The sequence below is a fragment of the Clostridium yunnanense genome (assembly GCF_016595795.1).
GTDB lineage: Bacteria > Bacillota > Clostridia > Clostridiales > Clostridiaceae > Clostridium_AR > Clostridium_AR yunnanense.
On record NZ_JAENHN010000010.1, the window covers coordinates 173,015 to 561,382 of the forward strand.

Below are 388,368 nucleotides of genomic sequence, written 5' to 3' on the forward strand. Positions count from 1 at the left end.
TTTATGCAAATTATATTGCTTGGGCTAAAGAATATGATAATAAAATGTATGATTTAGTTACATCAAATGAAGCTATGGCAAAGGAAATATTTAATATAGACAAAGAAGGTCCAAAGCCAAGAAAAGACTATGCTAAATGGGATGAAGTACAAGATAAGATATTCTACTTTTTCGATGAATTATTTGATAAAGAAACAGTAGAGCAAATAGAACTTCCAAAGGGCCTTGCAATTGAAGCTGCAAAGGAAATAATAAACACTTACAAAGATGAGTTTAATTTCAATGCTGGTAGTCAAGAAGCTTGGTTTGAAGACTTAAAGGAAATAGGAATAAGACTTGGATACTGTGCTAATAGAAAAGAATTTAAAGCAAACCCAGATCAATTCAAAGGTATGATTTCTGACGTTGCAGGTGCTGTTAGAAGTGCATTAGCGCACAGAAATAATACACCAGATCTTTACACTATAATGCAAATCATGGGTGAAGAAAAGGTAAGAAGCAGATTTGAAAAGTTTTTAAGTATATAAGATATAAAAACAGCTAAGGCTTAGTAGCCTTAGCTGTTTTTTATTTTTTAGGAATTTATAACTCAATTATATTTGTGGATAAATATGAATAGCAACTTAAAGCATAATGTGATCTAAAGAATAAAAAATAAGAATTTGTCGCCTGCCAGAATTTCTTCACTACGTTCAGAAAAGGCATATGTGCAAAAAAGCCCACTTCAGTGAGCTTTTTCATTTGAAGCATTAAACTAATTTAAATGATGATTTTAGAGAAACGATTCTGTTAAATACTAGTTTATCAGTTGTAGTATACTTTGTATCAACATTAAAGAAGCCGTTTCTAACCATTTGGAATTTATCTTGAGGCTTAGCTGCTTTAAAGGCAGTTGGTTCAATAAAGCCTTGTAATACTTCCATAGAGTTTGGATTTATTTGTTCTAGGAAGTGCTTTCCTTCATTTTCTTCTTCATCATCTAATATTAATGGTTCATATAATCTGAATTCAGCAGGAATACAAGTTTTGGCATCTACCCAATGGATAGTTCCTTTTACTTTTCTTCCAGTAAAGCCAGAACCACTCTTAGTTTCTACATCATAAGTACAATGAATCTCGATTACTTCACCATTTTCATCTTTGATTATTTCATTACATTTAACGAAGTATGCACCTTTTAGTCTAACTTCATTTCCTGGGAATAATCTAAAGTATTTCTTTGGTGGATTCTCCATAAAATCTTCTTTTTCAATATATAATTCTCTAGAAAATGGAACAAGTCTAGTACCTTGAGATTCATCCTTAGCATTGTTTTCTATTTCAAGCATTTCTGTTTGATCTTCAGGGTAGTTAGTAATTACAAGCTTAAGAGGATTTAACACAGCCATTGCAAGTGGAGCTTTAAGCTGTAAATCTTCTCTTATAAAGTAATCTAACATTTGAGATTCAACTAAAGAATTAGCTTTAGATACTCCAATAGCACTGCAGAAGTTTCTTAGTGCTTCAGGAGTACATCCTTTTCTTCTTAAACCTGATATAGTTGGCATTCTAGGGTCATCCCAGCCGTCAACTACTTTTTCATCAACTAATTGCTTAAGTTTTCTCTTACTCATAACTGTGTTAGTCATGTTTAGTCTTGCAAACTCTATTTGTCTTGGAGCACAGTCCATCTCACATTCACTTACAACCCAATCATAAAGTGGTCTATGATCTTCAAACTCTAGAGTACAGATAGAGTGAGTTACATGTTCAATAGCATCTTCTAATGGATGAGCGAAGTCATACATAGGATAGATGCACCACTTATCACCAGTATTATGATGAGTAGAATGAGATATTCTATATATGATAGGATCTCTCATATTTATATTTGGAGAAGACATGTCTATCTTAGCTCTAAGAACCTTTTCACCGTCAGCAAATTCACCGTTTTTCATTCTATCAAATAAATCTAAGTTTTCTTCAACAGATCTATTTCTGTAAGGACTTTCTTTACCTGGTTCAGTTAAAGTTCCTCTATACTCTCTAGCTTGTTCAGGAGTTAAATCACAAACATAAGCTTTGCCTTTTTTTATTAGAAGAACAGCTCTATTATACATTTCATCGAAGTAATTAGATGCAAAGTAAAGCTCATCCCAGTTTCCTCCAAGCCATTTTACATCCTCTTTTATTGATTCAACATATTCAGTATCTTCTTTAACTGGATTTGTATCATCAAATCTTAAGTGAGTTTTTCCTTTGAATTCACTTGCAAGTCCAAAGTTTAAAAGTATTGACTTAGCATGTCCTATATGTAGATAACCGTTTGGTTCTGGTGGAAAACGAGTTATTATCTCGTCGTGTTTACCACTATCTAGATCTTCTATTATTATGTTTCTTATAAAATTAGAAGAATTAACTTCATTTGACATAGTTTCACATCTCCTATAAGCGTATTTAAATTGAGAAAAGGGCTGTATGTCTATAGTGAATCCTTTTCTTCATTATTAACTAATTTTTATAATAATTATAATTTTAATCTAATATAAAGGAAAAATAAAGATAAATTATTTAGTGAAGGAAAAGGAGGAAAATTAAAATATGTATTCGATTATTAAGTAGTAGTTATATTGATAGATTATTAAAAAAATACTGAAAAAGTAGGATATTTTTATGATACTATTGCTTTTGCTACATATTTATGAGATGAACAGACGATAAAAAAGATGAAAAGGTAAACAGTAACTCTTGACAGGTAGTACCATTTTGAGTCATATTATGATAGTTAAGTGTAAAGTTGGAATGATACTATACATATTTTCATAAGTTAATTCGGGGGGATAACGGATGTTTAAAAAGTTTGCAGATATTTTGATAGGTGAACCTTTGGCTAATGAACAAGGTGCTAGCGAAAAGTATAACATTCCTTTTGGACTAGCAATTATGGCTAGTGATGCAATATCATCTGTTGCATATGCTGCTCAGGAAATTCTTTTTGTTTTGATAGTTTTAGGTGCAACAGCTTATCAATGGCTGACATGGACTTCTTTTATGATTATAGGATTGCTGTTGATACTAACAATCTCATATATTCAGATCATTAGAGCATATCCACAAGGTGGAGGAGCTTATAAGGTAGCTAATGAGAATATAGGAGTTAAAGCGGGACTATCTGCAGGTGCTGGCCTTATAATTAGCTACATACTTACCGTTGCAGTAAGTGCTAGTGCAGGTGCTGATGCTATTATTTCTGCATTCAGCGGTTTAGCAGAGTATAAGGTTATTTTCGTTATAACTATAATAATAATTTTGACTATATTAAATTTAAGAGGAATAAGTGAATCATCAAAGATTTTCGCTATACCAACTTATATTTTTATATTTAGTATGATGTTTATGATTCTTTATGGATTGTTTAAGTATTTTGTACTAAAGATACATCCAGAACCTATGTATGCTGTTCCAACGAAGGCAACAGAAAGTTTATCTATATTCCTTATTTTACGAGCTTTTTCTTCTGGTTGCTCTGCATTAACTGGAGTAGAGGCAGTGAGCAATTCCGTTCCTAATTTTCAGGAACCTAGCCAAAAGAGTGCAAAGACAGTTATGCTTTTATTAGCAGCACTGATATTTTTCATATTTGGCGGTACTTCAGTACTTGCTATATTTTACAATGCTGTACCAATTACAAATGGACCTACAGTTGTTTCACAAATTGCATATGCTATATTTAATAATGGAATAATGTATTATGTAATTCAGTTTAGTACTGCTGTAATCTTACTTATGGCATGTAATACTGCTTATACAGGATTTCCAATGCTGATGTACATAGTTGGAAAAGATGGTTTTGCTCCTAGACAGTTTACTATTAGAGGAAAGCGACTTAGTTTCTCCTATGGAATTATCGCTTTATCAGTTGTTGCTTGCATTTTAGTTATTATATTCAAGGCGGATACACATAGATTGATTCCGTTATACGCTATTGGAGTTTTTATATCCTTTACTTTAGGTCAATTTGGTATGGTAAATCATTGGAGAAAAGAAAGAGAAGAAGGTTGGTTAAAGAGTGCTGTTATTAACGGAATTGGTGCTTTAGTTACTTTACTGACAACAATAATAATTTTGGTTGAAAAATTTAGTGAAGGTGCTTTTATAGTTGCAATCTTGATTCCAATTATAATACTAATTCAGTTAAGAATTAAAGCACACTATGATAGAATAGCTTGCCGTTTAAGCATCAGTCAGCTAAATCTAAAAAAAGTAAACCTTAAAATAAAATACAAACATACTGTAATAGTTCCTATTGCAAGCTTAAATAAAGCAACAATTGGTGCATTACAGTACGCTCAGAGCATAAGTGATAGTGTTATTGCTATTAATATATCAACTGACAAGGAAGCTCAGGAAAAGTTGAAAAATAGGTGGAGCGAATTAGATACAGATATACAACTGGTTACAAAGTACTCTCCATTTAGAGCTGTGGTTACTCCTTTGTTGAAGAATATAGAAAGAATCGCCGATGGAGCAGCGCAAGGAGAGAAGATAACAGTAATTGTACCTCAATTTGTTACCCATGAACGTTTTGGAGAGATTCTGCATAACCACACAAGTTTCTTTATTAGAGAAACTCTGCTTAGAAATGATGATATCATTGTATCTACTTATCCTTATCATTTAGAGGATGAAGAAGAGGCTGTTTGTGAATTGGACAAGTAAATTATAATGATTAATTTTATGAACGTGCTATATTAGTTTAGCTAACTAATATAGCACGTTTTTCTGAAGTAAAGGAGAATATAAAATTAAAATTAATTTAATTATTTAAAACACTAATATATAATTATTGGTATTATTAAGTTTTGTACAAAAGAAGATTAATTTATTACGTTTAGTTTATGAAGTTAATTGAAAGGAGTATAAGTTATGAGCACTGCATTTTTAAGAGATGGAAAAGAAATTAGTATTAGAGAGGCTATAAAAGAGGATGCAAAAACTATTATAGATTTTTATAATATTGTAGGAGGAGAAACAGCTTTTCTTTCTTTTGGAAAAAATGAATTTATAAGAGAATTGAAAGACTACGAGAATTATCTTGAAGGTGTTCATAAAGAAGAGAACTCTATCATATTTTTAGCTACCATTGAGGATAAAATTGTAGGCATAGCATCAATTAACTCTAACCAAAAAGCAAGAACTAAGCACGTAGGAATTTTAGGAATAGTTGTAGCCAAAGAGTTTTGCGGCTTAGGATTAGGTAATAAAATGATAGAGTATCTTATACAGTGGGCAAAAGCAAATAAAATAACTAAAAAAATATCCCTTGTAACTAGAGAAGATAATATAAAGGCAATAAAGTTATATAAAAAATTTGGATTTGAAGTAGAAGGTGTACTAAAAGCTGATAACTATATAAATGGAGTTTATTACAATACACTTATGATGAGCTTGATGATGTAAAAGAAATTATAGTATATAACTTAATACAATTAGCATTGCACCAATGTATCATGCAATGCTAATTATGGTTTGCAAAGCTCAGTAATTAATGCTGCAGAACAGATGTATTAATGAAATTATTTAAACACAAGGATTTTACTAAGTTATGATCTGTTTCTGATAGAGTGTATACCTACAATAAATATATCAACCATTATAGATAAACTATCATCTATATTAAACGGCATTGCAAAGCTACCAGTTTGTTCCAATGAAGCAAAACCATGAAGCATACTTCTTAGCCCTCTCACAATATGAATTTGATCTTCCTTTTCTAAATCATATGAATTTAGAACTAATAAGAGTAGATGTACAATCTTGTCTGCTGTAATTTTAAACTTATCATTTTCAGTATTAGGAGCAAATATTATTGCATTATATAGTCCAGGATTTTGTCTTACAAAAGAAACATACGCTGCTGATAAACTACGGATAGCATCGTCTTTTGATTTACCAATAGTAGCTCTAACTAGTAATTCATATAACTTTTCCATACCGTATATGGCTAAATTAACTTTAAGTTCGCTCATTCCACTAATATGATTATATAAAGAAGGTGACTTCACATTTAATCTTTTTGATAACTCAATCATTGTTACTTCATCAATTCCTTCAGTGTTGGCTATATCAGCAGCTGTTTTTAGAATAGTAATTAAATCAAGATTTACTCTAGGTGACATTTTTTATACTCCTTAAACATTATTTGTATAAAGCTATTTTAGCATCCGATATGGCCTTTTTCATAGCATTTACAGGGTTTTTAAGCATCGCTCCATGACCGGCAGCTAATAAATTGGGTTCATACTGTAGTAGCTTCTCTGCGCTTTGTATAGCAAGCTCTTTATTCCATGTGGCTAGACTAGGAAAGGGAAAGGTAGGTACTAGCTTACCAGCTACTGCTATACCACCTCTAAGCTGAAAGGCATCACCTACAATAAGTGAATTACTCCTCCTATCTAAGAAGGCCATCATCCCGGGAGTATGACCAGGAACATAAATTGAGGTTAACGATTCTATAGTATCTCCATCTTCAAGTAATACATCTGCGCTCATAATTCTTTTTTTAGGAACCCCACCTTTAATTGGGCTTTGAGGTTCATTAGGATTAAGAGTTAAATCTCCTAATAAAATTTTATTTTCTCTCTTTGATATATATATCTTAGTATTGGGTAAGGTTTGCTTAAGCTTTTCTAATGAACCTATATGATCACTATGAGCGTGAGTTAAAACTATTCGATCAAGAGGTTTACCTATTTTATCTGCAGTTTTTAATATTCCCTTTAAGCTAATTGGAATTCCAGCATCTATCAATGTAAGGCTAGATTTTTCCTCTATAAGATATACATTTACAGGAAAAATATGAGGAAAAAAAGTCAACTGATAAATCATACCTATCTGAGTTAGTTTCATATAAATCACCTCTAAACTAATTATATTAATATAATAACTAATTACATTAGTTATGTGAAAGATTTTTATATAATTTATAAAAAATAATTATAGTTAAATTTAAGCATAAACATAGGATATTGTAACTGGCTCACTTTATTAACAGAGAGAGGAAGCAATCATGAAGTTGTTAGCATAATCTATTACTATAAATTAAAATTATAATGATTAAATTGGTAAAAAATAAAGATGTTGTAAATTGTAATTTTTGCAATATTGATATATAATAAAGCAACAATATTATTAAATTTTAATTAATTTAATAAGCTAGGAGTAAGTAAAATGGAGGCATAAGTATGAGTAAACTTGATTTTTCAGATTTAGAACGTGAAATTAAAGATACGGTTAAAAATGCATTGGATTCCATAGATATAGATATAAATAATCTTAAACAAGATTTTAATAATAAAGCAGAAGATACTATAAATGAAGTAAAAGAAACTATGAAGAACAAAACTAAAAAGGTTAATGAGAAGATTAAGGATAAGATGCAAAATCAATACAGGAACGTCAACGATTTAGTAATAAAAGATCAAAAAGAAATACAAAAGTATGTTGATAAAAAACCAGTGGGACGTGTATCTGGAGTAGTTTACATGTCTTTAGGGATTACTGGTAGTGTGGTGTTTGGTATTCAAACGGTGGTATACGCAGCATTTATTTCGGTTTTAGGAAAGTTCTTAATAGCAAATCTTGTTGGACTTGGAGTGTTAGCATCATTTTTTATAATAAGTATGGGAATGACCTTCAAAGGTATAAGCTTGAGGAAAAGAGTGAGACGTTTTAGAAAATATATAAGTTGTCTTGGTAATAGTGGCTATTGTAATATTGAAAAATTGGCTAAAGCTATTGGAGAGAAAGAAAAGTTCGTTGTAAAAGATTTGAGAAAAATGATTGAACTTGGTATGTTTACTCAAGGGCATCTTGATGATAATAACACATTGCTCATGATAAGTAATGAGGTTTATGATAATTATCTAGATGCACAGGCGGCTTATAAGAAGCGTAAGGAAGATGAACTTAGAAATGAGAAAAAAGAACAAGAAGAAGAAAAAATAAATGACATTGAAGACGAACAGCTAAAGAGTACACTTGAAATTGGCAATAATTATATTGAACAGATAAAGAAGTTAAATGATTCTATACATGTAGAGATAATTTCTGCTAAACTGGATAGGCTTCAGAATATTGTGAGGCAAATACTTAACTTTGTAGAGAATAATCCTAAGAAGTTGTCAGCAGTTAGTAAGTTTATAAGACACTATCTGCCAATGACGTATAAATTGATCAGTACTTATAAAGAGTTAAATGATCAAGCTGTTCAGGGAGAAAATATAAAAAAGTCTAAAGTGGAGATTGAAAATACAATTGATACTGTTAATCATGCTTTTGAGAAGCTTCTGGATGATTTGTTTGCAGACGTTGCTTTAGATATTTCTACTGACATCTCTGTACTACAAACACTTTTTACACAAGAGGGATTAACGAAAAATGATTTCAAGAAATAGTATAGTGAATTATTAGGAGGAACTAAGAGTGAATGATGAACTTAAAGAAAATATCAATATTACACCAAGTTTAACTTTTGACCCTTTTGAAGAAAATGTAACTACACCTAAGGTTCAAGAACAAAAAAAGCAGACGGATTTGCTAGATGAAAGTTATCTTACAGACGAAGAGAAGAAAATGGTCAATGACTTTGTAGAGAAGATTGATATAACAAATTCTAACTCTATACTTCAATATGGAGTAGGAGCTCAAAAGAAAATTGCAGATTTTTCTGAAACAGCCTTAAATAATATCAAGATGAAAGAACTAGGCGAGATAGGGGGAATGCTCACTAGCGTAGTAGGTGAACTAAAGAGTTTTGAAGATGAAGAGGATAAAAAGGGTTTTTTAGGCTTCTTTAAGAAAACTTCAGAGAAGATAACCAGGGTGAGAGCAAAGTATGAGAAAGTAGAAGCAAACATAAATAAGATTTGTAATCAACTTGAAAGTCATCAGATTCAACTATTAAAGGATATTGCTATGCTTGATAAAATGTATGAGATAAATAAGGTGTACTTTAAAGAGCTGTCAATGTATATATTTGCAGGGAAAAAGAAGCTTGAGAAACTGGAAAAGGAAGAACTTCCTTTGCTGGTAGATAGAGCAACAAAGTCAGGACTTCCAGAGGATGCTCAAGCAACTAATGATTTTGTATCTCTTTGTAATCGCTTTGAAAAGAAGATTCATGATCTGGAATTAACTAGAATGATATCACTTCAGATGGCTCCACAGATTCGTCTAGTTCAAAATAATGATTCTTTAATGTCAGAAAAGATACAGTCTACAATAGTGAACACAATACCACTTTGGAAAAGTCAAATCGTTTTAGCTTTAGGGGTTGCACATTCTACTAATGCTGCTAGAGTACAAAATGAAGTTACTAATATGACTAATGAACTACTTAGGAAAAACGCAGAGACTCTTAAGATGTCAACTATAGAGACAGCTAAAGAATCAGAAAGAGGTATTGTAGATATAGAGACACTTCGTGCTACAAACGAATCTCTGATTTCAACTCTAGATGAAGTGCTTCGAATACAAACAGAAGGTCGTCAAAAGCGTAAGGAAGCAGAAGTGGAATTGCAAAGTATTGAAGAACAGCTAAAGAATAAACTTTTAAATCTTAGAAATTAATATATTACTAAGCAGAATTAAATAATCAAATTTGATTTTTATATCTTAAACTGGTATCATTTCGATGATGTCAGTTTTTTTATGCTTTGGAAAGTGTAGAATTTTTGAAATATACTATAAGTATAATATGGAAGGATGTAAAAATGAATAATTTAAAAGCAGATTGCCATATTCATAGTTCAGTTTCTCCAGACTCAAACACTCCTCTGAGAGAAATATGCGAAAGTGCCTGTGAAAATGGTATACAAACTATAATAGTAACTAATCATTTGGAGTATTATATAGATGAAGATGGTAAGAATGGAAGCATGGATATATCTTATGTTGAAAACAGTTTAGAAGAGATAGAGAAGTGCAGAGTAGAATTTCAAGAACGTCTAGAAATATTATTTGGAATGGAAATGGGACAAATGCATTATTGGACTAAAGACGTTAAAAAGAATATTAAGGGTTACAAATTTGATTATTTACTCGGATCAATCCATAAGTTAGGTAATTTAGATTTGAAAAATGGAGACTATTCAGAAGAAAACAGAGAAAAGCAAAATGAAAAATACTTAAATTCATTATACGAAATGGTTGTAAGCTGCGATTTTGATTGTGTTGGTCACTTTGATTTAGTAAAAAGATATGGTGCAAATCACAATGTAGAGATAAAGCTTATGAAACAGCATGAAGAAAAAGTTAGGGATATTCTTAAAGAAGTGATTAAAAGGGGGAAGGGAATAGAGATTAATACTTCTGGTATGAGACAGTTATGTAAAGAATCAATGCCTTCTTTTGATATTTTAAAGCTTTATAAGGAACTTGGTGGAACTATAATTACATTAGGTTCAGATGCGCATAGAAGTGAAGATGTAGGTGCCGGATTTGATGAAATTATTATAGGGTTAAAAGAGATTGGTATAAATCAATTAGCAGTATATAGAGAAAGAAGACCATATTTTTACGATATATAACTATAAACTTATAAAATTTGGAGGATAGTTTATGAAAGAAAAAATACTAATAGAAGTTTGCTGTGGTTCAGTTGATGATGCTATAGAAGCAGAAAGAGGTGGAGCTGATAGAATAGAGCTTAATTCTAATGTAATGTATGGAGGACTTACTCCTTCTGCTGGAGCTATACTTGAAGCTAAAGAAAGACTTAGCATACCTGTGGTAGTTATGATAAGGCCTAGAGAAGGTGGATTTTGCTATACTGACGAAGAGTTTAGAGTTATGGAAAAGGATGTTAAGGTAGCTTTACAGTGCGGAGCTGATGGCATAGTTTTCGGTATATTGAAGGAAGATGGAAGAATAGATGTTGAAAGATGCAAACGAATTATTGAATTAGCAGGAGATAAAGAGGTTATTTTTCATAGAGCCATCGATGTTGTACCTGATGTCTTTGAGGCACTAGATATACTTATGGATTTAGGGGTTAAAAGAGTACTTACAAAGGCACAAGAGAACACTATTGAAGATGGATATGAGCTACTTATGAAGATGATTGAGCACTGTGGTGACAGGTTGGAAATCCTCCCTGGTGGCATAAAGCTTCATAATGTAGAAGAGTATGCACCAAAGCTTGGCTGTGATCAGATACATATTGCTTCATTTATCGAACAAATCGATCCATCGGTAAAACAAAAGTCACACGTATTTTTCGGAAATGCTTCTAAGAATGCAGAAGATAAATATAGTCTAATTAGCTACGATTTTATTAAGAAGATAAGAGAAGTTGTTGATAGAATTTAATATATAATTTTTTTTTTAAAAGGTCGCTTCAGCGGCCTTTTTTGCTGTAAAAAGCTTGAAATTCTGTTGCTGGATACAAATGGTGATTTGAAGTGATTGGTGTAATCTAAGGCTCAAGTAACAGAACTTGTGAATTGTGAGGATCCTTTATGATTTAATATCTATATAAACAATGAACTTATTGATATGGAACAATGTACAGTTAATAGTTTTAGAAGAGCTTTAAATATGAAGAATAAATTTTTCTATATATCAAAATCATATTGATATAAATTCTAATTATAATTGCTTAATTAGCATTGTCAATAAAACATATAAGGTCGTTAAGAATTCCGCAGTAAGTATTAAAAATTAGAATATGGATTGGTTTTTGCTTTTGTATTTTTAATAAAGAGCTGGAATGCTAAAACCATTGTTGTTATAAGAGTAATATATTTATTACTTTATGTTTCTTGGAATATATGGTAAATATATAATAGGACAAGTTTGAAGTTAATATATTAATCTATGAATTTATTCAAAAGAGATTTAAAAGGGTTTGAGAAATATTAGGGAGAATTTAAAATGAAAACTTCAACAAAAAATAAGCAATCTCAAGAAACGATAAGCAATATGGTCAAGAGGGCATTCAAAGGAGTGGAGGCTTTAGAAGTTATAGAGCTAAAAGAAGGATTCTTCAACGTGGCTTATATGGTTATTTTATCTGATGGAAGACAAGTTGTACTAAAAATTGCACCACCAAAAGATGCATTGATAATGACTCATGAAAAAAACATAATGCAAACAGAAGTAGAGGTTATGAGACTCATTAAAAACAAAACTGATATACCAATAGCTGAAGTACTTTATTATGATAATAGCCATGAACTTTGTGAAACAGACTATTTTTTTATGTCTAGACTTGATGGAGAAAGTCTAAATTCAGTTCAAGAAAAGCTTAGTGAAGAAAAAATAAGAAATGTAAGATATAAAACAGCTGTACTGAATTTAAAAATCAATAGTATAACTGGCAATAAGTTTGGATATTATGGTCAGTTGGACAAGCAAGGGGTTAAATGGACTCACGTGTTTTATGATATGATTAAGGATACTATTAATGATGCAAAAGCATTGAATATTGATATTGGAGTAGAGAGTGAAGTAATAGAACAGCTATTTCTAAGAGATATAAAAGCTTTTGAAGAAGTAAAAGTACCCAAACTAGTACATTGGGATTTATGGGCCGGTAATATCTTTATTGATGATGGGCAAATAACTGGATTGATTGACTTTGAAAGATGTCTTTGGGGCGATGAATTAATGGAAGTTGGTTTTAGAACTCATAATCAAAATAGAGAATTTTTTAGCGGCTATGGTATTGAAACACTAACAAATAATCAAAAACTTAGAATTAGGTGGTATGACTTATATTTATTCTTGATACAAGTGTTAGAATGTGATTATAGAAACTATGAGGATTATGGATGTTATGATTGGGCTAAGGAGAATATTTGCAAAATAGTTCAATTACTCAAGGAAAATAATAATATGAACTAAAAACTACAATTATAAATTAAGCTTTCTTATAGGAACCATATAAACACACAGTACAAAAGTTAAAAATCATTGATATTAACATAATATAGTTAGAAATTAATGGATCCTTGAAAAATAACCTTTTCAAGAATCCATTAATTATTTTCCAAATAACATCTTCAGAGATACTATAAGCATAAAAAGTGCAAAGCCTTTTCTTAACATATCAGGGGAGATAGCTTGAGCTATTTTACCACCAAATATACCACCAATAAGTACAGTAATGCATATGATTATTCCTGCTTTAATATCAACATTCCCTTTCTTATAATATTCTAAAAAAGCTAATAGACCTACTGGAGGAAGTAGTACAGCTAGTGAAGTTCCTTGTGCTTTTAATTGAGTAAAATTACATATGTAAATAAGAGCAGGGACTATTATTACACCTCCACCAATTCCAAAGAGTCCACTTAATATGCCGGCTAAAAGGCCAATTAAAACAAATAATATTAGATTAAACATCACTATTACCTCGTTTATAAAAATTAATAGTTTTATTATTCCACAAAAAAGTTTTAATATTAAAGAAGACAATTATTAATAATTAATTAGGAGTGATGCTAGATGATAGTTAAAAATGTTACTTTTTATATTAAGTCACAATATGTAAAAGAATTTATTGAAGCTACGTTAAAAAACCAAAAATGTTCATTAAAAGAAGAAGGTATTAAATCATTTAATTTCTTACAAGATTGCGACGATGCTAGTAAGTTTTTACTTCATGAAGTATATGAATCTGAGAATGATATGCAAAAACATTTAGAAACAGAGCATTTTAAAGAATGGATAAATACTGTAGAAGAATATTTTTTAAGTCCAAGAGAGAAATGTGTATATCTCCCTGTGAGTAAATAAACCTAATTTATGTTTGAGTATTGAAGGTGAAACGGGGTATTACTTTTCCTATAATTTAACGAGTTTTGCAGAGAATCTATGTAATTTAACTTTAATAGCCTCACCGAAGAGTTTAACTCTGAGTGAAGCTATTTTTTTACTATATACTTAACCTTAGCAGTATAATTTTTATTCTTTGGTCTGTTTACTACATAAGGAGTAGTTCAGCTCCCTTAAGCGAGTTTTTAGTTATAAAGAATTTTTTAAAGGAGTGGAGTATAGCTGCTCCTTACTTACTGAAAATGTTTTTGCAAACTCAATCCAGCTATTATCTGCTTCTGAGATAAATTCAGACTTAGGAAAATTAGGTGATATAAAGAAATTTTCTTTAGCCTCGTGTTTATTGCTTAAAATATCTTTACTTATTCCAATGAAAGCATTATATACCTCTCTTTTTATATCGCTGTTTAGAGGAATTATATCTTTAGTGGATTTCATAAATTCACCAGCGCCTATGCCTACTCCAAATCGCCATATAAGACCTGTCTTAAGACAGAAGTTTTCAATCAAGGCAATTGCATTTTTAGTTTGAATTCCTTCGAAGAAACCACAGTTAACGATAGCGTATATTTTTGTTTCTTTAGTACTATTTTTAGCAAATGGGTGTAGGGCTTCTAAAAACTCGATTACTGAGGAAGGCAATGTATCAACATATAAAGGAAAAGCAATCACAATAGCATCTGAGGTTGCAACCTCCTCATAAACCAATTGGCCATTTAAGGAGAAGTGCTTTATTTCGTTTATAGTATCTGAAGTGATTTTACATAATTCATCTATAAAGGTCATAGATGCACTATTTTTTCCTCTTGGGCTTCCATTTATGAAACATATTTTTGCCATTATATTTCTCCTCCCATTTTCTTAATATGATTTAATACCATAAGAACTGATTCCTCAATCTGTTTCTGTTGTGTGCATATTTGAGTTTCAGCTGTTTCAGCTTGAAAGTTTATAGCATTCGCTTGATTTAAGCTATTAAAATCCTGTTCTTCTTTTCTTGTAATGTCATCACCATAACCTATAAAAAATAGATCTGGATATCTTTCATAGCGTGATGCATGATGCATTTCTCCGTTTACTTCTTTAAAGAAAGGAAGTATTTTGCAAATGCTTCTATCAAATACCTTTTTTATCTTTGAACTATAACCGCCATATTTTACTTCATTAAGTATAATATAAAGATCACTATTTACATCAGCTTTAGTTATATCTCTGGTTATATCATCAAATATACATAAACCAGGTGTCTTTACCCAACAATTGAAGCAACCTATACATTTGATCATTTCAACCTCACTGACATTATAATGTTTATAATCATAGTTGTTTTCTTTTAAAGCTTTTAATAAAGTTTCTTCTAAGTTTTTTCCTAATGTGGTTTGATTCGAACTATCACTTACCATTAAAATTTTCATAAACATCCTCCTAATACATGTAAGTTTACACTGTAAACTTCATGCGATAATTATACAACTTTAAAGTTTACAGTGTCAACATGGGTGGTTAAAGTTTTTGAAAAATTTATAACTGAGTTTTTAAGCTTATCTATTATACTGGCAGTAAAAGCTAGTGCTGTATATATAAAACAAAACTACTAATAATAATTTGTTCAGAACATAAATTCACATTTCGAAGTAAATAGTATGGTATCTCACCTTAAGTGCAAAAGCATAATCAGATATTTTGGTAATACTGATTATATTTTTTTACAAAAGAAAATAACGTTAACATTAATGATTTTCATAAAAAAATAATGAGTTATATATGAATCATATTGATAAAATATTAACTTTTAAAACTTATAGATAATGATTATCATTTTTGATATAATAACTGTACTTAAACGGTATAGTTTGTAACTATGTTCATAAAAGGAGAGCGAAGATGAGCAATAAATTTAAAAACTTTAAATATTCTTCTAATATTAAGAGATCGATTTTAATTTCCTGTTCTATATTAGCCGCTACTTCAACTTTATATATGACTGAAGTAAAGGCGGAACAAATAATTCCTAAAAAAAGTGTAGCAATAGCTCAAGATATCTCATGGATGAAGCCTAATACTAGCGTTGTAGGCTCATCTATAACCATAGATTTAGCTCAGCATTTTAATATGCTTAACAGTGGTAACTTGGTGATATCTGCTATATCTAGTGACAATAAAATTATTAATCCAACTGTTTCAAGTAATATTTTGACACTTGATATAAAAGCTATAGGTGTTGCCATAATTACTGTCACAGCATCGGATAGTAAAACTACCTTAGTGGATAAATTTGAAGTTAAGGCAAATAAATTAGGTGACATAAACAGTGATGGACTAATAAACACCGCAGATGCTTTACTTATATATAAAGTTACTAGCGGTAAGGTTACCCCTACAGATGAAGATATAAAACGTATGGATCTTAATGAGGATGGTAAAGTTACAAATGCAGATGCAGACATAATAATGAATACCTATGTTGGTAAGCCCAATGCTGGAATATTTGCTAATTCAACAATAGAAGTAAGAAATATTAATGATGCGCCTGTAGCGTCACAAGTTTATCTAGAAGGTAATGCGATTTCTGGACAAACCTTGACTGGAAAGTATAGCTTTATCGATGTGGATAATGATACTGAAGGTTCAACAGTATTTAAGTGGTATAGAGGAGCTAAAGCAGATGGATCGGATAAAGTATTGATAAACGGAGCTAATTCAAATCAATATACTTTAACTGATGAAGATGGTGATAAGTACATATTCTTTGAGGTGGATCCAGTAGCTGCAAGTGGCAATATGAATGGAAAGGCAGTTGTAAGCTTACCAAGTGGAAAAGTAATAGTGCCTGATGTTACTGCACCTTCTTTAAACATAAGTAAGTTCAATTTTGTAGATAATGAAAGCCCTAAGGAAGATACTTTATCAGGATTAGCTGGTGCTGTTTCTGAAGGTAATGCGATCATAAAAGCATATCTATGTATTGATGCAAATAGCGATAACAAGGTAGATGAAACAGAACTTCCAACTCCAATAGTTCTAGGCAATAGTTCTCAAGACGGGTCTGTGGCTGCCAAGAACATCGGTGATTTAGCACCAGGTAAGTATAAATATGTTATAACAGCTACAGATGCTTTTGGAAATGAGTCTTCTAAGAATCAAGCAGCAGTTATTAATGTGGCTGTAAGAGAGTTGAAACTAAATGTTGCAAATAGAAATCCATTAGAGGAAAACAATATAAATGATGCCATCGTAACTCTAAAATTGACTGGAGATTCCTTTAGAAATACTATAACAACTTCTGACTTATTGTTAAATAATCTACCAACAGGGGCTAGTGTTAAGAATGTTTCCTTCGTAGATAAAAGTACTGTAAATATAACTTTAGCTTTTGATGGAACAGATTTCGATAGCGGAATTACTAACTTTAATATTGAAGTGAAGGCTAGTGGATTAGATAGCAGTAAAAATATTTCTACTAAGAACTTAACTATAAATAATTCAAATGATGCACCGATTGCTTCTAATGTTTCTATAGTTGGAGATGCAAAGGTTGGAAAATTGATAACAGGAAGCTATAGCTTTAAGGATGATGAAAATGATGTTGAAGGAGTTTCGATATACAAATGGTACAGAGCATCACAAGCAGACGGTTCTGACAAGGTTGCTATAGATGGTGCTACATCTAAACAATATCAGATCAAACCAGAGGATGATTCTAAGTATCTATTCTTTGAAGTGGCTCCAGTGGCTGTTAGTGGAGAAACTACAGGAAAAGTTGTATTAAGTGCTGCAAGTGATAAGGTAGTAACACCTGATACTACAGCTCCTATATTAGATGTAAATAAATTTAACTTTATAGATAACCAAAGTCCATCAGAAGATATGATAGTTGGTTTACTTGGCTCAGTAGGAGAAGGCGGAGCAACTATTAAAGCTTATCCATGGGTCGATACCAATAATGATGGAAAGGTTTCAGCAGATGAGCTACAAAGTGCTATAGTTCTAGGGGTTAGTGGAATGGATGGTTCTGTACTAGCTAAAAGTATAGGAGATTTAGCACCAGATAAATATAGTTATGTTATAACTGCAACTGATATAGCTGGAAATGAATCTGCTAAAAATGAAAACTCAGTATTAAAATTCGCTATAAGAGATTTGAATGTTAAGCTTTCAAATGTTAGTGAGTTAACTGAAGATAATATAAATGGAGCAGTTTTAACCTTAGAATTAAAAGGCGATTCCTTTAAGAATACAATAACTAAGACAGATTTAAACTTAAATAATGCTCCAGCAGGAGTTGGTATAAAATCAGTTTCCTTAAATGGTGAGAACAATTTAAGTGTAGTTTTAGAGTACAACGGAACAGATTTTGATACTGATATAAATAACTTTGTTTTAGAAGTAAATTCTACTGCTTTAGAAAGTGGGCAAACTATATCAGCTCAAGCCATAACTATAAAGCGTTCAAACGATGCTCCAACAGCAGGTGAAGTTAAGATAACTGGAACTGCTAAGCTTGGAGAAACACTATCAGGTGAATATATCTATAGTGATGATGAAAATGATGTAGAAGGAACTTCAACTTATAAATGGTATAGAGCAACAAAGGCAGATGGTTCTGATAAAGTACTTATAAGTGGTGCAGAAGCAAAACAATATACTTTAGTAGCTGAAGATGGAGAAAAGTATATATTCTTTGAAGTTACACCTATAGCAACTAGTGGAAAGGTTTCTGGAAACGTAGAGGTTAGTGCTGCAAGTTCAAAGGTAATAGTACCTGATCTTATAGCACCGACATTAGATATAAGTAAATTTAGCTTTGTAAATAACGATGCACTAACAGAAGATACAATTGGAGCATTAGCAGGGGCTGTTTCAGAAGAAGGAGCAACTATAAAGGCTTATTTATGGAATGATACAAATGGAGATAGCAAGGTCGACATTGATGAACTTCAAAGCCCAATCATCTTAGGAGTAAGTGGACAAGATGGTTCAGTGTTAGCTAAAAACATAGGAGATTTAGCAGACGGAAAGTATAAATATGTTATAACAGCTACAGATGCTGCTGGAAACGAATCAGCTAAAAATGAAGCTGCTGTAATGGATATTTCTACAAAAGCTTTTATAGCTAATTTCTTCGATGTCAGCGAATTAAGAGAAGACAATATAAATGGAGCAACCTTAGAAATGAAGCTTCAAGGAGATGCTTACAAGGATACTATTTCTCCTATGGACTTTACTCTAAACAATGCCCCAGCAGGTGTTGAAGTTGCTATGGTTTTACCTATGGATGAACATTCTGTTTTCCTAGTTTTAGGAGCTGATGGAAATGATTTTGATGTAGATTACAATAACTTTAGTATCACATTAAATAGTAGTGGAACTGTAAGTGGTGAGGAAGCTACTACAAAAACAATGAATATAAAATCGGTAGTTGAAGGCTTAGCACTTGAGGTAGCAGGGATTAACTTTGGGCCTGGAGATTTAGTAGATACTACTAAGACAGCACTTCCGATTGGCGGTTTTAAGTATGTTATTGGTGGGGCTGGTCAGTATACAAGACCAAATAAAAATGATTCTGCAGCAGCTTACACTAATATACTTCAAAGTACTACTAACATACCAGTAACTAGCGGACAACACCTTTATGTGGTTGGAATTGATGGCAATAATAGAGTAATTTCATGGTCAGATATAACAGTGACTGAAGCTATCATCAAACAAAGAGCTCAAACTGCAGGGGTATTTATCTCTGAGTATTTACAAGGTCCAAACAATAGGTTGGCTATTCAGTTATACAATAATACAGGAACACAACTTGGTTCACCTAGTGGATATTCCTTAGAAGTGCATCAGTGGAATCCTGTAACAAAGGCTAAACGAGTATTAAATATGCCTATCGATGGTGCTCAGCCAAACATGGTATTTATAATATTGGAGTCAAACTTTTATGACTTCTTCGATATAACTTCGGCTTGGTATTATAATGATGAAATGTATTTTGGGGGATTAGTAAACAATGCATTGGTACTAAAGAAAAATGGACAGATAGTCGATGTACTTGGTGATCCTAACTTTGTTGGAAGTAAGCCTATAGTTGCAGATGGAAATGTAGTGGTTAGAAAGAAGGGTATAATTGGAGGATATAACGTTTATTACTCAAAGGAATGGGATATTTATAACCAAAGCACACAAAATATATATCAATACATGGGTGTACATTCTATTCAGTAGATTGATACTTATAAGAGAACTTAGGAGGATATAAAAATATGAACTATAGATTTAAGCATTTAAAAAAGGCTATAGGAATTTCATTAGTGCTAGTGCTTGCAATTGGTATAGTACCTTTTTTAGGAAGTAAGGCTTACGGTTTGCAAGGATTAATAAGTAATATAACTAATATGCAAAATAAGTTTATGGTAACCATAGGCAATGTGCAAGGGGCAGTGGGGGACACTGTTGAAGTGCCTGTTAGTATAAGCAATCCAGGAGGCGGAATAGCCTCTTATGGAATGCAGATTAATTTTGATCCAGCAGTACTTGAAATTACCGATATAACAAGTAAGCAAGGAGATGTTTCAAGCTTTTGGTCAAATTTTGATAACACTGTAGGTTATTTAAGATCCGCTTGGGTAGATACAACTGGCGGAGATAAGGTTATAAACACTGCAACAGAATTATTTTCTATAAAACTTAAGATTAAGAGCAACAATTTAGGAGATAAGGCTCTAACAATAGATACTTCATCACCTAACAACTTAATATTTACAAATTCAGATGGAGGTTCCTTAGGAACTAATTTCACTGAAGGTAAAGTAACAGTAGTAAAGGGTGATGCGCAGTTAGTATCAGAAGCAAAAAGTGCTTTAGAACTTGGATATGCTTATGGTGATAGTGCTGTTAGTGTAAAGAAGGATTTAACACTTAAAACTTCAAATGACAATGGGGTATTAGTTTCATGGGTTTCCAGCAAGCCTGAGATTATAAATGCTCAAGGAAAAGTTCTAAGACCTAGCTATGCTGCTGGTGATGCTTCAGTTACACTTACAGCTACAATTGTTAAAAACAATACTACAGAAACAAAAGAATTTAATGTAAAAGTAGTGAAAAATGATCCATCAACTAATGCTGTATTAAAAGCTTTAAACATAAGCAATGGCGCTTTAAGTCCAGTATTTAATTCAAATACATTAAAGTACACTGTAGATGTAGCTAAGGATGTAGCAAGTATTACTGTGACTCCTACACTTGCAGATAGTTTATCAACTTTAACAGTTAATGGTAAGACATCTCAAGAGCCTATTGCATTAAATATTGGTACAAATAATATTAAGGTTGTAGTAACTGCTCAAGATGGGGTTACCAAGAAGCAATACGAGCTTGTGATTAACAGATCAGATATTAAAACTGAAGAAATAAAGGCAGATGTAGAGACTGGAAGTATAGCAAATGGATCGGCTGTTTCGCAAACTATAATCAATAGATCCACTACTTCTGATGGAGTTGTAAAGGATAAGGTTACTTTAACTCAAGATAGTGCAAAAGAAGCAGTAAAGAAGGCTGTTGACAATGGTTTTGATAATGTACGTATATCAATTCCAGATGCTAAAGACACAGTTTCTGAAGTTTATGTTGGTACTCCAAAAGAAGCTATATCAGAGATTGCAAAGGGCAAGCTTAACTTTGAAGTATATACAGAAAATGCAAGAATATTAGTTCCAAACAGTTCTTTAACTAACTTTACAGACGACCTATACTTTAGAGTTGTTCCTATAAAGCAGGCTGAGGAAATAAAGTCAGTACAAGATAGAGTACAAGCTGCATCAGAGATCAAAGCTTTTGCAAAAAGTTCTTCAGTAGAAGTTATAGGAAGACCAATGACTATAGAAACTAATATGGAAAACCGTACAGTAACACTTGTTCTTCCATTACCAGATTCTATATCAAAGGATGAAAAGAATCTTGCTGTTTATGTAGAACATCATGATGGAACAAAGGAGTTAGTAAAGGGAACAATAGTTACCTACAAAGGCAACAAACTAGGACTTCAATTTACTGTCAATAAATTTAGTACATTTACTCTAGTACGTGGTGAAGGATTAGCACAGGTTACAAACGATAATCTACCTAAGACTGGTGGAGTAGCTACAAGAGACTATATGGTAGTAGGCTTATTCATTATATTAGCAGGAGGAGTTATGATAGTTGCTAATAGAAGAAAAGGGATAAAAAGATAAGCTTAAAATTAATCGGTTAATCATCCAACACTGTAATAAGCTTACGTAAAGAAATAAAAATATAAGAATTTTAAAAATAAGGCCTCTATAAATTTTGAAGTATTAAGATTTATAGAGGCCTTTTATTTTTATTTGATTAGATACTGATTTAGTAAATATGAGTAATCCATTAATTATCTAAGAAGACTACATAAAAACACTTAAATTTAATAATATTTTGATAACTTTCTTTGTAACCATTTAATTTTAAAAATACTTTTAGGCACAGAAAATTATTATCTTAATAAACACATATATTGTTTTCTCAATATAGGGGAATAAGATTAGTAAAATAATAATATATTTCATGTTTTTCTTTGACTTGTAATATCTAGAAATGTAAAATTGAACTAATGAGTATAAAGTCACAGAATTGTATGATATTTAACTATATAGAAACATCTTCAGAAAGGTTGTGAAAGTGTGTCCCATATTTCAAATAAAAACGCTTACAAGATGTTGGAGGAGAGAATCAATAGATTTCCACAAGGAGCACCTCCATCTAAAACTTTATATAAGATACTAAGTATGCTTTTTACAGAGAAAGAGGCAGAGCTTGTAGCTATGTTACCTATAAAGCCCTTTACTTTAAAGACTGCAAGTAATATCTGGAAGTTAAGTGAAGTTGAGACTCAAAAAATTCTTGAAAAACTAGCATCTAGAGCAATAATAATGGATATTGATTTTGATGGTAAAAAGGAATATTGTCTTCCACCACCTATGATAGGCTTTTTTGAGTTTTCCCTTATGAGAACAAGAGATGATATAGACCAGAAAACTTTATCTGAGCTTTATTATCAATATCTTAATGTAGAAGAAGATTTTATTAAGGACTTATTCTTAGGCACAGAAACAAGATTTGGAAAGGTTTTTGTTCAAGAAGGAGTTCTTTCAAGACAGAATGAACTTGAGATAATGGATTATGACAGAGCTAGTAATGTAATTAAAGAAGCTAAACATATTGCAGTAAGTATGTGTTTTTGTAGACATAAGATGCAGCATTTAGGAGAAAATTGTGATGCACCTATGGAGACCTGTATAACCCTTGGTAATACAGCCCACACCTTGAGTAAGAATGGATATGCTAGAACCATAGATGCCTCAGAAGGTTTGGATATATTGAACATGGCCTATGAACATAACCTGGTGCAGTGTGGTGAAAATGTTAGAAATGGTTCGGTGTTTATGTGTAACTGCTGTGGCTGTTGCTGTGAAGGAATGCTTGCAGTTAAGAAGTTTGGTTACATGGCACCTATTCAAACCACAGCATTTCTACCTCAGGTAACTGATGAAAGTTGTGTAGGTTGTGGTAAGTGTTCAAAGGTATGTCCTATAGAAGCTATAAAAGTTGATCCTATAACTAAAAAAGCAAGAGTTGATGAAGGAATGTGCCTTGGCTGCGGAGTATGTGTTAGAAACTGTCCTAAAAAGAGTATATACCTTAAACATAGAGGAAAAGAGATAATAACTCCAGCCAATACTACCCATAGAATCGTTCTTCAGGCTATTGAAAAGGGGCAACTAACGGAACTTCTTTTTGATAATAAAGCATTATTTAGTCATAGAGCTATGGCAGCAGTTTTTTCATCTATTCTAAAACTTCCGCCACTTAAAAGAGCTATGGCGAGCAAACAGATGAAATCAGTTTATTTAGATAAACTTCTAAGGGATAAAAAATAGATATAGGTTTTGAAGGATAGTATGCATAGTCTAATTTGCAAATATGAAATTTATGTGAGTATTAAAGATGGAGGGGTAAGTGATGGCAAAGGTCTATTTTAAAGCAGTAGATTCTTATTCTAAGACAGAAGAGATAAGTAGTGCTGCTAGAGAACTTTTAACTACAATTATAAAGAATGAGAACATTACTTTAGAAAAATTTATTCCGCTAAAGGTGCACTTTGGAGAAAAGGGAAATAATACTTTTATCCAATCTAAAAATTATTCTGGAGTGATAGATTACTTAAAAGAAAAACATATTGAGAGTGCTTTCATTGAAACAAACGTATTATATAGAGGGGAAAGAACTACTAGAGAAAAACACATAAACTTAGCCAAAGAGCATGGGTTTATAGAGCTTCCAGTAATAATTGCCGATGGAGAACATGGTGAAGATTATGAAGAAGTTGAAATAAATAAAAAGAATTTTAGTAAGTGCAAGGTTGGTAAAGAAATTGCAGATAAAAAACAACTGATCATAATGAGTCATTTTAAAGGGCACGCACTTGCTGGTTTTGGAGGAGCTATAAAACAACTAGGAATGGGATGCGCTGCAAGAGGGGGAAAACTTGCTCAACACGCAAATTCTATACCTAAGATTAGTTCTTTAAAGTGCAAATCCTGCAAAGCTTGTGCAAAAAGGTGTCCAGAAAGTGCCATAACTGTGGATAAAAAAGCAAAAATAGATAAGGATAAGTGTGTTGGTTGTGCTTCTTGTATGGCAATATGTCCATATGGTGCTATATCAAATAGCTGGGTTGCATCCATATCTAAATCTTTTAATGAAAGACTTTCAGAATACGCTTATGCTGCAGCTAAAGATAAAACTAATATTTATATAACCTTTGCTTTTAATATAACTAAGAACTGTGATTGTGAAGGGCATAGTATGAAACCAATCGTAAAGGATGTGGGAGTTTTTGCTTCAACTGACCCAGTAGCTATAGATAAAGCCTGTCTTGACGTTATCGATAGAAACAATGGAAAAACCGTATTTAGAAGAGGAAGATATACGCTCGATTATGCTGAAAAGATAGGACTTGGAAGTCAAGTCTATGAGCTTATGGAAGTAAAGTAACTACAAAATAAGTGGAATTTTAATATAATATTTGCTTATAAGATTGAAAATTAATATAAAAGGACTGAGAGCTTATGAAAAAATAAAAAAGCTTTCAGTCCTTTTAATATTATTTTGAAGGTGCAAGTTTATAAATAAAATTTTTACTTTTTTTACTTTGATGCTGGAAAACTGGTATTAGCCTAGAAGAAATAAAAGCAATTATAGGAACGGTTAGAATAACTGCTAAGCTTCCTGTTAGCCCTTGAATTATTTCCACATTGACCATGTCCATATTTATTAGCTGATTGTAGCTTACATTATAGAAGTAAATTATGATAATCATGTTTAGGGAAGCACCGGCAAAGGCTAATATAAGTGTATTTGCCATAGTACCCATCATATCACGACCTACATTCATTCCTGAAGTAAACAACTCTTTTTTATTAATCTTATTATTTGATGAATACACTTCTTGTACAGAAGAAGCTATAGAAATACTTAAGTCCATAACTGCACCTAAGGAGGATATTAAGATTGAAGCTAGTAAAAGTCCTTCAACCTTAAGATTAAATTTTGCAGAAATCATATTTAGGGTTTCTACATCTTGTGTACTATAACCAGTTAGATGAGCTAGTTTTCCGACAATTAAGGCAATTATAGCGGCAATAGATACCCCAAGGATTGTACCGAATATGGCTGATAAGGTCTTAGCACTATAGCCATTAAGCAGAAGTAAAGTTACACAGGTTACTAGGACTATAATTAATACTGATGAAAGCACTGGAGAGTAACCTCTATAAAGCATAGGAATGAATAAGAATATTATAGAAATGAAAGTGAAAGCTAGTCCGATAACTGACTTTACACCTTTTCTTCCTCCAATAACACATAATAAAGCGAAAAATATTATAACAAATAAATATTGCAACGGAGCTCTATAGTAGTTATAAACAATAACTTGATACTCTGAACCAGCAGTATCAATTTCAGTAATTACTTTCATACCTTTTTTAACATATACACTATGAGTGTCACTAAGGTAGTTGGTTATTTCTTTAACTTCTCCTTTATGTTCTCCAGACAGTATCTTTACACTTATCTCTTGGCTTCCGAGAAATATATTAGAACTATCTTCCAAGGGATTTATTGATTCACTTTTTATCTTTACAACCTGAGCTTTCTCATATTTTACATAAGATTTATCATTTTGTTTGTTATAACCTAATGGATGATTATTATTGAACATATAAAGAAACGAAGCAAATAATATGAAGAATATAGACCAGATTATAACCTTGCTGGCTTTTAAGTCTTTAAACACTGTATTACCTCCTCTAATTTAAATTATTCACTTATAAATATCTAAGAAGAATTTGAAAGCTGATTCTGAACTTACAGCTTTCAAAGTAAAGTGTTAAAATTAATTGCTTATTCATCAAATGCCGTAATGAACGTACTCTCCTGCATAACCAATTAATTTTAGCAATAATCCTAAATTTAAATATAAAGTATATAAAACTCTGAAAAAAGCACTATTGTAAAGATAAGGTTAAAGTGATGTTAAGAATTTCAATAGGGATACAAAATAACAAGAAATTTACAAAAGTTAATTGGTAGTTAACTATAGCTAAATAGAAAGTTAACATAGGAGGACTATACTTCCATATGGTGGTAAAAGATATTTTAAGGAGGTATTTATTTAGTGCGTAGAAAATTAGTATCCTCAATTTTAGCGGCAGTTATGGTGGTTACAACTGTTATTAGTAATGTAAGTACAGTGCTTGCTGCAGAAAATGCTACAAATAACACAACAAGTACTGAAAGTGGTGCTACTGACAATATTAGAGAGATAGCACTTTCTCCAGGACGTGACTCATCAGAATTAAATTTTACATGGTATTCAGTGAAAAACTCAGGTGATGCCGAGATCCAAATTGCAAAGAAAGCTGATTATGATGGACAAGTATTTCCGGCTGATAAGGCAAAAACCTTCAAAGGAACTAAGAATAATGGAAATGATGGTCTTACTTCTAATAAGGTAGTGGCAACTGGAATAGTAAAGTCTACAGAATATGTTTATCGTGTAGGGGATGGTACAAATTGGAGTCAAGCTTACCAATATACAGCACAAAATTCAAGTTCATATAATTTCATATTAGCCGGTGATCCACAAATAGGGGCAAGTGGTAATATTGATAGCGATAAAGCTGGATGGGTATCTACAGTAAACAAGGCTACAGCAGCTTTCCCTAATTCAAGCTTTTTATTATCTGTAGGAGATCAGGTTAATAATGGTGGCGAAGTAAAAGGAACAAGTAATGAAGCAGAATACTTAGCTTATTTTGCACCAGATCAGTTTAAGGGGCTACCAATAGCTGCTATAGCTGGAAATCACGAAACCTATGGAGCAGGACATAACACACATTTTAATGTACCAAATGAATCAACTTATGGAACAGTTTCAAGTGCCCCAACCTCAGGTGGAGATTATTATTTTACTTATGGGAACACTTTATTTATGATGATTAATAGTAATGACGTGAACTCTGCAGATCATGAAGCTTTCATGAGAGATGCAATAGCTAAGAATCCAAACGCAACTTGGAAGGTAGCTTCTTTACATCACTCAATATACAGCTCAGCAGACCATGTAACTGATGATGATATAATTTCTAGAAGAAATACTTTGCCGCAGATTTTCACGAGTTTAGGAATTGATGTGGTTTTAGATGGTCATGATCACTGTTATACAAGAACTTATCAGATGGTAGGTAACCAACCTGCAAACCAAGTAAATGATAAGAAGGTTTCAATAACAAACCCATCTGGTACAACTTATCAGGATGAAACAGTTATTAAACCAACAGGCGTTGCTTATATCACAACAAACTCAGCATCTGGAAGTAAGTACTATGAGATGAAGCAAGCCAATACTCAAAGCTATTATGAAGCAGTAAAGCAACAACTTCACGTACCTACCTTTTCTAATGTTGAAATAAGTGATAACAGTATCACGATCACAACTTATAGAACTGATAATATGGAAAAGACTGATAGATATACAATAGCAAAGAGTGAGATTAAAGATGAGCCAACATCAAATATAACAGATATAACTTTTGCACCAGGTTCAGATCCTAGTGAGCTTAACTTTACTTGGTATTCAGATGTAAACTCAAGAGATACTGAAGTACAGGTTGCTAAGAAGTCTGACTATAGAAGTGGAGTTTTCCCCGTAGCTAAAGCTAAGACCTTTATTGGTAAGAAGGCACAAGGAAATAACAATGCTATTTCTAATAAAGCTGCTGTAAAAGGATTATCTCTTGGGACTGAGTATGTTTATAGAGTAGGAAATGGGGTAACTTGGAGTGATACCTACAACTTTACAACTCAAAATCCAACAGATTATAATTTCTTACTTGCTGGAGATCCACAAATAGGAGCAAGTGGGGATATAAACAAGGACAAGAACGGATGGATTGATACTTTAAACAAAGCAACCTCAGCCTTTAAAAATTCAAGTTTTTTACTTTCTTTAGGGGATCAAGTGAATAACGGCAAGGAGGTTACTGGTGGAAATAATGAGCCTGAGTACTCAGCATATTTTGCTCCAGAACAATTTAGAAACTTACCGATAGTAGCGTTTGCAGGTAATCATGAGACCTCTGGAAAAGGACATAATACTCATTTTAATGTTCCAAATGAATCTTCAACTTATGGAATAGTTACTACAAAGCCTGACACAGGTGCAGACTACTATTTCACCTATGGAAATACATTATTCATGGTACTAAATAGTAATGATACTAATACTGCTGATCATAAGGCTTTCATGCAGGAGGCTATAGCTAAGAACCCAAGTGCTACTTGGAAGGTAGTAGCTCTACACCATTCTATATATAGCTCTGCAAATCATGAGACTGATGCAGATATAATAGCAAGAAGAAATACTATGCCTCAGGTTTATACTGAACTCGGAATAGACGTGGTTTTAGATGGTCATGATCACTGTTATACAAGAACTTATCAGATGGTAAACAATGAAGCTAAAGCACAGGATAAGGATGAGAAGAAGACAGTAAACAATCCTTCAGGTGCGGCATATCAAGATGAAAAGGTAACTGATCCTACAGGAGTTCTTTATATAACTGCTAACTCAGCTTCTGGAAGTAAGTACTACGAATTTAAAGAACCAAATAACAGCAATTATTATGAAGCGGTTAAACAACAATTCCATGTTCCAACTTTCGCAAATGTAGCTGTAAATACAAACAGTATTACAATAACTACTTATAGAACCGATAATATGGAGATAACTGATAAATACACAATAGAAAAGACAAGCACAAAGGTTTCACAAGTTGTTAATGGCGATGCAAGCGAGGTTGTGGATGCATTAAATAAGACTAGTGAAGGTTCTAATATTACAGTAGATGTAAGTGGAAGCAAAACAGTTGATAAGACTATATTTGACTCTATAAAGGGAAAAGATAAAACTGTTAATTTTGTACAAGATGGTCTTCAATGGTCATTTAATGGTAAGGATATTACAAGTGTCACAAAGAATATAGATATGAATGTTAATATAGCAAGCGTAAATAATTCATCCTCATCAAATAAAGCTGCAATTGCTGCTAAGGTTGGCAACGCAGGTGCTACAGTTGTATCCTTTGCAAACAATGGACAACTCCCTGGAAAAGCAACTGTAAAAGTTAAATTAGATACACAGTGGCTTTTAGATCCAACTAATGGGAAGAAAAAGCTATACGTATATTATTATAATGAAACAGCTAAGAAGTTAGAAAACATAGCAAGTGGATTAAGTGCAAGTAACGGATATGTACAGTTTGATATAACTCATAACAGTGACTATATAATCTCTGATAAGGATATATCAGAACCAGTAGCAATGAGCATAAGTGATGCAAGAGCAAAGGCTTCTGGAAGTGCTGTTTTAACAGGCATAGTTACTAATGTTGTAGGCAGCAACGTATTTATCCAGGACGATAATGCTGCTTTATGCCTAAACAATACACCAAAGGCTGATCTAAAGAGAGGCGATAAGATAACTGTGATAGGGGATCTATCAAACTATCATGGGCTTATTGAAATAACTCCTAAGGATTTACCAAGTGTTTCAGTAGTAAGCAGGAACAATACTGTTACGCCTAAAGTACTTACAATAAGTCAGGCAAACGATTCTGTTCAGTCACAGCTAGTAAGATTAAAAGGTGTTACTTTGAAAGATATAAATACTTCAGCATCATCAACTATAGAAGACAGTACTGGAAGTATTGTAATATATAAGATGCCAGAATTAAAGGACTTCAAGGTTGGTGATAAGATAGATGTGCTAGCATCTGTAATAAAATACGAAACTACTTTAGAGCTTTCAGTTTCAAGTGCTAGCGATATTACAAAGCAAGGTCAGACTGAAGCAAATGACGTAGTAGCAAAGATCGATGCATTACCTGACACATTAACTTTAGCAGATGCACAAAAGGTTAGTGATGCAAGAAGTGCATACAATGCACTAAATGATGATACAAAGAACCTAGTAACAAACTTAGCTAAGCTAACTTCAGCAGAAAATACAATAGCAAAGCTTCAAACAGATAAGACAGCTTCAGATGCAGTAATAGGAAAGATTAATTCTATACCAACAAGCCTAACTCTTGCAGATGTACAAAAGGTTAGTGATGCAAGAAGTGGATATAATGAATTAAGTGATGATCAAAAGAAGCTAGTTACTAACTGGGCTAAGCTAACTTCAGCAGAAGAGACAATAGCAAAACTTCAAACAGATAAGACAGCTTCAGATGCAGTAGTAGGAAAAATTAATGCTATACCAACAAACTTAACTGTTGCTGATGCACAAAAGGTTACCGATGCAAGAAAAGCATATGATGTTCTAAGTGATGACCAAAAGAAGTTAGTAACTAACTTGTCAGCTTTAACCTCTGCGGAAGACAAGCTTAAAGCTTTGCAAAACACAGCACCAAACTCAGGAAATAACAACAATAATACAAATACTAACACTAATACTGGTTCTTCTAACACAAACAATTCATCAACTAGTACAAGTGGTTCAAGTAATCAAACTATAAGCACAATACCAAAAACAGGAGCAATAATAGGTACTGGAGTATTACTTGTAATAGGAGTAGTGCTAATAGGAGTTGGTATATTCTTTATAAGAAAAAATAAAAATGAACAAGTGGTAGAATAATAAAGGTAGTAGAATCATAAAAAAGAGTTGTCTTTAATAGTTTTCACTGTTAAAGGCAACTCTTTATATATATTTACATATTGTACATTTTGCTGAAATTAAAGTTTTTAACCAACTTCAACACAGGGATTTAATAGAATCCTAATTTATATTAGTTCTTACATTCTTTTAATAACTTGGTTATGTTATTTATTCTTCTTCTGCCAAATAAGTATGTTTTCTTATCATTCCATAGAATGCCACTTTGCCCCCAACTTATAGATTTTACTGTATTATTAGTCTCATCCGTAAACACTAATCCATCTACCGCATCTTTAGGTCTAGATATACTTTTAATTAATACTAACGAATTGAAATAATCAACAACTTTTTTTATATCACTTTTATCTGTAATTACTTTATGGTCCAATTCAGAATCACCAGTAAGGAAAACCTCGATTTTAGTAACCTTATCCGAATCTATATTAAATCTAAATGTGATTAAATAGCCTATTAAAGTTATACAAATAAGAACAATTAAACTTATAAAAAGTTTTTTTCTCATAAAAACCTCCTTTATTAATTTGGTTATTTGGATTGATATCCTCCTTGAATAGATCCATCTTTAAAATCATTTGTTGTCCTTTCAAAGTTGATTTTATATTACTGATTTTACCTTTTTTTGATCTTTTAGTAAACTGATTTTCAACAGCAATAATTTTGTCTAAAAACACTATAATAAATATTTTATTTTACTTTTATAAGATAATATAGAATTATTAATGGACAAGCATATCATAAATAAGTGAGGTTTTTTTATATTAACAAAATAGATTTATTCAAAGAAGAAAAACTCCTAGAGATTTAGGAGTCTAATTTACTGTTCACTAAAAGATTATATTTAGACTAGATAGCTCTTAAACTAGTTGAACCAGTAGTAAGATCACTTAAGAAACTATAGATTATAAAAATAGTGCGATTAGGAATTCTAAAATACTAGTTGCTTTTTCTAACTATATTTTTAAAACCAATGAAAGTTGCATAGAAGTATCCGCCATATATAACAATAAGTACTAGGATTATCATCAGAGAAGCATTCCCCATGAAGCCTTTGTTATAAGTATTAAATACTTTATTAGTTACGCTTATGCCAACTATTGAATGTATAATTGCCAGTGTTAAAGGTACCATAAAATAGATTAGGTTCTGCACTAGTATTGATTTATTTATCATTTTCTCAGTGACACCTATTTTCTTAAGAGCGTTATATCTACCAATACTGTCACTTGCCTCGGACAACTGCTGTAATGCCAGTACTGCAGCACTGGATATTAAAAATACTATGCCTAAATATATACCCAGAAATACAACCATTGCTGATGAGCCATAAACCAAGGAATGTAGCTGCTCTAGGGTGTTCCCGAATACTAGGATAGAAGAACCGTTGAAGGTCCTGTTTTCCGAAAGGTTAGTGAATAGGTTTGAAAACTTCTCTTCTGATTTTGTATAATTATTGCTATTGAACATTACATTAAATCTTGAGGATTCTACCTTTAAATCTCCCTTAAAGTTATCAGGAATTATGAAGTACAGGAATTGTAAATCAGTTCTTGTGCTAGCTATGTTCTCTTTAATTGGGGCTTTATTTTTTATGATATAAGTTTTATCCTGAATACATACAGAGTTTTCATTTTTAATAAACTTATTGAAAGCACCACTGAAATCCTCGTAGTTGGATACAACTAAAATTTCATTATCCTTTAAGTCCATAGGGGACTTATCTAGAAGCTTAATTATTGAATTGTATTCAGATATTTTTATTGCTGCTATGGCATGATCTGAATAGGAAGTCTTGAGCTCTTTTTCTTCTTTTTTAGTTAAATATTTGCTTAGTAATTCGCTTAGATAAACATTAAGCTTGTATTGAGTAAAAAAAGAATGCTTCTCATTAGCATCAAACTTAAAGTTCTTTTTATCTAAAAGGTCCTTAATATCAGTAATTTTTTGGCCATTATTATCAACATAAAGCTGTGCAGAACCATGAAAAGAAGTATTTCCTTTTAACATTTTATCAAAACTACCCTTATAGCCAAACATGGTAAATAAAAGTGTGATAGTTAAAAAAAGCATGAGACATATGGTAGTCATGGATAAAAAGTTAGTAGTTATTTTATTATTAATCTGTCTCAATACAAATATATTTAAGTTTTTAAGATATATCTTCTTATTCTTTTGTATAATTTGAATTAAGAAGTTTGAGAGACTAAAAAAGAATAATAGAGTTCCTACAATCCCCAAAATAATTGAAATAATAAAGAGAAAATCATCAGGTGATAAGCCTACCTTTAATACAAGAGTGTAAGCTACAATAAGTGATGCTATGGAAAGAAGAAATATAATCATTGAAATTATAGGGCTATTAATCTTTATTTCTTCATTTTTCTTTGCTGCATTTAGCATATCTATGAGCTTATATTTAGAAATAGTAACTTGATTAAATATCATTACTAGAAGAAATATTATTCCGAAGTATAATGCAGATTTAACTATTGCACTTATTGATATAATAAACCTATAGTTATTCATATTTACTACTAAAAGCTTAGCTATAATAATCGATAGGCCTTGGGAAACAATAATGCCAAGGAGAGTTCCAACAACTAGAGATAACAAGCCAATAAGAAAAGTCTCCAAAATTAAAATGCTAGAAATTTTTCGCTTTGACATACCTAAAGTCATGTATATACCTAGTTCTTTTTTACGTTTTTTTATAAGAAAGTTATTAGCGTAAACTATAAGTCCGCCTAGAATAAAGGATACAAATACGGAGGTTCCAGCTATAAGCTTATTTAAGGTTACCATATACTCTGCAGTGCTCTTACTTATTTCAAGCAATGACTTTTGAGCTTCAATAGAATTAAAGCTATAAAATATACATACTGCAAAGGTTAGAGTAAGAAAATATATAGAGTAATCCTTGAAGCTTCTCTTTACATTGTTTATTGCTATTTTAGAAAACATCACTAGCATCTCCTCCAAGTAAGGTTACAACTTCAATTATTTTATTAAAGAATTCCTTTCTTGTATCATTTCCACGAACCAGTTCATTAAAAATCTTGCCATCCTTAATAAATAAGATCCTATGAGCATAGCTAGCTGTAAATGCATCGTGAGTAACCATTAGTATAGTAGCTTGAAATTCTTTGTTTAGCTTTTCAAAGGAGTCCAAAAGAAGTCTTGAGGATTTAGAGTCTAAAGCTCCAGTGGGCTCATCAGCTAGGATGAGTGAAGGCTCTGTAACCAGTGCTCTAGCAGAAGCCACCCTTTGTTTTTGCCCTCCGGACATTTGAAAAGGGTATTTAGCCAGCACATCTAATATCTCCAACTTTTCTGCCACTTTTTTAATAAGTGCATCTATTTCAGAGGTTTTTCTCTTTTGTATTGTTAGAGCTAAAGCTATATTTTCATAGGCCGTAAGAGTATCTAGAAGATTGAAATCCTGAAAGATGAATCCTAACTCATCACGCCTGAAGTTTTCTAAGGCTTTAGATTTAAGTGTGGTAATATCCTTATTATTTATAATAATGTTACCTGTTGTAACATTATCAATAGTTGAAATACAATTTAATAGGGTGGTCTTTCCGCTGCCTGAGGGTCCCATTATACCCACGAAATCTCCTTTATTCACATCAAAGCTTATATTGTCTATGGCTTTTGTTATGTTGCCTTTATTACCATAGTATTTTTCGAACTTTTCTACCTTTAATATATTTTTCATTACTTTCCTCCATAATTTTTCTTCCCTGAAGGGGGTTATTAACCTGAGCAACTTACCGGAACTTTAATTTTTTACCTCAAATTCAACTATTTTTTCAATGATATGATTACCAGCATTATAGATTGTAGCACCATACTGACCTTCTTCAAGACCTTCTGGAACTGAAAGCTTAGCGGTAAAATATCCAGCCTTGCTTATTTCTATATTTTCTTCTACTTTAAATCTATTTTGTGTTGATACTTTACCTTTGTACCAAACCACTGTTGCATTCTTAATAGCTAGTTTTTTACCCTTTGCAGAAAGATAAACTGTATCTTTGGATGTAAAAGTGTTAGTGGATTCAGTGGGTCTTCCTTTGTCATCTACACTTTTAGTTAGTGTAATGTCTACAATTTTAGGACCGTTGAAGTATTTATAAGCAGCACCTCCTCCGATTAGTATTAAAATCACTATTATTACTGGTATTAATAATTTTTTCATAACCAATTCCTCCAAACCTTAATTAATATTTTCTCTATGTGTATTATTCTACTAGCACTTCCCTTGGATACATATTAGTTTATATTTCATTAAGGTTACATTTTTGAAAGGTTTGAAATTATTGTACTTTAACAAATAAAAAATAATGGATTATCAGCTATCATAATCCACAATAGCCATTAATCCATTATTAACATACATTTAATTAATTAAATTAACCCTGCCTAAGGGGAAGATAATACTAACCTTTGTACCTTCACCAATTTTTGAGGTTAAGCTAAGGCCTAAGCCTAGTTGTTCACAAAGTTTTTTGCACAAATAAAGCCCTATGCCAGTAGACTTACTAAGCTTTCTTCCATTATCTCCGGTAAAGCCCTTTTCAAAAACTCTATTAATATCTTTATCTATGATACCTATGCCGTTATCTTCCACAGTAAGGACTATATTGTCTTCATTTAGAACAGTATAAACTTTTACCTTGGGTTTGTTTTCACTACTATATTTAATAGAATTTCCTATGATTTGATTTAAGATGAATTCAAGCCACTTGGCATCACAGTATATAGTACCTTCTACTCCTTCTATGTCCACTGAAATTCTTTTGTTTATAAAGTCTCTGGAATTCTTCTTTATAGTACTTCTTACTATAGTACCTAAAGATAGTGGCTTTATTATATAATCTTTGCCTACATTATTACTTCTTGAATAATAAAGTACTTGTTCAATGTAATCCTCAATTTTCATTAATTCGTAATCAATACTCTTAGTTACTGAATTTTGATTATTTTCTAGTATTAATCTTGTGGAGGAAATAGGAGTCTTTATTTCATGAACCCAGGTTTCTATATATTCTCTATATTCACTTTGCATATCTCTATATCTTTTTACATTTTCATGCATACTTTTGTTGGTATCCTTTAATATATTATATAAAACCTTACCTTCAATAAAATTTGGCTCTTCAATGATTTCAGAAAGGAGATACTTTCTATCCAAGTTATCCATAGTACTAGTTACTTCCTCATAAAACCTTTTTGATTTGATAAATTCTACAATAATAAAAGAAAAAATGGGCAGAAACCATATGGAGAGTGTTAGGACAATTACACTGGTACTAATGTTAATGAGCAACATTATGGAGCAGATGATAATGGATAATATAAAGTTAATTAAAAGAAATAAAAGTCTGTCTTTTAAATAATCGATTAAACTCATGGCAGTATGTATCCAAGTCCACGTCTAGTTTCTATGGTCTCGCTCATTCCTACTTCCTCTAATTTCTTTCTTAGTCTTGTGACATTAACAGATAAATTATTATCATCTACAAAGATATCTGAGTTCCACATAAAATCCATCAGCTCATCTCTAGATACTATTTTACCCTTGTTCTTAATCATGCAGGAAAGTATCTTAAGCTCGTTTCTTGTTAGTTCCACTGTATTGCCTTTGTAAGTAATTGAACTATTTGATAAATTAAGCTTTAAATCGTAGTAATACATGGTGTCCTGAGGAGAGGAGCCACTTGATCTTCTTAAGATAGAGGAAATCCGTGCTAAAAGAATTTGAGTATTATAAGGTTTTGTGATAAAGTCATCAGCACCTAAATTCATACTCATAAGTTCATCCATCTCGCTGTCTCTGCTTGTAACCACTATAATTGGCATATTTGACTTTTTTCTTATTTCTCTGCATATGTGATAGCCATCAAATATAGGCAGATTTATATCTAAAAGTAATAAATCTGGATCTTCTTTTAGTATGTAATCCACAATGTTTTCAAAATTTGAAGGAGCAAGAACTTCGTATCCATACCTTGTTAAAAAGACTTTTAGTTCCTCCCTTATGGTTTCAGTATCTTCAACAATAATTATATTTGACATAGATTCACTTCCTTTGTAAAAACCTATCAGATTAATGATATTATAATTTATTATAAGTATTACTGCAAAAAATAAATCTAAATTTTCGAAAAGGAGGCATGAATGAAAATTTAATAATTGAAGGTTTACAGAATTAAGTTAAGGAACTAAATTATCTTGGAAATGCTCCATTATTTATATCAATGCATGTACCGTTTATATACTCTGGGCTATCTGTTGCCAGCCAATATATTGTTTTTGCTACTTCTTCTGGTTTAGCGAATCGATCTAAATAAACGCTGCTTTTTATATCTTTTTTTCTTTGTTCAGGTATTTGTGTCATCATATCTGTTTCTACAGGCCCTGGGGCTACAGCATTTATTATAATTCCTTTACTTCCTAATAGCTTGGCAAAACTTTTAGTGGCATTAATTAATCCAGCTTTTGATACTCCATACCATATGTCCGGATGTCCAATTTGCCCTGCAATTGACGAGGTGTTTATAATCCTCCCATTACCAGAAGCAATCATTGATTTTGAAACATGTTTTATAAATTCGATAGGTGCATAAAGATTTATGTTCATAATTTTTTTGATTTCTTCTTCTGAATAAATATCATAAGGAATAGAACTCATTATTCCAGCATTATTAACCAATATATCTATATGACCAAGCTCACTAACTAACTTATCTATACCATTTACATAAGATAAATCATACTCTATCTTTACAACATTCTCATTATCATTAAATTCAAAGTTAGCATAATCCCTTGCAACAGTTATAATTTTATAATTATCTTTAAGAAATAGTCTAGTACACTCTAATCCAATTCCTTTATTACCGCCAGTTATTAATACAGTTTTCCTCATTGCATTCACTTCTTTCTTATTAATTCTTTTAATTACATATTATTATATAATAAACTTTCATAAACATTGTTGAATAAAAAATACAATTATTATTGATTCTAATAGTAAGATTTAATTTAAGTAAAAGTTTTGAAGCATTATATAATCTATGATCTTAAGTGTGTAAAAATATTACCAGGCTAAATAATTATAAAAAATGAATATAAACAAATAAAAGTTCAATAATACTAAACATAGAGCATATAATGAATATTGCCAGAGTTAAAATGACATGTTGAAATTAGGTGTTGACAGTACATTGTATAATTGATAATATATGTATAATTTAATAAATAAAGGCCTTGAAGAGGAAGAGTAGTTATATAACTGAAATAAAGAGAGGGAATGTTGGTGGAAATTTCCCATGATGTGTATGATAAAGGTAGCCTCTGAGCTGTAAACCGAAATCTATGAGAGAGTAGGCTTTAACGGAGATCCCGCTGTTAAAAGGGAAGTAGTATCGGCAATATAAAGAGCCCGCACTATAATGAGAGTGTACATCAGTACAAACTTAGGTGGTACCACGGAGATTATCCTTCGTCCTATATTTTTAGGACGAAGGTTTTTTTATTTTAATTAAAACAAGGTATTTCCATTTTGTTCACAATAACGGCTAGTCGTTTTGATTTTATAAACTTTATAAATTATTTATCAATGTATGATGCAGAAAATAGTGCACGATTTTCTCTCATCGTAAACTAACTTTTATATAGGAGGAATCAATATGTTAAGTAAAAAATATAACCCATTAGAGATTGAAAATAAATGGCAGCAGTATTGGCAAGATAATGAGATATATAAATATGATTTTAATAGTGATAAAGAAACTTTTTCAATAGATACACCACCGCCTACTATAAGCGGAAGCCTTCATATAGGTCATATATTTTCTTATACTCAGGCTGAAATTATAGCAAGATTTCAAAGAATGCAGGGGAAAAATGTATTTTACCCTTTTGGCTTCGATGACAATGGGCTGCCTACAGAAAGACTTGTAGAGAAAGAAGAAGGTATAAGAGCTTCGTCCATGCCGAGAAGTGAGTTTATTGAAAGGTGTTTAAAAACCACTAAAAAATATGAGGAGGAATTTAAAGATCTTTGGACATCAATGGGTTTTAGCGTAGATTGGAGTCTTCAATATGAGACTATCAATAAAAGAATACAAAAAATATCACAGAAGGCCTTCATAGATATGGCTAAAGCAGGAAAGGCATATATAAAGCAATCACCGGTTTTGTGGTGTACTACTTGTCAAACCTCCATAGCCCAAGCAGAACTTGAAACAACAGAGAAGGAAAGCACCTTTAATTATATTCCATTTCTCGTTAATGGGGAGGAGCTCATAGTTGCAACCACTAGGCCAGAACTTTTATATGGATGCATATGCTTATTTATAAATCCAGAAGATGAAAGATATAAAAGATATATAGGTAAAACCGCTATAGTACCACTTTATAACTTTGAGATACCAATTTATTCAGATGAAAAGGTAAGCTTAGAAAAGGGAACAGGTTTAGTTATGTGTGCAACCTTTGGAGATACTACTGACTTAGAATGGTATGAAAAGCATAAATTGAGTTATAAAAGGGTAATTGAGGCTAATGGTAAAATATCTAGTGAAGTTCCTTATATAGGAGGCTTAAAGGTAGCTAACGCTAGAGAAAAGATAATAGAGCTTCTTAGAGAAAATAACCTTTTAATAAAAAGCGAAGCTATTACCCATAAGGTTTCAGTTCATGAGAGATGTGGAAAGCCAATAGAGATAATACCTTCAAAACAGTGGTATATTGATATATTGAGTGAAAAAGAAAAATATCTAAAAGCTGCGGACAGCATAAATTGGTACCCTGCTTCAATGAAGACTAAGTATATAAACTGGGTTGAAAACTTGAAATGGGACTGGTGTATTTCGAGGCAGCGGTATTATGGAGTTCCATTTCCGCTATGGTATTGCAATAAATGCGGAAAGGCTATTTTCTCAAAGGAAGAGAAGCTCCCAATGAATCCTATGGAATCAAAACCGTCTTCTGCTTGTTCCTGTGGATGTAATGAATTCACCGCTGAAACAGCTGTATTGGATACCTGGGCTACATCTTCATTAACTCCAATGATAAATTCAGATTGGAAGGGTGATAGAAATTTAACCAAGAAGCTTATGCCAATGGGAATGAGAACTCAGGCACATGAAATTATTAGAACCTGGGCCTTTTATACCATAGTTAGAAGTCTGTTTCATACAGGAGAGCTTCCTTGGAAGGATATAATGATATGTGGGTTTGTTTTAGCTAAAAAAGGAGAGAAGATAAGTAAATCAAAGAACAATGGGACTTTATCACCAAAGGACCTTATTGATAGACATTCAGCTGATGAACTTAGGTATTGGTCTGCTGGTGCAAGGCTTGGGACAGATACTATGTTCTCTGAAGAGGAACTTAAGCAGTCTAAAAGATTTGTAACAAAGCTGTGGAATGCAGCAAGTTTTTGTATCATGCAGCTTCAAGATTTCGATGGAGAAAGACCAGAGAAGCTGCTACCGATTGATAGTTGGATTATAGAAAAAGCTAAAAAGACAGAAGAAGACATGAAAGATTACCTAAATCAATATGAGATAGGTCTAGCTAAAAAGGAGATAGATGAATTTTTCTGGAGTGATTTTTGTGATAATTATCTAGAGATAATAAAGGACAGATTATATAAGCCTGAAGTACACGGAAGTAATGAGAGGAAATCAGCTCAATATGCATTATATAAAAGTCTTTTAGAAATATTGAAGCTTTATTCCATATATGTTCCACACATTACTGAAGAGATTTATCAAGAATATTTTAGAGCCTTTGAAAAAAGTATATCTATTCACAGTTTAGAATGGGGACTCGATGTAGATATAGAAAAAGAGAATTTGCTCGAGTTTGGAGAGCTTATTGAGGGTATTGTTTCAGAAGTAAGAAGATATAAATCTGAGAGAAATCTTTCTTTGAAGGAAAGCTTGAGTACTTTAAGAATTAGTATCTCAAAAGAATTTGATAGTCAGTTTGAGAAAACCTTGAAGGATTTAAAAGCATGTACTTGGGCAGAGAATATTGAATTGCATTTTGATGAAAAGTTTAGTGTAGAGATAATAAAATAGGAGTTTATTAAAAAAAGTCATTGAAGTGCTTAAGTCTAGCTAAGTTAAAAATTTAATAATTTTCTATACAGTAAAAAAAGCGTAAGCTAGATGGTATATGGCTTACGCTCCTTGGTCTATTATATCTATTTGGATTATACTTAGGGGTTACAAAATTATGGAGGCACCACTTCGTAATGAAATTTATTATTTTTAAATTCTCTCACCTGAAGCCGTGAGAGTTTAAAAAATAGATTTAGGCTTGAAGTGGCACATCTCTATATATGACAGAATTATTGTATTAAATCAAGGGTTTACCAGCCAACTCTAACTACAAGTCCTTTAGGATCATTTACATCTAGATATGCTGCTAGGCTATCATCGAAGCAGAAACCGTAAGCAAGTCCATTGATGCTGTGATCATGCCAGAACTTAGAATAGTAATTTGAAGGTGCAGCCTTGTATAAATAGCTTGGATTGTTCCAGTTAGCAGGATCATCAACTATATGTCTATTAAGAGCAGCGCATAATTGATATTCAACTGTTTTCTCATCGTCAGTTCCTGTTACTAGGTTCCCAGCTCCAGCAAGTATATCGTAAGTTGATGGCTTACCATGGATGTATATATTAGAAGGACCACCATTTTTACTGAATACAAAGTCATTACCTATTACACGTCCAGTAAAGGTACCGCTCCAACAAGTGAAAGTAAGGTTTTTAGTAGCATAAGTACTCCAAACCTGATTTACATAACTATCATAATAGTTTGCATAAGCTCCACCTGATTTGAAGTTATTGCCTCTGTAAGGAGGTAATATTCTATAAGGAGCTTGAAGAGTTGCTGATTCTTTAAAAGCAGCTGGTACTTCGTTTGAATATTTTGTGAATAAACCTGAACGAGTCTCAGTTTCTAACTCTCCAACAGTTCTATCAAAGCTTCCTGATTTGTTGATAAGTCTATGTTGTATTGGGAAGCCAAATCCATCAACTCTAGTAGTGTTTCCGTGATATCCATTACCGTCTAGAGTGAATTCAACAAAATCAAAGTAAATATTTCTGTTTGGATCAGATGAATTGTTTACATCTGGCCAAGTATATCCATTGTCAAAAGTTCTAATATAACAAGGGCTTCCAACACTTAGATACATTCTAGCTGCATAAAGTTTTGGTAGGTTAACCCATTGCTTTTGGCTTACAGTATAGAATACATTTGCATAGTTGACATTGTTTTTTGTAAGGTGTCCAGATGCATCATTTAATGTACTTGTAAGTGGAATTACATTTCCATTTAAGTCAACATAGCATACTTTGCCTGTAAGAGGATCAGTTCCGAAAATAGCCCAGTATATATTGCTATCTGAATAGGCACCATTTGTACCATTAAGTATTCTGAAGGTCATAGCGCCATTTCCTGTTGGAGCAGGTACTGAAGAGGCAGCAACAGAATAGATTGAGTTAGATACTGTACCTGGAGCTGTTATCTTAACAGAAGTCATCTTATCGTTACAATCTGCACCAACGTAAGAGGTATCAGTTGTAAAAGTCCATTTTGTACCTGTAAAATTATCATCTTGATAGATTTCAACAGTCCAACCAGAAGGGACCTTTAAAGAAGAAGCCCAATCGTTAGGAATTCCAGCAGCATTAAGCTGAGTCATTGTGTATGAACCTGCACCAAGAGTTACAGCTGTTCCACCGTAATTAGCATCTTGGTAAAAGGTTACGCCTGTTGCTGCTTTTACACTAGAGATAGGCAACAAGGTTCCCATAAAGACAGCCACAAGGATAAAGTATAGGAATTTTTTCATTTTTGACATAATAATAGCCCTCCAAATTATTAATAAATTTTGATAGAAGTAGCTTTGTCGTTAACTGTAGCGCCTACATAGGAGCTATTTGCTGTAAAGGCCCATTTTGTGCCTGTAAAATTATCATTTTCATAAAGTTCAACAGTCCAACCAGATGGTACTTTTAAAGAAGAAACCCAATCATTTGGAATTCCAGCAGCACTAAGTTGAGCCATGGTGTAATTTCCTTTTGGCAATGCGATTGAAGTTCCGCCATAGTTAGCATCTTGATAGAAAGTAGCATTGTTAACAGTTACTGTTTGATAGATTTTACCCATGCTTGTAAGATTATCATTGCTATCATATAAAGATGAGTATTTTGTTACTGGATCAGTAGGACATTTATCCATGAACCAAGCGTATCTTTCAACGAAAGGAAGACTCTCTAGCATTGCTACTACGCTCTGCATATAAGAATCTGCAGCTTGCTGAGAAACTGGAGCACTAGTCTTTATACCCCATGCATTTATATCTACTGTACCTAGTTCTGTAATCCAAATTGGCTTCTTATATTTGTTATATACATTAGTTATCTTAGTCTTTATATCATTTATTGAATTAGGGTTTGTGAAGTCAGGATAGAAGTGAAGTGCTATAAAGTCAACTCTGTAACCTTTGCTGTTAGCTTGAGTCATAAAGTTGTCAAGCCAGCCATTATCAGGAGTAGTTGGAGCAGGGCTTCCAAGACGTAAACCTGTATTCATAAGTTGAGGCCAGTAACCTATTGCCTCATCAACAGACATAGCTGCTTGACCTGCTAAGTCAGGCTCATTGAAGGCTAAAAGATTTTTAAACTTTCCTGAAGCTTTACCCTGAGTTAGGGCTGTAATATTTGAGGAAGTTACATAATCTCTTCCCCAAACCATAGGTACATACTCCATGTTTGTAGAGGTTGTAGCACTGTAGTTAGTTGACCAGTTGTAGAACCAGCCTACATTAAGATTGCTAAGTTTAGTAAGATTGTTATTACAGTAGTAGTTAGAAGCAACTCCTTTTTTTGATACACTTCCAACTGCTAATGCCTTTTCAGGTTTGAAAACACCGAAAAGACCTACTTGGCCTATAAGGACTAAGGACGCAAGTGAAAGAAGCAATGATTTCTTTTTAAATACTTTAGTGATCATTTTTATAATCCTCCTATTATATATTTTAAAATCTATTTAAAGTTTTAATAGATTACAGTGGTAGAAGTTAAAGAGTTTATAAAGAAAATTATTAGAGAGTTTAGATAGTTTAGGGAGTTTCAGATATATATAATCTATGAAAAAGAAATTATATTGAAATATTTAAAGATATATATAGATATTCTAGTTCTATAAATTTAAACAATACTAGAATTAATTTTAACTATTAACGGTATACTACTTGATTCATAGATTTTATATGGGAATGGTACATGCGTATATGAGTTTAAATGTGAGGAAATTAGACTTAATAATCATTTATTAGAGTTTCCAAGTAAATGAGATTAAGTGTAAGAAACAAATATAAGATTATAAAGTTATTTATGAAATGCACATAAGTGAATAATGTATCGTTTTATAGAAAATATTATAACATAAAATTTAGAAAGTTCCATAGAATTTGGGTAAAATTTATAAAAAAGTTATTATGAAATAGACCATAAAATAAGTGTATTTATTAAAAAAACGAGCATCATAAATACTATGAATATTATTTAAGGAGTTGAAAAAATGAGTAAAGTATTATATATAAAAGCAAACTGCAAACCAGAAGGAGTATCAAGAACTTTTAAAATCTCAGATAGTTTTATTGAAGAGTATAAAAAACTTAATCCCAATGATGAGATAATAACCTTGGACTTATATAAAGAAGACATTAATTTCTTATCAGGAGAGGATCTTGGATCAGTATTCGGACCTAAAACTGAAGAGAGTAGGAAACATCCTGTATTGAAATATGCATATCAATTTGCTGAAGCAGATAAGTATGTAGTTGCAGCACCTATGTGGAACTTAGGCAGTCCTTCAATTCTAAAAGCATACATAGATTATGTAAGTGTTACAGGAATAACTTTTAAGTATACAGAGCAAGGACCTGTTGGCCTTCTTCAAGGTAAAAAAGCAATTCATGTTGTGGCCAGAGGAGGAGCTTATTCTGAAGGTCCAGCTGCAGATTTTGAAATGGGAGATAGATATCTAAGAACAATCTTTGGTTTCTTTGGAATAACAGATTTTACTACCATAGCTGCAGAAATGTTAGATGTGGTTGGTCAAGATGTAGATGCTATTTTAGATGGAGCAATAAACAAGGCAAAGGATTTAGTAAAAGACTTTTAATGAAAGTTGAGCTATCTTATCTGTTTAAGCTAAAATAAGGATTTTATTAAGCTATTATAAGTATATAAAAAAGAAGCTGTATAACTAAAGAATTGGTGAACAGCTTCTTTTAGATTATTAGTTAATTTTTTATATCACTCTTATTAAAACTTATTACAGTTGCACCCATATCATCTGGAGTATCTGCACTTTCTAGAATGGAGTATCTAACTCCATCACCAGGATAGGTCTTGGCTATTTTAGGGGAATAAGTAGGTTGACCTTGCTCAAAATTGTTTTTATCAGCATATGTATCATAATTTATATTCTTGATGATTTGTCCATCAGTTTCGTACTCTGCAAACTTATTTACTAAGATGCTACCGTCCTTCCCTAATGTTCCTTTTATTATACGTACATAGCCTTCTTTATGATTGTTAAACGAATCAAGAAATTTGTCCAACATTGATATATTATATACTTCAAGTTTATCACTATTATCTTTTGAAACCATTATTACACTACCATTTTTTAGAGATTGCTCAAAATTTCTAGCCTCCTCAATATTAGGTTTCTTTAAATCAGTTGGTTCTTTAAATGATTTTTCTAAATCTTTACTGCTATTTTCACTAGATTTGTTTAAATCATTATTTTCTTGAGTTGAAGAAGTCTTAGTAGATGTTACTGTTTTATTATTTATACTTTTGTTGTTTTCCATAGTGTTAGAGCATCCGCTAAACGATGTAATTGTCACTACAACTATGACTAAAATTATATATCTTTTCATGACTGTGCCTCCTTAATTAAAGATAAAATATTATAGTGTATAAATTGGTTTTTTGCATAGATAGACAATGAGATAAACTATAAAATGCTTATATGTTAAATTTTACATTTTATAACACTGGTTTACAACTTTTTTAGGGTGAAAATATAAGTTTTAAGTCATTTATTTAGTAGGAGATAAATAAATATAGATAACTGTGTTGATACAGTTATGGTTTTTAATATTTGAACAGTATGTTTAAGTTTTTATATAATTATAATGAGAAATAATAGGTTTAATATTTTAAATAACTATATAAATTATGCTAGTTTTAAAACTATTGCTAAAATTAATTGCAACACAATACTTTAATAGCGCAAAAAATTGAAGAAGATATAGGGAGGATATACATATGAGTTTTCCTAAGAATTTTTTATGGGGTGGCGCTGTAGCTGCTCACCAATTAGAAGGTGGATGGAATAAAGGCGGAAAGGGGCCAAGTGTTGCTGATGTTATGACTGCAGGGGCACATGGAGTTCCAAGAGTTATTACTGATGGAGTAATTCCAGGAAATAATTATCCAAATCATGAGGCTATAGATTTTTACACTCATTATAAAGAAGATATTGCTTTGTTTGGAGAGATGGGTTTCAAATGTTTTAGAACCTCAATTGCATGGTCTAGAATATTTCCTAATGGAGATGAATTAGAACCAAATGAAGAAGGCTTAAAATTCTATGATGACATGTTTGATGAATTGATAAAAAATAATATAGAGCCAGTAATAACTTTATCACATTTTGAAATGCCTTATGGCTTAGCTAAGAAGTACGGTGGCTGGAGAAGCAGAGAAGTTATTGACTGCTTTGTAAGATATGCAAAGACAGTGTTTACAAGATATCAACATAAAGTAAAGTATTGGATGACCTTTAATGAGATTAATAATCAAAAAAATGTTGATGTTGATATATTCGCTTGGACTTGTTCAGGAGTTAGGTTCAATGAAGGTGAAAATAGAGAAGAAGTAATGTACCAAGCAGTTCACCACGAATTAGTTGCAAGTGCATTAGCTATAAAAGCAGGTCATGAAATAAATCCTGAATTAAAGATAGGTTGTATGATTGCCTTTGTTCCGATTTATCCATTCTCCTGTCATCCTGATGATATGATATTATCAGTAGAAGCAATGCATGATAGATATCTATTTGCTGATGTTCACTGTAGAGGACATTATCCAAAATATGCGTTGAAAGAATGGCAAAGAAAAGGCTACGATATAAAGATGGAACCTGAGGATGCTAAGATATTAGAAGAAGGAACAGCAGATTACATTGGATTCAGTTATTACATGTCTAATGCTGTTAAAACTGGAGCTAACGAAGCTGCAGATGGATTATCTGGTGGTCAAAAATCAACAGTCAAAAACCCTTATGTAAAGGCTTCAGATTGGGGCTGGCAGATCGATCCAGTAGGTTTGAGGTATTCCTTAAATATGCTGTACGAGAGATATGAGTTACCATTATTCATAGTTGAAAACGGCTTTGGAGCTATAGATGTTAAGGAAGAAGACGGTACAGTAAATGATGACTATAGAATAGCATATTTAAGAGCACATATAGAAGAAATGGAAAAAGCTATAAATCTTGATGGAGTAGAATTAATGGGATATACTCCATGGGGATGTATTGACTTAGTTTCCTTCACTACAGGAGAAATGAAAAAACGTTATGGCTTCATATATGTAGATAAAGATAATGAAGGCAATGGAACTCTTGAAAGATCAAAGAAGAGATCTTTTGATTGGTATAAGAAAGTTATTGCAACTAATGGCGAGGATTTAAGCGATAATTAATATAAGAAAAGCATGGCGGCGATACAAAAAGCTGTCATGCTTTTTTATTCTTTAGAAAATTATATTTAGATAAAGTTTGATAAGTATTCGTAGACGGCTAAATATATATCAAAGAAAGAATAAAAAATAAAATTTATGTCGCCTGCAAAATTTCCTTCATAAGTATTCACAAAGGCAGATATGAGAAAAATATAATTACCAGTTGACATGAAAATACTTCTGCAGTAGAATTAAAATATACTTCGGACGAAGAATTAATTTTAGGAGATTTTAAATGAGTAATCAGTTATTTAATTTTGAAGAAATGATATTTTATTATATTGACGAATTAAAGTTTTTACTTTTTCCTGATAAATGGGGAGAAGAATTTTTAGATTACTCTAAGAATGAAATATTAGCTCTTCTATTTTTATATAAAAGCAAGGCTGGAAACATGACTGAGATTTCTGAGTATATTAACGCACCATTAAATACAACTACTGGGGTAATTAATAGACTTGAAAAGAAGGAAATGGTAGAAAGAAGAAGAGATGAGAAAGACAGAAGGATCGTCAATATATTACTGACGGATAAAGCACAAAAATTTATCGAAGAGCAAAAAAAGGTTATACAATATTACTTTGAAAAGATATATAATGCATTAAGCGTTGAAGAAAAAAGTGCTGCATTAGGTATATTCAATAAGGTTATAGCTGTTATGAAGCAAGAGAAATATTCTCAAAGCGATAAAGAGAAGCAGAGTAAAAAGGTTAAAAGAATAATTATAGAATAGCTTAGGCAACTAAGTTATTTTTTAAAATAAATACTTCGATTAAAGAACTATTCTTTTAAAGAATTATAGGAGGTATAAATATGGGAAGGATAATAATTTTTACAGGAAAAGGCGGTGTTGGCAAGACAACTACTGCCGCAGCACATGGAGTTAAAGCAGCAAGGCAAGGGATGAAGACACTGGTAGTAAGTACGGATATGGCACACAACTTGAGTGATTTATTCATGAAGGAAATAAAAGAAGAGCCAGTAGAAGTAGATAAAAACTTATATGCACTGGAGATAGACCCAAACTATGAGATGAGCAAATACTACGGAAGTATTTCAGAAGCTTTTAAGAATATGATTTCCTTTAAGAACGAAGAAAATGAAGAAGCTATGGAGGACATAGTAGTATTTCCAGGAATTGAAGAACTATTTTCGTTATTAAAGATTAAAGAACTATATGAGGAAAATATATATGATTTAATCATAGTGGATTGTGCGCCTACTGGAGAAACTCTTTCTTTACTCAAGTTTCCTGAGCTTTTTTCATGGTATATGGAAAAGTTATTCCCTATTGGAAAAGTGGCTATGAAGGTATTAAGACCAGTATCAAAAATTGCTTTTAAGTTAGATATGCCTGATGAAGCGGCGATGAACGATATAGAAAAGCTATATGTAAAGCTTGGTAAATTACAGGAGCTTTTGAAAGATAGAGAAGTTTGTAGTATTAGATTAGTTACAATCCCAGAAAAGATGGTGGTTGAAGAAAGTAAGAGAAGTTATATGTATTTAAATCTATATAATTTCAATGTTGATGGAGTCTATATCAATAGGCTTATACCAGGAGATATCGATAATAGCTTCTTCAACCAATGGATAGAACTACAAAAAAATTACCTAGAAGAACTACAATCGGTTTTTGTTAATATTCCGATTTATAAGATAAAGTGGTACGAAACAGATGTGAATGGAATAGATGCGCTAGATAGAGTTGTAAAAGATTCTTTGGAGGATGATCATATATTTGATGTTCTTAAGATAACAAATAATGAGGTTTTTCAAATCACCGAAAATGGATATAGACTTGATGTTTACTTGCCTTTTAGTAATAAGGGAGATTTTGATCTTTTTGAGTCAGGTACAGATATAATTGTGAAGCTTGGGAACTTTAAAAGAAATATTCCGATTCCTAATGTTATAAGAAAATATTCAATAGCCTCTGCAAAATTAAATAATGATATTTTAAGTATTTACTTTGAATAAATGGAGGGTAATTTTATGAATAAGGAATTTATAAAAAAGATGGTTAAAGCTGAGAGATATAGATATGAGGCAATAAAAGAGATATTGCCAGAAACAATTAGAAAAAAGGTTGAACAGTTAGAGCAGGATGCAATAAGTGTGCTAAAAGATACTGCGATGGAAATTATGAAGGAAGATGCTAATAAAGAGACAAAGAAGAATTCAACAAAGAAAGTGAACATTGAATTTTCTTAAAAGGATTGGAGGAGTATTGAATATGAGAATAATACTGTATACCGGAAAAGGCGGAGTAGGAAAAACTAGTATTGCTGCAGCCACTGCTTGCAAGATATCAAGTGAAGGAAAAAAGGTTTTAATAGTAAGTACAGATCAAGCCCATAGCCTTAGTGATTCCTTTGATATAAAACTATCCAATAATCCATTAGAGATAAATGAAAACCTATATGCCCTTGAAATAGATTCCATTATAGAAAACGAAAATTCTTGGGCAAATATAAATAATTATATTCAGAAGCTTTTAATAGCAAAGTCAGAAAAAAGTATTGAGGCAGAGGAATTATTGGTCTTTCCAGGCTTCGAAGAGCTATTATCCTTGATAAAAATAAAGGATATATATGATCAAGGAAAATATGATGTTTTAATAGTTGATTGTGCACCTACAGGTGAAACTATGTCGCTATTGAAATTTCCAGACTTACTTAAATGGTGGATGGAAAAACTTTTCCCTATAAAAAGAAAAGGTGCAAAGTTTGCAAAGCCGTTAGTTGAAGCTACGATAAAAATACCTATGCCTACAGATGACGTTTTTGATGAAATAGAAAAGTTATACTCTAAGGTTGATGAGCTTCATACTCTTATGATAAACAAAGATATAGTTAGTATAAGAATAGTTACTACACCTGAAAAAATAGTAATTAAAGAGGCGAAGAGAAGTTTTTCATATCTTCATTTATTTGATTATAATGTGGATGGAGTTATTGTTAACAGAATATTTCCTGAGGATTCACTCAAAGGTTATTTCTCAAAGTGGGGAAGTATTCAAAAGGAAAGCCTAGAGGATATATATGAAAGTTTTAAGGACATTCCAATCTTTAAATTAGAACTGATGAGTTCTGAGCTAAGAAAATATGATGTTTTAAAAGAAGTTGGCAGCAAGATATTTAGTAGAGTAGATGCTGATAAGATTCTTTTCAAAGATAAGATCTTTGATATTGAGAAACAAGATAATGGATATAGTTTTAATATAAATATGCCTTTTATAGATAAGAAAGATTTAAAGCTTTCTCAAAAGGGAGATGAGATAACAATAACTATAAAGAATGAAAGAAGAAGCTTTGTCTTGCCAACAAAACTTCAAGCTAAAGAAATAGTTGGAGCAAAGTATGATGATGGTAAATTGCAGATATTCTTTGCTTAGATGTATGATAATTTGACAGAAAAATAATGTTACCAAATACAACTCATATAGAGGCAGAAGATATAAAGTTACTATAAATTCATATTTTCTACCTCTATACTATAAGATTATCAAACTAACCAAGTCTGAAGTTATAAAAGTACTTAACTTACCTTTTAAAGGTAAAAAATCTTATAATAATGAGTTGCAAGTAAATGCTCTAGCAAAATCAGCTAATAATACTGCTAATAACTAAGAAAAAGTTAAGTAAAAGAATACAAGGAATACTTTTTAGGAGATATGCCAACCGTTTTCGTAAAGGCCTTCAAGAAATTACTATAATCGTTGAATCCACATTTCTCGCATACATCATTTACATTAGAGCCTGATGCAAGAAGCGATTTAGCAATACTGATTCTTCTTGCAGTAATATACTTATTAATTGTAGTTCCAGTAGTAGATTTAAATATTCTACATAAATAAGAACTACTTATATAGAAATGCTTTGATAAGCTTTCAATAGTGATTGGATTACAGATATTAAGATTTACATAAGTAAGTATATCTTCAACCAATTCATTATATTTGTAAGAGGTATCTTTTAAATCATCCATAGCACTATCTTGGTATAATGAATTAATCATTACTAACAACTCCATGAATGAGCTTTTCTCAATAATATCACTTCCATATGCTTCAACAGAATTGATCTTATTAACATAATACATAAATCTTTGCTGCTGATCTTTTGTCAATGACAACTTATGATTAAAGTTTTCTGGGCGGAAGGAAAAACAATAATCTAAATCAGTTATTGCAGTAGAAAGACTTCGTACAAATTCAGGATGTACAGGTATAACTATTCGTTCTAGCTTCATCTGATCGGTTTGAGATAAATAATGGCTTTCGTATTGGTTAATTACAAATAAATCTCCTGGATTTATGTCATAGAACTTATTATTTATCAAAAATTGCTTACTGCCACAGATTGAATAATATATCTCATAACAATCATGAACATGAATATCCATACTTTTCTCGTCTTTATACAGATGGGCAATTGCGAAACTTTTTGTGTTCATACATTGTAATATTGACTCTTTACACGAATTCAGCTCTTTCAAGATAGATTCACCTCTTTGTAATCTAGTAAATATTAAAACCTATATTCCAAAATATCTGATGAAAATCCATTCAAATTTCAATAATATATGTAGGATATAATCTTTAAATTATAATAGTTCTTTCATATATAGCATCTCTTGCATAAACACTTAATTTAAACGATAGTCTTAGATATTCAAAATCATATAATTGATATAAGTATAAATTCGTTGTTCAATAATTGCAATATTTAATATAAAAAATAACAAGAAATTGAAAATGTTAATTGTTATACTAGAAGTATAAAGTAGAACAGAAGGTATTATGGAATAAGAGATGTTCTTGGTATCAAGGGCTATAGATTTCGTAAATAGGCATATTCCTTATACTTACGTATGTATCTTAGCTTACGTAGAAAAATAGACTCAAGAAGATATCAAAAAATAAGATTAGTATATAGATTAAAATGTGAATTGGAGGAACTTATAACATGAAGATAGCATTAATTAACGAAAATAGTCAGGCGTCAAAAAATGAGATAGTTTATACTGCCCTAAAGAAAGTTGTAGAACCTATGGGACATCAAGTTTTCAATTATGGTATGTATGGGGCAGAGGATAAGAACTCTCTTACTTATGTGCAAAATGGTATATTAACAGCCATATTACTAAATTCTGGTGCAGTAGATTATGTAATAACTGGTTGTGGTACCGGTGCAGGTGCTATGCTTGCATGTAACTCATTTCCAGGAGTTATATGTGGGTATGTAGTAGATCCTTCAGATGCATATATGTTTGCTCAAATAAATGACGGAAATGCTATATCAATGCCATTTGCAAAAGGTTTTGGATGGGGAGCAGAATTGAATCTTCAATATGTTTTTGAAAGACTTTTTGAAGGAGAGAGTGGACAAGGATACCCAAGAGATCGTGTTATACCTGAACAAAGAAATAAGAAGATATTAGATGAAGTTAAGAAGGTAACTTACAGAGACTTAGTAACGATTCTCAAAGAGCTAGATCAAGAGTTATTAAAGGGAGCTATAAGTGGAGAAAGATTCAAGGAATACTTCTTTGAAAACTGTAAGGATGAAAAGATTGCTGAATGTATTAAAGAAATATTAGATTAATATGGATGTACCACTTCATGATGAAATTTATATTTTTAAATTCTCACAACAGGATATGCATGAGATTTAAGAGTATATTTCAGAAAGGAGCGGTATATTTTTATAGTTAAATACTATTTTTGAATTCTATCATAAATAGTATTTAACTTTTTAGCAGTTGCAAATTTAGAAAAGTTCTTTAATTTAATAGCAAATAGGTATACAATAATATAAGAGTTATTGTTCACGTGAACAATGGCTTTAATTCTAGGGTGTGTAAAGTTTATTAGTGAGTTTTATGCTTGGTTTTACACCTAAGAGGATATAATTGGACGGTGGATGATAGTGACAACTGATATGACAAAAGGAAATATTTCTAAACATTTAATTACCTTTTCGATACCATTAATTCTAGGTAACTTATTTCAGCTTACTTACAATGCTGCAGACTCTATCTTTGTAGGCCGTTATGTAGGTACTAAGGCCTTAGCAGCAGTAGGAACTGCAAATCCTATTATGAATATTGTTATGTTCTTAATAATTGGTATCTGCATGGGTGCGTCAGTTTTGATGAGCGAATATTTTGGATCTGGTAATATAAAAAAACTTAAAAGAGAAGTTTCGACCACTATGATAGGTGGTTTTATATTTACATCCTGTGTAATTGCTTTTTGTGTAGTTTTTACAAAGCCGATTCTAAGATTAACAAGAACTCCTGAAGAGCTTATTCCAGATGCTTCGCTTTATTTAAGGATAATTTTCTTCGGACTTATATTCACATTTCTATATAATGTATTTGCTGCAACACTAAGAAGTATTGGAGATTCGAAAACCCCGCTAAAGTTTTTGATGATATCATCAGTTTTAAATGTACTCATGGACATACTTTTCCTAAAATACTTCAAGATGGGGGTAGAAGGAGCCGCTATTGCAACAGTTACTGCGGAGATGCTTTCAAGCATTTTTTGTATTACATATATATATTTGAAGGTGCCTTTGTTACGTTTTTCTAGAAAAGAAATGGTTTTAGATAAAACATTGCTTAGAATTACTATAAATTACAGTTGGGTAACTGCAATGCAGCAAACCTGTCTTTATGTAGGAAAAGTGTTAGTTCAGGGGGCTGTAAATCCACTTGGTGTGCAAGCTATAGCAGCATTCAATGCAGTTAATAGAGTAGATGATTTTGCTTTTATGCCACAACAGAGCATCGCTCAAGCAATGACTACGTTTTTAGCTCAAAATAGAGGTGCAAAGAAAGAAGAACGAATTAAACCAGGATTGTGGACAGGCTTGAAGTTGGAATCTATCTATTGGACTATAATTTTAGTAGTTGTCTTTTTCGGTTCAAGAAATATAATGAGGCTATTTATAAGTGGCAGTGATAGCATTGTTATTAATATGGGAATAATCTATCTTCAGATGATGGCATTCTTTTATCTACTTCCTAGCTGGACTAATGGTATACAGGGATATTTTAGAGGAATGGGTGATTTAAAGATAACATTAATGTCAACCTTCGTACAAATGATTGGACGAGTGATTTTCTCTTATATATTAGCTCCAAGATTTGGAGTTGCAGGTATAGCAGTGAGTTGTGGTCTAGGATGGATTGTAATGCTAAGCTATGAAGTGCCATTCTTTGTAAAGAGTATAAAGAAAAGCTAATCTAAACCGTATTATTTGTAAAAAGAAAAAGTCTAAATGATATTGATTTAAATTTTACCAATATCATTTAGACTTCTTTCAAATCGGTACTATTTGGTTAACCTTAAACAATCTTTACAACGGTACCTATAGGGACTAAATTTGATAACTCTAGTACATCTTTGTTATACATACGAATACAACCATTTGATACATTTTTTCCGATGGAAGCAGGATTATTAGTTCCATGAATTCCGTAATCGCCATTAGGAGCATCTAGTCCTAGCCACCTTACACCAAATGGGCCACCTGGATTGATTGCTTTATTTACTATCTTAAAAGTTCCTTTTGGAGTAGGGGTAGAGGCTTTACCAACAGCAACGGTATAAGACTTAAAAAATTTATCGGACTTAAACAAGGTTAAGGTATGAGCTCCTGTGTTAATTGTGATACTATAAATTGCTCTGTAATACTGAAAATAGTCATCTGAAAATGGATAGTCAAACATATATTACTCCATAAAAAAATTATATAGAATATAGTATTTTGATTTATAAGAATAAGTGAGTATTAATTATAAGTAAAACTTTTAATAATTCAGAGTGTTTTTTTAAAAGTATATATTCATTGTATTTATATGGCAAATAGCCCTTGGAAACACCAGTATAATTATGCTTAAGTTTTATGAGATTTTTTCGTTAATTAATATATAATAGAAATACTAGGAGTGAGTATAAAGCCTTAAGTAGATGTGAAAGTTCTTTTAATATAAAAATATATATATTATTAATTCTTATGAATATTAATTCATAAATAAGATGTATGATTTGAGATATTAATCATTAAAAAACTATTCTAATATTATGGCTTTAAATAAACCCCTATAATTCTATAAAAAATTGTAAAGGCAAATTTGTCGAAAGGCAAAGACGCAAAGCTATGGGTCTAAACGGTTATATACCGCAGGGTTGCCAGGTTGCCAGGATTCCTTTTAGGACCCTCCCGGCTTTCAATAGGAGGAGTTTATATGTCAAATTCAAAGTTTTTCTTAGCACTATTTATGGCAGTATCGTTAGTTATCCCAACTCAAGCATTAGCAGTAAATAAAAATAGTGTTAAGACACAAGTTGTTACACAAACTGCAAGTACGCAAAATTCAACATGGCTGTGGGATACACAGCAGATAGTAAGCAATTCAGATGCTATACTTAATTTTGTAGCAGCTAACAATGTTAAGAACATATATCTTCAAGTGAATTATAGCTTAAACCTTGATTCTTATAAGAACTTCATTAGAAAGGCCTCTGCAAAAAGTATAAGTGTACAAGCATTAGATGGAGCTCCAGATTGGGCATCAGATAACGGTGCATATAAGCAGCAACAGCTTTTTGATTGGTTAAACAAGTATCAAAGCTCTGCATTAATAAATGAAAAATTTAATGGTGTACACTTAGATGTTGAGCCTTATTTAAATACACAGTATAACCAAAATATGAGTGGAGTTTTAGCTAACTATCAAAGTTTATTATTAGATGCAGTTAGCAAGACTAACGCGCTAGGTATAAAGCTAGCGGTGGATGTACCATTCTGGTTTGATGGTGTAACTTACAATACTAAATATGGGACTGGCAACTTAGCAGAGTGGATAATAAAGAATGTAAAAAATGTAGTTATAATGGCTTACAGAGATACTGCAGCAGGAACAAATGGGATAATTAGCGTAGTTTCTAAGGAACTAAGCTTAGGTAAGTTATATGGTACTAAAGTTACAGTTGGAGTTGAAACTCAGAAGTCTAGTGAAGGCGATTTTATAAGCTTTTACGAAGAAGGACGAGCTTACATGAATCAAGAGTTGAATAAAGTTTATACAAGCTATAGTGGAAACTCAAGCTTTGATGGATTTGCAATTCATCATGCTATGAGTTGGATGGTTTTAAGAAAGTAACTCTATGTATTAACAGACATTCTTGAAAGAGGATGTCTGTTTCCTTTTAAAAGAATTTTATTAAATAGCCTTAAATAAGACTTGTTAGGAAGGTAAATTCTTGCTCCAATGAAGTTACGAATTTCATGGAAAATAGGCTTTTGATTAAATTATACAAATAGAAAGAAAACAAATAAGCTATGATATAATTATAAAGGATACAAACCTCAGATATCTCACTGTATTTAGGTTTGTGGAAAATTAGATATAGATAGAAAAAAGACCAGTGCATAGCATTTAACATGCACTAAACATGGACATGGAGGAACTAAAATGAACAAGGCTTTTGTATACTCAGATCAATGTGAATTTCAATCTGCAGGAGAAGGTGTGCACAGAAAAATACTAGCATACGGTGAACAGCTAATGGCTGTAGAAGTGCATTTTGAAGAAGGGGCAGTGGGTACTCTACATAGTCATCCACATACTCAGCTTTCATATGTGTTAGAGGGAGAGTTTGAGTTTGAGATTGATGGAGTTAGGAATGTTGTTAAGAAGGGGGATACATTGTACAAACTTCCTAATGTAATACATGGATGTAAATGTATTAAAAAAGGAGTATTGTTAGATATATTTACTCCATATAGAGAAGATTTTATAAATAAATAATAATAGGATATGATTATAGCTTAAAGCTTGTAAAGGGCGTCTTATATTTCATTTTTAAGAAATACTAAGACAGCCCTTCTTTATTTCTATTTATCTTATTTCTGTAAGTTTAAAGTAATCGGCAGTTAGGGTATATGGATCAGTAGTAGCAGTATTGCTTACATTCTTCCCGACTGCAACAAGTTTAAAAACTTTATTTCCAGCAGTATTAAAAGTAACATTTCCAAGATTTATTTCTGTAAATAAATTACCATTATAGTATTCGTCAAATTGATCGCCTTGTTTAACTCCATCAATATAAAGTTGTCCAATTCCTTTTGAAGAGTGTTTTTTTACTTGTATTTTGACATTATAAGTTCCAGCTTCTGCTACATTTACGATGAATTGAGCATAGTCGTTAACTGCATCAAACTTACAATATCCAAGAAGTCCATTACTTGCGCCACTATCAGCACCTGCAGCAAATGTGTCATCTGTTGAAGTCGATACTTGAAGAGATTCGCACTCATAAATTATTGAATCTGATATTTGAGTTTGAGATTGTGGATAGCGTACATCTATCCAGTTAAAGTTAGCAACCGTATTTGTGTCAGCAGTTCTTATCATGATTAGATATAAGTTATGAATTCCTGTAACTCCTGATACTGGAATATATTGGGTTGTATATGTATTCCAGCTTCCAGTGCTAATTGTTGAAGCAGTGCCTATTAAAGGACCAGTTTTGCTATCAAGTCTTACTTCTATTTTAGAATTAGAACTTTGTGTAGCATATCTTAGAGCAATGCTAGAAACTCCACTTCCGAAATTAACGTTGTTATATTCAAGCCAAGAGCCATTTTTACCGCTAACAAAGGTTCCACCGTCTGTATCTACACAAGCTCCAAGAGAGATACCATCCTTTGAATTATAATATTCAGCTTGTATTTTTGAAGTTGCTTGACTAGGAAGCACTGATATTCCAGTTGCATAGGCTATATTAGTTAGATTCATAGCTTCTAGATTAACAGCTGGTGAAGGATTCCCAAGCATATAGATACTATCAAAGGTAATACCATTAAAGCTTGAAGAAGAACTTAATCCTTTGATCATACCAGGCTTTGTACCTTTATTGCGAACATTAATATTTTTTACCTTAACATTTGTGATAGGTCCTCCGCCTTCTCCAGAGCCATTATTGATATTGAGATCGCACCAAGAAGCCACGTCACCATTAGTATTGCTAACATTTTCTATATCAATATTTTCAAAGGTTGCTGTATCGATTTTTGCTGTCCCATATTTATGATCTATTCCAATACCGGCAGAGCTGTCATAAACTACGCTGTTTTGGAAGGTTATATTAGTTTGATTTTGCCTAACTCCTTGACCTATTTTATAACCGTAACAGTATGTCCAAGCTAGGCAGTTATTGAAGGTTATATTATCATTTGGTTCGGGATTTCCATGCCAGTTGACACTTATATTTGTGAATAAATCTGGTATAGTCCAAGTTTTAGTTGAAAAGCTGTCGTCTAGAGAAATGGCAATGGCATTATCAACTTTTACATTTTGAGATTCGCATATATCAATGCCATCATCTTCACCAGTATTTAAGTGGTTAAAAATCTTAAAGTTTTTAAAGGTAAGATCGTTTGACCTTGCAGTTATTATTCCCCAAGACCCTGCATCTCTGAAGGTAATACCATCAACAGTAAAATTGCTGCAGTTTACAGGAACTAATAGATTAGTGCCTAAGTTTTTGGTGTTAGCCAAATAGTATCCGTTAGCATCTACCGTACCACGACCATATAGTTTTATGTTATCGGCATTTTCAGCGGTGTATATAAACCAAGTTACATCTCTACTTTGAGAAGTTTTATACCAGTGAGAGATATAGTCAGCTGGATCATCGGTAGCACGAAGAACAGCCCCACCCTCTAGATAAACTGCTACATTACTCTTTAATTCAAGATTTCCTATCTTATAAATTCCAGCAGGTATATATACTATACCTTTAGCACCGTTGCCCATTTTTGTTCCATAGGCACTTGCATCGTTAATAGCGTTCTGTATTGCTTGTGATGTTTTAGCACTGCCTGTGCTATCAGCATTATAAGGACTAGTCTTTACATTAAAGATACCAGTTCCTGAAGACGCAGGCTTGTCAGTCTCGATGGGATCTACAGTAATTATCAATTTCTTTAAGCTGTTTATTGTAACAATCAGATATTGAGGACTGCTTACATTAAAGGAAAGCTTACCACCACTTGTGGTTCCTGTTAATCCAAGTTTCTTCGGACTTATATTATAGGTAGATATTGTAGAAGCACCTATAGCTGTAACATCAATTGTAGAAAACGTTTGAGCCATTGAAAATTCTGCGTAGTCGTATTCGTCAGTGTATTTTACTACCGGTATATCAATTCCACCAGCTTTCAAGGAATAAGAAGATGAGGCTGAGTATATTGATGGTAGTGAATAAGATACAACAGTAGCCGCAGAGGCTTTTATAGGATTTAATAAGCCACTAATTAATATAAAAATTAATGCTAATGTAAGACTAAGAAGTTTCTTTAATTTAAACATTTGTAATCCCCCTTATAATTTAATAAGAATAAAAATGTATAACTCCTTTCTACTAAATTTAGATGGGAATATTATTGCATTTAATCGATGTATATGTTTACATTGGCTTTAATTATAAATTCTTCTTAGCGTTTATTACATGGAAAAAACTATAATGGATAGTAAAATTCTATAACTTTTACGCCATTAAGTGTCTGTTTTTACAATTGTATACAAAATAGTTGTTATATCAATCAAAAAGAACACCTAAATAAGTGATTGCTTTTAGTTAATACATGATTTTCCCAGTGCGTAAAAGAAAGTTATGCACTGGTATTTTGAATTCTATATTCTTTAGGAGTCATTCCAGTGTTTTTCTTAAAAAGTCTATTGAAATATGTGACATTCTTATAACCAACATCTATGGATATATCTACAATATTAGCTTCGGTCATACTTAAAAGTTGTTTAGCTTTGTCTATTCTAACTGAATTCAAATAATCAGAGAAGTTAGTGCCTGTCTCTTTTTTAAACAGTCTACATAAATACTGAGGGTTTAAAAAATAAAGTTTCGCAAGTTGAGATAGTTGCAAATCTCTATCGTAATAAGATTGTATATAATTCTGTATAAGCTCTATTACCCAGTTATTAGTGGATCTATAAGATGGGAGAGCAGAGGCGGATTTTCTACTAAGCTTCATACCTTGATTAATATGCTGAAGAATTGAACTACCTATTATTTCAACTATTTCTTCATATTCAGAAAGCTCAGAGATATCAATTTTCTCAGTTGTATCTAAGGACTCTATTAAATACTGTCTTTTTACACCAGTAAGATTACTTATCCTATCTATATTGCTATAGATATTAGAGGTTTGTTCCTTTAGAGTTATATTACCAAGATATACTACACATACAGGCTTATCGTTGAAATATATTGGTTTAACTATTTCAGTTATTCCAAGATAGCATTGACCTATGAAAAGGTTCTTTTTTGTTAGAGCCTTTTTTAGTGATAACTCCTTACATTTTAGGCAGAATTTAAACCCTCTAGTGGTAAGCTTAGCATATTCGCAAAATTTGCAGCTATGTATGGTATTCTTTTGTGGTATTTGTAGTGATGAATTTTGATGTATGATTCCAGACAAATCATGAATGCAGATATGGAACTTTCTATCCTTTAGCATCCACTTTAAGGTTGAATTTAATAAATTAAAATCTTTATCAGCAGCCATACTTATCCCCCCTTGAATTATTATAATTATATCACTTTTGATAATCTTTACTAGTGAAAATGTCATTTTTGTTCAATAAACTTATCAATTTTGTGTATGATGAGTTCTTCGTTTTTTTATATGATTTACTTATAGGAAACAATCTTAGGTTTCTGGTTAAGAGATTTAAATGTGTAGATTTATTGAGAAATGCGTGATCTATGGAGGAGTTTCAAATTGTATCTAGCAGAGAAAGTTAAGTTCTATCAATATTAATATAATCAGAAAACGAGTTTTGTGGAGTAGAAATTGTATATTTACATATTAAAGAAAGGATTGAAGAAAAATGAGTATTTATAGTGAAAAATATGATGTAATAGTTGCAGGAGGTGGTCCATCGGGAGTAGGAGCTGCGGTGGCTGCTGCTAGAAATGGAGCAAAAGTTCTGCTTATTGAGAAATATGGTTTTTTGGGAGGAATGGCTACTGCAGCAGCAGTGCCAGCATTTTGTCCATATACTGATGGAGAAAAGGTAATAATAAAGGGAATAGGCTTAGAAGTATTAGAAGCAATGAAGAAGGAAAGCAATTATGATTCGCCTATAAAGGATAAGAAGGAATTAATTAAAAGAATGTATGATTGGATTCCTATTGATACAGAAGCTTTGAAAAGAGTTTTAGATAATATAGTTTTAGATAGTGGAACCAATATACTTTTTCATACAGTTGCAACTGATGTGGTTTCTGAAGATGGAAATATAAAAGCAATTGTGGTTGAGAATAAAGAAGGAAAAAATGAAATTAGATGTAAATATATTATAGATTGTACAGGTGATGCTGATATAGTGGTTAAGGCTGGTGGTGAGCATGAGTATGGTGATGAAGAAGGTTTAGTACAGGCGGTAACTCTATGTTATAGAATCTCAAATATTAATATGGAAAGACTTATTGAATATTTTAAAACTAGTGGTGATACAGGAAATCTAACAAAAGCAGTTGAGAGAGCAAGGTTAAATAATGAGTTTAACTTTAAAGAGAAGCATGTAGCTGGCTTCTCAATTCAGAATGATGGGGTGGCAGGGTTAAACTTTGGCCATGTGTATGAGGTAAATCCACTTAAAGCGGAGGATATGACTAGAGCCGAGGTTGAATCAAGAAGAAATATACCAGCAATGATAGATTTTCTTAGAAAGTATGTTCCAGGTCTAGAAAATGCAGTATTAGTGTCTTCAGGTCCTATGGTTGGAGTGAGGGAGACAAGAAGAATTATTGGAGATTATAGGCTTACAGCAAGAGACTACTTTGATAGAGTTGAATATGAGGATTCTATTGCAAGATATGCTTACCCTATAGATGTACATCCATCTAAAACTAGAGATGTGATTTATAAAGATGAAAATGATCAGTACGTAACAAGCAGATACAAACCAGGAGAGAGCTATACTATACCTTATAGGACGCTTTTGCCTAAGGGGTTAAAGAATATTATTGTAGCAGGAAGACCTATTTCAGCAGATAGAGCTATGCATGGATCCTTCAGAGTTATGCCGGCTTGCTTTGCAACTGGAGAAGCAGCAGGAACAGCAGTTGCCATATGTAGCAAGGAGGGTATTGAACTAAGGGATATAGAAATAAAGAAATTACAGGAGCAATTGAAAAAACAGGGAGCATATTTAGGATAGTTTATCTAAAGATGAACCACTTTGATCCGAAATCTATTTTTAAAACTCTCACGGGTTTTGGTGAGAGAATTTAAAAATAATAAATTTTATTACGAAGTGGTTCATCTATATATAAAGATGAACCACTTTGATCCGAAATCTATTTTTAAAACGCTAGCTGGTTCTGATAAGTTTTGATACGAAGTGGGATATCAGAGTGTACTTAGGAAATATCACCTAAGTGCACTTTGTTTTTGCGTTATTTAAATGAATAGATAACCATTTTTATGATTTGTACATTTCTATACGAAAAATTAAAGAGTATAGAATTTTACTACCAATCATAGATAATTCCATTTAGTTTCTGGGTAAAGTAAGTATAATTATATTTGTAAACGGATTCAAGTTATTTAAATGAGGGGGAAAATCATGAGAAAGAAATTACTAAGAGCAATTATGTTAATGGCCGCTGTAACAGTATCTACTGGCTTATTTATTGGATGTTCTAAGGATGAAAAAAATGAGAGTAAAGGTGATGCAAAGCCAACAACTGTTGATACACTAACAGTTTGGAGTAATAATGCGGCAACAAAAAATGAGGATGAGAAAGTAGTTGAAGACTTCAATAATGGAATAGGAAAAGAAAAAGGAATAAAGATAGAGTATAAGATTTATGGATCAGATTATTCAAATGTTTTATCAGTTGCATTAGCTGGTGGACAAGGACCAAATTTATTTAAAGTACCTCAAACTAACCTTGCACAGTATGCAACAGTTGGTTACATACTGCCTCTAGAAGATCTTCCAGGGGGAAAAGACTATCTTAAGACTTATGGAGATTCACTACAAGCTGGATATAACAAAATAAAGGGAAAAACTTATACAGTTCCTCAATCAATAAGTACACTTGGAGTTGCTTATAATAAGGATTTGTTAAAGAAGAATGGATACGATGCACCTCCAAAGACTTGGGCTGAGTTAGAGGAAATGGCTAAAACAATAACTAAAAATGGAAAGGGTAAGGAATTTGGATTTGTAGAAGGTCTAAAGAGTACTGGATATGCAAGTGTTAATGGATTATGGCAATACGCAGCATCCTTAGGTCATAATGAATATGATCAAAAAGCAGGTAGTTTTGACTTTTCTTCAATGAAACCATTTGTTGAAAGATTAGCTAGCATGAAGAAACAAGGCGTATGGTTCCCTGGATCTGAAGGCTTAAATAATGATGCTGCAAGAGCACAGTTTGCTGAAGGTAATATAGGATTTAAACTTTCTGCAAGTTGGGATGCTGGTGTATGGCAAGATCAATTCCCAGCAAAGATGAATTGGGGGATTTGCAGACCAGTTGAAGATACAAGCAAAAGCTACAAAGATTACACTTATCAAACATTCTCTTTTGCTATAGGAGCAAAATCTAAAGGAAATGAAGCCAAAGCTTTAGAAGTACTAAAAGCATTTACTTCAGATGATGCTGCAACAAAGCTATATGAAGCTGGTAAAGCAATCCCTTATAAAGCAGATTTAATTAAGAATTCTAAAAATAAACCTAAGACAAAAAATTTCGATGCTTTTGCTGATTTATCTAATGCGTACCAATATCCTCTATCACCAAAGGGTGACATAAAGCTAGAAGGTGACACTATAGAAAATGTTCTTATGAAGATTATAGTAAACGGTGAAGATGCAGGAAAGGCTTTAGCAGATGTTGATAAGAGATACAACGATGCATTGAAAAAAGCTGAAGATAAAGGACTTGATATAAATCAATATATAGATAAGACAGATGTAAGCAGTAAGAAATAAGGAACTATTAGTAACGTTGGTTAACTTTACATCCGCCTGAAGATTTCTCGTATAGTAGTTTCTTTGGACGATTGTGAATTTAATAAAATACACATTACTTTGGGTCAAAGTCGCTATTTAGAGGCTAAAGACTGAATCAGTGTATCTAAAGGATCCCTCTACCTAAACTCAATTTATACTTGTTCGATAATCTCGGTTTGTAGAGGTTATCGAGCATTTATAAATTAATAGTTAAGCTAGAAACTCCATAATAAAGAAGGAGGAAATGAAATAATGAAAATGGCTACATATGCTGAAAAAGGTGGTAAATCAAAAAAAAGCTTATTCAACTTTAAAAGCAGCAGAAGTTCAGATACCTTAGCTGCATATATCATGCTAGCTCCAATGCTTATAGGTTTTTTCTTGTTTACTATATACCCAATAATATATGTTATAAGATACGCATGTTTTGATTATGATGGTTTTACTAAGGCAACTTACACTGGCCTAGAAAACTTTGTTAGATTATTTACAAGAGATAAAGCTTATTGGATCTCTGTATTAAATACTTTTGTGGTTTCACTGGGGAAAATGGCTATAGAAATCCCACTAGCGTTGATTTTAGCAGTTTTATTGAATTCTAAGACAAGAATAAACAACTTCTTTAGAACAGCACTTTTCTTACCTACAATGATCAGTACGGCTATCATAGGAATAATATTCTCAAACATTTTTAGTTCTTACAATGGGATAGTAAATCAAGTTTTAATAAATTTAGGCTTTATAAATCAAGGTGTGAATTGGTTTGGAAGCAAGTGGCTAGCTATATTTATAGTGGTTATATCTGCTGTATGGAGTCATATAGGTATGAATATGATTTTGTTTTTAATGGGACTTCAAAGTGTTCCTAAAGATATATATGAATGTGCAGATATAGATGGAGCTAATTCAGTACAAAAGTTTTTTAAGATAACAGTACCAATGCTTGGACCTGTTATGCAGACAGTATTAATGCTTGCGATAGTTGAAGGCATGAAGCTTTCTGATCTAGTACTTGTGTTGACAAATGGACAACCAGGTGGATCTACAGAAGTTGTAATGACTTATATATATAAATTCTTCTTTAGCACTGATGCAATGTCAGCAGGATTACCTCAGTATGGTTATGCTTCTGCAATGGCAGTGGTTACGGCTCTAATAATAGGTCTTATAACAATAATCTACCTGAAATTTTCAAAAAAGATGAATAATATTTATTAGGAGGAGAAGTAAAGTATGGAGAAACTAAAAAAAGTATTACCTAAATCAATAAGATATATATTCCTTTCAGTAGCGCTTGTGATAACTCTATTTCCATTAATATATTTAATATTAGCTTCTTTTAAAAGTAATTCAGAAATATTGACTTCTTCTTCTATATTTCCTAAGAAATTTATTTTTGATAACTTTAGTCAAGCATGGAAATTAGCAAACTTTAAACTTTATACGTGGAATAGTATTTATATGACTTTCTTTATCATAATAGGTTCTATAATTACTTCAACAACCTTAGCGTATGTATTAAATAGAGGAAGGTTTAGAGGAAAGAAATTTATCTATGGGATGTTTCTTTCAACAATGTTCATATCACTTGGAACTTCAAGTCTTTTCCCTCAATTACAAATTGCGAAAGCTTTTGGAATCAGCAATTCACTTTGGGGAGTAATAATCATTAGAGTATTAGGTATAAACGTTACTCAAGTTTTTGTAGCCATGAGTTTTATGAAATCTATTCCTTATGAAATAGATGAAGCTGCAAAGATTGATGGATGTGGATTCTTTAGAATCTACTGGAATATAATCTTCCCACTACTTAAACCACTTATAGCAACAATTGGACTTTTATCCTTTAGAGCAGCATGGAATGACTATATGCTACCAATGGTATTTACCCTATCAAATCCTCAAAAATCACCTTTAGTAGTAGGGATAGTCAGCCTAAAAAATACTGGAGAAGCAGCATCTTCTTGGAATATGATGCTTGCAGGTACAACTATTGCTATTGTTCCTATGATAATAGTTTATATATTCCTCAACCGTTACTTTATAGAAGGCTTAACTAGTGGTGCAGTTAAGGGTTAGAGAATTGTAAGTTGATATAAATCAAATGAAAGACTATAAAGATGTACCACTTCAATGTGAAAGTTATTTTTAAAACTACTCTTCGTTCTGAGAGGACAATTTGAAAATATAAATTTGAAAATGAAGTGGTACATCAATAAAATGGAGGCTAATAATAATGAGTCATGAAGTAGATAAAATATTATACTCTGCCAGTGTTATTAAACGTCACGAAAAGAATCCAATACTAACAGCAGAAGATGTACCTTTTGATGCTACTCTAATATTTAATGCTGGAGTAACGAAGTATCAAGGTAAGTATGTAATGGTATTTAGAAATGATTATAATTATACAAAGCAAGGACCATTTGGGTTTGAAGGTACAAATTTAGGCTTAGCCTTTAGTGATGATGGTATCAATTGGGAGGTTCAAAAGAAGCCATGCTTTTCTTTAGAAGATGAAGAAATAATAAGAGCTTATGATCCTAGGCTTACAGTAATTGATGGAAAGTGCTATATGTGTTTTGCTGTTGATACTAAGCATGGTCTAAGAGGCGGAATAGCTGTTACAGAAGACTTTGAGAAGTTTGACGTACTGCATATGACTGCGCCAGATAATAGAAATATGGCTCTTTTCCCTGAGAAGATTAATGGTAAGTACATGCGATTTGAAAGACCCTTCCCTGTATACAGCCGTGGAGGCAAAGATCGATTCGATATGTGGATATCAGAATCACCAGATCTTAAATACTGGGGAAATTCAAAGCTATTATTAGCAGTGGAAAACGTTCCTTTTGCTAATGATAAGATTGGGCCTGCGGCCCCTCCAATAAAGACAGAGAAAGGCTGGCTTACAAGTTTCCATGCGGTTGATATAGACAGTAGCAGAGGGAAGAATGGCTGGGAAGATACTTGGAAGAAGCGTTATACTTCAGGAATAATGCTTTTAGATCTGGAAGATCCGTCAAAGATTATTGGAATGAGCAAAAAGCCTTTAATAGCACCAGAGGTTCAATATGAGAAAGATGGTTTCAGAAATGATGTTATATTCCCAGGAGGGATGATACTTGAAGATAGTGGTGAAGTGAAGATATATTATGGTGCAGCTGATACTGTAGAATGTCTAGCTACAGCAGATGTGAATGATTTAATCAAACTATGTACAGAAGCAAAATAAAGTAATGAAGATGAATCAATTTTGTTTACCAAATATTTAAACCTCTTTTGAACAACCTTTAAATAGTATAATTATATATTTTAGATTGGTTCATCTTTATATAAATATCGGTTATTTTTAAAAGTATTGTTTTTATTAGAATGGTGTATTTTTATATCATTCTATTTTTTACTGTAAAGTAAAGTGTGATTTTTATGCCGGTTAAGCCTAGAAGTTTCAATGCTTTTAAGAGTTTTTTATAGTAATATAAGAATTTATGAATATAAGAACTTTAAAATTTAAAATCATAAAATTATATAAATATATAGTGATAGAAAGGATTTAAAGGTTATGACAAAAATTAAAGAAATTCATATGGATAATTATACATATTTGGATAATGTATTTTCCTTTGAAGGGGCAGTCTCTGTAGAGGAAAACAATGAATATTGTGCACCATGGAGGATTGATTTTAAGGAAAAGGAACTATTTCCTGTTCTTAAAGACAAAGTAGGTAAGTTTTGTTCGGGAGTAAGGCTGTGCTTTACAACAAATGCTCAATATATAGCATTACAGATGGCGGAAATTGATGAAGATACTTTAATTCTTGATGTATTTGTAGAGGGTGCTTTTAATCAGCAGATAAAGATATCTGATACATCACCTATTGCTCTCGAAGGTTTAAGGGAAGGAACAAAACAAATAGAAATATGGCTCACACAAAATCAAACCTTTAAACTTAAAAAGCTTTTTATTAACAAAGGAGCTAAGATATCAAAAACTTTAGATTACAGGAAAAGGTGGATTCATTATGGAAGTTCAATTAGCCAATCAAATGCAGCAACTTCACCTTCAAAGACTTGGGCTGCTATGACAGCACAAAAATTGAATCTAAACTTAACAAACCTAGGATTTTCAGGAGAGTGCGTATTCGATCCAATGGTAGGAATGAAGATGAGAGACCTTGAAGCCGATTATATAACCTTAAAGCTTGGAATAAATACTTATCCAGGGCTCCAAACTGAAAGAATGTTTGCTCCAAATGTTATTGGAATTATAAAAAGCATTAGAGAGAGACATCCTTATACACCGCTTGCTATAATATCTCCTATATATTGTGAAGCTAGGGAGATAGAGAAAGGCGCATGTGGACTAAGTTTAACTGAAATGAGAGTAAGCCTAGAACAGATAGTTAACATTTTTAAAAGTTACGGAGATAGAAATATATTCTATATTAGTGGATTGGAGATACTAAATGAAGAGAGTAAGCAACATTTACCTGATGGATTGCACCCTGATGCTGATGCACAGTATATAATGTCAGATAACTTCACAAACAAAGTTTTTTCCAGGATGGCAGGTACTTTGTAGAAATAAGATGGTTTTTGTTATAAGATTAAACTAGAGAAAGATTATTTTTTAAACTCTCACGGGTTTTGGTGAGGGAAGTTAAAAATAATAAGTTCCAATATGAGGTAGATAGATATACCAGTTTAGTAGGATAGAATTGACATTAACTTATTTTGAGGAGCTGATTAAATTGAATTTTAATTTATTAGATAAAAATAAAATTAGGACAGCATACTTTGCACTTAGCATTAAGAAAAGGTTGATAATATATTTTATCCTATCTATTTTCATTCCAACTTCTATTATTTCTTTAACGGTTTATAACAAATCAAAGAATATAATTAGTAAAAAGATAGATTTATCTATAGAAAAAAATTTAGATACAATTTCAGAGACAATGTTGCAAAAAATAGAAATAGTTGATGATATATCAACTTTGATAACTTATAACTCAAGAATATTGGACATGTTATCTTCTCCAAAAGATAAAAGTACAGTGGCTATAATAAATGAGATCAATGAATTAAATAAAATATTAGATGATTATTATCTTTTTGGATCTTCTTATGTAAGAGGAAACGAATTGTTTCCTAGAATTTATATGGTAGACAGGCAGGAGTATAATCAATATAACATATCAGATAAAGTCTATGACATAAGTAATATAAGTGATATAGATTGGTATAGATGTCTCCCTAATGAAGCTTTTACAATAGCAGGAATAGACAAAATTGATAGTGTAAATGGAAACATAAATACTATAAAATTTGCTAGAAGATTGTATAGAACAGATAATGTAGTAAATCCATATGCAGCTCTACTAACAATAGATATGAGAGCTGATTATTTTGATGATATATTAGAAAAATCTAAGATGACAGCAGGAAGTAGTGTTTTTATAATTGATGATAAAAAACAACCTATTTCTAAAGAAAACGTTTTAGTAAATGATGTTATAAAAAATAATGATATAAACTTAAGTGGAGAAGGGGATTCTTACCACTCTTATGTTGAAAATATTAATGGGACTAAGATGTTAGTGTCAGTTAAACATATAGACAAGCTTAAATGGAACATTGTATCTATTTCACCAGTTAGTGAGTTGAACTCAGAATTAACTTCCTTTAAAGAGGTTATGGGATTAGTTATACTTATATGTACAATAATTGCAGTAATAGCTGCATTAGTTTTGTCAGAAGATTTTTCAAAACCTATAGCATACATGGTGAAATCAATGTCAAATGTGAAAAAAGGAGATTTCAATGTTGATTTATCCTATAAGAGAAAAGATGAATTTGCTTTTCTTATAAGTCAATATAAGGATATGATGAGGCAGATTGAAGAGCTTATAGATAAGCTTTATGTAAGCGAACTTCGAAAGAATAAAGCCGAATTGAAGATGAAAGATGCTGAACTTAAAGCCTTACTTGCTCAAATTAATCCACACTTTTTATATAATACTTTAGATTCAATAAATTGGCTAGCCATAAAGCATAATGTTTCCGACATAAGCAGCATGGTAAAAAATTTATCGAATTTTTTCAGATATAGTCTTAATAATGGGAAAAATATAATAAGTTTTTCTGATGAAAAAATACAGGTTGAGAGTTACCTGCAGATACAGTGTGCTAAGTTTAAAAAAAGATTAGAATACTATATAGAGTTTCAGCCTGAAATCAATGACTGTTATACAGTGAAATTGATATTACAACCTCTTGTGGAGAATGCAATAATGCATGGAATAGAAGAAAGTGGAAGAGCAGGTTTTATAAGTATAGTTGGAACAGTTATAGATGGTGAAATTGAAATAAAAGTAAGCGACAATGGTTTAGGTGCAGATGTAGATAAATTAAATAAATTCTTAGAAGATAGCAGTATCAAATCTAAGTCCTTAGGAATAAGAAATGTGAACGATAGAATTAAGCATTTTTTTGGTGATGATTATGGAATTAAATATTATAAGAATAAAAACTATGGAATTACTGCTGTTTTAAGATTAAAGATAGTTAAGGATGTGGGCGATTCTAATGCTTAAGATGGTAATTGCGGATGATGAAACACTAGTACGAGAGGGTATAATAAATATTATTGATTGGAAGGAGTATAATATAGAAATTGTAGGAGAAGCCTCAGAAGGTAAGGAAGCTTATGATTTATGTACTAAATTGAAGCCTGATATATTGTTTACAGATATAAGAATGCCATTTATGGATGGGTTAGAGGTAACAAGAAAGTTAAAGAATGAAAATGAGAATATGAAAGTAATTATTTTTAGCGGAGTTCAAGATTTTGCTTATGCTAAGAGTGCAGTGGATATAAGTGCAGAGGGGTATATTTTAAAGCCACTTGAAATAGCTGAACTAAAGGATGTAGTAAATAAGGTTGTAGGGAGAATAGAATTAGAAAAAACAAATAAAAAGAAAATGCAAGAGCTTAGAGAGCAGCTTAAGGAAAATATAGTTGCAGCCAATGAGAAATTTTTGAGAAATCTTTTATTAGGAACTTTTACTAGTAGTGAAGAGATTGAAGAAAAATTAGATTATTTTAATAATCCATTTAGAAGTGATGGCGATATTATAGTATCAGCACTTACAATTGATGACTATACTCAAATAAAGCAAGTCTATGCCGAAAAGGATAGACAGTTATTAGAGTTTGCTGTAACAAATGTTATAGATGAGATTATTAACTCTAAAACTAGCGGTGTCAGTATATGTATGAATGAAAATCAATTTATTTCTATATTTAATTGGCCAGAGGAGAAACTTTGCGAAACAAGTGACATCTTTGATGAAATAACCATAAAGCTAAGAGCACTTTTAAATGTATCAGTTTCAGTTGGAATTAGCAGGAGTGTAAACAATATTCAAGACATACCTTTAGGGTTTAAAGATTGTATAAGTGCTTTACAATATAAATTCTATACAGGTAAAAACTCTATTCTAAATATAACTGATATAGATGATAGTTATATCGAAATAGAGTATATTGATTTTTATGAAATTGAGACAAAACTTATTAACGCAGTTAAAGTCGGCGATATATTAGAAACACAAGGCATAAGTAAAGATATATTTAAGAAATTAAAGTCAAATAATACCTACAAAATGGACTATATACAATGTATATGTTCCGAAATAATATTGATTTCATCTAGAACCATTTATGAATTAGGTGAAAACTTAAATAATATAATACAAGATAAAACGAAAATATTAGATGATATACAAAATATTGAAAATATATTTGTTCTGGAAGAATATATGACTGATATATTAAGAAAATTAGCTGAATATTTTTCTAAAAAACATACAAGAAAGAATGATAAGATCGTATTAGATATTAAAAGGCTTATATGTAGTCAATATATGAATGACATAAGTGTCAATAAGATATCACAGATGATATATCTATCTCCAAACTATATAAGTTTAATATTTAAAAGAGAAACAGGGGTTACTATAACTGATTATCTCACTAGTATAAGGATGGATAGAGCTAAGGAACTTTTAAAAGACACAGAATTACTAATACAACAAGTGTCAGAAATGGTTGGATATGAAGATGCATCCTATTTTAGCAAGGTATTTAAAAGAACTACTGGAATCCACCCTTTAAAATATAGGTCGTTTGTATGTAATTAGAGGCATAATATTCAAACTTAGATTTTATAAATAAATTTTAAAAGTATAAATAAGAGGTTGCTCTAGATGTATTATATATCAAGAGCAATCTTTATATTTTTTTTGTATAACAAAGCAATTTCAAGAGTTTAATAATAATAGCATAAATAACAAAAATCGACAAAAGGTACTAAAGTATGTTGAAAGTATGGTAAATGATATGTTAAAATTATAGAGATAAAGTATTTTAAAAGTAAAAGGTGAAAAATTTAACTTTTAAAGCAAAAATTAATGACAAGCTTTGATATAATTTTTTATCAAATAGCAAAAGAAATTTTGAAATTACACGAATAATTTAATAGTAGCAATACCTATAAAAGCACCGCTAAAAAAGTGATGCTTTTTATATAGCGATAATATCTATTAAAGTAAGTATAAAGTAGGCTGTCTAAAAATATATAGGTTAAGGTCTATTATATGGGAATCGATATAGTTAACTGGGTGGTAATGAAACAAAAATTATTGTTTCTATATATTACATTAATCCATTTATTGATTGGTAGTTCTAAATTAATACTTACTATGATATGATAAATTTATGAAAATTGCGAAAAAAATAATAATATGTCGAATTGGTAATTTTACGAGGAGGATGAAATCTTGGATATTTTTCTAGTCATAGGAGTTATAACAGGTCTTCTATCAATTGTAGTAGGAATGATTGTAAAGGGGGCAAACATAGCTGTATTATTAAATCCAGCGGCAGCAATAATTATTCTAGTAGGAACATCAGCAGCGGTAATGAACTCTTTTCCTAAAAAGGAATTTCTTAACATTCCTAGACTTTTTGGAAAACTTTTCAAAGGAGATGAAAAGGAAGACCCTGCAGAGATAATAAAACAGATAGTAGAGATGGCTCAAACAACTCGTAAAAATGGGTTATTAGCACTTGAAAGTACTGTGCAAGCTATGGAAAATAAATTTATGAAAAAAGGGTTGGAAATGGTTGTCGATGGTGTGGAGCCAGCTGATATAGTTGAAGCCTTAGAGATTGAAATTGATGGAACGGAAGAAAGACACAGAGCAGGAGCTTCAGTATTTACTACAGCTGGTGGTTCGGCACCTACACTAGGAGTTCTTGGAGCCGTTGTTGGTCTTATAGGAGCACTTGGTAACTTAAATGATACTGAAAAGCTAGGACATATGATAGCAGGGGCCTTTGTTGCTACACTTTATGGTATATTCTTCGGATATGTTGTTTTCCATCCATTTGCATCAAGACTTAAAAGAAAGTCTCATGAAGAAATAAGTACAATGAAGATTATACTTGAAGGTATACTAGCTATTCAGGCTGGAAAGAATCCTAAGAGTATTGAAGCTAGATTAATAGGTATGCTAGAACCTAAGGAAAGAGAAAAAGTTATTAGTGCAAATGCTGAAAAGTAAAGGAGATAAGTGATGAAAAAGAAAAAAGAACATCATGAAGAGCATGTAGATGAAACTTGGCTTATACCTTATGCGGACATGCTTACACTCCTATTGGCACTTTTTATAGTTATGTTTGCTATGAGTAAAGTAGATTCGCAAAAGCTTCAAAGGCTTAGTGCTGAGTTTAATGTTATATTTTCAGGTGGATCTTCTGTTATGTCCGAAGGTGGAACTGATACCACTGCGGTTGTCCAATCGCAAGCAGCCAATGCAGGGACTTCAACAGAGAAATCTAATACACAAAAAGAAGAAGATACTATGAATCAACTTAAACAAAGTTTAGAATCAGAAATCGAAAGTAAAGGATATGCTGAAAAGGTTAAGGTTGAGCTTAATAAAGAGGGGTTAGAAGTATCTATACAGGATGCAGTGCTCTTCAATTCAGGAGATGCACAAGTATTGCAAAATGTAAATCCACTACTTATCGAAATATCCAAAATGGTACGTGGACTAGATAATGAAATTAAGATTGTAGGACATACAGATAATGTGCCTATAACTACAAGTAAATTTAGATCAAACTGGGACTTAAGTGCAATGCGTGCAATAAATGTTATGAATTTTATGGTTAACTCAGGTGGAGTAGGTACTAATAAAATTTCTATACAAGCATATGGTGAATATAGACCTAAATATAGTAACGATACCGCTGAAGGAAGATCTAAAAACAGAAGAGTTGAAATTTTTATAATTCGTAAATATGCACAGCCTACAGATACAAGTGGTACAACAACAGAAAAAAAATAATTTACAAATCGCTGAAGTGACTTACTTCAGCGATTTTTTTGTGCATCTATCTTTCCGAATGTATACTAGGAACATTTGATAGGCAAATAGGTTGTTTTTATTTCTAATTAAGTCTATTGAAAAAATTACATGAATAAAATTTATAGGTAATCAATTTATTGAGAGGCTCAGATGTCCAAGAAAAGATGTCAAAGAGAATTAATAGAGTCTACATTGAAAAATATAGAAAACAATCAAATTAAGAAAACTAATCTTATCTGGCTGGAGGCATGTGGTTGTTCTGGAAATATCATTTCACTTTTAGATGCAAGCACACCAGACGTTTCGTATTTTATAACACAAATGGTTAACATTACGTACAATAACAGTATTATGGGAGCAGAAGGTGAAAAAGCCTTTGAAAAATTTCTAGAAACCTTGGAAACCGATTTTATACTAGTTGTTGAGGGAGCTATATCTACTAAGGATAACGGCAGCTATAATATTGTAGCTGAGTATAATGGAAAGCTTATATCAGGTTCAGAAGCAGTAATTCTTGCAGCAGGCAAAGCGAAATATATTTTAGCTGTTGGAACCTGCTCATCTTATGGAGGAATATCAGCTGCAAGTCCTAATCCTTCCTCAAGTGTAAGTTTACCTGAATTTTTAAATGAGCAGTTATATAAAGTTATAAGAATTCCAGGATGCCCTGCAAATCCAAGATGGGTGATAAGTACTGTTGCACATTTAATTTCATATGGTATACCAGAACTAGACTCTGAAAATAGACCATTATTTCTATATGAAGACACTATTCATACCTATTGTTCACGAAGATCCTTTTTTGATAAAAAGATATTTGCAACTAAACTTGGGGATAAGGAATGCATGTACCAATTGGGCTGTAGAGGTCCTATGACGAGGGCTGATTGTGCTTTGAGAAAATGGAACGATCGAATTAATTGGCCGGTAGAGGATAATACACCTTGTATTGGATGTGTAAACAAAGGTTTTCCAGATAAGATGGAGCCTTTTATAAGTTATCAAGAGGTGGTTAAGAAATGAGTGAGAAGATAGTCATAAATCCAATTACTAGGATAAGTGGGTTCATGCAGGTTGAAGTTGTTATAGAGAAAAATACGATAATAGATGCAAAAACTAATGGCTTTTTATTTAGAGGCTTTGAAGAAATGCTAAAGGGAAGATCTCCTCTGGATGCAGTTTATTTTACTGAAAGAATATGTGGGATTTGCTCAACAGCTCATGGATATGTATCTTCCGTAGCCCTTGAAAATGCATTAGGGGTTAAACCAGATGAAAATGGAAGTTTACTTAGAGATGTAATGCATGGATGTGAGTTTTTGCAGAATCATATAAGACATTTTTATCAATTTACCATACCTGACTATGTGAAAGTAGATATCAATCCTGCTAATGACAATATGAAGCAGTATAAATTACCAAAAGATATAAACTCGAAATTAAACGCACATTATATACAAGCTTTTAAATATAGTAGAGAAGCGCACAAAATGCTAGCACTTTTAGGAGGGAAGGCACCACATAACCATGGGATTTTTGTTGGTGGGGTCACATCAAATATAGATGCAACAAAGATTATTGAGCTTAAATCTATTTTGTTTGGTATAAGGGAATTTATTAATGATTCAATGATTGATGATGCTAACACTATTGCTAAATACTATCCAGAGGATTTTAAGAACGGAAAAGGATATGGAAACTTTTTAAGCTATGGTGCTTTTGATAAAGAGCTTAACAACTTAGCTCCATATGTGAAAAGTGGCGTGTATATAGATAATAAAAGGAATGAGTTTAACCCCGCAAACATAAGTGAAGATATTGTAAGTTCATATTATACCGATGCTAGTGGTGTGGCAAATGAGGATAAAGAGCTTCAACCAGATACTACTAAAAAGGAGGCTTATACGTGGGTAAAAGCTGCTAGATACAATGGTATTCCAATGGAGGTTGGGCCATTAGCAAGATTATGGATAAATGGGGAGTATTCAAGAGGAATTTCAACTTTGGATAGAATAATTGCTAGAGTTTTAGAGGCAAAACGAATTTGTGACATAATAGAAAGTCTTCTAGAACTGATTAAACCAGGAATATCAAATCAGCACAAATTAGAGATTCCACAAATAGCTGATGGAGTTGGACTCAGAGATACAACAAGAGGTGCACTAGGACATTGGTTAAAGATAGAAGATCAAAAGATCAAAAAATATAATATAATAACACCTTCAGGATGGAATATATCCCCTACTGATTCAAGAGGAAATAAAGGGGTAATTGAAAAGGCTTTGATAGGTGCTTATGTAGAAAATTCTAAAGCTCCTTCAGAAATAGGAAGGATAGTTAGGTCCTTTGATCCATGTGTTTCTTGCGCAACACATGTTATAAGCGACAGCTGTAGTGATTTTACTATGAGGTTAGTATGATCAAGATTATAGGTATAGGAAACATATTGATGTGTGATGATGGTATATCAATGAAGATAATTGACAGTATTGAAGATAAATTAATGAAGCTAGGTTTAGAATTAGAATGTATAAGAGCGGAAACAGATTTTGACTATGCTTTAGATTGCATTGATAACGGAGATACTGTGGTAATAATTGATAGTACTAACTTTGGGATAGAGGATGGCGAGCTTACTATACTTCCCTTAGATAAGGTGAAGACATACGATAATAATCAATTTTTTATGCACAATATGAGCCTTATTTCCTCCATCAATAAGGCTGAATTAGATATAGATGGACTTATTATTGGAATTGAAGTAGATAAGATATGTTTCGACTTGGAGCTATCGGAAAAGCTTAAAAGTAAATTTGAAGAGATAGCTAAGAGAGTGTACGAGATTATCTGTACAGTATAGGATTAAAATTGGTGAGAGAAGTGCATGAGGCATCCATTGCTTATGAGATATTTTTAATAATAGAGGAAAGTGTAAGAAAGTATAATTTAGAGAAAGTGAATCTAATTGTTCTTAGTATTGGGGGATATAACGGTATATTTGAAGAGTCATTAAAATTTGCATTTACTGCTATTAGTAAAGGTACAAAGTGTGAAGAGGCAGAGCTTATTATAACAAAAACAGAAGGCTTTGAGATGGTGGTTGAAAGGATAGAAGGTGAATAGAGGAACTTTGTGATTGTATAATAGAAAAAGTTTAAAACAGAAGCTTATACTGAAAATATATTTTAAGGTGATATCATGGTGAGAAAGCTTATCTTAGTAAAAGGATTAGTACAAGGGGTTGGATTTAGGCCGTTTGTATATAAAATAGCAGTAGAAAATAATCTAAAGGGATTTGTAAGAAACGGTAGTATTGGAGTAATTATTGATGTTGAAGGGGCTAATAATTCTATAGAAAACTTTATAGAAGTGCTAAGATTTAATTGTCCAAAACTTTCAAAGATAGAGGATATAAGCATACAAGATGGTGAAGTTAAGGGATATCAGGATTTTCAAATAAAGGGGAGCATTAGTGAAAATGATGGATTTACCTTTATTTCACCTGATTTAGCAATTTGTGAAGATTGCTATGAAAATATAAAGGATGAACGAAATGCTAGATATAGATATCCGTTTACAAACTGCACAAATTGCGGACCAAGATATTCAATTATAAGCAACATGCCATATTCCAGAGAAGCTACTACTATGAACAGCTTTAAACTTTGTAAATCTTGTGAAGAGGAGTATGCGGATCAGTTTAATAGAAGATTTAATTCAGAGACAAACTGTTGTTGTGAATGTGGTCCAAAGGTGGCCTTAATTGATAATTTAGGCAATAGAATAAATGTGGATAATCCTATAACAGAAGCAATTAACTTACTTAAAGATGGGAAAATACTATCAATAAAGGGTATAGGTGGTTTTAACTTAGCATGTGATGCTAGATGTGAAGCTGCAATTAAGTTACTTAGGGAAAGAAAGGTTAGAAATACTAAGCCTTTTGCCTTGATGCTGAAAGACTTAGAAACAGTAAAAAAATATTGTTATATTTCTGATAGTGAAGAAAAGATATTATTAGGAAATAAGAGACCGATCTTAATACTTAAGAAAAGAGGAGATATACTTCCAGATATTATAGCTCCAGCAATTAAGGAGTTGGGTATAATGCTTCCCTATACTCCTTTACATCATCTATTATTTCACGATGGCATAGAGGCGTTGATAATGACCAGTGCCAATCTTAATAGTGAGCCAATCATATATAAAAATGAAGATGCTATAAGTAAACTACATAATATAGTTGATTACCATCTTATTAATAATAGAGATATTTTTTTATCTGTGGATGATTCTGTAGTTAAGCTTATTAATGGCAAGGCACAATTTATTAGAAGAGGCAGAGGTTATAGTCCCACATATTTTAAACATGATGGACTTAAAGATAGCATGAGCTTAGGAGCCTATTTAAAAAACACTTTCTGTGTATCTAAGAATGGAAATATAATTTTAAGTCAATATATAGGGGACTTAAAAAATGAAGAAACAATGGATAGACAGTATAAAGCAATAAAGCATCTAAAAGATATTTATAACATAGATCCTCAAATAATAGCATATGACTTTCATCCTATTACACTTGAATTGCAATCTTTAGAGAGGTTTGAAGGGAAAATTATTGGAACTTATCATCATCATGCTCATATTGCAAGTGTTTTATTTGAAAATCATATAAATGAACCAGTGATAGGCGTGGCTTATGATGGAAGTGGCTTCGGAGATGATAACACTGTATGGGGTGGCGAGTTCTTAATAGCTAGCCAAAAGAACTTCAAAAGAGTAGGACACCTTAGAACAAAAAAGATGCCTGGAGGGGATATGGCTGTAAGAGATCCAATGAGAATGGGGATTTCCTACCTTTATGATACTTTTAAAAATAATAAAACAGAAGTATTTTCAAAAATAACTGATATTAATAATTATAATAAAATACAAACCTATAACTTTCATGACATAGATATATATACTGACATGATATCAAAGAATATAAATTCTCCGTTAACTTCAAGCATGGGCAGGTTTTTTGATGCAGTTGCGTACATGTTAGGCTTTAATAGAAAAGTAACCTTTGAAGGTGAGGCGGCAATTTATTTAGAAAATATAGCATATGGATACAGCAGGGCATATTACGAATTTGAAATAGAGCAAAAGGAAAACCAATATGTTATAAATACAAATTATATAATATATTCTGTTTTGAAAGATATTAAGAAAAAAATAAAAAAAGAAGTAATTGCTATGAAGTTCCACAATACTATAATTAAATTTACCGAAGCCATGTGCATAAAGCTCTATAATGACTATGATATAAACAAGGTCGCGCTCAGTGGAGGCGTGTTTCAAAATAGTATACTTTATGAAAGAATATACAACAATTTAGCATCAAAGGGGTTTAGGGTTTATACAAACAACAAACTACCTTGCAATGATGGAGGAATTTCTTTAGGACAAATCATTATTGCAAATGAGAAGGAGGCTTATTAGAGTATGTGTATTGCATTTCCTTTTGAGGTTATAAAGATAGATAATGATGAAGCACTAGTTCAGTATAAAGGAGTAGAGATGATGGTAAGTGTATCTCTTTTAGAGGATGTTGTTCTAGGTGACTATGTTTTAGTACATGCTGGTTGTGCTATAGAGAAATTAGACAAGGAAGAAGGAAAAAAGACCGAAGAACTATTTAACAGTATACTTAATCTTAATCTTTAGAATGAGAAATGAGGTAAGCAAAATGCAAAGGAAAATAAGGATAATGGAGATTTGCGGAACTCATACAGCATCTATACTAAGAAGTGGAATTAAGAATATATTACCTGATAATATTGAACTAGTAAGTGGCCCAGGGTGTCCAGTATGTGTAACACCTCAGGGATATATAGATAGTGCGATTGAATTAAGTGAAAGAAAAGAAATAATTATAGCTACCTTTGGCGATATGATTAATATTCCTGGTACAAGTAGAACTCTTAAATATCAGAAAGCCCTCGGATGTGATATAAGGGTTTTATATTCTCCATTGGAGGCAGTTAACATAGCAAAACAAAATCCAACGAAAGAAGTGGTGTTTTTAGGAATAGGGTTTGAGACTACGGTTCCTGTCATTGCACTTGCTATACTTAAAGCTTATGTTGAACAGGTAAAGAATTTTAGTGTTTTTGCTTCATTAAAGACCATGCCTGAAGTAATAAAGATTCTCTTAAAGGATAAGCGTACAAATATAGATGGAATTATTTATCCAGGACATGTAAGTACTATTATTGGAGAGAAGGAGTTTGAATATATAAGTGATGAGCTGCAAATACCAGGAATAATAGCAGGTTTTGAAGATAAGGACATTATGCTAGCAGTTCTATTGTTAATTGATATGATTTCAAAAAATGATTGTATATTAAAGAATATTTATAAAAGTGCTGTAAGATATGAAGGAAATGTTAAAGCTAAGGAATTAATTAATAATATATTTGAGGTTTCTGATGGCTACTGGCGTGGTTTTGGCATAATTAAAAATAGTGGATTAAAAGTAAGGTATGATTATAGAGATTTTGATGCAATTACTAAATTTGGTTTGCAAATAATAGAGCAGAAATCTTCAAAAGGGTGTATATGCGAAGACATTCTACGTGGAGTAAAGGTTCCAAAGGATTGCAAGCTTTTCGGAAAAGAATGTACACCAGATAAACCTGTAGGAGTTTGTATGGTATCTAGGGAAGGAAGCTGTGGAGTACATTTTAAATATATGATGTAACAATGATTTTGTTAAGTTATATAGATATGAAATGGAGTGAGTTTGTTTAAAATATATATTATGTAAGAAGGCGATTAAGTGGATATAATTACTTTAGATTTTGGAAGTGGGGGCACAAAAACGCATGAGCTTATAAATAATTTATTCTATAAGTATTTTGCGAACGATATACTTGATCAGCAAGGTGATTCAAGCATAATTAATAAACTAAATGGGAGGATTGCTATAACAACAGATTCTTATGTAGTTGATCCTATTTTCTTTCCAGGAGGAGATATAGGAAAATTATCTATATGCGGAACAATAAATGATTTAGCAGTTTCCGGTGCAATTCCCTTGTATATTACCGTTGGATTTATAATCGAAGAAGGAATGTCTATAAAGGATTTGGAGAGGATTGTTATTTCGATGGCTGTATATGCAAAAAGATGTGATGTTAAAATTGTAGCTGGAGATACAAAAGTTGTTGAAAGAGGTAAAGGGGATAGAATTTATATAAACACTACAGGTATAGGTATACTAGAAGATTCAATAAATATAAACTCAAGTAGGATTCAGGTTGGAGATAAGATTATAGTAAGTGGGACTTTAGGAGAGCATGGATTGGCTATACTTTGTCAGAGGCAGGAACTAAGTTTTAAAGCTAAGATAAAGAGTGACTGCAATCCTTTAGACAAAATGATACGAGCTATATTAAATTGTAGCAATAATATTAAATTCATAAGAGATATAACTAGAGGTGGTTTATCAACCATATTGAATGAAATAGAATATGGAAGAGGTATTGGTATGGTCTTATATGAAAAACTCTTGCCGATAAGAGAAGAAGTTTCATTTATCTGTGAGGTATTGGGACTTGATCCTTTATATATAGCAAATGAAGGGAAGGTTGTAGTTATTGCTTCAAATGAAGATAGTGATAAAATCCTCCAGTGCATGAGAGAGAATGAGTTTGGAAAAGATGCACAGATAATCGGGGAAGTGGTAGAAGATGAAAGAGAGCGGGTTATATTAAAAACTGAATTAGGTGGGACGAGATTATTAACAATGACCGAGAATGACCTTATACCAAGAATATGTTAAAAAATTCAATAGATTTTCACATGAAATAGGGTTAAACTTAATTTTATTAAAAGTGGCTGTGAACTAAGTAGTTAGTGGCACAGCCCTTTTTTATTACTTTACACTATAACTAATTTTCTGATTTCCAAAGTTTTGTGCATTTGGGATGGCATTAGGGTTGTTTTCATAATCAAAGAATATATCAACCCAATATTGAGATTTTTGGAAGGCTAAATCTCCTTTATCTTGTACAACAAAGGAACTTTTATTTCCATAGCCAGGAAGGTATAGTGGACTATTTGTAGTTATTATTGAACCAAATGGAAATATTGGTGCAGAATAAGCATTTGATCTATCTGATGGATGCACAGCGCAGGTAGTATATGGAGTTGGAGAAACCCCAGAAGCTGTAAGTCCTCCCAATGGAGATGTGTAAGCAGTAAAATCTTGATTAGTGTAGGTTTGTCCGGTTCCAGTACTGCTTCCAACCTCAATTATCTTCCACTTCTGAGCAGCGGTGCCATTGTCGGAGAAAATATCTACATTAGTATAATCAGCAGTACCTGCTGCATAAACATCAAGAGCTTTTTTACTATTACTATTTATAAGTTTATAGGTGCCATCGCTGTTAGCAACTATGTTCCATTTTTGAGCAGCAGTACCGTTATCATCAAATATATCAACATTAGTATAGTCAGCAGTTCCAGCAGCATAAACGTCAAGAGCCTTGTTACTGCCAGAGTTTATAAGTTTATAGGTACCATCAGAGTTAGAATAGATTGTCCACTTTTGAGCAGCAGTACCGTTATCTGAATAGATATCAACATTAGTATAGTTAGCAGAGTCACCATTATAAACGTCAAGTGCTTTACCACTATTTGCATTAATTAATTTATAGGTTTTGCCAGAAACTATAGAGGCTGCTGATGCATCAATTGGTTTTAAAATACCAACTGACAGCAATGCTACGGCAGCTAAGGCTAGAAGCTTTTTGGAAAATACATGTTTACTCATTTTTAAAACACATCCTTTAATTTTTATAGACTTGAAAAATATACGTAAAAAGAGATAAAGATAGATTTTAGTTGATTTTTTTCAATAATTAAGGGGGTTTTATAATCACTCCTTCCTGAAAAAATAGGAAAATAAATACAAAAGAAAAATGGATTAAAGAAAGGTAACTTTATGATAAAGACAAGGTGTCTTTGAGAGAAATATATTTACTATATAAATTATATCAAGTTGCATTTAGCGGGTCAATATAATATTTGTTAAGTTTTTACTTGTCATTAGCTCTATTTAGATGTTTTAGCTTGGAATATTTGATAAAATATTCTTGAGATTTATTATGATGGCAATTAATTTGAAGATATGATTGAAAGAATTGTCTAAATTATAGAATATAATTAATGTAAGATTATCAAAAGTTTGATTTCTAATGGAAAGCTGAAGAGTTTAATTGGTATTTGATAACTTTTGATAAAGGGAGAAATTACAATGAACGTATTAGTAGAATTATTTATGAGGTTTTGGTACTTATGGATTTTAATTGTTTTGGCTTTTATACTAGATCTTTTTATGCCAAGAATAAAAGGATTTCTTGGTGAAAGGTCAGTAGAATTTTATTTAGCTCAGTTGGACGTGAGTAAATATGAGGTGATTAATAATATAACTGTAAAATTAGGAGATAACAGTACACAAATAGATAGTGTTGTTGTGTCAAATTTTGGTATTTTTGTGCTACAATCTGAAAATTATAAAGGTAAGATTACTGGAGAAGAGCTAGATGAAAATTGGTGTCAAAAACTTCATGTAAAGAAAGAAAAGTTACATAATCCCATAAGAGAAAATTACAAACATATACAAGTCTTGAAAGAGGTTTTAAAAGAATTCGATAAATTAAAATACATTTCTATTGTAACTTTCACAACTAATGCTGATTTACAAGTTACATCCAATAGTGACGTTGTGTATACAATTCATCTATTGGAAACAATTAAACGATATACTGAGGAAGTAATAAGTGATGTTGATAAAAAGAAAATTCATTCTAAGCTTATGTCACTAGATATGAATAGTAATGATAATTATAGGTAGAAAATAAAACTCTAAAACCTTACAGAAGTTCTTTACGCATGATAAAAACCAATGTTACAAAAATCACTAATAGAGACGTATTAGTGATTTTTTTATTATTTAGGAATCAGTCATGAAAACAAAGTTCTCACAAAATATAATTTAAAATAGCCAATCTTTTTTATAGGAAACTAAAATTCACCTATACCTGTAAATAAGGTATAGGTGATAGGCTGGCTTGATGATTATACTGCAAAATTAATAGGGGAACCTGCAAGTACTCTTGATTTAATAAGAGGAAAATCATTTGAATTAAAAATAGGAAATAAAAAATAGTTTATTTTTAACTTAAAGATAACATCATTGGATTGTATAGTTCTTGCATAGTCTACTTTACTGTAAGAATATGAAATTACACCAGGAATATCACTTAATGCATATTCGATATCAGTAGGTAATGAAGTGCTATTTACATATCTTAGATTTACACTACTTTTTCTGTATTTTACTGCAGAGAGTAGTCTACTTTTTAATTCAAGTGAATTATGTGCGGTGTAGGCATCAGATAAATAAATTAATCCTAAATCAGAGAAAAGTTGAGCATAAAAAGCAGAGTCTTTATCATCGGAAGTAAGTTTTAGTCTTACTGATTTGGAAAAGTCAGTTTTAGAAGTAGGATATGTTTTTACCCAAGAGTGACTAACATTTATTTGTGAATCAGTAAGATTGTAATAATCATAGTTAATTGAACTCAGTACATCTGTTATTGGATCATCCAATGTAATATCAAGATGATACCATAATCCATCAAGGTTAACTAAATTCCACGTATGGGCCTCACCTCTAGAAGTACCTTCTATTATTTTGGTTGGAATACCAGCCTTATTTAACATTTTGTATGCAAGTAAAGAATAGCCTTGGCATACAGTTTTATATGGGTAAATTAGAGCATCGTAATCAGAATGATTGGTTAGTGAAGTATCATACTGGACGTTTTTTACTATCCAATCATGAATTTTTTTTTCCTTCTCATAACTGTTCATATCCGGGGTTATAATTCTTGTAAGTATTTTATTGACTTCCTTTTCTACATAAATATCTTCAGTTAATGTGTTCCAATAGCTAAAATTGAATTTTATTGTAATAATACTTCCTTTGGCAAAAGCCGTATATTTATAGCTCTTACAAGTATATTTAAGGTAATCGTCTTTATCATAAATATTATTTATTATCTTTGAAACATCAACTTTTATAGTCGAGGGATCTCCTATATAGCTTAAATTGTATGATGTAAGCCTAGAATGCATTGCAATATCAAGCTGGGTTTGTATTTCTTGTAGATTAAATGGCAAGTATGTTTTTGCAGTGGCTGTTGAAGTGTAAAAACATAAATAAAAACATAAGAATAAAATAAGCTTAATAGCATTACATTTAAAATACCTTTTCAAGAAAAAAACCTCCTTTCTTTAGTTAATAAAATTTTTTGGATTATTTTATTGAAGATACCCGTACTTTACCGGAAGTTATCATAAAAATTTTGGAAAAGTGGTATCTATATATATTAATCTTCGTATTAATATATATCGTGTTCATTCAGTTCTAATTCACTTGTAAATTTTATGGCTTAATACATAAGTTTTATTGATTGTATTAAATGAGAGGTATATAATAAATTAGTGCAAATTTACAATAAAATGGAATGTTAACTTTTTTTATCCATATAGTGATTTATGTTTAGAAAAGTGGAAAGTATTATAAGTGGTATATTTGTTTACATAGTAAGAGTTTTTTGTAGAAAAAATTGTATCAATAATTTTACATTTATACTAAACAATATAGTCTTAAAAATTAATCATTGAACATAGAATGAAATATGACTTTAGAGAGGGGGCATGAAGCAAATATTTCATTACTAAAATTTTGCTGCGATTATAAAAGGAGATGGTATTACGGAAAAAGATAATAGTAAACGCAATAAAATTTTGATAGGTAGCATAATTTCTCTTACTGTTATACTTGTAATATATTTAGGTATGACCATATATTTTAGGAATCATTTCTACTTTGGCTCAGAAATTGATAGTATTAGTGTTTCAGGGAAGACTGTAGAAGAAGTAGAGAAGCAAATGCCGTCTAAAGTTAAAGCTTATACATTGCAGTTAGAGGCGGATAATAATAAAAAGGAACAGATTACAGCAGATGAAATTGGATTAAAGTATAATTCAAATGGACAAGTAAAAAGCTTAAAAGACAAAGAAAACCCATTTGGGTGGGTAGTGGCAGTTTTTAACTCAAAAGAGTATAAAGTTTCAGAAGCAGTTTCTTTTGATAAGGAACTATTAAAAAAGAAACTAGATAGCTTATCTTTTTTTGAAAGCAGCAATATAGTTGAACCTAAAAATGCAAGTTTTAAGTATGAAAATGGAACTTATAATATTGTAAACGAGGTTAATGGTACTAAAATTAATAAGGATAAACTATATAATATTGTCTCAGATGCGATTCTTAAGGGAGACGCAAAGATAGATTTAAAGAGTACAGATTGCTATGTTAAACCTCAGTATACTGCAAGTTCGCAAAAGGTTATTGATGCTAAAAATATTCTTAATAAATATGTGGCCTCAAAAATTACGTATACTTTTGGAAAGAGCACAGAAGTTTTAGATGGATCCACAATTAGTAGTTGGATTAAGGTTGATGATAATTTAAGTGTTTCTTTAGATGAAGGTAAGGTAAAGGAGTATGTTGCGAAGCTTTCTAATACTTATGATACAGTTGGTAAAACAAGAGATTTCGTCACTACACTTGGAAGCAAAATAAAGGTTAATGGCGGAGATTATGGGTGGTCGATTAATGGTGCAAAGGAAACCCAAGCTATAATTTCGGACATTAAAGAAGGAAAATCTGAAAATAAAGAGCCTGCTTATACAATTAAAGGTATCTCAAGGGATGGTAATGATATAGGTAGCACTTATGTTGAAGTTGACATGTCAAAGCAACACTTATGGTTCTATAAGGATAGTAAGTTAGTTGTTGAAGGAGATGTAGTCACAGGTAATATAAGCCAAAATCATTCCACTAGAGTAGGAGTTTACTATATAAAATATAAAGAAAGAAATACTAGCCTAAAAGGACAAGATTATGATGTTCCAGTTAGCTATTGGATGCCTTTCGATCAAGGTATAGGAATACATGATGCAAGTTGGAGAAGTGCATTTGGAGGAAACATATTTAGAACAAATGGGTCTCATGGATGTGTGAACTCACCATTCTATCTTGCTAAAGCTGTATATGAAAATATTCAAGTAGGTACACCTGTTATTTGTTATTATTAATAATTATTTTAAATAAGATTACTAAATCTTGATTTGTTCACTCTATATTATGTCATTAATTTATGAATGTTTGAAAACCTTATAATAACAAGGTTTTCAAACAAATATAAATTAATACTCTTTAGATAAGCTTTGTAGGGAGACAAACTTAATGTTCCCTGTAATTTTAACAAGGGTTTAAATAAGCTGTATCATAGCAATATGTTATGATACAGCTTATTTAATTTATAAACATTATAAAGTTTTTAAGATAATGTTGCCTACAGTTGGAGTTGGAACCCTATAAAGGTGTACCACTTCAATTCGAAATCTATTTTTAAAACTCTCATGGGTTCTGGTGAGAGAATTTAATAATAATAAGTTTTACTATGAAGTGATTAGGCTGGTAATTATTTTATTTATGCTAATTTCAAAATCCATAGATGAAGAGTTCGTATCTAATATAGAGTATCTGCAGTTATTTGATTTACTTTGTATATAGCTGAAAATTATCTGAGCTTCATCTATAGCATCCTTATCAAAATAGGTTTGATTATTTAAGCTAGTATTACTAAAGTACTCAAATGTAGTTTTGGTTAGGTGATCAACTAGTTGATTTTTTTGGAGAAGACTAAACTTTTCATTAAAAGTTATTTTATTATCTTTAATTAAGAAGAATTTAATAGAATACTTGTCTAGATTTTCTATGAGAATTACATTTTTGTTTAAGGCCATATAGTTAATCATATTTGTTCTGTTTACGGTATGATTTATAGCTTCCATATAATCTCTATATTTTGCAGCAGTTTCAAAGTCTAATTTATTAACTGCATCAAGCATCTTATATTCTATTTCTTTAATTACACCTGTATCAGTACCTTTAAGTAAAGATATAATTTTATCTATAACTGATAAGTATCTATCTTTAGAGAAATCTTCCCTACAGATACCCATACATAATCCTAAAGAGTAATTTATACAGGTAGAAGAACTTTTAAATTTATTGCTACACAAAATTTTATAATGTTCCTTTAATCCCAGAAGAGCTCTTTCAATTTTATTAGAACTTGTATAGGGTCCAAAATACATATTTCCATCATCAATAGAGTAATTATCAGATAGAGCTATTTCCGGATACTTACTATTTAAAGTTATCTTTATGTAGGCGTAAGAGGTTGGGCTCTTCATTAATCTATTATAAATAGGTTTTATTTCTTTTATCAGTTTACATTCAAGCATAAATGCTTCAAATTCAGTGTCTGTAATAATGTACTCGAAATCCTTTAAGTTTTTCACTAGCTTAACAACTTTAGGAGAATGGGATTTCGAATTTGTAAAATAAGATGAAACTCTGCTTTTTAAGTTCTTTGATTTTCCAACATAAATTATTGTATCTAGAGAATCTTTCATAAGATATACTCCAGGACATGAGGGGAGATTTTTGACTTTTTCTTTTAAATCCACGGTATCACCTTTCAAAAATAAAATTATTTATATACAGATTATTAAGAGATGGTATAGTAAATCCAAAAATATAACACTCTTTCTAAATAATATGTACCTTAAAATGTTGATGGTACATGGTAAGATTTCAATAGAGGATAACTGCCATATCTAATGGTAGTGTTATAAATTTAGTTTATATATCTGACGAGCAATTAACAATGTTTATTTATGGAAATAAATATTGAATTAGCTATAAATCTAGGAAGTCTGAATATTAGTAGGAGGTTAAGAATGGATAAAAATATTAGTAATGCTGCAGAAATACTGCAAAATGAAGTGAATAATTCAAATAAATTAAAAGATAAATATAACTTTGGTGAAAATGTTTATATATTTGATGAGTCCATGCCAAAAGCTTATATACAAGATATATGCGATAAGATATTTAAAACTCAGGAAGCTAATCATTTTGGTGAGGAAAGATATGCGATATTTTTTAAGCCAGGTTCATATGAAATAAGCATGAAGGTTGGATTTTATACGCAGGTAGCAGGACTTGGAGAGAAACCTTATGATGTAAACGTAACAGGTGCAGTAGAGGTAAATGCTGCTTGGCGTGATGGTAACGCACTTTGTAATTTTTGGAGGACATGTGAAAATATTAGTATAACCCCAACAGATGGAGTTGCTAAGTGGGCAGTATCTCAGGCATCACCACTAAGAAGAGTATATATAAAAGGAGATTTAACCCTATATGATGGAGGATGGTCAAGTGGAGGCTTTTTAGCTGATTCATTGATAGAGGGAGAGATTATTTCAGGTACACAGCAGCAGTGGTTTTCAAGAAATAATGAGTTTAAAAGCTGGGATGGAAGTTCATATAATATGTTTTTTGTAGGGGACGTTAATCCTCCTGAAGGACAGTGGCCAGAGCATCCATTTACTAAAATTGAGTCTACCCCTATTATGAGAGAAAAGCCATTTTTAATGATAGACGATGATGGTGATTATAAGGTGTTTGTTCCTGAATTCAAAAGCGAAACTAAAGGGATTACATGGAAGGACGGAAAGGTTCTAGGTAAGAAAGTATCGCTTGAGAACTTTTATATTGCTCATCCCAATAAAAGTAGTGCAAGGGATATAAATTATGCGCTTGAGCAAGGGAAAAATATACTATTCACTCCAGGAATATATCATATAGATGAAACCATAGAGATAAAGAAGAAAGACACCATAATATTAGGTATTGGAATTGCAACTTTGCTTGCTGATAAAGGCTCGGTTACAATGTCTATTGATGATGTTGAAGGAGTAATTGTTTCTGGACTACTTTTCGATGCTGGAGTAGTAGAATCACCACTATTACTAGAGGTTGGAAAAGAAGGTGCGGCTAATAACAATTCATCAAATCCAATTGTGCTAAGTGATTTGTTCTTTAGAGTTGGGGGCGCAGATATAGGCAGGGCAGAGGTGTGTTTAAAGATAAATAGTGATTATGTAATTGGTGATCATTTTTGGGTATGGCGTGCAGATCATGGAAAAGGGGTAAGTTGGGATACCAATATCACTTCAAATGGGGTAATAGTAAACGGTAATGATGTAACCCTATATGCACTTATGGTTGAGCATTTTCATAAATATCAAACTATATGGAATGGTGAGAGAGGAAAAACCTATTTTTATCAAAGTGAAATCCCGTATGATGCACCAAATCAAGATAGGTGGATGAATGGTAAAATTAAAGGTTACGCATCCTATAAGGTTAGTGATAAGGTGAATTCACATGAAGCCTATGGTATAGGAGTATATAGTTATATAATTAATCAGGGTATTAAGCTTGATAGAGCCATTGAGGTGCCAGATAAGAAAGGCGTAAAAATTAAAAATGCTGTTACGATTTATCTAAGTGGTCATGGAGGGATTTCTAATATAATTAATGAAGACCACAAAGCTGTGAATCGTATTAATCGTATGAGCAGATGTATGGAATACTCACAAAAATAATATTTATAGGTAAAAGCAGATGTTGTAAAACTATTGAGGAAATAGTTTTACAACATCTTTTTTTACTATAGGGGAAAATATAAATTTTATAATTTTTAATAAGGGCTATTGATTTGTAGTTATATCTGTTATATATTATATATAACAGATATAACTTGTATAATAAAAGATGAAAGGAAGTGCAGAATGCTGATAAAGATAGATTTCCAAAGCGAAGTACCTATATACCTGCAATTAAAGAATCAAATTGTCCATGGTATAGCAAGTGGAGAGCTTCAGCCAGAAGAAAGTTTGCCATCCGTTCGTCAAATGGCAGAGGACATCGGTATAAATCTCCATACGGTTAATAAAGGATATAACTTATTAAAAGATGAAGGTTTTGTAACAATAGATAGACGAAAGGGAGCAGTGGTAAACGCAATTCCAATAAAGCAAAATGAAAAAGCTACAAGTTCTCTTAAGGAAGAATTAAGAAATATTATTGCACAAGCTCACTGCTTTGGAGTTTCAAAGGAAGAATTTATAAATGAATGTAAAAAATTATATTATGAATATGAGAAGTAAACCTTAAGGAGGTTTGTTTATGAATGACTTATTTATTATGAATTTAATGTCCGTTCTAGTTATAGCGTTATTGTATTTTAGCTTTTTGCTAACTCCAAAGATGACCAGAAAGGATATAATATTTGGTATTTTAATACCGCTAGATAGAGCGAAAGATAAAGAGATTGAAGCGGCTACTAAAAGCTATTATGCAAATATCACAATCTTTACTGTAGTTATGGCTGTTCTATATTTTATAGCTCAGAATATTATTTTTAGTAGTCCAGCAGTTTTAATAGTAGGGGTTTTTCTTATAATTTTTGGATATTTTTTCATATTCTTAAGAGCTAACAATAGAGTTAAAGTCTATAAAGCTGAAAATAATTTGCTAGCAAATAAAAAACAGGTTGTTTATGTAAATACAGAAATGTCTCAAAAGTTGAGAAGTACTGCGGTACTATCAGTATATTGGTTTATGATACCTGCACTGATAGCTATTTCTAATCTAATACTTCCATTGATGAAGTACGAGCAGCTCCCTTCTAAAATAGGGATCCATTGGAATATATATGGAGTAGCAGATAACTTCATAGAAAAATCTATGGGGGCAGTAGTGACCAATGGTATGGTACCACTAGTCTTAGTAGGTATATTGGCTTTTGCTAACTACTCAATTGCAATTAGTAAAAACAAGATTGATTCAGCACAGCCTATGTCTTCATCACAAAAATTATATAAATTTAAGAGATTTAATTCAATAATGTTGTTTTCGATAACTATACTACTTTCTAGTTTAATAACATTATTTAATTTGAATTCATTAAATATAATCTCGGTTGATTTAGGAAAGATCACTCCACTGCTTATAGTAGCCTTTGTGTTTGTAATTTTTGTACCAATAGTTTTGACCTTTAAACTTGGTCAAGGAGGAAGTAAATTAAAAACTCCAACAAATGAAGAGGTAGATAATACGGTTAGTAATGTAGATGATGATATATTTTGGAAACTTGGATCAATATACTATAATCCAAATGATCCTTCACTTTTCGTAGAAAAACGTTTCGGTGTTGGGTGGACATTAAATTTTGGTAATAAAATTGCCATTGTAATATCAGTAGGATTATTGATTTTGATAATAGCAATGACTATATTTCCTATAATATTTTCTTAATCAATTTTAAAGTAAGGGGTAAATATAATGGTAAGTAATAGTGTGATTATATCTTTAGTTGTAGTTATGGTTTTATGTTTTGCAGTTCCTATAGGAACACTTATTTTCTTTAAGATAAAAGAGCGTTTCTCTATAAAAACAACTTTCGTAGGAATATTAGGGTTTGTGTTATTTAGTTTAGTACTAGAACAGTTCATGCATAAGGCGGTAATATCTTCAAAGATATTGACAGTTGGTACATTAGGTTTTGGTATATATGGAGCTCTGGCTGCTGGAGTTTTTGAAGAAGTTGGACGTTTTGTAATGTTTAAGACTTTGCTCAAGAAAAATAGAGAGTGGAAAGATGGCATAGGCTATGCAATAGGACATGGAGGAATAGAAGCAATATTAATAGGTGGATTGAGCATGTTAAATTCATTAATTATAGCACTGGCTGTAAATTCAAGTACGCTAGGAGTATTACTAAAAGGTCAGAGTGCATCAGTTGTAGATACGGTAAAGAGTTCTGTAGTAAATGCAACTGCTTCTGGTGTAGCACTTGGCGGTGCTGAGAGGGTTTTTGCATTTATAATTCAAATAGCTCTTACTTTCATAGTTTTATATGGAATAAGACAAAGAAAGAATATATACTTGCTAATAGCTATTTTGCTACATGCTTTAGTTGATCTTGCACCAGCTCTATATCAGTCTAAGATTATAACTAGTGTGGCTGTTATAGAAGTATTACTATGTATATTTGCGGTAATTGGATTAGTATTTATAGTTAAAAGTAAGAAAATGTTTGAAAGTGCTAAACTCAATGACTAATGATAGAAATTAGAATATTAGAAAGACTATAAAGATGCTTAATATAATGGACGAGTTCATGTATGTAATTAAGATATATATATTTAACGCACTAAAATAAACTAAATAAAATACTAATATAAAATTATAGACCATGCAAGCGAAGGTGCAACCTCCTTTGTGCATGGTCTATAATTTTATTAAGCTTAGCAAACTTTGTTTCTACCTGTGCGTTTTGCAAGATATAAAGCATCATCAGCTGCATCTAAGATATTATTAATATTAACTACTGAATCAGGATAAGAAGCTACTCCTATAGAAACTGTTACATGAATTTGCTTGTTATCTTCAATGGTAAACAACGCTTCTTCTACATTTTTTCTGATCCGTTCTGCAATTTGGGTTGCATGTTTACAATTACAATCCAATAAGATTGCGGTGAATTCCTCTCCACCATTTCTAGAAACTATATCGAAACTTCTGCATGAACTTATCAGTATATCGCTAAACTGTTTCAAAACCAAATCACCAGATGAATGACCGTAGGTATCATTTACCTTTTTAAAAAAATCTATATCTAGCATAAGTATTGATAAGTTTTCATTTTTTTCAATAGTGTTATGGATTAGGGTATTTAGCATATTATCAAAGGACCTTACATTATTAAGCCCAGTAAGAAAATCCTTAGTAGATTCATATTTTAGCTTTCGATTAAGAGCATTGAGTTTACTTATGTAGTTCAATATGTAATATACTAAACTGCATACAATTATATTGGCGATTATATAGTTTTTCAGTACTTCTAAAAGTAAAGGAAAGTCTGAAATAAGTATTGAAAAAACTATGAAGCCGTAAAGTAAATTGAATAAAAACATTTGAATAAACTTTACCTTAAAGCTTATTTTAAATTTATATATTATGCTATAAATTAATAATAGAACAATCAAACCTAGGGAGCCTATAATAGAAGCTTCGTTTACTCCATAATAACCAATTCTAAATACAACAATCAATGTAGTAGTTATAAGGTTAGATATAAATCCTCCATAAATTGAGGATATTATCATGGCTATTATTCTCAAATCTAAATGGATTTTATCGGATATAGTAATACTATAAAAGACTAATACACATCCTGCTAAACCTGTTATTAATCCTAATAGTAGTTTATCCTTTACAGAAAGATCACATGATAAATTTATATTTTTATTTTGAAATAATTGATTTCCTAGAAAAATAAAACTTATAAGAATAGTAGCATTTACAAACAGTAAACTAATCATATAGCTCACCTCCAAACAAAATTGTTATATGAAAATTATAGCATAGCTTGGACTATTATTGGATATGTAAAAAATAATTATCAATAAATAAAAATTATCCATAAATGGAATATGATTCATAAAGTAAAAAGTTTAGTAGTATAAATCTTTTATTAGTATAAGTTATAGACGAATAAAAATTTTATTAAAACTGTGCCAATACAGTCTTAATAAAAACTAATATTAAAAGCACACTTATATTGACAGTAAGAGTTATAATAATAAAGTGATATTTGTAGCATAGCATTAGCTATTTAATACTAATTTAGAAAGGCGTAAATAGGAAATTGGCGATTGGGTAATAAATATTTATAAGTAGATTCTTATAAATAAGTATAAATATTTATTGTCTATATTTCGTACAGCAGTCTTATACGTAGGTGACAAAATGAAGTTTATCCGTAAAGATATCATTACTATGACACTGCCAATTCTTGCAGAACAATTATTTGTAATGTCTATGGGAATGGTAAACACAATGATGGCAGGTCATATAGGAAAAGAAGCCGTTTCAGCAATTGGTATGGTTGACTCAGTAAATAATATCTTCATAGCTTTCTTTTCGGCACTAGCAATTGGGGGAATGGTTGTAGTAGCTCAATTTATAGGACAGGGAAATACAAAGAAAGCAAATGCATCTATGAAACAAGCACTATACTCTGGAGTATTTATAACGTTAATAATTACACTTCTAATGTTTATATTTAAAGAACCACTAATAAAACTTCTTTTTGGATCTGTAGACTATGAAGTTATGCATTCAACCGATAAGTATTTATCTATAACACTTTTAACTTATCCCTTTATAACTATAGATTTAATTTGTAATGGTATCCTTAGAGGAGCAGGAGACACTAAAACGCCTATGAAGATAACTATCTTTATGAATATCATGAATGTGGTTTTTACTTTTACATTTATAAATGTAGTGAGATTAGGGGTTACAGGGGCTGCAATAGGTATAGCTTTAGCTAGAGTAATAGGTGGAGTACTTGTACTAAGTGTTTTACTAAGAGGATCAAAGATAATTAAGCTTACAGAAATAAAGAAATTTAAACCTGATAAAAGCTTGCTCACACCAATATTTTCTGTAGGATTACCAGCTAGTGTTGAATCTTTGGTATTTAACGGAGGCAAGTTAATAACACAAATATACATTGTTAATATGGGAACTGCAGTTATAGCTGCAAATTCTATAACCAGCTCCATTGGTGGGATGATAAATATACCTGGAAATGCTTTATGCGTTACTGCTACAGCTTTAGTTGGTCAATATATGGGAAGAGGGGATAGTAAGGAGGCTGAAAAAACTCTAGCTTATATAACTAAACTTGCAACAGTTTCATTAACTATTATGGCACTGGCAGTTTTGCCTTTTTCAAGAATACTTCCTTCACTTTATACTAGTGATCAAGAAATAGTTAATCTCAGTGCTCAGGTGTGCAGGCTGTATTCTATATTTACTCCGGTTTGGGCAATTGCGTTTGTATTACCATCTGGACTTAAAGGTGCAGGTGATGGTAAATATACAATGATTACTTCATTTATAGGAATGTGGGCTTTTAGGGTTACTATGGGATATTTGATAGGGGTTACTTTACATTTTGGACTTGCAGGTGTATGGATGGGAATGTTCATAGACTGGGTAGTTAGGGGAATATTATATTTCATTAGATTTGTAAGAGGAAAGTGGAAGAGTCGTGTAGTAATTCAAAGAAAAGCTGAAGTAACTTCAGCATAATATATTTAAATATGATTAAGAATTTTACAGGTGACACATGCTTATTTTTTAAAGGCTATACTAACTAAGTAAGATAGTTAGATTTCTAAATTATGTTTAGACATAAAAAATGCACCTCCAAATATTAGTTTTGTCTAATATTTGGGGTGCATTTTTTATTTTCATTATATATTTAAATATCGGGAAATCAAAACTTCAGTGAAAATTGCTAACTTTCATTAAATTTTCGAACATTATCAAACTTATATTTTAATATTATGAATGCTAAAATAAAGGTTACTGCATTTGCGGCTATTATAGCAATATCTTTTATGTATATACCATAGATTAACCAAAAGAATACACCAATTGTAAAAAGAAGATACATAACGAAAGATATGCCTGCAGTATCTTTTGTTTTTATTGTCTTTACTGCTTGTGGAACAAAGGAAACGGTTGTTAAAATGGCTGCTATTATACTTATAAATTTAAAAAACATCATGCCCTCCTTCGATATATAAACTTTATTTATTGTGGTGGTTTACAAGCTAAGTTTATTATATAAGCAAGGACAATTCAACTGTTAAAGTTTGTTGTTGTATTGGTACAGTTAGTGTTTGTATTACATAAATTAATGATTAGAGTGAACCGTATATGACATTTCTAAGTCATGGTTGATGGTATGCTTGGAAGTTATGAAATATTTGTTCTATATAAAAATAAAGTTAGACTATTAGTAAGATCTAACTTTATTTTGGTCTGATGAAATTCTATTAAGTGGTAAAGGTTTGTTTTGATAGTTAATGTTTATAGCTAATTGTAGTAAACATTCCTCCAGTTGATTTTGTCATATTATTAGACATGTGATGAGCAATGTGGCAGTGGAATGGCCAGATGCCAGGATTATCAGACTTAAATAGTATATCCCATGTCTCACCAGGTGCAATATTAATCGTATTTTTTAAGAGATAATTATTATAGTTCATGCTGTTACCATCAGATGCAATAACTAAAAATTGATGGCCATGAAGATGTATTGGATGAGCATTCATGGAAATATTACCAAGTCTTATTCTAACTATACTGTTTAAACTAGTAGTCATTGATGTTGTGAAAGGAAAGGAATGTCCATTCATAGTAAAAAAGTTGAATTCATGAGCCATGGGGTCAATATCATATAGTCCAGGTCTAATTTCACCCATTTCAAGGCCCTTTAAGTGAAATTCTTGAAGCATAACAAAATAGTCATAGTCTATATTTGATTTTTGCTTAGGGTCTAAGATTATGAAACCTCCACATAGTCCCATCATTTCTTGTTTACTGTTGTTTACATGAGTATGATACATGTGTGTTCCTGGAGGATTAACTATCTTAAATCTATAATCAAAATAGCTACCAGGCTGTATTTTAGGAGTAGGCTCTATATCAGGGACTCCATCCATATTGTTAGGGACATCTAGACCATGCCAATGTATGCTGGTCGGTTCTGGAAGGTTATTATAAACTCTGATGTTAACTGTGTCACCTGGATAAACTACAATAGTAGGTCCAGGAGTACTGCCATTATATCCCCATGCATTAATAAAGAGATTAGTAATCAACTCTTGTTTAACTGGCTCAGCAATTAACTCAAAATATTTTATCCCATTTTTGACCATACAAGGCAAAGTATTTATATCTGGAGTTATAACCAAGGTAAGACATCCTTTAATATTAGTTATTCATTGTATTATATAAGAAAAGATTCACGGGTGTTACTTGAAATTTGTCTACATTACTATAAGTTTACAATGAAAACATCAAATGATATACTTACATTATTAAATAATAAATTTGATAGTACTTTATATATTTGTACGGTTTTATGAAGGTAAATACTTCAAGTGCTAGGAGGAAATAATGGGTAAAGATACATATCATCATAAAGATTTAAAAGAAGCACTTATACAAAATGGATTATTACTTCTTAATGAAGTTGGAATAAAAGAATTTTCCTTAAGAAAAGTTGCTGCAATGTGTGGAGTAAGCCACGCAGCTCCGTATAAACATTTCAAGGATAAAGATGAGTTAATAGAAGCTATAAACAATCAGGTATGGAATAGCTTTACTTTGAAGCTTAAGGATGCTATAAGTTCCAGTGAGGCTGAACCTAAGCGGCAGGTTATGGAGATTGGAAAGGCCTATGTGCAGTTTATGGTAGAAAATCCTGAATATCTAAAATTCATGTTTCTCTCTAATAATGATAAAGCTATTAAGATTGAGAACAATGAGTTTATAGGTCATGAAGGAACTGCTTTTGAAGTTTTCAAAAATGGTGCAGAAAAATATCTTGTAGAGAATGGGTTTGATAAAGAGCAGCAAATAGGAGCGATATTGGCCATGTGGAGTATGGTTCATGGTATAGCTTTATTAATTTGTAACAACAGTATACAGTACGAAGGTGATTACTTGGATTTAGTTGAGAAGATGATAGGCACAAGTTTGATTAAAAAGAGTAAATCATAGAATTTTATTATAAATAAAAATGCCAGTACTTAAAGCTTTGCTTTAGTACTGGTATTTCTTACTGTTTAGAAAATTATAAAATTTTGTGAGAGCTAACCTAGCAATATCAAGAGTTTAGAACAGCTATTTAGGGTAAACAGTAAAAAAATTTATGTCGCCTGCCAAATTTTCCTCATATTCATTCGGAAAGGCAGATGCGCAAAAAAAGCCGCTGAAGAAGTGTCGCTTCAGCAGCTTTTTTGTTTTAATCCTCTATGAACTTTGCCAATTCTTTGTTGAATTTATCTTTCTCATCTATCATTAAGCCATGACCGCTATTTTCAAAAGGTACTAGTTTAGAATGTTTGATGCCTTGATTTAATGCTACTGCAAGTGGGAAGAGGCAAACTTTATCATGTATTCCGTGGAGAATTAGAGTTGGTACTTCAATTTTCTTTATATCAGAAAACAACTCTTCGTCTCTAAAGGAAGTAGCAACTGCTGCTGTAGCTATCCCAGAAGCTTCAAGTCCAAGGTTGAAGAACCATTGTGAGAATGGTTTGGTTATGTTTTGGAAAAAGAACATTTCACCAAAGGTCTCCAGCATCTTAGGTCTATCTACATATGTTTGATCAATAAGAGTTGTTACATCTTCCTTGCTAATACCAGCAGGGAAGTCAGGCCTTCTGGTTAAGCTAGGGGCTGCTGCTCCAAATAGGGCAAGCTTACATACACCATAGCCTTTATGACGCGACATGTATTTAACAGCTATGGCACCTCCTACAGAATGTCCACCTAAAGTAAAGTTCTTTAATTTTAGAGCATTAACAACACATCTAACATCATCCGCTAATCGATCGTAGTCATAACCATCAGCAGGCTTATCTGATTTTCCGAATCCTCTTATATCAATGCCAATGCATCTATATCCAAGCTTAGGTAATTCATCAAATTGATACTCAAACAAATTATGATTTGCTGGCCATCCATGAATAAATAATACGGTTTTATCTCCTTTTGGATTAAGATCTTCTACATATATTTTTACATCATCATCTGTCCTAACGTAATATCCCAATTCAATCTCTCCATAATAGAATTATTTCATTAATAGACTATTCTAGTGAAAGGGTATTTGTACCATATAATAGAAAATATATTTAAGGCTATCTATTTTTAAATAAGAAATTTATTTTAAAGAATTTTTATTTTTGGGAACCTAAATTCTAAAGTAGATGTCTTATAGATGTGTATTAAATTAAAAAGCGCTTTTTAGATGTAGCACTTTGAACCGAAATCTTTATTTGGAGTCCAAGGATTGAAGTGGTTTATCTATATGATACAAATGCTCATTCAAAAAATAAAGAGGAGAATTGTTATGTATTTTGATGAGGTAAGTGAAGGAATGTTTGAATTAGATGACAGTCCAACAGAGTTTGAAAACAATATAATATTAGCTAAAGAAGGAGATAAAGATGCGTTTATAGGCGTTATCGAAGAATATAAGATAGATCTATATAGAATGGGAAGAACGATTTTAGACAGTGATGATGATATTGGAGACGCTATCCAAGAAACTGTGCTTAAAGCTTATAAAAGTTTAAAGAGCCTTAAAAATCTTCATAGTTTTAAGCCTTGGCTTATCAAGATAATGGTTAATGAATGTAATAACATATTGAGAAGTAAAAAGAAAATAGTTTTCCTAGATAAGATATTTCATAAGGAAGAAAGTTATGTAGATGATTATAATTTTGATAAACAACCTGTGCTAAAGGCGGTAAAGAAGCTAGAACCTAAATTTAGAGAACCAATTCTTCTATATTATTATGAAGATTTAAGTGTTAAGGAAATATCCAAGTGTCTGGATATTTCTGAAGGTACAGTTAAGTCTAGACTATCAAGGGCCAGAAATAAGCTGTTTCAGTTATTAAAGGAGGTACAGGACTAATGGAAGAAAAGTTATTTAACAGAATTATGGAAAAAGAGATGAGTAAAGAAGAAGAATTAAAAATTCCAGACTCAATTAATATAAAGTTAGGTCAAGCATATGAGATTATTAAGTCTGATAAAGTAGATAATGTAAAGAAAGGAAAAGTTAATAAAAGAAGAAATGCAATCATTGCAGCATCCTTAGCTTTTTTAGTTTTGACTACAGTTGTGGTTACCCCTGCATTGGCCGATAATATACCTCCTTTAAAGGAGCTTTCTAAATATCTTAAGAATATTTATTCCTTTAATGATAACTATGTTAGTAATGCTGACCAAATCAATATGAGTAAAAAATATGATGGTATAGAGATAACAATGCAGGGTGTGATATATGATGAATCTAGTTTGAAATTCATTTATACAGTGACAAGTGAAAAGAACCTTCAGTGGGGAGTACAACTAAGAAAAAATAGTTTGAAAGTAAATGGGAAAGATATATTGGAAAAAATTTATTCGGATAGAATTAGGACAGAAGATACTAAGATATCTAAAGATGGTGAAAAGTTGGAAAAGTATGCTGTGATAACCACATTTGATATTTCTGACCTGAAGCTTGATGATAAAGTTAGGATAGAGTGGGATATAAATGAAGTTCATACTCAAAATTATAAATTTGCAGAGGGAAACTGGGATTTTAAGCTTGAAACCTCTAAAGAACTGTCAAATAAGAATTCAAAAATATTGAATGTAAATTATGACAGAGAAATAGATGGGCATATATTCGGAATTGATAAGATAATAATTACACCAACAGAGACAAAGATAATATCAAAATATGATTCTAAATTTAATGAGGAGTATGCATCAATATCAGAAGCCTTCTTAAAAGATATTAATAATGAGGAGTTAAGAAAAAAGTTTAATAAATTAGATTTGATAGCATCTCAAGTTAATCTGTATAATATGGATATAAATGATGAGAAGGGGAATTTAATACAGCCACATGATTCGAAAATTACTGATGGAATAATGACCACCACATATACTCCTTTTAAAGAAATACCAAAAAAAATATATATAACGCCATTTAAACACAATATAAATATGCCTAAATTTAATGCTATAAGCGATGATCAATATATAGATATAAAGAATATAAAGACACCATTTGCTTATAGTCAAGGGGAGAATATGATAGTTACAATTAACTCAATGGATAGAAAGGACAGTAAGTTAATAGTAAATGCATCTTTTAGTGGAGATTTTATTGCGTCAAGGGTGTCAAATCCTTTTGAGGTTTTACCTAAAGGAATTAAATATCCTACAAATATAGATGAAATGAATAAGCTGTCTTGCATTACAGATTTAATAAAAACACAGGAAACATGGCAGTATTCGGACAAAGCCAACAATGAAAATAATACTTTTAATTATGAATTTAACCTTGCAGATAATAAAGAGTATAACTTAGTTATATCAAAGTATGAATTTATGAAAAATAAGCAAATAGTAGTAGATGTAAAATAGTAATTAAAGATATAGAAGCTGCGGAATATAAAGTTCTGCAGCTTTTCTATTTTGTGTACCAATTAATGTTGAGTATAAAGGGATATTCCTTAAATATAAGATACTTATTTTTAAAAGATAATTTTCAATTTAGATGAATACTTCGACAAAAATATGTACTGAAGAGTCAGTTTTGTTTTTGAACTATATAAATTTAAAGTGATTATATTAATGAAATTGAAAAAATCGAAAAATTAACCCTATTTTATAATTTTGGATACTTGTATAAATAAGGGAAAAACATTAAAATTTAAACAAATGAAACTATAAAAATAAATAAGCGTTACCGAAGATGTTATGTTGTATGCAGAAAAGTGCTTAAATTGTTATAAAGGAGGGGTCTATGTTAGATAAGTCACAACAATTTTGATTTGAATGATAACTTTTAACAACATCAAGTAAAGACGACATTTGTAAACAATTTTTGGATAACCCTAAATAATTATATGAATAATAGGAGGTAAATTAAAATGTTAAGAAAAAGTAAGGGATTATCAGTTGCAATTGCTACCTTGATGCTTTTGGGGACTATGGTTACTTCTACAGTAAAGACAAAAGCAGCTACTATCGGAAGTACAGGGTTCTTAAAGACTAGCGGAACAGTAATAAAAGATAATAAGGGGACAGGCTCAGTAGTAAATCTTCGTGGTACTAATCTAGGTGGATGGCTATTACAAGAAGGTTGGATGTCTCCAATTGGAGTTAAAGATGAATGGACATTACGTGAAACTTTGACAAACAGATTTGGTGAAGCTACTAAAGAAAGCCTAATTAATACTTATCAAAATGCGTGGCTAAATATAGGTGACTTAGATAACATAAAGAATATGGGGATGAATTTTGTCCGTGTTCCTATATACTACCTTGATTTGATGGACAAGTATGGTAATTGGAAGTCAGATCCATGGAGTAAGCTAGATTGGCTTGTAAATGAATGTTCTACTAGAGGAATATATGTGTTGCTTGATCTTCATGGAACTTTCGGTGGGCAAAATACTTTTGATAACTGCGGAGAAGCAAATTCAGATCCACAACTTTGGAAAAACACTCAATACCAAGATAGAACCGTAACCTTATGGCAAGGTATAGCTAACCGTTACAAGGGCAACCCAACAGTAGCTGGTTATGACCTATTAAATGAACCAGATAGAGTTGGAAGAGATCAGTTAAATGGATTCTATAATAGACTTTATCAAGCAATCCGTGCAATAGATCCAGACCACATGATATACATGGAAGGTGCATGGGATTGGAACCAACTATATGCTCCATCAGTTTATGGTTGGACAAATGTAGTTTATCAAATGCATTATTATGCTATGGCTGATAATCAACCAACAGATTGGAATGCTCAAAATGGCTTAATAGATTCAGCAATTAAAGGCATGAAAGAGCATCAAGCTTCTTGGAATGTACCAGTATATGCTGGGGAATTCTGTGTATTCGATTTTGATGATTTATGGGAAAAATTCTTCTCACAATTGAACTCAATTAATGCTTCATGGACAAACTGGACATACAAGATTACTAATGGCAGCAACCATTGGGGCTTCTACAAGTATAATACTAATCCAGTACCAGATATAAATAATGATAGTGCTGCAACTATAGCTTCTAAGTGGCAAAAATTTAACACTGCAAACTTCTTACCTAATACATCTTTCCAAAACTTAGTTAAGAAATATACAAGTGCTCCACCAGTAATTAGCCAGTACTCATATTTAACCTCAAGAGCTAATGGGAAAATAATAAGTGCTGATAACTATGGAAATAACCCATTAGTGGCTAATAGAGATACAGCAGAAGATTGGGAACAATTCAAGGTTATAGACAACGGAGATGGAACTATATCTTTCCAAGCTAAGGCTAATGGAAAATATGTTTCAGCAGATCTTAACAATGGAAACAAGCTTATAGCTAAAGCTGATACAATCCAGCAGTGGGAGAAATTTAAGAAAGTACCACAAGCAGATGGAACTATTGCGCTTCAAGCAATGGCAAACAATCTTTATGTAACTACAGATTTAAATAACGGTGGTGTATTATATGCTACTAAACCAGCAGTTGGCGGTGCATGGGAGGCATTTAATCTTACACAAAAATAAATACGATATTTGATACAAGCCAGATTCAATAGATAAATACGGAAACCAAAATTTAAAAATGGTATTTTGATTTACAAGATAGTATACAATGAATATCTAAACCAACCCTTTAGAAATTCAACTTCAAGTAAGCTATCTAGTATTCAAAATACCATTTTTATTTATAGTTTATTTAAAGACCGTGGTTAACCTAATTTAGCCAGCCATATTATTTACTGCATCAGCGGGGTCATATACTGAAATATGATCAAGTGAAGGGTTTTTATTGGTATCAGTTGGCTTAGGGAAGATAAGCATAAGCTGATAAGTTTTATTCACATTATAGATCATTATAGTTTCTGTATTTGTTTTATTGATAGTTGATGGTTTACCTAAAGTTTTTTCTACATCATTATATTTTATTTCTTTTAGATAACTTTTGAAGGATCTTACATCAAAAACTTGGTCGCCTTTATTCAAACCAAAATGAAAGCCTTTGTTATTATATAATGCATATCTAGCAGAGGTGTGTCCTGATCCAACATTATCAACTCTATCAGGATTTCCCCATTTAGTTGCTACATCTCCGAAAAGAGTGTCCTTACTTGCAAACTCACAATCAGGAACTTTACCTTGTTTAGCAAGAGCGTAAATGTTCTTTAAAAGTTCTGTGCTTTTATTTGTGGTAGTAGCCTGACCTTGTGAAGATGGCGAGTTATTTGAGCTTTGATTATTATTGTTAACTGTATTAGAAGAACCATTGTTATTGCTGTTAGAAGTATTATCATTAGAGTTAGGAACACTTACTTCTGAGTTATTAGAGCTACTGTTATTTTTTGATGTATTATCTGTTACAGTACTATTATTAGTAGCTTCATTATTTTTAGGATTTGTTAGACTTCCGCAACCAACTAACAGAGTTAAGGATAATGCTATTATTGACCATGCTATACTTTGTTTTTTAAATTTTGTAATCATAATTATTCTCCTTTTAATTTCTCCTTTGCTTACTATTGAAGTAACACCAGGTGTCCATTTGTAGCCAGTATATGAAGCTGCAATTTTAAGTAAAGTTTCTCCATATTCCTTATATGAGGTTTTAGAGAGTTTTCTTAATACGAAACTATCACAGCTTAATTCGCAGTCTTTCCTTGCTTTTGTAAAAGCTAGCCATATTATTGGATTAAACCAATAGATTACTTGCAGTGATGTCATAATCCAATTTAATATTAAATCATTCTTTTTTAGATGAGAGAGTTCGTGTAGTAGTATATATTCTAGATCTTTGGAGCCTAACTCTTTTGATAAAAAGCTAGGTATTAGTATTTGAGGTTTGATTATACCTAATATACAAGGACTAGTTATATCATTACTATATATTATTTTTACCTTACGATTTACTCTAAGCTTTTTCTTGCATTCCTTCAATATAGGATGTAGGCCTGTAGCACTATTGTTATTTCTAGAGTTTATTTTTAAGTTAAATAATATATAAGATAGTAATATATAAGAAGTTAATAAAGTCACTCCAATGAGCCAGAATATTGGAAGGTTGTATTTATAGCTAATACTCTCAAAGAGGCTATATGAATTAGGAGTATAAGCTATATCAGGCAGTGTGCTCTTCTGTGAATCTATATTATTGGATGAAGCCTCTGGCGTATTGATACTTGCTTTCCCAGGGGATATTGGTACCTTACTGATATTATTTTCTTCTATTATGGTAGAAATATTCTTACTAAGGTTATCTGTTATTGCGGCACTTGTATAATTAAATAAGCTTATATTACTGTTAATAGAGTAGGGAAGCATAAGTCTAATGATAACTATAAGCCAAATATAATAATGCCAAGATCCGCTAAATTTATTTTTGAATATTAATTTCATTAGTGATATTAAAATAACTGCAGCACTGGCCATTAAAGATAGATATACGATAGATGTGAATATTTTATTTAATAAATACATAAATCCACCTACTTATTAGTTTTTTCATCTAGAAGCTTTCTTAGTTCATGAATTTCATCTACGCTTAATTCTTCTTCTCTAATAAAATTTGATAGAAGGAGCTTGAGAGATCCACCATAAATTTTCTGTACAAAAGTTTTAGTTTCCTGACTTTTTAAATCTTTTTCAGATATTAAAGGACTATATTTATAGGTTGTAGATGTTTTATCCACATCCACAGCACCTTTTTTTACCAGTCTTGTTATTAGTGTGTGGATAGTTTTTGGACTCCATTCGCTATTATCTTTTAAAGCATCAACTATTTCTGATGAAGTACATAGCTTTTTTGACCATATTACCTCCATAACTTCCCACTCAGAATCAGATATTTTGGGTAATTTACTCATTTTTCATCCTCCTACAATTGTAATCCTAATTTCATCCTACAACTGTAGGAGAGATTTGTCAATAGTATTAAAGTCAGAGGTAAGTGAAGCAATATTCATATAAATTGTTGTTTACTTTGTTTTTTGGAAAAATTGAAATGTAGGGATTTATAAAAAATATTTAGTTTAATTAAGAGATACATATTTAGGAGTGAGTCTCTAGTGCAACTATTAATTTATACATGGGAAATCTCTATAGGATTCCTAACTCAACTATGTAAGCTATACGTGACCGATAATCCCCAGAAGCCGGAATTATCGAACAAGTATAACTTAAGTTTCGATGTAGGAATCCTTTATATATTCTTAAGGTAAATATAAGAATCTGATTATATAAAATTCCAGGAATGGGTGGTATTATTTATATAAACATAATATGTAAGTAAAAGGGCTATAAAATATTTTAATTCAAAAGGGGAGAATTATAATGAAAAACAAATCCATATTAATAATCATTTCTGTATTAACACTTTGTATATTTATTATTACTGGATGCTCTAACAGTTCAAAGAAAACAGAAGAGGCTAAGGCTTCGGAAAGTACAGCTCAAGCTACAGCAGAGAAGTTTTTGTATGAGTTTTATGAAGTGAAATCAAGTAAGGAAGCATCAGAGGAGATGCAAACTCTTGATAATATTAGTAAGGCTCATGATAAGTTCAAAACTGTAACTACACCTAAGGCTTTAGAGTCATTGATTGCAGATAGATTTTATACTAGAAGTCTTAAGTTTTGCGCTACAAATAAATGCACTGTAAAAGCTACTAAGGTAGAGTTTGAGAAAACCTTTGAGGACAAGAAGGAAGGTAAGTTTGGATTTGACTATACTGCATCGGTAGAAGTAGCTTATGATAAAGATCAGAAGGTTGAAAAAGATACAGAAAAAGGTTATATAGGACTTGTTTATGAGGATAATCAGTGGAAAGTATACTCTTATACAATAAATAATTACGCGAAGATGCTTTATAAATAGAGTAAAAGTATTTAAATAAAAGATACATGAAAATGTACAATATAAAAATAATAAACAAGCCATCCACTATTAATTTTAGCGGATGGCTTGTTATTTCTGAGCATCATTATATTATTGTGGATACACTAAGTTCTTTTCAGTTATAACTTCTAGAACTTCTTTTAAGAATTTATTTGCTAGATATTTAGCCATTGGAAGATTCATATCCAAATAGTTTCCGCAGTCTCTAGCTGATGCACCAGGAATTTCACCTTCAAAATCAGCAACAAATTGATACATTTCTTTTAGTAAACCGACAATATCTTTTGACTCATAATCACCTTCAAGTATTATATAGAAGCCAGTTCTGCAGCCCATTGGTCCAAAGTAAACAGTCTTTGATGCATAAGTCTTGTGGTTTCTTAAGAAAGTAGCACCTAAGTGTTCAAATGCATGCATTTCTGCAGTGTTCATAACAGGTTCAAGGTTTGGTCTAGTCATTCTTATATCAAAGGTTGTAAGAATTACATCTTTAAAATTATCTTTTCTTGATACATATACACCTGGAAGTAAGTCCAAGTGATTTACTGTAAAGCTTGCGATCTTCTCCATTTTAATCACTCCTATTAATTTAAAAAGTATAATAATTATAATACTTTTCTTTGATTTTATCATCAAAATCTTTGTATAGCATCAATATATTTTCTTGAGTTTTGACAAAGCTTATAGAAATTTAGGCTAAGTATCATAACGAAAAACATAGAGTTTCAATATAAAACATAAGCTTTTTTAAAGGAACTACGCACATATATTCATAGCTTTTATAGATGTATCAATTCGTAAAAAAGCTTATTATTTTTAAATTCTCTCACCAGAAGCCGTGAGAGTTTTAAAAATAGATTTCGGTTCGAAGTGGTACATCTTTAGACATAAATATGATGTATATAATAACATATTCAAAAGTATATCAAAGTATTCCAATAAGTTTAATAAATTTTATCATTTTGAGTTTATATAGTCAAGGATAGGGAGTAATGAAGATATATTAGAGAGCTTTCATTTAATACAATTTTATATTGTCTGGCCATGCTTTTTCTCTCGCTATTCTCCAAGTCTTATCGATGTATTGATGAGTGTAGGCTTGTTCAACTAAATGATACTTATAGGTGCCTTTTTTGGTTAGTTCATAACCTTCTTCTGTTTTGCGTATAAGTCCTAGGAGTATTCCAAGTCTCAATTCAAATTTGAATATTTGTTCTAAGTTGTTATTAAAGAGCTGCTTAAAGTTATCATTGTTTATTTTTAAAGTGTAGGAATTCCAAAATAACCAATAAAGTGCACGAGTTCTTTTTGTAAAATTTAAGGTGAGGGCAGTTGGAATATTATCGTTGTTTACACAGGTTATATATTCTTCTACTGAAAAGGTATTAACTTTAAATATATGGCTTAAAAGTGTAGTAGCACTTGGACCAAAACCTATAAAATTATCTCTTGTAACAGAAGAATATTTGGGTATATCTTTTTTGCCAAAAGTCCACACAGCAGTTCTGGTGCATTGAAGCTTCTCACTTACCGTTTCAAGATATTCAAGAAGTTTCTTTTTATCCCTTTTTCCTAAAGGTTTACTTTTGTTATTTGCATAGGAAAAATCAATAAAAGGATAGGTTGAAACTTGAGTCGCTCCTGACTTAAATGCAATAGTAAAATCATTTTCTAAATCTTCCTTGGTTTGTCCGTCTATGCCAAAGATTAGATCAACATCTATGGTGGTGAAGCCCGCATCCGCTATGATTTTTACTTTATCAGCACCAGAAATATATTCTCTGCCTAAAACCTTTAGGCATTTCTCTTGAAAAGATTGAATACCTATACTAACCATGTCAAAGCCAATGTTTTTTAATTTTAGAAGAGTCTCTTCATTAACATCTCTTGGGTGGAGTTCTATGCCTATATTGGAGGTTATATTAAAATTATTTCTAAGTGAATTCATTATATCGGCAAGTTCTTCGACCATAAGCGCTGGTGAACCACCACCAAAATATACACTGGTTATTTTATTTGCTTTATTTTTTATTCTCCCAGCCATGTTGATTTCTTTTATTAAAGCATCTTTATATAAAGCTGCCAGAGACTTATCATACTTTACCTTGTTGTAAGGGCAGAAGGGACATAAAGTATTGCAAAACGGGATGTGCACATATATACCTAATTCTGGTACATCCATATTAAGCTCATAGTTGGTTTTATTTGTAAAAATGAATGGCTTAAAAGATCTTGTAAAAAGCAACCTTAAGAAGTCTGTAATCATTAACTAACCCTCCTAGACGTATTTTAAGTAAGTTCTTATCATATCAAGAATTACTCTAACATTCCCTTTGCAAAGAAGAGAAAATTCAACTGCAAAAAGATATCCGCATTTATCACAAAGTCCATCAATTTCGACGCATCTGCCACAGACAAATCTCTGTTTGTTTTCAGAAACTAAACATTGATAACAAGGCCTTTCCCATTTGTTTTTAAGGTAATAATCTAAGGCTGAGTAGAGATTGAATACTGGGTAACCCCCACTTATCATGGATTTAATTGAATTAACAGCTTGTACTTTTTGATCGTTTGTAAGAGAGAGGTGTTCTGTACCTTGGTAAGGGGTATGGAAGTTAAAGGATATCGAGCTTAGGTTTGGAGTTTCTTTGACTAATTTGCATAAGGGTTCAATGTCTTTATAATTTATATTATTTACAGCCATATACACGCAGATATTAGAAGAATTTGCTTTAGAGATATTGTTTAGAATAGTATCAAAAGTATTGCCTCTTATCAAATTATGATTTTTCTTAGTTCCATCAAGGCTTAGAAATATTACGTCAGCTTCAGGAAGGTCCAAATCAATAGTACCATTAGTGACAATATTTACGACTAAAAAGCCAATTTCCTTTGCTTTTCTTATAAGATCGCGTATTGTCCTGCCTTCATAGTTCCAGGTTAAGGTTTCACCACCGCAGAAAAATAGTATTCTAATCCCCTCGTTATATAGATTGTTCATTTCCTCCAATATATCGTTGTAAGGATACATGATTTTATTTATATTATTAACAGCACAATGCTTACAACTTAGATTACAAAAATCCGTAAGAATTATGGTACCTAAGATTGGTTTCTTCATTTTGAAAAGTATAGTTTTCATTCCGAAGACACCTAGACTCATAAAAGATTTCATTTTCAAATATTTCACCTTCTTTTCATAAAATTATTGAATAAATTGATATTTTTATAAGTATCTATTTAATTAGAATCTTGTAAGAATAATTATACATATATGGATAATTAGCTCTTATGGTGTAATTTTACACTAAAAAATATAATTATTCAATCCCATTGTATTTTTTTATAAAGTGGTAAATCCATATAGATCAATATAAAGACAGAACATATGCAATATATCTGCGCTGTCTTTTGTTTTTTACTATAAAAGTATATTTAAGTTAAGAAGTAAAAAGAAATAATACCGATAAATAATAACATTAAATGTTGTTTTACAAATATTGATATGTATATCATTTAATGATATAGCTGATATTTAGAAGGATGATACTTATGGCACGAAAAGAATCTGTTGAAATAGGAGAGTTAATTGATACAGCTTTGTACATCTTATCAAGCGTGATAGAAGAAAAGCATGGTTACTTGATATGGTTAAGTGCAAATTATGGCAGTAAAAAAAGGAAAGTCTAGAGATATTGAGCCATGTCAAATAAATTTGATTTATTAAAGTACTATTCGTAACTGAATGGTGCTTTTTTAATGTATAAGAAAGTATAAAAATTTTAGGTATCTAAACCTGGATATTTCAATGGCTTTAGAAGTTTTTTATTTATATAAGAGAGATGTTTCGTTATAATATAGATATAATTAATATTAAGAATAGTTCGATAATTTAAATAGAGAAAATCTTAATAAATTAGTTGATTAAGTAAAGCTGTGTAGCTTCAAATTAAAAATGTTTACCTATATATCAGTGAGTTTATAAAGTATAGAGGGAGGAAAATTAATGGAGAATTTAGGTTTTTATAATGGTGAGTATGATTTGATTGAAAATATGAAGATACCAATGAATGATCGCGTATGCTATTTTGGCGATGGAGTATATGATGCTACATATAGCAGAAATCATAAGATATTTGCATTAGATGAACATATTGATAGATTTTATAACAGTGCAGAGCTATTGTCTATTAAAATGCCGTACACAAAGAATGAATTTAAAGATTTGCTACAAGAGATGGTTAAGAAAGTAGATTCAGGAGAACAGTTTGTATATTGGCAGGTTACAAGAGGAACTGGAATGCGTAATCATGCTTTTCTCGGGGATGAAGTGAAGGCAAATGTTTGGATACTGCTAACTCCACGTGCTATTAAGGATATGTCAAAGAAAGTAAAACTAATTACTTTAGAAGATACTAGATTTTTACACTGTAATATTAAGACTTTAAATCTATTACCAAATGTCATAGCAGCACAAAAAACTGAGGAGGCAGGCTGTGATGAAGCTATATTCCATAGAGGGGATAGAGTTACAGAATGTTCTCATAGCAATGTTTCGATAATAAAAAATGGTGTTTTTAGAACGGCACCAACAGATAACTTGATTTTGCCAGGAATAGCAAGGGCGCATATAATAAAGATGTGTGAAAGGTTCAATATACCTGTAGACGAAACTCCATTTACTTTGAAAGAGTTAATGGAAGCAGATGAAGTTATAGTCACAAGCTCAGGGCAGTTTTGCATGAGTGCTTGTGAGGTAGATGGGGTTCCGGTAGGAGGAAAGGCAGCAGAGATAGTTAAAAATCTGCAGGCAGCATTACTTGAAGAATTTTTAGAGCAAACAAAATAAGTTCTAGAATATGCTTAATTAAGCAATAGGAATTAACAATATTTTAAATGGGTTTAAATATATAAGATATAATATAGAACTAATGGAGAGCTATCTTGAATAAAGATATGGCTCTCTTTCTTTATCAATTAAATGAGTAATATTACAAGATATTGGTATATGAAATGTATGGAGACGCATATATTCAGAATAGATTCCTTTATTAGCCTTTGAATAAATAGAAGGCAAGTGTATAGAAAAGCACTTTTGAGATGATCAGCAATATGAAAATATACATACAAAATAGGAATTTAAATAATAAGAAACGAATAAACTTTTGAATAGAAAGGGGGGAATAAAATGGCAAAGAACAAGAGAGGTAAAGGTATCAAAAAAATTCTTAATTGGAGAGGAACTTGCCCTGTTTGCAAAAGAGGTGGTGTTAAGCTTCTTTGGGATAAAGTTACTGATAACGGAACTATAAAAGTTTGTAAAGTATGTGTAAATAAATAAAAGTATCATTAAGTGGATCAGCCATAGATTTAATTTAAATAAACCTATGGTTGATCAAGTAATTTTCTATTGGGACAAATTCATTAATTGTTATACATCTTAGCATAGTAATGTTTATAATCACCTGAAGTAACATTTTCTATCCATTGTCTATTATCTAAATACCACTGAATAGTCTTAATGATACCAACTTCGAAAGTAGTTTCTGGATACCAGCCTAAATCTTCTTTTATCTTATCTGGAGCTATGCCGTACCTTCTATCATGACCTTTTCTATCTTCTACATACTTTATTAAGTCTTCTGTTACAGTGTTATCAACATTATCATGGATATATGCTATGACAGTCTTAACTATTTGTATATTGGTTCTTTCATTATGGCCGCCAACATTATATACTTCACCGATTCTTCCATTTCTAATAACCATATCTATAGCTTTGCAGTGATCTTCTACATAAAGCCAATCTCTTATATTTAATCCATCACCATAAACAGGTAGATCTTTATGGTTTAAGCAGTTGTTAATAAGTAGTGGTATTAATTTTTCTGGGAAATGATATGGTCCGTAGTTATTTGAGCATCTTGTTATAGTTACAGGCATATTGTAAGTATCAGAATAAGCTTTTACCATAAAGTCAGCTCCAGCTTTGCTTGATGAATATGGGCTGTGAGGATCAAGTGGAGTTGTTTCCATAAAGTAACCTGTTTCTCCAAGTGAGCCATATACTTCATCAGTAGATACTTGATGGTATCTTACGCCTTCCTTCCATCCACTTTCTCTTTCCCAAGCATTTTTAGCGCAATTTAAAAGGTTAACTGTTCCTAAAACATTAGTCTGAGCAAAGATTTCAGGTTCCTTTATACTTCTATCAACATGAGACTCAGCAGCAAAATTAACAACATAATCTATATCGTATTTTTCGAAAAGTGTTGTAACTAAGTCCTTGTCACAAATATCTCCTTGCACAAATATATGATTAGGATTTCCCTGAACCTCTTTTAGGTTTTCAAGATTACCTGCATAAGTTAATTTATCTAAATTAATTATTGTTATGTCAGTATATTTTTTGAGCATGTAAAGAACGAAATTTGAGCCTATAAATCCAGCTCCTCCTGTTACTAAATAAGTTTTCATAATAAGTCTTCTCCTCTCAATATATCTATTTAAAAAACTATCCGGATAAAGTTTTTTCGATATTAAAATAAGTATAGTCTAAAGATATCTTGCTATGGATGTATCACTTCAACTTTAAAATATAAATTTTATTACAGACTGGTACATACATATTACTTATGACATATAAATAACCCAGCATATTTTGATACTTTAAATATGCCTGTTTTTTCAACTTTTGCTTTAACATATTTTTCAAACTCATCATATCTACCAGCTAGTATCTCATGCTGATTTCCATGACAAGAGAGTATATAATCCAATAAAGGCTTGTATTGATCTATAATTAATTTATCTTCGTAGATAAGTTTATCTATATTAGGAAAGTAGTCTATAAGTTGAGGTTCTCCGTTTTCTAAGCCGAAGATCTCCTCTAAATGCACCTCTGATAAAGATATTCTGCTGTCAAAGCTCTTTGTAAGATTTTCAATCTCTTTCATATGCTTTAATCCATAGGTACTGCAATAAAAATGACCACCTTTTTTTAGAACTCTTTTTATCTCTGAAAAAGCCTGCTTTCTATCTTTAACATAGAAAATCATGTGATTTGCAACTACTTTATCAAAGCTTTCATCTTCATAGGGTAAGTTAGTACAATCTACTATGTGAAATTTTATATTTGTATTTAAACTTTTTAGATTTTCTTTGCTATCATTTAGCATTCCATGGGAAATATCAGATAATATTATCTCTGAGTCCTCTGGAATCTTATCCTGAGATTTCTTCCAAAGCTGACCATCACCGCAACCTATCTCAAGAACCTTATCTTTCTTCGAAGTATCTATTTTATCAAATAACCAATTGAACCAGCCATATTTATTTACACTGAACTTGTCGTGAAGATTTATTCTTACCTTTAAATTTCTAGAATCCTTATATTGGGTTGATAAATCTTTCTCCATGTTTGTAACATGTATTATGTCAACTATTTTGTTCCAATCGGGATCTTCTTCCTCGATTACCTTTTTAGCCTCAATAATTGATTTTTTTATAAGCTCCAGATGTTCTATTTTACTTCTTACCATTTCAAGTTGCAGTTCTAGTGAGTCTCTTAAACTATCAATCTTTGAATCCTCTGATACAACCAAAGCTGCAATATCCTCTAAAGAAAAGCCTAAGTACTTTAAGGTTAGTATAACCTGAAGCTTTGCAAAATCTTCATCAGTATATAGCCTATATCCAGCTTCACTGAGGCTTGATGGCTTTAATAGTCCTTTGTTATCATAAAATCTTATGGTTCTTATGGTGACTCCTGCTTTTTTAGCAAATTCACCTGCTGTGTAAAAATGTTTATCTCTCATAATATTTATCACCCAACTTAATTATAAGCGGTTACCTTAGGTAAGGGTCAATAGTTTAATTTTTTACTGTAAAAAATTAAACTATTGACAATGGTTATATGGGGAAAATACAATTATTGGTAATATATAAAGTAATAAAAGAGAAAGTAGTTGTTAAAGAAGGAAACAGAAAGAGAGGTAAAGATGGAAGATAAAATATTATGTGTTCTAGCTCAATATGACGAAGAAACTCAGCAAAAACTAAAGGATATTCAACAGGTCTTACTTGAAAATGGTTTTGTAGGAAGACAAACAGCTGATGTACCCTATCACATGACCCTTGGAACATTTAAATTATCTGATGAGGAAATGCTTAGGGAAAAAGTAAAGTCAGTATCTAAGAATTTTAGAGGCTTTGATATAAGATTAAATAATATCGGATTGTTTGGACTTGATGTTTTATTTATAGCACCTTTAGTAAATTACGACCTTCTAAATTTGCAGAAGTTTTTCAGTGATGACAACGGGTGGACAGCCCATACAACACTATTAATTGATGATCATGAAGTGATTCACAAAGCATTACCGATTGTAGCAGAGAACTTTAAAAGTTTTGAGGGTAGAGTAGAGTCGATCAGTTTATATGAGTTCTGGCCAACTCGTTTAATGTTAGAAGAAAACCTATTATAAATCATATTTATGGATGTACCACTTCGTAATGAAGTTTATTATTTTTAAATTCTCTCACCAGAAGCCGTGAGAGTTTTAAAAATAGATTTCGGATCGAAGTGGTTCATCTTTAATAAAAGTGGTTTGCTTATGAAAGAAAAATGCTTATGGCTAATTTTCTTAATAGAGCACTAACAAAAAAAGCCTCACCAAAATCTAAACTAAAGATTTTAGTGAGGCTTTTAACTTAAAATCAAGCCTTCCATCTACATACAGTTTCCTCAAAAATGTCAATCAAAATAAATAGAGCAAAACCTAATAGACTCAGTATTATGATTCCTGTATACATTTCATTATAGTCAATTCTACTCCAGGCATCTAGGATATAATATCCCATACCATACTGAGTTCCGTAACCTTCGGCAAAAAATAAAATAGACAGCGCAGTTCCTATTGAAAGTCGTACGCTGGTAAGTAATTCTGGCAAAATTGCTGGTAAGGTTATATGTGTGAATATCTGAAGCTTTGAAGCGCCAAGACTTTTTAAGGGGTTGTAGGTTTCTGAGGGAATATTTAGAACTGAATCCCTAACTGCTACAATAATCTGAAATACAAGTATCAACACGATAATAAATATCTTTGATAAATCTCCTAAGCCAAATAACAGCATTACTACTGGAAGTAGCGCTGTTTTTGGTATTGGATAAGTAAAGTAAACTAGCGGATTAAGTATTTTATTCCATGCATTTGAGTAGGCCATAAGAAGACCAATTAAAATCCCTACAAATAAGGAGATGATGAGTCCATATCCAACCCTGTATAGACTGACTAAAATATGTATATAAATCTTTTCGCTTAATATGATGCTCATGTTAAGATATATATCCGTAGGCTTCGGAAGTACCCTCATATGAATTACGCTAGCAAGAAGGTACCATAGAAGGTTAAACAGCACAAAACCTTGGACAAATAGCTTGATTTTCTTTAATGCCTTCATATTTTCCATCCCTTTTTTATTATAGTTCTAAGATATGAAGATAATTTTAGATATTCTTCATTTTCTCTTAAATTATCAGTATTAAACAAAGGATTATCTATTATTTTCACTATGGTACCAGGACAGTGGGACATAATCACAATTTTTTTTCCCATATAGATAGCCTCTTCTATACTATGAGTAACAAATAAGGTAGTTGTCTTATACTGATTCCACATATCAATGAAAAGCTCTTGAGCTTCTTCTCTTGTTAAAGCATCTAATGCAGAGAAAGGTTCGTCCATTAAAAGCAAATCAGGATTCATGATAAAGGCTCTAGCAATAGCAACTCTTTGCTTTTGTCCGCCGCTCAGTTCATTGGGATATCTGTTCCTTAATGAATAAATATCTAATTTGTTTTGGATGTAATCAATTCTTTCATTAATGGAATCATCCAGGGCAATCCCTTTTATCCTAAGAGATAAAGTACAGTTTTTTTGAACGTTTTTCCAAGGAAGTAGTCCAAAGTTTTGAGGTATAAAACCGATATTATGTTTTTTCGGAGACAGATTTTCACCATTTAGTGTTACTTCACCTTGATAGTCCTTTATTATGCCGCTTAGTACATTAAGTAAAGTAGATTTACCACAACCTGAGGGGCCAATAACCGCATATATGTCTCCAGGGGTAATTTTCATACTGACAGGACCAAGAGCTGTTACTAAGTTTTCCTGAGATTTATAGCTTGCTGAAAGATTCTTTATATTGAGCATAGAATGCCTCCATAAGATTTACTTAATTCCTATATCATTCATTAAATCTTTAGGGATTAGAGTCTTTTTAACAAGACCATTTTTTGTTCCCCAATCTATTACAGACTGAACTTCAGCTTCCTTAGGCAAAGTGTTTTTTCTAAACTTAGGTAGTTTAATCTTACCTTTCATATCCTCAGGGTAACCTACTGTTTTGATAATAGTTGCTTCATATTCTGAGATTTTTGTACTGTTTATGTAATCAACAGCCTGGTTATAAGCTTTATAAAATGCTCTTATTTCAGCACCCTTACCGTCTATTGCCTTCTGTGTAAATGCTGTTACTGAAGGGTATGTAGCTAAACTGCTAGCACTACCAAGTAATATTCCTCCATCACTTAGAGCAAGTGATGCAAAAGGTTCTGGAAGAAGTGCCGCATCAACATTGTTATTTCTTAGCATCTCAAGTCTTGTAGGAATAGCAGGGACCATAGATTTTTTTGCATCCTTAGGGTCAAGAGAATTTTTTTCTAATATTTTATCAAGAGTGTATTCTATGGAAGTCTTTTCAGAGATAGCTACACTTTTGCCTTTAAGATCGCTTATTGATTTTATTCCGGATTTTTGATTTGCTATAAGCATAAAATCGCCATCAGTAATGCCTGTTATCTTTACATCAAAATCAGCATTTTGATAAAGGGAGATAGCTATTTCATCACAAATAACTCCATCTAGAGTTCCAGCTTGAAGGGCTGCATCCCTATCTTTTGAATTTTTGAACCCTTGAAAATTAACTTCAACACCTTCGTTTTTGAAGTAACCTTTTTCATTGGCAATTACAATAGGTATTACATCAACTGATGATACTGCACCAAAATTTAGAGTTTGCTTAGATGCAGAAGAGGTAGTAGTAGCTTTCTCCTTTACAGGCGAACAAGCAGTTAGCGATAACACAAGAGTAGAAGCTGTAATAATAGTTAGTATTTTTTTTAGTTTAAGCATTTGTATCCTCCCATTTTTTAAATAAAGTATTTTCTATAGAAAGTGAATCTAATATCTTTCCAACAACAAAGTTAATTAAGTCATCCATACTTTGAGGCTTATGATAAAAGCCTGGCACAGCTGGTAGAATAGTGACTCCAAGCCTTGAAAGCTTTAGCATATTTTCAAGATGTATTGCATTCAGTGGTGTTTCTCTAGGAACTATAATAAGTTTTCTATTTTCTTTTAAAGAAACATCTGCGGCTCTGCATAATAAATTTTTAGCTAAACCCATGCTGATTTCTGCTAAGGTTCCCATTGAGCAAGGAAGTATAATCATAGCATCAAATTTATAGGAACCGCTAGCAACTCCAGAAAATAGATTGTTTATATCTTCAAGCTTTAAATGTTCATATTTTTCTTTTAAATCCATTATCCATTCTTCAATATCAATTGAGGTTTCGTATTTCATAACTTTTTTACCATTGTCAGTGCATATTACATGAACAAAGATTTCTTTTTTTAATAGTTCTTCAATTAACCTTATTGCATATATACTTCCACTGGCACCTGTGATTCCAATAACTATTTTTTTCATATGTAATCTCCTTTGAATGATTTATGCTTTTTCAAAGCTCATTAGAGCATCGGAATAGTGACACATCATTTTTAATTAAGGGCATTGATGCAGCCTGATTTTTAAATTAGCGCATCGATAACTCCACATATTAAAAATGTAATGCTGATTATCTGATTTATGCCGTAAGAGGCTATTTTTACATTGGTCAAATTATGTGGTGAAACCATCTTATGTTCAGCAATAAACAAAATAGAGATGATTAAAAGTCCAATGTAATAGATAAATCCTAACTGGCTACTTAAAATTCCTACTATAACTAATAAGCCTAAGGTTATACCGTGAAAAAGAGTAGAGATATGCAGAGCATTTTTTACTCCAAATCTTGCAGGTATTGAATGGATTCCATTAGCTGTATCAAATTCATAATCCTGTGCTCCGTATATTATATCGAAGCCTGCAACCCAAAGAGTATTAGCGGCTCCCATAAAAAGAGGAAGCCAAGAGATTTTTCCTGTTATTGCAAGCCAAGCTCCAACAGGGGCAGCGGCTGAGGTTATACCTAGAACCAAGTGACAAGCCCAAGTGAAACGCTTTGTATAGGAATAAATGACCATCAAAAATAATGCTATTGGTGATAGAATTAAGCATAATGGATTTAGCATTGCTGCAGAAATAACCATTAGTAAAAAGCAGCCTATAACAAATAGTATTATTTCCTTCTTTTTCATCAAGCCTTGAGGTAACTGTCTTGTAGCTGTTCTTGGATTCTTAGCATCTATTTCAGCATCAATAACTCTATTGATAGCATTTGCTCCGGTTCTTGCACCCATAAAGGCAAGCAGTATCCAAAATATCTTGTAAGGAGAAGGAAGTCCATTACTAGCTAGTAGCATAGAAATTAGCGCAAAAGATAAAGAAAAAATTGTGTGGGAAAACATAACTAGTATTCCGTAGTCATGGATTTTTTCTATAGCTTTATTCAATATCATATTCAGCCCATCTCCTTGAAACAAGATCTTTAATATCATCTGACATTTCTATGTCGTCTGGCCATTCTCTAGTATGACCTTCACTTGGCCACTTTTTAGTAGCATCAATACCCATTCGATAACCGTAATGAGGAAGGTTAGATGCATGGTCAAGAGCATCTAGAGGACCTTCAGAAATAACTACATCTCTTTTGGCATCAATATTATTAAAGACCTTCCAAGCTACAGTAGATATATCCTGCGGTCTTACATTTTCATCAACAACAATTATCATTTTTGTATACATCATCTGACCGATACCCCATAGGGAGTTCATTATCTTCTTAGCATGTCCAGGGTAACGTTTTTTGATAGAAACAATAACACAATTATGGAAAACTCCTTCAAGTGGAAAATTAAAATCAATTATTTCAGGGTATTGCATCTTTAATAAAGGCAAGAAAATTCTTTCTGTAGCTTTACCCATGTAACAGTCTTCCATAGGTGGTTTACCTACAACAGTAGCCGGGTATACTGCCTTCTTTTTATGAGTTATGCAAGTTACATGAAATACTGGATAGTAATCAGCAAGAGAATAATATCCTGTATGATCGCCAAAAGGCCCTTCAAGCTTTAAATCTTCATTAACATCAACATAGCCTTCTATAATAAATTCAGCATCTGCTGGAACATATATATCATTGGTTATAGATTTAACAAGCTTTACCGGAGATTTTCTTAAAAAACCTGCAAACATCATCTCATCTATTGCTTTAGGAAGTGGGGCTGTAGCAGAATATGTAATAGCTGGATCACAGCCTAGAGCAACTGATACAGGCATCTTTCCACCTAGAGTTTTATATTTTTCATATATTTCACGGCCATCTTTATGTAAATGCCAGTGCATACCTGTTGAGTTTTTATCATAAACTTGAAGTCTGTACATACCTGTATTTTGGATTCCTGTTTCAGGGTCTTTTGTCATAACAAGTGGAAGTGTTATAAAGCGTCCTCCATCCCCTGGCCAGCACTTTAATATTGGAAGTGTTGATAGATCGGGATCATGTTCTATAACTTCTTGGCAAGAACCTTTAGTAGGCAGTTTTATAGGAAATACAGTTGCCATTCTCGTAAGTCTTGGAAGAGATTTTATTTTTTTCATAAGACCAAGATAATTAGACATGTCTATAAATTCTTCTATATCATTTCCAATGTCGTCTAGTTTTTCAACACCTAGAGACATACTCATTCTTTCATAAGTTCCCATAGCGTTTATAAGAACAGGGTAGTCTGATCCTTTTACATTTTCAAATAGTAGAGCAGGTCCATATTTCTTTGATACTCTATCAGTTATTTCAGTAATCTCTAGTTCTGAGTCTACTTCTGTTTTTATTCTTTTTAGCTGGCCTTTTTCGTCCAAGTGTTTAATAAAATCTTGCAAATCTTTGTAAGCCATAAGTTTTCTCCTCTTGTAAAATGTAGATTAATATATTTTAAAATATTGTAATTGGGTTAAAAAACCTTATTCGAGTTTTCAAACCTAACTTAATACCTTCCTTTATTATAAGTAGAAGAGTATGAACTGTATTAAAGGTAGATTTGAAATTTGATATTGAATTTTACCTAGGAATATCAACCCATATATTATAGTACATCAAAATAATAATACACTACAAGTTTAATTGAAAGGTTCTCTCAAAAACAAATTTCAGTTTATATACTGCGACTATTCATTGGAAGAGTAGCAAGAATTCACTTAGTTATGGAATTATGTTATTTAAAAAACAAGATACTATAGATTACGCATTATATAAATAATAAAGTATAACTGATTAGCATAGGGGAAATATTAAAGCTTAGGTAATTTACTTAAATTTTAATATTACGGAGGTTGATATGGAGCAGCTGACTTTATTTATAATCACTTGGTTATTATTATTTATTATAGTTCCCTTGGAGAGGATAAAGGAATTACGATATGTTGCAGTAGTATCTATAGTATGGATGATATTTGTTGATAACATTTCTGCATATCTAGGATACTATAGCTATGAACACATATTGATTCCTATTGGAAGGGCATCTCTTTTTCAACTTTTAGCTTTAGCTGGGCTTGGGATACTTATGATTAACTGGGTTGAGGAAAGTTCCTTATCAAAGTTAATGCCTGTATTAATAGTATCTCTGCTATTCCTAATAGTACAACAAATTTATATTCAAACAGGCGCCTTCACCTATGGAACTTTTGATATGATGCTAAGCTTTATTCATAGTACAGCAGCGTTATCCATATTTATGTGGATATCTCTTGCCGTTGTAGGGGAAGAGACGGTTTATTACAGTGATAAAAAGACGAGAAAGTCAGCAAGTAAGCAATAATATTAAAAAATGTCAAAGGTTAAGTATGAGCTAACCTTTGACATTTTTTGATGATGGTGATGGATATAATAAAGTATACTTTTCAAGAAGGATAAAAATAATGAAACCCATAATGCGGATGAATTCGAAATAAAATAGATTCCAACCATTATAAAAGTTTAAAATCTTCAAAAATGCAAATAAGCTATCTGCTATTAAATTTATAACCAAAGGGAAAATAGTATAATACCATTTGTTATGTATAGAAACGAAAGCCGAATAAATTATAGCTACACACAACTGATATGGAACACTGAATAAGATGCTATCCCGATATACATTCTGAACAAGCCCTATTAGAAAATGCTGTTTATCAAAAAGTGACTGCAAAACTGAGCAGCTCTGCAAAATTATCCAAGCTGTCATAAAAAAGGTTAATTTTCTTACTAACTTATGCTTATTCTCTTTCAGTGCAGAAAGCCATTTCTTTGAGAAAGTAAAAATAACGAAAGCGGCTGCGCCTGTAATATATAACTTCCACCAATGATGTTCATATGCACCTACCTTAAGAAACCAAATCTCCACAAGCATGAAAGCAATCGATATAAAAGCAATCCATACAGCCCTTAGAGAAAAAGCTGCTACAAAAACAGCAATACCTCCCCAAAAGAATCCATTGCAGATAAGATGACCAAGGATGTTTTCTGCAGTAGGGTCACTGAATACCCCAGGTTTATAAGCATAACTATCTAATACAAATAGTACTAAAACTTCACATAAATAACCGAGAGACGCAACAGATAAAAAGAATGATAATAGGTTAATGATGTCTTTTTTCTTTATCACAGTAAATATCAGAAATCCTATACCTATAGCAACTACACAATAATACCAGAATATTTTTGGCATAGCCCACCTCATTAGTTTAATTGAAATATTTATATACAAACAACTAACTTATTTAGTATTTAATATTTTGCAAGATTAATTATATATATTCTGTGTATAGTGGTGGGAAACTATGCTTATCTGTAGACTGCTAGTGTGAATTTAAGCAGTAGGCTGATTGTTGTAAAAGTTTTTCATATATATTTTATCTATTTACTCTGCTGAAGCTCAGCACAAGCATAGCTTATTTGTTTTTTCTAGCATTGTGAATAACAAGTGCTAGTATTTGTGTAATCATTCCAAAGGTACAAACTCCATACCATCCAAAATGAGAATAACTATAAGAACCTAGGAAGGAACCTAATGCACCTCCGAGGAAAAAGCTAACCATATAAATAGTGTTAAGTCTGTTACGAGTTTTTTCATTTAATGCATGTACTCTAGCTTGATTAGAAACATTACAGGACTGTACACCTAAGTCTAGAAGAATAATTCCTAGGATAAGTCCCCACATTTTAAAGCCTAATAAATAGAATAATCCATAAGAAATTATAACTATTATGATACATATTCCTATTGCAAATCTAGAACCTCTTTTATCTGCTATCTTCCCAACTATAGGTGCAGCAAGAGCACCACTAATGCCAACTAGACCTAACAAGCCTGCCGCTTCAGCGCCCATATTGTATTGAGAACTTTCAAGTAAAAATATAAGAGATGTCCAAAAGGCACTGAAGGCTGCAAACATCAAGGCACCATTGATGGAGGCTTCTCTTAAAATCGGTTCCGTTTTTATTAAGTGAACTAATGATTTTAATAATTTAGTATATTTAATATCAGAAACAGGTTTACATAGTGGGATTAGTTTTCTTAGTATAAGCATTAGAGAAAACATCATGATAGCTGCTATAAGGTAAACTGCTCTCCATCCTAAGTATCCTCCTAAGATACCACTAACAGTACGAGAAAGAAGTATTCCAATTAATAGGCCGCTCATTATCTTTCCAATGGTCTGCCCCCTCTTGTCAGGATTTGATAACTGAGCTGCTAAAGGAATAATAAGTTGAGGAATAATAGAAGTAAAGCCTACAGCAAAAGAAGAAATTGTAAGAACATATATATTAGTAGAGAAGAACATACTCATAAGTGAAATTATTGACAACAAAAGCATTATAACTATTAAGTTTCGTTTCTCCTTTATATCCCCTAAGGGTAATATAAATATCATTCCCACTGCATATCCTATTTGAGTGAGAGTTGCTGCATATCCTATGCTTAATTGATTCACATGAAAAGTTTTAGCTATATCAGCTAAAAGAGGTTGGATGTAATATAAATTTGCTACAGTAAGTCCACAAGCTATGGACATAATTATAATTAGTGTATTAGTTAGTACTGGACTGGCATTAATATTATCTATTGATGAACTGGTTTTTATAACAGGTTTACTTGATTGATACACTTATAAATCACTTCCTTAAGTTATAATAACTTGCAATAAATTGGTTTAGATTAAAGTGATAAAAAAACTATTATTAATATTATTTAAATTTATATACGTGTATAGATTAGATATTCAGTTATCTAATAAAATTAGTAAAAATCTTTTCTTCTAGCTCTGGTTTTTGAATTACTTCTTTTCCATTTTCAATAAGATTAATAAGCCAAGCCATATTTTTGCCTAGAACTCTCATAATTTGAGCTCCTTCCTCATCTTGTAAAGCCTCACCAGGTAATCTGCCATTAATTACATTCCAATAGTTTGAAGTAGGAATAACCATTTCGGAATGATTGATATAATTATTTAATTGATCAAAGGTTGGGATACCTCCTGCACGTCTTACTGCTACTACGGCAGCTCCAACCTTTAGTCTTAACATACTATCATTTGCTTCAGCTACACGAAAAGCTCTATCTAAAAATGACTTCATTGTACCAGCAATTGCTGAATAGTGTACTGGTGAGCCTAAAATTATTCCATCAGCAGTTTTCATCTTTTCAATCCATTCATTAACTGGATCAGTATTGATGACACATTTTCCATTCTTATTCTTTGTGCAATATCCACAAGCGATACAACCTCTGATAGTCTTATTTCCTACGTGAATTATCTCTGTTTCAATACCTTCTCTTTCTAATTCATTAGCAACTAGTTTTAAAGCGTGAAAAGTATTACCTTCTTTGTTTGGGCTTCCGTTAAACATTACAACTTTCATTTAAAATTCCTCCCCATATGTTTAATATACTGAACGTTTAGTTTATAAATATATAATATACTAAACGTTCAGTATTGTAAATAGCTTTTTATGTTTAAAATAAAAAATATATAGTATAATATACGTATAGTTTATAAAATGCATTGTATAGATTTAGATATAAGTGAGGTAATTATATATGGAAAAAAAGTTAGGACGTCCCCGTAGTGAAAAAACTAAAGAGGCAATACTTTCTGCTGCGTATCAATTATTGATTGAGAATGGGTTTGGGGCAATTACTATTGAAAAAATTGCTGAAAGAGCTGGAGTTAGTAAAGCTACTATATACAAGTGGTGGGCCAACAAAGCTGCTGTTGTTATGGATGCTTTTTTTGATGCTGCTGTTGTGAGACTTCCGGTTCCTGATACAGGATCAACTATTGAGGATATGGTAATTCAAGTAAACAATTTAGCTGATTTTTTAATGAGTAAAGAGGGGAAAGTAATCAACCAAATAATAGCAGAAGGACAATATGATAAGAATCTAGCAGAGGCTTATCGGAAAATATATTTTAAGCCACGCAGACTTGATTCGCGTTATATTTTAGAACGTGGAATAGCTAGAGGGGAAGTAAATAAGGATCTGGATATAGAATTGATTACGGATTTAATTTTTGGACCATTATTTTACAGATTGCTGATAACTGGGGACCCGGTGGATGAGGTGTTTGTAAAACAGATTATTAATTATGCTTTTCAGGGAATAAAATAAAAGCTTAATATTTATAAATGGGCTATATGTAAATAAGAAAATAATATATGAGGCTGGTGCACTAATAGATTAGTGTAGCAGCCTTTTTAAGTATTATTAAAGACTATATTGAGGTTAAGTTAGTGTGCAACCCGAGGATTAAATGAAATTTTCAAATAATTATATAGAGTATATGTTTATAAAGGGCATAACTATTGAGGGACAAACATATTATAAATTGTTAATATTTAAAAGGTATTTTATGAAGGGTAAAAAAGTATGAATAAAATTGATTTTAAAAATCTTAATATAAAAGTGCTTTTTCAAAGTAAGGTTACAGGAAATATCATTATTTTAATATCAGCAATTGTATTAATTTATTTAGTAGGAGCAATATACTTTGCTAGTCATTTCTTTTTTAATACAGAAATTAATGGAATTGACGTATCATTAAAGTCTCATAAAGAAGTGTATGCTTTAATAAAAAGTGGTGTTAAGGGTTATAGGCTGACATTAATCGAGAGGGATGGAGTAAAGGAAGAAGTTATTGGACAAGCTATAGAATTGAAGTATAATGACAAAAATAGTTATTTTGAGGTTTGTAAAGATATAAATACTTTTAAGTGGGGAATTTCATTATTTAAAAAGCAAAAGTGTTATGTAGAGGATTTATTCACTTATAACAAGGGTAATTTGGAAAATAAAATAAATCGATTAGGTTGCTTGAATAAAGAAATTATTGAACCAAAAGATGTAAGCTTCATATATACCAATGGCTCTTATGAAGCGGTAAAAGAAGTATATGGAAATAAGATTAATAAAGTAAATTTAGAAAAAGCGATAGAGAAAAGTATATTAAGAGGAGAAACAACATTGAACTTGAATGAAAGTCGTTGCTACGATAATCCAAAGTATACTTTAAATTCTGATATAACTACTAAAACTAAACAATTACTAAATAAATATATATCATCAAGAATCATTTATTTATTTGGAGATAAAAATGAGGTGTTAGATAGTGACACAATAAATAAGTGGCTTAGTGTTGATGATAAGCTTGAGGTAGTAGTAAACGAAAAAGCACTTAAAGAATATGTAAATGCATTAAGTAAAAAATACGATACTATAGGCATTTCAAGAAAGTTTAAAACCTCTGTAGGAAAGACATTAGAGGTTAGTGGCGGATTTTATGGTTGGAAGATTAATAGAGAGGCTGAAGCAAAGAAGCTATTAGACACTATAAAACTTGGAAGAGCTCTTGAAATTGAGCCTATATATTCCCAAAAGGGTGTAACTAGAGGAGAAAACGATATAGGCAACACCTATGTAGAGATTAATATAACACAGCAGCATCTTTGGTTTTATAAAAATGGAAAGCTTGTAACTCAAGGTGACGTAGTAACAGGTAATCCAAATAGAGGAAATTCTACTAGTCTTGGAATCTATATGCTTAATTATAAACAAAAAGGTTCAACTTTAAGGGGAGAAGATTACGAGTCAGATGTGACTTATTGGATGCCTTTTAACGGAAATATAGGCATACATGATGCTAGCTGGAGATATTCCTTTGGTGGAGATATATATAAGAGTAACGGAACCCATGGATGTGTTAATTGTCCCATATATTTAGCTAAAACAATATTTGAAAACATAGAACCAGGAACTCCTATAATTTGTTATGAGGAGTAATAAATTTCTTTACCATATAGAAAATATAAATAGAAAACACATAATAACACCTCATTGATTAAATAATATTATATAGCATTAGAATTATAGCATGGCTATCCTTAAGGCTTGAGGTCTGATAGGCAAAACTATGTATATTGCTATGAATATAAAAAGAGGTGTTTTTTTGATTAAGTTTGATAGAAATCCAGATATATATCACGGAAAGAATGAAAGACCTAATTTTTTTGAAGGCTGGTACTTTAAGCTTGTGCAGCCACGTACAGGTGATACATACTGCTTTATACCAGGGATATTCTTAGGTAAGGAAGGAAATTCACATAGCTTTATCCAGGTACTTAAAGGGCATGAAAAAAGTTTCAAATATATCAAATTCAATAAAAATCAATTTAAGGCTAGTTCATCAGAATTTAATTTTCAAGTAGGGAAAAGTACTTTTTCCCTTAATGGAATTAGCCTAGATATAAATCAGCAGTATGAAAGGATATTTGGAACATTATACTTTGATAATATAGTTACTTGGCCTGATAGTGCGATTAATCCAGGAAGCATGGGGTTTTACAATTATTTAAGTTTTATGCAGTGCTACAGTCAAGTTTGTGCTGTGGATGGTAATATAAGAGGAAAGCTTTCTATTAATGGGAGACTAGTTGATTTTACTGGAGGTAAATTATATATTGAAAAAAACTGGGGAAAAGCATTTCCTTATTCATATATATGGGCTCAAGGAAATTCCTTTAAAGAGGGAGATGGATCAGTTACTTGTTCCATAGCACATATACCTATGCCTTTTCCAATAAAAAGTTTTACAGGCTTTTTAATAGGAATATATGCAAAAGGCAAAGTTTATAAGTTTACAAGTATAAATAAAAGTTCCCTGTCTATTAGCTGGGAAGAAGAAAAAATTATATTAAAAACCTATAATAAAAATTATTTTCTTAAAATAGAAGCCTTTTATAAAACAGAAACTTTTATGAAATTATATGCACCTCGTGATGGAAAGATGATGCCTGTGGCCAGTGAAACTCTTCAAGGTATATTAAATGTCACTCTTTTTGACAAAAAGAGAGGAGATATGATATTTAGCGATAGATGTTCTTCCGCTGGTATTGAGTTCTCAGAAAATTATATGGATTTGATTTATAAATAAGGATGCAATTAAGTATATTAAATCTTTGCCATGGAATACTCTTGTAAAATACGATATGATGGTATTATCATGTTATGAATACTTAAGACAAGGGGCATAAGATTTTAGATGAGGATAAATAAACTTCTTAGTAATTTAGGATTTTGTTCGAGGAAAGAAGCTAATAGAATTATAGAAGAGGGCAGGATAACGGTTAATGGAGTTCAGTGTATTCCTGGGCAATGGGTTGAACTTGAGGATAGTATACTCATAGACGGGGAACCTATACCGGTTACTGAAAAAGTCTATATTGCTCTAAATAAACCAGTAGGAATAATCTGCACTGCAGCTAGAGAGGTAAAGAACAACATCATAGATTTCATGAATTATGACAAGTATATATTTCCGGTAGGAAGACTAGATAAGGAATCTCAAGGGTTGATATTAATGACCAATGATGGAGATCTTGCGAATAAGATTTTAGAGTCAGAAAATATGCATGAGAAAGAATATATAGTAACTTTGGACAGAAGCTATGATGATAAGTTTCTTAATCAAATGGCAAGTGGAGTAGATATAGGTGGAATAATAACTAGAGAATGTACTCTTAAAAGGATTAGTGAGGATACTTTTTCTATAGTGTTGACTCAAGGGCTTAATAGACAGATAAGAAGGATGAGTAGAGCTATAGGATACACAGTTATAAAGCTTATTCGTGTAAGAATACTCAATATAAATATAGATGGTATAGAAGATGGTAAATGGAGATATCTCACAGAAAATGAAATCCAAACACTAAGAGATATTATATGATCAATTTATTAAGGAGAAAACATAAGCTGATTAAGCTCTCAATCAGTTAAGTTTTCTCCTTATTTTTGAATTTAAATCTAATTTAAGTAAAATAAAATTAGTAATAGTTGAATTAAATCAACGATTGAAAAATCTAGTAGAGCTATTTGTTTGATGCTATAAATTTTTTACTATAGGAAGAAAGATTTTTTTCAGTCTTAGCTAACTGCTCGTCCACTACACTAGCATCCTCAATATGACTTATTATAGTAGAAACAGTTGTTTTTAGAACTTCATCAACAGTTCCGATTTCCTTATTCATTTGTTCTATATTTTTTCTTTGAGTTCCTATAGTGGATATAACTTCTTTGATTTCTTTTTCTACAACAGTTATTGAAGATAAGCTGTTTTCTATCTTTTCTATGGCTCTGCTTGAAGCAGCAACACCTTTAGTTATAACAGCATTTGACTTATCAGCATTGCTTAGAACTACCTTTGTTTCACTTTCGATGCTTGAGATAAGATTTGAAATATCTAAAGTACTGTTTTTAGTTATTTCAGCTAGTTTTCTAACTTCATCTGCGACAACTGCAAATCCTTTACCTTGCTCTCCAGCTCTTGCGGCTTCTATGGCAGCATTTAAGGCAAGTAGATTTGTTTGACTTGCTATATTTGTAATAAGCTGAACTACTTCATTTACCTTACTAAATTTTCTAGCAAGCTCGTTTATGCTATTGGTACTATTGTTATTTTCATTTTCTAAGGATTTTATTATTTCGTCCATTTCTTCAATAGCGGCTTTGCCTTCATTAGATTTATTAACAGTATCTTTAGTTATTTCTATTAACTTACTACCGCCTAAATTAAGGTTATCAGTAGAGTTTATAGTTTCTTTAGAGAGTTCTGATATATTATCCATATGGACTTTGACTTGATCAGCAAGGTCAACTAAAACATTATGTTGTTCATTAACTATGTTATGTTGTCCAACAGTTTCACTCAATAACTTATTTGCAGATTCTATAAATTCAATAGTTTGTTCTTTGAAATTATTGTGGTTAGGTTTTAAATTTGATGCTTCCGTAGATATAGATTCCTGTAATTTTTCTTTATTTTTTCTAAACATAAATTAAAGCTCCTTGATATTATGATTTGGTTTATTAAGTCATATAAATATTTGATAATTGTTGCATCTGAGTATTTGGATAGATATATTAATTATTTATTGAAGATGTAACCCTACAGCTGAATTAGTATGTTTATATATCGTAATTATTATGGATGACCTTTAAGTAAAGATATATATAAATGGTAATGTAAGGCTTTAAATATTATAAATGCATTATATTAGTTATTTACATAAATGAAAAAATCCCTGTAAAAGATTCTACAGAGATTCATTAGGTTATGATTAGCATTACTGTTGAAATTGTATATATGCTTTAAATGTGGCAAATTTAAAATTCAACGTAAATCTAAGCACAACCATATTATTATATTTCTTTTGAATATACTGCAGATGGATTTGGAGTTAGTACAATAAATAAAGACATATCTTTATCTGAGGTATTCTTTATACTGAATACTTCTACGCCTCTACAGTGAATAACATCACCAACTGTAATGTTATTTGGATTTCCATCCACAGTCATTTCTCCATCTCCAGATAAAACATGAACTAAAAGATCACTTTGTTCGTGGTTGTGAGGTGGAACTCCTTGACCTGGTCTAAAATTAAGTACAAAGCTTAAAAGCTTATCTTCCTTAAATATTATTCTTTTAGTAATTGAATCGTCACTGAAAGCAATTTTGCTTGATATTTTTTCTATTTTCATAATAACCCTCCAAGATTAATTATTTTTATATTATATAGTTTGCATTTATTTATTTTAAATTCATGAATTGGATATTTTTGATTACTGAACAACTACATTATATACAAAATAAAATTTAAATTCTGTGATTTAAATCAAAGAATTATTTAAATATTAGTATTACAATTTGAGTATAGAAAAACACAGCGGGAGGAATTAATAATGGATAAGATTAAAGCGTTAACTGATATATTAACTAGATTAAATAATGGGGAATCAATAGAAAGTGTTAAAGAAGAGACTAAAGATCTACTAGAAAAGATTAGTCCGACAGAATTATCTTTAGCTGAGCAAAAGCTAGTAGAAGACGGGATGAAGACTGAAGATTTAAGAGGATTATGTGTAATTCATATGGAGATGTTAAAGGACACTTTAGAAAAGCTTAAAGCATCAGTTGATAAAGAACATCCTTTATATATGATGATTACAGAACATGATAGTATATTAGGATTCTTACAACAGTTAGAACAACTTAACAACAAGATTCAATGTATGGATAAAGACTCTATTGTTGAAGAGAATGTAAAAAATCTTGGAGTATTAGCTGAGAATTTAATTTCAGCAGAAAATCATCACTTAAGAGAAGAAGATGCACTATTCCCAGAGTTAGAAAGACTAGGCATAACTGGTCCTACAAGAATTATGAGATTAGAGCATCAAGAACTTAGAACAAGAAAGAAGAATTTACTACAATTATCTGAAAAGTTTGACTCTGCAAATTTAGAAGAGTTTAAGACTCAAGTGGATGATAATGCTAAGTATTTGATATTTAACTTAAGAGATCATATATTTAAAGAAAATCACATATTGTATCCATCAGCTCTTGAAAGTATAGAAAATAGTGAAAAGTGGCAAGAAATAAAAGATAAATGTGATGAAATAGGATATTGCCCATTTAGTGAAGTTTAGCATTAATTCTAACAGCTTTTAAAACGTTATGTTGAAATTATATGGTTATACATCCAATGCTTTAATGAGCTTACGCAAAGAATTAATATGATTTCTATAATAGTTTTGAATGATCACTGATAAATTCATCCAAAGCTAAGAATAGTAAGCCTTACACCCCTCAAGGCTCACTGTTCTTAGCTTTTTTCTATGAACAGTCCTGTAATTAAACTTATACTTTTCCGAAAATCCTTATATTTGGTGGATTTTCAGGAAGTATAAATTAATGATTGGGGTTGAAATACCATAAAATTAATTATCATTAAGATTTTCATTTTTACTAATATGCTTTTCACGTATATAAGTGATAAAGGAAAGTAAAACTCCTAAAGTAAATAGCAATATTGGCATAAGCCAAGGCTTTGTTATCATGATCTTTGATTTCCACGCAAATATAAAATCCTTCATAGTGACTATCAACTCCTAAAATATTAACATTTATTATCGGATAGTTTTTTCCTCATTAGTGAGACGATTAATAATATTATGGGAAGTATGTAGAATAACAAGAGCCATAAGTTATATGGCATGATTTTTAAACCTGCTTCTATATGTTCAGTAGAGTTAGAGGCCATTGACATCCCAAGGTATAATATTATTACTGCTGCAGGTATAACAAATATCCTGTGGCTTTTTGTATATGTAAGCTGTTGAATCCCACGAACTCCTGAATAAAGGTGAATACAGATTTTAAAGAATGCGGTAGTGAGAAATAATAGCACATTTAGTGCATCAAGATTTTGTATGAATTCACCTATTTTTATTAATCTAACTAATCTAAACATTGGAAAGATACTTCTTGAAAAAATAGTTTCACCTAGAACAGCCACTGCAAAAAAATCTAAAGCAGATATAAAAAGTCCAGAAAGTAAGGTTGCTGTTAAAACTGTTCTAGAGAGCTTACTTTTATTATTTACAAAAGGATATATCATGGCAAGTTCTATACTTTGTCCGAAGGTTTGAGTTATGCCTAGTGGAAAAACAGCCTTCCAGATATCCTTCCAGCCTTTTCCTAAGTATGGTTTGAGATATTGAAAGTGTATAATATCTGAGCTAAATATCAATACAACTATTAATATTGAAATAATAGATGTAAAGGGGATAAAAAGTTCACCAAGCCGTCCAATTACTTCTATACCTGAAAGCACTGCATAACTAGCAACAAATATTAATACTAGCGAAGTTACGATATGAGGAGTGTTTGGCAATAGGGTATTTGGAATTAGAGATCTTAAATCACCAATGATACGACCACCTACATACAAAAATTGAATAGTGTACATCCAAGAAATAGGGGTGCCAAGCCACTTTCCAAACTGTTTAGGATACCATTCTACTAATGATAATCCTGGATTTAGTGAATAAAGTTTTAAGTATATGTAATTTATGATGAGCCCTATAAAAGTGCAGATCAATACTGATATCCAGGCAGCTCTGCCTGCTTCAGAAGAAAATCCGAATATTACAGTTGTACCAATCTGATAAAATGCAACAAGAGAAAATAATTGAAAGTTAGAAATCTTATTCAAAGAAATATCCCCTTTATTTATAAAAATCACCTTAAAATATCCTCTTCTTTTAATGGAAGGGATTTAGCATCAAAACCTATTTCAGTTATATCTACATCGCAAACAACCGATACTTTTAATGATGGTAATAAGGTTTTCCAATCTTTTTTGTATTGATCTTCCCATTGCTTTGGGTATTCTCCACGAACTATGGAACCAAAACCAAACACATCAGAGCAATTTGTATTTTTTGCTTTATCTATAGCAGATTCTGCTAAGTTTTTTATTCTATTCTCAAATAAAGTATCAATTTCATCTATCACTGAAGGTTTTGTCAGATCTAGCTTAGTTGTGTTCTCAGATAAATGAGCTTTAGTTTTAATAAATATTTTTACACTCAACTCATCGTTTTCTATAATAGGTGTTATCTTTGTTATGCTATCTAGAACTTTAGCAGTAACTTTTCCACCACCTGATTCCTTTGGAAAAGTCACACTTCCTGATCCAAGTTTTATCTTATTCTGTATGTAAAGTACTCCTCGATAGGTATCATAATCTATAAAATCAACTAACTTTGATTTATTAAATAATCCAGCTCCAGTTATACTAGCTACTGAAGCAGTGGAAGGAGTAGTTTCTTTATCTGATTTTGTAACTTCAAGTAGTGGAATTATAGGATCGATTCCATCTTCTGTTAATGCAATAAAAAAATCTTTTAACTGAACTTCAGCTTTTAGATTTAAAGATTTTAATTTATCAATTTCCTGTGCTATATTTCTTTCTAGTGAGGAATCTGTATCAAAAATTTTACTTGCATTTCCTTTAGTCAAAAACATGTGAGTCTTCAAAGGTGGTTCTGGATGTCTTGGGAAAAAATCCAGATATTCTGCAGCATTTTCTCTGGCAAGATACTCTCCCATCAACACATTCTCCATTTGTGAGAAAAATAATTTTCTAGATAATTTTCTAGAGATTCTATTGCAAGCGTCCATGATGTCACCACCTTCTGAAGAAAAGATGATGACATCATTGTTCTGGCTAATTTTTTCGCTTTCAAAGGATCTTTGTGATGTTGGACGTATGCATAATAAGGTTACTTTTAAATTATCATGTTCACCTTTATCAAGAGCCATACTTGATACAATAATTAAATCGTTTATGTCTTTATTATCCCAGCAGCCAGTTAGTAACATAGTTAATATTAAGAGTATGGTGAGTAAGTTTATTTTCATATTATTGTTCTCCAAGTTATAGAGTTACTAGATCAACTATTAAGTTATAGAAAATCTTTAATAGAAACTGGTTCATATAATAGGTTCTATTTGACTTTATGCCTTTTCAAATTATTATTTTGAATATAGCTAGGGCGTTTTTTTACCCCCCACCATGGCATTCTCATTAATGTATCCTTCAAGCTTGTGAATGTTAATGGTGCTAATGGAGATAGATAAGGTGTTCCAAAAGATTCAATTTTAGCTAGATGGATTAAAAGAAATAATACACCCATATAAAGTCCGTATAATCCTAAGGTGCCAGATAAAATCATTATTCCAAATCTAAGTACACGTATCGATAAAGCTAGATTGTACCTAGGAATTATAAAGGATGAAATACCTGTAATAGAAACGATTATTACCATAGAAGAAGAAACTATGCCAGCTTTTACAGCAGCTTCACCTATTACTAAGGCGCCTACTATACTTACTGTTTGCCCTGCTGGACTAGGGAGTCTTATTCCAGCCTCTCTTAATCCTTCAAAGAAACCTTCCATGAGTAGAGCTTCTACTAATACAGGAAAGGGTACACCTTGCCTTGAAGCAATAATTGTTAATAATAGATTCCGAGGTATCATACCTTGATGAAAGCATAAAACAGCTATATAGAAAGAAGGTAGTAACAATGCATTGATCAAAAATACATATCTAATGAATCTTAGTAGAAGAGTAGCTATATAATTTTGATAATAATCTTCACTTGATTGCATGGATTGAAAAAAGGTTTGAGGAGCTATGAGAACTATAGGGGTATTGTCTACAATAATGCCCACATGTCCTTCAAGTAGAGCACTTGCAAGTCGGTCAGGTCTTTCAGTGTATCCAAACTCAGAAAAAACAGAAAATTTACTAGACTGAAGCAGCTCCTCAATATATCCACTTTCTAGTATTGCGTCTATTTCAATTTTAGAGAGTTTATTCATAATATCATCAACTAAAGACTTTTCTGCAATTCCATCTAAATAAGTAATAGCAGTGTCAGTTTGAGATAGTTTGCCAATTTTGATGCTTCTAACTTTCAATTTTGGAGTCTTTAGTCTTCTTCTGATCAAGGTTATATTTGTTTCTATGTCTTCAGTAAAACCATCTCTAGGCCCTCTAATAACTGGTTCAATAATAGACTCAGAAATACTTCTCTTTGAAAGCTTACGTAATTCTATTAATAGAGCATTTGACAAACCATCTATTATTAATGCAACTTTTCCTGAAAGTATAGAATCTATTATTATATTTAATAAATCATTTTCTTCAACAGAAGGTAGAAATATAGTAGTCTTTATGTAGTCATGTATGTTTTCAGCTCTAAGGTCATTTGATTGAAAATTATTTTTGTTAAAATGTAGTAGTGGTCGTAATAAATCTTCGGTGACAATTTCCTTATCAATAAAGTTATTCAAGAATATTAAGGTACCTTCTATAGAATTATTTATCTTTAAGTCTTTATAAGTTATATCTGATATATCTGAAAATATATCTTTTATTAAAGCTATATTTATCTGTAAGCTGGTTGAAAGTTTATCATTATTACTAGTTGAATAAGTCATGCTATCTGAAGAAATATCAGAACTTTTATTTGTTGAACCTAGTTTATTTAATATACTTTTTAAAATATTCATAGCACACAACTTCCCATATAATTATAGAGTCATAACTATAGTGTCAACACTAAATGATAAAATATTCTATTTTATGTCACTATTAGGATTAAAAATACGGTTGTGCAAAAATATATAGCGGATAATGTTATAAAATGTTTTTGTTTATACGTTTATAGCTAAAAAACTGCAATTTATGCTACAAAGTAGTATATTACTTACAGTTTGTTATAATTTATTTAGAGGTGGTTGAAGATGGAAGAGAATCTATCTAACAATATGACCATAATGGAAAAGCTAGCTGATAATATTGCGATGAAAATTAATAAAGTAATCCAAAAGGACGGCATTGAACTACAAAAGGTTAAGCTTGGTATTGAAATATTATTAATTAATATATCCAAGTTTATTTTGATACTTTTGATTTCTATAAAGCTTCATTTGGTTATAGAAACAACAATAATTACTATAGTTTTATGGGTTATACGCAGCAAGGCTTTTGGATTGCATGCAAAGAATAGTATTATATGTACGATAACTTCTTTAATGCTATTTGTAACTGGTGGTTATGTGAGCAATTTGATGGAATTTAATAAATATTTAATTTTCTGTATATTTATCATTATTAATATTGCTTTGTATATGTATGCACCAGCAGATACAGAATATCATCCTTTAATAGGACAAGCCTTAAGACAAAGTCTTAAGAAAAGGTCTGTTATTACAGGCGTAATATTGATGATAATAGCATTAGTTAGTCCTAATTATGTTATAACAAATTTGATAACTTTAGCTTCAATTTTTGAAGTTTTAAGCATATTACCATTAACTTATAAAGTTTTAAATAGGAGGTATAATAATTATGAACAATATGAAAAATAAAGTATTTGAAAAGCTAGCTAGAACTGTAGGAGAGGCATCAATAAAAATAAGTGATAAAGCAACTGGCAAATGCATGATGGGATACTTGTATGAACCAAAAGCTATGCTCGAAATAATAAAAAATAACAATAAATAAGACATACTAAGCACTAAAAACAGGTTTCTTTACAAGTATAAGTAAAGAAACCTGTTTTTTTGATTAAAATTATATAATGGCATTGTTGCAGCACTGGTGCGAAATTAAGTGGTTATACATCCGATGCTTTAATGAGTCTTCGCAAAGAATTAATATGATTTTATCATATTCCATGGCTAAAACTGTAAACTCACTACGTTCGAACAGTACAGTTTTTAACGCCATTCCATCTGAAAAAATCATTTAATTCTAATAGTTAGATCATATAGCATCTCCTTTATAACCACTTAATTTCAACAATCCTATTAAATATAGACAATATAATAAGTTTATATATTAAATTTTATTAATAAGTTCGTCTATATTAAACAAAACATTGATCTGATTTGAATTAAATTACAAAGATATAGTTAATAAATGTAAAAAGTAAAAAATGTGATATAATTTGGATATGATTATTTTTAAGGGGGAATTTATGACAAATTTTTTAGATGTTTTAATAACTATTTTCTTATTGTTCATAGCTATAATGAACCTAGCAACCTTAAAATTTACTAAAAAAGAGATAACCACTATAATCATTGCAACTTTGATTATAGCAGTTCCTGTGGGTCTTTTTCTAAGTTATTTAAGCATAATTCCTATAGATATTACTTTTATATTTTTCATTTATAAAAAGCAACGAAAAATAATTGTAAGTATTCTTCTGCCGCTATTAGCTAACATAATAAGTGTGGTATCAGATTATATAGTGAGCTGTATTAATATTTATGTTTTTAAGATAGATATTAGTTATTCTTATAATAATATAATGTACATATTTTCTCTTACTGCAACTATGTTTGTTATAATGATTATCAGCAGAACTATAAGATGTTTTATAGATAAAAAGCTAAAAGCTATTAATTTTGAGGCAACAAAAAAGTTTAGTCTTATAATAATATTGAGTCTTATAGTGACCTTGGTGATATTTTACATAAATATAATGATAGGTGGAAAGCTAGGTTTTACAAATGAAATATTAAAACTAAATGGTGTTATATTTTTTGTCTACTGTATTTTCTTTTGTATTATAATGTATGTGCTTTTCAAGAGCATAACAAAAGAAATGGAGATTCAAAACAAGCAAGCACACTTTGAAAGCTTACAGAAATATACTGAGAATTTAGAAAATCTATATAGTGAAATTAGAGTATTTAAACATGATTATGTAAATATAATATCTTCCATGATAGGCTATATGGAGGATAATGATATGGAGGGTTTAAAAAATCATTTTACTAAAAATATAGTTCCATTAAGTAACGAAATCGGGAAAAGCAAATCAAAAATCGATCTTCTAAGAAACATAAAAATTCCTGAGATCAAAGGAATTCTATCATCAAAACTTATAAGGGCTCAAGAAATAGGTATCGATGTTGATATAGATGTGGCAGAGCCAATATTAGAAGTATCCATGGGAATTATAGATATAGTAAGAGCTTTGGGTATTTTGTTAGATAATGCTATCGAAGCAGCTGAAAGATGTCCAAGCCCTATGATAAAAGTAGGATTTATTAAAAAAGAATATTCATTAGAAGTAATAATAATTAATAGCTGTTTAGAGGGTGTCCCTCCGATATACAAGTTAAACAAAAAAGGGTATTCAACAAAGGGAGAAAATAGAGGAGTAGGGTTAAGTAATTTAAAATTAATTTTAGACAAGTACGATAATATCTTTTTAGATACAATAGTTGAAAATAATACTTTCTTACAAAGAATTAGCATAGAAAACAGGTAGTATCTGAAAAATAAAAAAGTTACTAATAAATTTTAAAATGTTAATCTATATATGTGGTATAATTAGGTAGTAACAACTTGTACGTATATGAGTGGTGTTTATGGATATGGGGGATTGAGATGCTTAAAGTTTTTATTTGTGAAGATAATGATAAACAGAGGCAATATTATAAAAAGATAGTTGAAAATACTATAATTATTGAAAATCTTGATATGGAGATGGCTGTAGTTACAAATAAGTCTAGAGATATACTTGATTATATAAGTTGCAATGATGTAGCTGGTTTATATTTTTTAGATGTAGATTTAAAAGAAGAAGCTAGTGGAATAGCACTTGCTGCTGAGATAAGAAAGATTGATTCCAAAGGTTTTATAGTATTTGTTACCACCCATAGTGAAATGAGTTATTTGACTTTTACTTATAAGATAGAAGCTATGGATTACATAATTAAAGATAAATATAATGAAGTGGAAAAAAGGATAAAAGACTGTATATTAGAAGCTAATAACAGGTATAGTAGCAAGAAAAATGATGATGAAATCTTTAGTATTAAGTTGAATGAAAGAATAATAAATTTGGAATTAGACAAAATACTTTTTTTTGAGACCTCTAAAACTGTTAGAAAAGTCATTGTCCATGCTACTGATAGACAAATAGAGTTTAATGGAAAGATTAGCGATATAGAAGAAAAGTTAGATGGTAGATTTTATAGATGTCATAAATCATATATTATAAATAAGAACAATATTAAAGAATTAGACATAAAGAACAGAATAGCATATATGATTAATGGAGAAGAGTGTATAATATCTAGTCGTTGTGCTAAAGGGCTTATAAAATAGTTTTTACAGAGGCTCACATGAATTGGCAAAGGCAGATGTGTAGAAAAACTAACATAAATGAAACAAATTAAATTTAGTTGGATACGGTTATGATAGAAAATTAACAACTTATGCACATGCTGATAAAAACTCATATTTTAATGATAAATTAGTATTATAGTGATCCATGTTATTTTAAAGAAGTATGCGTTGGTGTGGTACTTTCTAAGGTATATACTTTTGTTTTATATGGATATATGGATATGCCACTTTGTAATATAACTTATTATTTTTAAATTCTCTCACCAGAAGCCGTGAGAGTTTTAAAAATAGACTGAGGTTCGAAGTGGTACATCTATAGGCAAGATTATAATAAATTATCATTAGAAAGGAGTAAGACAAATTTAGGTTAGAGAGATATATAAATAAAAGGTTTGTCGTAAGAAACATGAGAAGTATAAATGTATATAAAGAAATAGTATTTAGTAATTTGATAAAGGTTTCATTAAAGGGATGTAAAGATGACATAATCCCAGAGGTAAAAAATTTTTATAGTTGCCTTAAAGAAAAGGGCATAGATACCTATCCGCAAATAGCAACAAACAAGATGGTGAAAAATATAAATAACGTGAATGTTGAAGAAAGTGAAATTTATGTTATCTCATCTGAAGATGGTTTAAAGAAAGTGGACGGGTTGTACAAAACATATGAAGAGAAGATGTGGGAGAATGTTGTCATGCTAGAGTATAACGGAGTACTTCTAGAATTTCAAAATGCTGTTAAAGATTTAAAGGAATATATAGAGAAAAATAATATGAAAACTAGTTCTGGTTTTTATACCTATATACCTCATGAAATAAAAGGTTCGGATATATTTTCAAGAAGAATTGATATGAATTGTTTTGTTAAAATTGAAAAAGGATAAACAGATAAAATTAAATGCAAGTATTATCGACTAAGAATGTTCTTAAGTCTATAATACTTGCATTTATTTTTGTTTTAGGATATATGAGTTTTATTCATAAAAGTATCGTAGTAAATACACCTTAATGTATTAATTGATAAACAAAATTAAGCAAAACTTATATATTAAAATATAACTTACTTGGATTGTTGGTTGAAATAGGAAAGTGAAATAATATTCATGTAGGTATCAAATATCTTCCATGTGCTACTATCATTTTCTTTAATTAACACATAAAAATCAGTGTATTCTCCAGAGGTAAATTGGCCTATTTTATCAAATTCTTCGGTACATTTTTTATATTTATTAACAGCAAGTACTTTAATCTCCTTAAAATTATGGCCTATCAACCTATCAGGACAAGGATAGTATGAAACATTATCATTGTAAACATCACCGCTAGGCCCTTTTTTCATAATTTGCTCTCTCCACTGTGCTTCAGGTAATTGCCACATCTTTAGGATTGTTAATTCTTCTGTTACATTTTCAAAGTTTTTTCCGTTATCGTTAGTTATAGATTCATTATGCGGCGCTGGATAGAAGATATCTTTTAGCTTTCTCCTATCCCCATTTGTCTCTGCAACTATATAAGATTCAATAAGTTTTTCTTCTTCAGTTTTAGCTTCTTGCTTAAAGGTAAGCTTGGTTTGAATTATTTTCTTGATGTCTACATTTTTTTGGTTCGCTGCAGAATCTTTCATTACATTTTCTGCAATAGTTATTTTTGATTCTAGGGAAGCAGAGTCACAGCCTTGTAAAAGTATTAATGATGAGAATAGTAAAATAATAAGTTTTTTCATATCCTAATCTCCTTTTCTTTGATTATAGATAGTCCATTTCCATTAATTAAAACTTATCTAAATTGATGTAAATTATTAATTATAATAAATTAATAATTTACATTTTAATTGGAACTGGTATATCTCTAAGATAAGCTTTAGATATTTCAAAGTTATTTCAAAGACAAGGGGTTTTTATATTTACTTCAAAGGTGTTTAAGTTATTCTTAATTATAAGACTTCCGCTAAGCTTAGTTACTATGCTATCTACGATAAAAAGTCCAATACCATTTCCGTGTGCAGTGGAAAAGTTTTTATTGTTTTTTGAGTTTTTAATATTTATATTACATAAGCCATTTTTTTCAAATATGGAGAGGTAAACATTACTTCCTTCTAAGCCGTATTTAATAGAGTTATCAATTATATTTATAAGAAGTTGAACAATATGATTGGTATAGGCTCTTACATGAGTGTCTGAAATATCATGAACAATTTTTATATTCTTCTCTGATGCTATAAGTTGCATATCATATACTATTGTTTCAGCAATAGGTTTTATATTTATTTCATTAAGGTTTTCTTGAGCTTCAGTTATCTTTCCTTTTGATACTTCAAGTAGATTCTCAACCAAAGAATATAATCTATTACTTTCATTTTTAATTCTATCTGCAGCAGTAATAACTAGGTCAGTATCGTTATAGTTTTGATCTAATAATTCAGCATAAAGCTTTATACCAGTAAGAGGCGTCTTTAGTTCATGAGTTACATTGTTAAAAAAGTCTCGTCTATAAAGTTCTAGGTTTTTTATTGTATCTAGGTTTTCCTTTATATTATCCTGCATAACTTTAAATTTTTCTGCTAGTATTCCAACCTCATCGTTGCTTTCTATCTTAATTTCAGTATCGTAGGAACCTTTTGAGATTCGCTCAACAATGTTTATAAGCTTGTATAAAGGGTTAGTAATCCTAGTGGTTAGATAGAAGGTTATGATAGTAAATAATATAAACATAAACAGCATTATAATATTTAGATTGAAAATAATTTTATTTTTCTCCTCAAATAAATAGCTGTAATCACTCTTAAAATTGATTATAGCTACTAGCTTATCATTGAAATACAGTCCGTAAGAAAAGGAGGAGATATATTTATTGTTTATTTTGGTGATGGTAGTTGTAGCATTATTATTCTGTGCAGCTTTTAAGTCATCGCTAAATACGATGTATTCTCTTTCTAGATCTTTATTTACCTCACAAAGTCCATTTAAGTCTTTATCTAAAATTCTTATGTATGTAGGATTAAGAGAAGTTATTCCTCCAGCAATATTTTTTGCTAAATATACTATATTGGTTTGATCTAGTTCAATACCTTGAAGTTTGGCATATCTATAAATATAGTCTCTAGAGCTGGAGTATAATATATCACAATCCCTTTTAATTTTATTTGAATATGATTTTTCAAGTAAAGAACTCATATATATATTTAGAAAAATTGTAGCTATGAAGAATATAAATATGGACGATAATAGAAACTTAGATTTTATGCTGTTTATTTTAATCTTCATACTTATAACCCATACCAAATACAGTAACAATAGGTTGTCTGCTATCAAGCTCTAGTTTCTTTCTAAGCCTTGTAATATTTATGTCTACAGTTCTATCGGCACCATCAAAATCATATCCCCATACTCTTTCGATTATCCTATCTCTAGTCAATACAATCCCTTTATTTTCTATAAGATAGAGTAATAATTCATATTCTTTAGGACTTAGATTTACTGAAACACCATCTAAAAGAACTTCTTTTGATGAAAAGTTTATTACTGTTTTTTCATTGATATTATAAGAATTAAAATTCTTACAGCTTCTTCTTAAGATAATATCAATTCTCATCATTAGTTCTCTTAAATCAAAGGGCTTAGTGAGGTAATCTTCAGCACCAAGCCCCAGACCTTTAAGTTTATCTTCAATACTACCCCTTGCAGTAAGAAATAAAATTGGCGTGTTATAAGAGTTTAGATATTCTTCACTAACATGAAAACCATCTTTGTTTGGTAGCATCACATCCATAATAATTAAATCCATTTTTATGTTAAGTACATTTTCTAAAAAGGTATCTCCATCATAAAATCTAAAACAGTTATATCCTTTCTTGTTTAGTGCGTAATTTATACCTTCTGATATAGTAAGGTCATCTTCAACTAAGGCTATATTAAACAACGATAATCACCTCGTAATAAATTTTGATTATAGATTTTTACAAGGTAAACTATAGCATAATTATACATATATTGCTATTTACATAATGATTACACTAAATTTTCACTTTACTACACTGTTAATTTGCTGTACAAACTTCCTAAAAATAATCACCTAAATCTGAATAATGAGTACCTTACATAAATAAAGATAAGTGTTAATATTAAGATGAATGAATTTATAAATGATGATATATCATGGTCATTGGGAGGAATCGATATGAGTAGATTTGCGTTAGTTACAGGTGCAGACAGGGGACTTGGGTTAGAGCTAGTTAAGAAACTTTTAAGTAATGGGTATAATGTTTTTGCTGGTAGATATCTGACAAACTATAAAGGTTTAGATGCTTTAAAACAAGAGAATGCTGATAACTTACATATTATAGATTTAGATATTTCAAACCTTGAGAGTGTAAAGCAAGCTAGAAGTGTTGTAGAAAATGTAACCGATAAACTGGATTTAATTGTGAACAACGGAGCGATACTAGGAGATATTGAGAAAACCATAGAAGATGAGCTTAATTTTGAAGAGATCGAAAAGGTTATAAGTGTAAATGCAGTTGGGCCTTTAAAGGTTATAAATGTATTTATGAAATTACTTAATAATGGGGAGAAGAAGTTAATTGTAAATATATCTTCAGAGGCTGGCAGTATAAGCAATTCAAATAGAACAGGCTGGTTTGCATATTGCATGTCAAAGGCTGCACTTAATATGGAATCAACAATAATAAATAATAGCTTTAAAGAAAAAGGTGGACAGGTTTTAGTTATCCATCCTGGTTGGATGAGAACTTATATGAGAGATAAGCTTGATAGTGAAGCACCTTTAACTCCTGAACATTCAGCTGATCATATCTGTAACATAATACTTAATAGTGATAAATTTAAATCTGATAAAGCTGTTTATATGGATTATGAAGAGAATTTAATGGAATGGTAATTGAGAGGTAATAAATATGGATCAATATAAAAAGATACTAATAATTGGAGAATATGAAAATGCAATGTATCATCCTCTTAGAGAAGTTGAAAAAGAGCTTAGGAATATAATAGGAGATGAATTTCAAGTTATAGCTACTGACTATTTCAATAGGCTTAGTTATGAGGATATTAGTGAGTATAGGCTTATTATATCTTATACGGATTGCTGGCAAGCTGAGGAAAATAAAAATCTTACCGCAGCTTTATTAGCCTTTGTTGCTCAAGGTGGTGCTTTGATAGTAATTCATAATGGAATTTCACTACAAATTAATTATGAATTAGCGATGTTAATAGGAGCAAAGTTTACGATGCATCCAGAAGCAACTATGTTAGCTTACAAGAATTTTAATATAAATCACCCAATAATGAAGGGTTGCGAAGAGTTTCAAATACATGAAGAACCTTATCAATTTGTATTTGATAATCTAGCCACTAAAGAAGTGCTTTTTTATTATGAATACAATAACATTCTTTATGAAGCTGCTTGGTCACTAGAATACGGAAAAGGCAGAGTAGTGTATTTATCACCAGGACATAGTAGGGCAAGCTTTGAAGTTGAAGGTTATAGAAATATAATAAAGAGAAGCATTTATTGGTCAATGAGAGAAGAATTGTAGTATAAATATTGCCTCCATGAATAAATTTATATATGGATGTACCTCTTCATATTGAAACTTATTATTTTTAAATTCTCTCACCAGAACCTGTGAGAGTTTTAAAAATAGGTTTCGGGTTGAAGAGGTACATCTTTATATATACCTCTTTGAGATGTATTTTGATTATCTGTAAAGATTATTTGATACACCTCCAAAGAGGTATATTTTTTCATAAGATCATGAAAATATTTCTAAAAATATCTTGCAATACAGGCTTACTTATTGTATTATACTTACATAAAGTAAGTTTGTTTAATTTAATGATTTAACAGTCGTTGATTGGACAAACTTGGCTATATAAATTCCCCGTTTATATAGAATAATTATCTAAGATGGAACACTTCAGCTAGAAATCTATTTTAAAAACTCCTCAGGATTATGAGAGGAGAATTTGAAAATATAAATTTAAGTATGAAGTGTTTCATCTAAAGATGCGTAATATAGTATTCATACTTTGTGAATAGGGTATGTAAGTGCTAGTAAGTAATAAGAGAATGAGGTGTAAAATGACTGATTTAAAAACATTAATTGAAGAAAGACACTCTGCAAATAATTTTGTAGAAGGAGTGAAAATACCTAAGGAAGATTTTGATGCTATATTTGATTTATTAAAACTGGCGCCGTCATGTTTTAATATTCAGCATGCTAATTATTTAGTTATAACTGATGATGAGAAAAAAGAAGCTTTAAGAGAAGCGGCATTTAATCAATATAAACTCCATACTGCATCAGCTGCTGTGTTAGTTCTTGGTGATAAGGAAGCTTATAAGAAAGTGGATTTAATATATTCTGGAATGCTAAGTCTTAAGATGTTGTCAAAATTTGATTATGATAAAATGATGAACGATATAGTCAATTTATACGAAGGAAGGGGACAAGGATTCCAAAGAGATGAAGCTATAAGAAATGCGGCTTTATCAGCAATGATGTTTATGATGATTGCTAAAGACAAAGGCTGGGATACTTGTCCTATGATAGGTTTTGATAGTGAAAGAGTAAGTAAACTATTTAATATACCAGAAAACCTTGAGCCTGTACTTTTGATAACAATGGGAAAAGAGGATACCTCAAAGAGAAGAATGAGAGGTTATAGAAAACCTGTAGGTGAATTTGTTACTTTTGAAACTTTTAATAAATAAAGGCTTTGTTAAAGTACTATGTTGAAATTAATTGGTTAAACATAGCCTAAATAAAAATTTAAGTAGTAAAGATATAGCAGATTATATATGTATGAATTCATATATAATCTGCTTTTTTTGAATAAAAAACAATACTTTGCTTAAAATGAGCAAATGTGCTTGAAAATGTAAATGGTATCATTTAAAATAAAGATAAATAATCAAAAATAAGCAAAAGCAATCACAAATGACTATGCGTATTATTTGATATTATAAATAAACCCATTTTAAATATGAGGGCTGTCAAAGCAACATGTTTAAATATGTATTATAAAATGATACATAAGTTGGCATGGTATTTGCTTGTTGTTAAGTATAGGATTCTTGTATGAAAAAACTTCATACACATTATTTAAGGGAATTTAAGGCGTTTCTATAAAGAAACCCTTTAATTAGAAAGCCTATAAGGGGGGACAAGATGAAGAAAATAGATAAGATTTATTGTTACCTAGAAGAACATACAAAAAAGCTTTCTAAGGAAGATATATTAGATGATGTTGGCTTTACTTCAGTACAGATTGCAGAAGAACTGAATATGTTAAGAAATAATGTGAGTAGAGAGTTAAACGAGCTATTAAGAATAGGTAAGATTATTAAGATAAAGGAAAGGCCAGTTAGGTTTATTCATAGAGCAATTGTAGAAGAAGTTTTGAACATTGATTCATCTGCCTCTGTTGTAGAGGTAAGGAACATAAAAGAGTTAGTTTGTCACAATACTGAAAAAGACCCCTTTAAATTGTTGATAGGCTCAGAAAGAAGCTTAAGAAACCAAATAGAGCAAGCAAAGGCGGCAATCTTATATCCACCATCGGGATTAAATACATTGATAGTTGGACCAACCGGCGTAGGAAAAACTTTATTTGCGAAGATAATGTATAACTACGGAAAGTTTGTTGGAAAGTTCTCAGACAAATCTCCTTTTGTAGTGTTTAACTGTGCAGATTATTATAATAATTCTCAATTACTATTAGATCATATTTTTGGACATATAAAAGGAGCGTATACTGGTGCAGATACTGAAAAGCAGGGGCTAGTGGAAAAAGCCAATGGAGGCATTCTATTTCTAGATGAGATACATAGACTTCCACCAGAAGGACAGGAAATGATATTTTACTTTATGGATACTGGTGAGTATGGAAAACTTGGTGAAACAGAAAGAAATAGAAAATCTAATGTGCTAATTGTAAGTGCCACAACAGAAGAGTCAGATTCATATATGCTTAAAACCTTTATGAGAAGAATACCTATTACGATAACTATTCCTTCATTACAAGAGAGAGATAATGAAGAAAAGGTTCAGATAATAAAGTATTTGCTTCTAAATGAAGCTCACAGAGTAAATAAACCTATAAAAGCATCTGTTGAAGTTGTAAAAGCCTTAATTGGCAGTGCGACTTATGGAAATATAGGTCAATTAAAATCAAATATTCAACTTACCTGTGCAAAGGGTTTTTTAGAGTGTATTAATGATGAGAAAGAATATATAGAATTGGATTTCAAAACACTTACTCCAAATATAAAGGATGGATTCTTTGAAATAGTAAGAGATAGAAGGGAATTTCAGCACTTAGATACAATAGTAGATGCGCCAATTTTCATAAGTCCAGATGGGTATAAAGGAGTGGTGGACTCTGGAGATTCCTATGAGCCACCTTTTAACTTGTATAAGCTCATTGAAGACAAACTTTCTTTATTAAAGGAAGAAGGGGTAGACGATGATTATATAAACAAATTTATAACTACAGATGTAAACATCCATATCAAAAGTTTTTATAACAAATTTACTAAAAATAATGAAAGTAAAGATAGAATACTTAAGATTGTAGATAAAGAAGTATTGGAATTTGCAGAGGAAGTAAAATTTATTGCTGAAAAAGAATTAGGAAGGAAATATAGTGATAGATTTACCTATGCATTAAGCCTACACATGAGTGCATTCTTTAAACGAGTAAAAGAAAAAAAGAATTATAGCAGAAAAAAATATAATACCGTAAGCATACACGATATAGAGTATGAAGTTGCACTAAGAATAAAAGAAATGATAAGTGAAAAGTTTAATTTATATGTACCAGAAGTAGAAGTGACCTATATAGCAATCTTATTAAAATCTACAGAGGAAGAAAGTAAAGGTGATGTAGGAATCATAGTAGCTGCACACGGAAATTCTACAGCTAGCAGCATGGTGAACGTGGTAAAAGGACTACTTGGAAATTCTAATATAAGTGCAGTGGATATGCCACTTGATGTAAGCCCAAAGAAAATCTTAGAAGTAGTAATAGATAGGGTTAAAGAAATGGACAACGGAAGAGGGGTATTGCTTCTAGTAGATATGGGATCCCTGGTTAAGTTTGATACAACAATAACAGAAAGAACAGGGATTCAAGTCAAAAGCATCGATATGGTATCAACTCCATTAATATTAGAAGCTGTAAGAAAATCAAGCATTTTAGACATGGATCTAATCGATATATATAATTCTTTAAAAGACTTCAAAGGCTATAATGACTACTCCAATGAGAAAGTTTATTTAGAGGATAAGGTTATTGTAACTGTGTGTAGTTCAGGAAAAGGCACTGCTGAAAAACTTAAAGAAATAGTAGAAAAAGTAGTACTAAACTTGACTGGTGAAAATATGAAAATCATACCTATTGGTATAAGAGATTTAGATAAAAAGATTAAAGAGCTGCAAAAACAACACACAATAGTAGCAGTTATAGGAGTAAAGAAGCCAAAAGAACAGTTGCCATTTATATCTTTAGAAAAGCTAATAGATGGCAATGGGGAAAGCATGTTAAGGGAACTTTTAAATAACAACAATCTTTCGGTAATTAATAATAATAAGGATGTTGTGATAAAGGATATCTGCGAAAATAGTTTAGAAGAATTTCTTACTTATCTAAATCCAAAAAAGATAATCGGTACCTTAATGGAGTTTATAGGAACGCTAGAAGAAAACTTAAATGCAGAGATAAACAACAATACTAAAATAAGCATTATCAGTCACGTTGCTATTGCACTAGAAAGAATGATAACTAACGAAGGACTAAAATATACAGATGATAAAGAATCCTTAAATCCAAATATAGTAGAGGCTGTAAACAGCAGTTGCGAGATATTTAAAAGATATCTAAAGCTGCAACTTACTGAGGATGAAAAGTATTTTATTTGTGAGATGCTATTATAGGACTCCTATGAAATTAATTGGTTAATCATCTGACGCTTTAATGAGCATGCGCAAAGAATTAATATGACTTTTTCGAGCATATAGCTAAAAATCATTTAATTCTAATAGCTAGCTCATATAGCATCTACTGTATAACCAAATTAATTTACAGTATTCTTAAATATAGCATAAATAAAAAACCTGCTAGACATGAACTTAATTAGTTCTGTCTAGCAGGTTTTTTGTGTGAAATTATCTTCAAAATCACAATTTTGTGTAAGAAATATAGAAATTTAAGATTAAATCAGTGAAAGAAATTTAGATGTATCAAAAAATGAGCACAAATAATCAACTTGTATCAAATGATATTTGCTTTGTATCAAAAATATAGAGTAAATATCAATTTAATGGTGGCAGTATCAAAAACAAAAATATCTTGTACATGAAAAATATATAGAACTAATTTTAGTAGATGATTTATAGCTCAGAGAGCTGAATATATGCACATTATTACTTAGATGAAGATAAAGAAGTCCTTATACAAAACTTTGGCATAACAATTGCTATTAATATAAACGTGAAGATAAAGCCGGGGGTGAATGTAATGGTAGCAGTAATAGTTAGTACACATGGAGAGTTTTCTAGAGAAATAGTTAATTCTTCTGAAATGATATTTGGCAAGCAGGATAATTTGAAATACATAACCTTTAATCCAGGGGAAGGTTCAGAAGATCTTGTGGCAAAGTATGAAAAAGCTATTGAAGAATTAGATTGCGAAGATGGACTTCTAGTAATGGTAGATCTTTTTGGGGGAAGTCCTTACAATGCAGCAAGCAGAGTTGTAGTAAATAAGGATAAAGCAGATATAGTCACAGGTGTGAATCTTCCTATGCTTTTAGAGGTTTTTGCGCTTAGAGATTCTATAAGCGTTGAAGAACTAGTGAAGATTGCTGAAGAAGCAGGAAATACAGGAATAAAATCATTTAAATCAAATTTTTGTGAAATAGTGGAGGAACTATAATATGAATATTAATTTTGTAAGAATAGACGACAGACTGATACATGGACAAGTAGCTACAGTATGGGTAAAGGAATCAAAGTGCAATAAGATCATTGCTTGCAGTGATGAGGTTGCAAAAGATGTACTAAGAAAAACATTATTGCTGCAAGTAGCACCAGCAGATGTAAAAGCATATGTTTTGCCTATTGATAAGGCAATTGAAGCATATAAAAATCCTAAATACAACGATTTTAAGACAATGTTCTTATTTACTAATCCAACGGATGTTTTAAGAATGATTGAAGGAGGTGTTGATATCAAATCTGTAAACGTTGGAGGAATGTGTTATAAGGAGGGGAAAACTCAAGTTACAGGTGCAGTATCTGTGGATAAAAAAGATGTGGATGCTTTTAAGAAATTACACGAAAAAGGAATCGAGCTTGAAGTAAGACAATTAGCAAGCAATCCTAAGGTAGACTTAATCAGTAAATTAAAAGCAAATGGGTTATTATAGTAAATTTTAGGGGGAAATAAAAATGAATAGTGTTCAAATTATATTAGTTGTACTTGTTGCGGCTATTTGTGGTATGGGAAGTGTTCTTGATGAAGGACAAACTCATAGACCATTAATCGCATGTACTTTAATTGGTTTAGTTTTAGGGGATTTAAAAACAGGAATTATATTAGGTGGTACTCTTGAAATGATGGCACTTGGATGGATGAACGTTGGAGCAGCCATGGCTCCAGATGCAGCTTTAGCTAGCGTTATTGCGTCAATACTAGTAATCGTAGGAAAACAATCAATAGGAGCTGGTATCGCAGTAGCAATTCCAATAGCTGCTGCAGGTCAAGTTCTTACTATATTTGTTAGAACAATAACAGTATTTTTCCAACATGCTGCAGATAAATATGCAGATGAAGCTAACTTTAGAGGAATTGAATTATGTCACTTCGTAGCACTATTATTACAAGGGGTTCGTGTAGCTATACCAGCAGCATTAGTAGCAGCAGTAGCTGGAACTAGCATTGTAAACAGCATGCTTGCAGCAATTCCAGAGGTTGTAACAAGAGGTCTACAAATTTCTGGTGGCTTCATAGTTGTAGTTGGTTACGCAATGGTTATCAATATGATGGAAGCAAAATACTTAATGCCTTTCTTCTTATTAGGTTTTGTAATAGCAGCTTTCTTAGGCATCAACTTAGTAGGTTTCGGTATAATGGGAGCGGTTCTTGCTATAATTTATGTCCAATTAGATCCAAAATTCAATCAGAAACCACAATTGGTTGATGAACTAGACGAGCTATAGGAGGAAGAATAAATGGAAAAGAAATTAAGTAAAAAAGACATTACAAGCATGTTTGTACGTTCATGGTTCTTGCTTGGATCCTTTAACTTTGAAAGAATGCAATCAGTAGGATTCTGTGTAACTATGATTCCAGCTATAAAGAAATTATATGACAAAAAAGAAGATCAAAGAGCAGCTTTAAAGAGACACTTAGAATTCTTTAATACTCAACCCTTTATATCTGCACCTATAATGGGAGTAACTGCTGCAATGGAAGAGCAAAAAGCTAATGGAGCTCCTATTGATGATGCATCAATCAGTGGTGTTAAGGTTGGACTTATGGGACCACTAGCTGGAGTTGGAGATCCTGTATTCTGGGGTACACTAAGACCAGTAACTGCAGCACTAGGAGCATCCATAGCTTTAAGCGGAAGTATACTTGGACCGTTATTATTCTTTGTTATTTTCAATGCTTTAAGACTTGCAACAAAATGGTACGGATTAAAATATGGATATCAAAAAGGAACAGAAATAGTTTCAGATATGGCTGGCAACAGATTAAAGAAGTTAACAGTTGGCGCATCAATCCTTGGTCTATTCGTAATGGGAGCTCTTGTTTCTAAGTGGACTAGTATAAATGTTCCTTTAGTACTTTCTCAGTATCAAGGTCAAGACGGAAAGACTGTAACAACAACAGTTCAAAGTATATTAGATCAATTATTACCTGGAATGCTTCCACTATTATTAACTTTTGGATGCATGAAGTTATTAAAGAAGAAAGTAAATCCAATGCTTATAATATTCGGGTTATTTGCAGTAGGTATCATAGGATATGCTTTAGGAGTATTGAAGTAAAGGGTAAATTAATCAGCTAAATTATAGTACAGTTTTATAATAGATTTTATAGGCTGTACAATAATTAATATAATATCCTCAGATAGAAACCCCACAGTTTCAGTATTATTTATTAACGATTATCTAAGAAAGAAGTTTTTTAGGGAAAAGATGAAAATGTTTTCTTAGATGCACAATCAAAAAGCCAAGTTTTCTACAGGGATTTAGAAAACTTGGCTTTTTACTGTTTTGTAAGAAACTACAATATTCTCTGATATATATTTTGAAACCTAAATAACAGGTATATAATTACAGTATATGGAATGCTTCGTGAAGCAAATCGAGTGAAATATTAATATGAAATAAAATCTAAGCAATTACAATTTATAATAGCCATATTAAAGGTTCTTCATGAAGCGATTAGTGAAATTATATAGGTATAAGAATGGGAGAGAGAGAAATGGAATTAAAAGAAATTATGCAAATGCCAGAAGTGAAAATAGCTATAGATCATGTGTTTACAGGTTTTATGAATGATGAAAAGAAAACTAAATTAAAGAGATTTAAACATCTAAATAAATGCGCAAAAAAAGGACAAATCCTATTTGTAGGATCTTCATTAATGGAACAATTTCCAATAAATGAATTGCAGCAAACCTTAGATAAAAACTATATTATTTATAATAGAGGGATTGGTGCATATGTTACAACTGAACTGTTAAACTCTATGGAAGAGTGTGTTTTTCAGTTAGAACCCTCAAAAATATTTATTAATATAGGTACTAATGATATAAGTTTAGAAGACTATAAGAAAGAGAAGCTAATTGCTAATTATGATCAGATACTAACTTTAATTGGAGAGAGATTACCGAGCTGTAAGGTTTACGTAATGGGTTATTATCCTATAAATGCTAAAGCTGATTTTCCAGGAGTAGGTAAGGAACAAAAGGAAATGATGTTTAAGTATAGAACAAATACTGCTATTTTAGAAGCAAATGAGGCAGTTAAAGAATTAGCTGAGAAACATAACTATGAGTTTATTAATGTAAATGAAGGTTTAACAGATGAAGAAGGAAATCTTAAAGAAGAGTTTGCTATAGAAGGGCTTCATATGTGGGCTAATGCGTATGAGGTTATTTTGCAAAATATGAAACAGTATTTGTAAGATAGTAACTTAAGATTAAAATGCATTTTATGTGAGGAATACTAGCAGTTTTATTACAAGTAAATAGAAATGACGTGCTTATAGTTACTATCTGCACGTCATTTTTTACTTCATATTAAAGTATGTAATTTTTATGTTTAGCTTACAGATTTATAAATGGGCCATGACCACAGGCTATGTATTTAATGTCTAAAGCTAAAAGTGTATCTTTAATAAATTCTAAAGCTTCTGGTGATGGTATTTGCTGTAAGGTTATATTGTTTATTTCAGTTTTAATATCTGAAGTGATTTCTACCTCTTTCATTGTATCCCAATGGATAAATAAGTCGCTGCTAAATAGCAGTTTTCTTTTTGTATCTACAGCTAAAATCCCCTCCCATAAATGCATCTCAGATGGATACTTAATAAACTTTAATGATAAGCTTTCGGTTTCAAGAAATTCTTCAGGCTTTTTAACTAAAGTCTTTGCATTTAGATTAAATCCTTTAAACTGCATATCTGTGGTACTTGAACAGATAACTTCTGCTTCAGGAAAAGCTTCTGTAATTACATTTATTCCACCACATTCATCACTTTCAAAGTGAGATACAAAAATATAGTCTAGTGAACCACCATCTAAAAGTTCCTTTAACTTTGGAACTAGTGATTTAGCCATTATATAATTACCTGTGTGAACAAGTAAAGATTTTTTGCCTACAACTAAGTATTGATTAAAATTTATCGGTACATTAGGTATACCATGATTAATTTTATATACATTTTCTAAAACTTGAGTAACTTCCATATTAAACCCTCCTTAAAATTGCTTTACTTAGAATTTCCACTTTGCCTAAAAACCTATGCATAATAATACTTAGACTTATTTGATAAGTATTAATTTAATAGATAATATAAATTTTAGTAATAATTATAGCATACTAAATATTTAAAGATAAACCAGTTCGAAATAAAATATGATTAATGAATTCTAAAGTATGTGCTAAAATAGTGAGAGAGTAGATAGAAAAGGATTGATTAAATGAATAATAGTATAAATGTAGTAGAATTAGCTAAAAAGTCAGGATTACATTTAAGGATAGTTACCTCGGTTAAAAGTTTTGATACATATAATAGCTTCTTTAATATATATGATGAATTTGATGAGCCTTGCAGAAGAATTGTTGTATTAACTAAGTATGAAGATTTAGAAGAAGTCTATGATGAAAAACCTGATGAGCCAATAGTTGTAGGTAAATGCATTAGTGGCAACTACTGGATCAAGGATTATCCTCTTACTACTAATCCTAATAAGATAAGCTTAGAGCAGGTATTAGTTCCGCAAGAAGTGGCGGATAATCTATTGAAGAAACTATAAGAAATTGTAGTTATGAAGCCACATTATGTACAAAAAGGCTGTAGAGTTTAATTTCTCTACAGCCTTTTTTACTGTCTAGGCAATTATAAAATTTTTTTATATTAAGCTTTTGTATTCTCTAAGTTTTTTCTTCTATTATCTAAAGGATTTAAGTTGATGTGATGAACCTTTTCACCTTCAGCAGGATTCATTATTAGTTTGTCTAAATGAACTCTTCCTTCTGGAGTGTTTGCAATAACTGAAATATCATTAGCAACCTTATATAATACCCAGCTATAAGCATCAGTTACAACTGTACCTATGTCATCTCTAGATATAAGAGCTTTTGATATAACTTTTCCATACTTATCTGTTAATAGTATAGCAGCAGTATCTTCATCTACTATTTCGAATTCATTTTTAGTATTTCTTTCAACTATCTCAAGATTAGCTTTTGTGTTATCTAAAGTATCACCATTTTTATGTTTTATTGGAGCCTTAGGATTAACATCTAGAACAACGCTTTGTAAGCTTTGCTTAAGTGGCTTACCTTGTTTGTTCTTTTTTGTTGAACTTATGTTTTCAACTATGTAATCATTAAATTCTTTATTCCATTCAGCAAACCATACACCGCATTCTTTAACCTTATCTACATCAGAAGCATCTATTTTAGCTGAAAGCTTTTCACCGTTCTTCTTCAATATTGAGATGATAGCAACTTCACCATTAATTTCATATTCATTGTTAAAAGTTTTATAATTTGTATTTATAAGAAACACCTCTTTCATTTTCTTGGTACGACAACAAGTATAGCACTCCTTATTGCAAAATGATACTATTGCAATCCAAAAATACTCTATTATTTTTTATTATTCCCAATTATTATACAAATGTATCGTTTTCTATGAATAACATTTATTTATTATTTCTTTGCGTAAGCTCATTTAAGCGTCGGATGATTAACCAATTAATTTCAACACAGTGATTTAATAGCACTATTGTTTTATACTTGCTCAAGTTCAATTCCACTTCTTTTAAATATCTCTAAGGAATATTCATCCATACGATAAGCATTCCTATAATAAATTTTTTTGATTCCAGAAGCCGCCAATGCGAATGAACAGTTTAAGCATGGAAAATGTGTTACATAAGCTACACAATCTTTTAATGCAATACCTTCTTTAGCACAATAAGTTATAGCATTTACTTCAGCATGTACTGTTGCTATACAATGGCCGTCTCGCATAGTATGACCTACATCATTGCAATGAGGGTGTCCTGATAAAGAGGCATTATACCCTGTAGAGCAAATACGTTTATCTTTATTAACTATAACACAGCCTACATTAGCCCTATCACAAGTAGAGCGAGTAGCTACTTTCTCTGCAATATCCATAAAATAATTATCCCAAGACTGTCTCTCTTCCAAAAAACTACACCTCCATTGTTTTTCTTAAAGATGTATCAGTTCGAACCGAAATCTATTTTTAAAACTCTCACGGGTTCTGGTGAGAGAATTTAAAAATAATAAATTCCATTACGAACTGGTACATCTATATATTGTAACATAATTTATAATTCATTTAATAATGAAGATTTTACATAATAATATCTTGATGTTATTTCTATTGTAAAAGAAATTTTGGACTGGATAGCTTTTTATTTCTAATCAAATATAAATATATGAAACTAGTGAAACAATAACATTAGTTATAAAGGATTTATAAAGCTTTATAGTTTAGGAGGTGTAGTTAAAAATGTATATTAATCTACTTTGGAATAATTACAATTAGGGCTAAAAACTATAAAACAATAAAGAAAAATAGATAATTAAGAAAAAATGGTACTGTTTGTTATTGAATATGAGTGTGAAATGATATATAATGATATCAAACAATAATAAATGATAACAAAGAAGATGAAATAATAAGAGTTAATAATATTTTAAGGGAGGGTAAAAATGCTTAGTGATAGAATTCAGTTTTTAAAAGATGAGCTTTTTAGAGAAAAGAGACAAGTTTCCTTGGAAAGAGCTAAGCTTTATACAGAAAGCTTCAAAGCTACTGAGGGTCTACCAGTGGTTATTAGAAGAGCTAAAGCTTTATCCAATATATTAAATAAGGTAGAGATTGAGATAAAAAAAGGTGAGCTTATTGTTGGAGATAGAACTGTGAAACCAAGAGCAGGAGTTATATCCCCTGAGATGTCACCATACTGGATTTTAGAAGAGCTTGAGGAGTTTCCTACAAGAGCTCAAGATAAATTTGAAATTAGTGAAGAAGATAAGGAATATTTCAAAAACGAGCTTTACCCATATTGGAAAGGCAAGTCCTTAAAGGATTACTGCGAAGAAACTATTCAGGAAAATATAAAAGAAACTACAAAAACTAAGATAGTAGCACTGAACCAAACAGATAAAGGTCAAGGACATATCATACCTGACTACGAAGTTGTTTTGGAAAAAGGCTTAGGATATATGATTAGACAGATAGAAGATAAGGTGCAAAAGTATACTGAGAATAACTTCTATAAAGCATCCTTTATAGCTCTAAGTTCAACTATTGATTATATAATGCGTCATGCTGAACTTGCTGAAAACATGGCTAAGAAAGAACAAGATATAGAAAGAAAAAAAGAACTTAACGAGATAGCAAGAATATCAAGAAAAGTAGCTTTTGAAAAACCAGATAACTTTTACGAAGCAGTTCAATTATTTTGGTTTATAAGTGTAGTATTCCAACATGAATCAAATGCAAGCTCAATTTCTCCAGGAAGATTTGATCAATATATGTATCCATATTATAAAAAGTCCTTAGAGAATGGAGAAGATAAGGAATTCTTAAAAGAAATTCTAAGAGCTCTTTATATAAAATTCAATACAATAGTTGCGTTAAGAAGTACAGAAAGTGCAAGATATTTTGCAGGGTTCCCTATAGGATATACCATAGTTTTAGGAGGGTTAGATGAAAAAGGTGTTGATGTAACTAATGAATTATCTCATCTTATGCTTGAGATAATGGGTGATATAAGACTGCCTCAGCCAAACCTAAGTATCCGTGTGGGAGAAAAATCTCCAAGGGATTTTCTAATGAAGTCTGCAGAAGCTATAAGAATCGGTACTGGAATGCCACAGGTATTTAATGATGAAGCAAATATATTAGCTTATGTAAACAGAGGAGTAAGTTTAAAGGATGCTAGAGACTATGCAGTAGTAGGTTGTGTTGAGCTTTCTATTCCTAAGAAGACCTATGGACTTCATGATATAGCACTATTCAATCTTCTAAAAACTATGGAAGTTACTCTAAAAGAAAATAGAAAAGGCTTTGATTGTTTTGAAGACTTGATGACTGCAGTTAAGAGTAACATCTCAAAATATGTTAAGGACATGGTGGATGGTTCTAACATAGTTGATAAAGCGCATAGAGAATGTGCACCTACCCCATTCTTATCAAACTTTATCTGTGGATGCTTAGAAAGTGGAAAAGACATAACTGAAGGTGGAGCTATCTACAACTTCTCAGGAGTTCAAGGGATTGGAGCGCCAAATTTAAGTGATTCCTTGTATACAATAAAGAAACTTATATTTGAAGATAAAGAAATGACTTTAGATGAGCTTGTGACAATTCTTGAAAACAACTGGGAAAATAACGAGATACTAAGACAAAGAGTTATAAATAGATATTCTAAGTATGGTAATGATGTGGACGAAGTTGATTTATTAGGTTCAGAAATACTTTCTTACTACTGTGATGAGGTAGAAAAGTATGAAAATATCAGAGGTGGAATGTTCCAGCCTGGTTCCTATACAGTTTCTGCACATATTCCTCTAGGCGAAGCAGTTGGCGCAACTCCAGACGGAAGAATGGCGAGAGAACAGCTTGCAGATGGAGGCTTGTCTCCAATGGTAGGAAGAGATAAAAATGGTCCTACAGCAAGTCTTAAGAGTGTAAGTAAGCTTGACAATTATCTTACTTCAAATGGAAGTTTATTAAATGTCAAGTTCTCACCAGCAGTTTTAGAAGGAACAGAAGGCTTAAGAAAATTAGTAGCATATATTCAGGCTTTTAGCAGATTAAAAATACAACATGTTCAGTTTAATGTAGTATCAGCAGATACCTTAAAAGCTGCACAAAAACATCCAGAGAAATATCAAAACTTAGTAGTTAGAGTAGCTGGGTATAGTGCAATCTTCGTAGAGCTTGATACTGGAATTCAAAATGACATCATCAACAGAACAGAGCATGTATTATAGGAGTGGTTACTTTGGAAAAAGCCATAATTTTTAATATACAAAGGTACAGCTTGCATGATGGTGGGGGAATAAGGACTGTTGTATTCTTCAAAGGATGCCCTCTTAAATGTCCTTGGTGCTCAAACCCTGAATCTCAGAAGTTTAAATTAGAGATAATGAGGAAACCTAATCTATGTATAAAATGTAGCAGTGACAGCTGTGCTAAGTGTACTATTAGTCCAGACAAATGCCCAACTACAGCCTTAGCCTATATAGGCAAGGAATACACAGTAGAAGAAGTAGTTAATGAAGTTAAAAAGGATATAGTGTTTTATGATACTTCTGAAGGTGGAGTAACTTTATCCGGTGGTGAAGTTTTAGCACAAACAAAGTTTGCATTAGCACTACTTAAAAGATTAAAGGAATTCTCAATTAACACAGCGATAGAAACCTCGGGGCAGGGAGATACTGAAAAACTTTTAGAGCTAGCAAAATATTTGGATTTAATACTATTTGATCTTAAGATAATGGATAAAGAAAAGGCAAAGGATATATTAGGAGCAGATATAAATATTATCAAAAATAATATGAGGGAACTGGTAAAAGAGAAACATCAAGTCATACCGAGAATACCTTTGATTCCTTGTTATACTATGGATTATGATAATATATCTGGAATCATAGCTTTTGTAAAAGAGCTTGGTCTAAAAGAGATTCATATACTTCCCTTTCATCAATACGGAAGCAAGAAGTATGAATATTTAGGTAAAGACTACAGCTTATTAAATATAAAACCTCCAACAGAGGAAGAGGTAAATGCTATAAAGCTTAAGATGGAACATGAAGGACTTAGGGTATTTATTGGTGGAAGATAAAGCTTTAAAAGTATGCTTCGAAACAATTAATAACTTATGAAAGAGTAAACTACTTCAAGCCTTAAATTAAAACAGAGCCTGAGTATTTAAAAATATAAAATTTATAAATATACAAAAAGATATCTATATAAAAATTTAAAATTAAAACTATTTACCTTTTTAAAAATTTAAATAGTTAAAAAGTTATGCGTATAATGGGCTTTCAAGAGAATTATATGTTAATGCTTCTTTATTTTTGAAGTGAGAGGTAAGTAAAAAAAATGCATAAATATAAAAGCTATTTATATTAACTTAAAACAGTAAGAGAGTGAATGGAGGAATTGAAATGAAAAAGATTTTATTAACAGGTGGAAACGGATTTTTTGGAACAAGACTAGCAGATTTTTATAAAGGAAAGTATGAAGTAATAGTAACAGATAAGGATGATTTAGATATAGTTAATGAAGAAGAGGTTGTAAATGCTTTTAAGGAAATGAAGCCTGACTTTGTAATTCATGCTGCTGCTATTGCCGTTACTGATTTTTGCAACAAGCATCCAGAACTTGCTTATAAGATTAATGTTCAAGGAGCTATAAATGTAGCTAAAGCCTGCAAAGAAGTAGGAGCTAAGATGGTATTCATAAGCTCAGAGCAAGTATTCAATGGAAATGATAATAGAGGACCTTTCAACGAAGAAAGCACTCCAGTACCTAACACAGTTTATGGTGAAAATAAACTTGAAGCTGAAAAGCTTATTAAAGAAATACTTGATGAGGTTTGGGTATTAAGATTTACATGGCAGTTTGGTCTTCCTCAAAGAGGCTTCAATATGGCGTCAAATATCCTATGGGATACAATGACTGCTATAATGAAGGGAGAAAAGATAATAGCTCCAACAAATGAATTCAGAGGAATGACTTATGTTTATGAACTAATAGAACAGTTTGATAAGATCTTTGAGATTCCTTACGATACTTACCATGTAGGAAGTGTAAATAATTTAAGCAGATATGATGTTGCTAAGTTCATAATAAAACAATTAGGTCTTGAATATAGAACTAATGAATTACTTGAAGCAGATACAGAAAAATATAGTGATAATCCAAGAGACGTAAGATTAGATACAAGTAAGCTTGCTAAGTTTGGGATAAAGTTTGGTACCACAGAAGAAGGCATTATTAGATGCTTGAATGAGTTTAAGATTAAGTTGTAGGATGCGTTTATAAGTTTAAAATTTATGTATCCTCACCCTGATACCTGATGAGCCTCACAAAATAAAAAATAGATAAAATAGCATAATTAAGTTGGAACTAAAACTCGGTGAAGAATATTACTTCAGCGAGTTTTAATATAATATTATTGTAGCATTATATAATTGATGTTAATATTTAAATTAGGATTTCATGGACAGTAACTTATAAATATAAGGGGTGAATTTATGTTAATATGGAAAGGATACGGTTTTTTAGCATTTTTATTTTTTTTAACGAGTTTTTTAATAGTTGAACTTGCTGTTGGAGAAACATTTTATAGAGCTCATAGATGGCTAGATTTTTTTGCATTTGTTATTACTGCGTTATTTTGTTATTTCGTTGGAAAAAAGTTAAACAACAATAAGGGAAAAGTATACATAGATAAAAAAACAGGAGAAGAGGTTTTGATAAAGACAACTCATTCGCTTTTCTTTATTAAAATGGAGTATTGGGGATTTATATTTTTAGTAATAGGATTTATATATTTATTTCTATATCTTCAAGTTGATAAGTTGATTCACTAGAGAGAGGTAGATACAGAGTATTTTTGCATAAGAAATATAATAATTTTAATAAGAATGTACAAGTAGTAGATAATTAGCATTGTGGGGGAAGAATTTATGTTAATTTGGAGAGGTTATGGTTTTTTAACAATTATATTAGCAGGGATAAGCTTCGTATTAGTTGAGCTTGTTGTTGGTAAGGAATTTTATAATACACACAATTGGGTTCATATGGTTGGGTATATTATTACTGGAGTATTATGCTATTTTGTAGGGAAAAATTTGAACAAGAATACAGATAAAGTGTATGTTGACAAGGAAAGTGGTAAAGAAGTTATAGTTAGAAATTCGCATTCCTTTATATTTATAAAAATGGAATATTGGGGATTTATTTATCCGATAGTAGGGATAATTAATTTGTTCATGGGTAAGTAAATACCATAGCTCTATTGCTAGAACTTGACAATTATTTTGTCTATACAAAATATGGAATTAGAATAGTATAATTATGAGACTGCTCCTAAGCGATGAGTTTGGGGCAGTTTTTTTGTTGCGTTCATAATAAATAGTTCCTATGAGAATAATTACAAGTTTTTGTATTATGGTATAATTTTCCTAAGAGTGTAAGGATGACTTGGATTCTTGATTAAATACTAGGCTATATATAATGAAATGAGTTTATAATGAAGTATCAAAAAGGGTATGAAGTAAGAGGAGATTTTTATGAAAATAGGTAAACAGAGTTATTTAATAGTAATATTATCATTAATAGTATTACTGATTTCTGCTTGTAGTAACCCTAAAAGTAACGACAATGAAGTGGCTGAAAATGAAATTCCCAAATTAACTGTAAAAATTGGTGATATGGATTTTTCATCAAATGTAATTTCAAAAAGGATACAGAAAATTGATAAAGAGAATACTGAGGTATTTCAAAATATCATAAAAAATGATAGTATTTCGTATTTTTCACTTGGAACGACTGTAAAACTGCAATTAGCTAATAAAGATTCAACAAGTTATAAGTTGTTAGATTATGTGCTTAGAGAAGATGGAACTCTTAAGTTTAGTGGATCAACTATAAAAGAAACTGAGGGTAAGTTTGATAAAGGAATTAATTCATTTACTTTTGATGAGAATTTAGCGATTAAGCTTAGTTCAAGCTCGAAGAACTTCGAACAAGGTAAGATAATAAGAGGATTTAAACTTATATATAATTGGAAGGACAAGATGTATGAATATGATTTTGTCATTAGGACGGATGATAGTAGAAAATAAAATATAATTGATATATATATGCCGAATTATAGAATAACAGTATTTAATTTGGTAAAATATTAATAATAGAGGGAGTGATAGAATGGATATTAATTTTGATGATAGAATGATTCTTGACCCTAAAAATGATGTCGTGTTCCAAAAGATATTTGGAAGTCCTGAAAATGAAGATATATTGATAAGTTTCTTAAATGCTATCTTAGAAAAAACGGAAAAAGAAAAGATAAAGAATATTGAATACGTAGATACAAAGCTATCAGATATTGAAGCCGTTGATGATAAAATAGGCATATTAGATGTAAGAGTTATAACAGAAAAAGGAATTCACATAAATGTAGAAATTCAGCTTATAAATAGATATAACATGATAAATAGGACTCTCTTCTATTGGTCTAGACTATATTCAAGCCAGATAAAAAGAGGAGAAAACTATAAAGATCTTAATAAAACTATAACAATCAATATACTTAATTTTAATTATATTGATAGTAATAAATATCACACAACATATCATTTGTATGAAGATGATGAGAAGATAATTTTATCAGATATATTGGAGATACATTTTGTAGAATTACCCAAGTTTCTAGATGAACAACCAAAACTAAATAACAGCTTAAATAAGTGGCTTGCATTTTTAACTAAACCTGAAAAAGAAGTAATGGAGGTGGTGGAAATGGGAGAACCTGCAATAAAAAGAGCTATAACTGTTTTAGATATGCTAAGTAGAGATCCTGAAACTGTAAGGCTTGCAGAGCTTAGAATGAAAAAGATACTGGACGAGAAGAGTATGATAGAAGGTGCAAAGGATGAAAGAAATAAGGAAATTGCAAAAAATGCTTTGCGCAAAGGAGCAGATATTTCTTTTGTAATGGATATAACAGGGCTGAGTGAAGATGAAGTAAGAAAGCTAAAAAATGAAATGTTTTAATAAAGTTATCGTACCAAACAGTATCTATATGAAAATAACAATATTAGTATAAGGCTGTCCTAAGCTATTAGCTTAAGGCAGTTTTTTTGCTATGTTCTAAAATATGCTAAAGTTGATTTTCTAAGATTTGATATCAATTATTATGTAATATTGGTTGAAAATAAATATTATTACTGATAATATTTAAATGTAATATTTTTGAAAAGGAGGATAGTTAATAAATTAATTGAAAATATTGTAGGGGGATTTTATGAAAAAAATTAAGGTGGTTTTGAGAAGCTTTATTGCTTTACTTTTGGTCACGATTTTTACTGCTATTTCTGTGTCAGAAACAGTTTTAGCGTTTGAAGCTAGTGACTTAATTGAGTTAAAGCTTAGTTATGAAGCAAAAAATATATATGTAGGAGATAAGATTGAATTAGCTACATATGGGATATACAAAGAAAATACTATTCCATTAAAAGAAAACGTTACCTATGAATCAAGTAATAATAATGTTTTCTCAATAAAAGACGAAAAATTAATAGCCTTAAACACAGGTATGGCTACACTAACAGCATATTATAAAGACAAAAAAGTTAGTCAGCTTATAGTTGTAAAAGATTTAAAGGCTATGGAAGATAAGCTAAAGGCTGGAGACATAAATGTCAAGTTGAACTGGAAGAGAGAACCTAATAGTATAAAACTACAATGGGATAAAGTAGATTCCATGAACTCATATACTATTTCCAAAAGAGTAGTAGGGGAAGAACCGTATAAAGTAATTGTAGATAAAGCTGAAGGTAATGAGTTTATAGATAATGACGTGATTAGAGATAATGAATATGAATATCAAGTATCACTTATAGATAAAAATGATGCTAAGTATCCTATGAATGACTTCAAGGTTCCAATATACCATGAGGAAAAAAATCAAGAGATCAAACAAGAGGATAGGAAACAAATTGTAACAACACATGAAAATCCAGTAGTGATTAATGAGAATAATGCAAATCCAAATAAAAATGTTAATGCAAATAATACAAAAGTTGATGAAAACACTACTAAGCCTAGTACAGTTCAGCTTAGCGAAGAAGAGTATCAAAAATTGTTACAACAATTAAAAGATCAGCAAGCAAAAGCTGAGCAAGAAGAAAAAGATAAAACCTTTCAACTTGTTTCAGAAGACTTATATGGTTTAGAGGATTTAATAGTAGTAAATAAAGATAATACTGAAGTTATAAACAAAGAATTAACCTTAAGATATTACTATGATAACAGTATTAAGATAGATGAAAGTAAGCTAACTATATATTCAATGAATGATAAAGGTTTACTTACAGAACTTGAAGGGGTTAAGCTAGATGCTGCAACCAAAAAGATAACCTTTTTGGTTAAAGAAGCTGGCATCTATATGATAAAGGAAAGAGTTACTCAGCAAGAGATAATAACCTATGAAGATCCAAAAGATGATGGTACAAAAGACTCACAGGGAGATAGTAATACTCCTAAAGGATCAGAAACAAAAAATGGAGAAGATGCGACTAAAGATACAAATGCTGCAGGACAAGCTGGTACTCAAAAAGATGATGCCACTAACATTAACCAGCAACAGATACCTAATAATGCCACTTCAAAAGGCACTAACACTGAAGGACAAGTTGTAGATAATAAAACTTTAAATACAGGAAGCGATAATAAAAATCAAAGTGAAGCTTCAAGTAATAACACTGCAACTAATCCATCAAAGCAAGAAGAAAATAAAGATGTTGTAAATAAGGTAAATATAACTGATGAATTTATAGAGAGTTCTCTAGATAAAGAAATTAAAATAGATAAACAATATTTAGAGAAGCATAACAATAATATAACCTTTAAATACCTTATAGATAAAGCTAGTAGTATAAATCCAGATAACTTAGCTATATATACCTTGAATGAAAGCAAGGTTTTGCAAGCAGTAGGAAAAGAACTAAAATTAGATAAAGATAAAACTTTATTAAATATAACTTTAGAAAAAGAAGGAACATATTTAATTAAGGACAAGACCTTGATTAACTCAAATACTGAAATAAGTAAGGACAATGAGCAGCAAGTAAACGATAGTAATAAGGATACGAATAAAGCTCCAGAAAATAGCAGTGAAAATAAGCCCGTGGAAAACAATAACAATACGCCAACTGTGCCAAAAGATACAGCCACAGAACCAAAAACAGATAATGGTACAGTTAGTGAAGGTGGTTCAAAAGAAAACACAAATGACAACACTAATAATGAACAAAACAATCCAAATCAAGGACAGCCTGCAAAAGAAGAAAATAAAAATTTAACTTCGAATGAAGGGAAATTCAACCTTGCTGTTGCTGGAATACTTAGCGAAGTAAGTGCAATAGAAAAAGAAAAAGTTAATGATTATATCAACAATATACCAAAGGAGAATGGTATTTGGATTCCAGAAAAAGACAGGCAATTTGTTGTTAACATCATTAACTTTATAGCTAATAAAAAATACTATGTTAACGAGAAAGGATTTCTAAAGGCAGTTGAGCAAGGAATTATTTATTCAACTAAATCGGAAATCTATTCTAAATTGATAGACCAGCTTATAAGTGGTAATAAAAGAATTATATTAAGTAAAGATAGAGGCTTTGCTTATTATGATGAAGAAGATGGTTTAATAAAGAAGAGTCAATTTAATGAAGAAGAAAGCTATAGCTTAGAAACTGAAGGTAATAGGTTACTTATCTTAAATTCTAAGATTTTCGAAGAATTAGAGAACGGTAAGCTAAGCAATGAACTGGCTTTAAAGCTTTTAAACCAATTAGATGAAAAATCAAAGGAAATTAATTCAGATATAATAAAGGAATTAGAGAGTAAGGCAGTTAAGCCAAGGATAAAGGTTGTAACAAAGGTAGCTTTATATGCATCAATAGGTACTCCTGTATCAGTACAAATGGCTCAAGGAAATGCTGTATACACAGGACCAGATACTGTGAACTATGCTAATATAGGTAGCGTAGATACTAACGAATGGGTAACTGGAATGGGAGTTGAAAAAGGATGGCTTTATATCGAGTATAGTACATCTAACGGTCCTAAAAGAGGATTTGTTCCACTTACTAGTGTAAGAGATTACGAGAGCATATTTCAAAGTACAGGAACACTAACTTATACTGGATATAGTGATGGCTTATCTAGTGACACAACAGTATATTCAGGTCCTGGAACAAATTATGTTCCTATTGGAAGTATATATAAAGGTGAAGGAATAACAGTATTTAATAAAACTCAAAATGGTTATGTTTATGTAGAATATAGTAGTAGTTCAGGTACTAAGAGAGGATTTGTACCAGCAAGTCTTCTTTTAGGTTTAGGTAGAAAAAGAGGAACATTAGCATCAGCACTACAAAATACGGCTATATATTCAGGTCCTGGTACTGATGGCGCTTATGTCTCAATAGGTTCAGTGAATTATAATGAGTTTGTAATACTATTGGAATGGAATGATAACTGGCATTATGTAGAGTATAATACAACGTCAGGAAGAAAACGTGGATATACAAACAGAAATAATATAGGATATATCGCTAATTTATCCGATGCTGGATATATAAAAGATATGCAATATGTAGGTGTATCAAGTGCAGATCAGACTACCTATACTGGACCGTATTCAACTTATGCCACTATGGGAAGTATAGGGAACCAAGAGAGAGTATGGGTACTTGTACCTAATGATGCAGGATATGCATATGTTGAGTATGGAACTTCAAGTGGACTTAAAAGAGGATATGTACCGGCAAATACTATCACTCAAGCTCCTACAATAGTTTTACCTACAATTTCAGATTCTGCAGTGAGTATAGCTGACCACTGGCAAAGTGGTAAAGGTAGAACTATAAATGCATATAAGATAGGCAGTGGTAATAAGGTACTTGTAGGGGTTTTTGAAGTTCATGGCTTTGAAGATGCTTGGGCAGCAGATGGAGAGGAACTAGTTAAGATAGCGACAAAGCTCATATATGATGTTGCAAATACTTCAAGAACTAACGGCGGTCTAAATGGTTGGACTGTATATATAATTCCTTATGCAAATCCAGATGGACTTATAGATGGATTAACTAAGGATGGCCCAGGTAGAACTACTATAAAAGAAAGAATTGATTTAAATAGATCATTCCCAGCTGGATTCCAGGTATTGACTAGTTCAAGAAACAATACAGGTAATACTAGTTTAATACCACCTGAAGCAAAAGGCTTGTATAATTTTATAACTAATGTAAAGAAAACTGCCAATGAAATGGTAGTGCTAGATGTCCATGGATGGGAAAATACAACAATAGGAAATAGTGAGATTGGTGGATATTTTGATAGAGAATTTGGATTTGCTCATAAAGGTGATTTAGGTGGACAAGGATATTTTTCAGCATGGGCACAGTCAATAGGAGCAAAAGCAACCTTAGTAGAATTGCCTTGGCCTAATAGTGTTCAAGACATTATTAATAGAGGATATGCTCAAAAGGTATCAAATGCTTTTGTAAATATAATTAAGAGCAATAAGACTAATGATCCTATAAACGGACCTATATGTTATAAAGCACATGTTCAAAATATAGGTTGGCAGAATTACGTAACAGAAGGTCAAGTTGCTGGAACAACAGGTCAAGGACTTAGAGTAGAAGCGATAAATATCAATAAGGGAAGCCTAATTCCAGGTGCTAGAATAAAATATCAAGTACATGTACAAAACATTGGATGGATGGATTATGTATATGATGGTGGTGATGCTGGAACAACTGGACGTGATTTAAGAATAGAAGCTATGAGAATGCAATTGGAAGGTGCCCCAGAAGGCTATCATATAGAATATCAAGCTCATGTTCAAGATATTGGGTGGATGAATCCAGTAAGAGATGGAGAGATTGCAGGTACTACAGGACAGGGGAAAAGAATAGAAGCTTTTAAAGTAAATATTGTGAAAAACCTACCATCTAGGATGAATATTGATGCGCCAACAGAGGGACAAGCTATAAACAACGATTTATATGTGTATGGATGGTCGTTAAATCAAAGTGGTGTAAAACAAGCAAAGGTATATATTGATGGTAATTTTGTTGGTGATGCAGGTATAGGTTTAATAAGGACAGATGTAAAAAGTGTATTCCCGCAATATGATAATTCAGATAAGAGTGGTTTTGGCTATATGCTGAATGTAAATAAATTATCATTAGGAAATCACAATATAAGAATAGAATCAATAGGGAATGATAATGGTACATTAAGCCAAAGTAGGAATTTTAGTGTATCAAGATTACCATCAATTACGCAGATTGACAGTATGCCTTATAATAACACTTATAATGATGACTTCAAAGTATCAGGGTGGGCACTAAATTCATCAGGAGTAAAATCAGTAAGTATACTTGTAGATGGAAACTTTAAAGGATATGCGCTAACAGGTTTATCAAGACCTGATAAAAAAGGTAGTTATCCAAACTATCCAAATGCAGATACCAGTGGCTTTGATTATACTTTAGGGATATGGGAACTATCAAACGGAGCGCATACAGTTACTGCAATTGCCACAGGTAATGACGGTAGTACAGCGCAGCATGCAGTAGGCTTTACAGTTAATAAGAGTAATACTGGAAGCATTGATATGCAAATATCAATACTAAAAAGTTTCTTTGGTGGAGTAATGGATGCAATATCAGAAAACTTCTTAGGTTTATATAAAATGATAAGTAGTCCAATACAGACACTTGTGACTTTAGACTTCTTGGTAAAGGCTGTAAATGATATAAGTTCACCAGAAGGACAACAGTTAATTAAGATAGTGGGAAGCGAACTTGAGGATATAGCAAATCAGTTTAAAAGTGGAGATGCTAATGTAAGAGCTAGATTAGTAGGACGAGCAGTAGGTGAAATATTTATATTCTTTATTGTACCAAAAGGAATAGATTTAGCATTGCCATTATTGAAAAAAGCCGTAGGCATTACAAAGATTGGCAAAGTAGTTATTGAAAAAGGAGAAAAAGCTGCAATAATTATTGAGGGGGCTGCTGAAGCTGTTGAAGCTTGTGCTGACACTTGGATATTTGCTAAAGGTACACCTAAACATATATTCTTTGGAGAAATTAATGAGTATGGTGCAGCTACTGGTTGGCATTATGCTAGTGATGCATCAATAAAGTCTGGAAATGAAATAATTTCAGTAATTAAAGAAGCAGATGAATATGGTACAATAATGGGTAAGGTAAAAATACAAGGAATACAGAAAGAAGGGTATTCATCTATATTTAGTACTAAATATACACCAAGAGAAGTTGCGAACATGATTGAAGAAGCGCATATAGGCAGATTTAAAAGATTCACAGATGCAAATGGAGGCTTAACTAATAGATGGTGGGGAAAAGCAGACAATGGTATGACTATTGAAATGTATTTAGATGCAGATGGAAAAGTCATAACAGCTTATCCTGTACACAGTTCACTTCTTCAATGATAAGCAAACAAAATCATTTTGTATTAAGGAGGGAGTATTATAAATATTAATGAGGTAAACATTAAAAATATAATTAAGGATTATTTAAATACCAGCATATATTTTATCAGCGAAAAAAATCTAACTAATGCTGAAATAAAGCAAATCAGACTTGGATATCTATGTTTAGGAAAAGATTTGAAGGTTATTATTAATATCGAAGGAGCATCTGGAACTGTTATACTCTCCGCATTTTACGAAAATATATGCAAGAATATAGATTTAGACGATTCTGTTGTAGATGAATTATTTGTTAAGGTAAGTACAATTATTAATAGAATAAAATGTTCAATAGAGAAATATTTGAAGCCTAATGATAAAATAATAATAGGGTTACCTATAATTAAAGATTTTGGGAAGTATAATGAATTATTAGCTTATGATAATATTATAAAAATTAAATCAAAAGTTAAGGAAGCATATATTGAAGCTCTTATTGCTAATAAAGATTATCCTAATTATGTACACAGGCTGTTAACATATGGGAGGTCAGGGTTATATTTGGCTGAATTGTTGCAAGAATTACAAATAGCAAAATATAAACGGAATTTTAGTGGATACGAGATTGAGTTTACAGATGATAAAGTAATGGACAGTAATGAATTTGTAGATAAGATTACATTCAGTCTATCACAGTTAGGGTTCGTATGTGCATCAATACCAACAAGCTTAATTCCTAGATTATGGACAGAAGAATAATTAGCAATAAACTTTAAATTATGTGAAGCTTTTTACTCCAATAATATAGTAAGATGGATTGGAAGTTTTTCAAGTGTATACTATTAAAGCACATTAACATGATTCAATTATTTTATGTAATCAGCTAAGTGAAAAACTAAATTTATGATTGTAATAATTAAGTGAAAAGATAAAATGAATCAGCTGAAATTAAGTAGGCTGGTTCATTATTTTTTGTAATGGTAAGATAGTGGTAGATGCTGAAAATAATATACTCTACAACTAAAATACAATAAGAAATGCTCTGCCTCGAGTGGGTGGCTGAAGCTGTTTGGAAATTACCAATATTAAAGAGAATACCTTATGAATTTATGGATGATACAGTAGAGCATATATTTAAAGGAGTTGTAAAGAATGCTGGAACCGCTGATGTATCTGCGAGTGGTTGGCATTATCTTGATAAAATTAATCCACCTGGAAATAAAATTATACAAGTTATAAATGAAGCTGATGAATTTGGTACTATTATAGCTAAAATAGATATTGATGGAGTAGCAAAAAAAGGTTTTCTATCATTTTTTAGCAATAAATATACTCCAGATGAGGTCTTAGATATGATTATGGAGGCACATATGAATAAAAAGTTAGTGCCAAATACAAAAGGGTGTTATAAAGGGGTAGCTAATAATGGAATGACAATAGAAATGTATTTATATAGGAATGTTGATGGAGGTAACATAGATGATATAATAACTTCATATCCAGTTCATACTAGTGCTTTAATGTAATAAAAGTATTCAATAATAATTGGAGGATAAAATGAAACAAATAAACTTTGAGAAAATATCATTAATTGATGATATTAACAAGTATAATAATGAATATTTTAAATGCATAGATGAGAAAAATTCCACAAGCTCAGTAAACTTTAAGGCATTAATTTTCAAAGTTATGTACTATGAGCATAATTTTGAAATAAGGATGTTCATACAAGAAAATGAGAATGATATAAATATTGAAGTTTTATTTGAAAATATTTGCAAAAATTTAGATGTTGAAGATTCTGTTATGGAATCTATTATACTTGAAATAAGTAAATGTGCTAAAGTGGTAGAAAATAAGTTAAAAACATACGATGAGATAAAAGATAAGTTGAATAATTTTAATGGTAAAATTAATTTAGATAGTATGTTTATTTATAGAAATAAATATAACTTAATAACTGAATTAGATAGTTTTCAGGATGAAATTCAACAATTATATTTGACTTTAAAACCTAATAATATGGAGTATAATAATTATGTAAATGATTTATTTGTATTTGGTGAAAATGGTATAAGAACAGCATTAGTATTGAAAGAATTGGGGATAGCAGATTTTAGAAGAACTAGAAGTGGATATCTAATTAGTTTTTTAGATGATACATCAAGTTATTCAAATAGTTTTATTTATAACTTTTCAAAAGAGATTTCAAATATTGGGATTTCATCAATGGCTATACCAATTGAAATATTAGAGCGTTCGTGGTAAAGGAAACTTAAAATTTAATTAACTTACTTCATTTTATGAAATAACTTACTTCATAATAATGATATTAAAAAACATTAAAGACTAAAGTGAGGCAGTTAATATAATTAAGTTAATTAATATTAACAGGAGTTTACTGCATAATATAAATAATGTAGTGAAAAGATGAAATGAACCAGCTGGATTTAAGTAAGCTGGTTCATTATTTTTTGTAATGGTAAAATAGTGGTATATGCTGAAAGTAATATACTCTACAAATAAAATATAATAATAAGACATGATCTGCCATGAGTAGGTGGCTAAAGCTTGTGCTAGCACTTGGATATTTGCTAAATAGACTACTAAACATATATTTTTTTGGAGGAATTAATGAGTATGGTGAAGTTACTGGATGATATTATGCTAGTGATGCATTAATAAAGTCTGAAAATTAGGATTGGATATTTATATACTGAAAAATATATGATAACAATAGGAGGTGGCGGATTTAATAAATGGTGAAATTAGGTGTAATTGAGGAAATAATTATTTCTCCAAGTGGACTTGATGGTATTGCAAAAATCAAATTTGAAGATCAGATAGGAGTAATATTTTGTTATATTCTACTTATAAAGTATTACGAACCTGGGGAGCGACCTCAAATGGTTGATGCTTATACAGATTCATTGGATGGAGCAGCTGCACTTAAGGTTGGAGCGGAAGTGGAGTTTGATATATCAGTAATATTTGTTAATAAGTATGAATCTATATCAAAAGATGAAGCATTAGGTTATAAGCAACCAATTTTTGAATCATCACATACTGAAATTAATGCAGAGGTAAATGAGGTCAGTGATGATTATACTATGCTTTGCAATATAGATGGTTTAGGAGAAGGAATATTAGTTGATTGCGAAATAGGTACGGGTGATATTGAAATAGGAGAAAGGATTCGGTTTAATGGTGAGATTAAAGCGGAGCCTCATATCGTGATGAAAACAAATATATAAATATTTTTAACTTTTATTATATTCTCCATGGAACAAATCAAAAGTTCAGTGAATCTAATAGATGTTCTACTAATTAAAGGAAGGAATGATTAGTGTTGCTGAATTCATCGAGGCTTAATAAAGCCTTAGAAATAACTGATGATGTAAGGCTTGCGAAGAAAGGTAATAAGGAAGCCTTCTGCAGAATAATTGAAACTAATAAAGATCAGCTTTATAGGATTGCAAAAGGCATAGTGAATTATGAAGCTGATATTGAGGATGTGTTGCAGGAGGTTACTTTAAAGGCATGGCTTCAAATAAATAAGCTGAAAATTAATTTAAAGGTATATCAGTAAACATAAATGCAGTAGAAAAACTTCTTGTAGCAGCTTAGTAAGGTTTTTCTACTGCTCTAATTATGTAAAGGAAATATATCATCTTCTGATTTATAATCGTTCATCAAAGAGATGTGAATTTCTGATCGTTCATTAACTGATGCAAAAAATACTTCATTAGAGTCAGTTACATTGGCAGAGGATAATTGTTGGAGGAGCCAATCTTCATCAAGGTTCAACTTTCTTAAGGTATCTTTATGAATCACTCCATCTATTATTACTGGATAAGATAGAGAAGAGGATTTTTTGTTTAAATTCAAATCTTCGATTGTGACAGCTGAGTTATTTGGATTTTTTAGTACAGATAGTTTTCCGTTTGCTTCAATAATTGCAAGATGAACAGTGCTAACATCAAAGATCTCTTGTTCTCTTAGCATTTGAAGTAAATTATCAACCGAATATCTTAATTTTTTTAGATTTTTAACAACAAGCTTTCCATTTTGGATAACTATAGTGGGTTCAAAAGTGATTAAGCGGCCAAATTTTCTATATTTTATTATCCATTTAGAAACGATTCTTTGAAAAATTCCTATTAGCACAATTGCTACAGCAGTATGAAGATGAGGTACAACAGGATCGGCTATATCAGCACCTACAACTGCTCCTAAGGTTACAATAGTAAGAAAATCGAAAACTGGAAGTTCGCCAATAGAACGCTTCCCCATATATAAGGTAATTAACAGCATTAGAGGTAAAATAGTAAGTATTCTTGCTGCTACAACCAATAATTCTTTTATTAAGTGCATAGAGTATCAGCCCCTTAGATTCTTTATAAGTCTTAGTATATACAGCAAGGATTACTTTTATTAATTGCAAAGTTTCAGCTTGTATAATTGTTTGAAAACATAAGTTATATTACGAAATGGTAATCGTTAAAATTAAAATGTGGCAACTTTTGCAATTTTAATAGCAAGAATTGCATACTTAAAAAGCTGGCCTACCTTTATAATTAATATATAAGATATGATACTTTAGTTAAATAAAACGAAAAAATATTTTATAGTATATTTAGTTGATTCTGGAAGAAGTAATAAAAATAAGATTTTACATGAAACAATATTTATAATTTAAGAGGAGAATATAATGATTATTGATAAGTTAGAGAATGGACAAGATTATTTCGGGCTTGGAGAAAAGATAAAGAAAGCTCTTGAGTATTTAGAAAATACTGACGTATCTAATTTAACACCAGGAAAATATCATATTGAAAATGACGAGATCTTTGCAATGGTTTCTGAGTATGATACAAAGTCAGTAGAAGGCGCATTATGGGAAGCTCATAAGAGATATATAGATATTCAATACATGGTCAAAGGCACGGAAAAGATGGGCTACACAAATGTAGAAAATATAGAAACCACTGTTGATTACGATGTAGAAAAGGATATTCTTTTTGGTACAGCACAGGGGGATTTTGTGACAGTGGAAGAAGGAATGTTTATTATCTTTAAGCCACAAGATGGACATATGCCTTCTATAAGTGTTGAAAAATCAGAAACAGTTAAAAAGGTTGTAGTTAAGGTTGTTGTTGAATAGAAGGTATTAAAAGAGGTGCATGATTAACATTTCAGCTAATCATGCACCTTTAATATGTGGATTTTTATCTAAATAATGTGGGTTATTATTAAAATAGAGTGAGTAAATATTTGGTATTTGTGGATAACTTTTGAGTTTGAAGTATTAGGTTTTGTTTAAGAGCATAGTTGGAATTTAGGTGTTGCAACGGGAGATGTTATATGAACAAGCTATTAGAATTAAATGATTTGCTCAGATGTAATGGCTTTAAAAAACTGTACTGTTCGAACGTAGTGAGTTTACAGTTTTAGCCATGGAATATGAGGAAATCATATTAATTCTTTGCGAAGTTCATTAAAACATCGGAGGAGCGACACCTAAATTTCAACAGAGTGTATTAGTAATGCTATACCCCAGAGTAAGCGGAGAAGCCGCCATCTATTGGGATAACTATACCATTAACGAAGCTTGAAGCATCTTCATTTACTAAGAATAAAAGTGCACCTATAAGTTCTTCTGCTTCTCCGAATCTGCCCATTGGAGTACTGTTTAGTATCTTATGGGAACGTTCAGTGTAGCTTCCATCAGGATTCTTAAGTAGTGCTTCATTTTGCTTAGTTACAAAGAAGCCTGGTGCTATAGCGTTTACTCTTATGCCAACCTTTGAGAAGTGAACTGCAAGCCATTGAGTAAAGTTTGATATAGCAGCTTTTGCTCCTGAGTATGCAGGGATTTTTGTAAGCGGAGTAAAGGCATTCATTGATGAAATGTTTATGATGCTGCAGCCTTTTCTTCCAATCATATCCTTTGCAAATTCTTGAGTTGGAAGCAGTGTTCCAAGGAAGTTTAGATCAAATACAAATCTTACTCCATTTTCGTCAAGATCGAAGAAGGTTATAAGATCTTCGTTACCTTCCTTTAAATCTTCTTCGTATAGGTACTCTTTTGTTGTTGTGCCTTTTGGATTATTTCCACCAGCACCATTTATAAGTATGTCACATGGACCAAACTTTTCAAGTACTACTTCATGAGCTTTTTTAAGGCTGGCTTTATTAAGTACATTAGCTTCAACCCCTATAGCGATTTTCCCATTTGCTACAACTTCAGCTGCTTTCTTTTCAGCGTTTTCTAAGCTTAAATCAAGTATTGCAACCTTTGCACCGCATTCAGCAAGAGCATCTGTCCAAGAGCTTCCAAGTACTCCAGCTCCACCAGTTATTACTACAACTTTATCTTTTAAATCTATATTAAAAGGTAATTTCATCTTATTTATCTCCTTTACTTGTTTTTTCAAGAGCTTCCCATATACCAGTTATATACATAGCACCTAAAGCACGGTCATATAAACCATAGCCAGGTCTGCCAGTCTCACCCCAGATCATTCTTCCATGGTCAGGACGAAGGTATCCGTCATAATTATTTTTGTGTAGTGCCTTCATGATTTCAACTATATCTAAGGAACCGCAAGGGGAGTAATGAGCACTTTCTTCAAAGCTGCCATCTTCAAGAAGTTTTACGTTTCTAACATGCATGAAGTGGATACGTCCTTGGCTAGCATATTTATCTACCATTCTTACGATATCATTGAAGCTTGCTGAACCAAGAGATCCAGTACATAAAGTAAGACCGTTATATTTGCTGTCTACAAGCTTTAAGAATCTATCTAGGTTTTTCTCGTTAGTTATAATTCTTGGAAGACCAAAAATATTATATGGAGGATCATCTGGATGGATAGCCATCTTTATATCACATTGCTCTGCTACAGGGATGATTTGCTTTAAGAAATATTCTAAGTTGCTCCATAAAGCTTCTTCATCAACATTTGAGTATTTTTCAAATAAATCTGCCATTTGATCTTTTGTATAGCTTGAATCCCATCCTGGAAGGGATAGTTCACCAGTAAGTGGGTCCATTTTTTCTAACTGATCTTTATAGTAAACAAGTGCAGTTGATCCATCATCTAGAACCTTATCTAATTGAGTTCTTGTCCAGTCAAATACAGGCATGAAGTTATAGCAGATTACCTTAACTCCAGCTTTTGCAAGGCTTCTTATATTTTCTTTATAGTTTTCTATATATCTGTCTCTAGTGGGAAGACCAAGCTTTATATCTTCATGTACAGGAACACTTTCTATAACATCAAACTTTAAGTTGGCAGCTTCTACATCAGCTTTTAACTTAAGTATACTTTCCATACTCCATTTTTCTCCTACAGGAACATCGTAAATTGCAGTTACAATACTGTACATGCTTGGGATTTGTCTAATATATTGAAGCGTAACAGCGTCGTCAGCCCCATACCATCTAAATGATAATTTCATAATGTTAATCCTCCAATTCTAAATAGTTTTTTATATTTTTAAAGCAGATGCCTTCGATAATTTCTTCTAGGATTACAGAGTCATTTTCAAATTCTTCGTCATCTACTAAGGTACCAATGAAGGTACATAGTATTCTTCTAAAATAGTCGTGTCTTGCATAGGATAAAAAGCTTCTTGAATCTGTTAACATACCAACAAAATAAGCTAAGGTACCCTGACTTGCTAAAGTCTTTAAGTGTTCATAAATTCCTTCTTTATGATCGTTAAACCACCAAGCAGCTCCAAATTGAACCTTTCCTTTAATTCCATCTTCTCCAAAACAGTGAGGAAGAGCAGAAAGCACAAGGTTATCTTTTGAATTTAAAGTATAAATCATGGTTTTAGGAAGAGCTGAGCCTTTATCCATCGAAGCCAGTAGCTTTGATAGGTGAGGAGCTATATTGAAATCATTCATTATATCAAAACCTGCATCAGGACCAAGCTTTTTAAACATTGTATCATTGTTGTTTCTCATAGCACCTATGTGAAGCTGCATTGCCCAGTTATGTTTAGTGTACTCTTCAGCTAATATTTTTAGAGTAAAACATTTGAATTTTTCAGTTTCTTCAACGGTTAAATTATTTTTAAGTAATCTTTTTTTGAAGATTTCTGATACTTCAGTTTCATCAGTGTCGTAATAATATAAACTTTCAAGGGAGTGATCGGAAAGCTTACAACCAGCTTTGGTAAAGTAATCTATACGATTTTTTAGTACAGTTATTAAGCTTTGGTAATCATCAATCTCTAAAGAAGAGCTTTTGGATAATGCGTTTAAGTAATCTAAATAGTCTTCTTTTGATATATTAAGAGCTTTATCTGGTCTAAAGGTTGGAAGTACCTTAAAGTCTAAAGTTTTTTCTGTTATAAGCTTATGATACTCCAAGTTATCAATAGGATCATCTGTGGTGCAGATGAGTTTTACCTTGGAGCTCGTTATGAATTTTACAGGAGACAAAGCTTCTTCTGATATCTTCTTATTACAGTGTTCATATATCTTTTCAGCATTGCTTTCCTTTAACATTTCACGTGCACCAAAGAAGTTCTTAAGCTCCATATTAGTCCAATGGTATAAAGGACTTCCTATTAGTCTTTCACAGGTCCTTGCCCACATCTTAAATTTATCAAAGTCGCTTGCTTCTCCAGTTATATAAGCTTCTGGCACTCCTGCATATCTCATAGCTCTCCACTTATAGTGATCGAACTCAAGAAAAATCTTAGAGATATTACTAAATACCTTATCTTCATATATCTCCTTTGCAGATAAGTGACAGTGATAGTCGTATATTGGAGCATTTTTTGCAATGTTATTGTAAAGTAGTTTTGCTGTTTTTCCTTTTAACATAAAATCATTATTTAACAAAGTATCACCTCGTTTTTCCATGCTTGGTAATATTATATCTGAGTGGTAATGCATTTGAAAACAAATACATTATCTATGTTTAAAGTATAAGCTTTATGACAGTTATTTAATATGTTATTATTGCTATATAACTTGCAAAAATTGCTCTTATGAAATATGATTACCTTTAAGTGGTGAGTGAAATTAAGTTGTCATGCATCCGATGCTTTAATGAGCTTACGCAAAGAATTAATATGATTTTGTCATATTCCATGGCTAAAACTGTAAACTCACTACGTTCGAACAGTACAGTTTTACTTTTTAATAATTAATATTTTTTATAAATATTTCATAGCTTAGATTTAAGAAAATAAAAAAGCTATTTGATTAAAAGTAAAAAGTAAAAATATATCGCCTGCCAGAATTTCTTCACATACGTTCAGAAAAGGCAGATGCGTAAAAAAATCACTAATAAAAAACGATTAGCGATTTTTTAGAGCCATTCCATCTGAAAAAATCATTTAATTCTAATAGCTCGCTCATAGAGCATCTCCTTCATAAAGATGAACCACTTCAATCCGAAATCTATTTTCAAAACTCCTCTGGGTTCTGAGAGGAGAATTTGAAAATATAAATTCAATTATGAAGTGGTTCATCTATAACAACTTAATTTCAATAACATATTAAATGTAATGTAACAAGTTGGTATTACTACAACGAAATGTATACAAGTTCCAACTAAGCATATTTTGCAAATACGAATTGAAGTTAGCTAATATGCATATTAAGATAAATTAAGAGGTGAAATTCATTGAAAAAGAGAACTCATGAGTACCAGACTCGTCAATATATGATGTCAAGTGACTATGAAATATATCATTATTTAAACAATGATATAAGAAGCATAAACATTCATCATCATGATTTTTATGAGTTTTATTTCTTTATGGCAGGAGATGTAACTTATCTAATTGAAGGTAAGTCATATAAATTAGAACCTGGAAATATAGTTTTGATTAACTCCAAGGAGCTTCATCAAGCTGTGATAAATTCTGAAGAAGCATATTATGAAAGAATTGTTCTTTGGATAAATAAAGCTTTTTTAAAGAAACTTTCAAATGATGAAACAGACCTTTCGCTTTGTTTTGAAGGGATTAATAAAAAGAATGTGCTGAGTACGGATATTGAGCAGCAAAAAAATATAAGGTTTATTCTTAATAAGTTGATGAACCTTGAAACTTATAAGGGTGTTGGTTATGAACTGCTTTATAAGGCCTATATCACAGAGCTTATGGTGCATATAAATAATATTGCCTTTAATGAAAGCACAGAACTAAGTGTAGATATGAAAAAGAGTAATCTTATTGATGGCATAATCGAGTACATCAATAATCATATAGAGGAAGACATAACTGTGGATCAAATAGCAGAACAGTTTTATCTAAGTAAATTCCATTTATCTAGAGAATTTAAAAAATACACAGGAACCACAATTCATAGATATATAGTTCAGAAGAAACTAATAGAAGCTAAGGAGTTAATACTCAAAGAAGTTCCAATTATTGATGTATACAAACAATGTGGTTTTGGGGATTACTCAAACTTCTTTAGAGCTTTTAAGAATGAGTATGGGATCACGCCGAAGCAGTATTATGAGGCGATGATAAAATAGCATTAAATAATATAGCAAAGGAAAAAAGTAAAGTGGGGTGAGTTTGTAGATGAAAAGAATAGATTTGATTCTGAGTAAACTTAAGGAAATGAAGAATTCAAAGCCTGACGGAGTATCAGCTTCAGAGATCGCTGAAGAATTGGACCTAATGAGAGGCAATGTAAGTAATGATTTAAATAAGTTAGTTATTGAAGGAAAAGCAGTTAAGATAAAAGGAAAACCAACCTTATTTATTGCAGTAGATGAAGAAGCTGTTGTGTCTAATATATCAGTAATAAATAAGTTTTCAGAAACCAATCCAAGTCTTTATACTGCTTTAGAGCAGGCTAAGGCAGCTATACTTTATCCTCCAAATGGAATGAATATATTGCTTCTAGGAGAAACGGGTGTAGGTAAGTCAACTTTTGCAAGTCTTATATATAAATATGCTACAGAGATGGGGGTAAGGTCTAAGGAAAGTCCTTTTATAACTTTTAACTGTGCAGACTATGCTAATAATCCTCAGTTACTCTTAGGTCAGCTTTTTGGAGTGAAAAAAGGAGCTTATACTGGTGCAGATTTTGATAAAGCTGGACTTTTAGAAAAAGCAGATGGTGGAATATTGTTTTTAGATGAAGTACATAGATTACCGGCGGAAGGCCAAGAGATGTTTTTCACTTTTATGGATAGGGGAATGTACAGAAGACTTGGAGAGACAGAAAGCGAACGAAGTGCAAAAGTGCTCATAATAGCTGCTACCACTGAAAATCCTGATACGACTTTGCTTCAGACTTTTACAAGAAGAATACCTATGGTGATAACAATACCTGCTCTAAGAAACAGAGGAGTAGAAGAGAGATTTAATCTTATAAAGCAGTTCATGATTGAAGAGTCAGGAAGACTTGGCAAAAGCATTAAAGTATCCATAAATTCAATAAAGGCATTTTTATTCTACGATTGTAAGAGTAATGTAGGACAGCTTAAGTCAGATATACAGCTTGCCTGTGCTAGAGCTTATGCGGATTTTTTATCAAATAGAAAAACTCAAATTAGTATAAGCAGCTTAGACTTGCCGTCTTATATTAGAGAAGGTTTATACAAGGAAATAGAGCATAGACAGCTGTGGAATAAGTTAGTTGATATCAACAAGAGATATTGTATCTTCGATAAAGATGAAGAAAAGATGATTTTTGAAGAAAATAGCTATGATGAAAATATCTATGAAATGCTTGAGATGAAGACAAGAGATCTTAAAGCAAAAGGGGTAAAAGGCACAGAATTCGAGAAAGAAATAGAAAGTAATATAGAAGATTACTTCAAAAAGTATATCAATAAATTCAATTATAAGGTAGACACCACTAACCTAGAGACCATAGTAGAACCTCATATAATGAAGGTTGTAGAAAAGGTTATTAATTTCTGTGAAGAGGAACTAAAGAGAAAATTAGATAAACATATATACTATGGATTAGCAGTTCACATAAACAATGCAGTAGATAGAATAAGAAGAAATAAGAAGATTGAAAACTTGGAGTTAAATAATATAAGAAAACAATATAGCAGAGAGTTTAATATAGCCATAGATGTTTTAAAAATACTTGAACAGTCACTAGATATTCAAATGCCTGTAGACGAGGCTGGGTTTATAACTATGTTTTTAACCTATCATAATGAGGCTCTTAAAAAGACTAATAATAATGTAAAAGTGATTATTATAGCTCATGGAGAAGCTACAGCTACTTCTATGGCTGATGCGGTAAATGGACTTTTAGGAACAAACTATTCAAGAGGAATAAATGCTCCGATAGATGAGAAACCGCAGATAACTTTGGAAAAGCTTAAAAGTTATATTAGGCAAAATAATATTGATACAGAGATATTATTCTTAGTTGATATGGGGTCCCTTGCAACCTTTGGCAGAGAGATAGAAAAGGAATTTAAGATAAAGACTAGGACTATTCCTTTAGTAAGTACTCTGCATTGCATCGAAGCTACTAGAAAGGCAATGCTCGGATATTCTCTGGATGACATATACAGAGAGACTTTAGAAGTCAATAATTTGTATGATAATAATTCTTTAGACTACATACCAGAGACTAATGAAGAAAAAAGGCTTGCCATAGTAACCATTTGTACTACAGGAGAAGGTAGTGCTAAAGCCATGAAAGGAATGCTTGAGAGAACCCTTAAGTTTGAAAGTAGTCTGCTTGATATAGTTCCGTTAAACTTTATAGGTAAAGAGAATATATATGATAGATTAGAAAAGCTGTCAAATAAATATGAGATATTATGTATAGTTAGTCCTTTTGATCTAGAGGCTGATTACATACAGTTTAAACTAGATCATATTATAGCTGGTAATGCATCGGAAAATATTCAAGATTTAATAGATAGAGAAAAAGTTTATATAAAAATGGAAGAAACCTTAGAGCATCAATTGAGAAATATTGATGGAAAAGCCATTGTTAAGGACATAAAAAGGTTCTGTAGAAATGTTACAAAGGCAATGAATATAAAACTTACCTCAAATGCACTTATAGGAATAACTCTTCATATGGCAGTAATGGTGGATAGATTAAGTGGAAACGAAGTAATTGAAACTTATAGAAATAAAGAAAGCTATATAAGAGAAAACTTAGAATTGTATAGATTAATTAAAAGTGAATGTGCATTGCTTAACACTAAGTATACAATTCTTATTTCAGAAGATGAAATTTGTTATCTCATGAATCTATTTACTATGAAAAATAGGGCAAAATAAAGCACATAATCAATGTGCTTTGAAAAGTTTTCGAAAAGTAAAGCACATTAATACTTTTTGAAAGCTTTTTTATTTTGCCTTGGAATGCTGAAAAGCAGGCACTTATAGAGTGATTTTTAAATAAATGATTATGATTTATGCTTTGGCACGGGTCTTGCTTTATATATAGGCGTAAGGCAAACAAAAAAATGTTGATTAGAAGGTGAAGCAATGGAAACAGTAGATAAAGAACAAATAGTTATGGAACTTATAGTAAATGGCGGTGATGCAAGAAGTAAAGCAATGCATGCGATAAAGCTAGCTAAAAAAGGTGATTTGCAGGCTGCAAAGGATAAAATAAAGGAAGCAAATGAAGCATTAAACAAAGCTCATAACTTCCAAACTAGTTTAATACAAAGCGAATCAGCAGGAGATAAGGTTGAAATAAGTTTACTTATGATTCACGCACAAGATCATTTAATGAATGCAATAACTGTACGTGATTTAGCACAAGAAATGATTTCAATGTATGAAGAGTTTAGAAAATAAAATTATTAATTAGTAGTAGTTAACAAAACAAGCTTGTTTAAAAATAGATTCAAAAAAATAATAGAATTTTTAGGAGGAAAAAACTATGAGATATATTACATTAGTTTGTGCAGCAGGAATGTCAACAAGTATTTTGATGGCTAAGATGCAAGAAAGTGCAAAGAAAAAGGGAATTGAAGCAAAGATAATAGCTATGTCAGAATCAAAATTTGAAGAGTACGAAGAGCCTACAGAAGTTTTACTTTTAGGACCTCAAATCGCTTACTTAGAGGACGATATAAGAGAAAAATATGAACCTAAGGGCATAAAGGTTGCAGTAATAGATATGATGGACTACGGTACTTTAAATGGTGAAAACGTATTAAATGATGCGCTTGCATTATTAGGTTAATTTATAAAGAAACGTATTGAAAGTTAAATTCAAAAGGGGGATTAATAATGTCTAAATTTGATTCAAAAGCTATTAATAAGAAACTTGCTCCGACATTAAATAAAATTCAAAAAAGTAAATTGGCAAATGGAATCACTGGGGGAATGATGGTTGCAATGCCAGTAACACTTTTAGGCGCATTTGCTTCGCTATTCTTAAACCTACAAATACCTGCATATAAAAGCTTTATTGCGAGTTCGGGAATAGCAGCGGTCTTAAATACATCTATTCAATTTACAACTAACTTTTTAGCAGTGGTGTTTTTGATTACTATTGCAGGTAGTTATGCAAAACAGTATAAAGAAGATCCGATTTTACCATCATTACTAGCAGCAGTGTGTTTCTTTGTGGTGACTCCGCTGGCTGTAAATAAAGTGAATAATGCTAATGTGACATCGATACCGATGGAATGGCTAGGCGCAAAGGGGATATTCTCAGCAATTATTATAAGTTTAGTAGCAACAAGACTATATATCTTTATTAAACAAAAAGGTTGGACTATCAAGATGCCAGCTAGTGTACCACCAGTAGTATCTAGCAGTTTCAGTAGTTTAATACCAGGTTTTGCAGTTGCGATATTATTCTTAATTATATCAGGTGTTTTTGCAGGAACTTCATATAAGACTATGCATGCATTTATATATGCCTTTGTTCAAACTCCACTTCAAGGTGTTGGTGGAAATATAGTATCAGTTATACTTTTATGGACCTTTGCTCAAGTATTATGGTTCTTTGGAATTCATGGAACCTTGGTTATTTACTCAGTAGTTCTTCCTATATTTACAGCAATGGATGCAGCACAATTGACTGCTTACTCAGCAGGTCAAGCGCTTCCAAACATAACAGGACGTGCATTTGTTAGTACTTATACTATGAGTGCAAGTGCAATTGGTTTTGCTCTACTTATGCTAATCTTCGCTAAGAGTAAGCAATATAAAACCTTAGGTAAATTATCAGCTCTACCATCACTTTTCGGTATAAGTGAACCATTAGTTTTTGGTACACCATTAGTATTCAATGTAAGATTTGCTGTACCATTTATATTCATGAATGCAATCAACTTAATTATTGCTTATACCTTAACTGTTGTAGGTATAGTTCCAAGAGTAGCTGGAATGGCTCCAATGAGTGGTATGCCAATAATATTCAGCGGACTTATGGAAGGAAGCTGGAAGATAGCTGTACTTCAAGTTTTACTAGTACTTTTAGAAATGGCAGTTTGGTATCCATTCTTCAGAAAAGCAGATAAGGAAGCTTACGCTCAAGAACAAGAAGTTGCAGTAGAAGAAGTAAAATAATACAGGTTTAAGTTCACCCTACCTATAGGGTGAACTTATCTTTTAAAGTACTGTGTTGAAATTAATTGGTTAATCATCCGATGCTTTAATGAGTTTGCGCAAAGAATTAATTTCAAAAGTAATCTTAAACATAGATATATTTTAAATTAATATAGAAATAGGTGAAGATAAATGAAGATAATAGATTTAAATGATAATTGGAGTTTTACTAAGGAAAATAATGAAGATTATATAGAAAAAGAAATAGTAGAAGCAGAGCATATAACCTTGCCTCATTGTTTCAATGCAATTGATGGACAAAGCGGAGAGGGAATGTTTAAAGGTGAATGTTTTTATCAAACAAAACTGAATGTTAGTGAAGAAGAGTTAAGTAAGTATATATACTTGGAGATAGGTGCAGCTTCTTTAATTTCTAAGGTTTATGTCAATGGTCAGTTAGCAGGGGGAAGTAGATGTGGTTTTTCAATGTATAGAGTATTTATGACTCCTTTTTTGAAAGCAGGAGAGAATCTAATATCTATAATTGTAGATAACAGTAGTCATAAAGATGTGTATCCTCTAATGGCCGATTTCTCTTTTTACGGAGGAATATACAGAGAAGTGAAATTAATCATTTCAGAAGCACTTCATTTTGATCTTATGGACAATGGAAGGGACGGTATATACTTAACTCAAAGAAATATAGTAGATGATATATTTGAACTAGAGATTAGTGGAACAGTTGTAAATGAACTAACTGCAGCTAAATCCGGCAAGTTACAGTTCAGACTTTTAGATAAAGAAAATAATATTGTATTTGATAAAACCTTCGAAACTGAGTTTGGAAATAAATTAAAATTTGATTTAACTGAAAAAGTTAAGAATCCAGAGCTTTGGCAAGGAATAGAAAATCCTTATCTTTATAAGTTAGAAGCAGAGCTTTACTCAGAAAATGCTTTATGCGATAAGAGAACTATAGAGATTGGTTTTAGAACCGTAGAGATAACTCCAGACAAAGGTGTATTTTTAAATGGTAAGGCTATTAAGTTAAACGGAGTTAGCAGACATCAAGACTTTGCAGGCATAGGTAATGCTTTAACAAAAGAACATATGGACTTAGATATGTCAATCATAAAGGAAATAGGTGCAAACAGTATTAGACTTTCTCACTATCAACATGACGATTATTTCTACACTCTTTGTGACCGTACTGGGATGCTAGTTTGGGCTGAGATACCTTTTATAAGTATACCAACCACTGTTGATAAGGAAAATAAAAATGCTAAAGAACAGTTAGAATGTTTGATAAAGCAGGCTTATAATCATACTTCAATCTACTGCTGGGGAGTTCAAAACGAAATAACTATTGCTGTAGAAAATGAAAATACCTATAAGATGGTAGGGGAGCTTGTTTCTACTGCAAGAAAATTAGATTCAACTAGATTTATTGCCCAAGCAAATATTCATACAGTGGCAAACGAAAGTCCACTAAATGATTTAACAGATTTTGTTGGGTATAATCTTTATTATGGCTGGTACTATAAAGAAATAAAGGATTTAGGAATAAGGCTAGATGACTTCCATGCTGCAAGACCTAACAAACCAGTTATGGTTACTGAATATGGAGTGGACACTAATCCAAGACTTCATTCTTATGAGCCTACAGTAAAGGACTATACTGAAGAATATCAATTATTATTCCAAGACAATGCCCTTAGAACCTTTAAGGAAAGAGACTTTGTTTTAGGTGGATATGTATGGGCTATGTTTGACTTTGGCAGTGAGATTAGAAACGAAGGCGGCAAAAAGGGAAGAAACCAAAAGGGCTTAGTTACTATAGATAGAAAAGTGAAGAAGGATGCTTTTTACCTATGTAAGGCTTACTGGTCAAAGGAACCTTTTGTAAAGCTAGCAGGTAGTAGATTCGTAAATAGACATAAGGAACTTAATGATATTGTAGTACTTTCTAACCTGTCTAAGGTAAAATTATATGTGAATGAGAAGCTTGTTGAAGAAATTAACTGCAGTGAACCTATGAAATGCTTTAAAGCTGTTAAGTTAGAACTTGGGAAAAATACTTTAAAGGTTGAAGCTTGTGGTGAAAACAATAATATTTACACAGATGATATGGTTCTAAATAGAGTGAGTGAAATTGATGAAAGCTATATACTTCCAAAGCAAGAAGAGACAAAACACGTAACTAACTGGTTTGAAAGGTTTGACCTTTCTGAGGTTAAAGAGATTGTTGTTAAAGAAGGCTACTACTCAATATACGACTCAGTAGAAAAACTTTATGAAAATGAACAGGCAAAGGCAGTGTTTAAGAAATTCTTTGGGCAAACAGCTGAAGAACCAAGATTTAAGGTTATGATGGGGCTTATATCCATAGAAGGTATGTCTAAGAGATCAATGTTCAGAATACCAAAGGAACTTTTAGGAGTTATAAATGAAGAGCTTAATGTAATTCCTAAAAAATAAGATAATTTTAATATTTATTAATTGTGTGTGGAAAGAAGGGATTGAGTATATTTACATAAGACCTTCTTTTTAACTTATTATAGATGATACGGTAATTGCCAATTTGATAAACAATATAAGAATTATAAAATAATCACTTAGTATACAAGGAGTAGAAACAATGAATAAAGGATTACCAGAAGGATTTTTATGGGGAGGAGCTACTGCTGCAAATCAATGCGAGGGAGCATACTTAGAGGGGAATAAAGGATTATCAACAGTGGATGTGATACCAGCAGGTAAAGATCGCTTTCCAGTAATGTTTGGAAAGTTAAAGATGTTTGAATGCGATAAGGAACATTTTTATCCAAGCCATGAGGCTATTGATTTTTATCATCATTATAAAGAGGATATAGCACTGTTTGCAGAGATGGGCTTTAAATGTTTTAGAATGTCTTTAGCATGGACAAGAATATTTCCAAATGGAGATGATATAGAACCAAATGAAGAAGGATTAAAATTCTATGATGAAGTCTTCGACGAATGCTTGAAATATGGAATAGAGCCTTTAGTCACAATAACCCACTTTGATGTACCAATGAACCTAGTGAAAACAATTGGAGCATGGAAAAGTCGAAAGATGGTGGACTACTATGAAAGACTATGTAAAGTTATTTTCAGTAGGTATAAAAACAAGGTAAAATACTGGCTTACTTTCAATGAAATAAACATGGTGCTACATATACCATTTGTAGGAGCAGGTTTAACATTTGAAGCAGGTGAAAACGAAGAGGCTGTAAAGTATCAAGTAGCGCATAATCAATTAATTGGTAGTGCTAAAGCAACAAAAATAGCTCGTGAAATTAGTCCAGAGTTCAAGATAGGGTGTATGCTAGCAGCTGGAAATACTTACGCTAATACTAGTGCACCTGAAGATGTGTGGAAGTCTATAGAAAAGGATAGGGAAAACTATTTCTTTATAGATGTTCAATCAAGAGGAGAATACCCAAATTACGCAAAGAAGTTTTTTGAAAGAAATAATATTTCAGTAAAAATGGAAGAGGGAGATAAAGAACTTTTAAAGAATAATACAGTTGATTTCATTTCCTTCAGTTACTATTCTTCGAGATTAACTAGTGCAGATCCAGAGGTGAACAAAGAGACGGCAGGAAATGCCTTCGCAACATTGAGAAACCCATATCTTAAAGCAAGTGAATGGGGATGGCAGATTGATCCACTAGGTCTTAGAATAACTATGAATTCTATATATGATCGTTATCAAAAACCAATATTTATTGTGGAAAATGGCTTAGGTGCTGTAGATAGTCCAGACGAAAATGGTTATGTAGAAGATGATTATCGTATAGAATATCTAAGGGAACATGTAAAGGCTATGATAGATGCAGTTAATGAAGACGGAGTAGAACTTATGGGATATACTCCTTGGGGCTGTATAGATTTGGTCAGCGCATCTACAGGTGAAATGAAAAAGAGATATGGATTTATATATGTAGACAAAGACAACGAAGGAAAAGGTACTCTAAAGCGTTCAAAGAAGAAGAGTTTTTATTGGTATAAAAATGTTATTGAGAGTAATGCAGAAAAACTTTAGAGTTAATAAAAAAGAAATTCATAATGTGAAGATAAAATACTATTTTATCTAACTGAAAAGCTTAATTTACTATTAAAAAGCATATTGGTCAAAGATGCATATGATAATTATAAGAGAAGTAGGGCAGTATAGATTAATTATCTAAAGGAGTTTTATGTTAAAATCCTTACAGACTAAAGAATAGATATATAATTACTCCAATCAGTAGTATGAGTCTATAAAAAAATCATGATATATTTGATGAGGATAATGTGTTTTGATAGATGCAGCTTTACCAGGGCAACTTCAAAATATTTTTGAGGAAATAGCTAAGAATGGTGTGTCTATTGACAGGATAAATAAGATAATAATAACCCATCATGACATTGATCATATTGGTGGTTTAGTTAGTGTTGTTAAAAACTCTAAAGGCGATGTAGAAGTCTTATCTCATGAAGGTGAAAAACTTTATATTGAAGGAGATAAGATGCCAATTAAGATGACTCCAGAACGTCTTAATTCAATGCCAGAAGATGAGAAAAATGAAACTTTAGAGAGGCTTAAAAAATTAAAGGTTAAGGTTAGTAGAATAATAGAAGATGGGGAAGATCTTCTTTATTGCGGAGATAGCTAATAGCTAGGAGTTAAGGTATGCTCGTTTTTATTTAGCACTTGCAGGGACATCAATAAAATTGTAAACAAAGAAAGTCAGGACAACCAGAAAAACTGGTGCTCCTGACTTTCTTATAATAGATTGAAGTAAATTTTGCATATAGGGTTCCTAGCTCGACTATTAAGTTATGCATGACGCGAAAATCTCCAGAAGCCACGATTTTCGAACATGCATAACTTAAGTTTTCGTAATGGAACCCTATACCACGGCACTTGGTGATAAACATTTTGTTGTCAGAAGTATATATTAGTTTTCAATTAGTTAATTTACTTTAAATACATGTTAAATATTCTAGAGAAAGATCTAGAAATAACACTATTTGTTAGTAAATGGTAATAAAAGGTGATATAATTTCTATAGATTATTGCATATATTAACTCAATTATTACTGTAGATTATATTTGAAACAGGTATAAATTAATAGATAAGCTAAAAATTGAAGTAGTATGTTTATATAATGCAATAAAATATATATTTGGAAGGTGATTTTATATGAAAATAAGCAGAAGAAATAATATAAATCAGATATGGAGGGTTAATATATTTTAGCTCTCCTAAATAATTAAAGGAGAAATGAAATGCATTTGAAAAATGATAATTTAGTTTTAAGATATGCTACTGTTGATGATGTGAAAGTCCTTTGTGATTGGTGGAGCGATGGAAAAGTAATGGCTCACGCAGGATTTCCTAACGGAATTTATACTGATGCTGATAAATTAGCTGAAAGGATAAAAGATGAAAATAGCTCTTCAAGGATACTAATAATTGAGATAGATTGTAATAAGGTTGGAGAAATGAACTATGAAGTACAAAACAACATAGCTACAATTGGTATAAAAATATGTGATTTTGCTTATCAAGGAAAAGGTTATGGAACTAAAGCATTAAGTATGCTAATTGAGTTCTTGTTTAAGGATATGAAGGCTGAAAAAGTTGTACTTGACACAAATCTAAACAACAAAAGGGCTCAGCACGTTTATGAAAAGATAGGTTTTAGAAAAATAGCTATCAGGAACAATTGTTGGAGAGACGAGTTAGGTATTCTTCAGTCGGCAGTTGACTATGAGCTAGAAAAGGAAGAATTCTTTAAGTAACTATTGAGTTAAGAAGTTTCTTTCGGAAACTAGCAGAGATTTAGGATCAGTTTTAGAGTTAAAGGTGTGCAAAACTATTTTCTTAGTAGTTTTGCACACCTTTTTAATCATTATAATACTTATATATTTATTAAAGTTAATGCGCTAATTATATATTATAGATAAACTACTTCATACTAGAATTTATCCTAGGAGTTTAATGACTGAAGTAGCTTATCAGTTCAGAGGAATAGATACTCCAGTTCTATCTAATAAAACTAAGTGATATTTTGTTAACTATTAATGATAATAGGATTATTAAATATAGATTCTATTTGGAACTGGTTTATCTATAGCAAGTTTTGTTATTTATTTGGATAAAATCACGAATTATACTAGAAGTTAAGTTTAAAAATGTATATTATGGTAATATGGTAATTGTATTACAAATAATAAAATATATGGAACAAGGGAGGCTTTACATTGAAAGGAAAATCTATAAAAAAATTATTCTCAGCACTATTAGTAACAGTATTGGCATCCACATTATCTACAGTGAATGTAATGGCTAAGGAAAACATTAAATCAAAAGAAGGCTTAGTAAACATAGGTGATAAGAAGCTAAATGCAAAAATAATGGGACATGGAAAGGTATCTGTTGTATTTGATTCCGGTTATGGGGATGGCATATATACCTACTCAGAAGACTCTAATTTTGAAACTTGGGGGGCTGTTCAAGCTGAAATAGCTAAGAAGGCTAAAACAGTTGCTTATGACAGAACGGGAGTAGGATTGAGTGATGCAGGGCAGAACAGACCGTCTTTAAGTGATGCAGATATTAATACTGTTATAAATGGTGGCGATATACCGTTTGATATATCAATATTTAATAAAGGTACAGGTAAAACAGCAATTGATAGGGCGAGAGACCTACATGCACTTTTAGATAGATCCAAGGTAAAAGCACCATATATATTAGTGGTTCATTCTATAGCAATGTTTAATGCAGTTGAATTTGCAAAGCTTTATCCAAAAGATATTGCAGGTATAGTAAGTTTAGATGGTACTTGGGATAGCGCTACTAAAGATGGGGTTGCTTGGGCTAAGGCTGAAATGCCAGACATGATAGATGTATTTTTAGGATCATTTGCTCCAGCTGATGGTACATTAAGTGAAGAGTTACAAAGTGAACTTCAAGTTAGAAATGCAGGGGATGTATTAAGAAATATTCCTCTTACAATACTTCATCCAATAGATGAAGGAATGGGACAAAGTTATCAAAAGATGACTGATGAAAAAATTGCAGAGTGGACAAAATGGTCTAAGCATTCAAAAGAAATATTAGTTCCAAATACAAGTCATTATATCATGAAGGATAATCCTCAGTATGTAATCAATGCAGTAAATGATATGATAAAGACAGTTGAAAATAGAGGGAAATGTAAATAGGTTATAGAGATACATAGAGGGACAGTAAAACAATTACTGTCCTTTTTATTTAAAGAGATTATAGATTATCTTAATTCAAAAGCTAATAAGAAGTATAAACATAGTAATGATATTACTATTTAAAATATAAAAGCAAGGCTTAATGAAGGTTTTACACTTAAGGATTTTTATAAAGTTATAATTATAAGAATTTTTCTATATAAAAATATAACAATTTATCTTTTTATATTTTTAGGCTATAGTAATGAATAAATTTTGGCACTAAAGTTGTACAGTCTTATAAAAAGCTATTAGAGCATTTATTTAATAAATTCTTTGTGATAACATTTACAATAGAAGGTGCATTATAATTAACAATAAGATAAACATTAGCTCAAGCAGCTATTTATAGAAGATGCTTGATGGTTATTTTATAAGTAGAATTATATTAAATAAGAGGGTGAGAATAATATGAGAAAATATGATGAAAAAGCAATTGAAAAACTTCAAAAACAAACAAAGGTCATTGATAATAATGGCTTGGAGGTTATCTTAAAACCAAGCCCAGGAGAAGATAGGCCAGGCTATTTAGATCCGATAGAACTAGAAATTATGATGAGTGCAGCACAAAATAGTTCAAGCCAAGAAGAGATGCCTGGAGCAACGCCACCAATAGACGTAACGATACCAATTATAAGGGATTCTATGGGATTTCCAAATTACAATTTAAATACTGTTGAGATTCATACAAAATATGAGGAGCTAACAGGAAGTGGTAATACAGTAGGCTTATGGCGCTACTATCCGAGGAAATCTGAGAAAGTTAAAAACAAACCAGCACTAGTATTCTTCCATGGAGGCGGATGGATTGGTGGAAGTGTCTACACAGTAGAAAATTTCTGCAAACTCATAGCTGAATTAGCAGATGCAGTAGTGTTCAATGTTGATTATTCTTTAGCTCCAGAAAAACCATTTCCGAATGGATTAAACGATAATTACTATGCAGTAAAACATATTTATGATAATACTGAAGCTTACGGAATCGACCCAAACAAGATTTCTGTTGGAGGGGATAGTGCTGGAGGCAACTATGCAGCAGCAGTTTCTTTAAAGTCAAAAGATTTAGGTGATACAAAAATAGCGATGCAGGTACTTATCTATCCAGCTGTTGCTATTGGTGATGTTAAAGTAGAGGGATATGAATGGAATGACGATCTCTTTGAGATATCTGAGGAACATAAAGATATCATAAAAAATGGATGTCTTGTACTTGGAAAGCCGGAAAAAATTGAAGGTGATATAATGTCAGGATCGTATATCACTAATAATGAAGATATCTACAATCCTTATGTTAGCCCAATGCTTGCAAAATCCCATAAGGGACTTCCAAAAGCAATAGTAGCAGTAGCTGAATTTGACGGACTAAGACTTCAAGGTGAGTTCTATGCAAAACAGCTTAAGGATGCTGGAGTAGATACAACCTGCTATAGATATAAAGGAATGACTCATGCTTTCGTTGACAAATTAGGACATGTTGCTCAGACAGAGGATTTATGTATTGAGATAGCTAAGGCTATGAAAGAACTTTAGGACTTAAAATATAACGAAAACTTAATTCTTAAGAAATATTAAAACTCAGACTAAATGGCCTCAATTTTAGAGGAAGAAGGCTGAGTTTTTATTAATTCTCATTCTTCAAAATAAAATCATATTTATTAATTTGTTGTGAAAAGCTACCTATGTTAAAATAAATTTAAAGTGAAGTAAGTGCAATTAGGAGAAGTTTTATGAATAAGTACATTTATGATAAATTAATGGCTTTAACAGATGAAGAACAGAGAATTTTAAATGGAGAGCATGAAGTTAATAGGAGCCTATATACTGATAAAGGACAATTTATAATAGATAGTAATAAGCTTTTAAGAAAAGATGAGCTTATAGATATAAGAAAACACACACGTTTCATTCATTTTCCTAAGCATAAGCATAATTATATTGAGTTCAATTATGTTTATCAGGGGAGTTTAACGGAGATAATTGATGATAAAGAGATAACTCTCAAAAAGGGAGAATTGATTTTTTTAAATCAATATATTACTCACGAAATAAAACCCTCCAAGAAAGAGGATATAATAATAAACTTTATAATAAAGCCAAAGTTTTTTGATTATATTTTAGGTTTTTTAGATAATGATAATATAATAAGCAGCTTCTTAATAACAACCTTATATACTAACTATGAGGAAGGAGAGTATCTATACTTTAAGGTTTCAGATAATAAGGAGATACAAAGCTTAGTTGAAAGAATAATAATTGAACTATATACACCATCTATAATGAGTGAAGCTACAATTAAGCTTTTAGTAGGGTTATTAATAGTGGAACTTATAAAAAATTCGCAGGATGTAGAGACTTATTCTGTTGATAATTATGAGAAGATGTTAATAATTCAGTGTTTAAAATATATTGATGAGTTCTATCAAAAAGGTAATCTTTTTGAAATATCTAAAAAGCTTAAACAACCTCATTATAAGCTTAGTAAGCTAATTAAAAAACATACTAAGATGACTTTTAAAGAATTACTACAGCAGAAAAAGCTTAGTAAAGCTGTAGAGTTACTAAAGTTTTCAGAGTATCCTATAGTTGAAATTATAGATTTGGTTGGATATGAAAATCTTACATATTTCTATAAGATATTTAAAAAGAAATATGGGACTACCCCAAAAGAATATAGGGAAAAAAAGTAGAGCAACTGTTGCATCAATGGATAAAATCCTTTGGCAACAGTTTTTTTATTGCTTGTATGTTTTTAGTGATTAAAAAGGAATTTAATGAAGTATAAGGAAAGCTTTCTACAGGATGGGGATGAGAAGGCTTTTATGAGTTTTCAGAATAAGTCCATACAGACTAATAGTGCAAATAAGGTTAATAAATTAGACAAACATAGTTATTAAATATAATTAGTATATTTAATATAATCAAGTTATGAAAATGATTACGACGTAAGGGGGATTTTTTATGGAATACCATCTAGCCGTTGATATTGGGGCTTCTAGTGGAAGACATATATTGGGATTCATAGAAGATGGACAACTTAGATTAGAAGAGATTTATAGATTTAGCAATGGGATAAAAAAGGTTAATGATGAATATTGCTGGGATCTTAAAAGTTTATTTTTAGAAATCAAAAAAGGAATAAAGAGATGCAAACAAATAGGGAAAGTGCCTAAAAGTATAGGAATAGATACTTGGGCAGTAGACTTTGTATTATTGGATGAAAATGAAGAGGTTTTAGGTAATACAGTAGCTTATAGAGACGACAGAACAGAAGGAATAATGGAGGAAGTTTTTAAAACACTTCCTAAGGACATGCTGTATTTATATACAGGAATTCAGTTTCAGAGATTTAATACAATTTATCAGCTGATGGCTATAAAAAAGAAAAATCCTGAGTATCTTAAAAAATCTAAAACATTCTTAATGATACCTGATTATTTCAATTTTCTTTTAACAGGAAAGAAAGTCAATGAATATACGAATGCTACATCAACTCAGCTTGTAAACTCCTTTGATAGAACATGGGATGAAAATATACTGGAAGCTTTAGGAATAAATAAAGATATATTTCAAGAAATAAAACTTCCTAAAACCAATCTTGGGAATTTGAGAAGTGAATTAGTTGAAGAATTTGGATTTGATATGGAGGTAATTTTACCTGCAACTCATGATACAGGATCAGCTTTTATATCTTCAGTATGTAATGATGAGGATAGTGTTTATTTAAGTTCTGGAACTTGGTCTCTTATGGGCGTTGAGAATAGATTCCCTATTTGTGTTCCACAATCAATGAACTACAACTTTACAAATGAAGGGGGAATTGATTATCGATTTAGGTTTTTGAAAAATATTATGGGTCTTTGGATTATTCAAGAGGTTAAAAGGATGTATAAAGATGGATATTCCTTTGCAGAGTTAGTTGTAAAAGCTAAAGAAGCTGATAACTTTAAATCAATTATAGATGTAAACCATGATAGGTTCTTAAATCCTGAAAATATGATTACAGAGATACAAGCTTATTGTAGTGAAACTAATCAAGAAATCCCTAAAACTTTAGGTGAAGTAGCTTATTGTGTATTTAATAGCTTAGGCATAAGCTATGGAGAATCTATTAAGGAACTTGAAGAAATATTTGAAAAGCAATATAAGCGAATTAATGTTTTTGGTGGTGGATGCCAAAATGAACTACTTAATCAACTAATAGCGGATAGGACACACAAAGAAGTTCTGGCAGGACCAGTAGAAGCAACGGCAATAGGAAATATTGTAGCGCAATTGTTAAGTTTTAATAAGGTTAATGATCTTGGAGAAGCAAGAGATATTATTTTAAAGTCGTTTGAAATAAAAAAATACTTACCACAGTAAATTTTGAGGAGGATATCATGAATATAAAAGAAAGATATTTAGAGGCGAAAAAAGATTACGAAAAGTTTGGCATTAATGTAGATAAAGTATTAGAAGATCTTGAGAAGGTTAAGATTTCTATTCACTGTTGGCAGGGGGATGATGTAACTGGTTTTGAGGTTTCACAAAGTGATCTTTCAGGTGGAATAGCAGCAACAGGAAACTATCCAGGAAAGGCTAGAAATGCTGAAGAATTAAGAGCAGATTTAGATAAAGCGCTATCTTTAATTCCAGGAAAGCATAAGGTTAATTTACATGCAATATATGCAGAAACTAATGGAGAATTTATAGAGAGAGATGAAATTAAGCCAGAGCATTTTGAAAATTGGGTAAAATGGGCAAAAGAAAAAGGTTTAGGGTTAGATTTTAATCCAACAATATTCTCACATCCAAAGGCAGCTGATGGGTTAACTTTATCACATCCTAATAAAGAAATAAGAGATTTTTGGATAAAGCACTCTATAGCCTCAAGAAAAATAGGAGAGTATTTTGGAAAAGAACTTGGACAAACTTGTCTAACTAACCTTTGGATTCCAGATGGATATAAGGATATTCCAAGTGATAGATTAGGACCAAGAGCAAGACTTAAGGATTCTTTAGAACAAATTTATGCAGTAGATGTAGATAAAAGATACAATTTAGACTGCGTTGAATCTAAGGTATTTGGTATAGGTGCAGAGTCTTATACAGTAGGTTCAAGTGAGTTTTATCTAAACTTTGCAGCTAGAAATAACATAATGTCGTTAATGGATACAGGACATTACCATCCAACAGAAGTGGTTTCAGATAAATTGTCAGCTATGCTTCTATTCAATGAAAAAGTAGCACTTCATGTAAGTAGACCGGTTAGATGGGATAGTGACCATGTAATAATTTTAGATGATGAACTTAAAGAAATTGCAAAAGAGATAGTAAGAAATGATGCTTTAGATAGAGTAATAATAGGTCTTGATTTCTTTGATGCAAGTATTAATAGAATTGCAGCGTGGACTATAGGTACAAGAAATATGATAAAAGCCTTGTTATCAGCAATGCTTACACCTAATGAATTATTAAAGAAATATCAAGATGAAGGAAATTTCACTGAAAGATTAGCTTTAATGGAAGAAATTAAGACTTATCCAATGGGGGATATTTGGAATTACTACTGTGAGAAAAATGGAGTGCCAGTAGCTGAAGGCTGGATAAAAGAAGTTAAAGAATATGAACAAATTGAATTAGCAAAAAGAAAGTAGGGATAAAAAATGGCTATAGCAGATATGCACTTTATTAAAGAATTTCAAAAGATGACAAATGATGCCTGGCTTAAAGGATGGCATGAAAGAAATGGTGGAAACATCACTTATAGATTAACCAAGGATGAATCTTTATGTATAAGTGGATTTATAGATGAAAATGTACCGTATAAGCCTATAGGAGTAACAGTTAAAAATCTGGCTAATGAATACTTCTTAGTAACTGGAAGTGGAAAATTCATAAGAAATATCTCTCTTGATTTAGAAGCTAATGTAGGAATTGTTAAGATCGATGAAACTGGAGAAAACTATAAAATAGTTTGGGGACTTATAAATGGAGCTAGACCAACTAGTGAACTACCATCACATCTTATGAGCCATTCAGTTAAATATGCACAAACAAACGGCAAACATAGAGTTATAATGCATTCTCATGCTACAAATTTAATAGCATTAACCTTTATATTACCTCTTGATGGAGTAGTATTTACAAGAGAACTATGGGAAATGGCTACAGAGTGTCCAGTAGTATTTCCAAGTGGTATAGGGGTTGTGCCATGGATGGTTCCTGGTGGGGCTGAAATTGCAGAAGCAACAAGTGAATTAATGAAAAAACACGATATAGTCATTTGGGCTCATCATGGAGTGTTCTGTTCTGGAGAAGATTTAGACTTGACTTTTGGACTTATGGATACTGTAGAAAAGTCAGCTGAAATATTAGTAAAAGTTTTATCTATGGGTGGAAAGAGACAAACTATAACTTCACAAAACTTCAGAGATTTAGCTAGAGACTTTAATGTAAGCATTTCAGAAGAATATCTTAAATAATTAAATTACCCTCAATTCTAATTGAGAGTAATACCTAAATTTTTTTATATGAAGAGTTAATTATTTAACAAAAATATAATTATAAGAGGAGATTGATTTTTATGGCAAACAGAATGGTCTTAAACGAGACAAGCTATTTAGGTGCAGGAGCAATAGAAAATATTGTGACAGAAGTTAAGATAAGAGGCTATAAGAAGGCTTTGGTAGTTACAGACAAGGACTTAATAAAGTTTAATGTAGCTACTAAGGTAACTGACTTATTAAAAGAAAATTCTTTGGATTTTGAAATCTTTGATGAAGTAAAAGCAAATCCTACTATAAATGTTGTGAAAACAGGTATAGAAAAGTACAAGGAAAGTGGTGCAGACTATTTAATAGCAATAGGCGGAGGTTCTTCAATTGATACTGCAAAGGCAATTGGAATTATTATAAACAATCCTGAGCATGAAGATGTAAGAAGTCTTGAAGGGGCAATTCAAACTAAAAATAAATATGTTGATATTATAGCTGTACCAACAACAGCTGGAACTGCAGCAGAAGTTACAATAAACTATGTTATTACAGACGAAGAAAAGAAACGTAAGTTTGTTTGTGTAGACCCTCATGATATTCCAGTAATAGCTATAGTAGATTCTGAAATGATGTCATCAATGCCAAAAGGACTTACTGCAGCAACAGGTATGGATGCTTTAACTCATGCTATAGAAGGATATATAACTAAGGGAGCTTGGGAGTTAACTGATACTCTTCATTTAAAGGCTATAGAAATTATAGCACGTTCTCTTAGAAGTGCTGTAGCAAATGAGCCTCAAGGAAGAGAAGACATGGCTATTGGTCAATATATAGCAGGTATGGGATTTAGTAACGTTGGACTTGGAATAGTTCACTCAATGGCACATCCTCTAGGTGCTTTCTATGATACTCCTCATGGAATTGCAAACGCAGTATTACTTCCATATGTTATGGAATATAATGCAGAAGCAACAGGAGAAAAATATAGAGATATAGCTAAAGCTATGGGAGTTAAAGAAGTAGATTCTATGTCTCAAGAAGAATACAGAAAAGCTGCTATTGATGCTGTTAAAAAGCTTTCAGAAGATGTAGGAATTCCTAAAGTATTAAGTGAAATAGGAGTTAAGGAAGAGGATTTACAAGAACTTTCAGAATCGGCATTTGTAGACGCATGTACACCAGGTAATCCAAAAGATACGAATGTAAGTGAAATATTCGAGATTTATAAAAAGGCTTATAAATAATAAAAAGGTGAGAGATTTTCTCACTTTTTTAATTTACACCTTTTTAAAAGTTAGCTCTTATTTTTTATTTGATTGGTATAAAGATTTATATTCTTTTGGATTAATTCCAGTTATTTTTTTGAAAGTTTTAGTAAAATGACTTTGATCTATAAAACTTAAAGGTGCATATATATCAGCTAGAGATTTTTCTCCAGTCCTTATCAACTTTTTTGCTTCTTCTATTCTTTCTTTTTGTATATATTCACTAATTGAAATGCCAACTTCTTTCTTAAATAAGTGAGATAGGTAATTAGCATTCATTGATAGATGATCAGCAATCTGGGAAACGGTTATTTTTTCATATAAATGTTCGAACACATAGTTTTTACACTTTACTACATTAATGGAGTAGTTTTCTGACCTAATTTTATGTACTCTTTCCGTATAATCAAAAAGAACTTTTCCGTATATCTCATTTATACCTACAATAGTATTACATTCTTCAATAGCCTGGATATAGAAGTCACTGAGACTAAGTGCTAGTTCCCAGTCAAGGCCTCCTTCTATTGCAGCATGAGAAATAAGTGAAATAAAGCTAATAAAAATATTCTTCTCATTTCTTAAAGGATTTTTTGAATGGAGTCCTTTCTCGCCGCCTACAGAATTAGACATTAGAAATTCCTTTAACTCTTCTACATTACCTTCCTTTATGTAGTTTAACAGCTGAACCTCAAAGCCTTGAGAATGATGATAAACACTATCTCTTCTTTTTTTAGATTGTGATATGTCAAAAGAATTTTTGTTTTCATAAGTAACATTAATAAGCTCACTGTAATTTTGAAGATCTTCGAAATCTAGTTTGTAGTTGTAAATCTGATATAAAAGCAGTGAAACTAGCTCTAAGAAGGCAGTGTAATCCATTATAACTACGTGATTATAATACTCTACTAAGCTTTTTTTAAACTTATGCTGTATGTCGAATTCTTTAATTAAATTACTAATAGATTTTTCATCAATTTCAGAGGAAAGTGTTGGACCAATTAAAACGGTACCAGTGAAAACGTCATTAATAATTATTTTAGAACAAAAAAAGTTCTCAAGATATTTGGTGGTTTTTAGCCCAAAAAACTTATCAGAGTTACAAATATTGATGAGTTCACTAAATATCTGATGTTTATCGGTATATAGAGGGTTCTGGCTATGTTCATATGAGTATTCAAATAAAACTTCACCGTTTACATCAAAAAAATAAATAGGTATATTTGATATTCCAAAAATTTTTCTGCATATATATCTGATATCGTCAATTGAGGATAAGTTACTTCTTAATGAAACCATTTAGAACCTCCTTAGAATAACATATATAAAATATTTAATACTGCAATAGTTATAATACGCTTATTGTAAATATGTATAAAAATTATAACATAAGAATTTGAATAGAGTAAAAGTAAATTGTAGTTATATTTAAATTTAAAATTATAACTAAAAAATAAATATTAAACAATCTATATACCAAAACATATGAATTGTACAATGAAAAAAGTTTGAAAACCTTTAAAATGATTTATGAAAATACTTAAGATAATTAGGTATTCATTTAAATAACAAAAGGGGAAATTAGGATGGAGAGAAGTATGACAAGTGTGCATGTAGATAGAGTTAACAAAATCTTATTTGGAGTACTATGGATTATTTTTGTTGTAAGTATGTCTATTAATATAAGCATTCATAATAATGCTTCAGTGTTTAGTGAAATAGTACTATTTACTATTTTATTGACAGCTACAGTTTTAGTATTAAAGAAAGGTAATAAAAACCTAATTCGTAATATTATTTCTATAGGATTTTTATTTTATTTAACTGCAGCAACTATTAATGCAACTAGTGATTCAAGAATTACATATATGTATAGTTTTATTTTCTTTATTGTATTTATAACCTTGTATTTTGATACGAAATTTTATGCTTTACTTGCATTAGTTGTTGATGCAGTGTTAACTGGAATGGTGTTTTACATTCATGATTTTTTTGTAGTACTTGCACCATTTTTATTAATTATATTTACGTCAATAATTCTTTATTTTGTAACAAAAAATGGAAGCGATTTGATTAATGAAGCTATAGAAAAAGAAGAGAAAGCGCAGGAGTTGCTACTAGAACTTAAAGAAACAATGAATATAATAAAGGGCAATACAACTTCTTTAAATACAGATATTATTGAGTGCAATAATAATTTAATGTCAGTAAAAGAAGGAAGTAACGGTATTACAGTAACTTCAGAGGAAGTAGCGAAAAGTGTAGTTGCTCAAACTATAAGTATAAGTGATATTTGCAGTATGATAAATGAAGCAGATAACAAGATGGTAGAAACAATAGAAATAGTAAGGGATATTAAGGATAGATCGGCGAATGCAAATACTGCCGTTTCACAAGGTGCAGACAATATAGCTGATATGAGTAAACAGATAATTATTATTAATTCAGCGGTATCGGAATCACTAGCTACAGTACTTGAGCTTGAACAAAGCATGAATGAAATAAATAAATTTCTAGATAGTATAACTCAGATTTCTTCTCAAACCAATCTATTGGCCTTAAATGCAGCAATTGAAGCTGCAAGAGCGGGAGAACAAGGTAAAGGCTTTTCCGTAGTAGCAGAAGAAGTAAGAAAGCTAGCAGAACAAAGCTCGGAAACAGTAGGATTAATAAATTCAATAATCAATAATATAAAAAGTAAGACCAGAACAGCATTAAAGGAAGTTGAAGAAGGAAGTATGGCAATTAAATCTGGTGAAATGATTGTGAAACAAGTTAGTGATAGTTTTAAAAATATAGAAAAAACTTTTAAAGACATTGATGAACGTATAGATTCAGAGACTAGAATATTTGAAACTTTTACAATGATTTTTAAGAATACACGCCAGGAAATAGAGGCTGTATCAAGTATATCAGAGGAACACTCTGCAGCAACTGAGGAAATGCTAGCAACAATTCAAAATCAGAATAACAACATAAGCAATATATTTGAGCTTATAGGTCAGATTAAAGAGTCAAGTGAAGTCCTTGAAAAAATGGCTAATAGAGAAAGTGATATTTAATCAAGAATATTAGAAATGATAAATTTAAAATTATATCAAACACTATTATACCTATAGTGCTACAGTAATGTGGCATTATAGGTGTTTTTTTGCACTAATATAATCAACTATAGACTATAAGTTAATCAAAAACCTTTTATTTATGAGTAAGTATAAATTGTTTCAAGTTAGATAAATATCAACTAAATCTATATGTTAACTAAATAAATGAAGCAATCTAAATAACTCTTGAAAGATAAAAAAATATAAAAATAAATTATTTAATATAGGCAAAAGAAATGTACAAAATTCTAAGTTTAATACAATTAAATCTATATGAAAACCTTTAAAATGATATTAAGGTGATAGGAACAATGTGTTACGAAAATTAACTAAATTTCATTTCAGGACTGATATTAGGACTAAATATTTTAAATTTATAAGGGTTGTACTTATCTTAAATTTTCTATTATTTTGTTCCAATCAAATAAAATTTTATAGGGGGAACTTATTATGAAATCAAAAGAAATATTACAAGATGAAAACAGAAAGCTTACCTTTTTGGAGAAATGCGTGTCTGCTTCAGGAGGTATGACAGGAACCTTTTTCTTTCAAATGATTCAAATGTATTTATTGTTTTTCTATACTGATATCTTTAAGGTAAGTCCACTGTATGTTGCAGGGCTTTTCTTGGTAGTTCGTATTATAGATGCAATCGTTACTCCATTATTTGGAATACTTGTAGATAAAGTAACAACACCATGGGGAAAATATAGACCTTGGTTTTTGATTATAGGTATACCAACGGCTGTATTTGGATTTCTAACATTTACAACTGTTGATCTGAGTTCTACTGGAAAGATTGTATACGTAACCATAACGTATTTAGTTTTCAGTGTATGTATGGCGATAGCACAAGCTCCAGGTGCAGCAATGACACCAGCTATGACAAAAAGACTAGATGATAGAATATCTCTTGGTACATTTAATTACATTTTTGTTATGATTGGAGCTATGTTTGTTAGTATTGGTGCATTACCTCTAATTAATGCGCTGGGAAGTGGTAACCAAGCTAAAGGATTTAGTATGTTAATGGGTAGTGTTGGTATAGTAGCTATATTATTAAATTTTGCTCAGTTTGCAATCCTTAAAGAAAGGTTTGTAATCCCTAGAGATAAAGATGCTAAATATTCCTTAAAACAAACTGCTGATAGCGTATTAAAAAATAAAACTGCAATTATAGGACTTGTGTTTATATTCATACTTAATCTATCTAATGGTCTTAAATCTGCAATAATGATACATTATTTTAAGTATTTTTTCAATAATGAAGGTCTTATGGTAACTATGGGTATCGTAGGATTGGTTCCAACTATGCTGGGGGTAATGCTAAGTGGTGTTATAACTAAGAAAATTGGAGTTAGAAATAATTTAGTGGTAGGCTCACTTATTTCAATAGTTACAACTGTATTAGTATTATTTATCCCTTCAACTCCAAATGGAATGACAGTTTTTATAGCACTTTCGGCAATAGGGGCATTATTTGGAGGAATTACTATGCCAGCTCAAGGAACCTTGATGCCTGCAGCTATGGACTATGCGGAATGGAAAACTGGTATAAATTCTAATGCTTTCATGGGATCATTACAAGGCTTTATGCAAACCTTCGCAACAGCTATATCGGGGGCTATAGCTGCTGGCGCATTATCAGTCATTGGATATGTGCCAAATGCAGAGCAAAGTAGTACTACATTATTTGGATTAAAGGTTTTGATGAGTATTCTTCCAGCTATAATTTATGCATTTACATTAATAGTTTGGAAGTTTGACTTAACAGAAGAGAAACAAAAACAAATAGCACATGAACTTTCAGAACGTAGAAAAGCTGCTCAAGTTGAAGCATAGAAATCTTGTTAATAAAAGTGGTATTTTAGAAATATTTTATTTAAATACTGCTTTGTAATTAAGACTAATTAATAAAGTACAAAAAATTACTGCAGTACATAGGCTGTAATGCAGTAATTTTTATATATAAATCTTGGTTAAAAGGTATTTAATAAAGAATGAATCAGATACTGGCTTTGAGAAAGTGGTTTAACAAAACAACTATATATGGATTTTTTTGGAGATTTAATTGTTAAAAATAATAATTTTATAGTAGTAAATAGAATGGAAAATTTAATTATAAAACAAAGTGAAAAATATACAATTAAATAATATAAGTACAATAAAAGATTTTCGAAACAATCTAAAATAGTAAATAGATTTATAGTAAAAAATCAAATAAAAGGAGAATTAAAATTGGAAAGAGATATAAAAAAGTTAATTTCAGAAATGACCTTGGAAGAAAAAGTGAGTTTATGTTCTGGAAAAGATTTTTGGTATACAAGAGACATTGAGAGATTAGGTATACCAGCAATTATGATGGCAGATGGACCTCATGGCTTAAGAAAACAAGAGGGGGCAAGTGATCATATGGGATTAAATAAAAGTATTCCAGCAACTTGCTTTCCGTCTGCAGCTGGATTAGCATGTTCATGGGATAAAGAAATAGCAAAAAAAGTGGGAATAGCACTAGGGGAGGAAGCTCAAGCAGAAGGAGTTTCAATACTTCTTGGGCCAGGGGCAAATATTAAACGTTCACCATTATGCGGAAGAAACTTTGAATACTTCTCAGAAGATCCATTTTTGTCTTCAAAGATGGCTACAAGCTTTATAAAAGGGGTGCAAAGTCAAGGGGTAGGTACTTCACTTAAGCACTTTGCAGTAAATAACCAAGAACATAGAAGAATGTCTATAGATGCAATAGTAGATGAAAGAACTTTAAGAGAGATATATCTTGCAAGCTTTGAAGAACCAGTAAAAGAGGGTAAACCTTGGACTGTAATGGCAGCTTATAATAAGGTAAATGGTGATTTTTGTTCTGAAAATAATAGACTGTTAACTGAAATTCTTAGAGATGAATGGGGCTTTGAAGATTTTGTAGTATCTGACTGGGGAGCTGTTGTTGATAGAGATAGAGGTGTCGAAGCTGGAATGGATGTAGAGATGCCTAATAGTGGGGGCATTGGTGACAAAAAACTTTTAGAAGCAGTAAAAAGTGGAAAGCTTGATGAAGGGATTATCGATAGGGCCTTAGAAAAAGTTTTAAAGGTAGTATTTAGAGCAATTGAAAATAAAAAAGTGAATTCAGTTTACTCTAAAGAAATGCATCATGATATAGCCAGAGAAGTGGCGAGAGAATCTATGGTTCTTCTAAAGAACGAAGATAATATACTTCCGTTAAATGATGCAGAGTCTATAGCAGTTATTGGAGCTTTTGCAAAGAAACCTAGATATCAAGGTGGGGGAAGTTCTCATATAAACCCTACAAAAATTGATAATATATATGAAGAGTTAGAAAAGCTAGCTGGTAGCAATGCAAAGCTAACATATTCAGAGGGCTATGATTTAGTAAGTGATGAGATTGACAAAGAGTTAATAAATGATGCCAAAGAAGCTGCTAAAAATGCAAAAGTTGCTGTTATATTTGTAGGATTGCCTGATAGATATGAGTCAGAAGGCTTTGATAGAAAGCATTTAAGAATACCAGACAATCATATTAAATTAATAGAAGCAGTGGCAGAAGTGCAAAGTAATATTGTGGTTGTACTAAGCAATGGGGCACCAATTGAGATGCCTTGGCTTGGAAAGGTAAAAGCTGTTTTAGAAGGTTACTTGGGAGGACAAGCTTTAGGAGGTGCTATAGCAGACTTACTTTTTGGAGTTGTTAGTCCATCAGGTAAGCTTGCAGAAACTTTCCCGAAGAAACTTTGTCATAACCCTTCGTACTTAAATTTTCCTGGAGATGACGAAAAAGTTGAGTATAAAGAAGGCGTTTTTGTAGGTTATAGGCATTATGACACTAGAGATATAGAACCTTTATTCCCATTCGGTTATGGATTAAGTTATAGTAGTTTTGAGTATAGTGATATCAAATTAGATAAAAAATCAATAACGGATGAACAAACAGTTACTGTAACTGTTAAAGTGAAAAATACAGGAGATATAGAAGCAAAAGAAATAGTGCAGTTATATGTAAAAGATGTAGAAAGTTCTATATCCCGCCCAGAAAAAGAACTTAAAGGCTTTGAAAAAGTAAGTTTGAAGCCTGGCGAAGAAAAAACAGTTGCCTTTACATTAGATAAAAGAGCTTTTGCATACTATAATGTAAATCTAAAGGATTGGCATATAGAAACTGGAAGTTTTGAAATTTTAGTTGGAAAATCTTCTAGAAGTATAGTTTTAAGAGAAACTTTAGAAGTGCAGTCAACAGTTACTTTAAAAAAAGTTTTAACTAAACATTCAACTTTTGGAGATTTAATGGAGCATCCTATAGGAGCACAAGTAATGAAGGCAATGACTCCAGCATCATCGGTTGATGCATCAGCAAGTTTAGATGGACTTGGAACAGATCCTCAAGAAATGATGAAGGGAACAGTGTTGCGTGCGGCTGTAGCAATGAGCAATGGTGCCTTTACTGAAGAAATGCTTCAAGGAATATTACAGGCAGTAAATGGGTCCAACTAGGGCTTAAAAAATTAGATGTGTCAAAGTATTATATTGAAATTAAGGTGTAACTATATATGATTTTATGCTTGACTTTCAAAAACTTGATTTTGTTTCTGAATTATGCTGCATCTATAGAAACTGCAAGATTTTATTTGTAAGTTCATATATCAGCTCTGTAGTAACATCTTAATTCAACAATATAGTTAAAAAATTTAGAGATTAAGTTTTTGTGATTTATATGGATGCACCACTTCGTAATGAAATATATTATTTTTAAACTCTCTCACCAGAAGCCGTGAGAGTATTAAAAATAGATTGCGAAATCTATAGTAGCATTAAATGAACAATGCATATTGGAAGTAAAAGAAGAAAGGAAGCTATTTTATGAGATTAGAAGAATTACGTATTGAGTATCAAGCAAAGCCTATTGGATTAGATGTGAGAAAACCTAGATTTTCTTGGATCATAGCATCAGATGAGAAAAATGTTTTACAGACGGCTTATAGCATTCTAGTTACAAAAGATGGTGAGACAGTTTGGGACACTGGTAGAGTTGATAGTAACTCTTCTGTTTTAATTGAATATCAAGGTATAGAACTAGAGCCATGTAGTTTATATAATGTATTAGTTGAAGTATGGGATAACAAGGGCAATCAGTCATATATTGAAAGTTACTTTGAAACAGGATTATTAAAAGGTATAAATTTAAAGGCTGATTGGATCACTCATAATTTTGAAGCTGAAGAACAGGCTTGTCCTGTATTTGTAAAAGAATTTAAGACAGAAAAAGCAATAGATACTGTTCGTGTGTATGCTACTGCTTTAGGCGTGTATGAAATTAAAATTAACGGTGATAAGGTAGGAGATACTTACTTCGCTCCAGGATGGACTAATTATAAGAAGAGGCTTCAATATCAAACTTATAAGGCAGATGGAATGCTTAAAGAAGATAATAAGATTGAGATTATTCTAGGTAATGGATGGTATAAAGGAATATTCGGATTTATGTGCACTCCTAATATCTATGGTGATAGAGTAGCTGCTTTAGCTGAAATTCATATCAATTATGCAGATGGAACTAAGGAGATTATTGGAACTGATGAAAGTTGGAAGGTTACAACTGGAGCTATTCGTAGCAGTGAAATCTATATGGGAGAAACTATTGATTCCTGTTATATAGAAGATCAATTATCTGATGTTAAGTTATTTTCATTTGATAAGAATCTTATAGTGGGTCAAGAAAGTGAGCCAGTACGAATCACTGAAAGACTGTCAGCAAAAGAATTTATAATTACTCCAAAGGGAGAAAAACTAATAGATTTCGGACAAAATATAACAGGCTTTGTTGAAGTAAAGGTAAAAGGTGCAGTAGGGCAAAAGATCATTATAAAGCATGCAGAAGTATTAGATAAAGATGGTAACTTCTATCCAGAGACACTTAGACAAGCTGTTTCTCATGATGTATATATATGTAATGGAGAAGAGCAGACTTTTATACCTCACTTTACTTTTCATGGATTTAGATATATTTGTATAGAAGGTTTAGAGGAAATAAAACTTGATGATTTCACTGCTTGTGCAATGCATACGCATATGGAACAGACAGGAAGTTTTACTTGTTCTAATCCTCTTGTAAATCAATTACAAAGTAATATTCAGTGGAGCCAGAGAGATAACTTTTTAGATATTCCTACAGACTGTCCTCAAAGAGATGAAAGACTTGGATGGACTGGAGATGCTCAAGTCTTTGCAGCTACAGCAGCCTATAACCATAATGTGGCCTTATTCTTTACAAAATGGCTTCGTGATCTAGCCTCAGAGCAAACCAAAGAATTAGGAGTGCCACATGTAATTCCTAATATTTTAGGACCACAAGAAGGGGCATCTGCTTGGAGTGATGCAGCGACAATAATACCATGGGTAATTTATCAAACCTATGGAGACGTGAGGATACTAGAAGATCAATATGAAAGCATGAAAGGCTGGGTTGATTTTATTACTTCACGTTGTGGAGAGAATGGATTATGGCAGACTGGCTTCCAATATGGAGATTGGCTGGCTTTAGATAAGGAAGAAAGTGCAGATAGGACAGGGGCTACAGACAGGTATTTGGTAGCAAATGCTTATTATGCTTACTCCACAGATATAGTAAGAAAGGCCGCTAAAATTCTTAATAAAAACGAAGATGCAAAGATTTATGATGAACTATATGAAAAAATAAAGATAGCATTCAATGATGAATACATTACTAAGACAGGAAGAATGGTTAGTGAAACTCAAACTGGTTGCGTAGTAGCTCTTCACTTTGATTTAGCAGAAGAAAAGTATAGGGAGCGTATAGTAAGTGCATTAGAAACAAACATAGCTAATCATAAGAATCATCTTTCCACTGGCTTTGTAGGAACTCCTTATATATGCCATGCTTTATCAGACAATAATCTTCATGATTTGGCTGGAACTATATTTTTACAAGAAGATTACCCTTCATGGTTATATTCTGTAAAAAAAGGTGCAACAACTATTTGGGAAAGATGGAACTCGATTTTGCCTAACGGTGACTTTGATGTTTCAGGTATGAACTCCTTAAATCATTATGCTTATGGATCTATTGGAGAATGGATGTATAAGAGATTAGCAGGCATCAATGCATTAGAACCAGGTTATAAGAAAATCTTGATTAAGCCTGAATTTATAAACGGAATTAATTCAGTAAGTGCAACCTTCAAGTCTGTTCATGGTGAAATAAAGAGTGCATGGATTTGTAAGGACAAATGTATAAAGGTTGACATAGAGATTCCTGCAAATACAACAGCAGTAGTATATCTACCAGAAAAAGAAAATCCAATTGAAATAGGATCAGGTTCTTATCATTACGAGTATGCTACAGAGACTTCTTTAGAAAAGGAAAAGTTCTCTATGGACTCTAAATTAGAAGAAATAATGAGTGAACCTATAGCAGTGCAGATATTTACTCAATATGCACCACAGATGCTTGATAATCCAATGATAAAGCTTGTTTATCAAAATTCCTTAGCTGAGGTTTTATCAAGTGCGCCAGATATACAACCATTGTTCCAAATGGTAGTTGATACATTAAATAAAAGTTATAAGTCAGAATAAAAACATAAATTACCATAAATACTTTCATTAATAAATTTGTAAATAATTAGATGTTTCTTGCTTTGAGCAGGAAGCATCTCTTTTTTAATAGATATAAATTTATTAAGTTTAATACCAATATCTAATTATTATACAATAAAAGTTTTTTGAAAACCTTTAGAATTATTATAAAAGCTGAAAAATAGTAGGAGAGATAAAATGAAACCAATATTTTTAAGATGTGAGTATTTAATAAATCCTATTGGAATTGATATAAAAAAGCCCAGATTATATTGGCAATTTGAAATTGAAGAAGATAGTTATGGATTTAAACAGAGTGCTTATCAGATTAAAGCTGCTGAAAGTATTGATGATTTAGAAAATAACGTGCTTACTTGGAATACTGAAAAAGTAAAAAGTGATGAATTTACTCATATAGTATATGAAGGGAAAGAGCTTGAAAGTCGTAAGAGGATTTATTGGAAGGTTAAAGTATGGGATCAAGATGGGATAGAAAGTGAATGGAGTGAACCATCTTTCTTTGAAATGGGATTATTAAAGCTTGAGGATTGGAAAGCCAAGTGGATTGATCCAGAAAAAGAGATAGAGCCTAAGACTCAATATCCAGCTTCTTACCTTAGAAAGGAATTTACTATAAAGGAACCAATAAACAAAGCAAGACTATACATAACTTCTTGTGGTGTATACGAAGCGTATATTAATGGTGAAAGAGTTGGTGATCAAGTATTTACTCCAGGTGCTACAAATTATAATAAAAGACTTCAATATCAAACCTATGATGTAACAGAACAGATTTTCATTGGAGAAAATGCAATAGGGGCTATTTTAGGAGACGGCTGGTTTAGAGGAAACATAAGTAATTATGCTTGGAGAAATATTTATGGAGAACGTTTATTATTATTAGCGCAACTTGAAATAGAGTTAGTTAATGGAGAGAGGGTTATTATAGTAACTGATAATCAATGGAAAGCAACACAAGAAGGTCCTATTAGATTAAGTGATCTCCAAGATGGCGAAGTATATGATGCTAACCGAGAGTTACATGGTTGGAATACAACTGATTTTGAGGATATAGATTGGACTAATGTTACTGTAGATCATTGGGATTACAAGGTATTAGTGGCCTCTAATAGTGTAGCTATACGTGAAAAGGAGCTTTTTATTCCAACTGTTATAGATACACCAGATGGAAGTACTGTATTAGATTTTGGGCAAAACTTAGCTGGTTACGTTAAGTTTAGAGTTAGTGGGAGAAAAGGTCATAAGGTAACGTTAATTCATGGAGAAACATTAGATCAAGATGGAAACTTCACAATGGAGCATTTAAATAATAGCTCAAGGCCTAAAGAAAGACCATTAAAGCAGGAAATAAACTATATATTAAGAGGTGACGGTGTAGAAGAATTTAAGCCACATTTCACAGTACATGGATTCAGATATGTATTAGTTAAAAATTGGCCTGAGAAGGTTGAAGCTAGCAACTTTGCATCGATAGCAGTTTATTCAGATATGGAGCAAACTGGGGAGTTTGAGTGTTCTAATGAAATGATAAATAAGCTTGTAAAAAATACTCTTTGGAGCCAAAAATCAAACTTTCTTGATATACCAACAGACTGCCCTCAAAGAGAAAGAGCAGGTTGGACTGGAGATGCCCAAGTCTTTGTTAGAACAGGTAGCACTTTGATGAATACAGCTACGTTCTTTACTAAATGGATGAAGGATGTTGCGGTTCAACAAAATGATAATGGCATGGTATGTAATATATCTCCTTCAGTAGGTGTTGAAAGAGATAAGGGAATGAAAAATGTAGAAGGGTCTGCTGGTTGGGGAGATGCGGCAGTGATAATTCCTTGGACCTTATGGAAATTATATGGTGATAAGAGAATATTGGAAGATCAATGGGATAGTATGAAATCATGGGTTGATTATGAGTCTAACTGCGCTAAGAAAACACATTGGGTACGCATATTCAAGAAAAACCCCTACAGAAAATATACTTGGGATACTAAATTTCACTGGGGAGAATGGGCAGAGCCACCGTCAAAGGATTATGCTGGTGCTAATATAGTAAAGCAAGTAATTTTTTCTGTTCCAGAGGTTGCAACAGCTTATTTTGCATATTCAAGCAAACTTTTATCACAGTGTGCTGAAGTCTTAGGTAAAAAAGATGAGGCTACTAAGTATAGAGAGATATCGGAGAAAGCTAAAAAAGCCTATATATATAATTTTACCAACAATGGAGAGATAGAGACTTCTAGACAGTGTTTATATGTAAGACCAGTAGCGCTGGGGCTGCTTCCTGAGGATAAGATAGGAAAAGCGGTGGACAAATTAGCTAAGCTTGTTGAGGAAAGGAATTATCATATAGGTACAGGATTTTTATCTACACCTTTTATCTGCAAGATTTTATGTGATTATGGGTATGTTGAAACTGCATATAAATTGGTGGAACAAACCACTGCCCCAAGCTGGTTATACCCTATAACAAAAGGAGCAACTACTATTTGGGAACATTGGGATGGGATTAACGAGGAAAATGTACCAAGGGAATCTTTAAATCATTATTCTTATGGTGCAGTAGTTGGGTGGTTCTTTCAATATGTAGCAGGTATTGATATAGATTCAGAAGCAGCTGGATATAAGGATTTTATAATAGCTCCAAAGCCAGGTGGAACCTTAACTAGGGCAAAAGGAATTTATAATAGTATATACGGTAAAATAGAAAGTTCATGGGAACGTGTAGAAGGCTTATTTAGGTTAAGAGTTCAAATACCACCAAATACATCAGCAAAAATTATTCTTCCGTGTAAGGATATGGATAAAGCAAAGGTTGTAAATAGGAAAGCAAGTATTAGTGAATTCTATATTGAAAATGGTCAGGTATGTATAATCTTAGGTTCGGGAATTTATGAATTTACTTGTTTTTAAAGAACAACTGAATAAAAGAAGAAACATAAACAACTATTGGTTAAGGTATTTATTAAATTTAGATGATGTTTGTAAATGCTGGTATTTATAATAATGTGAGAAAGTAGGAATAATATTATGCTTAAAATCAAGAAATTACAATGTGAATATAGAACTAATCCTCTAACTGTTGATACAAAAAATCCAAGGTTTAGCTGGCAACTTGAGTCTGATGGGCTAAATATATATCAAGCTGCATGGCAGCTTATAGTAAGAAAAGGAAATGAAATTGTATGGGATAGCGGGAAGCAAGAAAATAGAGAAACTCATGGTATACGCTATGCAGGAAGTGCTTTAGATTCAAAATCGGAATATTGTTATAAGGTTACAGTTTGGGACAATCAAGGAGAGATTGCAACTGAAAATGCCACATTTGAAACTGTATTTTTAGATAAAGGTGAATGGAGAGCTAAGTTTATTGAACCAGATAAATTGACTTCACTAAAGGAAAATCCTTTGGATATAACAAGAAATAAGTGGATGGAATTTGTGATGAAGACCATGCGAGGGGAACAAGCCGAGTATGTTGATGTTGATAAGTTGATGGAGACGCTTCCAGCTCAGCCATATCATCCAGCAGTAATGATGTATAAGAAGTTTAGGTTAGGTGGAAAAATCAATAAGGCTCGTTTATATATGACAGCTCATGGGGTATACGAATTTAAGATTAATGGAAATAGAATATCTGATGTTCAATTAGCACCTGAGTTTACTTCATATGACAAATTGCTAAAATATCAGGTTTATGATGTTACTGAAGGTTTGTCACAAGGAGATAATGCTATTGCGATAACAATTGCAGATGGCTGGTATAAAGGGAAAATCGCTATAGGAAAAGGTAATGATTATGGAGATAATCTGGCATTACTAATGGAACTTCATGTTACCTATGAGGATGGAAGTACTGAATGTATATGCTCAGATGAAAATTTTGTTTATAGCTATGATGGACCTGTGCGCTATGCGGATCTATTCACAGGAGAAAAGCAGGATGCACGTATGAATGTTGAAAGCTTTGCTTCTACTGATATGGATACTTCTAACTGGAAAACTGTTCATGTAATGGATTATGGATATGAAAACATTGATGTTCAAACAAACAATTCTATAAGAACTGTTGCAGAGCTGGATATAAAGGATATATTGGTTACTCCGCAGGGAGATACAGTCTTAGATCTTGGACAAAATATTGCAGGTCATCTTAGAGTAGTAATGCAAGGAAAAGCAGGAACAGAAGTAACCTTTGAACATACTGAAGAACTCGATAAGGATGGAAACTTTATTTATCCATTTTCAGACTCTACAAGAGAGCAGAAGGATGTATTTATATTATGTGGAGATGGTGAAGAAGTTTTCGAACCAAGATTCACCTATCACGGATTTAGATATGTAAAAATTAAAGGCTTTGAAGGTACATTGAAAAAAGAGCAATTTAAGGGTATTGTAATAAGCTCAGATAACGAGATAAGTGGAAGCTTTCAATGTTCTAATGAAAAGCTTAATCGTCTACAACAGAATATAATATGGAGTCAGAGGGCTAATACGATAGGAGTTCCAACTGACTGTCCAACAAGAGAAAAGGCTGGATGGACTGGAGATGTTGTGGTGTATGGAAAGACTGCTTGCTTCAATCAGAATATGTATAAGTTTTTCGAGGAATGGTTGAAGAGCGTAAGATTAGAACAGCTTCCAGATGGTCAGGTTCTAAATACTGTTCCGATGATTAAAAGTTATATTCACATGAGCCTAGGGGGATCTTTAGGTTGGGGAGATGCAGTTGTGACACTTCCTTGGCAGTTATATAAGATTTATGGTGACAAGACGGTTCTAGAAACAAATTATGAAGCTATGACAGCATGGATTGATTTTGTGGAAAAATCAGCTTATAATCAGCTTCCTCCTGAAGCAGAATTAATGAACGGACGTCATTTAGAAAACCATCATTATTTAGTTAATACAGGCTTTCATCTTGGTGATTGGTTAGTGCCAAGTGTTAAGAATGCTGAAGGCTTTGCTGATGGACCGGCATCTTCTTACCTTACAGGTCACACTGTATCAACAGCTTTATTTGCAGCTATGACAGATATAATGAGGGAAGTAAATGAGCTTTTAGGACATAAGGAAAAGGCAGAATACTACGGAAAATTATGGAAACGAATTAGGGAAGCCTTTGAAGAAGAATATTTAATGGAAGATGGAAAACTAAAAAATGACTTACAAGGACTTTATGTTTTGGCACTTCAGATGAATATGATATCAGAAGAAAAACGTGAACTATTGCTGAATCGTTTAGTTGAGTTAGTAAAGGCTAATAATGATTGTATGGATACTGGATTTATGTCGGTGCCATATATATTAGATGTGTTTAGTGAAAATGGAAAAAAAGATATAGCATACAAGCTACTATATCAAAATCAGTGTCCGTCATGGTTATATGAGGTAGAACATGGCGCAACTACAATGTGGGAATCCTGGAATGCCATAAAGCCTGATGGATCGAGAGATGGATGTTCCTTCAATCATTATGCCTTTGGATGTGTTGGAGAGTGGATATACCGCAATATTCTTGGAATAAGAAATTTGGGAGTTGGTTATAATGAGGTATTAATTACTCCTGATTTTGATTGTGGGCTTGATTGGGCAAAGGGACATTATGATTCTATTCATGGTACGATATATGTTCAGTGGAAGAAGGAAGAAGGAAATATAATTTTACAAGTAGAGATTCCTGTAGGTGTCATAGCACAATTGAAAGTAGGAAAAGACATAAAGACAATTGGTAGCGGGAGATATTCATTCGTTTGCTAAGGTGTATTTATATAAATTTAAAGAGGTGAGAGAAAATGTTGAAACCTATAAATTTAAAAACGGAATTGATGAATAATCCAATTGGAATTACAATAAAGCAACCTAGGCTTAGTTGGAGTCTTATAAGTGACTCAAATAAAAGGTATCAGAAACAGAGTGCCTATCAGATCATTGCTGCAGAGAGTGAGGAGAACCTACGTAAAGAAATTTATATGTGGAATAGTGGAAAGGTATTCAGTGATAATACTTGCCATATTCCTTATGAACCAGAGCTAGAAAGTAGGAGTCGTATTTACTGGTGTGTAAAGGTCTGGGATCAGGATGGACAAGAGAGTGTTTATAGTGATACAGGATACTTTGAAACAGGATTATTTGAAAAGGAAGACTGGAGTGCAAAATGGATTAATCCAGAGCTTGAAACAAATCCTGAAAAGAGATATCCAGCATCTTACATAAGAAAAGGCTTTAAAGTTGAAGCAAAATTGAAGGAAGCAAAATTATATGCTACTGCTTGTGGCCTTTATGAGTGTTATATAAATGGTAAACGTGTAGGTAACCAAGTGCTGACTCCAGGGACAACTCAATATAATAAGCGTCTACAGGTTCAAACTTATGATGTGAAGGATTATATATTTGATGGAGGTAATGCTGTTGGTGTAGTACTTGGTGATGGATGGTTTAGAGGTATGAATGGAATGAATCGTAAAAGAAATATTTATGGTGATAACATAGCTCTGCTATTACAGCTAGAATTAGTTTATGAAAATGGAGTAAGAAAAACAGTAATCAGTGATACTTCATGGAAGGCTTCTCAAGAAGGTTTTATAAGGTTTAATGATGTACAGCAAGGTGAAACTTATGATGCCAATTTTTATTTAAGAGAGTGGTCAGATCCATATTATGATGATTCAAATTGGCATGGAGTACTTGAGTATAGATGGGATAATAGTACATTAATTGGTTCAAATAGTGTTCCTATTACTGAACATGAACAATTTAAACCTAAGATTATTTCCACTCCAAATGGAGAAACTGCATTAGATTTTGGACAAGATATGTCTGGTTATGTGTCTTTCAATATAAAAGGAAGTAAAGAAATAAAAGGAACTTGTATAACACTTATTCATGGAGAAGCATTGGATGAAGAGGGAAACTTTACACTCAAGCATCTAGAACCTTTATCTGAAAAAAAGCCACATATGAAGCAAGAAGTAAACTATATTGTTTCAGAAAAAGCTAATCAATATTATAAGACTTCTATGACAGTATTCGGGTTTAGATATGTTCTATTAAAAAATTGGCCTTATGAACCATTTCCAGAAGACTTTACTGCATATGCTGTGTATTCAGATGTTTCAGAAACTGGTAGTTTTACGTGCTCAGATGAGTTAATAAATAAACTAGTTTTAAATACAAAGTGGAGTCAAAAATCAAACTTTGTTGATGTACCTACAGATTGTCCTACAAGAGAACGATCTGGGTATACTGGAGATGCTCAGGTATATGTTGAGACTGGAACTATGCTTATGGATGGGTTACAGTTTTTTAGAAAATGGCTGGCAGATTTACGTGCTACTCAAGCGCCAAATGGAAAAATAGCTAATATCGCACCAATGCCAGATAAAAAGTTTTCGTTCTTTGATGGAAGTGCAGGTTGGGGAGATGCAATTGTTATTATTCCCTATAAGTTATACAAGCAGTATGGAGATACTCAAGTTTTAAAGGAAAATTATGATTCAATGAAAGCTTGGGTTGACTTTGAGTTAGGAGAAGCTCAAAAATCACATATTTTACGAAAAATTTCTAGAAACCAATATAAAAAGTACTTATGGGATACTGGATTTCATTGGGGAGAATGGTTGGAACCTGGTCAAACAAATGCATATATTTCTAATATTATTTTTTTTGGATGTCCAGAGACTGCGACGGCATATATGCATTATTCTTGTAAATTGCTAGCAGAAGTAAGTGAAATATTAGGACATAATGAAAATGCTAAAAAATATGCAAAAGCAGCTGAAAATTCAAAAAAAGCGTACCAGTACGAATTTTTAAGAAATGGTATAAATTCAGAGAGACAGTGCTTGTATGTTCGCCCATTAATGTTTGGGATTCTGGAAAAAGAGGATGAACAAAAAGTAGCTGACAATTTAAATTTATTAGTTATCAAAAATAACTATCATATAAATACTGGATTTTTATCAACTCCTTTCATATGTGAAGTGCTAGAGCGTTATGGATATTTAGATACTGCTTACCGTTTGCTTGAACAGAAAACTATTCCAAGCTGGTTGTATGCAGTGACAAAAGGAGCAACAACTATTTGGGAATGCTGGGATGGAGTCAATGAAGAAGGAAAGCCGAAAAATTCAATGAATCACTATGCTTATGGAGCTATTGTTGGATGGCTGTTCCGTTCTGTGACTGGAATAAAAGAACCTATTGATGGATATAAGAAATTCACTGTTGCTCCTAAACCAGGAGGCTCTTTGACTAGAGCCGAAGCAACGTATAATTCTATAAATGGGAAGATTAAGAGTAAGTGGCAATATATTGACAATATATTGCATGTTCAAGTAGATGTGCCTGTTAATACGGAAGCCACTATAATTTTGCCAGTTGATTTGATAGAAAAGGTAATAGAATTTCCTAATGACTGTAATCTAGTAATGCAGAATAATAGTATTTGTTGTAAGGTTGGTTCAGGATACTATAGCTTTATAATAGATAAGACTAACCATTACACGCACTAGGTTGTGAAGGAAAAAGGCAATCATATTAATTTAGATTAAGGTGACTTAATGATAATAAAAGTAAAAGAGGTGTAAATTCAGTGGCAAGTCTTAGAATGAAGTTTTTTATAAAAATGTTGATGAAAACTAAAGAAATATACGATCCTAATTTTCCAAAAGATTACATAAGGAGACGAGCTGAGAATGATGCAAGAGCTACTAAACTAAAAATAAAAAAAGGTATATCGATTGAACAACATAAAGTAAACGAAATCCCTATTGAAATTTTTAATCCGCAAAAAACTTTAAATGATAATATAATCTATTATATTCACGGTGGTGGATTTAATAATGGTTCTTTAATAAGTGCGAGGCCGTTTGCAGCAGAACTTGCACATAACCTAAACACAAAAGTTATTTCGATTCAATATAAACTTGCACCAGAGTATAAGTATCCAACTCAACTTGAAGAATGTATGACAATTTATAAGTGGCTTAAAGATGGAATGGCTAAAAATAGCAAAATAATTATACTTGGAGATTCGGCAGGAGGCAATCTTGCACTGACACTTACACACTATATTATTGATGAAAAAGTGAGAAAACCTGAAGCAATATGTGTTATATCGCCACCAACTGATTTTAGTGGAAAGCTGGCATCAAGAAAAGAGAAAGAAAAAGTAGACTGTATTATAACTAAAAACTTTGATTTGGAAATCAGAAATACTTATATTGGAACTGCTAACTTAAATAATCCTTATATATCTCCTATAAATGGGAGCTTTGTGGATTTTCCACCACTTAGGATAGATGTAGGAACTGAGGAAATGCTACTAGATGATTCATTATTGTTAGAAAAAAAGGTGAAAAGTGCTGGAGGATATGTTGAAACTCATGTATGGGATGGTCTTTGTCATGTTTTTCCACTATTCCCGATACCTGAAAAGAAAAAATATTATAATGAATTGAGAGCATTTATACAATGCTTTTCATAAACTTAATAAATATGGTTTTATTAGAACTAGCATTTTAGAATAATAAATTAACTCTAAAATAATTAAGTAAGGTGATTTAATTGCACAATATTTTAGCAATTTAAATCACCTTACTTAAATTTCTGAAGAAAATATATAAATATGTATAAAGTTTAAGTATGTTTATTATTTAATCTAAAGTCCTTTGGCGTTACTCCAGTAAATTTCTTGAACACTTTTGTAAAATGACTCTGATCTATGAAACCTAAAATAGTGTAAATATCTGATAGAGGTTCATCAGAAGTAAGTATCATTTTCTTTGCTAACTCAATTCGTTCTCTTTGTATATAATCACTAATAGTTAAACCAACTTCTTTTTTAAATAAGTGAGATAGGTAACTTGGATTCATGCCAATAGCTTCAGAGATATTAGATAAAGCAAGTTTATCTAATAAATGTTCAAAAATATAGTTTTTACATTTTATAATTGGAATAGAATGAGTAGACGTAGCTATTTTTACTCTCTCTGCGAAATCAATAAACATTTTAGGATAAAGGTTTAAGATATCTTTTATGCTACTTTCTTCCTCAACAATATGAATATAATAATCACCTAAGCTTAGAGCTAATTCCCAATCAAGGCCACCTTCCATAGCTGCGTGAGAAACTAGTGGAATAAAAGATATAAAGAGGTTTTTTTGATCTCTAAGTGGATTTTTATAAAGTTTTCCATACTTTTCAGCGGGTCTTTTTTCTAGAAACTCTATTAATTTATCTTTATTCCCTTCTTTTATATAATTAAGTAGCTCAACCTCATATTTAGGTGAGTGATGAGAAAAACCGTTTTTTATATTTTCTAGCATATAGTTTTCAAAATCTTTCTTTCTTTCAGTTTTTGAAAATGAGTATCTTATCTGAGAAAAAGATTTATCATAAATATCTGCATTTTCTGTCAAAGTTACTATACTTAACTGCTTACGGTATATAAAGTAATGAAAAATCGAGCAAGCATTTATTAGAGTGTCATAGCTTATTACTGCCATACGCTGGTAGTAATAAAGTAAATCCTTTCTATGCTTAACTTGAATATTTAAATTCTTTATAAGCTCATCAATAGCTTCTGTATTTATTTCAGAAAAAAGGCAAGGGCCTATAATAATAGTTCCTATAAATTTATGATCATCACGAATAACTACGAAAGCATAATTTTCGAAAAATTTTGTGGAATTTGTAAAGACAGTAGTTGATTCTTCAATACTATCTAAGAATTGTTCATATAGAGTTACGTAATCTGGATAAAGTGGGTTTGATATGTACTCATCTGGAAACTGGAGAATGCTCTCACCTTCACTGTCTAAGAATGTTATAGGAACTCGAAGCATTCCAAATATATTACTGCACATATATTTCAAATCATCTATTAATACCATAGATTTATCTGCTAACTCCATCTCATAATCTCCTTGTAAGCAATACTTTATTTAAAATAAGGTAATTATAGCATAACTAATAAAAAATAGTACATTTATTAAAAAGTAAAAAATTTTATTTATAAAACGATTATAAGTACAAAAAGCCAAAAATAATACAATTATTTTGTCTTTTAAAATATTAATATAAAGCCAAGTCAATATTGTACTTAAATAATGAAAGGTAATTCATTTATGCAGTACTTAAAGGAAGAAGTAAGGTTAGAAATAATGAAAGCTGCTTTAGAAGAGTTTAAGCAGAATGGCTTTGAGAAAACCTCTATGAAAAATATTTCAAGTAATGCTGGTGTGGCTATAGGAAATATCTATAGATACTTCAAGAATAAGCAGGAGCTATTTAATGCTATTGTGGAACCTGTTCAAAGTTATATTACAACAGTTATATTTAATAAGTTTTTACCAGCTTCATCAGATTCTAGTGTAAGGTTCAATCTAATTGATCTAGTTGATAGCATTATGAATGTAGATTTAAGTTATAGTTCTGAGCTTATGATAATGGTTTATAAAAGTAAGGGAACAAATTATGAGAATACCAAGGGATATTTAATAGATCTTGTGTATGAAAGATTGACGCTAGAATACTTGCATATTTTCGAGAAGCAGAGAATTGATAATTGTGAACAATTTTTACATGTGTTTGCAACAGTTTTAATTGATGGTATGTTTACAGTTCTAAAAAGTACTGAGAATGTAAACGAAAAAAGAAAACTTCTTAATCAATTATTACTGTTTTATTTTAATAAGTTGGATGAAAGATTTATTTAAAAAATTTTTAATCCAAAAATGAACGTATTTTCATTTTACAAATATAAATCAAAAATAGGAGTGAAATTTATGAATAACAAAAAAACTATTTTTTTAACAGGTGCATCAGGAAATATGGGACATGAAGGCTTTAAGCAGTTACTAGATAGAAGAGATAAATTTAATATAGTAGCTTTGGTATTACCAACTGAGAGAGATAAAAAAATAATGGCAGTTTATGAAAATGAACCAGGTGTAAAGATAGTATGGGGAGACCTGACAAACTACAATGATGTGCTAAAGTGTGTACAAGGTTCAGACTATGTACTACATGTTGGAGGTATGGTATCACCTGCTGCAGATTATCTTCCAACAGTTACGACAAAGGTAAATATAGGAGCAGTTAAAAATATAGTACGTGCTATAAAAGCTCAAAAGAATCCAGATAAAATAAAACTAGTTTACATAGGAACTATAGCCGAAACAGGCGACAGAAATCCTCCAGTACACTGGGGTAGGGCTGGGGACCCAATAAAGATAAGTGTATATGATAATTATGCTATAACAAAAACCATAGCTGAAAGAGAAGTAATAGAATCTGGACTAAAATATTGGGTATCTTTAAGACAAACAGGAGTTTTATATACTGCAATGCTAAATAATCTAGATCCAATAATGTTCCATGAACCAGTGCAAGGTGTATTCGAATGGGCTACAGCAAAGGATTCAGGAAGACTTTTAGCTAATGTTTGTGAAGAAGATGTACCAGAAGAGTTTTGGAGAAGAGTTTATAATATTGGCGGGGGAGAGAAGTATAGAACAACAAACTATGAATTTATGCAGAAAAGCTTCAGAGCTTTAGGTATGGAATTTGAAAAAGTTGTTGATTTAAACTGGTTTGCTACAAGAAACTTCCATGGACAATGGTATGAAGATTCAGATGTACTTGAAGAATATCTTCATTTTAGAAGTGGTTCTGCAGATGAATTTATTGCAGAACTAGGTAAGAATGCACCATTTAAGATGAAACTTGCTAAGTTCGTGCCCTCAGGGATAATAAAGAAGTTTATAATGGAGCCTGTGGCAAACAAAGAGATTGGGACTATGTACTGGATGAAGCACAATGTTAAGGATAGAATAACTTCTTTCTTTGGTTCAAGAGAAAAGTGGCAAGCAATACCAACTTGGAAAGAATATAAGTATGTTGAACCTTCAAGAACGCCGAAAAGATTAAATCACGGATATGATGAAAGTAAACCTAAATCAGAACTAGACATAAATGATATGAGACAAGCTGCTGAATTTAGAGGAGGAAAATGTTTATCAGAGACAATGAAAAAAGGGGATTTATATACAAAACTTAAATGGCAATGTGCTTTTGGACATGAATTTGAAGCTAGTCCTGCTTTGATTTTATTAGGAGGACATTGGTGTCCTGATTGTCTTCCAGCACCATGGAACTACGATGAGGAGGCTAAGAGAAATCCATTTTTTGCACAAGTATGGTATCCACTGCATGACAAAGATGAAGCTAATTACTATGATGCAAGTATTATAAAGGATATGAAAAGAGACTAAGACTTAATAAAACCCCAAGAGTGATTGGATATGAAGACACTTTTTGGGGTAATTTTATTAGCATTTCCAAAGGAATGCTTTAGTTTCAACAATAATATTAAACAAATCCTAATTTATAAGATGATAAGTACAAAAAACTATAAATCATACAATTAATAATTTTTGTAAACCTTTATAATTTTAAATTATATTCTATCAATTCGGGGGAGATTATGAAACATAGAAAAATTATAGAAAAAATGAGTTTAGAAGAAAAAATAGCTCTTTGTTCAGGAAAATCATTTTGGGAGACACAGGAATTTCCGGAATACGGTATCAAATCTCTATTTTTGGCAGATGGTCCTCATGGACTTAGAAAACAAGTTGGAGAAAGTGATCATCTAGGTCTTAATGCAAGTATTGCTACAACATGTTTTCCTACAGCAAGTGCAGTTGCTGCAACTTGGGATGTTGAGCTTATTCGTGAAATGGGAGATGCAATTGGAAAAGAAGCTGTAAAAGAAGATATAAATATAGTATTAGGGCCAGGGGTAAATATGAAAAGGAATCCTTTATGTGGCCGTAATTTCGAGTATTTCAGTGAAGATCCTTTTTTGTCGGGAAAGATTGGAAGTGCTTGGATAAAAGGTGTACAAAGCAATGGAGTAGGAACCTCACTTAAGCATTTTGCGTTGAATAATCAAGAACTAAAGAGAATGAGCACGGATGTATTAGTGGATGAGAGAGCGTTAATGGAATACTATTTACCTGCCTTTGAAATAGCAGTAAAAGAATCGGAACCTACTTCAGTTATGTGTGCTTACAATAAGATTGAAGGAACTTACTGTAGTGATAATAAACGTCTAATATGGGATATTCTACGTGAAGAGTGGGGCTTTGATGGTGCTGTGATAACTGACTGGGGGGCAATGAATGATCGTATAGAAGCATTTAAAGCTGGGTTAGATTTGGAGATGCCAGGTAGCAAAGGACGTTTTGATAAAGAGGTTAAAAAAGCAGTAGAAAATGGGCTGTTAGATGAAAGATATATTGATCAGGCTGTAGATAATTTATTAACTCTTATAGACAGAACAACTAAGGGAAATAAGAATGCTATTACAGAGGATTTACATAATAAAAATCACCAACTTGCACGTAAAGTAGCTGCAGCTGGAGGAGTTCTCTTAAGGAATCAAAATAAAATTCTTCCTTTAGAAAAAAAATCTCAAATCACTGTTATAGGAGAACTTGCAAAAACTCCAAGATATCAAGGAAATGGCTCTTCTTTAGTAAGTCCAACAAAGTTAAGTAATTTGCTTGACGGTATTAGTGAGTACACTGAAACTTCTAAATTTGCATCAGGATATAGTTTAAAGGATATAGAGAATGAAGATTTAATTAAGGAAGCAGTGGAAATAGCGAAAAGTTCAAAAACGGTAGTTTTATGTGTTGGATTAACGGATATTTATGAAAGTGAAGGTTTTGATAGAGAACATATGGGTATCCCAAAGAACCAAGCTAAGCTAATTGAAGCAGTTGCGGAGGTAAATGAGAATATAATAGTGATAATTGTTGGAGGCTCTGCAATAGAGATGCCATGGGCAGAAAAAGTTCAAGCTATATTACACATGCAATTATCTGGTCAAGCAGGAGGTTTGGCAGCTGCTGATCTTATATTTGGAAATGAGAATCCAAGTGGGAAGCTTACAGAAACTTATCCTTTTAGATATGAAGATGTAGTAAGCAGTACTTACTTTAATAAGAATCCAAAGCAAGGAGCTTATTTTGAAAGTATGTATTGTGGATATAGATATTTTGAGACTGCAAAAGTTCCAGTACGATATCCATTTGGATTTGGATTATCTTATACAGAATTTAAGTATTCAAACCTACAAGTTAAAAAATCAGGGTTATATGATGTTGAAGTAACGGCTAACGTTGAAAATGTAGGTGAGTTTGATGGTGCAGAAGTCGTACAGTTGTATGTTGCAGCAGCTACTGGTGGTGTATATCGTCCATCAAAAGAACTAAAAGGCTTTGCAAAGGTACAATTAGAAAAAGGCGAAAGCAAACAAGTTAGGTTTAACTTAGATAAAAGAAGTTTTGCAGTATACGACCAAGATAAGAAGGATTGGATAGTAGAAGAAGGGATTTATGCTTTGCAAATTGGTGCGAGTATTAAGAATGTACGTCTTGAAAAGCATATTGAACTTGAGGGAGAAAAGCCTGTTAGAAAAAATTGTAGTACATGGTATTACTCTTTGAGTGGTATTCCGAGTAAGAAGGATTTTGTAACTATCTACCATAACTATGAGGATTATGTGCCTCAAGTAAAGGGTACTTACGATATGACTAGTTCTATTAAGGAAATGAAAGAGACTAGCCTTATATGTAAGATTATGTACAAGGCTATGGAAAAAATCATTGCTAAGAATAATGGTGGAAAAGTTGATTACACAAATCCTGGTTTTAGGATGCTTATGGATAGCGCTTCGGATAATCCTATGAAATCAATGCCACTATTCAGTCCAGATAGTATGTCTTTAAATGTTGCAGAATTCTTTGTTGAGGCAGCTAATGGCCATATGATAAAAGGTATTAAAAAGTTAACTAAGAAAAATAAATAGAATCTAATTAATTGATACAAAAATAATTACAATTACAACTTGGATATATTAGATGGAAAATCACAGGCAATCGGTATGAATGGCGAATAATAATTTATATTAGTGTTAAGTTGGTTGGAGGAAAATGTAATGAAAAGTAAGACTAAAAGTACTTTAACTAAGGAAAAAATAGTGCAATTGGTGAAGCTTAATTTTGGTGAAGGTATAGAAATAGGAGAGATTAAAGAGCTGGAAGGCGGTATGTTTAATTCAGCGTATTTAATCGGATTCAATAATAAGGATGTTGTGCTAAAGGTATCATCATCACCAGAAGCTAAGCTTCTGTCTTACGAAAAAGATCTTATGAGGACAGAAGTTGAAGTATATAAGCTTATAGAAGAACAGACCAAAGTACCAACCCCAAAAGTTTTATCTTATGATTTTAGTAAATCTGAAATAGATAGTGATTACTTTTTTATGTCAGCTCTAAATGGAGAAACTATGAAAAGTATTAGAAAGAAACTTACTATTGAGAATTTGAATATTATAAAAGAAGAGTTAGGAGATTATTTTGCGCAGATTCATATGATAAAAGGCAATTATTTTGGGTATTTTACTGAAAATAAAAAACTTCAGTTCAATAATTGGAAAGATGCTTTTTTTCATATGGTGCAGATGATACTTAATGATGGTAAAAAACACAAAGTTAAATTGCCATATGATCGAATTAATAAAGCATTAAAAAGTAATGAACATTATCTTGGTAGTATAAAGGTTCCATCACTTGTTGACTATGATTTATGGGCTGGAAATGTATTTTTAATAAAAAAGGATGGATATTATCATGTAGAGGGGATAGTGGACTTCGAGAGAGCATTTTGGGGAGACCCATATGCTGATTTTCCAACTGCAATTATGATACTAAAGGATATTCAGGAAGAACCAGTATTTTGGGAAAGTTATACTAAAACTGCAGGAATAGATAAAAAGCTTACAAAAGAGGATTTTGTAAGAATAACAATGTATGAGCTCTATATAGGGTTAATCATGTCTGTAGAAACCTACAGATATGATATTGCGTATGGTACATTCCAAAGAATATATGCAAAAAAAATTATTATGAATTGTATTAGAATTTTAGAGAATGTTGCTAGACCTTGAAAGAGTGCACTTGTATTTGAATAGAAGAAGATGTTTCAGTTTTCTAATAATCAAATAAAGATATGTTAAACAACTAAATATGTTGTATTAACATATCTTTTTAATTTTTCAACTACGCCATAAGCTACCAAAAACAAAAAATAATACAATAAAATAATTAGAAAAGTTTTTACAATAATAAAGAAAAGGTTATCAATATAGGTTCGTAAAAAATTAAGAGAGAAGGTGTTTAGATTGAAATTAAAAAAGAAAAAAGGAATTATTATATTAGTTATTGCTTTAATAATAGTGATTTCGTCAGCGGTTTATAATGTTAATAAGTATTTGGGATGGTTTAGAGAAGGAAATTCAGCAAAGTATTCACTGGAAAATGTACAAAAATTAGATAACAGTCCTATAGCAAATAAAAATATCATATTTTTAGGTTCATCTGTTACTCTTGGTAAGGGGTCAAGAGATGTATCCTTTGTAGATTATATTGAAAAAAAGGATTCTGTTAGTGTAACAAAGGAGGCAGTTTCAGGTACTACACTTGTAGATAAAGGAAAAGATTCCTACATACAGAGAATGAAAAATAAGCTTGATACAAAGGCAAAAGTTGATGCTTTTGTGTGCCAATTATCAACAAATGACGCAAGTCAAAAGCAACCATTGGGAAAGATTAACACTTCAATGAATCTTAAGGATTTTGATACTTCTACTATAACTGGAGCTATGGAATATATTATTTGTTATGCAAAGCAAAACTGGAATTGTAAAGTTATATTTTATACTGAAACAAAGTATGAAAGTAAAGAGTATGAGGCTATGGTAACTCGCCTATTGGAACTTCAGAAAAAGTGGAATATAGGTGTTATTGATATGTGGAACGATAACGAGTTAAATAATATTAATGAGAAAACTAGAAAATTATATATGCTAGATAATGTACATCCTTTAAAGGCTGGATATTTGGAGTGGTGGACCCCTTATATTGAAAAGTACTTATATGGATATCTACAGCAGTAGTAGACTTTAAGGATAATTAAAAATTAAAAGTGTCTAGTATTCATAGCGTATTAAAAGCAAAGGTTATCAAATGGGGGAACTTATGAAAACAGAATCGTATAGAAAGCAATTAATGGAAGCAAAAATTTTTGATAGTAAAATCAAGTCTATTGATGTAACTGGAGCAGAAAAATGGTTTGGTTATCTTGTTGGGCCAGCTGGGTTTGCACTGCTCAATGCTTTAATAATGGGATACATTAATATTTATTATACTGATGTACTTAAATTGACTGATCCTAAGGTTTTTAAATATGGTGTGATATTTTTGACCATATTCCCACTAGCATCTAGATTATTTGATGGAGTTATGAATTTGATAATGGGAATTATATTAGATAGAACTAGATCAAAACAGGGAAAAGCTAGACCATGGATATTGATATCAGCTCCGTTTATAACCCTGTCTGGAATATTGATGTTTACAATTCCTAAAGCAAGCATAACTGTACAACTAGTATGGATAGTTATTTCCTTTAATTTATATTTTGGAATGGCATCAGTAATGTATATTGCTGGTCATAATCTTATGGTGCCGCTTTCAACAAGAAATACCTCTCAACGTGGAACTTTATCTGTAATAAGTAATATTGCAAACACTGTAATTACAGGAATAATAGTAGCCTTAATATTTCCAATGATAGTAATGCCTATGATTGGTGCTGATAAAGGTAAATGGATAATGTTAATGTCTATTGTATCAATAATTGCATTACCATTAATTTTTATTGAGTATTACTTTACCAGAGAACGTATTACAGAAGAAAGTATGTCTGTAGTTTCTGAACAAAAATTATCTGTTAAGCAACAGATTAAAGCAGTAATGACAAACAAGTATTGGTTATTGCTTGCAGCATATCAACTTATATTTAACTTTGGGGCTATACTTAAAAATACAAGTCTTATTTATTATTGTAATTATGTACTTGGGTCATATAACGATGGAATAACTCAAACTATGATATCGGTTGTAGGTGGCTTTCCAATGGGAGTAGGAATGCTTGCTATATTACCGCTTGTTAAAAGATTTGGCAATCGAAATGTTACTCTAGCAGGATTTGTTCTTTCAGTTGTTGGTGGAGTAATATGTTGGATGTTTCCAACGAATATGATTTTAGTATTAACAGGGCAGTTTATAAAAAATTTAGGTATTGTTCCATGTGGTTTCGTGTTCGTAGCACTATTCGCAGACGTACTTGATCATATTGAGTGGAAGAGCAATATAAGATGTGATGGCATTTCTTCAAGTATTATGATATTTATTATGACTATTTCTTCTGGCTTAAGTGCAAGCTTATTTAACTTAATGCTTGGAAAATCAGGAAAATACATAGCTCCAGTATACAATGCAGTAACTGGAGTAACACAAGGCTTTACACAGCCTGATTCAATAAAAAATGTGTTTACGTTCTCCTTCGTTGGAGTAGAAGTTGTGGCACATATAATACTTATTCTAATATTGATATTCTTTAATTTGGAAAAGGAAATGCCAAGAGTGCAAAGTGAGATTAAAGAAAGGCAAAAGTCGGCTTGTGAAGCTAAAGGCGAGGCTTGGATTGATGCAGAAGAAAGAGCTAGATTAGAGCAAGAAGAAGCTGATGACGAAGTAAAAAGAATTTAAATTTAAGCAGGATGCATATCTAGAATTGATTTTTAGATGGACATCCTGTTTTATTATTTGTATGTACTGATAAAAAACTTTCTACTTAGCACACAGTATTTAAGCCATGATGAACAAATGTGAACAAGTGTTAAGTTTGTAGAATTGCCTTTGGAGTATTATTTTAAGAGATACTTCTATTAACTATTAATGTAATAGCATTATGAAATATATATTTCACTTGGAACTGGTTTATCTATAGTTTATAATATAGCATAATAAAGATGTAGCACTTTAATCTGAAGAATATTAATTCTATTTTGAAGTGATACATCAATTGCGTTGCAAAGAGGAGTTATATTATATATGAGAGAGTTTAAGAGTGTTGAAGATAAGATTTTAGATAAAGCGTTGTATTTAATAGGCCAAAACAGAACCCTTGATGTGTCTGTTCGAGCTATTGCAAAGGAAGCAAATGTAAATGTAAGTGCAATTAATTATTATTTCAGAAGCAAGGAAGAAATGCTGAGACAGGTTAAGCAATTTTTTCTAACTAATACACTTACTATTTTATCTATAATAGATAACGATGAATATAATGATGAAGAAAAGTTGATTTTGGCTGCTAATGAAATAATGGAATACATATTAAGATTTCCAGGTGTAACCGTAATTATAAGAGATGCATTAAGCCAAATTGAAAATGATGAACTTTCACTAAACATTGTAAATTCAACAAATGAGATGCATGGGAAGCTTGAAAAGATATTATGTAAGCTTACCGAAAATAATAAGATAAGTTCAAAGCATAAAATGTCTATATTCATGGCTTCAATAATTCATCCTCTTGAGAATAATGATATTATGGAGTTTACAAAAGGGATAGCAGATACAAAAGAAGAGAGAATAGAGTACATAAAAAATATAATAAAGGCTTTAAGTTTTGCTTGAAGAATGAAGTTAAAGACTGCTTGAAAAAAGTGGTCTTTTTTTTATAGATAGTTAAGAAAATAAATATAAAAGTCTGAATATTATAAAATTAAAACAAAGTGTATTAAACATATTGCTTTAAATTATTGGGTAATCTATAATGGTTTTGTAGTGATAAAACATATATTTGAGATGGTTAGAACAATATAGGTGGAATATTAAGGAGGAAATTTAAATGGCGTTTGACAAACTATTTAGTCCAATAAAAATTAGAGGGTTAGAGTTAAAGAATAGGGTTATGTTTCCGGCAATGGGAACGAAGATGGCAACAGAAGATAAATTTGTAACACAACAGATTATTGATTACCATGTAGCAAGAGTAGTAGGTGGATGCGGACTTAATTTTTCCGAGGTTTGCTCAGTATATGCTCCTGCGGCGCCTAAGAAGTTTTTATCTATAGCTGGAGATGAGTATACTCCAGGCTTGAAGAAATTAACAGATGCAATACATATAGCTGGTGGTAAAGCTGGTGTTCAACTTTGGCTTGGTGGACTTGCTGTTGGTAGTGATCCAACTGCTATGATTATTATCCCTAGCCCAATGCCTGTACCAGGTACAGAGTATACTATACCAGGTGCAAGTCTTGAAACAATTAATGAGGCAGTGAAAGCTTTTGGAGATGCAGCTAAGCGTGCTGTTGAGGCAGGCTTTGATACTATAGAATTTCATGCAGGTCACAACTATGTTCCACATTCCTTCTTAAGTCCTTTCTTTAACAGAAGAGAAGATGAATACGGTGGTTCACTTGAGAACCGTGCAAGATTTTCAATTGAATGTATAAAAGCTATTCGTAGCAATATACCTGAAGATATGCCTCTATTTATGCGTGTTGTTGCTCAAGATGATTATTTAGAAGGTGGACTTACTATAGAAGATATTATAGAGTTCTGCAAGATGGCTAAAGAAGCTGGTGTTGATGTTATAGACGTATCCCGTGGAAATTTCTCAAGTGCAGCAATAAAATACGAAGTTCCACCAGTTGATCTACCAAGAGGCTTTAATGTAGAAAATGCTGCTAGGATAAGAAAAGAGACAGGCCTTATAACTGTTGCAGTGGGAAGAATAAATGATCCATCTCAAGCTGAAGGAATTCTTGAAAGTGATAAAGCTGATATGGTGGTAATTGGACGTGCTCAGCTTGCAGATCCAGAATTCTGCAACAAGGCTAAGGAAGGAAAAGTTGATACAATTATTAAGTGTGTTGGCTGTAATCAAGGTTGCTATGATGGTTTCGTTTCTACAGAAATGCCATTTATAACTTGTATGAGAAATCCTGCTTTAGGTAGAGAAGCTGAATACACAATGGTAAAGACTGATTCTCCAAAGAAGGTTTTAATAGCTGGTGGTGGAATTGCTGGTCTAGAAGCTGCGATGGTTTTAAAGAAAAGAGGTCATAATCCTATAGTGTGTGAAGCTTCAGATGCTCTTGGAGGACAATTTGCGTTGGCAGGTGCTGCTCCAAGAAAAGAGGAAATGAGAGAAGCGGCAATATCTAGAGGAAAGCAAGTAGTAAATGAAGGTGTTGAAGTAAGACTTAATACACCAGTTACAATAGAGTTAATCGAAGAAATAAAGCCAGATGAAGTTATTATAGCTATAGGGTCATCACCAATGAGCTTAAATATTCCTGGGGCAAACCAACCTAATGTAACAAACTCTCATGATGTACTTTCAGGAAAGTCAGTTGTCTCTGGTAAGATAGTAGTTATAGGTGGAGGACTTGTAGGACTAGAAGTTGCAGAATACATTCATGGAAAAGTAGAAGATATTACAGTTGTAGAAATGCTTGATCAAGTTGCAAAAGATTTAGGTGAATTACGTAAAGTTTCTGTTATGGAAAACCTATATGTTGGAGGGGTAAAAACATTAACTAATGCAAAATGTATAGAGATAAAAGAAAAAGAAGTTATTATTGATAAAGACGGAAATACAGAAAGTATACCATGTGATTCTATTGTTGTGGCAATAGGAGCAAGGTCAAGAAACTTTGACGCCATAAGCAAGTATTGTGAAGAAAATGGAATACGATATCACGCAGTTGGAGATGCTGTTCGTGCTAGAAGAGCACTTAATGCAGTAGCTGAGGCAAGTGAAGTAGCAAGAGTAATATAATATTTCGTAAACTTAAAAAGTAAATAAGATCAAAACTTTATGACGACTGGAATAATGCATTTTTTATATGTATTATTCCAGTCGTTAATTATATTGGCATATATAAAGATGAACTACTTAAATAAGAAATCTATTTTCAAAACTCTTCTGGGTTCTGAGAGGAGAATTTGGAAATATAAATTCAATTATGAAGTGGTTCATCTATAAATAATTCTTTATATAATACTAAAATAATTAGTTTTATTTTTAATAAATATATATAATGTTAATATTGAAATTAGAAAAGCTTATTTATATATGAGGCAGGTGACAAAAGATTTGAATCGAAGACATCGAGATGTTTTAAATATAATTTTAAATACAGATGAATACATAACCGGAAACGAATTAGCTAGACTTTGTAATGTTACCATTCGCACAATAAGAAAAGATATTAAAGAAATCAATGATTTACTGAAAGAATATGATGTAAAAGTTGAAGCTAGTATAAAAAAGGGGTACTCCCTTAGTAAAGCTAATAAAGATATTGTGAAGAAAAATAATATTATTAGAAAGGTTTTGGATTATGAATACATAATTGAAACCCCAAGCTTGCCTATAGACAGACAAATGTACATACTACTAAAATTGACTATTAAAAAGATTATCACTATTGAAGAACTAGTAGAAGCCTTAAGTGTGTCTGAAGCTACTGTAAATAATGACATTAAGTTTGTGAATAAGTGGCTAAAGCGAAATTTAAAATTAGGGATAAGCTATTCCTTAAGTGAAGGAATTACACTTAATGCAACAGAAAAAGAAAAAAGAAATATTATAAGTTGTGTCTTAGCAAAAAGGATTAATGTAAGTACTGTGTCAAAGTATTGGAGTTATTTGTTTGAAGAAAATGATGCTGTCACAGCAGTGAAAGATATTTACTACATAGTAAGCTCTGAAAGCAGAAAACATAATTATTATCTATCTGGGCATAGCTATCAACTTTTCTGTTATGAAATATTGGTTGCAATTAAGCGGAATAGATTAGGATTCAAGTTAAATGAGCTTGATGAAATAAGCTATGAGTTAATGGAAGTAGTATCTGCAATAGGAGAAAAAGTGGAAGAACAGCTAGCAGTAAAATTATCAAAGGCAGAATGGCTTAATTTGCAGGAATATTTTATGTCAAAACAATTTCTTAATGGAACGAAATTTAAGGATAGTGAAATAGAAGTTGCTGTTCCAATTGTAGATGACTACTTGCTAGTTTTATATGAAAAATTCAAGATAGACTTAAGCAATAATCTAGATAATAAATATAAGCTGATTTTATATGTTGCACCAATGATAAATCGCTTAAAATACAAACACTGCATATCAAATAAAATAAACGAAAAGCTTGCTAAAACTCATAAGGCAGAATATAAGCTGGCTAATGAAATAGCACCAATTATTAAGAAAAAGTTGAACTTAGATGTAACTCTTACTGACTTATCATATATAACTCTTCATTTAGTATCTATGTGTGGTATGTGGAAGTATAAACTAAATACAATAATTGTTTGCGATTATGATGAATCCATATTAAATCTTATTAAGGATAAAATTCAAAATATCTTTGGAGAAAGAGTACAGATTTGTGGATTCTACGGTTATCAAGATTTTATGTATGAAGATGAGGAAAATCTAAAAAGTGTGGATCTAATAATAACAACTTCGACCATAGCTGATATTACGAGTATTCCTTTCATTAGAATAAAACCTGAGATAGAGCAAAATGATATAGATATGATAGCAGAATATGTTAACAGTTATGACAATAGGCGCGGTTAAAGTATTTCACCATTTTAGGTGAAATACTTTAGTTTGTAAAAGGGTTAGTATAGTTATTATAATAAAGCTATAGAGAGATGTACCACTTAAATATGAAAATATAAAACTTCTTATAAAGTATTTCGTCCATAAGAATATTAATATGAAAAAGTTCAGTTTAAGAAATATATAGAGTAAAGATTATATTAAGGAGGCCATTATGCTTACAATTGGTTATATTGGAAATGGTAAGAGTACTAACAGATATCATCTTCCATTTGTTTTGCAAAGAGAAAATATAAAGGTAAAAACAATCTATCAAAGAAATCCTAAAAATGAAAAGTGGGACAGAATTGAGGGAGTTAACTATACTTCTAATTTAGATGAATTGTTGAATGACGAAGAGATACAAATGATTGTAATCTGTACAATGCATAATAGCCATTATGACTATGCAAAAATGGTATTAGAACATAACAAGCATTGTTTGGTTGAAAAACCATTTATGGAAACATCAGAAGAAGCTAAAGAAATCTTTGCTTTGGCAAAAGAAAAAGGATTGCTTGTGCAGGCTTATCAAAACAGACGATTTGATAGTGACTTTTTAACTGTTCAAAAGGTTATAGAAGAAGGAAAACTAGGCGAATTATTAGAATTAGAAATGCATTTTGATTATTATAGACCAGAGGTACCTGAAGCTGTTAATGAATTTAAGCCTTCCGCATCATATCTATACGGTCATGGTTGTCATACTTTGGATCAAGTTATTAGTTATTTTGGCAAACCAGATGATATTCATTATGATGTAAGACAATTACTTGGTTCAGGCAGGATGAATGACTATTTTGATTTGGACTTATATTATGGAGCATTAAAGGTATCGGTGAAATCCAGTTTCTTTAGAGTGAAGGAAAGACCAAGCTTTGTTGTGTATGGGAAAAAAGGTTGCTTTGTAAAACAAACAAAGGATCGCCAGGAAGAACATTTAAAAATGTTTTATATGCCTGAAAATGAGGATTTTGGTGTAGATACCTTTAACCATTATGGTGTACTTACATATGCTGATGACAAGGGTGATATACACGAGGAAAAAGTAAAATCAGTAAATGGTGATTATGGTAGAGTATATGATGATTTGTATGAAGCAGTTATAAATGGAAAAGCTAAAACTATTACTGATGAACAGACTTTATTACAAATGGAGATATTAGAAACTGGAGTAAAGGATTTAAGGTGAAGACTATGAACGAAGAAGAGTTAAGAAAATTATGTGCTGAGAAAGCATTGGAATATATAAAAGATGGTAGTGTAATTGGACTCGGAGCAGGAAGAAATATCAGTTGCTTAATTGAGCTATTAAGTAAAACTATAGAGAAAAATAATCTTAAAGTTAGGGTAGTGACACCATCTGATAATACAAAAAATAGTTGCATCAAAAATGGCATCGAAGTACTTCCAATATGTTTTGTAGAAGAAGTAGATGTTGCCTTTGATGGTTGTGGAGAAGTCGATGAAAACTTTTATGCTTCCAAAGGTGGTGGAGGTGTTTTCACAAAGGAAAAACTAATTGCCTCAATGGCAAAGGATTATATTCTACTTATAGATGAACAAAAGTATAAAAAACAATTAAGTGTAATATATCCGATTTCCTTAGAAGTGGTTAAGGATTCCTTAGCTTATGTAAGTAAAATGGTTAGAAACTTAGGTGGCGAGCCTATAGTTAGAACTAGTAATAATAAGGATGGGTACTTAGTAACAGATGATAACAACTTTATATTAGATATAAAGTTCAATGTAGTAGAAGATTTTAAAAAGTTAAATGATGACTTAAATGATATTGTAGGTGTAGTTGGAACTTCACTATTTATCAGAGAAGTCACTAAGTTAATGATGGCAACAGAAGATGGAGTGAAAGTTATTTCGAAGAATTAATATTATTAAATAAATTTGATTTGTTTTTCGTAAGATGAGGAGGAAGTAATATGAGATTAGGTATTGTTGGATCAGGAATGATAGTAAAAGACTTATTGTCAACAAGTTCAAATTTAAAGGACATAGAGTTTGTAGCTATATGTGGAACTGAAAGAAGTAGAGAGACTATGAATCAATTGAAAGATCAATATGGTATACAGGAGCTTTTCTACGACTATGATGAATTATTAAATGTGGATCTAGATGCAATCTATATTGCATTACCTAATAATCTACATTTTGAATTTGCTAAAAGAGCATTAGAAGCAAATAAGAATATTATCGTTGAAAAACCATTTACATCAACCTATAAGCAGGCATTGGTTTTAAGTAAGCTAGCTAGACAAAAGCAATTATTTATCTTTGAAGCTATTACTAATCAATATCTTCCTAATTATAAAAAGATTAAAGAGTTACTGCCAACCTTAGGTGAAATTAAGATTGTTCAATGTAACTATTCTCAATATTCTAGTAGGTATGATAGTTTTAAAGAAGGAAAGATATTACCTGCTTTTAACCCACAGTTTTCTGGTGGAGCCTTAATGGATTTAAATATATATAATATCCATTATGCAGTAGGGTTATTTGGAAAACCAGAAGGCATTGAGTACTATCCAAACATTGAACGAGGAATAGATACCTCAGGCATTTTGATATTAGACTACGGAAAGTTTAAATGTGTTTGTGTTGGAGCAAAAGACTGTAAAGCACCTATTGCAAATAATATTCAAGGTGATAAGGGATGCATATATCAAGATACTCCAGCTAATGTTTGTGAGAGGTTTGAAGTATTAATGAATGACGGATCTAGTTCAAAAATAAACGAAAATAACTATGAACACAGAATGGTCAATGAGTTTATTGAATTTGCTAGGATAATTAAAAATAATGATTTAGAAAGCTGCTATAAAATGTTAGATCATAGCTTGATAGTTGCCGAAGTACAGACCATCGCAAGAAATAAAGGTGAAATTATTTTTCCAGATGATGCTTATGAAGAAATTTAACTAATAATTTAATAAATAGCTATGTTAAAGTACTGTGCTGAAATTAAGTGGGTATGGGTATGATGTATTAATTCTAATAACTCGCTTATATAGCATCTCCTGCATAACCACTTAATTTCAATAATATTTTTACATAGACTAATAGATAAAGCACATAATATGACATATTGATGTCAAGTTATGTGCTTTATAATTTTACTGGGGGTGATTTTATGCAGATCAGTAGGTTGTTTCAAATTATATATATACTGCTGGAGAAGAGGTCTATAACAGCAGGTGAATTAGCTGAAAAGTTTGAAGTGTCTGTGAGAACTATATATAGAGATATTGATGCTTTGTGTCAAGCTGGAATTCCTATATACGCAAGTCAAGGCAAGGGGGGAGGAATCTCACTTATAGATAAGTTTGTGCTTGATAAGTCTCTGTTTTCTGAAAGAGAGCAAGACAAAATCTTGTTAGCTTTACAAAGTTTATCTGCGCTTCAATACCCTGAGCTTGATGAGGTATTATCAAAATTGAGCGGTATTTTTAAGAAAAGTAATGTAAGCTGGATTGAAGTTGATTTTTCAGACTGGGGAAGTGAAAAAAATCAAAACGAGGCTTTCAGGCTACTTAAAGATGCAATACTTGAGCAGCTGATAATTACTTTTTCCTATTTTAATGCAAATGGTGAGAAAAGCAACCGTAAGATAGAGCCTTTCAAGCTGCTCTTTAAACATAAAGATTGGTATATGCAAGGATATTGTTTAGAAAAAGAGGCATTAAGAACTTTTAAGATAAATCGTATCACTAATATTCACATAACTGAAGAACAGTGCGTGCATCAAGTTTCAAAAGACTATATAACCAACTCGGTAGCTGAAGTAGATAAGGAAAGGATTAATCTGGTCTTAAAAATATCAAAAGAGGGTGCGTACCGTGTATATGATGATTTTGACGAGGAAAATATAACTAAACATGAGGACGGTTCTTATACTGTGAAGGTTTCTATGCCTAATGGAGAATGGATTTATAATTATCTATTATCTTTTGGTACAGTGCTTGAGGTGATAGAACCTGAAAGTATTCGTGAGGAGATTGCGCTGCGACTAAATCATATGGTAAATAAATATAACTAAAGAGTTCCTGTGTCGAAACTTAATTTATACTTGTTTGAAAATCCCGGCTTCTGGGGATTTTCAGGCATGTATAAATTGATAGTTGAGCTAGGAACTCTATATAGATGAACCACTTCGTAATGAAATTTATTATTTTTAAATTCTCTCACTAGAAGCCGTGAGAGTTTTAAAAATAGTGTGTATAAGTATGAAGGTAGTAATAACGAAAGTACTGCGTATTTTAACGGTGCTGTTGTGTCTGGTGATTATGCCAGTACAATAAGTTATGGTGGAGAGCAAAATCTTCATGATGAAGTAGGTACACACTCACCTGTTCAGTTAACAGGTACAAACAGTGCAGCAGAGAAATTTAATTCTACACAATCTTTTAATAAAGTGAGTGTAAACTGCCCAAGCTGGAGTAATAGTATAGGAAATCTAACACTAAGTTTGTATAAGTGGAACACAGATTATAATACCACTATTGCATCGACGCCAATAGCAAGTAAGCAATTTGTGAACTACATTGATAATCAATGGCTAGAAATTACTTTTTCAACTCAGAGCACTGGAGATTATCTATGGGTACTTAACAATCCAACTGAGAGTGTGGGAGTTTATAAATTTGAAGGAAGCACCAATAGCAATACAGCATATATGAACGGTTCTGCTGTTTCAGGGGATTTTGCCAGTAAGATAAGTTATAAGACAAGTGAATATTTCTACATAAGAAATGCTCAAGGTGATATAATAGGACTAGTAGATGAGAATGGAACTCAGGTTGTATCATATACCTATGATACTTGGGGAAAGCTTATATCTATTGATGGAAGCCTCAAGGATAGTGTAGGAGTTAAAAATCCTTATAGATATAGAGGGTATAGGTATGATACCGAGACTGGATTGTACTATTTACAAAGTAGGTACTATAACCCTGATTGGGGCAGGTTTATTAATGCGGATGCAGAGGTCGGAAAAGTAGGAACATTAATATCACATAATATGTTTGCGTACTGTTTAAATAATCCAGTCAACATGTCAGATCCATTAGGGCATATGCCAACATGGGCAAAATGGGCTATTGGAGCTGCCGTTGTTGTAGCAATAATAGCTGTAGTAGTTCTGGCGCCAGAGGTAGTTGTAGTTGCTGCAGAATTAGCTAGTGATGTTGGAGCTGAATTAGCTGCAGGAGTAGTAGCAGTCGGAACTGAAATTGAAGAAGCCTCACCACGAATTGAAGAGGCCACGAGTAAGTTAAAGGAAGTTGCTTCAAAAGCAGAAAATTATATATTAAAAGAGTCTCAATATAATGATCATATTATTGCGAGGCATGGTGCGACATCTACCCAATATTTGAGTAAAAGTAAATTTGCTTCTAATTTTGATGTGAAAAAGGGTATAGATGTTGCCTTAAAAAGTGCAAAATCATTAATTAGGCCAAATACCAATGGAAGAAGCGGTTATATAGTTGAACACACATTTGACAATATAATTGGATATAACAATAAGGGAAGAGGGGTATATACCATGAAAGCGGTAATTGATGAGGTAGGAAAGATAGTAACTGTTTTCCCAAAATAAATTCTATGGAGGAGAAATATGAGTATAAGTTTTGTAATTGCAAATACAATAGAAGAAGCATCAAATAATGTTGAATCAATAGATTTGGAAGATGAAATAAACGAATTTCTTTATGAGAATAGAGAATATTTTGGTGAAGATATCAGTATATTATTAAAAATAGACCCATACGACGATAAAGTATTTGAACTAGATGAGTTGCCAATTCTAATTGATGCTTGCATTTTGATTACAAATAAGGCAAATAAAATAGTAGAATCAAGTATTCGAAGAGTAAAAATTGAAGATATAATTTATTTTGCAGGCGGATTAATAGAAATGTGTAGGGCAGCAATTAAAAATAATAAAACAATAGTTACACTAGGGGATTAAAGTAAAAGTTTGACTAACTGCAAAAGGATAAATATACTCACTGCATAATTTAAATTCTGTAGTGAGAAGTAACTAGATGAAAAGTCAATTGGGATTAATAATACCTGTTGGCTTTTCTTTTGGTTGAAGGTGATAATAAGATTAAGTGAGAAATATATCCAGTGATTAATCATGGTAAAAACTAATAAAAAAATATTGAATATATGTTTAACTGTAGAAAATACTAGAATGAATGTAAAACTAATGATGAAATAATTGTAGCAAATCAGCTTAGATATCAACAACTTTGAAACAGATAGTTCTAAGTTCATTAGTTTCAACAGTTAGGAGGAAATAGTATTGAGAGATAAACAATCAATTAAGGGTGTAGGTATTATTGCAGTATTTTTAGGTTTAGTTCTTAGCAAATTTTTAGCGAGCTATCTTGGAGGCAATGCACAGTTAATGGCAATGAGTGTATGTGGTTTAATTACTATTCTACTTATTATGATTTTGGTATTTCAAAAACATTATTTAGGATCATTATTTTTATTTATTATTATAGCGCCAATTTATTTAGGGATTATAGGTGCTTATCTAGATAACCTATATATAATGGGAGGTAGTACGGTACTTTTCTTTGTAGTATTAATTGCTGTAATAAAGTTGGTTCCAAAGTTGAAAAAATAATAAAATGTAAATATAATATTTATAACAAATTTAACTAATTTTGATTAAGTAAGAATTGACCATATAAATTAAATATTAAAAATAAAATTAAAGTATTATTTAGATACAAATAAAAGTTATAATAGGGGACAATTCAACAGAGATAACTATAGAGTGGTTGAGTACAGCTAAAAATTATGCAACATATAGCAATCAAAGTGGACTATATGATGATGTACTAAACTATTTTGCTGAAAATCAATAATAAATTTCTTTAAATCTAAAACTTTTTTAATACTCGGTGAGTTTGTTCTTGTCTATAATAAATATAGTGAAGAATAAAAAAGAGAGAGTGTTCAGCATACCAAATTTTCCTCATATGCATTCGGAAACACTGACTCGTAAAAAATCGCTGAAGAAAGTCACTTCAGCGATTTTGTTATATCTTTAAGTAACCTTCTTCAAGTCCTTCACATGGATATATTTCTTATCCAAGTAACTGCCTAAATATCCACCAACTATTCCAAGAATGAAAGCGCCAAGGCCACCTAATATATAAATTATCCATAGGCTATCCATGGCTAGCTTTGAGGTAAGCTTGGACATTAAAAATAAAGAAGTAACTACAGAGAATAAGGGATAAAAGGCAACACTTACAATTAATTTCTTTCCAGTACCATATCCTTTAAATAACAAATAGCTGCAAATGTCAGAAAGTACTCCGGTTGATACTATAGCTAAGGTCATTATGGGACTAAATACAGATAAAAGTACACCAAGTACAACTGATAACATGCTTAAGGTGCCTATTTCAGGAGATCTCACAATTAAAAGATATAAAAGAATACTAAAATATAGTGACATTAATATAACTTTAAATGCTTGAGCTCCTCCGAACATGTAAGAAAGTGTATATATAAAACCACCCCCTACAATAAGTAGTGCAACGGTTACTGCAATTGATGTAAGCTTACCGGCATAGTTTTTCATAAATCCTCCTTGGATTAAACGATAATGATTATCAATAAGTTATATACATATCAATATATAGGAATATTTCTAGTATGTCAAAGTCTTTGATTTCCATTTTATACGTCTATATTTTTAAAAGGTATATGCTGGATAACAATGTAAAAATATGTGTATATTAGCTGAACCAGAATGCACTAAGAGTAACCTACAATTAATAAAATGATAATAAGTCTTAATTGGTAACTAATAGTTAGTATTTGGATATTATATATAAGGATTAATTTACAAGGAAGAGAGAAATGTATACAAAAGGTGATTTTCACATGCATAGTGTTGCCTCAGATGGTGATAGCACCCCTTCTGAAATCATAGTTATGGCAAAAGAAAAAGGCTTGGACATAATTGCGATTACAGATCATAATTCAACTGACAGTGTTGATGAAGCAAAAAGGCTTGGTGAAATTCTAGGAATTAAGGTTATAGCTGGATTAGAATTATCAACAAGGTACAAAGGAAAAAAAGTACATGTTTTAAGTTATTTTATGAATGATAAATATAAAGATATAACATTCCAAAAGGTATTAAAACATATTAGAAACCATGAGATAGAAGAACTCAAATCACTTATAGGATCTGAGATAGAAATAACAAGAGATGGAATAAAAAATCGAATAGATACCAAAACAGGTATAGATATTTTGAGACATTTTGGCGGCTGTGTAGTACTAGCTCATCCTGTAAAAGTTAAAAAGGAAATTAGAGAAGATATATTAAAGCTGGACTTTGACGGAATAGAAGCTATATATTCTAAGAATACTATTGAGGACACCAAGAACTTTAAAGCTATAGCTGAAAAAAAAGGCTGGTTCTATACCGCTGGCTCAGATTTTCATACTGATAAAAGACTGGATAGTAGGCATGGACAGATTGGACAGGTGTTTTTAACAGAGAAAGAGCTTGAGATATTTATTAAGCATTTATAGATAAACCAGTTCCAAATAGAATCTATATTTCATAATCCTATTACAATTATTAGTTAACAGAAGTATCACTTAGTTTTATTAAATGGAACTGGATTATCTATATAACTAAATAAAATTGTAGACACTCATTTAATTGAGTGTCTTTTATTTATATATTAAGTGCTATCTCTAAATATTTATTACCTTTAGATTTCTGTGAATAAAATTCACAAAAATTTAAAATATAACCTTAAAAGTTAATCAAAATGAAGCGTGGCAAAAAGAACTCTTTCATCTAGATCTTATTTTAATTTATAAACTGGATAATTTGTCAGCATAGGTAATGTTTGGAGTTATTGACAAAAGAAAGTGGTGTGATATATTAATATTATAATAACAATTTAAAAGAAAAAATGTTTATAAAAATTGGAGGAAGAAACTTATGAATGAGAAGATTGTAAAAATAATATGTGAAGTAAAAGAAGATGAGTCCTTAGAGGAGAAAATACTTAATTCTACTGATCTGTTAAACGATTTAGGTATAGATTCTCTTCAACTTATAAATATTATTTTAAAAATAGAAGATGAATTTGATATACAAATAGACTTTGATGAATTCGATATGGATTGTCTAAGATCAATAGATACTTTTGGAGAATATATAGAGATGCAAAAAGGTGCAATATATGAGTAAAAGCATCTATTATGGAGAATTTAATGCTGAAAAGTATTGGAGAGAAGAAGATTTAGCCAAGCTACCTGATATACCAGATAAACAATCTGAAAATATAGTAAAGGCTATGGATGAACTACTTTTTATTCTTTGTGATAAAGATGATGCACTTATTACAAGATATAAGATTGATGATAATAATATTGAATATTTAAAAGAATTAGGTTTTCAGTTTAAACACAATTGTACAAGCCTTGCTGAAGACAAATCTAAAGAAGAGAAAAATAAAAATATATGTGAACTATTAATAACCAATGACAATTCTGAAATAAATGAACTTTTATCTGAAAAAGCAAATCTAGAAACCTTTGCAGTACTGCCAGAAGCTTATAAACTAAGCGATTTATATCATAGGCAGTTTGATTATCCAACAATAGAAGCTGTAAAAAAAGTAAATTCTAAAATATATTCATCTAAGCTTAACCTTGAACTAGGGACAAACGATAAAATTAAATTGGTTTATTCCTCAAAAGAAATGTATGAAGAAGGAATGAAGTACCTCGATGTAGGTAGCATAATAATAAAAGATTCTTTTGGTGTGTCTGGAAAAGGTAATCTAATCATTTCAAACGAAAGCATACTTAAGAGAATAGTATCTTATGTAGAGATGCAAGAGAAGAAAGGAAAAAAGGTAGAGTTTATAGTTGAACCTTTGCTAGAAAAAGCTAAAGATTTTTCCTGTCAGTTCAAAATCCATAAGGACGGAAGCTTTGAAATAATATCTGTACAGGAAGTAAGAAATACAGGGCTAGCCTACCTTGGATCCTATACTCCTGATAAAGAATTTATGGAGTTTATCAAGAAACAATCCTATTTTGAAATAATGGAGAAAACAGCTAAAAAGCTTTATGAAGATGGGTACTATGGGGATGTCTGTGTAGATTCCATGGTTTTAAAAGATCAATCTCTATGCCCAGTAGTAGAGATAAACGCAAGAAAATCCATGAGCCTTATCAAACATGAGCTTGATAAGTATGCTCATAGCTTTGGACTGAATTGTGGTTTTACTTTCCTAAATATCTCCTTCAATAACGATATAGATTATTCAGATGTTCTAAGTTCACTCTCAAGAAATAATATACTTTTTAAACCTTCCTTTGACAAAGGTATAATGCCTTTGAGTAGCAATACTATATTTATAAATAGTTTACTAGACATAAACAAAACCATAAATAATTATAAAGGCAGATTCTATTTTGCTATGTTCTATAAAGATATTGATATAGTTGAAGAACTAGGAAACAGTCTCATAAACGCATTAAAGGAAATAGGGATAAGTAGTTCTAATTGAGAAATCAAATTTTCAAAATGAGAAGGTGTAATAATGAACAGTAAAGTGGTTATATTATGTTCTGGATTCGGGTTAGGTTTTTATGTTCCAGGGCTTTTAATTAACAATAATTTCACTAAAAAAGATATAGAATCAGAAGTTGTGGTATTTGAAGATTATGTTGTTAAAGAGAAAAGAGACAATATAGCGATAAATAAAACAGCTTACCATGATAATTTTAAGGCAGCACTTTTAGCTCAGAGAATGCCTTGGGATATAAGGCAGAGTATTGATGAAGAAAAAGTGGACAGGCTATTAAGCTCTTGGAAGGAGTCTGAGATTGAAAACTTTGTAGTTCTATCGGGGCATTGGATATTCCTGCTTGAAGAGTATAAGAAGAGATTCAAGCTTGAAAAAATAAATGCTCAAATTGTTTATATAGACTGCAAGCCATCTCCTTCGTGGAAGTCTTTAAATAAATATATACAAAATTATTCTGATATATACGCTGAAACTTTTCTGTTTGATTATGATAGCAATGAAGTAAAGTACACAATTGGAATAGAAGAGGATGAAGTTATTCCTTTTGAAGAAAGGGAAAATAGATTTATGATTCACGGCGGTGGATGGGGGATGGGAACTTATAAAGATAAGATTCCTGAGCTAGAAGAACAAGGATTTTTCTTAGACGTCATTGCCTATAAGAAAGAAGAGGCAAGCCGTCAAAAATCTAATAATAGATATTTTATGATGGATCCACAGTGGACAGCCTGGGGAGATGAGGAGCATAAGAAAGCTGTTTTTCCTCCTTTTGCAGAAATCATAGAAGATAAAGAACCTAAATTTGCCACAAGGGATGAATATCACCCATCTTTTGACCTGGCAAAAAGCTGCAAAGCCATGATAAGTAAGCCAGGCGGGGGAACTCTTATTGATTCTTTAAATGCCTGCACTCCTATAATTCTATTAGATCCATTTGGAGATCATGAAAAAAAGAATGCTGAGCTTTGGGAGCGATTAGGCTTTGGTATAAGCTATGACAAGTGGAAAGAAGCAGGTTTTGATATGGAAATATTAAATAAGCTGCACAGTAATCTCTTAAAACAGAAAAAATTAAGTAAGGATTATAGTACAGAATATATAAAGGGTTTAATATAGAAAATTAAGTTATGCTTGTTCGATAATCACATCTTATGGTGATTGTCGAACAGGTATAACTAATAGATGAGTTAGAGACTTATGTAAATTTGTTAAGACTATATGTATTTAAATGCTGATACCCCCATTAATGTGTAGCTGTGGCAGCTATTTTAAAGCTATAGCGTCATAGTTACACATTAATTTTAACAATAATTAAGAGTAAGATGAATAAATTTGAAAAAGGCATATCTATATAAAATTAAAGGTTGAAAGAAGGTAAAATAATGCAGCCTAAAACAAAAGTTCATTATGATGAGAAGTCCTTAGAAGTCCTAAAGAGGACTATAAAAAATATATCAGATCCATTAAGAAATAGAAAAAATAATCCATGCTATGCAACGGAGCTTCCAGAGGTAGTAGGGATAAAACTCACTAATAGATGTAATTTAAGATGTAAGCACTGCTATGAATGGAATGAAAAAGGTTTTCATAGAAATATGGACAAGGAGCAGCAGCAGACAGATATATCATTGGATACCTTAAAAAAGGTACTTGAGGAAACTAAGAAAGTGAAATCAAGGTTATATCTGTGGGGTGGGGAACCTTTAGTGTACAAGCATTTTGAAGAATTAACAGATTTGCTTGTAGAGGATCCTAGAGAAGTAGCTATGTGTACAAATGCACTACTTATACCTGAAAAGCTTGATTCTATAATTAAGTTATCAGATAATCTAGAACTTTTAGTTCCAGTAGAAGGCTTTGAAGAAGATAATGATCTAATTAGAGGTAAGGGCAACTTCAATAAGACTATGGAGAGCTTAAATATCTTATTAGATTTAAAGAAAAAATGTATTTATAAAGGGAAGATTTCTATTCATACTGTGATCAACGACAGCGTCATACCTAAATTATATGACTTGGTAGAGTTCTTTGAACAAATGGGAGTAGATATGCTTATGCTTTGCTATCCATGGTATATAGCAGAAGAAACTGCTTGCAATATGGATAACTATTTTAATGAAAATTTCTCATGGATAGAAGAAAATAAAAAAGATAAAAGCTGGCATTCCTTTACATATAAGGTTTCACCAGAAAGCATAGAGATTCTTAAGCAGCAGATAGAAAAGATAAACAGCAAAGTTTGGGATATAAGAGTAAGATTTCAACCTGATTTAGATATGAAGGATGTAGATGACTTTATATTAGGAACAGAAGTGGAGAATCTTCAAAAGAGAAGTTGTCTTGCAGTGTCAACTAGAATGGATATTTATCCTGATGGAGCTGTGTCTTCTTGTAAGTTTTTTTCAGAGTTTACCATAGGAAATTTAAATAATGCAAGTGTATCTGAAATATGGCACAGTGAGGAATACAAAAAGGTAAGAGAAATAATAAGCAGTAAGCTTACTCCTGTTTGTTCAAAATGTAACCTTCTTCACTTACATGGAAATTAGGAAGGTGATTTTGTGATAAATCTTGGAATTATAGGTTGTTCCAGTATAGTATCTAGAGCCATAATAACTCCAGCAAAAGAAGTAAAAGGGCTTAGAGTCTATGGAATTGCAAGCAGAAACCCAGAGAACGCAAGAAGGTATGCTAAGGAGTATGGTATAGAAAAGGCTTTTGAAAGCTATGAAGAACTTCTTGAATGTGAAGCTATAAATTGTGTTTATATAGCTCTTCCAAATGATCTTCATAAAGAGTGGATAATAAAGGCTATTAAAGCAAGAAAGCACATATTAGTAGAAAAGCCTATGTGTTTAAGTAAAGCGGAGTTTGATGAGATACTCAGTGAGTTATCAGAAAAAGATATTAAGCTATTAGAAGGTGTTATGATAAAACATCATCCTTGGCAAGCTGCCATAAAAGAGATGATTACTTCTGAAAAGTATGGAAAGCTTGAAATTATAAATACCTATGCATGCATAGTACCAAAAGGTAACAATGTTAATAGCTATAGGAACTTTCCTGAAAGAGGGGGAGGAGCTTTTTATGATTTAAGCTGTTACTGGCTTCAATTTTTACAAGAAGTAGTAGGACTTAATCCGATATACTATGAAGGTAACTCCAGTTTTAATGGACCAAATGGTATTGACTCTACCTTTTCTGCAAAGATGAGATATGAAGATCAATTTGAAACAGGATTTATATCTTCCTTTGAACTTCCATATAAGGTAGAACAACATATAGAATTTGAAAAGGCAAAGGTAGTAGTAAAAGACTTTTTTAGAGCGTGCCTTGGTAACTTCAAAATTAATGTTTTAATAGAAGAAAAAGCTACAGGTAATAAAGAGAAATTACAGTTTGATGCTGCCAATTACTATACAAACCAGCTTAAGTTTTTAGTTGATGTAGTTGAAGGCAGAAAAGAGAGTATACCAATACATGAATCTTACGAGAGAATAAAGTTAATGGAAGACATATATAATTCGGCGAAATCATCAATAAAAAGTTATAAAGGAGCAGAGGTGTATAATGGCTAAGATATTATATTCAGATTATTATATTCCTGAAAATATAGTTTCAGCAGAGGAAATACTTTTTAAATCAAATCAGTTCAGACAAGCAAGCGGCGAGATGGATATTTATGAAAGTATTGAGAAGTATGTTAAAGAAACAAATTTACACAGTATAGCAGTTGGAAGAAAAGATGAAATTGTAGAAGTGCTATCTAAGCTTGTTGAAAGAATGCTTGATAAGCTTGATATAGATAAATCTAAAATAAAAACAATCTTCTATACAAGCTATGAAGAATATATCTATGGTGGAAATATAAGTGTCCCACATTATCTTCAAGAAAAATTTCAATTAAATGATGCAACAGTAGTGATACTTAACCAAGATTGTTCAAGTACAATTCAAGCCATAAAAATGGCTAATTCACTTAATGTAATAGAAGGCGAATTTTCACTAATAATTTCACCTTATTTTTTGAGTGATGATGAAGAGCGCTTTATAGAATTTACCATATTAGGTGATGGAGCAGGCATAATGCTAATTGGGGATGATATAGACCAAAAAGGCTTTAATATAGTGGGATCAACTTCAGCTTCCAATGGTCGCATGAGTGTTGCTGCATATAATTTTGATAAAAGCGCAGAGTTAGTTGACCCATATTACAATTACTTGAAGAACAAAATGGGAACCTTTGAAGCTATGAGAAGGGTATTTTCAAAATTAGTAGCTTCAAATGAAGAAAAGTTTAAGAATGCAAATAAAATCATAATTCAGAACATAGCTGATAATTTCTTTAATACTTATTATAAGATGTACAAGGTTCCTGATGATAGCTTTTATAATAACTACCTTGGTGGACACATCGGAGATGTTGATATAATAAGGAATTTCAAAGATTTCACAGAAGAAAATAACTTTAAAATAGGAGATGAAATCATTTTACTAGCTATTGGTTCTGATTTTATGGGAATGAATAGTGGGGCGGTTTTCTTAAAGTATTTCTAGTTATAATTCTAGTTGTTTGATTTGACTTTTTTAAAACAGCGGATATTTATAAGTAGACCGATAACCAACAATGTTCCAGATATAACATATATTAAGCTATTTGTTTTACTCCATAGAAAGAAGGTACCTAATATTACAACTGCTAACAGGAGCCATAAAGAGTAAATTATTATAGTACAAATTTTAGTGTTTAGTGAATTTTCACTATGATTAGTTTTCATAATATAAACCTCTCTTAAATATAAAAATAAATTAAATCAATATGAGTTTATTGTGTTTGATTTATTATACATCTATGGATAATAAAGTCAAGTGAGCTTGTAGAGTTTATGTTTAAAAGTTAATAGGAGCATTATAGCAAAAATTAAAGTCGCTGAATAATTTTGTTTCAGCGACTTTTCTAATGTAAAGGAAATTATAACCTCTTATAGATGAACCGCTTTATAATTGAATTTATATTTTCAAATTCTCCTCTCAGAACCCAGAGGAGTTTTAAAAATAGATTTCGGATTGAAGTTGTTCATCTTTATAAATTATAAAGTATATTATAAGGATTAATTAAGTTTTACCATAATATAGATCTAATGGTATTTTCAAAATCTGAAAATCATAAAAATTTACATAGCAATGGTTGAATGCAAAGGTTTACTTATCTATACTTATAAGTAGGTTAAAAAAAACATGTATAAAGTAAGATTTAATTAAATCAAATAAATTATTGATAAGAGTATAAGGGGGAATTTTGTATGAAACTAATTATAAATGCAGATGATTTTGGTTTTACAAGAGGTGTTAATCTAGGAATATTAGAGGCTTTTAAAGAAGGCGTCGTGACATCTACCTCAATGCTTACAAATGCGCCTGGTTTTGAACACGGAATAGAATTAATGAGACAAAACAAAAATTTAAAAGTAGGTATACATTTAGTATTAACAGCTGGTAAACCGCTAACTGATGGACTAAAAACATTAGTAAATGAAAAAGGTTTTTTTGAACATAATTTTGAAAAGATAGAAGCTGCGGATGAAGAAGAAATTAGAAAAGAGTATAGAGCGCAAATAGATAAGTTTTTAAGTACGGGCTTTAAACCAACTCATATTGATTTTCATCATGGAGCAACAAACAAAAACTTTGCAATTGCTGTACAGTTTGCCAAAGAGTTAGGTATTCCTATGAGAGGACTTACAAGCGATGCTGAAAAGTATATGGATTCAAAAGGTGTAATACATTCTCATAATTTCTGTGAAAAGTTCTATGGTCAAGAAAGTATAAGTGAAGAGGCATTAATTAAAGTTTTAGAAGAAAGTAAGTATTTAAGTGAAGTGGAATTAATGACTCATCCAGCGTATATAGATAAAGATCTTTTAACTTTGAGCAGCTACAATACTCAAAGAGCTTACGAACTTGAAACTCTTAAAAGCGAAAAGGTAGTTAAATATATAGAAGCTAATAATATAAAGCTAATTAATTTTACAGATATATAACTTTTTAACTTCTTTTGATTATATAATTTTTAAATCATACATTTATAAAATCATATAAATATATAGATTTATCAATGCTTCAGCACAAAGATGTGATTATTTTAATTACTGAAGTAATCTATCAGTTCAGCGGAATAGATAATCTAGTTAACAAAACTAAGTGATACTTCTGTTAACCATTAATGGTAATAGGATAGGAGTATCAAATATATATTATATTTGGAGCTACTTTGTCTATAGCTACGTAGCAACTAGTATGAGTCATAAGATGGGGTGAAGAACTTGGAGAGGAAAATAGCTTTTTTTGATATAGATGGAACATTGATTTGTTCTAATGGCAAAGAGGTAATAATGCCTGAAAGCACTAAGATAGCTATAAGAGAGTTTAGAAAAAGAGGACACTTAGCTTTTGTATGTAGTGGAAGACCTATAAGATTTATAATCCAGCAATTCGGAGAAGATATGTTTGATGGATATATAGCAGGTAATGGAACTCACATATCTTATGAAGGAAAAGATGTATATCATAGAGTAATTGATAAGGAAACTATAAAGAGCTTACAAAAATCTTTTGATGAACTAGACATAACTTGTTGCTTTAATGGATTTCATGAGGGATATGCTTATAACATGACTGTAGAAAGAGTTGATGAATATAATGCTCAGTTCAAAGGGCAGCCATATCTAATAAAAGAATGGGATATAAATGATATAGAGGTGAATACACTAGATGTGTTTTACTCTAAAGAAGAGAACTTGAAAAAATGTATTGAGTATTTCAAGGATAAACTTGTTTTTAATTCTCATGGACCACACATGTCCGCAGACGTTTCTTTTAGCGATTGGGGAAAATCTCATGCTATAGAACATTTTATAAAAATATCAGGGATGAATATTGAAGATACTTTTGCTTTTGGTGACGGCTATAATGACATAGAGATGATTAAAACAGTAAAAACAGGAATCGCTATGGGAAATGCAGTAGAAGACTTAAAGAAAGTAGCCAGCTATGTGACTTCAAGTATTCTTGAAGATGGAATCTATAATGCAATGAAGGAATTTAGTCTTATATAAAGATTAGTTATGAAAATCAATTTGCACCGTATAGTGAATTAATTGATTTTATAAAGATGGATGACTTTATAATTGAATAAATAAGCTCAGCAAAGGAAAGGTTTGATTTTTGAAACCTTTCCTTTAATTTTTATAATATATAAAAATTAAGTAATAAGCTTCATCAATTAATTATCTAAAATATCGTTACTTTAATATTTTAAGAACAAAGCTATTCTGATACAAGAATTTCTTAATTTATTCTTCTTAACTTATGTTCAGAAAAAGATGATGCGCAAAAAACTCAATTAAGAAGAGATGGATATATTCCATCTTTATATTAGCATTTTTATTATTTTAACTGACTACTATAAAAGGAAGCATATCAGAATAGTACTTAAGTTAATTTTTATAGTATGCAACTATTTGTTAAATAAATGTTGGTAATGATTAAAAAAATGAACATGTGGCAAGCATTAAGAGGATAGTCTAATTATTAAAATTTCTTAGTGAGGTGTTCTTTTTGCTACAGCATGATGTTAAACTTAAAAAATTTGATCTGCATACTAATGATGTTCTAAAAAGAGATTTTTATAAAAATAGAGTTGTAGAGACTTGTCCAATTTGTGAGTCAAATTGGTATATTAAATATGGCTTTTATAATGGAATTCAAAGATATAAATGCAAAGTATGCGAAAAGACTTTTTCACGTACAACTAACTCATTGTGGAGTTATTCAAAAAAGAATACTAGAACTTGGGTGGAATTTACTGAATTAATGACAGAAAATAAAACTTTGAAGTTTTGCGCTGATAAGTTAAATATAAGTATTGGGACGGCTTTTTATTGGAGACATAAAATACTTGAGGCGTTAAGTATAGACTCAACTCCAGATAATTTATCAGGAGTTGTACATGTTGGAAAAGTTATTATAAAAGAAAACTTCAAAGGGTGTAGGGATGCAGAAATGCTAGCTTCCGTAGCTCCAAGAGAAAACATCTTTATCATTGGTGCAAAAGGGAAAGAAGACTCTATGTTTATAAAACCGATATTTAAGTTTAAGTATCGCTGGGATAATGATGCTTTCAATGAAAAAGTCTATTCTAAAATAGAAAAGAAATCGTACATAGCTCCATATGGAGATAGATATATAAAGTTAGTAGCAATGAAACATAATAGAAATAAATCTATTAAGGTAGAGACCGAATATAGAATAAAATATCTTTGGCCAAATCTAAAAAAATGGCTATCAATCTTCCATGGGGTGGCTTCAAAGTACCTGCAAAGATACCTTAGTTTTTTCATAATCATGAACTTGGATAAGGTTATTGACTATATGGACTTAATCTATGATAGATTATTTGAAGGAAATCGATTTATGAAAACTGATGAGATAAGAATTAGAAGTTCACTTTTTTAAAAATAAAAATTAACACTGGGGTTGTCCGTTTTTTGCATAGATATTTACCAACATTTAATTGATATATAACTATATAAAGGAAAAATATAATGTAAGTGTAGAGCTTGCGAAAATAATAATGTGGTCGTTGGAAAATATACTATTATAAATATTCTCCTAATCTACTACATGTTTTCAGTGAAATTTGAAAAGAACTTGCCTTATTGAACTGAGATATTGGACTACTTTGCAGCTGAAGAGGCAATTATGTAGAATTTTCATTAATGACGTTCACATTAGATATTTATATATATTTAAATTCTATTTAATTTGATCAATCAATTAATATATTAAAATGTATTTAATCCAATATTTCTATGAATGAAACCTATTGGAACATATATATATATAATAAAGTTTTCCTGATTGTAAAATAAAAGATACAGTATTTTAAAATTAGGTTTTAACTAATTGAAGCAATACCGTGCATTATCAGATATAGCCCAAGTGAATAAATCCCCATTATTGCTTATATTACTGGTATTATAGAAAGTTTGTTATTTTTGCATGTATAAAAGTGTAAGGCAAATGAAATTAGAATTATAGTAAGTACAATAATCCATATCCTAAAAAGCATAAATGGGAACATAACTATTCAAAGTCATGAAATGATTGATACTGTTGCCAATGGCACTTTTACTTCCTTATTTACTATAAAAAATAAAACTCCGAATAAAATAGATAATAAAGATATGCAGAGCCAAGTTATTTCTAGTCTATGGTATAAATTACACATTGGTTTTTATTGTTTTTTCAATAATTTTATATCAAGAATCAATATGAAATTGGGAGGGGGCATTTCAATTTACAATTCACGTTGATATAATGGAGGATAAGGAAAGTATTTTAGGAGGGGAGGGATGATCATGACCAAAGATAGAAAGGCAGTATTTTTAGATATGCAGGGAACCCTAGGGGGAACAGGTGTAGATGATATTACTAATTTTGAGTTTTATCCATTTTCAATAGAGGCATTAAGGCTATTAAATGAAAACGGAATATTGGCCATTGTGATTACAAATCAAAGCAATATATCAAGGGGAATAATTTCTCAAAAAGACTTTGAGGATAAAATGGATGTACTTAATAAAGAGCTGGCTGAAAAAGGTGTCTATTTTGATGATGTTTATTGTTGCCCACACACAAGAGAAGACAAGTGTACTTGTAAGAAACCATTAGTAGGTTTAATTGAAGCTGCAGTTAAGAAGCATGATGTAGATATAAAAGAAAGCTTCGTGATAGGTGATATGGGGAATAGTGATATAGTTTTAGCTAGAAATGCTGGCGCAAAGGGAATATTAGTTTTGACAGGGGTAGGTAAAGCAAGTCTAACGAGTTTTAGACATACATGGGAAGGTTATGATGCAGACTTCGTGGCTGATGATGTGCTAGAAGCAGTGAAATGGATTTTAAGTAGTGCATCAATTAAATAAAATAGGTATCTAGCTTTATTATTTGAACAAAGCTGGATACCTGTTGCGGGTTATATCTAGCATAAATTGGCTAATGAGAGATTTATAGTTATAAAGTTCAGCGAGTATTGTTTATGTGAAGCTGCCATCTAATTAATTTGTTTTTTATAATTTCTAAAAGAAAATAATATAAATAGTAAGCATAAAATAGCAGTCCAAATCAGAGCAGAATAATTTTGACCCTGTGATATATAGCCCATTTGATAAACTTGTATCTTCCTAAAAATAGGAAGACTAAGCAGTGAGAAACCTACGGTGTTCATAAAAATAAAAGCTATAAAAACAAGTACTAGAAGCCATTTTCTGTGAACTAATAAGTAATTAAACTTAGCTTGAAAATATGATATGGCCTGAAACCTAGGAAGAAACAAAATGCATAGTACTATTAGGGATAGAACAGTATTAATAGCTAAACTTATGTACATAAGCTCATTAGAATATAAATCAATTTCTTTAAAGAAGCTTGTGGTAATGAATAAGGTTAAACTTGCTGTGAGCTTTTGTGAAAAGCTTATTATTAAATATCCAGTAAGAAGCCAAAGGAATTTCTTTATCCATAAAAAGTTCGAGTTAACTATGCTGTATTCGCTTGTAAGTAAATCCACTGAACCTAATCTACTACAAGCAACATAAAAAGCTTCTTCTTCAGTTAGGGTCTTTTTCTTAAGAGCATCTATTTCATCTAGAAGATGACTTTCTAGTTCTTCAATATCAGAACTAGTTAGTGAATTACTAGCAGACAGTTTTTTCTTCCAATCAATTAATGACTTTTCTAATTGAAACATATAGAATCCCCCCACATATTATTTAAAGTATCATTTACTACCTGCCATTGAAGCTTTTCGCTTTCTAAGGCTTTTAAGCCAGCTTTTGTTATTCTATAATATTTTCTTTTTCTTCCGTCTACAGTTTTCCATTCAGATTCAACTAAATCACTTTCACATAACTTTTTTAGAACAGGATAAAGAGTTCCATCCTTCCAGACTATTTCATTGTTTGATAGCTCTTGAATGTTTTTTATGATTTCATACCCATAGCTTTCCTGTTTAGCTAAAAATGAAAGTATAAGCGGTCTTGTTGATGCTGCTGTTAAATCTTTTGATAACAATAGTGCACCTCCTTACATAGAAGTTCTATGTATATAGAGTACATAGAACTTCTATGTAAGTCAAGGAGGTTTTTACTTAATTAACAAATTGTTTTAATTTACAGATAAGACGGTATGTTCCAATTATGTAATAGGTTACAAATTATTGGAAAAATTTCGTATAATACTGATTGGAAATTGTATTTTGAGAAAAAAATATATTTAGTTTTTTTTATTAAATAGGATTGGAAACTATTGACTTTGACGTCGTGGCGTACTTTATCATTAAGTCAGAAAGGAGCTGAAGGTATGAGTTTATTGACAATTAGTGAGGTATCAAAAAGTTTTAATATTTCAACAAGAACTCTCAGGTATTATGAACAAATAGGAATTTTGCAAAGTAAAAAGAAAGAGGATTATGCGTATCGTACTTATGATCAATCAGATATAAGAAGGTTACAGCAGATAATAGTTTTGAGGAAATTACGTATCTCTCTAAAGCAGATAAAATCTATTTTTCAAAATACTGAGCAAACACACATAGTTGAAATATTTTTAGAGAACATTTCAGATATAGATAACGAGATAGAATCACTAGCTACAATTAAAAACATCTTAAATAATTTAATTGAGCGCTTTACTGTAAGTACAAAAATTGGTTTCAATTTTGATTTGCTCCAAGATCAAGATATTTTAAAAATTGTTGAACCTTTAAACCTTTCTAAAATTAATATTAAAGGAGAAAAGTCAATGGAAGAATTGAACAAGGCAAATGAGAATTTAAACAGATTACAAGATAAAGATGTAAGAATCATATACCTACCACCTGCTACAGTGGCTAGTGTACATTGTGTAGGGGGATCACCAGAAATCGAAACAGGAAATATTCTAAACCAATTTATTAGAGAATCAAAGCTTTATGATGTTAAGCCAGATTTTAGGCATTACGGTTTTAATAATCCTAACGGAAATATTCCAGATGGAAGTGATCATGGCTACGAAAGGTGGGTTACTATACCAGAAGAATTTGAAGTGAAGCCACCTTTTACTAAGAAGTATTTTCAAGGTGGATTGTACTGCTCTTATATGATTCCTATGGGAGCTTTTGATGAATGGTTTAGGTTATATAATTGGGCACAAAATAATGATAAATATGAGTTGAAGTATAAAGAGGAATTGGTTGAGCGAGAATGTATGGAGGAGCATCTTAATTATGTAAATAAATACATGTTATCTCCAGAGGATAGCACCATCCAAATAGATTTACTTTTGCCAGTAAAAGAGAAACAGACTAATGTATAACTAGCTAAGAAAACAGGTATCCAGATTTGATTAAATAATAAATCTGGATACCTGTTTTTTTGCATACCTAACATAGAGTACCTAGTGCAGCCTTTATATCGTCAGTAGGATTTTCTAAAGCTGCCTGTATAGCTAAGCTCAGGGCCTTTGTAATTAAACTTAGTTCCATAGAAGGAGAATTGTACTTATCAACTACCTGCATAGGTATAAAAGGAACATGTATAAAAGTGCCTCTCACTGTAGGATACTTCTTGTCTATAAGATACATTAAACCATACATAAGATGATTGCATACAAAGGTTCCAGCTGAATTTGAAACTGAAGCTGGAATACCTGCTCCTTTTATCTTTTCAACCATTGCCTTTATAGGAACATTAGCAAAATAAGCTGGTTGTCCATCAGAGAATATGGGTTCATCAATAGGGTGATTTTCTTTGTTGTCTGCAATCCTTGCATCATCTATATTTATTGCGACTCTCTCGATAGTTATGTCGAACCGTCCACCTGCTTGTCCTACACAAATAACTATATCAGGCTGATTAACTGCAATTGCCTCATCTAAGATTTCGATTGATTCATGGAACACTGTGGGTATTTCAAGGGTTATGATTTCAGCTTGATCAATTTTATCTGGCAAAGCCTTTACTGCTTCAAAAGATGGATTTATAGCTTCTCCACCAAAAGGGGTGAAGCCTGTTACTAGTATTTTCAAAAAAATTCCCCCTAAGTATGTTTTATTTATATAAATTTTAGGATTTACATTGATTTTAGTAATATGATAACACCTAGTCTAGTAATTGTCTAAATTTAATTTGCAATACATATATGGAAAATAATGTTTGATATGTATGTCATGACGTGATATAGTGAAGATATGATATATCACACCGTGACATATTGGATTTTATACTAAGACTAGAAGCTTGTACAACCGTGTAATAGGTGTACTTAAAGATATCTGAAGTGAAGGAGAAGCGATGGAAAAAGAAAAAATTATAAAAAAATATCTGCCTATGACTGAAACAGCCTTCTATATATTGTTGTCTTTATACGAGCCAAAGCATGGTTATGGAATAATAAAAGAAGTTGAGACTCTAACTAAAGGTAGAATAATTCTTGGATCAGGCACGGTATATGGAACGCTTAGCAAGATGGAAAAGGATGAAATAGTTATGGTTTACTCTAATGAAGATAGGAAGACCATATATGAGATAACAGAACTGGGGAAATTACTCTTAAAACTTGAGATTAGTAGGTTAGAGGAGCTTAACAATAATGCAAGGCAGTTAGGGGGGAGATTTGATGGATAAAAAAGTATTAAGACTTTTTTGGAGTTATGATATTAAGAAAACAGAAGAATGGTTACGGGATATGAGTTCAAGAGGCTATAAGTTAGAAGCTATAGACTTTGATTTTAGGATATTTAAATTCATAAAAGCAGAAAAGAATAGAGCTTTTTATAGAATTATATATGATAACAATCAAAGTAATTCACTGCCCAAAAGCTTAGATAACAGTGGATGGAAGATAATTTCTCAGCACAAAGGATGGAAGATATTAATCAATGAATCTGATAACATAAATATAATGCCTACCAGAAATTCTATTATTGAAAGAAATAATAAAATTGCAAGTTATTCTGGATGGGCACTTGGAGTTCTAATATTAATTCCTGAAATAGTAGGGTGGGTTGCTATGTCTATTTTACGGCTAAGGCAAGTACAAGTAGAGTATAGTGAAACACTCAAAATACTAGGAATATTATATTTAGTAGTTCAATTAAGCGTATTTATTTTTTTAGCATATACTCATTTTAGAATAAAAGCTTCAACTAAGAGAATAGAGTATGCTGACGGAATTGAACTTGTTTATAATTATGATACTTATAAAAATATTGATGATGAAATATATCTTGGCAGAAAAAAAGGTATAGTTAGAAGAAAATTTGCATGGTTCACATATCCAGATAAACTAGAAGTGTGGCTTGAAAAGATGGAACAAAAAGGCTTGAATTTATGTAAGATAAGTAGTAATGGTAGGAGATTCTATTTTGTTAAAGGAATTAAGGTAAATAAGAAGTTTTCTGTAGACTTTAAAAAACAAGTCACTAAAGAATACTTTGAAATAAATAAAGAAGCTGGATGGAAATTATACTTTAGTTCAAATTCAAGAACCAATAAATGGAGTATATGGGCTATGGATTATGACGAAAATGGAGAACCTCCAAGTATGTACAGTAATATTACTGATAAAATAAACCATGCAAAAAAGGTAGCTACCTATTATTGTATATTGTATGTGCCTTTTATAATAATGTATACAATGGTAAATGTGTTTTGGATATATATGATGGTGGAAGAAAAAAGAAGTTTGGATGAGATATTTATAATGGATATGGTATTATTTGGATTTATAACAATAGAATATACTATCTTCACGATAAATAGCATTTTATATTATTTAAGAATTAAGAAAGGATGTATAGGAGGAAGCTTTCTATGAGTGAAAAATTATGTCCCGTATGCGGAAGTAATAAAATTGGATTAGGTAAACATATGGCTCAGGGAAGAATGTATCCAGTTGACAAGGTCTTCTCATCTGGTTCAGACGTTATAGCAGAAATATGCACGGATTGTGGTCATATCTTATCTATGAAAGTAAAAAATCCAGAGAAGTTTAGGTAAGTAAAAAAGGTAGGACAGAGGAGCATACATAAATTTATGTACGCTCTTTTTAAAAAAATATTATATTCAAATCCAGGGGTGATAACATAATAGGTATATAAGTAGTATGTAATATATGTTATAATTTTATGGGTATATTTATTGAATATATGTAAAAGTTTTGCTAAAAACATAATTTTACATTCTTTTAAACTGTTAATTATAAGGAGATATAATTATAAATGAGAAATAATATTAAAAAGATATTTTCAAGTAGATTTTGGTTTATATTACCTGTATTCTCTTTTTTTATAAGAGATAATATTTTATCGATAATATTTTGGATAATTGCTTTAATTGCTTTATCTGTTGCAGTTTCTACAAACTATGAGAGTCTAATAAATCGATCAGAAATAAACTAACACGTAAAATAATAGTAAAAAGAGAACGGAAAGTTTATATAATATTTTTTAATTTTAATATATTGAATGGATACAGATACTATTAGGTTTATTGTGAAGGATAGCGTTACAATTCATAACAGATTCTAAGTTTTTATAATCATTAAAAAAATAAAAGTTACCATAGGATTTTAGTCTATAGTAATTTTTAATAATTAGAATATTTTCTGAAATAAATTATACAAATCAATGAAAGTTAGTGCATTAATTATTTTTAATTATTAAAATTTCACCCTTTTTGAGCTTTAGCTCGTTGCTTATATTAATGTCACCGCTTAAGTTTTCTGAAGAGTATAGTACTGTTCCCTTAATAGGAGATAGATTTATTATCTGATCTGCATCGTTGCTATTGATAAACACACTTATCGTTTCATCTTTATATTTTCTAGTGAAAGTAAACACCTTAGAATTACCAGTATTTAAACCTTCAAAGCTACCATATCTTAAAGCAGTATTATCATTTCTTAGTTTAATTATAGTTTTGTAGAAGTTCAAAAGTGAATCCTTATTTTTTTCTTCTAGGTTTACAGCTATGGATTTATTATCATTACTTATGGCTGTCCAGCTTGTGTTTTTTGATTTATCCTTATCATCCCATATGAAAGGCTCTCTAATTCTTTCGTCTGGCTTTATTCCGGTCATTCCTGTCTCTTCACCATAATAGATGTAAGGAGTACCAGGAAGAGTAAGAAGTATAGCTGCAGCTGTTTTACATTTATCAACTGAACCTAGGGTACTCATTGTTCTATTCATGTCGTGATTACCTAAGAAAATACTGTCTAAATAATCTTTGTTTTTAGATTGAGCAATCGATTGCATGGATGTGTATGAGGAAGCTAAATCTTTAAAGTTATTATCTTTAACTGAGTTTATGATATCAGTACTTAAGTCAAAATTAAAACAAGAATCTAGTGCTGTTAAGTAGTCGGAGACCACTTTAGTCTTATCCCATACTTCACCTACTAGTAAAGCATTTTTATTAACACTCTTTACATAGCTATTGAACTCTTTCCACCACTTAAGATTTTTATCAAGTTCACCATCATATATATGCCTTGCTGCATCTAATCGGAAACCGTCCATACCCATATCAAGATAGTATTTTGCAATATCTTTTACCTCTTCTCTAACATTAGGATTATCATAGTTTAAGTCAGGCATGTCTTCTGCAAATATACCATAGTAGATATTATCTTTGCTAGCTACTCTCCAGGGCATAGTGTTTATGCTAGAGTATTCATTAAGTTTTTTAGAATCCTGTGTCCAAAGATAATAATCTCTGTATTTGCTATCTTTGTTATTTAAGGACTCCATAAACCAAAGGTTTTTAGTACTAGTATGGTTTATTACTAAATCTATATATACTGCAATGTCTTTTTTATGAGCTTCATTTATAAGACTATATAAATCATCCATTGTACCGTATTTCTTTCTGACATTGTAATAATCAGATACATCATAACCATGGTAGCTTGGGCTTTCATTTATAGGCATAAGCCATATTCCCGAGATGCCTAAGTCCTTTAGATAATCTAATTTTTGTTCTACACCTTTTAAATCCCCAAGACCATCACCGTTACTATCATTAAAAGATGCTACAAAGATTTCATAAAAGGTTCTATCTTTATAGCTCTTATTTGTAGAGTAGTTTACTGGAGTATAACTTTTATGAGTTGCATTAAGAAGTTTTTCATTTGCTTCCTTGTCATATTTAGTTTTGGTGCCTCTAGGCAAGAATAAAAATACAATCAAACCGATTACAATAACTGCAAAAGTATATATGGCTAAAGTTCTTAAGGTTAGCTTTCTTTTCATTAACATTCCCCCTTTTATTTACAGAATATATAATTATTATAATTCATCGCAATTTGCGGTTCAATTGTGATAAATCATATAAATATTAGCCGCATAAATTGGATTTAAAAATGAGGATAAGGAGAGTTATGCTAAGTTATTTAATGAATCTTAAGAATATAGGGAGCTTATACTAGAGCATAAAGAGATAGGATTAGTTGAATCTGTAATCTGATGAATTGTTAAACTCTAAATTTAAATAAATTAAATATAAGTACGGTAAAATAAAATAAATTTTATAAAACTTATTTTATTTTTATCTTTGATAAATATAAGTGACCTTTGAATACAAAGCTTCTGAGGTTTATATTCTCAAAATTACAACAATTCTATAAGGGAAATAATGTTATTGACATAATAACCAGTTTTGGTATAATGATTCTTGTTGATACGTGATAATGATTATCATTGTTTAATAGTTTGATATTAGACAAACAATAAATTTATGTTTTTGAGTAAAATTCTAGGAGGAATAGCAATGAAAAAGAAAAGTGTTCTAGGTTTATTAGTTGCAACGGTACTTTCCGTAGGAATGTTAGCTGGATGTGCATCAACTAAAAAGGAAGAAGCTAAGAAAGAAAGCGATACAAAGGTAGTAAGTACTGTAAAGGGAGACGTTACGATACCTACAAGCCCTAAAAAGATAGTAGATGTTTCAGGTTCAAGTGAAGCACTTGTTATACTTGGAACCACTCCAGTAGCTACTGCTAATGTTGATTCATACAAGACTACACAAGTTCCAGAATACGTTAAAGATAAACTTGGAAGCGCTAAAGTAGTGGGACATTCAATGAGTGATACAATGGATGTTGAAGCTATACTTGCTACTAGTCCAGATTTAATTATAATGAGCGAAAGGCAAAACAAGATATATGATCAATTAAAAGCAATAGCTCCAGTAGTTGTACTAAAGGATTATCAAAATGACTGGAGAAGCAATCTTAATGATGTAGCTAAGCTACTTGGAAAAGAAAGCGAAGCTCAAAAGTGGCTAAAGGATTATGATGCAAAAGCTCAACAAGTAGGTAAGGCTATAGCAGAGAAGAATGGAGAAAAGACTACATACTTCACAGTGCTTGCAAGTGCTGGAAAGTTCTATGTTTTAACAGGTGCTGGAATAGGTTCAATGCTATATGATGATATGAAGGTAGCTAAACCTACAAATCTTCCACCACAAGATGGAATAAGCTTACCAGTTGTAACTATGGAAGGTTTAGCTCAAATAGAAGCAGATCACTTAATAGTAATAGCAACTGATGCTGATTGGAACGACTTACAAAACAGTGCTGTATTTAAGAATCTTAAGTCTGTCAAGGCTGGAAAAGTAACTAAGCTAGAAAGTGCTCCTTACTTCTCACAAGGATACCAACCAATAGGAAAAGAAAAGCTTCTTGATGGAATAAAGGAAAAACTAGCAGGTAAATAATTGATGCGTTGAAATTAAAGCGTTACTCTTCCGATACTTAGATGAGCTACGTAAAGGATTTATATAATTTTTTTCAATGAAGTGCCTAAAACTGTAAACTCACTTCGTTCGAACAGTACAGTTTTTTTACGGCACTTCATCGCTAAAAATTATTAAATTCTAATTACTCGCTCATAGAGTATCTGCATAGTAACACTTTAATTTCAAAAAACAAATTAGATAGAACCTTATAAAAATATAAAATAATTTAGGATGACTAAAAAGGAGATATAAACTTGTAGGTAATATACTTTTAAAACTCTGTAGGTTGTGAGCAGAGATTTAACGATGTAGATTGACCAATAAAGTTTATGCATCTGTGTATAAAATAGGTCATCCTAAATTGTATTTTTACAGTTTATAGAGTATAGAAGCTTTACTTTGAGGAACAATTTAAATACTAATTTAAATGTATGGATTTTGATGTTCAACGATAGCTTTGTTAAGAGGGGGATTACTACTTAAATGAATTCGGTTGAAAAGAGTGTGCGTGTTGAAAATAAAAAATCAAGGATGTTTATAGCAGCATCAATTATAATTGTTGGAGCAGTGGTCTTACTATTTGGTATAGGACTTTCTATGTCTCTTGGTGCAAAGAGTATAAGTTTATCAACGGTTTTTAGCAGTATGTTTGCTTCTAAGGATAATGTTGATTATCAAATAGTGAGAGATTTAAGAATGCCAAGAGCTATTGCTGCAGCTTTAGTTGGTGGTTTTTTAGCGGTTTCTGGAGCTATAATGCAGGGGATTACAAGAAATCCTATAGCTGAACCTTCGATTATGGGGATAACTCAAGGGGCTACCTTTACCGTTGCTATAGCGTTTTCTATGAGACTTAATGTAGGAAGCTTTGGGCTTATGATATTTGCTTTTTTAGGAGCTAGTATTAGTGGAATACTGGTTTATTTTTTGAGTTCAAGATCAATTAAGGGTACTGACCCAGTAAAGCTTGCTTTAGCAGGTACTGCAATAGGAACTCTTTTAATATCTTTAGCAACAGCTACTGCTATGTATTTTAACTTATCTCAGCAGTTAAGCTTTTGGATTGCAGGGGGACTCACTACTGCAAAGTGGCAGGGAGTTAAGCTTCTTGGAATGGTCGGAGTAGTTGGGATTATATCTGCAGTTTTATTATCTCCTAAGATAACTATCTTAAGTTTAGGTGAAGAAATAGCTATAGGCCTCGGACAAAAGACTAATTTAATAAGATTAATTGGTATTGTAATAGTTATTGTGCTTTGTGGAGCATCGGTTTCTATAGCTGGAAATGTGGCTTTTGTAGGACTTATAGTACCACAGATTGTTAAAGGTATGGTTGGACCTGATTATAAATACATCATTCCATGCTCCTTAATGCTAGGTGCAGCTTTAGTTGTTTATTGTGATATAGCAGCTAGAATGATAAATCAGCCTTATGAAACTCCAGTAGGTTCTTTGATAGCCCTAATCGGAGTGCCGTTCTTCATATATCTTGTAAGGAAAGGGGATAGAGTTTAATGAATTTACTTAGAGGAAAAAATAGATTTAAATATATATCCCTAATATTAATAATTCTTATAATAGCAAGCGTTATTTTGAGTCTTAACTTGGGTTCATTTTCAATGGAACCTTTAGATGTTATAAAAACTCTCTTTGGACAAGGAAGTAAAAAAGAAGAATTAGTACTATTTACTCTTAGACTGCCTAGGATAGTGATTGCTATTTTAGTTGCCATTGGTCTGTCTACTTCAGGTGTAATACTTCAAGGAGTAACTAAAAACGATTTAGCGGACTCAGGAATACTTGGAATAGGTTCTGGAGCGGCCTTAGCTGTAGTAGTATATATATACTTTACCAGTGGAAACACCTATGCAACTTTAAGTGATTTAACCATATATACAATGCCATTAATTGCTTTACTAGGAGGCTTTGTATCTTCTGCATTGATATACTCCTTGGCATGGAAAAAAGGAATCAATCCTTCAAGACTTATACTTATTGGAATTGGTATAAATTCTGCTTTTTCAGCAGCACTTATAATATTCCAGCTTAAGTTTACCACTCAAGAATTTAATAGAGTTATGATTTGGATATCAGGAAGTATTTGGGGTTCAAATTGGAAGTATGTGATGGCAGTAACGCCTTGGATAGTAGTATTTTTAGTTCTAACTTTATATAAAGCAAGATATCTTGATGTAATAAATTTAGGGGATGAGTTATCCACTGGACTTGGAGTAAAGGTTGAAAAGGAGAGAAGAAAGCTGCTTGTATTTGCTGTTGCTTTGGCTGGAGCTGCCACAGCAGTTTCAGGAACTATATCCTTCTTAGGACTTATAGCTCCGCATATAGGAAGAAGATTAGTTGGACCTAAGCATAAGGTCTTAATACCTACATCAGCTCTAATAAGTATATTCTTATTTTTAGTATCTGATATGGTGGCTAAAAATCTATTAGCTCCAGTGGAGATACCGGTAGGTATAGTGATTTCTATTCTTGGAGTTCCATACTTCGTGTATTTAATGCTTAAGCAGTAGGCATAGTAAATATCGTATTGAAATTAAGTGGTTAGTCATCCTCATAGAGCATCTACTGTATAACCACTTAATTTCAATAATTATCTTAAACATATTAAAATAATTAAATAAACATAAGGTTATGGTTAAGTAGTAAAGTGAAATAAAGATTTCAACACAGGAATCTAGTAAGTATGGACTAAGAAGAGAATTTTATAAATTGCATGAGATAGAAACTAAAAGTAAAGTATAAAGCTGGAGGTTAGAAATGGTTAACGCAAATGTGAATAGTATAAATACAGAGAATTTAAATATATCTTACGGTAATTTAGATATAGTAAAAGGACTAAATCTTAATATACCTAAAGGAAAGATAACAACTATAATAGGGGCTAATGGATGTGGTAAGTCTACTATTTTAAAAACTTTAGCAAGAATATTAGAACCAAAGAGTGGTGCTATTTATATAGACGGGAAAGATATAAAAAAGCAGGATTCTAAGGAAATAGCAAAGGTTATGGCTGTGCTTCCACAAAGTCCTCAAGCACCAAATGGACTTTTAGTAGAAGAGCTTGTGGCATATGGTAGATTTCCTCATCAAAGTGGTTTTGGAAAGCTTCAAAAGGAAGATAGGGAGATAATTGACTGGGCTTTAGAGGTTACAGGAATGAAGGAATTTAAGGAAAGACCAATAGAAGCTTTATCCGGTGGACAAAGACAAAGAGTTTGGATTTCAATGGCTCTAGCTCAGCAAACAGACATTTTATTATTAGATGAGCCTACAACTTATTTAGACTTAGCACATCAGCTAGAAATATTAGAACTTCTAAAAGATTTGAATAAAAAACAAAATAGAACAATAGTAATGGTAATCCATGAGCTTAACAATGCAGCTCGCTTCGCTGATTATATGGTTGGGGTAAAAGAGGGGAAAATAGTTTGTGACGGATCACCTGAAGAGGTTATGACTAAAGAAAACCTTAAAGTACTATTTAATATTGATGCGGAGATTGTAAAAGACCCAAGAGAAAATAAACCGGTGTGTATAACCTATGATTTACTTTAAAATCATAGGTTATTTTTTATTCTTTAAAAGAATTTATAATTTAAGTATATATGTAGATAAAGGTATACCAGTTGAATCCGTATTCCGATATGCAACATATCGATAAAACGAAACAACTTACATATCAAATAATGTAGCTTACTATATAGGATGTTGAATGTAGAGAGCTACTAACATATACTGAAAATATAGAAAGAAGTGAGGGGGAAAGCCAGTTGAAAGTAACCATTGAAAATATCCCTGACGGAAGTGAGCCAGAAATAATAATAAGATGCAATGAACTTGATGAATCGTTATTGCAGATGATTCATTATATAAAAGCCTCATCTAAAAGGATTATTGGGCTTACAGGATTACAAATGCATGTTATAAATCCTAAAGATGTTTTTTATTTCGAATCAGTAGATAATAAAGTATTTATTTACTGTAAAGAAAAGGTTTTCGAATCTAAGCTTAGACTTTATGAGATTGAGACAGAATATGAGAATTTTGGTTTTTTTAGAGCATCAAAATCTACTATCCTTAATATTTCAAAAATAGAATCTGTGAGTCCGATTTTTTATGGCAGATTTGAAGCTTTGTTACAAAATGGAGAAAAGGTATATATATCTAGGCAGTATGTTCCAATACTAAAAAAAGAATTAGGATTATAAGGAGGCCACATTATGAAAATTAGTGAGTATTTGAAAATTATGTTGAAAGACTTTTTTAAAGCTTTTGGGTTTTTGATGATTATTGTTACAATATATTTAAGTAGTAACTCTATAACAATTCTTGGAACTTCACTACTTTGGCAAATTATATTATTGAGTTCAGGATATGTATTTTTCAAGTTTGCCTTTGTAAATAAGTATGATTTAGATAAAAAGACTCAAAACATTAACCTGTTTATCTGTTCTACACTTGCAGATGTTGTTATATTGGTCTGGCTATGGCTATTCAGTCCAAATAGAGCGGTTGACAGTAGTACTATGATATTATATGCGATCATAATTTTTTCTGTTAAAGTATTGGTTTTTTCGATGATGCATATAGACGGCCAGGCACAGGCAAAGCAACTTAATGAAAAATTGAATGAATATAAAAAAGGGGCAAAAAGTAAGCTTTAATGAGAGTTTAAGCTTTTGGTTGTACTATATAACTCCAGTAAAGAGCGCATAAAGTCTGGGAAGTAAGGAATCTTTGAAAAAGAAACTTTACTTCTTATTTTTTTATCCATAGTTCCTTGCCTTAAGGTACATAACATTCTGCCCCAAGGTACAATTGTTGGCGTCATTTATCACATGTAATATAAAGGTATAGCAGTTATCAATAAAGATAAGATAAAAAGCAGTATAATAATGTTTTTGGGTATAAGAAGATAATTGAACCAAAGACAAAGACTGGCGAGTGTGTAAGAATAGATAAAAATTATTGAATGGAGGATAATTTATTATGAAGGTAGCAAATAAAAATATAATAGTAACTGGTGGAGGAAATGGTGTAGGAAGAGAACTGGTTCTTAATTTATTATCAAAAGGGGCAAGAGTTATAGCAGTGGATATAAATCAAGCTGGACTTCAAGAAACCTTTAGAATTTCAGGTGATAATGAAAGATTATTAACTAGGGTTGTGGATATTACAGATAAGGAAGCCGTATCTAACTTTGCGGAAGATATCATTTCAAAGCTTGGACATATTGACGGAGTGATTAATAATGCAGGAATTATTCAACCTTTTATAAACTTAAAGGACTTAAGTCTAGAACAGATAGATAAAGTAATGAGTGTCAATTTTTACGGTACTTTATATATGACTAAGGCATTTTTAAATCACTTATTGACTAGACCAGAGGGACACATTGTTAATATTGCAAGTATGGGAGGATTTCTTCCAGTCCCTGGACAAAGCTCCTATGGTTCTTCAAAGGCAGCGGTTAAGTTAATGACTGAAGGCTTATATTCAGAACTACTAGATACAAATGTAAATGTCAGCCTTGTATTTCCAGGGGCAATGGCTACAGACATAAAGAAGAATTCAAAACTTACTGATAAGGGAGTCACAGAGAAAGAAAAAAGTTCTAAAATGCTACTTAAACCAGATACTGCGGCAGAATTAATTATCAAAGGTATGGAAAAGAATAAGTATCGCTTTTGTATCGGCAAAGATGCTAAAGCTATGAATTTTCTTTATAGCATAAATCCAGGCTTTGCAACTCGATTAATTAAACGTGTTATGGGATCGAAAGAACACTAGATAAATTGATTATTGCAAGAAAGTACTCTGATTAAATATAACATCATTCAAAATGTTTGTATTAAAAGTATATTATTATAAAGATCTATAGAGTAACTAATCTATAGGTCTTTATTAATTTATATGAAGTTAATTTGCAAGCTTTTGGAGTAGTTAAGTTTAATCTGTTTTAATATATAAGGGATGTATTCTACAAAAAAAGAGGCCACAGAATATCTAATAAGTTATTAGTTTATTCTGTAGCTATTTTTAAAATTCTATATAGGTTGATCACTTCGTAATAAATTTATTGTTTTTAAATTCTCTAACCAGAACCAGTTATAGTTTTAGAAATTATGCTACTTTTCTATCTTTACTTAGCTCTTTCTTATTTCTTGAGAATATATTTGTTAAAGTACTTGGAAGTGCAATCATTGCTGGTAAGAATATAGGAAGTAGTATGAAGCAGAGCACTACAAGACCTACAATTACAGCAACTGCTAGTTCAGATAAAAGTACTAATCCAGAAGGCATAAGTGTAGCAAAAGTACCTCCAAGAATTATTACAGCTGACATTACAACGCCACCGATATGCTTAGAAGCTAAAACTATTGCTTCTTTATTAGACATATTAGGATACTCTTTAAAGCGCATCATAACGAATATACTATAGTCCACTCCTAATGCTACTATTATTATAAAGGAGAAGAATGGAACGAAGGAGGATATACCCTCTAAACCTTTAATATTTATAAAAATAAAGTCTAATATATACATTGCAGCATAATATGCTCCTAATAATGAAGCGGTTATTACAGCTGGTTCCCAGATTGATCTTATAACAAGAAGCAACACAAGGAAAACACCTATAATTACTACAATTGTTGTTTTATTTAGATCTCTGCTCAAGACATTATTCATATCGTTTGTTGTAGAACTTGGACCTGATACCCCAGTTTTAGCATCAGATAGTATTGAAGCTTTAAGGGTAGCTGAGGTAACGCTGTTTATTTTTTCGACGATATCACATGCTTTTTCTGAATATGGATCAGCATCTAAAATAACTGTTAATTTAGTGATATTTCTATCTTTAGACATAAACATATCTAAGGCTTTCTTGAAGTCAGAATTAGTTAAAGCTTCCTTTGGAATGTAGAAGGTTTTATTGCTATTAAGCTGTGTCAAGAAACCATTTGTCTTATCCAAACCATCTGATATTTGACTTAAGCCTCCATTAATATCTGATAGTTTTTGCCCAAAAGTACTGAAGCCATTAAGCCCTTCAACTAATTTCTGTTGTCCTGTTTTCATCTGACCAAGTCCGTTAGCTACACTATTCATATTTGTAACTATTGTACCTATTCCAGAAGCGGTTTTTCCAAGACCTTCTTGTAGTTTTTTCAAACCATCAGACATTTGAGCTAAGCCAGTACTCATTTGCGAAAGTGCTTTATTTGCTGTACCAAAACCTTCTGTTGCAGCATTGTAGTTAGAATTTAAGGTCTGGATTCCCTCAGGAGTAATTTGATTTAGTGATTCTGACAACTGTTCTATAGTTTTCTTTAATCCTATATAGTTAGGGTCAGTACTAGAATTTGGATAGTTATTACCTAAGGTATTTACCATAGTTTGCATTTGAGTTAAGGCGCTTTTAACTCCAAGAAGAGCCTTGGCAGCACCCTGGTAGTGAGATCCCATCTCTTTATAACCTGATTGCATTTTTGTAAAGTTATCAGATAGTTGACCTAGCCCACTACTCATCTTATTAAGATGAGTTTGGATAGCTTCAATACCACTACTTATACTTTGCGATTCGCTTGAACCCCCGTCTAGACCCTTTTGAATCTGAGTAAGCCCATTTCCTAGGGCAACAACACCATCTTGAAGTTTGGCGGTTCCATCTACCATTTGGCTAACCTGTGAAAAGTCTGCTGAAGTAAGTTTATCAGAGGCTAGCTTTAAACCATCATTTATCTGGTCAACTCCATCTTTAGTCTTAGACATTCCGTCAGTAACTGAAGGCATTTGACCGCTAATATAGAAACCATCAATTTGCTTACCTTCTGGTTGAGAAACAGAAGAAACCTTGCTTACACCTTTGATATCCTTTATTCTTTCTGTCAAATTATCTATCACTGCAAAGGACTCGTTGTTATCTAAAGCTTTATCATATTCAATTGCTACAGTAGCAGGCATAGCCTGACCCTTACCGAAATGCTCAGCTATAAGATTAAAACCTTTAGAAGAAGGTTGTGAATCGCCAAGTTCTCCTACAGTATCAAAGTTAAGCTTTTGTTGGTGAAAATATATAGTTGGCAATATCATTAAAAATACAATTAAAACCGATACTACTGGGTGTTTTGTTGCAAAGGTTGAGGTCTTGCCCCAGAATTTATTTTCACCATGACCGCTGATTTTCTTTGAAGGCCAGAAAAGTTTATTACCTAAAAGCTTCATCATAAAAGGTGTTAAGGTTAAAATCTCAAGTAATAGCACTGCAACACCTATAACTACAACGACACCAGATTGATAAGTTGGTGATTCTGCAAACATTAAGCTAAGGAAGGCTATAAATACAGTAAGTATACTGAAAGCAATTGTTTTACCTGCAGTCTTGTAGGTATTTACTATAGCATCATCTATAGAGTAGCCCTGTGATAACTCTTCCTTAAATCTATTGAACAGAAGAATATTGTAGTCAGTTCCTATACCGAAAAGTATTAGTATAAGAAGCATCTGGGTAAGACTTGTCACTGGAAAGCTGGCTTTATCGATTAACTGAGCAGCAATTCCCATAGAGCACATGTAGGAGAAGGCAACTGCTATTAAGGATACCAACGGAGTAACCACTGATCTAAACATTATTATAAGTACCACTAAGATAAATATAACTGTTAGTGCAGCACTTTTTTCAACTCCAGATTCAGCGGATCTTTGATAGTCATCATTTATAAAATCTTCTCCACTAAGGTAGTATTCTGATTTTACATTGGAGAGTTTATTATCTAATTGCTTCTTTATTTCATCTACTTCTCTTGATTTTTTATCAAGCTTGAAGCTGACCATTAGAGTTGTGCCATCTTTAGAAATTAAAGAATCTTTTGCTTCAGGCATACTAAAGGGATCAATCATACTATTTATGCCTAATTCATCACCGCTGTCAGTCAATGATTTTACACTCTCACTAATTTGTTTCATTTCATCATCTGAAATTTTATTTTTATCATAAAAAACTATTATGTCATTGCTACCTTTAGTTGTATCCATCTTGCTAACTATAGAGTCGGCAATTACCGAAGGGCTATCATTACTTAGGACCTTTTGTCCCTTTACTCTAAGTATTGCATTGATGTCTGGCTGAAATGCTGCGAGTAGAACTGTTGCTATAAGCCAAACAGCAAAGATAAAATAACGACCTTTTATTATCTTTCTCATATATTATTCCTCCCATTGACATAAATGTAAGTGAACATTTATTCAGTGTTATATATAATGTCATTTAGCTTATTATGAAATGCTGCAATCTTTTTGAAGCTATGTTCATCTATAAAATAGAAAGAATAACCTCTAAATTTAGATATAATTAATGAAATAAATACAAATTAAAAATGAGGTTAAGTTATAAGGTTTAATTGAAGATCACGATAACATCAAAGTATTCATCCTTTAATAAATAAATTTTTCATAAGGCTAAAATAGATTATGAATTAAGTATAGGTTCAGTTTATAAGAGCAACAATTGTACCTTAGGGCAGAAGGATATGTACTTTTAGGCAGGAACTATTATGAATCTGAAATTAGTTAGTGAGTTTGGCTGTTATAATATATTAATCAATTAAGTATTATAAAGTTATAACTTACTCGGAGATAGTATTGGAGTAATGCTACCGTTAGATAATTGCAAGTTGCCCAAAGGTACAATTGTTAAAGAAATGAATTTATTATAAGATAGGTATTAATATTAAAGTATACATATATTTGACCTTATAAAAAGGAAGGTGCTAGCTTTGCGCAATATGTTCAAATCAACCTTTACATCAGATCTTGACTATAATGTTTTTCCTAAATCTCCAGCATTGGTAGGGATAGTTCTAATCTATCTTGCTACAATTTTTATGCCTAGTTCAGGCGGATTGTCTTCACGAGAAATTATAGGACTTACAATAGTAATGATATTTCAATTGATGATATTTTTATTTTCCAATAAAATTTTTAAAAACAAATATTGGCTTTACTTTATTGTTCAAGGAGTAATAACCTTTGATTACGCAGTGATAGCACCCGAAGGATATAAAACTATATTACTTGGACTAATTCCACTTTTTGTTATTCAAAGCATGATAGTTTATACAAGAGCTCTTTATGTTATTGTTACGGCAATTTACTTTTACATCATTTTTAGCTTTACAATTATAATTATTAGTGGCTGGAAGGAGCTTCTTGGCTCATTACCGTTACTTGTCATAATAACTGTAGCTTTACGGATATACTCAATAATATTCTTTCAACAAGTAAAATTGCGAATTCAAAGTCAGAAGATTTCACAGGAATTGGCGTTAGCCTATGAGAAAGTTGAAGAGCTGACATTGATTAATGAAAGACAGAGAGTAGCTAGGGATTTACATGATACCCTATCTCAAGGTATTGCAGGAACCATCATGCAATTAGATGCAGTAAATGCTAACTTAAATAAAAATAATGTAAAACGTGCTCAAGAAATAGTGCAAAAAGCTATGGACCATGCTAGAAAAACCTTAGCGGATTCAAGACTTGTTATTGACGATTTAAGATCAAAGAGTGATGAAAAACTGAATTTTGATGAAGCTTTAAGAAGAGAGAGGGATTCATTTAAGAATGTATCAGATACTTCGGTAACCTCAAATCTTATACTTGAAGCTCATATACCTGTAAAAACTTCAAAACATATCTTGTATATTGTGAGAGAAGCATTAAATAATATAGCAAAACATGCAAAAGCAGAAAATGCAAAGGTAGAAGTAATAGAAAACAACAACCACATATATATAAATATTATTGATGATGGTGTAGGATTTGATGTTAAGTTAATAGATAGACTTTTTGGTCATTATGGAATACTAGGAATGACAGAGCGTGTAAAAGCAATAGGCGGAAAGATTAAGATAAAAAGTAAAAGAAGATTAGGTACAAATATAAGCGTCATTATACCAATTGAGAAAGGAATCGATGGTGAAGATGAGTAAGAGAAGAATATTGGTAGTAGATGATCATTTGATAGTTAGAGAAGGATTAAAGTTGATTTTTGAGACAGAAGAAGATTATGAGGTTATAGGAGAGGCTGAAAACGGAGAGAAGGCATTGCTTTTGATAGAGGAGTTGAAGCCGGATGTAGTCTTAATGGACCTAAATATGCCAAAGAGAAGTGGCTTAGAGGCTTTAAGGGCTTTGAAAGAGAAAAACAATCCTATACCTATAATAATACTCACAACTTTCAATGATAACAAATTAATTACAGAAGGTCTTTCATTGGGAGCAAAAGGTTACTTGCTGAAAGACAGTACTCGTGAGGAACTTATAAGAACAGTTGAATCTGGTATAAGGGGTGAGATATTACTACAACCTGAAATCAGTAAAAGTATTTTTGGAATTAAGAAGGAAACTGATCAAAAGAACAATACCTTTAATAACTCAATTACAGAAAGAGAGAGGTTTGTTTTGCAAGCTGTAGCTAAGGGATGCACAAGTAAGGAGATAGCCTTTGATATGGGGATATCTGAAAGAACAGTGAAGGCTCATTTAACTAACATTTATAGCAAGCTTAACGTTGAATCAAGATCAGAGGCAGTTGCTGTAGCTATAGAAAATGGGATTATTCATATAGACAAATGATATTGATTTTTATATTAATATATTTCAATTATAAAAAGTGATTAGGGTACATGGGGTGGTTGTTTGTTTATTGTTACGAAGGTTAAGTTGTTAATATCAAAACTGTATGAAGAGTTTAGAAAATCAAAAAGTATAAGGGCTTTATGGGATTTTATATATATCGGTGTTATTGGACTTAACAGCTATATTTGGTTATTTCATAATAATCGTAACGAGCCTAAAATGAAATATGTCATTGTTGGTATGGCGATTGTATATGTGGTGACATCATTTTTACTATCAGTAATGTTTAGAGGAGATAAGCTGAGAAGGCAAAAGATATATTTAGTAAGAAAAATATTTCGATTAATTTACACAGCTGTGTATCTTACAATTATAATGCTACACTTAATAAATTTAGGTTTGTTTGATACTATACCCGACGGTAAGGTTGAGTTGTTAATTTATAATATAGTTATGTTTATTGTAATTGCTATAACAGGTACTATATCGCTTTGGTGGAAAAAGGTTTTAGATATAATTTTAAATATTAGAAGTAGATAATTAATGAAGATTGATAAGCTGTTATTATTTATAGATAAACTACTTCATATTAGAATTTATCCAAATAAAGATTCGTAGAACCATCGAAATCTTTATTTGGAGTTTAATGACTGAAGTAGTTTATCAGTTCAAAGGAATAGATAATCCAGTTCTGGCTAATAAAACTAGGCGATATTTCTGTTAACTATTAATGTCAATAGGATTATAAGATATAGATTCTATTTGGAACTGGTTTATCTATATATACGAAGATGTTATATAGAAGTGATAGTAAATGAAGCATTAGGGAGAGTTGAAGATGAATATAAAGAAAAAAATTATGGATTTAACCTTAAATTCAGTAAAATTTAAACTAATATTTGCAGTAGTAATTGTTCAATGTCTAAATTCTTACATAGGACAAGGTGTTAATTTTGCTATAGCACAAGGGAGAGATGCACTTAAAGATTCAGGGGTTTCTACTAAGGTTTTTGATGGGAATATAGGATTATTAGTAGCTTCTGGGCTGAGTATAATAACATCAGTTTTCATAATTGTTTTTGTATATGACAGATTGGTTTTAAAAAGGTTAAAAAAAGTTTTTGAATACACTAAGAGGCTGGAAAAGGGTGATTTATCAAAAGAGCTTAAATTTAAGGGCAATGATGAAATTAGTGTTTTAGGAAATGCCTTAGATAAAGCGAATCTAAATATAAAATTGCTAGTATCTGATATAATGAATACTTCTAAAACTATTAATGACTCAGCTTATGAGATGTTGGCAGCTACTAAGAACTCCTCCAGTAATATTAATAGTATTAGCACATCCTCATCAATACTTAAGGAAGATGCTTCAAATCTAATATATACTGTTGAAAAAGCCAATTCATCTATTGATAATATATCAAAAACAACTGATCAGCTTCTAAGTAAGGTAGGTGATGAGTTAAATTCATCAGATGAGATGAAGAGAAGGGCAGAAAATATGAAGGAAAAGGTTAGTTTTTCTCTTAAAAAAGCAAATATAACTTATAGCGAGAAACAGGATAAAATTCTTAAAGCTATTGAAGCTGGTAAGATTGTAGAAGAAATAAGAGTTATGTCAGATACTATAAAAGAGATTTCAGATCAAACAAATCTACTTGCATTAAATGCATCTATTGAAGCGGCAAGAGCTGGTGAGCAAGGCAAGGGGTTTGCGGTGGTAGCTGAAGAGGTTAGAAAGTTGGCAGAGCAATCTACAGAAGCTATATCCAATGTGGAGAGTTTAGTTGCAAAGGTAGGAGAAGTTTTTAATAACCTATCTATATGCTCACAGGATATATTGAATTACATAGATACTAATGTTAAAGAAGATTATGAATTATTGCTTGAAACTGGTGATCAATATGTAAATGATGCAGAGTATATAAATAATATATCATCAGAAGTAACTTATTTTACTAAATTAATAAATCAATCTGTAAAAGAGATTGGAAAAGCAATTGATAATGTGGTTGAAATGTCTAGAGAAAGCTCAAACTCAACGGATGAAATTGATAAGAGCATATCACAAATTAATTATGCTGTAAGTGAAGTAAGTGCTGCTGTAGACAAACAAGTTAGCTTAGCAGATGAATTAGAGAAATCTGTTGAAAGGTTTACTATATAAAGTTTTTTATTATAGTAATGTATATATTTGATAGGTTATTGTAAGTAGTATACAATTAATATAGATAATCCAGTTCTATCTAGTAAAACTAAGTGGTACATCCATATATATTAAATTAAATTTAAAGAATATATTTGTTTTCACAAGGAGAATTAATATGAAGGTTCGTAAGGAATACACTTGTCCTCTAGAAATTACCCATGACATTTTAAAGGGTAAGTGGAAAACAGTTATTCTCTGGCAACTTGGTTATCACGGAAAATCATCTTTATCTAAACTAGAGAAAGATATAAAGGGGATAAGCCAGAAGATGCTGTTAGAGCAGTTAAACGAGTTAAGGGAATTTGGACTTGTTGATAAGATACAGTATGAAGGGTACCCTCTTAAGGTAGAGTATTTTGTTACGGAAGATAGAGGGAAGAGAGTACTAATGGCTTTGGCAATCATGCAGGAAGTAGGAAGAGAATACATAAACGAAAAGGTTAAAAACATTGATACAGATTGAAGTATCAATGTTTTTTTGATTGGACAGGAATAGGATATCTCTAGATTTAGGTGCATGTACCCCATACACACAAAAAAGTGGGTAATTTTTAAATGTAATAATCCATGTTATTATCTGTTCATAAGCTTTATGGAATTAGAGTTGTTTAAACATAATTATGTATTAATCTTTAGTAATATAAAGTATAAAATGAATATAAAACTTGGAGGTCTTAGAGATGAAAAAAGCACTTATAGTTATTGATTTGCAGAATGATTATTTTCCAGAGGGGAAGTTTCCTTTATGGAATGCTGAGAGTACTTTAAATAACGTAGAAAAGGCTATTGAAAAGGCTAATCAAAACAATATTCCTATAATCTTAGTTCAACATGTTTCGGGTAGTAATTCATCATTCTTTAGTGAAGGTACAGAAGGTGTAGAAATCCACCCAAGAGTGCTAAAAGCTGCTCCAAATGGGAGAAATGTTATTAAGAAAGTTGCAGATAGCTTCTATAATACAAATTTAGAAGAAGTTTTATCAGAGCTAGAAATAGAAGAACTGCTTATATGTGGTATGATGACTCAAAATTGTGTTGCTTTCACAGCTATATCTAAAGAAGCAGAGAAGTATAGTGTGAAAATATTAGGGGATTGCTGTACAACTGTAAGTGAACCTATACATGTAATTGCGCTGAATGGAGTTTCAACAAGGGTTGAAGTCATAAGTTATGAGAAAGTTTTTTAACTAAGAACAATTAAAATTAATGAATTTATTACCGTCAGATGTTACCGACAATCTGCATAACTCCTTATTTTAGAGAAGCGTTTATATAAATTATAATAATCAAGGAAATAATAATTATAAGATGAGATCTGAAAGATAAACGAACATATTGGAAAATGGGAGGAAATATATGCACTCTAACATGGAGTCATTACACGAAAAAATACTTGATTTAAAAAAGACGGAGTTAGACTTATCGCTACAGCATTGGTATAATTACGAATTATTTACCTGGCAATGGTGGATAAAATTTGTCTATATAATTATTCCGATTTTTTTACTATATAAGTTACTGGATAGAAAACGAAGTTTTGAGATTTTAACCTATGGGCTTATGATTAGCTTGATGGCCACAGTGATAGATATTGCAGGATCTGATTTTATGATATGGAATTATAAAATCAGGTTGCTTCCTGTAGGGATTTTTCTAGTTCATGATACGATATTTATACCTATTATTTCTATGTTACTGTATCAATACTACACAAGCTGGAAGGCTTTTATAACAGCTAATCTAATATTATCTGCAATAGGTGCTTACATTGAAGAGCCAATAGCTGTTTGGATTAATATATATGAACCGCTTGCATGGAGACATACATATTCTTTTTTTGCATTTTTTGCTATGACTGTTATATGTAAATATATCACTCAAAGGTTATTAATTAATAAAGCAAAATATGAATAAGTAAAGCACATGATAATAAACAAAAAATCACTTCCATAAAGCTATCTGTAAATAAAACTTTCACTAAAGATAGTTTAAAAACAGCTGAGAGCCTATGGAAGTGATAATTAAATTCTATGCTGTGATACTATTCTTTCCACGTGCACCCCAAATAATCAATCCAATAATAAATCCACAAAGTGCAGGGATAATCCATCCAAATCCATAATTATATCCTGGTAAATATGAAGTAGCAAGGTTAACAAGATTTTTTACTAAAGCATTATCTGAAAGTGGTTGTGGTAGTGCCTTTAAAAGATCAAAAAATGCAGCAATAACAGTTAAACCAGTAGTCCATTTATATATATCGCTTTGTTTATTTATAAATGGAGTTAATAAAGATAGTAAAATCAAAGTAATTACTAGTGGATAAAGGAACATTAATACTGGAATAGAGAACTTTATAAGATTGCTTAATCCAAAGTTAGCAATTACAAATGAAAAAAGCGTAAAGGCTATAGCATACTTCTTATAAGATAATGATTTAGGAAACATCTCACTAAACATTTCAGCACAAGATGTAATTAAGCCGATAGCTGTTTTTACACAAGCAACTCCTACTATAGCTGCTAGTAATACTTGACCCACAACGCCAAAATAATGATTACTAACTAGAGACAAGATAGCGCCACCGTTATCAGCACGACTTACACTGCCTAAACTTGTAGCACCCATATAGGCTAAGGATGCATATATGATGGCCATACCTACAACACTTACCAAACCTGACTTGCAAGTTTCAATAGCAATTGAATTAGAATCTTTAACACCTAACTTTTGAATATTGGAAATAATGATTATAGCAAAAGCGACAGAAGCCAAGGCATCCATAGTGTTATATCCATCTAATAAACCAGTGAATAATGGCTGAGCGACATAATCACCTTGAGCAGCAAAATTACTTGCATCACCCATTGGGTTCACAAAGGTAGCGACTAATAAAACTGATAATAATACCAAGAATATAGGTGTAAGGTATCTGCCTACCCAATCTAAAATTTGAGCTGGTTTTAATGAAAAATAAATAGTAATTGCAAAAAATATAAAGGAAAAAATAATAAGTCCTATTTTTAAATATTCATCAGAAATAAATGGATGAATCCCCACCTCAAATGCCACTGTAGCAGTACGAGGAATTGCAAATAATGGACCGATTGTTAAGTACAATAAACATGTGAACACAGTTGAATACTTAGAACTAACAGGTTTTGCCATATCAAATAAGCTTTCGCTTTTTGAAAGTGCTGATGCTATGATACCAAGAATAGGTAGTCCTACACCAGTTATCAAAAATCCTATAGTTGCTGTAAAAGCATGATTTCCAGCTTGTTGTCCCATCTGAACTGGAAATATTAGATTACCAGCACCGAAAAACAGCCCGAATAATAATGAACCGATTAGCAAGTTTTGATTAAAACTTAGCTTCTTTTTCATATGTTGTCCCCCTTTTTTATTACTATTACCCAAAAAATCTCATGTTATTTTATATAAATAACTACAGTATTTTTTTGTAATACCTTAATTAGTTATTTTATTATAATATACTTATTGAAATTAGTAAATTTGTTTTTTTATAGACTAATTGAAATCTAATTCGTAATGATTAAATGGATTTGTTGAAAGTTTATTATAGGTATGCACTTTGTATTGAAATTTATATTTTTACTAATTTCTATATATAATTACATCTGGAATTTTAGGGAAAGTAATATCAATTTTGCAGTATTGATAATAATAATATATTAGAGTATAATCCAAAGAAAAACTTAGTATATAGTTTTGTTAGAATTTTAGGTATGATAATTAAGAAAAGTTGAGAGTTAAGAGTGTGGGACATGCACAAAAAAAGCAGTCTAGGTTGTAAACAATAGATATGTGAATAATAAATTGGAATTTATGTTTGGTAAGTCTATAATATGATAACGTACACTCTATTGGATAAAGATTATATCAGTACTGATGAATAGTTGGAGGATAGATATTATGATAAGAATATGGGGAAAAGTTATTAAAAATAACAAAATAATTATGGATGATGTAGCTACTTCCGATAACGAAGATAACTTTGAAGTAGCTGTAAAGGAATGCATAAATGAACTTTGTGAAAAGTTTGATATCTCAAAGCCTTATTGGTTAGATACTAATATAAGAGAGTATAATAGAAGAAGAAAGACCACCTTCAATGAAGATAACTTTATCGAAGATATAGACTTTGATAGATTTATAGTTGAACAATTAGAAGACGAGAAAGAAAAATATTAAAAACTTAGGCCAGCATCTATTTTTATTGATGCTGGCCTAAATTTTTATAAGCTAATTCAAGTTATTCAACGCTTACGCCCCATTTTATAAATGGCAAAGAATATATTTTTGTATGATAATAATGTATCTTTAATATCACATCTAACTTTTTAATATGGTATCTAATGAAGTGTCATCTTTAAATAAGTTCTTTAAATCTCCACCATACTTTTTTTCTAAGGTATTTCTGTCATATTTATAATGTTTCTCACCTATATTCTCTACATTAAACTCCACTGTGTTAGCATTTTTTATAAGTGCCATTAACACTACTGCATTTCTCTCCAAGAGATCGTTAATATTAACGTTACTCCAAAATTTATTATAATCCTCTTCACTTGAAGCTTTATTCGCTTTGTAGTTAACTGTAATCCCATATGGTTCTTTATCAGTTTGTAGACTTATCCCTGCACTATAAGCATTGGCAGGAAGTTTTGAGATTATGTTTGCTACAGCACTGTTATCACCAACATAGGAATCTTTATACTTTATCAAATCATAAGTCTTAGTTTTAGAAGTTTCTTGTTTAGGTTGGTTTGTGGTTTTAGATGAATCATTATTGCAGCCTATTAAAGTTAATGACAATACTAACATTAGAGGTGTTATTATTTTAAATCTAATATTCATTGAAATCCTCCTATCTCTAGATCTTTTAATAAGGAAACACTTTATTTAAAGTACAACATAACTATATCATATAGTATCTATTTAAAAATGAAATAAAATAAACAAATTGTGGATATTAATTTTGCGGATCTTATGCAGATTTTCTTGTTTGTATGAAAAATATTTACAATTATACAATAATATTGCTAATTTTGTAAAATAAAAATATAATTTAGGATATAAGTATTAAAAAAAGACAACGATGCTATAAAATTAAGGCTGAGCTTTTATAACGGATTAAAAGGTGAAAAGGGGTCAGGTTATGAAAAAGCGTAAACATAGACTTATTGGTATGAGAAGAAAATTATTTATATTAATTTTTATTACACTTATACCATTAACCTTCCTAGTAGTATATGAAATTAAAAGTAATTTTACTTCAAGTATTAATCAAGAACTAAATTCAAGCCAAGACTACTGCGAAGCTATAAGTAGCTCATTTACAAACTATATTACTAAGGTTTGGACTAATCAATACTCAATCGGACTTTCCATGGCCTTAAACAAAAAATGGATACAGAGTGACATAGAAGAATTTATGAATGCTGTGCTTCCTTATGATAACGGTATATTTAGTTATACCTGGGTAAAACCAAATGGTGATGTGGTGACAAGTACAAGTGCTGGGGTTAGAGGGAAAAATATAGCTGATAGAGATTATGTACAAGCTATAATGCATGGAGAAGATAAGGTTATTGGTGATTTAAGATATGCAGCAAATGGATATGATTTAATAATTCCAGTGGCAAGGGCAATACGAGTTAGTGGAGTATTGCAAGGAATCATTATAAGCAACATTGATATAAAAAGATTGGACAGTGTACTGCCGGCAACTAGAACAGGAAAGTCAAGTAAATATGGACTGATAGATAAAAATGGGCGAATTGTTTACGCAAATGATAGTAAGGGGCTCTCCTATGACCAAAGAGTGATTCCACAAAGCTCCAATGGGTGGAGAGCACTTAACGGAGAAATTTATAGATATAGCTTTAAATTATCAGACTTAGAGGGCACAAAGCAGGTGGGGGTAGACTATCCTATTAAAGATATTGGCTGGAGTTGTTATGCTACTTCACCTATTTCGGAGATAACAGGAATTCAGATAAAAAGAGTAAAGAACGACTTGATGGCACTAATACTAGTTTATATTGTTTCCTTTATAATTGCGTTTCTTATTGGAAGACAGCATATATACTCAATCAATAAGATAAAGGATGCTACCAATAAAGCTCTTTACAAGGACAAAAGTTATAAAACTGACTGTAAGGGAATAGATGAATATGAAGAGGTGGTAGATGCATTTAACCAAATTACAGAAGGCTATAATCAAAAAATCAACGAAGTAGAGGAATACAGTAATTTAAAGGCTAATTTTATGGCTACCATGTCACACGAACTAAAAACCCCTTTAAATATTATACTTGGCTGCGTTCAATTAATGGAAATGCAAGTTACAGAAAATCAATCCTTTAATAAGTACCTAAAGATGCTAAAGCAAAACAGTTTTAGGCTTCTTAGGTTAATAAATAATTTTATTGATATAAATAAGATTGAAGTAGAAAATTTGACTTTAAATTTAGCAAATGACGATATTATAAGAGTCATTGAAGATATTTCCTTATCCATTGTTGAATATACAAATCTAAAAAACATAGAAATTATATTTGATACCGAGATAGAAGAAAAGTATATGGCCTTTGATCATGACAAAATTGAAAGAATATTACTGAACCTGTTATCTAATTCAATTAAATTCACAGAAGCTGGAGGAGTTATAATGATTAATATTTATGATAAAGGTGATCATATAGTGGTTTCTGTAAAGGATAACGGTATAGGTATTCCAGAAGAGATGCAGGATAAAATATTCGATAGATTTGTACAGGTAGATAGTACACTGAGAAGGAGAGCAGAAGGTAGTGGAATTGGTTTATCACTAGTAAAATCTTTAGTTGAACTTCATGAAGGCACAATATCAGTAGAAAGTGAACTTGGAAAAGGCAGTGAATTCGTAATTGAACTTCCTATAAAGCAGGTTGAAAAAAAGCTACAAGCTAGCATTGAGGGGAGTTTGACTAATGTAGAAAAAATAAAAATTGAATTTTCAGATATTTATACATAAATTTAGACATGAAAGGATAGCTTAATATAATGATTTATGTAAAATATTTGAATATTACATAGAAATTTCATAAAAAGTGTGATAATATTATACAGGTTGTAAAATAGATAATAAAATTTATATTTACAACATTATTATTTTGTTAAAGAAATATCTTTGATAATTAATGAAAGATAGTGTAAAAGGAGTTATGACATGAATGAAATATTGTATATAGTTATGCCGTGTTATAATGAGGAAGACGTATTAGCTGAAACCTCTAAAAGATTGTTAGAGAAAATGAATAAACTTATTTCTGACAATATTATTTCTTCAGAAAGTAAAGTTGTATTTGTAAATGATGGTTCAAAAGATAACACATGGAAGATAATTGAAGAGTATCATAAAAAAAATCCTATTTTCTTAGGGATAAAGTTATCAAGAAATAGAGGACACCAAAATGCATTATTAGCAGGTCTAATGACAGCTAAAAATTATGCAGATATGGTAATTTCCTTGGATGCTGACCTTCAAGATGATATAAATGCTATAGATGAGATGATTTATAAATATTATGAAGGCAATGATATAGTTTATGGAGTTAGAAGTGCTAGAAAGACAGATACTTTTTTTAAGCGCTTCACTGCAGAGGGATTTTACAAGTTTATGGAGAAACTTGGGGCTAAAGTAGTGTTCAATCATGCTGATTATAGATTAATGAGTAAGCGTGCATTGGAAGGTTTAGCAGAATTTGAAGAAGTTAATCTTTTCCTTAGAGGATTGATACCAATGATTGGTTATAAAACAGATGTTGTTTACTATGAGCGCTCAGAGAGATTTGCTGGCGAGAGTAAATATCCACTTAAAAAAATGATTTCATTTGCATTTGAAGGAATTACTTCTTTATCAAATGAACCAATTAAGATGATTACAAAACTTGGGATAGGAATATTGTTAATAAGCATCGTGATGATAATTTATTCTATAATTCAGTACTTTAGAGGAGCAACAGTTATAGGATGGACTAGTTTGCTTGCTTCTATTTGGGCAATTGGTGGCTTGATCTTATTTTCAATTGGAATTATAGGTGAGTACATAGGTAAGGTATATTTAGAAACAAAACATAGACCAAGATTTATAATAGAAACCTTTCTAAATGAAAGTAAAGGTGAAATTAACAAAGAGAAGAGTTAAATATAAAAGAAAAAATAGGAGTAAAAGATGACAAGTCTAAAAAGTAAATTTTTGCAGTTAGTTCAAAAATATAAACTTATAATGTTTGTTATTATAGTTACAATTTGCAGCTTATATGTTCGTTACAAATTTTATAGTTATATATCTGTGGATTTTAGTTGGTCTTTAGATAATTGGATAAAAACAATAAGAGCAAATGGAGGCGTGAATTCGTTAAAATTAAATATTGGGGATTACAATGAGCCTTATATAATTATTTTAACTTTTTTGTCGTACTTACCAATATCATCTTTAAAAATTGTTAAATGTCTTTCGGTGTTTTTTGATTATGCAGGGGCATGTAGTGCGACTTTGCTGGTATGGGGATTATTAAAAGATAAGGCTTATAGAAAAACTGCAGCAGTAATAACTTATACAATAATACTATTTTTACCTACAGTAATTATTAATAGTTCATTGTGGGGACAGTGCGATATGATTTACACTACTTTCATACTATTGTCTCTATATTTTCTGATTGAGGAAAGATATATACCGTCATTTGTTTTACTTGGGATAGCATTTTCCTTTAAATTGCAGTTTATTTTTATTCTGCCGCTATATGTCATTTTGTATTTTAAGAAGGAAAAGATTTCGATTTTACATTTTGGGTTGATTTTTTTGGCAAATTTAATTATGTGTATGCCAGCTATTATTTTTGGAAAATCATTAAAAAGCATAATTAAAATATATGTTAATCAGGCGAGTGAATACCCAGATTTAGCGTGTAATTTTCCTAGTATTTATACACTTTTCCCAAACAACCCTATATTTAGTTCGTATGGAGTAATAGTACTAGCTATGGTTTTTGGAGTGGCTTTAATTGTCTTCTTAGAGAGGGATATTATCTTTAATAAAGAGATGATTATAACCTTAGGCTTATGGTCCATAGTTATGAGTGTATTTCTATTACCTCACATGCATGAAAGATATATGTTCGTTGCTGATGTATTAAGTGTAATATGGTATATTGCTTATCGTAAAAAAATATACATAACCGTTGGAATTAATTTGATTTCATTATTAAGTTACATACCATATCTATTTAGAATAACAGTAGTTGACTTTAAGATTTTAACTATTGGACTTTTAATAGTTGTAGTATTGTTGACAATGCATACATTCAACTTAGACAATAAAAAGCTTAATTACCTTATGGAGAGTGAAAATCATAATTCATAAATATGAGTAACAAGCTTAAAACATATTATAAATTAAAGAATAAAAAAGAATAATGTGTCGCCTGTAGAGCTTTTTACTACGCTCGGAAAAGGCAGATACGCTAGAAAATCACTGAAGAAAAGTTACTTCAGTGATTTTTTATCTATTGAATAAGTAATGAAGTTAAATACGAAGGTAAGTATCAAATAGTTTATATAAAAATATTGAAATTACATCAACAATCAATTGTAGTAATGAAATAGTAAGAGTATAATATTGCCATAAGAAAAATATTCCACATAAATAATACAAATATAGAATATTGATACAATGAGGTATCTCTTTATTGAGATGCCTTTTTTTACTGTATACGAAAATATAAAAATTTAAAGTTAGCTAAGTATAGATATTTCAACGGTTTTAGAAGTTTTTTTATGGCTATACAGTAGAAAAACAAAACTTATTCGCCTGCCAGGTTTTCCTCATATACATTCGGAAAGGCAGATGCGTTAAAAAAGCTCACTGAAGAAGGTCGCTTCAGCGACTTTTTTATTATTTTTGAAAGGGAAGGTGTTTTTATGTATTTTACTCCTAGAGAGATGGAAAAGCTTATGCTTCATTATGCTGGTGAGCTTGCAAGAAAACGTAAGGATAGAGGCTTGAAGCTTAACTATCCAGAAGCAGTTGCACTTATATGCTCTGAGCTTATGGAAGCTGCGAGAGATGGGAAGACTGTAACAGAACTTATGAATCTTGGAACAAAGATATTAAAGGAAGAGGATGTAATGGAAGGAATAGCTGAAATGGTTGATGAAGTTCAAATAGAAGCCACCTTTCCAGATGGAACAAAACTAGTCACTGTCCATAATCCAATAAGGTAGGTGTTTGAAATGAAACCAGGTGAAATAATTGTTAAAGATAGAGATATTATATGTAACGAAGGAAGAAAAACAAAGACTTTAATTGTTTCTAATACTGGAGACAGACCGGTGCAGGTAGGCTCACATTTTCATTTTTTTGAGGTAAACAAATGTATGCAATTTGATAGAACAGAAGCTTTTGGAATGAGGCTTGATATAGCATCAGGTACTGCTGTACGTTTTGAACCAGGTGAAGAAAAAGAAATTCAGCTAGTTGAAATCGGCGGTAAGAAGCTGGTATATGGACTTAATGATTTAACTGCAGGAGCTACTGATGAAGCTAATAAGGAAGATAGTTTAAATAGAGCAAAAGAAAACTCTTTTAAAGGGGTGAAGTAATATGAGCTTTAAAATAAAGGCTAGAGATTATGCTAATATGTACGGACCAACCACTGTAGATAGAGTAAGACTTGCTGATACAGACATAATCATAGAGGTTGAGAAGGATTATACTACTTATGGGGATGAGTGTAAGTTTGGTGGAGGTAAAACTCTAAGAGATGGTATGGGGCAGTCAGCATTAGGTGTAAGATCTGAAGGCGTATTAGATTTAGTTATAACTAATGCTTTAGTTTTAGATTATACAGGGATATTTAAGGCAGACATAGGAATAAAAGATGGAAAAATTGTAGGTATAGGTAAGGCTGGGAACCCTGATATTATGGATAACGTAGATGAAAACATGATAGTAGGGGCATCCACCGAAGCCATAGCAGGGGAAGGAATGATCTTAACTGCTGGAGGAATAGATACTCACATTCATTTCATATCTCCTCAGCAGATTGAAACTGCTCTGTACAGCGGTATAACCACAATGATTGGTGGAGGCACAGGGCCAGCGGATGGAACTAATGCAACTACTTGTACTCCTGGTGCTTTTTATATAGAAAGAATGCTTGAAGCTGCAGAAGAATTTCCAATGAATCTTGGCTTTTTAGGAAAAGGAAACTCTTCTTCTTTGGATGCTTTAAGAGAGCAAGTAGAAGCTGGTGCTCTTGGGCTTAAGCTTCATGAAGACTGGGGAAGCACTCCAAAAGCTATAGATACTTGTCTTGCAGTTGCAGATGAATATGATGTACAAGTAGCTATTCATACTGATACTTTAAATGAAGCGGGTTTTGTAGAGGATACTGTAGCTGCAATAGGTGGAAGAACTATTCACACTTACCATACAGAAGGAGCAGGTGGAGGTCATGCACCAGATATTATGAAGATAGCATCTTTTCCTAACATACTTCCGTCATCTACAAATCCAACAAGACCATATACAGTAAATACTATCGATGAGCATTTAGATATGCTTATGGTTTGTCATCACTTAGATAAGAAAGTACCAGAAGATATAGCATTTGCAGACTCAAGAATAAGACCAGAAACTATAGCAGCAGAAGATATATTTCATGACATGGGGATCTTCAGTATGTTAAGCTCTGATTCTCAAGCTATGGGAAGAGTTGGGGAAGTTATTATAAGAACTTGGCAAACTGCGGATAAGATGAAGAAACAAAGAGGACTCTTACCTGAAGATAAGGATTTAGGTTGTGATAACTTTAGAGCTAAAAGATACGTGGCAAAGTACACAATAAATCCAGCTATAACTCATGGCATATCTAAGTATGTAGGCTCCATTGAAGTTGGAAAATACGCTGACTTAGTATTGTGGAAGCCTGCTTTCTTTGGAGTAAAACCTGAGATGATAATAAAGGCTGGGATGATTACTGCAAGTAGAATGGGGGATGCAAATGCATCTATACCAACTCCACAGCCAGTTATATATAGAAACATGTTTGGAGCCTTTGGCAGAGCTAAATATAAATGCTGTATGACTTTTGTATCTAAGGCTTCTTTAGAAAATGGAAATATAGAGAAGTTAGGACTTAATAAGCTAGTGCTTCCAGTAGAAAACTGCAGGAACATAGGTAAAAAAGATATGGTCCTAAACTCAGAAACTCCAAAGATTGAGGTAAACCCTGAGAACTATGAAGTTAAAGTTGATGGGCAGCATGTAACCTGTAAACCAATTAAGGAAGCCTCTTTAGCGCAGAGATATTTCTTGTTTTAAAAAAGTGCTTCAAACCGTTTATATGACTGTATATTCATATAATTTTATATTTATATAAAGGTATAATTATAACATTAGAAAAATGAATAAATATATAAACATAAAATCAAACGATTATATAATTATTTATTACAAGTTAGATAGGAGTAATTTATGTTAGTTGAAAGTATATTAGGAACTTTAGAAGACTTTGATGTTCATGGAAAAGAAATAGATTTTGTAGATATAGAGTGGTATGAAGTTAGTAAAAAGATAATAAAGAAAGTTAGTTCCAGCGGAAGACAGGTTGGGATTAGACTAGATGGAAGCAGAAAAATTAACCATAAAGATGTACTTCATGATGATTCAGAGTTTATAGTGATCGTAAATATACCTGAGTGTGAAGTTATTTCTATAAAGCCTTCTACTATGGAGGAAATGGGAAGAATATGTTATGAGATAGGAAATAAACATATTCCTTTGTTTCTACATCATGAGGAAATACTTGTGCCTTACGATGAACCCTTGATGAAGCTACTTGAGAAAAATAATTTCAATCCACAGAAGGTTTCAGCTAGACTTGTAAATGGGTTAGAAACTCATAGTCATAGCCACGGACATAGCCATGAGCATGAACATTAGCAATCAGTTTTTTACACTGCTTCAGATTGCTGACTCCATATTTCCTATAGGTTCTTATACTCAGTCAAATGGACTTGAGACCTATGTACAAAAAGGAATTGTAAAGGATAGTGAGTCGTCAAAGGAGTACTTAAGGCACATGCTTACAAGCAGTGTAAAATATAATGACGGATTAGCTGTGAAATTAGCTTATGAATATGCAAAGGCTAGAGATGTAGATAAGGTATTAGAACTTGATAGTTTGCTTACCTGCTCTAAGGCGCCAAGGGAAATAAAAGAAGGTAGTATGAAGCTATGCACCAGGTTTATCAAGCTTATCAATACTATAAGAAGAACAGAGCTTATTGATTTGTACGAGAGAGCTATAAAAGAAGAAAAAGCCTATGGACAGTACTGTATTTCCTTTGGGATTTTTGCGGCAGAGTGTGATATATCAAAGGAAGAAGCTTTGATGGCATATGTGTATAATCAAGCTTCTTCAATAATAAATAACTGCACTAAACTTGTTCCGTTAGGACAGTTAGATGGTCAAAAAGCATTGTTTAGTATGCAAGAGGTTATGTCGAATATTACCCAGGAAATATTGGAACTTACTATGAATGATATCGGAAGATGTAGTATAGGGGCGGATATAAGAGCAATGCAGCATGAGGATTTATATTCTAGACTGTATATGTCTTAATTTAGTGATAGGTATAGGCGTGTATTGAAAATAAACAATTACTATATCTGATATATTGATGAATTTAGTAAATAATTAATAGAGTTTTGGAGAGGAGGAAATGTTGACTTTTAATAAATACGGATACACCATTTCATAATAAATTTAGCTATAAAGTAAAGCGTCATTAATAATTAAAATGATTACTTGAATATTTTTAAAATGAGGAAATGGGATATCTATGTAAGTGGTCAACATTAGTGAATATATGAGTTATGTAAAGATAGGAATTGCAGGTCCAGTTGGGTCAGGGAAAACTGCATTAATAGAGAGACTTACAAGAGAAATGAGTAAAGAATACAGTGTAGCTGTAATAACAAACGATATATATACCAAAGAAGATGCAGAGTTTTTAACTGCAAACAGCATTCTTCCAAAGGAAAGAATCATTGGGGTAGAGACTGGCGGATGTCCGCATACTGCAATAAGAGAAGATGCTTCTATGAATCTTGAAGCTGTGGATGTGATGGTAAAAAGATTTCCAGATGTAGAGATAATACTTATAGAAAGTGGTGGAGACAATTTATCAGCTACCTTTAGTCCAGATTTAGCAGATTCAACTATATATGTTATTGATGTGTCTGGTGGAGACAAGATTCCTAGAAAAGGTGGGCCTGGAATAACAAGATCGGATCTTCTTATAATAAACAAGATAGATTTAGCACCATATGTTGGTGCAAGTCTTGAGGTAATGGAAAGAGATTCTATAAAGATGAGAGGGACTAAACCTTTTATTTTTACAGATCTTCATAACAAGGTAGGATTAGATAAGGTAATAGACTGGATTAAAGAAAATGTTCTACTTGAGGGCGTGTAATGAACAATAATTACGAAAAAGATAGCCATATTAATATAATAGCTTCACTTAAAAGAGATAGGACTATTTTAGAAGATAGCTATTTTACAGCTCCTTTTAAAACTATAAGGCCTTTTTACGATGAACAATATAATATTATGAAGCTATGTGTAATGAATGTTTCTCCAGGAATATTAGAAGGAGATAAGTACTTCTTAAACTTTCATATTAAAGAAGGGGCTAGACTTCACATATACTCTCAATCCTACAGTAAAATATTTAATATGAAGAAGGACAGTGCCTATCAAAAGCTTAATGTAAGCATAGAGAAGAACAGCAGATTTGAGTATTTTCTAATGCCTACAATGCCCTTTAAGGGATCTAACTTTTTTGGTGAAGCAGATATATATCTAGAAAATGGAAGCGAGTTATTATATAGAGAAATACTATCCTGTGGAAGATATATGTCTGGAGAAAGATTTGATTTTAATATATATTCATCAAAAACTAAACTATATTACGATGGGAAGCTAATTTTCTTTGACAATACTTTTCTTGAGCCAAAGAAGCAAAATCTAGACGAAATAGGCTATTACGAAGGGTATACTCACCAAGCTAATGTTTATATAATAAATGATAGAGTAGATGAAGAGTTTAGAGATAAACTTATAGAGTACTTAGAGTCTCAAGAAATCATAATAGCCGGAGCAAGCATAAATCATGAAAAAATGATAACCATAAGAGTTCTTGGAAACAGCTCAGATAAATTAGCAAAGATAACTGATAGAATTAGGGAAATTGATTTAGAGAGATAGATTATTTTGAATCAAAGCATAGTAGGCCCTGGGAATTAATTCCTAGGGCTATCTTTAAATCTTTAATTATTAACCTGTAATTTAGTTTTAACTAAGGATTTACTTAAGTTTTTTCTTCCGTATATACTACAGATAAGTCCTACAAGGAACATATTCAGTACGGTAGAAACTCCACTATAACTAAGAAATGGAATTGAAGCTGATACAAAAGGTATTAAGCTTAAATTTACTAAAAATGATATTAGAAACTCAATTAACAATAATGAAGATGCTATTATAAACAATCTTTTTCCAAATATATTTTTTATTTTAACTGAAGTTTTTAGCAAGTTAATAAACAGAGAAATTACGAGGACAAACAAAGTTATCCCTACGGCCCAACCAAAAGTGTGTATTATGTAGGCGTAAATTAAATCATTGTTAATACTTGGAGTGTTCTTTAGTATATCTTCAGAGATTCCATTGCCAAGAAATCTTGCGTTAGAAATAAGCTTGATTATTTCATTGTATATACCAAAATAGTAATTGTTTCTAGCACTTTCAGAAGATATAAAGTCAATTAATTTATGACGTCTATATATGTTGTTTAGAATCAGATATAAAAATAGTATAGAACCTAATCCTATAAGTGAAAAAATATATCTTTTAGCAATTTTAGAGCAAAATAGAATTACAATACAAGCACCTATGAATACTATAAAATAAGCGAATTGTCTTGTTTGTAAAAATAAGAAGCTAGGTAATGCAAGTATTGATAGTAACTTTACAATATAATAATTTGTTGAATAAAGCTTTGATAATATACCACTAAATGAAATACCATAGAGCATTACGATGATTAGAGTTATATTGGAATAGCCCACTAAAATGACGGGTATCGTTATCCCAACAACTATTTTATCATTAAGTACCGTATATATAAGAAGTATCGTAGAAACGATGTAAATATGCCATGAATATTTTTCAAGTTTTCTATAGTCGAAGAAATAAGTAGCTATACCTAATATTCCACCTAATACTGTGAAAAGAATCATTCTAATGTAACTATTATAAGACATAACCTCAGGAGCATTTTTAAATATTGAAAACTGAGTAAACAGACCAAAAGCAACAAACAATGAGCATATTATCAATGTTTTATATTCAGGTGCTTTTTTATACACCTTATTTAAATCAAAGCCTATCTTTTCGCTATCTCCCATATGAGAAATTGCAAGCTTTTCTGCTTCTTGGAAGCTTGAACCTTGAGCTATATATTCCTCTTTTATATCCTCAAGATGGCAGGCAAGCTCTTCCTTTATATCCTGATGAACCTCATTGCACTTTATCTGAGAACAAACTTCTTCAGTAAATTTATCAAATAAATTGTTATCTATCCCCATGTTATGCCCTCCCATAAGCAGCTATCCACAGCGTTTTTATAAGTTTCCCACTCTTTTTTCTTATCTTTTAGGTGTTTTTCGCCTTCACTAGTTATCTTATAATATTTTCTTTTTCTGCCTTCTGTACTTTCTTCCCAGTAAGACTCTACATAGTTATCACTTTGAAGTGAGTGAAGAATGGGGTAGAGAGTGCCTTCTTTAAAGGCAAAGATTCCATTTGACTTTTCTTCAATAGCTTTTATCATCTCATATCCATACATGGATTTATCTTTAAGTAGACTCAAAATAATAATAGTTGTACTTCCTTTTAGAAGTTCTTTGCTTACTTTCATAACTACCTCCTAGGTATACCTAGTAAATCTAGGTGTCTTATATATACATAGTAATACTAGGTATGTTTGTAGTCAAGAAAAAATTGTATATATTTTACTTAAAATTTATTAAATGATTCTATATAACATAATTTCAATTATTTGACAGCGGGGATTAAATTAGTTAGAATAGTGTTTAATAAAATTATAGCATTGATAATTCATTGTTTATTAAATTAGCTTAAGTCTTATCAATAGGGCATAGTTTTGAAGTGAATTGTTTAGTGCTATAAAATCTAAAGGAAGCAGGGGAGAGTATATGAATATTAAAGAAGTTTCTAAAATTGAAAATGAAGAAGAGCAGGTTTCAGCCATTTATAATATTTTTAACGAATCCTCAAGGTTATCTACTAAAGCAACTCAAGTCGAGTTCCTAACAACTGTGAGGCAAGTTGAAAAATATCTTAAGCCAGGTATGAAGATATTAGATTTAGGAGCTGGAACAGGAGAATACAGCTTGTATTTTTCAAAGAAAGGGTTTGAGGTAACAGCTATTGAATTGGTAGAAAAGCACGTTAAGCAAATTGAAGATAAAATATCTAAGGATATTTCTCTTGAAGTGTTTCAAGGTAACGCAATTAATTTATCAATGATAAAGGATAAATCCTATGATATTGTTTTATGTTTTGGACCACTATATCATTTAAAGAAAAATGAGGACAAGTTAACTTGCATAAAAGAAGTAAAAAGAGTTAGCACAGATAATGCTAAGATGTTTTTTGCTTTTATCTCTAATGATATGGTTATTACAACTGAAGCTATGTGTTATGATCCTAATTTTTTAAAGGGTGATGAATATAATCATGAAACCTTTAAGGTTGTAGACTTTCCATTTGTTTTTCATACAGTAGATGATTGTAGAAAATTACTTAAGGATTCTAACTTAGAAGTTTGTGGAGAAGTTGCTACAGATGGTTTAAGTGAGCTATTAGCAGATAAAATTAATGTTATGGATGACGAAAGTTATAATTCCTGGCTTAACTATCACTTTTATTGTTGTGAGAAGCCAGAATTCCTAGGAGCAAGTAACCATCTTTTATTTATAGCAGAAAAATAAGTAAGTGAATTTAATTTATCTTTCACTTGTATATGAAAAATAGAGCTTTAAAAGTCTACTAGGATAACTTTTAAAGCTCTATCAATAATTATAAAATTTTATAAGTTTACTCTACTAGTTTTTTTATCAGTTCATCATTTTCCCAAGTGCCTATGATTCTTTCACCATCAGAATATATCATTATTCCATCACCTTCACGGTTGTCTTCCTTCCATAGACCTATAAACTGATCTCCATTGTCCCAGATATAAATCCCATTACCAGTTTTTGAGCCGTCCTTCCATTCTCCTACGTATCTTTCACCATCTGGCCAGCTATATATACCATAGCCATTCATTTCATCTTCAAACCAGTTACCTTGATATAACTCACCATTTGTAAAAGAAAGAGTACCTTCACCATGGAACTTATTGTCTTTCCAGTAGCCAATATATCGAGTTCCGTTGCTATATGTAAAAATCCCGAAACCATTCTTCTTGCCATCTTTTAAAGCTCCTTCATAATGGCCTCCATGGGTATGTTCCTCTTGGTCGTTACTTGATATAGAAACTTTTAAATTTGAATTGCTTAGATTCTTAAAATTAAAACTGCTCATATTATGACATCCTTTCACTTGTTCAGTTTCTAAATATTATATTAATTAATCTTATTTTTCTAAATCTTTCGTAAAACATTCAAAGGATTTTGAAAAAGAATAATATACCATATATCACAGAAAAATTATATATAATAGTATACTAAGTTATTATGGCAATTAATTCAATGTATTTTGAAAAGTATTCTCATTAAGTGTTATTATATATATTATATTAAGTGAGCAATAAATGTTAGGATTTTTTATCTCTAAGACTTTATAATTAAGTTAAAATATAAAAACTTTTATAGTTGATTAAGTTAGCAATCTATATAACACAGCGTTAAATTTTGGAGGGTATGATATGGATTATATTGATAAAATTCAAGAGTCAATTGAATATATTGAAAATAATCTTAGTGAGAAGATTCTTCTTGAGGATATTGCAAAAGCGGCTTACTTATCTAAATATTATTATCATAGAGTATTTCATGATATAGCTGGCGAGCCTGTTATGGAATATGTAAGAAAAAGAAGGCTTACTGAGGCAGCTAAAGATCTTTTGGAAGGAAAAGAGAAGATTGTTGATATAGCTTTAAAATATCAATTTAGTTCTCAAGAGGCTTTCTCAAGAGCTTTTAAGAAGATGTATGGAGTTTCACCAAATAAGATAAGAAAGACACAGCAGAGAGTCTTATTATATAAAAAGTTAGAAATAGCAAGGATTACAAAAGTTACGTCATCTGCACTAAGTGTAACCTGCAAAGCTGCATAAAAATCTCATAGCAACTATAAAAAGTTTTGAATGAAGGAGAGAAAAATATGAGTTATGTACCTATGGTTGTAGAACAGACAAGTAAAGGAGAAAGATCTTATGATATTTACTCAAGGCTTTTAAAGGACAGAATAATAGTTTTAAGTGATCAGGTAAATGATACAACAGCAAGTTTAATCATAGCTCAAATGCTATTTTTGGAAGCAGAAGATCCAGATAAGGACATTATCTTCTATATAAATAGTCCTGGTGGAGTGATTACTTCTGGTCTTGCTATTTATGATACTATGAAGTATATAAAATGCGATGTATCAACTATATGTTTAGGCATGGCTGCTAGTATGGGGGCTTTCCTACTTGCTGGTGGAACTAAAGGAAAGAGATTTGCGCTTCCAAACAGTGAGATAATGATACATCAGCCATCTATATCTGGAGGACTAAGTGGGCAGGCCACAGATATAAAGATTTATGCGGATAAGATTTTAAGAACAAAGAAGAGATTAACAGAGATATATAGTGAAAATACAGGTCAGCCTGCTGAGAAGCTTTTAGAAGATATGGAAAGAGATAATTACATGTCAGCAGAAGAAGCCAAGGCTTATGGACTTATTGATGAGATAATTAAAAGTAGATAGAATACCATTAAGGTTGGAGGGCAGTATATGCTTCCAACCTTATTTAATTTGTGAGTAGTATAGACTAAACTTCGGGTTAACAATCAGAACTAGTCACATTTTTTGCTGTATAGGAAATATAAAATTTTTATGATACCTAAACCTAATAATTTCAAGTAATTAGGATAACTTTTTAGTGGAGAATATAAAATGTTTAGTAGGTTAAAATAGCATTAACTATAGATGTGTCACTTGGTAATAAAATTTGTATTTTTAAATTCTCTAACTAAACCTCTTAAGAATTTTAAAAATGATTTTAGGATCGAAGTCATATATTTATAATATTAGAAATTATATATTTATACGGAAGTGAGTACTAATGAACAATATCAATGAAGACAAAGAGAAGAAGATTACAAATAATTATAATGAAAATGTAGAATTAATGAAAAATCAATTTCATTATCCGAAAAACATCGATTTTAAATTTAGAGTGATTAATGTAAAGTCTTTAAATAAAGAAGCAACCTTATTTTTTTTAAATAGCATTGTAGATACAAATAGATTAGAGATGTATATCGTAAAACCGATAATGGAAAGCGAGTTTAAAGGTACTCCCAGTAATGATGCTATTGAACTACTGATGAAGAATATAATCAATAGTTCGTCAGTAAGTAAAGTGAATCAACTTAAAGTTATCATTGAGGAGATAACTTTAGGGAATGTAATAATGTTTATTGATGAATGTTCAGAAGCAATCTCTATTAAGGTTTCTAGCTTTGAGCACAGATCTGTAGAAAAGCCTACAATTGAGAATATTTTAAAGGGACCAAAGGAATCCTTTACTGAGTCCACTGAGGTTAACTTTTCTCTTATTCGAAAACACATAATGAACAAAGAATTAATTACTGAAGTTGTTACTGTAGGGGTTAGGGGAAGTAGTAAAATATTTCTAATGTACTTAGATGATATTGTTAACCCTGAGCTTTTGGAGGAAATTAAGTTCCGAATAAGCAAAATTGAGATAGAAAGTTTAGATGAGAGTTCAATCCTAGAACAATACATAGAAGATAGACCATATAGCTTAATTCCATCTTCAATTTCAACCGAAAGACCAGACAGGGTAGCATCATTTCTTAAAGATGGTCATGTGGCTTTATTCACTTATAATGGTTCAATGGCATCAGTAGTTCCCATAACTTTTTTCACTTTGTTTCATACATCAGAGGATATGTATCAAAGATGGGCATATGGTAATTTTATTAGAATTATAAGATTTTTTTCATGCGTTGTTGCATTAGTAACTCCAGCATTTTATATGGCGATAACCACATTTCATCCAGAAATGATGCCGGCTGATTTAGTAATGGCCACAATTGCTGCTAGAGAGAAGTTACCATTTCCTGTACTTTTTGAAATAATGATTATGGAAGTTTCTTTTGAACTTATAAGAGAAGCGGGAGTAAGAATACCTACGGCAGTTGGTCCTACAATTGGTATTGTTGGAACTCTTATATTGGGGCAAGCGGCAGTTGAGGCAAATATAATTAGTCCAGTGCTGGTTATAGTAGTTTCCATAACTGGATTAGCTTCTTTTGCTATTCCAGAGATGAATTTAAGCTACATAGTTAGAATTGGAAGGTTTATATTTCTATTTGTTGCAGCAATTGGTGGATTTTATGGATTGGGATTAATAATTCCATTAATACTTGCTTATTTGAGTAGCATAGAGTCCTTTGGAGTGCCGTTCTTTTCACCATATACACCTTATTTTCCATCATCTAAGGACACAATATTTAGACCAATTATCCATAAGCTAATACGTAGACCACAAGAAAATAGACCTATTGATGAAGTTAGATCAAAGGATAGGAGTGACAGATAAGTGTTTAAAGCAACTGATGATAAAATTGGGGGAAGAGAGTATCTATCTATTATATTGATTACTTTTATTTCTAAGATCACTGATAGTACGCCTTCACTTTTTTTAAAAGAAGGAATGACTGGCGGGTGGATAACACCTCTTATTTCTGGAGCGTTTATGTTCTTGTCTTTAAGCATTGTAATGAGTTTGTTAAAAAAATATGAGGGCAAGGGTCTTATTGAACTAATATATACTTTGCTCGGAAGATTTTTTGGCTTTATTCTTTCAATGCTTATATTGATTGCTTTTTTGTTTTTTGCTTTTACTAATAGCCGAAGCTATAGTAGCATTTTGGCGATTTTATTTTTTCCAAATACTAATATAATAACCTTGTATTTTTTCTTAATGATTATCAGCACTTTAATTGCATTGCTAGGACTTAAAGGTATTGGAAGAGTAGGAAGGATATTAATGCCTTACTTTCTTATAAGTATATTTAGTATTTTGATTTTATCTAGGAATGAATTAAATATTAGATTTTTATATCCAATTCAAGGAGCAGGAGTAAAAAAACTTTTTACTTCTGGTATGTTCTTGAGCTCTACATTAGCAGAAATTATCTTTTTTATGACCTTCAGACCAATGATAAGAAGTTTTAAAGAATTTAAGCACTCTACAATTATAGGATTTTTGGTGTCAATAGCAATCATGATGACCTACTTTGCAGTTTATTTAATGTGTTTTGATTATCCTCCAGTAACAATAATTAATTATCCTTTTCAAACTTTGACAAGAATGATCGGTATAAGTAGGTTTTTTACTAATGTTGAAGCTTTCTTCCTTTTAGTTTGGGTTATGATTGCTGTTATTAGATATGCAATGTATCTTTATACATTAGCTGGAATATTTGCTCAGATAATTAAATCAACAAAAGTTGAGCCATTAATTCCGGCTTTTGCAGTAATAACATTTATGCTTGGGTTAATACCTGAAAATCATATAATTACAGTACAAGTGATACGCTTATATAATGTTCGTATTACTTCTGTACTTTTTTTTACGTTCCCAATCCTACTATTAATTTGTGATAGAGTGAGGAGGAGTAGAGCGTATGATTAGAAAAAGATTTATTATATTTTTGTTAATATTTAGTATAACTATATCTCTTTATGGTTGTAACGATAAGAAAGAGATAGAAGAGCAGGCTTTTGTTACAGCTATTGGTTTAGATCAGGGCAAAGATAATAATATAAGTATCACCTTTCAAATGATAAATGCCAATTATGGAGGCTCAGCAGGTAAGTCAGGTGGTGGAGGGAATGAACCTAAAACTGAAACCATAACCTTTGATGCACCAGATATAATTAGTGCTAGGGATTTAGCCAATATATCTGTTGCTAGAAGAATAACTTTATCTCATGCTAAGGTGGTAGTAATAGGTGAAAAGCTAGCAAAAGAAGATAAGTTTTTTCAAATTATAGAAGCACCCTTACGTGAAAAAGAATTACGAAGAGGAGTAGATATAATAATATGTAAAGAAAAAGCGGCAGATTTTATAAGAGGGAATGATCCTAAGCTTGAAAGCCGTATCAATAAGTTTTATGATTTTATGGCTCAAAGGTGGAAAGAAACAGGATTAGTGCCGGTTTCAACACTAAATAAATTTATGCAAAGAGTAGAAGAAGGGAAAGGGCTTTTTATAGCTGTATACGGAACTACGAAAAAAGATTTTATTAAAGAAGAGAATGGATATGAGGCAAATTATAAGCCTGGAGAGGTAGATATTGTTGGAGGGAATCCAACTCAATTAATTGGGTCTGCAGTATTTAAATCAGGAAAAATGGTGGGAAGCTTAACTGGTGAGGAGACAAGAATAGTATCTTTGCTTAGACGGAAAGCAGATACAAAAACTATGATATTTACCATTCCTGACCCTATTAGCAAAGAATATAGAGTTACAATTAGAGTGGTTAAGAATGAAAAAACTAAGATAGATATAGATTTATCAAAATACAATCCTACAATTACTGTAAAAGTACCTTTGGTAATTGAAGTGTTATCAATACCTAGTTTCACCAATTATGTTCAGGATTTTAAATTGCAACATATTCTTAAAGATCAAATAAAAGATTTCTTTACTCACGAAGCTGATGTTTTAGTAAAGAAGACAAAGGAGCAGTTTGGGGCAGAACCGTTTCTCTGGGAATTAGAGGCGAGAAAGAAATTCGCGACGTATCCTGAATATAAAGAATATAATTGGCCTGATAAATATTCAGTATCTGATGTAAAGATAAATTTTGATATTGAAATTAAGAGATTTGGTAAGCAATTAGCACCACCAGAAACAAGACCGGGAGAGGATGATACTAAACAATGAAGTGGATTATCATGTTATTGTGTATATATATAACTTACTATACTTCAATGCACGCTATAAGTTTAGGTAGACAAAAGAACAAGTTTGGAATGTATTCTGTGTTTTTTCTTAGTTTTTGGATTTTAATTCTCCCAATTCTTGTATTGTTTAAGATAATAACAATACGAATTTGAGCTGGTTTAGGTTATAATAAAATAGAAGATTGGATTGATAGAATACCCCTAAGATTTGAAGTAATTGTTTTGAGCTTAGGGGTCAAATTATATATTTATATAAATGTATGTAGTTTAAGTGCGTGGGATTTTACGCTCTTAAATGTTTATCAGACTAGTTAGAAACACTATTAATATTTTTTTGAAAAGATATAGAATGCAAATAAAGTAAGAAAAGGATGAGTGAATTAATGATAAATAAGCTAAATATAGAACAGTTTTTTAAAAAATATCCCTTTGCAGAAGCAGATATAAAGAAAAATAGCATTGATACAGAAGTTCTTGAAGAGATTTACATGGATTATATATCGGTAAAAGATACTTATGAAAGCCAAGCAGATTTTATAGCAAATATACTTAGAACTCATCCAAAAGTGCATTCAGTTAAATCTAGAGTTAAATATCCTGAAAGACTTATAGAAAAGGTTATTAGAAAGACAGAGGATAGAAAAAATAAGTATAATGATGATTTTCAGTTCAATGTGGACAATTACAAAGAGGAAATAAATGATCTTATAGGAATTAGAGCAATACATATATTTAAACAAGATTGGGAAGAAATCCATAGGTTTATATTAGACACTTGGAAAGTAATTGAGATCACTGCAAACGTAAGGGATGGTGATGACACTAAAAGATTTGAAGAGCTTGATATTCAGATTAAGTCTAGAAAATCAGGTTACAGGTCTGTTCATTACCTTATAGAATTTTATCCTACTAGCCAAAAGGTTATAGCTGAAATTCAAGTTAGAACTATCTTTGAAGAAGGTTATGGAGAAATAGATCATCAATTAAGGTACTCGCATAGAGAGATTCCAGAAATCTTAGAATCTAACCTGTTACTCTTTAATAGAATTTCAGGAAGTGCAGATGAAATGGCTTCTATGATAAATCTACTGAATAAAAATTTATGTAGAATGGAAGCTGATTATAAAGACATGATGGCTAAGAAAGATGAAGAAATTAGAGTACTAAAAGAAAGACTAAATATATAAATTCTAAATACTGTTAAAGCGCTTGTTGAAACTAATTGAGCATCAATCTGAAAAAATCATTTAATTCTAATAGCTTGTTCATATAGAATCTCCTGTATAACTAATTAATTTCAATAATATGATTAAACATAGACAAGTTTGAAACTAAGTATATAATATAAGGGTTGACATAAGTGTAGATACTTGGTAATATAATATTAACAAACATAATACGTGGTAATATGTACCTTATAGAGGGAGTAACTTCTTAATAGATTGAATTCTATTAGGAGCAAGGTCGTCAATTCGGATTTATCCCGGCTTTGCTAACAATGCTGTTTAGTGAGACTCTATAGCTAGAACAATTCTAGCTATAGAGTCTTTATTTTTGTCTTAAGCAAGTTTGGTAAAATTTGCATTTAACTTATTCGCTTAATCTATTAATTCGGTAAATATTATTTTTATTCAAATATGATGATTAAGTAAGGCATGTTTTATAGTTTGTTTGGATTTATAGGAATCTTATTACATTAATTCTAATTATTTTGGAGGTTGATATTTTGATAATTAGCAAAAATATTAAGGATGGGAAGATTAAAGTAAGTAGTGAAAGGAGTAATTCAATGAGTGCTTTTTATAATAAATCTATAGATGATTCCATGAAACTTTTAGAAGTTAATAAAAGTGGACTAAAAGACGATGAAGTTACTAAAAGAAGAGAGAAGTATGGATTTAATGAATTAGAGGAAGGCAAAAAATTAAGTGCAGTAGCCGTGTTCTTAAGTCAATTTAAAGATTTTTTAGTCATAATTCTTTTGGCAGCAGCTATAATATCAGCATTTTTAGGTAAGCTAGAAAGTGCTATAGTTATCCTAGTTGTAGTTATAATAAACTCTATACTTGGGACTGTTCAACACATTAAAGCTGAAAGATCTCTAAGTAGTTTAAAGGCATTATCATCTCCGGTAGCAAAAGTTTTGAGAAACAACACTAGAATTGAAATACCGTCTAGAGAAATAGTTGTGGGAGATATCATTTATCTTGACGCAGGTGATCATATAAGTGCAGATGGTAGGATAATAGAAAACTATAGTTTGCAGGTAAATGAAAGTTCTCTTACAGGAGAATCGGAAAGTGTTTTAAAGCATACAGAGGTAATAAATTCTACAGATGTAGCTATAGGTGATAGAAAAAACATGGTTTTTTCAGGTAGCTTTGTAACCTATGGCAGAGCTGTGGTGCTTGTAACTGATATAGGAATGAACACTGAAATAGGTAGGATAGCAAATTTACTTCAGAGTGCTAAGGAAAAGAAGACACCACTTCAAGTAAACTTAGATAACTTTGGTAAAAAGCTAGCTATAGTAATACTTGCTATTTCAGCTGTTATTTTAGTTCTAAATGTAATAAGAGGGAACAGCATCATAGATTCCTTTATGTTTGCAGTTTCGTTAGCGGTGGCTGCTATACCAGAAGCTTTAAGTTCTATTGTTACTATAGTTTTAGCACTAGGAACTCAAAAGATGGCTAAAGAAAATGCAATTATGAGAAAGCTTCATGCAGTAGAAAGTCTTGGAAGTATATCGGTAATATGCTCAGATAAAACTGGTACTTTAACTCAAAATAAAATGACAGTACAACATGTTTATGTGGATGACAAAGTTATAGAAAAAGATCAGCTTAATAAAGAAGATGAATTACAAAAAAAGTTAGTTTTAAGTTCTTTATTATGTAATGATGCAGTAACTGTTGAAAATAAAGAAATTGGTGATCCTACAGAAGTTGCTTTAGTTAACTTTGGTGAGGTATATGGCTTTGATGAGCTAGTGATAAGAGATAGATATAAGAGAAATGCAGAAGTACCATTTGATTCAGATAGAAAGCTTATGAGTACTCTAAATGAAGTTAATAATATGAAGATGATGGTGACAAAAGGGGCTTTAGATGTACTTTTATCCAGAGCTACGATGATAGAAACCTCAAAAGGAAAAGAACCTTTAACAGATGCTCATAAAAAAGACATAGAAAAGATTAATAAGGATTTTTCGTCAAGAGGATTAAGAGTACTTTCTTTTGGATATAAAGAGATCACAGATAAAAAGGATATAGGATTGGAGGATGAAAAAGATTTAATATTCTTAGGACTTATATCCATGATGGACCCACCGAGAGAGGAATCAACGAAAGCAGTTGCTGACTGTATTAGTGCAGGTATAAAGCCTGTTATGATAACTGGGGATCATAAGATAACAGCCTCAGCAATCGCAAAGCAAATTGGTATTTTAAAAGATGAATCTGAAGCTATGGAAGGTTATGAATTAGAAAAGCTTACAGATGATGAACTTAGAGAAAAGGTTGAGAGTATATCAGTATATGCTAGGGTATCTCCAGAACACAAGATTAGAATAGTAAGAGCTTGGCAAGAAAAAGGTAATATAGTTGCTATGACAGGCGATGGTGTAAATGATGGTCCAGCTTTGAAACAAGCAGATGTAGGTATAGCGATGGGGATAACAGGTACTGAAGTTGCAAAGGACGCCGCAGCTATGGTGCTAGCAGATGATAATTTTTCAACCATAGTAAAATCTATATCTAATGGAAGAAGTATATATGAGAATATAAAAAATTCAATAAAGTTCTTATTGTCAGGAAATACAGCAGGAATCTTATCAGTACTTTACGCAACATTATTTGCACTACCGATACCATTTGCTCCAGTGCATTTATTGTTCATTAACTTACTAACAGATAGTTTACCAGCTATAGCTATAGGACTTGAACCTCATAATAAAAATATAATGAAACAAAAACCTAGAAATATCAATGTTCCTATATTAAGTAAGGAGTTTGGATTAGAAGTTCTTGTAGAAGGTTTGATAATAGCAATAGTAACAATGCTGTCATTCCATATAGGACTTTCAACTGGGGATCATTCAGTTGCTACAGTTATGGCCTTCGCAACTCTTTGTCTATCAAGATTATTCCATGGTTTTAACTGTAGAGCAAAACAATCAATATTTAAAGTTGGAGTATTTGCAAATCCGTTTGTGTGGTACGCTGTTATATTAGGTGTAGCACTACTTACTTTAGTTCTTACATTTAAGCCTATAATGGGAGTATTTGAAGTAGTACCTCTTAATATGTCTCAATATATTTGGGTTTATGGTTTAGCTTTAGTGCCATTTGTATTAATACAAGCGTATAAGCTTGTATTTGTAAAAACAGCTGATATAGATAGATAAATATTGTAATAAATTAAGGTGCTCCTCTTAAAGTTTTTTCATTTATTTTATAGAGGAGTGCCTTAGTTTTATGTTAATTCATAATAAAAATTAAATTAGCTTATAGATGATTTTTATACGGTATAAACAAGCTTTAAATGGTAAACATATAAGAGAAGAATGTTTTTGAAATAGCTTAAATTTAAGAAGTACGCTGAAATTAAGGTATCAGTTCTTTAAATAAATTACTTAAGCATTAATTTTGGTAGCTTTGATTTCAATAACATATTAAGCAAAATAATTAAAACTAAAGGAATTTAATCTTGAAATGGAGGTAAACTAATAATGGCAACTAAGATTAGTAATACTAGAAAAAAGATGGCTTCATTAGGATTAAAAAAGAATGAATATGGCGATTACGTAAATATAGACCCAAATGATACATTGTCAGAATTTGTACCAGTAAGAGGAAAGAAAAAAGGAAAATAGGAGATGATGCAAATGGATGATAATGCAATAAAAAAGGTAGCGGATATGTTAAGTACTTATTCATATAAAGTAGATGCATTAGTAGATGTTTTGGTGAAAAAGAATCTAGTATCTAAGGACGAGATAAATGAGTCTTTAATGGCAGTGATGGACGATTCTGAAAAAGATGATGCTACAGATGAATATGTAATAGAAAAATTGAAAGAAAAGATTATGGTTAAATAAAACAATTAGGAACAAATATCAAGTAATATTAATATAAATAAATATAGGAAACAAGTTGCGGCAGTTACCTGGAAATTGGAACTGACAGGCATACATTGTTTTTTATAATAGATAAGGCTCTGCATTCTTTATGTCTGCAGAGCCTTAGTTAAAGGGTTCCTGTGTCGAAACTTAAGTTATACTTGTTCGAAAATCGTGCACTTATGAATTTTAGGCATGCATAACTTAATAGTTGAGCTAGGAACCCTATATGAATGTACTACTTCTTAATTAAGTTTATGTTACATTATAATTGTTCGAAAACAAAAATTTAAACAGATAATTAAGTAAAATATTAAAATTAACTATATTACATTATTAATGCTATTATTTTACAAAATCGTAATGAAAGTGTTATATAAATTTAGAAATAGATAAAGAAAAAAATATTTCAAAATGAATATTGACAATATAAGCAAATAACGGTAACATTTATATGTAATCAATGTGATTAAAAAACAAAAGAAGCAACAAATCATATCTTAATTTGTATCATATAATATATTAATTGATATAATGCATATTTTCTAAAGGTTATGTAGTATGCGGTTTAATGAAATATTGGTGCATATTACATATATGTTCTATAACAAGTTTTATGCAATAAACTGATCATAATTTCTAAAGTTATCATTTGTTTTAGATAAAGAATAAATAATAGGTTTGTGAAATTTCTTACACTTTTCAAAGATAGACATAAAAGCTTTTGCTTATGGTCTTAGTAATTTCTTATATGTGTTTCTATTCGCATAAATTTAGAAACATTCTTGTAAAATCTCTCATAATGATATCCATAATAAAAGAAACCATTAGGTATGTCATTTCAATATGCTTCACTTTTAAATCTAAATCTATCTAACTATATAAATGTTTACAATAATGTGAGCAATATTTACCTATAGCTACTAAGATGTATTGAATCATTCCAATGCACAGATAGGTTTTGAAAAAAATTCAGATTTAAAAGGTATATATGGTGAAATGAAATGTCTAAATTGAATAAATGGTTTAGCACTCTAGAGGAGGTGGAAATAGCTTTAAAAGTAATTAATTAAGAGTTATTTTTAATTGAAATAGTAGAATTGGCACTATTTTAAATTACGAACTAAAACAATTTTTATTTTTATTGGGAGGTAAATTACATGTTTAAAAAGATTAATAGAGCAGTATCGGTATTCACTATACTACTTTTCATGGGCTTGTTTTTATCAGGTGTAAATGTTAAGGCCGCAGATTATACAAGCGGTGTAAGTGTATCAGGAACAACAGCAACTATTTGGTTTAAATCAAATGTAAGTACTACATGGGTGGATGTACACTATAAGATAAATTCAGGTGCTCAACAAAACCTTAGAATGACTTATAATAGCGGAGCAGGAAGATATGAGCAAAACGTCACAGTTGCTTCAGGAAATGTTATATCTTATGCATATACTTATAACAATGGAACTGCAGCTTATGACACAGGTTGGACTAACTATACTGTAGGATCAGGTACTACTAATCCTCCTACAACAAGTGGTTCAATATACTCAATTGCAGCTTCTTCAATACCAACACCAACTGTAAGTGGTGCAGTTAATGTTAAGGTTATGAATGGAACAAATGGAGCATATGCTGACAGTAATATATACTGGGGAGTAATAGGAATTAATCCTGCTAATGGAAAATGGTCTTATTTAGATTTAAGTGGTAACTTAGTACCAATATCTAATGCATTAAATGATGCGTCAGGTCACTTAACAAAGAACGGCGTTAATTACGCTAACATCTATCATAAGGTAAGTGAAGCAAACTGGGTGCAAATGCCTAAAATAACATCAGGAAGAATGTTCTTGAGTGTTGGGTCACCATGTTACATCAAGACTTATGACACAGGCTTTGCAGGTCCAAATGTTGACAATCCTACAGACCCAAATAGAAACATTTACTTTGATTTTGTTGAATTCACAGTAGATAATACTGGTTATCATGGAAATACAACAAGAGTTGATGGTTTCGGATTCCCAATCCAACACAGACTAGTAAACAAAGCAGGTAACTACGATAAGACTGTTGGCGAACTTGAATCAGAAACTAGATCAGGTATATTTACAAAATATCAAAATGAGGTTCCAAATGAATTCAAGTCATTAGCTACAGTTCAAGCACCATATAGAATTGTTGCTCCAATCCATGGATCATTTGCAGTAGGTGGAGCAAACGCTAACTACTTTGCTGGATATTCAAGTTATTCAACACAAGATATACTACTTGGAACAAATGGATTACAACAAAACCCTCAAACATGTGCTGCAATAAACAGACATGTACTAGCAGATACTGCAAACTGGAATAACCCAAGTGCATACTATAAAGCTTCTCCAGCAAATTATTATGCTAAGTTCTGGCACGATCACAGCATAGACAGACTTGCATATGGTTTCTGTTATGACGACGTAAATCAACAAGCAGCTTACCTTGAAGTAGGAGATCCTAAGGGTCTAATAATAAGAGTTGGTTGGTAAAATAAAAGCTTAAATTTTTGGAAAGGCAAATTAGCTAAGTTATTACGCTAATAGCCTTTCCAATTTTTATCTTTTAAATAAAAATAGCTTTAAGGATATTTTTAATGCTTCGTACATTATGAATGTTCATTGGTATAGTGGATATTTAAACTATTTTTGGCAATGTTCTTGGACTTGTACTAATGCTTCGCCAAATCTTTGGAAATGTACTACTTCCCTTTCTCTTAAGAAATATAATACGTCTAGTACGTCCTTATCATCGATTAATTGAATTAATCTTTCATATGCTGCTCTAGCTTTTTGCTCAGCGGCCATATCTTCATGTAAGTCGGCTATTGGATCAGTAGTTGCTTGTATATATGCAGCAGTCCAAGGAATACCGTTTGGATCAGAAGGATAAGCTGCTGTGCCATGTACAACATAGTAAGAATCAAAGCCTTCAGCTTTTATTTGTTCTGGAGTGGCTTTTCTAGTAAGCTGATAAACCATTGAAGAAACGATTTCTAAATGAGCCAATTCTTCAGTTCCGATATCAGTTAATAATCCTTTAGTTTTCCCTGTAGGCATCGTATATCTTTGGCTTAAATATCTCATAGAAGCACTAAGTTCACCATCAGGACCACCTAATTGAGTCATAATAATCTTTGCTGTTCTTAAGTCTGGTGTTTTGATATCTACTGGATATTCCAATCTTTTTTCATAATACCACATTCATTATTCCTCCATTAATTTAATTTGCTGCTCTTTCCCATGGCCATGGTTCTGAAACCCATTGATCCCAGCACTCAGCTGGTTCAAGACCAAAGTTGGTTAGAGGACCATATTTTGAACAATATTCTTTTCTTAGTGCTTTAAGCTTTCCGGAAAGGTAATTTAATCTTTCTAAAGCTTCATTACAATCAGGATGAGTATCTAGGTAAAGATTAAGTTCTACTAAGTAGAAGCCAACTTGTTGAATCATACAAAGCAATTTCTTTTGTTCCATTAATACTCCCTCCCGTGTTTCTTTTTTTCATAAGGTCTATATAAATCATTGAATATAGTGCCACGAGCAAAAGCAGTTTTTATATCATATAGATCTTTAAATGGTTGAGGTAATACATAAGCTTCGGCATAGTCTAACTTAAGCTCATCTTTCATCTTAAATACGTCACTCATAAGATATCCTCCAGTAATTAAATTTTTAAATTTGGCTCTGTATTATATAAGTATGTATCCTTAGAGCATAATGACACAGATTTTTAATTCTAGTTAAGTTCAAAAAAGCATATAAATATAATTACTAGTTCATAGAGGATATCTTTCAGCAATGGTTAAACTTGAAAAAAATTTCCTCTAAGGCTTAAACAAGAAAATATAAAATTATAGTTGACAACCCAGTTTTTACTAATTATAATAAGAGAAAACAACTTAAACTAAATAAAGACCTTATCGAGAGTGGTGGAGGGATAGGCCCTGTGAAGCCCAGCAACCAGTATTTCATTATACATGGTGCTAAGTCCAACAGCGTTAGCTGAGAGATAAGTATGTGTGTTTATCATACCTCTTTCTCAGTAAAGAGGTTTTTTTGTTTTACTGTAAAGGAAATTATAAAAATTAAATAGTTTTTATTTCTTATCAAGAGAGGTTGAGGGACTGGCCCTACGAAACCTCGGCAACCTTCAGATCCATTTATCTGAAAAGGTGCCAAATCCTGCTTTAGAATCATTATCTAAAGAAAGATGAGAGATGGTAGAGTTTTGTGGTTAATTATACCTTCTTTCGTCATACATTTTTGAGAAAGAAGGTATTTTTGTTTATAAAAAATAAAATATTTAAAATGAGGAGAGATTAAGATGAGTGAAGAAAGAAGTTTAAAATTTGATACATTACAAGTACATGCAGGTCAAGAACCAGACCCAACAACAGGATCAAGGGCAGTTCCTATATATCAGACAACATCATATGTATTTAATAGTGTTGAACATGGTGCCAATCTATTTGGATTAAAAGAATCAGGAAATATATATACTAGAATAATGAATCCAACAACTGATGTTTTTGAAAAGAGAATAGCGGCACTTGAAGGTGGAATAGCGGCTCTTGCGGTTGCATCAGGCTCCGCTGCTATAACATATGCTATCATAAACATTGCTGAAGCAGGTGATGAAATAGTAGCGGCTAGTACATTATATGGAGGAACATATAACTTATTTGGAGCGGCTCTTCCTAGATATGGTATAAAGACAGTGTTTGTAAATCCGGATGATCCAGAAAACTTCAGAAATGCAATTACAGATAAGACGAAAGCGCTTTATATAGAAAGTATTGGTAACCCAGGAATAAACCTTGTGGATATAGAAGCAGTTGCAGCTGTTGCTCATGAAAATGGAATACCGTTAATTGTTGATAATACCTTTGGAACACCATATCTAATAAGACCAATCGAGTTTGGAGCTGATATAGTAGTACATTCGGCTACTAAGTTTATAGGTGGACATGGAACTTCAATCGGAGGAGTAATAATAGATGCTGGAAAGTTTGATTGGGTAGCAAGTGGAAGATTTAAAGGTCTTACAGAACCAGATGAAAGTTATCATGGTATAAGGTTTGCACAAGATGTAGGTGCAGCTGCTTATGTTACTAAAGCAAGAGTTCAATTGTTGAGAGATACTGGAGCTGCAATAAGTCCATTTAATTCATTCTTATTCATTCAAGGACTTGAAACATTATCCTTGAGAGTTGAAAGACATGTATCTAATACTAAGAAAATAGTGGAATTCCTAAGCAAACATCCTCTAGTTTCTTGGGTTAGCTATCCAGGGTTAGAAGGAAATAAATATAATGAACTTGCTAAAAAGTACTTTCCTAAGGGAGCTGGATCAATATTTACTTTTGGTATAAAAGGTGGAACCGAAGAAGGAAAGACCTTTATTGAAAGTCTTAAAATCTTCTCACATCTTGCAAATGTGGCTGATGCTAAATCACTAGTAATACATCCTGCTAGTACAACACATGCTCAATTAAATGAAGAACAACAATTTTCTGCAGGAGTAACTCCGGACCTAATAAGATTATCTATAGGTATTGAAGATGCAGATGACCTAATATATGATTTAGACCAAGCATTAAATAAGATAGTTAAATAGCTTAAATAGTTTATTATTAATGTAATGAAATTAAGTCATCACTACATCCGATGCTTTAATGATCATCGCAAAGAATTAATATGATTTTCTCCAGTGAAACAGCTAAAACTGTATAACTCACTGCGTTCGGACAATACAGTTTATTAACGCTATTTCACTTCCGAAAATCATTTAATTCTAATTGCTTGATCATATAGCATCTCCGTAGTAATAACTTAATTTCAAAAACTATATTAAGTATATATAAATAATTTTGCCTCCTAAGATATTAATCTTATATAAATGTACTGCTTTTTGAAGAGTTTGTTTTTAATTCATTCTTTAGATATAAGGGGATATATCAATATATTTAAGGACAGGAAGCGGTATAGAATTAACCTATTGATGATAAGAAACTACACCTTAAGCATCAATAGGTTAATTTATTTTATAGCTAATAGTTAAATCGATATGACAAAATATATAATGATATGTTCTTACTGTACCTTATAGTTGTAAGTTATGTATAAAGGTTAATATGACGTAAAGTTAATGGTTATACATGTGAAAATGAAACTTGCCATGAATGTACGTACTCATCTAAAACCTTGTGAAGTACTTCGCCTATCCGTGAATAAGACTCATCATTTAGATTGGCAAGTGATATTCTAATGGACCACTCTGGACCATGAAAGCCACTTCCGCTTAAAAGTACTATAGAAGATTCTTCAGCTAAACGGAATAAAATATCTATTGGTTTATGATTTTTTTGAAGATATTCAGCAAAGTCATCTCCATAATAGTGGCAAGCCCATTCTAATAAATCAAACTCTGTGTAATAAGCAGCATCATAAGGGTCTTTTCGAAGATCAAGGCCTAAACCATCAAAAAGTAGTTTTTGACGCCTATGGCATATATCAATTGTCTGCTTTTTATATACATTTTTATCATCTAATAAGGAAAATGCACAGAAGAAAGCCATTTGAACCTGCTGAGGAGTAGAAAGCCCAGCGGTATGATTCAATGCAACCTGCCTACTGTCAGCAACTATTCTATCTATGAAAAGTACATTATCTGGATCAGAAGATAAATCGCCGTATCTTTGCCTAAGTTCTTCTTTGATAAATTCTGGCTGCATCCTTAATAGTTTATCAAATACATTTTTTTCGTGTAGGGCTATGGTTCCTAGTCTCCAGCCTGTTACCCCAAAATATTTAGAAAATGAATAAACACCAATTGTGTTATAAGGTAAGTCAGCCATCAATGAGCGAAATTTAGGAACAAAAGTGCCGTATACATCATCAGATATTATCATAAGGTTAGGGTTGTGATTGTTTACTATATCCATTATGATTTTAACTGACTCATTTTTCATTGCTACCGAAGGTGGGTTACTTGGGTTAACTACAAACAAAGCTTTTATAGATTTATCTTTAAGTTTTTCTAATTCATCTTTAGGATATTGCCATGTATGTGTGCCATCTTCAGTAAGTTCTGTCGCTCTTATTTTAATAACCTCAAGATTATACCTAGGTAAAAGAGGAATCTCTAGATATGGGGTGAAAATTGGGGTCATTAAAGCAATTCTATCACCTCTTGTTAATAGTTCATTTGCTATAAGTGAATCAAATATATAACACATAGCAGCTGTTGCGCCTTCTACAGCAAAGATATTAAAGCTGCCTTCTGGTGGCTTATTATAACACATTTCTTGTACTAAATATGAATTAACAATTTGTTCTATATGAACTAGCATTCTATCTGGTGAAGGATAGTTATCACCTATTATTCCATCAGTAAGTTCTTGAACCCAAGTATCTGGGTCAAATCCTTTTTCAACTATGCCATAATCTATAATTCGTTTTAATAAATCTATTCCAGGTGCGGAGGAATTAGATTTAACATAATTATAAAAGCGATCTGCAATGCCTTGTCGCCTAGGCATCCCTGCTAGATCGCCTTCGCACCAAGTTTTTCTAGTTTCCTGAACAGCAAATAATCCGAAGGTGAAAAATGCTTCTCTAGGAGTAGCCGCAGTCCAGTTTGGATTACCTCTTCCTGCATCTAAAAGTGTATGAGCGCTTTTCTCCTTTTGTCCACTTGCTAAACTGATAAGTCTATTTTTAAATTCAAATGGACTAATTTTTCCATAGATTTTTTCTAATTCCTCTCTTTGTACATTGAAATTATCCATATATAACACCTCTGATTTTTCTGTGATTTTCACATACTAATATGATTTTATAAAAGTACCTATTGTCTTCAATCAATTTATTACTTTTAAATACCAAAAGTCCAAAAATCTCTATGTTTTATATTTACCGATAAATATAAATATTATTTATCTATAATAGTGAAAGATTTTAAAAATGATTACTACAGTATTTGTGTAGGTCCTTAAGCATATATTTTATTGTCTATGATTAAGAATAATAATATAAATTTAAGGTGGTGCTTTTAATATGAAACAACATTTATTAGGAAGACAGTTGAAAGAAATTAATTATGATGACAGGATAAGGCTTCTTTCTTTAGTCACAGGACTTACAAGAGAATACTTAAGGGATGAATACAAAAGAGATTCTAAGCATGAGGATGAGTTGCTTCTAAAGTATGGATATGATGTGAAAGTAGGAGAGCTTATTGAAATTATACAAGATTACACTAGGCAGTTTCCAGCACCTAAAATAAATAATCAGCAGTATGAAGTTGTTATAAACTTGAAAGATAACAATGGAGAAGTAATTGAAGTTGAATCTGGATTGCAAGAAACTTATTGCGATGCACTGTATGAGGTTGTGAAGTTTTTATTGAATAATAACTATATTGATTTACCATAATTTAATGTTACATCAATAAAAAAATGTTCCGTTACTAAAACTCAAATTATACCTACTGAAAAACGCTGGCTTATAGGTGCTAGCGTTTTTCAGTAGGTATAAATTAATAGTTTAAGTTGGAACCCTTGAATATCTAAAGCTTAGTTGTTTATTATCGAGATACAAACAGGATTAGGTACATCTAAATCACATTCAAGCTTTTCTAATAGACCAGTATCAGAATTTGCTTTATATATGATTATTGAATTTGTGTTTTGGTTTGCTGCAATTAAGAAATTTCCACTTGGATCAAAGGAAAAATCTCTTGGACCTTCACCAAAGGTTGATATATAATCAACAAAAGTAAGTAATCCTGAGCTGCCATCAATTGCAAAAATTGAGATGGTGTCACTACCTCTATTGGAAGTATATAAGAACTTTCCATTAGGAGAGATTCTTATTGCTGCACCGAGATTATGGCCTTCGTAATCTTTTGGAAGAGAATTAATTGTTTGTAATTTTTTTATAGTCAACTCATGGTCTTGATAATTGTATACATCGACGTTAGCATTAAGCTCATTTATAACATAGAAGAATTTCAATTCCTTATGGAATATTAGGTGACGTGGACCAGAACCAGGTTCCGATTGTATAACCTTTTTATTATGCTCGTCCAATACACCGATGTTTTTATCAAAAGGATAAAAGGTTATAGAGTCTCTTCCAAGGTCAACCACTGCTAGATGTTCTTCACTAGGTGTAAGATAGCAATAATGAACATGAGGTTTTTCTTGGCGATCAGCAACTATCCCAGAACCATCTCCTGTATGTCTGATAACTGATGTAGGGGATGAGAGAGTGCCGTCTTCTTTTATTGGAAGCACTGTTATAGTAGCTTCATGATAATTGCCAGCAAAGACATATTTATAATCGTTATCAAAGGAAAGATGACAAGGGGATTTTCCTTCATCTAAAGCAGTATTTAATTCAGTAAGAGTGTTATCAGTGTTAATCTTGAAAGCGCTAACTCCTCCAAAATCTTGTTGTTTTAATACAGCGTATAATAAGCTTTTTTCTTTGCAAGTAATTACGTATGTAGGATGTGCAAGTGTAGCAACTGGCTGTAGATTGTCTACTTTATGGTTTTTGTGATCGAATTCAAATGAATATATCCCTTTACTGTCACCGTAGGTATATGTTCCTACGTAAACTATGGATTTATCATTGTTTGTGTTCATACAATTAACCTCCAAATGTTATCCCAATATAAATTATGAGATTATTAAAAACTTTATAATAAATTGTCTTAGTTAAATTATACCTTAGTATAAATAGGTAGGTAAATGTATTATTCACTCTACCTATTTTCTAAAACAGAAAAATTATCCTAAAAATTCAGGAGTTTCTTGATAATCTGATCGAATGGCCTTTTGTACTATAGTAAATTCTACATTATTACTGATATCATCTACAGAAAATTCGTATATTGTTCCACAATTCTTACAATGTAGAAAATCTTTTTCTTTAATTTTTTTTCTGTCATCAAACATAAAAGGTGTTTCTTCTGCCCTTCTAATGGATCTATCAGAACTTGAACTGCTTATATCGTATGTATAAACATATGTAGCTTCACGTTTAATCTCTAAATTATTGCTAGAGCACTTTTGGCACTTTAAGTTACTATCCATACTCATAATAAATTTCCTTTCTGTATCTAAAACTTATATAAAGATGAATTACTTCGATTTAAAAATATTGATTTAAGTGCGAAGTAGTTCATCTTTATAGTATTGCTTTATAAAGTAATTTTTAAACAAATATATAATATTTGTTTAATTCATGCACCAATGTGGAATTATATAATTACAATTTTTGTTGCAATTAGTAAGGTATTTTGGTAAATTGTTGAATATAAATATAAAATAATTTGGTATCATACTATTTTTAAGGGGGATTTATGAATAAATTATATTATATGCTTATTTTTATACCAATTTCTTTTTTATCTAAAGAAGTGTTCCATCTAAGCCCTATATTAACATTTATATTTACAGCCTTAGCGATAATACCGCTTGCTGGACTTATGGGAGAAGCGACGGAAGAGTTGTCAGTATATCTTGGATCAAGACTTGGAGGATTTCTAAATGCTACTTTTGGAAATGCTACTGAATTAATACTTGCTATATTTTCACTTAAGGCAGGGCTGCTTGAAGTAGTTAAAGCATCTATTGCAGGATCAATAATAGGAAATATTTTATTAGTGCTTGGTGCAAGTATGTTTATTGGAGGAACTAAGTTTAAAGTGCAGAAGTTCTCTAAAAACAGCATCAATTTTTCTTTGAGCATGCTTACCTTCGCGATAATAGGGGTAATAATACCTGCAGCCTTTACTAATAATATTACTGTAGATGATGTTAATCCTATGAAATACGAGAATTTGAGTGTTTTAATAGCTATTATAATGTTACTTATATATATAAGTAGTTTATATTTTTCGTTTTTTACGCATAAAGATATATTCGGAACTGAGCATGAAGCTCTTACAGGAAAATGGAGTAAGAAGAAAAGTATAATAGTATTGGTAGTTGCAACTATATTTGTTGCTTTTGAGAGTGAGTTTCTCGTATCAAGTATAGAACCTATGACAGAACAACTACATTTAAGTAACTTATTTGTTGGACTAATAATACTTCCTATAATAGGAAATGCTGCAGAGCATTCAACTGCTATAGTTACTGCACTAAAGAACAAGATGGATATATCAGTAGAGATAGCTATAGGATCAAGTCTACAAATAATCCTTTTTGTTGCACCAGTTTTAGTTCTATTGAGCTTAGTTTTTACACCTATGGCTTTAATATTTAATAAATACGAATTGATTTCGCTAGTATTAGCTGTTATTATTGCAAATAAGGTTGCATATGATGGGGAGTCTAACTGGCTTGAAGGACTGCAGTTGATGAGTGTTTACTTAATAGTTGCTGTAGCGTGTTTTATAGTGGGTTAATAGGAAATAACTTTTAATACTAAAGTGGTATATCTTAAGGTATACCACTTTAGTATTAAATATTATATTTTTTTTAATGAAATCGTCTATTTTAAGAATAGATAACTTTAAAATCAAAAATATAAAATTGATTACGAAGTATTGTAATTGTATTTAGAATAAACCTAAAATATAACTAAAGAGGTGATAGAAATGGCAAAAGTAAATGCTAGAAACAATGACTTTTTGAATACTGCAAAAACAAAAGCATCTCCAAAGATATACTCAATCCTAGTTGATTTGGTTAATGGTGGAGATGAGGAACTTGCTGAACTGGTTTTAAAAATAGACTATCTTCTGCAATATGCAAGCTCATGTATAAAGGATAAAGATTGGGAAGAGGCAAGAGAAAGTCTTGATAAAGCTAAAAATAGAATAGAAAAGTTAGAGGCGAGTAATGTAGATACAGAATATATTAGATATCTCTATGAAGGAATAGAAAGTAAGTGTAAAAGATAAAACTCTAACATCGAAGTAATAATTCTATTCCCTGAAACATATAGATAAACAACTTGAATTAATAATATTTGTGTGCCAGGGGGAGATATTATGCCTGATAAGGGAAAGAGCAAGAGTGGTTCAACAAAAAATAACGGTAAGAAGCAAGACACTAAGAAAAACCCAAAGAAAAAGTAATCGTTTATAAACTAATAGTTTTACTTTATTTAAGAAGTAAACAAACCAGCAGAAATGCTGGTTTTTTCATATGCACTGAAATTAAAGTGTCTCTACTTCCTATGCTTTAATGAGCTACGTATAGAATTAATATAATTTTCTTCGATTACATAGCTAAAACTGTATAACTCACTTCGTTCGGACAATACAGTTTTTTAACGCTATTTCATCTCAGAAAATTATTTAATTCTAGTTACTTGCTCATATAGCATCTCCAGTAGAAATACTTTAATTTTAAGGAGTATTAAAAAACTTATAATAGGGAAAAGAAATTATTATAGTTTTGATGCTTTTATAATAGCCGTGAAGAATTAATATAATTTTCTTCTATGCACATGGCTAAAACTGTAAACTCACTACGTTCGAACAGTACAGTTTATTAACGCCATTCCATCTGAAAAAATCATTTAATTCTAATAGCTCGCTCATAGAGCGTCTCCTGGATAACCAATTAATTTCAATGGTATATTAAAAAGCTTATAAATAGTAAAAAAGAAGCACCTCCACCTTCTATGCTTTGATGAAGTTTGTAGTTAAATACCTGGATATGGATGTACCACTTTGTAATAAAATTATTGTTTTTAAATTCTCTCTCCAAAACCCGTGAGAGTTTTAAAAATAGATTTCGGTTCAAAGTGGTGCACCTATAAAACAGTACATTGAAAACAAGATTATTATGTATTATAATACTTAACAAAACTAAAGATGTATCGGTTCAATGGGAAAATTATAAGAAAACTCTTTGGGTCTTGATAAGAAGTTTTAAATATATAAATTCCATTATGAAGTGGTATATCAATATATAGGGAAAGGTAGATATACGAAGATGACAAAGGATCCAAAGGATACACGAGTGGTTGTTGGTATGTCAGGTGGAGTAGATTCTTCTGTTGCAGCGTTGCTACTTAAAAAGCAAGGCTATGAGGTTATCGGGGTTTTCATGAAAAACTGGGATGAGGAAGATGAAAGCGGTGTATGTACTGCGGTAGATGATTATGATGATGTTAGGAGGGTGTGTCAGAAGCTTGAAATACCTTACTATACAGTTAATTTTGTAAGAGAGTATTGGAATAAAGTGTTTCAATATTTCTTGTCTGAATATAAAAAAGGAAGAACACCTAATCCTGATGTAATGTGTAATAAGGAGATAAAGTTTAAAGCTTTTCTTGAATTTGCTATGAAGGTAGGAGCGGACTATATTGCAATGGGACATTATGCTCAGGTTGATTTTAAAGACGGAGAATATAGATTGCTTAGAGGAAATGATTCTAATAAAGATCAAACATATTTTCTTTGTGAACTTAATCAATATCAATTGTCTAAAAGTATGTTCCCTATAGGGCACCTTAATAAATCAGAAGTAAGAAAAATAGCTAAGGAAAACGGACTCGCTACTGCAGATAAAAAAGATAGCACTGGAGTATGCTTCATAGGAGAGCGTGATTTTGATAAATTTTTAGATAATTATCTTCCTGCTAAGGGTGGAAAGATTATGACTTTTGATGGAGAGATAAAAGGAGAGCATTTTGGGTTAATGCACTATACCTTAGGTCAAAGAAAAGGCTTAGGAATAGGGGGAGAAGGAGATCCTTGGTTTGTGGCTGAAAAGGATCTACTAAACAATATTTTATATGTAGTACAAGGAGAAAAAAATCCTAAGCTATATTCATACGGGCTTATGGCTACTGATGTTAATTGGATAAGTGGTAAAACTAAAATAGGTAGTTTTAAGTGTACAGCTAAATTTAGGTATAGACAAAAGGATCAAGATGTAACAGTTTATATAAAAGAAAATGATTGCTGTGTAATAGAATTTAACGAACCACAGAAGGCTATAACTCCAGGTCAAGTTGTTGTTTTTTATGATGGAGATAAATGCCTAGGTGGAGGGATAATAGATAATTCCTTTAAGAATAGTGGGGAATTGAAAAGATATATTTAGCATTGATAAAGAGGAAGGTGTTTATGTTGATATAAACACCTTCTTCTTTACAGTTTTTATGATTATTTGTTAAGTTAAAAGTTGAATATATTTGAAATACAACTGTTTGTACGTTGAATAGGTTTATTAAAGTAACAGGTATTATAAAGCGTTTAATAGTACTTTATTTATAACAAAAAAATAATAGCACTTGAAGTTTAAGTAACTAATAAGGTAAAATAAATGTATATTTATGTTGAAATATGATAAAAGATGCAGAAGATAATCTTACAGCATTTGTAGGAGGGGTCTATATTAGTAAGGGCATTATAAAAAAATTAATAAACTTCATTATTGTGTTTATATTATGTGTATCAATGGACATTACTAAAGCTAGCGCAATTGAAAGCGATACAAAATTCAAAAGAGTTGAAACTGAAAATGGATTATCTCAAACATCTGCTCAAATTATTATTCAAGATTCAAAAGGATATATGTGGATAGGAACTTCAGATGGTGCAAATAGATATGATGGGCATCAATATAAGACCTATAAATATGAATTAGACAACAAGAATAGTCTTACTTCAAATAACGTAGATGATATTGTTGAAGATAATAATGGATTCATATGGTTAGCTACTAGCAAGGGGTTAAACAAACTTGATCCTAGTACAGAAAAAATAACAAGGTACACAAGTGATGAAAGGAATATGAATACCTTATCAAGTAGCAATGTATGGGCGCTTTTAAAGGATAGAGATGGCAATATATGGGCTGGAACTACAGCAGGCTTAGATATATATAATAAAAATACAGATAGCTTTTATAGGTACAATAATAATCCAAAGGATAATAATAGTCTAAGTAGTAATTTTATAACATGTTTGTTTCAAGACTTAGATGGCTTGATATGGATAGGAACTAAAAATGGTCTTAATAGTTATGATCCTTCTAAAAAGCAATTTACAAGGTATTTTAGTAGTGAAAATACTGATGGAAGTAATGATAACAATTATATAACAAAAATATCTGAAGATAGTAGTGGAAACATTTGGGTAGGTACATATGATAGTGGGCTCAGAAAATATAATAAATATAAGAACACTTACGTAGAGTTTAGAAATAAAAGTGATGATAAGAATTCAATTCCATCAAATAACATCCAAGCCTTATATAAGGATTCCTTAGGAAACTTATGGATAGGAACAAATAATGGCTTGAGTAAATACGATAGTGTTACAAATAAATTTATTAATTATAAAAATAAGTACTATGATTCAAAAAGCCTCGTAAATGATGATGTAGTAAGCATCTATCAAGATAAATCAGGGCTTATTTGGGTGGGAACCAATAAAGGGATTAGTACCTTTCAGCCTTATGTAAATTTTAAAAATTATTCTATGAATCCTGCTGAAAAAAACGGACTTAGTGATGATATGATAAGCGGTGCATATGAAGATAACGAAGGTATACTTTGGGTTGGAACAAATTCTGGAACTCTAAATAGGGTTGATAGGTCTACTGGAGAGGTTAAATACTATAAAAATGGATCTAATTCTAGAATAGTAAGTTTAACTGGGGACTCAGAGGGACATATTTGGTTATCTACTGATAATGGATTATATGATTTTAATAGGAATACTAAAGAGTTTAAATTGTATACTACTAGCTCTAAGAAAGATGAAACAGAAACAACTTCTATTACAAATAAGAATGTTAAATTCACATATGAGGATAAGAGTGGAGTTCTTTGGATTTGTACAAGAGATGGTTTAGATTCATTAGATATAAGTAGTGGTAAGTTTACTCATTATAAAGATCTATTCAAGCAGAATGGTGTGACTGATGGCTTTATATCGTATATATACGAAGACCAAGATGGTATAATGTGGGTTGGATGCGGCCTGGATGGTGGACTTATAAGATTTGATAGAAAATCAAATAAGATAAAAATATATAGAAATGACAGCAATGACACGAATTCACTTACTTCAAATAGTGTTAAGTCTATAGCAGAGGATAGTTTAGGTAACATATGGATTGCAACAAATCATGGATTAAATAGACTAAATAAGGAAAAAGAACAGTTTGAGAGATACACTGAAAAAGATGGACTTGTTAATAATTATTTGTATGGTGTTTTGATAGATGAATATAATAACCCATGGGTAAGCACTAATGGAGGGCTATCAAAGTTTGATGTAAATAAAAATACCTTTGTAAATTATGATGAATCGGATGGACTTCAAGGTCATGAGTTTAATGAATATTCTTTTTATAAAACTTACTCTGGCGAGATGTTTTTTGGAGGTATTAATGGATTAAATAGTTTTTATCCTTCGGAAATTATTCAAACTGGATATGTGCCAACAGTTTCTATACAGAAGCTTAAAGTTTTCAACAAGGACATTAATATTCAGAATGAAATGCAACTTAAGTATAATGAAAACTATTTTAATTTTAATTTCTTTGTTACTGACTACAAGAATACAAATAAGAATGAGTATGCTTATATGTTAGAAGGTGTAGATAAGGATTGGGTTTATTCAGCTAATAGAAACATAGCATCATATACTAATATAAATAGCGGTACATATGTATTTAAAGTGAAAGGGAAAAATAGTAGTGGAGTTTGGAGTAAGCCGACCAGTATAAAAATTATAATAACTAAACCACCATGGAAATCAATTTATGCTTATTTGGTATATGTTCTTATATTTGTAGCTATTGCATATTTCATATGGAACTATGTAAATATACTAGAGAACTTGGTGAAACAAAGAACTTCAGAACTAAAAAGCAAACTTGAAGAAAATGAACAATTGTATGCTAAATTAATAGACAATGAAAAATTTAAGAATAATTATTTCGTTAATTTATCTCATGAATTAAGGACTCCGTTAAATGTTATTCTTTCAGCAGTACAATTGGTAAATAACTATGATGAGGAAGAAAATAGGATAAGTAAACCTAAGCTCAAAAGCTATATGGATATTGTGGATAGAAATTCTAATAGATTATTAAAGGTTATTAATGATTTAATAGATTCATCAAAGATAGAAGCAGGGCAGTATAAGCTTAAATTTATTGAAACTGACATAGTTAATGTAGTTGAAGAAACAGCTCTTTCGATGAAAGATTATATTGAAAACAACGGATTGGAACTTATAATTGATCCGGATATTGAGGAAAAAAATATTGAATGTGCTCCTACTGAAATTGAAAGATGTGTGATAAATCTTCTTTCTAATGCTGTTAAATTCACTAATAAAGGTGGAAGAATAACAGTTTTAATAAATGATTTAGGTGAGTATGTAAGAATAACTGTAAAAGATACAGGTATTGGTATATCGGAGGAAAATCAAGGCATCATATTCCAAAGATTTAGTCAAGTGGATAATAGTACTATGACTAATAAAATTGGTAGTGGAATTGGTCTGACTTTAGTGAAAAATTTGGTTGATTTGCATAACGGAACGATAGAAGTTAGAAGTAAATTAAACGAAGGTAGCGAATTTATAATGACTTTGCCAACAAAAGTGTTATAGAATATTTAGATGATTCCTAATGACCATATTTAGTTGTTAGGAATCATCTATTTTAAAAACTTATTTTTACGCTTTATTATTATTTACAATAACAAATTTAGTTTATAATTATAAGATATTATTATAATCAATTTAATTGGGTGAGCTTATTGAAAAGAGATAATTGTAAAAAAGATTCTGCTAATAATTATGAGCTTAAATACAATAACAGTGAGTATGGAGAGAACAATAACTTAGGAAATAATGTAAATGAGTGGAGAACATATAATAATATAAATTGTAAAAGTGGTAATGTTTATTATAATGATAATAGAGTCTTTGCTTTTTTAAGTAGTTATATTTCTAATGGAAACTCAATAGTACCTTTTGCTAATTCAAATATACAAATAAGCCTAAGGAGTTTTATCATTGGTTTAGCAGTACACCTTAAAGAAAATGATGGTGAGTTATTAAGTTTTAGTAATAATATAGTTACTAATGATCCTATAAATAATAGTCTATTTAACACAAGTGAACAGGACAAAAATAGATTTATAGGGATATTATCAGTATATAGTTCAAATGGGAATGCAATAACTCAAAGCTTGAATTATAATATTCAGATAAGTATGAAAACTTTTCTCATAGTTTTACTTAGCTATTATAGAGAAGCTATTCCGCAATTGTATTTCAGAAATAATAATTATGTTATTCCAGAAAAAATTAATAGAGATATGGCGGAATTGTTTATAGTAAGATAGGAGATAAAGATGTGCCATGTCGATTCGAAAACTATTTTTAAAACTCTCACTGATTTTGGTGATAGAATTTAAAAAGAATAAATTTAATTAGGAAGTTGTACATCTATAGTTGATTATATTATTTTAAATTTTGTATAATATAGATAGAATATATACAGTTGGCATATATATAGTTTTTATGCTTTCTTAATATTTCAAGCTTTTATATTAAAAATGATATTAATATATGAGTTTTATTACGAAGTGTTACATCTAAAGATGTACTAGTTCGAACCGAAAACAATTTTTAAAACTCGCACGGATTTTGGTGAGAGAATTTAAAAATATAAATTTATTACGAAGTAGTACAACTATAAATAGAATAAAAACATAAGAATGTAGGATGGGTGATTTTGTGAAAGTTTCAACTAAAGGAAGATATGGATTAAAGGCATTAATAGATTTAGCTATTAACTCAGGAGAAGAAACTGTTACTATTAAGAGTATTTCAGAGAGACAAAATATATCAGAAGGATATCTTGAACAAATATTTTGTGTACTTAGAAGAAGTGGCTTGGTAATTGGTAGAAAAGGTGCGCAAGGTGGATATTCTTTACCTAAGTCTCCTAGTGAAGTAACTGTAGGAGAGATATTAAGGATTTTAGAAGGTAGTCTGGTTTTAGTAGATATAAATCATGATAAGGATATAGATAGTTTAGATAAGTGTATAAATGATAATCTTTGGGATATGATAAATAAGAAAATAAATGATTATTTTGATTCAATAACCCTTGAAGATTTGGTTAATAAGTACAAGGATAGTAACGATAGCATTGTATACTTTATTTAAGAGATTATTAAAGGACTTTATTTTTGAATAAAGTCCTTTAATTCTATCCATACTTATTTAAGTAACTTAAGTATATTAATGTGAATATGTACAAATTCAAAAAAATAGTGTTAATTAGTTTATATAAATTTATTAGCAATTAATAATTGTAAGTACAAGACTATTTTGAATAAACATAAATTAAATCTTCATAAGGTTACATACAGATGCTGAAATATAATTAGAAATACATTTAAAAATGACATATTTTTATAGGAGAAATTATGTTAAATATTTATATTTGTGATAGTAATGAAAAATTAAGAAAAGATACAGAAAAAATAATGACAGAGTTATTTGAAAAGCATAATATACAAGCAGGTATTGTACTTAGTACGGCTAATCCAGAGGAAATAATTAAGAAAGCTTATCAGTTTAATGATAATAATATCTACATACTAGATACTAATTTTGAAAGTAGCATTAATGGTTTTGCTCTAGCAAAAAAAATAAGAGAATTTGATATAGAGGGATATATAATTTTTTTAACCAGTCATATTGAACTTATGATGATGACCTTTGAATATAAAGTAAGGTCTTTAGATTATATAAGTAAAGACGACAATAATAAAATTAAAAACAGGTTAGAAGAATGTTTATTAAAATGTGATTATGAAATTCATAATATGAAAAGAAGTGTAAATACAAATATATTAAAAGTTAAAGTGGGAAGCAAGCTGATAACGATTGATCAAAGAAATATAGAGTATATAGAAACAATAGATTCAAACCATAAGATAAGAATAAAAACTGTAATGAAAGAAATTGAAGCCTATGGTGTACTTAAGGATTTAGAAAAACAATTGGATAAAAATACATTTGTTAGGTGTCATAGATCTTATATAGCTAATTTAAATCAAATTGCTGAAATAGATAAAAGTAAGTATATTGCAACTACAAAGAGCGGAAGTTCGTTTTATATATCTAAAAGCTATATGAAAGATATTTTACTAAAAATAAATAAAATTTAAGCTGTATATTGATATGAAAAGCAAGTGAACTTACATTGACTTTGTATAGAAGTTTTAATTTAATTATAATGATTATTAAAACGTTGATTAATTAAATGTACAAATATGAGCTTTTCGCGGAAAAAGTAAATGCTCTCGCGTAACAGAAAACGTTTACAAACCGGAAAACAGGATAGACCTACCCATTAGCATGTTAATATAGAGTGAAATAAGCCGATACTTATAATGAAACATTTCAAATTGAGGTGCAAATATGAAAAGAGTAATGATTGTTGATGATTCGAGTTTTTTGAGGTTAAGTTTAAAAAGGATATTGATAGCAGAGGGATTTGAAGTTGTAGTAGAAGCTGTAGATGGTTTGGATGCTATTGAGAAATATGAAGAGTATAATCCTGACATAGTATCAATGGACATAACGATGCCAAGTTTGAATGGTATAGATGCTATTAAGGAATTAAAGAAGATAGATAATAATGTAAATATAATTGTAATATCTTCATTAGGGCAAGAAAGTCAAGTGAAAAAGGCCTTTTTAGCTGGCGCTACAAACTTTGTTGTAAAACCTTTTCAAGAAAGTTTTGTGAAAGAAGCCTTCAATAAGATCTTATAGAGAGGTTAGGAGGTAGATATTTAATGAATGAATCTTTTGATAAAGAAATAATAGATCTTTTCATTTCTGAAACAAGCAGTCTTGTGGAAGATTTAGAAAGAATATCTTTAGGACTAAGCGAATGTTCAGTCCTGTATGAAAATATAAATGAGATATTTAGAATAATGCATACCATAAAAGGTAATTCAGCAATAATGAATTTTAATACAATTTCCAAGTATGCACATTCTTTAGAAGACCTGTTTGATAAGGTCAGAGCATTAAAGTTAATGGAGTTAGATTCTTCTAAGATATCTGATTTTATATTGAGTTTTATAGATTTTGTGTCGAGGCAGTTAGAAATAATACAAGAAGGAAAGATTCCAGAAGAATCATCAGAAGACAATGTTAATGAAATAAAAACTTTTGTGTCACTTTTACGCAATAATATGTCTGAAAATTCTGGAAATTGTTGTTCTGGTAGAAAAGAAAGCTCCTTTAAATTTAATATCTTATTCTCAGAAGGATGTGGAATGGAGAATATACGAGCTTTTACTATTATACATAGATTGAAAGAAATATGTAATATAACTGAACTTATACCGAAAGACATAGAAGAAAATGAGAATTCAATAGAAGAAATAATAAAAAATGGATTTACCATAAAATTAGATACTAAAATCAGTGAAGTTGAAATACTTAAAGTTATAAATGAGATAGCATTTATAAAAGAGATAAAAGTCCTAAAGGACAATATTGAGACTGAAGTTGTAACTGAAAAAGAGCCGAATATTATGGAGGAAAAGAACCAAGGCTCTGAAAAAAACAAAGTTAGTAATGAAGATATATCTGCAATATCCAGTGATACTAATATAAAGAGCGACAACGCAAAAGAAGATGTGAAAAAGCATAAACTAAAGACTGACACTCTAAACGTAGATGTGGATAAGTTGGACTATCTTTTTGACTTAGTGGGAGAGATAGCTATAGCGGAGGCTGCTGTAACTAAGAATAAGATCATTTCTCAGATTGAAGCTGAGGAAGATGAAACCTTCAACAAAGCAGTGAGAAATTTAAGAAAGCTAATAGATAATATGCAAAATACAGTAATGGCTATAAGGATGGTTCCTTTAACCTCTACTTTTCAAAAAATGCATCGTTTAGTGCGAGACATGGGGAAAAAGTTAAACAAAGATGCCGAGTTGGTGATAGTTGGTGAAGAAACTGAAGTTGATAAAAGTGTAATAGAACATATATCAGATCCTCTAATGCATATCATAAGAAATTCTATGGATCATGGAATAGAAGAGAGTGGGCAAAGAGTAAGTACTGGAAAGTCTCCGAAGGGAAAAATAATTTTAGAAGCTAAAAATATGGAGGGATACGTTTGGGTAATAATAAAAGATGATGGAAAAGGATTAGATAAAAACAAAATCTATACTAAAGCGGTAGACAAAGGTATGACTAATAAAAGTATAGAGGAGTTAAGTGATGAGGAAATCTTTTCGTTTATATTTCTGCCAGGGTTTTCTACTAATGAAAGCGTTACGGAGTTTTCTGGTAGAGGAGTAGGTATGGATGTAGTTACCAAGAATATTGAGAAAATAAGAGGAAAGGTTAGTGTAGAAAGTATCCCTAATATAGGGACAACCATATATATAAAGATACCTTTGACATTGGCTATAATACAAGGAATGTTCGTGAAAGTTGGACAAAGCCAATTTGTAATCCCAACTAACTTCATAAAAGAATGCTTTAGTGGAAGTACAAATGAAATAATCACTGATCACAATGGTAATGAGATGATATACATAAGAGGGAAAACTTATGAACTTATAAGATTATCAAATTATTTTTCTATAAGTGGGGTGCGAGATAGTAATAAAGAAGGCATAGTTATAATGACTGAATATGAATCAAAGATTAAATGTGTTTTTGTGGATGAACTTTTAGGAGAGCAGCAGATAGTAATAAAGCCATTACCTGAAATGTTTAAAAACTTAAAATATATAACAGGATGTACGATTATGGGAGATGGCACAATATCTTTAATAATTGACATGACAACAATATAGTTATGGAGGAGAAAACATGAGTGAATATCTAGAAGAAAAGTTAGACGATAATGACACTCTTAGTGGAAAATATATTACTTTCTATATAGAAAAAGAATTTTATGCAATCGAAGTGAGATATGTTTTAGAGATAATAGGAATACAACCCATAACTGAGATACCGAAGACTCCAGAATACATAAAAGGAATAATAAATTTAAGAGGAAAGATAATACCAGTTATGGATGTTAGGACTAAGTTTAAGAAGGATTTTGTTGAATACCATGAAAGAACATGCGTTATTGTAGTAGAAGTGGAGAAAGTATCAACTGGATTAATAGTGGATGGTGTTTCAGAAGTTATGAAGATTGACAGTAGCATGATATCTCCAATTCCCGCTCATGACAATGAAAGTCGATATATAAGTGGAATAGGGAGGCTTGGAGAAGATATAAAGATCATACTTGACTGTAAGGAATTGATAAATGGAATAGAAATATACTAAAGAAGAATGAAGGGATGATAAATTATGAAGCTTTTTAAGAATATGAAGATAGGTGGAAAGATAATATCGGGATTTGTAATAATAGCAGTGCTTACAGCTATTATGGGAATAATAACATACGTAAATTTTTCGAAAATGGATAAACTTGATACAGAACTTTATGAAAAAAATACAAAGGCAATTTCAAGTCTTGGAAACGCAGCGGTATCATATCAAAGAATGAGAGTTAATATAAGAGAATTTTTTGAAAATGATCAAGCAGGAAAAGAAAAGAATCTTGCGAAAATTGCAGAACTAAAGGTAACTTTAGAAAAAGATTTAACTGATTTTCAAAAAACTAATTTGAGTAATGATGAAAGTATTCAATTAGAAAATTTAAGAAAGAACATTCAAGGTACATATGAATTATGGAACAATGTTATATCCATGGTTAATAATGGAAAGGTGCAAGAAGGTAGGCAAGAATTATTTGTCAATGGTAAAGTCATTGCAACGGCTGTAGATGACCAATTCAATAAAATGGTTGATTACAATTTAAGTCAAGCTTCAAACAAATCAGATAGTAATAGTGAAACGGCAAGAGGAGCGAAGACAATAATTATTGTATTAACTTTTATAGTCAGTATATTTGCTTTAATAATAGGATGGTTAATATCAAGAAGTATAAGTAAACCAGTTAATAAGCTTACTGATAATGCTAGAAAACTAGCAAAAGGAGATATAGAAGTAGAGAAAGTTGCTATTGAGGGGAAAGACGAAATTGCCGAGTTATTTATAGCTTTCGATAATATGATCGAAAATATAAGAAGCCAAGCTATAATAACAGAGAGAATAGCCAAGGGTGAGTATTATGATAGTATAGAAGCTAAGTCTGAAAAGGATGTACTAGGTAATAGCTTGATAAAACTAAATTCCAATATTAAAAATATACTTGCAGAAACTAGCTTGTTAACAGCAGCTGCAAAAGATGGACAACTTAATAGAAGAGGAGATGCAAATAAGTTTAGTGGTGGTTGGAGTGTATTAATTACTGGAGTAAATGAATTGTTGGATGAAATTTTGAAACCTATTAGTGAAGCATCAGAGGTATTAAAGGCTATTTCTAATGGAGATCTTAATGTAGCAGTTAAAGGTGAATATAAAGGAGATCACGCTATTATTAAGAATAACTTAAATGCAACTATCAGCAATTTAAGGGGATATATTGATGATATAAGCTATACTTTAACAGAAATGTCCTCTGGTAACCTAACTATTAGTATATCAAAAGACTATCTGGGAGATTTTAGAAAAATAAAAGATTCAATTAATCTTATTGTAGACTCTTTGAATTCAACTTTAAAAGAAATTAGTGACGTATCTGAGCAGGTTGCAAGTGGAGCAAATATGATATCTAACTCAGCTCAATCGATGGCATCTGCAGCTACTGAACAAGCTAGTGTTATAGAAGAAATTACTGCATCTATAACTGAGATTGCGTCTCAAACTACAGAGAATTCTGCAAATGTTAATAAAGCTAATAGCATAGCTACTGAAGCAAGTGTGAATGCAATAAAGGGTAATGAACATATGAAGGAAATGCTGTTATCTATGGAAGATATAAATAGGTCAGCTGTAGATATATCTAAGATTATAAAAGTTATAGACGAGATAGCATTCCAAACAAATATATTAGCTCTTAATGCAGCAGTTGAAGCAGCTAGAGCAGGGCAACAAGGTAAAGGGTTTGCGGTAGTTGCTGATGAAGTAAGAAACTTGGCGGCAAGAAGTTCTAAAGCTGCTAAGGAAACTACAGAACTCATAGAATCTTCAATATCAAAAGCTGAGTCAGGCAAAATAACTGCAAATGAAACTGCAAAAGTTTTAGATGGAATAGTTGATAAGATAGGTTCTGTTGCCGAAATAATGGAGCAGATATCTGAAGCATCTAGTGAGCAGGCAACGGCTAGTACTCAGGTAAATCAAGCTATAGAAGAAGTTGCAGAAACTACTCAAATAAACTCTACTAGTATAGAGGAAAGTGCATCTGCAAGCGAGGAATTATCTCTTCAAGCTAATGTTCTTAAGGAAAAGGTTTCAAAGTTTAAGTTTAAAAAATAATATACAATAAACGAGTTTAAATACACTAGATTAGTTATTTTGGTTATACTAATCTAGTGTATTATATTTTAAAGCATACCTATGAAGGTAGCGCTGTTAAAGTACTGTATTGAAATATAATCTAAATATAATAAATATTTAATGGTATCTTAAGATTGATTTGTTATAATTAGATTAAGAGATGTTTTGGAAAATTCAATAAATTTATATAAATATTTTGCAATACTAGGAAGGAGTCGATTTTAAATGGATGATAAAATAGTAGATTTTAATGAACTGAAAAATAAAGCTAAGGATAAGGATGTAGATAAGTTTGAGGACTATATCTATGGTTTGTATTACTCAGTAGCCCAGGGAACCTTGTCTATGGCTGATTTTACTACAAAAATAATGAAGTATATGGAAGAAAATGATATCTCACAAGAAAAGTTTTTTAATATGCAGAAAAAGCTTATGGAGAGATATGGATTTGATTCTAGCTTTTTGGAGAATCAAGCTAAAATTCTAGGTATTAATCCTAATTCTGTTGGGAACTTAGGTGCTGGTCAAAATTATGAAGCCATGAGAAAAACTATTAGTTTTACTGAAAAATATAAAGGGAAGACAGTTCCTAAGAGTGTACTTACTTACAGTATAAGTAATAAGTCAAACGAGTTAGACCTAATCTTGGAAGGGGATATTGTCATATTAAAAAGTAATAAAAAGATTGATCTCAAAGATGTAGAGTTAAATGAATTTCTATGTTCTTACAAGAAACTTCAAGATGATAAGAATTTGAAGATATCTATCTGTGAGAACGTGGGAGAGTATGAATATTGATTTCTATGAAAAAGATGTTTGAGGAAAACAGGTTATAATAAAAGAAGATATAAACAATTAGGTATATCTATATATGATTTTTTTAAGTAATATAAAAATAGAGCGAATAAGATTAGTTCGCTCTATTTTTACTTTATCATTGAATAAAATTGCTTTAGTTACCTTAATTATTATTTTATAAATTATTCAGATGGAGTGTAGGTATATAGAATAATCATGAAAATTTATAAAAAAATATTGAAAAATGTTTTCTTAATAGCATTTTTCATTTATTATAGTAAAGGTAGATAAATTTAATGGTCAATTTATCAAGATATAAAGGGTATAATTATCTGAAATATATAACAGCTCCTTGAGAAAGTCAGTTGGATATATGAAATTACAAATATTTACATGTAACAACAAATGAAAGGAAATGAATTGAATTGATGGACATTTTAATAGCTTTGGTTTTAAGTTTAATCGCATATTTGGCAGGATCTATACCTACAGGATACATATTGGTTAAAAAAATTAAAGGAATAGATATAAGAACAGTTGGAAGCGGAAATATAGGTTCTACGAATGTAAGAAGAATAGGTGGAACGTATATATCGTTAGCAACTCAGGTTGTAGATATATTAAAGGGGTTACTTCCAGTAGCTATATCGAGCTATTTAATAAATAAAGGAATTATAGATATTAGTTTTGATAAAAATATATTACTCGCAGTTATAGGTATTAGTTCTATAGTTGGGCACAATTATCCTATATTTCTAAAATTTAAAGGTGGAAAAGGTGTTAATACGACAGCGGGAGTGTTTTTGTTTTTAGCGCCTAAAGCATTAATTGCTGCGGCAGTGGTTTTCTTTATCTTAAAGTTAGCTACGTCAATAGTTTCAATAAGATCTATGATTCTTGCTATGGCATTAATTATAGCTGCTATACTGTTTAGATACCCGAATCCTATAGTGTTTTGTACTGTGTTTGCAGCAGGTCTTCTAATATTTAGACATAAAGCAAATATACAGAGGCTAATAAAGGGTGAAGAAAAATAACTAATTAATTTCAATAATACTATATAGATACATACTAGATTTAAGTCATATTAAACTAAAAAAGTTTAATATGACTTTTTTTATTTATTAGAGTGGAATAAAACAAAATTGATTAAGAATGAAATCTTAATGTGAAAAAAGTGTACATTAAGATGAATAAAAGTAAGATTTTTGACAATAAAGCAATAGAAAAGTTAACTAATAAAGAAAAATATAGTGATTTTTTTAAAAAATAGGAATATAATTAAATATATGTTTGTATAAAGATGTTAATTTTACATAAAATGGTGGTGGTGTAGGTGGATTTTTACAATCCTAACGAAAAGATAAGGCTCATGAGAAAGCAGCTTGGAATTAATCAATCACTTCTAGAAGACGTTAATATGACTAGAGCCTTTATAAGCATGATGGAAAGCGGCAAAAGAAGAATAAGCAGAAAGAGTTCTGAGATATTGGCAAGGAAATTTAACTCTATAGCTAAAGAGATGTCTATCAATATAAATCTAGATGATCAATATTTTTATAGGCTTCCAGAAGAAGATGCAAAGTTCTACTGCGAAAAAGAGCTTTCAAAAAAAGAAATCAGTCATGAAGAACTTGAGGATATTATAGAAGTGGCAAAAACATATCAATTAAGTGATATGCTAATTAATGCATATAAGATTAATGGTGAGATATATTTTGTTGAATCAGATTATATGAAAGCTTTTACTAACTTTAGCAACTCACTGGGAAAATGTAAGGAAGTTAATGAAAATTTATTGCAGACTTATATCTATAATGCTATGGGAGTTTGCAAAATTAGAAGAAATGAAGATGAAGAAGCGGTTTTTTATTTTAGTCAAGCCTTGTGGTATGCAAAAGAACAAGATAATGATTTGTATTTTATAAAAGCTAGTTACAATTTAGCTTTAGGGTATTCAAAAATCAAGGAATATGATAAGTGTTTAGAAGTCATCGAAAAAAATATCCTAGAAAAGGATATAAGTGAAAAAAATGAAGATCTGCTAAAGGCGAGAATATTAAAAGCTAATACTTATTTAAGGCTTGGTAAAAAAGAAGAAGTGCTTCAGGAATATGTAAAAATAATTAATGCGCTAAAGGAAGATGATATAGATACACTGTCAATGCTTTACAATAATATTGCTGAATATCATTATAAAAATGAACAATTTGAAGAAAGTTTAAAATACATAAATAAAGCACAAAAGTTAAGAAATAGAGAGTTTACTTCAATAATTCTAGATACAAAAGGAAAAATATTTTTAAAGCAAGGACTATACAATGAAGGAATAATGATATTTGAGTTAGCTATAAGTTTTGCAGAAGAATATAAGCAATTTACGGTTTTATTTGAGATATATAAAGATTTGATAAAAGTATATGAACTTATTGGTGATTTAGAAAAGGTAAAAGAATCGGCACAGACGCTTTTAGAAACTTTAGATAAAAATTGTATTGATAAAGGCAGAAGCTATGCTTTATATAAGCTTATAGAAATTAGCACAGCAGAAGGGAAGGTTGAAGAAAGTCTTAGATTGCTACATAAATTAAAACCTATGTTGATAGGTGAATAAGAATATTGGGTTGTGTTTAAATTTCAATAATGATATTAAACATAATTTTAATAAATATATTTATGAGGTGGTTAATAATGAAAAAGAGATTTACAAAGATAGTTTTAGTAGCTGTATTAATGGGGGTGTTTGTGATGCCAACAATAAAAACTATAAATCATAATAGCAATTTAGGACAAGTAACAATAAATATGATTGCTGACCCAGAAGCAAGCTTATAAAAATAAGGTTAAAAAGTATTGAAATTTGTATTTTGGAAATGCTATAATTAAGTTATCTTAAAGTAACAAGGAGAATGTTTATGAATGCTGAGGTTTCAAACTAAGTAAATTGAATATGGTCTAAATTTTGCAAAATACGCCTGATTTTAGGTTTATTTGTGTTGCGGTTTTAGACATGACTTAGTGAAACATCATAAGCAGCATTCTTTTATAAAGTATATGTGGCTGTGCTTGTGCACAGCTTTTTTTACTGTGAAAAATTGTTAGATTTGCGAGCTAGCTATACAGTAAAAAATAAGACTTATTCTCTGTAAGTTTCCTAATATGCGTTCGGAAAGGCATATTAGGAAAAAAGCTCATTGAAGAAGAGCGCTTCAGTGCCTTTTTTTAGTATTTAAGGGAAGCTTGGAGGGAGTTAGTAAGAGGTTATACTTTTTATATAATGAAATGTAGAGCTGTAAGTGAAGAAGGTTTTCACTTGCAGCTTTTTTGCTATATAAATTTGTTTTAGTATTGTCTAAAAACTGCAAACGAAAGTTAGATTAACGTTTTTTGTTTCATAAAGATTATAAAAAACTTTAAGTTAAATATTAAACAAAATCCTAGGAGGAATGAAATATGAGCATTGTAGGTAAAGCAATTAAGGGTAAAAGAGAAGGCGCTGTTAAAGCATAGTATTGAAATTAATTGGTTAATCATCCGACGCTTAAATGAGCTTACGCAAAGAATTAATATGATTTTGTCATATTCCATGGCTAAAACTGTAAACTCACTACGTTCGAACAGTACAGTTTTACTTTTTAACAATCCATATTTTTTATGAATATTTTATCTCTTAAATTTAAAAAAATAAAAAGGTTATTTGATTAAAAAGTAAAAAGTGAAAATATATCGCCTGCCAGAATTTCTTCACATACGTTCAGAAAAGGCAGATGCGTAAAAAAATCACTAATGAAGAACGATTAGCGATTTTTTAGAGCCATTTCATCTGAAAAAATCATTTAATTCTAATAGCTCGCTCATAGAGCGTCTTCTGTATAACCAATTAATTTCAACTATATTATTAAATATAGCCAGATAGAAAATCAAAACTATAAAAATACTGGAGGAATAAAAGTTGAATAATAAAGCAGTTGAAATATTGGAATTTAATAAAATAAAAGACGTATTAAAGGAATTCGCATTATCAGATTTAGCTAAGGAAAAGATAGATAAGCTAGAACCATATATGGATATAAGTATTGCTAAGAGACATATGAGAGAAACGACAGAGGCAAGAGCAATAGTAAATATTAGTTCAAGTATTCCTATTCATAGTTTAAAAGGAATAACTATTATCCAAGAAAAATTGAAAAAGGGTATGATACTTTCTGCAGAAGAACTTGAGTCAATAGGTAATCTATTAAAAGATGTAAGAAGGCTTAAGAATTTTATGAAAACAAAAGAACAAGTTGCACCATCAGTAAGTTCGTATGGTTTATCTTTATATGAAATGGAGCAAGTAGAACAGGAAATTGAAAAATCAATTTCTAGAGGTATGGTAGATGATAGGGCAAGTAATAAGCTTCAGAAGATCAGAAAAAAGATATTTATTTTAGAAGAGCGAATCAAATCTAAATTAGATAATATTTTAAGAAACGACAAATATAAAAGTTATATTCAAGACTCCCTAGTAAGTCAAAGGAATGGAAGATATGTTATACCTATTAAAAGTGAGCATAAAAGAAATTTTGATGGTAGTGTTCATGATAAATCCCAAAGTGGATCTACTGTATTTATTGAACCAGCTGAAGTTAGAAAGTACCAAGATGAACTTGAGGGAGAGAAGTTTGAAGAAGAAAAAGAAGTTTATAGAATACTGTCAGAACTTACTGCTATGGTAGCGTCCTATGAGCGAGAACTAAATATAAATATTGAGGGCATGAGCTATTATGATTTCTTATTTGCAAAAGGAAGGTATAGTAAGTCTATCGATGGAAATGAGGTTACGTTCAATTCTCAGAATATAATAAAGATAAACGCAGGAAGGCACCCTTTACTTGGAAATAATGCTATTCCTTTAGATTTTTCTATCGGTGAAGAATATAAAGGACTTGTAATTACAGGACCTAATACAGGTGGGAAAACAGTAGCCTTAAAGACAGTTGGACTTTTAAGTATGATGGCTCAATCAGGACTTCATGTTTCAGCAGGTAAAAATAGTGAATTTGCCATGTTAGGAGATATACTAGCAGATATAGGTGATGGACAGAGCATTGAACAAAGTTTAAGTACTTTCTCTTCTCATATTAAAAATATTATAAATATTCTAGAGATGGCAGATAAATATACCTTGGTAATATTAGATGAAGTTGGATCAGGAACAGATCCAGGAGAAGGTATGGGAATAGCTGTGGCTGTGCTCGAAAGACTTTATGAAAAGGGCTCAATTATATGTGCTACTACACACTATAATGAAATAAAAGATTTTGCTAAAGAGCATAAAGGTTTTATAAATGGTTCCATGGAATTTGACATAAATACTCTTAAGCCAAAGTACAAACTTAATATAGGAAAACCTGGTGAAAGTAATGCGTTTTTAATAGCTCTTAGACTAGGCATGGATAACAAAATAATAGAAAGAGCCCATGAGGTAACCTATAAGGAAAATAAGGCTTACGCTGATATAATGTTTGACCAAAAGATTTTAGAAAAAGATAAGGTAGAAGAGGAGAAGGAAAAACATTATAAGCAGGTTTCAAATATAAAAGCTTCTAACAAGATAAACAAAAAGATAGAGATTCAAAAACAAAGTCAGAAGCCTATGTTTGAAATTGGTGATTCAGTATTTATTAGCTTTATGAATAGAACAGGCATAATATGCGAAGAAGAAAATTCAAAAGGCGAATACGGTGTGATGGTAATGAAAAAGAAAATAAAGATTAACAAAAAGAGACTTTCTAAATATATTAGTAAAGGTGAGCTTTATCCCGAAGATTACGACTTTGATATAGTTTTTAAAAGTAAGAAATACAGGAAGGTAAATAAACTTTTAAATAAAGGAAAAACAGACGGATTAGTACTTGAAGAAGAATAGTTAAGTGAATGATAAAGTAATAAAAAGTTAACAATTATTTCTAAATAAACTTGTTGTATTTTGTTTAAAAATGCTGTAAACTTTCGTATTGGAAAGAATATTATTGTTAATAAAATAAATAATGTTCACTTATATAAGTCTAGTAATATGGGCTAGATGTTTCTACCGAGCTACCGTAAAAAGCTCTTGGCTATAAGTGTTGTAGATGTACCACTTCGTAGTAAAAATTATTATTTTTAAATTCTCTCACCAGAATCCGTGAGAGTTTTAAAAATAGTTTTCGGATCGAAGTGGTACATCCCAAAATACAGTCATCAGTTATTTTGAGGAGGATGGTTATTATGGAATATGATATCATTATTGTAGGTGCAGGCCCATCAGGAGTATTTACAGCATTAGAACTAGTAAGACAAAACAGAGATAAGAAAATCTTAATTGTTGAAAAAGGGAAAAGTGTAGATAAGAGACATTGCCCAAAAGAAAAAACAAAATACTGTGTAAATTGTAAGCCTTATTGTCATATAACTACTGGGTTTTCCGGCGCTGGTGCATTTTCAGATGGAAAGTTATCTCTAAGCTACGAAGTAGGTGGAGATCTACCGGACCTTATAGGAGCAGATGTTGCACAAGAATTTATAGATTATACTGATAATATATATTTGGAATTTGGAGCAGATCCCAAAATTGAAGGACTTGGTCATGAGGAAGAAGTAAAGGAAATAAGAAGAAAAGCTATAGAAGCAGGGTTAAAGCTAGTTGATTGCCCGATTAGACACCTTGGAACTGAAAAAGCTCATGAACTTTATTATAGAATAGAAAACTATTTAATAGATGCAGGAATAGAAATAAGATTTGATACTTTAGTGACAGATTTAATAATAGAAGACGGGGAAGCTAAAGGTATTAAACTAACTGATGCACTAACGAGATCAAAGGATGAAGAAATTTTGGGGGAAAAGATTATTGTTGGGACAGGGAGAAAGGGTGCTGATTGGCTTAACGATATGTGCGTTAAACACGATATAAACCATTATGCTGGAACTGTAGATATAGGAGTTCGTGTAGAACTAAGAAATGAAGTAATGGAAAAAGTTAATGAAGTGCTTTATGAATCAAAACTTATAGGATATCCAGCACCTTTTAAAAATAAAGTTAGAACCTTCTGCCAAAATCCAGGTGGTTTTGTTGCTCAAGAGAATTATGATGACAATATAGCTATAGTTAATGGTCACTCATTTAAAGAGAAAAAATCGAACAATACAAACTTAGCTATACTAAGTTCTCATAACTTTTCAAAGCCTTTTAATCAGCCAATAGAGTATGGTAAAAAGGTTGCTCAACTTGTAAACATGCTTGGCAACGGAAAGATTTTAGTCCAAAGATATGGTGATATATTAGATGGAAAGAGAACTTGGGATCATGAACTTGATAGATCAAATGTAAGATATACATTGCCAGATGCTGTAGCAGGGGATTTAACCTCAGCTATACCATATAGAACTATGACTAATATACTTAATTTTATCCAAGCAATGAATGTTGTAGTGCCTGGTTTTGCAAGTAGTGAAACTTTATTATATGGACCAGAGATAAAGTTTTACAGCAACAAGATTACTTTAGATGAAAAGTTTGAAACAAATATAAAAAATCTTCACTGTTTAGGAGATTCTAGTGGATGGACAAGAGGGCTTATGATGGCCTCTGTCATGGGAATACTAATGGGAAGATATCTTTGTGAAGAATAGAAGAATAATTAAAGTTTAGGCTGAGAATCTTTTCTCAGTCTATTCTTATATAGATAACGATATAATTAAACTTATATCTAAGAGTATTGTTAAAATTAAGTGGTTATGAAGGAGGTGCTATATGAGCGAGCTATTAGAATTAAATGATTTTCTCAGATGAAGTGGCTCTAAAAAATCGCTAATTGTTCTTTATTAGTGATTTTTTTACGCATCTGCCTTTTCTGAACGTATGTGAAGAAATTCTGGCAGGCGATATATTCTCGCTTTTTACTCTTTAGATAAAAAACCTTTTTAGTTTCATAATATCTAAAATATGAAAGACTTATAAAAAGTATGGATTAATAAAGAGTAAAACTGTACTGTTCGAACGTAGTGAGTTTACAGTTTTAGCCACGGAATATGGCAAAATCATATTAATTCTTTGCGAAGGCTCATTAAAGCATCGGATGACTAACCACTTAATTTCAACACAGTGCTTTAAGTTTCTATATAATTAATGCGTTTAGTTGTATTGAAAGTTTATGTTTGTGGAAAATTAGAACTACAGTGAAATTATTGGTTATGTTTAACAATTCTATTATGTGTAGGACATATTTTAAGATATGAATCAAATACTATAATAAGAAGGTAAAAAGTATATTCGGCGATTAATACATCAAGTTGCTTTCTAATGGGAAAACTTGATAAAATAGTATTAAAATAGATTGGCAAATGATCAATTAAATACTTGTGAAAATATAACAATATAAAAATGTAAAAATGTAAAAAGATAACAAGATAAGAAGATAAGAAGATAAGAAGATAAGAAGATAACAAGATAACAAGATAACAAGGTAAAAATATAACAATTTAAAAACATAAGAATTTATAGGAAATATGCGGGTTTCGCCGTAAGTTAGGGGTAAATTAGATGAAGAGAGCAGATGAGAGGAATTTTAGAAAGATAAAGAATCAAATTCAACAAATTGATGAAATAGTAAGACATACTAAAACTAATGCATTGTGGGAACATGAGGCTTCCGTTAGAAAAAAGCTTAAGGAGTTAAGCCAGTTTAGAAAAGAGGAACTTAGAGATTATGATAAGGTATATGAAGGATATATTGATGTTTTAAATTATATTTCGGGGAGACTTCTTGAGGACTATAATAAAAAGAATAATTCATCTTTTGATTTTTATTCAATTGTAAGAAACAATTTTGAGAGTTATGTTAGCTCAGGGATTATAAGTGTTCTTATTGCAGAGCATATACCTAAGATAATATCAGAAGAGTTTGATGAAGTATTTCCTAGGAATCCTAAGGATGAATATAGAAGAGCTAGAGCTATAAAAAGAAAAATATTTTTACATCTTGGAGAAACTAATACTGGAAAAACCTACAACTCAATGCAAAGATTAAAGCAATGTGAAAAAGGGATATATTTGTCTCCTTTAAGAATATTGGCACTAGAAAATTATGAAAGACTTAATAACGAAGGCGTAAAGTGCAACCTTATGACTGGTGAAGAAGAAATAATACATGAAGATGCCAAGCATATTTCTTGTACAATAGAGAAACTTGACATAAATGAACAGTATGAGATTGCTATAATAGATGAGATTCAGATGATAGATGATGATCAGAGAGGTGCTGCTTGGACTCGAGCATTACTTGGACTTAGGTGTAAGGAGATACATGTCTGCGGTGCAAAAAATTCAAAAGAGCTTTTACTTGAAATACTAGAAGATTGCGAAGATGAATATGAAATAATCGAATATAAAAGACAGATTCCTTTAATAGTAGATGAGAAAGCTTTTACATTAAAAGATATCAATCCAGGTGATGCTCTAGTTGTATTTTCAAAGAAAAGAGTGCTAGAACTTGGAATGCATTATTCTTCTTTAGGCATGAGAGCAAGCTTGATATATGGAGATCTTCCTCCAGAAGTAAGAAGAAAGCAATATGAAAGCTTTATAAGCGGTAGTAGCAAGATATTGATATCTACTGATGCTATAGGAATGGGAGTTAACCTTCCGATAAAAAGAATTGTATTCATGGACATAAAGAAATTTGATGGAAATGAAATTAGGTTCCTTAAAAGTCAGGAAGTAAAGCAAATAGGTGGTAGAGCAGGAAGAAAAGGAATTTATGATGAAGGCTTTGTTGCTTGCAGTGGAAATAACCAGAACTTTATTGAGGAAAATCTTTTAGTAGAAGATCAAGTAATAGAAGAAGCAGTTTTAGGACCAAGTGAAGAAATATTAAAGATAAAAAGCTTATCTTTAAGAGAAAAATTAGCATTGTGGAGTACTAAAAAAGAAAAGCTGCACTATTATAGAAAAATGGATGTTAGTGAATATTTAGTTATACTTGATGCAGTAAAAAGCTATAAGATACCAGAAGAAAAGCAGTGGAAGCTTATGAGGATTCCTATAGATATATCAAATGAAGATATAATGAAAGCTTTTTTAAATTATGTGGATGAACATTTTGTTGCTAAAAGTAACACGCTGACAAAGCCAGGTCTTAAGTTTTATGATTTGAAGGAGTTGGAAAATTATTATCAAAAAATCAATTTATATTATTCGTTCTCAAGAAGTTTTAAGCTTGAGTTTGATGAAGAATGGGTGTATGAAGAAAGAAAGAATGTAAGTGAAGAAATTAATAAGATATTATTAAATTTATAAAAACAGCCTAATGATTTAGCATAATCATTAGGCTGTTTTTTTCTTGCTGTAGTTTCTATAGATGTACCACTTCGAACCTAAAGATATTTTTAAAACTCTCACGGCTTCTGGTGAGAGAATTTTAAAATAATAAATTTCATTACGAAGTGGTACATCCATAATTTTCAGTAAAGTTATAGTTTGAATTTACGGCTAATACTCTAAAGGAATTTTTATCTTCAACGTATTCTATCACGCTTATACTTCCGTTTGGAATATCTAGTGCAGCTCTATTTTGAAGAGGCATTTGTAAAATAGTGCATAGAATCACTTTAATAACAGCGCCGTGAGATACCATAACTATATTGCTATTATTGTTTGGTAAAAGAGAATAGAGTGCATTAAAAACTCTTTCTTTAAGCTCTAGATAAGATTCACCCTCAGGGGGAGCAATACCAGCAATATCTTTTGACCAAGTTTCTAAAAACTCTTTATATTCAATTTTTATTTCGTCCCAGGTCTTTCCTTCCCACTTACCAAGATTAATCTCTTTAAATTCGTTTATAATATCTACATTAATATTAAGCTTTTTAGCAAGAGGTTCTGATGTCTTTAAAGCTCTTTTCAAAGGGCTTGAATATATTTTTCCAATAGTACAACTTTTTAAAATTTCAGCAATATTATTAGCTTGTTCTAATCCTTTTGAATTTAATTCTTCATCCTGGCTTCCTTGATATCTAAAGTTTTGATTCCATTCCGTCTGTCCATGTCTTATTAAATAAATGATCATACGTATCACCTCTTTTTCATGAAATGAGTTAAAAAAGCTGTATTCTATATAATTTAAGATAAAAAATCTTTAATATTTGAAATAGAATAATAATGCTTATTTAAAGTATATATAGATAAACCGATTGCCAATAAAATCTTTATTTTATAATGTTATTACCATTAATAGTTAATGCAAGTATTACTTGATTTTACTTAGATATAACTGGATTATCTATATAATATGAAAATAAAAATTATATAAATATTATTAGTAAAAAAATCAACAATATTATTTGATTATTAAATTATATAGCAAATTTATAAAAAAAAACAAGTGACTGATAGCAATAGGTTAAATGTTTTCATGTTTTTAAATGGTAACTTTAACATATAGTATATGGCAATTAAAATTGGAATATTTGCTTTTAAATTATGAAAATACAAAAAACAAGACATGCTAAATTTGGCTGTATTAGACGTTTTTCGACTATAAATAGGTAATTAACATGAATAGAATCATCACATCTCACAATATGTTAATATATTATGAATTTAAATCAATTTTAAGAATTTGAAGCTTATATCACACACTGATATAATACGAAATTGTTCCATTAATTATTTAGAAATATTTTCGGGAGAGGATTCTTATGGAAAAGATAAAAAGAAAGGTTATTGGTGAGCCCTTAAAATCATCACAAATTAAACATGAAAAGTTTAGCATTTTTAGAGGTCTTCCAATACTGTCATCTGATGCGATTTCATCAGTAGCATATGCTTGTGAAGAAATACTTATAGTGCTTATTCCAGTAATGGGAATACTATCATACAAGTACTTAATATATGTTACAGCTGCAATCATTGCATTATTGTGTATTTTGATTTTTTCTTATAGACAAACTATCGATAGTTACCCTAAAGGTGGGGGTTCATATATAGTTTCGAGAGAAAACTTGGGTGTAACACCAAGCTTACTAGCAGGTGCATCACTAACTACAGATTATATATTAACTGTAGCTGTAAGTTCCACTGCTGGTGTTGCTGCTATAACTTCAGCATTTCCGGCACTTTTAGAGTTTAGAGTTCCATTAACCTTACTTATAATAACTATAATGACCATAGGTAATTTAAGAGGTGTTAGGGAATCAGCTAAGTTATTTAGTGTACCTACATATTTCTTCTTATTCATTACATTATTAATGATAGCAGTAGGAATCGGTAAATACCTTATATATGGATATGTTCCAGTTGAGACAGCTCAAATTGTTCAAATGGAAAATACAATTGGGGATATGACCTTATTCTTGTTCTTAAGAGCTTTTGCTGCAGGGTGTACAGCTCTTACAGGTATAGAAGCTGTTAGTGATGGAGTTGCTAACTTTAAATCTCCTGCAACTAAGAATGCGAAAAACGTACTAAGTTTATTGTTCTTAATAGTTGTAATTATATTTGGTGGAGTATCATACCTTTCAACAATCTATCATACAACAGCAGGAGGAGATAGGACAGTTATATCCCAGATTGCTGGACAAGTTTTTGGACAAAATAGCTTATTGTTCTTCGTAATGCAATTTGCTACTACTTTAATACTAATTATGGCTGCAAATACAGCTTTCTCAGATTTTCCGTTATTGCTTTCTTTTATAGCAAAAGATGGATTTGCGCCAAGACAGTTTGCTAAAAGAGGAGATAGATTAAGTTTCTCCAATGGTATAATATTACTTGCAGTTGCTGCAGCTATATTAGTTATCGTGTTTAAAGGTGAAAATCACTTAATGTTACCACTATATGCAATTGGTGTATTTATATCCTTTACTTTATCCCAAAGTGGTATGGTAATGAGATGGATTAGAACAAAAGCACCAGGTTGGAAGCACAAAGCGTTTATAAATGGGTTAGGAGCTACAATTACATTTATAACTTTGATAGTTATATCAATAGTTAAGTTTAAGCATGGAGCATGGGTAGTTATAATACTTATACCAGCATTAATGCTTCTTATGAAGAGAATAAGAAGACATTATGCAAAGGTTGCTAGACAATTAAGCTTAGACAATAACTACTTCCCAGTATTTAATAGTAATGCTGCTAAAAGATTTATAGTTCCTGTGGGAGCTTTAAATGAGGCTGTTGTAAAAACAATAAACTATGCAAAATGTTTATCTGATGATATAACTGCTTTCCATGCATCAACGGATGAAGAGGAAACAGCAAAGCTTAAAGAAAAGTGGGATAAATATGAAATGGGAATTCCTCTTATAGTAAGAGAAGTTGATTATAGAGAAGTCGTTAATCCGTTGGTAGATTTCATAGAAAATGGTGACTTTAGGGAAAGTAAAAAAGATATGGTTACAGTCGTTATCCCTCAGTTTAATGCAGAAAAATGGTGGGGAAATGCACTTCATAACCAAACTGCAATGTTCTTAAGAAGTACATTACTTAAGAGAAGAAACATAGCTGTTATATCTGTTCCATTTATTATAGAAAATGATTATGATACACAAAACATGGAAAAGGTATTAGAAGAATATACCGATAAAGAGTGTTTCAAGTGTAAAGATACAGGAAAAGCTCAAGAAAAAAAGTGTGAAAGTGAAAAAACTGAGCAAGCTGATAAGAATAGTAATTAATGTAATTAATAGAAAAAAGAGAAAAGTGATAAAAAATAGAGATAATAGGAGAAAATCGCAGTTAAGGTCTGGTGTGGTTGCTCCTATTATCCTAATTTGATATTTGAACATATAGACTTTTCTTGTATAATTATAGCAAACATAATTGAATATTTAGGTCTTTTATCAAGAACGGTGGAGGGACTGGCCCTTTGAAGCCTGGCAACAGCTAGCAGTCATTAGCTAGAATTGTGCTAAATCCTGCAGGATTATATTCCTGAGAGATAATGGATATATGCTAAACACATTGAAATTGTATATTTGCAATGTTTTTTAAGCTATTTCTCTATCTCTATAGAAAAATAGCTTTTATTTTCTATAGAGATAGTTTTATAGATTTATACTAGTTCGAATCAAAATCCGTTTTTAAAATTTTCACAGCTTTTGGTGAGAGAATTTAAAAATATATTTTATTACGAAATGGTACATCTATAAAGAGGATTATTTTAGGATAGAAGACTACCTGTGATTTTTTAAAATCATACTAGGTGGTCTTTTATTATTTTTAAAATCCATAATAGAGATTTTATATAGATTTTAAATTTGGGGAGGTAAGCTAGGTATGACTATATACTGTAAAGGGAAATTAGTGGGAGCAGATTTAATAAAATATAATAAAAATATTGTAATAGATAGAGTTGAAAAGAACTTACCTAAAATAGGAATTCTAAATTTAATGCCAAATAAGTATGAAACAGAAAGGCAGCTTTTAGAATTGCTATCTAGAACTTCTTTAAATATGGAGGTTAAGTTTATAAGGCTTGTGACCCATGAATGCAAGTCTGTTCCAAAAGAATACTTAATTGAAAATTACGAAGCTTTTAATGATATTAAGGATGAATTGGATTGCTTAATTGTAACAGGGGCGCCGGTAGAAAAATTGGATTTCGAAGATGTATCTTATATAGATGAATTAAATGAAGTTTTGAGCTTTGCTAAGGATAATAATAAAAAGTCTATATTTATATGTTGGGGAGCTCAAGCTGCATTAAATCATTATCATGGAATACGTAAAGAACTTTGTGATAAGAAGATTTTTGGAATATTTGACCATAATAAAGTGGAAAATCACTGGATTTTAGAAGGTATAAGTAATGATCTTTTTGCTCCTCATTCTAGACATACAAAATTAGTAAGTGCAGATGTAACTGCTTGTAAGGATTTAAAGGTTATAGCAAAATCAGATGAGGCAGGAGAGTATGTAATAATTGATGACAATTCTTTGTATATACTAGGTCATTGTGAGTATCATAAGGAAACTTTAAAAAATGAGTATTTTAGAGATTTGAATAAGGGATTACCTATAAATATACCAAAAAATTATTTTGTAAAGAATGATCCGAGTGATGACATAATTGAAAGCTGGAAAGAAGATGGAATAAGGTTATATGATAACTGGCTTAAAAGTTTTATAGTAGGATTTTAATGAAAGAGGAGGCTTATATGAAAAAGATAGCGGTATTAGGTTACGGTGTGGTTGGAACAGGACTTATAGAACTAATAGAAAAAAACAAAAATAAAGATGGAGAAGCTGAAGTTCAGGTTGAGACAATATTAGTAAAACATAAAGAAAAGCATCTTAATAAAAAATTAGGTGATAAGATAACAGATAGTATTGAGGACGTTTTTTCTAAGGAGTGGGATATACTAGTTGAGGTTATTGGGGGGATAAATCCTGCCTACCGATATGTAAAGAAAGCTTTAGAACTTGGAAAGCATGTGGTCACTGCTAACAAGGATTTGATTGCAGAGTACGGTGATGAGCTATTTGAGTTAGCAAAAGGTAACAGAGTTTCATTAAAGTTTGAAGCTTCAGTTGCAGGAGGAATACCAATCATAAAACCGCTTACTGAATCCTTAAGTGGAAATGATATAAGAAGTGTAAAAGGTATAATAAATGGAACTACTAATTTTATACTTTCTAAGATGTATGAAGAAGGCGTTGAATACGAAGAAGCACTTAGAGAAGCACAAGTTCTAGGCTTTGCTGAAGCAAATCCGGATTCAGATGTATTAGGGTACGATGCTGCTAGAAAACTTGCTATCCTATCGACTTTAGCTTTTAAGAAGAGAGTTTTTTGGAAGGATATAGAGGTAGAAGGTATAACATCTATAGATAGTAAGGACTTTGCATATGCAAAGAGAGCAAACTGTAAGATAAAGTTATTATCATATAGTAAGAAAGAAGAAAATAAAGTTTTTGCTTCTGTAAAACCAGTTTTAATAGATAGTGAATCTGACTTTTACAGAGTAAACAATGAAGTTAATTCAGTTATTGTTAGTGGAGATGCTGTTGGTGAATTAGTTTTTAAAGGAAGTGGAGCAGGTATGCTTCCTACAGCTTCAGCTGTATATGGAGATATTATTGATCTAGCTTTAAACAAAAATAGTATTGTTATAAACAGCTTCTCAGAAGATAAGGTTAATATAGAGTCGAGTTTAAAAGAAAAAGTTCAAAGTCTTATTAGAATTCATACAGATAATAAGGAAAATCTTATTAAAGAATTGAATGTTAGATTTTTGGCCTCTGAGTTTATTGATATATTTGATAATGAGATAGGTTTGTTAGTTAATGGATACACAGAAGGCGAGATAGAAGACGGTTTGATTTTAATAAAGAATCTATCCTATGTAAACAATGTAAAAAGAATACTTAAAGTGAGCTAGCGGAAAGTCAACTGAATAAAGTTGACTTTTTTTTCTTTACAAAAATATAAAATATTTAAATTTACTAATGATTTTCTAGTTTAAATATATTGAAAAAGCACTGCAAATCTAAAAAAAGTAGCATTGTAAATAACTGACATAATTCTATAATTTAAGAGTGAAATACATCTTAGAAGGTTATTTAAAAAAGAGATGGAGGTTTTTATGGTTAATATAGAAAATAAAGCTGATTTATTAAGACTTACAGAAGAGTTTTTACATCCCATGATGAATAAGTTTTCTGAAGGTAAAGCATATTTGAATTTTGGAGTTACAGAAGCTCACTATGGCAAAAAAGTAGCCGGCTTTGAAGCTTTTTCGAGACCTTTATGGGCAGTGTTCTTTAGTTTGGCAAGTGGAAAGGAATTAAAAGAGCTAGACTATTTTGTTGAAGGAATTAAAAATGGTACTAATCCTAATCATGAAGAATATTGGGGTGAAGTTAAAGATTATTCTCAGAAGTTGGTTGAAATGGCCGTTTATGGGGTAGGGCTAATAATGGCTGGTGATAAATTATTAGCGCGTTTTAATGAAGAAGAGAAGGCGAATTTTTTAAATTGGCTTAGTATAGAGATTCAGAGAGAAGTTCCTGATAACAATTGGCATTTTTTTAGAATACTTGTTTCTATAGGGCTTAAGAAAGTAGGATGGAGCTATAATAAAAAGATTTTAGAAGATAGTTTAGAACGAATAGAAGAATTTTATATAGGTGATGGTTGGTATTCAGATGGAATAACTAATCAAAGGGATTATTATATCTCCTTTGCAATGCATTTTTATGGGCTTATATATGCAAAGTCTATGAAGAATGAAGATTCTGAGAGAGCTAAAATATTTAAGCGAAGAGCATATATTTTTGCCAAAGACTTTATTTACTGGTTTGATAAAGAAGGAAAGGCACTTCCTTTTGGAAGAAGCTTAACTTATAGATTTGCACAGTGTGCTTTTTGGAGTGCCATGGTTTATGCAGATTTAAGGCCTTATTCATTAGGTGTAATGAAGGGGATAATACTAAGACATTTAAGATGGTGGACAAAACAGCCTATACTTTCAGATGAAGGGTTACTAACCATTGGATATGGATATGGAAATATATCTATGGCTGAGGAGTATAATGCACCAGGATCTCCTTACTGGGCTTTTAAGAGTTTTTTGATTTTAGCGTTAAAAGAAGATGATGAATTTTGGACAGTGAAAGAAGAGCATTTGCCGAGACTTGATAAAGTACATTCTATTAAACCTGCATATATGATATTAAACCATGATGAAGGCTCAAAACACGTATTCTGCCTAACTTCAGGACAATATGCAGACTTTGAACCAAACTATACTCAGGAAAAATACACAAAGTTTGCATATTCCAATCATTTTGGGTTTAATATTTCAAAAGATAATTATAGCATTGAAAAGTTTGCATTTGATTCTACCTTAGCCTTAAGTGAAAGAGATAATTATTATAGAACTAGGCGTAGGTGTGATCAGGTTAAAACAGAAGGGAATACTATCTTTTCAGAGTGGTGTCCTTGGAAAAATGTTAAGATAAAAACCTGGCTAATTGCTTTAGGTCAGTGGCATGTAAGAATTCATAAAGTTAATACAGAAAGAAAACTTGATATTGTTGAAGGCGGCTTTTCGGTTATAGCTTCAGAAGTACAAGATCGCTGCAAAGAGAGAACTTACGTTATTTGTAATGGGGATAATGGAGTATCAGCATTAGTGGATTTGCTTAACAATAGAGATGTTTTAAGTAAATACACTCCTCCGAATTCAAATATATTATATCCAAGCAAGATGAAGATTCCGGGATTATATACAACTGTAGAGGAAGGTGAGTACATTTTTGGCTCAGCGGTGCTCGCACATCCGGATGAAGATACTTTCCAAGAGTTGTGGAAAGATATACCTTCCTTATCAATTAATAAAGATATTGCGGAAGTGTTTTACAATGATTCAGTTACTAGTATAAAATTATAAGAAAATTGAAATACAATGATAAATGGTGTTATAATATTTTGTACAAAATATTATAATGAGGTGAACATATGAGCGGTATAGCTGGAAATGGATGCGAGATAGTTGTTCCATTTAATGAACGAAAGTCACTTGATGAGATAGAAAGAAGTCTTAGAAAGACTTATAAGAAAAATATATGGTCAAAGTTTGTAAGAGCAATTAAAGATTTTAAGATGATAGAAGAAGGAGATAAGATAGCAGTAGCTATATCAGGCGGTAAGGATTCTATGCTTATGGCTAAGCTTTTTCAAGAGCTTAAAAGACACGGACAGATGAATTTTGAGTTAGAATTTATTGTTATGGATCCCGGATATCACCCTCAAATAAAAGAACTGCTTATAAGTAACTGTGAACATCTTAATATACCAATATCGATTTTTGAGTCAGGTATATTTGATATAGTAGATAAGATAGCACAAGATTATCCGTGCTATATGTGTGCGAAAATGAGAAGAGGAGCACTTTACAATAGAGCAAAGCAATTAGGCTGCAATAAGCTTGCCTTAGGGCATCATTACAATGATGTAATTGAAACTACAATGTTAAACATACTTTATGGGGCAAGTTTTAAGACTATGCTTCCAAAGTTAAAGTCTGATAACTTTGAAGGTATGGAGCTTATAAGACCAATGTATTATGTTGAAGAAACATATATAAAGAGATTTACTCAAAATGCTGGAATATGGCCACTTAACTGCGCATGTATGGTTGCTGCAAAGAAGGTTGGAAATAAGAGATATGAAATAAAAGAAATGATAGAAAATCTAAAAAAAGATTTCAAAGATGTAGAAAAATCTATATTTAATGCAGCTAAAAATGTAAATATGAATTCTATAATAGGATGGGAAAAAGATGGTGTAAAGCACTCCTATTTAGATGAGTATAATGACGACGGCATTGGTGACAGTTCAGCAGATGGTGAAGATGAAGTATAAATTAAGTTTTGATATAGGAACTCTTTATAGGATTCATAACTCAACTATTAATTTATACGTGCCCGATAATCCCCAGAAGCCGGGATTATCGAACAAGTATAAATTAAGTTTCGATATATGAATCCTTTAGTAATACAATTATAAGATAGTGGGATAATAACCTTTGAAAACATATAGTTTAAGGAGGAATATTATGGCTACTAAAGAGAATAAAGATAAAAGCAAACAAGTGGATGGAAGAATAAGCATGGAGATTCAATCAGACGTAGTTCATGAGAATACATCTCATACAGACAATCAACCAAAAGCTAAATATCAGAAAAAATAATATATCTTTTAAAAGAAGTCATTTATCAAATGGCTTCTTTTTTTATTCTTTAGGAATTTATAACTCAATTATAAATGTGAATAAATACAAGCAGCCACTTAAAACATAATGTGATCTAAAGAATAATATGTAGCCTGTCAAATTTTCCTCCTATACATTGGGAAAGTCATATGCGTTAAAAAAAGCTCTCTTCAGCACCTTTTTTACCAAAATTGGCCTTGAATAACCAATATCCTTATTGGATATAATTACAATTGTACATTTTATGGTTAAATGCACTTTTGCTCTACGAAGTTTTATATTAATGGATAGTTCGGATATTTTAAAATCATAAAGATTGGGTATTTATCCATATGAGAAGATAAACTACTTCAGTCATTAGACTCTAAGTAAAGATTTCTATGAACCTACGAATCTTTATTTGGATGGATTTTAATATGAAGTAATATTTCTATAGAGATACTATTAGGAGATGCATATAAGTGGAAAATAGAGTAGTAGCAACCCAATTGGACAATAATAAAAATTTCATAAAAAGTAAACTTGGTGATAGTGGAGATGTAATGTACAGAGATTTTACTATACCAATGTTTGCAGATAAAAAAGCATTAGCAGTTTATATAGATGGATTAGTTGGTGCCAAGGAGATAGATGATATACTGCTTAGACCACTTATGTCAAGAAAGAATGAAAATATAAATCTACAGGATAATAATGCTTTAGATCAATTAATAAGTAAAGGAGTTATATCTAAAGCTGTTACTGTCTCGAAAGATTTTGAAAAACTTTTGGATAGTCTTTTATCTGGAGACACTATTGTTTTTATAGATACAGTAAATGAAGCAATGATTATATCAACTCGTGGATTTCAGATGAGGAGTATAGCAGAGCCTAGTAATGAAGCAAGTATAAGAGGACCTAAAGATAGCTTTATAGAAAGTATCAGAGCTAACACTGCACTAATAAGAAGAAGAATTAGAGACTATGACTTAAGATTCGATTCGTTAAAGGTTGGAAAAAGGACTAAAACTGATATTGCTTTAGCTTATATAGATTCTATTGTAAATAAAGATGTTTTAAAAGAAGTTAATGATAGGTTAAATAAAATAGACATAGATGCGATTTTGGATAGTTCATATATAGAAGAATTAATTGAGGATTCATCTTTTACTTTATTCCCTCAAATGGAGGTAACTGAAAGACCGGATAAAGCTTGTGCTTCTATATTGGAAGGAAAAATTATTATAATTGTTGATAATAGCCCATTTGTTCTGATGTTGCCTGTTGTATTTTGGCAGTTCTTTCAAGCTGCAGATGATTATTATGAAAAATTTCAAATAGCAACTTTTTTAAGATGGCTAAGGTTAATTGCATTAATTTTATCAATGACGCTTTCATCAATTTATGTTATGCTTGTATCTTTTCATCAAGAGATGCTGCCAACTTCATTAGCTCTAAAAATAGCAGCTTCAAGAGAAGGTGTTCCATTTCCTTCAATTATGGAGGCTTTGTTTATGGAGACTATGTTTGAGCTTATGAGAGAGGCTGGACTACGTATGCCTAAGCCTATAGGGCAGGCAGTTGGAATTGTAGGAGCCCTTGTTGTTGGAGAGGCTGCGGTTTCAGCAGGACTCGTAGGGCCGCTTCTTATCATTTTTGTAGCAGGTTCTGCTATAAGTTCTTTTGCAATACCTGCATATAATACTTCATATTCATTGAGATTGACAAGATTTATTATTCTTATTGCCACTGGGATATTTGGGATATTAGGGTTTTTAGGTGCAGGTATTCTGATAACACTTCATCTTTTATCCTTAAACTCGTTCGGTGTTCAATTCCTGGGAGCTTTAGATCCTGTTACTCCTAGGGCTAGAAAGGATAGTTTATTCAAGGCACCGCTACGGAATATGAACAAAAGATCTCCTGCTTTTGGGCCTAAAGATGTGAATAGACAATCAAAAACTAGTGATAAAAATGAAACACCAAAAAACTAACTTTGCATATGCCTTTTAGAAAGTGGTGAATACATATGAAAAAACTCAGAGTCATAAGCGTAATTTTAGAAATATGTATAGTTGCAACGTTTTTTCAAGGTTGCTGGGATATGAGAGAAATTAATGAATTAGGTCTAGTCATGGCCGTAGGAATAGATAAGAAGGATGACAATGATTTTACTGTAACTGTTCAAGTTGCTAAACCTAATGAGGCTGGAAGTAGTACTCAAGGTTCTAGTAGTGAACCAGTGTGGGTAGGAACAGCTGATGGTAAAACCATATTTGATGCTATAAGGAATGTTGCGAAGATGTCTTCGAGAAGGATTATGTGGGCTCACAACAATATTATTGTTTTAGGAGAAAATCTAGCAAGAGAAAGTATAACACCAGTGATAGATTTTTTTGCACACAATAGTGAGTTAAGAATGAAAACCTGGATAGCGGTAGTAAAAGGAGATGCAAGGCCATATATTGAAGCAAAGACAGGTATGGAAAGTATTCCAGCGTTATCTTTAGCTAGACTTTATAAATATGGTCAATTGCCAGCAAAGAGCATTAAATCTGATATGTTAACTGTATTTAGAGATTATAAAAGTGAAACACAACAGCCAATTATATCTCAATTGAATATGGTAACAAATGCTTCTAAAAAGGAACCGCAAGTAGAGCTAGCAGGGTCTGGAGTATTGAAAGATGATAAATTAGTAGGTTTTCTGACTCCCGATGAAACAAGAGGGATTAATTTTGTAAGAGAAAAAGTTAAAAGTTCCATACTGTCAGTCGCTTCTACCTTGTTGAATAACAAAAGGGTTACAGTTGAGATTCATGATATTAAAACAAAAATTAAATCTACAATTATTGGTGACGCTCCTCAGATTACTGTAAGTATTTCTGCTATAGGGGAGATTACTGAGCAAGATGAAGTGTCAAATGTATCAATAGAGGTATTTAAGAAAGAAGTAGAAGGTTTAATACAAGCAAAAATTAAAGGTGATACTGAAGATGCGATTAAAAAGCTTCAAACAGAATTTAATAGCGATGTTGTTGCTTTTGGAAGATTCGTTCATATACAAAATAAAGAGCAGTGGGACAAAATTTTTCAATATAAATGGGATGAAACTTTTAAAAAGACAGCAGTAAAAGTAAATGCAAAAATAAATATAGATTCAAGTTCTTTATTTCAAATACCAATTCAAAACGAAAAAGTTAATGGAGGAGAAAAGGTTGAAGGCAAAGATAAGTAGGTTACAGTATTTTTTTATGATTCCGAATCTTATTTATGGCAAGGCTATAGGTATAACTTCAGGCATAGTGGTAAGAAAGGTAGGAGGGGATGTATGGACCTCTATGCTTATTGGATTTTTAATAGGGACTTTAATTGTTATGGCAACTAGTGTAATCGCCATCAGGCTTGGGGAGGATAACATAGTGCAGTTTGCAAAAAAAACTATGGGACCCAGATCTTCGTATCTTCTAGGCATAGTACTAGGTATATATTTTGCTATAGCGTTTACTGTATCTTCCAATGTTCTTATGTTGCATTTAAAGGAATATCTGCTTCCTCAAACACCCTTTTTAATGCTATGTATAGTATACATAGCATTATGTACATATGGTGCTTGGTTAGGCGTAGAAGTAATAATAAGATTTTCTTTTTTTGGATTCATAATGACAATGTTAATAAATATAACTATGGTTATTGGAACCTTTAGAGATTTCAGAGTTCAAAATTTGCAACCAACATTAGATAGGGGGATAATAGCCAATGTTATGGCTAGTCCTTATGTTTTTCTTGATATATCAATGATTATATTATCAATATTAATTATATATCCGATGATTAATAATAAGAAAAATATTAACAAAATAACATTAGGGGGTACCCTGTTAGGAATAATTAGCGTAATAATATGGCCTATTTTTGAAACGGGAGTTCTTGGCGCCGATGTAATGAAACAGTTTGTAGTAGTTTGTATGCAACAGGTACGAAGTGCTGAATTAACACAGTATTTGCCTAGATATGAATTAATAATGGTTAGTTTTTTTGTTTGGGGACTTTTTGTACAGTCAGTGGTGATGCTGTATTGTTCAATGTATAGTTTCAAACAAGCAACAAGAGTGAAAAAAAATCCGTTAATATTAATACCATTAGCTGTAGTATGTGTGTTTATTACTAATTATCAAGGAAGAGATCATAATGACTATATCAAGTTTTTAACTAATATATGGACGCCAGTATCTGTGATATTAGGTGTAGGCATACCTCTAGTTTTAGCGGTAATAATGATTTTTAGAAGAAAAAAGTGCAATTAAAATAATATTTAAGTAATTAAGTTTTAGTATAAAGGTAATGATTATAGTATTAAAAAGTATAAAAGAATAATATATTGACATCTATGTTTTCTTTGTATATAAGAAAAGATGCAAAAATCGCTAAAGTTAGCCACTTTAGCGATTTTTTTTTTAATTTTTATTAACTATCTAATTTAGTCAAAATCAAAGATGCAGATACTGAGTTAACAGAATTTAATATTATTGGGTTTTCTGAGTTGTTAATCAATTCTACTGTCTCTGAAGTAGAAAGTGGTATTATTGCCTGCCCAGTAATGAGGTTAGTATCAGTAGGGTTAGAATAAACTGTTGTTGAAACTATCTGAGTACCGTTAATTCTAAGCGCTATACTTTGAAGATTAACATCTGCAGATATAACTATAAATCTAGCTTCATATAAACCTGAAGTTGCAATTGATACAAAAGTTGAAATAGGTGTAAATCCAAAACCGTTTTGAACTGCTCCATTGAAAGCAACAGGAGAACCAGGATTTACTACTCCACCTATATTGTTGAAGAAATATCCAAAAGCCACTAAACCTAGACCAGAGGCTCCAGTAGCACCAGTTGCTCCAGTAACGCCAGTAGGACCAGTAACACCAGTAGGGCCGGTAACACCAGTAGGACCAGTAACACCAGTAGGGCCGGTTGCACCAGTAGGACCAGTAACACCGCTAGGACCAGTAACACCGGTAGGACCAGTAACACCAGTAGGACCAGTAACACCAGTAGGGCCGGTAACACCAGTAGGACCAGTAACACCAGTAGGGCCAGTAACGCCAGTAGGACCAGTAACACCAGTAGGGCCAGTAGGACCAGTAACGCCAGTAGGGCCAGTAGGACCAGTAGGGCCAGTAACACCGGTAGGGCCAGTAACACCAGTAGGACCAGTAACACCAGTAGGGCCAGTAACACCAGTAGGGCCGGTTACGCCAGTAGGGCCAGTAACGCCAGTAGGGCCAGTAACACCAGTAGGGCCAGTAACACCAGTAGGGCCAGTAGGACCAGTAACGCCAGTAGGACCAGTAGGTCCAGTAACACCGGTAGGACCAGTAACACCAGTAGGGCCAGTAATACCAGTAGGGCCGGTAATACCGGTAGGACCAGTAACGCCAGTAGGACCAGTAACACCAGTAGGACCAGTAACACCAGTAGGGCCAGTAACACCAGTAGGGCCAGTAACACCAGTAGGGCCAGTAACACCAGTAGGACCAGTAATACCGGTAGGACCAGTAGGACCAGTAATGCCAGTAGGGCCGGTTACACCAGTAGGACCAGTAACGCCAGTAGGACCAGTAACACCAGTAGGACCAGTAACACCAGTAGGGCCAGTAACTCCGGTAGGGCCAGTAACACCAGTAGGGCCAGTAACACCAGTAGGACCAGTAATACCGGTAGGACCAGTAATACCAGTAGGACCAGTAATGCCAGTAGGGCCGGTTACACCAGTAGGACCAGTAACGCCAGTAGGGCCAGTAACACCAGTAGGGCCAGTTGCACCGGTAGGACCTACGATTGGTTGGTAAAATATTTTTAGTATAGGTGGATTTGAACTTTCTTTTGAAGAAAATGCTACTAGAGAATTTGTAACATTCTCACAGCCTCGTATTGTGATTCCATAATTATCGTAGAAGCCCAAAGCCCAGCCTTTAACTAAATCTGTTATGTCTATACCTATATATGAATATCTGTCAGATACGTTTATTTCTCTGGCATATCCGGTAGATTCAAAGGTAGGAGCGTTGTTCCAGATTACTGAATTTTCATTGAAATTTTGTGTGTTTCGATATATTGTAATTTCAGAATCTCTAAAAGTACAATCTTTCAAATTGATATCATCAACATATAAGTATAATGTTGCTCTTGATATCATTGTTCCATATGGGATATCTGGGTTCAGATTGAACTTTATTAAAGATCTAAATATATTAGAATGGCAATTATGCCTAGTATAATTGCCAACTAATAAAAATGGTGCTGAAGAAAAATTTTCATTGGGATTTAAACTTGAAACATAGACATCGTCGGTTGGCAATACATTAATATAAGCCATATTTTTTAAATCACCTCACTATAGTGATAGTATTAGATAACTACATTTTGTATACTACTATGGATGTACCACTTTGTATTAAATTAAATTCTCTCACCAGAAACCGTGAGAGTTTAAAAAATAGATTTCTGTTCGAATTGGTGCATCATTAGTAATATAATTATTGAGTAAATTAATGTAGTTGATATATAAAAACTTTAAGACGATAATCGGACATTATAGCGTAATGTATAATTATCTAGTATACAATATGTAATAAGAAGGTAAAATGTGTCTAAAAATGCCATAAATAAGTTATACTATGGGTATGGTTATAGAAGTTGCATCAAAAATAATACTATGCCTACATGGGGTTATTTAATAAGTTTTATAGTAAAATTTTAAATTCAACAATAATATTAAATAATATACTAAGGAGGGATAATATGTGTGGTAGATTCTATCTTGAAGAAGGATTTTGTCATAAGGATTTTAGCTCAGATAATAAGATAGGTGTAGAGTACGGAGAAAGACTTCCATCAAATAAAGCTTTAATTATGACTAATGGCGAAAGTGACACTATGAAATGGGGAATTCCATATGAGAATAAACTTATTATAAATGCCAGATCAGAAAGCTTATTTAATAAAAAGATGTTTTCAGAACTTATAACCACCAAAAGGTGCGTTGTTCCTGCTAATTGGTTTTATGATTGGAAGAATGGTGTTAAGTACAAGATAAGTCTTAAAAATGATCAGATTTTTTATATGGCTGGAATATATGGTAAATATATAAATAAAGAAAATAAAGCGGAAAATGGCTTTGTTATAATAACAGCTAGTGCAAATAAAGAGATGAGTGAGATTCATCATAGAATTCCTGTAATGCTCAACGAAGATGAAAAAGATATTTATCTTAATCCAGATAGCGATTTAGGAACTATAAAAGAGTTATTAAGGGCAGTTAAAGATGATTCATTAAATATAATAGAACATAGTGGAAGTGAACAACTATCGCTATTTTGAGCTTAATGTTCGTGATTTTATAAATTTCAAAGAAATGGGAAAGTTAATAAGAAAGATATTTAATATACCTGTAATTGAAGTACGGCCTAAAAATATAATAAAAAGATGATATAAATAAAAAAAATAAAATTTCTATTGATTTTTTCTTCGACATGTTATAACATACTTTTGTAAGGTAAATGCGAATAATTAATTAACAATTTTATATAACGTTCACATCGTATATGCTTAATAATATGGATTAAGCGTTTCTACCGGGAGGCCATAAACTACCTGACTACGAATGTGCAGTTGCTATTAAAATTATATATTTATAATTTTAATATTTTAGTGATTGTATATTCCTGGGCAGACTGTTGCTCAGGAATTTTTTTATTCCTTTGGAAATTGATGTAAGGCAAAAATCACATTGGCGATTTTTTATTTGAAAGGGTGTAGGTTATGAAACTACTTAAGGAAAAGATTCTAACTGATGGAAGAGCAAGAGGTTCAAATATTTTAAAGGTTGATAGTTTCTTGAATCATCAGATGGATATAAGGTTATTAAATGAAATAGGTAAAGAGTTTAGAGGCAGGTTCCAACAAGATAAAGTGGACAAGATTTTAACAATAGAAGCATCAGGAATTGGTATAGCAAGTATAGCTTCACAATACTTTGATTTTATTCCAGTAGTTTTTGCAAAAAAAACTGAAAGTTTAAATATTGATAAAGAAGTTTTTGAATCTAAAGTGCATTCTTTTACAAAGAATAAAGATTATAACGTGATGGTTGGAAAGCAGTTCTTAAAAGAAGGCGAAAATGTCTTAATAATAGATGACTTTCTTGCTAATGGATGTGCAGCAATAGGGCTAATAGATATAGTTAAGCAAGCAGGTGCTAATGTAATTGGTGTTGGTATAGTTATTGAAAAGGGATTCCAAGATGGAAGAAAGAAAATTGAAGAATTAGGGCAAAGAGTTGAATCTCTTGCAATAATAGAAAAAATGGAAGAGGGAAAAATTTATTTTAAATAAATTTATATAGTCTACTTATTATCAAACTTAGGGAGGAAATAAAATGAAAAGATTTTTGAAAATAATGTGTAGTGCAGTAGTTGCTTCGTCTTTACTTCTAGTTGGATGTGCAAGTAAGAGTGAAAATAGCAGCAGCAGTGATAAAGGCGGCGATAAGAAACCGGTAGTAGGTTTTCTATACGTAGGACCTGTTGGTGATGGTGGCTTTACTTATTCACATGATCAAGGAAGGCTTTACTTAGAAAAAGAATTAGGTGTTAAAACTGTAGCTAAAGAATCAGTAAAAGAAGATAAAGCTGAAGTTGAAAAAGCTGTTGAAGATATGATAGAACAAGGTGTTAATGTAATATTTGGAACGAGTTTTGGATTCCAAGAAGGTATGCTTTCAGAAGCAAAGAAGCATCCTGAAGTTAAATTTATGCACTGTTCAGGTTATGAAACAGCTGACAATATGGGTCAATATTTTGGAAAGATCCATGAGATGATGTACTTAAATGGTATAGTTGCTGGTCTTAAGACAAAGTCTAATACATTAGGTTTCGTTGGAGCATTTCCTATCCCAGAAGTTATAAGAAACATAAATGCATTTACACTTGGTGCACAATCAGTAAACAAGAGCATAAAGGTTAAAGTAAACTGGACTAACACTTGGTATGATCCTGCTAAGGAAAAAGATGCAGCTACAGCTTTAATAGATGCTGGTGCTGACGTAATAGCTCAACATCAAGATACTGCAGGTCCACAACAGGCAGCAGAAGCAAAGGGTGTTTTCTCAGTTGGTTATAACACAGACATGAGCAAGACTGCTCCAAAAGCAAATATGACATCAGCAGTTTGGAACTGGGGTCCTTACTATGTTAAAGTTGTTAAATCAATAATGGATGGTTCATGGAAGTCAGGAAAGTATTGGGGAGAATACGCTGACGGAGTAGTTGATTTAGCTCCACTTACAGCTAATGCGCCAGAAAAAGCTAAAGCAGCGGTAGAAAAAGCAGAAGCTGATATAAAGGCAGGTAAAGGTATATTTGTAGGACCAATAAATGATCAAAAAGGTGCTGTAAAAGTTGAATCAGGAAAAACTCTATCCGATGATGAAGTTTGGAACATTAACTGGTTTGTACAAGGAGTAGAAGGAACTATTCCGAATCAATAATATGAATGTACCACTTCATAATAAAATTTATATTTTCAAAACTCCTCTCAGAACCCAGAGGAGTTTTGAAAATAGTTCTCACATTGAAGTGGTGCATCTATAGACAGTATATAAAATTTTGAATTTGAGCTGAAGAATTCTATTCTTCAGTTCTCTTATATTGTGGAGGAAGATATGAATAAAAAGCCTTTAATTGCATTAAAAGGAATTAGTAAAACTTTCGGAAAAGTAGCTGCAAATAAGAATATTCATCTTGATATTTACGGTGGAGAAATTCATGCGCTTTTAGGAGAGAATGGAGCGGGGAAAAGTACTCTAATTAGTGTTATATCAGGTGTATACATGCCTGATGGTGGAACTATGGAGTGGAACGGAGAAAAAGTAAATTTCAGTTCTCCGAAGGAAGCTATGAAATATGGAGTAGGTACTATATATCAGCACTTTAAACTTGTAGAAGCTATGACTGCAAGAGAAAACATATTACTAGGACAAAAGGGCAAGATTTTTAGAAATGATAATAAAGTAGATAAAGATATAAAAAATATAATTGAAACTTACAGTTTAGATGTAGATTTAGGCAAGTATGTTATGGATATGTCTGTAGGGGAAAGACAAAATCTTGAGATATTAAAGGTGCTATATAGAGGTGCAAAACTTTTAATATTAGATGAACCTACTACGGTATTTACGCCTCAAGAAACAGAAAAACTTTTTAAGATTATGAGAAAGATGAAAGAACAAGGATGTGCACTTATATTCATTTCTCATAAGATGGATGAAGTAATGGAAATCTGCGATAAGATAACAATACTTAGAAAAGGTGAAACTGTTAAAACCTTAGACAAGGCTTTAACAAATCCGAAAGAATTAACTGAAGCTATGGTAGGTAGAGCGGTAGACCTATCTATAGAAAAAGTAGAATGTACTAGAAAAGAAAAGTTATTAACAGTTGATAATCTTATAGTTTTAAATGAAGAAAAAGCTGAAGCAGTAAAATCAATTTCATTTGAAATAAAAGCAGGAGAGGTATTTGGGATAGCTGGAATTGCAGGTTCTGGACAAAAAGAGTTATGCGAAGCTATTGCAGGAATAGCTAGTGTTAAATCAGGTAATATAGTATTTGAAGGTGAAAATTTAGTTGGAAAAAACCCAAGAGAATTTGTTAAAAGAGGCATAAGTATGAGCTTTATACCAGAAGATAGACTTGGAATGGGATTAGTTGGTTCTATGGATATGGTTGATAATATGCTGTTAAAAACTTATTACTCTGAGAAAGGTTTCCTAATAAATAGAAAACCAGTTGCAGAAAAGGCTAAAGCTTTAAAAGGAACCTTAGATATAAAGACACCAAGCATTCATTATCCAATAAAATATCTATCTGGAGGTAACATTCAAAAAATACTTTTAGGTAGAGAACTAAGTTCAAATCCGAAGCTTTTAATAATGGCTTATCCAGTAAGAGGATTAGATATTAACACTTGCTTTATTATCTATAATCTTATAAATGAAGCTAAATCTAAAGGCACAGCAGTCCTATTTATAGGAGAAGACTTAGATGTTTTAATGCAACTTTGTGATAGAATCATGGTGATGTGTGATGGAGCTTCAAGTGGAATAATTGATTCAGAAGAGGCTACCAGAGAGAAACTTGGACTTATGATGGTTGGAGCAGATGAATAGGAGTAGGAGGGAATAGCTTTGGCAAGACTAATAAAAAGAGAAGAGATAAGTAAAACTACAAGAATTAAGGTAATGGTAATTGCTATATTATTGGCTTTTGTAGTTGCTGGTATATTTTTAGCCATACTTGGTTATGAACCTTTAAGTGTTTTTGGATCTATGATAAAAGGTTCTTTTGGTTCAATTTATAGAGTTAGACAAACTATAATAAGAGCAATACCTTTAGTTATTGCATCTATAGGAATATCAGTTGCATTTAAGATGTTATTTTGGAACATCGGTGGAGAAGGTCAGATTTTTATGGGAGCTTTAGGAGCCGCACTAGTTGCTCTTAACATGCCAAACCTGTCAAAGCCAGTATTGCTTTTACTAATGCTAGTAGCTTCCATTGTATTAGGAGGATTATGGGCGCTTCTATCGGGAATTCTAAAGGTTTATTTTAATACGAATGAAACAATAATAACCTTAATGCTTAATTATATTGCTTTAAAGTTTATAACATATTTACAATATGGACCACTTAGAGATAAGAAAGCTATGAATTTTCCGAAGATACCTAACTTCTCTGACAACGCTATATTGCCCAAATTATTCAACATACATATAGGTTGGATATTTGCAATAATAATCGTTATAGTATTCTACTTTATAATGAAACACTCAAAACTTGGATATGAGATATCAGTTATAGGGGAAAGTCATAACACTGCAAGATACGCAGGCATAGGTATAAATAAGACTATACTAAAGGCAATATTTATAAGTGGAGCTCTTTGCGGTATTGTTGGATTTATTCAAGCATCTGCAGTTAGTGGCACACTTTCTACAGAAATCACTGGAGGAGTTGGAAATACAGCTATTATAATTGCTTGGTTATCCAATCTTAATTCAATTGTTATTCTAATTGTATCAGTTCTGTTTGCGGCTTTATTAGAAGGTGGTAATTATATTCAAACAGCATTTGGTATACCTAATGCTGCTGCGTCTGTTGTTCAGGCGTTGATATTGTTCTTTGTTCTTGGAAGCGACTTGTTTATGAGATATAAAATTTCTTTTAGGAGGAACGAATAATGAATATAGTATCATTTTTACATGCTACAATAGTAGCTGGAACTCCTCTTTTATTAGCTACTTTAGGTGAAATACTTACTGAAAAAGTAGGTAACCTTAACCTAGGGGTAGAAGGTATGATGCTTATGGGAGCTGTGATGGGATTTATAGTAGGGTATAGCACAGGTAATCCTTATATGGCACTTTTGGCAGCTATGATAGCAGGAGGATTGGGAGGCTTTATTTATGGAGTTTTAACTGTAGGGTTAAGAGCAAATCAAGTAGTGACTGGATTAACTTTAACCATATTTGGTACTGGACTTTCTAGTCTTCTAGGACAAAAGGTTGTTGGACAGGTAGTACCTAATACAATAAAAGACTTTTTTGCTCCAGTAAGTATTCCGATTTTAAGTGAGATTCCATATATAGGACAGATACTTTTTACACAAGATGTGTTTGTATATATATCATATTTATTAGCAATAATTACTGGTATTTATCTTTACAATACTAGAGCAGGATTAAATTTAAGAGCTGTAGGAGAAAATGCAGCAGCAGCTGACGCAGTTAGTATAAATGTTAGTTTATATAAGTATGTAAATATAACAATAGGTGGTGCTCTAGCTGGACTTGGAGGAGCATATCTTTCATTAGTCTATGTTCCTGCATGGCAAGAAAATATAGTAGCAGGTAGAGGATGGATTGCTGTAGCTTTAGTTATCTTTGCAGCTTGGAATCCTTATAAAGCAATAATAGGTGCATACTTATTTGGTGGATTAGATATAATAGGTTTTAGACTAGGAAAAGTAGTTATAAACCAATATTTCTTATCTATGCTACCATACTTAGTAACTATTATAGTTTTAGTATTTGTATCAGCTAAAAAATCTAAGAAAAATTCTCCTCCTAAAGGACTTGGAAACAGTTATTTTAGAGAAGAAAGATAAAATAAATTATACCGCTATTGATTTTTATTTTGGTATGTGATATATTCTATTAGATAACAAAAAACCTTTAAACCAGTCCAGAGAGGCTGTAAGGAGCAGGATATAATTACAGGTATTTTTATGTGGTTTTATAACTTCTTACAGTAGTAAGAAGTTTTTTTTATTCTAATAAGCACTTTAATTTAGTCCAGAGAGGCTAAAAAGGAAGCGAAAGCTTCCCCAATATTAAACAGGGGGGATTTTTTTATGGCAAGTAATGCAATAAAGAGACAAGAAGTAGTAAATTCAAAATCAGGGAGTATAGATGTTAATGATAAGCTTCCTCTAAAGACAGCAATTCCATTAAGTTTCCAACATTTGTTCGCAATGTTTGGATCATCAGTTCTAGTACCAATTCTTTTTAATGTAGACCCCGCAATCGTATTGTTTTTCAATGGAATAGGAACATTGCTTTATGCCTTCATAACTAAGAAAAAGATACCTGCATACTTAGGTTCAAGTTTTGCCTTCATAGCACCAGTTTTAGCTTTAATGGGAAAAGGATTAAGCTTTGCAGAAGTCCAAAGCGGATTTGTGTTAGTAGGAGTAGTTTTATCAGCAGTAGCTATATTAATAGGCTATACAGGGGTAGGTTGGATCAAGAAGGTGTTTCCGCCTGCGTCAATGGGAGCAATAGTTGCAATAATAGGACTTGAGTTAGTACCTGTAGCAGCTGATATGGCAGGCTTTGCAGTAGGTGGTTCGAACACGAAAGTATTTAATCCAACCTGGGCAATTGTCTCGATGATAACTTTATTAACAGTAATATTCTGTAATGTATTGTGCAGAGGGTTTATGAAGATTATACCAATACTTATAGGTATAGTTGTTGGTTATGTAACAGCAATTGCAATGGGATTAGTTGATTTTACAGCAGTAGGTAATGCAAGTCTAATTGCAATTCCTAAGTTTACAATAGTAAAGTTTAATATGACAGCAATCATAACAATAGTGCCAGCAGCCTTCGTTGTAATGGCAGAGCATATAGGACATTTAGCAGTAACAGGAAATATTGTTGGAAGAGACTTAACTGAAGATCCAGGACTACACAGATCAATGTTAGGTGATGGACTATCAACTATAATCTCAGGATTTTTTGGATCGGTTCCAACAACTACATATGGAGAAAATATAGGTGTGCTTGCAATAACAAAAGTTTACAGCGTATATGTAATAATGGGAGCAGGAGCACTATCAATAATTCTAGGTTTCTCAGGAAAGCTTGCAGCAATCATAAGGAGCGTACCAACTCCAGTAATTGGAGGAGTTTCGTTACTATTGTTTGGAACAATAGCTATAGCTGGTTTTAGAACTTTTGTAGAAGAAAAAGTAGATTTTTCAAAGCAAAGAAACTTAATGCTAACTTCCGTAATATTCGTAGTAGGTTTAAGCGGAATGAAGATGACTTTAGGAACTATAGAAATAAAAGGAATGGTTTTGGCTACTCTTGTTGGAGTGGTACTTAACTTAGTGTTTATAATATTCGATAAATTAGGATTAATGAATGAGGCAGAATAGAAGTTCCTTTATTTAATCTGTTTATAGTATGATATCCAATCTAAAAAAGTTATAAATTCATGTTTATTACTTAAAACATGAATTTAACTTTAAGATTGGGTATTTTTTATTTTATAAGAAATATAATATATGTATATGTCTATAACAAGAAGTCGTTTACAATAGAATTGGTATTTGAAAATGGCAGTGTTACTTTGTTTACAGGCAATTTAAGAAGTCTATGGTTAATAATTCTTTAAGTGAAGGATTAATTCCATTTATGACATAATACTAATTAAATGGATAATTAAACAAGTATCATAAAGTTAAATTTTAGTTAAGTAAATGATGATAATGTTAAAAAAACATAGATTAAGTTATTAAAGTTAAAAAGTGAAGAAAATAATTAAAATTATTAATGAAACTTAACACAATCTTAACAAACAACTTGTATCATTAATAGAGTTGAGCAAATAAAAGTTATATCATAGGAGGAAGCTATGTTTAATTTATCACCTAAAAACGACAAATTTTTTGATTTATTTATTTCATTTTCCGAGATTATAAGTGATGCAGCTCGCGCACTTGATGATTTTGTAAAGTCTCCAAATGAGGCAAATGAAAAATACGAGCACTTAAGAGATATCGAACACAGAGGCGATGATGAGCTACACAAAATTCTTGAGGAAGTAAATAACAGCTTTATCACACCTATCGATAGAGAAGATATTTTTATCATTGGTAAAGCACTTGATGATGTAGTTGATTATATCGAAGATACTGCAGCAAGATTTTTAATGTACAATGTTAACGAAGTTAATGAAAATGCATTACTTATTTCAGCAAATATTGTAAAAGCAAGCGATGAGATTAAGCTTTTAATGCAAGCTTTTAAGAATATGAAGAACACAGCTGAAATAAAAAATAAGATAGTAGAAGTTAATAAGCTTGAAAATGATTGTGATAGAATATACAGAGAAAGTATGAAAGCACTATTTAGTGGCGGAACAAAGGAAATCAAAATAATCATTTGGAAAGATATTTATGAATCTTTAGAAGATGCAATAGATTCATGTGAAAAGCTTGCAAATGTTATTGAAGGAGTTGTAACAAAGCATGTCTAGTTCTGTATTAGTAGTAACTGTAGTTGTTGTAATTTTAGCGTTAGGCTTTGATTTCATAAATGGTTTCCATGATACTGCTAATTCTATAGCTACATCTGTATCTACAAGAGTTTTAACTCCGAAGCAGGCTATAATGATGTCAGCTTTTCTAAACTTTGTAGGTGCATTTATAAGTACTAAGGTTGCTCATACTGTGGGATCAGACATTGTAGATGGAAGTGCAATACCTCAAACAGTGGTTTTAGCAGCACTAGTTGCAGCTATAATATGGAATTTAGTTACTTGGTATTTTGGTATTCCTAGTAGTTCATCTCATGCATTAATCGGAGGACTTGTAGGATCTGCAATAATATATAAATTAAGCTTTGCAGTTGTAAACTGGCACAATCTTCTTTATAAAGTAGTTTTATGGTTGTTTTTATCACCGGTAATAGGTTTTGTTATGGGATACGTGTTTATGATACTATTAAATTGGATACTAAGAAAATCAAAACCGGCTCAAGTGACAAAGTCATTTTCAAAGCTTCAGATATTATCAGCAGCTTTGATGGCGTTTAACCATGGAGGAAATGATGCACAAAAATCTATGGGTATTATTTCTATGGCTTTATTAAGTGGTGGTGTTATTAGTACTTTTCATGTTCCTTTTTGGGTAAAGGCAGGCTGTGCATTAGCAATGGCACTTGGTACATCAATTGGTGGATGGAAAATAATAAAGACTATGGGCGTGAATATGGCAAAACTTGCACCAGTAAATGGGTTTGCTGCCGAAACTGGAGCAGCTGCAGTAATATTTACTGCTACTATGCTTAACGCACCTGTAAGTACTACTCATATAATTTCAGGTTCTATTATGGGTGTTGGAGCATCAAAAAGATTTTCATCAGTTAGATGGAGTCTAGCTCAAAATATAATGTGGACATGGGTTATAACTATTCCAATATGTGCAACTCTAGGTGGAATAACAATATTTTTAATTAAGCTTATATAATTTACGGAATTTTAATTACATAATATGAATTTTATGTTCCAAAGTAACTATAGATTTGAGATGCTGAAGTTAATCAAGCATTTCTCAAAGTATAATTACTTTGGAACTTTTTATTATTTAGGAATGTATAAAGTCTTTAGGTTATGATTAAGAATGTTAAGAAATTAAGTGGTTATGCGTAAGCTAATTAAAGCATCGGATGCATAGGCACTTAATTTCAACACGATACATTAATAGAGGTTATTTTTATGTTTACTGCATTATTTGATTAAGCATATCTGGGTAGTTAGTGATTATTCCATCTACTCCTAATTGAAGAAGCTTTTTCATATATTCTGCTTCATTGACTGTATATGTGTTTATTTGAAAGCCTTGCAATTTAATATTATCCACAATGTCTTTATTTAGAACAGAGAAAAACTGGGGATGCATAGCATCAGCTCTGCAAAGTCTACAGTAGTTACCAGGTTCATATATCCAGCAATCATATAGAAGACCGGTTTTATATGAAATATCTAATGCCTTAATATTTACCATAGAATAATGATTAAAAGAAGATAAAATTACTTTGTCCTTTGGGTAGCTATATTTATCTAACAAATTTAAAGTGATTGTTTCTATGCCTTCATATGCAATTATACTGTTTTTTAACTCTAAATTTATAAATAAGTTTTTTTCTTTTGAAAAGGCAATAAAGTCTTCTAAGGCCGGAATTTTTTGTCCGCTTCCAAAGTTTAGTTTTAATAATTCTGAATAAGTATAATCTTTCACTAGTCCAGTTCCGTTAGAGGTTCTATCTAAGGTTTCATCATGAATTAGTACAGGAACACCATCTTTGCTAAGTTGTATATCGGTTTCAATGCCACTACAATGGGCTTCTGAAGCTTTTTCAAATGCTAGCATAGTATTCTCAGGGTATTTGCCGCTAAAGCCTCTATGTGCAATATTAAGAGTCATAACATCACCTCAAAAATTTATTGTATATAAAATCAGTGTAATATACAAATTTTTTGCTGTAAAGTAAGTGGAAAAATTAAGGTGACTAAATCCATATATTTCAATGTTTTTTGAAGTTTTTTATACAATACATTTATATTGAAATATAAACTTTGATTTTTTACTAAAACATTGGTAAAATTTTATTTAATAGCACTATATGTAATGCTTAAAAGGTTATTAATTAAATTAGGAGATAATAGTAGAAGATATGGCAACAATAAAAGATATAGCAAGTAAAGCTGGTGTTTCTATAGCAACTGTATCACGAGTACTAAATTTTGATGATACCTTGAATGTGTCTGATGTGACAAAAAAGAAGATTTTTGAGGTAGCAGAAGAATTAAATTATACGACTATGAAGCAAAGAAAAAACAAAAAGAGTTCCTACCAAATAGGATTAATCCATTGGTACACTGATCGAGAAGAATTACTTGATCCTTATTATATGTCAATTAGAATGGCAATAGAAAGAAAGTTTAGCGAAGAAAGTATAAGCTTTACTAGAATTAATGAAGTATCTGATAATATGTATAGCGTTGACGGGATAATTGCAATAGGAAAATTTGGAGAAGAAGATATAGATAAATTTAAAGATTTATCTAAGAATATTGTATTTGTTGATTGTTCTCCAAATGAGGAAATATATGATTCTGTAGTTATAGATTTTAGAAGAGCCGTTAATGAGGTATTAAAATATCTAACAAATCTAGGGCATGAAAGAATAGCATATATTGGTGGACGTGAAGCAATTAATGATGGTAAAGAAGATATAGTAGATTATAGAGAAGTTACATATACGCAGTATATGAAGGATATTAATTTATACAGGTCTGATTACATAAGGGTGGGTAATTTTACTCCTGGTAGCGGATATGAACTGATGAATAGTTTATTGAAACAGGAGATTATACCAACTGCAGTTTTCATAGCTAGCGATTCCATGGCTATAGGAGCATATAAAGCAATCAATGAAAAGAGGTTATCAATTCCCAAAGATATAAGTATTGTGGGATTTAATGATATTTCTACAGCTCAATTTATTGTTCCACCTCTAACTACAATAAAGGCTCATACTGAATTTATGGGAGAAATAGCATTTGATCTTTTAATGGAAAGATTAAAGAAGGATAGAGAAATATGTAAAAAGATTATAGTACCTACGAAACTAATTGTTAGAGACAGTTGCAGTGCACCTAAGCTTGACTAAAGTTTAAAAATAACTTATATAGGATGACATCATAAATTATATATAAGTTTTAATAAGTTTTATTCATAATAAGTATTGAAGTAAGGATGTTTTAGGCCGTTAATTGATGAAGAAGATTAAATAAGACTTATATATTTAGATAAATTACTACAAAAGACAAGGATGAAAGAATGTGAAGTACAGGAATACTAAAGATAATAGATTGAGAAGGGTTTTTATTATAATATATCTTACACAGCTAGCTCTAGTAAGAATATTTACTGATAAAAGTATTTTTTTTATAGATATTATTGTGGGCACTATTATTCTAATATTTATGTATTTAATAGTAAAAAAATATACTGTAAAAAGAATGTTAAAGTATAAGATGGAAAATGTAGATAAATTAAGTGGCGAAGATTTTGAGGAGTTTTTAGCCTTAAAGTTCAAAAAGCTAGGATATAAAGTGAAATTAACTCCAACAACTGCTGATTATGGTGCGGATTTGGTATTAAAGAAAGATAAAGCAAAGATAGTGGTTCAAGCTAAAAGATGGAATAGCAAAGTTGGAGTAGAAGCAGTTCAGCAGGTAGTAGCTTCTATGAAGTATTATAATGCTGACAGATCTATGGTGATAACTAATAGTTACTTTACCGATAATGCAAAGATATTGGCTAAATATAATGAAGTGGAATTATATGATAGAAGCAGACTGTATAATCTGCTAGAAGCTCAAAATACCAATGAAATGTTTAATAAATCAGTGTGCCCTAAATGTGGGGCTGATTTAGTTATTAGAAACGGAAAATATGGGTATTTTTATGGTTGTGAGAGCTATCCAAAATGTAGTTTCACTAAAAATATAGAAGGCTCAAATAACAATCATAATGTGAAATAATAAATATGGCATATAACATAAATCTATTAAAGGTAAGGAGAAACAAATGCAAGTAGAAATTTTCATAAATGGAGTAAAAGAACCTATAGTTTATAAAGGTGATAGAATAGATGTCTTAGACTTTAAAATGAATAATATAGATTATAAGCAAGTAAGATGCTTCGTAAATGGATTTAGCAAAAGTGAACTAATAGAGAAAAAACTGATAAAAAGAATATCTGAGAAATCTGAATAAAAGAATGGACTATCTCCAAAACTAATTATAATAGTTTGGAGGTGATTTTATGTCTAAAAAAAATCAACAATCATCATGGAACAGTAAAAGATTTAAAAGTCCTGAAAAAAATGAACAGGAACCAGTTAAAGAAATTCAAAACAAGCATAAAGATAAGTAAATAGTATATAATAGATTTTCAAAGACTGCTTCGTAAATGAAGTGGTCTTTTGTTTTTGCTACCCTGTTAATTTTAAAAGATTACTTTAACAGCTCCTTTATTTTAGATGATTTACACATAAAATTTTCAAGTTTAAGGCAAATTAATAAAGAAAATACATTAATTTTGCGAAGGGGTGTTTGTTTTTGAAAAAAAGATTCATTGTATCTGCATTGTTAATTACAGCTCTATCTATTCCTACAATAGCCTATGGCATAGATAATCAAGCTATAAATACTAATGTAGATAATAGAAATCAAGTTTGCCAAAATGTGAAGCATCATTATAAAGCAAAAGCTTTAGAAAGAGAAAATAAATTTGAGGCGTTGCTAAAAGTTGAAGGGTTGAGTAGTGAAAATAAAAACTCACTAGAGGTTGCTTTACAGAAAAAGTTTGAACTTAAACAACAATTTTTTAGTTTAGCAGGGAATAAAGTACATGATCAAAAAGGGTTTGATGAATTTAAAAGTCAAGCAAAAGCCATAAAAGACAAGGTAATAAATAAAGAAATTACTGAAGAAGAAGGCAAAAAACAGCTTGATGAACTAAGAAGTAATAAAAGAGAATCATCAGAGATGTGGAAAAACTTAAGTGATGATGGCAAAAAGGAAATGGAAGAATTAGAAAAGGAATCAAGAACATTAAGAGAAAATAACAAAAGATATTTTGAAGAATATAAAAAAGCTGCAGAAAGCAAAGATGAGACTAGTATAAATAGTGCAGCTAAAAATGTAATTGATACAATTAATAAACAAAATTCCTTAATGCAAAGAAAAATAGATGTTTTAAAGAAAGAAGCTAAGTAATTGTAATTGATAAAACGGCACAGTTTAAGGTGCCGTTTTAAATTTAAATAGGGTTATTTTATATATCAAGTAATAATAAAGCATAATTTCGTATAAATTAGTACAAGTTTAATGAAAAATACATTATAATTTATATAGTCAAAAGATAAATTGTAGTGAATAGATAAAATTATGAAAAGGCGAGAGGGATTATGGAGGGGGATTTAATATTATTACTTGGTATTGCTAATATACCTTTATATAAAATGATTTATGAGACTTTCTTTCAAGAGACTATGAGAAAAGATGATGCGAAGATTAAAAATAATTCTGTAATATATAGCATTGGTCTGGAACGTAAAAGTAAAGATGATGGACGAGGTTCTTTATTTTTATTACTTTGTATTTTAGCTGTAGCATTTGAATTTTTTACAATAGAAGGAACAATCTCAATATTTATATCTTAATGTATTTACTTGAACGTAAAATCAACATATAAATTCTAACAAAAGTTTAGTAAAGTTTTGATTAAGTTATGAATACTAAAAATACAGACATTTCGATTTGGAATTATAAATTCCATTACGAGATGGGCTGTATTTTTCTTTAGGTCTTTATGATTCAATTATGTTTGTTGTGGTCTGAAATTATGCAAGTATAGATAAACTAATAACTTAAATAAAAGACTTGTATGCTTAATAGTTTTAAGGGAGGACATAAGTTAAAGAAGAATGTATTCTCATAGTCGTAGAGTTATAGCAATATGCATTTGTTAAACATAGTATATATAGATTTACCTCAAAGAGCACCCAAATGTATAAGCTATTATAATAAATTATTTATAAAAGCTAGTAAGTTTTTGATATAATAGTATTTAAATAAAAAAGTTATTGGTTTGATGAATTTTTAAGGCTTTACTTTTTAAATTTCAATAGATAGAAGTTTGGTATATGAAGTATCAAGTGTGCTGATACATAAGAAAAATACTTGCGTAATTTTAGGAGGTTATTATGGAAAGACAAAAACCACTAATAGGAATTATGGGAAACCTTTTATCCATAGATAATGGAGCTTTTTTAGGTAGTGAAAGAGTATATGTAACTGATGCGTATGTTGATTCTATAATAAGGGCAGGAGGAGCGCCAATTATAATTCCTCCAGTTTTGGATGGAGAGGCCTTAAATATTATAGTGAACCAAATGGATGGTATATTACTATCTGGAGGATATGATGTTGATCCTCTACTTTATGGTGAACAGCCAAAGCAAAAGCTTGGTTTTGTGCATAGAGTAGTAGATGAGGCTACTATAGAAGTGATAAAAAAAGCATATAGTAAAGGTAAGTCCATATTTGGGATATGCAAGGGAGCTCAGGTTCTAAATGTAGCGTTTGGAGGAACTGTATATCAAGATATGTCCTATATTGAGGGAAGTTATATAAAACATGAACAAAATGCTCCGAATTTTAGAGGAACTCATCCGGTAACTATTGAAAAAAATAGTAAATTATATAAAATAGTAGGAGGGGACGTTTTGGTTAACAGTTATCATCATCAAGCGATAAATGATGTAGCTGATGGTTTTAATGTGGTAGCGATGGCAAGTGATGGAGTTATTGAGGCCATTGAAAAAGATGATGATAGCTTCGTAATCGCAGTTCAATGGCACCCAGAAATGATGAGTAAGTATGATAGGACAATGCAAGAACTTTTTAATAGTTTTGTTAACTCATGCATTAATAAAACTATTGGTAATTCAATATAAACTACACTAAAGAGTTACTGTATCGAAACTTAATTTATACTTGTTCAAAAATCTCGGCTTTTGAGGATTTTTGGGCATGTATAAATTAATAGTTGAATTAGGAGCCCTATATATAACAAATAAAAAAATACGATAAAGGATTGAAAAAATGAAGAGTATATCTGTATACACAGTAGATAGTTTTGCTAATGAAATATTTAAAGGAAATCCAGCTGGAGTTTGCATATTGAATGAGGAATTAGAGGACGGTACTATGCAGCTTATAGCTAAGGAGTTAAGGTTTTCTGAAACAGCGTTTATTATGGCTTTTAAGGATAACATATATAGTATTAGATGGTTTACTCCAGAATATGAGGTTGATATATGTGGGCATGCTACTTTAGCTGCTTCACACGTTTTGCTAAATGAAATAAAAGTCCCTTTTGATAATATACTTTACAGTGGTAACAAAGGAATAATTAGGGCTTGTAAAGAGGATAATGGAGAAATAAGTTTAGACTTTCAAATTGACGAACCAGAAACAAGTATACCATTTGATTACGAAGAAGTAATAAAATCATTAGGAATTAATAAATACGTAAATGTTTTTTGCGGAAAACTTACAGGAAAATTAGTGGTTGAGTTGGAAGATGAGGAAGAGATAAGACTTGTCAAACCTAATTTTGATGCCATGAAAGATATACATATAGGAGGGCTGAAAGGTGTTGGAATAACAGCAAACTCAGATAATGAATATGATTTTGTTACCAGATATTTCAACCCTTGGGCAGGGGTAAACGAGGATTATGTAACCGGTTCGGTTCATACCTTATTAGCTCAGTATTGGTCTTCAAAAAAAGATAAAAAATTTCTAAAAGCTAAGCAACTTTCTTCACGAGAAGGAGAGGTAAGCTTGCATATACATGATAATGGTAGAGTGAAGCTATCTGGAAGGGCTGTGCTGGTTTTAAAGGGAGAAATGTTCATATAGAGATGTACCAATTTTATTTGAAAAATGGTATAGGATTCCTAGCTCAACTATTAAGTTATACTTGCCCGATAATCTCCAGAAGCCGAGATTATCTAACAAGTATAACTCAAGTTTCTATAGAGGAATCCTTTAGCTATATAAGTGATTTTTATAATGAAAATATAAAGTGTTTTATACATTTAGGAGTATAGGAGAAACTATACTCTATTTCTTTTTTCATTTCTTAGGTAAGCTTCTATATTTTTATAAACTTCTAAGATTAAATTCTGTCTTGCCTCGATACTTGCCCATGCAATATGAGGAGTAATAAAAAGTTTATCTGAATTTGCCACACTTAGCAGAGGATTTGATTTATCAATTGGTTCTTTAGATATAACATCTAAACTAGCACCTAAAATTAAATTCTCATCTAATGCTTTTGCTAAAGCACTTTCATTAATTATTCCGCCACGTCCCATATTTAATAATATTGCTGTTTTTTTCATTTGAGTAAGTTCTTTATAATCGATAAGATTTTTAGTAAGTTCATTTAATGGGCAATGGACAGAAACAACATCACTTTTTGAGAGTAGTTCAGAAAGATCCACTCTTTTATAAGAGCTGTTAGAATTTTTACCTGAGGTCGAGTAATATATAACCTTGCATCCAAAGGCTGAGGCCACAGTAGCTACCCCTCTACCAATTTCACCAAGGCCAATTATGCCAAAGGTTTTTCCTTTTAACTCCCAAAAGCTTTTGTTGATATGGGTGAAAAGCTCGCTCCTTGAGTATTCACCTGTTTTAACGTAGTTATCGTAATATTTAAGGCTCTCTAGAAGGTATAGCAATGAAGCAAAGGTATGTTGAACAACGCTGTTTGTAGAGTAACCTGCAACGTTGGTAACAGCAATGTTATTGCTGTTTGTATAACTTAAATCTACATTGTTTGTGCCAGTTGCAGTAAGACATATTAGCTTCAAGTTTGGACATTTAGCAAGATTTGTTTCATTTAATAGAATCTTATTTGTAATAATAATTTCAGCGTTTCTTATTCTATCTACAACCTGTTCAGGGTTAGTTGTCTCGTAAATTGTTAAATCACCAAAAGAGTGTAAAATACTTAGATCTATGTCATCTCCAAGAGTTTTAGCATCAAGAATAACAAGCTTCATTATATCTCCTCCATAATCTATAGACTTTTAATTAATATTATATGATAAGCACTGATCTAATTAAATGATAAGTTTTGAAAATGTTTGATTACAGTTACTCTTTTATATAGTATATCAAAAATTTAACTAAATTCTAAAATATATTAAGCTCAAACCTAATGTGTATATAACTAAAATATAAAAATAAATAATAGTTTATTTATAATATAGATAAACTATTATTTATTAGAATTTATCCAAATAAAGATTCGTAGAACCATGGAAATCTTTATTTGGAGTTTAAGGAATGAAGTAGTCTATCTATGAACTTGCAAATAATAATGAGATAAATATAAAAAAGATTATGTTGGTAGTCCATACATGTATATAAATATACGGTATATGAGGAGAGAATATTTTATGATAACTAAAGATAAAAAACACTATATAGGTTTAATATTTCTAATATGTATTTTTATATGGTCACTTATTAAACCTAAAAGCTATCTGATTTGGATTTTGGAAGCTGCTCCATTAATCATAGGGATACCTGTGTTACTGTTAACCTATAAGAAATTTAAGTTCTCTAATCTTACATATATGATGATATTACTTGCTTCATGCATAATGCTTGTTGGTGGACATTACAGCTATACGGAGGTTCCACTTTTTTCATGGATACAAAAGTTCTTTAGCTTAAGCAGAAATCACTATGATAGAGTTGGACATTTTATTCAAGGAGCAACAGCTGCTTTAATAATCAGAGAAATATTGTGGAAGCTTAGAATCGTAAAGCAGAAAGTATGGGTTACTATAATTTCAATATGCATGTGTTTAGCTGTAAGTGCCTTTTATGAAATTATAGAATTTGCTATTACATATATAGTTGGTGGAGAAGCTGATGCTTTCTTAGGTATGCAAGGAGATATATGGGATGCACAATGGGATATGATTTGTGCATTAATAGGTGCTATAGTTTTTAACTTTATATTTGGAGTATTAGGGCATGATGAAAATTAATAGCAGTGTGTATAATTTTTTTGACTCATAGTAAGTGAAAAATCAATTATAGATAAACATAGTAATTTCAAGCGGTTAAGATGATTTTTTAGTGAATATAATAAAAAAATAAAATTTGCATTGTATCAAAATCATTTAACATAGTGGTGAAAACAATGATATAATAATAAGGTTAGACTTTCTAACCTTATTATTATTTATAATCATAAAGAGAGATTAAAACGAAGTTTTAAGGAAATGATTTATAGATAGTGTATTTGCTTAATTGTTCATCCATTGTAGGAGGTGAATTCTTTGAATTTTAGATATGGAAACTTAGGTGAGTTATGTAAACCTCATATATTAAAAAAAGGGGAAACTTATTATACAGGAGAATATGTTTTTGATTTTGAGATTCAAGATATAGAGGAAGATTTATCAAGAAGTATAAGGTGCTATGTTGCATCAGAGTATTTTGATCAGTATTTAGTGAATTTTCAAATAGACTTTAAAAACAAGCTTATGGAGGGTAAGTGTACCTGCGCAAACTACCTCAAAGATGGAAAGGTATGTAGTCATATTGCAGCAGGGTATCTTCATTATTTAAATAAGCTAGCTAAGAAAGAAGTAAAGAAAGTTAGTATAGTAGAACAAATGGTAAAGCTATATGATAACTTAGTTACTGCAAAAAAGCATAAGGAACCAGTGAAATTAGATGTTATTTTAACTCTTAATAAAGAAATTACTTTGCTTGATTTAAAGGTTGGAACTGATAAATTATATTCGGTCAGAGATCTTGAAAGATTTCTTTTAGATATTAAGAAAGAAGATTGTATTTTAGAGTTTGGCAAGGGGTTTATACTAGACCTTAACGAACAATATTTTGAGGTTCCTGACAATAATCTAATTTATTTTCTTCAAGATTTGCTTTCAATTGGAGAAATTGCATCAGAAAAAGGAACTCCTAATAAGTTGTTTCAGGGTAAATATATAAAGTTAGTGGATTCAAGTTTAAAAAGAGTACTGGAACATTGTAAGGAAAAAAGTATAACTATAGTAATTGATTCAGATAAATATGAGAACTGCAGGATATGTACAGATGAATTGAAGTTTGAAACAAAGATTGAAGAAGAGTTAGTGGTAATGCGGGTTAAACCTAAGATTAATTTGCCAGTTCCTGTAACGATAGACTATGAATATATGTTTTATGATAAAAAGATTTATAGATGTGATAAAAGAAATGCAAATAAGTTAAAGGCTATTTGTACATTCTTTATGGGTAGTGAAAACAACGAACTCATAATACCCAATAGGGAAAAGGGGTTATTCATAGGGAAGATATTGCCGGTGTTAAATACGATTTCTAATATCGAGTTGCCAGAAACTTTAAAGAAGAAATTGGAAGACTCAGGAGCTCCGCTAACCTGTAAATTCTATTTTGATAAAGTAGGAAAGCACGTGGGATTGAAGGTCAAGTTTAACTATAAGATTGTTGAAATAGATGCTGTTTCAGAAAAATACGTGCCTAAAGATGTATCAGTTATAAGGGATATAGATAAAGAAGAAGAGGTTAAAAACTTATTGATATCGATGGGATTTATAAAGAATAAAGATAATTTAATTATAAGTGATGAAGAAAAAATAATTGAACTTCAAAGTGAAGGCTTAGAGAAACTGGCTGAATTTGGAGATGTATATTATTCTGAGGACTTCAAAAAGTTTAAGGTAATAAAAAAGCTTACATTAAGTGCAAGTACAAGTATTAATGAAGAAGATTTACTTGAGTTTTCGTTTAATATTGATGAATTAACCAATGAAGAACTTGTTGGGACTATCAAAGCTTTAAGAAGTGGTAAAAAATATTATAAAGCGTCGGATAAAGGGTTTATTATGCTTGATGACCCTATGTTACAGAACCTTAATAAGGTTTTGGAATCATTAAATATTAAAGAAAGCAGTCTTCTAAATGACAAAGTTGATCTTGATAAATATAATGCTCTATATCTTAATGATAAAATAAATAAATATCTTAGTGGTAATATTGTTAAGAAGGATGACAGTTTTTCAAAATTGATTGATTCTTTTGAGGGGGTAAACAAGGAGAAAATAAGTATACCGAAACAACTGAATTGTCAGATGAGAAATTACCAAATAGATGGTTATAAGTGGCTCAAGACATTAAAAAAATATGGCTTCGGAGGAATATTGGCAGATGAAATGGGCTTAGGTAAGACCTTACAAACAATTTCCTTGCTTTTGTCAGAAAAGGAAGACCAAAAAACTAATCCTTCTATTGTTATATGCCCAACCTCTCTTTTATACAATTGGAAAGAAGAACTAGAGAGATTTGCTCCTTCACTTAGGGTCTTAATTTATTATGGCAGCAAAGCTAATAGAAGTAGGCTTGAAGAAGAGTTCAAGAATGTTGATGTTATATTAACCACATACCCTATTGTTAGAATAGATATAGAAGAGCTTAAAGAACATACCTTTAACATAGCTATAATTGATGAAGCTCAGAATATCAAGAACAGTATTTCTCAAAATTCAAGAAGTGTAAAAGAATTAAGGGCGGAAAATAGATTTGCATTAACAGGAACACCAATTGAAAATTCGCTTATGGAACTTTGGTCTATATTTGATTTTATAATGCCAGGATTCCTTTTTTCTTCAAATTCTTTTAAGAAGAAATATGAGCTTCCTATAATTAAGGACGATGATAAAACTGCATTAAATGAACTTTTATCTAAAGTTACTCCGTTTATTTTAAGACGTAAGAAAAAGGATGTGCTTAGCGAATTGCCACCTAAGATTGAGAGAAAGGTATCGGTGGAACTAAACAAGGAACAGAGAAAATTATATTCTACTTACGTAAAAATATATAAAAATGAAATTCAAGCAAATATAGAAAAAAATGGTGTGAATAAAAGTAAGCTTCAGATATTATCAGCGCTTACAAGACTTAGACAGTTGTGCTGTGATCCATCAACCTTTATTAATGATTATACAGGGGGAAGCAGTAAGCTTGATACCCTTTATGAACTTATAGAAAGTTGTATCCAAGAAGGTCATAGGATTTTATTATTTTCTCAGTTTACATCGGCACTTAAAAATATAGAAAAACATCTTCAGGAAACTGGGATATCCTATATGTACTTAGATGGTTCTGTAAAGTCAGAAGAAAGACTAAAATTAGTGAATTCTTTTAATAGTGGCAACAGTTCTGTATTTTTGATTTCTTTAAAGGCAGGAGGAGCAGGGCTTAATCTTACGTCAGCTGATGTGGTTATTCACTTTGACCCTTGGTGGAATCCTGCGGTGGAGGATCAAGCTACAGATAGAGCTCATAGGATAGGTCAAGAAAATAGCGTTGAAGTAATAAAGCTTATAGCTAAGGGAACTATAGAAGAAAAGATATATAAGCTTCAAGAAAAGAAAAAGGATATAATCAATAATGTTATGGAAGAAGAGTCTATAGCATCATCGGTGATAAGTACTATGAATATTGATGATATAAAAGAACTTTTCAATGAAACAGAATTTTAAACAATAAAAAAGTGATTGAAGTGATCTTATTCAATCACTTTTTTTGCGCATCTGCCTTTCCGAATGTATATGAGGAAAATCTGGCAGGCGATATATTCTTTTTTTTATTCTTTGAAATAATATTACGTCTTAAGTGGTGACACATATTTATCAACAGATACAGTTGAGATATAAATTTCTAAAGAATAAAAAGTGATTGAAGTGATCTTATTCAATCACTTTTTTTGCGCATCTGCCTTTCCGAATGTATATGAGGAAAATCTGGCAGGCGACATATTCTTTTTTATTCTTTAAGATAATATTATGGTTTAAATAGTGACATATATTTATCAATAGATATAGTTGAGATATAAATTTATAAAGAATAAAAAAAGCTGTAGTCAATTAAGGAGGGCACTGAAAAACTTTAGTTTTTCAGGAGCGATTTATTTAAATAGTTTAAAAGTAGCTGATAAAACTAAGAGTTTTTAGTTTTATCAGCTGCTTTGTTTTAAAAACTGCTTAAGTTAATTG

Annotated in this window: 315 protein-coding genes, 1 pseudogene, 6 riboswitches and 1 other annotated feature (1 of these 323 running past the window's edge); of the genes and pseudogenes, 233 read left to right on the top strand and 83 right to left on the bottom strand. The window is 31.3% G+C overall.

Going from position 1 to position 388,368, the window contains the following annotated elements; genetic code table 11:
• Positions 1 to 527, top strand: partial view of a glutamate--tRNA ligase gene (gene gltX / locus JHL18_RS03995; RefSeq protein WP_200266364.1) — the 3' end only. Its footprint begins 1,135 nt before the window's first position; 527 of the gene's 1,662 nt are visible here — the last part of the coding sequence; the start codon falls outside the window, past its left edge; its stop codon occupies positions 525 to 527.
• Positions 528 to 749: 222 nt separating this feature from the next.
• Here the strand turns inward: gltX and JHL18_RS04000 are convergent, their stop codons facing one another.
• Positions 750 to 2,411 carry a glutamine--tRNA ligase/YqeY domain fusion protein gene (locus JHL18_RS04000; RefSeq protein WP_200266366.1) on the bottom strand — a complete coding sequence of 554 codons (1,662 nt, stop codon included), beginning with the start codon at positions 2,409 to 2,411 and terminating at the stop codon, positions 750 to 752.
• A 415-nt stretch (positions 2,412 to 2,826) separates the two neighbouring features.
• Here JHL18_RS04000 and JHL18_RS04005 point away from each other — a divergent pair, with 415 nt between their 5' ends.
• The gene (locus JHL18_RS04005; RefSeq protein WP_200266368.1) at positions 2,827 to 4,698 is read left to right on the top strand and encodes an APC family permease; all 1,872 of its coding nucleotides are present in this window, start codon (positions 2,827 to 2,829) and stop codon (positions 4,696 to 4,698) included.
• 207 nt (positions 4,699 to 4,905) lie between these two features.
• On the top strand, positions 4,906 to 5,439 hold the full coding sequence (locus JHL18_RS04010; RefSeq protein WP_200266370.1) for a GNAT family N-acetyltransferase: 534 nt from the start codon (positions 4,906 to 4,908) through the stop codon (positions 5,437 to 5,439).
• 143 nt (positions 5,440 to 5,582) lie between these two features.
• Here JHL18_RS04010 and JHL18_RS04015 read toward each other — a convergent pair whose 3' ends face one another.
• Together JHL18_RS04015 and JHL18_RS04020 are read right to left on the bottom strand one after the other, a co-directional pair.
• Entirely contained in the window at positions 5,583 to 6,158 is a 576-nt protein-coding gene (locus tag JHL18_RS04015; protein ID WP_200266372.1) for a TetR/AcrR family transcriptional regulator, read from the bottom strand.
• A 19-nt stretch (positions 6,159 to 6,177) separates the two neighbouring features.
• Positions 6,178 to 6,888 carry an MBL fold metallo-hydrolase gene (locus JHL18_RS04020; RefSeq protein ID WP_200266374.1) on the bottom strand — a complete coding sequence of 237 codons (711 nt, stop codon included), beginning with the start codon at positions 6,886 to 6,888 and terminating at the stop codon, positions 6,178 to 6,180.
• A gap of 335 nt (positions 6,889 to 7,223) precedes the next feature.
• Here JHL18_RS04020 and JHL18_RS04025 point away from each other — a divergent pair, with 335 nt between their 5' ends.
• The 5 genes from JHL18_RS04025 (at position 7,224) to JHL18_RS04045 (ending at position 12,885) form a co-directional block, all read left to right on the top strand.
• Positions 7,224 to 8,435 (top strand): 5-bromo-4-chloroindolyl phosphate hydrolysis family protein, encoded by a 1,212-nt coding sequence (locus JHL18_RS04025; RefSeq protein ID WP_200266376.1) that lies wholly within the window; start codon positions 7,224 to 7,226, stop codon positions 8,433 to 8,435.
• A 28-nt stretch (positions 8,436 to 8,463) separates the two neighbouring features.
• Positions 8,464 to 9,609 carry a toxic anion resistance protein gene (locus JHL18_RS04030; RefSeq protein WP_200266378.1) on the top strand — a complete coding sequence of 382 codons (1,146 nt, stop codon included), beginning with the start codon at positions 8,464 to 8,466 and terminating at the stop codon, positions 9,607 to 9,609.
• Positions 9,610 to 9,752: 143 nt separating this feature from the next.
• Positions 9,753 to 10,568, top strand: coding sequence for a histidinol-phosphatase HisJ family protein (locus tag JHL18_RS04035; RefSeq protein ID WP_200266380.1), 816 nt, complete (start codon positions 9,753 to 9,755; stop codon positions 10,566 to 10,568).
• Positions 10,569 to 10,599: 31 nt separating this feature from the next.
• Positions 10,600 to 11,349: a copper homeostasis protein CutC gene (locus tag JHL18_RS04040; RefSeq protein WP_200266382.1), complete on the top strand. Its 750-nt coding sequence runs from the start codon at positions 10,600 to 10,602 to the stop codon at positions 11,347 to 11,349.
• 564 nt (positions 11,350 to 11,913) lie between these two features.
• Entirely contained in the window at positions 11,914 to 12,885 is a 972-nt protein-coding gene (locus JHL18_RS04045; RefSeq protein ID WP_200266384.1) for a phosphotransferase family protein, read from the top strand.
• 138 nt (positions 12,886 to 13,023) lie between these two features.
• Here JHL18_RS04045 and JHL18_RS04050 read toward each other — a convergent pair whose 3' ends face one another.
• Complete coding sequence (locus tag JHL18_RS04050) at positions 13,024 to 13,386, bottom strand: sulfite exporter TauE/SafE family protein (RefSeq protein WP_200266386.1); 363 nt, start codon at positions 13,384 to 13,386, stop codon at positions 13,024 to 13,026.
• A gap of 102 nt (positions 13,387 to 13,488) precedes the next feature.
• On the opposite strand from JHL18_RS04050, the gene JHL18_RS04055 reads away from it, so the two are divergent.
• Positions 13,489 to 13,779 carry a putative quinol monooxygenase gene (locus JHL18_RS04055; protein WP_200266388.1) on the top strand — a complete coding sequence of 97 codons (291 nt, stop codon included), beginning with the start codon at positions 13,489 to 13,491 and terminating at the stop codon, positions 13,777 to 13,779.
• Between the two features lie 228 nt (positions 13,780 to 14,007).
• On the opposite strand, the gene JHL18_RS04060 is transcribed toward JHL18_RS04055, so the two are convergent.
• Both JHL18_RS04060 and JHL18_RS04065 read right to left on the bottom strand, forming a co-directional pair.
• Entirely contained in the window at positions 14,008 to 14,658 is a 651-nt protein-coding gene (locus JHL18_RS04060; RefSeq protein WP_200266390.1) for a flavodoxin family protein, read from the bottom strand.
• Positions 14,658 to 15,233 carry an NAD(P)H-dependent oxidoreductase gene (locus JHL18_RS04065; RefSeq protein ID WP_200266392.1) on the bottom strand — a complete coding sequence of 192 codons (576 nt, stop codon included), beginning with the start codon at positions 15,231 to 15,233 and terminating at the stop codon, positions 14,658 to 14,660. Before JHL18_RS04065 ends, JHL18_RS04060 begins: the two co-directional genes overlap by 1 nt.
• Before the next feature lie 469 nt (positions 15,234 to 15,702).
• Between JHL18_RS04065 and JHL18_RS04070 the strand changes: the two genes are divergently transcribed.
• From JHL18_RS04070 to JHL18_RS04085, 4 genes are all read left to right on the top strand, one after another.
• Positions 15,703 to 20,037 carry a dockerin type I domain-containing protein gene (locus JHL18_RS04070; protein ID WP_200266394.1) on the top strand — a complete coding sequence of 1,445 codons (4,335 nt, stop codon included), beginning with the start codon at positions 15,703 to 15,705 and terminating at the stop codon, positions 20,035 to 20,037.
• A gap of 38 nt (positions 20,038 to 20,075) precedes the next feature.
• Positions 20,076 to 22,043, top strand: a complete 1,968-nt coding sequence (locus JHL18_RS04075; RefSeq protein WP_200266396.1) for an immunoglobulin-like domain-containing protein — start codon at positions 20,076 to 20,078, stop codon at positions 22,041 to 22,043.
• Positions 22,044 to 22,505: 462 nt separating this feature from the next.
• Positions 22,506 to 23,762, top strand: a complete 1,257-nt coding sequence (locus JHL18_RS04080) for a 4Fe-4S dicluster domain-containing protein (protein WP_200266398.1) — start codon at positions 22,506 to 22,508, stop codon at positions 23,760 to 23,762.
• A gap of 82 nt (positions 23,763 to 23,844) precedes the next feature.
• Entirely contained in the window at positions 23,845 to 24,879 is a 1,035-nt protein-coding gene (locus JHL18_RS04085; protein ID WP_200266400.1) for a DUF362 domain-containing protein, read from the top strand.
• A gap of 109 nt (positions 24,880 to 24,988) precedes the next feature.
• On the opposite strand, the gene JHL18_RS04090 is transcribed toward JHL18_RS04085, so the two are convergent.
• The gene (locus tag JHL18_RS04090; protein ID WP_338025442.1) at positions 24,989 to 26,182 is read right to left on the bottom strand and encodes a YibE/F family protein; all 1,194 of its coding nucleotides are present in this window, start codon (positions 26,180 to 26,182) and stop codon (positions 24,989 to 24,991) included.
• A gap of 381 nt (positions 26,183 to 26,563) precedes the next feature.
• Between JHL18_RS04090 and JHL18_RS25830 the strand changes: the two genes are divergently transcribed.
• On the top strand, positions 26,564 to 31,090 hold the full coding sequence (locus JHL18_RS25830; RefSeq protein ID WP_338025443.1) for a metallophosphoesterase: 4,527 nt from the start codon (positions 26,564 to 26,566) through the stop codon (positions 31,088 to 31,090).
• A gap of 151 nt (positions 31,091 to 31,241) precedes the next feature.
• Here the strand turns inward: JHL18_RS25830 and JHL18_RS04110 are convergent, their stop codons facing one another.
• The 7 genes from JHL18_RS04110 to JHL18_RS04140 form a co-directional block, all read right to left on the bottom strand.
• Positions 31,242 to 31,634 carry a hypothetical protein gene (locus JHL18_RS04110; protein ID WP_200266403.1) on the bottom strand — a complete coding sequence of 131 codons (393 nt, stop codon included), beginning with the start codon at positions 31,632 to 31,634 and terminating at the stop codon, positions 31,242 to 31,244.
• A 431-nt stretch (positions 31,635 to 32,065) separates the two neighbouring features.
• Complete coding sequence (locus JHL18_RS04115) at positions 32,066 to 34,090, bottom strand: FtsX-like permease family protein (RefSeq protein WP_200266405.1); 2,025 nt, start codon at positions 34,088 to 34,090, stop codon at positions 32,066 to 32,068.
• A complete protein-coding gene (locus JHL18_RS04120; RefSeq protein WP_200266407.1) occupies positions 34,080 to 34,847 on the bottom strand; it encodes an ABC transporter ATP-binding protein in 768 nt (255 codons plus the stop codon). The genes JHL18_RS04115 and JHL18_RS04120 overlap by 11 nt, the downstream gene beginning before the upstream one ends.
• A 63-nt stretch (positions 34,848 to 34,910) precedes the next feature.
• Positions 34,911 to 35,327 carry a hypothetical protein gene (locus JHL18_RS04125; protein WP_200266409.1) on the bottom strand — a complete coding sequence of 139 codons (417 nt, stop codon included), beginning with the start codon at positions 35,325 to 35,327 and terminating at the stop codon, positions 34,911 to 34,913.
• Positions 35,328 to 35,528: 201 nt separating this feature from the next.
• Entirely contained in the window at positions 35,529 to 36,542 is a 1,014-nt protein-coding gene (locus tag JHL18_RS04130) for a sensor histidine kinase (RefSeq protein WP_200266411.1), read from the bottom strand.
• Complete coding sequence (locus JHL18_RS04135; protein WP_200266413.1) at positions 36,539 to 37,207, bottom strand: response regulator transcription factor; 669 nt, start codon at positions 37,205 to 37,207, stop codon at positions 36,539 to 36,541. The genes JHL18_RS04130 and JHL18_RS04135 overlap by 4 nt, the downstream gene beginning before the upstream one ends.
• A 151-nt stretch (positions 37,208 to 37,358) precedes the next feature.
• Complete coding sequence (locus tag JHL18_RS04140) at positions 37,359 to 38,060, bottom strand: SDR family NAD(P)-dependent oxidoreductase (RefSeq protein WP_200266415.1); 702 nt, start codon at positions 38,058 to 38,060, stop codon at positions 37,359 to 37,361.
• 332 nt (positions 38,061 to 38,392) lie between these two features.
• Positions 38,393 to 38,647 (top strand) — a binding site (T-box leader).
• 176 nt (positions 38,648 to 38,823) lie between these two features.
• Between JHL18_RS04140 and JHL18_RS04145 the strand changes: the two genes are divergently transcribed.
• Complete coding sequence (locus JHL18_RS04145; RefSeq protein WP_200266417.1) at positions 38,824 to 41,226, top strand: valine--tRNA ligase; 2,403 nt, start codon at positions 38,824 to 38,826, stop codon at positions 41,224 to 41,226.
• A 293-nt stretch (positions 41,227 to 41,519) separates the two neighbouring features.
• Here JHL18_RS04145 and JHL18_RS04150 read toward each other — a convergent pair whose 3' ends face one another.
• On the bottom strand, positions 41,520 to 43,022 hold the full coding sequence (locus JHL18_RS04150) for a beta-1,3-glucanase family protein (RefSeq protein ID WP_200266419.1): 1,503 nt from the start codon (positions 43,020 to 43,022) through the stop codon (positions 41,520 to 41,522).
• A 20-nt stretch (positions 43,023 to 43,042) separates the two neighbouring features.
• Positions 43,043 to 44,176, bottom strand: coding sequence for a glycosyl hydrolase (locus JHL18_RS25835; RefSeq protein WP_243277777.1), 1,134 nt, complete (start codon positions 44,174 to 44,176; stop codon positions 43,043 to 43,045).
• Between the two features lie 570 nt (positions 44,177 to 44,746).
• Between JHL18_RS25835 and JHL18_RS04160 the strand changes: the two genes are divergently transcribed.
• Complete coding sequence (locus JHL18_RS04160) at positions 44,747 to 45,352, top strand: FMN-dependent NADH-azoreductase (RefSeq protein ID WP_200266421.1); 606 nt, start codon at positions 44,747 to 44,749, stop codon at positions 45,350 to 45,352.
• A 121-nt stretch (positions 45,353 to 45,473) separates the two neighbouring features.
• Here the strand turns inward: JHL18_RS04160 and JHL18_RS04165 are convergent, their stop codons facing one another.
• Positions 45,474 to 46,118, bottom strand: a complete 645-nt coding sequence (locus tag JHL18_RS04165) for a hypothetical protein (RefSeq protein WP_200266423.1) — start codon at positions 46,116 to 46,118, stop codon at positions 45,474 to 45,476.
• A 391-nt stretch (positions 46,119 to 46,509) separates the two neighbouring features.
• Here JHL18_RS04165 and JHL18_RS04170 point away from each other — a divergent pair, with 391 nt between their 5' ends.
• From JHL18_RS04170 to JHL18_RS04190, 5 genes are all read left to right on the top strand, one after another.
• Positions 46,510 to 47,949: a 6-phospho-beta-glucosidase gene (locus JHL18_RS04170; RefSeq protein WP_200266425.1), complete on the top strand. Its 1,440-nt coding sequence runs from the start codon at positions 46,510 to 46,512 to the stop codon at positions 47,947 to 47,949.
• 274 nt (positions 47,950 to 48,223) lie between these two features.
• Positions 48,224 to 48,721, top strand: a complete 498-nt coding sequence (locus tag JHL18_RS04175) for a MarR family transcriptional regulator (RefSeq protein ID WP_200266427.1) — start codon at positions 48,224 to 48,226, stop codon at positions 48,719 to 48,721.
• Between the two features lie 80 nt (positions 48,722 to 48,801).
• Positions 48,802 to 49,968 (top strand): ArsA family ATPase, encoded by a 1,167-nt coding sequence (locus JHL18_RS04180; RefSeq protein WP_200266429.1) that lies wholly within the window; start codon positions 48,802 to 48,804, stop codon positions 49,966 to 49,968.
• A gap of 15 nt (positions 49,969 to 49,983) precedes the next feature.
• Positions 49,984 to 50,202 (top strand): hypothetical protein, encoded by a 219-nt coding sequence (locus JHL18_RS04185; protein ID WP_200266431.1) that lies wholly within the window; start codon positions 49,984 to 49,986, stop codon positions 50,200 to 50,202.
• A 22-nt stretch (positions 50,203 to 50,224) separates the two neighbouring features.
• Entirely contained in the window at positions 50,225 to 51,385 is a 1,161-nt protein-coding gene (locus JHL18_RS04190; RefSeq protein ID WP_200266433.1) for an ArsA family ATPase, read from the top strand.
• A 242-nt stretch (positions 51,386 to 51,627) separates the two neighbouring features.
• Here JHL18_RS04190 and JHL18_RS04195 read toward each other — a convergent pair whose 3' ends face one another.
• Positions 51,628 to 52,488: an AraC family transcriptional regulator gene (locus tag JHL18_RS04195; protein WP_200266435.1), complete on the bottom strand. Its 861-nt coding sequence runs from the start codon at positions 52,486 to 52,488 to the stop codon at positions 51,628 to 51,630.
• 470 nt (positions 52,489 to 52,958) lie between these two features.
• On the opposite strand from JHL18_RS04195, the gene JHL18_RS04200 reads away from it, so the two are divergent.
• Together JHL18_RS04200 and JHL18_RS04205 are read left to right on the top strand one after the other, a co-directional pair.
• A complete protein-coding gene (locus tag JHL18_RS04200) occupies positions 52,959 to 53,597 on the top strand; it encodes an RpiB/LacA/LacB family sugar-phosphate isomerase (RefSeq protein WP_200266437.1) in 639 nt (212 codons plus the stop codon).
• Between the two features lie 324 nt (positions 53,598 to 53,921).
• The gene (locus tag JHL18_RS04205; RefSeq protein WP_200266967.1) at positions 53,922 to 55,244 is read left to right on the top strand and encodes an MATE family efflux transporter; all 1,323 of its coding nucleotides are present in this window, start codon (positions 53,922 to 53,924) and stop codon (positions 55,242 to 55,244) included.
• A gap of 103 nt (positions 55,245 to 55,347) precedes the next feature.
• Here JHL18_RS04205 and JHL18_RS04210 read toward each other — a convergent pair whose 3' ends face one another.
• Positions 55,348 to 55,731, bottom strand: a complete 384-nt coding sequence (locus JHL18_RS04210) for a L,D-transpeptidase (RefSeq protein WP_200266439.1) — start codon at positions 55,729 to 55,731, stop codon at positions 55,348 to 55,350.
• A 388-nt stretch (positions 55,732 to 56,119) separates the two neighbouring features.
• A riboswitch (cyclic di-GMP riboswitch) is annotated at positions 56,120 to 56,207 on the top strand.
• 43 nt (positions 56,208 to 56,250) lie between these two features.
• Here JHL18_RS04210 and JHL18_RS04215 point away from each other — a divergent pair.
• Both JHL18_RS04215 and JHL18_RS04220 read left to right on the top strand, forming a co-directional pair.
• Positions 56,251 to 57,168: a hypothetical protein gene (locus JHL18_RS04215; protein ID WP_200266441.1), complete on the top strand. Its 918-nt coding sequence runs from the start codon at positions 56,251 to 56,253 to the stop codon at positions 57,166 to 57,168.
• A 312-nt stretch (positions 57,169 to 57,480) separates the two neighbouring features.
• A complete protein-coding gene (locus tag JHL18_RS04220) occupies positions 57,481 to 57,816 on the top strand; it encodes a cupin domain-containing protein (protein WP_200266443.1) in 336 nt (111 codons plus the stop codon).
• A gap of 90 nt (positions 57,817 to 57,906) precedes the next feature.
• Here JHL18_RS04220 and JHL18_RS04225 read toward each other — a convergent pair whose 3' ends face one another.
• Entirely contained in the window at positions 57,907 to 60,381 is a 2,475-nt protein-coding gene (locus JHL18_RS04225) for a carbohydrate-binding protein (RefSeq protein ID WP_200266445.1), read from the bottom strand.
• Between the two features lie 302 nt (positions 60,382 to 60,683).
• Positions 60,684 to 61,595 carry a helix-turn-helix domain-containing protein gene (locus JHL18_RS04230; protein ID WP_200266447.1) on the bottom strand — a complete coding sequence of 304 codons (912 nt, stop codon included), beginning with the start codon at positions 61,593 to 61,595 and terminating at the stop codon, positions 60,684 to 60,686.
• Between the two features lie 325 nt (positions 61,596 to 61,920).
• On the opposite strand from JHL18_RS04230, the gene JHL18_RS04235 reads away from it, so the two are divergent.
• From JHL18_RS04235 to hypE, 18 genes are all read left to right on the top strand, one after another.
• The gene (locus JHL18_RS04235) at positions 61,921 to 63,255 is read left to right on the top strand and encodes an FAD-dependent oxidoreductase (RefSeq protein ID WP_200266449.1); all 1,335 of its coding nucleotides are present in this window, start codon (positions 61,921 to 61,923) and stop codon (positions 63,253 to 63,255) included.
• A gap of 408 nt (positions 63,256 to 63,663) precedes the next feature.
• Positions 63,664 to 65,040, top strand: a complete 1,377-nt coding sequence (locus JHL18_RS04240) for an ABC transporter substrate-binding protein (protein ID WP_200266458.1) — start codon at positions 63,664 to 63,666, stop codon at positions 65,038 to 65,040.
• Between the two features lie 273 nt (positions 65,041 to 65,313).
• The gene (locus JHL18_RS04245; protein WP_243277778.1) at positions 65,314 to 66,279 is read left to right on the top strand and encodes a carbohydrate ABC transporter permease; all 966 of its coding nucleotides are present in this window, start codon (positions 65,314 to 65,316) and stop codon (positions 66,277 to 66,279) included.
• 15 nt (positions 66,280 to 66,294) lie between these two features.
• A complete protein-coding gene (locus JHL18_RS04250; RefSeq protein ID WP_200266460.1) occupies positions 66,295 to 67,140 on the top strand; it encodes a carbohydrate ABC transporter permease in 846 nt (281 codons plus the stop codon).
• Positions 67,141 to 67,297: 157 nt separating this feature from the next.
• Positions 67,298 to 68,296 (top strand): glycoside hydrolase family 130 protein, encoded by a 999-nt coding sequence (locus tag JHL18_RS04255; protein ID WP_200266462.1) that lies wholly within the window; start codon positions 67,298 to 67,300, stop codon positions 68,294 to 68,296.
• 330 nt (positions 68,297 to 68,626) lie between these two features.
• The gene (locus JHL18_RS04260; RefSeq protein ID WP_200266464.1) at positions 68,627 to 69,646 is read left to right on the top strand and encodes an SGNH/GDSL hydrolase family protein; all 1,020 of its coding nucleotides are present in this window, start codon (positions 68,627 to 68,629) and stop codon (positions 69,644 to 69,646) included.
• Positions 69,647 to 69,815: 169 nt separating this feature from the next.
• The gene (locus JHL18_RS04265; RefSeq protein WP_200266466.1) at positions 69,816 to 71,660 is read left to right on the top strand and encodes a cache domain-containing sensor histidine kinase; all 1,845 of its coding nucleotides are present in this window, start codon (positions 69,816 to 69,818) and stop codon (positions 71,658 to 71,660) included.
• A 1-nt stretch (position 71,661) separates the two neighbouring features.
• Positions 71,662 to 73,269: a response regulator transcription factor gene (locus JHL18_RS04270; protein ID WP_207752957.1), complete on the top strand. Its 1,608-nt coding sequence runs from the start codon at positions 71,662 to 71,664 to the stop codon at positions 73,267 to 73,269.
• A gap of 639 nt (positions 73,270 to 73,908) precedes the next feature.
• The gene (motA, locus tag JHL18_RS04275) at positions 73,909 to 74,694 is read left to right on the top strand and encodes a flagellar motor stator protein MotA (protein ID WP_200266470.1); all 786 of its coding nucleotides are present in this window, start codon (positions 73,909 to 73,911) and stop codon (positions 74,692 to 74,694) included.
• 12 nt (positions 74,695 to 74,706) lie between these two features.
• On the top strand, positions 74,707 to 75,483 hold the full coding sequence (locus JHL18_RS04280; RefSeq protein ID WP_200266472.1) for a flagellar motor protein MotB: 777 nt from the start codon (positions 74,707 to 74,709) through the stop codon (positions 75,481 to 75,483).
• 171 nt (positions 75,484 to 75,654) lie between these two features.
• Positions 75,655 to 76,527, top strand: coding sequence for a hydrogenase small subunit (locus JHL18_RS04285; RefSeq protein WP_200266474.1), 873 nt, complete (start codon positions 75,655 to 75,657; stop codon positions 76,525 to 76,527).
• Positions 76,524 to 77,924, top strand: coding sequence for a nickel-dependent hydrogenase large subunit (locus JHL18_RS04290; protein WP_200266476.1), 1,401 nt, complete (start codon positions 76,524 to 76,526; stop codon positions 77,922 to 77,924). The genes JHL18_RS04285 and JHL18_RS04290 overlap by 4 nt, the downstream gene beginning before the upstream one ends.
• Positions 77,921 to 78,364, top strand: a complete 444-nt coding sequence (locus JHL18_RS04295; protein ID WP_200266478.1) for a hydrogenase maturation protease — start codon at positions 77,921 to 77,923, stop codon at positions 78,362 to 78,364. Before JHL18_RS04290 ends, JHL18_RS04295 begins: the two co-directional genes overlap by 4 nt.
• An 11-nt stretch (positions 78,365 to 78,375) precedes the next feature.
• Positions 78,376 to 78,627, top strand: a complete 252-nt coding sequence (locus tag JHL18_RS04300) for a hydrogenase/urease maturation nickel metallochaperone HypA (protein WP_207752958.1) — start codon at positions 78,376 to 78,378, stop codon at positions 78,625 to 78,627.
• 78 nt (positions 78,628 to 78,705) lie between these two features.
• On the top strand, positions 78,706 to 80,988 hold the full coding sequence (gene hypF / locus JHL18_RS04305; RefSeq protein WP_200266480.1) for a carbamoyltransferase HypF: 2,283 nt from the start codon (positions 78,706 to 78,708) through the stop codon (positions 80,986 to 80,988).
• Between the two features lie 3 nt (positions 80,989 to 80,991).
• Positions 80,992 to 81,213 carry a HypC/HybG/HupF family hydrogenase formation chaperone gene (locus JHL18_RS04310; protein ID WP_200266482.1) on the top strand — a complete coding sequence of 74 codons (222 nt, stop codon included), beginning with the start codon at positions 80,992 to 80,994 and terminating at the stop codon, positions 81,211 to 81,213.
• A gap of 1 nt (position 81,214) precedes the next feature.
• Positions 81,215 to 82,249 carry a hydrogenase formation protein HypD gene (hypD, locus tag JHL18_RS04315; protein ID WP_200266484.1) on the top strand — a complete coding sequence of 345 codons (1,035 nt, stop codon included), beginning with the start codon at positions 81,215 to 81,217 and terminating at the stop codon, positions 82,247 to 82,249.
• A 78-nt stretch (positions 82,250 to 82,327) separates the two neighbouring features.
• On the top strand, positions 82,328 to 83,332 hold the full coding sequence (hypE, locus tag JHL18_RS04320; protein ID WP_200266486.1) for a hydrogenase expression/formation protein HypE: 1,005 nt from the start codon (positions 82,328 to 82,330) through the stop codon (positions 83,330 to 83,332).
• A 93-nt stretch (positions 83,333 to 83,425) separates the two neighbouring features.
• Here hypE and JHL18_RS04325 read toward each other — a convergent pair whose 3' ends face one another.
• Positions 83,426 to 84,325, bottom strand: a complete 900-nt coding sequence (locus JHL18_RS04325) for an RICIN domain-containing protein (protein WP_200266488.1) — start codon at positions 84,323 to 84,325, stop codon at positions 83,426 to 83,428.
• 483 nt (positions 84,326 to 84,808) lie between these two features.
• On the opposite strand from JHL18_RS04325, the gene JHL18_RS04330 reads away from it, so the two are divergent.
• On the top strand, positions 84,809 to 85,408 hold the full coding sequence (locus JHL18_RS04330; RefSeq protein ID WP_200266490.1) for a nuclease-related domain-containing protein: 600 nt from the start codon (positions 84,809 to 84,811) through the stop codon (positions 85,406 to 85,408).
• Positions 85,409 to 85,632: 224 nt separating this feature from the next.
• On the opposite strand, the gene JHL18_RS04335 is transcribed toward JHL18_RS04330, so the two are convergent.
• On the bottom strand, positions 85,633 to 86,835 hold the full coding sequence (locus JHL18_RS04335) for a transglutaminase domain-containing protein (RefSeq protein ID WP_200266492.1): 1,203 nt from the start codon (positions 86,833 to 86,835) through the stop codon (positions 85,633 to 85,635).
• 534 nt (positions 86,836 to 87,369) lie between these two features.
• Between JHL18_RS04335 and JHL18_RS04340 the strand changes: the two genes are divergently transcribed.
• Positions 87,370 to 88,722: a L,D-transpeptidase family protein gene (locus JHL18_RS04340; RefSeq protein WP_243277782.1), complete on the top strand. Its 1,353-nt coding sequence runs from the start codon at positions 87,370 to 87,372 to the stop codon at positions 88,720 to 88,722.
• 366 nt (positions 88,723 to 89,088) lie between these two features.
• Here the strand turns inward: JHL18_RS04340 and JHL18_RS04345 are convergent, their stop codons facing one another.
• The gene (locus JHL18_RS04345; RefSeq protein ID WP_200266494.1) at positions 89,089 to 90,165 is read right to left on the bottom strand and encodes a GIY-YIG nuclease family protein; all 1,077 of its coding nucleotides are present in this window, start codon (positions 90,163 to 90,165) and stop codon (positions 89,089 to 89,091) included.
• Positions 90,166 to 90,438: 273 nt separating this feature from the next.
• Between JHL18_RS04345 and JHL18_RS04350 the strand changes: the two genes are divergently transcribed.
• The 4 genes from JHL18_RS04350 to JHL18_RS04365 all read left to right on the top strand — a co-directional run bounded on the left by JHL18_RS04350 (position 90,439) and on the right by JHL18_RS04365 (position 94,672).
• Positions 90,439 to 92,151, top strand: coding sequence for a sialidase (locus JHL18_RS04350; protein ID WP_200266496.1), 1,713 nt, complete (start codon positions 90,439 to 90,441; stop codon positions 92,149 to 92,151).
• A gap of 186 nt (positions 92,152 to 92,337) precedes the next feature.
• Positions 92,338 to 92,715 carry a GntR family transcriptional regulator gene (locus tag JHL18_RS04355; protein WP_200266498.1) on the top strand — a complete coding sequence of 126 codons (378 nt, stop codon included), beginning with the start codon at positions 92,338 to 92,340 and terminating at the stop codon, positions 92,713 to 92,715.
• Positions 92,716 to 92,734: 19 nt separating this feature from the next.
• Entirely contained in the window at positions 92,735 to 93,865 is a 1,131-nt protein-coding gene (locus tag JHL18_RS04360; protein WP_200266500.1) for a DUF1648 domain-containing protein, read from the top strand.
• Between the two features lie 27 nt (positions 93,866 to 93,892).
• Complete coding sequence (locus JHL18_RS04365; RefSeq protein ID WP_200266502.1) at positions 93,893 to 94,672, top strand: YhfC family intramembrane metalloprotease; 780 nt, start codon at positions 93,893 to 93,895, stop codon at positions 94,670 to 94,672.
• Positions 94,673 to 94,857: 185 nt separating this feature from the next.
• On the opposite strand, the gene JHL18_RS04370 is transcribed toward JHL18_RS04365, so the two are convergent.
• Positions 94,858 to 95,934 (bottom strand): GGDEF domain-containing protein, encoded by a 1,077-nt coding sequence (locus JHL18_RS04370; protein WP_200266504.1) that lies wholly within the window; start codon positions 95,932 to 95,934, stop codon positions 94,858 to 94,860.
• Between the two features lie 427 nt (positions 95,935 to 96,361).
• Between JHL18_RS04370 and JHL18_RS04375 the strand changes: the two genes are divergently transcribed.
• Positions 96,362 to 97,714: an MATE family efflux transporter gene (locus JHL18_RS04375; RefSeq protein ID WP_200266506.1), complete on the top strand. Its 1,353-nt coding sequence runs from the start codon at positions 96,362 to 96,364 to the stop codon at positions 97,712 to 97,714.
• A 208-nt stretch (positions 97,715 to 97,922) separates the two neighbouring features.
• Here JHL18_RS04375 and JHL18_RS04380 read toward each other — a convergent pair whose 3' ends face one another.
• Together JHL18_RS04380 and JHL18_RS04385 are read right to left on the bottom strand one after the other, a co-directional pair.
• On the bottom strand, positions 97,923 to 98,192 hold the full coding sequence (locus JHL18_RS04380) for a SemiSWEET transporter (protein ID WP_200266508.1): 270 nt from the start codon (positions 98,190 to 98,192) through the stop codon (positions 97,923 to 97,925).
• A 301-nt stretch (positions 98,193 to 98,493) separates the two neighbouring features.
• Positions 98,494 to 99,387 carry a multicopper oxidase family protein gene (locus JHL18_RS04385; RefSeq protein WP_200266510.1) on the bottom strand — a complete coding sequence of 298 codons (894 nt, stop codon included), beginning with the start codon at positions 99,385 to 99,387 and terminating at the stop codon, positions 98,494 to 98,496.
• A 205-nt stretch (positions 99,388 to 99,592) separates the two neighbouring features.
• On the opposite strand from JHL18_RS04385, the gene JHL18_RS04390 reads away from it, so the two are divergent.
• On the top strand, positions 99,593 to 100,198 hold the full coding sequence (locus JHL18_RS04390) for a TetR/AcrR family transcriptional regulator (RefSeq protein ID WP_200266512.1): 606 nt from the start codon (positions 99,593 to 99,595) through the stop codon (positions 100,196 to 100,198).
• A gap of 244 nt (positions 100,199 to 100,442) precedes the next feature.
• Here JHL18_RS04390 and JHL18_RS04395 read toward each other — a convergent pair whose 3' ends face one another.
• Complete coding sequence (locus tag JHL18_RS04395) at positions 100,443 to 101,255, bottom strand: alpha/beta fold hydrolase (RefSeq protein WP_200266514.1); 813 nt, start codon at positions 101,253 to 101,255, stop codon at positions 100,443 to 100,445.
• Between the two features lie 300 nt (positions 101,256 to 101,555).
• On the opposite strand from JHL18_RS04395, the gene JHL18_RS04400 reads away from it, so the two are divergent.
• The 3 genes from JHL18_RS04400 to JHL18_RS04410 all read left to right on the top strand — a co-directional run bounded on the left by JHL18_RS04400 (position 101,556) and on the right by JHL18_RS04410 (position 105,777).
• Positions 101,556 to 102,125, top strand: coding sequence for an RNA polymerase sigma factor (locus JHL18_RS04400; RefSeq protein WP_200266515.1), 570 nt, complete (start codon positions 101,556 to 101,558; stop codon positions 102,123 to 102,125).
• A complete protein-coding gene (locus tag JHL18_RS04405) occupies positions 102,125 to 103,633 on the top strand; it encodes a DUF4179 domain-containing protein (protein WP_200266517.1) in 1,509 nt (502 codons plus the stop codon). The genes JHL18_RS04400 and JHL18_RS04405 overlap by 1 nt, the downstream gene beginning before the upstream one ends.
• 509 nt (positions 103,634 to 104,142) lie before the next feature.
• Positions 104,143 to 105,777 (top strand): cellulase family glycosylhydrolase, encoded by a 1,635-nt coding sequence (locus JHL18_RS04410; protein WP_200266518.1) that lies wholly within the window; start codon positions 104,143 to 104,145, stop codon positions 105,775 to 105,777.
• Positions 105,778 to 105,972: 195 nt separating this feature from the next.
• On the opposite strand, the gene JHL18_RS04415 is transcribed toward JHL18_RS04410, so the two are convergent.
• Both JHL18_RS04415 and JHL18_RS04420 read right to left on the bottom strand, forming a co-directional pair.
• On the bottom strand, positions 105,973 to 107,724 hold the full coding sequence (locus tag JHL18_RS04415) for a M56 family metallopeptidase (RefSeq protein ID WP_200266519.1): 1,752 nt from the start codon (positions 107,722 to 107,724) through the stop codon (positions 105,973 to 105,975).
• 8 nt (positions 107,725 to 107,732) lie between these two features.
• Positions 107,733 to 108,110, bottom strand: coding sequence for a BlaI/MecI/CopY family transcriptional regulator (locus JHL18_RS04420; RefSeq protein ID WP_200266520.1), 378 nt, complete (start codon positions 108,108 to 108,110; stop codon positions 107,733 to 107,735).
• Positions 108,111 to 108,576: 466 nt separating this feature from the next.
• Here JHL18_RS04420 and JHL18_RS04425 point away from each other — a divergent pair, with 466 nt between their 5' ends.
• On the top strand, positions 108,577 to 109,119 hold the full coding sequence (locus tag JHL18_RS04425) for a hypothetical protein (RefSeq protein ID WP_200266521.1): 543 nt from the start codon (positions 108,577 to 108,579) through the stop codon (positions 109,117 to 109,119).
• A 111-nt stretch (positions 109,120 to 109,230) separates the two neighbouring features.
• Here JHL18_RS04425 and JHL18_RS04430 read toward each other — a convergent pair whose 3' ends face one another.
• From JHL18_RS04430 to JHL18_RS04440, 3 genes are all read right to left on the bottom strand, one after another.
• The gene (locus JHL18_RS04430) at positions 109,231 to 109,710 is read right to left on the bottom strand and encodes an S-ribosylhomocysteine lyase (protein ID WP_200266522.1); all 480 of its coding nucleotides are present in this window, start codon (positions 109,708 to 109,710) and stop codon (positions 109,231 to 109,233) included.
• Positions 109,711 to 110,158: 448 nt separating this feature from the next.
• Entirely contained in the window at positions 110,159 to 111,406 is a 1,248-nt protein-coding gene (locus tag JHL18_RS04435) for a radical SAM protein (RefSeq protein ID WP_200266523.1), read from the bottom strand.
• 12 nt (positions 111,407 to 111,418) lie between these two features.
• Positions 111,419 to 112,282: a radical SAM protein gene (locus JHL18_RS04440; protein ID WP_338025445.1), complete on the bottom strand. Its 864-nt coding sequence runs from the start codon at positions 112,280 to 112,282 to the stop codon at positions 111,419 to 111,421.
• Positions 112,283 to 112,692: 410 nt separating this feature from the next.
• Between JHL18_RS04440 and JHL18_RS04445 the strand changes: the two are divergent.
• The 3 genes and pseudogenes from JHL18_RS04445 to JHL18_RS04455 all read left to right on the top strand — a co-directional run.
• Positions 112,693 to 112,788, top strand: a pseudogene (locus JHL18_RS04445) (PadR family transcriptional regulator); the annotation flags it as partial.
• Between the two features lie 358 nt (positions 112,789 to 113,146).
• On the top strand, positions 113,147 to 113,989 hold the full coding sequence (locus JHL18_RS04450; protein ID WP_200266527.1) for a D-amino acid aminotransferase: 843 nt from the start codon (positions 113,147 to 113,149) through the stop codon (positions 113,987 to 113,989).
• A 339-nt stretch (positions 113,990 to 114,328) separates the two neighbouring features.
• Entirely contained in the window at positions 114,329 to 114,481 is a 153-nt protein-coding gene (locus JHL18_RS04455) for a hypothetical protein (protein ID WP_200266529.1), read from the top strand.
• An 83-nt stretch (positions 114,482 to 114,564) separates the two neighbouring features.
• Here the strand turns inward: JHL18_RS04455 and rfbB are convergent, their stop codons facing one another.
• Together rfbB and JHL18_RS04465 are read right to left on the bottom strand one after the other, a co-directional pair.
• Positions 114,565 to 115,617, bottom strand: a complete 1,053-nt coding sequence (gene rfbB / locus JHL18_RS04460; RefSeq protein ID WP_200266531.1) for a dTDP-glucose 4,6-dehydratase — start codon at positions 115,615 to 115,617, stop codon at positions 114,565 to 114,567.
• Between the two features lie 152 nt (positions 115,618 to 115,769).
• Complete coding sequence (locus JHL18_RS04465) at positions 115,770 to 116,957, bottom strand: MerR family transcriptional regulator (RefSeq protein ID WP_200266532.1); 1,188 nt, start codon at positions 116,955 to 116,957, stop codon at positions 115,770 to 115,772.
• A 183-nt stretch (positions 116,958 to 117,140) separates the two neighbouring features.
• On the opposite strand from JHL18_RS04465, the gene JHL18_RS04470 reads away from it, so the two are divergent.
• Positions 117,141 to 117,626, top strand: a complete 486-nt coding sequence (locus tag JHL18_RS04470; protein ID WP_200266533.1) for a 2'-5' RNA ligase family protein — start codon at positions 117,141 to 117,143, stop codon at positions 117,624 to 117,626.
• 232 nt (positions 117,627 to 117,858) lie between these two features.
• Here JHL18_RS04470 and JHL18_RS04475 read toward each other — a convergent pair whose 3' ends face one another.
• The 6 genes from JHL18_RS04475 to JHL18_RS04500 all read right to left on the bottom strand — a co-directional run bounded on the left by JHL18_RS04475 (position 117,859) and on the right by JHL18_RS04500 (position 123,318).
• A complete protein-coding gene (locus JHL18_RS04475; RefSeq protein WP_200266534.1) occupies positions 117,859 to 118,602 on the bottom strand; it encodes an ABC transporter permease in 744 nt (247 codons plus the stop codon).
• Positions 118,599 to 119,354 carry an ABC transporter ATP-binding protein gene (locus JHL18_RS04480; RefSeq protein WP_200266535.1) on the bottom strand — a complete coding sequence of 252 codons (756 nt, stop codon included), beginning with the start codon at positions 119,352 to 119,354 and terminating at the stop codon, positions 118,599 to 118,601. Before JHL18_RS04480 ends, JHL18_RS04475 begins: the two co-directional genes overlap by 4 nt.
• Before the next feature lie 18 nt (positions 119,355 to 119,372).
• Complete coding sequence (locus JHL18_RS04485) at positions 119,373 to 120,335, bottom strand: ABC transporter substrate-binding protein (protein WP_200266536.1); 963 nt, start codon at positions 120,333 to 120,335, stop codon at positions 119,373 to 119,375.
• Positions 120,328 to 120,912 (bottom strand): UbiX family flavin prenyltransferase, encoded by a 585-nt coding sequence (locus JHL18_RS04490; RefSeq protein ID WP_200266538.1) that lies wholly within the window; start codon positions 120,910 to 120,912, stop codon positions 120,328 to 120,330. The genes JHL18_RS04485 and JHL18_RS04490 overlap by 8 nt, the downstream gene beginning before the upstream one ends.
• A 101-nt stretch (positions 120,913 to 121,013) precedes the next feature.
• Complete coding sequence (locus JHL18_RS04495; RefSeq protein ID WP_200266540.1) at positions 121,014 to 121,883, bottom strand: UbiA-like polyprenyltransferase; 870 nt, start codon at positions 121,881 to 121,883, stop codon at positions 121,014 to 121,016.
• Positions 121,870 to 123,318 (bottom strand): menaquinone biosynthesis decarboxylase, encoded by a 1,449-nt coding sequence (locus JHL18_RS04500; RefSeq protein WP_200266542.1) that lies wholly within the window; start codon positions 123,316 to 123,318, stop codon positions 121,870 to 121,872. The genes JHL18_RS04495 and JHL18_RS04500 overlap by 14 nt, the downstream gene beginning before the upstream one ends.
• 440 nt (positions 123,319 to 123,758) lie before the next feature.
• Between JHL18_RS04500 and JHL18_RS04505 the strand changes: the two genes are divergently transcribed.
• Positions 123,759 to 124,241, top strand: a complete 483-nt coding sequence (locus JHL18_RS04505) for a hypothetical protein (protein WP_200266544.1) — start codon at positions 123,759 to 123,761, stop codon at positions 124,239 to 124,241.
• Positions 124,242 to 124,271: 30 nt separating this feature from the next.
• Here JHL18_RS04505 and JHL18_RS04510 read toward each other — a convergent pair whose 3' ends face one another.
• From JHL18_RS04510 to JHL18_RS04520, 3 genes are all read right to left on the bottom strand, one after another.
• Positions 124,272 to 125,129, bottom strand: coding sequence for a hypothetical protein (locus tag JHL18_RS04510; RefSeq protein ID WP_200266546.1), 858 nt, complete (start codon positions 125,127 to 125,129; stop codon positions 124,272 to 124,274).
• 223 nt (positions 125,130 to 125,352) lie between these two features.
• Positions 125,353 to 126,570 carry an MFS transporter gene (locus tag JHL18_RS04515; RefSeq protein ID WP_200266548.1) on the bottom strand — a complete coding sequence of 406 codons (1,218 nt, stop codon included), beginning with the start codon at positions 126,568 to 126,570 and terminating at the stop codon, positions 125,353 to 125,355.
• 118 nt (positions 126,571 to 126,688) lie between these two features.
• Complete coding sequence (locus JHL18_RS04520) at positions 126,689 to 127,324, bottom strand: flavodoxin family protein (protein ID WP_200266550.1); 636 nt, start codon at positions 127,322 to 127,324, stop codon at positions 126,689 to 126,691.
• A 178-nt stretch (positions 127,325 to 127,502) separates the two neighbouring features.
• On the opposite strand from JHL18_RS04520, the gene JHL18_RS04525 reads away from it, so the two are divergent.
• The 4 genes from JHL18_RS04525 (at position 127,503) to JHL18_RS04540 (ending at position 131,685) form a co-directional block, all read left to right on the top strand.
• Positions 127,503 to 128,075: a TetR/AcrR family transcriptional regulator gene (locus JHL18_RS04525; protein WP_200266552.1), complete on the top strand. Its 573-nt coding sequence runs from the start codon at positions 127,503 to 127,505 to the stop codon at positions 128,073 to 128,075.
• Between the two features lie 258 nt (positions 128,076 to 128,333).
• Complete coding sequence (locus tag JHL18_RS04530; protein WP_200266554.1) at positions 128,334 to 129,743, top strand: L,D-transpeptidase family protein; 1,410 nt, start codon at positions 128,334 to 128,336, stop codon at positions 129,741 to 129,743.
• 142 nt (positions 129,744 to 129,885) lie between these two features.
• On the top strand, positions 129,886 to 130,893 hold the full coding sequence (locus JHL18_RS04535) for a tocopherol cyclase family protein (protein WP_200266556.1): 1,008 nt from the start codon (positions 129,886 to 129,888) through the stop codon (positions 130,891 to 130,893).
• Between the two features lie 108 nt (positions 130,894 to 131,001).
• Positions 131,002 to 131,685 (top strand): pseudouridine synthase, encoded by a 684-nt coding sequence (locus tag JHL18_RS04540; protein WP_200266558.1) that lies wholly within the window; start codon positions 131,002 to 131,004, stop codon positions 131,683 to 131,685.
• A 142-nt stretch (positions 131,686 to 131,827) separates the two neighbouring features.
• Here the strand turns inward: JHL18_RS04540 and JHL18_RS04545 are convergent, their stop codons facing one another.
• Both JHL18_RS04545 and JHL18_RS04550 read right to left on the bottom strand, forming a co-directional pair.
• Positions 131,828 to 132,790: a methyl-accepting chemotaxis protein gene (locus tag JHL18_RS04545; protein ID WP_200266560.1), complete on the bottom strand. Its 963-nt coding sequence runs from the start codon at positions 132,788 to 132,790 to the stop codon at positions 131,828 to 131,830.
• Between the two features lie 367 nt (positions 132,791 to 133,157).
• Positions 133,158 to 133,499 carry a cupin domain-containing protein gene (locus tag JHL18_RS04550; protein WP_200266562.1) on the bottom strand — a complete coding sequence of 114 codons (342 nt, stop codon included), beginning with the start codon at positions 133,497 to 133,499 and terminating at the stop codon, positions 133,158 to 133,160.
• Positions 133,500 to 133,700: 201 nt separating this feature from the next.
• Between JHL18_RS04550 and JHL18_RS04555 the strand changes: the two genes are divergently transcribed.
• A complete protein-coding gene (locus JHL18_RS04555) occupies positions 133,701 to 134,447 on the top strand; it encodes a DUF438 domain-containing protein (RefSeq protein ID WP_200266564.1) in 747 nt (248 codons plus the stop codon).
• Between the two features lie 291 nt (positions 134,448 to 134,738).
• Here the strand turns inward: JHL18_RS04555 and JHL18_RS04560 are convergent, their stop codons facing one another.
• From JHL18_RS04560 to JHL18_RS04575, 4 genes are all read right to left on the bottom strand, one after another.
• A complete protein-coding gene (locus tag JHL18_RS04560) occupies positions 134,739 to 134,894 on the bottom strand; it encodes a hypothetical protein (RefSeq protein ID WP_200266566.1) in 156 nt (51 codons plus the stop codon).
• A 23-nt stretch (positions 134,895 to 134,917) separates the two neighbouring features.
• On the bottom strand, positions 134,918 to 136,015 hold the full coding sequence (locus JHL18_RS04565) for a GerAB/ArcD/ProY family transporter (protein ID WP_200266568.1): 1,098 nt from the start codon (positions 136,013 to 136,015) through the stop codon (positions 134,918 to 134,920).
• Between the two features lie 26 nt (positions 136,016 to 136,041).
• Positions 136,042 to 137,226 (bottom strand): Ger(x)C family spore germination protein, encoded by a 1,185-nt coding sequence (locus JHL18_RS04570; protein ID WP_200266570.1) that lies wholly within the window; start codon positions 137,224 to 137,226, stop codon positions 136,042 to 136,044.
• An 86-nt stretch (positions 137,227 to 137,312) separates the two neighbouring features.
• Positions 137,313 to 138,884, bottom strand: coding sequence for a spore germination protein (locus JHL18_RS04575; protein WP_200266572.1), 1,572 nt, complete (start codon positions 138,882 to 138,884; stop codon positions 137,313 to 137,315).
• Positions 138,885 to 139,118: 234 nt separating this feature from the next.
• Here JHL18_RS04575 and JHL18_RS04580 point away from each other — a divergent pair, with 234 nt between their 5' ends.
• From JHL18_RS04580 to JHL18_RS04600, 5 genes are all read left to right on the top strand, one after another.
• Positions 139,119 to 139,745 carry an accessory gene regulator B family protein gene (locus JHL18_RS04580; RefSeq protein ID WP_243277783.1) on the top strand — a complete coding sequence of 209 codons (627 nt, stop codon included), beginning with the start codon at positions 139,119 to 139,121 and terminating at the stop codon, positions 139,743 to 139,745.
• Positions 139,726 to 139,881: a cyclic lactone autoinducer peptide gene (locus tag JHL18_RS04585; RefSeq protein WP_200266574.1), complete on the top strand. Its 156-nt coding sequence runs from the start codon at positions 139,726 to 139,728 to the stop codon at positions 139,879 to 139,881. Before JHL18_RS04580 ends, JHL18_RS04585 begins: the two co-directional genes overlap by 20 nt.
• Before the next feature lie 475 nt (positions 139,882 to 140,356).
• Entirely contained in the window at positions 140,357 to 141,661 is a 1,305-nt protein-coding gene (locus tag JHL18_RS04590) for a sensor histidine kinase (protein WP_200266576.1), read from the top strand.
• 119 nt (positions 141,662 to 141,780) lie between these two features.
• Complete coding sequence (locus JHL18_RS04595) at positions 141,781 to 142,503, top strand: LytR/AlgR family response regulator transcription factor (protein WP_200266578.1); 723 nt, start codon at positions 141,781 to 141,783, stop codon at positions 142,501 to 142,503.
• 427 nt (positions 142,504 to 142,930) lie between these two features.
• Complete coding sequence (locus tag JHL18_RS04600; RefSeq protein WP_200266580.1) at positions 142,931 to 143,407, top strand: hypothetical protein; 477 nt, start codon at positions 142,931 to 142,933, stop codon at positions 143,405 to 143,407.
• A gap of 176 nt (positions 143,408 to 143,583) precedes the next feature.
• Here the strand turns inward: JHL18_RS04600 and JHL18_RS04605 are convergent, their stop codons facing one another.
• The 3 genes from JHL18_RS04605 to JHL18_RS04615 form a co-directional block, all read right to left on the bottom strand.
• A complete protein-coding gene (locus JHL18_RS04605) occupies positions 143,584 to 144,246 on the bottom strand; it encodes a DUF4829 domain-containing protein (RefSeq protein ID WP_200266582.1) in 663 nt (220 codons plus the stop codon).
• A gap of 157 nt (positions 144,247 to 144,403) precedes the next feature.
• Complete coding sequence (locus tag JHL18_RS04610) at positions 144,404 to 145,786, bottom strand: sensor histidine kinase (RefSeq protein WP_200266584.1); 1,383 nt, start codon at positions 145,784 to 145,786, stop codon at positions 144,404 to 144,406.
• Complete coding sequence (locus JHL18_RS04615; protein WP_200266586.1) at positions 145,776 to 146,441, bottom strand: response regulator transcription factor; 666 nt, start codon at positions 146,439 to 146,441, stop codon at positions 145,776 to 145,778. The genes JHL18_RS04610 and JHL18_RS04615 overlap by 11 nt, the downstream gene beginning before the upstream one ends.
• Positions 146,442 to 146,699: 258 nt before the next feature.
• Between JHL18_RS04615 and JHL18_RS04620 the strand changes: the two genes are divergently transcribed.
• From JHL18_RS04620 to JHL18_RS04660, 9 genes are all read left to right on the top strand, one after another.
• Positions 146,700 to 147,419 (top strand): SDR family oxidoreductase, encoded by a 720-nt coding sequence (locus tag JHL18_RS04620; protein WP_200266588.1) that lies wholly within the window; start codon positions 146,700 to 146,702, stop codon positions 147,417 to 147,419.
• Between the two features lie 16 nt (positions 147,420 to 147,435).
• A complete protein-coding gene (locus JHL18_RS04625) occupies positions 147,436 to 148,077 on the top strand; it encodes a ThuA domain-containing protein (protein ID WP_200266590.1) in 642 nt (213 codons plus the stop codon).
• Between the two features lie 545 nt (positions 148,078 to 148,622).
• Positions 148,623 to 149,255 (top strand): nitroreductase family protein, encoded by a 633-nt coding sequence (locus tag JHL18_RS04630; protein WP_200266592.1) that lies wholly within the window; start codon positions 148,623 to 148,625, stop codon positions 149,253 to 149,255.
• 457 nt (positions 149,256 to 149,712) lie between these two features.
• A complete protein-coding gene (locus JHL18_RS04635) occupies positions 149,713 to 152,478 on the top strand; it encodes a sigma-54-dependent transcriptional regulator (protein WP_200266594.1) in 2,766 nt (921 codons plus the stop codon).
• A 583-nt stretch (positions 152,479 to 153,061) separates the two neighbouring features.
• Positions 153,062 to 153,478, top strand: a complete 417-nt coding sequence (locus JHL18_RS04640; RefSeq protein ID WP_200266596.1) for a PTS sugar transporter subunit IIA — start codon at positions 153,062 to 153,064, stop codon at positions 153,476 to 153,478.
• A gap of 1 nt (position 153,479) precedes the next feature.
• Positions 153,480 to 153,971, top strand: coding sequence for a mannose/fructose/sorbose PTS transporter subunit IIB (locus tag JHL18_RS04645; RefSeq protein ID WP_200266598.1), 492 nt, complete (start codon positions 153,480 to 153,482; stop codon positions 153,969 to 153,971).
• A 22-nt stretch (positions 153,972 to 153,993) separates the two neighbouring features.
• Positions 153,994 to 154,764, top strand: coding sequence for a PTS mannose/fructose/sorbose transporter subunit IIC (locus JHL18_RS04650; RefSeq protein ID WP_200266600.1), 771 nt, complete (start codon positions 153,994 to 153,996; stop codon positions 154,762 to 154,764).
• A 12-nt stretch (positions 154,765 to 154,776) separates the two neighbouring features.
• Positions 154,777 to 155,598 (top strand): PTS mannose transporter subunit IID, encoded by an 822-nt coding sequence (manZ, locus tag JHL18_RS04655; RefSeq protein WP_200266602.1) that lies wholly within the window; start codon positions 154,777 to 154,779, stop codon positions 155,596 to 155,598.
• Positions 155,599 to 156,037: 439 nt separating this feature from the next.
• Positions 156,038 to 156,742: a GDSL-type esterase/lipase family protein gene (locus JHL18_RS04660; protein ID WP_243277784.1), complete on the top strand. Its 705-nt coding sequence runs from the start codon at positions 156,038 to 156,040 to the stop codon at positions 156,740 to 156,742.
• Between the two features lie 142 nt (positions 156,743 to 156,884).
• Here the strand turns inward: JHL18_RS04660 and JHL18_RS04665 are convergent, their stop codons facing one another.
• A complete protein-coding gene (locus JHL18_RS04665) occupies positions 156,885 to 157,526 on the bottom strand; it encodes an oxygen-binding di-iron domain-containing protein (protein ID WP_200266604.1) in 642 nt (213 codons plus the stop codon).
• Positions 157,527 to 157,760: 234 nt separating this feature from the next.
• Here JHL18_RS04665 and JHL18_RS04670 point away from each other — a divergent pair, with 234 nt between their 5' ends.
• A complete protein-coding gene (locus JHL18_RS04670) occupies positions 157,761 to 158,096 on the top strand; it encodes a hypothetical protein (protein ID WP_200266606.1) in 336 nt (111 codons plus the stop codon).
• Positions 158,097 to 158,197: 101 nt separating this feature from the next.
• Here JHL18_RS04670 and JHL18_RS04675 read toward each other — a convergent pair whose 3' ends face one another.
• Both JHL18_RS04675 and JHL18_RS04680 read right to left on the bottom strand, forming a co-directional pair.
• Complete coding sequence (locus tag JHL18_RS04675) at positions 158,198 to 158,863, bottom strand: hypothetical protein (RefSeq protein WP_200266608.1); 666 nt, start codon at positions 158,861 to 158,863, stop codon at positions 158,198 to 158,200.
• 215 nt (positions 158,864 to 159,078) lie between these two features.
• Positions 159,079 to 159,504, bottom strand: coding sequence for a deoxycytidylate deaminase (locus JHL18_RS04680; RefSeq protein ID WP_160677266.1), 426 nt, complete (start codon positions 159,502 to 159,504; stop codon positions 159,079 to 159,081).
• 531 nt (positions 159,505 to 160,035) lie between these two features.
• Between JHL18_RS04680 and JHL18_RS04685 the strand changes: the two genes are divergently transcribed.
• The 13 genes from JHL18_RS04685 (at position 160,036) to JHL18_RS04745 (ending at position 177,177) form a co-directional block, all read left to right on the top strand.
• Positions 160,036 to 162,327, top strand: a complete 2,292-nt coding sequence (locus JHL18_RS04685; RefSeq protein ID WP_200266610.1) for a formate C-acetyltransferase — start codon at positions 160,036 to 160,038, stop codon at positions 162,325 to 162,327.
• 11 nt (positions 162,328 to 162,338) lie between these two features.
• Positions 162,339 to 163,181, top strand: coding sequence for a [formate-C-acetyltransferase]-activating enzyme (locus JHL18_RS04690; RefSeq protein WP_200266612.1), 843 nt, complete (start codon positions 162,339 to 162,341; stop codon positions 163,179 to 163,181).
• A gap of 325 nt (positions 163,182 to 163,506) precedes the next feature.
• Positions 163,507 to 164,373, top strand: a complete 867-nt coding sequence (locus tag JHL18_RS04695) for an SDR family oxidoreductase (RefSeq protein WP_200266614.1) — start codon at positions 163,507 to 163,509, stop codon at positions 164,371 to 164,373.
• 225 nt (positions 164,374 to 164,598) lie between these two features.
• On the top strand, positions 164,599 to 164,937 hold the full coding sequence (locus JHL18_RS04700; RefSeq protein WP_200266616.1) for a hypothetical protein: 339 nt from the start codon (positions 164,599 to 164,601) through the stop codon (positions 164,935 to 164,937).
• Positions 164,938 to 165,033: 96 nt separating this feature from the next.
• Positions 165,034 to 165,351: a hypothetical protein gene (locus JHL18_RS04705; RefSeq protein ID WP_200266618.1), complete on the top strand. Its 318-nt coding sequence runs from the start codon at positions 165,034 to 165,036 to the stop codon at positions 165,349 to 165,351.
• A 288-nt stretch (positions 165,352 to 165,639) separates the two neighbouring features.
• A complete protein-coding gene (locus JHL18_RS04710; RefSeq protein ID WP_200266620.1) occupies positions 165,640 to 166,194 on the top strand; it encodes a hypothetical protein in 555 nt (184 codons plus the stop codon).
• Between the two features lie 82 nt (positions 166,195 to 166,276).
• On the top strand, positions 166,277 to 167,125 hold the full coding sequence (locus JHL18_RS04715) for an Rpn family recombination-promoting nuclease/putative transposase (RefSeq protein ID WP_200266622.1): 849 nt from the start codon (positions 166,277 to 166,279) through the stop codon (positions 167,123 to 167,125).
• A 250-nt stretch (positions 167,126 to 167,375) separates the two neighbouring features.
• On the top strand, positions 167,376 to 173,609 hold the full coding sequence (locus JHL18_RS04720; protein ID WP_200266624.1) for an EndoU domain-containing protein: 6,234 nt from the start codon (positions 167,376 to 167,378) through the stop codon (positions 173,607 to 173,609).
• Between the two features lie 177 nt (positions 173,610 to 173,786).
• Positions 173,787 to 174,347: a hypothetical protein gene (locus JHL18_RS04725; protein WP_200266626.1), complete on the top strand. Its 561-nt coding sequence runs from the start codon at positions 173,787 to 173,789 to the stop codon at positions 174,345 to 174,347.
• Between the two features lie 296 nt (positions 174,348 to 174,643).
• The gene (locus JHL18_RS04730) at positions 174,644 to 175,114 is read left to right on the top strand and encodes an EndoU domain-containing protein (protein WP_200266628.1); all 471 of its coding nucleotides are present in this window, start codon (positions 174,644 to 174,646) and stop codon (positions 175,112 to 175,114) included.
• A gap of 31 nt (positions 175,115 to 175,145) precedes the next feature.
• A complete protein-coding gene (locus JHL18_RS04735; RefSeq protein ID WP_200266630.1) occupies positions 175,146 to 175,856 on the top strand; it encodes a hypothetical protein in 711 nt (236 codons plus the stop codon).
• Positions 175,857 to 176,347: 491 nt separating this feature from the next.
• Positions 176,348 to 176,842 carry a hypothetical protein gene (locus JHL18_RS04740; protein ID WP_200266632.1) on the top strand — a complete coding sequence of 165 codons (495 nt, stop codon included), beginning with the start codon at positions 176,348 to 176,350 and terminating at the stop codon, positions 176,840 to 176,842.
• A gap of 92 nt (positions 176,843 to 176,934) precedes the next feature.
• Complete coding sequence (locus tag JHL18_RS04745; protein WP_200266634.1) at positions 176,935 to 177,177, top strand: sigma factor; 243 nt, start codon at positions 176,935 to 176,937, stop codon at positions 177,175 to 177,177.
• Positions 177,178 to 177,233: 56 nt separating this feature from the next.
• Here JHL18_RS04745 and JHL18_RS04750 read toward each other — a convergent pair whose 3' ends face one another.
• Positions 177,234 to 177,962, bottom strand: coding sequence for a DUF421 domain-containing protein (locus tag JHL18_RS04750; RefSeq protein ID WP_200266636.1), 729 nt, complete (start codon positions 177,960 to 177,962; stop codon positions 177,234 to 177,236).
• A gap of 337 nt (positions 177,963 to 178,299) precedes the next feature.
• Between JHL18_RS04750 and JHL18_RS04755 the strand changes: the two genes are divergently transcribed.
• Complete coding sequence (locus JHL18_RS04755) at positions 178,300 to 178,752, top strand: NanQ anomerase/TabA/YiaL family protein (RefSeq protein WP_200266638.1); 453 nt, start codon at positions 178,300 to 178,302, stop codon at positions 178,750 to 178,752.
• Between the two features lie 385 nt (positions 178,753 to 179,137).
• Here JHL18_RS04755 and JHL18_RS04760 read toward each other — a convergent pair whose 3' ends face one another.
• The 3 genes from JHL18_RS04760 to uxaC are packed head-to-tail and all read right to left on the bottom strand — an operon-like array spanning position 179,138 to position 182,505.
• Positions 179,138 to 179,995 carry an SDR family oxidoreductase gene (locus JHL18_RS04760; RefSeq protein ID WP_200266640.1) on the bottom strand — a complete coding sequence of 286 codons (858 nt, stop codon included), beginning with the start codon at positions 179,993 to 179,995 and terminating at the stop codon, positions 179,138 to 179,140.
• A 1-nt stretch (position 179,996) separates the two neighbouring features.
• Positions 179,997 to 181,052, bottom strand: coding sequence for a mannonate dehydratase (gene uxuA, locus JHL18_RS04765; RefSeq protein ID WP_200266642.1), 1,056 nt, complete (start codon positions 181,050 to 181,052; stop codon positions 179,997 to 179,999).
• 4 nt (positions 181,053 to 181,056) lie between these two features.
• Positions 181,057 to 182,505, bottom strand: a complete 1,449-nt coding sequence (gene uxaC / locus JHL18_RS04770; RefSeq protein WP_420839207.1) for a glucuronate isomerase — start codon at positions 182,503 to 182,505, stop codon at positions 181,057 to 181,059.
• 736 nt (positions 182,506 to 183,241) lie between these two features.
• Between uxaC and JHL18_RS04775 the strand changes: the two genes are divergently transcribed.
• From JHL18_RS04775 to fucO, 16 genes are all read left to right on the top strand, one after another.
• Positions 183,242 to 184,102 carry an AraC family transcriptional regulator gene (locus JHL18_RS04775; protein ID WP_200266644.1) on the top strand — a complete coding sequence of 287 codons (861 nt, stop codon included), beginning with the start codon at positions 183,242 to 183,244 and terminating at the stop codon, positions 184,100 to 184,102.
• Between the two features lie 49 nt (positions 184,103 to 184,151).
• The gene (locus tag JHL18_RS04780) at positions 184,152 to 186,842 is read left to right on the top strand and encodes a sigma-54-dependent transcriptional regulator (protein ID WP_200266646.1); all 2,691 of its coding nucleotides are present in this window, start codon (positions 184,152 to 184,154) and stop codon (positions 186,840 to 186,842) included.
• A 210-nt stretch (positions 186,843 to 187,052) separates the two neighbouring features.
• Positions 187,053 to 187,370: a PTS sugar transporter subunit IIA gene (locus tag JHL18_RS04785; protein WP_200266648.1), complete on the top strand. Its 318-nt coding sequence runs from the start codon at positions 187,053 to 187,055 to the stop codon at positions 187,368 to 187,370.
• Between the two features lie 85 nt (positions 187,371 to 187,455).
• Positions 187,456 to 187,761 carry a PTS sugar transporter subunit IIB gene (locus JHL18_RS04790; protein ID WP_200266650.1) on the top strand — a complete coding sequence of 102 codons (306 nt, stop codon included), beginning with the start codon at positions 187,456 to 187,458 and terminating at the stop codon, positions 187,759 to 187,761.
• A gap of 47 nt (positions 187,762 to 187,808) precedes the next feature.
• Positions 187,809 to 189,098 carry a PTS sugar transporter subunit IIC gene (locus tag JHL18_RS04795; protein ID WP_200266652.1) on the top strand — a complete coding sequence of 430 codons (1,290 nt, stop codon included), beginning with the start codon at positions 187,809 to 187,811 and terminating at the stop codon, positions 189,096 to 189,098.
• A 171-nt stretch (positions 189,099 to 189,269) separates the two neighbouring features.
• Complete coding sequence (locus JHL18_RS04800; protein ID WP_200266654.1) at positions 189,270 to 191,555, top strand: glycoside hydrolase family 2 protein; 2,286 nt, start codon at positions 189,270 to 189,272, stop codon at positions 191,553 to 191,555.
• A gap of 160 nt (positions 191,556 to 191,715) precedes the next feature.
• Complete coding sequence (locus JHL18_RS04805) at positions 191,716 to 193,146, top strand: 6-phospho-beta-glucosidase (protein ID WP_200266656.1); 1,431 nt, start codon at positions 191,716 to 191,718, stop codon at positions 193,144 to 193,146.
• Positions 193,147 to 193,402: 256 nt separating this feature from the next.
• Positions 193,403 to 193,759 (top strand): MBL fold metallo-hydrolase, encoded by a 357-nt coding sequence (locus tag JHL18_RS04810; RefSeq protein ID WP_200266658.1) that lies wholly within the window; start codon positions 193,403 to 193,405, stop codon positions 193,757 to 193,759.
• Between the two features lie 617 nt (positions 193,760 to 194,376).
• On the top strand, positions 194,377 to 194,892 hold the full coding sequence (locus tag JHL18_RS04815; protein ID WP_200266660.1) for a GNAT family N-acetyltransferase: 516 nt from the start codon (positions 194,377 to 194,379) through the stop codon (positions 194,890 to 194,892).
• A 462-nt stretch (positions 194,893 to 195,354) separates the two neighbouring features.
• Positions 195,355 to 196,320, top strand: a complete 966-nt coding sequence (locus tag JHL18_RS04820) for an alpha/beta fold hydrolase (protein ID WP_200266662.1) — start codon at positions 195,355 to 195,357, stop codon at positions 196,318 to 196,320.
• A gap of 450 nt (positions 196,321 to 196,770) precedes the next feature.
• Positions 196,771 to 197,889 (top strand): alpha/beta hydrolase, encoded by a 1,119-nt coding sequence (locus tag JHL18_RS04830; RefSeq protein ID WP_200266664.1) that lies wholly within the window; start codon positions 196,771 to 196,773, stop codon positions 197,887 to 197,889.
• Positions 197,890 to 198,086: 197 nt separating this feature from the next.
• A complete protein-coding gene (locus tag JHL18_RS04835; RefSeq protein ID WP_200266666.1) occupies positions 198,087 to 199,046 on the top strand; it encodes an AraC family transcriptional regulator in 960 nt (319 codons plus the stop codon).
• Positions 199,047 to 199,317: 271 nt separating this feature from the next.
• Entirely contained in the window at positions 199,318 to 200,721 is a 1,404-nt protein-coding gene (gene rhaB, locus JHL18_RS04840) for a rhamnulokinase (RefSeq protein WP_200266668.1), read from the top strand.
• Positions 200,722 to 200,738: 17 nt separating this feature from the next.
• Positions 200,739 to 201,995 (top strand): L-rhamnose isomerase, encoded by a 1,257-nt coding sequence (rhaA, locus tag JHL18_RS04845; RefSeq protein ID WP_200266670.1) that lies wholly within the window; start codon positions 200,739 to 200,741, stop codon positions 201,993 to 201,995.
• A gap of 9 nt (positions 201,996 to 202,004) precedes the next feature.
• Positions 202,005 to 202,823: a rhamnulose-1-phosphate aldolase gene (gene rhaD, locus JHL18_RS04850; RefSeq protein ID WP_200266672.1), complete on the top strand. Its 819-nt coding sequence runs from the start codon at positions 202,005 to 202,007 to the stop codon at positions 202,821 to 202,823.
• Between the two features lie 101 nt (positions 202,824 to 202,924).
• Entirely contained in the window at positions 202,925 to 204,079 is a 1,155-nt protein-coding gene (gene fucO, locus JHL18_RS04855; RefSeq protein ID WP_200266674.1) for a lactaldehyde reductase, read from the top strand.
• 57 nt (positions 204,080 to 204,136) lie between these two features.
• Here the strand turns inward: fucO and JHL18_RS04860 are convergent, their stop codons facing one another.
• The gene (locus JHL18_RS04860; protein WP_200266676.1) at positions 204,137 to 205,396 is read right to left on the bottom strand and encodes a helix-turn-helix domain-containing protein; all 1,260 of its coding nucleotides are present in this window, start codon (positions 205,394 to 205,396) and stop codon (positions 204,137 to 204,139) included.
• A gap of 287 nt (positions 205,397 to 205,683) precedes the next feature.
• Here JHL18_RS04860 and JHL18_RS04865 point away from each other — a divergent pair, with 287 nt between their 5' ends.
• From JHL18_RS04865 to JHL18_RS04900, 8 genes are all read left to right on the top strand, one after another.
• Positions 205,684 to 207,159 (top strand): methyl-accepting chemotaxis protein, encoded by a 1,476-nt coding sequence (locus tag JHL18_RS04865; RefSeq protein WP_200266678.1) that lies wholly within the window; start codon positions 205,684 to 205,686, stop codon positions 207,157 to 207,159.
• 492 nt (positions 207,160 to 207,651) lie between these two features.
• The gene (locus JHL18_RS04870) at positions 207,652 to 209,043 is read left to right on the top strand and encodes an MFS transporter (RefSeq protein WP_200266680.1); all 1,392 of its coding nucleotides are present in this window, start codon (positions 207,652 to 207,654) and stop codon (positions 209,041 to 209,043) included.
• Between the two features lie 396 nt (positions 209,044 to 209,439).
• A complete protein-coding gene (locus tag JHL18_RS04875; protein WP_200266682.1) occupies positions 209,440 to 211,707 on the top strand; it encodes a glycoside hydrolase family 3 C-terminal domain-containing protein in 2,268 nt (755 codons plus the stop codon).
• Between the two features lie 366 nt (positions 211,708 to 212,073).
• The gene (locus JHL18_RS04880; protein WP_200266684.1) at positions 212,074 to 214,809 is read left to right on the top strand and encodes a glycoside hydrolase family 78 protein; all 2,736 of its coding nucleotides are present in this window, start codon (positions 212,074 to 212,076) and stop codon (positions 214,807 to 214,809) included.
• Between the two features lie 198 nt (positions 214,810 to 215,007).
• Positions 215,008 to 217,737: an alpha-L-rhamnosidase gene (locus JHL18_RS04885; RefSeq protein WP_200266686.1), complete on the top strand. Its 2,730-nt coding sequence runs from the start codon at positions 215,008 to 215,010 to the stop codon at positions 217,735 to 217,737.
• A 117-nt stretch (positions 217,738 to 217,854) separates the two neighbouring features.
• The gene (locus JHL18_RS04890) at positions 217,855 to 220,584 is read left to right on the top strand and encodes an alpha-L-rhamnosidase (protein WP_200266688.1); all 2,730 of its coding nucleotides are present in this window, start codon (positions 217,855 to 217,857) and stop codon (positions 220,582 to 220,584) included.
• A gap of 35 nt (positions 220,585 to 220,619) precedes the next feature.
• Positions 220,620 to 223,337 carry an alpha-L-rhamnosidase gene (locus JHL18_RS04895; RefSeq protein ID WP_200266690.1) on the top strand — a complete coding sequence of 906 codons (2,718 nt, stop codon included), beginning with the start codon at positions 220,620 to 220,622 and terminating at the stop codon, positions 223,335 to 223,337.
• A gap of 80 nt (positions 223,338 to 223,417) precedes the next feature.
• Positions 223,418 to 224,311, top strand: coding sequence for an alpha/beta hydrolase fold domain-containing protein (locus tag JHL18_RS04900; RefSeq protein ID WP_200266692.1), 894 nt, complete (start codon positions 223,418 to 223,420; stop codon positions 224,309 to 224,311).
• Between the two features lie 152 nt (positions 224,312 to 224,463).
• On the opposite strand, the gene JHL18_RS04905 is transcribed toward JHL18_RS04900, so the two are convergent.
• Positions 224,464 to 225,741, bottom strand: a complete 1,278-nt coding sequence (locus JHL18_RS04905) for a helix-turn-helix domain-containing protein (RefSeq protein ID WP_200266694.1) — start codon at positions 225,739 to 225,741, stop codon at positions 224,464 to 224,466.
• A gap of 213 nt (positions 225,742 to 225,954) precedes the next feature.
• Here JHL18_RS04905 and JHL18_RS04910 point away from each other — a divergent pair, with 213 nt between their 5' ends.
• The 16 genes from JHL18_RS04910 (at position 225,955) to JHL18_RS04985 (ending at position 246,080) form a co-directional block, all read left to right on the top strand.
• Positions 225,955 to 226,545 (top strand): TetR/AcrR family transcriptional regulator, encoded by a 591-nt coding sequence (locus tag JHL18_RS04910; protein WP_200266696.1) that lies wholly within the window; start codon positions 225,955 to 225,957, stop codon positions 226,543 to 226,545.
• A gap of 69 nt (positions 226,546 to 226,614) precedes the next feature.
• A complete protein-coding gene (locus JHL18_RS04915; RefSeq protein WP_200266698.1) occupies positions 226,615 to 228,102 on the top strand; it encodes an NAD-dependent epimerase/dehydratase family protein in 1,488 nt (495 codons plus the stop codon).
• Between the two features lie 212 nt (positions 228,103 to 228,314).
• Positions 228,315 to 230,708 carry a glycoside hydrolase family 3 C-terminal domain-containing protein gene (locus JHL18_RS04920; protein ID WP_200266700.1) on the top strand — a complete coding sequence of 798 codons (2,394 nt, stop codon included), beginning with the start codon at positions 228,315 to 228,317 and terminating at the stop codon, positions 230,706 to 230,708.
• Positions 230,709 to 230,837: 129 nt separating this feature from the next.
• Positions 230,838 to 231,848, top strand: coding sequence for a phosphotransferase family protein (locus JHL18_RS04925; RefSeq protein ID WP_200266702.1), 1,011 nt, complete (start codon positions 230,838 to 230,840; stop codon positions 231,846 to 231,848).
• Positions 231,849 to 232,082: 234 nt separating this feature from the next.
• Entirely contained in the window at positions 232,083 to 232,856 is a 774-nt protein-coding gene (locus JHL18_RS04930; protein WP_207752960.1) for an SGNH/GDSL hydrolase family protein, read from the top strand.
• 82 nt (positions 232,857 to 232,938) lie between these two features.
• Positions 232,939 to 234,513 (top strand): MFS transporter, encoded by a 1,575-nt coding sequence (locus JHL18_RS04935; protein WP_200266706.1) that lies wholly within the window; start codon positions 232,939 to 232,941, stop codon positions 234,511 to 234,513.
• Positions 234,514 to 234,858: 345 nt separating this feature from the next.
• Positions 234,859 to 235,443: a TetR/AcrR family transcriptional regulator gene (locus JHL18_RS04940; protein WP_200266708.1), complete on the top strand. Its 585-nt coding sequence runs from the start codon at positions 234,859 to 234,861 to the stop codon at positions 235,441 to 235,443.
• 214 nt (positions 235,444 to 235,657) lie between these two features.
• Positions 235,658 to 237,595 carry a bile acid Fe-S flavoenzyme BaiCD gene (gene baiCD / locus JHL18_RS04945; RefSeq protein ID WP_200266710.1) on the top strand — a complete coding sequence of 646 codons (1,938 nt, stop codon included), beginning with the start codon at positions 235,658 to 235,660 and terminating at the stop codon, positions 237,593 to 237,595.
• A gap of 318 nt (positions 237,596 to 237,913) precedes the next feature.
• Positions 237,914 to 239,404, top strand: a complete 1,491-nt coding sequence (locus JHL18_RS04950; RefSeq protein ID WP_200266712.1) for a BglG family transcription antiterminator — start codon at positions 237,914 to 237,916, stop codon at positions 239,402 to 239,404.
• 199 nt (positions 239,405 to 239,603) lie between these two features.
• Positions 239,604 to 240,620, top strand: coding sequence for an oxidoreductase (locus tag JHL18_RS04955; protein ID WP_200266714.1), 1,017 nt, complete (start codon positions 239,604 to 239,606; stop codon positions 240,618 to 240,620).
• Positions 240,621 to 240,625: 5 nt separating this feature from the next.
• Positions 240,626 to 241,315 (top strand): ribose 5-phosphate isomerase A, encoded by a 690-nt coding sequence (gene rpiA, locus JHL18_RS04960; protein ID WP_200266716.1) that lies wholly within the window; start codon positions 240,626 to 240,628, stop codon positions 241,313 to 241,315.
• 50 nt (positions 241,316 to 241,365) lie between these two features.
• Complete coding sequence (locus JHL18_RS04965; RefSeq protein ID WP_200266718.1) at positions 241,366 to 242,361, top strand: Gfo/Idh/MocA family protein; 996 nt, start codon at positions 241,366 to 241,368, stop codon at positions 242,359 to 242,361.
• Between the two features lie 212 nt (positions 242,362 to 242,573).
• Positions 242,574 to 243,479 (top strand): helix-turn-helix transcriptional regulator, encoded by a 906-nt coding sequence (locus JHL18_RS04970; protein ID WP_200266720.1) that lies wholly within the window; start codon positions 242,574 to 242,576, stop codon positions 243,477 to 243,479.
• Positions 243,480 to 243,656: 177 nt separating this feature from the next.
• Positions 243,657 to 245,039 carry an RHS repeat-associated core domain-containing protein gene (locus tag JHL18_RS26440; RefSeq protein ID WP_338025446.1) on the top strand — a complete coding sequence of 461 codons (1,383 nt, stop codon included), beginning with the start codon at positions 243,657 to 243,659 and terminating at the stop codon, positions 245,037 to 245,039.
• 18 nt (positions 245,040 to 245,057) lie between these two features.
• The gene (locus JHL18_RS04980) at positions 245,058 to 245,411 is read left to right on the top strand and encodes a hypothetical protein (RefSeq protein WP_200266722.1); all 354 of its coding nucleotides are present in this window, start codon (positions 245,058 to 245,060) and stop codon (positions 245,409 to 245,411) included.
• A 339-nt stretch (positions 245,412 to 245,750) separates the two neighbouring features.
• Positions 245,751 to 246,080 (top strand): hypothetical protein, encoded by a 330-nt coding sequence (locus JHL18_RS04985; RefSeq protein ID WP_200266724.1) that lies wholly within the window; start codon positions 245,751 to 245,753, stop codon positions 246,078 to 246,080.
• Between the two features lie 426 nt (positions 246,081 to 246,506).
• Here JHL18_RS04985 and JHL18_RS04990 read toward each other — a convergent pair whose 3' ends face one another.
• Positions 246,507 to 247,049: a hypothetical protein gene (locus tag JHL18_RS04990; RefSeq protein WP_200266726.1), complete on the bottom strand. Its 543-nt coding sequence runs from the start codon at positions 247,047 to 247,049 to the stop codon at positions 246,507 to 246,509.
• A 281-nt stretch (positions 247,050 to 247,330) separates the two neighbouring features.
• Here JHL18_RS04990 and JHL18_RS04995 point away from each other — a divergent pair, with 281 nt between their 5' ends.
• From JHL18_RS04995 to JHL18_RS05045, 11 genes are all read left to right on the top strand, one after another.
• The gene (locus JHL18_RS04995) at positions 247,331 to 248,014 is read left to right on the top strand and encodes a PHP domain-containing protein (protein WP_200266728.1); all 684 of its coding nucleotides are present in this window, start codon (positions 247,331 to 247,333) and stop codon (positions 248,012 to 248,014) included.
• Positions 248,015 to 248,435: 421 nt separating this feature from the next.
• Entirely contained in the window at positions 248,436 to 248,687 is a 252-nt protein-coding gene (locus tag JHL18_RS05000; protein WP_200266730.1) for an acyl carrier protein, read from the top strand.
• Positions 248,680 to 250,017: a hypothetical protein gene (locus JHL18_RS05005; protein ID WP_200266732.1), complete on the top strand. Its 1,338-nt coding sequence runs from the start codon at positions 248,680 to 248,682 to the stop codon at positions 250,015 to 250,017. Before JHL18_RS05000 ends, JHL18_RS05005 begins: the two co-directional genes overlap by 8 nt.
• Before the next feature lie 33 nt (positions 250,018 to 250,050).
• Entirely contained in the window at positions 250,051 to 251,154 is a 1,104-nt protein-coding gene (locus JHL18_RS05010; RefSeq protein WP_200266734.1) for a glycosyltransferase family protein, read from the top strand.
• A gap of 266 nt (positions 251,155 to 251,420) precedes the next feature.
• The gene (locus tag JHL18_RS05015; protein ID WP_200266736.1) at positions 251,421 to 252,587 is read left to right on the top strand and encodes a radical SAM protein; all 1,167 of its coding nucleotides are present in this window, start codon (positions 251,421 to 251,423) and stop codon (positions 252,585 to 252,587) included.
• 12 nt (positions 252,588 to 252,599) lie between these two features.
• On the top strand, positions 252,600 to 253,616 hold the full coding sequence (locus JHL18_RS05020; RefSeq protein WP_200266738.1) for a Gfo/Idh/MocA family oxidoreductase: 1,017 nt from the start codon (positions 252,600 to 252,602) through the stop codon (positions 253,614 to 253,616).
• Positions 253,609 to 254,595 (top strand): hypothetical protein, encoded by a 987-nt coding sequence (locus JHL18_RS05025; RefSeq protein ID WP_200266740.1) that lies wholly within the window; start codon positions 253,609 to 253,611, stop codon positions 254,593 to 254,595. The genes JHL18_RS05020 and JHL18_RS05025 overlap by 8 nt, the downstream gene beginning before the upstream one ends.
• A 746-nt stretch (positions 254,596 to 255,341) precedes the next feature.
• Positions 255,342 to 256,079 (top strand): chitin disaccharide deacetylase, encoded by a 738-nt coding sequence (gene chbG, locus JHL18_RS05030; RefSeq protein WP_200266742.1) that lies wholly within the window; start codon positions 255,342 to 255,344, stop codon positions 256,077 to 256,079.
• 273 nt (positions 256,080 to 256,352) lie between these two features.
• Complete coding sequence (locus JHL18_RS05035; protein ID WP_338025447.1) at positions 256,353 to 257,153, top strand: HAD family hydrolase; 801 nt, start codon at positions 256,353 to 256,355, stop codon at positions 257,151 to 257,153.
• Between the two features lie 502 nt (positions 257,154 to 257,655).
• Positions 257,656 to 258,552 carry an IS1 family transposase gene (locus JHL18_RS05040; RefSeq protein ID WP_200266746.1) on the top strand — a complete coding sequence of 299 codons (897 nt, stop codon included), beginning with the start codon at positions 257,656 to 257,658 and terminating at the stop codon, positions 258,550 to 258,552.
• A gap of 905 nt (positions 258,553 to 259,457) precedes the next feature.
• Positions 259,458 to 260,024, top strand: coding sequence for a D-glycero-alpha-D-manno-heptose-1,7-bisphosphate 7-phosphatase (locus tag JHL18_RS05045; RefSeq protein ID WP_200266748.1), 567 nt, complete (start codon positions 259,458 to 259,460; stop codon positions 260,022 to 260,024).
• Positions 260,025 to 260,152: 128 nt separating this feature from the next.
• Here the strand turns inward: JHL18_RS05045 and JHL18_RS05050 are convergent, their stop codons facing one another.
• Positions 260,153 to 260,848, bottom strand: a complete 696-nt coding sequence (locus JHL18_RS05050; protein ID WP_200266750.1) for a permease prefix domain 1-containing protein — start codon at positions 260,846 to 260,848, stop codon at positions 260,153 to 260,155.
• Positions 260,836 to 261,171 (bottom strand): PadR family transcriptional regulator, encoded by a 336-nt coding sequence (locus JHL18_RS05055; protein WP_200266752.1) that lies wholly within the window; start codon positions 261,169 to 261,171, stop codon positions 260,836 to 260,838. The genes JHL18_RS05050 and JHL18_RS05055 overlap by 13 nt, the downstream gene beginning before the upstream one ends.
• A gap of 288 nt (positions 261,172 to 261,459) precedes the next feature.
• On the opposite strand from JHL18_RS05055, the gene JHL18_RS05060 reads away from it, so the two are divergent.
• Positions 261,460 to 262,452, top strand: a complete 993-nt coding sequence (locus tag JHL18_RS05060; RefSeq protein WP_200266754.1) for a MerR family transcriptional regulator — start codon at positions 261,460 to 261,462, stop codon at positions 262,450 to 262,452.
• Between the two features lie 67 nt (positions 262,453 to 262,519).
• On the opposite strand, the gene pcp is transcribed toward JHL18_RS05060, so the two are convergent.
• The gene (pcp, locus tag JHL18_RS05065) at positions 262,520 to 263,164 is read right to left on the bottom strand and encodes a pyroglutamyl-peptidase I (protein ID WP_200266756.1); all 645 of its coding nucleotides are present in this window, start codon (positions 263,162 to 263,164) and stop codon (positions 262,520 to 262,522) included.
• 265 nt (positions 263,165 to 263,429) lie between these two features.
• On the opposite strand from pcp, the gene JHL18_RS05070 reads away from it, so the two are divergent.
• From JHL18_RS05070 to JHL18_RS05085, 4 genes are all read left to right on the top strand, one after another.
• Positions 263,430 to 263,762, top strand: coding sequence for a PadR family transcriptional regulator (locus JHL18_RS05070; RefSeq protein WP_200266758.1), 333 nt, complete (start codon positions 263,430 to 263,432; stop codon positions 263,760 to 263,762).
• The gene (locus tag JHL18_RS05075) at positions 263,755 to 264,954 is read left to right on the top strand and encodes a DUF2812 domain-containing protein (protein ID WP_200266760.1); all 1,200 of its coding nucleotides are present in this window, start codon (positions 263,755 to 263,757) and stop codon (positions 264,952 to 264,954) included. Before JHL18_RS05070 ends, JHL18_RS05075 begins: the two co-directional genes overlap by 8 nt.
• A complete protein-coding gene (locus tag JHL18_RS05080; RefSeq protein WP_200266762.1) occupies positions 264,951 to 265,136 on the top strand; it encodes a transcription initiation factor TFIIIB in 186 nt (61 codons plus the stop codon). The genes JHL18_RS05075 and JHL18_RS05080 overlap by 4 nt, the downstream gene beginning before the upstream one ends.
• Positions 265,137 to 265,357: 221 nt before the next feature.
• A complete protein-coding gene (locus JHL18_RS05085; RefSeq protein ID WP_200266764.1) occupies positions 265,358 to 265,537 on the top strand; it encodes a hypothetical protein in 180 nt (59 codons plus the stop codon).
• Between the two features lie 243 nt (positions 265,538 to 265,780).
• Here the strand turns inward: JHL18_RS05085 and JHL18_RS05090 are convergent, their stop codons facing one another.
• Positions 265,781 to 267,391, bottom strand: a complete 1,611-nt coding sequence (locus JHL18_RS05090) for an alpha-amylase family glycosyl hydrolase (RefSeq protein ID WP_200266772.1) — start codon at positions 267,389 to 267,391, stop codon at positions 265,781 to 265,783.
• A gap of 517 nt (positions 267,392 to 267,908) precedes the next feature.
• Between JHL18_RS05090 and JHL18_RS05095 the strand changes: the two genes are divergently transcribed.
• The 7 genes from JHL18_RS05095 to JHL18_RS05125 all read left to right on the top strand — a co-directional run bounded on the left by JHL18_RS05095 (position 267,909) and on the right by JHL18_RS05125 (position 274,688).
• Positions 267,909 to 268,856, top strand: a complete 948-nt coding sequence (locus tag JHL18_RS05095; RefSeq protein ID WP_200266774.1) for an ABC transporter substrate-binding protein — start codon at positions 267,909 to 267,911, stop codon at positions 268,854 to 268,856.
• Positions 268,857 to 269,408: 552 nt separating this feature from the next.
• Complete coding sequence (locus JHL18_RS05100; protein WP_420839208.1) at positions 269,409 to 270,392, top strand: FecCD family ABC transporter permease; 984 nt, start codon at positions 269,409 to 269,411, stop codon at positions 270,390 to 270,392.
• The gene (locus JHL18_RS05105; RefSeq protein WP_200266776.1) at positions 270,392 to 271,408 is read left to right on the top strand and encodes a FecCD family ABC transporter permease; all 1,017 of its coding nucleotides are present in this window, start codon (positions 270,392 to 270,394) and stop codon (positions 271,406 to 271,408) included. The genes JHL18_RS05100 and JHL18_RS05105 overlap by 1 nt, the downstream gene beginning before the upstream one ends.
• A gap of 262 nt (positions 271,409 to 271,670) precedes the next feature.
• Positions 271,671 to 272,453: an ATP-binding cassette domain-containing protein gene (locus JHL18_RS05110; protein WP_200266989.1), complete on the top strand. Its 783-nt coding sequence runs from the start codon at positions 271,671 to 271,673 to the stop codon at positions 272,451 to 272,453.
• A gap of 215 nt (positions 272,454 to 272,668) precedes the next feature.
• Positions 272,669 to 273,106, top strand: a complete 438-nt coding sequence (locus JHL18_RS05115; protein ID WP_200266778.1) for a LytTR family DNA-binding domain-containing protein — start codon at positions 272,669 to 272,671, stop codon at positions 273,104 to 273,106.
• Between the two features lie 12 nt (positions 273,107 to 273,118).
• A complete protein-coding gene (locus tag JHL18_RS05120) occupies positions 273,119 to 273,562 on the top strand; it encodes a DUF3021 domain-containing protein (protein ID WP_200266780.1) in 444 nt (147 codons plus the stop codon).
• Positions 273,563 to 273,887: 325 nt separating this feature from the next.
• Positions 273,888 to 274,688: an SDR family NAD(P)-dependent oxidoreductase gene (locus JHL18_RS05125; protein WP_200266782.1), complete on the top strand. Its 801-nt coding sequence runs from the start codon at positions 273,888 to 273,890 to the stop codon at positions 274,686 to 274,688.
• Positions 274,689 to 275,021: 333 nt separating this feature from the next.
• Here JHL18_RS05125 and JHL18_RS05130 read toward each other — a convergent pair whose 3' ends face one another.
• Positions 275,022 to 278,102 carry an MMPL family transporter gene (locus tag JHL18_RS05130; protein WP_200266784.1) on the bottom strand — a complete coding sequence of 1,027 codons (3,081 nt, stop codon included), beginning with the start codon at positions 278,100 to 278,102 and terminating at the stop codon, positions 275,022 to 275,024.
• 581 nt (positions 278,103 to 278,683) lie between these two features.
• On the opposite strand from JHL18_RS05130, the gene JHL18_RS05135 reads away from it, so the two are divergent.
• From JHL18_RS05135 to JHL18_RS05165, 7 genes are all read left to right on the top strand, one after another.
• Positions 278,684 to 279,889 (top strand): sensor histidine kinase, encoded by a 1,206-nt coding sequence (locus JHL18_RS05135; protein WP_243277785.1) that lies wholly within the window; start codon positions 278,684 to 278,686, stop codon positions 279,887 to 279,889.
• A complete protein-coding gene (locus tag JHL18_RS05140; RefSeq protein ID WP_274600928.1) occupies positions 279,858 to 280,535 on the top strand; it encodes a response regulator transcription factor in 678 nt (225 codons plus the stop codon). Before JHL18_RS05135 ends, JHL18_RS05140 begins: the two co-directional genes overlap by 32 nt.
• 63 nt (positions 280,536 to 280,598) lie before the next feature.
• Positions 280,599 to 281,078 carry a hypothetical protein gene (locus JHL18_RS05145; RefSeq protein WP_200266790.1) on the top strand — a complete coding sequence of 160 codons (480 nt, stop codon included), beginning with the start codon at positions 280,599 to 280,601 and terminating at the stop codon, positions 281,076 to 281,078.
• Positions 281,079 to 281,376: 298 nt separating this feature from the next.
• Positions 281,377 to 282,708, top strand: coding sequence for a methyl-accepting chemotaxis protein (locus JHL18_RS05150; RefSeq protein ID WP_200266792.1), 1,332 nt, complete (start codon positions 281,377 to 281,379; stop codon positions 282,706 to 282,708).
• Positions 282,709 to 282,865: 157 nt separating this feature from the next.
• Positions 282,866 to 283,213: a winged helix-turn-helix transcriptional regulator gene (locus JHL18_RS05155; protein WP_200266793.1), complete on the top strand. Its 348-nt coding sequence runs from the start codon at positions 282,866 to 282,868 to the stop codon at positions 283,211 to 283,213.
• A 217-nt stretch (positions 283,214 to 283,430) separates the two neighbouring features.
• Entirely contained in the window at positions 283,431 to 283,937 is a 507-nt protein-coding gene (locus JHL18_RS05160) for an isochorismatase family protein (protein ID WP_200266795.1), read from the top strand.
• A gap of 169 nt (positions 283,938 to 284,106) precedes the next feature.
• Positions 284,107 to 284,664 (top strand): CBO0543 family protein, encoded by a 558-nt coding sequence (locus tag JHL18_RS05165; protein ID WP_200266797.1) that lies wholly within the window; start codon positions 284,107 to 284,109, stop codon positions 284,662 to 284,664.
• A gap of 114 nt (positions 284,665 to 284,778) precedes the next feature.
• On the opposite strand, the gene brnQ is transcribed toward JHL18_RS05165, so the two are convergent.
• Entirely contained in the window at positions 284,779 to 286,137 is a 1,359-nt protein-coding gene (brnQ, locus tag JHL18_RS05170; protein WP_200266799.1) for a branched-chain amino acid transport system II carrier protein, read from the bottom strand.
• Between the two features lie 549 nt (positions 286,138 to 286,686).
• Between brnQ and JHL18_RS05175 the strand changes: the two genes are divergently transcribed.
• Positions 286,687 to 286,965: a hypothetical protein gene (locus JHL18_RS05175; RefSeq protein WP_200266801.1), complete on the top strand. Its 279-nt coding sequence runs from the start codon at positions 286,687 to 286,689 to the stop codon at positions 286,963 to 286,965.
• A gap of 141 nt (positions 286,966 to 287,106) precedes the next feature.
• Here JHL18_RS05175 and JHL18_RS05180 read toward each other — a convergent pair whose 3' ends face one another.
• Positions 287,107 to 287,631, bottom strand: a complete 525-nt coding sequence (locus JHL18_RS05180; RefSeq protein WP_200266803.1) for a DUF4825 domain-containing protein — start codon at positions 287,629 to 287,631, stop codon at positions 287,107 to 287,109.
• Positions 287,632 to 287,932: 301 nt separating this feature from the next.
• Between JHL18_RS05180 and JHL18_RS05185 the strand changes: the two genes are divergently transcribed.
• The 10 genes from JHL18_RS05185 (at position 287,933) to JHL18_RS05230 (ending at position 298,100) form a co-directional block, all read left to right on the top strand.
• Positions 287,933 to 289,792, top strand: coding sequence for an ATP-binding protein (locus JHL18_RS05185; RefSeq protein WP_200266805.1), 1,860 nt, complete (start codon positions 287,933 to 287,935; stop codon positions 289,790 to 289,792).
• Positions 289,793 to 289,987: 195 nt separating this feature from the next.
• Positions 289,988 to 290,965 (top strand): glycosyltransferase family 2 protein, encoded by a 978-nt coding sequence (locus JHL18_RS05190; protein ID WP_200266807.1) that lies wholly within the window; start codon positions 289,988 to 289,990, stop codon positions 290,963 to 290,965.
• A 27-nt stretch (positions 290,966 to 290,992) separates the two neighbouring features.
• Positions 290,993 to 292,186, top strand: coding sequence for a hypothetical protein (locus JHL18_RS05195; protein WP_200266809.1), 1,194 nt, complete (start codon positions 290,993 to 290,995; stop codon positions 292,184 to 292,186).
• 557 nt (positions 292,187 to 292,743) lie between these two features.
• Positions 292,744 to 293,046 (top strand): urease subunit gamma, encoded by a 303-nt coding sequence (gene ureA / locus JHL18_RS05200; protein ID WP_200266811.1) that lies wholly within the window; start codon positions 292,744 to 292,746, stop codon positions 293,044 to 293,046.
• 9 nt (positions 293,047 to 293,055) lie between these two features.
• Positions 293,056 to 293,424 carry an urease subunit beta gene (gene ureB, locus JHL18_RS05205; protein WP_200266813.1) on the top strand — a complete coding sequence of 123 codons (369 nt, stop codon included), beginning with the start codon at positions 293,056 to 293,058 and terminating at the stop codon, positions 293,422 to 293,424.
• A gap of 1 nt (position 293,425) precedes the next feature.
• On the top strand, positions 293,426 to 295,147 hold the full coding sequence (gene ureB / locus JHL18_RS05210; protein WP_200266815.1) for an urease subunit beta: 1,722 nt from the start codon (positions 293,426 to 293,428) through the stop codon (positions 295,145 to 295,147).
• Between the two features lie 153 nt (positions 295,148 to 295,300).
• Positions 295,301 to 295,768, top strand: a complete 468-nt coding sequence (gene ureE / locus JHL18_RS05215) for an urease accessory protein UreE (RefSeq protein WP_200266817.1) — start codon at positions 295,301 to 295,303, stop codon at positions 295,766 to 295,768.
• Positions 295,752 to 296,450, top strand: a complete 699-nt coding sequence (locus JHL18_RS05220; RefSeq protein ID WP_200266819.1) for an urease accessory protein UreF — start codon at positions 295,752 to 295,754, stop codon at positions 296,448 to 296,450. The genes ureE and JHL18_RS05220 overlap by 17 nt, the downstream gene beginning before the upstream one ends.
• A gap of 247 nt (positions 296,451 to 296,697) precedes the next feature.
• Positions 296,698 to 297,306 carry an urease accessory protein UreG gene (ureG, locus tag JHL18_RS05225; RefSeq protein ID WP_200266821.1) on the top strand — a complete coding sequence of 203 codons (609 nt, stop codon included), beginning with the start codon at positions 296,698 to 296,700 and terminating at the stop codon, positions 297,304 to 297,306.
• Positions 297,306 to 298,100: an urease accessory protein UreD gene (locus tag JHL18_RS05230; protein WP_200266823.1), complete on the top strand. Its 795-nt coding sequence runs from the start codon at positions 297,306 to 297,308 to the stop codon at positions 298,098 to 298,100. The genes ureG and JHL18_RS05230 overlap by 1 nt, the downstream gene beginning before the upstream one ends.
• 62 nt (positions 298,101 to 298,162) lie before the next feature.
• On the opposite strand, the gene JHL18_RS05235 is transcribed toward JHL18_RS05230, so the two are convergent.
• Together JHL18_RS05235 and JHL18_RS05240 are read right to left on the bottom strand one after the other, a co-directional pair.
• Positions 298,163 to 299,482 (bottom strand): FtsW/RodA/SpoVE family cell cycle protein, encoded by a 1,320-nt coding sequence (locus JHL18_RS05235; protein ID WP_200266825.1) that lies wholly within the window; start codon positions 299,480 to 299,482, stop codon positions 298,163 to 298,165.
• The gene (locus JHL18_RS05240; RefSeq protein ID WP_200266827.1) at positions 299,473 to 299,814 is read right to left on the bottom strand and encodes a PadR family transcriptional regulator; all 342 of its coding nucleotides are present in this window, start codon (positions 299,812 to 299,814) and stop codon (positions 299,473 to 299,475) included. The genes JHL18_RS05235 and JHL18_RS05240 overlap by 10 nt, the downstream gene beginning before the upstream one ends.
• 298 nt (positions 299,815 to 300,112) lie before the next feature.
• Between JHL18_RS05240 and JHL18_RS05245 the strand changes: the two genes are divergently transcribed.
• Positions 300,113 to 300,910: a class I SAM-dependent methyltransferase gene (locus tag JHL18_RS05245; RefSeq protein ID WP_200266830.1), complete on the top strand. Its 798-nt coding sequence runs from the start codon at positions 300,113 to 300,115 to the stop codon at positions 300,908 to 300,910.
• A 106-nt stretch (positions 300,911 to 301,016) separates the two neighbouring features.
• On the opposite strand, the gene JHL18_RS05250 is transcribed toward JHL18_RS05245, so the two are convergent.
• Entirely contained in the window at positions 301,017 to 301,505 is a 489-nt protein-coding gene (locus JHL18_RS05250; RefSeq protein WP_200266832.1) for an MORN repeat-containing protein, read from the bottom strand.
• 343 nt (positions 301,506 to 301,848) lie between these two features.
• Here JHL18_RS05250 and JHL18_RS05255 point away from each other — a divergent pair, with 343 nt between their 5' ends.
• From JHL18_RS05255 to JHL18_RS05300, 10 genes are all read left to right on the top strand, one after another.
• Positions 301,849 to 302,259, top strand: a complete 411-nt coding sequence (locus JHL18_RS05255) for a helix-turn-helix transcriptional regulator (RefSeq protein WP_200266833.1) — start codon at positions 301,849 to 301,851, stop codon at positions 302,257 to 302,259.
• 47 nt (positions 302,260 to 302,306) lie between these two features.
• Positions 302,307 to 302,894 (top strand): ATP-dependent Clp endopeptidase proteolytic subunit ClpP, encoded by a 588-nt coding sequence (gene clpP / locus JHL18_RS05260; RefSeq protein ID WP_200266834.1) that lies wholly within the window; start codon positions 302,307 to 302,309, stop codon positions 302,892 to 302,894.
• 358 nt (positions 302,895 to 303,252) lie between these two features.
• A complete protein-coding gene (locus JHL18_RS05265; RefSeq protein WP_200266835.1) occupies positions 303,253 to 304,758 on the top strand; it encodes a spore germination protein in 1,506 nt (501 codons plus the stop codon).
• Entirely contained in the window at positions 304,759 to 305,856 is a 1,098-nt protein-coding gene (locus JHL18_RS05270) for a GerAB/ArcD/ProY family transporter (RefSeq protein WP_200266836.1), read from the top strand.
• Positions 305,849 to 307,114, top strand: coding sequence for a Ger(x)C family spore germination protein (locus tag JHL18_RS05275; RefSeq protein ID WP_200266837.1), 1,266 nt, complete (start codon positions 305,849 to 305,851; stop codon positions 307,112 to 307,114). Before JHL18_RS05270 ends, JHL18_RS05275 begins: the two co-directional genes overlap by 8 nt.
• A 403-nt stretch (positions 307,115 to 307,517) precedes the next feature.
• Entirely contained in the window at positions 307,518 to 308,321 is an 804-nt protein-coding gene (locus JHL18_RS05280) for a RelA/SpoT domain-containing protein (RefSeq protein ID WP_200266991.1), read from the top strand.
• A 602-nt stretch (positions 308,322 to 308,923) separates the two neighbouring features.
• Entirely contained in the window at positions 308,924 to 311,542 is a 2,619-nt protein-coding gene (locus JHL18_RS05285) for a cation-translocating P-type ATPase (protein WP_200266993.1), read from the top strand.
• A 324-nt stretch (positions 311,543 to 311,866) separates the two neighbouring features.
• On the top strand, positions 311,867 to 312,010 hold the full coding sequence (locus JHL18_RS05290) for a hypothetical protein (RefSeq protein WP_200266838.1): 144 nt from the start codon (positions 311,867 to 311,869) through the stop codon (positions 312,008 to 312,010).
• Between the two features lie 12 nt (positions 312,011 to 312,022).
• A complete protein-coding gene (locus JHL18_RS05295) occupies positions 312,023 to 312,235 on the top strand; it encodes a hypothetical protein (protein ID WP_200266839.1) in 213 nt (70 codons plus the stop codon).
• Between the two features lie 1,181 nt (positions 312,236 to 313,416).
• Positions 313,417 to 314,781, top strand: coding sequence for a glycoside hydrolase family 64 protein (locus tag JHL18_RS05300; RefSeq protein ID WP_200266841.1), 1,365 nt, complete (start codon positions 313,417 to 313,419; stop codon positions 314,779 to 314,781).
• A 150-nt stretch (positions 314,782 to 314,931) separates the two neighbouring features.
• On the opposite strand, the gene JHL18_RS05305 is transcribed toward JHL18_RS05300, so the two are convergent.
• Genes JHL18_RS05305 through JHL18_RS05315 form a run of 3 tightly spaced genes read right to left on the bottom strand, consistent with a single transcriptional unit; the run spans position 314,932 to position 315,939 of the window.
• Complete coding sequence (locus JHL18_RS05305; protein ID WP_200266843.1) at positions 314,932 to 315,492, bottom strand: manganese catalase family protein; 561 nt, start codon at positions 315,490 to 315,492, stop codon at positions 314,932 to 314,934.
• A 19-nt stretch (positions 315,493 to 315,511) separates the two neighbouring features.
• The gene (locus tag JHL18_RS05310; protein ID WP_200266845.1) at positions 315,512 to 315,766 is read right to left on the bottom strand and encodes a spore coat protein CotJB; all 255 of its coding nucleotides are present in this window, start codon (positions 315,764 to 315,766) and stop codon (positions 315,512 to 315,514) included.
• Positions 315,766 to 315,939, bottom strand: coding sequence for a spore coat associated protein CotJA (locus tag JHL18_RS05315; RefSeq protein WP_243277786.1), 174 nt, complete (start codon positions 315,937 to 315,939; stop codon positions 315,766 to 315,768). The genes JHL18_RS05310 and JHL18_RS05315 overlap by 1 nt, the downstream gene beginning before the upstream one ends.
• A 267-nt stretch (positions 315,940 to 316,206) precedes the next feature.
• Positions 316,207 to 316,308: riboswitch (SAM riboswitch) on the top strand.
• 84 nt (positions 316,309 to 316,392) lie between these two features.
• Positions 316,393 to 316,509, top strand: a riboswitch (SAM riboswitch).
• 107 nt (positions 316,510 to 316,616) lie between these two features.
• Between JHL18_RS05315 and JHL18_RS05320 the strand changes: the two genes are divergently transcribed.
• Positions 316,617 to 317,909 carry a homocysteine synthase gene (locus tag JHL18_RS05320; protein WP_200266847.1) on the top strand — a complete coding sequence of 431 codons (1,293 nt, stop codon included), beginning with the start codon at positions 316,617 to 316,619 and terminating at the stop codon, positions 317,907 to 317,909.
• Between the two features lie 535 nt (positions 317,910 to 318,444).
• Here JHL18_RS05320 and aspD read toward each other — a convergent pair.
• Entirely contained in the window at positions 318,445 to 320,082 is a 1,638-nt protein-coding gene (gene aspD, locus JHL18_RS05325; protein ID WP_200266849.1) for an aspartate 4-decarboxylase, read from the bottom strand.
• Between the two features lie 268 nt (positions 320,083 to 320,350).
• On the opposite strand from aspD, the gene JHL18_RS05330 reads away from it, so the two are divergent.
• Positions 320,351 to 320,728, top strand: coding sequence for a hypothetical protein (locus tag JHL18_RS05330; protein ID WP_200266851.1), 378 nt, complete (start codon positions 320,351 to 320,353; stop codon positions 320,726 to 320,728).
• Between the two features lie 140 nt (positions 320,729 to 320,868).
• On the opposite strand, the gene JHL18_RS05335 is transcribed toward JHL18_RS05330, so the two are convergent.
• Entirely contained in the window at positions 320,869 to 321,945 is a 1,077-nt protein-coding gene (locus JHL18_RS05335) for a lactonase family protein (protein WP_200266853.1), read from the bottom strand.
• A 144-nt stretch (positions 321,946 to 322,089) separates the two neighbouring features.
• Complete coding sequence (locus JHL18_RS05340) at positions 322,090 to 322,395, bottom strand: hypothetical protein (protein ID WP_200266855.1); 306 nt, start codon at positions 322,393 to 322,395, stop codon at positions 322,090 to 322,092.
• Positions 322,396 to 322,664: 269 nt separating this feature from the next.
• Between JHL18_RS05340 and cax the strand changes: the two genes are divergently transcribed.
• The 18 genes from cax (at position 322,665) to JHL18_RS05430 (ending at position 348,867) form a co-directional block, all read left to right on the top strand.
• Positions 322,665 to 323,714 carry a calcium/proton exchanger gene (gene cax, locus JHL18_RS05345; RefSeq protein ID WP_200266857.1) on the top strand — a complete coding sequence of 350 codons (1,050 nt, stop codon included), beginning with the start codon at positions 322,665 to 322,667 and terminating at the stop codon, positions 323,712 to 323,714.
• Positions 323,715 to 323,906: 192 nt separating this feature from the next.
• The gene (locus JHL18_RS05350; RefSeq protein WP_200266859.1) at positions 323,907 to 324,212 is read left to right on the top strand and encodes a hypothetical protein; all 306 of its coding nucleotides are present in this window, start codon (positions 323,907 to 323,909) and stop codon (positions 324,210 to 324,212) included.
• Positions 324,213 to 325,254: 1,042 nt separating this feature from the next.
• The gene (gene mnmA, locus JHL18_RS05355) at positions 325,255 to 326,370 is read left to right on the top strand and encodes a tRNA 2-thiouridine(34) synthase MnmA (protein WP_200266861.1); all 1,116 of its coding nucleotides are present in this window, start codon (positions 325,255 to 325,257) and stop codon (positions 326,368 to 326,370) included.
• A gap of 242 nt (positions 326,371 to 326,612) precedes the next feature.
• Entirely contained in the window at positions 326,613 to 329,900 is a 3,288-nt protein-coding gene (locus tag JHL18_RS05360) for a ligand-binding sensor domain-containing protein (RefSeq protein WP_200266863.1), read from the top strand.
• A gap of 149 nt (positions 329,901 to 330,049) precedes the next feature.
• Complete coding sequence (locus JHL18_RS05365) at positions 330,050 to 330,640, top strand: hypothetical protein (protein ID WP_200266865.1); 591 nt, start codon at positions 330,050 to 330,052, stop codon at positions 330,638 to 330,640.
• A gap of 394 nt (positions 330,641 to 331,034) precedes the next feature.
• Positions 331,035 to 331,469 carry an Rrf2 family transcriptional regulator gene (locus JHL18_RS05370; RefSeq protein ID WP_200266867.1) on the top strand — a complete coding sequence of 145 codons (435 nt, stop codon included), beginning with the start codon at positions 331,035 to 331,037 and terminating at the stop codon, positions 331,467 to 331,469.
• A gap of 263 nt (positions 331,470 to 331,732) precedes the next feature.
• Positions 331,733 to 332,479, top strand: a complete 747-nt coding sequence (locus JHL18_RS05375) for a LytR/AlgR family response regulator transcription factor (protein ID WP_200266869.1) — start codon at positions 331,733 to 331,735, stop codon at positions 332,477 to 332,479.
• Between the two features lie 253 nt (positions 332,480 to 332,732).
• Positions 332,733 to 333,089: a response regulator gene (locus JHL18_RS05380; protein ID WP_200266871.1), complete on the top strand. Its 357-nt coding sequence runs from the start codon at positions 332,733 to 332,735 to the stop codon at positions 333,087 to 333,089.
• A gap of 23 nt (positions 333,090 to 333,112) precedes the next feature.
• Positions 333,113 to 335,143: a chemotaxis protein CheA gene (locus tag JHL18_RS05385; RefSeq protein WP_200266873.1), complete on the top strand. Its 2,031-nt coding sequence runs from the start codon at positions 333,113 to 333,115 to the stop codon at positions 335,141 to 335,143.
• A gap of 16 nt (positions 335,144 to 335,159) precedes the next feature.
• Positions 335,160 to 335,627 (top strand): chemotaxis protein CheW, encoded by a 468-nt coding sequence (locus JHL18_RS05390; protein WP_200266875.1) that lies wholly within the window; start codon positions 335,160 to 335,162, stop codon positions 335,625 to 335,627.
• A gap of 24 nt (positions 335,628 to 335,651) precedes the next feature.
• Entirely contained in the window at positions 335,652 to 337,727 is a 2,076-nt protein-coding gene (locus JHL18_RS05395) for a HAMP domain-containing methyl-accepting chemotaxis protein (RefSeq protein WP_200266877.1), read from the top strand.
• A 246-nt stretch (positions 337,728 to 337,973) separates the two neighbouring features.
• The gene (locus tag JHL18_RS05400; RefSeq protein WP_200266879.1) at positions 337,974 to 338,546 is read left to right on the top strand and encodes a DUF3867 domain-containing protein; all 573 of its coding nucleotides are present in this window, start codon (positions 337,974 to 337,976) and stop codon (positions 338,544 to 338,546) included.
• 434 nt (positions 338,547 to 338,980) lie between these two features.
• On the top strand, positions 338,981 to 339,583 hold the full coding sequence (gene plsY / locus JHL18_RS05405; protein WP_200266997.1) for a glycerol-3-phosphate 1-O-acyltransferase PlsY: 603 nt from the start codon (positions 338,981 to 338,983) through the stop codon (positions 339,581 to 339,583).
• Positions 339,584 to 339,882: 299 nt separating this feature from the next.
• Positions 339,883 to 341,160: a helix-turn-helix domain-containing protein gene (locus tag JHL18_RS05410; protein WP_200266881.1), complete on the top strand. Its 1,278-nt coding sequence runs from the start codon at positions 339,883 to 339,885 to the stop codon at positions 341,158 to 341,160.
• Between the two features lie 77 nt (positions 341,161 to 341,237).
• Positions 341,238 to 341,381, top strand: a complete 144-nt coding sequence (locus JHL18_RS05415) for a hypothetical protein (RefSeq protein ID WP_200266883.1) — start codon at positions 341,238 to 341,240, stop codon at positions 341,379 to 341,381.
• Positions 341,382 to 342,498: 1,117 nt separating this feature from the next.
• On the top strand, positions 342,499 to 344,457 hold the full coding sequence (locus tag JHL18_RS05420) for an endonuclease MutS2 (RefSeq protein ID WP_200266885.1): 1,959 nt from the start codon (positions 342,499 to 342,501) through the stop codon (positions 344,455 to 344,457).
• A 109-nt stretch (positions 344,458 to 344,566) separates the two neighbouring features.
• Positions 344,567 to 344,670: riboswitch (purine riboswitch) on the top strand.
• Between the two features lie 128 nt (positions 344,671 to 344,798).
• Positions 344,799 to 346,202 carry an NAD(P)/FAD-dependent oxidoreductase gene (locus tag JHL18_RS05425; protein WP_200266887.1) on the top strand — a complete coding sequence of 468 codons (1,404 nt, stop codon included), beginning with the start codon at positions 344,799 to 344,801 and terminating at the stop codon, positions 346,200 to 346,202.
• Between the two features lie 910 nt (positions 346,203 to 347,112).
• A complete protein-coding gene (locus JHL18_RS05430; RefSeq protein WP_200266889.1) occupies positions 347,113 to 348,867 on the top strand; it encodes a helicase-related protein in 1,755 nt (584 codons plus the stop codon).
• A 139-nt stretch (positions 348,868 to 349,006) separates the two neighbouring features.
• On the opposite strand, the gene cobC is transcribed toward JHL18_RS05430, so the two are convergent.
• Positions 349,007 to 349,636, bottom strand: coding sequence for an alpha-ribazole phosphatase (gene cobC, locus JHL18_RS05435; protein ID WP_200266891.1), 630 nt, complete (start codon positions 349,634 to 349,636; stop codon positions 349,007 to 349,009).
• Between the two features lie 631 nt (positions 349,637 to 350,267).
• Between cobC and JHL18_RS05440 the strand changes: the two genes are divergently transcribed.
• The 9 genes from JHL18_RS05440 (at position 350,268) to JHL18_RS05475 (ending at position 362,575) form a co-directional block, all read left to right on the top strand.
• Positions 350,268 to 352,247: an APC family permease gene (locus JHL18_RS05440; protein WP_200266893.1), complete on the top strand. Its 1,980-nt coding sequence runs from the start codon at positions 350,268 to 350,270 to the stop codon at positions 352,245 to 352,247.
• A 159-nt stretch (positions 352,248 to 352,406) separates the two neighbouring features.
• Positions 352,407 to 352,517, top strand: a riboswitch (SAM riboswitch).
• A gap of 331 nt (positions 352,518 to 352,848) precedes the next feature.
• Positions 352,849 to 353,712: a homoserine O-acetyltransferase/O-succinyltransferase family protein gene (locus JHL18_RS05445; protein WP_200266895.1), complete on the top strand. Its 864-nt coding sequence runs from the start codon at positions 352,849 to 352,851 to the stop codon at positions 353,710 to 353,712.
• A 17-nt stretch (positions 353,713 to 353,729) separates the two neighbouring features.
• Entirely contained in the window at positions 353,730 to 354,953 is a 1,224-nt protein-coding gene (locus JHL18_RS05450) for a homoserine dehydrogenase (protein ID WP_243277787.1), read from the top strand.
• 204 nt (positions 354,954 to 355,157) lie between these two features.
• Positions 355,158 to 356,966, top strand: a complete 1,809-nt coding sequence (locus tag JHL18_RS05455) for a DUF2264 domain-containing protein (protein WP_200266899.1) — start codon at positions 355,158 to 355,160, stop codon at positions 356,964 to 356,966.
• Between the two features lie 68 nt (positions 356,967 to 357,034).
• Positions 357,035 to 357,940 carry a tRNA 2-thiocytidine biosynthesis TtcA family protein gene (locus tag JHL18_RS05460; RefSeq protein ID WP_200266901.1) on the top strand — a complete coding sequence of 302 codons (906 nt, stop codon included), beginning with the start codon at positions 357,035 to 357,037 and terminating at the stop codon, positions 357,938 to 357,940.
• Between the two features lie 193 nt (positions 357,941 to 358,133).
• Positions 358,134 to 358,268, top strand: a complete 135-nt coding sequence (locus tag JHL18_RS26175) for a hypothetical protein (RefSeq protein WP_274600929.1) — start codon at positions 358,134 to 358,136, stop codon at positions 358,266 to 358,268.
• Between the two features lie 482 nt (positions 358,269 to 358,750).
• Positions 358,751 to 360,262 carry a spore germination protein gene (locus JHL18_RS05465; protein ID WP_200266903.1) on the top strand — a complete coding sequence of 504 codons (1,512 nt, stop codon included), beginning with the start codon at positions 358,751 to 358,753 and terminating at the stop codon, positions 360,260 to 360,262.
• Between the two features lie 35 nt (positions 360,263 to 360,297).
• Positions 360,298 to 361,506 carry a Ger(x)C family spore germination protein gene (locus JHL18_RS05470; protein WP_200266905.1) on the top strand — a complete coding sequence of 403 codons (1,209 nt, stop codon included), beginning with the start codon at positions 360,298 to 360,300 and terminating at the stop codon, positions 361,504 to 361,506.
• Entirely contained in the window at positions 361,487 to 362,575 is a 1,089-nt protein-coding gene (locus JHL18_RS05475) for a GerAB/ArcD/ProY family transporter (RefSeq protein ID WP_200266907.1), read from the top strand. The genes JHL18_RS05470 and JHL18_RS05475 overlap by 20 nt, the downstream gene beginning before the upstream one ends.
• A 160-nt stretch (positions 362,576 to 362,735) precedes the next feature.
• On the opposite strand, the gene JHL18_RS05480 is transcribed toward JHL18_RS05475, so the two are convergent.
• A complete protein-coding gene (locus JHL18_RS05480) occupies positions 362,736 to 364,646 on the bottom strand; it encodes a DNRLRE domain-containing protein (RefSeq protein WP_200266909.1) in 1,911 nt (636 codons plus the stop codon).
• A 425-nt stretch (positions 364,647 to 365,071) separates the two neighbouring features.
• Here JHL18_RS05480 and JHL18_RS05485 point away from each other — a divergent pair, with 425 nt between their 5' ends.
• From JHL18_RS05485 to JHL18_RS05525, 9 genes are all read left to right on the top strand, one after another.
• The gene (locus JHL18_RS05485; RefSeq protein WP_200266911.1) at positions 365,072 to 365,650 is read left to right on the top strand and encodes an SOS response-associated peptidase; all 579 of its coding nucleotides are present in this window, start codon (positions 365,072 to 365,074) and stop codon (positions 365,648 to 365,650) included.
• A gap of 198 nt (positions 365,651 to 365,848) precedes the next feature.
• Positions 365,849 to 365,951, top strand: a riboswitch (purine riboswitch).
• A gap of 140 nt (positions 365,952 to 366,091) precedes the next feature.
• Complete coding sequence (locus tag JHL18_RS05490; protein ID WP_200266913.1) at positions 366,092 to 366,664, top strand: xanthine phosphoribosyltransferase; 573 nt, start codon at positions 366,092 to 366,094, stop codon at positions 366,662 to 366,664.
• A gap of 43 nt (positions 366,665 to 366,707) precedes the next feature.
• Complete coding sequence (locus JHL18_RS05495) at positions 366,708 to 367,817, top strand: BMP family ABC transporter substrate-binding protein (protein ID WP_200266915.1); 1,110 nt, start codon at positions 366,708 to 366,710, stop codon at positions 367,815 to 367,817.
• A 174-nt stretch (positions 367,818 to 367,991) separates the two neighbouring features.
• Positions 367,992 to 369,497, top strand: coding sequence for an ABC transporter ATP-binding protein (locus JHL18_RS05500; RefSeq protein ID WP_200266917.1), 1,506 nt, complete (start codon positions 367,992 to 367,994; stop codon positions 369,495 to 369,497).
• Positions 369,498 to 369,515: 18 nt separating this feature from the next.
• The gene (locus JHL18_RS05505; protein WP_200266919.1) at positions 369,516 to 370,568 is read left to right on the top strand and encodes an ABC transporter permease; all 1,053 of its coding nucleotides are present in this window, start codon (positions 369,516 to 369,518) and stop codon (positions 370,566 to 370,568) included.
• Complete coding sequence (locus tag JHL18_RS05510) at positions 370,568 to 371,494, top strand: ABC transporter permease (protein ID WP_200266921.1); 927 nt, start codon at positions 370,568 to 370,570, stop codon at positions 371,492 to 371,494. The genes JHL18_RS05505 and JHL18_RS05510 overlap by 1 nt, the downstream gene beginning before the upstream one ends.
• 246 nt (positions 371,495 to 371,740) lie before the next feature.
• Positions 371,741 to 373,051: a uracil permease gene (gene uraA / locus JHL18_RS05515; RefSeq protein WP_200266923.1), complete on the top strand. Its 1,311-nt coding sequence runs from the start codon at positions 371,741 to 371,743 to the stop codon at positions 373,049 to 373,051.
• Positions 373,052 to 373,530: 479 nt separating this feature from the next.
• Positions 373,531 to 374,154 carry a DUF47 domain-containing protein gene (locus JHL18_RS05520; RefSeq protein WP_200266925.1) on the top strand — a complete coding sequence of 208 codons (624 nt, stop codon included), beginning with the start codon at positions 373,531 to 373,533 and terminating at the stop codon, positions 374,152 to 374,154.
• Complete coding sequence (locus tag JHL18_RS05525; protein ID WP_200266927.1) at positions 374,147 to 375,145, top strand: inorganic phosphate transporter; 999 nt, start codon at positions 374,147 to 374,149, stop codon at positions 375,143 to 375,145. Before JHL18_RS05520 ends, JHL18_RS05525 begins: the two co-directional genes overlap by 8 nt.
• A gap of 252 nt (positions 375,146 to 375,397) precedes the next feature.
• Here JHL18_RS05525 and JHL18_RS05530 read toward each other — a convergent pair whose 3' ends face one another.
• A complete protein-coding gene (locus tag JHL18_RS05530) occupies positions 375,398 to 376,102 on the bottom strand; it encodes a glycerophosphodiester phosphodiesterase (protein WP_200266929.1) in 705 nt (234 codons plus the stop codon).
• Positions 376,103 to 376,352: 250 nt separating this feature from the next.
• On the opposite strand from JHL18_RS05530, the gene JHL18_RS05535 reads away from it, so the two are divergent.
• From JHL18_RS05535 to JHL18_RS05565, 7 genes are all read left to right on the top strand, one after another.
• On the top strand, positions 376,353 to 377,351 hold the full coding sequence (locus tag JHL18_RS05535; protein ID WP_200266931.1) for a LacI family DNA-binding transcriptional regulator: 999 nt from the start codon (positions 376,353 to 376,355) through the stop codon (positions 377,349 to 377,351).
• Between the two features lie 172 nt (positions 377,352 to 377,523).
• Positions 377,524 to 378,228, top strand: coding sequence for a restriction endonuclease (locus tag JHL18_RS25845; protein ID WP_338025449.1), 705 nt, complete (start codon positions 377,524 to 377,526; stop codon positions 378,226 to 378,228).
• A 46-nt stretch (positions 378,229 to 378,274) separates the two neighbouring features.
• Positions 378,275 to 378,463 (top strand): hypothetical protein, encoded by a 189-nt coding sequence (locus JHL18_RS05545; protein WP_200266933.1) that lies wholly within the window; start codon positions 378,275 to 378,277, stop codon positions 378,461 to 378,463.
• Between the two features lie 345 nt (positions 378,464 to 378,808).
• Positions 378,809 to 379,468 (top strand): hypothetical protein, encoded by a 660-nt coding sequence (locus tag JHL18_RS05550; protein ID WP_200266935.1) that lies wholly within the window; start codon positions 378,809 to 378,811, stop codon positions 379,466 to 379,468.
• Positions 379,469 to 379,659: 191 nt separating this feature from the next.
• Positions 379,660 to 379,914: a hypothetical protein gene (locus JHL18_RS05555; RefSeq protein WP_200266937.1), complete on the top strand. Its 255-nt coding sequence runs from the start codon at positions 379,660 to 379,662 to the stop codon at positions 379,912 to 379,914.
• 543 nt (positions 379,915 to 380,457) lie between these two features.
• Positions 380,458 to 381,210 carry a gamma-glutamyl-gamma-aminobutyrate hydrolase family protein gene (locus JHL18_RS05560; protein ID WP_200266939.1) on the top strand — a complete coding sequence of 251 codons (753 nt, stop codon included), beginning with the start codon at positions 380,458 to 380,460 and terminating at the stop codon, positions 381,208 to 381,210.
• A gap of 148 nt (positions 381,211 to 381,358) precedes the next feature.
• Positions 381,359 to 382,180, top strand: coding sequence for a PhzF family phenazine biosynthesis protein (locus tag JHL18_RS05565; RefSeq protein WP_200266941.1), 822 nt, complete (start codon positions 381,359 to 381,361; stop codon positions 382,178 to 382,180).
• A 197-nt stretch (positions 382,181 to 382,377) separates the two neighbouring features.
• Here JHL18_RS05565 and JHL18_RS05570 read toward each other — a convergent pair whose 3' ends face one another.
• Complete coding sequence (locus JHL18_RS05570) at positions 382,378 to 383,334, bottom strand: D-2-hydroxyacid dehydrogenase (RefSeq protein ID WP_200267001.1); 957 nt, start codon at positions 383,332 to 383,334, stop codon at positions 382,378 to 382,380.
• Positions 383,335 to 383,730: 396 nt separating this feature from the next.
• On the opposite strand from JHL18_RS05570, the gene JHL18_RS05575 reads away from it, so the two are divergent.
• On the top strand, positions 383,731 to 384,330 hold the full coding sequence (locus JHL18_RS05575) for a DUF2238 domain-containing protein (protein WP_200266942.1): 600 nt from the start codon (positions 383,731 to 383,733) through the stop codon (positions 384,328 to 384,330).
• 294 nt (positions 384,331 to 384,624) lie between these two features.
• Entirely contained in the window at positions 384,625 to 387,855 is a 3,231-nt protein-coding gene (locus JHL18_RS05580; RefSeq protein ID WP_200266943.1) for a DEAD/DEAH box helicase, read from the top strand.
• The last annotated feature ends 513 nt before the right edge of the window (positions 387,856 to 388,368 follow it).

What these genes read in the sequence shown, in the direction of transcription:
- JHL18_RS04470 (WP_200266533.1), top strand. Translation starts at nt 117,141, where the DNA reads ATGGAAGATAAAATATTATGTGTTCTAGCTCAATATGACGAAGAAACT.
- JHL18_RS05060 (WP_200266754.1), top strand. Translation starts at nt 261,460, where the DNA reads ATGAGTTTATTGACAATTAGTGAGGTATCAAAAAGTTTTAATATTTCA.
- JHL18_RS04235 (WP_200266449.1), top strand. Translation starts at nt 61,921, where the DNA reads ATGAGTATTTATAGTGAAAAATATGATGTAATAGTTGCAGGAGGTGGT.
- JHL18_RS05230 (WP_200266823.1), top strand. Translation starts at nt 297,306, where the DNA reads ATGAACAATAATTACGAAAAAGATAGCCATATTAATATAATAGCTTCA.
- JHL18_RS04365 (WP_200266502.1), top strand. Translation starts at nt 93,893, where the DNA reads ATGGTAAGTAATAGTGTGATTATATCTTTAGTTGTAGTTATGGTTTTA.
- JHL18_RS04520 (WP_200266550.1), bottom strand. Translation starts at nt 127,324, where the DNA reads ATGAAAGTTGTAATGTTTAACGGAAGCCCAAACAAAGAAGGTAATACT.
- JHL18_RS04465 (WP_200266532.1), bottom strand. Translation starts at nt 116,957, where the DNA reads ATGAGAGATAAACATTTTTACACAGCAGGTGAATTTGCTAAAAAAGCA.
- JHL18_RS05220 (WP_200266819.1), top strand. Translation starts at nt 295,752, where the DNA reads ATGAGCATGAACATTAGCAATCAGTTTTTTACACTGCTTCAGATTGCT.
- JHL18_RS04805 (WP_200266656.1), top strand. Translation starts at nt 191,716, where the DNA reads ATGAATAAAGGATTACCAGAAGGATTTTTATGGGGAGGAGCTACTGCT.
- JHL18_RS05155 (WP_200266793.1), top strand. Translation starts at nt 282,866, where the DNA reads ATGAAGGTTCGTAAGGAATACACTTGTCCTCTAGAAATTACCCATGAC.
- JHL18_RS04010 (WP_200266370.1), top strand. Translation starts at nt 4,906, where the DNA reads ATGAGCACTGCATTTTTAAGAGATGGAAAAGAAATTAGTATTAGAGAG.
- JHL18_RS04435 (WP_200266523.1), bottom strand. Translation starts at nt 111,406, where the DNA reads ATGATTACAGACTTCTTAAGGTTGCTTTTTACAAGATCTTTTAAGCCA.
- JHL18_RS04185 (WP_200266431.1), top strand. Translation starts at nt 49,984, where the DNA reads ATGAATAAGGAATTTATAAAAAAGATGGTTAAAGCTGAGAGATATAGA.
- JHL18_RS05320 (WP_200266847.1), top strand. Translation starts at nt 316,617, where the DNA reads ATGAGTGAAGAAAGAAGTTTAAAATTTGATACATTACAAGTACATGCA.
- JHL18_RS04790 (WP_200266650.1), top strand. Translation starts at nt 187,456, where the DNA reads ATGAGATATATTACATTAGTTTGTGCAGCAGGAATGTCAACAAGTATT.
- JHL18_RS04180 (WP_200266429.1), top strand. Translation starts at nt 48,802, where the DNA reads ATGGGAAGGATAATAATTTTTACAGGAAAAGGCGGTGTTGGCAAGACA.
- JHL18_RS04510 (WP_200266546.1), bottom strand. Translation starts at nt 125,129, where the DNA reads ATGCCAAAAATATTCTGGTATTATTGTGTAGTTGCTATAGGTATAGGA.
- JHL18_RS04870 (WP_200266680.1), top strand. Translation starts at nt 207,652, where the DNA reads ATGAAATCAAAAGAAATATTACAAGATGAAAACAGAAAGCTTACCTTT.
- JHL18_RS05250 (WP_200266832.1), bottom strand. Translation starts at nt 301,505, where the DNA reads ATGAGCAGTTTTAATTTTAAGAATCTAAGCAATTCAAATTTAAAAGTT.
- JHL18_RS04705 (WP_200266618.1), top strand. Translation starts at nt 165,034, where the DNA reads ATGTTAATTTGGAGAGGTTATGGTTTTTTAACAATTATATTAGCAGGG.
- JHL18_RS04045 (WP_200266384.1), top strand. Translation starts at nt 11,914, where the DNA reads ATGAAAACTTCAACAAAAAATAAGCAATCTCAAGAAACGATAAGCAAT.
- aspD (WP_200266849.1), bottom strand. Translation starts at nt 320,082, where the DNA reads ATGGATAATTTCAATGTACAAAGAGAGGAATTAGAAAAAATCTATGGA.
- JHL18_RS04750 (WP_200266636.1), bottom strand. Translation starts at nt 177,962, where the DNA reads ATGCACTTAATAAAAGAATTATTGGTTGTAGCAGCAAGAATACTTACT.
- JHL18_RS04375 (WP_200266506.1), top strand. Translation starts at nt 96,362, where the DNA reads ATGAAGTTTATCCGTAAAGATATCATTACTATGACACTGCCAATTCTT.
- JHL18_RS04245 (WP_243277778.1), top strand. Translation starts at nt 65,314, where the DNA reads ATGAAAATGGCTACATATGCTGAAAAAGGTGGTAAATCAAAAAAAAGC.
- JHL18_RS05480 (WP_200266909.1), bottom strand. Translation starts at nt 364,646, where the DNA reads ATGGCTTATATTAATGTATTGCCAACCGACGATGTCTATGTTTCAAGT.
- JHL18_RS05125 (WP_200266782.1), top strand. Translation starts at nt 273,888, where the DNA reads ATGAAGGTAGCAAATAAAAATATAATAGTAACTGGTGGAGGAAATGGT.
- JHL18_RS04500 (WP_200266542.1), bottom strand. Translation starts at nt 123,318, where the DNA reads ATGGCTTACAAAGATTTGCAAGATTTTATTAAACACTTGGACGAAAAA.
- JHL18_RS04355 (WP_200266498.1), top strand. Translation starts at nt 92,338, where the DNA reads ATGCTGATAAAGATAGATTTCCAAAGCGAAGTACCTATATACCTGCAA.
- JHL18_RS04075 (WP_200266396.1), top strand. Translation starts at nt 20,076, where the DNA reads ATGAACTATAGATTTAAGCATTTAAAAAAGGCTATAGGAATTTCATTA.
- JHL18_RS04050 (WP_200266386.1), bottom strand. Translation starts at nt 13,386, where the DNA reads ATGTTTAATCTAATATTATTTGTTTTAATTGGCCTTTTAGCCGGCATA.
- JHL18_RS04800 (WP_200266654.1), top strand. Translation starts at nt 189,270, where the DNA reads ATGAAGATAATAGATTTAAATGATAATTGGAGTTTTACTAAGGAAAAT.
- JHL18_RS05525 (WP_200266927.1), top strand. Translation starts at nt 374,147, where the DNA reads ATGTCTAGTTCTGTATTAGTAGTAACTGTAGTTGTTGTAATTTTAGCG.
- JHL18_RS05015 (WP_200266736.1), top strand. Translation starts at nt 251,421, where the DNA reads ATGCAGCCTAAAACAAAAGTTCATTATGATGAGAAGTCCTTAGAAGTC.
- JHL18_RS04905 (WP_200266694.1), bottom strand. Translation starts at nt 225,741, where the DNA reads ATGGAGTTAGCAGATAAATCTATGGTATTAATAGATGATTTGAAATAT.
- uxaC (WP_420839207.1), bottom strand. Translation starts at nt 182,505, where the DNA reads ATGCATTACCACTCAGATATAATATTACCAAGCATGGAAAAACGAGGT.
- JHL18_RS05415 (WP_200266883.1), top strand. Translation starts at nt 341,238, where the DNA reads ATGAAAAAGAGATTTACAAAGATAGTTTTAGTAGCTGTATTAATGGGG.
- JHL18_RS05095 (WP_200266774.1), top strand. Translation starts at nt 267,909, where the DNA reads ATGAAAAAGAAAAGTGTTCTAGGTTTATTAGTTGCAACGGTACTTTCC.
- JHL18_RS04055 (WP_200266388.1), top strand. Translation starts at nt 13,489, where the DNA reads ATGATAGTTAAAAATGTTACTTTTTATATTAAGTCACAATATGTAAAA.
- JHL18_RS04735 (WP_200266630.1), top strand. Translation starts at nt 175,146, where the DNA reads ATGAAACAAATAAACTTTGAGAAAATATCATTAATTGATGATATTAAC.
- JHL18_RS04490 (WP_200266538.1), bottom strand. Translation starts at nt 120,912, where the DNA reads ATGAAAAAAATAGTTATTGGAATCACAGGTGCCAGTGGAAGTATATAT.
- uxuA (WP_200266642.1), bottom strand. Translation starts at nt 181,052, where the DNA reads ATGAAATTATCATTTAGATGGTATGGGGCTGACGACGCTGTTACGCTT.
- baiCD (WP_200266710.1), top strand. Translation starts at nt 235,658, where the DNA reads ATGGCGTTTGACAAACTATTTAGTCCAATAAAAATTAGAGGGTTAGAG.
- JHL18_RS05545 (WP_200266933.1), top strand. Translation starts at nt 378,275, where the DNA reads ATGCAAGTAGAAATTTTCATAAATGGAGTAAAAGAACCTATAGTTTAT.
- JHL18_RS04475 (WP_200266534.1), bottom strand. Translation starts at nt 118,602, where the DNA reads ATGAAGGCATTAAAGAAAATCAAGCTATTTGTCCAAGGTTTTGTGCTG.
- clpP (WP_200266834.1), top strand. Translation starts at nt 302,307, where the DNA reads ATGAGTTATGTACCTATGGTTGTAGAACAGACAAGTAAAGGAGAAAGA.
- JHL18_RS04600 (WP_200266580.1), top strand. Translation starts at nt 142,931, where the DNA reads ATGAGAAGTATAAATGTATATAAAGAAATAGTATTTAGTAATTTGATA.
- JHL18_RS04485 (WP_200266536.1), bottom strand. Translation starts at nt 120,335, where the DNA reads ATGCTTAAACTAAAAAAAATACTAACTATTATTACAGCTTCTACTCTT.
- JHL18_RS05510 (WP_200266921.1), top strand. Translation starts at nt 370,568, where the DNA reads ATGAATATAGTATCATTTTTACATGCTACAATAGTAGCTGGAACTCCT.
- JHL18_RS05390 (WP_200266875.1), top strand. Translation starts at nt 335,160, where the DNA reads ATGAGTGAATATCTAGAAGAAAAGTTAGACGATAATGACACTCTTAGT.
- JHL18_RS04285 (WP_200266474.1), top strand. Translation starts at nt 75,655, where the DNA reads ATGTCCAAGAAAAGATGTCAAAGAGAATTAATAGAGTCTACATTGAAA.
- JHL18_RS05460 (WP_200266901.1), top strand. Translation starts at nt 357,035, where the DNA reads ATGAGCGGTATAGCTGGAAATGGATGCGAGATAGTTGTTCCATTTAAT.
- JHL18_RS04670 (WP_200266606.1), top strand. Translation starts at nt 157,761, where the DNA reads ATGAATAATAGTATAAATGTAGTAGAATTAGCTAAAAAGTCAGGATTA.
- JHL18_RS25835 (WP_243277777.1), bottom strand. Translation starts at nt 44,176, where the DNA reads ATGATCACTAAAGTATTTAAAAAGAAATCATTGCTTCTTTCACTTGCG.
- JHL18_RS05085 (WP_200266764.1), top strand. Translation starts at nt 265,358, where the DNA reads ATGAGAAATAATATTAAAAAGATATTTTCAAGTAGATTTTGGTTTATA.
- JHL18_RS05075 (WP_200266760.1), top strand. Translation starts at nt 263,755, where the DNA reads ATGGATAAAAAAGTATTAAGACTTTTTTGGAGTTATGATATTAAGAAA.
- JHL18_RS04405 (WP_200266517.1), top strand. Translation starts at nt 102,125, where the DNA reads ATGGAAGAAAAGTTATTTAACAGAATTATGGAAAAAGAGATGAGTAAA.
- JHL18_RS04200 (WP_200266437.1), top strand. Translation starts at nt 52,959, where the DNA reads ATGAAGATAGCATTAATTAACGAAAATAGTCAGGCGTCAAAAAATGAG.
- JHL18_RS04060 (WP_200266390.1), bottom strand. Translation starts at nt 14,658, where the DNA reads ATGGCAAAAATATGTTTCATAAATGGAAGCCCAAGAGGAAAAAATAGT.
- JHL18_RS05295 (WP_200266839.1), top strand. Translation starts at nt 312,023, where the DNA reads ATGGATGATAATGCAATAAAAAAGGTAGCGGATATGTTAAGTACTTAT.
- JHL18_RS04260 (WP_200266464.1), top strand. Translation starts at nt 68,627, where the DNA reads ATGACAAAAATTAAAGAAATTCATATGGATAATTATACATATTTGGAT.
- JHL18_RS04970 (WP_200266720.1), top strand. Translation starts at nt 242,574, where the DNA reads ATGCAGATCAGTAGGTTGTTTCAAATTATATATATACTGCTGGAGAAG.
- JHL18_RS04425 (WP_200266521.1), top strand. Translation starts at nt 108,577, where the DNA reads ATGAAAAACAAATCCATATTAATAATCATTTCTGTATTAACACTTTGT.
- JHL18_RS04640 (WP_200266596.1), top strand. Translation starts at nt 153,062, where the DNA reads ATGGTAGCAGTAATAGTTAGTACACATGGAGAGTTTTCTAGAGAAATA.
- JHL18_RS04835 (WP_200266666.1), top strand. Translation starts at nt 198,087, where the DNA reads ATGAATAAGTACATTTATGATAAATTAATGGCTTTAACAGATGAAGAA.
- JHL18_RS05340 (WP_200266855.1), bottom strand. Translation starts at nt 322,395, where the DNA reads ATGGATAGTAACTTAAAGTGCCAAAAGTGCTCTAGCAATAATTTAGAG.
- uraA (WP_200266923.1), top strand. Translation starts at nt 371,741, where the DNA reads ATGGCAAGTAATGCAATAAAGAGACAAGAAGTAGTAAATTCAAAATCA.
- JHL18_RS04115 (WP_200266405.1), bottom strand. Translation starts at nt 34,090, where the DNA reads ATGTTTTCTAAAATAGCAATAAACAATGTAAAGAGAAGCTTCAAGGAT.
- JHL18_RS04370 (WP_200266504.1), bottom strand. Translation starts at nt 95,934, where the DNA reads ATGATTAGTTTACTGTTTGTAAATGCTACTATTCTTATAAGTTTTATT.
- JHL18_RS04390 (WP_200266512.1), top strand. Translation starts at nt 99,593, where the DNA reads ATGGGTAAAGATACATATCATCATAAAGATTTAAAAGAAGCACTTATA.
- JHL18_RS05300 (WP_200266841.1), top strand. Translation starts at nt 313,417, where the DNA reads ATGTTTAAAAAGATTAATAGAGCAGTATCGGTATTCACTATACTACTT.
- JHL18_RS05245 (WP_200266830.1), top strand. Translation starts at nt 300,113, where the DNA reads ATGAATATTAAAGAAGTTTCTAAAATTGAAAATGAAGAAGAGCAGGTT.
- JHL18_RS05385 (WP_200266873.1), top strand. Translation starts at nt 333,113, where the DNA reads ATGAATGAATCTTTTGATAAAGAAATAATAGATCTTTTCATTTCTGAA.
- JHL18_RS05335 (WP_200266853.1), bottom strand. Translation starts at nt 321,945, where the DNA reads ATGAACACAAACAATGATAAATCCATAGTTTACGTAGGAACATATACC.
- JHL18_RS04620 (WP_200266588.1), top strand. Translation starts at nt 146,700, where the DNA reads ATGAGTAGATTTGCGTTAGTTACAGGTGCAGACAGGGGACTTGGGTTA.
- JHL18_RS04760 (WP_200266640.1), bottom strand. Translation starts at nt 179,995, where the DNA reads ATGAAATTACCTTTTAATATAGATTTAAAAGATAAAGTTGTAGTAATA.
- JHL18_RS04910 (WP_200266696.1), top strand. Translation starts at nt 225,955, where the DNA reads ATGCAGTACTTAAAGGAAGAAGTAAGGTTAGAAATAATGAAAGCTGCT.
- JHL18_RS04865 (WP_200266678.1), top strand. Translation starts at nt 205,684, where the DNA reads ATGGAGAGAAGTATGACAAGTGTGCATGTAGATAGAGTTAACAAAATC.
- ureA (WP_200266811.1), top strand. Translation starts at nt 292,744, where the DNA reads ATGTATTTTACTCCTAGAGAGATGGAAAAGCTTATGCTTCATTATGCT.
- JHL18_RS04065 (WP_200266392.1), bottom strand. Translation starts at nt 15,233, where the DNA reads ATGAAAATTTTAATGGTAAGTGATAGTTCGAATCAAACCACATTAGGA.
- JHL18_RS05425 (WP_200266887.1), top strand. Translation starts at nt 344,799, where the DNA reads ATGGAATATGATATCATTATTGTAGGTGCAGGCCCATCAGGAGTATTT.
- JHL18_RS04215 (WP_200266441.1), top strand. Translation starts at nt 56,251, where the DNA reads ATGTCAAATTCAAAGTTTTTCTTAGCACTATTTATGGCAGTATCGTTA.
- JHL18_RS05180 (WP_200266803.1), bottom strand. Translation starts at nt 287,631, where the DNA reads ATGAATATTAGATTTAAAATAATAACACCTCTAATGTTAGTATTGTCA.
- JHL18_RS05360 (WP_200266863.1), top strand. Translation starts at nt 326,613, where the DNA reads ATGATAAAAGATGCAGAAGATAATCTTACAGCATTTGTAGGAGGGGTC.
- JHL18_RS05500 (WP_200266917.1), top strand. Translation starts at nt 367,992, where the DNA reads ATGAATAAAAAGCCTTTAATTGCATTAAAAGGAATTAGTAAAACTTTC.
- JHL18_RS04380 (WP_200266508.1), bottom strand. Translation starts at nt 98,192, where the DNA reads ATGTTTTTTAAATTTATAAGTATAATAGCAGCCATTTTAACAACCGTT.
- JHL18_RS05555 (WP_200266937.1), top strand. Translation starts at nt 379,660, where the DNA reads ATGGAGGGGGATTTAATATTATTACTTGGTATTGCTAATATACCTTTA.
- JHL18_RS04190 (WP_200266433.1), top strand. Translation starts at nt 50,225, where the DNA reads ATGAGAATAATACTGTATACCGGAAAAGGCGGAGTAGGAAAAACTAGT.
- JHL18_RS04040 (WP_200266382.1), top strand. Translation starts at nt 10,600, where the DNA reads ATGAAAGAAAAAATACTAATAGAAGTTTGCTGTGGTTCAGTTGATGAT.
- JHL18_RS04915 (WP_200266698.1), top strand. Translation starts at nt 226,615, where the DNA reads ATGAATAACAAAAAAACTATTTTTTTAACAGGTGCATCAGGAAATATG.
- JHL18_RS05310 (WP_200266845.1), bottom strand. Translation starts at nt 315,766, where the DNA reads ATGGAACAAAAGAAATTGCTTTGTATGATTCAACAAGTTGGCTTCTAC.
- JHL18_RS05265 (WP_200266835.1), top strand. Translation starts at nt 303,253, where the DNA reads ATGAACAATATCAATGAAGACAAAGAGAAGAAGATTACAAATAATTAT.
- JHL18_RS04125 (WP_200266409.1), bottom strand. Translation starts at nt 35,327, where the DNA reads ATGAAAAAATTATTAATACCAGTAATAATAGTGATTTTAATACTAATC.
- JHL18_RS04635 (WP_200266594.1), top strand. Translation starts at nt 149,713, where the DNA reads ATGAAGAAAATAGATAAGATTTATTGTTACCTAGAAGAACATACAAAA.
- JHL18_RS04410 (WP_200266518.1), top strand. Translation starts at nt 104,143, where the DNA reads ATGTTAAGAAAAAGTAAGGGATTATCAGTTGCAATTGCTACCTTGATG.
- JHL18_RS04895 (WP_200266690.1), top strand. Translation starts at nt 220,620, where the DNA reads ATGTTGAAACCTATAAATTTAAAAACGGAATTGATGAATAATCCAATT.
- JHL18_RS05150 (WP_200266792.1), top strand. Translation starts at nt 281,377, where the DNA reads ATGAATATAAAGAAAAAAATTATGGATTTAACCTTAAATTCAGTAAAA.
- JHL18_RS04780 (WP_200266646.1), top strand. Translation starts at nt 184,152, where the DNA reads ATGAAAAGAATAGATTTGATTCTGAGTAAACTTAAGGAAATGAAGAAT.
- JHL18_RS05330 (WP_200266851.1), top strand. Translation starts at nt 320,351, where the DNA reads ATGAAACAACATTTATTAGGAAGACAGTTGAAAGAAATTAATTATGAT.
- JHL18_RS04085 (WP_200266400.1), top strand. Translation starts at nt 23,845, where the DNA reads ATGGCAAAGGTCTATTTTAAAGCAGTAGATTCTTATTCTAAGACAGAA.
- JHL18_RS04740 (WP_200266632.1), top strand. Translation starts at nt 176,348, where the DNA reads ATGGTGAAATTAGGTGTAATTGAGGAAATAATTATTTCTCCAAGTGGA.
- JHL18_RS05285 (WP_200266993.1), top strand. Translation starts at nt 308,924, where the DNA reads ATGAGTGCTTTTTATAATAAATCTATAGATGATTCCATGAAACTTTTA.
- JHL18_RS04650 (WP_200266600.1), top strand. Translation starts at nt 153,994, where the DNA reads ATGAATAGTGTTCAAATTATATTAGTTGTACTTGTTGCGGCTATTTGT.
- JHL18_RS04255 (WP_200266462.1), top strand. Translation starts at nt 67,298, where the DNA reads ATGAGTCATGAAGTAGATAAAATATTATACTCTGCCAGTGTTATTAAA.
- JHL18_RS04240 (WP_200266458.1), top strand. Translation starts at nt 63,664, where the DNA reads ATGAGAAAGAAATTACTAAGAGCAATTATGTTAATGGCCGCTGTAACA.
- JHL18_RS04935 (WP_200266706.1), top strand. Translation starts at nt 232,939, where the DNA reads ATGAAAACAGAATCGTATAGAAAGCAATTAATGGAAGCAAAAATTTTT.
- JHL18_RS04070 (WP_200266394.1), top strand. Translation starts at nt 15,703, where the DNA reads ATGAGCAATAAATTTAAAAACTTTAAATATTCTTCTAATATTAAGAGA.
- JHL18_RS04675 (WP_200266608.1), bottom strand. Translation starts at nt 158,863, where the DNA reads ATGAAAGAGGTGTTTCTTATAAATACAAATTATAAAACTTTTAACAAT.
- JHL18_RS05375 (WP_200266869.1), top strand. Translation starts at nt 331,733, where the DNA reads ATGTTAAATATTTATATTTGTGATAGTAATGAAAAATTAAGAAAAGAT.
- JHL18_RS04940 (WP_200266708.1), top strand. Translation starts at nt 234,859, where the DNA reads ATGAGAGAGTTTAAGAGTGTTGAAGATAAGATTTTAGATAAAGCGTTG.
- JHL18_RS04250 (WP_200266460.1), top strand. Translation starts at nt 66,295, where the DNA reads ATGGAGAAACTAAAAAAAGTATTACCTAAATCAATAAGATATATATTC.
- JHL18_RS04350 (WP_200266496.1), top strand. Translation starts at nt 90,439, where the DNA reads ATGGATAAAAATATTAGTAATGCTGCAGAAATACTGCAAAATGAAGTG.
- JHL18_RS05520 (WP_200266925.1), top strand. Translation starts at nt 373,531, where the DNA reads ATGTTTAATTTATCACCTAAAAACGACAAATTTTTTGATTTATTTATT.
- JHL18_RS04550 (WP_200266562.1), bottom strand. Translation starts at nt 133,499, where the DNA reads ATGAAAATAGAAAAAATATCAAGCAAAATTGCTTTCAGTGACGATTCA.
- JHL18_RS05195 (WP_200266809.1), top strand. Translation starts at nt 290,993, where the DNA reads ATGACAAGTCTAAAAAGTAAATTTTTGCAGTTAGTTCAAAAATATAAA.
- JHL18_RS04005 (WP_200266368.1), top strand. Translation starts at nt 2,827, where the DNA reads ATGTTTAAAAAGTTTGCAGATATTTTGATAGGTGAACCTTTGGCTAAT.
- JHL18_RS05560 (WP_200266939.1), top strand. Translation starts at nt 380,458, where the DNA reads ATGGAAAGACAAAAACCACTAATAGGAATTATGGGAAACCTTTTATCC.
- JHL18_RS04785 (WP_200266648.1), top strand. Translation starts at nt 187,053, where the DNA reads ATGGAAACAGTAGATAAAGAACAAATAGTTATGGAACTTATAGTAAAT.
- JHL18_RS05070 (WP_200266758.1), top strand. Translation starts at nt 263,430, where the DNA reads ATGGAAAAAGAAAAAATTATAAAAAAATATCTGCCTATGACTGAAACA.
- JHL18_RS05235 (WP_200266825.1), bottom strand. Translation starts at nt 299,482, where the DNA reads ATGGGGATAGATAACAATTTATTTGATAAATTTACTGAAGAAGTTTGT.
- JHL18_RS05380 (WP_200266871.1), top strand. Translation starts at nt 332,733, where the DNA reads ATGAAAAGAGTAATGATTGTTGATGATTCGAGTTTTTTGAGGTTAAGT.
- JHL18_RS04145 (WP_200266417.1), top strand. Translation starts at nt 38,824, where the DNA reads ATGTTAAGTAAAAAATATAACCCATTAGAGATTGAAAATAAATGGCAG.
- JHL18_RS05010 (WP_200266734.1), top strand. Translation starts at nt 250,051, where the DNA reads ATGAACAGTAAAGTGGTTATATTATGTTCTGGATTCGGGTTAGGTTTT.
- JHL18_RS04495 (WP_200266540.1), bottom strand. Translation starts at nt 121,883, where the DNA reads ATGATATTGAATAAAGCTATAGAAAAAATCCATGACTACGGAATACTA.
- JHL18_RS05535 (WP_200266931.1), top strand. Translation starts at nt 376,353, where the DNA reads ATGGCAACAATAAAAGATATAGCAAGTAAAGCTGGTGTTTCTATAGCA.
- JHL18_RS05490 (WP_200266913.1), top strand. Translation starts at nt 366,092, where the DNA reads ATGAAACTACTTAAGGAAAAGATTCTAACTGATGGAAGAGCAAGAGGT.
- JHL18_RS04540 (WP_200266558.1), top strand. Translation starts at nt 131,002, where the DNA reads ATGAGGATAAATAAACTTCTTAGTAATTTAGGATTTTGTTCGAGGAAA.
- JHL18_RS05575 (WP_200266942.1), top strand. Translation starts at nt 383,731, where the DNA reads ATGATAACTAAAGATAAAAAACACTATATAGGTTTAATATTTCTAATA.
- JHL18_RS04135 (WP_200266413.1), bottom strand. Translation starts at nt 37,207, where the DNA reads ATGTCAAATATAATTATTGTTGAAGATACTGAAACCATAAGGGAGGAA.
- JHL18_RS05400 (WP_200266879.1), top strand. Translation starts at nt 337,974, where the DNA reads ATGGATGATAAAATAGTAGATTTTAATGAACTGAAAAATAAAGCTAAG.
- rpiA (WP_200266716.1), top strand. Translation starts at nt 240,626, where the DNA reads ATGAACGAAGAAGAGTTAAGAAAATTATGTGCTGAGAAAGCATTGGAA.
- chbG (WP_200266742.1), top strand. Translation starts at nt 255,342, where the DNA reads ATGAAACTAATTATAAATGCAGATGATTTTGGTTTTACAAGAGGTGTT.
- JHL18_RS04880 (WP_200266684.1), top strand. Translation starts at nt 212,074, where the DNA reads ATGAGATTAGAAGAATTACGTATTGAGTATCAAGCAAAGCCTATTGGA.
- JHL18_RS04575 (WP_200266572.1), bottom strand. Translation starts at nt 138,884, where the DNA reads ATGAATATTTTAAAAAGTATATTAAATAAACTAGGTTCAACAAATAAA.
- JHL18_RS04885 (WP_200266686.1), top strand. Translation starts at nt 215,008, where the DNA reads ATGAAACCAATATTTTTAAGATGTGAGTATTTAATAAATCCTATTGGA.
- JHL18_RS04990 (WP_200266726.1), bottom strand. Translation starts at nt 247,049, where the DNA reads ATGAAAAACTATGCCGGTAAGCTTACATCAATTGCAGTAACCGTTGCA.
- JHL18_RS05280 (WP_200266991.1), top strand. Translation starts at nt 307,518, where the DNA reads ATGATAAATAAGCTAAATATAGAACAGTTTTTTAAAAAATATCCCTTT.
- JHL18_RS04480 (WP_200266535.1), bottom strand. Translation starts at nt 119,354, where the DNA reads ATGCTCAATATAAAGAATCTTTCAGCAAGCTATAAATCTCAGGAAAAC.
- JHL18_RS05485 (WP_200266911.1), top strand. Translation starts at nt 365,072, where the DNA reads ATGTGTGGTAGATTCTATCTTGAAGAAGGATTTTGTCATAAGGATTTT.
- JHL18_RS04290 (WP_200266476.1), top strand. Translation starts at nt 76,524, where the DNA reads ATGAGTGAGAAGATAGTCATAAATCCAATTACTAGGATAAGTGGGTTC.
- JHL18_RS05025 (WP_200266740.1), top strand. Translation starts at nt 253,609, where the DNA reads ATGGCTAAGATATTATATTCAGATTATTATATTCCTGAAAATATAGTT.
- JHL18_RS04280 (WP_200266472.1), top strand. Translation starts at nt 74,707, where the DNA reads ATGAAAAAGAAAAAAGAACATCATGAAGAGCATGTAGATGAAACTTGG.
- JHL18_RS05100 (WP_420839208.1), top strand. Translation starts at nt 269,409, where the DNA reads ATGTTTATAGCAGCATCAATTATAATTGTTGGAGCAGTGGTCTTACTA.
- JHL18_RS04995 (WP_200266728.1), top strand. Translation starts at nt 247,331, where the DNA reads ATGTATACAAAAGGTGATTTTCACATGCATAGTGTTGCCTCAGATGGT.
- mnmA (WP_200266861.1), top strand. Translation starts at nt 325,255, where the DNA reads ATGACAAAGGATCCAAAGGATACACGAGTGGTTGTTGGTATGTCAGGT.
- JHL18_RS05130 (WP_200266784.1), bottom strand. Translation starts at nt 278,102, where the DNA reads ATGAGAAAGATAATAAAAGGTCGTTATTTTATCTTTGCTGTTTGGCTT.
- JHL18_RS04795 (WP_200266652.1), top strand. Translation starts at nt 187,809, where the DNA reads ATGTCTAAATTTGATTCAAAAGCTATTAATAAGAAACTTGCTCCGACA.
- JHL18_RS04570 (WP_200266570.1), bottom strand. Translation starts at nt 137,226, where the DNA reads ATGAAAATAAACTTACTCACCATACTCTTAATATTAACTATGTTACTA.
- JHL18_RS04225 (WP_200266445.1), bottom strand. Translation starts at nt 60,381, where the DNA reads ATGTTTAAATTAAAGAAACTTCTTAGTCTTACATTAGCATTAATTTTT.
- JHL18_RS05440 (WP_200266893.1), top strand. Translation starts at nt 350,268, where the DNA reads ATGGAAAAGATAAAAAGAAAGGTTATTGGTGAGCCCTTAAAATCATCA.
- JHL18_RS04815 (WP_200266660.1), top strand. Translation starts at nt 194,377, where the DNA reads ATGCATTTGAAAAATGATAATTTAGTTTTAAGATATGCTACTGTTGAT.
- ureE (WP_200266817.1), top strand. Translation starts at nt 295,301, where the DNA reads ATGTTAGTTGAAAGTATATTAGGAACTTTAGAAGACTTTGATGTTCAT.
- JHL18_RS04665 (WP_200266604.1), bottom strand. Translation starts at nt 157,526, where the DNA reads ATGGAAGTTACTCAAGTTTTAGAAAATGTATATAAAATTAATCATGGT.
- JHL18_RS05530 (WP_200266929.1), bottom strand. Translation starts at nt 376,102, where the DNA reads ATGACTCTTAATATTGCACATAGAGGCTTTAGCGGCAAATACCCTGAG.
- ureB (WP_200266813.1), top strand. Translation starts at nt 293,056, where the DNA reads ATGAAACCAGGTGAAATAATTGTTAAAGATAGAGATATTATATGTAAC.
- JHL18_RS04175 (WP_200266427.1), top strand. Translation starts at nt 48,224, where the DNA reads ATGAGTAATCAGTTATTTAATTTTGAAGAAATGATATTTTATTATATT.
- JHL18_RS05240 (WP_200266827.1), bottom strand. Translation starts at nt 299,814, where the DNA reads ATGAAAGTAAGCAAAGAACTTCTAAAAGGAAGTACAACTATTATTATT.
- JHL18_RS04695 (WP_200266614.1), top strand. Translation starts at nt 163,507, where the DNA reads ATGAAAAAGATTTTATTAACAGGTGGAAACGGATTTTTTGGAACAAGA.
- JHL18_RS05080 (WP_200266762.1), top strand. Translation starts at nt 264,951, where the DNA reads ATGAGTGAAAAATTATGTCCCGTATGCGGAAGTAATAAAATTGGATTA.
- JHL18_RS04605 (WP_200266582.1), bottom strand. Translation starts at nt 144,246, where the DNA reads ATGAAAAAACTTATTATTTTACTATTCTCATCATTAATACTTTTACAA.
- JHL18_RS04505 (WP_200266544.1), top strand. Translation starts at nt 123,759, where the DNA reads ATGGAGCAGCTGACTTTATTTATAATCACTTGGTTATTATTATTTATT.
- JHL18_RS04720 (WP_200266624.1), top strand. Translation starts at nt 167,376, where the DNA reads ATGAAAAAAATTAAGGTGGTTTTGAGAAGCTTTATTGCTTTACTTTTG.
- JHL18_RS05255 (WP_200266833.1), top strand. Translation starts at nt 301,849, where the DNA reads ATGGATTATATTGATAAAATTCAAGAGTCAATTGAATATATTGAAAAT.
- JHL18_RS05160 (WP_200266795.1), top strand. Translation starts at nt 283,431, where the DNA reads ATGAAAAAAGCACTTATAGTTATTGATTTGCAGAATGATTATTTTCCA.
- JHL18_RS05565 (WP_200266941.1), top strand. Translation starts at nt 381,359, where the DNA reads ATGAAGAGTATATCTGTATACACAGTAGATAGTTTTGCTAATGAAATA.
- JHL18_RS04160 (WP_200266421.1), top strand. Translation starts at nt 44,747, where the DNA reads ATGAGTAAAGTATTATATATAAAAGCAAACTGCAAACCAGAAGGAGTA.
- JHL18_RS04130 (WP_200266411.1), bottom strand. Translation starts at nt 36,542, where the DNA reads ATGAGTTTAATCGATTATTTAAAAGACAGACTTTTATTTCTTTTAATT.
- JHL18_RS04230 (WP_200266447.1), bottom strand. Translation starts at nt 61,595, where the DNA reads ATGGCTGCTGATAAAGATTTTAATTTATTAAATTCAACCTTAAAGTGG.
- JHL18_RS04660 (WP_243277784.1), top strand. Translation starts at nt 156,038, where the DNA reads ATGGAATTAAAAGAAATTATGCAAATGCCAGAAGTGAAAATAGCTATA.
- rfbB (WP_200266531.1), bottom strand. Translation starts at nt 115,617, where the DNA reads ATGAAAACTTATTTAGTAACAGGAGGAGCTGGATTTATAGGCTCAAAT.
- JHL18_RS04955 (WP_200266714.1), top strand. Translation starts at nt 239,604, where the DNA reads ATGCTTACAATTGGTTATATTGGAAATGGTAAGAGTACTAACAGATAT.
- JHL18_RS04035 (WP_200266380.1), top strand. Translation starts at nt 9,753, where the DNA reads ATGAATAATTTAAAAGCAGATTGCCATATTCATAGTTCAGTTTCTCCA.
- JHL18_RS05105 (WP_200266776.1), top strand. Translation starts at nt 270,392, where the DNA reads ATGAATTTACTTAGAGGAAAAAATAGATTTAAATATATATCCCTAATA.
- JHL18_RS04360 (WP_200266500.1), top strand. Translation starts at nt 92,735, where the DNA reads ATGAATGACTTATTTATTATGAATTTAATGTCCGTTCTAGTTATAGCG.
- JHL18_RS04645 (WP_200266598.1), top strand. Translation starts at nt 153,480, where the DNA reads ATGAATATTAATTTTGTAAGAATAGACGACAGACTGATACATGGACAA.
- JHL18_RS04325 (WP_200266488.1), bottom strand. Translation starts at nt 84,325, where the DNA reads ATGAGTAAACATGTATTTTCCAAAAAGCTTCTAGCCTTAGCTGCCGTA.
- JHL18_RS04860 (WP_200266676.1), bottom strand. Translation starts at nt 205,396, where the DNA reads ATGGTTTCATTAAGAAGTAACTTATCCTCAATTGACGATATCAGATAT.
- JHL18_RS04545 (WP_200266560.1), bottom strand. Translation starts at nt 132,790, where the DNA reads ATGTTTAGAAAAAATAAAGAAAAATTACAGGAATCTATATCTACGGAA.
- JHL18_RS04140 (WP_200266415.1), bottom strand. Translation starts at nt 38,060, where the DNA reads ATGAGGAAAACTGTATTAATAACTGGCGGTAATAAAGGAATTGGATTA.
- JHL18_RS04110 (WP_200266403.1), bottom strand. Translation starts at nt 31,634, where the DNA reads ATGAGAAAAAAACTTTTTATAAGTTTAATTGTTCTTATTTGTATAACT.
- JHL18_RS05045 (WP_200266748.1), top strand. Translation starts at nt 259,458, where the DNA reads ATGACCAAAGATAGAAAGGCAGTATTTTTAGATATGCAGGGAACCCTA.
- JHL18_RS05290 (WP_200266838.1), top strand. Translation starts at nt 311,867, where the DNA reads ATGGCAACTAAGATTAGTAATACTAGAAAAAAGATGGCTTCATTAGGA.
- JHL18_RS04440 (WP_338025445.1), bottom strand. Translation starts at nt 112,282, where the DNA reads ATGAAAACTATACTTTTCAAAATGAAGAAACCAATCTTAGGTACCATA.
- JHL18_RS04310 (WP_200266482.1), top strand. Translation starts at nt 80,992, where the DNA reads ATGTGTATTGCATTTCCTTTTGAGGTTATAAAGATAGATAATGATGAA.
- rhaD (WP_200266672.1), top strand. Translation starts at nt 202,005, where the DNA reads ATGGCTATAGCAGATATGCACTTTATTAAAGAATTTCAAAAGATGACA.
- JHL18_RS05305 (WP_200266843.1), bottom strand. Translation starts at nt 315,492, where the DNA reads ATGTGGTATTATGAAAAAAGATTGGAATATCCAGTAGATATCAAAACA.
- rhaA (WP_200266670.1), top strand. Translation starts at nt 200,739, where the DNA reads ATGAATATAAAAGAAAGATATTTAGAGGCGAAAAAAGATTACGAAAAG.
- JHL18_RS04925 (WP_200266702.1), top strand. Translation starts at nt 230,838, where the DNA reads ATGAAAAGTAAGACTAAAAGTACTTTAACTAAGGAAAAAATAGTGCAA.
- JHL18_RS05190 (WP_200266807.1), top strand. Translation starts at nt 289,988, where the DNA reads ATGAATGAAATATTGTATATAGTTATGCCGTGTTATAATGAGGAAGAC.
- JHL18_RS04295 (WP_200266478.1), top strand. Translation starts at nt 77,921, where the DNA reads ATGATCAAGATTATAGGTATAGGAAACATATTGATGTGTGATGATGGT.
- JHL18_RS04965 (WP_200266718.1), top strand. Translation starts at nt 241,366, where the DNA reads ATGAGATTAGGTATTGTTGGATCAGGAATGATAGTAAAAGACTTATTG.
- cobC (WP_200266891.1), bottom strand. Translation starts at nt 349,636, where the DNA reads ATGATCATTTATTTAATAAGACATGGACAGACGGAATGGAATCAAAAC.
- JHL18_RS04330 (WP_200266490.1), top strand. Translation starts at nt 84,809, where the DNA reads ATGAACGTATTAGTAGAATTATTTATGAGGTTTTGGTACTTATGGATT.
- JHL18_RS04755 (WP_200266638.1), top strand. Translation starts at nt 178,300, where the DNA reads ATGATTATTGATAAGTTAGAGAATGGACAAGATTATTTCGGGCTTGGA.
- JHL18_RS04220 (WP_200266443.1), top strand. Translation starts at nt 57,481, where the DNA reads ATGAACAAGGCTTTTGTATACTCAGATCAATGTGAATTTCAATCTGCA.
- JHL18_RS04590 (WP_200266576.1), top strand. Translation starts at nt 140,357, where the DNA reads ATGACAAATTTTTTAGATGTTTTAATAACTATTTTCTTATTGTTCATA.
- ureB (WP_200266815.1), top strand. Translation starts at nt 293,426, where the DNA reads ATGAGCTTTAAAATAAAGGCTAGAGATTATGCTAATATGTACGGACCA.
- JHL18_RS04420 (WP_200266520.1), bottom strand. Translation starts at nt 108,110, where the DNA reads ATGAGTAAATTACCCAAAATATCTGATTCTGAGTGGGAAGTTATGGAG.
- JHL18_RS04025 (WP_200266376.1), top strand. Translation starts at nt 7,224, where the DNA reads ATGAGTAAACTTGATTTTTCAGATTTAGAACGTGAAATTAAAGATACG.
- JHL18_RS05165 (WP_200266797.1), top strand. Translation starts at nt 284,107, where the DNA reads ATGCACTCTAACATGGAGTCATTACACGAAAAAATACTTGATTTAAAA.
- ureG (WP_200266821.1), top strand. Translation starts at nt 296,698, where the DNA reads ATGAGTTATGTAAAGATAGGAATTGCAGGTCCAGTTGGGTCAGGGAAA.
- JHL18_RS04630 (WP_200266592.1), top strand. Translation starts at nt 148,623, where the DNA reads ATGACTGATTTAAAAACATTAATTGAAGAAAGACACTCTGCAAATAAT.
- JHL18_RS04685 (WP_200266610.1), top strand. Translation starts at nt 160,036, where the DNA reads ATGCTTAGTGATAGAATTCAGTTTTTAAAAGATGAGCTTTTTAGAGAA.
- JHL18_RS04830 (WP_200266664.1), top strand. Translation starts at nt 196,771, where the DNA reads ATGAGAAAATATGATGAAAAAGCAATTGAAAAACTTCAAAAACAAACA.
- JHL18_RS05350 (WP_200266859.1), top strand. Translation starts at nt 323,907, where the DNA reads ATGGCAAAAGTAAATGCTAGAAACAATGACTTTTTGAATACTGCAAAA.
- JHL18_RS05005 (WP_200266732.1), top strand. Translation starts at nt 248,680, where the DNA reads ATGAGTAAAAGCATCTATTATGGAGAATTTAATGCTGAAAAGTATTGG.
- JHL18_RS04000 (WP_200266366.1), bottom strand. Translation starts at nt 2,411, where the DNA reads ATGTCAAATGAAGTTAATTCTTCTAATTTTATAAGAAACATAATAATA.
- JHL18_RS04710 (WP_200266620.1), top strand. Translation starts at nt 165,640, where the DNA reads ATGAAAATAGGTAAACAGAGTTATTTAATAGTAATATTATCATTAATA.
- JHL18_RS05445 (WP_200266895.1), top strand. Translation starts at nt 352,849, where the DNA reads ATGACTATATACTGTAAAGGGAAATTAGTGGGAGCAGATTTAATAAAA.
- JHL18_RS04400 (WP_200266515.1), top strand. Translation starts at nt 101,556, where the DNA reads ATGTATTTTGATGAGGTAAGTGAAGGAATGTTTGAATTAGATGACAGT.
- JHL18_RS05315 (WP_243277786.1), bottom strand. Translation starts at nt 315,939, where the DNA reads ATGAGTGACGTATTTAAGATGAAAGATGAGCTTAAGTTAGACTATGCC.
- JHL18_RS05470 (WP_200266905.1), top strand. Translation starts at nt 360,298, where the DNA reads ATGAAAAAACTCAGAGTCATAAGCGTAATTTTAGAAATATGTATAGTT.
- JHL18_RS04920 (WP_200266700.1), top strand. Translation starts at nt 228,315, where the DNA reads ATGAAACATAGAAAAATTATAGAAAAAATGAGTTTAGAAGAAAAAATA.
- JHL18_RS04450 (WP_200266527.1), top strand. Translation starts at nt 113,147, where the DNA reads ATGGAGAATTTAGGTTTTTATAATGGTGAGTATGATTTGATTGAAAAT.
- JHL18_RS04595 (WP_200266578.1), top strand. Translation starts at nt 141,781, where the DNA reads ATGCTTAAAGTTTTTATTTGTGAAGATAATGATAAACAGAGGCAATAT.
- JHL18_RS04585 (WP_200266574.1), top strand. Translation starts at nt 139,726, where the DNA reads ATGAACAATATGAAAAATAAAGTATTTGAAAAGCTAGCTAGAACTGTA.
- JHL18_RS04535 (WP_200266556.1), top strand. Translation starts at nt 129,886, where the DNA reads ATGAATATAAAAAGAGGTGTTTTTTTGATTAAGTTTGATAGAAATCCA.
- JHL18_RS05275 (WP_200266837.1), top strand. Translation starts at nt 305,849, where the DNA reads ATGATTAGAAAAAGATTTATTATATTTTTGTTAATATTTAGTATAACT.
- hypD (WP_200266484.1), top strand. Translation starts at nt 81,215, where the DNA reads ATGAGAAATGAGGTAAGCAAAATGCAAAGGAAAATAAGGATAATGGAG.
- JHL18_RS04430 (WP_200266522.1), bottom strand. Translation starts at nt 109,710, where the DNA reads ATGGAGAAGATCGCAAGCTTTACAGTAAATCACTTGGACTTACTTCCA.
- JHL18_RS04020 (WP_200266374.1), bottom strand. Translation starts at nt 6,888, where the DNA reads ATGAAACTAACTCAGATAGGTATGATTTATCAGTTGACTTTTTTTCCT.
- JHL18_RS05455 (WP_200266899.1), top strand. Translation starts at nt 355,158, where the DNA reads ATGGTTAATATAGAAAATAAAGCTGATTTATTAAGACTTACAGAAGAG.
- JHL18_RS05430 (WP_200266889.1), top strand. Translation starts at nt 347,113, where the DNA reads ATGAAGAGAGCAGATGAGAGGAATTTTAGAAAGATAAAGAATCAAATT.
- JHL18_RS04610 (WP_200266584.1), bottom strand. Translation starts at nt 145,786, where the DNA reads ATGAAGATTAAAATAAACAGCATAAAATCTAAGTTTCTATTATCGTCC.
- JHL18_RS04455 (WP_200266529.1), top strand. Translation starts at nt 114,329, where the DNA reads ATGGCAAAGAACAAGAGAGGTAAAGGTATCAAAAAAATTCTTAATTGG.
- JHL18_RS05395 (WP_200266877.1), top strand. Translation starts at nt 335,652, where the DNA reads ATGAAGCTTTTTAAGAATATGAAGATAGGTGGAAAGATAATATCGGGA.
- JHL18_RS05185 (WP_200266805.1), top strand. Translation starts at nt 287,933, where the DNA reads ATGAAAAAGCGTAAACATAGACTTATTGGTATGAGAAGAAAATTATTT.
- JHL18_RS04555 (WP_200266564.1), top strand. Translation starts at nt 133,701, where the DNA reads ATGGATAAGATTAAAGCGTTAACTGATATATTAACTAGATTAAATAAT.
- JHL18_RS05000 (WP_200266730.1), top strand. Translation starts at nt 248,436, where the DNA reads ATGAATGAGAAGATTGTAAAAATAATATGTGAAGTAAAAGAAGATGAG.
- JHL18_RS04165 (WP_200266423.1), bottom strand. Translation starts at nt 46,118, where the DNA reads ATGAAAAGATATATAATTTTAGTCATAGTTGTAGTGACAATTACATCG.
- manZ (WP_200266602.1), top strand. Translation starts at nt 154,777, where the DNA reads ATGGAAAAGAAATTAAGTAAAAAAGACATTACAAGCATGTTTGTACGT.
- JHL18_RS05050 (WP_200266750.1), bottom strand. Translation starts at nt 260,848, where the DNA reads ATGTTTCAATTAGAAAAGTCATTAATTGATTGGAAGAAAAAACTGTCT.
- JHL18_RS04170 (WP_200266425.1), top strand. Translation starts at nt 46,510, where the DNA reads ATGAGTTTTCCTAAGAATTTTTTATGGGGTGGCGCTGTAGCTGCTCAC.
- JHL18_RS04580 (WP_243277783.1), top strand. Translation starts at nt 139,119, where the DNA reads ATGGAAGAGAATCTATCTAACAATATGACCATAATGGAAAAGCTAGCT.
- JHL18_RS04525 (WP_200266552.1), top strand. Translation starts at nt 127,503, where the DNA reads ATGGAAAAAAAGTTAGGACGTCCCCGTAGTGAAAAAACTAAAGAGGCA.
- cax (WP_200266857.1), top strand. Translation starts at nt 322,665, where the DNA reads ATGAATAAATTATATTATATGCTTATTTTTATACCAATTTCTTTTTTA.
- JHL18_RS04625 (WP_200266590.1), top strand. Translation starts at nt 147,436, where the DNA reads ATGGATCAATATAAAAAGATACTAATAATTGGAGAATATGAAAATGCA.
- JHL18_RS05175 (WP_200266801.1), top strand. Translation starts at nt 286,687, where the DNA reads ATGATAAGAATATGGGGAAAAGTTATTAAAAATAACAAAATAATTATG.
- rhaB (WP_200266668.1), top strand. Translation starts at nt 199,318, where the DNA reads ATGGAATACCATCTAGCCGTTGATATTGGGGCTTCTAGTGGAAGACAT.
- JHL18_RS04270 (WP_207752957.1), top strand. Translation starts at nt 71,662, where the DNA reads ATGGTAATTGCGGATGATGAAACACTAGTACGAGAGGGTATAATAAAT.
- JHL18_RS05090 (WP_200266772.1), bottom strand. Translation starts at nt 267,391, where the DNA reads ATGAAAAGAAAGCTAACCTTAAGAACTTTAGCCATATATACTTTTGCA.
- JHL18_RS04715 (WP_200266622.1), top strand. Translation starts at nt 166,277, where the DNA reads ATGGATATTAATTTTGATGATAGAATGATTCTTGACCCTAAAAATGAT.
- JHL18_RS04560 (WP_200266566.1), bottom strand. Translation starts at nt 134,894, where the DNA reads ATGAAGGATTTTATATTTGCGTGGAAATCAAAGATCATGATAACAAAG.
- JHL18_RS04980 (WP_200266722.1), top strand. Translation starts at nt 245,058, where the DNA reads ATGAGTATAAGTTTTGTAATTGCAAATACAATAGAAGAAGCATCAAAT.
- JHL18_RS05450 (WP_243277787.1), top strand. Translation starts at nt 353,730, where the DNA reads ATGAAAAAGATAGCGGTATTAGGTTACGGTGTGGTTGGAACAGGACTT.
- JHL18_RS04890 (WP_200266688.1), top strand. Translation starts at nt 217,855, where the DNA reads ATGCTTAAAATCAAGAAATTACAATGTGAATATAGAACTAATCCTCTA.
- JHL18_RS04415 (WP_200266519.1), bottom strand. Translation starts at nt 107,724, where the DNA reads ATGTATTTATTAAATAAAATATTCACATCTATCGTATATCTATCTTTA.
- JHL18_RS04120 (WP_200266407.1), bottom strand. Translation starts at nt 34,847, where the DNA reads ATGAAAAATATATTAAAGGTAGAAAAGTTCGAAAAATACTATGGTAAT.
- JHL18_RS04015 (WP_200266372.1), bottom strand. Translation starts at nt 6,158, where the DNA reads ATGTCACCTAGAGTAAATCTTGATTTAATTACTATTCTAAAAACAGCT.
- brnQ (WP_200266799.1), bottom strand. Translation starts at nt 286,137, where the DNA reads ATGAAAAAGAAGCTAAGTTTTAATCAAAACTTGCTAATCGGTTCATTA.
- JHL18_RS04700 (WP_200266616.1), top strand. Translation starts at nt 164,599, where the DNA reads ATGTTAATATGGAAAGGATACGGTTTTTTAGCATTTTTATTTTTTTTA.
- JHL18_RS05495 (WP_200266915.1), top strand. Translation starts at nt 366,708, where the DNA reads ATGAAAAGATTTTTGAAAATAATGTGTAGTGCAGTAGTTGCTTCGTCT.
- JHL18_RS05135 (WP_243277785.1), top strand. Translation starts at nt 278,684, where the DNA reads ATGTTCAAATCAACCTTTACATCAGATCTTGACTATAATGTTTTTCCT.
- JHL18_RS05120 (WP_200266780.1), top strand. Translation starts at nt 273,119, where the DNA reads ATGAAAATTAGTGAGTATTTGAAAATTATGTTGAAAGACTTTTTTAAA.
- JHL18_RS04150 (WP_200266419.1), bottom strand. Translation starts at nt 43,022, where the DNA reads ATGTCAAAAATGAAAAAATTCCTATACTTTATCCTTGTGGCTGTCTTT.
- fucO (WP_200266674.1), top strand. Translation starts at nt 202,925, where the DNA reads ATGGCAAACAGAATGGTCTTAAACGAGACAAGCTATTTAGGTGCAGGA.
- JHL18_RS04530 (WP_200266554.1), top strand. Translation starts at nt 128,334, where the DNA reads ATGAATAAAATTGATTTTAAAAATCTTAATATAAAAGTGCTTTTTCAA.
- JHL18_RS04210 (WP_200266439.1), bottom strand. Translation starts at nt 55,731, where the DNA reads ATGTTTGACTATCCATTTTCAGATGACTATTTTCAGTATTACAGAGCA.
- JHL18_RS26175 (WP_274600929.1), top strand. Translation starts at nt 358,134, where the DNA reads ATGGCTACTAAAGAGAATAAAGATAAAAGCAAACAAGTGGATGGAAGA.